Genomic DNA, 461,373 nt, shown 5'->3' on the forward strand with positions numbered 1-461,373 from the left:
GAAATCAGGGGTTGGATCACAGGGCGTAGATACTATGACGGTGTTGCGTTAAAGACGATGCTACGGGATCTTGCACATGATTTTGACATCCGTATCGATTGGGAGCGCATTCCGGAACTGAGATTCCAGGGCACAATTCCGCAGGACTTTTCATTAGACCAGATAATTGATCTCATCAATCAGACGGCTAATATCAAATTATACAAAAAGGATAACCTAATAACCATTCAATAAAAAATTTATGAGAAACAAAGAAAAACCAAGCTGAGAAAAAAGCAAAATCGGACGTGGTACCAGCACATCCGATCGTTGCTAGGAGTAAAAAACAAATTTTCTAAGAACCTAACATTACAAAAGTATGAATTTTAACATTCAATACAAGCGATTGTATTGCCTTGTCTACCGGCTTCGAAAAATTAAGCGTAGACCCCTGATTTATGGTATCCTGCTTATGAAACTAATTGTCTTATTGACAGCGATGGGAACGTTGAATGCGTACGCTGCCGTATATGCACAAAAAATCAATCTCAACCTGAAAAGTGTCACCCTAAAGGAGGTATTGGACCAAATTGGCAAACAGTCAAAATACGACCTGTTTTACAATATCGACTTTGTCGAAAAACTGGGCAAACTAGATGTTACCTTGGAAAACATGGAGCTCGAAAAGGCCCTGGAAAGCCTGAGCCGTCGTTTGCCAATCGACTACAAGATCAATGCGCGCATGATTACCTTATTTCCTAAAGCGGAAAATCCGATACAGCAGCGCATGGTCAAAGGTAAAGTAACGGACGAGGATGGAAATCCGCTGGCAGGGGTTACAATCGTCGAGAAAGGAACACGAAACGGAACGACAACAGATGCCTCCGGCGAATTCATTTTAAGAGACAGCAAGGCCGGAGCGACTATATCCATCAAGATAATTGGCTATGTCGCCCAGGAGGTAATCTCCAATGGCGACCCCCTAAACATTCGTTTAGCCAAAGACGTGGCTTCTCTTGATGAAGTTGTGGTGGTGGGTTATGGCCAAAGCAGTAAGCGTAATATCAATAGTGCTGTAAGTACATTGGATATGGGAAATGTGGCTAAAATCCCGGTGCAATCTATTAACGACGGTATCGCCGGTAGAATTCAGGGGGTCATCGTGACGAGTAGCTCGGGTGCGCCCGGATCCAAAAGTTCGGTCTCCATTCGCGGAGCTGGAACACCCTTGTACGTTATCGACAATGTCATCCGTTCTCAGAATGATTTCCTAAATATCAATCCCAACGATATTGAAAACTATTCTGTATTAAAAGATGCTGCCGCGACAGCACTTTATGGCGCGCAAGGCGGAAACGGCGTTATCCTCGTGACAACGAAAAGAGGAAAGGAGGGCGCGATGGATATCAATTATACATTCAATCAGACGTTCTCCCAGCCAACTATTTTTCCAAAGAAACTAAGTTCTTATGAAAATTTAAAAGCCATCAATGCGGTGTATCAGTTTGAAGGCCTGCAGCAGCCAACTCCAGACAATATACTGGAGTATTATAGGACACAGGAAAAACCGTACGAATACCCCAATACAGATTGGCAAAAAGTAGGCTTGAAAGACTATGCAACTGAACAAAGACATGATCTGGCGATCACTTCTGGAACGGAACGGTTGACGTATTATGCTTCCGGATCTTATTACAACCAAAATAGTAACCTGCGGACCAACAACAATAATAACAAACGCATTACCTATCGGTTAAATACGGTCAGCAACTTTAAAGAGGTCAATTTAAAAGTGACCGCCGGACTGGATGGCTATATCGAAGATAATATTCTTCCCAGTTCTTCGACGGCATCTTCCTATGCGGCATTTTATCAACATATACAGCAAAGGCGTTCTTCGCAGTTAGCTTACAATGAATTTGGACTCCCTTCTTCAAACACAACCGATAATCCTGCCGTAGAACTGTCGGATGCTTCTGGTTACAATAAGTCCAATTCCCGCATATTTAATAGCATACTTTCATTTGAATACAATGCGCCATTTCTTGAGGGCTTGACCTTAAAAGCCAACGGAAATTATAATATGTGGAACTCCAAAAACAAGCTCTGGAATTTAACAGCGCCTTCTTATGCCAATGGCAGCACGACGCCAATTTTGGGTAATCCGCCTAATCTAACAGCTACACGTGGAGAAGGAAGTACATTATTATTGCAAGGATATTTACTGTATAATAAAAAATTCGGCGATCATTCCTTTGATTTTACGGGTGTATACGAACAGGCAAAAAACCTAAGTACGTCCGTTTCTGCAACCCGACAACAATACCAGATTTTATTCGATCAGTTTATTGCCGGGCCAACAGTCAATCAATTGGCAAATGGTTCGGAATCTGAAAGTGGCCGCGCGGGTTATGTGGGCCGGCTATCTTATAACTACAAATCCAAATACTTTTTCGATGGATCACTTCGTTACGACGGTCTGGATCTATTTCCTAAGCAACGACAATGGGGTACATTTTATGCGTTATCCGGTGGTTACGCCATTTCGGAAGAATCTTTTTTCCAGCCGCTACGTGAACGTAATATCTTGAATTACCTCCGTCTACGTGGATCGTATGGTTTAGTTGGAAGTGCAGAAGGAATTTCACCGTTCTCGTATGTACCCGGCTACAGCATCGATGCCAACAGCTGGATTGTGGATGATAAACCTGTGCAGGGATCCTCAGAGCCGGGAAGTCTGCCAAGCACCAATTTCTCCTGGTATAGTATTCGGGAACGAAACTTTGGGTTAGATTTTGCTTCACTCAACAACCGTTTGACAGGAACTTTTGACTATTTCTACAAGCGTACTACGGGGTATGTTGTGGCCGATACGCGGTATGCCGCAACCTTGGGGATAGGCCTTCCACCTATTAATTATGACGCTGGGGCTTTCCGTCGGCATGGCGCAGAATTTAACTTGACATGGAATGACAGAAAAGGGGATTTTACGTATAAACTGGGGGTAAACTTTACCTATTTCAATCAGCTATGGGAACGTAATCCAGCCGAAGACGATGCTACCGTCAAAAATCCGTATACACGGGAAACGGGTATCGTTGATCTGGGCATAGTGCGCGGATATATTAATCAAGGCTTTTATCAAAATAATGCAGACCTGTTATATGGTCCGCGCAGGATAAGTTCCATTAATGTGATTGCTGGCGATCTGCGTTATGCAGATTTTAACGGCGATGGAAAATTAGATGGCGCAGATCAGATCCGCGTTGGAAGCAATTCTTTTCCACGGATTAATTATGGTACAACCATCGACCTGGGCTATAAGGCCTGGAGCCTATCAGCGGTGATTATGGGCTCGGGCAATCGCGATAGGTACCTTGGTAGTATTATACAGGGAAGTGGCGAAAATAAGTTGATTTATGAGTTTCAGCAAGATTACTGGCGCGTAGACAATACGGATGCACTTTTCCCACGTCAAGTAACCGCTACGGGTGTAAACGGAAATAATAATTTCGTCACCAGCGATTTCTGGATTTTGCCTTCGCGATTTGTCAGACTCAAATATTTCCAGCTCGGCTATGATTTAAAAGCGCAGCTTTTAAAAAACACCAAGTTCAAACAATTCCGCGTGTTTGCCAGCGGTACCAACTTATTGACTTTCTCGAATACGAAGAAATATTTTGTGGATCCCGAGTCTGATCAGAATAATGAGAATTATCCCATCCAACGTACGATTTCTCTGGGTGTAAATGTTGGATTTTAAGTTAGATAGCAAAATGAAAAAATTAAATAAACTTTCCTATATAGCCTTTGGACTGTTAGTGGCCGGTACATTTACAGCGTGTAAAGATGTTTTGGATACACAGCCTTATGATAAAATCGGCGAAGATGTCATCTGGAACAGTCGGGCAAATGCCGAAACCTTTATCTATAGTACCTATGGAATCATGAACAGTTTTGCAGGTGGACCTGCTACGGACGCATGGACCATGAACCTGATCAGTATGGACGGAACTTACAATGGCGCAAACGCCGTTTTCACGGAACGCCTTGACCGTACTTCAGATATGGGATTCAACAACTGGGCCGAAATAAGACGATGCAATGTCATTATCGCTAAAGTAACAAGCTCTGCCGGAATAACAGAAGCCGATAAAAAGGAACTAATTGCGGAAGCCAAGTTCCTGCGTGGCATGTCTTACTACAACATTGCGCGAAGAGTTGGTCGTATTGTTTGGATTGATAAGGTACTGACGCCCGACGATGAACTTCTCCTGCCAAGTACAGCTACGCCAAGTGAATCTTACCAATATATCATTAAAGATCTTGAAGAAGCCGTGGCGGATCTGCCTACCGAAAAAGTAGGTGGCAGAACCAATAAATATGTGGCAGCCGCCATGTTAACCGAAGTTTGCTTGCAGGCACTGGCCTACGAAAACTATCCTAATCCGATTACGGTAAACCCATCCAATCCACTATTGAAAAAAGTGCTTGAATACGGTGAACTGGTGCAGTCCGGAGGCTATCAGCTGGAAGCTGATTATGGAGGTATATTTAACGAAGCAAAACCCTATTCGAAAGAAACCATCTATGGAATTTACCGAAAAGCAATCAATACTTCCTGTGAAGGTACACCGATGCAGGTGATGATTCCAAACCTGAACAACGATAATATAAAACAGTCTGGGGGTAGTCCACTGTTGAAATCGCCGATCAAGATATTTGAAGCCTGGGGCGACCATGGGCCTTCTCAGGATCTGGCCGATGATTATCTTGTCATTGATGCGGAAAACCCACAGGCTGCAGTACGCTGGGACAAAGCCTCACAGTTTAAAAAAGCAGTTGATGAACAGGCAACGATCGCTACAACCATTATCCCGAAAGCAAATGGAGAGAAAGAACTCAATCGGGGCACAATAAAGGCGGGTAGTAATGCCACAATCTGGAGTTTGACCAACCAAAATCGCGATGCACGCTGGAATGCAAGTGTATTAAGTGATTCTTCGGCAGTTTTCTATGGCGAAACACTCACCACGGATGTAAAGGGGAATTCCGGTCGCTGGCTCAAGTTGAACGGCTTTGCCTATTTTACGTCTTTAACCAATATGTATTGGCGCAAAAGTGTTTACAATAATGTGAACCCGCGCATTTATGTCGGTGTTCCAACCGACTATCACTATGTGATTGCCAGACTGGGAAGAGTATATCTCAATATGGCTGAAGCTTATCTTTTGCAAAAAAACCTGCCAAAGGCCTTGGAAATGATGAACAAAACCCGGGTGGTGCATGGTCAGCTACCACCAAGTCAAGCAGCCGATTTTGCGGCAGCATGGACCGATTATAAACGCGAACGGAGAGTTGACCTGGTACTCGAGAATGATTATTACTGGAGTTTGCTGCGCTGGGGCAGGTATGGCGGTGAAGCCAATCATGGAAACGCATCGGGCGGAATTATCCCCGAGTTGACAACGCTACCTAAAGTAATGGATATCAGTAAAGACAGAAAACACTTTTCGGTTGTACAAGGTGCCTTTTTCTCATCCAACGACATCAGGGAATTTGACGCGAAACGGAGATATCTATTTCCGATTGCACAAAGTTATCTTGACCGAAATAGCAAATTTGGCCCGCAAAATCCAGGATGGTAATTAAGATTATGAAACGATTTAAAATGAAAAGAATACTACTTATTGCATTGCTGCCACTGTTTGTGGTATTGATGAACAGCTGTTTGAAGAAAGGTCTTCCAGAATATGAAAACTGGGATCTCAATAACATTGATAATGTATATGTGGAGTATCGATACGAAGGTGGGAAAATGATGAATGGCCAACCAGTCGTCGAATACAAAAGGCTGGATGTGGAGAAAAAAATCAATACTTCCAACAACAGCATTGAATTGAACATTCAGGTACCGGCCGCTTCAGGCTCTTTCACCGAAGAAATTCGCAAGAAGGTAAACCAGAATTACCTGTGGGTTTATACGGATATTTCTACGGCGGCCAAAATTTCTCCTATCGGGGATACGCCAAAACTGGGGGATCCGGCAGACCTCAATAAGGAACTTCATTACCAGGTAACCGCTGCCAATGGCGGTAAGAAAGATTGGGTCATTAAGGTCGTAACCTTTAAAAATTAAAACTTTATAAAATTATTGGATTATGCCTGTATCATTTTTTAAGAGGCATAATCCAATCTTTCCAAGAACCGAACATGGCATTTGGGCCCGAACCTGTCGTATGGCTGGCAATCTGCTGACGCGGTAAAATTTTCATGTGTATAATTATAAGATGACCGAAATGAATCCAAAAAGAAGAAGTTTTTTGAAGCTGGCCGGGCTTTCAAGTTTGAGTGTGTTGTCCAGTGGAATATTTGCAAAGTCCCCACAGGTATCAGCGCACGAAGCTGTAGATCGTTTTGAGGCCCCAAAACAAAAGTTTAATATGTGTGGCTATGCCGCTCCACGAATGGACAAGGTGCGCATCGGGTTTATCGGTGTCGGCAATAGAGGCGCTTCGGCGGTATACCGAATTGCGCACATTGATGGCGTGGAAGTTAAAGCAATCAGCGATATCCGTCGGGGGGTCGCCGAACGCGCGGCGAAATATGTCAAAGGGGAAGCCCCCATCATTTATGCCGATCAGGAAGAGGAATGGAAGAAATTATGTGACCGGCCCGATATCGATTTGGTCTATATCTGCACGCCCTGGCATTTACATACGCCCATGGCGCTCTATGCCATGAAGGCCGGAAAGCATGTCGCGGTCGAAGTACCCATTGCAACGACAGTCGAAGAATGCTGGCAGCTGGTCGAAACCTCCGAGGCAACAAAGAAACACTGTATGATGCTGGAAAACTGTTGTTATGATTTTTTTGAGCTCATGACACTGAATATGGCAAGACAGGGATTATTTGGCGAAATTCTGCACGGGGAAGGGGCTTACCTCCATAATTTGCTGCAGGAAAATTTTGCCAAAGACAGTTATTACGACATGTGGCGCCTAAAAGAAAATTTTCGCAATGGAAATTTGTATCCCACACATGGTCTGGGGCCGATCTGTCAGTTGATGGACATCAATCGCGGGGATAAGATGAGCTATTTGACCTCAATGTCATCGAATGATTTTAGTATGCATGCCAAAGCCCTCGAGCTGGCTGCGAAAGATCCTTTTTATGAACCGTATGCCCATAAAAGCTTCCGTGGAAATATGAATACAACGACAATCCGTACCCAGAAAGGCAGGACCATCATGTTGCAGCACGATGTATCTAGTCCAAGGCCCTATTCACGCATACACCTGGTCAGTGGCACCAAGGGAATGGCCCAAAAATGGCCCGAACCTGAACGGATTGCCTTTGGTCATGACTGGATTTCCGCCGAAGAGATGAAAAAGCTCGAACAGCAATACACGCCCGAGATTGTGCTCAAAGTGGGCGAGATGGCGAAAAAGGTAGGCGGCCACGGTGGAATGGACTTTATGATGGACTGGCGGCTGATTGATTGCCTTCGCAACGGGCTGCCACTGGATCAAGACGTCTACGATGCTGCCCTGTGGAGTGTGATCGCCCCCTTAAGTGAGCGCTCCGTTAAGAAGAGATCGGATAGTGTGGATATTCCTGATTTTACAAGAGGAGCCTGGGCCAGCAATCCGAAAATGGAGCTGACCTTGAAGGGTGGCGGAAATACTGGAATGAAATAAATTTTAAAGAGAACAATGAAATATCGTTATATAGCCCTTGCCTGTTTACTGTGCTCGACTGCGGTGCGTGCCCAATATCAAATGGATTTGCAACATGTCGGAACAGTTCCATTGAATTACCTGAATAAAGAACCTATCGGTCCGAAAGGAAAAGAAATCCGCGTCAATAATATTTACATGGAAGAAGGCGGCAAGCCCGTTCTTCCGGTGATGGGCGAGTTTCACTATGTCCGTATGGATCATCGCTATTGGCGCGACGCGCTGCTCAAAATGAAAGCCTCGGGTGTAAATATGGTGGCGACCTACGTCATGTGGAGCCTGCATGAAGAAACCGAAGGGCAGCAAAATTGGTCTGGCAATCATGACCTGCGACGTTTTGTCCAGTTATGTGATGAACTTGGATTGAAAGTGCATCTCCGCGCCGGCCCTTATTGCAATGCCGAAATGCAGCATGGGGCGCTTCCCGAATGGATCGTCAACAATAAAGCACTGGTGACCCGAAGCAATGATCCGTTGTACCTTAATTATTCCAAAAAATGGTATCAATCTGTCTTTAAGCAGGTCAAGGGATTGTTGCACAAAGACGGCGGGCCAATTATGGCTTTGCAATTGGAAAACGAATTCGTCAAAAAAGGACTTGTGGTTTCCCACCTTATGAACTTAAAAAAGCTGGCTCGTGAAGCTGGTTTTGATGTGCCTTTGTATACCATGACACACTGGATGGATAGTGAATATCCCAAAGGGGAAGTCGTCCCCTATGGTGGTTTCTATATTGAAACGCCCTGGGTGACCAACCATGGTAAAATGACGCCACCCACAAATTTTGAATATTTTACCTACAATAGGCTTTCGGATAATATTGGGACCGATATCATCAAGATTGAGGGGGATGTGGAATCTTTCGACGGTTCAAAAAATGACTCGCCGTTTTTTACCTGCGAAGTGGGGGTAGGTGCTCCTACTTTTTATCACCGCAGGGCTGTAGTTGACGGGGGAATGGCTGGCGAGAATATCAACCTGCGCCTGGGTACTGGTGTCAACCTTATGGGCTACTACATGTATGTAGGTGGTACCAACCCACGGGGCGAAAAGAATACCTACGGCAATGGCCCTTACTTTGGCTATGATTATCAGGCACCGATCCGTGAATTTGGAACGCTTGGCAAAGTGATGACAGAAACCAAAAAGCTCAATTATTTCATGAATGATTTTGGATCTGAACTGGCACCCATGCTGGCTTACCTTCCTTTGAGCAATAAAAATAAAGATAATCTACAGTGGTCTGTCAGGTCGGATGGTAAATCGGGATACCTTTTTGTATCCAATTACCTTTACCGCTACGATAGACCCACATTCGATCAGGTACAGTTTAAGCTGAAACTACAGGATGAAGAATTGGCTTTTCCAAGAAAACCGGTCGCTATAGTGAATAAATCCTATTTCTTGTGGCCTTTTAACTTAGATATGAACGGCGTCAACCTGAAATATGGGACAGCGCAGCCCATCACAAGTCATCGTGAGGGTAAGGTAACCAGTTATTTTTTCTTTGAAGATGATGCAATTGCGGCAGAATACCTCATCGATGCAACCCAACTCAAAAGAATCCAGGCCAAAGGCGCAAAAGTGACCAAAGAAAAGAACCGATATTTTGTTTCCAATGTGACGCCGGGAAAAGAAGCTGTGATCACCCTAACCAAGACAAACGGCGAACAGATCAAACTCGTAACGCTTACCGAAAAACAATCCGATGAGCTTTGGAAAGGCAAGCTCGGAGAAAAGGATTTTGTTGCGTTGACGAGTTCAAGCCTGGCCGTAGATGCGGGCAAGATGCTAATTACCGCCGAAGATGCCACGCAAAAGATCAGTTTATACAGGTCCCAGGGGCAGAAGTCTTTTGAAGATAAGGTGTATCAGGGAAAAAAAGCAGATCAGCTGCAAGCTACAGCTACAGTATTGGGGCCAATGGATGAGGCCAGCTGGATATACCCGAAAACAGGTATTGTATTGAAGAAAGCTTTTGACGGGACTTCATTAGCCGATGTAACAGAAGCGACATTGCGGTTTAGTTCTGATAAAGCGGTAAAGGTATATTGGAACGGCAGGGAGTTGTCTCCTAAAACTGTGGGGGAATATGCAAAGGCCGATGTTAAAACCCATGTACTTTCGCGAAATAATGAAATCCGTTTTGAATCAGTAGAGAACGGGGCCAATGTAATTGCGTCCATAGAAATCCTATACAAAAATGGCGTGCGCAAGGTATGGAATACGGACGATACCTGGTTAAATGCAGACAATAAGCCTGTGGAAACCAGAGACGACAAAAGCAAGCCAGCGCATTATGCTGCTGAAGAGAGATTGGGCCTCTTTGCGTTTACCCTGCCTGATTTGACGCGGAGCAAAGATGAGGTCCGGTTGGAACTGAGCTACTTTGGCGATAAGGCCACGGCCTATATCGGTGAAGAACCATTTACCGATAGCTACAACGACGGTACGCCCTGGATACTGGGTGTCAGCCGTAAAAAGGAAGAACTGCTGAATGATAAGTTAACTGTGCGCATCACTGGATTTGGGGCCGATACGCAAGATATCTTCTTGGAAGACAATTTTGACCGTATCAAAAGCCAGTTCCCGGCAATTAAAAATGCCAAGATGGTTAAGGACTATACCTATAGCGTCAACTAACAGTACAGGGTGATGAAAAAAGCTATATCGTGCTATGAAAACACGATATAGTGTTATTAAATGTGAAGACAATTATAAATTTTTGATAGCATAATGAGGCTAGTAATTTTAAGTATATGGGTATTGATTTTTTTTCAGGTGAATGGCCAAACCATTGATGTAACGCAATTTGGTGCCCAGCCCAATAGTTTCGCTGACGCGACCCTTGCTGTAAAGAAGGCGATTGAAGCGGCAAAAGGGCAATCGGATGTGATCTTAAATTTTCCAAAAGGGAGATATGATTTTTGGCCAGATCATGCCACCGAGACCAATTATTACATTTCGAACAGTTCGTCTGAAAGTGAATTTCCAGTAAAAAGGCAGCGCGTGGGCCTATTTTTTAAAGGCCTTAAAAACATCCGGCTCGAAGGGAACGGGTCAACCTTTGTATTTCATGGGAAAATGATCAGCTGGGTATTAGATAGTTGCGAAAATATAACATTACGCAATTACACAGTAGATTATGAGCGGCCCGGCATGTCCGAAATGACCGTCCGATCGCTATCGCCGACAGAAATAACTGTTGCTGTCCATCCCGACAGCAGATTCACAATAATGGACGGAAAAGTACAGTGGTACGGTGAACAATGGATACCCAATCCAAAAGGTTTCTTTCTGGCCCGGGTAAATCCACATGAAGATCGGATTTTTTACAGCAACTGGGTGCCTTTTCAAGCGAGCAGCGCTGAAAGAATCGGATCCACTGGCATTAGATTTAAGGGTGATTTTTCGAAATTTAAGGCCGATACAGGTGATGTACTTACGCTCAGGGATGCCATAAGGGATTATGTCGGTGTATTTCAAAACCGAAGCAAGAATATCAGCCTACACAATGTGCATATGAATAGTATGCACGGTTTGGGTATTGTATCGCAATTCTGTGAAAATTTAAACTATGACCGTATTTATGTGGAGCCGGCCAAAGGTAGTGGCCGCGTGATCGCTTCATCGGCCGATGGTATGCACTTTTCGGGCTGTAAAGGGCAGATTACCATCAACAACTGTCGGTTTAGCGGGATGCATGACGATCCCATTAATGTGCATGGAACACACCTGAAAGTGAAAGAGATTATTTCACCAACGCAGTTGAAATTAAGATTTATGCATCATCAGAGTTATGGTTTTATGGCTTTTGCTAAAGGGGATACAATCGCATTTCTACATGCAAAGGCATTGCAGATCTACGGTCAAGGAGTGGTTAAATCGGCTACGTTGGTCAGCGAACGGGAGATGCTTATCGAACTGGAAAAAGCCGTCCCAAAGCAGCTTCAACTGGACGATGCCCTGGAGAACATCACCTGGACGCCGGCGCTTACCTTAACCAATTCAAGGTTTGAACGTACAATTTCCAGGGGAACGCTGGTTACGACACGACGGAAAGTCCTGATCGAAAACAATGTGTATTACCGTACAGGCATGCATGCGATTCTCATCGAGAATGATGCGATGGGCTGGTATGAGTCTGGTCCCGTAGCGGATGTCACGATCAGGAACAACCAATTTATAGCCTGTGGTTTTAACAGTGCGCCGGGTAGTTATGCGATTAAGATAAACCCCGAAAACAGCGAACAGGTAAAAAATTATTATGTACACCAAAACATCCGTATAATGGACAATTTGTTTCGTCTGGATGGAGCTCCGCTGTTGTCCGCAAAGAGCACCAAGGGACTGCTATTTGCCGATAACCGGATAGAAAAAATGAATGCATCTGGAGGAGAGGAACAGCCGGCATTCCATCTCATCGATTGTACGGGGGTACGGATCGAGGGGAATAAATTTGAAGGGACGAGGCCGCGACTACGGGTTCAGGGCATGTCCAAGAGCGATCTAAAATCGGATATTAAATTTGAAATACCGGATGTGAATCAAGAAGGTGCTGGTTTTTAATCAGGTATTTACAGCATAACTAAATGAATGATGAGAGTTTTTTTTATTGCGCTTTTTGCAAGTGCTTACGCTGTTGCTACGGCACAGGAAAACAATGCCCTAAAATTATGGTATACGAAACCGGCAACACAGTTTGAAGAAGCTTTGCCGTTGGGAAATGGCCGCCTGGGGGCAATGGTATATGGCGGAGTGGACAAAGAACGTATATCTTTAAATGAAGCCACCTTATGGTCGGGTGGTCCTATTGATGCCGCAAAGGTCAATCCCGATGCAAAACGTTATTTGCAGCCCATCCGGGAGGCACTATTTAACGAAGACTATAAAAAGGCCGATTCCTTAGCCCATTTTATGCAGGGACCTTACTCGGAGGCCTTTATGCCACTGGGGAATCTCTTTTTCGACTTTGCCCACAAGGGGAATGTGAGCGATTACCGCCGGGAACTGGATATTCAGCAGGCAATTTCAAAAGTGAGTTACCGGATTGGGGAGACCAGGTATACACGGGAGACATTGGTGTCACATCCGCAACAGGTGATTATCTTTCGCTTAACTGCGCAAGGAAAAGATAAACTTAATTTTTCCTGTCATTTTGATAGCAAATTGCTTTCGCGAAGTTCGGTAAGGCAGGGGATGCTCCAAATGAACGGTTGGGCACCGGCGCATACCGAACCGAATTATAGGGGTAATATCGCGAATGCTATTGTGAATGACACCACAAATGCGATGCGCTTTGTATCTATGCTTAAGGTACTGAAAACCGATGGCAAGCAAAAGTTGCAAGATTCGACCTTAAGTGTGAGCGGGGCCACGGAAGTTGTGCTGGCTTTGTCTATGGCAACCAGCTACAATGGCATCGATAAAAATCCGGGCACAGAAGGTAAATCCGTAGATAAACTCGCTGCTGGCTATCTTTCAAAAATCGCCAATACCGATTATCAAAGTTTAAAAAAGATACATTATGCCGACTTTGGAAAGTATTTTAATCGGGTATCTTTAACCTTGGGTGATGCTGAAAACGAAAACCTATCCACTGTAGACAGACTTAATCGCTTTGCTGCCGGCCATAGAGACAATAGTCTGATCGCTCTTTTTTATCAGTATAGCCGGTACTTATTGATCAGCTCTTCACGGGAGGGAGGTCTCCCGGCCAATCTGCAGGGAATCTGGAACGAATCGGTACGCCCGCCCTGGAGCAGCAATTATACCACAAACATCAATGCCGAAATGAACTACTGGGGAGCAGAGACCGCAGATCTTCCGGAAATGCACCGCCCATTATTTGATTTTATTGGCCGATTGGTAAAACCGGGGCATATTACTGCACAAAACTTCTATCACGCCGGCGGCTGGGTATGCCACCACAATAGCGATATGTGGGCAATGACCAATCCCGTTGGAGATAGCGGTGAAGGCGATCCCTGTTGGGCCAACTGGCCGATGGGCGGAGTCTGGTTGAGCACACATCTGTGGGAACATTACGCCTTTACCAAAGATGAGGCCTTTTTGCGCGATCAGGCTTATCCTGTAATGAAAGGAGCGGTGCAGTTTTGCCTCGACTTTTTGACAGCGGATAAAAAAGGTTATTTGGTAACTGCACCTTCGACTTCGCCAGAGAATGTATACATCACCGACAATGGCTATGTCGGGCAGACCTTGTACGGAAGTACAGCAGATTTGGCGATGATTAAGGAACTATTTGTTGATTATTTAAAAGCTGCGGCCGCCCTCAATATCGATAAAGAAATACAGGCACAAGTAAAGCAGGCTTTCGCAAAAATTTATCCGTATCAGATCGGTAAGCAGGGTAATTTGCAGGAGTGGTATCACGACTGGGCGGATAAAGAACCCCATCATCGACATCTGTCTCATCTGTTTGCCGCTTATCCGGGCTATACCATCACCACCGCAGAAACGCCTGAGTTAGCTGAGGCGGTACGTAAATCACTTCAATTAAGGACCAACGAAGGAACAGGTTGGGCGATCACCTGGAGAATAAATTTGTGGGCAAGGATGCAGAATGCTGAACGCGCATACGATGCTGTTAAAAAATTAATGCGCTTTGTGGGAAAGGATGCGGCAATTAAATATGGCGGCGGTGGTGTGTATGCCAATTTATTTGGTGCACATCCGCCGTTCCAAATTGACGGAAACTTCGGCGGTGGCGCCGGCATTTCAGAGATGTTGCTCCAAAGTCACCAGGGCTATATTGAACTGCTGCCTGCACTACCCGAGGAATGGCAGACTGGCGCGGTCAAAGGTTTTGTTGCCCGTGGTAATTTCGTCCTTAACTATTCTTGGGACAAAGGACAGTTAAAAGAAGTAAAGCTGCTTTCCCGTAAAGGCGGTACCTGTAAAATCAAGTATAAAGATCAAGTGAAAACCCTCCATACCCAAGTGGGGAAAAGTTATACGTTGAAGTTCTAAAAAAAGGTTGCCCTTCAGATCTGAGGGGCAACCTTTTTTTAGATGAGTAATCTTTTTAGCAGATTGCGTTCGGAATACCCATAACAGGCACCTCTATTTGAACATTTCAGTAGGAGCAATACCGGTCCAAGATTTGGGAAGATCTTTTATTCCAAATATTTTGGCTAATATCCAGGATGTATTTCTGTTGCTATTAAAGAATGCATCTGTCATGCCCAGGTTTTTGATTTTTTTTCCGGTAATACCAAAAGGTATTTGCATCTCATTCATGCTTACCCCACCATGTCCCTTAGCGATTCCACCATGATCTGAAAGCAGTAGAAAATAGGTGTCATCATAAAGATTCTGGTCTTTTAGCTTTTGAACAAATTTGCCGATTTCGACATCGACTTCTTCAATTGCAGCAATGTATTCGGGAGACATCCAACCATAGCCATGCCCCGCATGATCCACATGGACGCTATATAAAAACACGAGTGTAGGACCATTTTTATTTTCGCCGATAAATTTTAGTGCTTTAGCATAGTTGTTCTTGTATTTATCGTCCTCTTCAAAAGAAACTTCATCAAGGTATTTTTGATTGATCGGATTGATAAGTTCGGCCCAATTGTAATAGAATGCGGTTTTTGCATTTGGTTTTTTATCTTTCAATAGTTTGAATATCGACGGCGAAAAACCATCTGTATCAATTTCTATCGCTTTGAGGGGATGTTTTGATAATGTCCAGTTATTAGCGGTAATACCATGTTCTTCGGGACCCTGACCGGTAAGGTGGCTCGTCCAATTGGGGAGCGTAACCGAAGGAATCACGGGCCTGCTGCTGAGCGTGATCAAGCCTTTATCAAATAGCTTGTCAAGATTAGGATGTTTAGATCCTTTAAAGCCTTCGGTACTAAAGCCATCTAAGGCAATAACGACAATACGCTGGGCATTTAGGTTCGTGCATGTGAGCAAGAATAGCAACATGAAGAGGTTTATTTTCATCATCTTTTCGTTTTTTATAAATAATTGATAGTAAACAAGTTTCAGGACATGCTTTTATTATGATTTATGATTGGATTATTCGTTTTAACAAAGCTGATAATAGTTGCGCAGATCGCGCATATGAGTGCAACAAATAGAAATATATTAGCGGTATTGCCTGTATAATCAATGAGTTTACCAAATATTGGCTCACCAATGGCTGCAAATACATAGGCAAACATGTTCATGATACCTATACCGGTGCCGACGAGTTTGGTGCCCAGAAGATCAGGACATAAGGTCCAAAAGTTAGCTTGGGGGCCGTAGACGAAAAATCCGGAGCTGAACATAAGTGCGCCGATGAATAGATGGCTGTGCATGGGCACAAAGTAAATAAGCAGGGCGATGACACTACTTATAAGCATACCTGTAGCGATTGATTTGCTTCTGTTTTTGTCAAAAATGAGATCAGAGATATAACCAAATGAAACTGCACCCAGGGCCATGCCTACTGGTATCAATAAGGTAAGCCACATATTGCCGGAAGACGCCTTATAGTTGTTTCCTAAAAAGTGAATCGGTACCCAGAAAATAAGACCATAACGCGCCATACTCTGAAAGCCGATGGCAAGGGAAGCAATCATAAAGCTGCGGTTCTGAAACACTTTCTGGTAAGATTGTTTCCAGTTTTCCTGTTTTTTGGCGATTGTTTCTTCTTCAGGTATTGTATATCCTTTTCTTTTGGGCGAGCTATAGGCAACGAGCAAAAAGACAAGGAGTGCAGCGGCAAGAAATAGGATAGGATATCTAAATAATGTTCGCCAGCTCTGATCCTGCTGGACGAGTATTAACGCCATGAAAAATGTTAAAACGGAAGAACTTCCAGCAGCCATGGTATAAAAACCGAATGCTTTACCGCGTTCGGCGCTGCTCCACCAATTGGAAATCAGTTTACCTCCAGATCCCCAGGCCATAGACTGAAAATAACCATTTAACGTCCAAAGGATAAGAATCGTTGAATAAGAATTTGCAAAGCTAATCGACAGGTTGCAAAGAATGGAGAAACTTCCCCCAGTGATGATCATCAATTTGGGACTTAAACGGTCTGCTAGATTTCCGTTGATCAACTGACCGATAGCATAGCCCATGAGCATGGCAAAGCTGATCCACCCCACTTGTTGAAAGCTAATGTCTAGTTCTTTGGAAATACCCCTGGCCGCCCAGCCAAAATTGTGACGACCGGTATAAAAGAATAAATAGCAAAACATCGTCACAAACAACATTTTCCATTGATCTCTTCTAAATTTCGTTCCCATTATCGTTTTGCCGTTGAGCTGTCCATGTATATGCCTGCACGAATTGGCTTATGCGTAAGGGCGTAATCGATCGCGGCATTGACTTCGTCTAAAGGAAATTCACGTTCGACCAAGGATTCAAATGGATATTTCCGCCAGTTGTTGATAATAAAGTCCACCGCAAAAGAGAAGTCAGTATAGTTATAATTGTGAAGCCCTTTGATGCAAAGCATTTTCCGGATGACTTGTTCGGCATCTATTTTTGTTGGGCGTTGATGAAAAACTGCACCGACCAGTATAGCCCGACCATGAAGTCCCAAGGTCTCTATGCCCAGTTCCATGGCATCAGGCGAGCCGCTCATGTCGATAAATCTGTCGATCGTGATTGCCTGCAATAGTGCACAGTTTTCTCGTTCGGAAAGATAGATGGTATGGCTGGCACCGAAATGTTTTGCCATCTCTAATCGAGCCGGGTTCACATCAGATGCGATAATGTTTGATGCGCCCAATTCCTTGCACATGGCGATAGTTACCAAACCCAATAATCCAATACCGGCTACATGTACATTTTTTCCGGCAATTGTGCCAGCGAGCCTTATGGCACCTGCTGAAGTAGCCACAGCACAATTGATTGTTGCTGCTACCCGCAATGAAATAGCTTTAGGAAGCAAACGTATGCAAGTATGGGGACGTAGGATAATATGTGTTGCTAATCCGCCATGTAGCTCGTCCTGTTCTGTAATCTTCCGATGACCATATTTATAGAGGCGGTCGTTTTTTTGTGGCGTATCGGGTTGATAATTGGCCGAATTCGGATCGCTGGCGAATACCGTCCAGGTGATGAGATCTCCCGCCTGAAGTTTATTTCCCTGTACGTCGAGTCCGCTATGCCTGGCCGATATTTCCGCGATGGTACCGACAATTTCGTGCCCCAGAATAGTAGGGCAGGGTTCATTGCGCAAACCACAATAGGTATGAAGATCACTACCGCAGAGCGTTGTATAACTGATATTGACCAAAATTTCACCATCATGTAATGTAGGAATAGGTGTAGTGACTTCGGTCAGGGCGGTGTTGGCGCCACTGAAAGCATAATATGTTGCTCGTTTTTTCATCGGATATAAATATACATAAGTTGTGTAATACTAAACAATGTTTATTTATACTATATTTACGCTGTGTTAAATAATTATGAAAATTTGTTGAAAAAGTAGCGTTACTAGCCCCGTTTTAGGATCCAGATCGGTCCCCGGCTGGATTCGGGAAGCGGCAATAGTAAAATGTGGATAATCTACGACTGTAGCAACGTAGCAATCTGATACCTCATTTGAATCATTGCTGTTGGTAGACCAGGTCTTTGCTTAGGCAATGTTCTTCCCAGGGCATCGTTATAAGCCGACTATGGGCATTTTGGGGAATGATACTTTTTGATGTCGGCAGGTAAAAATGGTTTTTATTTCCACTGCTCAGGGTATCGCGTAGATCGGGGATCTTTTTGAGGTTGCGCTGTAAGGCGGCAAAAAATGCTTTTGCGGATTTGTCCGCTTGCTTCATAATCTGCCGCAAGTGGATAATTTCCCTTGTCCGGTCCGTTTCATAGCCACCGCTTCCTGCAATGGTATATTCGGCTACAGGTGAATCATAGAAGACACCTGAATCTACGCTGGTTTCCTGATCTGAAAAAGGATAGGTTGACAGGTAAAATTCCTGATAATCCGCTGATGAAAAGCTTTCCAGAAACGCCGACGGATTTTCCTTGCTGTATTTCAGATAACTCCGTTTGCCTGAACGACGGTTTATCTTCTCAACATAGGCATGCGCCCGATGTTTTTCCATCGTTTCTCCGCAATGCTGAAAAAATAGCTCCGCTGGTATAGCAATCCAAAAGTATTGGCCCATTTTCTTTCCTATGTTTAATTTAACTTTGATGTGTATTTGCGCAATTGCGGATCGTGTTACTGCGGTATTTCTTCCACCAGAATTTCATTCCCGGCATTATCATAATACGCGCAGGTCATCTTGTCAAGAAAGACAGTCCATTTTTCGATACCACACGTTGCGCACATTGCCATAAAAGTGGGGTAGTCTGTTTTGCCCTGTTGATGCTCTTTTAAACCTTTTTTGAACTGTTCAGCGTCAACAGTACCACCAATAGTCAATGGTTCATGACTAGCTGGTGAGCTGGTTTTGTAATGATTATCACCATAATAATCAGAGTGCCCATCTGCAACAAAAACGTCGTAAGCGGTAACCCCTAATTTTTTGATCTCCTGGATATAGGCAGGAAAGTCCGCGCCTGATTTTACGTTGCTATCAGCAGCTTCAATTTGTTCTATTGTAAACATGTTTTCTTGATTTACACGTGTTAACCCCTCTCGAATATTCTCCCATTTGGTAGTTAAGTAAATAAACTAAAGAAACAAAGCGCCAACCAATGTTGCAGAGGTTATCTTATTTTTTATTATCTTAATTGAACTAAAGATAATGAAAAACAGACGTGTAATAATGCTTGAACAGTTCAAAAAACACCTGGATAAATTTATAAAAATTTCTGACGATGAATTTGTCGATATAACCGGATATTTCGAGCGGCAGCGGCTTAAGAAGAAAGAAAACGTATTGACCGAAGGGCAGATCTGCAAAGCAAGTTATTTTGTACTGGATGGAATTCTGCGAAAATTTTTTATCAATGAAAAGGGTGTGCAGCAGACAACTGAATTCGCCATTGAAAACTGGTGGATGACAGAGACCTTCTCTTATATCAATCAGACCGCCACAGAATTTTACATCCAGGCTGTACAGCCTACGGAAGTGCTGGTCATTCGCCAGCATGCCTTCGATGATCTACTGGAAAAGCACCCGGTCATGGAGAAGTATTTTCGCATGGTGTACCAGAAAGCGTATGCTGCTGCACAGATGCGTGTCAAGCTGCTTTACGAGCACTCCAGGGAGGAGCTATACCGTCAATTCCTCAAAAACCAGCCTGCATTTCTGCAGCGCGTACCTCAATATCTCGTAGCTTCCTATTTGGGCTTTACACCGGAGTATCTCAGCGAAATCCGCAAAAAGAATTTTTCTTAAACCCGTTTAAGTTTTTCCGGCTCTCCATTTTCCAAATTTGTAGTATCAAATTAAAAAATAAGAATCATGGAAAAACGAATTAACATCAGCACAACAGAACCACTGGCATTCAAAGCAATGTTAGGATTGGAAGGTTATCTTTCAAAAATTGATATCTCACAAACGCTTAAAGAGCTCGTCAAAATCCGTGCATCACAGATCAACAACTGTGCGTACTGTATCAGCATGCATACCAAGGATGCCATTAAAAACGGTGAAAGACCGGAGCGTATCTTTTTGTTGAGTGCCTGGAGGGAGGCTACCAAATTTTTCACCGAGGAAGAGCAGGTCATATTGGCAATGACGGAGGAAATAACCCTTATCCACCAGCAGGGATTAAGTGAAGAAACCTACAGTAAGGCGTCCCGATTTTTTACTGAAAATCAGATTGCTCAGATCATTATGCTCATTGTGGCCATCAATGGTTGGAATCGGATTGCCTTGAGTACGCATCTGCAAATAGAAGATTAGAGTTCAGGAATACAGGGAGCTGTAGCAATAAACCAGAAGTATTCCGTTAGCTCCCTCTATTTAAAAATTCCTAAAGGACACAGGTATATCAAAACAGGGCATTTAAAAGATTTGATCGGCGATGATATCCAAAAATTAGGGCAAGGCCCGGTAACAGCATTGGAACGGAACGAATTCTCGTACAACATCGCAAACCTTCGGAATAGAACGGAAAGGTGAACTCCACAACAAAGAAAAATTGAACTTCACAACAAAACGGCGTAACAGTTATTCCACGAATTTTGTAGCAGAATAAAACAAAGGATGATGTGGACAAAAAATAATATACCTGATTTATCAGGTAAAATAGCAATCGTGACGGGATCAAACACGGGCATAGGGTTTGAAACAGCAAAAGCATTGTATGCAGCAGGTGCACAGGTGACCATCGCTGCACGAGATGTGGAAAAAGCAAAAAATGCGATCCAAATAATCCAATCCGACACGGCAGGGACCGGAACATTAGACTATGGAAAACTCGACCTCGTAAACATTGGACAGGTTCGGGAATTTGCAGATCTCTTTATGCAAAAGCATACAAAACTGGATATACTCGTCAACAATGCCGGAGTAATGGTGCCTCCAGCTGCTAAAACGGATGACGGATTTGAATTGCAGTTCGGTGTAAACTTTATGGGGCATTTTGCGCTGACAGGATATTTGTTGCCGCTGCTTAAGCAGGCCGCCAACGCCCGGGTAGTGACACTTTCCAGTGGGGCGGCTACGTTGGTGGATAGCATTGACTTTGACAACCTCAGATTGGAAAAGAGCTATGACGAATGGCGTGAATATGCGGTGAGCAAACTGGCAGATATCTTGTTCAGCTATGAGCTGGACCGGAGATTCAGGAATGCCCGTATGTCAGCGATTGCTGTGGCGGTGCACCCGGGTGTTACGCGCACCGATTTACAGCGGAATATACCGGATGAAAATCTGGAAGGCATGTTTGCTGCATTTGATCAGGTGATGGATCCCTGGCAGGGAGCCCTTCCCAGCTTATTCGCAGCGACAGATGCGTCGGTTGAAGGCGGAAAATTTTACGGACCGGATGGTCCGAAAGAATATGCGGGATATCCGGCGCTATCAAATCATCATACCGCAGCGATGAATGATGAAGCGCTTGCCAAAAGGCTGTGGGATTATGCGGAAAACGCCATACAATTGACCTACAAATTCAAATAATTGATCCGAAATGAACAATCAAACAGTTTTAGTAACCGGTGGTACCGGATTTTTAGGCGTTAATACTATTCTTGCACTACTTGAGCGGGGATTTACCGTAAGAACAACACTGCGCACGCTCGCCCGTAAGAACGAAATCTTGGATGCGCTGAGCGAAGGCGGCATCAGCACGTTTGATCAGCTGTCTTTTTATCAGGCCGATCTGCTTTCCGACAGCGGTTGGGATGAAGCGGCGCAGGGATGCGATTATGTCCTGCATGTGGCATCGCCATTTGTCGTCGAGCAGCCCAACGACGAAAACGAGCTGATTACCCCTGCCAGAGAAGGTACGTTGCGAGCGTTGAAAGCCGCGAAAAGGGCAGGCGTCAAACGTGTTGTGCTCACATCTTCATTTGCTGCAATCGGTTATAGCATCGATCCCAAAAATCATGTTTTTACGGAGCTCGACTGGACCGATGAAAATGCCCCGATACAGGCCTATATAAAGTCAAAAACAATAGCAGAAAAGGCCGCTTGGCAATTTATGGAGGATGCAGTCACAGCTATGGAGTTAACGGTCATCAATCCCGTCGGAATTTTTGGCCCCATCCTCGGCGGGATTTCCTCGGCCTCGCTGGATACTGTTGTTAAGGGTATTGTTGACGGACTCGTCAAGAAGAATGCACCGTTTACATTTGGTGTGGTGGATGTTCGCGATGTCGCTGATATCCATATCAAAGCGATGTTACACCCTGAAGCGGCCGGACAGCGATTTCTGGCAACTTCGGAAGGGGCTATGTCTTTTTATGATGTAGCCGAACTGATCAAAAAGGAACGCCCCAAACTGGCCGGAAAAATTGCTATTCTGCAGCCTACACCACCCCAAGAGTATACAAAGATGTCCAACAAAAAGGCGACAGAAATGCTCGGCTGGCACCCGCGTGCGAAAGAACAGGCGATACTTGCAAGCGTGGACAGTTTAAAATTTAGTCAGGTACAGGATTAAACCTTAGGGATCAGTATATTTGGTAAACCATGAAAGTAAACAACATCCAATCCTGTCACCTGGGTCCGGAGATCTCTCCCGAAAACTATATACCGGAAAACTATTTTTTATACTTATTGAAGGGAGATATGAAGGCTTATGACGGCGAAAAAAACTACAGCATAAAACCGGGCGACTATTGTATCGCCCGGAAACATCATTTGGTACGTTATACGAAATATAAGGACAATGATGAATTTGAAAAAATCATCATCACCCTGGATGAGGAATTCCTGAAGCGCTTTCTTGAACGGCATGTTTATGAAATTCGGCCATCAGCCATCGGCGACGCCTTTGTTTTTATTCTGGAAAATAAGCTCATCAAGAATTTTATAACATCTCTGGAACCGTATTATACCGGCGATTTGGAGATCAGTGCAGATTTTGTTGATGTCAAGAGAGAGGAATTACTGATTATTCTGTTAAAATCGAATCCTGACCTCATTCATATATTGTTTAATTTCTCGTTACCTGACCGGATTAATTTAAAGGAATACATGAACAAAAATTTTAGGTTTAACATCAGCCTGGAAAAGTTTGCATTTTTTACGGGGAGGAGCCTCTCGACCTTCAAGCGGGATTTTCAGCGTGTATTCGGAATGGCTCCGGGCACCTGGCTCAAGAAAAAAAGATTGCAGGAGTCCTATTTTCTAATTGCCGAGCAATCCAGAAAGCCGAGTGATGTCTATCTGGAAGTAGGTTTTGAAGATCTGTCGCATTTTTCTTTTGCGTTCAAGAAAGAATTCGGAAAGACACCAAATGAGATAGCAAAGCCCGTTTCAAATCGGATTCAATAACAAGTAGCAAAAGTCCAACTAAAATCCAGTTGACCGTGAGCGGCTAAACTTTATCCTCCACAATCATTTTTCGATGTTCTCTACCCCAGTTAATCATTTCCGAAATAATATTCCCGAAAGTCCTGCAATATGCAGTGGGTTCATATTCAATTAAAACAGGCGTATCGGGATAAACAGTTCGTTTAACCAACTTATTTAATTCCATTTCTTTCAGTTCCTTTGAAAGCATTCGTGTGGTAATCCCGGGGATACTTCTTTCAATTTCGCGAAAACGTCGGTTGCCGTTGCAAAGCGAATTAATAACAGGTATTCTCCACTTGCCACCAATGAAATAAAGGGTGTCCTGCAACGCTCTAAGTTCTTCTGTCTGATCTCTTTCCATGGTTACAAAGTTAAGTGATATAATTCATGATACTGATATACTCAGTTATACTGATAACAAAAGTATACCATTTCTCTGATAACTTTGTAAAAAAAATAAAAAAATGAAAAAGTTGAATAACAAATTAGCCATCGTAACAGGTGGAAACAGCGGAATAGGCTATGCCACCGCAAAAGAGTTAATCGCGGAAGGAGCCAATGTCATTATCACTGGAAGACGAAAAGAAGCCATTGAGAAGGCTGCTGCAGAGCTAGGAGCTATTTCTTTTGTGGCGGATCAGGGGAAATTGGAAGATATTGAAAATTTCAAAAGCTATATTGAAAAGGAATTCGGAAAAATTGACATCCTGTTTATTAATGCAGGCATCACCGGAACTTTAGGTCCGATCGAACATATGAGTGCCGAAAATTTTGACAATGTAATGGATATTAATTTCAGAGGAGCTTATTTTACTTTGAGCAAATTTATTCCCCTGTTGAACGATGGTGCTTCAGTGGTATTTCTTTCATCCAACGTCGCGACCACCGCTAAACCGAATAGTTCGATTTACCAGGCTAGCAAAGCAGCATTGAATTCCATTGCGAAGACCGCTGCTGCAGAATTAGCACCAAGAAAAATCAGGGTAAATCTAGTAAGTCCGGGGCCCACAAAAACAGAGATTATGACAAAAGCAGGATTGGACGAAAAAACATTGGAAGGTCTTGATGAATGGTTAATCAGCGGAATCCCTTTGCAAAAAATGGGAACTGCTGAGGATGTTGCAAAAGCTGTTATTTATCTGTCAGATAACCATGTGGCAAGTTTCATGACCGGAACGGAAATCCTTATTGATGGTGGAATGGTTTTATAATTTGGGACTTTACTTTTGGAATGCAAGTGCTGGAACCTTGAAAAAATTCCAGCACTTTCTATTGATATACACCAACTACTGAGCGTATCGATCTATAAGATATCCAGCTCAGCAAAGCTCGGTGATTTCTCTTTTCTGATGGCTTAAATCACAGCTGTATTTAGTGCCCAGTCCTCAAAATGAACCTTGCCGGCACAATATGCTCCAGCAGGTACGAGCAATGATTTAGGAACAACAAGATGCATATATTTGCTATCATCGTCAGAAACTACCCTTATGTGATTCCCGGTGATCGCGATATATTTCGCGACAAAATCGTCCATATTGGCCTTTATAGGCCCCGCAATCTCGACCGTGCCATTTTTAGGCTCCTCGAGTGCAAACTGCACAATGTAGTCTGTCACATCTTCCAGGGCAATGGGTTGGTAGTCGATCTTGGAAACAAATACCTCGTCACCCTGACCCTGTACGGCAATGATGGCATCAGTATGCTCATAAAACTGTGTCGAACGAATGATGGTATAAGGTATTCCGGAGTTTTTGATATTGTCCTCCTGATATTTCTTGGCGCGAAGATATCCGATCTCCAGCGCATCGTCCGTTCCGACAATGGAAAGTACGAGGTGATGCCTGATGTTTGCCGTCCGCTCCGCTTTTACCAGATTCTTTCCTGCGGTCTGAAAAAAGTGGATTGCATTTTCTTCTTCAGGAGAGGAGGAATTGGATAGATCGATGACGATCTCTGTATTTTCCAGGGCCTGGGAGAGACCTTCTCCCGTCATGAGATCCACGCCATGTGAAGGCGAACCAATGATTACCTGATGACCAAGGTTTGCCAGTTTTTTTGTGACCAGCCTTCCAGTAAGACCTGTACCACCGATTACTAAGATTTTCATAGCTAAACTATTTAAATTTACAACTTATCTATAATGCAAAATTGATCAAAAAATGAATGCCGGAAAACTGACAAACAACGGTAAAAGGTGGACAAAAAAGAAGCCGTGTTTGAGTTGAAATAGTATAAGATTGTCTAATCCAGGTTCGGATTGAAACGTAGCGTCTTTCTGTAATCGCCCGGTGATCGCCCAGTTTTTTTTGTGAAAAGCCTGATAAAGTACTTGGTGTCTTTATAGCCTAGCTGCACCGCAATTTCCTTAATACTCAATCGCGAATAATAGAGCAGGCGCTGTGCTTCGCTCAGTACTTCCTTCTGTATCAGCGCTGATGCGGATAAGCCCGTCACCATTTTAACGACATCGTTCAGGTGGGCCACGGAGATATTTAACTGCTGGGCATATGCTGCGGGGCGTTTAAGGCTGCGGTAATCACGCTTGACGAGAGTTCTGAATTCGTTGGCGATACTCATAACCCGGGGGTTATGACTTATGGAGACAGCGGCCGACCTGTGATCTCGACAAATTACCGCCTGGGTTATAAATGCTGACAGCAGCGGCTGCTGCACTTCCTTATTGGCACTATAGTTTATACTGTCCAAATTTATTAGCGAGTCCAAGATGGACGTAAACCATTGTTGCTCGGGCGCTGAGAGGGACAAAATAAGGGTTTCATTTAAAGATGCATCAAGCATGTCTTTGGCTGACCTGGTCATGTGATGGCCTTCGAAGGAAATGTAATAACCGGATGCGCCTAAAACCGTGGTGATCTGATGGACCTGATGGGGAGGGCAAACAAAAAGCGTTCCCGCGGGCATGATCAGCTGTTCAAAATCAAATAGAACTTCCAGCTGTCCCGCATCAACAAGCATGCAGGTATAGTGGTCATGCCGATGCGGATTCAGCGCTTTTAGGATGCCCGGAGTTGAACCATCCCATATTCCAACAGCCATACTGCTGCTGGAATCCATGCTGTTTACTAAAATGGGATCTCTTTTTGGCATGTGCGCAATTTTAAATTCAAATTTAGTTCATAAACTTTAAGAATTACTATCGATTACGTTTTATGTTTCTTCTTTCCTGTTTGTATCAGATTCAATCCTTCAAAATCAACCTCTTACCGTATTCAGCAGATCGTGCGGATACCCCAGGCTAATAGAGCTTAAAGCGTCCAGTTTGGTTAGCTCATCAGCTGTCAAATTAATTTCAGTAGCGCTAATAATTTGCTCAAATTGATTGCTATTGCGTGCTCCCAGTAATGGAAATGCCTCTTTTGATAAATTCCACGCAAATGCAATCTCACCGGGTGTTGCTTCATATTTTTCCGCGACTAATACCAGTTCATCAATGATCAGTTTGGTTTTCTCGTCCTCCGAATATTCAGCGCCAGAAGAATGACTGATGCGCCCGGCTTCTCCTTTTCTATATTTTGCGGTCAACAGTCCGCCAGCCAGTGGCGAGTACATCATCACACCAAGACCAAATTCCTTTGCCATCGGCATCAGTTCACGGTCTGCGGTACGTTGCAACAAACTATATTCAATTTGTAAAGCAGTGACTTTCGTTGCTGATGCAATGGCCGATGCTTTCCATGCCGGGAAATTGCTGAGTCCCGCATACACTATTTTCCCTTCGCTGACCAAATCTTGAAGTCCCAAAGCTATTTCTTCCCATGGAGTTACACCATCATCGTAATGCGGCATATAAATATCGATGTAGTCCGTTTTCAATCTTTTCAGACTTTGTTCAACAGCCTGTCGCATAGATTTACGGTTATTCCCAAAATTACTGATTGCAGGGTTGGGATCACTACTTCTAGTATATTTTGAACAGATAATAAAATTATTTCGCTGTCCCTTTAAATAGTTACCAACGATTTCTTCTGCCTCCCCAAATTGATAGACATCCGATATATCGATAAAATTACCACCCGCATCTGCATAAGCTGTTAAAATCTTTTTTGACTCTTCGGGATCGGCTCCATAGCCTTTTCTTGTTCCAAAGTTGGCAGCTCCTAAGATTATTTCACTGGCATGCAGTCCTGTTTTTGATCCAAATATCTTGTACTTCATATTTTTATATTTACTTTGCCGCTAAGTTAAGGGCATCAAGTAACCGTGTCAATTACGGATAAATTTATCTATACCCACTTTATGCCTTCGTAAAATATATCAGCTATGTACGAAAAAAAGCTTCCGGTTAATTTAGATTGCGGTTTACATCTGTTTTTGCAGGTGGTTCAGGGCAAATGGAAAATAAACCTGCTCTGGGCCATTCATTCAGGTATCAAGCGTCCGGGTGAGTTGCAGCGGAAAATCCCCAATGCAACCCGACGTGTACTTGATGTGCAGCTTGGTCAATTGATTGAACATGGATTAATCAATAAAGTCGTCTTTGATCAGCTTCCGCTGAAAGTAGAATATGAACTGACTGGGCTAGGGGAAAGCCTTATACCAGTCATTGCGGTAACGGCCCAATGGGGTGAGGATCATAGAAATGAATTGGAAAAGATTTTGTAAGAAATTCCGGTCATTAGGGGAAATACATGCTTAAGACGCTATTATAAACTTAAAAAACACCAAACAGTCAAACCATTTGGTGTTATTCTTTGGAAATGCAGGGTATTTTACTTCGCAAACAGTGCTTTTCGCAAAACAGTCGCTGCATCTAGCACAGATTCCTGTACAGCGTGGATATGCGCCAGCGGATTCAGCATCCCGTAATCGTGGATAAAGCCTTTATACTCTGTAAGAGTCGTTGGAACACCGGCATCATCCAATTTTCTTCCATAGGCGACACCCTCGTCATGCAGAATATCATTTTCGGCCACCTGAACAAGTGCAGGAGGCAAACCTTTCAGCTCTTCCAGAGAAGCTTTCAGTGGGGACGCGTATTTGTTGTCGCGTTCTTTTAAGTCAGGCAGGTAATTATCCCACATCCATTTCATCAACGGCGTTGTTAAAAACCGTTCCTGTGCAAATTTTGTGTACGATGCTCTGCTGAAGTCGGAGTCTGTTACGGGCCACAAAAGTACCTGCTGTTTTAGCTTGGGACCATTTTTGTCTTTGGCCATCAATGCCACCACTGCTGCCATATTTCCACCGACACTGTTTCCGGCAACAGCAAGCCTGCTCGCGTCGACCCCAATTTCTTTTCCATGCTCGGCAACCCATTTTGTTGCGGCATAAGCCTGATTGATGGCTACGGGAAATCTGGCTTCCGGAGATGGGGTGTAATCCGGGAACACGGCTACTGCACCACTGTTGACAACAAGGTCACGAACCAGTCTTTTGTGGGTAGGGTAGTCTCCCAATACCCATCCGCCGCCGTGAAAGAACATAAATACGGGTAGGTCAGCTTGGGCACCTTTGGGTTTTACGATATGTATTTTTACGGTCTGCCCGTCCTGGGTAATGGTTCTGTCTGATTCCTGGATATCGGAATAATCGAAGCTTACTGATTTTTGAGCGCCCACCAACACCAGTCTAGCGTCTTTTGGTGAAAGTGTTTCTAGCGGTTTTCCGTCGCCGCTGTTCAACTCTTTTAAGAATGCTCTTGTTTCCCGGCCAATGTTGGGGTCTTGAGATGCGGGGTTTGATTGTGCCATGATATTGGAATTTGTGATGGCGAGTGCCGCCAATGTTAAAACTGTTGAATAGATTGTCTTCATCGTGATTATTTTTTTAGGTTGATGTTTAAGATGATTTTGAAGCTGAATGCTGCGCTTACGGGACAGGTTTTTTCGGCCTCTCGGGCAATTTTTTCAAATTCTTCCGCTGAGATGCCATCTACTTCTGCATCAAGTAGAAGTTCCGACTGTGTGATTTTACCATTATCCAAGGTAATAATGGACTTTGTTTCGAGTCTTTTAGGGGGATAACCCGCCTGTGTGAGATCAAGGCTCAGCTTCATTGTAAAACATCCTGCATGGGCAGCAGCAAGCAGTTCTTCGGGATTTGTACCGACACCTTCAGCGAAGCGGCTGTTGAATGAATACTGGGTCTGGTTCAGAACGGAACTTTGTGTGGTCAGATGTCCGTTTCCTTCTTTGATGGTGCCGTTCCAAACGGCGGTAGCATTACGTTTCATACGCTTTATTTTTGATTGTTAATTTCTTATAGGACAAAGGTATGTCATATAGGCAATCTAAATAAAGAGCAAAAAGTCGATATAAATTGTACTTTTTTCCTTTTATAGTTTAATTTTTAATTTCTTTCCGAAAAGCCGCCGGAGTTTTTCCCGATTTCTGCGTAAAGATCCGGTTGAAGTAAGCCGGGTCTTCATAACCCAATTGATAAGCGATTTCCTTTATGGTAAGCTCACTGTAAAGGAGCAGGCGTTTGGCTTCAAGGACGATCCTGTTTTTGATCATCTCGTTCGGATTTTCAAGGTTGAGTTTGTGGAATTTGTTGGAAAGCGTTTTCGGGGCAAGGTTCAGTAGATCTGCATAATCGGCTACGCTGTGTTTTTCCCTGTAGTGAATATTGACCAGTCGGCTGAAGTTTCTGAAAAAGTCCTGATCCATGCTGACGAGGTCGAGCGTTTCATTTTGGAGGTTCTGCTTTTTCCACTGCCGCGTTGCTCGGATGATAATCTGCTTGAGGTACGTTCGGATCATTTCTTCCGAAGAGCGGTCCTGAAAATCAAGCTCATTGCTGATCTGAGCGAATAACTGGGGTATGGCGTGCAGTTCATCGCCGAATAGGTCCACTATCGGATTCTCAAAAATATTATTGAACAAGAGTCCGTCACAGGCAACCTCCTCATCATGAATCTGAATACAGTAGAAATCCCGGTTGTAATGGATTAAAAAGGCTTTATTTTCATTGGCCGACTGAATGTCAAGATATTGATTGGTATTGATGAAAAGCAAGGTGGGATTTTGGGTTTCATAAGCCGTGAAGTCCACCGTTAGTGCGTAACCAGCTGGAATGAGCAATATTTTAATGTAATGGCGGAATGTTTCGCCGTTTACCAGGTCCAGCGAGGAGGAATCGAAAGAAATCAGGCCTAATTTTTTATGGTTCGATTCGAAAATGGAAGTAGCACTGTTCATAAGGACGTTTGTTTATGTTCAAATGTATCTCTTTTGCTAATAAAACTAAAATAAGCGATACAATTTCCGGCATATAAAAAAATAGGGCTGTTCCGGTTACTCACAATCGTCTCTGAACGTATTTATCTGTAAAATGGCATTCTTGGTTATAGTAGAATAGCTAGTTGTCGCTTTTTTTAAGGATTAGTGTGTGCTTGTTTACTGCTAAGCGCTGCCTATTCCTCTTTTTATAAACTATGGTAAATACGATAGCAAAGGCAATGGTAGATCCCCTCAATATGTTTGCGTAAACGCCTCCTAACGATGTATTGTCAAAGTCGAAGAAAATCCAGGTCAAGTTCATCAGCGTATGCGTCCATATCGGAACCCATAAGTTATAATTCCATTCCGTAAAAAGCCAAGCAAAAAAGACTGCGCCCAGAAATGTGAGGATAAAGATGCCCATCATCCTGTTGATATCTTGGCTCTGATATAAATGCCCGGAACCAAATACGACTGCGCCAAAAAATATCGCTGGGATAAAACCCAGTTTTGTCTTTCGGAATAACTGGCCAAAAAGAAAACCCCTGAAATATAATTCTTCCATAAAACCGGCGATGACTGTTTGTGCAACCAGAGTTTGCATACTGATCTCCTTATTCAGGCCGAAGATAAAAAGACCTCCAGCCAGCATGGGCGACACAAAAAGAAGACTTAATGTTATTCCGGTCACAAAATTGCCAGAAAGGCCCAAGCTCTTAAACACGCCTTCGCGCTTATTAATGATGTAAGTTCCTAGAAAAATAGGTACTCCGATGATGAAATAAGTAAGTATATAGCTCAATAGCCCTTGCCGGGTAAGTGTATCGAGTTCTCTTTTAATGGGGCCGAAAAATAAAAACAGCATATAATAAAGAGAAAAGCTTACTAAAACAACAAGTATTACGCTTAACGTTGGGCCGATTTTCATAACATGGAGATTAGTTTTTTACACGATAGCACATAAACATCATATGATCGCTTATTTTTAAATCTGGTCAATAACGATCAGTGTTATAAATATAAAACATTGATTGTTATTTAGCAATTATTCATCAGTGTGTATTAAGTCGCTTTCGGGCTATGTGCTTTAAAATACTGCAATGACTAGATGTCCGTATTTTCATTTTAAGTCAAACGATCTCAATTTCAAGCTGTTCTAGCTAATAAGACAGAATTTCGTTTCTGCTGATTGTTAAGGATGGCTGAATGGGGGGATTCAGCCTCCTTATAACACACATCTTTTGCTGACTAAAATCAGTTAAATTCCCAAAATTCATAGGATATCATAAGGAGTGAAATTAATAATGCTAATATTATTATAATACGTACCTTTGCATAGTTGAGAAGTACTTTTAAAACCTATCAATTATATGATTAACTTGCATGGTGCGGATTCTACCTTTACGGTATCCCAAAAACATCTCGCGCAGGCGCTCGCACAGGCTCGTATGGGTTTCTGGGAAGTTAGCCTATTGGAAAAAAATTACATGTCCTGTACTGATCAATGCAAAAGAAATTTTGGGTGGGATACAGCAATGGAATTTAGCTATAGTGATATGCTGGGCTGTATTGTGGATGAAGATCGGGAAGCGATGCAAGCGAGTGTCGCAAGGGCTATTGAGCAGCACATACCCTATATTGCACAGTATCGTGTAAGATATGGTGATGATAGCATCCATTGGATTGAGGCACGTGGATCGGTTACTTATGACGAGAACGGCTGCCCACAGATAATTTCGGGCACAACGCTTGATATTACAGAGAAAAAGGAACTTGAAATTTTGCGCGATGAAATGTTGAGCATCGCCATGCATGAAATTAAGACACCGCTATCATCCGTCAAAGGAACCCTGCAGCTTCTGAACAGGCAGTTGACAGCGCAAGAAAATGCTTTGTCAAATAAACTCGTAGAAAATGCACTCAAAGCCACTGACCGTATTAATCGTCTCCTCAATGAGATGGTAGCCCCCGTGATGGTAATGGCTAAAGGAATCGAACTCGATAGATCTACGATAGATTTGACCCAGCTTATCCTTGAAATAAGTCATAATGCTGCGCTCATATTTCCCGAGAGTGATCTGCACTTACATCTGCCCGACGATACCGTATTTTTGGAAGCGGATGGTTATCGTATCGGACAGGTGATTACCAACCTGATCAATAATGCCATTAAATACAGTGATAAAAAATCACCCATACACATTACGATGACAACAGATCAGCATGAAATATCCGTATTGATTAGCGACCTTGGTATAGGAATAAAACCTGAGGATAGAAAAAAAGTATTTGAGAAATTTTATCGCTCCAAAGGTCACAGCCATATTGAAGGTTTCGGTATCGGGCTGTTTCTCTGCGCCGATATCATATTGCGCCATGGTGGTCAGATCCATGTGCTCGATAAAGAGGGGCCAGGCACCGATATCTCTTTTACCCTTCCATTAAATAAAAACGTTAATCATTTAAATTAATAGGGCAAGTAAAGCGGCTAGCAGGGCAGGTATCATAATAACCAGTCCCAATTTGAGGAACCTCCATGCGCTGATAGTGTAACCATGGCGCCTGAGTTCATTGAGCCATAAGATTGTTGCTAACGATCCCGTGATGGACAGATTCGGACCCAGATCCACACCGATCAGTACGGCGCCCCTAACCATATCGGGCAGCTGGATCTGAGATAGCGCAGTACCAGCAATCAGACCGGCGGGTAGGTTGTTGATCACATTGCTGCCGACGCCTATAATGATTCCTGCCAACCAGCTTGTTTTTCCCGGTGCCTCTTCTGCACTGGCAGACAGGTGTTGCGCCAGCATACCGATCAAACCTGTTTGTTGTACAGCTTCAACCAGTACAAACAGTCCGGCTACTAGCGGGATGACAGACCATGAAATATGACGGAAAAACGCAATTGGATTTTTTCTTTCAGCGAGGGACACCAATAATGCGGTGCTGACACCGGCAATAACGGTTGGATACCCGAGATTCCATTTTTTAGCCGAGGCCAGCATTAACAGCAATGAAGTAAAGACAATGCCCGCCAGTGCCATCTTACCGCCACGAGCAAGTTGTTCTATAACAATATCAGACCGCAAAGTAAGAGCTAAGTTATTCTTTTGGGTCAAATAGAGTATCAGAAAGGTGACTCCGATGGAAAGTATGGACGGTAGCGTATATCGTGCAAGCCAGCTCGCCAAGGATGGCATATGATCGCCATAGATCACCAGATTGGCGGGGTTGGATATAGGTAGTACGAAGGATGCTGCATTGGCAATAAATGCGCAGATGAGTAGGTAGGGCAACGGATTTTTCACTTTTGCCTTTGATGCTGCCAAAGCTACAGCTGGCGTAAGCACAACTGCCGTCGCATCATTAGACATAAAGATTGTAACGACGATCCCGACCAGGTAAATAAGCACAAAAAGTTTCGTCGTCGAACCCGCGGAAAGTTTGATGGCATGGGAGGCAAGCCAATCAAACAGACCTTCGCGTCGCGCCGACTCCGCCAAACTCATCATCCCTATCAAAAATAGGTAAACATCAAGACCCTTGCCGATACCTGTCCAGGCGGCTTGGAATGAGATCAGTCCAAAGAGGATTAACAGGATGGCACCAACAGCAGCCCACATGGCTTCCTGGATCTTAAATGGCCGTATGATAACCCCCGCAGTAGTAAATGCCGCAATGAGGAAAATGTAAAAATTGGAACTCATTCTTTATGTGGTCATAAAATAATCAAAACTATAACAGTTTGAATGGTGTTATTTACCTGATCTTACGTTAAAATTGATTATTTCAAAAAGCGGGCTACTGCATGTAGTCCGCTTTTAATTTTTCAATGAAATATACGTAATAATATAAAACTTAAATTGTACTAAATAAGAAAAAAACTGTTACTCTTTAATAATGAAAAAAATAGCGAATATTCAAAGTACAGGACGAGTTGTAAAAGCTGATCGAGCTAAATTGTATTAGCATTGTGTAATACGTTGGATTGTTTGACCATATTCTTTAATAAATTACCTATTTTGCGTTAATAGGCCATAGTTGAAAGAGAGAATAGGAGTTATTGGGTGATGGCCTATCAAAGTCATATTAAAAACAACGGTAAATTGAGCCAACATAGATCATGAAGAGGAAAATAATTATTTGCGAGGATGATACACTAATATTAGATGTACTAGAGCTCGCATTAGCGAACGAAAACCAGGAGGTCATACCCGTTGCCCATAGTCCGAGACTCATGTCTACGATAGACGAAAAGCAACCTGACCTGTTGATTGTGGATCTACAGATGCCATCGCTGACCGGCGACGAGATTGTACGGCAACTTAAGGCATCCCAAAAATACAGCTCAATAAAAGTGATTATGATGTCGGCGAGCCTTCAAGGTAAAGCGATAGCTGCTGATTGTGGAGCCGACGCTTTCTTGGCAAAACCATTTGAACTGGATGAACTTGAATTTTTAGTGGATAAATTATGTCCGCCCGGGTTAATTGATATTTTATAAGCATTTATTATGGCTCTAACATTTGTATGGAGCAAGTAATTGCAACATGATGTTTACAAAAGCTTTCGTTACGTCAATGTTACATTAGGCTACTGCGTCATTGTCTATATTTGTAATGTACGCAGATCAAAATGCTGTGCTTTAGATATCATACAACCTATGTTAAGACGGGTCATCTTTCAATTTCTCTTACTGGTAAGCGCGATGCTGCTGATCGTGAAGCCTTTGATCGGATTTTCATTGTATCATCAGGCAAAGACACAGGGCGAGAATGAGTTTATCACCGTTATCAAGGCCTTTAGTAAACGAAAACAGGAGTACCTGGATTGGGTTGATGTAAAGGATAGCGCCTGTCTGACGCTCTCGCCGCTTCGTCACTTTACCGCCAAAGTAAAGGCGTTTTTTATTACTCATTTTTTTAACACCTTCTTTCCAGATGCCGGCACCTTTACAGTTGGAAACTTCCTGTCTAAGGCATTATTGCCGCTCCAACGGCTATACCTCCGTCATCTTCAGCTGACTTTATGATAAAAAAGCCATTTTAATCGTATGAAGTGGCTCCAATGGAGCTGCAAACATTCATCTATTTTAAAATAAGCTTTTTATATGTTTCAGAAACTTGTCCTTATGGGGCATGTGCTGCTCTGCTGTAGCTTCTTTAGCTATGGACAGGAGAGTCATGTGCCTATCAAACTCAACCAGCTGCTGTCTTCGGTAACGCAGCATGCGCCATCCTTACGCACCGACTATGTACGTACACAGGTGCAGCAGGCGCGCGCCGCAGAAGTCAAAAACAACCGTCTGCCGAGCCTACAGCTGTCGTATCAGGCAGACGTCGGCTCCAATAATAATGTGCCGGGGCCTTACTTCGGATTTGGTCTCGTGCCGACCAATAATGGTGGTATACGTCCCAATAATAACTACCAGGCTGTGAGCAGCAATCTTGGCATTGCTGCTTTTCAGTGGGAGGTCTATAATTTTGGTCAATTCAATGCCCAGGACCAACTTGCGCAGGCGGAGGTGACCTTGGAGAACCGTCGTTTTGAACAGTCGAAGTATGACTTACAGTCCTTCACGATTTATAGTTATCTGCAGCTATTGAAATTGCATGACCTCATCGGTATCCAGTCGCGCAGTATAGCCCGTAATCAGGAAATACGGCAATCAATCTTTGCGCTGGTTAAAAGTGGTATCCGGGCAGGCGTGGATACCAGTATGGCCGATGCTGAAATATCGCGTAGCCAACTTGGTCTCATTGAACTGGATAACCAGCAACAGCAATTACAAATTCAACTGGCTACGCTAGCGGGTATGACCCCAGCGCAGATTGTAGCGGATACCACAGCGGAAAAGATTCTTTTCGAACAGGTAAAGAACGCGCCAATTGAACTCGATGGCGGCCGTCAGCATCCTATGGTAGCCTATTATAATGCATTGTTCGACAAAACGAAGATGGAAGAAAAGCTGGTTGCCAACAGTTACCGTCCCAAGCTGTTTCTCTCGGGGGCTGTATGGGGCAGGGCATCCAGTGTGCATAGCGACAATAGTTATGGTTCGCTCGCCGATGGCTTTGGGCTACAACGCGCTAACTACCTTGTTGGTCTAGGAATCAACTACAACCTGTTTGATCTGCGCCGCAAAAAGGTAAAACTCAATACGCAACGCCTCATGGTGGACGAGGCTGGTCAAAAGCTACAGGAACAACAGGCCAACATCGCCATGAATATTGCACAGTCTACCACTGAAGTGGCGACTGCAGAAAGACGTCTGAAGGAAATTCCGCGTCAGACCAAAGCTGCAAATGCCGCCTACCGCCAGAAGTTTTCCCTATATAAAAATGGTCTCATCGATATTGTGGAGGTCAATGTTGCCCAGAACATGCTCAATCAGGCAGAGCGCGATTACATCACCGCCAAGTATAATTATTATCTGGCATTGTTCCACCAGGTGGTGGCACAGAACAATGTCGATGGCTTTCTTCAACTTTTTAACTAATTACTTATGTCACTAGTCACAGCTGCTTTACGAAGGCCGATTACCACAGTGATCATCACCCTGAGCCTACTGCTCTTTTCGGTACTCGCTGTACTGAAAATACCGATTGATATCTTTCCGCAGCTCAATTCACCGACCATTTACGTTATTGAATCTTACGGCGGGATGTCTCCCCAGCAGATGGAAGGTTTTTTCTCCTCCCGGATGCAGGATCAGTTTCTCTATGTCAATGGAATCAAGAATATATCCGCCAAAAATATTCAGGGACTTACGCTCCTGAAACTTAGTTTTTACGAAAATACCGATATGGCCGAAGCCTCAGCGCAGGTAGCACTGCAGGTAAACCGCGCCATGAAGTTTTTTCCGCCAGGGGCGCTGCCGCCACAGGTGGTCCGTTTTGACGCTTCCTCCTTACCGGTGGGGCAACTGGTGCTATCTTCGAAGACAAGAAGCCTCAAGGAGATCTACGATATGGCAAGTACCCTGGTGCGGCCCATGTTTTCTGCAGTACCGGGTCTCTCTGCACCGCCACCCTTTGGCGCAAACTCCAGGACGATTACGGTCAATGTTGACCCCAATAAACTGCGGAGCTACAACCTGACCGCCGACGAGGTGGTGATGGCATTGTCGAAATTTAACGTGATGTCACCATCCGGTAACCTGCACCTCAACAACACGATGTATGTGACAACCATCAATTCACTGATCAAGAATGTCGCAGATTTTGCGGATATCCCTATTCTGACAAAAAATGGAATTCCGATTTATATCAAAGATGTCGCACGCGTATCGGACGCCTCGGACGTGACGGTAAGTTATGCACTGATCAATGGCCGGCGCTCTGTTTATATCCCTGCTGTTAAGACATCGGATGCGTCCACCTGGGCAGTGGTCAGCAACCTCAAGGCCAAGCTGCCGGAAATCCAGAATCTGCTGCCCGAGGATGTGAAAGTGTCTTATGAATTTGACCAATCAGTAGCGGTTATGAATTCGGTGCAGAGCCTTTTGCACGAAGGGGGGCTCGGCGCTTTGCTTACCGGTCTCATGGTTCTTCTGTTTCTGCGCGACTGGCGGAGCAGCCTGATCGTAATCGTAACCATACCGGTGTCCATTCTGATCGGCGTCCTGCTACTGACATTGTTTGGCCAGACCATCAACATCATGACCTTGAGTGGTTTGGCCCTGGCCATCGGTATCCTCGTGGATCAGGCCACGGTGACCATCGAAAGCATACACCAGCATCAGGAACAGGGTACGCACAAACGTAAGGCGATCTACAATGCCTGTCAGGAGATTGCCGTGCCGCTGCTTTTGATCCTGTTCTGTATTTTGGCCGTATTTGCACCTTCTTTTATGATGACGGGAATTCCCCGGGCGATGTTTCTGCCCCTTTCTTTATCCATTGGATTGACGATGATCGCTTCGTACTTTATGGCGCAGACCTTGGTGCCTATTTTATCCAACTGGCTGCTCAAAGAACATCATATCGGTCATTTTAAGTCCGACTCGCCGGGCTTTTTCGATAAGTTCAAAAAGCGTTATCGCTTCAACCTATACCGCTCCATGCGCCATAAGGGCAAAGTCATCATCGGTTATCTGCTGCTGACGCTGGTGCTTGCTGCTGCGGCATTTGTGTATATCGGCAAGGATATGATGCCAAAAGTAAACAATGGGCAGTTTCAGGTCAGGATCAAGGAGCCCGATGGAACCCGGCTGGAGCGTACCGAAGAGTCCGTCAAACAGGTGCTGCAGGTAATCGATAGTACGGTGAACCATCAGGTCGCCATCAGTTCGGCCTATGTTGGTCTGGTGCCCAGCAGCTATGGAGTCAGCAACCTCTATGTATTCAATACCGGAACGCATGAAGCCGTTATCCAGGTGAACCTCAATGCAGACTATCATGTCAATATGGATGAACTCAAAGATGTTTTACGACGAAATATCCATTATAAACTGCCCAAATTGCGCCTGAATTTTGAGCCTATCGATATGACCGAAAAGATTATGAGCCAGGGGGCTGCAACACCGATCGAGGTGCGCATAGCCGGAAAGAAAATGGACGAACTGAAGGTCTATGCCGATCAGGTTGTCAGCGCATTGCGCCACATCGGCTATCTGCGTGATGTGCAGATCGCACAACCGCTGCGGCTGCCAACCATTTCCATTGCCATCGACCGGCTCAAAGCCTCCCAGCTTGGTCTGCAGATGGATGATATTGCACGATCGGTAACGGCCAGCACTTCCTCGAGCAGGTTTACGCAGAAGATCCAGTGGCTCGATGAAAACAATACCTATACTTATCAGGTACAGGTGCAGGTACCTGAATATGTGATGAATACAATGGACGAGCTGCGCGAAATTCCACTGGTGAAAGGGCAGCTCACACCGACCTTGGGCGATATAGCCACTTTTAATACACAGTATCTACCAGGTGAGTATGACCGGCAGGGGCCTAGGCGGTATTTGACCGTGATGGCAAATATCCATAAGAAAGACCTGGGAACGGCAACAACGGATGTGCAACAGGCTATTCGTGAACTCCCGGCTCCACCGCGTGGTGTTGTGGTGGAAATGAAAGGGATGTCGACACTATTGCTTGATACCATGGGTAGTTTGCAGTTGGGGCTTGCCTGTGCAGTTGTTGTTATATTTCTACTACTGGCAGCGAATTATCAGAGTGTGAAGCTTTCGCTGACCGCATTGGTGACTATTCCTGCGGTGATCCTTGGATCCTTGGCGATGCTATTGCTCACAGGGTCGACGCTCAATCTGCAATCCTACATGGGTATGATTATGTCTACTGGTGTCTCCGTAGCCAACGCTATTTTGATCGTGTCCAATGCGGAAGCACTGCGATTGGATTTCCGTAATGCAAGGACGGCGGCGCTGGCCAGCGCGACAACGCGGCTACGTCCGATCCTGATGACCAGTATGGCAATGATTGCCGGAATGATTCCTATGGCCATGGGAATGGGGGAGACGGGTGAGCAGGCGGCACCATTGGGCCGGGCCGTGATCGGCGGTCTGTTTGCCTCCACTTTTGCTGCTCTTTTTATCCTGCCGCTCCTGTTTGTGTGGATGAAGGAAAAATCCACGTTCGATTCCGAATCACTATTGCCGCAGGACAAGCCCGATCATCAAAAGTTACTGGTGGAAAAAGACAAGTATAGTGTTAACTAAAAAAAATGTAGTGTTCTTTCAGAATTTAAACCCAGCAGTATAAACTAGGGCGATAAAGATGGAAGTTGCTATGCAGGAAGAGAATCGTATTTAAAGATAAAATCGCCAATGGCAGTGATGCCTTAATGACACAATTGAGTAATGAATAAGAAAATAAAACGGATGAAAAAAATAGGCTATTTACTACTACTGACAGGCTTACTTTCCGCTTGCGGTCAAACCGAAAAGCCGATTGACCTGACGCCAAAAAATCCGGCTAAGGCCAGTACCTATCAGACAACAGTCATACAAGAGAAAGTCATGTCCAGCAGTGTGCGTTTACCCGGTAAGCTCAAACCCTTTAATGAGGTAAATATCTATGCCAAGATGAATAGCTTTGTTAAGCATATCTTTGTGGACAGAGGGGCTGTTGTTAAAAAGGGGCAGCTGCTGATGCAGCTGGAGGCGCCAGAAATGCTCGCTGCGGTACAGGCCGCACATTCACGTTTTGTACAGGCACAGGAGACCGCTTCTGCGAGTAAAGATAAATATAAAAGACTCAAAAATGCCGCACAGGAGGAAGGCGCAGTATCCCCACTTGATCTAGACAATGCCCTCTCGAAGATGAAAGCCGACGAAGCAGTCGCCATGTCGGAAAAAGCAAATGTGGAAGAAGTTGAAATGTTGCAATCTTACCTGAACATCAAAGCGCCATTCAATGGTGTGATTGTACAGCGTAATGTCTCCGAAGGAGCACTGGTCGGACCGGGGAAAGGCAATGATCAACCTCTGTTGATCCTGCAGGATCTCAATAAATTACGGTTGGAAGTGCAGATCCCCGAGACCTATGTCGATAAAGTAGACCTCTCGAAAAAGGTTGCATATCGTTTTAATAATACCCCGAATAAGGTGTTTGAAGGGATGATAGCCCGTTCAGCGAATTCCTTGGGCGCCATGCAGTCTGAAGCAATAGAGGTCGATGTGGCCAACTCGGATAATAAGCTCAAACCTGGTTTATACTGTGAGGTCGATATTCCATTGTCTGCCGGAGCCAATTCGTTATTGGTACCTTCCAATAGTATCGTGCGTTCTACAGAAAGGCAGTATGTGATCCAGCTCATAGATGGCAAGACACATTTTGTGGATATCAAAGAAGGGGTATCCACGCATGATTCTACCGAAGTTTTTGGAAAGCTAAACAGCAGTGATCAGATCTTGCTGCATGCCAATGACGAAATCAAAGAGGGGGTCAAGCTACCTTTGGAAAAATAAGTAAACATCTATTATCTCCATAAAGTATGAAAGGTCCTTTGGGGCCTTTCATTGCTTACATTTTATCCAATAGTTTACCAAAATCAGAACTGAATAGGGCTAGCCATACTCCTTTTGTAGGACCTGAGCTTTTTTGCAAAGTATAATTGAGCTTTTTTGCCAAGTTAGGTTGAAATGGTACGGCTAAATTTGCTTTATAAATAGGAACAAAATGAAAACAGTTAATAGGATTTATGTCAACGGGGAATTTGTAAGCCCACACGGAACGGAAATTTATGAGCTCATCAATCCGTCTACGAATCAAAAGATCGGTCAAGTCACTTTAGCCGATGTAACCGACACAAAAAATGCCATTGCAGCGGCTAAAGCTGCCTTCCGGACATTTTCAAAATCCACCGTTTCGGAACGTATCGGCTATTTGACAAAACTGAAAACCGCGATTGAGAAGAGAAAGCAGGATTTTATCGATACGATGATCGAAGAATACGGCGGAACGCATCAATTTGTCAGCATGAGCAACGCGCATACCGGAGCCTGGTTTGACAGCATGATCGAAGTGCTCAGCAGTTTTGAATTTGAACGGACAATTAACGCCGCCTCGGTACGATTTCAGCCTGTCGGTGTTGTCGCTATCATTACGCCCTGGAACGCCAGCAACAGTTCGGTGGCCAGTAAAGTCGCTACCGCAATCGCAGCAGGATGTACCGTAGTGGTCAAACCCAGTGAAATGAGTGCTTTGCAGACGAATGTGCTGATGGAAGCTTTTCACGAAGCCGGTTTACCAAAAGGTGTAATCAATGTGGTAACGGGTCTCGGAAATGTAGTGGGCACCGAACTTACCGAGAATCCCGGAATTGCCAAAATTTCGTTTACAGGTTCTACAGCCGTAGGAAAATCCATCGCCAAACGAGCGGTAGATACCATGAAACGGATCACGCTCGAACTGGGTGGAAAATCGCCCAATATTATACTGGATGATGCAGACTTCGATAAAGCAATTCCGATGGCCGTATACGGCGCTTATATGAACAGCGGTCAGGCCTGTATAGCGCCGACAAGACTCCTGGTGCCACAGCATAAGCTCGATCGGGTAAATGCCTTAGCCAAGGCCACTGCGGAAAGTATGGTTGTCGGTCTGCCACAAAATGCCGATACCAACATCGGACCGATGGTAAGTGTGAAGCAGTTTGATCGCGTACAGCAGTATATTAAAACGGGTATCGAGGAAGGGGCAACCTTATTGACCGGCGGATTGGGAAAACCTGAAGGTCTGGAAGAGGGCAACTTTGTGAAAGCCACCATTTTTACAAATGTCAGCAATGCGATGACCATTGCGCGGGAAGAAATTTTTGGTCCCGTTCTGTGTATTATTCCCTATCAAACCGAAGCGGAAGCCATAGAAATTGCCAATGATACGCCTTATGGACTAGCGGCCTACATCTCATCGGCGGATAGCGAAAGGGCCAAACGTGTGGCTGCAGAAATCGATGCCGGGCGGATCTGTATCAATGGATTCAGTCACGACCCCATGGTTCCGTTTGGCGGATTCAAGCAGTCGGGTATTGGACGGGAATATGGTGTATATGGTTTGCAACCTTACCTTGAAATCAAAGCTGTGCTAAGCTAATTTTTTTATACATTTGACAAGCGTTGTCGTGTGGGCGGCGCTTTGTCTTGATCGCTAATTTTATGATGGAAAATTCCGATATTGTCTATTCCTGTTACCACCAGGTGAGCAGAAAAGGGGAAAATTTTGTGGCTCAGCATACGATTTCATATCAGCTGTCGGGAAGTTTTATGTTGTCCGACAATAAAGACCAGCATACTGCGCATCCGGGCGATTTTCATCTCATCCGAAAAAACCAGCTGGTGAAATTTGCAAAGATTCCGCCACCAAACGGGGCCTGTGAAAGTCTGAATATCTACCTGAGTGACGAAACGCTAAAGAATTTTGCGCATGAGTATGAGCTGAAAGCAGAACATTCAACCGTAACAGAAGCGCTGGTTAAAATTGATGTCAATGCGGTTCTTGAAAATTTTATCGTGTCGCTGAAGGCCCTTCTCCAAAGCAATTTGAATAATAAATCACTCACCGACCTGAAAATCAAGGAACTTCTGCTGATCCTCCTGCAAACGAAACCAGCGCTCAAAAATATCCTGTTTGATTTTTCTGAACCGCATAAAATAGACCTTGAAGCCTTTATGAATCAGAACTACAGGTATAACGTCAATTTAGAGCGTTTTGCCCGTCTCACAGGCAGGAGCCTTGCCACCTTTAAGCGCGATTTTGAAAAGGTTTTCCAAACCTCGCCGCACCAATGGATTTTGAAAAAAAGACTGGATGAAGCACATTATCTCCTAAAGGAAGAAAAGCGGTCTGCTTCGGACATCTTTGTTGATCTGGGCTTCGAAGATCTGTCGCATTTTTCCCATGCGTTTAAAAAGCAGTTTGGCTACAATCCCAAAAGCCTATCTAATACCGAAAAGCCTACCAAATATTTAAAAAACTAAGTGGCGTTCTGCACTTCTTTCTTTAAGGATATACCCCTTAAATTGGCTCCGTCGCTTGGTTTAATTTTGAAATACTCGATTAAGGATAGGAGTGATAAGCCAGCAATTAACTGCAAGGCCAAGCTAAAATCCCGCATCTGATAAACCGTATCCTGATAATAACTGCTTGCCAGGTGTAGTGTCACTGCGCCTAGGGCGATACCCATACCAAGTGCCATTTGTTGTGCCGTATTGTACAGCGTATTTGCATTGCTCATCTGTTCATTGGGCACGTCTGCGTAAGCCAGGGTATTTAGGCTGGTAAATTGGAGCGAGCGTGTAAGGCCCGAGAAAAAGAATACAATTGCCACCAGCCAGATCGGCGTTTGTATGGAAAGCAGGGAGAGTCCGGCGGTTACGAGTGTTAAAATAATACCGTTGCCGATCAGGACCTTGCGGAAGTCAAATCTGCGTGTTATCCACATGGCTACGGGTTTCATGCTCATGCTACCAAACATGTTGGCCATATAGAGGAGTCCGGCGTGAAAGGGGCTCAGTCCAAAACCCAGCTGTAACATAAGGGGCAATATAAAAGGAGCAACATTGATCACCATACGGGTAATGGAGCCTGAAAATACCGTAATCCGGAAGGTTTTTACGTTCAGAATACTATAATCAATCAACGGATACTTGATACGTTTGGAGTGCCAGATCGAAACGGCCATCAGCGCAAAGCTCACCGCAATAGTTGCCAGTGGTTTTGTATAATCGCCTTTGGCTGCGCCGATCATTTCAGTTCCCAGCATAATTCCGGCAAGACCGATACCGCTGATAAAAAAACCGATAATATCAAGGGGACGGTTATTTTCGGAATCCATCGCTGGAATAAATTGATGCACTGCCCACAGCGCAAATACACCGACGGGCACATTGATAAAGAAAATCCAGTGCCAGCTAAAATAGGTTGTAAAAAATCCACCCAGCACTGGGCCGATAATAGGGCCTAATAACCCAGCCCAGGCAATATAACCGATCGCTTCAACCAGATCTTTCTTTTCGGTGTGCTTGAGTACAATAAGACGTCCCACCGGTACCATGAGGGCTCCGGCTGTACCCTGGCAAATACGTGCAATGACGAAAGATGTTAGGTTGGTACTCAGTCCACATGCGATTGAAGAAAGTATAAATCCGATAATCGCCAAATTGAAAACTTTTTTTGCGCCGTAGCGGTCGGCAATCCAGCCGCTGATTGGAATAAATACAGCTAACATGACGGTGTAAGAGGTAATACCTGCACTGAGGTGTACAACATCACTCTCAAAATCATGTGCCATTTTGGGTAAGGCTGTCGATATCGCTGTGGTGTCGAGCATCTCCATAAGTAAAGTGCCACCTACAATGAGCGATATGATGCGCGATTCTTTCTTCATCTTGCTCTTCTTAAATCCCGAACGGGAAACATTTGCGACAAAAGTAAGCCTATCTAAAAAAAGAAAAGTCATTTAAAGGCAATTAAATGACCAACATGTCCGCGTATGTGTTTTGCGAAGAAACGAAGAAAAGAACTTATAATGTTTACATTACTGGGCGGGAAGCCGCACCTTAAATGTGGTTCCTCCGGCCGAGTTGCTCTCCACAGCGATATGTCCATTATGCAGTTCTACAATTTCACGGCAGAGATAAAGGCCTATGCCGAATCCAGAGATTGTTCCGACTCTATCTTTTCCTGCCCTGTAAAATCGCTCGAATATCTGATCCCGGTCTTCTTCGGCAATCCCCATACCCTCGTCACTGACAAAAATCTCTACATCCTGATTTGCCGTTGGCAAATAGCCAAATGTAATCTGGGTTCCTATCGGCGAATATTTGGCCGCATTTTCCACAAGATTTTGGATTACCTGCGAAATCTTATTCGGGTCAGCAGCAATGGATAGACTTTGCGTCAGGTCAGCAACAATCTGATGGGAATTGATCCTCAATTTAAATTCATCTTCAAGTTCAGTAAATAATTCCTTCAGATCAAACACTTCTCTTTCTATCATCATTCTGCCGGAGTCGAATCGCGAGATGTTTAAGAATCCATTGATTAAGTTCTTCATATTTTGCACCTGCCGAAGAGATTTCATCGTAATGTCTTGATAACTCGTGTTTGCTGTAAGGAATGCCTGACGCTGCATCAATTGAAGATAGGCGTTTATAGAGGTTAAGGGTGTCTTCAGTTCGTGGCTAACGATGCTTATGAAATCATTTTTCCGCTGTTCCTCAGCTTTTTGTTCGGTAATATCCCGTAAAGTACCGTTCAGACTTACTGCTTTTCCCTTGGCATCGTAAAATACTTTGCCACGTGCCTGCACAAGTCTAACGTTCGGGTCCTGTGCGTGGACGATACGGTATTCAATAAAGTAATTGCCGTCCGACTCTTCGCTAAGTGCATCAGTTATGGCAGCCATTACACGTTCCCGATCCTCTTCTACGATGGAAGAGATAGCGGCGGATAAATCCAATTGATCCTTATCGGCTAAACCAAACCATGATTTTAACAGCGCATTTCCGGAGAACAGATTATTTTTGGGCTCATAATAGAACGTCGCAAGCTCTCCGGCATCAATAGCCATGGACAGCATGTGTTGATCTTTTTCACTTTTCCGCCGTTCAAGGACTTGGTCGGTAATATCTTCCAGGATAATCAGAATTCCCGTGACTTTGTTGTCAGTTGAAAAAATAGGTTGATAGATCGAGTTTACAATAGCCTCCCGCAGCCCGTCATTGTGACGCAGCAATATGGAAAGTTCATTGTTTGTTTTACGTTCGCCTTTTTCGAACGCTTCCCGTAGCCACTGGTTCATGGGCTGGCCTTGCAGTTCGGGCCTTGCGATTTCGTGGGGCAGGCCCTGCACATCGGCTAACTGATGGCCCCAGATTTTTAATATTGTCGGATTGGCTATATCAATAATAAGTTCCGGACCCTTCAGCATCGCTATGCCAACAGGTGCCTGCTCAATAATTGTCCGCACTTGTTCACGGCTTTCTGCCAGAAGTTGTAAGGAACTGTTGAGCTCATCATTTGTAGCGGTCAATTCTTCGAGCGTTGCCGCCATTTCCTCCATCAGCCCTTGTTCCTTTTTTTCTTTTTCCCGAATCTGTTGCTGATGCTGCCTTCTTAAAGTAACGTTGCGGGCAGTGTTTAAAATACACCAGGTTTTATTGTTTTCGTCTAATAGGGCTCTGTATTCATAATCGAAATAATCAGTTACCGGAACACCGTTTTTAATGAGTCTGGCTGGTGCCTCGGTCACGGAATAGGATTTGCCCGTACGCCAAACCTCTTGCAGAATAGCTAAGAACGGCTGATCTTCCAGTTCCGGAATAGCACTGATCAGCGCTTTGCCAATAACGGATGCGTCTTTGCCCCAAAGGGAAAGCATGCCCTCATTGGCAAACTGGATGGTCATCTCTGTTCCAGTATAGATTGATGTAGGCTCGGGAGAACAACTCAGTGCCTGTAAGATAAGGTCTTCGCCAAATGAGGCACTACCAAATTTTTTCTTGATGTCCATTAGACCAAAGATAAAGAATACATTCTATAGCGTAACACATTATCTTCCGCGCTGGGAAGTGAAGTCCTGAAGAAAGCCGAACTCTGTGCTTTCTTTATGAAAATCCTAGCGAAAAGTTGTTTAAGGCTTCGCATAAGGTAATCGTTCAATCCGGCTTGTGGTGTGATAGCTGTCAAGACCGCTAGAAGTAACTGTCCCGGCTTCTTCGATATCGATATAACCATCCTCTTTTAAACAGTTATCGGGCACGAAAGCTGTTGTTATTTGGCCGATGATCAATGTTGTACCGTTCAGCTCAATGGCTGTTTTCTGAACAAAGCTGCAGGCGAATTTTATTTTGCTTTCTTGGACAAAAGGGGCCGGAATATTTTCCAGGTATTCAGGGCTTAGTCCAACCTGTTCAAATTCGCTAACACCTTTAGGATATTTTGCACTACATTGGTGTGCCTCATGTACAAATCCGGGTGAGACATGATTAATCGTATACCATTTCTGCTCCAGGATATTATCCAGGGTGCTGCTAAAATCTGTCGCCGGCCGAAGTATAATGCCACAGAGTGCCGGATCTGCCCCCAGGTGGAACAAACTACTGAACGTGGCAAGGTTTTCACTTCCGTCTCTGTTTTTTGTACCGATCAATACCAGGCTTTTAAAGCCGCCCAGCGAGTTTATAAAATTTGCTCTGTATCTTCTTTCAAATGCCGCAATGGCCTGTTCATTATAAATCATCGTTTAAAAATACTTTTCTACGTGTTAGCAATTCTATTAATCATGCCCCTGAATATGAAGCCATGAAAAGGCCATACGGCATACCAGTAGAGTCTTCCGGCAAGGCCCAGGGGCCTGAAGGTCGCGGTCTGCAGCAGGATATTATTTTCGATTTTAAATTCTAGCCATGCCTCTCCCGGGAGTTTCATTTCGGCATAGAGCAGCAATCGTTTTGTCTTTTTATCGGCGATCAGTACGCGCCAAAAATCAAGTGCATCACCTGCAGCCAGATCGCTCTTATTTTTTCGTCCCCTTCGCATACCCACTCCGCCGACCAATTGATCCATGAATCCACGGATTTTCCAGAGCCAGTTGCCATAATACCAGCCAGAATTTCCTCCAATGGACCAGATTTTCGTCAATGATGCTTCACTGTTGTGGAGGGGAACCGAGCGGACATCTTTAAAGCAACCATAACTGGGCACTTCCAGCAGCCTGCTGAGCCCGCCCGATAAAATGTGACTGGTCTGTGCATCTTTCCAGCTGGAAACCACATTGTCGCTTTCAATTTTTTGAAATGCTAATTGGATGGATTGCCTGTAATTGATCAACGTAATGCTGAGTTCGTCCGCTAAATTATTGGGTTTACAGATCACTTCTACTTTCATGCTATCGACCAGGTTTTTGGCCAGGTTATAGGACGTCGAGGTAACAAAATAGAGCCAGTAGGAGGAAAGCCGCGGCGTCATGAGCGGGATAACAAAGATCTGTCGCCTCAGTTTTCGTTCGGCAGCATATTGCAGCAGCATCTCTTTATAGCTAAGGATGTCCGGACCGCCGATATCATAGCTTCTGTTAAAGGTATGCGGGTTGGCGATAACACCGATCATAAATTCGATCACGTTGCGTATGGCGATAGGCTGACATTTCGTCTGCAACCATTTGGGCGTAATCATAACCGGAAGTTTTTCCACAAGATCCCGAATGATCTCGAAAGATGCGCTTCCCGAGCCAACGATGATACCGGCGCGCAAGGTGGTGATCGGAATCCGCCCGCTGGCCAGGATGTTTTCAACGTTTCTTCTCGAGTCGAGATGCTTCGATAAGTGATCTGAATTAATTATTCCGCTCAGATAAATGATCTGTTGTGCGCAGGTTTTTTCCATAAAGTTGCGGAAGTTGGTCGCGCATTGCGCTTCCATTTGCTGGAAATCACCAGACTGCGTCGCCATGGAATGGATCAGGAAATAAGCAATATCAATTTCAAGTGGTATTTCTTTCAGACTTTCGTTATCCAGGAAATCGACTTCAACAACTTGAACATGCCCCGAGATTGCCGAGGTATCAAAACGATTCTTATCTCTTACACAACAAATAATTTCATGTCCCTGTTCTAACAACACAGGCAAAAGACGTTTTCCAATATACCCCGTCACTCCGGTCAATAGAATTTTCATAGCCTGATTTGTTAAGTTTAATTGTTATTTAGTGTATACAAATATACCAAAATGCAGTATAATTTGTTTTTATTTGGTGTGTTTTTATTCTAATGCAGCAAGACGCACGCTATTGATCTTTTATTTCTTCAGTAAGCAAAACTTTAATTGCAACATCATGTGTGTAGCGTTTTTGGCTGTGCCCTGGCTTCGGTCAGCTCCAGTGCATTGGAGCCTTTGACGAGCGTGCTTGTGCCATCCCCACCTATAGGCTACGTGAATAGGGTGCTTGCGAAATGATCGAAAAGAGCGAGCGAAAAGGAAATAATAAAGGCGCACGGAAGCGTGCGCCTTACAGTTTGTGAATGCAGTTCTGACAAGCTGCTTTGGTGGAAACGCTTAACTTCTGATTTCCCTTCGCATAAAAATGTAATAGGACCAGGCAAAACAGATCATCATGGCTGCACAGAGGCTACTGACCTGTGGCCACACCATCAGAAAACTTTCCCGAAAGGAAAGTGGTGCGGGGATGGCACCGACCATCTGTTCCATGGAAATGGGACCTAAGCTGCGTACCGAGGGCATCAATAGGGTAGTGGTGGCATCGGTATAGAGCTGACTCGGTGATAAGCGGAGCAGATTTAAGATGAGTTCATTATAGCCGATGTACTCCTGCTCCGAAATATAATTGGGGTTAGGTAAAAAAGGGCGTATTGCCAGATTGACCAGAATAGGAAAGAATACCGTAAAAAACAACCAGATGCCGATCGCGGTAAGTGCTGAGGTGGCCGGCTGGCGAAAGCGGATCGACAACAGGATGGAAAGGCTCAGCCAGAAGGCGACATAGAGCACACTGATCAAGGTAAAACCGAAGATACGCAGCAACTCCTGGGGTTCTATCCGGACACCTGTACCGAGGAGACCGCCACCGATCATCAGCATGACCAGCGCAACAAATAATGTGCCTACCACGGCCAGTGGCGCCAGAAATTTGGCGAACAGCAGGTTGTCTCGGTAAATTGGCTGCGCCAGCAAACGAGTGAGTGTACCGTTGTTGTATTCTGCATTGACGGCGTCAAAACCCAAGGCTATGCCCAAAAGTGGCGCTAGAAAGTTTAAAAAAACATGAAATGGCGGAATGGAATTATCCGTTGTGGTCAGTAGCTTGAGATAGAGAAATGACTGATCAGGATCGCGCATATTGCTGACAGCGTCTTTGAGCCCCATGGATGAAACGTAGAGGGATGCGCCGAAAGTCAGTACGATGAGCAGGATCAGTATAATAAAACGCCAGCTGCGGATATGTGCCGCAATTTCTTTGCGGACCAGCACCTGCATCGGAAAGGATGGCCGTTTATTGGTATCTTTTGAAGAAACCCTTGGATTTTTCATAGGCATTATCTGTAGTTATGCTGTTCTCAAAATATGTATTATAAATATCGTCGAGCTGGTAATCGTTGCGGCTCACGGAAACGATATCGGCGCCATTGTTTACCAGCAGGCGTACAGCCATTGCTGTTGTATCGCTGTCTGTTTTTAATTCGATCGTACAGCCGTCCACCTTAAGATCACGGAGTCCGGGCAGGGCCTTTAATGCTTCTTCAAACCGTTTGGTATCGCCCTGGGCATGGTCAAGGGTAATGACGGTACTGATACCTTTCTGCTGCTGCAGGTTATGGGCAAGGGTTTCGAGCGATCCTTCAACCAGTAATTTTCCGCCAACAAAAATACCCACCCGATCGCATACACGCTGCACCTGGTGGAGGTGGTGTGAAGAAAGCAGTACCGTTAGGTTATGCTCCCTGCTGAGCTGCTTGATGAGCTCAAGGAATTCGTCAACACCCTTGGGATCAATGCCAAGCGTAGGCTCATCAAGGATGGCAACCTCGGGAGCCTTGATCAGCACTTCGGCCAAGCCTAGACGTTGTTTCATACCGCGGGAAAAAGCGCTCGTTTTTTTATGCATTTCCCGTTCGAGCCCCACCACATGTAACATGTCTTTTGCAGAAGCTTGTGCATAAGATTCTGTGAGACCATTTAATCTGGCAATAAAGCTTAGGTTTTCCAGGGCCGTCATATCCGGGTAGAAACCTACATTGTCAGGCAGGTAGCCGACTTTTCGTTTCACGGCGATCGGATTGCGCGTAGCATTATGGCCACAGACATAGGCTGTACCAGAGGTGGGCTCGGTCAGGCCCAGCATCATGAGGATGCTGGTTGTCTTGCCGGCACCATTGGGGCCGAGCAGGCCAAAGATCTCTCCGGGATAAATGTGCAGGTCCAACTGATCTACAGCGGTTACTTTGCCGTAGCTTTTTGTCAGGCCTGTCAATTGAATGATAGGATCCTTCATCATGATAATCTTTTTGTAGCGCCCTTATCTGCGGCCGTATTTGCGGATGAGAAAATACACCAAACCAATGGCCAATACAATGACAAGCATACCGATCCAGCCAGAAAGCAAAGAAGTTTTCACAATCATACGGAATGAAATGTCGGCGCTACTATTGGATGATTTGATCTCAAATTTGGAAGCATAGTCACCGGCAATAGTTTTGTCGGGAACTTTTAGGTTGACTTTGACGTCAATAGATTTCCCTGCTTCGAGCTGTTTGATGTTCGACGGATCGAAGCTTGCCTCCCAGCGGCTTGGTAATTGGGACGTCAGTTCCAGGGCATTGAGTGGCAGGGTGCCCGTGTTTTTGACTTTAAGTAGAATCTCCTTGCTGCTACCGGCTACCACTTCGTCGCTCAGCCGCCCACTGGGGGTGGTCAACTCAAGGGCAAAGGAGCCTTTGACGACTGCTTCGAGCTCAAGCTTTAAGGTATCGGTTGAGGATATGGCCCGTAGCGGAATTTTATATTTATCGGGCTTGGCCGTGATCGGACAGCTGATTTCAATGTTGATTTCCTGGGCTTTATTGGGCTGCATCTGAAGGGAAGTCACTTGCGAGCCTTCTACGCGGTAGCTAATCTGCCATCCATCGGGAAGCTGGGCATTCAGGCTGTAGTTAACCAATTGAGCGGATCCGTTGGTCAAGGTGGTCGTATAACGAAAGGGTTCGTTGCTGGGGGCCTCAATATTGACAAGCCTCGCTTCGAAACCAGATTTGAGGGGCTTCAAGGCTTGCCCCGATAGATAGAAACTGTTGGCCAGCACAATAAGTGCGATAAGAAATGGCCTGAAAGAAAAACGTCGGTCTGTGTTTGTAATTAGTAATTCTGTTAACATGATCCAATAACTAAAATTTATATTTAAATAGAATATTAGCTTTTAAAAAATGTCGGTTTGGGTATCAGCTACCTTTTTGAAAAACCGCACCCAAATTAAAAATCAATTTGATAAAAATCAAGATTGAAATAAAAAAAATAGTGTAAAAAAAATGTGTTTAAAAGGTCTATAGGCTGACAGCTTGTGTTGTATGCTGCAGCGCACTTCCGTCAGTCAAAGTTTACCGAGCGGAATGTCTTCTTGATGATAATCTTGGTGTTCTCGGCCAACTCATCCAGTGTACAGTGGATGGATCGTAATTGTGTCCGCTGAATTGTAGCGTCGTTCAGGAGAAGATTGATGCGAAGACGTCTGCTGTCTGAGGCCTCAGGCGCACCGCGCAGTTCATCAAAAAGTTCATGAATAATTTTTTCGCAGCTTTTTTGGTCAAAACTGGCGATAGTGATATAATGTCCGTGGCTGTACATCTGTAATTCAATATAGTAATTCGACGTTTTCATAATCTTCGTTTTAAAGACTGAAAAAAGAGGTTAGCCTCCATGGGAGGCTAACCATTAAAATTTGCTATTTGGATCTTTAGGATATTTCGATCATCCGCGGTTCTTTCTGTTTGGCTTCTTCTTTCTTCGGTATTGTCAATCGGAGCATGCCATTTTCATAGTGTGCCTGGATATTGTCCTGATCGACAACCTCCTTTTGAAGTTCGAAGCTGCGTTGGAAAGATTGGTAGCTGAACTCCCGACGGGTGTAGTTGTCCTTATGCTCTTCGTTTTGTTCCTCCTTAGCCGAGGATATGGTCAAGAGATTGCCGTCGAGGGTCACCTTGAAATCGCCTTTGGCCATGCCGGGTGCGGCGACCTCCACTTCGAAGCTGTCTGCGTTTTCCTTGATGTTGACCGCAGGAACGGTGGTACTTGTTGATGAGTAATTTTTGTTGTCCCAGTTTAAAAGCTCACGGTTAAAATTATCAAACATGGGCGAAAAAAGTGAAAAATTGTTCCAGTTTCTTTTTGCAAGTTTCATAGTAACCTCCTTTTAATGAAGTATAACAATAATTTAAATCTATCAGTCGGCCGACTGTATTAAAAATCTCACAAAAAAGGTACCGAGCTTAAAAAACTGAATTTTTTTCAGCAAAACTGTCAAATTTTACCTGATAAATTGACAGAAATGATAAGATCTACCTACAACAAACCGAAAATTGAATTTGTTTCAAACGATCTTCAGCTCAATCTTATCCTTATAATAACCCATTTGATGGATAACTTAGTTAGAAAAGACCGACCCTACCAAGCTGATGACCGCGGTCTGGTATGTCTAAAATTTATTTTATATTGTTTTGTCAGTTAAACGACTGTCTGAACGCTAAAGGTGAAACATTGGTTTTTTTCTTAAACAGTTTGTTGAACGATTGTGGATGTTCAAAACCGAGTTTGTAGGCAATTTCGGCCACGGAAAGGCTCGTCGCCGTGAGTTGTTCCTTGGCTTCTTCAATTAACTTGTCGTGAATGTGCTGCTGAGTGTTTTTGCCGGTAACGGAACGTAGCAAATCGCTTAAATAACGTGCTGATACATGGAGGCTTTCGGCTAAATACTCTACGGTCGGAAGCCCCTGTTTTAAGGTTTCTTCGCTGTCGAAATAATCGTCCAGCAATTTTTCCAATTGGGTCAGCAGCGCATGGTTAACCGCCTTTCGAGTAATGAATTGACGCTCATAGAAACGGTTGCTGTATTGCAAGAGCATATCAATTTGCGACAAAATAATATCTTGGGTATGCTTGTCTATATGCTCATATTCTTGTTCGATTTTAAGAAAAATTTCTATAATGTCTTTTTCTTCGCGTTCGGAGAGATGTAATGCTTCGTTAAGCGCATACGAAAAGAAATTGTAGTTTTTTATTTTGGTGGCTAGGGGGTGGGTATACAAAAAATCAGGGTGGAATAGCAGCATGTAACCTTTTCCGCATTCGACATTCATCTTGCTGATTTCGGCCATCGTCAACGATTGAATCTGCCTGGGCGCAATAAAATTCATTGTTCCTTTGTCGAAATCGTAATACTGTTGGCCATATTTTATTTTTGCACTGACGTCTTTTTTCAGCGAAATACTATAGAAATTCACGTAGAACTGCTCCCAGATGTCACTTTCATCGGGCTTTATGCCAGCTACATCAATTACACTGACGAGCGGATGTAATGGGGCCGGCAAGGACAATTGCCGATGAAATTCGGATATGGAATTGATACGATGCATGCTGTTTTTGTTATACAAATTTACAAAAAACAACTGCCTTGCAAGGCAGTTGCTGATTTAAAAAATTAGGACTCAAATTGTTTTGCGATTTCTTGCCTGAAGGCTTCTTTTCCGATTTGCAATCGTCTTTCATAGAGTGCATGTGCATCTTCACCTGCCAGATAACGTACCTGATCTTTATTGTCCGTGGCGGCTTCATACACCACTTGGGCAATTTGCTCGGCCGTGGATGCATTTTGCATCATCAGCCCCATTTGTTCGAACAGTTTGTCTTCAATGTCCTGATAGTCGGAAGTTCGGTTTAGATCCAAAGAACGCCCTGCAAAATCTGTCGCTATTCCTCCCGGAGCAACTGTTTTGATGGCTATTCCAAATTTTTTCAGTTCAAAGGACATGCTTTCGCTCCAGCCCTCCAGGGCAAATTTTGTCGCATGGTACATGGAATTGAGCGGGAATCCCATAAAACCACCAATCGATGTGGTGGAAATAAATAGACCGCTTTTCTGTGCTCTAAAATGGGGGATAAAGGCTTGTGTAACGCGCAGTACCCCCAACAGATTGGTGTCGATTTGGCGAAGTATTTTTTCGTCGCTCAACGTTTCAAAGGCACCCATTAACCCATAACCTGCATTATTGAAAACGACATCAATGTTACTTATAGCGATGGCTTTTACTACAGTTTCTTTGATCTGGGCCGGATCGGTAACATCTAATTTTAGTAGCCTGATGTTTTCGATTCCGGTAAGTTCGGTTTCATTTTCGGGATTTCGCATGGTTGCGATCACATTCCAACCCGCCTGTTGAAATAGTTTGGCAGTTGCTTTTCCCAAACCGGAAGAAGCTCCTGTAATGAAAATTGTCTTTTGCATGCTGTTATTGTTTGATTCCATACCACAAATGTCTAAAGAAGGCATCGGGTACCTGTTGCCAAATTGAGCTTGATTGTAGCCAAAATGACGAAATCAAAATATGTGAAAAAAATCATGGCCAATGGAGCGGAAAATTCATCGACTTTGGCACGATTATTTGTTGATATTCGTTATAAAAACAATGCAATGTTAAGCTGATTTTTGCTCGATTTTATACTTTTTATCGTATTCGTATTGGCATAATTGCTGTATTTTAAAAATTTTAGAAGATCTATATTTATGCAAGGCACAATTGACGGGATAAGCGGGGAACCACATCGTTCACAGGTGTTCCGTTTAACTTACAAAGGACAGGATTATCAACTGGTGTTGTTGAAAAAGTCTTTATCAAAGCTCGATACGGAATTGCCAATTTCGCTTGATGGAATTGATCAAAAAATCGTAAAAAAAGGCGACCAGTGGTTTTTTGAAAATAGACACTCCGATCAGCATTTTGCGACCGAAATCTGGCGTAATTTATCGCTTCGATATCGCCTCTAAGACCAAAGGTCTGCTGTATGGTGGCCCGCAGTTCAATATACAGCAGATTTTAAGGATGCTATTTTAGCTTGAGGCCATCTTCCGTCTGAACTCCAGCGGTGAGAGCTCCGTTTTCTTTTTGAATAGACGATTGAGTGACTGTGGCTGTTCAAAACCGAGCTGATAGGCAATTTCGGCAACAGAAAGCTCTGATCTGGACAGCAGATCTTTCGCTTTTTCAATGAGCTTATGTTGGATATGGTTCTGCGCACTTTCACCGGTCTGCAACCGTAATAAATCGCTTAAATAGTTTTTCGACATATTCAGCCGCTCAGCAAAATAACCCACCTGCGGTAAACCCTTGCGTTCGGTTTCGGCTTCAAAATATTGATCCAACAATTGTTCAAACCGGCTCACCAAGGGCACATTGTGTACCTTACGTGTAATAAATTGCCGGTTATAAAACCGCTGCGAATACACCAGCAGCAGTTCGATGAAACTGACAATGGCATCCTGGCTATAGCTGTCGATCGGACTGTCATATTCGCTTAAGATCCCTTTTCCGATATTTCGGATCTGCTCTTTCTCCCGGTCGGACAGAAAAAGTGCTTCGTTGACTTCGTAATCGAAAAAACTGTAACTGCCGATTTTGTGTGCCAGGTCATAGGTGCGGATAAAATCGGGATGGAAAACAAGGGAATAGCCTACTTCGGCGTGGGCAGTATCGGGATCAACACTGATCGTCTGTCCGGGTTTAAAGAAGGTCATCAGACCTTCCCGGAAGTCGTACTGATGTGGGCCATACCCCAATACGCATTGCGCATCTTCTTTGATGGAAATGCAGTACAGGTTGAGCTGAAAGGTGGTCTCGACCGTTGGATGTATATGCTTGTTTTTGGAGAAATCCGTGATGCTAAAAAGCGGATGCTGCGGTTTGGGGAGCTGCAGCGCTTCATGATAGTCAGCGATACTATTGATCCTGATCAGTACGGGTTCTTTCTTTGACATGCTCTTTTTGCCTGTTAAATAATAGCCTAATTTAAGTAAAATGCCATGCGCTTTCTGCTGGCATGGCATTTATATTTTTTATGATTGCAGCGGAATACTTACATCGCGGGACCCGGTATCCAGTCCGACCGGCAGAATAGCCTCAATGCGTTGCAGATCTTCGGCGGTCAATAGGATGTCTGTTGCGGCGATATTCTGCTCCACATAGCGCACTCTTTTTGTCCCCGGTATCGGCACGATTCCTTTTTGGATCAGCCAGGCAAGGGCCAGCTGCGACGAGGTAACGTCTTTTTCTTTTCCAATCTGTTCGAGTTCACGCACCAGATCGAGGTTTTTATAAAACTGCTCACCCTGAAACCTCGGGATAAGCCTGCGGAAATCATCTTCGGGAATATCGTCCGGCGACTTGATCTCACCAGTGATAAATCCACGGCCCAAAGGGGAGTAGGCGACCAGGCCTATACCCAGTTCCTGGGTCAGATTGTATACGCCATTGATCTCTACTTCGCGTCCGAATAAGGAGATTTCATTCTGCACAGCCGTGATCGGGAAGGTCGCGTGTGCCTTGCTGATCTGCTCGGCACTGACTTCCGAAATGCCCAGGTACCTGACCTTGCCCGCTGTGACCAGCTCGCCCATGGCACCTACGGTTTCCTCGATGGGTACATTGGGGTCGGGGCGGTGCATATAATAGAGGTCAATCACATCGGTATCGAGGTTTTTCAGCGAGCGCTCGATAGACTTCCGGATATATTCTGGCCGACCGTTTATACGCCAGGTCACCTGGTCGTTATCATCAATCTCAAAGCCGAACTTGCTGGCGAGGATATAGTCGTTTCGCTTGCCGCATATGGCCCTGGAGATCAACCTTTCGTTTTCAAAGGGTCCATACAGATCGGCCGTATCCAAAAAGTTGCCACCCAGTTCCAAGGACCGGTGAATGGTAGCTATGGATTCTTTTTCGTTGGCCTTGCCGTAGATATCGCCAGTGGACGCAAAACTGCTCATCCCCATACAGCCTAAGCCGATCATTGGAATTTCAAGTCCCTGCGTGCCTAATTTTCTTGTTTTCATCTGCTTCTTATTTTTGTTACCCAAAATTACGAAGCACAGCCTGCAGCATGTTTACCCCAATTACGGAAACTTGTAACCGAATTACGGATCTAATCGCTAATTAGGCTACCCTGAATTTATCGTTATAAGCATCTTCCAGGTACTGTCCCAACGTTCTTGTCCGCTCGGTATCAATGGTACTGATGTACCGATGGAACATCTGCTCGGTACTGTGACCTGTAGCTTCCATCAGTAGTGGAGTAGGGATTTTACCGTAAAAATTTGAGGCAAAGCTTCTTCTTCCGATGTGGCTCGTGATCGCTTCCCATTTTTGGACAAACATTTCTACCGCCCGGAAGCCCTTTCTTTTGCGGACTTTGACCAGGCTATTGATACCGGCGAGTTCCGCGACTTCCTTGATCTGCAGATTATACTTTTGCGCAGTAAGCTTCTCGGGAAATACGTTTAAATTGCCTGACAATATGGTCAATGGTACCGGATGTAAAGGCAGCAGAATTTCTTTTTGCGTTTTCTGCTGGACAAATGAGATACAGGGTTTTCCCTTGATTATCTCGAGGTTCTGGATATCAAAATTCATGAAATCAGAAATGCGCTGGCCGGTGTAGCAGCTGATGATTAGCCAGTCCCGGGCTGCCTGTAGGCTTGGCGGGACATCCGTTTCCTTGAGTTTTACCAGCTCATCTTCACTAAGGGTGACAAATAGATTGACTTTCTTTTCCTTGGGAAGTTCAAGTTCATATACATAGGTTCTGACCCCTCTTTTTTCCAGAAAATTGAGCACCGTCCGGACAAAATGTATGGTGCGGCCGATCGTACTTTTATTGTATTCTTCCAGCTCGCCAAATTCAAGGAACTCTTTAACAAAGGATGCATTGACTTCGTGCAGTAAAAGGTGTTTTTTGCGATGGCCTTCAAATCGCTCAAGCAAATGGAGGAATACCCGGTAACGCTTGGAAGTCGGTTCGGAAATAAGATGGGCGCGGCTCCGGATATAGGCTTCCACATAATCTAGAAGGCTGTTGGCGGGGCGACAATTCTTTGTGGCATCACAATTTTCTGTTATGATCTTGCGGAGTTTGATGTGCGAAATTTTGCTGTTTTTTGCCGCGACATTACCCAGATATTCGGCGATTCCGATTTTTAGTCTATCGAGCTTGGCATTTAAATTTTTATTTTTTTTGAGGTAAATATTGTGGGGGCGCTGTTTTTCAAAATCCCATAAATCCGGGCAAATTTTAAGGGGAGTATTGATCACATGTTCCGTCTGAGAATCATCTAGAATCGTGAGGGTTATTGTTGAAAAAGGGGAGGAATATAGCAGCGTAAATTTGAAGTTTATCATTGGACTTGAATCTAATTTTCTGAAAATAAATATATAAGTTTTCCAGAGAAGTCCAATTCAGACTACAGTTCCAATAATCAAATGTAACTATTTTACCTTACAAAAAATAATCTAATAAATATTATTAAAAACTACACCTTAATCGCTATTCATTTCATGACAAATCCTATTCAGACAGATAATTTCATTTTTTATTCTTTATGAATCAGTTAATTAAAAAAAGTTGTAGTCTGAATTGGACTACAGTGCTATGTAACTAACGCATATATTTCAAACTTAAACAGAATCGGAAATGAAGGATCAATTAAAGGCCAAACAAGAATACATACCGCCTGCAATTCATGCAATCAGCGTGGAGATGGAAAATGCTTTCGGGGCTATACAGGTTACGTTCGTAGCGCCAACTAAACAGGACTATTTGCCATTGGATATTTTGCAGAAGGGAGAAGATGGCAACTGAGACTGTAAGAAAAATAAAAATAGCATTTGTGGACGATAGTCTCTTTCAGCGGACGCTCATGAAAATAGTGCTTGTCAACAATGAAACATTTGACCTGCGTTTTAATTGCAGCAACGGACTGGAGCTCCTGAAAAAACTCGAAAGTACCACTGAATTGCCCGACGTATGCCTTGCAGATCTTAATATGCCTGTAATGGATGGACATGAGGCCGCTCTTCATATCCGCGATCGGTTTCCATCGATTAAAGTATTTGGGTATACGACCACAGATAATGCCACCGAACTTGAACGGTTTAAGGCCAACGGTGCACTTTTCATTTTCAGTAAAACCAATCTGAGAATGACATTGGACGAAATTAAATATTGGCTTGATGATGACATCCGATCGCCATTAAGCAAAGGATAGATACATAGCGTAGCTCATTTATGGACAGTAAAGCGGCTGAATTTGAAATTATACCTTTAAAGGAATGGCAGCAGCAGCGGTTTCCCCACTGGTATCATGGTCAGGATCTTTTCACTATCCTGGTGCCATTTGACGACATTGAGATCCGCCTGGCAAATGATTCTTTTTGCATGGAAGGCAATACATTGATTTTTATTGGTCCGACGAAAGATTTTACCCTCAGGGGATCGGGCACTCCGAACGGGTATCTGATCCGCTTTACTTCACGGTTTTACGAAAGGTCGGCTCTGGATAGGACATTGATCAATTCGGGACTATTTTTTGACAGTGAAAGATTACTCAAGGTCGTTAAAAGCCGGATAAAACAGGAAGAGATGGAGATGCAGATTATGGGAAATATCCAAGGTTATCAATCAAGAAACGCCGCGATGACTTCGCTGATCGTGCACAACTTCATCGAGTCTGTCCTTTTACAAGGGATATGGGAAACAGATTTCGATAAGGAACTCAGCAGGGGTACGGACAGTACGGTGCAGGGAATGGCCAACCGTTTTTCCATACTCGTCCACAAGCATTATAAAGAAAATTGTAACGTCAAATTCTATGCAGACAAACTACATATTACACCGAGAAAGCTAACGAATCTATGTACAGAAGTCTGGAATAAAACGGCTAAGAATGCCATTATCGACATCGTTTTGAAAGAAGCGCTGCGCTATATTGAACATACGGATCTTTCTATTTCCCAGATTTCCTATGAAATGGGATTTTCAGAAGAATCCAATTTTCGGCATTTTATCAAAAAACATTCGGGTTCCAATCCGCTGCAGTACCGCGATAGAATACGAAAGGCCAGCGGGATCTATATGCATTAGCACCTGTGTTTTATGCGGATTCGTATAAAAAAACTGGAACGAATCCCTTCGTTCCAGTGTCCATTAATATTATCTTAAATAACAACTTGCAAAAAAGTTGTTATCCAAAAGTAGGGAGATAAAGCGTGTGAAAGTATGTGAATAGTGGCAATAAACGTGTTAAAAATGGAAACTGGAAGGGGGGGGCAATTATAGCGGATCAAAGAAATCTAGATTGGAGAGAGAAGGTTCAGGATGAATACGATCATACGGTTCTTCTGATCGAAAAGAGACATGTGGAGATAAAAGGACTATTTTCTGTTAAAGATAACTGAAGCTTTTTTAAACGATTTCTAGCTGACTCTTGTCTTTCTATTAATCCATTTGATGGATAAATAGTTAGAAAAGACCGGTGCTTCTTTGAGGTTTCTGGTCTTTTCGTTCTAAAATAACCTGCCGATCAATGGGCTCGGCAAGATTGAGAACTTAACAAGCAAGATTGAAAAAGTAAAAAGACACCTATGAACGGATTGGATAAAAATATGCTGGGCGGATTGATCGGTGCACTCGTGCTTAATGTAGTGCACAGCGCTGCAAAAAGATTTGATTCCCAGGCGCCCGCAGTAGATAAAGTGGGTGAGGAGGCGATGAAAAAAACGGTACGCTTCGCCGGGTTTAAACCACCCAAAGGTAATGCGCTGGTGGCGGCCACGTTCGGCGCCGATGTGGCCTCAAATGCCATGTTATATACGCTTATCGGCTATGGGGGTCAGAAAAATAAGCTGCTGAAAGGAGCCTTGCTCGGTACTGTGGTCGGGCTCGCAACATTGACTATTCCGGAACAGGCCGGACTCGATGCCAAACCCATAAAAAAGACCAGCCGTACGAAGTTAATGACTGTTGCCTGGTATGTCATCGGTGGTATTGCAGCCGGACTGGCCATGAAAGCGATGGAAAAACGCTAAGTTTTTTATAGCTCGGGCTTTGATCACACCCTTTTTCGGTACTGTACGCTACGCGGCTAGGTTTCAACTGGGCTCCCCACGGACGACTATGGTTCACCGGGCTCTATGCGGGGATGGTTCAACTAGGCGCTACGCAGCTACGGTTCAACTGGGCTTTACGCGACTAGGGTTCAACGGTAGTGAGCTGCTGTGCCGTAGCGCTATTGCCTTGCACTGATTAGCCAACTGTTGCGAATATGAATTAATATCTAGCGGATTGTAAATGTGATTAGCCAGATTTCGAACAGTAGCAGAAAACAACGGACAAGAAATGTAATTTACATTAATATTAGGTCTCAAGACCAGAGTTTAATCGTTTTGAAATTGCTAAATTAAAACAGTCATGATGAGAAAATATGTTGGTGTAATGCTCTTTTTTATTGTTGCAGCGGGTAGCCTACATGGGCAAACGCTGACGACTAAATTGGTCCCGATGCGTTTAGCTGCAAGTTTTGACCGCGTAAAAGAGGCCGTCCCCGATATGTCCGGCCAGTTTGTCGACAGCAAAATTAAAATTATAGCCCTAGGAAGTACAGACTCGACTGCCCGATTTGAAATCGAGGAGCAGGGGATAAGCATTGAAACGGTTGTGGATAACGAAAAAGAGTACCATAAATTGGTCACGGCTGCGGCAAAAGATGTTTCCAAACCAAGTATTCATATGCTGTATACCTACTCGTTAAAGAATAAAAAATTGAAAGTACCGCCGCCAAGAAAAGTCTTTTTCTCTCCAGAGTATGGGGTAATCTGGACTTTGATGTTAAAAAAAATAGCCGAAAAGGAAACCGAAGTTGTGCTTAACTACAAATCGCTATCACCTGCATTTGCCGAGAAAATCGAAAATGAGTTTGAAAGCGACACCTATTACAGCCACAAAATCGTAAAAATGGATGTCAATGATAAGCGAATGAATCACCTGATCAAGGAGATTTTGATCAATCAGATGCATGTCGACCGGGATTATCCCGCACCAATGTATCCCGCGCGCAATTAATCTTTCCACATCAATAAATAAAGTACAGTCGCCCAACCGTTGAAGCATATCGATTGATAACCACGGGACTACCTGCTATTTTGATAAGTGTGATAGCATTGTGAAACCCTGTTTTTTTTGATTGGCAGCTCAATTATTGATATTTGGTTTGAGAGATTCCAGCGGAGTAAAATGGCTTTGAGAGGCCAGAATAAGCGCTGAAAGAGTTTAAACCTGTAATCCAGCACGTCCATGACAATTCAATGGGCGATGGATCAAATTTTCAAATTTATGGCAAATCATGAAGTAAGAGGAAAAGTGGTTTTGATCGCAGGTGGCGCGAAAAACCTAGGCGGGCTTTTGAGCCGGGATTTTGCGGCAAAAGGGGCGAAGCTTGTTATTCACTACAATAGTGAGGGAACAAGGACCCAAGCGGAGAAAACATTGTCGGATGTACAGGCTATGGGTGCCGAGGGACTGATTGTTCAGGGCGACCTTACGCAAATTTCGACAATAAAAGCACTGTTTGACAGCGCTGAGGAAAGGTTCGGAAAGGTGGATATCGCAATCAATACTGTAGGTAAGGTACTGAAAAAACCATTTGTGGAGACTTCAGAGGCCGAGTACGACAGTATGAGTGACATTAATTCGAAGGTCGCCTACTTTTTTATACGCGAAGCAGGCAGGCGCATCAATGACAATGGAAAGATCTGTACTGTCGTAACTTCTTTATTGGCGGCTTACACAGGCCTTTATTCAACGTATGCGGGAATGAAGGCTCCTGTAGAGCATTTTACAAGAGCTGCATCGAAGGAATTCGGACCGCGTGGAATCTCCGTTACGGCAGTGGCACCCGGTCCAATGGATACACCTTTCTTCTATGGACAGGAATCTGACGATGCTGTTGCCTATCACAAGTCTGCGTCCGCGCTGGGCGGACTTACCGATATTCAGGACATTGCCCCACTGATCGAGTTTCTGGTCACAGATGGCTGGTGGATCACCGGGCAGACAATTTTCGCAAATGGTGGATATACCACGCGATAAAATAGTCAAGCAAAAGACAGTCAAATTTGGCTGTCTTTTGGTATATGCACCGTAAGTAAAGAAACGTTTTATGTCGTTAACTGAGGCATTGAAGATTGCTGCCCGGCATGTCCTCAGCGGACTGGCTGTCGGACTGGCTATCAGAGCCTTGAGTAAGTAGAAGATTTCCCCAGTCGTTCAGTTTCCAAAGCACTTCCACTAATTTTTCGCCAAGTGGGGTAAGTGAATATTCCACACGTGGTGGTAGTTCGGGAAAGCTTTTTTTGCTTAAAATTCCGTCCCGTTCCAGTTCTTTTAATTGCTGGTTTAAAACCCGTCGATCGACTTTGACGATACCCCGGAGCATTTCGCTGGGTCTTTTTTCACCTTCATTGATACGCCATACGATCGGTATCTTCCATTTTCCGCTGATTGCATTAACGGCAAATTCCAAAGGACAGACTTTTTCCTCGATTACTCTTCCTTCTATTTTCATCAATTATTAATTTATAAATCGTCAAGCTGCACGAATATGACGAACTAACGCACGATTTGCACAAAAGTGACTTTTTTATCCCATAGGGACAATAATATGCGGTATTGTGGTTCTGAATTTACTTTCAAAACTTTGCAAAAATAGAAAATAAGATATGAATAATTGAAAGCTGTAGATTAGCGCTATCTGATGATTTCGGTTACCAACTATTGAATTGATTAGCTGTTAAAACATATTGAACAATTATGGAAGAGATAAAAAGAAAAGGAGCAAGAAGTACAAAAGATATCCCAAGGGAGATTTTAGATCAGTTAAATCGCGGGGAAATTGAAACAGCCAATCTCGTTGAATGGCTGGCTGTCGACCAGAAGGTCTTATTGGGCAACTTGCTGGTACAGCAACAACGAAGCATCTATCTAGCACCTGTACTTACAAAAATTGATCAGCTAAAAAAACAGACCGTAACAAACCTAAACCAGGCGATAGGAATTGGACTTTTTGAACAGGCCATGGAAAATAACGATCGGGAATTTTTAGCTATTATGGCAAATCATCCGGCCGACCTTGTACGCTGCTGGGCCACCTATACCATCGGAAAGAATGAAAATCTCCACATATCGGAAATGCTAGACCAAATAGAGCCCTTCGCGGCAGATACACATTTTGGGGTCAGGGAAATCTGCTGGATGGCTGTAAGACCAAAAATTGCAGCAAACCTGTTGCAGAGCATTGAAATACTTGCGCGATGGACAGCCAACCGAGACGAAAATATAAGAAGATTTGCGAGCGAAGCAACACGACCTCGAGGGGTCTGGTGCGAACATATTGAGTCACTGAAACAAAACCCCGAACTGGGGCTGCCCATCGTGGAAAGGCTAAGATCAGACAACACAAAATATGTGCAGGATAGTGTGGGAAACTGGTTGAATGATGCAAGCAAAACAAAAGCATCGTTTGTGCTGCAACTCTGTGAACGCTGGAAAAAGGAAAGTGATACCAGGGAAACAAGCTACATCATTAAAAAAGCATTGCGGACGGTTAACAAATCGTAGTGCCGAATGACCATATGCAGCGTCAAAAATTGCTTTCACGAATCCCCTTGGACAATAAATATTGATTACCTGAATAATCTACAGATCAATTTCCCCGCAAGTTGTAGCAAAAACGGAAATTTGCAACCAAGACGCTGCAAAAATGGTATCTTTGGGTACCATTTTTATTTTTTTGGATCTATGCGTAAAGCCCTAATTATTCTATTGCTATTTATAGCCTGCAAAGCGAATGCCCAGTCGAGCCTGTCAATAAAACTCAATTATCGGCCCAGTCAGATCTATGAAACGATGGACAGTACTACAGTAAGCTCAATGCATTATTCCGAGAAAATTGAAGGCAGGGGAAAACCGGGCAATATGACCAAACCTGTCTTTGTCGGCACTGCGGTACTGCAATCGAATATAATGCTGACGACCCAGACAAAGGAGCAGATTGCCCATAGAATTCCCTTTGTGACAAAAAACCGGATCCAAGGATGGGTACAGCAGATCAACGGTGAAAGAAATGAAAGCAGCGGACCATCAGATCAAAGTATCGTCTATGGCTATTTTACAAATACAGCCACTGGTTATAGGACTAAGGTTGATTCCATTGAAGGATCGGATATCGACGACAACAAAAGAAATTTTACAAAATCAGTTTTCGAGCAATATACCGCTCCTTATCCAGAGAAACCCATTTATATTGGTGATTCTTTTGCGATAACTAAAGAGGAAGAAATTGTCTTTGGGAATTTAGGAGTGGCCTATTTTGAACTAAGCACAAAGTATACTTTACGCGAAATTAAAAACGGAATAGGTTATTTTAGAAAAGAGCATTCCCTTCGACTGAAGGGAATAGAGTCTACAAACCCTAGTTTTAAGCTAACTGAGGTCGATCAGGGTACTGGCATGCTCGAATACGATATAGAGAACTCTCTAATTAGAAGCAATACCTCGACCTTTGCTGCGGTAGCAAAAGCAGAGATAGACAAGCTGCTGATAACCATCCATACCACGGTGAAACAGAAGGAGAGCATCGAGTTGCAATAGGGCTAGGGTTCGCCTGATTCCGATCCTGTGCTCCAATGCAAGAGCTAGAAATTCATGCTTTTATGGTGTAGCATTTCTTTCGGGGGATCTCCAGAAATAGGCAGGGTCGTGTGTAACAACATTGTTTTTTAAATATTTATTGTTGCTTGTATCCCATCCGCTTGGTATTAAAGAGATATACTGCAGAGCAGGGTCGGCAGGTCTATATCTACTCTCTGTGTTAAACTGGCTTCTATTTGTACACTGAATCCAATATAAATTCTTTGCCATATAGGAGTCCAAATACCAAATTTTACTTACTTTAGACGCGGAGTTCAGCTTGAGTGGCTGGTTATTTCTTAAGTGCTCTCGGACTTCTTCTATGCTCAGTAAATTGTTTTTGTCGTCCATAACAAATGTACCATGGGAGGGATCCATCCACAACCATTTCTTTAATGTTTCAGAATAGACACTATTGATTACATGGCAGTCTGTATCTTTGTCATCCTTTGGCATACAGGTAACGTATCGGGATTTAAATCCCATGGCAAGATACATTTCATTTAAGGTCATGGCTTTATGCCGACAGTTGATTCCTTTTCCGCTGGCCTTATGGTAATTATAGAAATCAATTGCATCAAATTCACATAATGCCCAATTGCTGCCATCGTATTTAATAGTATTGGCAACAAACAACATGATATTACATAGTTTAGAAATCTCGTCGCCATGACCGGCGATGGAGTCCAGGTTGAAAAAATCCTTCACAGCCACTAAATTGCGATTACTTGCCGCCTGGTAGTCAAATATAGGCAAGGAAGCACTATTTTCTGACATGTATCCTCCCGACTGCTGTAATAAGGTCAATTTATCATATTGTTTCAATTGAGCCAATGCTTTCATAAATTCATTATCCTTACGGATGTGATCCAGTTCCGTATTATTTAAAGCAGTACGATAGTCGGTATATCCCCATAAAATTGCCTTGTCAAAACTCGCAATAGCGTCTTTTTTTTGATGAAGCATTGATTGTAAGCAAGCAAGATAGTAGTCTACATTGGCGTTAATCTCGTGGATCGTTGACTGGAACTCTTGCCTTTCCTTTTCTGTTAGCTGTAAGCTGTCCATTTTGGTCGCAATGGCAGTTAGTGTTGCTGCTGCTTTTTGATAATCTTTCGCCGGATAATAGATCTTATACTCCTGTTCTAATTTTTTAAAGTCTGAAAGAAATTTATTCCATGTTGTCGAAGCCGTCTGTGCCGATGAACTGGCAACCAGCAATATAAACAGAAGAAGGCTAAATAGTGGTTTCATTGGAGGTTTTTAATTAAAGTAAATCCTAATTTTATTGAAATATGTAATCTCGTTATTGGTCATTTGTATCTATGCCTGATCTTGAGAAAATTTATTTTATGATTTTATAAGATCGATTTCACTTGAAGACATTTATGGCGAGCAAAGTATTACATCCAGTCGTAAAATATTAGTTAACGTCCTTTTGAAGTACGATGATTTAAAATCCGAACAAATTGGACTGAGGGGAGAAGCATGTGATGGATTTCAACAAATGTGTACCCATTTTTTTTGACATATCATGAAATAAAAAAAAGCTTATAATCAGCCTCTTACACACAAATATACTAAATAGTATATTTTATTTGTTTTTAAAATATACTATTTAGTATATTTGTGATATAAATTAGAAAGCGATGCTAACAAAAGCGGAAAAAACAAAACAATTTATCTTAGAAACAGCGAGTCCGCTTTATAATGAAAAGGGAATTTCAGGTGTAAGTATTGATGATGTTTTGGAAGCGACTAAATTGACCAAGGGCTGTATATATGGACATTTTAGTGGGAAGGAAGATTTATCAGAACAGGTCGTTGAATATTCAATAAACAAAATGACCGAGAAAGTAGCGGGTGTCGTTTCGAAGGGTAAAACTGCAAAGGAGAAAGTATTTTTATATCTGGACTTTTACAGTAATCCGATTGACACTCCTATTGCTGGAGGCTGTCCTATTTTTAATACCGCCGTAGAAGCAGATGATAATTTCCCCGCCATTAAACAGAAGGTCGCGGCAGTTGTAAATGCATCTTTAGGCGGGATTTCAACTATATTGAAAAAAGGTATTGCTGATGGGGAATTTTCGAATCAACTCAATGTGGATGTTTTTGCTTTTAAAATATTGTCTGCTGTTGAAGGGGCTCTCGTTCTTAGTCGGACAATAGGTTCAACTAAACTGATGCTCCAACTTATTCAGGATCTTAAAAAAGACTTGGAACACTATACACTGTAATTTTTTTTTAAAGTAAAATAGACTAAAAAGTATATTTTATAAAGAATAACCTTAAAAAAATAGCATATAAATCATTCAAAATGAAAACAATAGGAAATACAATATTTATTAGCGGAGGAAGCGCCGGAATCGGATTGGCTATTGCTAAAAAATTAAACGCGGCTGGAAATAGAATTATAATTAATGGTCGCAATGAAGAGCGCCTTCAAAAAGCTTTAATAGCGCTTAAAGATGCTGTTGCGATTCAGGGTGATCTGTCTGTAGAAGCAGATCGCATCCGTATCGCAGAAGAATTGAAATCGAACTATGCGGATGTTAATCTGATTATCAACAATGCGGGCGCCGCCTTCGGTTACTTACTGAGCGAAACCACTAATGCGCACGAAAAAGCATTGATCGAAATGAATACCAATTATTTTGCAATTATTCATTTTACGGAATTGATGCTTCCCCATTTATTGACGAAAGAGAATGCAGCGGTGGTCAATGTTTCCTCGATCGCCGTATATGGAAGTCATCGATTTTTACCTACCTATGGTGCTACGAAGGCCGCATTGCATAGCTATACAACAGCGTTGAGACAAACCTATGAAGGAAAGAAAAATCTACAGATCTATGAAGTGTATCCACCATTGGTAAATACTGAATTTTCAGCTGAAATAGGTGGAGCAGCTGGCATCCCTCCAAGCGAAGTGGCCGATGAACTACTCGTTGGTTTGGAGAATAATCTATTCGATATCCCAGTAGGTGATTCGAAGATTTATGCAAATGCTATTGGAGAAGCTATGTCAAAACTGGCGCATGCTTAAATGTAAATAAACCAATCGTTATCCGTTGGCTGTTAAGGATTGGTTTATACCTAGGATCCCATCAATTAAGTTCTAAATCATCTTGCCCTAACATGATCAAAGGGAAAGGACTGTTTAAATAAATTGGTAGTGGATAGCAGAAGAGCTCAAGTAAGACAACAAACTGAAATTAAAAACGCGATATGACTGAATCATTATTAAATTATTTTGCTGCAACGGGATTATTGGCGGAAGACGAAATAAACTTTTCCCTGGCATTTTTTAAACCGATCAACTTAAAAAAAGGTGATTTTTTTCTTCGTGAAGGTGATACTTGCCGCCATATTGGGTTTATTGTACATGGTGGGGTAAAAGCATACGCGACGGACGAAGAAGGAAACGAAAATATAACTTGTTTTAAATTTGAAAATGAATTTGCCACCTCCTTCTCTGAATTTGTGGCACAGGAAAAATCCAGAAGGAATATCAGAACGATCGAAGACAGCGTGATCTATCAGATAAACTATCCAGACTATCACTATCTCCTCGATCAGGTGACTGCCTGGAACGGAGTTATAAGGGTGCTGATGGAACAGGAGTATAAGCAAAAGGAGAGCTATTTGCTGAACTACAACAACAGATCGGCTATCGATAAATATCGTCAGGTACTGTCGAATGAACCGAGTTTGGTTGGACGAGTAGCGACACAAGATCTGGCATCGTATCTGGGTATCACCCAGCGGTCGCTTACGCGAGCTAAAGGACAAATCTATCGGCCCAGCACATTATAGGACAAATGTCCTTATTCGTTCCTGACTGGCAATGTAGATTTGTAAAAAAAAATATGCTACATCACATTGCTCCAGAGGTGGTTCAGATTTCGCTGATGCCACGAAATAGTATTAATTGCTACATCATCGAAGGTGTATTGGTAGACGCCGGAATACGGAGTTCATATAACACTGTACGAAAAGCACTCGAAGAAATACCTGTTTATCAACATGTCCTTACGCATGCGCATGCCGATCACCAGGGCTGCAGCGATCAGATATGCGAAGCGTTCTCGATACCCTTGCTTTGCCATCCCGATGAAGTTTGCCGGACCGAAACAGGCATGGTGACAAAGGACTATCCATCACCGCAACATTGGATTGCCAAACTCCAACAAAAGTACTGGGCAGGGCAGGGGCACCGGGTCGATCAAACCGTCGTTGAAAATGACTTTGTGGGAAACTTTCGTGTCATTGAGACACCCGGACACTCAGCTGGCCATATTTCCCTATTCCGTGAACATGATGGAATACTTATTGCCGGCGATGCGGCGATAAATATGAGCCTACTCACAACAGCAACCGGTCTACGACTTCCCCCAAATATATTTACCTCCGATCGACAGCGCAATATCGAGTCACTCCTAAAGCTAGCAAAGCTGAATCCTGCTATTATCTGCTTCGGCCACGGTCCCGTTATGCGCAATAGTGATCGGAAGTTTGAGCAATTTGTGGCGAAATGCAGTGCGCTTAGTTAACGACAGAACACCTAGTATTCAAGAATGAAGAATTTAAAAATTCATCACTGTATCCAGTCCTCGCTTGAGACCTTTAAACGTGTTTATTTTTTCTAGGGCGATAAAAATTCCTTTTAAATAGGGGGCGGCACCACTTCCCGCCTCATGTTTTATTGTTAGTCTTTCACCTTCCATACCAAAAATTGTTTCTACGCCGAGAACATGGCCCGGAAGACGAACAGCATGTACCTGTATTCCATTTATTGACCCACCTCTGGCCTCTTTAACGCCAATGGTTTCCTCAATGGGAACATCCAAAATCGGCTTTTGGATTTTTGAAAGGCGATAAGCTAGCTCTGCAACAGTTCCACTGGGTGCATCAACTTTCTTTTCTGACGCATAATCAATAATCTCAAAATGGTTGATATATTTTGCTGCGGTTTCCGAGAACCTTTGCAATAACACTGCAGTAATGGAAAAATTGCCTGCTGCTAGTACCGACACATTTTTTTCGTCTGCCAATGAAGCTATCTTTTCATACTCCTTGTCGGAAAGTCCGGACGTACCGACAACGATATTCTTTCCCTTATTAATAGCCGCTAAAATATTGTGCAATGCAATTTTTGGCGATGTGAAATCAATTAAGGTATCGAACTCGACAGTTTCGAGCGCCTTTCCAATAGTATCAAATAATGGAATCGCCGAATGATCAATTCCTAAAATAGATGCTAAATCAGCGCCTGCATTGGATCGGGATAGCCCACCTACCAAGGTATAATCCGCACTAGATAGTATCGCTTTGCTTAATTCTTTACCGACCCATCCGGTGGCTCCTGCAATTAAAACTCTATTCATAATAAATCTGTTTTTGTTTATTCTACTTCAAATATTGCCTGATGGTTATCCTTGTTGCTTCCTTTACCTGTTCTTCCGTTACATCTACACCAATTTTTCCTGGATTAATCAATTTACCCTCTTTTAGCGCATATTGATTGATAAAAACTAAGTTGCCACTTCTTACAAACGGCTGATAATTTCCTGCAGGTGCTGGTACTCCGGGCAAGGATATCTGTTTTTCTTTTAACAGCTGGGCGATATCGTTTGTTTCCACCCCAGGTCCTTTGATAGCTCTTGTCCTAAAAGGACCACGCAAAGCCATTGTTACTTTACCAAAGTATTTTTCTTATATACCGTGTTATTGATGATTTCACAAAATTATCCATTGTTTTTTTATTAAGTTTGCCAATAAATACATGCAAAACGACAAGATTAAATGTGGCCTGACCGAAAGTAAGCGGGGAGAGTACGCAGATTCCAGTCATTCGGGTGCCTATGTGTGGTATGAGAAAAATTGGAGGCATGATGATTATGAACATGTGCACCAGCGCGGTCAGCTTAGTTTTGTAGCTGAAGGCTATCAATATTTTTATATCGAGAACAGGATATACTTGGTCCCCCAAAATCATGTCATCTGGATTCCCTCAAATATTAGGCATAGATCGCATTCCGAAGCCGAAAACATTGACCTCATGGTGGTGCTATATAAGGATGTGCCTGAATTGGAATTTTTCAAATCCATACATGTCTTTGCGGTCCCTTCAGTATTAAGGGAAATGCTATGGTATGCCTCCAAGTGGAGTCAGAACCTTGAAGAAAATAGGGAGCAGTTTTATTTTTTGCAGGCTATTTTAAACAGTTTACCAAATTTTTGTTCCGAAAATCATAATCTTCAGATACCTGTCCCGTCAAATGAAAAGTTGATCCCCATCTGTGAGGAAATCAATAATAACTTTAAATACGCAATAGATATTGAAAATTTGGCACGAAAAGCATTTATGTCTGCCAGAAATCTTCAACGTATTTTTAAAGCGGAGACGGGCATTACTGTTCAAAAATATCATCAACTTATACGAATACTAAAAAGTATCGAAATAATTGAACAGAAAAAGTATACACTGACCGAAATTGCCTATAAGGTCGGTTATAAGAGCCTTTCGGCATTTACATCTTCCTATCAATCCATTATGAAGACTGGACCCAGTGATGTAAAAAAAACGATGCTTGCAAAATCATCGTTTGCGAATTCAATAGATGAGGCATCTGATTTTTAAAAAACTACCCAAAGGGAAAGGCAAGAAGAATCTTTTCAAGTTTGGTGCGAATCAAATGCCGAAAAGTGAGAGTTTGATGGAAGCAATTTCAAAAAAAAGCTTAAAGTGGCGGATCTGGACCTGGAAAGGACCATTAAATCTTGCTTCACCATAAAAATGGGCTAATGCAGAAGGTCCGTCTTTCTTGATTTAGATCATCGTTTCACGCTTCAGAAAAATGGAAATTTGATTAGCTTTTCAATAATGGGAAGTCTATCAGATTAAATCAGTAATTATGGAAATAGGAATAGATAGCTTTATAGCTACCGGTGCATATAATGGCGGATTGAGTTCAGAAGAGAATATGACAGCCATGGAAGCCCTGCTGTCAAAGATAGCATTTGCAGATCAGGCCGGACTGCATGTCTTCGGGCTAGGAGAACATCATAGGAAAGAATTTCTAGATGAATCTCCGGCAGTAATATTGGCAGCAGCGGCAGCCAGAACTCAACAGATTCGTCTGACGAGTGCGGTTACTGTACTGAGTGCCGCAGATCCGGTAAGGGTATTTCAGGAATATGCAACATTGGATATCATTTCGAAAGGGCGGGCGGAGATTGTAGCCGGAAGAGGATCATTTATTGATGCTTTTCCTTTATTTGGATTCAATACGCAGGACTACGATGCACTTTTCGAAGAAAAAATCAAATTGCTTCTTGAAATACGAGATAATGAAACTGTAAGCTGGAAAGGGAAATTCCGGGCAGAGTTGAAACAACAGGCGATATATCCGCGTCCGGTGCAAGAGCAGCTACCTGTATGGATAGGTGTAGGAGGAACGCCACAGTCTTTTATACGTGCCGGAATACTGGGGCTCCCACTGATGGTCGCTGTTATCGGTGGTGAAACCCATCGCTTTCGTCCATTGATAGATTTATATTATGAGGCCGGAGAAAAAGCCGGACATCCACGGGAGAAGCTTAAAGTTGGGCTACATTCACTCGGTTTTGTGGCAGACACAACAGCTAAAGCTAAGAATCTTTATTTTCCGGGCTATCAGGAAATGATGGGAAAAATCGGGAAGGAGAGAGGCTGGTCTACGCCGACACGGGAAATGTTTGAAGCCCAGGCAGAGCCGACTGGCGCATATGTTATTGGCAACCCCGAAGAAGTTGCAGAAAAGATAGTGCGCCATAGTGAAGCATTGGGTGGTATATCGAGATTTACATTTCAGATGGATAATCCAGGGTTGAGCAAAGAGGATATATTCAGAGCGATTGAATTAATAGGGACAAAAGTAATTCCCCTTGTCAATCAATCCTGATTATTTTTTGATTGCCCGGGACCTGATTCTGCTCAGTGTTTCCTGGGTAATACCCAAGTATGACGCAATGAGGTGCTGTGGAAATCGTTGTGTAAATTCAGGGTAGCTATCAATAAGCATATTATAGCGTTCTTCAGCGGTCATACTAAGAGCAGCATTGATTCTTTTTTGGCTTGCATAAGAATAATTTTCATCCAATTGACGTGTAAGTTCATTCATGATTGGAAGGGAAAATACCTCTTCTGCAGCTTTCTTTGTCAAGATAAGCAAATCAGTATCTTGACAAGCTTCAATATTGAAGGCTGAGGGTTTGAGTTTAGCAAAACTCTCCCGATCACCTACCCACCAACCTTCAATATAAAGGCTCATGATGTGCTCGGCGCCTTTAACGTCTATACTGTATTTCTTCATGGCACCTTTGACAAGAAAGCCCATGTAATTACTTACGTCACCTTCCTGCAAAAATGCCTGACGCTTCTTGATCTTACTGGGAACAAAATTATTTTTCAGGATCCCAATTTCATCTGAAGCTAAGGGTCTGGATACCCGCGAATTGATATAGTTGATTAAAGTATCGTACATGAGTCGTTGTTTTACCTGACGTAAAAGTAAATATATTCAAAATATGACTCCTGCGATTTCTTAAATATTACTATTCCACTTTTTTAACTAGGTATGCAATTTGTACTAAACCTGATGGATAATTCAGTTGTTAATAGATAGTATACGATCTGTAAAATTTGACATGCATTCAGTTATTTTTCACATGCGCTATAGCATACATTTACTCTATTATTGATGTGTGTTATGTGCATGTTGACTGATTTCTTTATACATGTCTTACTTTTACAATAACTTAATAGCATAATTATCATGAGAGAACTTAATAGCATAATTATCATGAGAGAACTTAATAGCATAATTATCATGAGAGCGATCGTTACCGAACCTGAATAGTAAATTCATTTTCGATAGAGCGTTCTGAAAAATGTATTCCGGATACCTCTTTCACAAGACTTAGCTATCATCGTTTCCTCTTGGTAGAAAGCGGAACTGGGACACTTACCATTGATAAAAAAATCCTCAATGCATCATCGTTGATAGCTAGTAAGTTAACCTTATTTGATGTCTAATTCTTAATTACTATAGCAAAACTATAATCTGTCTCAGGAAGACATTGTGTTTTGTCGCAAGACATGAATGATATATGTTTCTAGCGATGGAATTTAAGTTTTTTTGTAAAGGGATTTCATTAAAATTATGAAAACTACTAGATCATCTTGAAGTCTAAAATTAATCCGTCTAGATTTTAAATAACTCTTGTGTTTCGTTGTTTCTGCAATATAGATAATTTATTCATTTTAAAATGAATAAATATTCCTGGAGACAGAACCTGTTCTTTTTATAAGCCTGATCATCTGTTGTCTCCGCACCAACAATACAATACAATACAATACAATACAATACAATACAATACATCAATTGAAGGCCTACTGATAAAATAGCAAATTTCGGATTTTATAGCCCAGCTTCTAACACTAATTTTGCCATTCTAGAAATCATTATTATGGACAATATGGAAACACGGTTAACGGCTAAAGATTGGCCGTCTATCACAAAGGAATTACACGCTAAGGGGTTTGTTACTGTTCGGGATGTACTGAATGAAAAGGAATGTAATGCGCTTATTGCTGAATATAATGCAAACGGCACCTACCGTAAAACAATCAACATGGAGCGTTATCGTTTTGGTCAGGGTGAATATAAATACTTCCAATATCCATTGCCCGAATTGATTACAACTATGCGGGAAAAGGTATACGCTGAAATAGTTCCTGTTGCCAACCGGTGGATGCAGGAGCTGAACATCGACAAGAAGTTTCCTGCAACACATAAGGCAATGAAAAAACTTTGCAAGGAACATGGACAGGAAAAACCGACAGTACTTATCCTAAAATATACAGAAGGTGGCTTTAATACGCTGCATCAGGATTTATATGGCGAGGTGTTTTTTCCGATGCAGGTGGTCCTCGTGCTTGGTCAGGCTGATAAAGATTATACAGGTGGCGAATTTGTAATAACGGAACAGATGCCACGGGCACAATCCAAAGCAAACGTATTAAAACCGAATCGTGGTGACATGATTATCTTTACCACAAACTTTCGTCCGGTAAAAGGAGTAAAAGGCTACTATAGGGTAAACATGAAACATGGTGTCAGCCCACTTCATGGTGGAAACAGACATAGCCTCGGTATTATATTTCATGATGGCCTTAGTTAACCGTTTAGGATACCATGTCATTAACACATAGTGGCTATTCAAAAGTTGGTACGCCAAGAAAACTCCCGCATTAATTCAGCTTCATCATTAGAAGGAGACGCTAGACCAATTTCACAGCTATCATTATCAAAGTAAGTATTTAAAATACCAAAAACATACTGACTAAATAGGTTGGGTGTAGTTACTTCTTTTTCTGCTATTGTATATTTTCACTTCTCGACACTTTTGTCAATATGCAATTGATATCCTGCTCGAACTGTTTCTACAATGGAGCGAGGTGTCAATATTTCAACGGTTTGATCAGGGATAGCTAGAATGGAATGATCATAACCATATGGTGTCCAATGATAAAGTCTTCCTTTCCAAAGAAGATAAAAGCCATCATTACTATTTATAAATAAGCCATCAGGGAGACTTTTGATCTGTTCGGGGTAAGTTACTTTCAGGCCTTTGGGACTAATGCGTTCAGCATGAATAATAGCATCAATTTCCTTGATTGGCGTTTTCATATCAAACCCAAATTGCGGATTACCTTTTATCCAATACTCCTTAAACCGCATATGGTCTCTGTATCTGCATTGAAAACAAGGTCTATGTCCAGCAGAAAATGCCGTTGCTTCATCAAGAAAGAAAAGCTCGGTCCAACGGTCAGGCTGCATAATTTCCCTGTGCCTACCTTTAAATTCAAGCATACAGATAATCCATGCTTTAATATTGTAGGGCTTTACTATTTCTTTTTGTTCATTATGTACCACACCGCGATTGCCAAGCCAGGTACCACGTGCTGTGGTTTTGATGAAAGAACCCTCCGGAGAGATTCGGTTTTGTAACATAATAAATAGCGATAAATTATATTTTCACAACAGGGTTTTCTTCAATTTCCCATCTCAGTATTCTTTCTTTCACTTCTGTACCCCAAAAGTACCCTTTGAAACCACCATCGGTATGAATTACCCTATGGCAGGGCAACAGATAACTAATAGGATTGCTTCCAACAGCTGTGCCTGTAGCTTGGGCATTCTTATTTGATCCGCCAATTTGTCCGTAGCTTGTAAACCCTCCAAGCGGAATATGGCTCAGTCTTTCCCAGATTTCGAGTTGAAATTTGGTTCCTTTCACATGCAATTGAAGGGGTAACTCCAGATGAGGACTACTCATCAATTGTATTGCAGCTCCATGAAACCGAGAGCCACCTTCTATTAGCGGATTTTGGGGTAACCTCCGCTTAAGGTCATCAAGTGCTGAAATGCGACTACTAAAATCAAAACCCAAGTAACAAATTCCTTTTGAGGTACTTGCGAGCATTATTTCGCCAAATAGAGAATCAGCTCGTTCGTAGACAATGGTTTCATTCTCATCGTCAAGAATCCAGGGCTCGAATTTAATATGGCCTGCTTTAGTCAGTTGGGTACTTTTCAGTAAATGACGCATTTGTTTTTTATCCCGGACATTCATTTTATTACTTTCTGGAAACATACTCGTCTGGACGAAAGATTGAGCAGAATTGATTATTCTATTTTTCATATTCCATATTCTTTTATGTATCAAAGTTACATTGACAATTCGTGTTTTTCAATCCGAATCTTGCTATAAATATGAAAAATAAACTCTTTCAGGAGCGCAAGATTCGGATTTTATCCGAGGGATTGACGAACTAGTTTTGAATTATCAAACAAACGTAAAATATCAACAATCTAAAAATTTGAAAAATGGAAAATCAAAGGACAAAAGAGGAACAAAACAAAGAAGTAGTGGTACGTTGGTTTACGCACTTTTGGGGTGAGACGGTCGACCTTTCAATTGTAGATGAAATCGCTGCACCTGATATGCTGTTAAAATATTCGCTACATGAAGCACGCAACGGCCGTGATAATATTGAGGCGTTTATGACCGAATTCCGTGCCGCATTCCCTAATCTGAACTTCTGGGCAACAGCAGACCTAATTGCAGAAGGGGATTATGTGGTTGGACAATGGGAAGGTGGCGGAACTCATAGGGGTATCTCATTTGATGATTTCCTTGCAGGCTCTCTCCCTGAAGCATCTGGAAGAAAAATGCACTTTACAGGAACAACTGTATTGAAAGTGGTTGACGGAAAAATCGTTGAGGAGATCGGTCTCGACGATGGTGTAGCAGCATTAACGCAATTAGGCTTACTGAAAACTTTCTAATCGCTTTTTTGAAAGAGAGGGGTCGGGTTAAACCCGACTTTTTTACGGCGCCATCTTCAAAACGATATCCTGCCGCATTACAATCAGCATCATGGAATAATTGAATAGCGACAGGATAAAATTGAAAATAAATTAACAACTGAAATTTTTAATAATAATAGTTATGCATACAATAGAACAACGACTACAGACAAAAAATTGGGATACGATTCTCGAGGCCTTAAATAACAACGGGTTTGCTATTGTTCCTGACCTTATAAATGATAGTGAGTGTGCCGAATTACTTCATGAGTTCAACGAAGAATACCGATACCGAAAAACAGTAGTAATGGAGCGTTATCGTTTTGGTAAAGGTGTGTATAAATATTTCAACTACCCTCTACCTAATATGCTGACAGAACTAAGGGAAAATTTCTATGGCTATCTTGCCCCCCTTGCTAACAAATGGATGGAGGTATTGAAAACAAAAACTCGTTATCCCCGAAAACATCACGAATTCATCGCCCGATGCAAAGAAAACGGACAAGAGAAGGCCACCGCTTTAATTCTCGGGTATGGAGCAGGTGGGTTTTGTGCCATGCATCAGGATTTATATGGCGAAGTCTATTTCCCGTTGCAAATAGTTCTATTCTTAGATGACGTTGATAAGGATTACACAGGAGGTGAGTTTATCCTGACAGAAAATATCCCGATGGCTCAATCCCGCACACATGCTATCAAACCAAAAAAAGGTGATGTGATTATATTTGCCACCAACTTTCGCCCAGTTAAAGGAGTCAAAGGTTACTACAGAGTAACCATGAAGCATGGTGTATCCACTATACACAGTGGCGAACGTCACACATTAGGTATCATCTTTCACGACGCTAAATCATAATAACGATTTACAGGAATGTAAACGACCTTTCATCGTATCTGTATATCGAAAATCGTTTCACCCCGCCTTGTTTACTCTTCCTAAAACTCCGGTATCAGTTTTTTCGCTATGTCGGAACTGAAATACCAGTTCAATTTGGCGTGACAGAAATTGCAATAATGAATGTTAAAAGTTGACATCCTTCGTCATTACCTCATTCAAGTATCCATTTGGTCGTCACAGAAATAATTCGCAGTGATTCGGGAAATCTGGACAAGCCTTCGGGAAATGACGATATTTCCCGAAGCTACTGTTAAAGCTAATTTTGTTTTGAATCTTAAATAAAAAAATTATGAGCACAATCAAAAAAATACGAAAGACAGCATCATACGCATTTTTGTGTGCGGGGAGCATTGCGCTGCTTGCTTCCTGCAACAATGATGATATGATCGCAGAAACGAGGACCAATACAATTACTATTGAAAATGTATTGGATGCAAAACCATTAGTAGAATCGGGTACTTTTATGGGAAAAGGCACACCGCCAGTAATCTTTCCAGGGCAGTCCATTAGCATAGAGTTTTATGCTGGAGCAGGGCAGGCGCTTTCTTTCGCGACAATGTATGGATGGAGCAACGACCTTTTTTTCGCTCCCGAAAATCCGGGCATAAACCTATATAGCTCAGATGGAACTCCGCTAACGGGAGATGTGTCTACCCAGATCAAATTATGGGATAACGGAACACGGATAAACCAATCACCGGGCATGCAGGTGACGCATCCCGGAGCCGCTGAGCTTGCTCCCAATAATATATCGGAAATAAACGGAAAAGATGCCCAAGGAAATAGTTACCTACCTGCATCTCAGTTGATGAAGGCAACGCTTGCTTATCAGGGCGATTCCCGGTTTAAGCTCACAATTGAAAATAAGAGTGGGGGTACTCCCAATGAAACTCCCTTCAGTCCGGGAGTGTGGACCGTTTCTTATGCCCCAGGGGGAGATATACTTGACAAAATGCCGATTTATACCAAAGGCCAGCATGCAGCAAATGGGCTTACGAATATTGCCGAGATGGGCGACAATACGGTGATGGACAGGTACCTCCATGGAATGACCGGAATTTTTACGCCACTTTCGCCGGTGCTTGTTGTTGTTTACAAGGGAGATGAAAACCCTTTCTATAAGACAGGAGAGAAAGACCGCAGCGAGGGCCTCAGTAATCTGGCACAGACGGGCAATGCGGATATACTGGCGTCAAAGCTAACGACCAAACCTGGTGTTAAAAAAGTTTATGTCCTGAAACAATCAACAAGTACTGTTCTACTTCCCAGAATTGGCAATGCTGAAGGAGGGAAGGTCATGCAGCAACTGGATATTGAAAAAGGGGATAGAATTGCGATTGCTACCATGTATGGGTTGAGTAATGACTGGTTCTATGCTACGAAAGGTAATGGAATCGATGCCACAAGAAAGGGGGATGTGTCGGATGAATTGTCGCTGTATGACAATGGAACAAAAAAGGACCAATATCCTGGCGCGAATATACGGATCGATCTTTCGGGCATGCCCCTTGGGGAGAGTGAGCCTATCCAGGAGGTGCCTAATCCAAACGTATTTTCGACTTTGCCACAGATTGTAAAAGTTACACTCAACTAAGATACACTGAAGGGGCAGGTTTCTTCTTGGTGGCTTAACCTGCTCATTTGTTGCTTAAACCTGTTTAATTCTTTGCTAAATTTATAGTACTGGATACTTTCAAAAGAAAAAGGATGAAATTAGAATATAAAAACGAAAAGACCAATGGAACATTCGTCGTTGGTAATGATAAATCTATACTTACCCATGCCGGAATTTTACGTGACAGCACAATAAATTCCATTGTATTTAATTTTCAGGAAGACCAGCTCGCATTTATCGATGAAGTACAATATACCTTTCCAAGAAACACGGTGCTCCCGTTGATGGCCAACCAGAATTTCAGGTTTGAACATCCTGAACAATTGATCGCCTGGCAGTTCAACCGGGAATTCTATTGTATCGTTGACCACGATGCTGAGGTAGGATGTGTCGGCTTTCTATTTTACGGCATCTGCAATCCCATGTTTATCGACCTCTCCCAACAAGATATTGATGATGTACAATTAACGGTGCAATTCTGCGAAACGGATATGCTGGTAAAGGATAGGATGCAGAACGAGATGCTGCGTACTTTGCTCAAGCGAATTATCATTAGTGTCACCCGTCTAGCTAGGAAGCAGACCTCCGACAATGTATTACTCACCGATGAAAAATTGGATCTTATACGCAAATTCAACCTGCTTTTGGAGTGTAATTTCAAAACTAAACATGAAGTCCGTTTTTATGCAGGAGAACTCAATAAATCACCTAAGACGCTTGCCAATGTCTTTTCTTTATTGAAATTTCCATCACCCTCCAGTCTGATACAAAAAAGGATTATGCTGGAAGCCAAACGTTACCTCAATTATACGGATAAATCAGCCAAAGAAATTGCTTATCATCTGGGGTTTACCAGTCCGGCACATTTCAGCCGTTTTTTTAAGTTACATTCACGAAATACAATTTCTGCTTTTAGAAATAAACATTAAAAATATCAATAGCGATGAGAAAAATAATCAGCTTAGTGCTCGCTGTATTCTGTTTTATGATTAATGTGGCACATGCACAACAAGATAGAGCTCTATCACAAGATATTCCGGAAATGGCAGTAGATATCAGTCCACTGCTGATCGGCGAATTATTCCCTTTTCAGGATTTAAAAGACGTCAATGGGCAGATCGTTAACATGGGGACGATAATTTCCCAAAAACCCACCATATTGGTGTTTTATCGGGGGGGATGGTGTCCGTATTGCAACCTCCAGCTCTCGGGGCTGCAGGAAATCGAAAAAGAACTGCTCGGATTGGGTTATCAGGTTGTAGCGGTAAGTACCGACAAACCTGAGAATCTTCAAACAAGTATTGATAAAGGACATTTATCATATACATTACTTTCAGATGCCGATTTATCGTTGGGAAAGAAAATAGGTATTGTATTCAGGGCACCAACAGCTTACCATAAATTTTTGCCAGAAACCAGTGGTGGAAACAACACGGATATGTTACTTCCCGTTCCGTCGGTATTTATCCTCGACAAGACAGGCAAAATAAAGTTTGAATATATTGAACCAAACTTTAAGGAACGGATCAGTCCTAAGTTACTTCAGGCAGTTGCAGGTGCGCTTTACGAGTCGCTTTAAAATAATGAACTTCCTGAGCACATGTTGTGTATAAATGTTTATTACTTAACGGGCGCTTAAAGAGTCAAAAAGGTGTTTCTGAAAAACCCCTAGCGTAATACATAATAGCTATTATTCGCCTGAGGTTCCTATTTTTTTGTATTCCAAAGTGCCTAATTTGTTTATGGCTGATAATACGCATAGTGCTAAAAACAAAAATGCCACGAATAGCGATTATTCGTGGCATCTGTATCATTTGGCGGAAAGGGAGGGAACCGAACCAATTGGCTCCAGACCATTTAAACGCACTTTTTTGAATACTTTTTTATTATTGCCACGAATATGGATTTTTATCTTGAATCAAAGAACCATCATCCGATTATTCATGGTAAAGTTAACATTTAATTTCTAACTGTTACTTTGCAATACCTTTATTTTCTTAGAGTGGCAGCAGCTTTTTGATTCTAATGTAGATGAAATCGTGTCATCATATATTCCATTTTTTATAGAGATTAGAATTTCAGGAAATTTTAATCTTAACTCATATAAGTAAGCTGTCTCAAATTCTGCTATTTTATTTTTTGGAATCTTATTTAATAGTCCTCTAGTTCCTGCGAACAAAACTGCTACATGATTCTTAACTTTAATGGGGCTACGCTCATCCTGTTTGAGTAATTCAACATTTCTGGAGCCTTTATCAAGAACTAATTTATTTGATGAATCAATATCTGATCCTAACTTTAAAAATGCCTCTATTTCTCGATATTGGGCATGATCTATTTTTATAGTTTGTGCCACTTTTGTCATTGACTTAATTTGAGCATTACCACCAACTCTTGATTGAGAAAGTCCAACATTTATTTCGGGGCTAATTCCTGCATTAAAAAGGTTACTTTCAAGATATATTTGAGCATTTGTGATTGAGATTACATTGGTAGGAATAAAACCGCCTAAATCACCAGCGACTGTCTCAATTACCGGCAATGCTGTAAGGGAACCACCTCCTTTAACATGTGGAATCAAGCACTCCGGTATGTCATTCATTTTTCTTTCTATTTCATCAAAACTTATTATTGTGGCTGCGTATTAAGACAATTATTAAATTATCCCCCCGAAGTAGTCGTCTTGAGAATAACAGTCGTTTAGAAATTAAAACTAAAAAACAATTACGTTCAAAATAAACGCGAAATGTCTTTTAATTAAAGTTCTTTCACATATATTTGAATTACCTGCAATGCTTGCAGATGGTGGAAATACAGAAATAGAGACCGAATTTGAAATGGAAAATAGTGATTATTTGCAATCTTGACTGACATTTGTAATAAAGGAAGTAAGAATGAATACTTTTAAAAAAATTATTAAAATCTAACAGTAATGCTTTTATATATCTGGGTAAACGAATACAAGCATATTAAAAAAACAGGATTCAATTTGAGTTCTCTTTATGAATTCAGTTTTATTATAAAGAAAGACAGCCATAAAACAAATGAAATTGTCGGCAGACTTGAATGCGTAAAGAAAAGAACCCCTAAATTATTTAACGACCAGATTATAGATGTAAAGGCAATAATTGGCGAAAATGGTTCGGGCAAGTCAACACTTTTGGAAATACTCATTCAAAACATTATGACCAAATCCAACTTCTATTTTGATGGGTTTATTATTACGGACAAATTTATTTTTAATCGGAAGGGAATTGATTTCGGAACATCTATTTCGGAAATCAAATATTTCGTTTTGGAAGAGGTCCTGAATGTTGAGTTAGTAAACTACAACAGAGATGAGTTTCAGAGAAAACTAAAGGCCTATGAAGTTCAAGACAGTCATCAAGGGCAAATAGCAACCAGTCATTTAAACCACATTTCAATTATTCATTACAGCCCGTTGCTAAACCTGGATAGGATTGCAAATATTGAAGGCGTTGCAGGAAGTTCTAGAACTTGGGAAACGGATTATTGGCATTACTACGATTATACTACGGAGAATTGTATTGTAGATGATTATCATGCTCTCAATATTGGTGAGAGCAGTTACTACATATCAGGGGAAAGTGAATTGCTGGCTCATAAGTCAGCAGAATCAAAACGAAATTTAGAATTCCTTTCAACTGAGATTTTTAAAGAATTGCCTTTTAAAAATCGCATTGAAAGTGTACACATTCGTTTGAATGATTTCTATCAAAGGTTTTGGGAAAGTATTGATAGTTTTTTGAAAGCCGACAATGATTTGGAAGGAAAAATTGAAGAAGTAATAGCTTCAATAAAGTTAAAAGCCCCAAAAGAAATGGACAATTTGAAGGAATTAGAATCAAACTTGTATGTGAGTTTTCTTTATGGAGCACTAAAATACGAGTATAAAAACAGAATGGACTTTGGCGACAGAGGAAATTCAAATGCGATCTTCTCCACAATTGAATTATTCCTTTCATCTACGAGCAAAACAAAAACTCAAAGAAGCACAATTGAAAGCTTTTTACAGAAAGCACAGTTCACAGATAAATTTAAGAGTTCAATTTTTTCTAAAATTAAAAAGGCTGTAGATTTCATCATTAAATCTCCTTCAATTATAAATAGAAGCAATTATCATTTTTCAATTCCGCTCGCAGATCCTGCTGTGTTGAAGGAGTTTGTCAAATTGTTTTTTGATGATTTTATTTTGGAAGACGAAGGAGATAAGCGAACGTTTATCTTTGATATTTTTTCAATTGAATTTGTTGGTTTGAGTAGTGGAGAGAAAAATCTACTCTCAATGTTTAGCCGACTTAAAAGAGCGGCTGATACTATTCCTAAAAGTCAATCCGATGTAGTTTTTTTACTTGATGAACCAGAAGTAACACTCCATCCTCAATGGCAAATTTCATTCATTAAATTATTGAATGAAAATCTACCCAAACTCTTTCCTGAGAAAATATTGCAAATACTTATTTCAAGCCATTCACCAATTTTGGTTTCTGACTTGCCGAAGAACAATATTCTTTTTTTAGAAAAGGATATTGTTACTGGAGAATGTAAAGTTTCAAAATTGAGAGATATGCAAAAAACCTTTGGAGCTAATATTCATTCGCTATATGCTGATGCTTTTTTTCTGAAAGATAAAGGAGGTGCAATGGGTGAATTTGCAAAGGGAATCATTAAAGACATTATTAATGAATTGAATAAGGAGGCACCCGAGAATCCAGAGCATTTAAAGATCATTATAGAATTAGTTGGAGAGCCTTTAATTCAGAATCAATTATTGGAATGGTTTTATAAGAAATTTCCGGAACAAAGAATAGAAAATATTGACGAACGAATTGCATTTCTTGAAAAGGAACTCAATTCAATCAAGGAAATTAAAATGAGAGGGAAGAATGAGAATAATAAATAGGATAATTGATAACAAGGGTAACTTAGTTTCGTTTAAGAGTTTTGGGGACGAGTATTTGAATTACCATAAAGCAGGTTGGACAAATTATTTTGATAAAGCAAAAAACAACCTTGAAAATTTAGCAGAAGAAAAAAATGGTAATCAACATGATTTTATAATAGATTTGATTGATGATTTAAATGATATAATCAAAGCTACTCCAGATCAAATCCCGGAACATATTATAAAATTTACAACGGGTCAATATTTGACTACTTTGAATGATGAAGTTTTTAAAAATGAAATTGAGGAGGCATTTGGATATTCTGCGTTCAGAAAAAGTGCAAAAGCATCTTGGTTTGCAGAAAGATTTGGAATTAGTGCATGTCTTTATTGTAATGCTCAATTCACTTTGGCGATTGGAAAAGACGGCACAAAAAAGAAATTACTTTTTCAGTTAGACCACTTCTATAATAAATCAAAATTTCCATTTCTTTCTCTTACACTTGGAAATTTAATTCCATCTTGTTCAACTTGTAATATTTCGAAAAGCAGTAAGTCATTTACTTTAATCACTCACATTCATCCGTATCACGGTGATGCAAACATTATGTTTGATTTTTACATTGATGAAAACAATGCTCTTGAATACTTAATTGGAAATAGAAATTACAAATTATTAACTCCTAAAGTTAATGTTGTTGACCCAAGATTTGATGACCACAAGACAACTTTTGGCATTGAAGCAATTTATGAAAAACATGCTGATGTTGTTGAAGAATTATTATTGAAATCTCTTTATTACAACAAATCAAAAAGAGAAGAACTGGAAATGGAATTTGCTGACTTGAATTTATCTGGAAGCGTAATTGACAGATTTGTTTTAGGTAATTACAGTTTGGATTCAGAAATAAACAAAAGACCTTTATCCAAGTTGTCAAAAGACATCGGCAAACAATTAAAAATAATAAAATGAACTCTACTAAACTTATTAGAAAACTATTGACATCTGGTGAGGTTGTAATAGTAGTTTTGCGCTAAAGAGATTCCCGGTTTGTAAAATTCCTAAATTCAAACTTTTTGCCATCCTTTGAGCCTTTATTATTATCATAATTTAATTGATCTGAAAAAACTACCATGAATTCGTATATTTCGTGGCAGTTATACTTATAGGCGAGGGAGGGAACCGAACCAGCCGTCTGCCAATAGCTTATTATAGCTATTAGCAGCGTAGATTGGGAAATATTGGAATGATAAGGATGGGTCGGATATTACCCTACTTCTGGTGATTTTGTACCGTCATATTTTATTATATTGCAATAGAAGCAATATATGAATATTATATTTTATGGGACTACAAGAAGCGCATGAAGGATATGAGTACCAAGATCTACTTATTGCATACTTTCTATTGAAAGATATGCTGGAAGAGACAAATGGAAGGTTTTTAATTGACAGAAAAGAGTCGAAGATTGATTCAATAGACGATGTAACTATTATTGCTGATAGCGGTAAATTTAAGAATCAAGTTAAATACAGTAATTCTGATTCTGCTCACACACTTAAAAAAGATGATCTTTCAAGTGGGGTTATATGCATTGATGAGTTATTTCAAACCTGGCAAATTAATAGTAATGTCCAAAAATCAGAATTGAGGTTATGTCTTGCCTGGAATTGTCCCGACGACTCTCTTACCGACATTCTTACAGAAATACCAGACAAGGGTACATTCAATAACTTCAATACGAAAGTGTATCAAATTAATATAGCTAAGCTATGGCCTGAAAATGAAGAGCCTCTATCCTCATGGGTTAGATTTAAACGTTTTGTAAGTAAAGAGAAGGTAGATAGAAATCAGTTCATTTGCTTTTGCGATGACTTATATATTGAAGTTGAATTTCCAAAATTCAGCCTAGATCTGAACGAGCCCGGTGAATTAGAGAGCATCGTTATCGATCAGGTAAGATCACTAGGGATTGGAATTTTTCCTAATAACCACATCAAGGTAAGTGAGTTTGCTGCTTCATTGATTTTAGAAGTCAAAAGAGTTAGAAGTAAGGGTGGGGAAATAACTTCAAATTCCATCTTTAGTAAATTTAATATTAGTCAGACCTATGGTTCAATTGAACAAATTTTCCCAGTAATTGAAGAAGAAAACGTAGACAGGCAAGAAACTATAAAGGCATTTATAGGATCTATTCAAGACATTAACAAAGTTTTGCTGCTTGGTGAACCTGGAAATGGCAAATCTTGGTTTATTCAAAACATCGAAAATTATTTATGTAATCATGATGTCAAGGTCATCAGACATTACTGCTATACCAGCGTAGATGACCCCCTGCAAAAAGACCGGATTCAAACCAACACTTTTTTTGGGAATCTCATTGCTGATATTATTAAACACTATCCATACTTAAGACATCATAAAAAAGCAAAATACGGAAGTGATTTATCTGACCTAAATCGCTTGATCGAATTAATTGATCAGGATACTGTATTAATTATTGATGGATTAGATCATATTGATAGAGTATTTCATTTTAAGCAATTCCATGATCTGTCAGTTCGGGATATTGATATCATAAAAACTATATCACGCCTATCAACTTCCCGACACGTGAAAGTAATCATTGCTTCGCAGGCTATTAGTGAGTTGAATGAGCTGGAAGGGTTTGAAAAGAAAAACATCCCAGCATGGGGTATCCATGAAACACGTGAATTGATGTTTAAAGTTGGGCTTTCAGATATTAAAATCGAAAGCAATCTACTTGCAGATTTTTTGCAAGAAAAATGTAACGGAAATCCCCTTTATTTAAAGTATCTCATTATTGAAATCAAGCAGCTTAATTCAGCCATTTCAGCAGAGACAATCAATGAACTACCAACATATTCTTACAATTTGAAGGGTTACTATCAATATATTTTAAATAAAATACAGTCGCATCAGGATGTCCCCAGAATTTTATCGGGTGTTGGATTTAGCTTAACCCAACTTGACCTGAAAGAAATTACCCATTTAGGAATGAAAGTGGAAGAGGATTTAAAAGTTCTTTCGCCAATTCTTAACATTAATATCCTTCAAAGTGGTTACCAGATATATCACGAGAGTTTTAGAAGGTTTATAGTTGAACATCTCGAGTCTGCAGGTGTTAATATTGAAGCTGCAATTTTCAAGCCTATAATAGACTGGTTTTCGAACAAAGACTTCTTTTCCCACACCAAAGCGTTCCGTTTTTACCTTCAGCTATTATATGAAACGCGTAAGTACGATATAGCGCTTAAGCTCATTTCCCATGATTTTATTACCAAAAGCATTATCTGTGGGCAGCCATGGAAAGCCATTACCAACAATTTCTTAATATTGGGAAGATGCGCTGTTCAACATCAAGACTTTCCTGCAATAGTAATGCTGAATGAATTGAACAAAATATTAAGCACCACCATTGATAGTCTAGACAGTGTATTCATTCCTTACTTAACTGCCATAGGTAATCTATATGGTTTCACACACATTTCACAGATATTGCTATTCGATGGTAAGCCCACATTAGATCTGATTGATGGACTCAAAGCATGTTATTTATGTAATGAACACAATACGCCTGCACCTTGGGTGGTATATATGCAATATTTTGAGGATCAAGAAAACATTACGGTAGATACATTTAAGTATTTTGTGCATGGGCTGGTTGCAGAAAGAAAGGCTGATCGTTTAAATAAGGTGGCCACTAAGCTGAATGAAGATCAATCACTATCAGCTTTTTGGACCATATTCCGAAGGGAACTGAGAATATATCCGGATACCCGGTATATTGAGCAACTGCGTAGTACATTTCCTGAGATTGATGCTGCTCTGGAGTCAAGAGACATCATCAACTCTACTTCTCCGCAAAAGATAGAAGAGTTAGTTAATCAGATATTGAAATTTGAACACATACACACCAATGAGCAAAGTATTTTAGAAGACTTTTTTGTTAAAATTAATGAACACGTAAGAGATGAGCTATTTATTAAAAACATTATTGAGCAATTTAAAGGTAAAAACTGGTTCTATAACTGGATAATATATAAGTTAAAGCTCACACTTATAAAAAACTTATATGTAGATGCTGATGCACACACGACGGACTCACTTTTAAGGGAAGCATTTCAATATCTTGGCTATCACACTGAGCCATTTCTTGGCAAGCCCAGAACATCAGATCTTTACGGAATACATAATTATATATATAGTAGCTTAGTTGATGGTCTTCAGCTTATTCATGCAAAAGAGCAATGGGACTATGTAATTGATATTTTGACAAAGGTGAGCGAAGGAACTACTGTTTCTTTGCAAAGAAGTATTTCCGGCCCATTGGCTACAGATTCCCTTTTCCAACTGCTCTCAGATTTTGTATGCAGCGATAATATAGAAAAGATAATCGATGTATTAGTAAGATTGTCAAAAGAAAAGCAGGACTATCACTACCACACAAATATAGCAGAGTATGAATTCACACTTTCAATTTTGTATTCTAAAGCGGGCGATAATATAAATGCACACAACCATTTTGCCGAAGCCGTAAAATATACCCTGGCTTATACTTTCAGAAAAGATGCGACTCTAGATGACGTTATCACTGCAATTGAATCTTACTGTTTGCTAAATCCAACAGTAGGGTCAGATTACCTTAAAAGAATTAAAGTGCTGGCTGACTCGGTGTTGAATCACACTGATGGTAAGGGCACACAACATTATACTGGTGAATGGTATAGAAAATACCTGGCTGTCAATTTTGAGGAAGCATGTTTATACCTGCGTAATGAGCTTCATCGGTATATACATTCATGGATGGATGAAGAATGCCTTGTAGATCTTTTGATTAAGGCAGATGGTTCGGTTGACCCGGTAATTGAAGGATATATCGCCTGTACGTTGCCAGTAGAAAGATCTGAAAAGTTTCAAGCTTACTGTATAAGTCTTTCTGAAAAAATTCCTGAAGGTCATAGCCTTAAAAGCGCGTTGCTAACAATCACGCTGTCCAATATAACTATTGAGGATCAATACAGCTATTCAGTTGGCTTTGTTAAAAAAGCTGAAGAAGCGGCATTGCGACATAAATTGACCCTATATTATAAGCCCAAACCTTCACCAGTTCGCGGACAAGGTCAAATGCCTGCAAAACCAATTAGAATTTTGTGTGAAGACCGAATAGAGTTTGCTGAGATGTCCATTGCTGAACTAACAAATTGGTTTAGTAATGGAAAACTTATTCGGGACAATATCAATGCACTATGCTACTTGTTTGATTCATTTAATGAGCTCGACAATGAAGTGAAAGAATTTATTAACACCCTGATAATCAACAAAAGGAATGACAATGGCGATCCTAACGATGGGCTTGATATGGTGTTTGCTGAATACAATGATTTTAGATGCTATTATCTGGTTAGCAGATTTGTTTTAGAATCCGGTGGGTGGTTTCAGCGACTCACCAGGATAGATTTGTTTAAAGCTGCACATGACTATAATCCCCAATTGGCATTAACCTACCTGTTTGAACTACTGGTTGATCAACTAAACGTAGGGTTTAATCGTGACTTTTCTGCTAATCTGATTCGATTACTTATAGAATTGAAATATGACCCTAAAGTAATTGACGAAATGTGGGCTAATCTTTTCAATGTTACAAGCTATCGCCTTCCTAAACAGGAAGCTATAGACTGGGGGGATGCATTGGATAATAGTCTAGAGATGAACCGACGCGAGATTTTATTTAGCATACTGCTTTGTAGATTCAGGGCAAACACTACTGAGCGATATCAACGGGTAGTTGGTGGCTTGGTATATATAATGAAATACTGTCCGGATCTTGCTGTAAAACCATTTAAATGGTTCCTACAAAACAGAGACCGATTTCAATCTTCTCAGATATTGTCAGTAATTCAACTAATTTATGATCAAAATGTAATAGACACCCAGTATAAAGATAATTTTTCAGGTGAATTGAATAGCATGTATCCGACGCGCTACGTGACTATTGATGTTTTAATAGAAGAGCTGCTTAACAAACCTGAATTTAAATATATAGAAGTAGAGGATATTCAGTTTCCACTTAAGGCCTATGAAAAAGAATTCTATTTAAGCCTAAATCAACGACAGTCAGTATTTACAAATATGGGGCTAGACCTCGATCAGGTTTTTGCAAAACATCAATCTACCTGGCAACTTAAATACCAACACCTTTTTGAAATTTATGTAAATAGATTCAATAAAACAATGGTTCAGCATATTTACAGTTCGGAATATATGCTTGAACTCATTAATAGCGGCTATTTATCAAACCAATTGAAAGATTGGGCGAAAGTAAATAAGCTATCCTTCTATAAGACCGCATCACTTGGGTTGAATGCGATTGCCGCGCAGATAAATTCTAGCTCTTTCAGGCCTATTGGTATAGTAAGACCATGGGATACTGAAGGTGAACGTTTAGAGGACATAGATACTTCTAAAGACTGGATTTTGATAGCACACTTTGAGCATGAATATAAAATGGTCAAATATTCGGAATTGCTGGGCGCACAGAATTTTGGTGGCCTTACGTTCTCTGGAATGTCAACAGGTAATTTCCCCTATTCCAAGTACAATTTGCATTCGGCAGTCATCTGGGACAATATGGTTGTGGATGCTGCTATGGAAGATACACCAGTGCTCGCCTTTATTCAGCATGACCCAATTGAATTTTTGAGGTTACTTTGGCTGCACCCTAATATTGTAAGTGCACTTAATTTAACTGTATCAGATCCTGCGGATGGATTGTATGCAACTAATGAATACAACGAAAAGGTTTTGAAGTTTGAATACTGGTCATCAGAATATCTGGGGCTACGTCACAATAATCATTTACATGATGAAAAGGCAAAGCTGGTAGGTTCTGCGCTTTCGATGAAGAAAGATTATTTTGATAAAATGTGCAAAATTTATAAATATGCACCTAAATATTGCATACTTAATGACAAGACTAAAGAGAAGCCAGAATTAGGCCAATAAGTATGTACAGGTGATGCCAGAAATGCTTTGATAATATGATTTATACAGTTAATGATATTGCTTTTGAGCAATTGACACCACGAGATTTTGAGCACCTATGTTATGAGCTGCTTTTAAGATACGGTTACCAGGAATTAATATGGCGCCAGGGTGGTGCAGATAGCGGTCGTGATATTGAGGGGACATTGCTTTTTTCAAATCACATCCACCCTAAAAAAACCAAGTGGTTTTTTGAATGTAAACATTATACCTCGAGCGGCGTTCCGCCCGCCGAACTAAATTCTAAGATAGCTTGGGCAGATGCTGAACGCCCGGACTTCCTAGTCCTATTTGCATCCTCTTATATAACAAAAGATGCTCGAACCTGGCTCGAGCATATTCAATCCCAAAAGCTGTATAAGATTGTTGTTATAGAAGGCCCAGATTTAAAAAACAGGTTATTACAATTTCCGGCTTTGATAGAACAATTCTTTTCTCTTAATGGTGCTGAGCAACTTTTTAATGATGTGAAGAAAATGTGGGTCCACCACAAGATTGAGCCAAGTTTTGAGGTTCTCCGAGAAGTAGCTGAGAAGATCGACCCAGAAAAGCTTACGCTTAACGATTTGGGATTCATATTTATCTCTTTTTATAGAAATTATCAGGCATTTGAAGGGCGGGAAAGCTACTACGATGACTTTACTGAACAAATTCTCGAGCCACTTTACGATCGCCTGATAACGTTGGCAAAGCCAGACAGCTTAGAAAATTTTGAACCCTACAGAGGTGACGTTGATGAACTAGGTGGCAATGGCTGCTTTGATGAAGTTGATATGCTTCAATATGATGAAACGCCGAACCCTTCCTATGCGCATCAATATTATCTGCTTCATTTAAATCATAAAAAAAGTTCTGATAAATGGACAACAGGGCATTACCTGTTTTTAAACACCACTTATGAAGAGGCAATAGAGCTCTTTATGCTAGACGATTCAGATTTTACTACTGGTGCAAGGGTCTACAGTCCCTATACGCCAGATGCGCTAAAGCAACTGGCATTGGATCTACCAGATGATTTTATTAACAAGATATTGGTTGCCTATCCTAGCTTGAATGTTGCAAAAGAAAAAAGACAAGAAGGATAATTTTTATAAGGAATAAGGACAAGACTATTATATGATTGAAATTGACCAATCTTTTCATACTTAAAACTTTCGTTTTTTATCGTAAACTTTTATTGCTTTCAGTTGCCTTCAATTGGAAGTAAAAAAAAGCCGGTCAAATTTCCCTCTTTATCAAAGATTTCAACGTCACATTTCATACCATAATCTTTTCTATTTTCTCTAACCATCCAATTGTCGGGTATAACCTCATTAAATACATGTCTTGATTTATCTTCTAGAATGTGGTTATTATTCCTTTTCGCCGTAACATACAGATTGAGATAATTGCTACAATCATTCAAATAATACCGAATAATTGCTATACCTGTTTTTAATGAGTTATAAATATGTTAAATTAGGTTTCAAATTATCCAATTTCGAACCTATGAATATTATAATAAGTTCACCTTTTTTCTTTATTCAAAATACCACAATTTGTTATAAATGTAACGCCAATACTCCAGTGATTTCATTAGCTGCTGTATCATACAAGGTCCAAGATGCCGATGTAGAGGAATCGAATGACTTATTTTTTTTTTCTAAAATAATTCCGAAAGATGAAAAATTAAGGAATTTATTAAAAACTAAATTTTCCTATTTCCGACCATTTTTCTCAAAAATTGTTGATCAAGAATATTGGGCCAATCACTGTGTTTTTTGTAATGCAGCACAAGGTGATTGGTTTCTGCATTCAGAGCCAGGAGAAGCCTTCTTTCCTTTGGAAGAATCGGACTGGAAAAATTACCTTTTTATAGATTACAGGAACGAACACAAAGTTGAGTTCGAAGGAGAGCCTTCGAGGATCAAGAATGGGAATATCTTTCAAAACAAAGCCAGGCATATAGAATTTAGGAATTTTCCAGGAGCATAAAATATAATAGGGATGGCAATAAAATAATTGCCATCCCTATTATAAAAAATTAAGCACTTTTATTGAACTCCCTTTTTGGGGATGATAAGAGGGGCAATATAGCAAGTATTTATATTTTTCTAAATCCTTTATACACTTATGGTAGGTTGGTAAACTTCCGATATGTGATTTAGCCATTAGTATCTTCCTGGAAGTTTGAATTGTCCTATACCCATTCTCTCTTCGGCACAGGGTAATGATCGCAAATAGTAGTGCCATATGGGAAACAGTTAATCTTTGGTCTGCCGTAGCCTTTTTAATTACCTCATCATTCCACATTATTCGTATCCTCCATTTAACTCTTTAGGTAATAGCCGTTTAACTTCGTTGTAATTATAGTAATAGGTCCCGCCAACTTTTTTGTAGGTTAGCTCACCGGCTATGCGCATTTGTTGCAGCTTGCCAGCCGATATTTCCAATATTTCCAAAACCTGTTTCGTCTTAATAGAACGGGGGAAACTCTTTACCTCCTGAATTTTTAGGATTTCCTTTATGTCTGAAAGTAGTTTTATCCTGAAATCCTCCAGGTCATCTTTAGTCACAATATTTATCTGCATATCTCACCTTTCTTTTTCACGTTTTTCAATCTTTCAAAATGTGCGTTTTCTTTCTATAACTGCTTTAATTCCACGGTTGTAGGCATATCATTTGCCTGGGAAGGGTAATAACCGATATATCCATAATGGTTAAGAATTGCCATTTTTCTATAGTAGGTAGCTGTACTGGATATCTTTGATAATCTCATCAATTCACTTCTATCCACTACAATTTTTTCTTTCTGAGCATTTATACACTTGAATAGGATGGCCATATAAAGGGCTATATGTTTGGTATCAATCGCGATGTCGTTTTGCACTTTATTTACAAACAAAATTGCCAAATCCTTCTTTTCCATATCAGTTCAGTTTAGTTCGGCTAATCTTTGCTTCGCCATCCTGGCCTTTAGCTATTACCATTTTCGCTTTTGGATTACTACTTAAATCATTCAGATTAATTCTTTTATTCTCCTTAATGAAAAGTATAGATTTACCAAGGGGATTAGCTTCGATAAATATTTCATTGTATTTTTTTGAATTAAGATTTACCCTTTGGCCTGATTGTAAATCAGCAACCATACGGTCAATCTCCTCGGCCGGTAACTTTAGCCCCGGAATCTTTTTTATTTCCTGGTGCAAGTCAAAGTTTGGAACAAGGATTTCTTTCAGCTTGATATTCCCATTTTTATCCCGGTCATTTAAATCCGGTATCAGCCATTTATCCTTAATCAAAATTGGTCTTCCTTGTAGTAGTGTCACTACATCTGCTTTCCTTAGGGAAGATTCACTTCCTACAAAGATGTTCCGCTGCTCTTTATCACTAAGATTTAAGCTATATAATAAGCCATCCAATCGCTTTTTGTCCTCGCTTATTATGATCTTTGTATCGAGCACCTGGTTTGCTTGAATTAGCTCCGAAGTTGCTTTATTAGACAATAAGTTAAGTGTTGGCTGTAAGGTATCAAAGGAAACGCCCAGCTGCTCTAAAGGCTTTTTAAATCTTGGATGTTGAAGATTAATTCTATTGGGATCGGGATCAGCGAGGCCAATAGATCGCTTTAGCTTATCTAATGCTTTTTTGAAAGTTCTGGATGCTCTCTTAATCCTGTTCGGATAGAGGGCCTTTTCGAGTTGCTTTGTTTCTTGCTGCAATTTTTTCTTGGTGATCTTTTCTTCGGTGGTAGGGTAATTAATCTTTGCCCCAAGGATTTGCTCATATTTACGCAATTGCTCTTTTAATAAATACTTTTCACCTGAAGAAGGATTCCCAATTGATTCAAAACGTTTCTTCCATTTAAGGACATCCTGCCACCACTGTTCAATACGATTTCTCATAGCTCCTTATTTTAAAGAAAGAAATGGGGGAATCCCCCCAAATCTTATCCTAACTTGATTCGAGATCCATTATTTTTATTTTTCTGATCGTCATCTTTTTTAATGGAACTTTCGGTCAAATTTTTTTGCTCCTGTGTATTCTTTTCCGAAGCGACATTGTTTTTTCCTGCCTCAATAATGCTTGAATCAGGGGAGACACCTTGAGATTTGGATTGCTCCTGACCTTGTTCTTGTTGTTCTTTTTTATATGACAAGCGGATGGGCTTGTTTTGCTCATCATATAAATTCATGGAGCCAAAACGGGGAGCAGCTTCAATCTTTATTTTTTCTTCACCACGGCTTGTTACCATTATTACCTGTACGCGATTACCTTTTTTCAGGGAGTCTATCAATTCCTTTTTGTTCTGAGAGAATTCTAAACCTTTAATAGGATATTGTTCCAATTGCTTTTCCAGATCAAAATGGTTCCTTCTGTCTAACTGGTAATTCCCATTAGTGTCGACATTTTTAAAATCCAGGTAAACCCAAGCCTCTGATGTTTGACGATCATTTTTGTCATCAGGATTTATTTTGGTAAAGGTTTTGTTTACAGAGCGGCCATCAAGTAAATTGTATCCTTCCTTTAAAGTGTACTTGTTGCCAAAATATACCGGGAATTTTTGCTGTAACGTTTCTTCTTTACCTTCCTTCTTTACCAGAAGGTCAAAGGAGTTAAAGAATACTTTGTCGAGGTCCTGATCAGATCGTTTAAAGTGTAATACACCACGGACGGAATCACTATTTATTTTTGTGTCATGGCTAATTTGAAACTCTTCAGTTCCTTTAGCAAGGGCCTCCGTTAATTGATCTCTACCAATGGTGCCAAAACCCGCATAAAATATTGCGTTCGCCAAGGCGTCAACTGTTTCTTGTTTTACTTCAGTTTGTTCATTCATCGCATTTTCCTCCTTCACTTTTAATTGTTAAAAAATATACAGATTACATTGTTCTTGCTTTGAGCAAGGTTTTGTTACTAATTTTTAATTCGAGTTGCCGGCCACCATTAAGTTCCTGTATTTCAATCTTAAGGTATTTCTTGTCCGGAATAGTGAATTTTTTGATTGCAAGAACAATGGTCTGTTTTGACTTTCCTTCAATTCTTTTCAAATTCCCGTAAGTGTAGGTGGGCTGTAATTCTACTTCCTGGCTGGCCGTCCGTTTTGATCTTTTGGCATCCCGGATATAAAGTCTGAATCCATCTATATCATAATTAATCTGACTGTTATTCTCCAGGCTAAACTGAAAGTATAACTGATCATCTTTGATATATATACCATCTAAAGCTATCATCATATCATTCTTGTCATCATTTATTTTACTCAAAAATGATTGCCTGTTACCGATGCGTTGTGCAATTTCTTTCAACTGGCTTTCATATTCTATATCCGGACTAAATTGTACAATAGGTATAGAAGGAATAGCCAGATCTGCAACTTTCAAATTGATAAAGGCAGGGTTAGGCTGGTATCGTAACGAAAATGAGTATAAAGCTCCTTCGGCAGTAATAATGGTAAGATTAGTCGGTTGAAAATCTTCCACAGCGGCTTTGACCTGCAATACATTTTCAATTCCGGCTGCCTTTTGTACCAGTACATCAGCTGATCCACGGTCAACGCTTTTTATGGAATAGGGAAAGATGAGGTTTGTCGTTTTATCATAGGATATTCCTACATTGAAAGGTTCTATCATACCAGTAATTCGTGTTCGGGAATCCTGTCCAAAGATTGTAGTGGCTTGAAAGATAAGGCAGATGACTGCCAACAAGATGTTGATTGTTGTTTTCATAACTATTGCTTTATAGATATTGATTTAATATTATTTTATTGGTCCTTACGCTTATTGTCTTTCAGCAGGATACGATATCCGGCTTTTACGTCAACTTTAATTTGTTTAACCTTCTTGGAGAGGAGATTTTTACCTAACTCAATTCCTGCTGATGCAGCCTGGGCACCAAGGGTTTGATCAAAAGTGCCCAATGACAAACTCTGTATTGTCTGATCGGAGTTTTGTTTGATCACATCACGGGTTATGGCACCCGGAATCCGGATTCCAGCAATTCCGTCCAGATCATAGACAGATAGTTTAACAGGGAAGAGGGATTCTTTGTATTGTATGCCATCAATATCTACTTCAAGCCTTTCGCCACGAAGAGAAACTAACCCGTAGATGAAACTCCCTTTTGGAATCTGAACACCGTTTATAAATGCATCTGAGGAAAGTCGGAGTTTTATTGTGGAGCCAGAGACCAGAGTTTGGGTTTCATGCACTACTGCAGCAATAGCGTTTAAATCTGGTTGGCCAACAATTTCATTATTCAATCCATAGAAAGTATTCATTTCTTTGTCAGGGCTTTTATTGAATTGTTCCGCATACTGTTTGACCGGCCTGTTATCCAATACTGTAATGACCGCAGATTTTGGTGCTGTTTTAAATGGATATACCTGTCCATGGTGTGCGGCAGACTGTTCCTTCAGACGCTGTTGCACACGGTCCGGGTGTTGGATATCCAAAATTTTGTCCATCATTGAACTGAGCTGGGAAACCTCTTTATCCTCTTCGGCTGTTTCGGACATCGTTTCCATCATTTTTTCCAGCCGGTCCACTTCTGCTGAACCAACCGATGGTGCGGAGTAACTTCTATATGGGGCGATATAATGGTTATCTTCCGGTGCTGCATAATTACGGCTCAGTTCGTTTTGTAGTTGATTTAACCTATTATAGATTCTAGTTTCCTGGCCTGCAGGATTACTGTTGCTTCCAGAATACAATGAAGTATTCAAACCAGCAGGAGTGGAGCTTAGAAAGTCTTGTGTAGCCAAATATTCGCTATCTTTTGACATAGCGTAATTAGGATCAGCTTTCATTAACTCCTGCAGTTTAAGGGAATCTTTTTCCGCCTGGTTGTAAAAGTCAAGCTTATTGAACTCCGTTTCTTTGTTCTGTGCATCGGGTAGATTCAGGTTAAGGCCTCCATCCGCTTTAGCCAAAACCGTTTGTGTTTTGCCGCCCCCCATAAGCCAGAACATGAGCGTAAGGAAGGGTACACAGATTAGCGGAAGAAAAAGGAAAAATTTTCTTTGCTTTTGCTGTTGCTCGTTTAAAGTTTGTTGTTCCATATTGATGTTTATTAAAAATTAAAAAAGTGGTTCCCCGTACCTGTAAGGGCCGAGAACATAATGTATATGCAAATTGCGCTACCTAGTAGCAGGAAAGCTGCCAGCAGCACCTTCCAGGTTCGGGGACTATAATGAGCTGTTTTATTTTTGAGATATACGGCAAAGTATTTTGCTTTTTTATTGACGTTTCCAGCTATTACCTTCCGAATAGATTGCATAGGTCCCGGACCTTTCTCAGGTACCGATTTTTCGATTGTTTTCATATTAATTGCGATTTATCGTTTTGAGGTCTTTATTTTCTATGGTATTCCAGCGTTCAATTAAAAAGCCATGACTGTTATTTTCCGTCCGGGATACACTTCTAAGTTCACCTTCTGTAATCAGGCTTCTTTTTGAGATGGTTGTAGGCCTAATGATATCCTGTGTGGCAAAACAGCGAAACTTAAAGGGATATTGATTGATATCAACCTGCACACTATCCACCTGAATCGTTTGGTTTACATTTCCTGAGATCAGACCAGAATAAAACTTATTTTCCTTCAGGTTGTCATACACTTTTTTCGCACTCTCATCAGCCAGGTATAAAGCTTTTGTTATGGTTGTTTTGATGGCCTGCTCATCGGGGTCAAGTGTGAAGAAGAGTTGATGAAACGTCTTGATATGATCTTTCGCTTCAACAGGGATATTGTCCTTTCTATCAGATGAATAGGCCTCTAGCGCCTTGCCATTGGCCAGTACATAAATTCTGGATTGCATACTAGAAACCATCCGAAAGCTGGTAAAAACGGTGTAAACACAAATTAGTGTCGTTGCCCCAAGCATACAGATACAGAATAGTCTGAACTGACGGAAAGAAGTATCTATGTTCTGAATTTTTTTAAACATGAGATTAGCCATTAAGAATTACCACTAAGTTTATCTTTAAAATAAGGGGCACTATTTGCCTGCGATGCCATGCCATCCTTCATTCCTGATGCTGCATTGCCCATGGCGTCCGCAGCCATGCCCATTCCTGCCAGAGCTCCTCCTGCAGCCATTGATGCTGCTGAAGTGCCCATTGACTGAGCTGCACCCATGGTGGATGAAAACATACTGGTCGTTTTTTGCTGCAGAGCGCCGCCACCGGCAGCATGCACAATATAATTGGCAACAGATGGAACCGTAAAGTAACCCACAATACCAATGATCAAAAAAATGAGGTAACCTATATCGGTACTGCTAAAAAAAGTCTCTCCCTGTTCACCGATCTGGCTGATATCCAGTTTAATCATTTGTTCTTGTATTTTGGCAATGATGGCACCGAATATATTGGCCACAGGTAACCAGAGGAAAATATTGATATAACGGGCAAGCCAAACGGTTAGGGTATGATGGAAGCCATCAAATACAGCAAGGCCAAATACCAATGGTCCAAGGATGGAAAGCACGACCAACTGGAAAGTACGCAAAGTGTTAATACATAGTGAGGCTGCTTCAAAGAGTATTTCAAGGGCCTGGCTCATCCATTCTTTAACGCTGTTCCGGATATTATATCCTGCTTTTTCCAGACCGAAATCAATGTTGTTGGCAAACCGGTCCATGAAACCCTCATCAATATCTTTATTGTATTTATACTTTAGCCATTTATCCCGATCGCCCTGTCCATCTTCTCCGACAAACATTTGCCATTTGGAAGTTTTCTTAATCGCTTCCTCCTTCTGTTTGAGCAGGATTTCAATTGATTTGTTCGAACCGGTTATCATAGATGCAGTTGCCGTTACGGTAGGTTTCATAACACCATTGATCATACCCAAAACAGATGGAAAGATGGTGATACAAAAGCCGATAGCAAAGGGTCTGAAGAGTGGATAAAAATCGATAGGCTCTGCATTGGCCAAATGTTTCCATACACGGTGGGCAATATAAAATAGTGCAGCAAACCCAGCTAGACCTCTGCCAACCCCAATCAATTGGCTACAAAGCGGCATCATTTCATCATATAATTGATCAAGGATATCATGCATACCGTTCAGATCAGATGCCAGACCTTGGGCATACAATCCCATTGGCCCTAGCAAAAGGATGACGATAAATAGAATTGTTCTGTTCAAAGTTTTCATATTGTATTTTATTTAGTAATTCCATTCAGCTGTTTGCTGAATTGCAGGTCTTTTTTAGCTTTGGCGCGTTGTAGGCCAAGGATAGAAGTTTGGGAATTGAAGTGTCGGAGAAACTGTATTTTTTCCTCCATATCTTCATATATATGGTCAATGGCTTGTAGCCTTTCATCATCAGACATTCTCATTTTCCCGGCTGTGATTACTCCTGCGAGCTCGTCAAGGTTTCTAAGGCTCAGTTTTAATAGATTTCCGTAAACCTTTTCCATATAGTCCAGTTCTTTTGTATTGAAGGAACCATCAGACTTGAACCTGCTAAAGGAGGATTTATATTCTTTTACCAAAGCAAGCTGGGCTTCGATGATCATGCTTACCTTACGGTATTTTTTTACCGTAGGACTTACCTCCATAAGTCCATCCAGGAAAGTCTGGTGCAAGGAAAAGTTACCCTGAGATAGGTCCTTAACGGTATTATAGCCACCATTAAGAATTTTATATCCATCCTTCATCTGCTTTAAGATTGCTTTAAACTGCGTTAGCTTCTCCACATTAAGCAGCAACTGCGCTATTTCATTGGCCTGTCCAAAGGAAGGTTTTCCCTGCAATATTCCCATTACCAGCAGGCATAAAATGATCGTAAACTTTCTCATAACTATTGATTTATGCCGGCACGGAGGCGGCTGGATTGAACATTGGCTTTAATTGATGCACGGTTCTGGCTGATGCCCATAAGCTCGTATGAAAAGGATCGGGATAAGGACGCGTTTTCAGACATAGCATTGTAAATCTGATCAATTCGCTCCAGGCGCTCATCATCCTTTAATTGGAGCTTACCATCAGTAACTACATCAATCAATTCTGATACAAGCTGTTCACAATTGTCAAGAATACCGCCAACAGCATTGTTGATATAATCGATTTCACGAGGATTATAGATACCATCAACTTGAATACGATCCTTTAATATTTTATAATCTTTAAGGATTTTTACCTGGATGGCACTGATTTCGGCGATGCGTCCATACTTTCTAATGGAAGGATTTACCTCTCTCAAAGACTCGAAGTAAAGACTATGAAGATTTAGCTCCCCGTTTTTTAAATCAGAAACCGCCTGTAGACCATTTCGGGCAATTCGGTATCCCTTTTTTATGTTTCCCAGATGTACCTGCAGGGCAGCAATTTGCTGAATCAGGTATTTTTTCTGCGTGTTTTTCTGTTTAAGCCATTCCGATGTATTCTGGGCCTGACCTTTAACCGAATTAATGGCCAGGGCTAAACAAAACCAGATAATAAAACGTTTCATATACTTCAGGATTAATCAATTCCGTACAGTCCTTTAACATAATCCACTTCCTGTTGGGTCCGGGAACGCTGTAAGGATATACTGAAATTGCGTTTGTTAAATTGTACCAGATCGGTATAGTTTTCCTCTAACTGATCTGCGGTCTTGTTGATCAGTTCCATACGTTTGGCATCCGACATCTGAGTTTGAAAGGCACTTACCAGCATACTGATCTGCTCTATATTTTTCAGGCTTTCTTCCAATATGCCACCATATATCGAAGCCATGTATTCAAGTTCTTTTGAAGTGAAATGGTGATCTCCTTGAAGTTTTTGCCAGGCAGTTTTATATGCATCTACAAGCTGCACCTGTTTATCCATAATATCCCGTATGCGCTGATAATACGTGATAATGGATTTAACCCTGGATAGTTCCTCATAATACTTGCGATATTGTTCCTTTTGTTTTTCGGACCAATCAGCAATTTCATCGAGTTTCAATTTAGATAGTGTATTTTCCAGTGTCTTTTGTGCATCCTGCAACCAAATAGTTTTATTCTGCATCCGCTGGATTTTAAGGTCAACAGCTTTGATCACTTTTTTTACCCCCGCTTTAATAATTTCCAGGATAGCAATAGGAGTAGCGTGGGCAGTAGTGGTAGGTATGGTAACCATGGCCAAAGTACAGGCCAATACAAAGATGCATAAGTACTTTTTCATAAATTATTATTTATTTCCATTAGCCAGGTCGCGGGCAAGCGCCTGTATTCCTTTCTTGATATCCCCTCCAAATCGTTCTGCGTACTCAAATACCTTTACCTTTTCCGATTGCTCAGTAGTATAAGCCAGGTATTCTTCTAAGGATACCTCTGTTCGGTACACCTTACTCAGAACGCCACCAAGGGAGATGAAAACTTCCTTGTACTTTTTGGTAGGATCGTTTGCCTTATTTACGGATAGCACCAGTGCCCGTTCCTTATCCGTAAGTCCAAGCAATTCCTGAATCTGGTCAAATTTGTTTTGGTACTTGCTTTGGTCCAGCAGGATCTTGCAATCCGAATTATTGATAATGGCTTTTTTAACTATAGGAGAGGAGATGATATCTTCTACCTCCTGGGTCACTACATAGGATTCCCCAAAATGTTTACGCACAGTTTTAAACAGGTATTGAATGTATTCGGCAAAACCTTCTTTCATCAGTGCCTTCCAGGCTTCTTCAATGAGAATTATCTTCCTGATTCCTTTTAATTTGCGCATCTTATTAACGAAGACTTCCATGATAATAATGGTCACGGTAGGAAAGAGAATAGGGTGGTCCTTTATGTTGTCCAACTCAAAAACAATAAATCGCTCTTGTAGCAGATTAAGGTTTTCTGTGGCATTTAATAAGTAATCAAATTCACCACCCGTATAATATGGACGAAGGACAAAAAGGAAATTATTGATATCAAATTCTTTCTCCTTGACATTCTCTTTCTCCAGAATATGTACATATTGATGCTCCAGGTAATCGTAGAAACTATTGAAGCAGGGAAATATATCCGGATGTTTGTCCAGGAAATCAAAATATCCGGTGATGGCATTGGACATGGCGACATATTCGCTTCGTTTGAACGGCTCATCTTCTTTTTTCCAAAGGGCCAGTAACAACGTCTTTATACTTTCTTTCTTTTCTGTGTCCAGGCTATCACCTTCAGATATAAAAAATGGATTAAAGCGGATAGGATTGTCCTCAGCATAGGTAAAGTAATAGCCACCGACCATATCACACAATCCTTTGTAACTGTGGCCCACATCAATAAGGACAATATGTGTTAACTGTTCATAATAGCTTCTGAGTAAATGATTGGTGAAAAAGGATTTGCCCGAGCCGCTGGGTCCGATAAGAAACTTATTTCGATTGGTGCAAATGCCTCTTCGAATTGGCTCATCGCTAATATCTACATGCAATGGTTTCCCGGTGAGGCGATCTCCCAATCTGATTCCAAAAGGGCTGGGCGAACTCTGGTACCCAGTTTCCAAATTAAAGAAACATACCGCCTGAGAAGCAAAAGTGTCAAAACAGTCGTTGATCGGAAAATCTGCCGCATTTCCTGGAATACCCGCCCAGAATATCTGTGCGGCACCAACAGTTTCTTCTTTCGCTATGGCATCCATTTTAGATAATGCTGAAGACACCTGGTTTTTAATATCCTTAAGCTTGTTCTTTTCTTCGCTCCATACAAGCAAATTAAAGTGTGCCTTTACTGGGAGCCTTTGTTCACCTATTGCCTCGTTTAAAAACTCATTGGTGGCATCTCTTGCGATCAGGTTCTCCCGACTATAAGCAGAAAGAGATTGCAAACGCAGCCTTTTACTTTCCAGCTTTTTAATGGTAAGCTGGGCATCTTCAATAAAAATGTACTGGTTGTAAATGTGATTACAAGGGAGAAGTTGTCCAATAGAAGATACAAATCCTACGCTAAACTTCGTTTTATCCGTACTGTATTTATCATAATTGATACGACTGCCACAATAGGCAGGTAATTCTTCTACTGCCGCAAGGGTATATAATTGACAATGCTGTCCGCCAATGGTAAGATTATCCTTAAGTTCCATATCCCGGACGATTTTTGTGTCATTGACCTGCAGAAAACAATATTGTTCCAGTAGACCGGTTTTATTTGCAGAACTCCACAACTCTGCTTCGGTTAACCGCACCATTTTGACAAATGTGCTGTCTTCCATAATTTGGCGAAATTGTCCACAAGCATCCAGGAACTCCTGGATAAACTCGGTATTTTTGATTTGCTTAGGAACAACGTTTGGCCGGATCAGATTGGAAAACATACTGTTTACGGCTTTCCTTCCTTCTGGCTTTCTGGTCAGGTATACATAGCAGCTATGCTCCAGATAAGGTCTTTCATTAAAGAACTGTTCACTGCTGTGAGAGAGGAACGACAGCTCCTGTTGATCGAAGTTTGCTTGGTACTGTTTTTCTATAAACCAATCCTGTTTATGGATAACACAATAGTTCGGAAGGACTTTTATGGCCTTTATCCATGCCTGGTGAAAGTTTTCGTACTCGCTATCCGAGAGACAAAAAATCTCCGGTAGCTCCACCATAAAGCCGACAGTGATATCCCCCTGTTTGGATAGGATACAATCTGCTTCGATATCTAATATGGGGAACATATATTTTAACCACTTTTCCATGTGCACAATTCCTTTTTTGTTATTAAATCTTTCTAGTTTTTTTCTTTGGATCTTTTGTTACCTGAGCCTTTTGCTGAGCAAGGCGTTCCTTGTTCTCCTTAAAAAGTTCAGGCAGGTTCGTTTGTGTTAACTGGCGTTGGGTTGCCTGGGTTACTGCTTTAAAATTTGTTTCCAGCAAGACTTGTTTTAAAGGCAGGTTGAATCGATGTGCGTAACCAACAGCATCCATATCTTTTAACATGGGAAATTTTATGATCACCGTATCCTTAGGTAATTCGGTAATCCTGGTCCAGTCTGGTTCAAATAACTCATGTTTTTTAGGCTGATATAGGAAGATGGTATCTTCAGGAAAATATTCGTATTCCTCATTTTCATGTAAAGGTTCCATACTGATACCCTGTGTGGAAAAGTCATTATGTGGTCTGAGTGACCACATCCTGAAATCAACATAAAATGGATGCCCTTCAATTTCTATCCTGTTTAACTTTCCCTGCATCCGCATGGCTATTTCCGGATTTTCCACCATTACTTCGTAATCCATTTTTTCCGATATACCGTTTAGCGGCACATTGTATTTTGTAGCCATTCCTTCCGGGTCCAGTTCGGTCATTCTGGGTATATCGATTAATCTAAGATCCCTGGTCCTGGTATGGATGCCGGCAATGTCCTTATGCACTATGTCGTACTCAAGGCTGTAATGAGTATCTTCATTATCCATTTCAGCAAACCGAATTTTTGTATCGGGATCATCCTGGTAAACAAGTACCATTTGTTCTACATCAACAAGGAAGGTTGTTCCTTCTATTTCTAGTGTCGGTAATTGCCTTTCCATATTGTTCTTATTTTTTAGGTTTTATAAATATGTTCCGGTTATTTGCCTTGATTACAGTAGGAATCATTTTCTTTGCCATGGCCTTCATCAAACCATGTTCCCCATATTTTTTGCTTAAGCTAAAAATGACTTTTAAAATCCAGAAGCCCGCTCCACCCACAATCATCAGGCATACATACTGACTAAGACCGATAAAATACAAGATGGAGAAAAGGATAAGTAAGGTTAGGATCGTTATTGCTACATACCAGATGTATTGCGCTTTAAGCCCCTTAAATTCTATTGATTTATTGATCCCTTTATTGATCTTATAAACACTATTAGCCATCGGTCAAAGATTTAAGAATTGGTATGGAATTGCCTAAGATATTCAGCAGTTGCTCCGGTTACCCCGGCCCAGATAAGTCCATTATCCTCGTTGTCCAGGCAAAAGCTTAATTCTTTAAAAACCGGTCCGCAATGTTCAATAAGGTTAATGGCTTCATAAGTTAAAATACCTTCCTCTTTAAACCGTTCATAAAAATGGCCGAACTCCTGCTTGAGGACTTTTTTAATGTAATGGTATTTTGAAGGTTTAAGATCCTTGGTCAGTTCCTCCATGCAAAGCTCTAGAATAACATGGCCTGGTTTATCCTGCTCCAATAGCTGTAGTACCTTTGGCATTACACTGCTTACTTTGTCTTCAAGGTACCGTGTAACGGAGTAGTCCTCCTGGAGATTAAACATTAGTTCTGGGTTATTATGGACAATGTAAGCCCATAATGATTCTTTTAATTGTTGATGCATGATTGTAATTTTTTAAGTTTAAATGCCAAAGAATGATCGGATGATGGTGGCCACGACTACCAGGAAAATACAGGAACCAAACCATGATGCAGCAACCTTACTGGTATCAGGATCGCCTGCATTCCATTTCTGGAAGACTTTAACTGCGCCAATCAATCCTAATAGTGCACCGACACCGTACATTAATTGCGTGCCACTGTCGAAATAAGAACGGACCTGAGTATTGGCTGCCTGAATTCCTGCAGCTCCGTCCTGACTATAAACTGTTGTTATCGATCCGGCAACAATAAGCAGGACCATAACTGATTTAATGAACTTTAGACTTCCTTGTATTTTCTGAATTTTCATAATTACTGAGCAAAATGGTGAGTATGGGCTTAAAAAGGAGGGGAGAGACTTATCACTCTCAAAAACCGACCAAACACTATCCCAATCCCCGACCTTGTTAGAAATGAATATTGATAAATAAGGGGAGGAGCAATAACCACCCTCATACTACATACAACCAGCTCCTCCCTCAGCCTCTAAAGGCTATATAACCACCTTACTGCTACACTAAAAACCTCTTCATGGGTGGCTTTAAAACTGTTATTCCCTTATATATCGTTCCACCGGCTTAGTCCTGAAATATGCTTTAAAATGAAAATTGAAATGCTCAGGAACTACTTCAGTATGCATTGGAGCCGAAGACCATTTTAAAGTTCTTTCCAGCTCATTTGTATTTGATGCACTTATCGCGGCATTCTCACTGAAATTGACAGGAAATAAGCCAGGAGTGATGATCTTTCCTTTGGTACACGCTTCCATGCTTACTTTATCCATTCGGATATTGGAAAGCCAACCAGCCAGGCGTGTCTCCTTGTAAATTTTAACCCTTATGCCAATACTGGAATAAAAGATATATCCAACCCGCCATCGATGGTAATCGATCCTAATCCTTCGTCCATTATCCTTAGGTAGTTCGATGCCATTGTCATCATGGTAAATACTTCCACCTTTTTGGCCCCACCAAGGCATAAGGAATGAATTTGGGAAATCACAAACATTCCAGTTTACAGGATCATTGATTCTGATAGGCTCATCCTCCCACCGCGGAAATGGTAGCAAGCTAATCGTTGGAAAGTAGGCGACAACTCCCTTTGCTGATGCCGTAGGTATTTTTCCGGTTAGCACCTGATCTGCCTGGCTGACTGGAATAGCATAAGCAATTACCTTTTCCTTTGCTGGTTCAAACTGGTATAAGGTGTCCGCAATCTGAACCCTGCCATTTGCACTCAGGATTGTTTTAAAATACTCATCCGGCATATCCATGTTTTCGAGTGAGCCTCCATTATTTTCTATCTCAGCTGTCTCAAATTTTTGGCGCAGAGACCGGAAAGATTCATAACCCTTAAACTGTTTTTCCCAGGTGGCTAGGTCTTTACCATTCTGTAAAGCCTTAATCGTAGCATTAAAGACATTCATATTGGGAAAAACCAGGAAGTCTTCTTTTAAACTCACTGGATTTTGTTCAGGACCAGTGGTTGGTAAATACCCAGTATTATCCTCTACTTTGGAAATGGGTTGCTCTGCGATGAACTCCCGGTTGCAGGCACTCAGCAATATTGCTGCTAAGCCAAAGGCACCAATCATGTGCATTGTTTTTTTCATGATAATTTGATTTTAGTTAGCGAAAGCGGGGTAGGCTATTCCAGGTATGCGTTAATTCCTCTTCGGTAATTTCCACCCCGCAAATTCTGATGGCATGTTCAATGATATAGTTGTTTAAAGCATGTTGGTAGGCAGGCTGGCTTAACCCGCCAAAGCTTGCGACTTCTTGTGCCAAACCGGAAAGGATTTGATCTTTTGTCGCCTCAGTGCCTGCCTTTTCCAAAATGCCTGTACGTATTCTGTTCACTAAAATTTCCAGTTGGTTGAGCAGTTCTTCTGCTTCTTTCTGTTCTTTTTCGATAGGTTCTTCTGCCGGCTCATTAATGCTATCTTCCTCTAGTTTATCCAGGAATCTTGAGTAACGGTGACGTTGGAACCGGATAAAATAGACTACATAATAAATGATCAGTAGACTGAATATGGCAATAAAGTATTGCGTCCATGTAATGTGTTGTAGCATCGTTTTTATTTTTGATTGTTCAACATTTGTGTTTGTTTACAATGCAAAGTTGCTACGGAAAACTGCGGAGATTTGACAGTGCCATGTAATTACATTTTCAAAAAATTACGGCCTGGTTTAATAGAAAAAAATGGTATTTTGATTATTCAACTATAGACGAAATAACCTTAAAGCACTGTTAATCAGCTATAAGAAATATGTAGTGCGATGTAATTACATTTAGTGGATTTTTCCCAATTTTTCTTTTGAAAACGGATAAATTAGGACAAAAAAAATGGGTAGAATAAAAATTCTACCCATATATAAAGGACAAGGATTACTATTTACCGAGATCCGCATCGTCCATTCTCCTGCTTAAGTTACCATTGAGTTTTTCTGTATATGGGGTGCGAGAACCCTGGCGGATCATTAAGCTTTGGAAGTATCTTGAATACTGCCCGATCTCCACATTAAAAAGCTGTTCAAGTCCCATCATAATCTTTTTTAATTCAACTTTACCGTTATTGATACTTTTTGCAGAATGAAGGGCATAACCCAATTCAACAAGTTCAATTTTAGTTCCTGTCCAATTTAGTGCCGGTGCATCGTTTGGAGGTCCTTGTTTCTTACCTTTCCTAATGGCCGTTGCTTTGTCATTGATTTCTTCCAATAATCTTTGATAGGCAATAATCCTCGCAAATTCCGTACTGGCAGGAGGAAATATCTCGTCAAATTCCTGTAATGGATCAAATGGAATAAAGCTGTTGATATTACTTGACCTTAGGAACAAAAGCTTGTCTTCTTCATTTCTTTCGGTGACAAAGTACAATTTGAGCAGACTATTCTGGTTTAAAAGCTGTGCATAATGGATGGACATTTGTTTTAAATAACAGAGTTGCGCTTTTTTATCCCTGATTGTAGGATTGTTTAATTCCATCCGGTAGCACTCTATATAGAATAAAACCTCCGCGTGCAATTTGGGTTTGATCGATTTGAAAAACTCAATTTCTTCTTCGGGATGCTTGAATTTATAACCGGTTAAGGCCGACCTAAGTCGCCTTAGTATACTGCAAGATATCTGGTGGGCTTTCTTATAATATTCCAGTCCCGAAACTCCCTCATAATCCAGTTCATGAAGTTGCTGTCTAAGTTCCTGGTGAAGCTTTTGTGCAATATTTATCATAACCTTCGATTTGGTTGCAAAAATGTTTACAGCTCAAATCTGTAGAGTTGCCTTGTGAATATCAAGGCATTAGTATTTCAATTCTGGTGAATCAGGAGAATTTAAGGTTAAAATACTGCACAAAAATGTGAAATAAAATATTCTTGCCAGGTTTTTGAAAAATATTAGGTTGAGGAAGGCGTTTCGGAACATTTTTCTTTACCGTTTTATAGCTATAGTTTTTTGATAGGTATTTGTCAATCTATATTCTCATTTTAAATATTTCACAATATTGTCGTTTATTTGCTGGTTGATTATTTATAGTTATTCTCTAGATTATCCCAATTAACCTTCATTTTTAATCTATTCAAATGAGCAAATTCTATTCATTCATTTCATTTCTATTTTTATTAGTTATTGTAATTTTTATAGCTTCCTGTAAATCGGGTTACACGCAGAATTTAAATGAAAAATACTTAATCACTGAGCATAAATTAGATTCAATATTAACTAACAACGATACAAACATCGTTATAATGTATACCAGTTGGTGTAGTGGGTCAAAAGAAACGATTGATAATTTTTATGATGAGGTGTTGGATAGTATTAAATCACAAGGACTAGGAAAAAGAATTATCCTACTAATGGCAGATGAAAAAGTCGATACCAATCTTATCATTAAACAAAGGTCACGAGGATATTTATCATATTGTCTTGAAGGTTCAGGAACCTCTGCTATAGAAAATAGGTCAGCAATAAAGGGCTTTATAGGTAAAATATTCCCGAACCAAGAGATTAGCTGGTTGGGTATTGGCTTTAAGATACCTGTAGAATTACTAATATCGAAAGATAGAAAAATACTGAATTCAGCTGATGAATTACTACCTTTTAAGTATTGTTCAGAGCGTTTTTTAGGGATAAAAATTGGTCAGATTAGAGCAAATTAATAAAGCTCACAATCTCAACGAAAAATGCAGCATTGGTGACTGGCTGAAATTATACGGGAAAGCCAGATCCAGCCTGATGGGATAGCCTGCCAGTACCGTTTTGGCACTGATACCGAAACTGTGCCGCTGTTGCCAGGTTGCATCCGGTTTCCAGGTCTCTCTGGCCCAGGCTACATCTGCAAATGCCCCTAATTGCAATCGGTTCACGAAGGAATAGGGTGTTTTATAATCAAATAAACCATCGAATAGCTGTACATACACATCAGTATTCAGCAAGCCGTATACATTGCCATACAGGCTGTTCTGTTTGAATCCACGCAATTGCGTGACCAGACTCTGGAATACATATGGCGCCTGCTGGTTAAACAATACTGAGGAGTCCACTTTACCATTTACATTGTGATCGACACCACCAAAGGTATAGAGGATATGCTCCCCGCCGCCACTGTAGCCGGCTTTCAGTTGCGTAACCCAGTTGATGGCTTTATGTAATGGCTGATGCCATTCAAACTGGTTGCTGATCCCATAGGTAAATGCAGGATTTTTACTGCCGATCTGCATCATCACATCCAGCAGCAGTTTATTGTGAAAGCCACTGTAGAAGGCATTGTTGTGTGCCGTTGGTTTGAGGTGGTTATGATTCAGGGCAACTGTATTCATATTCCATTGCTCGCCCAGTGCGGGATAGGGCAGACTGTACGGGTCTGTTGCGAGGAAAACGGTACGGCCTTTGCGATACGCTATCGTTGCGCTGACCGCGCTATGATAGGTAAACGGATAATTAAAACCCAGCTCATAATAATAAGTTTTGACCTTGGCCGCAGCCGGATAGGGATTACCCTGTGCATCTACCCATGTCTGTCTGGGATCAGGTTTCAGGCTTTCTACTTTCCGAAAATACAATCCATACCAGTCCAGTCGTTTCTGTTTGTTATGATAGCGCACAAAGAAATCACTGCCCTCAGTACCGGCCGGTAATTTATAGCCTATACTGAACTGATGTTGTTCAAATATATCGCTGTAGCCACTACTGACCATACCACCAATCTCCGGATATTTATACGTACCCAGATAGCCCTGATAGGGTTGCAGGCGATTGATGAAATAATCATTATTGATCGCTGCCTGAAACCAGAGACTATGTAATTGCAGTCGATAGGACTGTACCTGTTTCGGATCAAAAATGGCATAATCCTTTTGTGAACCAGTATCATTATTACTGCCTAAAACCTGCTGCAGGAAAGAATTTCTGCCCTGCGACTTATATTTCGCTTCCAGTGCAGCAATGCTGTCGTCTGTCTTCTTTTGTTTCAGGTAGGCCAGCAGCCAGGTTTTCTGATGTGGTGCCAATGAAGTATCTGTAGCAGATAATGCGGCTTGCAATTGCTGTTCAAATACAGTGCTGTCGCTGATCAGCAGCTGCTCTGCCTTGCCTTCCATCGCATTACTGTACCAGCCATAAGCCTTGCCTTTAATGGTATCGGCGACAATGCTATCTTTTGTCCGGCCATTCTTTTTCACTTTAACCAGATCGGGATAACCGCTATAGTAGCGTATTGTACCGGTTGATCGGTCTGTGGTCAGCATAGTATTATCAGAGAGATCATTGGTTACCGGAATCACTTTCAGGCTGCCGGGCAGGAAACGGATAACATCACTTCTGCCTTTTGTATACGCTGTCATCAGCCACGCTCTTTCGCTCACTGCTTCAAAACTACTGATGCCATCTATACCGCGGGGCAATGTGCTGCTCCTGATGTGTGCTCCGGTGCTGGAATATTCCAATACCTGCATCTTGCCCTTTTCTGGGGCTATGATATAGATGCGTCGCGCACTTACCTGCACCAGCGGGTAGTTGTCCCAGTTGTAATTGCTGATCCAGGAGGGTAGTAAATAGGTATATAATTTCTTTGGCTTCTGTCCCGCCTGTTGCAGCCACACCGTGCGGCTTTCAGTATTTTGTCTGATCCATAATGCAGAAGAAGTATCTGCATTAGTCCATACCAATCGGGCCTGATGATGCTCCTGCAAAGAGTCTGCGTATGATAGTACCGGGCTTGTAACAGTATCATTCATCTGCGGCGCTTGTCCGTAGCGGCTGTACATAAATGCCAGATACAAATCCTGTAATTGTGTGAAAGAGCGCTTACAGACCAGGCGTACGGCTACCGAAAAAGTCTTTTTCTTACGCAGCTGAAACAGGATTTGCTTAACGGCATCTTTGCGATAGGTCTGTTCCAGAAAATAACAAAACCCTTTTACCGCAATGAGCTGTTGCTCCGGTGCCGTCTGCATCACCGCAGACCATGTCGGAAATGCCTGTCGGTAATACCATTGGTATAACATTTCATTATCGGTCAGCGAAAATCCGGCGGCCAGGTATTGTATACATCCCTCTTTAAACCACTGCCAGTCCTGCTCACTGGCCGTACTGCGTATATCGGTACCATTGATATACCCAAAGGATTGCTGCCACATATTGCGCACAAAGGCTATGCGCAGCTGAGCTGTAAAGTCTTTATAACTGCCATTAAATCCCAGTACGATCCGGTTACCTTGCTTAGCGATGGTCGGGAAAGCCTGTGTTCCGGCATCCCAGCTGCCGATACGCGATTCGTACGCCTGGCTTACCGATGGGTATATAATGAGGCTGGGTATACCTTTTAGCGACATGCCTGTTCTCTTTTCTACCATTGCCTTCTCCTGCATAAAGTGCGCCAGGGTATATGCGCAGACGCTATCCATTCCGGTTGGGTAGTAGATATGTGCCGCAGGGGTGCGGTACATTTGCCAGCGCCAGTGGTGGTATGGCATACGGTATGCAGGCACCAGCAGGTTCAGTGCCGGAACAGTTTGCTGTGCAATCATTATTCCTGGCAGAATAATCAGATATAAAAGAGTAAGAAGTCGAGCAAACCTCATATGAAGGATTTGAGCAAAGTAATTATAAAATGAATAATTTGCATTTGTTTTACCAAAATCTAACCTGCTATTCCCTTTTTCCAATGAATCTAAAAATTAGTATTAGACCCATATTTTTTAATTTTACAAGTAAAGGTGGCGTCATAATTTGTCTTAGCCTTCCTGCAATTTTGCTTTCAACAAAAGGATCAATATATGCACAGGATAAAGTATGGCAATCTATCAAAGGAAAAAAAATTGATTTACAGCAACATGCACGATCGGGACAAAACCGAGCAAAAAGCAAAATGGATCAATTCAAATATGGGGGCACCGATAATTCATACAATCAGGCTTTGTATATTGGTGGCCGGTTACATACAAATGGCTGGAGCGGGCAGGTTCACTATCATTTTCAGAAAGGCAACCATAGTCAAAACATTGTTCGTTTCCAGTTTGCCGAAATCAGGCATGAAAAGGAAATTCGACAACAGCGGCAGGATACGGTTTATCGCTCTTTGGCGTCCTACAGGCCCTATATTTTTGGTAAACAGTTTAAAGTCTACACAACTCAACTGGGTTATGGTCGCCAGTGGACGATTTTTCCATCACTGATACAAGGTAATATTAGCCTAAATGCGAGTTTGGAAGCAGGATTATCGATGACCCTGCTCAAGCCCGTATACCTGGACTTGTTACGCTATGATGCCCTGAACCAGGCCTATGCCAGTTCTGAATCCTGCAACACGTCCAACCAGGAACTGTTCCTGAGCCGTAACCGCATACTGGGTGCAGACAAATGGAGTAAAGGGCTTAGTGAATTGCGCTATATACCCGGTATTTATATCAGTCCATCTGTTATATTGAGTCCGGATAAACCAACCGGTTTTGTACAGCAATTCCAGATCGGGGCACAGCTGGCCTGTTATACTAAGGCTATTCCTGTATTGCTTCAACAAAAAAACACTTTCTGGCAGGCTTCCTTCTTTGTAGGATTTAGTTTGGGGAAAAGGTGGTAAGGAGCTATTTTGCTTAATTACTTATTTCCCCTCATTTTGTAAGGCATCCTTAATTACTTCAATAACGCGAGATATATTCTCATCGTCGGCAAAAAAATTATTCATTGTTTTTGTATTGTTATTGTTGTGATTACCGTTAACACCACCTTTATTGTGATTATAGCTCTGATGGTATGTTGTTGATGATGGGATGATTTCCCCAAGGGTTACGTTGAATATCTGGGAAAGCAATTCGACTCTGGAAAGTGTAATTTCTACATGGCCGTTTTCCAGTTGGCTATATGCCCCCCTTGAAATTTGTAAGGCTTGAGCTACTGCTTCAGCAGTTAATCCATTTTTTGTACGTAAATCTTTAATCTTTGAGGCAGTTAATTGATTAATATTCATTGTATGTTAGTTTAACAAAACAAAGGTAATGCTAAACTAACAAATTAAATACTAAAAACTTTAGTAATGAATAAAATTACTTTTAGTTTTGTTCCCAGTGAAGAGAAAAATAAAGATTATTTCAATTATCTGATTCAAATTTAGAATTTACAAACAAGTGCTTTCTTTATGAGATTAAATTTGACGCTGGCTAAATTGCTTTTGGCTGTTACATTACTTCTTGTGGTATCAATTTCGACTTTATGTTTGGGAATTTACCGAAGACTTATTGAAAACGGGAAAAATAACAGTAAAAATATGGGTGTTTTTCCCAAAATGCCATTATTGGATGGTTATAATTTTGCGCAACCAAAAAATTTCCGATCACAGTTACAAGATTTTGATTATCATGGCTCAAATGATTATGTTAAAAAATCTTTAAAATGAAGTAGAGGAAATCTTTTAGTTTTCCTAAAAACTATATAGTTTAGACTTGAATTTTGTTCTCTTTTACCGGTATTCTAACGCTAAAAAATATCCATATCCTAATTTTTCTAAATTCCGTTAGTTGAACATTTGCTGCATTTTGCTTTGTTTCCTCACGTTCTGTTGTATAAGTCCTTCTTATGCCCAGATGGATCAGGTAATAAGTGGAGATTCTACAGAAATAGTACATGCAGCTGAAGTATATATACAGAAGCAATACCACCAGCACTTGCAATACCAGCAGAAAGCCTCCCGCAGCCAGCAACGCATGCTGCGCAGGCTACAGCGGCAGGAATCCCGTTTAGCGGACAAACTGCGCCGGGGCGACAGTACACTGTATGCACAGTATCAGCAATTAAATGCGGCCGACTTTGACAGCCTGCGTAAAACGGCTGCGGATACGGCATTGCTGTACAAGCTGGCCGGTACACAACCAGTCAAAGCACTGGACAGCCTCAAGAAAATACAATCCTTTATACAGCAGAAAATACCCGGCAGCACGGGTTTATCTGTACCCGGCATGGATCAGCTCAACAGTCAGCTGAATGCACAGGATTATCTGAAGAGCCAGGTCAAAAAGCGCAGCGATGCCCTGATCCGTTTACTGGGACAGTCAGCTTTCGCATCTCAACTGGGCAGGCTCAACAAAGCCTATGGCTATGGAACACAGCAGATCGGGTACTGGAAGAAGATTGTGCAGGACCCTGATGCAGCTGAGGAGAAAGCCCTTGATCTGCTAAAGGGTATAGAAGGCTTTGATGAAATGCTGTCCCGTTCCTCATTGCCCGGCATGTCTTCCGGAAATCTGAGTGAACAGGACCTGAAGCAGATGGGCTACCAGACCAAATCTTCGGTGAATGCCGCACTGGAACAACAGTTTGGCAATCAGTTACAACAGGTACAGCAACAGGCTGCACAGCAGGTGCAGGACTACAGCAAACAACTGGGACTGGAAAAACAAGCCGCCAAAGTAAAGCAGGCGGCACAAACGATTAATGAGGCAAAGAACACGATAAAAGACACCAAAGATAAAGTCCAGCAGGCAAGGAAAGGCTTGCGCAATCCACTGGATGATCTGAAAAATCCGATGCGGGGCATACCTTTCTGGCAACGCTGGGAGTACCAGTACAACCTGCAGACGCAACGGGCAGCACCTAACGGACAGAAGCCGGTGATGCTACAGGCAGGTTTGAATGCCGCTTATCGACATAGCCGCCGCATCAGCATAGGTATAGGGCTGGATGCCAGCCTGGGCCTGGGTCGCGACTGGCAGCACCTGAAGCTGAGTTATGAAGGTGTAACTACACGTGTATTCCTCGACGGGCAGCTGATCTGGGGCATCAGCCTGCAGGGTGGATATGAGAAAAGCCTCAAACCCCTCAACCGGCCTTATGTACAGCTACAGGAGCGTTATGGCAATGCTTCCAATGTACGTACCGCTATGGGATTGCTACAGGATGCCGCATACATAGGATTAATGAAGACCTATCGCATCAGCCGCAATCAGCAGGGCACCTTCCTGATCGGCTATAACTTCCTCAATGATAAAACCGGCATCAACAGCCCCTGGATCATCCGGCTGGGCTATAAAATATAAATGAGCAACCTAAAACATAAAGAAAGTAAGTTTATGAACAGTAAAAAAATTGGAGTGTTAAGTTTACTACTAATCACTTCAAGCTTAAAAATCCTCGCTCAGCAGCCGAGTACAGAAAATCCGACCAAGCTGGACGTCAATATCAAAACACCTAATGCCGCCAGCATAGAACGGTACGGCAATATCCCGGTCAGTATGTATACCGGTGTGCCCAACATCAGTATTCCGCTACATGTGATCAGTGTGGGTAAACACGTATTACCTATCTCTGCATCTTACCATGCTTCCGGTATTAAGGTCAATGATCTGTCCGGGGACATAGGTCTGGGATGGAACCTATCGGCAAACTATTCCATATCCAGAACCTTGCGTGGGCGCACAGATGAAGGACCAATGGGATACCTGGACCCTAATGGCGGTGCCAATTTAATTCCGTCCAATTATACCTTGTCAAATGATTTCACTATTGATACCTTCCGTGCTGTGGCAAACGGTACCTGGGATGCACAGCCAGATGAATTCAATTTCAACATAGAAGGCTATTCCGGTAAATTCATCCTGGCCAATAATAAGGTTATAGTAATCCCCGATCAGGATATTAAAGTAGCATACACCATTACCTCAGGTGCGTTCAGTTTTGTACTTACAGATCCCAAAGGGATAAATTACTATTTCGATGTACGATCCGAAATGTCCGTTACAGATTGTAGCGGAGACGTTAACTCCTATACCTCCAGGTGGCAGGTCAGTAAAATCGAATTCCCTGATACTAAAGATGTGGTTACCTATACGTACGCCAATGCTACGGAAACGATTTCCCAAACATCAGAAAGCCGGAACTATGATTATGGCAATACAACCCCTGATCCGGTTAAAACAAAGCAGTGCGTCAATTATACCACAACAATCGAAAAGAAAGTATCTGAGATCACATTTCCAACCGGAAAAATCAGCTTTGATTATTCCATACCTAAATATGACCTGTCTGGTACCTACGGTATCGGTTCGATGCAGGTAAAAGACCTGCAGAATGCTGTTCAGAAAAAAGTAGTATTCAACTATACTTATTATAACCCATCGTCCAGCGATCCTTTAGCCAAGAAACTGAAACTCGATAATGTTACGTTTAATGAGCAAGCCACTAACCTGGTGAACAAATATGCCTTCGAGTATAATAGCGGAACGATCCCGGCCTATGGCGCTAAATCACAGGACATCTGGGGTTATTATAATGGTGCGAATAATACCAGCCTTATTCCTGGAAATACATTCCAGCTATATGATGCGCAGGGAATGCCCTTCACCGTGCCCGGTGGAGATCGCAGCGTAAATCCATCCGTGTCAGCAAATGGTATTTTGACCAAAATTACTTTTCCTACAGGTGGTTATACACAATTTGAATATGAACCTAATAAAGCCGGATACCGATGTGGTTACAGTACCATTCACGATTCCATTTTTATAACGGTACCATACAATGCTACTGCTCAGTGCAAAGGAAATACTGCCCCATATCAACAATCAAATTATGTAGATTTTGTGGCACCATACGCGCAGCAAACCTATATTGTAGTCGAAACCAATCAATTCAATTGTACCGGCGATACCCGTCAGTATACCCTAACCGATTTAACGACCAGTCAGGTTGTGTCTCAGGATGATAATAATGACCCTAATGTCGATATTATTGCCGGCCATACCTACCGTCTATCGGTAAACACAAACTGCGAAAACGCAGAGGCCAACACACTGGACTGCCTGGAAAAACTAAAAGCAACTATATACATCAAACAATTTAGCGGAAACTTCCAGGACTATGCATACACCGGGGGGCTGAGGGTAAAGAAGATCACCGATTATGATTACTTCAGCAATACCAATACGGTCAGGACATATGATTATACCATGCCGGGTGAACCCGGCAGATCCAGCGGCGTAATGGTATTTGCACCAAAATATGATTATACCTATACTTATGATTTTGATCTGAATGCATATAAGATCGGTAATCTTCAGCCCGGAGAATATTATGTTCCTAATATCATCTTAAAAACCTCTTATGCCTATACATCTGATGCAGGTAATACCACCCAGAGTGGCGGCAATAGTATAGGGTACAGTTATGTAAGAGAAGTTATCGGCGATCAGGGAGCTGGTGGCAGTACCTTGAATAAATATAACCTGCAGTTCACTAATTGCGGTTTCGGTTATCCGTTTGTTCCGGTTACCAACTATAGCCATCGCGATGGTAAACTGGCAGAAAGTAAATCTTATTCCGCTGCCGGAACTTTATTGGAACAGTCTAACAATTATTATTCCTTCATTGCCAATGATGAGATCAGGGGATGGAAAGCATCCTATCAGAAAATGAGGGCCTATACGCTTTATGGCAACCCTAATGATGATAAATTCCGGGGTCAGCATTACTATTACAAAAGCGAAAAAGAACACCTGGACAGCACCGTGGTAACCCAATATTATGAAGGCAATACTGTTGCACAGAAACAAACATACCTGTACGGTACCAGCAGCTATTACCCGTACCAGATCACTACTTCAGGCTCTAATGAAGAGACGGTTACCCAAACCACACGCAGGGCAGCAGACTTTACGGTAAGTGCAAGTGGCACTTTAACCGGTGTTACCCAGGTCCTGAAATACATGAAAGACAATCACCTGAACGATTATGTGATCGAGTCCTACAGCCAGGTGAATGGCAATGCCACTGGTGGCTACATCAATGAGTATGGCTTGTACACCGTAGGCGGTAACGACCTGGTCATGCCCACAACATTGTACCGACTGAAGAACGGCAGCAGTATCAGTAACTATACACCGCTGTCTTTAAGTATTAGCAGCAATACCGCTACACTGATTAAGGATAGCCGTTACGAACAAGAAGCCGCCTACAGCAATTTCAATGCACAGGGTAATCCTGGCCGCCTGGTGGATAAGTCCGGAGAAAGCAGCTTGTTATGGGGATATGATGGAAAATATATGGTCGCCCGTTTAGATCATATTGATTATAACGCCTTACAGACCTATTTATCCAATAACCCATCTATCCAGCAAACGCTCGACAACCCTGCTACAGCAACAGCATTACTCACTGCTGTACAGCAATTGAGAACAGCATTCCCACAAGCTATGATCAGCGGGTATACTTACCTGCCGGGTATTGGTGTTAGTTCGATCAGTGATGCCAATAACCAGGTCAGTACCTATGAGTACGATAACCTGGGCAGGCTCTTACGCATCAAAGATGCCAATGGTAACCTGATCAGAACTAATGAATATCAATACCAGAATTAAGAATAAAAATATTTATATGAATTTCACAAAACGCATATTGCCTGCCCTCGTCATATTTTACCCGACGGTGAAAAGTCATGCACAGTTTGCTGCACCCACGCCTCCAAAAGAATTTGCGAGTATTAAAATTCCTCCTTCTCCTGAAGCCGCCCAGCTGGGCAAATACGGAGAGGTCCCGGTTAGTCTCTATACCGGATCGCTGAACTATTCCATTCCTCTGGCTACCATTTCAAGCGGTCGTATTAGTATACCTGTATCCCTTGATTATAGTAGTGACGGTGGAATCGTCGTGTCCAACATCGCCAATAATGTTGGCCTTGGATGGAGCATTGGCGGTCTTAGCCTGGTATCAAGAGAAGTAGTTACTGTTCCAGATGACGGCGCCGGAGGATTTCTGTACACTATTGGACATTATACACAAGATGAGTTGAATCAGAAAACAACTACTCAAAATGATTTAAGTCATCTGATCAGGTTATTTGAGGCAGATAGAGGCTGTTTGGATTTTCAGTCCGACAATTACTTTTACCGCATCGGTAGTTTAAGTGGAAAATTTCATTTCAACTGGAATGGTGATATTGTCAATCAGAATCAGAACGCCTTAAAGATTGAGTATGTACGTAATGGAACTCAAGTAAACCCTTTTTCCAGCTGGATCATTACGACTGATGATGGTACAAAATATACTTTTTCAGCGGCAGAAGTAACGCAAAGGCACACTACCATAAATAATGATCCTTATTGTGAATTGCCGAATTATAATTTCAACAGCAGCTGGTATCTGACTAAAGTCGAAGATGCAAATGGTAATTATATCGATTTTGAATATGAAACGTATAGCTACCGAAGGAATATGGAATTAAGTCATTCAGTAGGTGTAAAGGAAAATATCACCGTAATGTATATGGGGTATTGTACCACAAGTGAAAACTATGCCACCAATAATATGACTGGTTATGGCTTGGAAAATAATGGTGTACCGGCAAAACAAGGCTTGAATCTTACTTATTATCAGAAGAGAATTAAAGCAATCAGGTCATCCAAAGGAGCCAGTGTTGAATTTGAGTACACTACGACCCGTACAGATGATGACGACCTTTCTGTTCCGTCTGGTTTTCAATCACTGGATAAGGTTAAGCTGCTGGAAGGGACAAACCTGGTTAAATCCTGGGATCTTAGCCATAATTACGCAACAAATCGCCTGACTTTTTCTAAACTGACAGAAAAATCACCCGCAAACGAAGAAGGTAAAGTGTATGCATTTACCTATACAGGTAGTATTCCTTCATCTGTAAATTCTTACGACATTGACCATTGGGGCTATGCCAATGGATCAGGCACTACTCAAGGGCTTTCCCTTGTACCAAAGTTTGTGCATAAGATCAATACTACAGTAAGTTATAACGGAGCGCCATATCAGCAAACTATAGTGTATAAAGATGGAGCTGATCGTGAACCTAAATCTAATTCACTGAATGGTCTTTTAAAGAAAATCACCTATCCGACTGGAGGCACTTCTGAGTTCACGTATGAAATGCATGACTGTAGTAATGTATCCAACCAGTCGATCGCTTCATTTGGTATCCATCCGGAAACCAATGTAACGATCAGTGCCTTTGCAAAGGCAAATAGTAGTGGGCAGAGGCAGGTGGATGTACAAACCTTCCAAGTGACCGGAACAACTGTTGGTGTGATGCTTTACTTCGATGCCCACCTGGGTACAGGCTTTAGTGGATGCTGGCCGACCAAGAAACCTAAGATGATTTTAAATAAAATTGACGGCAGTACCGTTACTTTAATTAAACAGCGACAGTTTCAATACACCAATCCCGGAGATCAGGATGAGGGCAGTTACAGTGACTGGGATTATGTAGAGTTAGCGCCAGGCACCTACCAGTTAAGGGCAGAGGCGGAATGTAATGGGAGCGGGTTCGATGAAGCGTCTATTGTAGCCAGTTACAAACAACCTGATATGACACAGGTATTGACTAAAATACCAGTTGGCGGAGCGCGTATTAAAGAGATCAAAAACACAGATCCATTCTCCGTATTGACCAATAAAAAGACCTATAAATATACCAATCCGGTGGATAACAGCTTGTCCAGTGGAGTGATCCTGGCTATGCCAGCATACAATACCTTTGCCACCGAATACCAGGGGCATGAACAAGCGAACCAACACCTGGAGGTAGATCATTCGGGAGGTTCCTACATTATGCAGCAATGTTATACCAAAGTGGATAAGACGGTTTACCTATCCCAATCCGGTGTCATGACGGAAGGCGCTCATATTGGTTACCAGTACGTGACGGAAGAGGAGGAGAATAATGGTAAACGTGTGTATCACTATAGCTCTCCTGCAATTTATTCAGGTGGTGTGAGCTTCCATTATCCCTTTATGCCACCGGATAATGCAGAAACCTATAAAATGGGATTACTGCTGGATGAAAAAGATTATAATGCCACAGGCACCATTGTCCGTAAAAGTGAAATGGGATATGATTTTATTGATTCGGCAAATGAGGTAAAGGTCGTCAAATATAAAGGACATGTAGATTTCCTAAACCCGAACAAACTTATTCCGGCGGGAAGTATGATGAGCCATTATATCTATCTCTACCAGAATTTCTTTGACCTTCAAAGCTATTATACTAAAAAAGGCTATTCCCGTTTGAGAAGCAGCAAAGAAACCTTGTATAATGAGGATGGCACAACCTTTACCGAAAAAACAACCCAGACAAACTATCATCCGGTGGTAAAACAAATGCCTGCCGAACAGGTTACGGTAAACAGTGATGGTAAAGAATATAAATCGGTATTTACTTATCCGTTCGATCAGTCAGGCACGGCGATCTTCCAGGAAATGATCAACCGGAATATGATTTCCGACCCCATTCAGGTATCCATGCAGGTAAACGGACAACAGGTACAGCAATCCAAAAAGACCTATAATACCTTTCAGAACAATATGATCCTGCTGGCCTCAGAATTATATGCAGAAGGAACCAGTACACCTACGACGGAAATTACCTATGATGCCTATGATAATGCGGGGAATGTATTGCGCTACACCAAACGTGGAGGTGAAAAAGGTGCCATACTTTGGGGATATAACGGCAGGTATATGGTGGCCCGTTTAGATCATATCGATCACACTGCATTGCAGACCTATCTGAACAATAACCCAGGCATACAGCAAACATTTGAGAATCCTTCCTCAGCGACCGCCTTGCTGACAGCTGTACAGCAATTAAGAACAGCTTTCCCTGATGCTATGATAAGCGGATACAGTTACCTGCCTAATATTGGCATTAACAGCATAAGTGATGCTAATAACCAAATGAACTATTATGAGTATGATGGCCTGGGGAGATTGCTCCGTATTAAAGACGGAAATAACAACCTGCTCAAAACCTACGAATATAAATACCAGCAAAACTAAAAACACCTTTATCAATATTAAACAGTAAGACAATGAACATTCCGTATAAATTATATTTTACCCTGGGTCTCAGCATACTCAGTGCAGCGATAGCCCACGCACAGACCGGCACCAGCAATATCCCGGTTACACCGGCCACCATACCGGCTTTACCCAGCTACAATAATGTACAGAACTTCTCCAGCACATTGAAGAAGAACTATGTGCGTGTACAAATACCTGACGAACCCACAACTTATATCAACAGCAGCGTAAAGCACCGCCAACAGACCGACTATTTTGACGGGCTGGGCAGACCTTTACAAACTGTACAGCTCAAAGGTCATGCCGATGGTTATGACATCATCCAGCACCATGTATATGATGCACTGGGTCGCGAAAGCGTACAGTTCCTGCCCTTTACCGCGCAAGAGACCTCCTCTGACGGTAACCTGCAGTATAATGCCAAAATGCGCATAGAGCAGTTCTACCCGCCAACAGATGGGCAGCAACCCTATAGCGTAACCGAGTTTGACAACTCGCCATTAAACCGCCCGGTAAAACAGATGGCACCCGGTAAGAACTGGGTAGGCAGCAACAGGGGTAAGGAACTGGCCTATAAAACAAATAGCGATGAATCCTATTTACAAAATGGAGCTAACCCGGTGTATACTGTAGTAAAAAGTAGTTTCCCGCGCTTCAGCCTTAATGGAAGCGGAGCATTGCAGTATGATGGTAATTATGGTGATGGTCAATTATACATCACCCGGATTACCGATGAAGATGGGCAGATCGCTGATGAGATCAAGGACAAGCTGGGCCGGGTGATCGCCAAACGACAACTGGCTAAAGCCGCATCGGGTGTACCTTACCCGGCACTGGCACCGAAAGAAATGTTCCCGGTTAATTTTACGTATACCTTTTATGTATATGACGATCTGGGTCGTCTGCGCTATGTACTGCCCCCGGGCGCAAGCACCCCGCAATTATCCATCAGCAACAGTAGCAACGGTCCTGCAACCACCAATACTTTTAGCTACAACTGGACGGTGCCCACCAGCGACATTGTAAATGGTCTCTGTTATACTTACTTGTATGATGATCGTGGCCGCCTGATCGAAAAGAAAATACCGGGTAAGGCAGTAGAGTATATGGTCTACGACCAGCGCGATCGCCTGGTGCTGAGTCAGGACGGCAACCTGCGCAACCAGAACAAATGGATGCTGACCGTTTACGATGCACTGAACCGCCCGGTAATGACCGGCCTGGTGAGCAGTTCAGAAAGCAGGGCCACCGTGGCGGCTTATACAATTGCACCAGGAACCTATTCGGCACCCGACTGGAGGTATTATGCAGCACAAAATGATCTGTTCCATACCTATCCGGCCAGTATCAACAATACCTATATCCTGAGCTACGCCTATTACGATAATTATGATGAGCTGACCAGCCTGTCTTATGATGGGAACAAATTTCCGGCTATGCCAGCAGGTGATAATAGTGTTGTGCCCTCAGGGTTAACTACTTCAGTTAGAGGAATGCTTACCGGTACTAAGCTGCGGGTTCTGGACCCGGCCAATCCGAATAGCAGTGACTGGATTACTTCCGTACAATATTACGATGCCAAAGGCCATGCCATACAAGGGGCACAAACCAATCTTAAAGGTGGTATTGACCGGACCGGAAGCCTGTTTTATTTCCAGGGTATGCCTTACCGTACGGCTACATGGCATCAGAATCCTGCCGCACTGGCCCAGCCGGGTGCTACAGCAGCCCTGACCAATATTAAGCTGGATAAAACATACAAACGCAATTTTACAATAGATGGAGGTAATGACCTGGTATGGAGCATACAGCAGAGTATTAATGATGGTACCCCGTTTAACCTGGCCTATTATGATTACAACCACCTGGGCCAGCCGGTAATCAAACAATATACCACCACCGATATCCTGCATGAGTATAATATCCGGGGATGGCTCAACCATATACAGGCCCGCAAATCGACCAATCATGATGTCAATTTCTTTAACGAAACCCTGCATTATGACGATGGTTTTGCCAATAAACTGTACAATGGTAATATCGCCGGTATTACCTGGAAGTATTATGATTCTTTAGGATCGGGTGGCAATAATGCTTATGGCTATACTTACGATAAACTGAGCCGACTTAACCATGCCGAATTTAGAGAGCTGTCGCAAGGCGGTGCCTGGAGCAATGCCCATAAAGACTATACCGCATCGGCTATTACCTATGATGACAGGGGTAATATACTCACCATGAATCAACGCGGCAATACAACCGGCCCGATCGATATGGATAAGCTGAGCTATACCTATAGTAACAACGGCAACCAGCTCATCAAAGTAAAGGATAATGTATCTGCATCTGCTACAGGTACCCTGCCAGACTTTAAAGATGGCTCTGACCTGGGCGTAGAATATACTTATGATGATAATGGCAACCTCATTGCAGATGAGAACAAAGGCATCAGCATTACCTATAACTACCTGAATAAACCGGCCAAAATAAATGTAAACGGCAAAGGAAATATCAGCTATATGTATGATGCAGCTGGTAATCGCCTGCGCAAAATAGTGCAGGATGATGCCGCTAATACCACAGAGGTGTGGGATTATATAGGCAACTTTGTGTACAAAGACAATGTGCTGCAGTATATCCTTAATGAAGAAGGGCGCAGCAGGCCGGAAGTAGTCACCACAGGTGCGCAAAGCGGACAAACCAAATTTGTGTACGATTACTTTATCAAAGACCATTTAGGTAATGTGCGCAGCACCATCAGTGCCCAGCCGATCAACCAACAATATCTTGCCCAACATGAAATTGCTACAGCAGGCAGCGAGCAACTAATCTTTGACAATATAGCATTGGTACGCGATGATAAACCAGGCAGTATTAATCCCGGAGACCTCAAAGCAGCGCACCTTATTGCAAATGACCCTCATAAGCGAATAGGTACTGCTATCATGTTACGGGTAATGCCAGGTGATAAATTTACCTTTGCTGCCGATAGCTATTATGAAAGTGATGAAACGGAAACCAGTGAGACCCCACAGGCCGCTGAAATAGTGAACTCCTTACTTTCTGCCCTGACCGGCGGTACGGTAGGCGGCATGCCGGTGAGTGAATCCGGGGAAAATATAGATATGATTAACCAGGCGCTAAGTAGCCAGGAAACCCTTAACTTTATCCAGAGCCAGATGGATCTGCAGCATACTATTGCGGGTCCTAAGGCAGGATTGAACTATCTGTTCTTTGATGCTGGATTAAGGTTGATTCCGGGTATCAGCGGCAAGCTGGGGGTTACCGTAACACCGGGCCAGTTCAATAACATGAGTGTAAGCCCAACCCCTATGACAGAACCAGGCTATGTAGTAGTCTTTGTAGATAACAATAGCATTGGTACCGACGTATGGTTTGATAATGTACAAGTATCGCATTACAACGGGGAAGTCCTGGATGAAAATCACTACTACCCATTTGGGTTAACGCTTAGTGAAACCAATAACAATCCAGCGTTACCAAACCAACCGTTTAAATATAATGGAAAGGAGTTAGAGAACTCATTTGGACTGCAAACTTATGAGTATGGTGCAAGACAATATGATCCACAAATTGCAAGATGGAAAGGAATAGATCCTTTAGCTGATAAATATTTTGGAATTAGTCCTTTTGTATATGTTGCAAATAATCCTGTTAAATATGTAGATCCAGATGGAAGAAGGGTTGAAATCTGGTCAGCTCGTTTCAACGAACAAGGACGTGTTGAAATAACAGAAAGAGTGATTTATGACAAAGGTAAATTGACAAATACTGATGGGACAGCGTATAAAGGGAATGATAAATATATTTTAAGTACCGCTAAAGCAATGACAAATGGTAGAAAATTAGATAAAAGAGTTGACCAGGTTTATAGCGATATGGAAAATCATAAATCTGCAGATGGTACTCCAATTCCCCATATTGTAACAAATCTTATTCCTGTAAAAGAATGGATGAAAGGTGACAAACACATGGATGTATTTAAAGATAGAGGACAAGGTTCAAGATACATTCCAAGTGAAAATATTCCAGGTGGGGGAATGATCAAATTTGTTCCCGAATATGATGTATCAAGGCCTAACTCAGGTATAAAGGACAATTCACCAGAAGAGATAATTGGCCACGAATTCAAGCATGATTGGAATGACAATATAAAAGGAACCCAGGATGAGAATTTAGCTGAAAGAAGTGGCACGGCTGAAAATCCCGGCCCCAATTGTGAAGAAGTTGATGCAGTTAATTTTCAGAATATAATCCGAGCTGCAATGGGTAAACCGTTAAGAACTAAGCATGGTTCAGAAATTCCAAAAGAAAATTTAATTGACCCTAAAGACTATAGATTATGACAAAAATAATTTCACTAATTTTTATTTTATGCTTATCATGGCAGAGTTATTCCCAGGAAAAATTAGATCATGGGCTGGCGAACGAATTTGGTTTCTATCATTTCAAAAATGATAGAATGTATAAAGAGTTTATTGATAATGCATATAAAGACCGGAGTCAATTATCAATAAGCTTTCTAACAGTTTATGTAAAAAAGAATGGGTTCTTCTCAAAAAAGAAGATGGCAGTTATTGGAACCGACAATTGGATATTGAACAGTAGATATAAGGGCATTCCAGTATCGAAAATTCCAACCGTTATTAAACTTTCAAAAAAAGAGTTTAAAAATTTACGATTTTATATTGTGGATGAAGCTATTTACAGGTTCATAAATAAAATGGATAGAAAAATGTTTTATGACAAATATATTTATCCAGGCTCCAATATTCTAATTAGAGAACTGGATGTCAAGACTAAACATGCTGTAATGAATAGATTAATACAAGAGGGTATAGTCTTATATCAAAATGAACTTTCAGGCGATATAGAGTTGCCACAACAAGAGTATTATTGGAGGTCCCCATTTGAAGGAGAAGACAATTAAATTAAATCCTAAATCATTTTGGAGAAGTTGAATTAGAACTAAAATTGGTCAACGTTTACTCAGAAATTGGAACGAAGCAAAACATAAATATAGATTATTGGAGAATTAAAAAAGTATATGAAGATAAATTGTCCTAAATGTTGCAAAATTATATCTAAGATATTGGGGATTGTTTTGTTCGTCGTCATTTCCTTTAATGCAAATGCGCTAAAGTGGCATAAAAAAAATATTGATAGTGTATTAGAATTATCATTTCCGAAAAAACCTATCCATTTTCCCTTAACTGAACAGGGATTAGAGCGATATATTTGTCAACAAGGTGGTTGTTATTTCAGTTTAAGTATAAGAGACAGTATAATTGACGACTATTACGGATATTTATTGGCATCAGATAGTACGCGAGAATCCTGGGCTAATTCTACCTTAAACTGGGTAATTGATTCAAAAGTAAATCAACCATTTCACTATCTAATTTCAAAGGAGACCCTGAGGCTAGGATATAATGATTTCGGAGTTGATATTGTGTATGCTACTTCAGATCTTACCATGGCAGAAAGCAATAAGCGGTTCGCGAAATTACTATTATTAGGAAATTCACTTTACATTTTAGATGTATGGTATATGGATGATGAACTACATGATTTAGAAAAGGATAAATTTTTTAAGTCGGTTTCATTGAAAAGAAAGTAATATATAATTGACCATTTAAATTACTTGTTGAAATAAAAGTACTCTTGGATTAATGAGTAAATGAAACAGGGCGGAAGCATTCTTGCTTCCGCTTTTGTTTTGACTTTAAAATCGCTAAAAGCTTAATTCATATTACCAAAACAATATTTCATCGGATTAGTAAATTAAAATTGAATTATCCTTCTACTTTAATATCAAAAAAGTATGAAGCCTTATTCAAAAGCAATAGTCAGGGTTCCGCAATTTCCTATGGAAGCAACCATGAAAGAATATTGGGTACCGTTGAAGGAATCCATTCAACAATCTGCACCAGATTTTTTTAGCTTAATCAAAACCTTAAAATATGATGAGATTGCCGAACAACCAGAAAATATACAATCAACAATTGTAAAGTACTTCAATCGGGCAAAATTCAGGTGTACTCCTTACGGCACCTTTGCATCCGTTGGAATTATTAATGTCGTTAATGAAAAGCAGAGGGAGAATGTTTTAAACTATAAAAGAAGTCTTCATGAATTGATCAGCTGGCAGGAGATGCAGAATGTTCAATCAGATAATAATCTGGTAAACCATAAACTTTTTGCGAATAGCTCTTATTACAAAGTTGAGGATTGCTTACGCTATGTAAAGCGGAAAGGAGAGACATTTGAGCTAGCAGAGATTGCCTTCGATTCCACCGTTGAAGGTATTCTTAAGGAACTTCAGTCCCCATTATCATACGGTGAACTATGCAACTTATTACCGTTTGCAGAACCATATATTCAGCCCTTAATAGATTGTGGTTTACTTATTTCCGAAAATGATCCTAATTTGATCGGGGAGGATTACTTCACCAGGATTGGCCATTCGGCGTCAAATCCAATAAAATACCAGGTTAGTGAATTCCAAGATCCATTAGAAGTTTCCTCCACGTATTTCCGCCACATTCCTGATTTAATAAAAATACTCCGCGCGGGTTTACAGGGTAGTACCACAAGTCCGAATATGCTTTCCTTTATGGAGCAATTTACAAAACGATTTGACCGTCAAACAGTTTCTTTGATGCAGGCAATCGACCCGGACATTGGTATAGGCTATGGGAACTTCTATAATAATGCAATTGGTGACCTCATTAAGGAACTACAAATAGAAGAACAATCTTCACAAGAAAATCCGCTGTTACAATATTTAAACCTCGCCAATGACCAAGAATATCAAGTAGGGCAAACTATTAGAATTGATGAACTAAAAGACAACCTAAGTGATCCTCAAGGTCCGGTTCTGGCCAATAGTGTATCACTTTTTTGTTCTATTAATGACGGAATGGTCTTCTTTGACCGGATTGGAGGTCATTCTTATACCCAACTTGCCGGAAGGTTCACGATCTGCAGTGAGGGAATTCGCAGCCTATGCCAGGAAATCGCCTGCCTCGAAGAAACCTCAAATCCTGAAGTACTGTTTTTTGACATCAGCTATAATGCGGAATTAAATGTAGATAATGTAAACAGGAGGGCTAAGTTATACAGCCAGGAGCTCAATATCCTCAACTATCCTGGTAACAAAGAACCTATAACCCTTGACGATCTTTATGTAACAGTATCAGGTTCGGAGATAGTGCTTAGGTCCAAAAAGTTTGGAAAGAGATTGATTCCCAGGATGGCATCGGCCTATAATTACCGGAGATCGAAACTACCTGTATTCAGGTTTTTGTATGATTTATCTTTTCATGGAATAATTGGGGATCTGTCCTTTAATTTTCCTGAACTGGTAAAAGGTAAAAAATATTACCCCCAGGTACAATTCCGAAATATTATAGTCAGTAATCCAAAGGTAAGCGTATCTAAATCAGAACTGGAGAACCTTCTTTCAGAAGACCATATAAGAAGTTTAAAATCTCACCTTTTAGCATTTAACATTGGCCCTATTGTAAAAATTCCAAGAAACGAAGAGAGTATCGTTTTTGATTTAAATGATCCCCTTCAATGCAACATGTTAATCCGGGAAATTAAGAAGGCAGGCAGTTTATTTTTGGAAAATGTTGCCATTCCAACAGCGCCATTGATTAGAGATGGTAATGGAATGGCCTTTAATAACCAACTATCCATTCCCTTGTTCCATAAAAATGAGCTGTATAAAGCCAGCAGCCCTATAGATGTACCTTTTACCGAAAAGCGGACTTTCCTTCCAATACAGGATTGGTTGTACCTTGAAATTTATTGTGCTCCAGGCAAAAGCGATGAGATTATTCTTTTACTCGAGCAAACAGTTAAAAAAGCACGCCCTTTTGTAGAAAAGTGGTTTTTTATTCGCTATAACGAAAAAGGTAACCATATCCGGTTCCGATCACAGGTTAAAAAAGATTTCCGTTTATCATTTTTAGATAACCTTTATACCATACTTGATCCCAAGATCAGCAGTGGTATCATCAGCGACATCTCCATTAATGGCTATAACCGCGAACTGGAGCGATATGGAATCGTAGGAATGGAAAGAGTAGAACAACATTTTTACCTGGATAGTACAATTGTCGTTAAATTGCTTCAAAAGGGTGCAGATGATATATATAAATATGCTCATTGCCTAAGGTTGTTTTTACTGCTCAAAAATCAAGGATCTATTTCATCGACAAGATGGGTACAGTGGATGGGCCATATCCGCCAGTTGTTTGAAAGAGAGCACCAATTAGGAACAGTTCAATTTCGCAAAGTCCGACGATACTTTCAGGAACAAAAAGAATACCTTCTTGGAGCACTGGATGATATTCATCAGTCTGAAATAGATTTTTGTTTATCCGTACAGAATATAGTTTCTAATTGTCCCGAAAGAAGACAGGCCCCGATGGTAACTGACCTGATGCATATGCATATTAACCGTCTGTTTTCCAGTTACCAAAGAAGTCATGAATTAATCATTTTTAGTTTATTAGACCTGGTTGAAAAGAACCTTAATCATAGGTTCAAAACGTATAACCATCTGAAGTCAATGATCTAATAAAGTCGTCTTTAAACTTGTCTGTAATAGCAAATATTAGCTTTTTTTCGTCCAGGAATACATCATTTGCATCATAACGGATGATCTTACTTTTATTTACGATTACAGACCGGTTTACCTGTATAAATGCCGGAGGGCTCAATACCTCACTTAAGTGTTTCAAACTCAAAGAGCAATGGAAAGGAGGTGCGTCGTCAAAAAATATGGAACAGAAACTACCTGAAGCCTGAATAAAAGTAATTGATGCAGTCAAAATAGTTATTCTTACCTCCCGGCCACCACCAGGTAAATATATGTATTTAGGGGGACGGAGCACGGTTCTTTCCTTTGTACCAGCCATTTGTTTTGCTTTGTTAACTGCGGCCAGGAAGCGATCATAGCTTAAGGGCTTAAATAAGTAACCAGCAGCGCCTTTTATAAATGCCTCTTCTGCAAAGTGCCGGTGTCCACTGACCAGGATGATAATGTAGTCTTTCGATAAACTATCCAGTAAGGTTAAACCGGAGATATCCGGTAATTCTATATCTAAAAAAATCAAATCTACCTTGGATTTTAATTTTTGCATCATGTGTAATGCCTCTTCACCGGATTCAGTCGCACCGGTAAAATGAAGTATTGAGGTTTGATCAATAAATTTCTTCAGTTGCCTGATTACTGAAGGAGTATCATCTATTATATAACAATTTAACATAGTTCAATGGCTAAGCTTAATCGATAGGTAAATGCATGGTCTTCTATTTTTAATACATGCTTGTTGCGGTAATTCAGATCGAGTCTTTTTTGAAGATTGTTGATTCCGATTCGATTACTGCTGTTCGGTTTTCTTTGTCCTTTTCTATTATACGTCTCCATATATAGAATGCTATCTTGTACCTTAATGTCAATCATCGCGGGATCAACCGTATCATTCAGGTCAGCATACTTCAATAAGTTAACTACCGGTTCAAGCAGTAATTTTGGAGGGATCAATAGTTCCTCATACCCCTCAACATGTACAACAATCTTGTTGAAAGGTTCTTTTTCCCGATAAAGCGCCTCAAGTATAAGATACTTACGTATATAGGCGATCTCATCTTTTAAAAGGATTTTACCCGCTACATCACCATGATTTAAACCGTCAGAGGTTAGCTCAGACAGTAAAACAATAGCTTTTGCATCCTCTTTGGAATATTCTTCGACGCGTTCACAGACATAGCCTAAAACATTATTGATCAGATGCGGATCAGTCTGCAGGTGAAGTAGATTATTCTCCAGCTGCAAGGTTTTCTGATCGGCCTTGATTTTCGCTCTGGCATATGCAACTGCATAGGCTAACGCTGAAATTAGAATGCCCCGCATTGAACTTCTTTGTAGTGTTTCAAAATCCAGGAAGAAGGTGGCTTTCCCATTTATTAGTAGAGTATATAAAGCAGAATATAACAGGATCAGTATGCCATAAAAAGGTACAGCAAACGCGGCAAATAATTGCTGCACAAACCGGTTATTTCGGAACAGACCAATGATAAAAGGCATGTATCCAAGGGTAACCAGGTAGAAGTAAGCAATATCAAATACATAATAAACGATGTAAATACCGAGATCCGAAATTTTTAAAGATTGGAGCTTTGTGGACATTTCTATCAAAACCAATAGCATTATTGGAATAACATGGCCCCAGATCGGCTTTATTTTCGAAGCTTTTACCATAGATATTTTTGTTAACGTAGGGCTAAAATGGACTTTCATGTAGGCTAAATGGGGTATTCGTCAATTTATCGGAAATAGGCTTCAGATGGGTAGTAATTTTATATCAGAAACCTTAAAAAACACATTATGAACACAACAAAAAATCAAGTTGTATTGGTAACCAGAACAGTTTTTACGTTCGATGGAGTTAAATCGAAAGACGGTGCAAAGAGCACTGAAACCTCGCATCCTACAACCGGTTCTACCACGAACAGTACTTATATTTTTAACTGTCCTAAGTAGCATTGATCTGAAATGGGAAGCAGTAGATTTTGCTGCTTCCATTTTAATCGAAATGGTAGGAATAAAAGTTCCCAAGGCTTTTATCCTTACCTGGTAGTTACCAATATAAGTTGCCGCCCTCGTGTTAGAGAATTGTGGATCATCATAAACAGATTTAAAAGGTTTATTAATGATAGGGGGTTGTCTCAGTTCGACTGCATCGCAACAGTTGAAGGAGTAAACCAAAGTTAACAAAATGCTAATGACCCAGATGCGCATTAACCAATAAATAACAATAGTGAGAAATAAAATACATTTATGAGTGTCTGGAGACAGGCGGAGCCGAAAACCTGTAAATAGAGTAGGCACTATTCTTAACCCGAAAAACCAATTCTCTTTTGGATTGGCCGGAGCCTTTCATTTATTCTTAATTTCAAAAACAATTTTTATGAAAAAAGTAATTTTCTCCGCGGCCGCTTTAATGCTGGCCTCCGCATTCTCTTTTGCAGGTACTCCTGAAACAAAAACCGAAGCAAAAGCAAAACCTGAAGTAAAAACTTCATCTACTGTTTACCATTACACCAGTGAAAGCACTGCTCCCGGTGCATTTGCTAATACTGCCAATTGGTCTGAAGGGCCCTCCGATAATCCAACGTGTGGTTCGTATAATAACAAACCATGTGAAATCACTGCAGACGATGCCGCTGATTTGTCCAGCATGTTAAACGGGCAAAGCAACTCCAATGTTCTGTTAATCACTGACAGGAACCGACAATAAGTTTCAGATACAAAAAAAGGATAAGGGGGGATTTCCCCCTTATTTTTTATCTGTCACCAAAAACATCAGCAGATCTCTTTTTGCTTCTTGCAAATCCAGATCGTATTGCGCCAAACTTTTGCGCAGCTCTTCAAGATTGTTAATACCGGTTAATGTTAGATCAATATTATTTGTGTAGCCTGTTTCGTCAATTACCGGAAGTTTGGATAGAGGAATGTCGTTTAAAAGACTTACGAGATTTACTAAAGGTTCATCTTTCACGGAAAGTTTTCCTTGATCTACCGAAAAATTTCTGCCAGAGGAATTACCCTTAGATTTGAATTTATCCAGTTTGGAAGTCCTGACCAATACTAAACAGTCGGTCATCTGTTTTCTTAGGCTCAATGTCACATCCAGGTACCGGTTTAAATCCGCTAGCATATAAGTGTACAACGAATCCGCCTTTTCCTCAGGAACAATGAGTTCATAACTGTAATATTGTTTATTGGGCAGTTGATCCTCAAAATTTAGTTTGGTATCGATTAGGTATGGATTGGTTGTATTCAATATGATCCTTTTCTCTGAAAAATGTTCCTTGTTTTCAGTAAATAATTGGCTTGCAACTGCACGAACAATTGCATTTAATTTCATATTCGTCATCTGTCTGCCAAAGACTTTTTTTCTATCTTTTGTTCTTTTAAAATTGCTACCGGTAGGATAGCCAGGGTAATATCCCTGAAAGAACAGTGAATAAAACCCTAGATTTAAATTATTGTTTATATAAAAATTATCAGAAAGTAATAGGGGCATTTTTTGTTTTATATCGACCTTTTTCAGCATTGTACTGGGCTGATTACGATATATTGCATCAATATTTTCCTGTGTAACTTCATATGTGTTTGTAGGTACTACATATTTTCCATCACGAGAAATCCACACCGTATGGGGGATAGTTTGATGGGGAAAGTACTTATCCAGTTTGGTATCTCCATACGTTGAATTGATGTATGTATATTCTTTACCCACTGCTGAATTAAAGAATTTGGCTATGCGTTCTTTTTGCTCAGCAGAAATGGCTAATATTTTAAGTTTATCACTGTTATCTTCCTGAATTTTCTTCATTTTTGGAAATCCTGCAATACACGAGGTACAAAAAGTCCCCCAAAAGTCCAGAAGAATTAATTTCCCCTTATATTGCTCCAGGGTAACTTCTTTTTTACCTGTTGGATCATTAACTACTTTTAGCGGGAGTTTCCAAAGTTCGTCTGGAATAGTTTCCCCGATTTTTAATGGTTTAATTTCGGTATTGCCTTCTCTGGTTTGGGCATAGAGGGGTATATGATGGCAGAATAAGCATATATACAAAAGCAATATGATACTTGATATTTTCATCTTGTGGTATGTTTTAGTTTGACATTGAGTTTCAAATTATCTGGGATTTTGCGGGATATTTGCAATGTCTACGATATCTTCTGGCAGGGCAATCGCATATCGTTTATCATTGGGAGGTAAAGTGTATACCTTTCCGTTAATGGTCCTGGTTAAGGTAATATTTGCGCCATCCCTGTTCAATCTTTTAAGATCGGACCAGCGAAGCCCCCTAAAGGCGAGTTCCCTTCGTCTTTCCTCCAGTATAATTTGTAAAGCCTGATCTTTATCGGTAAAGGCAAATGGAATAAAAGTTCCCGTTTTCCATCTCTTTACACCAAGCTTGTCCAGGGCATTTGCGGCTTCGATAAGTTTACCGGCCCTTGCATTACATTCGGCAATGATCAGCATTACTTCTGCGGTGGTTACTCCAGTGCAGAACTGATAGCTGGTATGCGCACCTTTAAACACATAAGATCCATCCTGTTTTAAATTGAAGTAGAGTACCTTTCTTAAATCATTTTCGGGATAGAGGTTATACAGTTCAGGATTTACCCTGATCATTGACGTCATATCCAGTTCGGAAATAGACATGGTGGTCAGTAAGGTTAGCTCATCAGGTGCATAAAGCCGAGTACCGGGTACTGGAAACGCTGCTGCAGGATTGAGGTCATTAAAATTGATCAGGCGATCATTAAATTGTAATACTGCTTCTGCATTTTTTTTGGCCAGTTCATAATTGCCCATAATAAGATATGTCCGGGCCAGCAAGCCGTACGCAGATGCCTTAGTAGGTATATTTGATGATGAGGCTGACGTTCCTAGCAAGGGGATAGCCTCTGATAGATCATTGATGATCTGGTCGTATGTTTGTTGTACTGTTGCCCGTTTAGAAGGGATATTCATGTCCGGGTCCAGGCGCAAGACCATACCTAAATCGGTATATGCAGTTAAGGGGTTATATACAGGTGCCCATATTTGAACCCCATCCAGGAATCGGGCTGCTCTTAACACTAAAGCCTGCCCCTTAATATCATCAGCTTCCGGGCCACTAAGGTTATTATCCTTAAGGGATTGCAATACGGAATTGCAGACATAAACCGGCTGGTAACAATTCATCCAGTTATTGGCACCGGACTCTGCATCCATGGAAACATGATCCGGTTGCCAGGAATAAAGCCTTTTATTGCTTTCATAATACAGGCTGTTTAAATCCTCGTCAGTGATATAAAAATCATTACTGCTCATTTCCCCTGCATCTGCGAAGCCCTGAAACATCGGGATGTTATATAATAATGCCTTCAGGTCGGTAATTGTTGCTGGAGTGGCCAGTTGCATATCCGACTTTTTATCGAGAAACTTTTCGCAGGAAAATAGAAGGCAACTTAATGTAGAAACGAGTATGCAGGTACATATTTTTTTCATGGTAGTCAAATTAAAATTGTGCACGAATTCCCAAATTATAATTTGCAGGTGTTACAAATCCACTCAGGTTTATATTAAAATCCGGGTCAATTCCGGCTTTATTTGCTTTCCAGATCAGGCCAAGGTTACTGGCGTTCAGAAATAGCTGGAACGATCTGATATTTCGGATATGATTAAATGTATAGGCCAGATTGATGTATTGCAGGCGAATGTGATCTCCCTTTTCAACCAGGACGCTGGAGCCGTCATAGAGCTGGTCACGGCTGCTATTGGTTTTAAAATCTATGGAAGGTACATTCGTCAATAATTCATCACCGGGATTTTTCCATCTCAATGCATAATCGGAGTGGTTGCGCCAGTTATTGAATAATTCGGTATAATTGATGGAGCTTCTTCTGAACCAGTATCCAAATTTGTATGAGATGCCCACTTGAAGACTGATATTCTTATAAGCAAAAGAGTTGATCATAGAACCAAACTTTGTTGGAATGGCCGACCCGAAGTATTGCAATCCCTCGACTTTAGTACCTTCCCCGACAATGCTTGCATAATCCTTACTGATCTGATCATTAAGGTATCCCCTTGGAGCACCTGTTTCAGGATCGAGACCTGCCCATTTATAGGCATATATTGTGTAGACCGGATGGCCGGCTACGCCAGATACAGGTGGCGTATTGGTGCTTATATAAGAACTGGCTAATGTTCTGTTGACATTGTAGGCGACGATCTGATCCTTATATACTGAAAAATTAAAGATTGTGTTCCACTTAAAGGTATGATTGATATTCAGGCTTTTTATCATGATGTCCATTCCGCTGCCTTTCATACTCGCTACGTTTCTTAGAATTGAGGTAGGAACACCTGTGGTATAATCAATTTGAGAGGTGCCAAAAAGGTTAACCCCCTTTTTATGGTAATACTCCAGCGTTCCGGATAGCCGATTATTTTTCGATTGAAAATCTACCCCTAAATTGAACATTTTTGAGGTTTCCCATCGGAGTTCAGGGTTATAATAGTTGTTAAACAATGCTGTCCTGGTGCCGGTATAAGGAGATGGGCTTGGAAGGAACCTCATAGTATTTACAGCAACCATAGCTGGATTGATATTGCCGCTATAGCCATAGGTCGCCCTTAAGTTTATATATGGAAGTAATTCAGAGTGGTAGAATGCTTCCTTGGATATTTTCCAGGATAAACCTGCTGACCAAAAAGGGTTCCATTGATCATTTGTTTTTAACCCGAAAAGGTTACTGCCGTCTCTCCGAAGGCTGGCCGATAGTATATATTTATTATTCAGGGTATATGCTGCGTTCGCAAATTGAGATACAAATCGCCTGTCTGTTTGGGTTAATGTATTTCCGTTAATAATGGTTGAATTACCACCTGTAATAAAATTTGGATAAGTTTTGGTATAATCTACATTACCTGTAGTAAGGTTGTTGGGATCATAACCATAATATTTAGCATTATTTCCATCATTTTTGTTGGTACGCATTTCGGCCCCGATGATAACATTTACATTGTGTGCCCCAAATGTCTTATCATAACCAAGCTGTCCGCGAAAGTTATGTACATTATTTATCCTGTTAGTTTTGTCGAGTATTCCGCCTTTGGGCACAATATATACCGGTACTCCATTCACTATCTGCGTGAATCGGTTAATATAATCTCTTGTCGAATAGCTGTTTTCATCTGCTAAAGCTGTAGAAAAGCCGGATTCCCGTTCATATTGGTAATCTAAGGACGCGGCTAATCCTTCCGTGATTGCATATTTGAGTCCAATGCTGGTTAGTATATTAGATGCAGCAGTATTCGTTGTCTGATGCTGCCAGTCCGTTAATGGGTAATAATTCCAGTCCAGGAGTTTGCCATCACCCGCGGTTTGGATATATGTCTGGTTCCAGTTTCTTCCTACAGGAAGCGGATTGCCCTGGTCATCGGCCATTCGGGTATAAGGAAAGAGCGTAGCAATCGATTTATATCCTGTTCTTCCCGAATTATTTGCGGTATAGGTATAATATAAATTGGTTGCTATAGTCAATTTACTTAAAGGGCGGAAGGTGTTTTGGAATCGTATATTCATTCGCCTATAAGATTCCCCAAGTGTTTCTTTATTATGATCATATCCTACAGCCGATAGCCATGAGAATTTTTCTGATCCGCCTTGGGCACTAAGGTAATATTGTTGTTTGACAGCGGGTTTGTACATGTACTGGTCAAACTGATCACGGACATCCACGTCACGCAAGTTATTGATAGCGTTATTGGCTTCTTCGGGTGTAATAATTCCTTTAGCGGCTTTATTTAAATAATCAACCACTGGACTGAGTAATGGCTTATTTTTTGAATTTATTTTGCTATTGTAAAATCCGATCTTGAAAAGCTCCTGTTCCACATCAATAAAATCAGAAGAAGACATTTGACGGATGTAGTTCAAATCTGGTTTTCCGGAAACTGTTAAAGATGAATTGAAGTCAATATTAATAGGATGATTGAATTGCGCTTTTTTCGTGGTAATGACTATAACCCCATTTGCGGCCCTGGCGCCCCAAATACTGGAGGCAGAAGCATCTTTAAGGATGGTTATGTTCTCTACAATATTTGGGTTGATATTATTGAGATCGCCTTCATATGGGAAATTATCAACCACGATCAAAGGATTTTTCGGTCCGCTAATGGTACTAAGCCCGCGGACCATAATTTGGCCGGTATAACCGCTCTGATCCATCATCACGCTGTTGGCAATGTTGGGTAACCTGGACATAATGTCCGTGCTGACCTGCTGATTCAATAACTCATTACTTACGGTGGAAAACGATCCAGTAGCTCGCTCTTTAGGTATAGATTGATATCCGGTATTGATCACATCAGCAGTCTCCATAACGATGTTAATAGGAAGGAGGTGAATATCCCCAATGTTGCCATTTACCGTAATTTCCTGTGGTTGATAGCCCAGCATTTTAATGATCAGGTGATCTCCGTCGTGAACCACAATGTCAAAAGCGCCTGACCCGGTGGTACTGGTTGCCTGTCCACCAGTAGAAGAAGTTACCGTAGCCCCAGCAATAGGGTTTCCTGCCTGGTCCAATACCCTGCCTGATTTCTTTGCCGGTTGTTCTGCCTTTTTGCCAGGATTATTTTCCGGATTAGGCCTTTGATGTATGATGATGTTTTTTCCTTTGATCTCATAATCCAGTTGCTCCGGTTGGTTCTTAAATATCTCCCGCATAGCCTGGTCGATGGATACTCCTTTCAGGTTTACGGTTACAGGCCTTGTCCTGGCGAGAATTGAAGAGGAAGCCATGATTGCATAATCGGTCTGTGCCCTGAGTTTTTTAATTACTTTTTCCAGCGATTCGTTTTTGGCTGATAGATTAATATCCTGTGCGTGAACTACCGTGCTGGCGGCAAAAAGGGAAACGCACATGGTGAGCACCCTTAGGGATTGTGCATAGGAGGGGAGCTTTTGCTTACTTTGTTGTAAGTTGAAGAACCGGCCTCCCATAGAATGAAATAAACCATTCATAATTTTTTGGTTAGTTGATACGTCCCTTACTGTTGACAATAAAGTCAACAATGAGTAAGTTTGTACCAGGGTTAAAAATGTTAGTTTGTCAGAATTTAATTTTTTTACCCGATACCCGCCGGGCGCTGCGCGAACAGCCCCGGCATTTTATGGTATCCTGGCAAACATATGAAACGTCTTTATTGCTGTGTTACCGTAATCCTCCTTCCTTGTATCTTAAAATTCAATTTATCTAAAACAGAAATGGCCTCAAGAATTTCAGATAATTTTCTATTTTTTGGTATTTCCATCATAAACAGCTCATCTGATATACTGGCTGGGTAGTCAATGTCCACATCATACCAGCGCTCAAGGTGCTTAAATATTTGGGCTAAAGTGAGATGATTAAAGACGAACAAATTCTTTGTCCAGCCTATATAATCCTGTGCATTCACATTCTTCAAATGAAATTTATCGTTCGTAAATCTGGCTAGTTGGTTGGGAGAAAGTATGGCTGATCCCTGCCCCGCAGTGGCCTGCACCAATACTTTTCCTTCCAGTAAGGTTGTTTCTATGGGCTCATTATCATATGACTGTACATTGAAATGGGTACCTAGTACCGTTACGACCTGTCCGCGGGACTGTACCTTAAAGGCTTTGGTAGCATCGTGACTTACTTCAAAATAACCTTCCCCTGATAATTTAACTAAACGTTCTGTCCCCTTGAACTGAATAGGATAAGTAAACACCGATCCGGAGTTCAGTTGCACCCTGGAGCCATCTGAAAGCTTTAGGGTATAAACTCCGCCATTAGGTACCGTGATTGTCGCCTGTGTAATTGCATCGGTTGACGCAATGGTTTCCCCATCTTGGTAGCTAATGGCATCCACTTTTACCTGTAATCCTTCCTTACTGTCTTTTAATTCATAGCTTTTACCGTTAGAAAGGGTCAGGGTAGCTTTATTGGTTCCAGGCAATACATCTGATCCATAAATACTCGTAAGATGCGGTGCATCCGGTTTATGGTCCATATTCATGAAAGTAATGGTCATACCGATAACTAGCAGCGCGGCTACGGCAGCGATCCATTTAAATGAAAGAATTGTTCTTTTAGCTTCCGGTATTTCCGGTAAATTAGCCTTTATGTGTTTCCAGGCTCCAGCAGTTACACCGTCTACCTGTTGTTCTGCTGTTTCGGTATTGCCTTTCTCGTCTGATTGCAAATAGTGCTCTATGAGCTCATCCAGTTCTTCGCTATTGCCTGTAGTTTCAAAATAATCATAAAGCTGACGGGTTTCCTCGATGCTGGCAGCGCCGGAAACATATTTGTCAAATAACTGTTTTATATTCTGCTCCATGATCATTTGATTAGGTATCTATAGGAAATACCTTTAATCAAAAAATAATAGCTATAAGAAATCAATTAAAATTTAATATTTCCAGTAAATCCCTAATTATTAGCTCAATAAAATTGCTGCCAGTAGGAGAGATTGTCCCACCAGTCCTGCTTTTAACTGTTTATTGGCTTGCTGCATAAGCTGATTAATAGTATTGGGGCTGATACCAAGCAATGCGCTTATTTCATTGTAGTTCCGGCCTTCAATTTTATGCAAGGTGAAGACTTCTTTTTGCCGGGGCGTCAGTTTCTCAAGGGCAGCCGATAATATCTGTTGGGCATCCTTTTGATTCAACTGTTGCTCGATTGGTGAATAAGCTTCTTCAAAAGTATTGTGATGGTGATAAGTCTGGTCCAACAAAGATCTACGAAAAGACTTTTTGCAGTAATTAGTGGCAATGGTATAAAGGAAAGCTCCAAATGATTGTTCCGGATTGAGTCGGTCCCTAACTTCCCAAACTTTTAGAAAGACATCCTGTAAGATGTCCTGGGCAATTTCTTCAGATTTAAGTAGCTGTAGTAGTCGATGGGCAAGCTTCCTTGCGTACTGAAGATATATTTGCTCAAATGCAGCCTGATCACCTTTTTTTATGCGATTAATTAATTCTGTTTCGGATAAGAATGTAACTGGCTTCATGCGCAATCTGATTAACTACAAAGTGAAATGCGGCAGGATAGATAAAGAGAAATTCACAAATAAGGTTCCTGAAAGGCAGGATGGTAGCTTCAATTAATATTTCAAATATGGCAATTGTCTCTCTTAATTGCAATTTTATTTGAGAATATATACAGCATTACTGGATAGGTCGTAAACTGAGAAGGCCGGATATCCGGCCTCTGGTTACAATAATTTGAAAGCAATTGTTGTTTGGATTGATCCGGTCATCGTTTTTGATGCGTTATCATACCTGAGTTCGCCAATCATATTTTCCCTGAGTTCCTTTGCTCTCCGAGGTTCCGGATTCTCTGGTATTGTTGGGAAAATAATAGGACCCCTGGTAATTAATGCTGAGGCAAATGCATAGCCCCAGAATTTGACAACCTGGATTGGTGCTGAAGTGATATACTCTAATTCACTTGGTGTGAGGTCGAACTTGTCCTGCATCCAGGACACATAATCCGATGCAACTAAATCGGTTTGCAAAATAAGTTCCGCGTTGGAAAGTGCGTAAAGGCTTGCAGTAACTTCTGCAACCCCCGCAGGTGTAAGTTTTGGCATAATTGATATATTAAATGAATTAATAATACAATTATTGTGCCTTTGGCAATTTGTTTGCTTTAGATGTTATCTATGAATAACGAATCAACAATTTTAGACCGATTTATATTTCGTTTCATTTCCGTCCTGGTAGCATCATTATATGTCTCAGAGCTCGGTAGTATACACAGCATTTTTGAAAGGCTCCTAACCATTGAGTTCTATTACGAATTTGGAGTAACCTTCCTAATTGCTATAACGGTTACTGAACTTTTATACCGGATTAACCAGGTGCTCAGCAGAAAATATCCACTACATGATCACACCGCAATGAGGATTCTGCTTCAGATTGTTTTTGGATTAGTGGTGCCTGCAGTACTGGTTTTTCTAATGGCAGCTTTATATTTCGGCATCAATGGTATCAATATTTTTAAAACGGATTACCTCGTTTTTGTATTTCCATTGGTAGTGGTTCTACTGATATTGTTAAACCTGCTTTTTATCCTTGTTCCATATTTTGTGCACGCATATCGTTTGCAAAAAGAAGCAGGCACCGTTAGAAATTTGGATCGAGAAAATATGTCTTCCGGGTTATTAAATCCTGTTAAAGTACTGGATGGGGCAAGTGTGCGCTATATCAATGCAAATGATATCTTGCTGGCATATATTATTGAAGGTAAAGTCCTGATAAAATGCAGTGAATCGGGCGAACTACTAACCGATCATACTTTGGATGAATTAGAAAGTCTGTTACCAGGTGATCAGTTCTTCAGGATTAATAGAAAGCTTATTGCGAAAAAAGATTGTTGCCATGGCTATAGGCCCGAAAGCTATGGTAAGTTAGAAATTGAAGTCAGTCCTGTTCCCCCTGTTCCAGCAACAGTCAGCCAGAATAAAGCAAAAGCATTTAAAGAATGGATTGGTAGTAGAATCCCAATTGATTAATGGTTGTTTATTTTCGATATCAAACAAAAAGGACTTGCACGAATGTCCTTTGTTTTGCTCGAGGATGAAGTGGCGCAAATATTATTGCTTTCAATTATCTCATTATCAGTAGGGAAGTAATCGAAATCAAATTAGAGTAAGTTATGATTTGGTTTATTTTCAAAATGGATTAACTTTGATCTGCTTCGCTTCATACCGTAGCAATTGAATTACAAAAAGCAATAACAATTTATTTGTTATTGCTTTGTTTCTTAATCCCAATCCGAGTAAGTGGAGAATATAAATAGAGTGAATTGTACTAACCCATAAAGTAAAGTAAAAGCCGCATCGTTTGCGGCTTTCTGTTTAATGGTTATTGCTGTCAATTTTTTCTTCGATTTTTTCGAGCCTTGATAGGACAATCTGTAAATCTGAAGGCATTTCTGGTACGACCGTAGTCGCATAGGAATGATACTCCCAAATTTCAGAAATCTCTTCAAAGGGCACAGTAAACGGCTTATAGACTTTATTATAGGATGAGCATTCTAACAATCCGTCTTCCAATACCTGAATTTCTTTAAACACGATATCCTGTCCCTTAATCACTACAATAGCCAACGTCTTGGGTTTAATTTGAGTCCAATCCGCTATAAACCTTCCTGTAATATCCACGTTTACTGGAAAAGGCAGCATGGAATCCCCTTCAATCGGAAATGTTCTATAAGTGCCGAATTTCGGTAAGTTAGGATTGGAATATTTCGGTAACTCTGCTAAAAACTCTGTATCGGCAAAGCCCCCGGCTGCATATCCCGCTCTTCCCTTAATCGTTACATACTCCACGTTTTCATTATTACGAGGGTCAACAGTAATAGCCAGGACACGTATATTTCCACCTTTGATATACACATCATCGCCATTTTCCAGCTCTCTTAACTTCAATTCGCCCATTTTTGATAAATCTATTTGTAAAAGTGTATCAATGCTGAGCCTATAAAATCTCGACAGCTTCAGGAGCTCGTCCATATTGGGCGATTTGGTTTTTCCATTTTCAAGGTTGGTATATTTTATTCTGTGTATACCCAAAGCCGCAGAAACCTGTTCCTGAGTGAGTTTCCTTCGATTCCGCAGGAATCTCAAATTAGAGAAAAAATATATTTTTTGCGTATTCATTTTTACATGTTTATATTATGAACATAATTTTTGTTCATATTTTGAACAAAGCTAGTAAAAATTAATTGCAAAATTATGGATAGGCATATTGTTCACTGTGATTTAGATACATTTTTCGTATCTGTAGAACGGTTGCTCAATTCTGAGTTGATGGGCAAACCGGTTTTAATTGGGGGTAGTGGTGATCGGGGAGTGGTAGCTTCCTGTTCATACGAGGCCCGGCGCTATGGCGTGCATTCTGCCATGCCCATGCGGCTGGCCCGTCAACTATGTCCTGAAGCCATCCTTGTCCAGGGTGACTATGATCAGTACTCTAAATATTCCAATATCGTCACCGAGATCATTGAAGATGTGGCCCCGGTGGTAGAAAAGGCCAGCATTGATGAGCATTATCTTGACATTTCCGGCATGGACCGTTTTTTCGGGTGCTGGAAATGGACGCAGGAATTAAGGGGACGGATCATCAACGAAACAGGGCTTCCGATCAGTTTTGGTCTATCCGTAAACAAAACCGTTTCCAAAATTGCTACAGGTGAGGCAAAACCTTGCGGCGAGAAAAAAGTGGACACGGGGGCAGAAAAGTCTTTTCTTGCACCGCTATCTATCCGTAAAATACCCATGGTAGGAGAAAAGTCCTATACCGTTCTCCGTAATATGGGTATCTCCCAAATTTATACCCTGCAGGAAATGGAAGTCTTTACTATGCGCAAAGTCCTGGGCGAAAATGGCGTATCGATCTGGAACAAAGCCAACGGCCTGGATAAAAGTCTGGTCGTACCCTTCCGGGAGCAAAAGTCCATGAGTAAAGAAACCACCTTTGAGGCCGATACCACCGATATGGAACGGCTCAGGAAAACACTGGTCACTATGGTTGACCAGCTGGCATATGAATTGCGAAAGGAGGGCAAGCTCACCGGCTGTATTACTTTAAAAATCCGTTATTCTAATTTCGATACCCACACCCAGCAGGTAAAGGTATCCTATACCAATTCGGATAAACAGATTACCGAAAAGGTGATGGAGCTTTTTAAAAAACTCTATAGCCGCAGGATGCTCATCCGCCTGATCGGGGTGAAGTTTTCTAAACTGATTACCGGCAACTACCAGGTAGATATCTTTAATGATACCATGGAAGAAATACACCTTATGCAGGCAATGGACCACATCCGAAAGCGGTTCGGCGTTGAATATATTATGAAAGGCATTTGTTTGGAAGGAAAAGGAGGGAAGTATGCTACTCAATTTGCACAGTAATTATAGTCTTCGATATGGTACGATGAGCCTGGACGACCTGGTCTCCGGGATGATGGCCACCGGTCATGACAGTGCCGTGCTAACCGATATTAATAATAGTTCTGCATCCATTGACTTCATCCAGAAAGGCCGGAAGGCAGGGATGCATACGCTTGCTGGTATGGAACTGCGCCAGGGTGATGAACTACGGTTTATAGTCATCGCTAAGAATACCGAAGGTTTCCGCGAGATCAATGAGTACCGTACCCAGGCCAACCAGCATGAACTGTCGATTCCCGGGCGGGCACCGGAATTTCGCAATGTGTTTGTGATCTATCCATTTGGTAGTATTACCGTAACGGAACTTCGGGATTATGAGTATATCGGGATACGGCCATCCGAACGGAATCTTATTGTACTGGAACCCAAAAGCAACTATGAACGCTACGTCATATTGGCCCCGGTAAGCTTCAAATCAGCTGACTATAAGCTACATTGCCAGCTGCGAGCTATTGACCACAATATCCTGTATTCTCAGCTGGAAAAGAGTCAGGTCGCGCCAAAAGACGAAGTATTTATAACTCGTGTAAAGCTGCTGGAATTGTATCAGCAGTTCCCACAACTCATCGCCAATACAAACCGGCTGATGGGCCAGTGTTCCTTTGACATGGATTTTAAAAAGATCAAGAATAAGGAAACGTTTACCGGTGCACGGTATAGCGATAAAGAACTCCTGTTATTGTATACCAGGGACGGGTTTACCAACCGGTATCAGAAGCACGACAAAATAGCCCAAGAGCGGATTGCCAAAGAACTGGAGATCATTGAAAACCTGAACTTCTCCAGCTACTTTTTAATCACCAATGATATCTGTAGGTATGCAAAAGGCCGGAACTTCCATTATGTGGGCAGAGGCAGTGGTGCAAACTCCGCAGTTGCCTATTGCCTGGGCATAACCGATGTGGACCCGATAGAACTGAACCTTCCTTTTGAGCGGTTTTTAAATCCGAAAAGACAATCCCCACCGGATTTTGATATTGATTTCTCCTGGAACGAACGGGACGATATCTATAAATATATTTTTACGAAATACAAAGGGCCGCACACCGCGCTTATGGGGGCGATGAGCACGTTTAAAGGAAGGAGCATCCTTCGGGAGCTTGGAAAGATCTATGGCCTGCCCAAAGGAGAAATTGACCGCCTGGTACATGAGCCAGCAAACATGTTGAACAAAAATGAAGTGACCAATATGATCCTAAGCGTATTTGGCAGGCTGGAGGATTTTCCAAATCAGCGCACGATCCATGCTTCGGGGGTATTGATTTCTGAGCAGCCCTTAACCTGTTACTCTGCCCTGGATTATCCGCCTAAGGGATTACCTACCGTGCAGTACGATATGTATGTTGCCGAAGAGATCGGATTTGAAAAGTTCGACATTTTGAGCCAGCGGGGGCTGGGCCATATCAAAGACTGCAGGGAAATTGTGCTGCAGAACACCGGGCAGGTAATCAGTACGGAAAGCCCTAAACGATTTTTTAAAGATCCAAAAATTGCCGATCAACTACGCAGTGCCAAAACCATTGGCTGTTTTTATATCGAAAGCCCGGCCATGCGCCAGCTGATTACCAAACTGAAGTGTGATGATTACCTGACCCTGGTGGCAGCTTCATCCATTATTCGTCCCGGCGTCGCCAGTTCGGGTATGATGGCAGAATTCATCAAGCGGCATCATGATCCCAGTCTGGTGCAGTATCCGCACCCGGTCTTTAAAGAACAACTGGAGGAAACCTATGGAGTAATGGTCTATCAGGAGGATGTGATGAAAATTGCCAATGCCTACGGGGGACTGGATATGGCTGATGCCGATGTACTGCGTAGAATGATGTCTGGTAAATATCGGAGCAAAGATCACTTGGTACTGATCCATGATAAGTATTTTGCCAATTGTAAGGCAAAAGGATATCCGGAAGATGTGAGCAGGGAAATATGGCGACAGATGGAAAGCTTTGCAGGCTATAGTTTCAATAAGGCTCACTCAGCCAGCTTTGCAGTGGAAAGCTATCAAAGCCTGTTCTTAAAAACTTACTACCCACTGGAGTTTATGGTTTCCGTGCTCAATAATTACGGGGGCTTTTATAATGCAAAAGTTTATATCAACGAGGCAAAGGTTTCCGGGGCTACTATTTGCCTGCCTTGTGTCAATACCTCTGGTTTCCAGACAACTATTCATGGAAAGGATATCTACCTGGGATTTGACCGGTTGTTGAATATGGAAAATGGTCTGTCGACACGGATCGCGCCGGAGCGGGAACGTAATGGAAATTATACAGGGCTGGAAAATTTTGTGATACGAACCGGGGCGGGCCTGGAACAGCTAATCATTCTGATTCGCGTAGGTGCATTCCGTTTCCTAGGGGTAGGCAAAAAGGAACTGCTGTGGGAAGCCCATTTACTGCTCAGCAATGACAAAAAAGAACAGTCCAAGGGTATGGTGCTTTTTGAATCAATGAGCCGCAAACCAGTACTGCCTAAATTAGTGCATTCGGTACTCGAAGACTACTATGACGAGATCGAGCTGATCGGCGTTATCGTTTCCGGCAGCTCTTTTGACCTGGCCAGATCTGAGTACCGTGGGGAATGCAAAGCGAAGGATTTACTTCAATACCTCGGCAGAACAATACGGATTGTTGGCGATTTTGTAACAGATAAAACCGTAAAAACCAAACATGGCACCTATATGAAATTTGGCACTTTCCTCGATGTCGATGGAGATTTTTTTGATACCGTACATTTTCCACCTTCACTGGCAGCCTACCCGCTCCGGGATTGGGGACTTTACCTCATTGAAGGTAAGGTTGTAGAAGAATTCGGCTGTCCGGCTATAGAGGTGTCTAGGTGTGGGAAGATGCCGCTTAAAGCTGATCCGAGAAGTGTTTAATCTATATTATTATATGATTTAGATTATTACTGAATTTAAAGATTTATGTTATTTTTATTGAAAGTAATTTAGACTGATGAATATTAACGAGACCGCCACTTATTCAATACCTTATTTTCTTCGCCCCTCAGGTTGCCTTGATTGCCATATTAACAAGCCCTTTAATAAGGAAGAGTCAATAGAGATTGCTGCTTTCCATGAACATCGATTCGCTTTTTATTATTGGTTAAAATGGACAAACGATCTTAATGGAAAAATTCCATCCTTGGTAACTTTCGATTGGCACCAGGATTTATGCCCACCTTATAAGGATAAGGTAGAAGAACTTAAATCTCTTGAGACAACCAAAATGTCAAAGGTAGCCTTCTATACATGGGCAAGGTTAGAACCTACAAATGATGTCCAAATTCAGTCTGCAATACTATTGAATAAGATACAGAATGTTTATGTGATATGCCGTCAAAAATCTCGCAGAGATAACCCTATGATTATTGAGGATTATCATGGGAATACCCATAAAATATACTTGTTCGATAATATTAATGAGTTTGAAAAAATGATTCCCAGTCTCGAAGAGGAGCATGTATTTTGGGACATAGACTTGGATTATTTTACCTTATGCAATCCACCATCCATGGGAGGAACAACTCCTGGAAAGAAGTATACGTACCTTACAAAAGCTGCAATAGAGGAACAATTTTCATCCCAAAGCCCAGTAATAAGATGGATACTGGAAAGAATAGAGGGGATGACGATTGCAATGGAACCGGATTTTTGCGGTGGATTAAAGCATTCTAATAGGTTGTATAGTATTGTGGAAAGGGCGCTATTTACCGAACCCTTATTTAATAAGAATATATATAGAAAATATCCCGACTGGAAAGTGCATACTAATACGATTTAAACTATATTTAAAGAAATAGTGCGTTCGAATCTATTTCTTACTTTTTTTTATTTTAATGCGGGCTTTATATTGAATCGGGATAAGTTCTATTTTTTCTCTATTTGCACCAAATGGATCTTTAATTCTTAGGATTTTTGGTTTTGCTGATGCAACCTCAAATACGATATAGAGATAATAATTTTCATTTGAAAGCGCTAACTGGTATTCATTATCAGTAAAATAAAAGTTAATGTCTCCAGTAGGCGGATAGGTAGTTGACTTAACCTCTACTTTTATTTCTGTAGGATGATCTGCTATTCTATCATATGAAAGGATATCGAAACCCAAATGGTCCTCACCTCGACTTCCTGGCCAATCCATTTGTGTAATAACATCAGTCATACCTAAAGCAATCAACCTTGCTTTTTCCGATTTCCAGACAATCTCTTCTCCTTTATCTCCTAAGGTCTTTAAACGCTTATTTTCTGCTTCATAGTTTCTACGCGGGCTGTGGCCGGGAATGTAAATTCGAGTTGAAGTGGTCTTTTGTACTGGTATGTTTAAATCTAACTCTATAAACTCTGCCGTTTGTACTTCGGGAAATACCTGCTCCACAGATAGATCGAAATTGACAGGAAGTCCTTCTATTGATTGTTTCCTTTTTACTTCCTTTGAATTGTTGTTTGGAGGCCCTCCAGGGTATTCATTATATAAAAAATATGAAAACATATCGTTACTCCAATCTTTCATAATTGGATCACCATTTTTGAATTCTTGTAACCTTAACCTTTTGTAAACATTGTCTTTAGATTTTAGCTCAGTTCTGCCTATTAAAAAATGATCAAGAAAATGATCTAAGTGATCGGGAGCAAAGACATTTAAATACTTATCTGGATAAAATATCGATAAAATTTTCCCCTGAAACATAGGAGAAAACTTATTCTTTTGTATTTCAATATAGTTTTCTCGAGCACCGTGTTCAATTAAATGCAGTAAAGTTTCTTTTATTTTGTTGAATGCAGCCACATAATTTTCGTCCTTTCCGAATTTCTGAGGATATCGAAATTTTACTGTAGGATCCGCGGTAGTACGACCATAATAGAAGCCAAATTTGAATGAATTAGAGCCGTAGATATACCCTAAATCCTCAAATTCTCTTTCAATCGAATAGCAAAAATTAAACTTCACCTTATCTCTTTCCATTCCGATAGCAAAATCTTCATATTGCATTCTAGAAATAAATTCTGGGGTAAAGTATTTGACAAATTCATCCCTACGGTTATACAGTTTTTCTCGATTTTTCGCGAATACATCTTTGGTGCTATTGAAAAGATCCCGCGCCTTTAAAAAATCACTTTGTTTCATTTTTAAGATAATTAGTATTGATAGCGAATTTTGATTAAGAAGTTATTTTAGTTTTTGCTCTCTCAAATGTTGATTTCAGCTCTATTAATTTCTTTTTTTTAATTGGCATGTCATTATAATTTGATACTTGCTCTCCAATTATTTTAATCATATTATCGACAAATACTAATTCAGCTTTGTGATAACTTTCTATGGTAAGATTACTGAACCTTTTCTCTGGATTATATCTATAATCGAAGAAATCATTAAGCTCGGAAATACCACTATTATTTAATTTTTTTACAATTTCGAAAAACTCATTGGCATCAAACTTTTCAAATATTGGGGTACGATCAAAACTGCATTTTAAATTTTCGTCATATTCTGCATGCAAACGTTGCCAAAGTGTTTCAACATTCGTAGAAGTAATGTTACTTATTATTTCATTTTTCTTTTCTTCTGAATTCTCGGTTGTACTTTTTATGATTTGATCTTTCAAAAATTTAATCAATTTTTGAAATTCAGGAGTTTTAACCGAAGCATATTCTTTCCCCCAAGAGGAATTAAAAATAAACATCCGACCCAGATAGCCTCCAAGATCATTCAAGTTACTTGCTTTTATTAGTTGTTGAGCACGAGCAGAAATTTGCTTTTTAGATTTGTCCTGACGAATATGTTCATCAATTAGCGAAAATAAAATACCCGAAATATGCAGAACTTCAGTAACATCTAATTCGTTTGTTTGAAAAAAGTCGTAATTGACTTTATTAAAAAGATCCAAAAAATCATTATCATCCAATAACCGCCAGAACCACAGTCTTTCCCAGGATTTAAGATCTCGTTCAATTGAGGCCGCCTTAATTTCTGCTAATAAGTCTTGATGATTTCCATCTAAAATATATTCTTTAATGGTATCTTGATTCAAGAAGTACGGCGTTTCCACTTCGGTGTTTTGCTTCAATATTTTACGATATTGATTTAAATAATCACTACTAAAAATATTAAACTTCCCATTATATGATTTAAGGTCTGGATTTTCTTTGCCGATATTTAGTTCTATATAATTAATTGTAAAATACTGTAGACAGGTACTTACAATTTTTTTCATCCTAATTTTATTCGCTAAAATTTCATCATCTAGTAATTTTAATAGTCTTTCAAATTCAAAAAGTGAGCGTTTTAGAATTCTTAAATTTTCAGTTTCCGATAACGTGAAGATTTCAGTTAAGGTCTTTGTAACCCAATCCTTTTGGTTTTTTATGCAATCAAGGGTGCAATCCTCAACATATTTTTCAACAGCTTCAACAGTATTGGGATATATTGTAAATGTTTTGCCAATTACTTTTTCTTTAAAGGTAATGTAATCAAATTTACTTTCAACCTGCCGCTCACTCTTTCCATTTTTTCTTTTGTCAATTTTCGATTCGTCACTGATGAGAATCACTTTACATGATGAATGCTCTATAAAATCATTTACAAATCCAAATATTTCATCTATTGGAATTTTTGATCTCTCTAAATCATCTAATATAATAATACGTTCGCCTTTTATTTTATTGTCTTTACTTTTGAAAAGTGAGAGGGGATCGATTTCGACATTCATTGTACCATCGCTTTTCTTATCGCCGTTAAGATCTAAATCAATTTTGAGTGAGGTCTTCAAAATGCCTTTAAGAACAGACTTTACGAGTCTGGTTCCTTTAAAGAGGAAAGGATGTATCTGCGCCTGTAATCCATCAATAATTTCTTGTTTTGAAACAAATCCATTTAATGAAAGATATATGGGCTTTAATTGTATTTCATTCTCTTTTACTTCTTTGAGTTTCTTTTCCCATTTTAATATTTCGGCTTTAATAAAATGAGTTTTGCCAGCTCCCCATTTGCCTTTTATCATAACAGCAAACCCTGGGTCTTTTGTGTAAATAAAATAGTCTAGGTATTCCGATATATAATTGTTGTTTTTCATTATTCGTAATTAATTTTCATTTTTACGAATTTAATCATTGTTATCAACAAATATATTTTTTGAGTATAAAATAGAAGTTTTGATTAGTCACAATTTTTATTCAGCAAATTATGAAGTTCAAATATATTTGCTGCGGTATTCATTCTGATCCCAGGAACATATAATTCCAAAAATTAATTGTTTGGTCTGACGTAACTTTTATAACTATTGTCGATTATTTAATACTAAATAGAAATTTAATAAATAAAAAAAGATAATGGGGTTGACAAGGAGATAATTTCTCCTTATTTTGGGAATACTAATTGTGAGAACATAACCGCCATTATTAACTTAATATTTTACTTATGAAAGTACTAATTTTTTGCAGTTTAATCCTGGGAAGTACCACAGCATTTTCCCAAACTGTTGAAAACTTTAAAAATGTTGATCCATTACCGGATTCGCTATTTGATAAGATGATCATTCAGGATATTTCTTATGCAATAACTGGGGAAGCAATACCAATAACCGGTTTGAAAATTGACGTATCAAAGCCGGAAGGAACTATATCAGGGGCATTTCCGATTAAAAATTTGGGAGCTTTGAAAAATATATCCTTTGATATAAAGGGTGGAGTGACCGGTCAAAACTTTAATCTTTTTAAAGGGTTTAAAAATGTTAGTGGTGCTTTTGAGGCAAGACCCTCATTTCATTTAGTACCGTCGTGGAGCAGTGGTAAATATGGTTATCCACCTAAATCCACTCAAAATAAACTGCTTGTAATTGCTAACAATCATCTGGTAGACAAAGAGTATAGCCTTATTAAAGATTCCTTAAATGTAATTAGACTTTTGAAAGAATATCACACCGAACCACTCACAAACATAAAGTCTAAAACTGAAAAGAAAAGAAAGAAGCAAGATGAAAATCATCCAGTTAAACCATTTGATTTAACTACTCTTGATAGTCTTGATAAAAGAAAAATAGCTATTTATTTTGTTAATAAAATATGCAAGGATGTAAAACCAGCCTTGGATGAAAATGCATCAAAAGATGATATTCTAAACCGCTTAGGCAAGGTTGAAGTAGATGCTAATGCAAGCGACAAAGGATTTTTGATGGGGTATAAACAGGAGGTTTATACTTATTACAAATTATATACAAGTCGGAGTTCGTACGAAACGCAGAATAAACTAAAGATTCAAAATTCAGCAGATCTATGGACAAAGAAAAGCTACTACTGGTTTACCTTGAGTCCTTTTATTAGAGGGGAAGGCATTAATGCTTATCATAATAAATACCAGGGACTAGATTCTTTATATTTTAAATCTGAAAATAGCTGGTATTATGGTGGTACTGCTATGTTTAATCTATATCATCTATATCCTAAAAGGTTCGCTCATTTCCTTCGGGCCTCTATCACTTTAAGCCATAGTAATAATTTGGCAGCACTTTCTCCGTTCGGATATGAAACAACGGCTCCAATGTTTCAGGCTGGAAATTCCGTAACGCAGAAAACATCGTCGGGAACAGCATATACTTTTGATCAAATCAGGTACGGCTTCCTAAAGTCAGCGTCGATTGATTATTACTTTTTGCCGCTTAAAACGTTTATTCCAGGAGCCTATATTTCCACAAATTTTAATAATAGCAAACTCTACAATCTTGTAGATTATGTCGGAAGGGAGAATGATTCCTGGCTTATTGGTGCTGAAGGTGGTCTCATCTTCAACATTAACAGCAGGGAATCTGGGAAAGAGAAAAATATACTGTCCATACTTACTTACATCCGAAATGAGGATGTAACAGATAAAAGGAGAACCTCTGTAAAAACAGGAATCGAGGAAAGCTCAGATGATTTTAATAAAAGAAATTGGAGGATAGGATTAAAAGTAGGTATTCCTATTAACCTTCCTCAACGATAGAGAAGTTTAAATGCACATAAGAAATATCTCGATCTTATTAATTGGAATATAGGTTTCTACCGTTATACTTCATAAACCAAGTCCGGAACTTCGGCGTAAACAAATGATTTACGTGGAGTTCCGGTTGTTTTAAAATCCTTCTCTATTGTATAAGCTTCCATTTCCCTGGCGCTGATCTGGTAGGTAGCGAGTTCTGTAATACGCTCTTCGGAAAGATCGCCCATAATCCATTCCCACGCCAGTTCATCCGGAAGCATGGTCGGCATCCTGTTTTTAGAATTATGGATCTGTCTCATTAATGAGTTAGCTTCTGTGGTTACCAATGCCACAGTGTCAACCGTTTCTCCGGTATCCTTGTCCGTCCAGTTCTGCCAGATCGCAGCAATAAAGAAATACTCTTTATCCTTTAATCCAATATGGTATGGATATTTCTTAGCTGTTTTAAGTGGTTCGCCGGTCCTTTTATTGGTTGGATAAATATGCTGCCATTCATAGAACTCAGAAGATAAAATAAGGCAACGTCTTTCCAAAGCAGCTTTCCGGAACATTTTCTCCTTTCCTGTCCCAGGGTCTACATAAAGTAGCTCTTCACCTTTTGCATTTAAGGTAGTGTAAGGTTGGTGCCATTTCCCTGTTGCATCTTTGTAGCCAAATCGCATCTTACCCACGGCATCCCTGTTTTTTGTATATGGTGGAATAAAGCCCCATTCCATCTGGACGATATCGAAGTTACACTTATCATCAGTTGGTTTAATAACCGCAATATTGCCATAACTGAAACCATCATGGATATCCTTATCCAGGAAGTCATAGTTTACGACTGCTTTTTCCAGATCCATCAGGCGGATAAATTCGGCACGGCTAACTTTTTGTCCGTTATAATAACACATACGCTATTCTCCTTTAAAATGAGCTTCTATAATCGCTCCAATATCTTCTGTTTCTTTTCGCCCAGCCGGTATACTTGTCCAGATCATCCCGGCATAGCTTTTCATTCGGGTAAGTACTAGCGGTTTCCTTTTATCACTAAACGAAATATAAAACACCCTGTCTGAACCAACTTCTGCCTCCTTAATGTGTAGCCTAATCCCTTCATCCAGCCATTCAAAATCCTCTAAACGAAATAAATTGCTCATTAAAATTCCTCTATTAAAATTACGAAAAATATTACTTTGTTCATCTCTGATTATCAATTCGCGGGCTTTGCAGCAGTATTTCTTACGTCAAAACAATCATAATCCCTTAGGATTAAAATAGACCACCCTGAGTAAAAATAAATACTCCTGGTAGTCATTATAATTTTCCAGGGCTGCATGTATATCTATAAGTTCATCTTCCCAAAGTGGCGTTTGGTGCATTTTATCGAGCAAGGATGAATAGGATTGCTTTAATGGGACGAAATAATTCTTTTTGCGGTCACGGTACAATACCTTATATCCCTTTTTTTGAAGTGCTTGAAGTTGTAAGTAATCCATACGAAATGCGCCAGTCTTACCATAACAAATTCAGGGCTAAATAGTTTTTTTGGAGGCCCACTTCGATGCCGGGCTATCCGTTTTATCTTTTGCAAAGGATGCCACTACTATCCCTGGCCTGGTTTGGCAACGATGGGTTCTCCTAAGGCTGCTTACGTGCTCGCTGATATTTTTTTCCTTTTTCATACCTGTCCGAAAAGCACAGCTAAGCTAATGCCTCTTTGCCGGCGCTTTGCGGCATAATGGACTGCTGTCGCATTCCACCCTTCGGGACTTATACGCACGCTTGCTCAGAGGCATTGTCGCGCGCTTACTTTTCCGGACTCTGCTATGAATCCAGGTGGATGATCAGGTTCCGGGTATTGATAACTTTTAAATTTTTATGATATGAACAGTAGTAGAAATTATCAGATCGACATTGATCAAGCAGCGGTGTATGTGGGAACCTACGGCAAGTATAATGATGGTTCTCTTTTTGGAAAATGGTTGAAGCTTTCGGATTATTCTAGTGTACAGGAATTTTATGCAGCCTGTCATGAACTGCACAAGGATGAAGCTGATCCTGAGTTTATGTTTCAGGATTATGAAAATATTCCCAATGGACTCATTAGTGAATGTAGTATCAGTGAACAGGTATTTACTGTTTTGCAAACGCTGTCCGAAATGGACAATTCTGAAAGGGAACCATTTATGATCTGGTGCAACAATGACCATTATGATTTGGGAAAAGAAGATATTGATGATTTGGTGAACAGATTTCAGGATGATTATGTCGGTATGTATAAAGATGAGGAAGCATTTGCACGTGAGCTGATAGAAGAGCGTCAGGATCTAAATGATTTCGCCAAAACGTTCTTTGATTATGAAGCCTATGCTAAAGACCTGTTCTGTTCAAATTACTGGTTTGAAGATGGCCACGTTTTTTATAAAAACTAATTATTGGAAAAATAAAATTGATCAGATATGAAAACAATAGATGAAATGACAAACGTTGAAAAGGCAAAACTCCTGGCTGATTTGTTTAAGGAGTCATTACCAGAATTAGTACAATGCCTGGAATCTGGATGCAATGCCTATTTGAAAAACGAATCGGAGACCAGGCCGATATGGGGGCATGGGATTATTACCGCCGACTTTTGGTATGAGCAGGTTCGTGAACTCCAGGAATATTTAATGAAATACAAATCAGATATGAATAAATCGGTGCATGTCTTTGCTGAACAAGGATTTTATGGTTACCGTTCTTTAGTGTCTGTCCAGATTTTGCTGGATTATGCTTCAGCTAACCTGGCCACTTCTAAATTGGCGGCGGCCATTCAGCTTTTGTTTGGATAATTATTTGACTGAAGAAAACTAACAATTATGGAAAATACATTATCATGGTATCTATGGCTGGAAGCCTACAGGGGTACCTCCAAACTGGCCGAGGCAATAGTAGTTATGAAAATTGATGACGAATGGATAAAAAGGCAGGTTATGCGTCTTGGGCATTTTGATTCGTTAGCCCCACCTCCAGGAAGGAAGATTGGTTATTATGAGCCTTCAATGAGGTTGTATAAAAACCCTGGAGTGTTCCTGGGAATAGAAGTAATAACAGGTCCACAGCAGTGGGCACTGATAGAATTATTGGAAAATGAAGTTAACCAACTGGAACGATTGACCGGGGTGATAATTACCACTTTTGATTTTTATAAGGATGGTGTTGTTTGCTGTTCCGCAAGTACTAGCAATAGTAAAATCCAGATTACCACGGATAGGTTAGACATTACCGATATTATGGCACAATACGAAATGCTCCAAAATGGAGGCTTCGGAACGTCACAAAAATTTTAAATAATACTATCATGATAAAAAAAGGACAACACTGCGTTGTCCTTTTTTTATACTTCCTAGTGCATTTCTTTCTGATACTAACTGGAGATACATGCCTGACCCTATATAATTTTTTTAATTGAGATAATGAGATAGACAGGGGATGCCTGCTATTGCTGACCTGAATGCAAAGCTACTTCACCGCAGCCGGCGCCGAAAGTCAGGCCTAACAGTTCGGATAAAAAAATCTCCACCCTTCGGGTCGTATTTTTTTATCCGAAACTTTCTTTGCCGTCCCCCTGTGAAGTTTTCCTCCTTGCAAAGGTCAGCATAGACGGGCATCCCCGTATTGCTGATCTCCGCAATGACGGATGGCTTAGTAGTCGAGTTGTTCCAGCGGTGACACGAGGTAAATGGACTACCTGAACAGTAAATAGCTTAGTAAGTGCCTCGGAGCTGAGAAAGCGGATCAGTTGACCTGTCCTGATCGTGCGCTACCAGCCTGAAATAGCGTCTGTCGGTGAGGTTCCGACACTGATGAGAACATAAGTTCGAAACGCTAAAATATATAAGCATATGCAAACAAACTTCTTTAGCCTGATAAACCAGCTTGACATCTCAGGCACAGTAAAACTTGTAATAGCAAAATCCGATAACGGCCAGCTGGTTGTCTCCATTTTAATGGATAATGAAAAGTGTTCTCCAAAGGACAGGAAATGCCTTCCTCCGTTAAATCTCACGGCGTCTGCTTTAGACCTTGATGAAGGTTTCTTTGAAACGATTTCACAGCCTATGAATCAAACGGCAACTTTCTTGCGAAGTAGGGAACAATACATGAAAAGCCTGGAGGCTGCCAAAGCAAAAGGTAACAGTCCGGCAAAAGATAAGGTCGCTCCTGTATTAAATCCGAAAGAGAAAAAGTATAATGATTTGATGGCTCAATCCCGCAAACTGGAAACTGAAGGGAAATTTAAAGAAGCATGGACCAAATTACCTGATCCGATAGAGTTCCCAGGTCAGGCAGAGCTAATCAGGAGCAAACGACAGGAACTATCCGAAAAGTTTGCTCCAGATCTGTTCGCCCCTTTAGACAACGCGCCTAAAACCTTTCCCGTCAAAGATACCAACCCGGTAGAAGAGGAACAACAAGAGGAGGAGGGTATCGATGATCTGGAATATAACGAATACTCGGGTCTGGAGACAGACTACTCTGAATTTGAAAGTTAACATTTAAAATTTTTAGTGATGATTAAAGCAACCCTTTTAGAACGTGTATTTGAATATAAGGAAAAGGATATTCAATTACTGCTTAACGATCCCAACCCCGACTGGAATCCGGAAACCGTTATGAACTTTTATGCCAATTCATACCCTATGCTCACTACTGCAAAAATAGGTGCCCCGGAAATCAGGGAAGATAAAATATTCTTCAAGATGGAATCAGTCCTCGGAACCAAAGGATAATCATATAATTATGAAACATGAACAAGAAACCAGCTCTCCTGGAAAGGGCAACCATAAACGAAAAACAGAACCGGCTGTATCAGTCAATCGGACAGTTTATACTGGATATCAAAAGGCCAAAAGATGCACGCGAAGCGGCAGCACAGCAAAGACAGTCCGTACCGACGGAAATCCTACCTTTAATTTTATAAAGCAGACCTTTCTACCGAAGATTGGCTTGAATGGCCTGGGGAATAATGGGAAATTCAAAATAACCAGTGAAATGGACAGGGAGTTTAAAAAATCCTTGTCCATTTTTATGGAGTATTATAATGTTCATTTTATGCATTCAAAAACCGGAAATATTGCCTTTGACTGGCTTGTGGAATTTGAAAAATTAAAAGACTCATTGGGCCAATCGGATGAACTCGAACTGAATATTATAAAAAATGAACTGGGCATAGTTGCACTTGAATCCAAAGTTCAATATAATACAGGTTCTTGTCTTTACTATATTCCTGTAGTGCCATTATATCGATTTTTAAAGGATAAGAGGTTTTTGTCCAGTAGACCTGCAGTAATGGTATTACTTTCTGCCTGCTCATATTTATACCGTAACGCAGGCGTACCGATGTATACGGATTACGGAAGCTACATGAGTTACGAATATGATATTTTGGTCAATTGGTGCGAAGAGAGTGATGAACCAGATTCCTGCCAGTCCGATCACCGGGAACTTAAAATAATACTGTCCATTGGCGAATGGATGCAACAAAAATTTCATCACCAGAAGAATCTTGATTTCTTAGAAGAACGGATTGCGAAAGTAAAGCCTGTGGATGAATTTGACCGATACTGTTTAAGTGTAGGGCAACAAACCTTATGGCTTTATGAGCAATATCCAAAAGAGAACATCTTCAGGTTTGCACAAGACATTCCTCATAATCCCTATGACGGGGATGATTTAACCTTAATGGGCCAATATATATCTTTTATTGGTACTGCTGATGGTGGTATTTATGATATGCTTTTTGATATGGTCAATACCGAATTCGGAGAAAATCGCGGCATACAGCAGCCAGAAATTGTACAAATTTTTGATGGCAGGCCTTTAACTAATCATGATTTTACATTTGAAAATGCTGTATTTAAACTACTGGAAGATGTATGTGTCATTTTAAATAATTATTAAAAACTAAAGTTATGGTTGAAAAACTTGTAGAACAATTGGGTAAGCCATTTATGCCCATTTCAGCATTGCTTATTTACCGCCAGCATAATAATCAGGGCAAATCCAATTGCTTTGTTGAGCATTATGATATTGATCTTAATGGCCATCCGATAAATGCACATCCGTTGACTGTTCATGAATCCAGTCAACTCATAAAAGCACTTCATATTGCTGATTCTGATGGCAAAAAAGGATTTCTTTCCAATACGATTATTCCGGAGAACCTTTTATATATGGACAATGGTCAACAGGATTCTATTATCTGGTATACCCGAAAAATGGCCATTCCATTATTCTTTACGGATAGCCTTTCAATCCAAAGTGGAATCAGTAGTGTCCCAGCTTTGCTCTGGAAAGTAAGAGGAAAGAAGTTAAGTTTATTCGCCCTGTCGGCAGATAAAAGGCCAAATGTTCATTCTAAATTATTCAAAGCTCCGTTCTTTAATGTTTCAGATGATGGCACTGTTTGTCTGGGAACGGTAAATACTGGTACAAAACACACGAAAACACTGGAGGAATATATCGCGTGCTGGCAGGACTTTTTCTTTAACAGCCGGTTTAGCCATCTTCTATGCTCTTCTGTAAAGGGTAATTGTGTCCAGTTATGGAAGAGTCTTGTGGGAACGGGTAAACCTTTTCCCAAAAAGGTGCTGGAGCCAACACAATTATCTCTTCATGAATTTATAAACAGATAGCTATGAACAAACTTCCAAAAGTGCACTTTCTTGCAAATGAACTGCAGCAGCCAACAAATCCAATTAAGATCAATTTAATAGGAGCAGGGGGAACCGGCTCCTTTTTTTTATCCGGACTTGCGCGTTTGAATGAAGCACTGACAGCTCATGGCCATGCTGGGCTGGATGTAAGACTTTGGGATGGCGACCGCGTAAGTACAAACAATATCGGAAGGCAACTATTTGCTACTTCAGAGATAGGTTTATATAAATCTGTCACACTAATTAACAGGATTAATCGTTTTTTCGGCACCTCCTGGTCCGCTGAAGCAAGGTACTTTTCTAATATGCCCAATGGAATCCAGAACAGTGAGCTTTTAGCTTCCATTTATATCAGTTGCGTAGATAATATACAGACAAGATTCGATCTCTCTACAATTTTGAACAATACAAAACAATTCAATAATCAGGTCAACAGACCAAGGTATTGGATTGACCTGGGGAATAGTAAAGATACAGGACAGATAATTTGTTCGACTATAGGTCACATTGCGCAACCTGACTCCCGAAAGTTTATACCAGTAGGCCAACTACCCTTTATTACCGAAGAATTTGAATCACTCTTGCGTAGCGGAGAAAAGGATGATAATACCCCCAGCTGCTCCCTGGTGGATTCTTTAAAAAAGCAGAGTTTATTTATTAACTCAACATTGGCCAATCTGGGATGTGACATGCTGACGACCTTATTATTTGAAGGATGCCTTATGGAAAGAGGGATATTATTAAACCTTAAAACGAGACATTGCAGGCCATTACCTTTTGATTAGGTACTGGAATTATAAAAGAAAGGAGGCATTTGCCTCCTCCGTTACTTAATTTTGGTTAGTTGATTTGCAAGGAGTGAAAGATTAGACCTTTCCAGAACCAATTCCTTTAGCTGTTCAAGTTCAGTGATACCTGTTGTACCAATACTATCTTTCAAACCACTACCCTCCATTTTAAGGCCATTTTCGATCGCTTCAGCCAATAGTAATATAACCTTTCTACTGGCAGTAAAGGAAAACTTCACCTGCTCATCCATACCCGGCCCGGAGAGAATCGTCTCATAGAGCCACTTCGTTTCTTTTGCTTCCATCTGATTTTAATTTAAGATTTATGCAAAGTTCTTAAATATAACCGCTGGCCGGTTCATTAGAATTTAATCAAGCGATCTAAAACAAGTAATGCCGCTGTAATTTTGTAATACATTTTGTGAACGCTGATTTTGACGGATATGAAAAGTAATGTGAATTTAACCTGCAGCCAGGCCAAAGCAATAGATGTGGTGTCATACCTCTCTACTTTGGGCTTTGAACCTACAAAGATTAAGGCAAATCAATTTTGGTATTTGTCTCCATTTAGAAATGAAAAAACACCTTCTTTTAAAGTCAACCGATTAATGAACAGATGGTATGACTTTGGAGAGGGAATAGGTGGATCAATAATTGATTTTGGAATACGGTATTATCATTGCAGTATCTCGGAGTTTTTAAATTCATATTTGGGTGGAAGGCCGGTTCCTTTACAAAATTCGGACAATGTTATTCAGCCCTTTCCTAAAGAGCCTGTTTTATTGGTCAATAGTGTACGAAACCTAAGCACTATTTCTCTGATAAAGTATCTTGCTTCACGAATGATCTCCTTTGAACTTGCTAGTATTTATTTAAAGGAAGTTAGCTATACTAATTCAGGTAGGCAATTCTATGGTCTCGGATTTCAAAATAATAATGGGGGCTGGGAGATCAGATCAAAACACTTTAAAGGTAGCGCTGCTCCAAAATTTTTAACGCACCTATGTTATGGCTCAGATGCCATCCAGGTGTTTGAAGGATTTATGAACTTCCTTTCTTTTCTCCAGCTTGATGCAGCTGCTGGAAAATCCAGATCCTCCGACTTCCTTATTTTAAACAGCACCACAATGGTGGCCCAGGCTATTCCACTTTTACATACCTATCATTCTGTGAACCTCTATTTGGATAATGATCCGGCAGGAGATAAGGCAACCTGTTTAATAAAATTGGAACTACCCAAAGCGAAAGATAATCGAATCCTATTTGCTGGTTATAGTGATCTGAATGAATATCTATGCGCTCAGGGAATTATGGCCTGGACTCCTCCTTAACACCAATTCGCAATTTTATATGGTACTAATGTATTTATCGGGGTTCCCTGTTTTATCCCGGAACCGGCAAGATGTACCGTTGTCAGACAACGGATAAATTTGCCCCTTAACTCCGAAGTCGTGGGGCATAGTTTAATGAAATTGTGAAACGGATATAGTGATGAAAGAAAATAAGAATAATAAGACCAAAATGATCTTTGTAAGGCTTGAAGAAGCCGAGTATGACACTTTGATCAATCGCCAAAAAAAGACCACCGAACGTAACCTTAGTGCTTATATAAGAAAGATTTTAGCGGGCAAACCGATGATTAAATCTGTACAAAATGAATCCTTGCATGAAGTAATTGTTACGCTTTCTCTGCTTCAAAAAGACCTGAATGGAATTGGAAACAACTACAATCAGATGGTAAAAAGGCTGCATACCACAGATAAAATTCCTGAAATAAAGGTCTGGATGCAGCACTATTTAGATGAGCGGCAGCATATAATTGATGCGACCATAACTTTAAAAGAATACCTGGATAAAACTGCTCAAAAATGGTTGCAAGAATAAAATGTAGCACAAACATTCGTAAGCCTTTCCACTATAATGAAAATAAGGTTAGGGAGGGGGATGCCTGCCTGTTGGCCGCAGAAAATATGTTGGTTCATGTGGATACCCATAAGGATAAAGCTGTCTTATTATTAGAACGGCAGGTAGCGCTTAGGCCTGATGTTAAAGTGAATTCTGTGCATATCTCCCTTAACTTTTCCCCAGACGAACAACTATCCAATGAACAAATGGAACTAATTGCCAGGGATTATATGGAGGGAATTGGTTTCGGGAATCAACCTTATCTTTTATATCGCCACTTTGATAGTGGCCATCCACATTGCCATATTGTTACCACTAATATCGGCCTGGATAAGTCCCGTATTTCATTGCATCAAATTGGCAAACTTAAGTCTGAACCTGTGCGCAAAGAGCTGGAAAATAGATATGGATTAATTAAAGCTGAACAGCAGAAAACTAAAATATCAACTATTAATCCTCTTGATGCGACCAAGGTAATATATGGAAAAGTGGCAACCAAGCAAGCCATTTCAAAGGTGCTTAATGCTGTAATTCCTGTCTATAAATATTGTTCTTTGGCTGAATTAAATGCTGTGCTTGGACTATATAATGTCAGGGCAGAACAAGGAAATAACGGATCAAGAATAGAACAAAATAAAGGCTTAGTGTATAGGGTACTAGATCATGAGGGACAGTGTATAGGCGTTCCGATAAAGGCTAGCTTATTTACTGAAAAGCCTACTTTGCCAAACCTTGAGAGGCGGTTTTTAGCGAATGATGTTGGCCGTTCAAAGTTCAAAGATTCCCTAAAAAACAAGATTGATATTACCCTGAAATTCAAAAAATGCGCCAGCTTTAAGGAGTTTCAGGACCGTTTAAAAAGTCAGGATATCAGGTTAGTTCCCCGGGTAAATGGGGATGGGATTATCTTTGGACTAACATATATTGACCTGAAATCAAAGGCCGTATTCAACGGGAGCGCGCTGGGAAAGGAGTATAGTGCGAAGGCCATATTGGAGCGTATTCACCTGGCAAAGATCGTTAATCCTGAAACTGGATTTGAAAAGAATATTGCATTAGGAAAAGGATATCCAAAAGAATTAAGCAATGAGAATAATTGCATTGTAGTTTACGAAAGACTACATGAAAAGTCAGCTTTAGCATTAATGATGCAATATGAATATGCTGCTACAAATGTTCCATATGAATGGAAAAAGAAGAAGAAAAAGAGAAAAAAATAGAACACTTTAAATGTAATTTTTATGTCTACAGGAGAGAACGAACAAGGATTGAGGAAGATAATGGACATGACCAGGTGGATTGCCATCTTTATTTTGGTCCTTCACTTTTATTATTACTTATATGGTTGGTTTAAGGATATTGGGCTGAGCTGGTCATTTGTTGATAAAGTTTTGATCAATATTTATAAGGTCGGTTTATTTACTTCCTTTCATAAATCAAAGCTAATTGCACTTACATTTTTAGGCCTTTCATTGATTGGCGTTAAAGGTAAAAAAAGTGAAAACATCACTTTAAAGACCTCTTTAAAATACCTAATGCCTGGTTTAATTACATATTTTATTGGGTACGTTTTGTTTCTGATCCCTTGTCCAGATAATTTAGCTTCCATTTTGTATATCGGAGTAACAACAATAGGAGTGATGCTGTTTATCACTGGGGGTACCTATGCTTCAAGGATAATAATGGACGCCCTGGCTGATGATATATTTAATGAAACTAATGAGACCTTTCCCCAGGAAGAGCGGCTAATACAAAACGAACATTCTATTAATCTTCCTGCAAAATATAAGTTGAAAGGGAAGGTGAGGAACTCTTATATCAATATCATCAATCCCTATCGTGGAGTACTAAACCTGGGTACACCGGGAGCAGGAAAGAGTTATTTCTTTATGCGCCATGTCATCACACAGCATATTAAAAAGGGGTTCACCATGTTTGTTTATGACTTTAAAATGCCAGACCTTTCAGTCATTGCATACAATACCTGGTTAAAGAACAAGGATAAATATCCGGGTAAAAGTGAATGCTACTTTATCAATTTTGATGACTTGTCAAGATCGCATCGATGTAATCCCTTAGACCCGATGGGTATTGTTGATATCACCGATGCTGCAGAGTCCGCACGGACTATTTTGCTTGGATTAAACAAGTCGTGGATCAGTAAACAGGGCGATTTTTTTATCGAGTCACCAATTAATTTTTTAACTGCACTGATATGGTTTATGCGTAAATATCAGGATGGGGCGTATTGTACTTTACCTCATGTATTGGAGTTAATGCAGGTTGAATATGAAGAATTATTTCCTCTTTTAGCCACCCAACCAGAGATTCAGATTTTGATTAACCCATTTCAAACGGCTTATAAAAATGGTGCAATGGAACAATTAGAAGGGCAGATCGCATCCGCAAAAATTGCTTTAGCAAGGCTATCTTCACCACAATTATATTATGTGCTTTCCGGTAATGATTTTACGCTAAATATTAATGATCCAGGAGCACCAAAAGTGGTTTGTATGGGTAATAATCCTCAAAAAATTAAGACCTATGGTGCTGTGCTTTCGCTGTATGTAAATAGGCTGATTAAGATCGTAAACCAAAAGGATAAACTGAAATCGAGTCTATTATTTGATGAGTTCCCCACAATTTATCTTAGTGATATTGATAGCCTTATTGCGACAGCCCGGAGTAACAAAGTTGCCACATTCCTGGCAATTCAGGATATTACCCAGCTAAGGAAAGATTATGGAAAGGAGCAAGCAGATGTTATTATGGGTATTGTTGGAAACATCATTTCCGGTCAAGTTACAGGGGATACCGCCAAGCTATTATCTGATCGTATTGGTCGGATTATGCAGGATAGGCAAAGCCTTTCGATCAACAGGAACGATACATCTATAAGTAAAAGTAAGCAGCTGGAAGCCGCAGTTCCTGCATCTCGTATCTCTGCTTTAAGTAGTGGTGAATTTGTAGGAACAGTAGCCGATAACCCAGAAGAAAGGATAGAACTAAAGTCCTTTCATTGTTCCATTCAAAATGACCATGAAGCAATTAAGGCTGAAACGGACGCTTATTTACCAATTCCCATAATACGTAAAATAGATCCTGTAATTGTTCAAAGAAACTACCAGGCTATTAGGGATGAGGTAAGGGAAATTGTTAATGCGGAGCTACAAAAGTTGTTATAGACTTTAAAAACTTTCCCAACCTGGTGACATAATGGCAGTTGTTATATTATGGTTAACTTTTTGATATGTAACTTTTAACCATAATTAGCTATATGAAAAAAATTTGTTTTGTGATAATGGGGTATGGAAAAAAAACTGACCCTACTTTAGGAAAGACCTTTGATTTAGATAAAACTTACCATAATATTATTAAGCCAGCGGTAATTAATGCGGGTTATGAGTGTGTGAGAGGTGATGAAGTGCAGGAGTCAGGACTGATTGATCGGAGTATGTATGGGTTATTAATTTACTCGGATTTGGTGATTGCAGATATCACAACATTTAATCCTAATGCCATATATGAGTTAGGAATTCGTCATGCAGCAAAGCCTTTTTCTACTATTGTTATGAAAGAAAAGGATGGAAATATTCCTTTTGATATAAACCATAATAAAACTTTTACATATGCCCATATGGGAGAGGATATTTCCGCAACAGAAGCTGCAAGATGTCAGGAAGATTTAACTAATTTAATTTTAAGAGTTGAAAAATCAAAAGAAGTTGATAGTCCTCTTTTCCAACATATACAGTCTGTTAAACCCTATGTTTTACCAGAAGAGGAATATAATCAGCTAATTAAGGAGTTGGCAGAGAAGGAAAAAATAATTTTTGCTTTAGCAGAACAGGCAAAAGCGGAAATGGCAAATAATAATTTTTTGAAAGCTAAAGACTTATGGAAAAAGGCAAGTGAGAGAATTGAAAATGATTCATATTTCCTTCAACAAATGGCATTATGTACCTATAAAAGTAAAAGTCCAACTGAGAAGGTAGCTTTAAACGATGCCCTGGCAATAATCAACCGATTAGATCCCGAAGGAAGAACTACAAACGATCCAGAAACATTAGGTATTGCTGGTGCAATTTACAAAAGGCTTTGGCTATTAGATAGGAGTGAATTTGCTTATTTAGAAAGAGCAATAAGTTACTATCGAAAGGGATTCGAGATAAATGCTGATTATTATACTGGTGAAAATTATGCGCTTTGTTTAGAACTTAAAGGAATCTCAAGTAGTGATCCTGATGAAAAAGTATTTAATAGAATTGCAGCAAAAAAGACCCGACAGCGGATTATTGAAATTATAAGTGATTTAAAATTAGACGGCGATTTTTTGATAAGAAGTGATCTTAAATGGATTAATGCAACTCTTTCAAATTGTCATCTAGCGTTAAATAATGAAGCTGAACATAATGAATACGAGAAACTATTTTATAGTTGTTCACCCTTGGATTGGGAAATCAGTAGTTACGAGGAAACAAAAAATATAATTATAAACTTAAATAAATAGCATGGCAAAAGATTACAAAATTTTTATCAGCCATTCGTGGGCATATCACGATGACTTAGAGGCATTAAGAAAATTATTAAATGCAAGGGGATATTTTAATGTAGAATTTACTGAAGCATCCAAAGATGTTCCAATAAATTCTACAAATGCAGTATATATAAAAGCAAGGTTAAGGGCAAAAATTGCCTCTTCTGATGTTGTACTTGCAATGGCAGGTATTTATGCATCACACAGTGATTGGATGCCGTGGGAATTAGAAACTGCAAGAAGCCTGGGTATTCCAATCATTGGGGTAATTCCACGAGGACAACTTAATATTTCAAAGGAAGTATATTCAAGATCAATTGTAGACGTGAAATGGAATACAGAGAGTATTGTAGAAGCTATTAGAACACATGCTAAATAAATAATTATGGGCCATAGATGTTTTATTTCATTTAAGACGGAAGACATGCATTTTAAAAAGCATATTCACGACAATTTAGATATTGACATGATCGATCATTCCTTGCATGAACCAATTAATTCTGATGATGAGGATTATATTATGAGGCGTATTAGAGAAGATTACCTTTCTGATTCCACAGTTACAATTTTTTTAATTGGAGAAAGGTCTAGTGAGAACCATCCATTTGAAAATCAAAACTTTTTGAAACGAGAATTACAGGCTTCATTATATAATGGAGTAGGAAATACCAAAAATGGAATCCTTGGAATTGTTCTACCTACAATGACTGATAAGATTTATTTAGGAAGTAATTCCTGCTCAACCTGCGGAGGATTGCACCAAATTGTAAAAGTGGATGATAATACAGTAATTTCAGAATTCTCTTATAATTATTATATTCCAAATGATAAATGCGCCTGGAGTGAAGAAGATAGGTATTGTGTACTTGTAAAGTGGGATGATTTTTGTCTCAATCCTGAAGTTTACATCGATCACGCTTTTAATAAAAGAAGTCATCCAATTTCTAATTTTACCAAAGTAAGACCATGATAAAAGATACTGATTTTCCTAATTACTTTTTAGCTGGAGATAATGCCTCAAAATCTGCTCAGAAATATTATGTTCGTTATGTAAGATGGAACCTAATATTAATGTCAATAAGTGCCGCAATTGCAATTTATAATTACAATACTGAGGAATCCAAAAGAATTGTATATATAATTTCTGGGCTAATATTAATGGGAGCCTTTGTCCTGTCGTTGATAATCAAAACAAAAAAATATGAGGATATTTGGTATAGAGGACGTGCATTAGCAGAATCATCGAAAACCTTAGCTTGGAGGTTTATGACCAAATCTGAATATTTTGAAGGTAGTTTAACCGATAATATCGTAGAACAAAGATTTACTCAACGATTAAATGAAATTCAAAATGAATTTAAAGATATACATGCTAATTTAAAAGCTGCGGACTTGAGAAGAGAAGTTATTACCCAAAAGATGTCAGAGGTTAGAAGCTTGGATATTTTAAAAAGAATGGAGTTTTATCTGAGAAATAGAATAGATAACCAAATCGATTGGTATAGCAATAAGGCAGACACTAATAAACAAAAGTATGAAGGCTGGTTTTGGGCTGTCATTGTAATGCAATTTTTGGCTATAGTTTCAATTGTCTTTTTAATTTTTTACCCAAGTTCATCTTTAAATTTCGTTGGCATTTTTACTACGCTTTCGGCAAGTTTTTTTAGTTGGCTTCAATTGAAAAGATATCAGGAGAATAAAGAGGCATATAATACTGCCGTTTCTGAATTAAACTTGATTAAGAACCAAGCAAAGTTTATAACAACTGATGACGAATTTTCAAAATTTGTATTGGATTCAGAAAATGCAATGTCAAGAGAACATACCATGTGGTTAGCCCAAAAAAGAACGTAACAATGGGAACAAAAGGATATAATAGAGCTGATGCCGGTGACAATTTAAGTTATGTATTTGACGCTTTTGTAAATAAAGAGATTTCGGGGAGACCCTGTGTATTTCTTAGTCATAAAAGGGAAGATAAAGCAGCTTGTAGAATAATTGCTGAATATTTTAAAGAAGCTGAAATTGATTATTATTTAGACGAAGATGACAGAAATTTACAATATGCATCTCAAGCAGGTGATCCATTAAAAATCACTGAATGTATTAAAAATGGAATAAAAAAAAGTACGCATATGATGGTTGTAATTTCAGAGAAAACCTATAAATCTCAATGGGTACCTTTTGAGGTGGGTTATGGGCATGCTTCCATTTTGGATCAAGAGGATTTAAACTCTAAAAGCAATAATTTAAAATTATCAGTATTGACACTCAAAGATATTTCTGATAGTGCTTTGCCTGATTATCTACAAGTTGGGCACATCATTAGGGGTACTAATAGTTTAAATGAATATATTCAACAAATAACTGAAATATTAGAGAAATCCTTACTTAATGAAGGTCGAATTATTCCTAGTTACAATCAAAATCACCCATTGGATGGAGTTCTGAATTGGAAAAAATAATGGAAATTTTATTGATGTAAATGAAGGAAAAGGGAGTTTTAGCGACTCCCTTTTAAACGTAGTCTGATTGGAAAAATTGGGTTGTTTCAACATTGAAAATTGTTAACCTTCCATTTAGCCCAGCACCTGTGTCTATGTTTTTTATTTCAAACGCGGACATTGGTAAAGTACTGCCCCAAGAAGTTGTTGCTGAATGTCCAATATAAATCGCACTAAAATTAGTTAGAGCTGAATGCTTGAAATTATCTTTTTAAATTCTAAAGCCTCTATCCATAAAGTTCGATTAAAATAGTAACTCTCATCCTCCTGACTAAAAAATGGCAAGGTTCGTTCAAAACCGGCATGGACAAAACATCTATTTTGTTCATCGATATAATACAATAATTGATTTTTAAAAAAGGCCTTATGACTTTCTGGAATATCAGTTGCATTCAAAGAGGTTTTATACCCTTGGCTGTTTTAATAATTTTACCAAGAGGTTGGCAATGGTTTAAATAAGATTCTAGCGTCGCAATGCCTCCATAATTCCATAATTGTGGATGGAAATCATTTTCTAAAAATTTCTGGAACCAGGCATCATGATTTCCCTTAATAGCTATGAGATTTTTAATTTTCATCAGTTCCTCAACACATTCATAAACTTGCGGGTTTCCGTCAACGACATCACCCAATTGAATAAGAGTGTCGTTTTCATAATCGAAATGGGCTCTTTTAAGACATTCAATAAGGGCCTTGTAGGCTCCATGAAGATCACCCATAACAAATATTTTAGGATCATTATTCATTTTTCAATTAATTTTTATTGCTACATTTATATACAGCCCAGCAAAAACTGGGCTGTATACATGTAGGAAAACTTTAAATATTTGACACTAATTGGGGCGATCCAGTTTTTGAGTATTTCTTTTTTAGGATATGCATATCATTACTGATCTTGGTATCTACAATTTTTGCATAATGCTGTGTTTGCTTTATAGATTTGTGTCCTAGCATACGCGAAACAGTTTCCAAAGGAATTCCATTTGTAAGAGTGACAGTAGTTGCAAAAGTATGGCGGGCCATATGAAAAGTTAATTCCTTATTGATTCTGCAGATGTCTGCGATCTCTTTAAGATAGGCGTTCATTTTTTGATTTGAAATACAAGGAAAAACTTTCGGATTAACCTCTGAAATTGTTGAATTCTTATATTTATTCAATAATGTCATAGCTGGAGGTAAGATCGGAACTCTTGCTAAACTATCTGTTTTCTTTCTCTTGTATGAAATCCATTTTAGCTTATCCACACCTATATAAATCTGGTCTTTCCTTAATCTGTAAACATCAATATAAGCCATACCGGTAAAACACGAAAAGGCAAATATATCTCTAACTAATCCTAGTCTATCTGTCTCAAATTTTTGGTTTAATAATCTTTCTAATTCGCTAGGTGACAAAAACTCTTTTTCAACTTCTTTATGTTTTAACTTAAAACCATAAAATGGATCTTTCTTTAACCATCCAAGTTTTACACAATGAAGGACTACAGTTTTAAAATTGGCAATATATTTTGAAGTAGTATTCTGGTTGCAGTCTCGGTGAGTTTTGAGCCAAAAATCAAAATCTTTTACAAAATCATAATCCAACTTTCTTAATTCCAGGTCGTCTTTTTTATATTTCCAATTTATAAACTCCTTGGTATGGCTTAATGCGGTTTCATATCTCTTAATCGTTCCTTCAGCATAATCCTTGTCTTCAAGTAGACTCATTTTCTGGTTATATTCGAGAAAAACTTCCAAGACCATTTTACGGTCGTTTGTTGAGCCAAACAATTCCTGAAATATATTTTCAGTAGTAACATCCTCCCCAGACGCTATTAGTTCTTTTTTTACAGCGTATACTTTTACAACCAGGGCATCAATAAATAGATTGAGTGCCTTGGCATCTTCTTTATTTCCAGACGCTCTATTTGCTCCCTGATCCCACCTATCCTTAAACCAGGTCCTTTTTGTTGAAAATTCCTTCGAAATACCGTTTACAGTAATTCTACCATACAATTTTCGTTTTAATCCATCACTGCTGTCAGTTTTCTTTAAGAAGAACAGCAATCCAAAGCTTTTTTCTAACATACTAAAAATTTTAAATGGTTATACAAAGTTCGGACTGAGGCTTCTTCAAGACAAGATGTAAATCTAATTAACTAGTTGATAAACAATGTTGTATCAACCTAATCGTGGCAGTTTTATTTGAATTTGGGGACTGCCACGATTTACGCTTTTTATTTTTGAGTATTTCTGCATTTTTTGAGATATAGAAATAAAAAAATGCCCTGCAAATACTGTATTTACGGGCATTTTATGTTTTTATCCTTATCGACTTAAAATAAAAAAAGCGATATTTTGTATAAAATATCGCTTTTTGCAGAGAGGAAGAGATTCGAACCTTGTGGGTTAAAACCGCTTCCAGAGCGAATTTTATAGTAGTAAAAACAAAAATGCCACGAATAGCGATTATTCGTGGCATTTGTATCATTTGGCGGAAAGGGAGGGATTCGAACCCTCGATACAGTCATCCCGTATACAGTCTTTCCAGGACTGCTCATTCGACCACTCTGACACCTTTCCTTGTTTCAGTGCACAAATGTAGCAATTTTTTAATTTATTGCAACCTTATTCGTATTATTTACCATCGGATTTGATATATTCTATTGAGACTAAGCGTATTGTTTTTATTTTTTAATGAATAAAACTTATTCCTTATTTTTCGGAATGACAAATAATTATTTCGACATAAAAGGGGAGATCCTCGACATGGCACTAAAACGTACTCAGGAACGTATCACAATGATAGAATCGGCTTTAGAAACAGCAAGAGATTCAAGTAATGACGATACCAAAAGTAGTGCTGGAGACAAGTATGAAACTTCACGTGAAATGATTCAACAGGACATCAATCGCTACCAGAAACAACTCCTGGAAGCCAATAAAGATCTACAGCAGCTAATCAGTATAGAATCATTACCAAATGATGTAATGGATGTAGCCAGATTAGGAACGCTTGTTCAAACCAATATTGGTCTATATTTGATCGCCACAAGTATTGGAGCTGTAAAAATAGGAACCAATAATATCTTCGTCATTTCGCCTGCATCTCCAATTGGACAACTACTTATCGGAAAAAAAATAAGTGATAGTTTTATTTTTAACAACGTTAATCAGAAAGTTATTGCAATATACTAGGTGATGAAAATACCGAAAAATTAAACAATATGTCGATGCGTCTGTTCTTATTTAGTACAGAAACGAAGAATGACATGAAATTGAATAATTTACTTTTAATCTTCTTACTTGGCGCTTTACTGTTTATTCACTCTTGTAGATCGCCCGAATCGGACGAAAAACTAAGATCAAAAATCGAGGCAGCGTTGCAAACTACTGCAGGCATCGAAGTAGATGTCGAGGAAGGGAATGTAACGTTGGATGGACAGATAGGTTCGGATTCGCTCAAGCAGGATATAGAAAACAGAACAAAATTAGCAGGGGGAGAGGATATCAAATCCATTCACAACAATATCATTGTAAATCTTCCCGAACCAGAAGATGCCCGTGAAAAATATCATGAAATTATGGGCGGCGCAATAGATTCTACCTTAACAAGAGATGTCAATCTTGTTCTGGAAGATTTCCCAACCATTACGGCGCAGGTGAAGGAAGGAATTATAATTGCGACAGGTAATCTTGAAAAATCAAAAATCGATACACTAAAGAAAAGATTAGAGCATATCAAGCCCAAAGGTATTGATATGAAAGGTGTCACTAGTCGCTAAACAAAGAAAAGAAGCTATCCATCGATTGACGGGTAGCTTCCTTCATTTTTTCATATGTTTATTTAATACCTAAGTTAAGCATTTTCTATTAGATCTCGTATAGCAACAGAAGCTATTGCCCCACCAAAGGCTGCTGGTAGATAGGACATGGTACCATAAGCAGACTTTTTAAAGTTACTCCCATCAGTATATAATAATGAATCCTTGTTTGGAAGTTCAGTTGAAAATGCCACTTTTACCCCATCACGTATACCATGTTTACGCAATTTCTTACGGATATGCTGGGCCAACTTACAATTATAAGATTTACCGATATCAGCAATTTTTATTTTCGTAGGATCCACTTTGCCACCGGCACCCATTGAACTGACAAATGGTATATTAGCTTCTAATGCCCTCCGAATGAAAAATAGTTTCGGTGTAATACTATCAATAGCTTCGACACAATAATCTGGCGCTAAATCTAGCAAAGCTGGTATTTTTTCCGGAATAATAAAATCCTGTATCACAGTTAAATCTAATTCCGGATTGATCGCCATTAATCTTTCTCGCATAATCTCAGCCTTTGCTTCACCATGATTGGTTGCCAAGGCAGGTAGTTGCCTATTACGATTGGATGGATCTACGGTGTCTCCATCGATAATGGTCATTTTTCCAACACCTGCCCGACATATAAATTCCGCCGCAAATGATCCAACACCGCCTAATCCCAAAACCATCACATGCGAATTTGCTAATTTTTCAACCGCCGCTCTACCGATCAATGCTTCGGTACGTGACAGCCAACTTAAATCTTTCATTTATTCAATTTTGTTTTTATATTATCCTGAAACCTTCATATCTGCCATTCAACGTAAATAACCAAATTATGGCAGGCTCATTTACGAAATACATTCTTATAATTTTGGTATAAAGTCTGTTTCAACTCTTCCAGTTCGATCGATCTGAGCTGGGCCACGTAGCGATATAGCGTAGCGATGTCTGCAGTCGCATCTGTATCTGTCTCTAGAAATAAATACTCGAGTGATATATGTTGTAAAAGTTCGTCTTGACTTCCGTTTAAACAATGTTTTCCTATGGAAAGATAATAACCTCGATCTATTAACTGTTGAGCCAAGGTCCAGTTCTTACGATATCCATGAAAAACAACTGCTCCGCTAAAATTTGCTTTTTTCAAACAACCGACAATCTCCTGAAAAGCACGCACACAATGAATAATTAGAGGTTTCTGGTATCTTTGAGCCAGGCGAATCTGTTGATCAAATACAGGCTCTTGATCGGCAATGGGAGTGGCTATATTTTTGTCCATACCACATTCACCTATAGCTAAAACCTGACTCAGCGCTAATGCATCCACCATGAGTCCCAAATCATGTTCAGTATTCTCATTGATATACCACGGATGCAAACCTACTGAACAATCCGCTTCTGTGATTGTCTCCGAATGATTCAACACAACATTCTTAATAGAAAGGATTGCGTGCGCATCGACCGGATAATTCCGGTGCGTATGTAGATCGATATAGGGAATCTGTGCTTTCAACGAGACAAAGGTCGAAAAAATACTTGAAGCAAAAAATATTCTCTACAAAATTAGTATAGTTTTATTGTGCTAGAGTGGCATTTAAGGCTTCAAGGATCGCGGATGCCTTCAAAAGGCATTCTTGATACTCCTGATCGGCGGACGCCTGATTGGTAACTGCTCCACCTGTATGAAAGGAAAGGTATCTTTTTTGCTTATTGTAAAGCAATGAACGGATAACGACGTTAAAATCGAATTCATCGTGTATGGTGTCAAAGTAACCGATAGATCCTGCATAGATACCTCTCTTTCGAGCTTCAAGCTGATCGCAAATTTGCATCGCTGCAATTTTGGGAGCACCTGTCATCGAACCTGCAGGAAAGGTATTTCTAAATACATCCACATTGGCGACTTTTGGGTCTTGCATGCAGGTAATAGTTGAAATCATTTGATGAACCTGTTCAAAGGACTGGATCTCAAAAAGACGAGTAGCCTCAACTGTTCCGGGAAGAGCACTCCGTGTGAGATCATTGCGAACCAAATCAACGATCATCACATTTTCGGCGATCTCTTTTTTTGACCTCAACATATCAGCTATAATCTGTTGATCCTCCGTTGGATTTGTCCCCCTTTTGGCCGTTCCCTTAATCGGCTGAGAAATCAACTTTCCATGTCTTTTCGCTAAAAATCGCTCTGGAGAAGCACTCATGATAAAATGATGTTCTACCTTGAAAAATGAACTAAAAGGAGTGGGGGATATGGCATTTAATCGATGATAAACTTCGACAGGGGAGATATCAGCGTTTTCAGCAAAAAATTCCTGACAAAGGTTCACTTCATAGATGTCTCCACGGTGAATATGTGCCTGTACATTTTCAAAAGCTTTGGCATATTCACTCTTTGTCCAACGCGACTTTACCTGTACAGAAATTGGGGTTATCACAGGAATCTGAGTATCCGAAATGGCCTGATAGATTTTAACAGGATCCTCGGCTTCTATAAGCACTTGATCCGCCGTCCATCGGAGCGTAATTGCGGGGACAAAGAAGTAGGCTTCTGGAAATTCGAGCTGGTCCGTACCTGTTGTCTGTAATTCTTCTATTTCATTTTTGAGGTCATAGGATAGAAATCCAGGAATAAACTGAGATTGATGTAATTTCAAAAAAGCATCAAGCTGGTCAAATACATTTTCATTTGCACGGAAAGAAAATAATGCCTTGACAGCCAATATCTGTTCAAATTTGCCCCATTGATCGGACATCCCATTACTATTAAAGAAAGAAATTTCATCAAATTGCCCCGACCAGTGCAGGGCTTTTTGATGAAATTTATCTTTAGAATCGAGAAGATCAAAACTTTCGATCCGCATAGTTTATTTTGATAAAGCTAATGTTTGTTTACGATCAGGACCTACCGATAGGATCGTGATAGGTACTTCAAGAGCTTTCTCTAAATAAGCAATATAATTTTTTAATGCTTCAGGTATTTCTTGTTCTGACGTTATACCGGTCAAATCTTGTTTCCACCCATCAATTTCTTCTAAGATAGGTTCTGCTTGATGCGTGATGATTTCATAAGGCATATAATCTATCACTTCACCATTATATTTATAATGTGTACATGCGTAGATTTTGTCGAAGGTATCCAAAACGTCAGCCTTCATCATAATCAAATCTGTCACGCCATTCAGCATAATGGCATATTTCAAAGCTGGAATATCGATCCATCCTGTACGACGAGCACGACCTGTAGTTGCGCCAAATTCATGACCTAACTGACGTAATTTTTCGCCAGTTTCATCGTGAAGTTCAGTAGGGAAGGGACCACCACCTACGCGAGTAGCATATGCTTTAAAGATACCATATACCTTACCGATTTTATTTGGTGCAATACCCAGACCTGTACAAGCTCCGGCTGTTGTCGTATTAGATGAAGTAACAAATGGATAAGAACCAAAATCAACATCCAAAAGCGTACCTTGAGCACCCTCAGCTAACACACGTTTGCCTTCTTTCAGATATTGATTCACCAAATGCTCTGAATCCACATGTGGGATGGATTTAATGAATTCGATCGCATCTAAAAATGCTTTCTCTTTTTCACTGAAATCAGGTATTTCACCATAGTGCGAAAGAATACTTAGATGTTTTTCTTTCAACTTTTGGTAACGCTCTTGAAAATCGGGAAGTGTCGTATCACCTACACGTAAACCATTTCTACCGGTTTTATCCATGTAAGTTGGACCGATACCTTTCAGCGTGGATCCAATTTTTCCTGCACCCATTTTTGATTCTGAGGCAGCATCCAATAATTGGTGTGTCGGCAGAATAAGGTGTGCCTTACGCGCTAAAACCAAATTGCCTTTACCCACCGGATCAAAACCAGCTGTCTTCAGGTTGTCTAACTCTCTTTTTAAGATAATCGGATCGATAACGACGCCATTACCAATAAGATTTAGTGTACCTTCATTGAAGATACCAGATGGAATTGTGTTGAGTACGAATTTTTTGTTATCGAATTCCAACGTGTGTCCGGCGTTAGGGCCGCCTTGGAAACGAGCGATTAAATCGTATTTTGGACAAAATACGTCTACGATTTTACCTTTACCCTCGTCACCCCATTGTAAGCCCAAAAGCACATCAACTTGCATAGCTTTTAAAGTATAGTAATTAAAATGTTATTAATAAAAATAGACTCTATTTAAAAATAAAATGTTCAGGAATTTTCCCCCTGAACATTCCTGAACAAATGTACTATTATATTTAAGAAAAATATAAGATTAATTTGAAATAGCTTCGTGAGCGACGGTTTCTTCTTTTTTGTTCTTAAGTTGACAGTCTTGACATACACCGTACAAATTGAGTGAGTGGTGCTTAATGTCAAATTTTAAAAGATCTCCCATGAGACTCTGAATTTGATTGATACGTGGATCACAGAATTCAACAACCTTATTACATTCAATACAAATCACGTGATCGTGTTGTTTGAACCCATAAGACTTCTCAAATTGAGCCATGTTCCTTCCAAACTGGTGTTTTGTAACCAAATCACAAGAAACTAAAAGTTCTAGGGTATTATAAACTGTAGCACGACTGACACGATATTTCTTGTTCTTCATATGGATATACAAAGACTCTACATCAAAGTGGTCAGTACGTGAATAAATCTCTTCCAAAATCGCATAGCGCTCTGGTGTTTTTCTTAGATTTTTATTTTCTAAGTAGGCTTCAAAGATTTTTTTTACAGTTGCAAAATTTTCAGCTTGATTCATAGTAAAAATATTCTTGTACAAATTTACCAATTTAGATTGATATTTCCTCTATTAAAAATAGCGCTTAATAGTAGTCTCCTTAGCGAAATTTTCAATCCAACACTTGGTTATTAATTTTCCGATTCATAGCGATTGACACCTGTTATCCCTCTGACTTGCTTTAAATTTCTCATCAAACTTTCAAGCTGAGCAGTATCATTCACATAGACCATAATATTACCATCAAAAATACCTTCGTTACTTGAAATTGACAAGGATCGAATATTAACAGCAAATTCTTGCGAAATAACAGTTGTAAGCTTATTTACTAATCCAACATCATCTATGCCAACGATATGTAAACCTGTCAAAAATGCAGAATCTTTTGTAGAAGCCCACCGTGCTTTTAGAATTCTATAACCATAATTTGCCATCAGCTTGGATGCATTTGGGCAACTTGTACGATGAATTTTTATACCATCATTTACGGTCAAAAAGCCAAAGACATCGTCACCAGGGATCGGGTTACAACAGGGTGCTAATGTATAATCAACTTTCTGCATATCGTCACCGATTAAGATCGTATCGAATTCCTTCTTATTTATCTTTTCAACTAATCCACCAATATGCGTGTTAAATTGATTTCCAGATGAAGAACTTACATTAATTTCAACTGCTTTTTCATGCGCAACATATTCTCTCAGTTGTCTAATGTCAACAATTCCCTTAGCAACATTGTAAAAAAGATCCTGCGAGCTGGGGTATTTTAAAAAGTTGGCAATTTTGTTAATATTATCCGTATTATAGGTAACCTTTAGCGATTTCAACTTACGTTCCAAAATCTCTTTCCCATCCTCCGCAACTCTTCTCTTTTCCTCTTTGAGAGAAGATCTGATTTTGGATTTGGCTTTTGCAGTCACTACAAAATTCAACCAATCTTCCTTAGGTGACTGCTTGCTTGAGGTAATAATCTCTACCTGATCCCCATTTTGCAAAATATGACTCAAAGGAACAAGTTTGTGATTTACTTTGGCGCCAATACAACTCGCTCCAATATCAGAGTGGATCTCAAAGGCAAAATCTAAAGCCGTAGCATTGTTGGGTAGTTGAATCAGTGTTCCTTTTGGGGTGAATATAAAAATCTCATCGGAGAAAAGATTCATCTTAAAATCATCCACAAAATCCATCGCATTCTGATCCGGACTACTTAAGACGTCGCGTACCTTTTTGATCCATTGATCCAAGCCAGAATCCGAATTTGATTCCTTATATTTCCAATGCGCTGCAAATCCTTTTTCGGCAATTTCATTCATCCGTTTGGTTCGAATCTGAACTTCGACCCATTGCCCTTTAGGACCCATTACCGTTGTATGTAAAGACTCATAACCATTTCCTTTCGGAGAGGAAATCCAATCCCGCAGGCGGTCGGGGTTAGGGCGATATAAATCTGTGACAATAGAATAGACTTTCCAACATTCGGTCTTTTCTTTTTCATCCACAGCATCTATTACAATACGTATGGCAAACAAATCATAAACCTCCTCAAAAGGAATCGATTTTTTTCGCATCTTATTCCAAATAGAATGGATTGATTTAGGACGCCCAAATACGGACGCCTTAATACCCTGTTCCTCCAATATCTCTTTGATTGGACCAATAAAATCACCTATAAATTTTTCGCGTTCGGCTTTTTTCTCATTCAGTTTTCGAGCGATAAATTTATAGGTATCCGGATCGGTAAATTTCATCGACAGATCTTCCAATTCGGATTTTATCGCATACAGGCCAAGACGATGTGCTAGAGGTGCATAAAGGTAACTTGTCTCTGAAGCTATCTTCAGCTGCTTATCCCTGGCCATAAATTCCATGGTGCGCATATTATGCAGCCGATCTGCCAATTTAATGAGAATTACACGAACATCGTCAGCCAGTGTGAGCAACATTTTCCTAAAATTCTCCGCCTGCATGGAACTGTTTGGATCAAAAATCCCTGAAATTTTGGTAAGCCCATCGATAATTCGGCGAACTTTCTTGCCAAACATTTCTTCAATTTCATCCAATGTAACATTGGTATCTTCAACTACATCATGGAGCAAGGCGCATACAATAGATGTCGTTCCTAAGCCAATCTCTTCTGCAGCAATCTGCGCAACAGCAATAGGGTGATAAATATAAGGCTCTCCTGATTTGCGTCGCATCTCTTTATGACTATCCAATGCTAAATCAAATGCCTTTCGAATCTCTTGCTTGTCCCCGCGTTGCAAAGTTGGCTTACAAGCACGCAACAACGCACGGTAACGTTTCCTTATCTCTTTGTTTTCTGCTTCAATATCAATCACATAATCTTTCATAAACGTTGCAGGTAAATGATGTTTTTTGAGTAAATTTGTGTAATTTAGTTAATGTATTCTTGAATACAATTTTCAAGCTAACTTATTTTGTAATAAATCTACCAAAATATTATAGCATTGACAAATTAAAAAGCGTTATATAATTGCCCAAATGAAGACAATATTATTTTGTTTGCTTTTTCTCACAGGGACTTTGTCCGGATGGGCACAGTCTCAATCGCTCACACTTCCCTTGTATGGAGAGGGAGCGCAAGAGACTGTAAACAGTTATATGACAACAACCTTGGCAAATGGAGAGGTGTTGCCCTGGTTTCCGATACCGGAGGTTATCGTTGTTGCCAAAAGGACTTGGTCAAGTGAAGAAGCGCGAAGAGAATACCTTCGCTTTAGAAGAAACGTCCTAAAGGTTCTTCCTTATGCGATATATGCGCAAAAAAGATATGATCAACTTGACAGAGAACTCGCGCTGACTTCGGACAAAAAGGAACATAAGGCATTGGTTGAAAAATGCGAAAGCGACGTAAAACAGATGTTTGATCGAGAAATCAAAAATATGACTATTTCACAAGGTAAAATACTCATAAAATTGATCGATCGCTATACCGGACATACAAGTTATGAAATGGTAAAGGAAATGAAAGGTGGAATTTCTGCTTTTTTCTATCAGGGAGTTGCTAAAATATTCGGTCACAACCTAAAGTCAACTTACGATCCAAAAGAAGACTTTGCCATTGAAAATATCATTAGAGAATTCGAAAAGTCGAGACCTCAACCTGTCATGTGAGCAATTAAACCAAAACCAGATGAAAACAGTATACGACTTTGACGCCCTTCAGTTTAACGGCAAAAAAAAATCCCTCGCTGATTTTAAAGGTAAAGTTTTACTCATCGTCAATACTGCCAGCCAATGTCTATTTACCAGACAATTTAAATCGCTCGAAAAACTCTATCAAAAATATAAAGACCAAGGTTTCGAAATCCTGGCTTTTCCTGCAAATAATTTCCGGAACCAAGAACCGTTAACCGGTAGTACCCTAGAGACATTCTGCCGGATCAATCAACAGGTAAGTTTCCCTATATTTAAACGTAGCCATGTTATAGGCGAATATAGAACACCCTTATACAGTTTTCTCTCGAGCAAAGATCAAAACGGACATATCAATAGTAAACCCTCCTGGAATTTCCACAAATATCTGGTAAACAAAAAAGGAGAGGTTATTGATTTCTATTATCCGACTACTTCGCCATTATCAAGTAAAATTTGCCGCAATATTGAGCGTCTTTTACAAGAGTAACCCATAAACTACTTACATTTGCCACACTCCCGCCAACACAGGTCTAGTCGAATATCGACTTAGAATCAATAATCGCCTGGGATTAGTAAAGGCTTGCAGCCAAAACTATTCAGCGGTTAACTGAAATGGTTTATCATAAAAAGGGAAGCAAATTTAAAGAGAGAAATATTATATGTTAAAATTAGATCTACTTATTATTGCTGTACATCCGGATGACGCTGAACTCGGCGCAGGAGGAGTGATGGCAAAATATGTTGCTGAAGGAAAAAAGGTAGGAATTGTTGATTTAACCCAAGGTGAGCTCGGTACACGTGGCACAGCAGAAACCAGAGCACAGGAAGCAAAGGATGCTGCCGAAATATTAGGGCTAGCCGTAAGAGAGAATCTTGGCCTAAGAGATGGTTTCTTTGAAAATGCTGAAAAAGAAAAAATGGCTGTAATAAGGGCTATCCGTGAATATCAACCAGAAATTGTCATTACAAACGCCGTTACTGATCGTCACCCCGATCATGGTAGAGCTGGACAGATGGTCAGCGATGCCTGCTTTCTTGCTGGCTTAAGAAGAGTGGAAACTTTTGATCAGAACAATATTTCCCAGGAGGCCTACCGCCCCCGATTAGTACTGCAATTTGTACAGGACTTTTATATCAAACCTGATGTTGTTATTGATATAACGGATTATTATCATATTAAAGAAAAATCCGTCCTAGCTTACAAAACTCAGTTTTATACCGGAGAAAATATAAACCCGGACGAACCGCAAACTTATATTTCTAATCCGGATTTCATGGAGTCAACCGCGGCTAGAGCCCGAGAATTTGGACGATATATCCAAGTAAAATATGCCGAAGGATTTACTTCAAAAAAAATACTCGGTATAGACGATTTATTTCACCTCAAGTAGCGAATAGCATATATCAGGCACTATAGAAAAACTAAAAAGTGGAATTATTCCGCTAAAAAATAATTCCACTTTTTAGTTTTGGACAAGTGATCGAATTTAATTCTTATTCAAACTGATCGGGAATTTAATTTCGCTAATGTGAATACCATTGAAGCAATCATCCTGACAATTATCGGAAACATAGCCTGCAGAAGAAATCAGACCATTGTTTTTGGCTTCAAAATAGACCTTCGAATCTTTTCTTTTTATCAGCCAATCCTTCTTTGCTTTCTCATAAACTTGATCTAGCGTCGACGCTTCATAACCTTCGTCGTGCGAGTTTAATTCATCCTTGTTTTCTGTCCATTTAGTATCAGTCTGCTCTTTACCATCTGCGGAACGTGTTTTAGCTTCATATGATCTATACTCGACCTGACCGTTAAATACCGTTATTGTGGTTGCGCTGTGAGTTCCTGTCCAGGAAGAGCTGGTAACAGTATACTGGTAGGAATTAGCATTCTCCTTTTTATATTTTTGATAAGCTTCATAACTTTTATCAAATTCAGAAGAATATGCAAAATCTTTACTACAGGAACTAAAAAAACCTGACAGGACCAAAAGCATGGCAATAAAATAGCTACTTTTCATAATTAAGTTATTTAAATCCTAATTAGAACGACCATGCCAAGACATTTGCTACACTCAGGAAATAAATCCTTTTACGTACTGTTTTGTGATTTCATTTTGCGGATTCAATAAAACCTGTTCCGTTGGTCCAAATTCAAGAATTTCTCCGCCATAAACAAACAAGATATAATCAGATACCCGTCGCGCTTGTCGCAATATATGCGTCACCAATACGATGGTATAATCTTTCTTCAGTTCAATCAACAACTCCTCAATTTTGGCAGTCGATAATGGGTCCAATGCCGATGTTGATTCATCCCCAAGGATAATCTCAGGTTCCACAGCTAATCCTCTCGCTAAACAGAGCCTTTGCTGCTGACCAATAGACAATCCACTAGCGGAGTGACCTAAACGATCCTTTACCTCGTCCCATAAAGCTACATTACGCAATTGCGTTTCAACAATCTTATCGAGCTCTTTCTTACTTCGCGTACCGTGTATGCGGGGGCCATAGGCCACATTGTCATAAATAGACATTGGTAGTGGATAAGGTTTCTGGGAAAGAAGCCCCATTTTCTTTCGAATATGCGTCACTTCTGCATTCCTACCATAGATATCTTCACCATTAACAAGAACCGAACCGGTTATTTCAACCCCTTTGGTATCATCGACCAACCTATTAAGCGTCTTTAAAAGCGTTGTTTTCCCGCATCCTGACGGGCCAATAATGGATGTGACACTATTGTTTGGCAGCGCAAGGTTGATATTCTTGAGTATATGTCGCCCGTCAATATGAACATTAAGATCCTTTATTTCAATATGTGGATCTGCCAACGGATTTATTATCGACGATTCTTTTGTTTCGATTGAAGGATATGAGTGCATACTACAATAATTAAGATAATGATTGTTAAAACTAAAGCCGACGCATAAGCTCGACCTTGAACTTCGGGAATAGGACTACTTAACTGGAAAAATATAGATAAAGGCAATGTCGCCGCCGGCTCATCGATATATTTAGGAAGATTGTCACTAAAACCTGTAGTCAATAAGACTCCCGCCACATCGCCAATGGCGCGGCCAAAAGCAAGTAGAATAGCTGTAAGTAAGCCGGTACGAATACTTCTAAGCATTACTTTGGCCAATTCCCAGCGTGTGGTACCGAGTGAAAGGGTGACATTCTTTAGGTCTTCAGGAATGGTTTTGATCAATTCGTCCACAGTGCGTACGACAATTGGAATAGTCAGCAGCGTTACGGTAATAATACCACCTAATAACGATGCACGAATACCCAAATACACCATGATTCCAAAGCCTACAGCACCATAAACGATCGAAGGAACGCCATACAACACATCGAATAACAATTTCGAAAACTGCGTGACTTTAGATTTTGTACCCAGATAAACATTTAGATATAACGAGATCGGAATGCCTATCAAAGCTGAAAGAGCTGTTGAAACCCCAGCCAAATAGAGCGAACCCAATATCGCATTCAAAATCCCACCTTCTTTTCCGATATAAAATCCACCTTTAGGCAACTGACTTACCATTTCCCAATTGAGATAGGGAAGTCCCTTATACAATATTGTACCTACAATAAAAAACAGAGAAGCTGTTACGGTTATACCCGAAAGATGCATAAAGCCTTTTGCCACCTTTTCGCTCAACAACCGTCTTCTGGTATTATCCATGCTGACCTCCTTCCAAGCGTCTCAATATCAGACGAGAAATTAAATTAAAAATAAATATGATTACAAACAGCAGTAATGCAGAGAACATCAGAGCTGACTCATACAAAGGTATTGACATCATTTCCCCAAAATTATTTGCAATTAATGCAGGAATAGGGTAGCCGGCATCAAATATAGAAGTTGGTACTTTTGCAACATTGCCACAGACCATCAATACCGCAATGGTTTCACCAAAAGCCCTAGATGTTGACAAAACAATGGCAGCGACAATACCTGGTCTAGCTTTTTTCAGAATAACGTGTTTGATCGTATCCCATTTTGTTGCACCCAAAGACAGCGACGCCGCCTTCAAATCATAGGGAATGGTCTGAAGTACCTCAACCATGATAGAAATCATAATGGGAAAGATCATCACAGCTAACACGATACCACCAGCCAGCACAGAATATCCGGAGGTTACAACACCAAAAACTGGCGCTATATACAACTGAATCAAAGGTACAATAAACAACACCCCCCAGACTCCATAAAGCACAGGTGGTATTGCGGCCAAGATATTGACCAAAGGAAGCATCATATTCTTTAAAGCATCCGAAGCATATTCGGTCAAGTAAACAGCTGTTAATATACAAAGCGGAATCGCAATAACAAGAGAAATCAGAGTTACCGCAAGCGTGCCAGCAATAAAAGGTAGAAAGCCGAAAGATCCTTTCATTGGTGACCAAATCTTACCTGTTAACAGCTGCAAAATATTGCTGTATTCAAATAAGGGAATCGATTTTATGGTTAAACCAACCGCAATGATGACGACAACTGAAAGTGAAATCAGCAAGAGGAGCAAAGTAGATCGCTTGACCAGTATATCTTTAACGAGACGAGTATTTAGCATGCTATAACTTATTAAGTTCTTCTTTTATCAGTGTTTCATTTAGTGGGACATATCCATTTTCAAGAAGCTGTGATTGCGCCTGTTTCTGAAGAACAAAAGAAATAAACTCCTTCAAAAGAAGGGATTCGGTCTTATTGCGCGTCACAAAGGTTAACTCCCTAGAAGGCGGCGCAGGGTATCTCCCTGTCGCAACAGCCTCTGTCAATTCAGACAGCGTACCATAAAATTGCTCATTGTCCTCAACATGTCTATTTTTATTCAGATCCAAAGGAACAACAGCAATACGGTCAAAAACCTTATTGGTTTTTAGATTGTAGACATAGTTAATATTATTGAACCCGATCCCATATATATCATCTTTAATAGCCTGTGCAATTCCAGGGTCTCCAAAAATTCCGATTCCTTGTAAGTCCTCTTGTTTATGCCCGAAAAACTTGGCCCAGGTTTCCGCTGCCCCTGCAGCATCAGAACGAACATATACATTAATGGGATCCGCCGTGAACTCTGGGTCAATTTCCCGCCAGGTCTTAAACTTTCGATTCACAAAAATATCCAGTAATTCTTCACGGCTCAAACCACGCTTCAAAATAGCAGAATAATTAGGATTGTCAGGATTGATTGTACATATGACAGCATCCTTGGCTACAATAATTGGAATCGCTCCTTTTTTTATTTCCTGCTCATGCAGGTCTCTCGATACCATTCCAATATCAACCATCCCCGTAAGCACATCAGCAATTCCTTTCCCTGCACCACCAGCAGAAATATTAAACCGAACATTTGGATGAATTTTTTTAAAATCTTCGCTCCACACAACCGCCAAAGGGTAAAGCGCAAAAGCTCCAGACAGTGAAATATTACCTTCAAAACCATGTTCCTTACTATATCCATTCTTTACTTTAGGCGCACAGGAAGTTAGTTTAAATACAATTACAAAGCTTAAAATCAGAACTATGAAACACTTTCTCATCATTACACCTAATAGTCTACAGGTTTTGTATATTAAATTTTATAGGGCAAATATATATTAATTTGGTAGAAATTATAGAATATTAAAAAAATATTTTTACATTTGACATCGAGAAAAGAATACTAAATCAATAGATTTTATTAGTTTTATGCAAAGCTTCCGCACAGAATTAGAAAACCCAGTCGTGGAAAGGGAAATTATCGAACTCGAAAAAAAGATTCGATTATTCCACGAAGGCAAGATCGCCGACGAGAAATTTAGATCGTTGCGCTTAGCTAGGGGGGTATATGGACAAAGACAACCTGGAGTTCAAATGGTTCGTATAAAACTTCCATTTGGAAAGGTCACGTTCAAGCAATTGCTTAAAATTGCAGCAATATCAGATGAATATGCAAGCAGCAATTTGCACCTTACAACACGTCAAGATATACAGATCCATTATGTGAGCCTAGACCGCACACCGGAACTTTGGTCCAAATTAGCTGAAGATGACATTACATTACGCGAAGCTTGTGGAAATACCGTACGCAATGTCACCGCTTCCCCAAGTTCGGGTATCGATCCAAAAGAGCCTTTTGATGTTTCACCATATGCTCAGGCAACTTTTGAATATTTTTTACGCAATCCGGTATGTGCAGAAATGGGCCGAAAATTTAAAATGTCATTTTCTGCAAGTGATGAAGACACCGCGTTTTCCTATATTCATGACCTTGGCTTTATTCCAAAACTAAAAGTTGTTGATGGGGTTGAAATGCGTGGCTTCAAAGTGCTATTGGGTGGAGGACTAGGATCTCAGCCTTTCTTGGCATCGGTGACGAGCGAGTTTCTACCGGAGGACGAACTTATTCCTTATATAGAAGCTACACTCCGCGTCTTTGATCGTTATGGTGAAAGAAATAACCGAAATAAAGCTCGATTCAAATACCTTATTCAGAAACTAGGTTTAGAAGAAGTACTAAGTTTGATTGAAAATGAAAAAGTCGCAACGAAGGTAAAAAGCTATCCGATCGACCGAACCAAAATCGAACAACCAACGCCACCAGATGACAAACAACTTTCATTCATTAATCTGGACAGCGATTTAAATTATCAGATTTGGAAAAACACCAACACATTCGAACAAAAACAGAAAGGATATTATGGTGTATACGTCCGCGTTTCCACCGGTGATATTGGTACGGAAAAAGCTCGCACATTCGTCGCAGGTGTAAAAGATCTGATTGCAGATGATATCCGAATCACACAAAACCAAAGCCTATTGCTAAAATATGCGACGGAAAAATCCCTGCCTCATATTTATAAATTACTTCAGTCGTTGGATCTCGCACAAGTAGGTTTCGACAGCACAGCAGATGTAACAACCTGCCCAGGTACAGATACCTGTAATCTCGGAATCTCAAATAGTACAGAAATGGCTCGTGTGATCGAATCCTATATCGCTGAATTTCACCAAGATTTTGTCTTTAATCGGGATCTAAAAATAAAGATTTCAGGCTGCATGAATTCTTGTGGACAGCATGGCCTGGCGCATATCGGTTTTCATGGTAGTTCTGTCAAGGCTGAGGGCAAGGTTGTTCCCGCGGCACAGGTAATGCTTGGCGGTGGAACTGTTGGCAATGGTGAGGGCCGGGTTGCCGAGCGAATTATCAAAGTACCGACAAAACGAGTATTGCATGTCGTTGAATGGGTCTTAAATGATTACAAGAAAAATGCAGTGGCAGATGAAAACTTCCATGCTTATTATGACCGACAAGGCAAGAATTATTTCTACAATCTCCTTAAACCACTATCGGATCTAACCAATCTTGCCGCAGATGAATTTGTTGACTGGGGACATGAAGGAACATTCCAGACAGCTATCGGTGTAGGAGAATGTGCCGGAGTTGTCATTGATTTAGTCGCTACCTTAATTTATGAGGCGGAAGAAAAGTTGCAATGGGCAAATGAAACCTTTAAAGAATCAAAATTTTCAGATGCGATCTACCACGCCTATAATGCTTTTGTGCAAGCTGCAAAAGCTTTATTATTGGATAAGGGAATCAGTGCAAGCACACAAAATACGGTCATCAACGAATTCCAAACTCATTTTGTGGAGACAGGTGAGTATAGTTTTGGCCAAACATTTCCGGAATTGGTTTTACAAATCAGTAAAAATGAGCCAAGCGAACATTTTGCAACGGACTATCTTCAGGATGCAACAAAATTTATCACTGAGGTTTATCAACGTAAAAATTTAACACCAGTATTGGTATAGGAGGGAATGGAATGTCAATAAAAGCAAAAGTAACTTTAGTCGGAGCCGGACCGGGCGACCCGGATCTGATAAGCCTTAAGGGAATCAAAGCCATAGAAAATGCTGACGTCATCTTGTATGATGCACTTGTAAATGAAGAATTACTTGATTATGCTCAAACTGCATGTATTAAAATCTATGTTGGAAAACGTGCGGAACAACTTTCTACCTCACAGGATGAAATAAATCGTCTCTTGGTGGATTATGCGCTAAATTATGGACATGTTGTCCGTTTAAAAGGTGGTGATCCGTTTGTTTTTGGTCGTGGCGGAGAAGAAATTGATTATGTTCAGCAATTCGGTATTGAAACAGCTGTTGTTCCTGGTATTTCTTCAGCTATTGGACTGACGGGATTGCAGCAACTACCACTAACATATCGTGGGATTAGCGATAGTTTCTGGGTCATTACAGGCTCAAAGTCAGATGGCTCATTATCGACGGACCTTTATTTGGCAGCAGCGTCTAAGGCAACGGTAGTTGTGTTAATGGGCTATGGAAAACTCGCCGAGATTGTAGCAATCTATCGGGAGAGAAATTTACATAATTTACCTATTGCACTCATTCAAAACGGTTCATTACCGAATGAAAAAGTCGTACTTGGCACCATTGATAATATCCTAGACGAATCTGTGGAAAAAAGAGTGGGGGTACCTGCCATAATTGTAATTGGGGAGGTGGTCGCCAAACACCGTTCATTTCATGAAATTAAAGAAAAAGCGTTAGCATTGTAGCCATGAACCAACTCTTTCCAATATTTGTCAAACTTAATCAGATCCACATCTTGCTTGTTGGGGGCGGGAAAGTTGCGTTAGAGAAATTTCAGGCTTTGGTTTCTAATGACGAGACATTAAACCTGACCATTGTGGCTAGGGAAATCACTCCAGGTTTTGAGGACCTATTACAAAATTATCCACAGATTCAGCTCCACATCCGTCCATTTGCACCCAATGACCTTACAAACAAACAACTCGTCATCGCAGCAACCAACAATATCGAGCTCAATGATCAACTGCGTAGTTTAACATCCAAAGAGCATATATTGTTTAATGCAGCAGACAAACCAGACTTGTGCGATTTCTATCTAGGATCCATTGTAAAAAAAGGAAATCTTAAAATTGCCATTTCCACGAATGGTAAGTCTCCAACAATGGCTAAACGGGTTAAAGAGTTCTTAAACGACCTCTTACCCGAAGAAATAGATGAGACATTGTCATTGTTGAGTACCTATAGGGATCGACTCAAAGGAGATTTCGAATTTAAAGTAAAGAAGTTGAACGAGCATACAAAAAATATATTACGTCATGAACGTTAAGGAACTTAAAGAAATTATTACTGATAAAAAAGGAGTAGAACTCTTGCAGACTATAGCTTCACTGTTTCCCAATGAAGTCATCTTCTCTACCTCGTTCGGTATTGAGGATCAGATTATCACGGAATGGATCGGTAAAAATCAGATTGATATCCAACTCTTCACGCTGGATACCGGCCGACTGTTTAAAGAAACCTACTCGTTATGGAGTCGTACATTGGAACGCTACCAATTGCAGATTAAAACTTACAGTCCAGATACAGCTTTGTTGGAGGATTTTGTCAGCAGAAAAGGCCCCAATTCATTCTATGAATCGGTGGAAAACCGAAAAGAATGTTGTAGAATAAGAAAAATCGAGCCACTACAACGTGCAATCAAAGGAAAGAAAATTTGGGTAACAGGCATCCGCTCCGACCAGTCCACCAATCGACATGATATGGACTTTATCGAGTATGACGAGCTAAATCAAATCATCAAAATACATCCTCTATTTGACTGGACTTTTGAAGAAGTAAAAAAATATTGCAAGGAACACTATATTCCTTATAATGTATTACATGACAAAGGTTTTCCAAGTATTGGCTGCCAACCCTGTACCCGAGCTATACAAGAAGGTGAAGATTTCCGTGCTGGTCGATGGTGGTGGGAAGATCAGAGTAAAAAAGAATGCGGTTTGCACGCTGTTAAATCTTAGGATAATAACTGCTAGACCTAAATTCATTAAATCATATTTTATTATTTTAAAGAATGGACTATTTAGATCATTTAGAAGCGGAAGCTATATATATATTAAGAGAAGTAGCTGGACAATTTGAAAAACCTGCACTCTTATTTTCGGGGGGAAAGGACTCTATTACACTTGTTCACTTAGCGAAAAAGGCTTTCAGACCAGGTAAATTTCCATTTCCATTGGTCCATATCGACACTGGACACAATTTTCCAGAAACAATTGCTTTCAGGGATTCATTGATAGAAGAAATCGGAGAGAAGCTTATTGTAGGTTATGTTCAGGATAGCATAGACCAAGGGAAAGTGGTAGAGCAAAAAGGAAAAAATGCAAGCCGCAATGCCTTGCAAACAGTAACATTATTGGATACAATTTCGAAGCATGGTTTTGACGCTTGTATCGGAGGTGCGCGTAGAGATGAGGAGAAAGCGCGTGCTAAGGAACGAATTTTCTCTGTCCGGGACGAGTTTGGTCAATGGGATCCTAAAAGACAACGACCTGAACTATGGAGTATTTTCAATGGTAAGATAAACAAAGGTGAAAATGTACGCGTATTTCCAATTTCTAACTGGACAGAATTAGATGTGTGGAACTATATCAAACGTGAGGGGATCGCACTACCGTCCATCTATTTTAGTCACGAACGAGATGTGATTACACGCAATGGTCAATTGATGGCAGCAGCTCCATTTTTGAATATTGACGCAGAAGATGTTATTCAACGTAAATCTGTCCGCTTCAGAACGGTTGGCGACATGACATGTACTGCAGCAGTGGACTCAACAGCAACAGAACTTGATGATATCATCGCAGAAATCAAAGCATCAACTGTAAGCGAACGAGGAGCACGGATGGACGACAAGGTATCTGAAGCCGCTATGGAAGAGCGCAAAAAACAGGGATACTTTTAAATCACATTTCAAATCAAACACCTGATATTGACAAAAATGAATATATTGAAATTTATAACTGCCGGCTCTGTAGATGATGGTAAAAGTACCCTAATCGGCCGATTACTATATGACACAAATTCCATCCTGGACGACCAGCTGGAAGCTATACAACGTGCAAACCGTAAAAATGATGATGGAACGGTAGACTTGGCCATATTAACCGATGGACTTAAAGCCGAACGTGAGCAGGGAATAACCATCGATGTTGCTTATAAATACTTTCAGACAGATCGCAGAAAGTATATCATAGCTGATGCTCCAGGGCATATACAATATACGAGAAACATGGTAACAGGTGCATCCAATTCGGATCTGATCATCATCTTGGTTGATGCCAGAAAGGGGGTAATTGAGCAGACAAAACGCCATTCCTTCATCGCTAAATTGTTAGCGATGAAACAAGTACTAGTCTGCGTCAATAAAATGGATATGGTCGATTACAGTGCTTCAGTATACGAACAGATCAAAAATGACTATTTGGCATTGGCAGCCAACCTTAAACTTAAGGATGTTGATTTCATACCCGTTTCAGCATTGAAAGGTGACAATATTGTGTATAAATCCGAGCGGATGCTTTGGTATACAGGTGAATCCTTGTTGGATTATCTGGAACACGTTGAAATACATGAACGTGAAGCCGCAAATTGGAGATTCCCCGTTCAATGGGTTGTAAGACCACAAACTGATGATTTACACGACTATAGGGGTTATGCAGGTCGGGTATTAGGAGAGGGGTTAACTGTTGGTGACCAAGTTATTGTTTATCCGGCAGAAACATATAGCACGATTGATGCGATCGAACTGAATGGACAACAGCTTCAACGGGCTGAAAGTGGCCAGTCGGTGATCATTCACCTTCGTGATGACGTTGATATTAGTCGTGGCGATACTATCGCAAGTATAGAAAATCCACCAAAGTTCGAGCGCAACATTCAGGCGAATTTATGTTGGTTCGACAGCAAACCATTGGACACAGATCAAATATATCTAGTACAAAGCCATAGCAAATTAACCAAAATAAAGATAGTAGATGTACTATACAAATTTGATATCAATACACAAGAAAAAGTGTATAATGATATTATTAAGCTAAATGACATTGGCCGAATCGCGATTAAATCCGCTGAGAATCTTGTATTTGATTTGCAAGAAGAAAATTCTGAAAATTCCCAAGCCATTGTTATTGATCCAAGAACAAATCTAACAGTCGGCGCATTGATGATTCAGGCAGTCGACTAACACGACAACGATTAATTGTAAATATTCAACCTAAATATTTTTTCAAGGAACCCAGTCAATGTCTGGGTTCCTTTTATATTTTTGCTCGTCTAAAATCTACGTAATCATCAAGATCTTTCAAGAATAAGCAATAACTCCATCTAAAAGGAGTGTGTTAGAAATTACTATTTAACATAATATAAATTATAAACAAAACTATAAATAAAAAGGATATAGGCTTTCACCTTGAAGCTAAGCTGAAATATTTAACAAATAATCAGAAAAAGACATTAGATATTAGATATTTTATAATAATAAGTGATATTTTGGTGATTTTTATCAAAACAGAATCATTTTCGCTTTTTTTCAATAGAAATCGAACAAAATACAGATAATACATCACCACACACACATTTCACCAATAAATAGTCGATTTTAAACGACAAACATAAAATATGAAATTTCATTAAAACAGATTAATATTTGTAAATAATTAACAAATATTGGTTTTTCATTAAAAAATATATAAATTAGTGCCAGCCAAAGGGAAATTTTACTAATTAAAACATGTCAAAAAATTTTAACGAGTTCATCTCAATCGTTGAGAAACGTAATCCAAATGAACCAGAGTTCTTACAAGCTGTAAAAGAAGTTACCGAGGATTTATTTCCTTATATTACCGAAAACCATCCTGAATTTTTCGACCAAAAAATTCTTGAAAGACTTACTGAACCAGAGCGTATTATATCTTTCCGCGTAACTTGGTTGGATGACAACCATCAAGTACAGGTAAATCGCGGATACCGTGTTCAAATGAACAGTTCAATTGGTCCATATAAAGGTGGGCTTCGCTTTGCTCCTTCTGTTAACCAAAGCATCCTTAAATTCCTTGCTTTTGAGCAAGTATTCAAAAATAGTCTGACAGGATTGCCGATTGGTGGCGGTAAAGGTGGGTCTGATTTCGATCCTAAAGGAAAGACGGACAATGAAATCATGCGTTTTTGTCAAAGTTTCATGACTGAACTTTACCGTCATATTGGTGCTGATACCGACGTACCTGCTGGTGATATCGGAGTTGGTGGACGTGAAATAGGCTTTTTATTTGGTCAATTTAAACGTCTTCAAAACAATTTTACAGGAGTCCTTACAGGTAAAGGTGAATTATGGGGCGGTTCATATATTCGTCCCGAAGCTACTGGTTATGGTTTATTGTATTTTGTTGACTGTATTTTCAAACATCAAGGAAAATCATTACAAGGTAAAGTAGCGACAGTTTCTGGTGCTGGGAATGTAGCTTTTTACGCTGTAGAAAAAGCATTGCAGCTTGGTGCTAAAGTAATTACCGTATCAAACAGTTTGGGAACACTTTATGATCCTGATGGATTTAACGCAGAAAAAATGGCTTTTGGTGCTACATTAGGAAGAAGTTTAGATCAATATCCATCCAAATATCCAAATGCTCAGTTCTTCCCAGGTCAAAAACCTTGGCAATTCAAATGCGATATTGCATTACCTTGCGCAACACAAAATGAACTAGATGAGTCCGACGCCAAGACACTTATTTCAAACGGGTGTATATGTGTCGCCGAAGGTGCCAATATGCCTTCAACTGCTGAAGCTATCAAAGTTTTCCTAGATGCAAAAATCAGTTTTGCGCCCGGTAAAGCAGCGAATGCCGGTGGTGTTGCTGTCAGTGGCCTGGAAATGTCTCAAAATTCTATCCGCACACAATGGTGTACTGAGGAAGTTGACAATCGCCTAAAATCAATTATGGAGAGTATCCACGAGACCTGTTTAAAATATGGTAAAGAAAGTGAATTTGTAAACTATCTAAAAGGCGCCAATATTGGTGGTTTTATAAAAGTCGCTAATGCCATGAAAGCACAAGGTATCGTATAACAAGCCTTTTTCTAATCATATCATAATCCTGAGCGCTCAGATGCATTGCATTTGGGCGTTTTTTTATATTTTTATACCAAATTTAAAAACAAGAGATTTACATGAGACTAATAGCTGAACTCCCCCATCCTGATTGCAAGATTTCAATTTTTGGAATGAACCAGAAATTCATTATTAAGTTTGAGCAGGGTAATTTAGAACAATCCTATAAAATTGCAGAAATGGATATCATTGGTGGTGTAAATGGTGTTTTTGATTTGCTTGACGAGGAATTTCTAAAAACTGTGATTGATCAGTTCGCATTGATGCGTCAATCTTTTAACAATGCTTATAGTAGATACGAATAACAACAAACTTATGTTGAATTACATATATTTTGCAGCATTTTGGACATGTCAGATTATCTCCTCCATCCTATTTAAACTCGGCGGAATTCATCCAAAATATAAATGGGTGACTTTAATTGTGGGAAATATTATCCTCTTATCTGCGAGCTGGTTTCTTGTGCAACTGTTTAAAAATGTGTCTCAGCCTATTGTAATAGCATTATGCTCGGGTGGTACATTTTTAACCGTGCAATTGGCCATGTCGCTATATTTTAAAAGCCCGTTGACCTGGCAGCAAGTTCTCGGCATGTTTGTTATTATTTCTGGTATGGTCCTGATAACTTTTGGCGGCAAAGAAACTACCTAATCTCAAATTTCGAACAGTATAAAGATGAGTTTTATTTATTATAATAGAACTCATCTATAACAATTGATCCTGCCAATTGCTGATTGAACCGGTCTAAATCATTCATTTTACCTGAAATATCATACATAACCTCCAATTTACCGCTAATCTTTTCAATTACTCGCCTTGTGGCTTTAATTTTAAACTCCGTTGCGAGCTGTTCGAACTCATGTAAATGGTAAAACTCATTAGAACTAAATTTAACATGAAGGGAACGGACCAGATAGTAACGTGCCAGAAGAATTTCAATTCGCTGAAACAAAGCAAGGATAACAACCATAAATACAGCAAAGGAAATAGCGTACATCAACTGTCCTAATCCGGCAAACATTCCAATTCCAGCTGTTGCCCAAATTACCGCTGCCGTTGTAAGGCCACTGACCGATAGCTTTCCTTTAAAGATGACACCGGCGCCAATAAAACCGATCCCGGTAACAATATTTGCAGCAACACGGTCTGTACTGTTGCCAACAAACAGGCACGAAACAATAGTAAACATAGCTGAACCAAAACAGATCAAAACCACCGTTCGGAATCCAGCAGATTTGTTTCTGTACTCCCGTTCAAAACCAATTAAACTACCACATAGAATTGAAGTAATAGCATTTAATAAAGGCTCACTACTCAAGAAATCAAGAATAATCTCCATGATAAATTTTACCGAAAGGTTAAAGAATGGAGCCCGCGATAGTTTTCATTCGAACCCCATTTAATTTTGTCTATAGATAAGCATAAGTTATACCATCACCACCACGATCCTGATGCTCGTCTTCAAATCGACTTACATGACTATATTTACGCAGATAATCGCGTACAAACTTGCGTAAAATACCATCACCTTTTCCGTGAACAATCTTTAACGACGGATAACCGATCATTACTGCCCGATCCAGAACCCGCTCCAGTTCATTGAGTGCATCCTCGGTACGCATACCTCTCAAATCAAGTTCGGGTTTAAAATCTGCCACAGAACCTGCAGAAATGGACTTCGATAAACTTTTTGCGTTTTTTTTCCCTTCACGCCCCTCCAACTTAATTACGTTTTTTCGTTTTTGTACAGTACGTAATTCACCCATAGCCAGAATAAGGTTGTTTTTTGCAATTTCTACTACCTGTGCCTCAGCACCATTGTCTAAAATCTGCACCCAATCTCCAATCGCTAATTCACTAGATTCTGGGGTCTTCTCTTTAGTAACTTGCTTTATAACCTGCTGTTCTTTAGGTAAAACAGCCTGAAGAGCCTGATCTAGATTGTTACGCAACTCCCGGGTCTTCTCTTTATCTGCTTTAGCCGATTTAATCTGGGCAACAGTATTCTCAATGAGCTTATTTGAATTCTTAATAATCTGCTGCGCTTCCTCTTTAGCCTTCTTCAGAATTCCTCGTTTATTCTCTTCCAAATACATTTGTAATTCCAGATATTCCGATTTAATCGACTCCAGTTCTTTCTCCCGCTTATTAATGGCAACCTTTGTGTCAAATACTTCTTTTTTCTCTCTCTCAAGATCGATTAAAAGCGTATCTACCTTCTTTTGCTGCACACCAATTTTACTTTTGGCAGACTCTAGGATATCCCTGCCTAACCCTATTTTTTGAGCAATTTCAAATGCATAGGAACTTCCCGGTTTACCAATCTGAAGAATATACATCGGTTTCATTTCTCGATTGTCAAATAGCATGGAGGCATTCTCCAAGCCGGTTGAATTGCTGGCAAATACTTTCAGATTTGAATAGTGTGTCGTTACAACTCCCCTAATTTGCTTCTTATTAAGTGATTCTAATACTGCCTCAGCGATAGGCCCACCAAATAAAGGATCCGTCCCGGTTCCAAACTCATCAATCAAAACCAGCGTGCGTCCGTTTGCAAATTCAGTAAAATACTTCATCTTAGACAGGTGTGCGCTATAGGTACTCAAATCACTTTCTATCGATTGATCATCACCAATATCCGCAAATACCTGTTTAAAAACACCTACTTTTGTTGTTGGTTCGGCCGGTATTAATAATCCCGACTGCACCATAATCTGCAATAGCCCTACTGTTTTCATGCAGACAGATTTACCACCTGCATTCGGCCCCGAAACAACAATAATACGTTGGGTACTATCAATTTGTATATTTAGAGGAACAACCGTATGATGTTGATTTAACAACAAAAGTGGATGTCGGCCATTGACCAAATTAATCTCGGCTTCTTTCGATAATTCAGGCATTTCTGCCTCAATATCCAAGGCAAAAAGTGCTTTTGCTCGTACAAAATCCACTTTGGTCAATAGTCCATGATACGAAAGTAGCAAAGGAATATGTGGACGAACCTTATCCGTTAATTCCACTAAAATACGAATAACCTCACGACGACGTTCAAACTCTAAATCCCTAATCTTATTATTTAACTGAAATACTTCTTCCGGCTCTATATAAGCAGTTTGACCTGTAGCGGATTCGTCATGAATCAAACCTTTAAGCTTTCTCTTATTTTCTGCTAAAATAGGAATACAAAGCCTTCCATCCCGTACGGTAAGGTTACCATCGGCAGTCCAACCACTATCTTGTGCACTTTTAAAGATACTATTGATACGTTTGAGTGCCTCCTGCTCCGTCTTTTGAATCTGTTGTGTTATTTCCAATAGCAAACGTGATGCGTTATTTTTAAGCTTTCCACGCTCGTCAATCACCATTTCAATATCGCGAATAATTCCTTTCTCGATCGGCAAATGTTCAAAGAGTACCTCAAGATTGGGATAAAGTCCTTCGCGCTCATTGAAATAACGAATAATGGCGTAAACTGTCTTAAGAGATAATAGTACCCGAAAGAATTCCTCTTCAAGTAAAAACGCACCTTCCACACGAGCTTTCTCAATGATTGATCTCAATGGGAAAAAATTTTCAACGGGAAATGCGCCATCATTCACCAAGAGATCTTTAAACTCATTCGTCTGTCTTAAAAATCTATCAATTTGGTCAAAACGGGTCTGCGGTTGAATTTTATCAACCAACTCACGTCCCGACTCACTTAAGCATTTTTGTTTTATTCTATCTTTTATCTCGGAAAAACCGAGCTTATCTATTGCATTTATTGGATATACCATAGAAATCATATTCTTTAATGATTAAAGTTTCGCCGGCGGTTTTATTTGCTGCGGCGGACTGAGAACTGGTCTTCTTTCCAGTTCAGTTGTTGGTAATTGCTGAGGTAGCGCCTGCTTTGGTGTCACCATAGTATCCCTACTTGACATACCAGGTTTTGTCAGCTGGGAAGACTTACCCGTTGTAGGCGGAGGCGCATCAATTGGTAAAGTTGAATTGCCGACAGACAGCTGGTTCATAAGGTAACTATCCGTACTGATACCAGTCTTCATCTGGAAACCTCGATTAAAAAACGATGCCGCTTCTTTGTAACTCAATTTTTCCTTGCTAGGAACATGATGGATAAGCGCTGCGATCCGTTCCTGATAAGCCTGCTGCGCACGCATAACACGATTCGTGCTATCCTGAATACGGACATTCACAATCGAATCTCGGGTACGGATGGAATCTTGTTTCTTCCGTTCAATGTCGGCATAAAACTTATTCTCTTTCGTCAGATTTTCCTCCACTTTCTTATAGATAGCAGACATGACTTCAGCATCTTTCCCATAATAGTCCAGATTTTTCTTAAAAGAAACCGAATCTAGACCATATTTATCGAATGTGACCTGATACAAAGGTAACATCACTTTGCGCGCACTATCGATGGGCAAAATGTTGAGGTAAGAATCTGTCAATTGGATTTCTGTGAGTACATCCACAAACTTACTTTGGGAGATAATATCTTTCCCACCGGAACCTACACAAGAACCAAATAAAAAAATCACTGCAAGTAGATTGAGTATTAATCGTAGCATTTCGTAGTTTTGTACAAATTTACAAAAAGCACCGACATTTGGCACTTTTTACATCATCAAAACTATATCGGAAATGAGCATTGCTAGTAATTTAGAAGCGTTAAGATTGGAAACTGAGGCAGTTGGTGTACAACTTGTCGCCGTTTCAAAGACAAAATCCAATTCAGACATCATGGAAGCCTATGAGGCAGGACAACGTATTTTTGGTGAAAATCATGTTCAAGAGTTGGTTGAAAAGGCAGAACTTCTACCCAAAGATATTCAATGGCATATGATTGGTCATCTTCAGACAAATAAGGTGAAATATATCTCTCCATTCATTAGCCTAATTGAATCTGTTGATTCATTAAAATTACTGAAGGAAATTAACAAACACGCCCAAAAATCAAAACGAACAATAGATTGCCTTTTACAAGTTTATATCGCCGAAGAAGAGACAAAGTTCGGTTTTGATCATGCCGAGTTAATCGAACTTCTCCGAGATGATGAATTTCTTGAGTTGAAAAATGTCCGTGTATGCGGTTTGATGGGGATTGCCTCCAATACGGATAGCCAAAAAGTAGTAAAAGCTGAATTCTATGAACTTAAAATGTTGTTTAATGGGATCAAAGCAAGTTTCTACAGAAAAGACGAGCATTTCAGCATTCTTTCTATGGGCATGTCCTCCGACTATAAATTGGCTATCGAAGAAGGTTCGACGATGGTACGTATAGGAAGTACAATCTTTGGAAAAAGAGTAATTAAACACTTTAAAAACAATGACTAAACCGATTATAAGAGAGGCAATTAAATCTGACTGCCCACGAATGCTCGAATTGATTAATGAGCTGGCAATCTTCGAAAAAGCACCCCATGAGGTAACAGTCTCCCTTTCGGAATTTGAAGATGCGGGATTTGGAAAAAGTCCCGTTTGGGGTGCATTTGTCGCTGAGCTGAAGGGTGAAATTGTCGGAATTTCATTATATTATACAAGATATTCAACCTGGAAAGGTCGAAGACTCTATTTGGAAGATCTAATCGTCACAGAAAATATGCGCGGATTAGGAATTGGAAAACTACTTTTTGACAAGACTCTGGCCTATGGCAGACAATGCGGTTATCATGGCATGGTATGGCAGGTATTAGACTGGAATGAACCGGCCATTAAGTTTTATGAAAAATATAAAGCGGACTTTGATGCGGGATGGATCAATGTATCAATTACTTATTAAATAACAGAGATAATCAATTCAATGCGGTTTTATTTTTCCTTAAAAATTCTAGTTATCGGCATGTTGTTGAATGCCTGCAATGGCCAAAATACACCACCTATTGCCGGTCGAAATGCAGATACACTCGTCTATAATAGAAAAATTATAGATGAGCATAGTAATTATTTTCTAAAGGATGACAATCGATTGGATACAACATATTTTCGCGCAAAATACCCAGTATTTCAAGAAGATAAGATCAATAAGCTTATCGCAAATATTGTTCATCTCGAAGGCGACACGAGTATGCAAAATGCTGCCAATCGCTTTATCAATTCTTATAACGAATATGTGGAGGATAATAGTGGTAAATCCACTGCAACCTGGAATCGGGATTTACAGATCGATGTGATCGCCAATACCGCTGTTTTTCTGGGACTAAGAACAAAACAAGAAGAATACACCGGTGGTGCCCATGGAGATCACTTTACCCTTTATTCAAACTTTGATAGACAGTCAAACAAACCAATCTCGATTGATGATGTCATTCAGAAAGAGAATAAAGATAAATTTGTCAAAATCGCTGAGCAATATTTTCGCAAACAAGAAGGATTAAGTGATGATGACTCTTTCAACGGAAAGTATTTTTTTGAAGACGGTAAATTTTCGCTCGCAGATAATTTTACGTTTGAAAAGGACGATATCCTATTTTATTACAACGTATATGAGATCAAATCCTATGCGGAAGGAAATACAGAACTACGTATCCCCTACACGACATTCAAACATTTGATTTCGGACAAAGGATTACGTTATATCAATAGTATCAATTAGCAATCAACTAAACTAATAAATAAATGCAGGTTTTTAAATTTGGGGGTGCATCAGTAAAGGATGCGGAAAGTGTCAGAAATTCGGCGCGGATCATTTCAAAATACAAGGGCGAAGCCCTGTTGGTTGTTATATCCGCAATGGGAAAGACAACAAACCTTCTTGAAAAATTGACCAAAGAATATTTTAACAATACTGGAAATCAATTTCAGACGTTGGAGGAAGCCAAAGAATTTCACTTTCATATCCTTCAAGAATTATTCCCGGAGGCTGAAAACCCTATATTTGATGAGATTTCTAACTGTTTTGTGGAGATCGAGTGGATCCTGGAAGAAGAACCTCAAGATTCATATGACTATCTTTTCGATCAAATCGTATCGATGGGAGAACTTATCTCGACCAAAATTGTGGCGGCATATGTTGCTTTTATTGGTGAAAAGGTAAAGTGGCTAGATGCGCGCGACTATATATTCACCGACAATACCTATCGCGAAGCAGTTGTAGACTGGAATAAAACTGAGGAAAGAATTCGTACCGAACTGCCTGCAATACTTGATGATTATATCGTAATCACCCAGGGCTTTTTAGGCTCTACGTCTGAAAATTTCACGACAACCTTAGGGCGCGAAGGTTCTGATTATTCGGCCGCGATCTTTGCATCTTGCCTGAATGCCGAAAATGTAACAATCTGGAAAGATGTCCCCGGAGTCCTGAATGCCGACCCAAAATGGTTTGAGAAAACCGAACTGATTCCCGAGTTATCCTATACGGACGCCATTGAACTCACCTATTATGGTGCCACAGTCATTCATCCTAAAACCATTAAACCATTACAGAATAAGAAAATCGCATTGAACGTCCGTTCTTTTGTCGATCCCGATTCTCCAGGAACTATGATAAAAAGTACGAATCAGACTTTGCCTGTACCTTCTTTCATATTCAAGGTAAACCAAATTTTCATTTCAATCTCTCCAAGGGACTTCTCTTTTATTGTGGAAGATAATTTAAGAGACATCTTCACTCTATTCTATGAGCATCGTATCAAAATCAATATGATGCACAATACAGCTATCAATTTTACCGTTGCAGTAGATGATACCGGAAAAAACTTGGTAGACTTAATCAACGAGCTAGAACAACGATTTAAAGTCAAATATGAATCCGGACTCGAGCTTATTACAATCCGCTATTACAATCAAGAAACGATTGACCGCGTTTTAGTTGATAAGCAAGTCATTAGCGAACTAAAGGACACCTATACCTGTCAGCTTCTCGTAAAGAAAATATAAATGAATACATTAATTCTTCAAGAGGAGATTCAACAGTTTTTAGCTAGAAACGCACAGGAGTCTCCTACTAAAATTGCATTAAAAAAATCTCCTTTTGAAGGAATTTCATCTTCCGAACTTGCGACACAAGTCGATGGGAAGCAACGGACAAGTACAAAAATCCCTTTATGGGCAAAAACACCGGGAATATATTTTCCCGCCAAACTCAACTTGGAACAATGTTCTTCTGAGGCAACAGGAATATTCAAAAGTTCACTGATCAAAAAAGGAACACATTTAGTTGATGCCACCGGCGGTTTTGGCGTAGATAGCTTTTACTTCTCAAAACAGGCAGCAAAGGTTACATCCTGTGAGCTAAACCCTGAATTAGCGACGATTACAAAACATAATGCCACTGTTTTACAAGCGGACAACCTTGAGATCATTTCAGTTAACGGCGTAGACTACGTACTCAACGATCCAGCTAAACAATTTGATTACATCTATTTAGATCCTTCCAGAAGAGTGCAAAACAAAAAGGTCTTTTTATTGGATGAATGTGAACCTAATTTAGTTCAATTACAGGATAATTTTTTTCAGCACAGCAATACCATTATCAGCAAACTTGCGCCACTATTGGATATATCTTCTGCAATACAACAGCTGCGACATGTGAAAGATGTTTATGTCGTATCGGCCCAAAATGATTGCAAGGAGCTTATTTTCGTACAAGAAAAAAATTATGAAGGTAATGCAACCGTTCATGCTGTCAGATTATTTCAAGGACAGCAACAGGTTATCTCCTTTACCTATGAAAGTGAGCGCGCTATCGTTAATGAATATAGTGAACCACTATCCTACTTATATGAACCAGATGTTGCTCTTTCCAAAGCGGGTGCCTTTAAAACTGTTGGCCAAGTTTTTAATGTTAAAAAATTACATAAAAACACACATCTCTACACTTCCGATCAAAAGATTGAAAATTTTCCCGGTAAAACATTCCTGGTAACACAGATAGAATCCTTTACTGATTTTAAGAAAAATAAGAAATCCTTACAATCAGGAATCATTGCCAAAAATTTCCCGCTCAAAACAGAAGAGATCAAAAAGAAATTTAAAATTAGGGATGCTAGAGACTCATTTGTATTTTTTACAACAACCCTAAATGATCAATTTAGTGTCATACATACACAGCGAATGTTAGAATAGACATTTTCATTACAATTGTCGAAAATCTTCTCTGTAATTTTAATGTATGGATAAAATAGCATTATCAGCATTGGATTTGGCTCCTATCAAAAAAGGAGAAAATACTGCGAGTGCCCTAGCACGTACCGTTAAAATCGCACAACATATAGAAAAACTGGATTTTAAAAGGATTTGGGTTGCTGAACATCATAACATGGAATATATTGCCAGCTCCGCAACATCCCTCCTTATACAGCATATTGCATCAAATACCAACCATATCCGCGTAGGATCGGGAGGAATTATGCTACCCAATCATGCTCCTCTAGTTATTGCAGAACAGTTTGGTACATTGGAGACATTATTTCCGGGACGTATTGACCTGGGTTTGGGCCGCGCTCCCGGCACAGACCAATTGACGGCAATGGCATTGCGCAGAAATAACCTGAATACCGCATTTCAATTTCCTCAAGAAGTGAAAGACTTGCAACGATATTTCAGTGCCGAAAACTTTGACGCAAAAGTTCGCGCCTTTCCTGGCGAAGGTTTGGATATTCCACTTTACATTTTGGGCTCGAGCACTGATAGCGCCTATTTGGCAGCTAGCCTAGGCCTTCCTTATGCCTTTGCGACACATTTTGCACCCGCGCAATTTGCTTCGGCGAGTATGATCTATCATCAGAATTTCGTGCCATCTGACGTGTTGGAAAAACCTTACTTCATCTCCTGTGTCAATGTTATAGCGGCAGACAGTACTGACGAAGCGGAATTTTTAGCAACAAGTTTCTATAATCTATTTGCCGGCATTGTAACAAATACAAGAAGACCGCTGTCAGAACCCACACAAGAAGTAATTTACAAAGGTATCCCAGCAATAGAGCAAGCTGTAAAAAGCATGGCTTCATGTGCTTTCATTGGTGACGGAGCTAAAATACGTCCAGAAATAGAGAAATTTGTAAAAGATCATAAAGTAGATGAGATTATGGCTACTTCTTACATTTTTGACGATGACAAATGCTGCAATTCATTTTCATTGCTAAAAGATGCGCTCGCCTAAAAAACGCTCGTTTTATATACGGTGAATTTTATATATTTAAATTAAATTCACCGTATATGAATATTTATAATGCCTTTGCTTTGCTATTGGGCTTGTTTTCCATTCAAGCATGTATAAATCCCTCTTCACAACAAAGTAGAGGTCTATCTGATACGATCAAGACATCGGACACGTTACCCCAAGTGACTGTAGGCAGCAATGTTGCTGCTGATTCCTCCAAAGGACAGATTTTTCTCGTTCGCAGCTACCGAATATGGGAAAAAGAGGATCCTACAACCGTCTTAGATAAAGACTGGTTTGACCTTTACGAGGAAAATGGCAAATATTATCTCGAAAAAGTAGACTATGAAATCAAGGATGGTTTTGACGATTGCGCCCAAGTGCCAACCAAAAATGTTGAATCGCGTAGAAACTCTGTGCTCTTTCTTAAATTGAAAGGACTCCAGGCCGGTTCCATAGAAAATGTAAAAGTGGCCCACTCCGAAATATGGCCAAAAGAGTCCGTTGAATATTCTTTTAAAAATCAAAAAGTCACGCTCAAAGCATTGGGAACAATAAAATCCACAGAGATACAAACCGATGAAAAAGGTCACGAGAAGTTGTTTCATGAGGTGACTAATTATAAATTAAACTATATACTGAATAAGGAGAATAAAGAAAAAACACTCTTTCAGGTTGATCAATATGATGATGTATTTATGTCTACACTTTTCGTTGGTGATATCGATCGGGATGGCGCCTTAGATTTTATTTTTTCTAACCCAAACAACTATGAGGAAGAAGCGATGTTTTTATTTCTGTCTAATCATGGTAATGCACTTACCTTTGAAGCTGATGTACAGTTTGATTGCTAAATAACAAGTAAAATGGCGAGAATTAACCTCTACCTACATCGGATGAAATCCATTGACCGGGCTTTGCTTTCAGTTTGCATGTTTCTCCTGATCTATCTTATATCGCCCATTCGATCCCTTCCCCTGTTGAACCTAATGTTATGCTGGTTTGGTTTTTGTGTCTCCTACATTGTTATATCTTGGTTTACTTTTTATACAATGCCTATTGCCACTATCGCAAAAAAGGCACAGCAAGAAGATGGCAGTCGCCTCTTCGTCTCCCTATTTATCATCCTAGTGACACTCGGATGTTTTGTTTCGGTCCTCATGATTATTGTATCCAGTAAGGACAGAGAGCTGAACGATGCTTATATCATTATCATCTGCATGCTAGCCATGCTGGCCTCCTGGGTATTGGTTCATACCATCTACACCTTTCATTATGCACGCCTATATTACGAAAATAAGTCAAATGGAGATGGCTTAGAGTTTCCAGGAGATGACAAACCCGATTACATCGATTTTGCCTATTTTTCATTTGTTATGGGATGCACATTCCAGGTATCCGATGTTGGTATCTCTTCCAAAAAGATACGACGGGTCGCACTATTTCATGGACTCCTCTCCTTTGCCTTAAATACATTTGTCGTAGCATTGACAATTAACATTATTTCGGGCTTAATCAATTGAGTTTTTAACCAAAAAACCTTATTTTAGTGCAAAAAATTACACACATGAAGTTGATTACCCCCTTAGTTGCGCTCAGTTTATTCATAATCCTAATCGCCTCATGTGCAAAAAATGAAGATACGGGTGGTGCTGCTGCCGATGCTAGTGGCAGCTTTATTGGTCGTGTCCAATATCAGGACAATTCTCTGGAAGTAGATCGGGATAATCGGCTGATACGTGTACTGAAAGAAAGCACAGATTCCTATAAAATCGAATTTTTCACAGGAGTTCCCAGCATTACATCGCTCAGACTCAGTCAAACGAATGATAGCACCTGGTCTTCTTCTGACTCCACAAGCTTAAAAGTGGTAACAATTAAAGGAAAGCTATTAACGATAAACTATCAGCTCAATAGTCAGAGCTGGAATGTGGTGGATGCAGTGCGTAAATAATAATCAATCTAAATTGTCATAATAACTTCATTTTTTGTTTGTAAATTATCTCCTTATCCTTATATTTAGTTAAGCATAAAAGGAAAAGAGAAATGAAACAATTCAATAAATTAGCTGCAATTGCATCCGTGTTTGCGATTACCCTTGCATTGAGCGCATTCAGCTTTCAGCAAGAAAAACCCAAGGAAGAACCTAAACCAACCAATTTAAAAGTTCTTCCGAAAAACATTTCCCATGATGAGTTGATTTCCACAATGAAGGAGTTCAATGTTGCTTTGGGTGTAAAATGCGGTTTTTGTCATGCCCCATCTAAAGAAGATCCTAAAAAGATGGATTTTGCAAGCGATGAGAATCACAAAAAGGAAATTGGTCGGGCTATGATCAAAATGACCCAGAAGATCAACAAAAAATATTTTAATCGTAGCTGGGATAATACACCAGCCAAAGCAATTTCCTGCAAAACCTGTCATGGAGGAAAAGAAGAACCGGAAATGGTCTTAGCGAAAAACTAATCAAACCACATATTCATGTAACACCATAGTACCCTGTATTATGGTGTTTTTCGTTTTTGCCCGTCGGACTATATGCACTCAACAACGATCTATAGAGATGGAAGTAAACTGCAAAATAATTCGAAAACAACTATGGATCAAGCAGAATTCTTGGGGGAATACAAAAAATTTCCTAGTTTAGTTTGTTTAATACAGATATCCCTTGCAAGACGCCGAACGTAAATTACTATCCCTATTGATGCCCGAAGGGCTTTTAGAATACTTTCAGATTTTAGAAGTCGATCAGGTTGACAATCAGCTCCACATTTATCTAGACGAGCTTAATATTGCTCCAACGGGCTATGAGAACAGCAAGTTGGAGTCAAAGGGCTTTATGCCTTCCACAGAGATTTCAGACTTTCCCATTAGAGGTCAGAAAGTTACTCTACATATCCGCCGCCGCCGCTGGACAGTGTTAGATACGGGAGATATTATCACAAGAGATTGGAACCTGGTGCGTGAGGGTACTCGAATGACGACTGAATTCGGGCTTTTTTTAAAGAAGATATTTGGATAACTATCCTGTCAGTGCCCAATTGGTAGGGTTATTCTTCCAGGTGGACGGCAAGCAACTTCAGGATCAATACAAGAACCATCTCAGTGACTTCCATGACTGGAGCCAAAAGCCACATGCAGAGCGATGGACTCTTTTCCCCGGGAACATCTCTGAACGCTTGAGCATCGATGAGACCAGTTTTAGCAACGGTGAATTATATACCATTGTTAGCAGTAAATCGGCAAAAGGAGGTAAAGGGACGATCCTAGCGACTATCAAGGGCACCAAGGCCGAAGATATCATCACTGTTCTTGAGTTAATACCTTTACGGTCAAGGAATAAGGTAAAGGAGGTGACCATGGATATGGCGCCGAACATGGCCAAGGCAATCCGTAGATGTTTCAGGAATGCCAGGCGTGTGGTCGACCGGTTCCATGTCCAAAAGTTAGCTTACGATGCAGTGCAGGAACTTCGTATTAAGTATCGTTGGGAAGTATTGGATGCGGAAAGCAAGAAGATAATGGAATCGCGAAAGGGAGGAATCCCATATGAACCCGAGTTGTTGCCTAATGGAGACACGCTCAAACAGCTACTGGCTAGATCCAGACACCTCTTGTTCAAACACCCAAGCCGATGGTCCGAAAACCAGAAACACCGAGCTGAATTGTTGTTCATGCGGTTTCCCAAGCTAAAGCTCGCTTATGACCTTGGAATTGCCCTGGGTGATATTCAATAAATGCCAGGACAAAAAGATAGCATTTACCAAACTGGGACTGTGGCATAATCAGGTTGAAAATGCGGGCATCGCTTCATTTGAGAGCGTAGCAAGATCCATTGCAGCGCATCATCAATACATTCTACACTACTTCGACAATAGAAGCACCAATGCTTCAGCAGAATCTTTCAATGCAAAGCTCAAAGCGTTCAGGAGTGTCTTTCGCGGTGTAAGGGACACCACATTCTTCCTATATAGAGTAATGAAATTGTATGCTTAAAAACTTCTCCTCCCCCAAACTTTCGGTATGATCCACAACTATAACGATCTATTAAATGGTACAGCACTTAGTTCCGAAGAAAATGGAGTAAAAAAAAAGCCTCTCAATCGAGAAGCTTTTTGTACCCGGAGCCGATATAATTAAACAACATATTATCAAACACTTAACCATCAAGGTGTACAAAAGGTGTACACAGAATATTATTTTTCCAGCTTTTTCAATTTGTCATAAGCCGACATGATCTTACGGATATCATCCACCTGCGTGCCGGTTAGCTTTCTATCAATGTATTTTTCGCCCTCTAGGCGTATCTTCACATCGCCAGAAGTTGTGGAAATATTACGCATGATAGCCATTATTTTTGGGGTGGCATCAAGGTAAACCCATTCCTTTACAGTAGAGCCTGTAAAGACATCTTGTTTTACTTCATGATCGAAAATGATATCATATAAATCTTCATCTGTCATTACGGATGCTCTATTCATAAATATCCAATCACTACCTCGATAGTTTACAGCTAGCTTTAAATGTACATTCAGACCATCAACAATCAAAAAAGGTGATAATGGAGAATACTTAGCATTTTTAGCTTCAATTATATAATGCATTTTGAACTCATCCCAAGATCGTTTTAAACCCTTCATGTCGGTTTTGCTAAGCGAGTCAATATGCTTAGTATATGCATTACCAAATTCCATTGAGTTTAAATCTTTTCGATATGCTACATATGAAGTCCGGTATGGGTTTGAATCTGTCATCTCTGACAATCTTTCATCCAACATTTTCAATTGATGATTTCGAACGGATTCACTAACTGGTCCTATTTCTTTTAAGGTTATTAGAAAAGTAGAATCAGTAAGCCCACCTCTTGCTTGCCCCAATGCTGTCCCCCCGGCTAAAAACAATAACCCAATAAAAAACTTTTTCATAAAATAACTTTGTTTACCGTTTAAACATTGACACTAACTTCTGCAAATTGCTATTCTCTGCACGCAGAAGTTTAATTTCCTGAGCCTGTTTTTCAAAAATAGATTTCATATTTTCTAAAAGGATATCGAACATCTCAGAATCATCGGGTTCATCAACAATAAAATCATCATGAACCGAGATATTCTCCTGCTCTTTTGGAGGATGTAAAGTTTCTTCATAATAAGGTTCACTTTGATTAAACATCGCTCCTACTCCACGTGTCAACCAGTCGCGATTGACATTATATGCCTCCTCTAATTTCAAAAGAAATTTAGCAGTAATATCTCTTACACCCTTTTCATAAGCGGATATTGAGGCTTGCCTCACTCCGGTATCTTCCGCCATTTCAAATTGTGATTTTTTTAGTTTGCTTCGCAAAAATTTAAATCGTTCAATAATTTTTTCTTTTTGAATATCAGCCATTTATTAAATAAATTACAACATATGTTGTTACGGATTACCGTAATACTACATTTGTTGTATATATTTGTTGTAGCAAAAAGGAAATGCAAACAAAAACAACAATTAGTATTAACAAAACGTAACAACAAAATGTCACGACAAAAAAACAACAGCACGGAAACAACAAAAGTCATGCCACAAAATGACAAAAGTTGTATAACTATTGATCCTGAAGAAGTATTGTTTTTCTACCAAAACGTAGATGCACCTATTAAAAAATTAGTAAGAGATGAACTTTTAAAGAATGGAGTAAAAGTATCAAGACAATTAGTAGACAAAGAGTTAAGAACACACAAACCGAAGCATGATAGAAATATTATCACTACTGCTCGTGAGATTCTTTTTAGAGTTAAGCAAATTAGTTTTAATTCCTAATTCTTTTAAGACAACAAAAAAGTACATCAAATTTGTTGTATACCTGACAACTGTATAGGTTGTGGTACAACTGATATGACATATGTGTATTATAAATACGCCAAAATAAAAATAAGCCCCACTAGAATACGGTAATTATTTAAAGTTCTTTATACCGGGGATCCTCAAGCTAGAAATAGAGCTGGGACAACGCATGTCAAAAAATACAACATTTGTGATATTTAAGAAATCTAAATACAACAAAATGAACAAAAATAAATCAACAGTCTACATAGCTGGCCCTATCTCGGGACATGATGATCTTAATCGGTCAGCATTCAAAACTATGCAAAACGAGCTCGAAAGCTTAGGGTTTCAAACGCTTAATCCTCACGAGTTTTGCGAGTCGATCAAATCCACAAACCCATCAGATCCGAAATACTATCGGGCTGGCATGATCACATTGGCCAGCCAAGCTACTGATATCATTTTCCTAGATGGATGGCAGTATTCCGCAGGTGCACAGTTAGAGCATAAAGCCGCCGCACTGTTCGGTATAGGCATCCACTTCAGCACCGAAGATCTAATCCGTAAATACTCAAATCAATAACATCATGAAAAAAGGATATATCATTATCGGCTCAAATGAAACCGATAGAACCATATTAGCGAAACAATTTCTAAAAGACAAAAGGTACCTGCATGTTGGCGGGCCTGAAAGTGTAGACGTTCAAATGATCACGGAACAGACAAGTTTTGTCGAATCCGATAGACCAGCATTCAACTTTCTTCTTATCAACGATTTAAAATCAGCCACAAAATTAAAACAGTTAGTAAGCGGTTTGCCAAATGAGTACCGAGTCAATAATCTGAAAGGTCTTTGGATGTACAACGTTACCACAAAGAACGTATTTACATGCGAGCTTAAAGGGCTTGACTACGTTCTTTTTGACCATAACGCGCCTTGGCTGGAGGGCTATAGTGTCATAGACACAAACCTAAATTCAGTGCAATCAATTATTCAGTTCACCCAAGAAAAACGATAGTTATGAAAACTGAACTATTAACATCCCTTGTCAAAACACAAGATGAGATCATCACATTACAGGCTTCACAAATCACAACACTAAAGCACGTTATTATAGCACTTTTCCTATTCGGGCTAGTTTTTTTCCTGGCGCTATCCATTTTCATTTTATCACGTAAACCCGAAATAGAGGACTAAACCATGTCAGAATATCGCATAGACATACAGGACATTTTCGACGCTACCAATGGCGGGCTGGATATCATCATTGATCTATATCCGGATGCCGAAGAAAGCGCGCGGAATCGCAATAAAAAATTCAAGCTGCGCACTGAAAAGACAGCGTCTGCAAATCTGTTCAAAAATCAAAATGATATTTGGATAGTGACGGATTTTGGGGGCGGTAAGGAAGCTAAGGGCATGAATGCGGTAGAATTCTATAGGACTGAAAACGGGATTGATTTCGTAACAGCTATCAATGAACTGGCTTTGAGATATAACGTACAGGGCGCGGATCCATCCAAGGCACCTAAGCCGATCAAAACAACGGAGCCAGCAGCTAGCGATCAGGACGAAAAGCAATATTACTATAAGGTCAAAGAAACGTTGAGTGAAAAGGAAATTGAACATCTTTTCCCTCGTTACGCATTGACTGCAATTGGTTGGCGTACTGGGGCAGATGATCACGCAGTAAATGCCCGAAAGACAGCCGCAAAAAAAGTACATGAGGTATGTAAGAAATACAATTTTTGGGCACTGGAATCTTACAGATATATCGATAATCGCATAGCTACAGTTTACAGCTCTACGGATGATTATCCGATGTTTGCTTGGATAGAACAGGTAAATGATAAAGAAACTTTTGCGAAGATCTATGTGCCAAAACACATCAACAAAGGCAACAGATTCAGGTATTCAGGAAAACGTCCAAAGGATTTTTTACATGGTTTATCGCAGGCCCAGCATGAATTCAGACGTCGGGAACTGGAAGCGGAAAAAGACAATAAATCCGACGACGAGGAAACCGACCATGAAGGAAATCCCCTTCCGTCCAAAAAGAAGAAAGTCGTAGCTGAAAAGATTGATGAAATTTTATATTTAAGCGGTGGTAGCGATGCGCTCACTGCAGCACTATTGGGCTACTGGGTAACCTGGCCGAACTCCGAGACTGCCACGCTCACGCAGCAGCAATATTGGAGCATGTCATATATCGCTGATAAAGTCATCCAGTTACAGGATATTGATGACACAGGTATCGCGCAGGCACATGTCAAAGCCATGGACTATCTCGATCTTTTGACGGCGGAACTACCCAAAGAGCTTACAAAGAAAAAAGACCGCCGTGGTGGTAGCTGCAAAGATCTTCGGGACTTCTTTAATCACTATAAAAATCAAGATTTTAAGGCTGTTCTGAACACTGCCCTTCCCTATCGTTTTTGGGATATCCGTCCGAAGTTTAGCGGCAAAGGCGAAGATCGGATCCAAACGGGATTCACGTTCGATTTTAACAACGTACATGCCTATAATTTTCTAGGTAAGAACGGTTTCTATCGTCTCAATTCACCTGCCGAGAAAAACGGATATATGTTTATCAAGATCGAGGGAAATATCGTCACCAAGATTGAACCAAATGAGGTAAAAAACTTTGTCCACAATTTCCTGCAGGAACGCCGTCTGTCCACAGATCTGCGCAATGCCATGTACCGCACAACACAATTGTCCGAGAACAGTCTTTCAAACTTACCTCTTATTGAGGTCGACTTTAATGACACGGGTAAGCATGAGCAGTTTTACATGTTTCCAAATACCACATTACGTATTACAGCAGCTGGTATCGAACAGTACAACCCGGGATCTGTAAAACGGTTCATCTGGAAGGAAGATGTTATCGAGCACCATTTCAAATTAAATAAGGAAGAGCCTTTCACGATTTGGATGGACGATAACACAGGACAGTACGATATCCGGATTAATACGCAAGATGACCTGTTCCTCAATTACCTTATCCAAACATCACGGATCCACTGGCGTACCGAACTGGAAACAAGATTGCAGAATCTTTCGCCAGCTGAACGCGAGCAATACAAAAAGGATAACAAGTTCAATATCGCTGGACCATTACTGACGCCCGAGGAAATTACCGAACAGAAACTGCACCTGATCAATAAAATATTTGCGATCGGCTACATGGAGCACAGGTTCAAGGATCCTGACAAACCGTGGTGCATTTTCGGGATGGATAACAAAATCAATGAGGACGGCGGATCTTATGGGGGTTCGGGAAAATCCATCGCTCTTAATATTGCTTTATCCAAAGTAATGCGAAAACGATTTTATATTGGCGGACGTAATCCGAAGATTACCGAAAACCAGTTTATCTACCACGGACTGACCGAGTACCACCGCTATGTATGTATTGATGACGCGCACGAATATCTGAATTTTCATTTCTTTTTTGACGTGATCACTGGATCGCTTACTGTCAATCCAAAAAACACAGCACCGTATGAGATTCCTTATGCCAAGGTTGCCAAGTTCTGCATTTCATCCAATTATACGTTGCGCGATATCGACCCATCCGTAGAACGCCGAATCCTTTACACGGTATTTAGTGACTACTACCATAATAAAGGCGAACGGGATGACTATAACGAGATACGCAAGCCATCCCACGATTTTGGCAAAAACCTTTTCGACGATTTCACGCGCGAAGAATGGAATGCTTTCTACAATACCATGATGTACTGTCTACGGTTTTATCTGACCGTTGCAGAGAAACTGGATCCACCTATGTCGAACGTCAATATCCGGAATCTGAAAGCCGAAATGGGGCCTGACTTCGAGGAATGGGCAGCGGCATACTTCGACGAAGGATCCACAAACGTAGACCGCCTTATCGTTCGGGAGGAAGCGTTCAAGGATTTCGACCACAAGTATCGCAAGGGATGGAAGACACAGCGGTTTTCAAAGGCTCTGCGCGCATTCTGTAAGCTCAACAATTACGAGCTGTCGCCTAAAGAACTGCATAACTCCAAAGGAAACAGGATCATTCACAAGACACCTGAAAAGCAGATACAGCGTGACGGAAGCTGGACAGAAACCGGACGAATGGTAAGCAAGGAATTTATGTACATCAAGACGAAGCACGATGTGCCGCTAAACGTCAATGTGGATCCAGCAGCGGCAAAAGAAGCCATGAACAAACATGTCGATCTTCCGCCAGCACCGAAAGACAAACAGGAACAAATCAATTTTTAAAATATTAATAACACACAAAAAATGAAATCAATTACACAGATCCATGTAGACGTTTCTACACCTAAGAAAGCGAAAAAAGTAGCAGCTATTTTAAGATCCTTCCCAACAAAAGTGAACAAAATTGTATTGCACAGGTTGGCAGAAGGCGCAGTTCCTTACACTCGTTATGCCCTGATAGGATGTGTTGGCAGATTACAAATTTGGGACTTCGTTAAGCCTAGCGATACACACGAAGTGATCAGTCCTAAAAAACTTAAAAAGATGCTTTCTGAAATTTCAGCCAATAAGGACGCTGATCCAATTAAAGATAAGTCCAAAGATATCCACGATATGATAATAGAATCGTTTGGATGCCCTCCGTTTTCAGGTTTGAGACCGTTGCCGATCAATGGCGTTTCAATCCGGAAAATTGATCTTGACGAAACGAAAGGAATTGATTTTACGGCCTTGGAGCGTATCTGTAAACTTGGTGATTCGTTCGATCGAACAGAAACATTTATGACTGATTTTGCAAAGAAAATGGCAATAAAGCCAATACTGGTTGATCCTGATAAGGCTAAATCTATTTTAGAGGATCTAGAAAAATCTCTCCATCCTTTCGATGCAATTCCATTCACAAGATTTTACTTCTCAAAATTGACGCCGTTTCAAAGGCAGCTTATAGATCCTTGGAAAAACACACTTTTTAATTTTCCTCTTCCGCCCTTTAAAAATGTGCTAAAGGAGTGGTTGAAATCGGAAGAAGAAAAAACAATTGCGATTAAAAAGGAACAAGAAGCTAATACAGAAAAACAATCCATGGCTATGCCGAAAATCGGCGATTTGGTTGTCGCTTACGATAGTGAAGACAGACTGCCCATGGTTGGAATTCTAACTCGTATAAACGACAGCATCCCCATGCAGTACCAAGTTAACAGTCGAACCTACTGGTTGAATGTCAAAAAGATTACAGCCGAACAGGCGAAATTGATTTACGCACCTACAGCAAATAAATAACATAATGAAGTACACCAATATCCTATTGGCCAAGCTGCCACATAAGCATTCCCGTCCACTTCATGGAGGTACCGAGATCCGGACGTACAACTTGGAACAGTCACGTGCAGAAGCACAAAAGATCATTGATTCGGAAAAGCTGCCGCTTTCAATCGGAAACATTGATATCAGGGTAAGATCCTTTGTTGTCTACGAAAATGAGACCGAAGTACAATCCAAATGACAGGATCCGCATTCGCCTAGGTGTTCGATTTATCGATCACCTGGGAAGGATCTTTCAGGTCTACGAGACATTTCTCGGTCCCATGGATGCAATCAAATGGACAATGGAACTTATCAATGACACCAAGATCCACGGATCTGACCGAAACGGGGACGTACAGACGGCCATCGGATTTTATCAGATGGATACGGAATACGATATCCCGACTGGGGATCTGATCATCCGAAAAATCGAATACATCGAAAAACTGCTGGACAATGACAACTTAAGAATCATTTAAATGAAATATCAATTCTTAATCCTCAATCACGAAAAATGGCACGAGTGTACTAGTTGCCATGAAATATTTGACATGCGCTTAGAGGGGCTCAATTGCCCTAGATGTGGCGTAACAAACACAAAGTAATGAACAGACTGACGGACAGACAGCGGGATGCACTATTTGAAGCCTGGTTATCGGGAACATATACCATCTACCATTTGGGGCAGATCTATAATGTCAGTCAGTCAACAGTGAGCAATATCATCAGTAAAAAATTGAAACAAAAACAAAATGAACACAATCAGCACAAAAACACATAACCCTACTGGGAAAACAACACAGGAACTACAGGCGGAAGCAATCCGCAAATTACAGACGACAATCTGCGATATAGTCGGATTAGCCGGGGCAATCAAGTATTTCGTATCCGAGGAATACGAGGCCAAAATCGAACTATTTGCCTATGCCCTACGTGGCACAAGACTGATCGGATTAAAAGATCTTGGCAAACAGATCGACAAACACCTGACCGGCTTAAAGGAGATCGCTGCAAGGCTTGAAATACGTTTAGTATTGCCCGAACGCCACGCGGTGGTACAAGATACCCACTACGGTGTTTTGCTCGCTCTTAAAGCTTTGCTCAATCTGCCGGAAGATAGAATTTACGAGGAAGCAATCCTGCTTTCACAGAAGCCCATCCCTTATACACGACGCCATCACTTTATGTTTTTCCTTGAGCAGGTCTTGGACAAGGCACGTACATCTGATCACGACGCCATACAAATGGTTCAGACGCTTTTAAATGAACTGAAAGAAGTCAATACCGACCCTGTCAAAGTCAACGCACACAAGCAGATCGAAATCAAAACTTTGAGACCTATCGAGGGCTAAATCAATCAAATTATTCAGACAATCAATTAAACAACTAATGAAGATTCATTATGACAAATATATTATTGCTTTTAGTGGCGGAAAGGATTCGATCGCCTTAGTGCTTTATCTATTGGATTTGGGTATCGATCCGTCCAAAATAGAGCTTTGGCATCATGACATCGATGGAAATGAAAATGCGTTTATGGACTGGGAATGTACGCACGATTACTGCAAGAAATTTGCGGATGCATTTGGATTACAGATTTACTTTAGTTGGAAAGAAGGAGGATTCAAACGTGAAATGCTTCGGGATAATCAGCGGACAGCCCCTACTTGGTTCGAAGGGCCTAATAATATCTTAAAAAAAGTTGGTGGAATAGTGGGAAAATTGGCAACTCGGTTAAAGTTTCCCCAGGTAGCAGCTGACTTAAAAGTCCGTTGGTGCTCTGCATATATGAAGATAGATGTCTGTTCCATCGCGATCCGTAATCAAGAACGTTTCAACGGTATCAAAACCGCGATTTTATCAGGTGAGCGTGGCGAAGAAAGTAGCGCCAGGTCCAAGTACAAAATATTAGAGGTAGATCGTTCTGATGGCCGTAACGGAAAGCTAAAAAGGTATGTTGACCGTTGGCGACCATTGCGCGACTGGAAAGAATCCGAAGTTTGGGACATTATAAAAAGATACCGAGTAAGAGTGCATCCCTGTTATTATATGGGCTGGTCACGATGCAGCTGTAAATTTTGCATTTTCGGAAATGCCGATCAGTTTGCCAGCGCGTATTCAGTCAGTCCGGATCAGGGAAACGAAATCATATCATACGAGGAACAATTCGGAGTCACCATTAAGAGGAATACGGATCTAAAGTCGCTGATCAGGTGTGGAAATCCATATCCTAATATTACTAAGGAACTGGCCACATTGGCAACATCCCAAATTTATGATCAACAAATCATTTTTAACCATGATGAAGAATGGCTCCTACCAGCTGGCGCATATGGCGAAAGTTGTGGGCCTCAGTAATCAAATTATAAGAACAATCTCAATTAAATTAAAATGAAAACTACATTAAAAACACTCAGTATCGCGACTATCTGTTTAGTCGTAGCAATGGCAACTTATGGAATGTATAAGTTAACTATTGGCAATTATCAATTCAATGCGCCCTTTATGTTCGGCTTTATTTTGGTAGCCTATCTATTGCTCTTGACTTATGCTAAAAGAGGGATCCGTAAAATTTGGACACTAGTGATCATTGCATCATTGACAACCCTTCAATCCTGTAATTATGCGAAATCAAATCAACAGGTCGTTGTTTCCGACGATTGTGGCATGACTTGGAAAAAGATCAACGCAGGTGAAGCGGTGCCAAAGGCAGGGCTTAACATGTGCTACATGAAAGTTGTGATCCCTAACTTTCCAATGCAGGGCGAAGCGACTTTCATATCAAACCTAAAAGATAAGGTCCGCGCAAACGTTCATATAGATTACGACTATTCAATCACGGATGCCCTCGCATTCATTAAGCAGGCCAAATTTTTGGGCAAAGCAAACGTCGACGCAGACAACGAGGAAGCTATCGGCAAATCGTTTGAAATGGCCGAAAACATGGTAATCGACAAAAGGATCAAAGATGTGGCCAAGCGGATCTTTGTTGACGAGGATATCGTCGAGCTTGACCAGTCAGAGATCGAAAACCACCTGCTCACAGAAAGTAACAAAGCTCTTGAAAGCCTTGGCGTACACTTAAATTTTATTACGCTTTCATTCGATCTGGACGAACAGACACGACAGGCTATCGACGTATCAACAGCGATGAAGATCTATGAATCCAAGAATCTACAGGATATCGGTAAACAGGTCATGTCACAGCGAGCTGGCGCCACTAAGATTACTGTCGAAAATAAAACTGAAACTCCAAAATCAGAATAGAAACCAACCCGAGCCCGGCGGCTAATCCGGGCATATTACAAAATGGCAAATTTTTCATCAAAAAGAACAAACGAAACCGATTTCTATACGGCGGAATGGGATATCTTAGACAAAGATGCAGGCCGTAAAATAACTTTCAAATATGAGCCATACGAATACGTGGCCCCTGATTATGATTGGTACATGCTTGTAGCTTTAGAAAAAGCTGAAAAGGTAACTGTCAATCGTCATCTGTTGACCTCTTCCCTATTACTAAAATATAGAAACGCTATCCGCGAAGGCTATAATCACCAGCTGGATAAAAGTCTTAGAAATCCTTGGGACTATCCAACGAACCGGAATACCATCGAAGGTATAGAAGGCTATATCAAACGTATCAACAAAGCAAGTGAGGAAGAAATGAAGCAATGGGGAGTATCTTAATATGGATAATTTTAAAGTAATAGAACACGGTTATAGCTTAGACCTTAACCGTATTGTCGACGGCTGGGAGTTGTCACCATATAGTTGCCACGCGCCTTCAATGAACAAGGCGAAATCAAAAATTTTAAAAATGCTTAATAGTGATTATCTAGATCTACAGCATAGTTATACACGCGAATATATAACATATTTGAACATCCCAGTCGAACGTGACAGGAATTTCGACCTAATCGAATTTGACGGAAAAAGCGTCACAAGAACCCAAGCTAAGTATTTGCAAAGACAAAAGGATAGGAACGAATATCTTGACGGCGTTTTAGCGAATACGGAAGTAACTCATTGTTATATTAAGAAACGAGGGCAATATTATGGCGACAATTATTGTGGTTATACTGACCGACAGGTATTGGCTGGAGTTTATCTTAAATCCGATGCTGTCAGAGAAGCGAAGCGCTGTGATGAATTGACAGTTAGACCAATAGAAGCCGATTCTCACAACGCGCTCATTAATCATTTTATTGAAAAAATTAAAAAGCATTTGATTTAACCGTATCGTAATGCTTAAAATTTGAATAATCTTAATGCAGCCTATTGGCTGCATTTTTTATTTCCCGTATTTCCACTTCTTTCTAAAAACTAAATATATTAGCATTTTTGCAAGATGGAAATATTGGAATTGTCGTACAAAGGAAAGGATCTGCAAATACCCTTCGAGGTCGATCCAGACAGCCAGGGGAAAAATATTCAAGATTATAAGCTATTCGGAAAGAATGGCCAAACGTATATTGTTCGTCAGGACTTTATGAAATGGAATCTGATCAAAGGGAAATTACCAATAGACCTGTCCAATGCAATTATTGATCAACTCGTACTAAAATATGAGAAACACTTACTGGCGCTGTGTTACTATGGCGACGAGCGGCAGATCCTGTCTATTTCAAACCTTGAATTTATGGGCCATGATTATGCGTATCATCTTATGCTAAATAGAAGCGATCTAGGATATCTAACTTGGAGTGCTGCATACGGGTGGAAGATTGACACCCGGCTCAAATTTAAAGGCCAGTGGATCACAATGGCTGAACTGGATATAATTATTGACAGCATCGAAAAAGGTGAAATCCCCTGGCTTAAAAGGCTGCCACAGGCACAGGCCATAAACTCCCCTCTCACCCCCTCCTAAGTACTGTAACCCTGTAACAGTGTAACTGTTTCAAAACCGCCCGCCCCTTCCAAGTCCCAGTCACATCTTCATCCCTCGATCAAGCGTCCGCGCTTCGCGGTTACGCTTGATCATTACCCCCTGCGCCCCCCTTATCCATAAAAAGAGGAATTAAACTGTAACCAGTCTTTAGAGTTACACTATTTAATTAAACACGATAATAAGGGGGCGACGGGGGAAAATTGTTTAAATGCGCGAAATAGCCGAAAATCTTCAAAAAAAATGAAGCACTAAAAGTATACTATTTACTTGTAACTTTGTAACTAACTTATAAAAATAGAATATAATAATATTAATTTATAAATAGTTAAGTTGGTTACAGTAAACTAAAACTTTAATGTAACAAAAGTTACATCGTTACAAAAGTTTTGTAACCGTCGTTCCGACCGATAAGGTACCTCCCTGCCACTGCCTAGCTGTTACAAAATGAAATACCCCCGGTTACAAAATGATTTTTCACACTGCCTTTTCCTATCGCACGATCAAGGCGGTTTATACAGCTGTTACAAAAACACAAAAGTTTCGTGCACTTTTTTAGAGAGCCAAAAGTTTTACCGGAATAAAAACAGGATCGGGATTTACCCAAAAGAAAATTTAAAAAAATTTCACACAGCGTTTAAGATTTTCAATCTTAATTTGTGTTATATTTGTACAAACCAGCACATTAACTATATGTACGTAAAGTGTAACATTAAATCAGAACTTTTCCGAAATTACCTCAACTTCCATTTTGCCAACGTCGACGGACGCTTTGAACTCTTCCGGTCAATCCCCCTGGCCCGGTTTATTATTTCCCACCTCAGATTTTCAGAAACAAAACCACCCTACGAAGACAGCGACCAAACGGTTGTTTTCAAATTGCCAAAAACTTCGCAGCTCCCCAGCATACAGAGCCAGTTTGCCTATTTCACTGCGCAGGATATGGTTCAGATCGAAGACCATATCAAAGAAGTTTACAATATTGATTTTCAGTCATACTATTACTGGTCGATCAATCATGGCCTACAGCAGAAACAGGCTATCCAAAATTTCATCATCACCCGTAAGCTGATCAACAAGCTGGGCGATATAGACACGCTCAAAAAGTTTGAGTACAGGCAGGAAAAGAAACGGCTGGAAACCCTGACAAGGAAATTTATCAATCAGGTCGTCTACCAAAACCGGATAATTCAGGAGTCTATCAACAAATACAATCACACACTAAACAGCAAACAGAAACTACGATGAACCCAAACCTAACCCCGATCTACCGAATGAAATTCATACCGGCACACCTGGTAACAGATTATATGGAATATACCGACGGTACCGCCGAGATCAAGACATTTGAATACCTACGCCCCATAAGCTTTGCCACAGGATCCCAATCTTTCCAGTCAACGTCAAAACCCAGCAAGGCAGGCCAGCTTTTCAGTAGCACGATATCAACAACTTTACGCGAGGCCATCGGCTACATTGGCCCCGTCATTGTGCTGATACAATTGTGTGACGGAAAAATTCTGGTCTTCGGAAACCCCGACATACCGATCTATTTTAACCATTCTCATACGGATCAGTCACGGGCTTTTCAGGTCGATTATGACAGTGACAAACCGCTTTTACAATTAAAGAATACTGACTTATTTAACGATTAGGGGTTCCCAAAACGTCCTTTATCAGCCCCCCTCAAAGGGCAACCTTTGCATAGATCACACCTCTACCTATGCAAAGAAAACTACACGCCAACTGGCGGGCACTGTACCAAGAAGAATTATTGCGGGGGCAATTCCTTATCCATTCCAACCTAGCCGCTGGAATTCCCTCGCAATTGCTTTCCCTGATCCAAGGGAAAGACCAGGAAACAACCAACGAGTCTGACCTTCATATCGACGTCCGTTCCTATGATTACGACGGGAACGAATACGAAGACTTTGGCGGATCTGAATCAAAGCAGACCGTTGTTGCCGTTATCCCGATCAAAGGCACCATGTACAAATATGGCTCATGGCGTACCTATGGCGCCTTGGACATTGCCGAAATCATTATCGAAGCGGCAGGCATGGAAAACGTGTCGGCCATTGTTTTGGATATCGACAGCGGCGGAGGATCCACGGCCGCAATCCCTCCCCTAAAAGATGCCATCCTATACGCTAAATCCCTGGGCAAAATAGTTGTTGCCCACGGCGACATGACCTGTTCTGCCGCTTACTGGATAGCATCCCTATGCAATTACATCTTTGTCAACAACAACCTGACCTCTACCTACGGATCAATCGGTGTTATGATCTCATTTGCCGATTACAAACCCTATTTCGAGCAGATGGGCGTGGTCTTCCATGAGATCTACGCCGACGAATCCGACCAGAAAAACAAAGTTTTCATCGAAGCCGAACAGGGCAAATACGAGCTTATCAAAAAGGAAATGCTTTCGCCCCTGGCTGTAGCCTTTCAGGAAGAGATCAGGGCCAACCGTTCCGGAAAGCTCGTCGCAGCCACAGACGGGATCCTCTCCGGAAAAACATTCACCGGGGCCACTATCGTGGAAATCGGGCTGGCAGATGAAGTGGGCAACCTGTCCATGGCCATCAAATACGCCGCTAACCAATCAATCGCACAAGACTTTACAAATAATTTTTAACCAACCAACCTATGAAGTTATCATTCAAACAGACCGTCTCCATGGTCATGGGATTTTTGAAAATCTCCGCTTTTACGGACAAAAAGCTGACCGCTGAGCAGGCTGAATCCCTAAAGGCCGCATTCGGCGAAAAGTTCGCCAGTAAATTCTCCACCGCCATCGCTGAACAGACAGACGATGAGCAGGCAAACGAAGATGCCCATGCTGAAGGATTGTACGAAGCAATCACAGCCCATTTTGCAGCAGCTACAGAATCAGCAACCTCTACCATTGCCGCACAGTTAGCCGAAGCAATCGCACAGAACAATCTTAAAGATGGTCAGATCGCATTGTTGAAGGCTGAATCCGAAACTGATCCATTCCCAATTTCAGGTCAAGGTCAGGGATGGAAAGGAAAAGAAGGTGTCGCAAAGGTTCTATCTGTTGCCCGCAAGGTAGCGCACTATGCTACTGTATTCGCGTCCATTGCATTGGGTCAGGGTACCGTTGTAGCTGGTACAAAAACAATCGACGTAGACAATCTACGCACGGAATTTGGTACTTTTTTAAGCCAAAATCAGACAAACGTTGCCATTACGGCGCAGATCTTCAAAGGATTCTCTTCTGCATCCGAGTTCCGCACAGTACCTGCTGTCACCGAATATCAGGCGATCCAGTCACAGATCAATAGCGTTTCACAACAGTTCTCTGCCAAATGGACACCATCCGGGGAGACCAAGTTCACGCCATTAAAGATCCAAAATTACCGTCACAAGATCAACGTCGCGATCATTCCTGCCGATGTCTTGGATTCGTATATCTTCCATTTATACGACGAAGGCTTGGCACCGGATCAGATGCCGATTACCAAATACATCTGGCATTCCCTTGTCTTCCCTAAGCTATTGGAAGATATCGAATACCGGATGATCTTCAAAGGCAAGTATGTAGCCAATTCGACTACGTTACGCCCGGAAGATTCGATGAACGGTATCGAACAGATCCTTGTGGATGAAAAAGCAAGCGGTACCTCACGCATCAATTTCTTTGGTCAGGACATCGACTGGACGACAGCGACTGACAAGCAGGTTGTTGATTTTATCAATGCCTTTGCTGATGCTGTGGACGATGATCTGACGATCTCTAAAATCTACACGTCCAAGTTTGTCAAAAAGCGTTACCAACGCGCCTATGAAAACCTTTATGGTGCCAATAACAAAGTCGTAGGCGGCCTTAACCAGACGGCAGAGGTCGACTTCGTGAACATGAGCCTGCACGAGCTCAAAGGCATGGGCAATTCGCCGATCATTTTCGCTACCACCCCCGGCAACATGGTCAAGCTGCGTCACAAGAACGAAGCCCCTAACGTCATCAACGACGTACAGAAAAACGGCTACGAAGTCCGCCTGTTCGGCGAGTACTGGTTAGGCGTCGGATTCGAGATTGCCGAATTGGTATTTGCGTACGTTCCTGCCAACTACAATCCGCAGGTAGGACTTAAACCTTCCAAGCAGTTCCCTGACGGCACACAGCCGGAAGATGACGAAGCATCTGACGGATTATAAACCTCATAGCTAGGCTTTCGGGCCTAGCTTATCTACCTAACCCAAATCAACAAGAAACAAAACCTTAAAACCAATCAAGATGGCATACAAACCAGTATCGATCGCAAAGGGCGCAGGATCGCCCGGGGCTCCCACGGCCAAGGATCCTAATATTATCGCAATCAGAACCCGTGACATCCTTTCAATGCCTGCCCGTTCGGGTGTCAAAATCACCGAGAACATCACCCTCAAGCCGGGAGCACAGGCCATAGGCATCTATCTAACGCCGTCGACAATCTCCCGTAACGACAACAGTGAGGGCGATCCGGACAAAGAAGGATGGATCCAGAATGTTGCTGGCGCACATCCCGGGGACTCTATTGAGATCAACGAATTCGAGCAGGCCAACATCGGTGAAGACTTTGTCCTGATCACACGCGAATGCAGCGAGACCGCCAGCGTCAAGGTACACGGATCACTATGCGCACCTATGAAACTTGTCGTAGAAGGACAAGACAACAACGAGGGTGTGGCGCATACCCTGACATGGAAATCCGCGTTGCGTACTTCTGAAAAATCAGCATTCTACACAAGTACAATTCCAGCACTGGCACCTATTGCCGGGGATGGATCGTCTGATGATGGCTTATAGAACCTACTAATCATTAATTAACCCAAACCGAAAGGGGCTCAAACCCGAGCCCCTTTTTCTTTAAAACACCATGTATACAATGGAAAATCTGACCGAAAAAGAAAAAGCAATATACGAAGCGATCAAAGCTGGTTTTTTAACCGTAGATACCATCACGGCAGCTACGGAAATGAAAAAAGCATCTGTGGCAACCTTGGTCAATTCGCTCGCAAAAAAAAGACTGATCAATAAATCGGAAGGCGGCACGATATCGCTGACAGATCCTGGCAGCCAGCCGGAAGAAAAAGGGGAAACAAAACCCGCTGCCGATAAAAAAGAAAATCAGGAAAACGGCACACCAGCACCTCTTAAAGCCTTAACCACAGATGCTATTTTAATGGACTGGCCTCATGAGAAGGACAATTTGCCGCCGATGGATGAACGTTTGGATCCGGATAAACCTACATTGATCATTCCCTATTATAAGGGCGGAGCTGTATCGACCGAGCTTAAACTGGCTCTGCGCACCTGGGCGAAACATTTTGGCGATATCAACGTCGTGATTGTTGGTGACAGCGAAGACTGGTTTTCTGATCATGTTATCCATATCCAGCACAATGGCCACCAGGTGATCAGACAATGCAATGGCTGCGCGGCTCCACAGACAGAACAGCATCCGCAGGCTGACAGCACGCACAAATTGTTTTCCGCTATTGCCCTGCTCGATATCAAAGGCCCTGTGATCCTTTCAAATGATGATATTTTCCTTTTGCGCGATGTGACATTGGATGATATCGCAAGTCCGAAGTATTTTGGAGACCTAAAGGATGCTGCAGAGAAAAAAACTACCCGGTTTAACGAAGCCCAGCTAAATACCGCATGGATCTTAGAGCAGCTTGGAAATACGACCGTCCGTTACGGGACACACACACCTGTCTTACTCGATGCTGAAAAAGTATTGGAGGTTATCGAAACCTACAACGCGACAGAGGTTGGCCTGCTATTCACCTCGCTCTATTTTAATACCCACACCCCGGAAGGCGAACTGACCAAGATCACGGGCGGAACAGAAGACAAGATCCTCGCATCTATATACCGTCCAGACATCAGTCAGGACGTGCTGGATAAAGTCCGGGGCGAAAGGCTGTTCATGAACTGCAACGATAAAGGCTGGCCATCTGTCCGCAAGCTTCTGCGCTCTGATTTTTCTGAAAAATCAAAATACGAGATCTAATGAAAACAATTTTTATTACTGCCGGGCACCACAACAGGGACAGTGGCGCCGTTGGAAACGGATATCAGGAAAACATCCTGACCAAAGAACTGCGCGATCTGATCACCGCTAAATTGCGCGAAATAGCCTGCCTGAAAATCTGGAATGACGATGATAACGACACCTTGTCGCAGGTCATCACCAAGATAAACAAAGTCGCTACTACAGACGATTTCCTTTTGGAGATCCATTTTGATTTTGCGGAACGCATTTCAGCATCCGGCACGACTGCACTTGTCGCGGCTGGCGCACGTGAAAAGTCGAAGGATTTTGCAAGGCAGTTAGCTGGAGATGTCTCAGCTATTGTGGGCATCACAAACCGGGGCGTTAAGGACGAAACGGAATCTAACCGTGGAAGGCTCGGAATTCTACATACAAAAGCATCGTCTTGTCTATTGGAGATCGCCTTTATTTCCAACCGTTCGGATATGGAAAAATATCAGCAGTACAAGGGATCCCTCGCACTGGCTATTGCAACCACGATACGTGATACCCTGCTAAAATACTGACCGATGACACCATCGTTTTTAATTTACAACTGGCTGAACACTGGCTCCGATCCACAGATCGGGGTTCAGCTGTTCAATACGTATATCAATCCTGATCCTGTTGTTAAAAAGATATTCGACAAAGATCCGGCAGCACATCTGCATATCCTGAAAATTGCGCTTTCGGCTTTTATGGACAGACAGCTTGCAGGGCAGCCTGTAAACCTGATAATGGGTGATCATCAACAACTATCCGAGAAGCTGGAAAGTTTGCAGGCCGAAAACGACGAACTGACCTATATCAATGAGGAACTGCAGGAACAGAATATTGAACTTGAAGATCAGGTAAACAGCAGTCAGGAAAACAGCAAAAAGAAAACGATCGGTCTGCGCGAGCAATTCCCGTTTCTCGCGGAAAGCGACTGTCCGAACGAACTGAAGATACTGGCGGCTGACAAGATTACGGCATATCATAAAGTGATCGAATACTATAATGCGATCGATGAGTGTACCACGGATGATCAGCTAGTTTCTGCCGTGAGCAGCCTTGTGCATTGGTATAAGGTAAACCATAAGATCAAAAAGGAATTTATCCATTACAAAAACAATAAAACCTTACTTGGAAAGCATGAGATTTTTGTCGAGTACCGGAATCTTGAAGACCTGAAAAAGCTGTCTCCCCTACAGCTGGCTGACCTGAAATCGCAGACCGAAAATAATATCAGGCACCTTGAAAAACAGATCAAAAAAAATGACCGCCCCGATCTGCTTATCCGACGGGAGGAAAAATTGCGCGGCTACCGGATGAAATTGGATGCGATCATTGCATTGCTGAAATAGCCCTACGGAATTCCGTAAAATTTGGTACAATTTCGATCCTATCTTTAATTCATGAAAATTACACTACCGGAACATATTATTCCAATGCTCGAAGCGGCAAAGGAAGAATGCCTAGCCATTATGGGCATCTATCACAAATATGATGTTCATATCGATGGGATCACTGTAACCCTGACTCCCAAAGAAGGCAACACGGAATCCGTTCAGGACGCTTTTGCCCTCGGGTGGTATATGCGGGAATACAACAGCTATTGAACTGCTTGTAACACGTCCCATGTCCTTTAAATGCCCCTAAATCAGGGGCATTTTTGTTTCATGGAAATCTACCTCAACCTAATACACCTAACTGACGAGGAATGGGAAAAGCTAGAAGTACTCTCTGCGCTGGAATACTCAAACAGGCGTATCGCGGAATATTTCAATCTTTCGGTCGATGTGTTTGACCGGGAAGCGAGCAATCCAAATTCCAAAGTAGCTACCCACCTGCGGATCGGAAGGGAAAAACAGGATATCGACGAACGCTTTGCCCTATATAACCTGGCCAAAGGAAGCGGCAAGGAAGCCGTTTCGGCACAGAAACAGATTTTTGAGGTCAAGCGGACAAAAGCTTTCAAAATATCCAAGCTGGATATCATAGGCGGTTTTGATAATGACGGTATGCTCGAACGGCTGATGGACTATGTTCAGTCCGGAGAGCTCAAGGATGTGACCGTTGAAGAGCAGATCTATATCGACGCCCTGCGTTTTATCAAGGATATGGACGCCCAGTACGGGCAGCGTGCCACGATCAAATATATTATCGATGTGCTCAAGCTAAAGGCGCAAAGGGCGCAGGAAATGTATTCGGAAGCGCTGAACCTGTTTTACTCCGACAACAACGTGACTAAACAGGCACTGCGTAATAAGTACGCAGCAATGATCGAATCAGCAGCTATCGTCGTCCGTGAGAATGCATTGACCCCGGTTGATCTGAAGATCCACTCGGAAATGATCATGCAGGTAGCGAAATTGCGGGAACTCGACAAAGCGGATCCGGAAAAAATTCCAAACGAACTATACCTTAAACCTGTCCGGGTGCTTACGCTCGACGCAACCAAGGCCAAACTTCCGCCAATCAACAGGCAGATCCTTGCGGCTGAAATCGACCTGCTGGAACTTCCCGAAGCCATAAAGGCCGATCTACGGCAGGATGCCCTCATCGAAGACCCGAATATACCTGTCAAACTTGACCGAATATTAGCCAATAACAATGAGTAAGCCCAAATCAACCAAATACCGTCCAAAGATCAACGAATCATATAAGGATGCCAATGTGGCGTTCATGAACTGGCTTTCGCAGATGTGCACCATGATCATGCCCAAGCGGTTTGCGGCAGTACTGGGGCGCGGATCGGCTAAAACGACAGACATCATAGCCGAACGTCTTATTGAAATGGCTTACGATATGCCGGGCGCTCCTATCGCTTGGGTAGCCGATACCTATTCCAACCTGCAAAAAAACGTATTGCCTTCCATTATGGAAGGTTTGGAACGCAAAGGGTACAAAGAGGGCGTTCATTATATACTCGGGAAGGAACCGCCAAAATTCAAACAGTCCGAACTTGAGGGACTGGATCCATCCATCCGCGAGCATTTTTGGAAACCGTACAACAAGCTGGCGACCTACAAACACACGCTGATCTTTTTCACAGGTCTCAACATCACTTTCGGATCCCTTGACAAACCGGCATCCCTTGCCGGACGTTCCTACGTCCACGTCATCGGTGACGAGGTGAAATATTTTCCCGAAGCCAAAATCGAAAACATCCTTCGCGCCAACCGGGGCTATGCGGTGAAGTATGCACATTCTGTTTTTTACCTTGGACAGACCTTTACCACGGACATGCCAAATACAGGCCGTATAGGTGAATACGACTGGATATTGAAGCAAGGTAAGAAAATGGATAAAGAGGGCATCCTGCGCGTTCTAAAGACCGCTATGGTGTACAATGAATGTGTACAGGAACGTTTGTACTACCAGGCGAAAGGCGATAAGGAAGAAACGGCCAAAAAACTACGGACAGAATTGCGCTGGCTGGAAATGTGGAAGACGGTCCGTAAACATAAGTCCGCGCATAATTTCTTTTGGACAGCCTCTTCCCTTGTCAACATTGATATCCTTACTCCTGACTGGTTTATTGATGCCATCAATACGGATCTAGGGGATCCCGAAGTATCCGTGCTTGGATTAAGGCCACAGCTTTCATCGGGTGAACGCTTCTACGCCAATATTTCGTCGGATCACTTTTACGATGACGGGCTGAACCCACGCTATGACTTTGGTATTGCTGAAATGCCGGATTGCCGCGAACTGAAATATCTTGACCGCAATAAGGCTATCGACCTGGGCATGGACTTCGGTAACATGATATCTATGTCAATCGCACAGGCAAACAGCAAAGATTACAGGATCCTGAAATTTATACACACCCTTTCGCCTAACTGGATCCCGGAGATCGCAAAAGAGTTCCTGACCTACTTTAAAACCCAAAAAGAAAAGACGATCAATCTTTACTATGACAGGGCCGCCAACAACTACAAGGAAGCTGGAGTCGATCTTGCATCGGCGATGAAAAAAGCCTTGGAATACGAAGCTGACGGCAAGACAAAAACAGGCTGGAAGGTAAATTTAATGTCGCTCAATCAGGGCAATATCGGCCAGTTTGAGGAATTTGTGTTTATGCAGGAACTATTGAGCGGATCCAATCCGAAACTGCCAAAGGTGATGATCGACCGATTCCAGTGCAAATTTCTTAAAGCTTCGATTGAAGGGGCTAAAACGAAGATTGTGCAGAATTCCAAAGGCCAGTCGATCACAGCCAAGGATAAGTCGTCGGAAAAATTGGAGCTGGAACGCTTGCCGCTGGAATCTACCAACGCATCTGATAGTTTTAAATACCTGATGATGCGAAGATTATGGCGAAATATCGTACGGGTCAAGCCAAAATCGTCGGTTATGAGTTCAACTGTAAGGTAGTTATGTTCCCGACATCGATGTCGGGGACATCTACTTTATTTTGTGGTTAAATCAGGATTAAAAGGCTGTAGTATTTTTCTTAACTTAACTTTATCGTTAAAATTACGGGCAATATTGTATGCTGTGGTTAAATACGAATTAATTCCACTATAATGGTAAACGTGGATTTTTTTACAAGCATCATTTTCAAAGAGCATATTTAGTAATGTTCGATCAGTGGTACTACATGAATGCCCGATTACATAAATTTCGTAATCACCGTTGGCAATAAAGCCTAGCAGCTGCTGATACTTCTCATTTCTAAAATAGTGAAACGATTTAAGAGGCACCAGCCAATCATCATCATACAAAGATTCTATTTCTGAATAAATTTCTTTATTCTCGTCCCCTACACCAAAAACGATATTATCAGTATCGGAATTTAAATGACCATGAATATATAGGGTTTCACTTTGTGTAAACTGATCTTCCAGATGATCCTTAAACACTTTGACAATTTCGCTTTCAAAGTAGGTTGTATAATTAAAATTTAAAAAGAGAACTTGCCTTTCGACATCCTTATAACTGTATGTCATAATATTATCGCCACGATATACAAACCCACCATCAGCGGTGTAAGAAGCCCCCCAATCATTGTGATGGCTCAAAATTAAATCTGCTTTATATTTAGAAGGCGTATTATGCAACTTCAAATATTCTATAAGCATTGATTTAAGAAGATATATAGACTTGTTGAGATCTCTGATTCTTGCCAATGATTGTCCATAGAGTCGGCTACCTTTCCTGTTAATAAGTATCTCAGTGCGCTTCTCGGATAGATTATGATGCTCTTTTAGCATAATCCGATTAATTTCATATTCTATTCCACTCCAGTCGGCATCTTGACATCCCATAAAAAGATTTAAGCAAAAATCTCCTTTAGGTTCAATTTTAAGCATTAAACCTTCTGTCAGTTCTTTAAAGTCATTTAATCCTTTAGAGTAAGTGGGATTATTTAAAAAGTCTAGAATATCGCCCGATTGGTAAATTTGTTCAATCATATCCGGGATACTGTTGATACTCACAAAATGAGGACTTTTGTAAAATTGAATATTAATACAATCATCATAATAAACAGTCTTTTCAATCGCTTTTAAGCAGCATTCTTTAAGGTACCATTTTATAAAATCAATATACCTTGTTGGTAAACCATGGGCAAGATCAAATCCATTCCCGATTAAGAAAATTTTGTTTCTTCTTTCTGTTAATATCATAGCTAATTTTTATTGAGAATTGAAAATATCGAAATTCTTTGGCTAAAAAAAGTGTCCTTTATCACTCTTTAATTTAAAATGATCTTTGACAGACATTTAACCCAATATACATTTGACAACATACGAAGCCATAAAAGAAATGCGCAGACTGACGAAAGACGGGAAATCGTTTTCTTTCGTCTTTGTGTCATTTGATGAAACCCGGAACACCTCGCAGGGCATGATCGAAGTACCCAGTGCACGTCTCCGAAATCGCGGGGTATTGAAATACAATCAAAACGCAGAGATGCAGGAAGAATATATCAACCTCGATACCAACGAACCGAGACGATTTTGGCACTGTAACCTGCGTTCTTTTAATGGGCAAAAACTGACGATAATCTAAACCACCTATGAAAACAACCAACCGAAAGAAAAACCGATCAGATATTCCAAAATCTATTGCGCAGCCAGCAGCACAGGTAGGCAAAGCAGGCATCCGGCCATCTTATCAGCGGATCGGAAAGGATTCCGCAGCCATTCAAACCGGGGGAAAGGTCTACACCGTTTCCATGTCTTCCTTTTCAAGCAATTTTTCACAGCTGTTTGATAGCTCCAATTGGGAAATGGCCCCTCAGATGGTCAATGGCGTGAAGATCGTTTCCCATGGGGCAAACAACGACCTCCCGGAGATTGTCAGGGATATCATGGCGGAAAACAACCTGGCACCGGGTATCTTGGAAAGGCAGATCGGCCTTTTGTATGCGAACGGTCCGGGGCTGTACCGCCTGAATTATGACAATGGTCAGATTACACGGGAATATCTGTACGACAAACAGATACATGATTGGCTAAAAACATGGGACTGGCGCAGATTTTTAGATATGGCACTTGTTGAATACAAGCATCTTAAAGGGTTTTATGTAAAGTCTTACAGAAACAAGGCAAGCCGTATCGGGGAACGTGGTTTTATCAATAGCCTACAGGTTGTGCCCGGTACCGATGCGCGTCTGGGATGGCCCGAGTTCGGAGCGGCACGCTTGGAAAATGTAAAGACAATCTATGTAGGTGACTTTTTCAATAACATTTTAGGGACTGGACTTACAGCCTATCCGGTATTCAGTCCGAACGAGCCGTTCCGCTATGGTGTGTCCATGTCCTACCATAACACCTACTCTTTTGCCTATCGCTTTTATTCGGTTCCTTCGTTTTTCGGTACGTTCAAATGGTTATGGCGGTCTTCGGAAATCCCGGATATTCTTAAATATCTTGGTAAAAATGGCATATCAGCTGCCTTTCATATCCACAGTCCGCAGGGGTACTGGGAATCAAAGCGCCTGAAACTCGAAGAGCAGCATCAGGGAAAGACCGCTGAAGAAATCGAAGAATTGCTCCAAGATCTTAAAGATCAGCTGTTCGGTGATATTTCAGCAGCTCTCGCAGGAAATGAGAATGCGGGAAAGTTTATCGAAACGGTCGATTTTTATGACGATGAGGGAAACCTTTGTCAATGGAAAATCGAAGCCATAGACCAAAAGATCGGCGATTTTATCGAAGCACAGCTGGAAGTCGGAAAGCAGGCGGACAGTGCGTCCACATCCGGTATGGGATTACACCCTTCCCTAGCCAACATAATCATCCCGGGACAGCTCGGATCCGGTTCACAGATGCTCTATGCCCTGAAATTATTCTGGGCTGCCGAAACAGCGATCCCCGAATCGGTGATCTTTGAAGCGATAAACCGCGCAATTGCAGCGAACTGGCCGGAAAAAGAAGGCATTCAGATGGGTTTTTACCGTCCTATTGTCGAAAAGGAAGATAATGTCAGTTCCAAAGACCGTTTAACCAATAACATCTAATCCAATGAAACTACTTATAAATGCCTCTCCTGAACTGCGCCGATTATCGGGTACTTTCTCGGCAAATATCAATTTTGAACGCGTCCAAACCGATGTACTTTTGGCCAGTGAGAAAGTAATTCTGCTGATCGGACAGCCGATCTACGATAAGGCTCTTGTTATCCTTGAAAAGGGCGATATCGCTACAGACGAAGAAAAGAAGCTTTTACAGCATATACAGCTGCCCATTGCAGTACATGCCACATACCAATATTATCAGGGCAACAACCTTGGGCACGATGAAAATGGACGTAAGTCAAAAGTTGACCGGGAAAACGAAGCGCAGGCATGGCAATGGCAGATCGACCGGGACGATGAAGCCGCTTTCCGCAAATACCGGGAATCGCTCGACCGTCTTGTCAGGCATCTGGACAGAACCGAAGATCCGGACTGGATCGATACTGAACTGCGGCACAGCTCGCGTGAACTGTTCCTGAACAACACAACTATTTTCAGCAAGTATTTCTATATAGACGATTCGGCAAGCTTCTATTATTCGCTGGTGCCGCTGATCAATGAGGTGCAGCAATCAAAAATAAAACCTGTTTTGGGGGACGATTACAACCTGATCCTGAAAAATTTTCAGGAAGACACGACGTCCAGCGATATGGATGGGCAGCTTCCCCTGATCCAAAAAGCGCTGGCGCTGTATTCAATGGCTTTGGCGGTCAAAAGGTTTGCACTCAAAGTGATGCCGGAAGGTGTCGTTCAACAGTACAAGACCTACGAGCAGGGACTGACCAGCAGTAATATTGCCCAGCAGCCTGCCATTGAATGGTATATGCTCTATTTATCACGTGATGCTGATAAGGCGCTTGATGACCTCCGTAAATTCCGTTCTAAATCGACTTTTGTCGCCCCTCTGATACCGAAGAATGATCCAAGCAACAAATATGCACGCACATCCTAAAAATCAATTATGCATACCCTAGAAATACCCGAAGCAAATAAAAAGATCGAACTGCCTTCCAGCTGGAACGAATGTACAACCGACCAGGTAATGGATATCGTCAGCGAAGCGTTTTTGGTGATGAACGGTGACCAAAAGATCGAAGACTTTACCCGGCGTACATTCTGCAGGCTGACTGGTTTAAAATCTAACGTCAGCTATCAGTTTAAGCGGCGTTTGGGCACTACGCACCGTCAGGATGAAATGCTTTGTATATTGGCTGCACAATTGTGCTTATGGCCGTTCAGGGTAAAAAAGGAAAACGGACAGAAAATGTACGAGTTCCAGTTTGACACCTTTGTGAATTTTTTCAGGGAAATTACTGTCGGGAAACAAAGCATTTATGGCCCTGAAGATCTTTTGCAGGATATCACTTTTTCTGAATTCCAGTGGGCCAATAACTATTTTAAGGAACACGACAGGTGCAACAAGGAAAATGATTTCGAGGGCGCAATGGACAGCCTCGACCAGTTCGTCGCATGCTTTTACCGCCCGGGAACAAAAGGCAAACGTTCGCCTTTCGATCACGGATCTTTAGGTGGAACCCTTCCGCTGATTGCAAAAATTCCTTATATCAAAAAATTCTGTATACTACTGTGGTACAGCTACTGTGTACAGGTTATCCAAACAACGCCTTTAGAAATCCAAGGTATTGAAATAGATTTTTCTATCCTCTTCCCGAAACCTACAAAGGCGGAACTGCTTGGATTGGAAAAACGAAAACAGGGCCTTGGATGGCAGGGTACTTTATTCGATATCGCAGAAAGCGGCGTATTCGGAAATATCGAACAGACCGAGCAGACATCCCTCTTTACCATACTGGTCTATATGTACAAAAAACAGATCGAAAACCTAAAAGCATCCCAAAAATGAAAATAAGAGACTTCGAAAATCTATGTAAAAAGCTCAAGGCGATCACGGCCGCAAAGGATTATTGCCGCTGTGCGCATGATGGCCATGCTGTTAACAGGCTTGCAGACCGCGAGGGTTTACAGATAGCCTGTGTCATGCCCCAGAAGGGATTTTCAGGCGGTACCGATAGCTACAAGACCCATGATACGTTTATCATCTATGCACTGGAAAAAGACGACAGCGGACAGACCCCGGAGTCTGAACTTGAGCCGTACGAACGCACAGAAGATGCGATCTTCAAGATTTTCCACTACCTCACCGAAGGGGAACGCCCCGGGGCCTGCCTGCCCTTTCCCAATATCAACGTAAAAGGGATAACCATCGATCCGGAATATAGGGAATTTGGCGGCTGGAACGGTTATTCAATTACAGTTTCAGTTTAATTAAAATTCATTTATAATTATAAATGAATTATTTATAAATTTGAATGTTCATTTTGTAATCCCTGCCGTGTTCGTTTTTGGCGCGGTAGGATTTTAAATAATCCAGCCTATGTCATCACTGAAAAAACTAAAAGCAAAACAGAAGAAAAAACCAGTTTCCAATGCGCTTAAACTTGTGCTATTTTTCAATAAACTTGAAAAACAGAATTTGATCGAGTTTAAAAATAACGCCGTCTACATTTACCGTGTTTTGCTGACATTGGGAGATAAGCCACAACTGTTCGAACAGAATCTCTATTCTTACGCAGTATCAACAGGTTTTATAAAACGGGGCGATCAGCTCAAAATAATTGATATCGAAACCGACGCAGTCATAAAATAAAATACCGAAACAAACCACACTAGCTGAACGCCGATACCACAATCGGCGTTTTTTTATGCCCTTTACTACCGAGTTCAGCCTGAAAAGTACCGAAAAACAGCCTGTTTTACGGATCAAAAAAACGTAAACACCTGAAAACAAGCAAAATTTTCCTGTTTCAAAAAATTCGAAATTTGCCCTCCACAGAATCTGCCCAGCCGCCCAGAGAATTTTTTACCCCCCTAAAAAAAGGCCTTTTTTAAGGATATATGACAAAAACCGCCTTTAAACTGCTTTAATCAGCGATTTCACCCCCGTGTCCTTTAGCAGCGCCCCGTTAACGATGACCTTTGAGGCATCAACCTACATCTACACCTATGTCACAGCTAAAGAAGCTATTCATCCGCGGGGTACTGGAAGAGGAAGGCAGACGCTACCTGTCCAATCAGGGGCGCGAGATCCGCGCTAAGCTCCACTTTCACACACGCCGATTATTCAACGACCGTACGATGAATGTCGTAAGCGCAAGTAACAGGTATCAGGGCAAACTGATCATCACCTTCCCGAACTACCTGCGCCTGCTGGATGCCCGTCGTAACGTGAAGGACCGTTCTGGCAAACGTTCGCGCAAGGGTTACCAGCTCTACAACAAGTTTGCAATGGGCCACTACTATGCGATAGCCCACCGACTGCAGAATGACTTCACCGATGATGTAGCGCTCAACCTGCGCAGGCAATGGCAACAATCTAACCCCTAATATCAATGGCATCTAACCAATTAAAGAACGAGGATCTCGTCCTCAACATCATCGTAAACGGCAATAGCGCGCAGTCCGAGATCGGACGGCTTAGCCGGGCGATGGTAGATAATAAGAATAAACTCAAGGCGGCCAAGAGTGAGATGCAGTTACTCGAACGGCAGGGACAGACCAACAGCACCCGGTACCGTCAATTACAGCAGGATGTAACTAGGTACAATCAGCTATTGGATGCCTATCGCAATAGGCTCGCACAGGTACGGCAGTCGCTAAGGCTGGAAGACCAGACCATCGGCGATCTGGAAAAGACCTTGAAGCGGTTAACGCAATTGCGTAAGCAGGCTACCCCGGGCTCGGAAACCTACAACCGGCTGACCCAGCAGATGGCTGCCGTCTCATCGCGTCTGGCGGAACTGCGTGGCCAGGTACAGTCAACGGGCGGCATCTTGGCATCTATGCAGAATCAGGTCAAGGCCTATTTCAATAGCTGGGTATCTGGCGCCCTCGCACTTGGGGCAGCTATTTCAGGAATCAAAAAGGCTACCGAGGACTTTGCCAAGTTCGATGACCAGCTGTCCGATGTGATGAAAACGACCAACCTGAACAAGGAAGGTGTCAAGGGGCTGAATGCAGAGCTTGAAAAGATCGAGACACGGACTAAACAGGAAGATCTGCTCGGTCTAGCGCGTATATCCGGTAAGCTGGGATATACCGAAATCAATGATATCGTTGAATTTGTCAGGGCCAATAATCAGCTGGTCGTGGCGCTGAACGAGGATTTGGGCGGCAACGTGGAAGAGACTGTCAATGCTGTCGGTAAGCTGGTCGATATCTTCAAGCTAAAGGATACCCTGTCAACGGAGCAGGCCTTTTTAAAAGTCGGATCCGCCATCAATGAACTGGGTATGGCTTCGACTGCAAACGAAGGCTACATCGTTGATTTTACCAAACGTTTGTCGGGGATTGCCCCCCTTACGGGTATGACCATCCAGCAGGTTATGGGACTGGGTGCAACCCTCGATGCCCTCGGGCAGTCAGAAGAGGTGTCCAGTACTGCCCTGTCCAAGCTGTTCATCAAGATGGCCAGTAACGCGGACGTGTATGCAAAATACGCGGGGCTTAAGCTCAACGAGTTTAAAGACCTCTTAGAGAAAGACTTTATGTCTGCCTTTATCCGCGTTATGGAAGGCGTCAAAAAGAATTCCAACGGCATCAACGAACTGGCGGCCACCTTGGGAGACCTGGGCGAAGACGGCGGGCGTACCATCGGTGTGATCGGTAAACTGTCCGAGAACACGGAAATGCTGACACAGCAGATCAACCTGTCTAACCGGGCTTTTGCGGACGGTACTTCGCTTACACAGGAATACAACGTAAAAAATGAAAACTCTGCTGCTAAACTGGAAATGGCAAGAAAAGAAGTCGCGAAATACTGGCGTGAACTTGGCGAAAAGCTGTTCCCGGTATTGACTTCCGGTATCAACCTGACCACGCTTTTCATCCGTATATTGGGCACCCTCGTCACGTTCATTGCAAATAACATCGGTGTGATCAGCACATTGACAGCAGCTGTCGTGGCCTACTATACAGCCGTTAAAATTCAGACGCAGTGGGAAACGATAGCCACAGCAGTAAAAGGGGCCTTACGGGTGGCAACACTTGCCCTGTCATTGGCATACAACGTGCTTACCGGAAACGCCATGAGGGCCAGGGCCGCACAAAAACTGCTCAACGTTGAACTGGCGCTGAACCCATACGGGCTTGTTGCTGTTGCTGTCGTGGCATTGACAGCCATGATGGTAAAAATGGTCAATAGTATCCATGATGCTAAAGAAGCCCAAAAAATTGTCAATGACGAAATGCAACGGGCCAAGGAGCTTTCCGATAACCTCAAGACATCGACACAGGAACTTTCGGCCGCAATCAATGATTCGTCTTTGACGCGATATGCGCAGAGCAAAGCTTTTGTCGAGCTCCAAAAACTATATCCGGATCTGCTGGAAAATATGAGCCTAGAAGAGTTTCAGGCCAAAGGTGCTGCCGAATCCCTGTTCGAACTGAACAAAGCACGTGAGGAACAGGAAAAGGCGCTTTTAAGAACCAATTACGATCAGGCGATCAGTGAACAGAAACGCTTAAAAGAAGAGTATACAGCCTTGAGCGAGATGATGCGAGCAAACAAAAATGAGGCAATGCCATCCCGATTGATCCGTTTGCTCAACGAGCTGACCGTCGCAGAGGAACGGGTTAAAGAGTATGGTAAAAAGGTAGCTGATTTGGATAAAGCCGAATTTGGTGCTAAACCACTGATCGAACAATTGGCCTATTACAACAAGATCCGTGACGCAATCAAACGTCAGATCGACGAAATGGAGAAACAGGACGGCCTTATCAAGCAGATGAACCGTGGCTGGGATAACTTTCAGAGCCGCGTCAACAGCATTCGTTTGGACAGCCTATACGCCCAGTTAAAAGATGTTGGCCAAAAAATAAACAGTCTCACGCCAAATAAGCCTGAATCGGTAGAAAAGGAAATCAAAACCGTAGGTGACCGCCGTGCCTATCTGGAAAAAAAGCTACAGGAATTAAAAGCTGCGTTTGAAACCCTGAACGAAAAGGATATCGCCGGAAGGCGAAAGAACCTGGCAGAAAGAAAGCGTATTCAGGCGCAACTGGATGCTTTGGACATGAAAGAATCCACAGGAAGCGGCAGCAATAATGCCGCTGAAAAGGCAGCGCGTGCAGCAAACAAAGCCAGGCTCCGGGAGCTTGAAGTGGAGAAAAAGAGTTATCAAGATAAACTTAAGGCAGAGGGACTATTTCAGCGGGATCGAAATTCGCTTACAGCGGATGAACTAGAAAAGCGTGCGAAGATTACGGAAGATCATATCAAACGGGAAAATGACATCAATACAGAATATAATCATTCCCAAAGGGAACAGACCAATAAATATGAGGCGGAACTCGATCGACGTGCCAAAAATGAACGGAAATACCGGGATAAGCTTATTGATAAAACAGATCCGCTCATCCAACAGGAAAACGAAGCTTACGAGCAAAGACTGATCAGCGCGGGGCTATTCGAGGTCAAACGCGAAAATATGACCGAAGAGCAATTGCGCGCAATGGAAGTACTTGAAAATAACCATCAAGTTGCTATAAACAAGATTGATGCAGAAGCGATTGCCCAAAGAACAGATCTACTGCTAAAATCTTCAAAAGAAGAGATTACAGACCTTAAAATCAAACATAACGAGGAACTTAAAGAAGTAACTTCTTTGCAGCAAGCTAAGGAAATTTTAGCCACTAGGCTATCTGTACAAGAACTAAATAAGATTAAAACCCTCGGACAAGCGAAAAAGCTAATAAGAAATCAACAGGATTTAGAAGAGCAGGCAGCACTGAAACGTCATCTTGACGAATTGCTTGAAAAATTACAATTGACTCTTAACAGTGGTCAGATGGATGGAATAAAACTATCTGACAGTATTATTTCAGAAGAAGAAAAGAAAGTATTGCTCGCAAAAATCCGTGAAATTAAAGAACAGCTAGCGGATCTCACGGGTAAGGATCTGACTGAAAACTTAAAAGTAGACGAACGAAGCAAAACGGATCTTCTTGGAATGACCGTCGAAGACTGGGAGAAACTATTTACAAATTTGGATGGTAGCCGAGAAAGTCTTGCTAGAGTCTACGGTGCTGTTGAGGGCTTGATACAAGTATGGTCTCAATACAATTCTTTTGTTGCAGCAGGTGAAAACGCCCAACTTCAAAAGGATGAACAGGCTAATAAAAAGAAAAAATCAAACCTCGATCAGCGTCTAAAAGCCGGAACTATTACGCAAGAGGCATACAATGCACAGGTTGAGAAGCTTGACAAAGACATGGAACATAAAAAGTCCGTAGTTGCCCACAACCAAGCCAAAAGAGAACGAAATGTCGCTTTAATGACAGCAATTGTAAATACAGCGTCTGGAATCACAAAAGCATTCCCTAATCCGTGGTTAATGGCTTTAATAGCTGCTGTTGGAGCTTTGCAAATTGGTACAATTATAAAAACACCCCTACCAGCGATTGAAGGTAAAGAAGAGGGCGGTTATCTGAACGTAACCCGGTCACAGGATGGCCGTAAATTCCGTGCTAAATCTGAACCTGCCAAACGTGGCTATGTTTCGGCGCCTACCGTGATCGTCGGCGAAAGCGGTGATGAGTTTGTCGCCAATAACGATGCCGTAAGAAATCCACAGGTAAGGCCGATACTTGACATCTTGGATATTGCCCAGCGAAACGGCACGATATCCTCCTTAAAAATTAACGACATCATCCGTTCCACGATGCCGGGGCGTGCCAATGGCGGATATGTTTCCAACTCCACGTCAACAGCATCGACGACGGTAATCCAGTCCGGATCCAGTGAAGAGATCACCGCACTGATCGCAGAAGGGAACCGAATCAATGCAGCCCTTCACGAAGTACTGCGAAATGGTGTATCTGTCGCTTTGCTTGGTCCAAATGGCTTCAATGCAAAGCAGGCCGAACTCCAACGCATTCAGAACAATGCCGATTTATAGTGTCCTTTATTAACCTACGATGTACCGCGATTTTTGCGGTACATCTTTATGAATTGTCATGCTGAAGATTTTTAAACAGAACAAACGGTTAACCCTATCCCCTAACATTCAGATCGGCGTGGTCATCGAAAATCCGATGATGGTCGATGAACGCCTTCCGGTGCCTTACACTTTGTCGTTCGAGATCCCCGATACACCCGAAAACCTGCGTGAGTTTGGATATCCGGATCGGTTCGGGGCACATGAGGGCAACAAACTTTTTATGGCCAGCGAATCCCGTATCGAATTCGGTCCTATATCAATATTCCATGGTACATTATCCCTGGTCGAATATGATCAAACGTTAAAGCTGACTTTTAAAGGTGTAGACTTCAATGAGAGCCTGAAAAAAGCCATGTTCGGGAAAGATTTTGGCGAAGTGATTTTTGATGGATCGACATCCCTGTTTGACTGGGAGGATCCTGCAAGCTATTACTATCATTACAAAAACTGGATGAATCCGCTGGCATACAACACACATCCGGATTATGTCGCGGCTCCTATCCATATAAAAACCAATAATTCCGCATTCAGGTGGTTTTATAATCGAACCGATGCGCGTGATCAAGAGTACACTCGAAAGACTACTGTATATCGTGAAATGAAATCGCAGTATCTGAACTGCTTTAACCCGGGTGATCAAAGCTTTTTGTTTCCCGGCAGACCTACCTTTGCCGCCCCCATCTTCCCACTGTTCCGCTTAAAATACCTGATCAATAAGCTTGTTGGCGATAAATTGGAAAACTCTCCATTTGATGCTACAGAAATGCACGACGTACTGGTTCCGACGTTTTACTTCAAGTATTGGGATGAGGTTGAAACTGTGCTCTTGAGCAGCCCTTGGCGCGTAGATCCGGGATACTTAAAATTTGAGGATTATATGCCGAATTTCCCGGCAAACACATTCCTGAAAACTATACTGAATCTATTCTGTATGACGCTTACTGCCCATAAGGGTAATTTCGTCATCACGTCCAACAAGGATATTTTCGCCCGGCCAGTAAAACATAATTGGTCCAAGAAACTAATCGGTAACGCTATACCTACCAGTATCGAAGGACAGATGTATGATTATGGATTTTCGGATCCAAATTATTACAAGCCTGATGAAGAGCAAATAATCAAAACTGTAGCCACCCTTGAAGCCATGCGCGACGCTACCTTTAATCTAGCCGATAATGATGATAGTTATAGCGAACTGTTCTACATCACGGAAACGGAACAGTACTTTGTTAAGTCCGCATTTTATAGCTCCTATCTGTCTGCCGGAAATACGCAATACGAGCTGGTTGTCGATTATGAATTCAAGGGATATAAAGAGGTCACTCCAAAGGAAGAGGTTGCCGATCAGGATAAGTTCAACGCTAAAGCCGACATCAAACAACTGTATCTCCAGCCAGCGATCTATTGGACAGGTCAGGAAGATACCGAGAACAAAAAGTTTTGGATCGTTCCGCGCTGGGATCCGCAGACGCCTACCGATACAAAAAAAACAGCCCGTCAGATCCGCCCTACAGATCTTTCCTTATTGCTTTATGTCGGGGCCAAAACTGTTAACGGGAAAAACTATCCTTTTTTAAGTCCCTATAAAAACGATGCTATTTCGCTTAAATGGGACGGCAACGACGGACTGATCACCAGATACCACCAAGATTTCAAATCATGGATCGAAAAACCAAGGCTTAAGGTCAAGGGATCGTTTTTGCTATCGGCGCTCGATCTGAACAACCCAACTATTACCGATAAAGTCCACGTCAATGGCCGTAATTTTTTTATTGAACGGATTGAATACACGATCCAACATGACCGTATTGATCCGGCCAACGTTGAACTGGTCGAAGTATGATGAATGTCCTTTACCATAAATATTAACCTATGCACCTTTACACCAACAATCAACACGATGACCGAACTAATTAAAACATTATTCCCGCTGCTACTGAAAGGCTTTGCAAAATACTTCAAGCCTACAGTATTCGTGCTATTGGTCATCCTAATCATTTGGCTGATGTCCAACGACCGGGAGGACAAGACCACAAGCGACAAGAACTGCCAAGACCAATTACAGGCCGCGCAGGCTGAACTGTCAGATACCCGAAAGCAGCTATTGCAATATGTCCTGCAGTCGGAACGGCGGCAGCAGAACACAGCCAAAAATGACTCATCACTCCGTAAACAATACCAAAACATAATGCCATGAAAACATTCTTAATCTCAATCATCGTAATCTGTTTGGTTGCAATTGGCATCCAGTTCAACGCTAACAGAGAATTAAAAAAACAGAATATCGAACTGGCGGCACAGCCTGCACAGTCGATCTTTATCCCGGTTATTGATACGATTCGTGACACCACAAAGGGCGAAACGATATTCAAGTTTCGCCCCGTCCAATCAACTTTATCATTGGACCAGTACGTCAGCAAGGGGCTTGCTGACACCTTGGCCGATGCCCTCCGGATCACCAAATCAGAACGGGACAGCTGGATCCGTAAAGCTAAGTCCTACGAAGCTTTTACGGTCGTTTTACAGGATTCGTTGCACGGAATAAAATACAACGACAGCCGTGGCCAATGGGCGCATCTAAAGGATAAGACTTTTGATATCCGCTATAACATCGACTCCAATATTTGGATCCCTAAAGTAAACCTGACAGCCCGAAAGATCGTCTATCCGGAGCGCAAAAACATCTTTCAGCCCTACCAATATAATGCTGCTTGGATCTTTGACGACGACCGTGTCCAGATCAGCAACCTGCAGGACTACACGAAAGTCAAGCAGCCCTCACGCTGGGGCATTTCTGCAATAGCCGGTCCGGTGATCACGCCGTCAGGTCTGACGTATGGATTTGGTCTTGGTTTATCCTATGACATCATTATCCCCTAACCTATGATCACGATCGTTGCACAACCCCAAGAACTTAACTACACATTGAGCCTGCCGCACCTTCTTTATAAGAGCGACCAAGCTTCAACGACTGTAACGTTGTATCGTGGAGCGGTCAAGATCTTGGAAGAAAAGTATTTTCCGTTCGATTCGGAAACGCCGATCGAGCTGGATTTTGATACCCTGATCGACGGCTTACAGACCATTGACTACCCCAAAACCGAAGGTATAATCACACATTCCAATGCGGCTGGAGTCTATAAAATAGTTGTCGCCGATTCGGACGGATCAAAGGAGATCAATTTTACAGCTATGAAAGGATTTCGTAATAACACGGAATTGGACTTGGAATTTTTCTTTTCTACTACCTGGTTAAACGTACCAACCTTGCGCAGATCGGTCCGAACATTTCAGCCCCTGCACCTGACAGCCTTTGCCCGCGCGAAAATCAACATCAAGGTCATTGCGCTATTTGAGGATAAAACCACAGAAACTTTTTCATTTGGGACTATGGTTTCCGGACAGGTGCAGACAGTCGATGTTTCCCCCTACCTGATCCAGCGCCGATCTGCCAAAAAAGTTGTCGAATACGCCGTGTTCGGCGCTGACGATGAGGGCGAACTAATTATGAATAGATGCATCTATGTCATAGATCCGGCCGATATCTATAGCGAAGATTATTTCGTATTCCTTAATCGCATCGGTGGATGGGATAGCATGGCGCTGACCGGACAAAAAACCAATAGCTACAAGAATGTTCCTTCCTTGGCCCTATTCGATAAGCGCACGATAAAATATGCCGACGAGCGTACCCGAACGGCAAAGAAAAACACGGGCTATATTACTAGCCATACTGACCGGATCCTGACTATCGAAATGATCAACAGCGACCAATGCTACCATGTACTTGATGGCGCAGCCAGGCTGATCAACTTCAAGGAACCGACCTTAGACTATATCGACGGATCCCTTAACGAAGTAGATCTGGAATTCACCTACTCCGATCCAAAATTGGCCAATCCACGACTTGAACAACAACCTAACTACCTAACTATTTAAATACATGAGTACAATAGAATCTAATTTTAACGGATATCCCGCAGTCACGGACTGGGATAAAGCTATTTTCTTACTGCAACAAGCAAATTCAAAGGGATTCAACGGCGCGACTAAAAAAGAGATCTTCCAAGAACTGTTTGGAGATGTCGTTATTCAGGGAGCTGGCTACGAAGATTTGCCTGTCGCCGACTCTTCGAATCCTGTGCCCCTTCCCATTCCCGAAGCTGACCAAAGATTTGGCTTTCTTGCTAATGGAAAATACAGCCAGCCTAATGGGCCGACTTTAGAATATTCGGCCACCCAATGGGGACTTACTCTATTTGATGGAGAAAAGTGGGTAAAGAAGTTTACCCTTGACTTACCAAAATCCGATAATAAGGATGTAGCTGGTAATATATTTTCAAACAAAAATATGTACTTAAATAAAACTACAGGAGAAGTATTGCCCCAAAATACCCTAGGGATTGGAGTTAGCCCACTTCTTAAATTAGCTAAAGAAAAAGACCTAGTTATTTTAGGCTATTCAAATGCTGTATCCATCGCCTTAGTAGCATTTTACGACGTAAACGGAGTATTTATTTCATCTATCAGTGGAGCAAATTATCTTGACTTTGTTACCACTGTTAAAAAAGAAAATTTTCCGGCAAATGCTATATATTATAGAGGTTGTGGCCGAATAAATACAGTCAATAGTTATATCATACAAGATGATATTGCCCAGGCCCGATTATCGATTCTTGCAAATTATGAAAATCTGAATAGAGCTGTTCAAAATGAAGGAGATATCATTACCTATGGTGATGTTATTACTGGAAATTATGTAGGTATTAATGGGGCTGTTACAGCTAGCAGTATTTACCAAATTTCAGGCCTCCGCCCCTGCCCCAAAGGAAATGTAGTATACCTTGGAAAAATAGGGTCTAGCGCCGGTATTTGTTATTACAACAAGGTAGGCGAGGTCATTGGAGGTTATAGATCGCCTGATGGCACCGAAATTTCAAACTTTGATTTGACGATTCCAACAGATGCTGAATTTTGGAATTGCAGCTCTCGTGTCGGTACGCCTATTTCATACGTTGCAAAAACAAAAAACAATGCTATTGCTACACGCCAAGAAGCCTATAAGAATGTTGCCGATTTGGAATCCGGAATTTTCTCAATAGTTGGTTACATTAATAAGGTTAACGGTGACAAAGTAAGGTCAACTGGATACCGATGTACGCCTCCTATCTATATCACTGGTAAAAAGGATATTGAAGTGTTCGGTTTTGATGGAGCTACAACAAACGCTGTATCTCTTGTTTATTTCTATGACCTACAGATGAATCCAATTTCTGTATATACAACCAACGCCTATGGTCTACAACGAGCTACGATAAAGGCCGCAGAAATCCCTACAGGTGCACGATATATTAGGGTTAGTGCATCAATCTTGGATATTAATAAAGTATACGTATACGGGGCAGGTATTTCGGGAGCTTATGCGCAGGTAGGCGAATTACAGGAAGTGATAGTACAGCAAAAAAACACGTTAAAGAATAATATAGCAACACAGAAAGCGAGCTTTTCAGATATTGAGATTACGGGCACTTATGGCACCTCAGGAGCTTCATATAAAATTCCTAATAAAAGCAAAAACGGTATATTGCGGTTGGCTTTTGAGTTCAAAATAAATGAAGATGTAAATCGAGTATCAGCTCAAAAATCATTGCTTAAATTTGAAAAACCGTATAATGTACCTACATCGGCACTAACAGTTCAAACAGTTGGACAGCCAATTTCAGGAACCGTATATCAAGAGGTGGCATACGGCACATCAGGGGCAGTTAGAACGGCTTTGGCTAATGGTACCGTGGTCATGTTATCGCCTACTGCTGCAACTGGTAATACTTTATCTGGTATTTCGTATTACACAAAAGATACAGTTAACACGACAGTAATCAATTCCATTATTGACTTTTTCTTGCAAGAAAATCCTACTAGCATCTTCACTGGTGTCGAAGCTAAGAATAAAGGCACTACTATTGTCACTAACAGTCCTCTTCCTTACTTTAACAGCGGATTCGGTATTAAAAGTAATGTTAGCATTGGAGGTAATAGGCTGAATGCAATGTTTAATGCGAGAAGATTTGAATATGATGGTGTCAATGGCAGTTCATGTTATAAGCCTTTAGCTGGAGATGATCTATTTTCAATTCGAATTTCAGCAGTTGATGGTAGCGGTAATGAAATAAAGGATACACGAAGTGCATCTGCTCAAACAATTTTAGCAAAATGGGAAAACGCTTTTATTGAAATAACTGATACGGAAGTCAAAATAGTTAATAGTTTATTGTCAATAAATTATGTTTTCACTATTGCAAACTACGCTACATATTGGGATTTGTTCACAGCAATTAAGGGGTTGGATGGAACTATTTCAAATGGTGCAAAAATCAATATAACAGATATTAATTCGATAGCATGGGAGAAATACGATGTAACCCAATTATTGAGATTTAAGGCTTATCTAGCATCTAAATATCCAGCCACAGAGCAAGTAACAACACAATATTTTATTGATTCATTTCCTTGTTATGTGTCGTATGGTATAAATGAAGAATGGCATTCATTTGAATTTGTTACGACACCTGATCCAAGGAATGCTGGAACTGTGGCTATTGATGGGCAGTATTTACAGCCTGGTCAGGACATTTACGATTTTAATCTTGGATCTATTAAGGATTTTGTAACAGGTGGTATGATAACTATAGGTGGTGAATTGCCTATCACTGTAAAGAATCTTGTCTGCGAATTCAACGAGACAACGGACGCTGAATTAAAGTTAGATGTACCTTACAACAACTTTATTATTTCGTCGCTACATCCTTATTTATATCACATCTATACCCACGATTTGTTTAAAATTAATCCGGTGTTAGAAGCAAATCTTGTCAGAGATTTTGCTGTTAACGGTGGATCTATCCCTAACAAATATATGGGCGCAACTGGATACCGTGGCGATGACAATATCAATCAAGGTCGCCAGCAACTTGCGAATCCGAGTTATTACACAGGCTCAATACTGCAGTACGCTAAAGAAAAAGGATACACCTACATCGGCTCAAAGGACTACGAACGGTTTGTTACTACAGGGGTATACCCAAACAAGAGAATGTTTATGATAGGGTTTGACGATCATCATACTTACATATATGCAGATAGGGAACTAAAAGAGATGTTCAATAAGAATGGTGCCCGTGCTTATCACGCTCTTGAACTCGGGTATTATGTGACTAAGGATACTCCAACGACAAGCTACAATGCAAATGACTGGATTGTCAACGGTTGTAAAGACACGAACGAACATCGGGAAATGCTTAAAAGACGCATTGCCACAATGCAAGCTGACGGTTGGGATGTACAGATACATGGCAATCAGGAAGGTTTTGTTTTTCAAGGGAAAACGTACAATGAGATTATTGCAGCTGTGCAGGAGTCTCTTAATATCTGTGAGTATTTGGGTATTCAAAGCCATTCTTGGTGTTATGCCGGTAATTATTATACTCCAAATTCAATAAAATTATTGGAGTACAACGGGATTTCGTTCGCTACTTCAACAGTTCACCAGGTTACAGGCAGATGTCACCATCCAAATTACTTGCCGCGTGGTGGATATGGGAATGAGTCCACTAAAAAAAGATTGATATTCTAAATAAATTATCAAATTCGTAATTTTTTAAATAGCAGCTTTTTAACTTTGTAGATTTCAATTTCGACATCTACCGCGTTTACCAAGTGTAATCCTAAGTTATGAAAAGCATATATTATAATATTTGGTGAAATGCAAAGAAAAATTGAATCGAAAATCGAAAAAGAAGTGAGCACAGCCATTTTTAAAGGCTTCAAGTTCAAATTTATTACTAACAAATTTCAGGGAAAGGTATCGTCAATCCAAGTTGATGGTTTTAATTCCAAATCAATAGGCGCTGTTATTGGCGTTTATGATGAAAGCGGCGAGCTATCGATAAAATTTAAAGGAATGTCACCTGACCATGAAATAAGTCAGAAAATATTTGAAGAAATGGAGTCGATAAGATTGGATAATCAAAGAGCAGGTTAATATAAAAACGCCCCCCGGCTTTAAAAAGTTTCTCACGCTATTTAAAATCACAGCCACGAAGGCACCGGAGGACGCAAAGTCTTCTGGCCATCGTGGCTTTATTTTTTTTATAGTAATAATAAATAACGTGAGAAGTCGCAAATATAAAATTAAATGAATAAATATCACAAAATACTTCAAAAGATGCTTTCCAAAGAGGGAACACATATTAGTAAAAAGGATTATTTTTTATAACTTGGAATCAAGTTATAGTTTTACACACATTTAAAAAATTTTATGAAGTATGCAATTGTGTTCGGTTCCAATGTTTTTATTGGAACAAATGGAGTATTGAAAGTAAATTCTGGGGATAAAACAGAGGAATTTTTCAGAATAAGAGAAATCTACAATGAAAGATCAGAAGGATCTTTTTTGGCAGTAGATTGTGATATTAAAGATATCGACGGGAAAAGAGAAGTAAAGCTTTTTAAGAACAGACCTGTCGCTACAGATGAAAATATCAACGTTTCGACAAATAAGAATGTCACAGAGGTAATGAGATCTAATGGAACTACAATAATCAAAATAGAGCAATTATCGATTGATGATCCTACTTTACACGAAAATATAAATTTAGAGAGCCTTTTCAGAGAACAGGAAATCCTGTTGGTTCTACGCATAACAGGTAACTTCTATGCAGGTTCTTTCTTAGTCGAATCTGATTACAGCAAACTAAAAATAGGATCTTCTTCATTATCAGGAAATATACTAATTGGAGGTGGAGATTTATATTTGACCTCAAATGAATTAAGTTTTGGCTAATCCGAAATGTCAGTAGCAATAAATGTAGGGGCTTATCGCCCCTTTACATTACAAATTTAAATCCCTCCTGAATTTTTAAAGTCTGCTCAAGCTCATATTCTTCATCAATATGCGCATATCTCTCGGTAGTAGCTATTTTAGAATGCCCCATGATGTTTTTGAGGGCATAGATATCCCCCACTGTTGTCATAAATAAATAACCAAAAGTATGTCGGCCGACGTGGCTATGTATCTTCTTTTTTATCTCAGCCATCTTGGCAAGATCCTTCAATGTGCGATTGTATTCCTGCGTTGTTGGCAAAGTAAAGAATTGGTTCAATGCTTCGTTGATAAACTGCTTGGCTATTGGCACAATTGGGATCTTTATGGTTTTAGGAGCCTTATTGATGTTCTTCTGCATGGTAAACATGGCAATATTATCAGACAGCATCCAGTTCTTGTTAGCCTTGTACACATCCGATATCCGCAAGCTAGTAAAGCATTGGAAAAGGAAAGCTTTAAGAACAACCGTTTCCGTCTCGGAAAGTACCTGTCGGCTAAATAGACTTATCAATCTTTTTATCTCATCCCTATTTAAATAAGTTGTCGGACTCTTAACTGGTTTGTTTGGATATTCGATTGCTTTTTCATCAACGAATATCGTCGCCTCTTCATTCGCTACTCTTAACAACGCTTTCAGGTCCTTTATACGTCCCCAAATCGTATTGTGAGCATTGCCCTTCGCCTTAAGGAATGCTTTATAGTTGTCCATCCATTTAACGTTGATCTGTGGGAACTGCACGAACTCGTCGAATTCTTTCACCGTTGCGACTGTACCCTTCTGATTGATGTATGTACGTTCAGAAATCAGCTTCTTTGTAAATAGTTCTTTTAATCGGGTTCTCATGTAGCCGACCAAAGTTCTAAAAGAATCAAATAGTTTTAATTCACGCACAAGACTGTCTTCATCCAATATCCGATTGGTTAAACGATATACTTTTGCTATCTCGTTTACTTTGCTGATTTCCGAAGTGATGATCATATTATAGTCCATGACATCCGGATCGGATTTCAATCGCGGCAAAAGCATTTTATTTTGCTTATCGACCTTTTCAAAATGCCAGCGCAAATTTAACGGTAGTCGGGGGCGGTGCCTAAATCCACGTCCCGAAATATAGACTTCGAGGTACAAAGAAACTTCCTTTGTAACCGGGTTTATTTTATCCTTTCGATAAAACAAACTGATTGAAAATTTGAACAAGTTTTCAGAGGTTTTGAAATCAACACTCATAGCACGATTTTTCAAGGTGTACACAGGGTGTACACGTAAATCGGCTACATGATCTAAAACCCCCACTAGAAAAGATGGGCCGTACGTCTTCAAACGCACTTATTTTAAGTAAAAAGGAGAAAACCAATTCGGCTTTCTCCTTTTTGTACCCGGAGCCGGAGTCGAACCGGCACGGTTTCCCACTGGTGTTTGAGACCAGCGCGTCTACCAATTCCGCCATCCGGGCATATCCGTTTGGGATGATGCAAAAGTAAACAAAGTTTTTATTATTGCAAATTGTCACAACACCTATTATTCAAACTCACTGAAAATGAATGAGAAAATTTTTATAAAAATTTCCATAGGCCAACCAATTCTTCAAAAACGTACTTTTTTAAGTAATTTTAAGTAGAAATAATAAAGTGATTATGGAAAAGGTAAAACTCGGCAATAGCGAAATCCAGTTCAAACCTATTGTATTTGGCGGAAATGTGTTTGGCTGGACAATCGATGAGAAACAGTCCTTCACCTTATTGGATGCTTTTGTAGATATGGGATTCAGTCTGATCGATACGTCCAATAACTATTCCCATTGGGTGCCGGGCCACAGTGGTTCAGAATCCGAAATGATCATCGGCAATTGGATATGCAAGAGAGATGTCCGTGATAAAATCCAAATTGCAACGAAAGTTGGCGGTCGCCGAATTGACAATAGCAAACCCAATTTAAAGAAAAAGTATATCATTAAGTCAGTTGAAGATTCGCTAAAAAGATTGCAAGTCGACACGATCGATCTATACCAATCCCATCATGATGACCTTACTACAGATATAGACGAAACGTTGGAAGCCTACCAGCACTTAATTCAAACAGGGAAAATAAAATGGATAGGCGCCTCAAATTTAAGCCCTGAGCGTATCAGAGAATCGCTAAATATCGCCGAAAAACATAGCTTACCAGCCTACATTGCTGTACAACCCGAATACAACCTCTATGACAGGGCTAAATACGAAAGACAATATGAACAACTTGCACTTGATAATCATTTAGGTGTGATAAGCTATTATTCACTTGCCAGCGGTTTCCTTTCTGGCAAATACCGTTCCATTGAGGATATTAAGGAAGCGAAACGAAAGGAGGCTTTAAAACACCGGTTCAATGATCGTGGCCTACATATTTTAGATACATTGGCTGAAATAGCCCACAGCCAGCAGAAGACAATGTCTGCCGTTGCCTTAGCCTGGATTTTACATAGACCTTCTATTACTGCACCGATTGTGAGCGCCACAAACGTCCAGCAGCTGGAAGAACTTGCCAAGGCTGTGGAAATTAAACTAACTCCGGAAGAGTGTTTTCTATTGGATAAAGCGAGCTCATACTAAATACAAGAAACAAAAAAATATCGCCAACAAGATGAAAATAAGGAAATTACCCATATTTATACCCCAAAACAAAATAATATTTGGCTTAAAATTATAAGTCATGCTTAATTAGGGTATAAATAATTAAACAAATAATCCACATAAGACCGATAAAAACCTGTATTACAGCATTGAAAAAAAGGGCGCAAAATATTATTTTGCGCCCTACCCAAATTTTAATCGTTGTCAACAACGATTAAAATTCTATAGAACTTAGGTCGTTATTTACTTTATTTTTTTATCCAACAGCAATAAGACAGCTTCAGGCACCATGGCAGCTACATCCCCACCGTTAAACCAAACATCTCGTACGATAGAAGATGAGATATGAGCTTTTCCAGATCTGCTCATCAAAAAATAGCTTTCTACCTCACTATTAAGCAATAGATTATTTTGAGCAATCGCATTTTCAAATTCAAAATCATTAGTATTTCTAAGCCCTCGTAAAATAAAACGTGCACCTATTTTTTGACAGAAATCTACCGTAAGCCCCTCATACTTCACTACCTCTATTTCCTTTACCCCCTGAAAGACCTCAGTAATGGTACTTACACGTTCGTCGTGATCGAGCATTCCTTTTTTATTGGCATTATACCCAACTGCAATAATAACTTTATCAAACAGTGGTATTGCTCTTTCAACCAGGTCTTGATGAGCTAAAGTAAAAGGGTCAAAAGAACCCGGAAAAACAGCAATTTTCATATTAGATCGTATTTGCGTAGAAAGAAAAAGAAGAATAACCGTATTTTCTGGTCTCTATAAAATTTGGATGCTCCTCCATCTGTCTTGTCGATGGATGCTCCACAACAAGGAGTCCCTTATCTGCCACCAAACCCTGTTCGAAAATTAGTTTGGGCAATTGTGGCAATTTAGGGATATCATAAGGAGGATCAGCAAAAATAAAATCGTAGCGGTCTTTGCAACTGCCAATGAACCTAAACACATCTGCTTTCCTCGCTTTGATCTGTTCCAATTTCATCTTGACTGCAGTATCATTGATATACTGTACGCACTTAAAATGGAGGTCAACAGCATCTACATGTTTCACATCCCGAGACGCTAGTTCAAAGCTGATATTTCCAGTGCCGGCAAAAAGATCAAGACAATAAAGCACATCAAAATCCAGCCGATTCTGTAAAATATTAAACAAAGCTTCCTTTGCAATATCCGTGGTTGGCCGCACAGGTAAATTGGTCGGTGGGTTGAGCCTTAAACCACCTAAACGTCCACCTATTATTCGCATAATATTGAATCAAATAGTACATTGTATGGTGCCAGATTCGATTCTATCTCCCGATCAGCCAATACTACTTTTGTCTTCAGGTCCAATACCTCTATATCTCCAGCATAAGCTGAGATACGGCTATAATAAGATGTATTAGGGATTTCTCCAGAAAGAAGAGCCTTGTGGATAGTATCTCCCAAATTGAACTGGGCCAGCATATTCAAAAGGTAATAGCTGATATCATCAAGATTGTGGATTTCAAAACTATTGTAAATCTGAAAAACTCCATTTTTAAACAAGTAAAAATCCACCGTATTCTCCGAGCCAAAATGAAGTCCTAAAACATTTCCGCGAATGGACACCCGCTCCTGCGCACGGTCTAGAACCACCGCAAATTCAGGAAGTATGACAGCATCTGGAAACAATCTTTTCCATCTATTCAAAAGCAATCCATCAAACTGATATATAGCCACTAAGTTAAGATTATCTAAAATATATACAAAGGTATTTTCGACATCTGATGTACCTAAAAACTGTACATATTGTTCGATCTCGTCACGCTGAAAAAACTCCTTCGGAACAAACGTAAAGGTTTGATGTGGAATTACCACCCGGACAAATCGAAAAGGAAGGCTCATGATTCGTGTGGCATCCAAAATAGGCTCCTCCGAAGGATATTCGATTAAAATCGGAGCGACCGACTTCTTATCGACCACAGCCAATACATCTTTCTGAAAGCCAGCTTTGACCAAAAGATTGTACTCCGGTAAATAATGAATATTAAATTGATTCGATATATAATTCATTCGCTGAATTGTAAAATTTAAACTTCTTAGAGCAAAAATAGCTTTTTCTAGAGGATAAGACAAACCTTTTAAATAACTTTGAGGGTGTTCATCAAAAATCTGTTAATACAGCAATTTCCATGGAAGGCCACCACAGAGCAGTTGCAAGCCTTCGAATTATTGGAAGAGTTTTTACTCGCTTTCGACAAGCAATCTTGCTTCGTGCTCAGGGGATACGCAGGTACCGGTAAAACAACCTTGATATCGACGCTGGTCAAAGTGCTCCCTTCCCTACGGAAACGAGCGGTTCTACTGGCCCCTACAGGCAGGGCCGCAAAAGTGATAACGTATTATTCCGGACGTAAAGCGCTTACAATTCATAAGAAGATCTATCGAAAAAAATCGGCAGTTTCTTTCCAGCTTGATTTTACGCTTGCTGAAAATCTTCATGAAGACACCTTGTTTATTGTCGATGAAGCTTCCATGATATCCAATGCATCGGTGAATGCTCTTTCCGGTAGCTTATTGGACGACCTGATCCGTTATGTCCAATCTGGAAAGAACTGTACCCTGCTATTTGTCGGTGACACTGCCCAGTTACCGCCAGTAGGGCTTCTCGACAGTCCAGCATTAAACCCAAGCTATCTAGAGACCGAATATCATCTTTGCGTATACCCTTTTGAGCTCACCTCTGTTGTACGCCAGTCCCAAGATTCGGGTATCTTATACAATGCCACAAAGATACGGGAAGAAATCACGTCCGCTGGGGAAGATCAAGACAATTTTCCTTTCCCTAAATTCATAACAAAAGGATTTAAAAACCTTTACCGGATGACAGGTGAACGGTTAATTGAAGGGATAAACTATGCATACGACAAATATGGACTCGAAAATACGATGATTATATGCCGCTCAAATCGCTCTGCAAACCTGTATAATCAAAATATAAGGAATCGTATTTTATTTCGGGACGAGGAGCTAACTGGCGGAGATTATATCATGGTGGTAAAGAACAACTATTTTTGGCTCCAGGAAAACAATATGGGGGATGGCTTCATTGCTAATGGCGATATGGCCAAAGTCCGTAAGGTAAGCAACATCCATGACCAACACGGCTATCGATTTGCAGATGTCACTCTCGAATTTGTTGATATTGACGAAATAGAACCCATCACCTGTCGTGTCATCCTGGATAGTCTATATACCGACAGCCCCAATTTACCCTACGAAACACAAAAGGCACTTTATGAAGAAATTGCATTGGATTATGCAGATATTCTTGATAAAAAAGATCGTTTGGAAGCTATTAAGAAAGATCCCTATTATAATGCGCTGCAAATTAAATTTGCTTTTGCAATTACCTGCCATAAGGCACAGGGCGGTCAATGGCCAATCGTATTTGTAGATCAAGGGTACATAAACGACGATATGCTCGATCTAGAATTTCTAAGATGGCTGTATACAGGCGTCACCCGTGCCACAAAAGAACTTTTTTTAGTAAATTTTAATGAAAATTTCTATCCATCATAGGATTATTACACGAATCATTCACAAGACATCCTAATTATCGATATTTTTACATCCAAAACCATTATTATACAAAAATAATCTTTATTTATTTAATGCGTAAGTACTACTTTATCTTTGCAGCCAGCTTATTACCCATTATAGGCTCCGCACAACAGGCTAAAGAAACACCTGTAAGGCCAAATTATCAATTGGCTTCCAAATTCTCCCCGGAAAAATTGAAGAAAATGATTTTTTCAACCAGCATCAAACCAAACTGGATCAATTTTTCAGATCGTTTTTGGTATGACTATGCGAGCCCCCAAGGAAGAAATTGGTATATCGTCACCCCATCGTTAAAGAAAAAGGAGCTTCTTTTCAACAATGATGATGTTGCCGCCCAGATTACAAAAATCGTCAAAAACCCTGTCGATGCACAACATTTGGAACTCCAGGGACTTCGGTTCACCAAGGATGAGAAAAAAGTAAGGTTCCAGGTACAAAGCACCCGAGACACCGTCAAGTCCAAGGATGAGATACAGAAGCTTAAGAATAAATCAGATACAACTAAAAAGAAGCTATTCTATCTCGAATACGATCTCGCAACAAAATCAGTCCTTGAAATCAGTGATTCTACAAAAGTAAAAGCCCCACTAAGCTGGGCCAGCTTCTCACCGGACACTAGTACCGTCTATTTTGCAAAAAATTACAATTTGTATTGGATGGACAGGGCGAATTATCTAAAAGCTGTAAAAAATGAGAAGGACAGCACAATCGTCGAACATGAGATTACCAAAGACGGCGTACAATATTATGCTTGGGGTGGAGACGAATACAGTACAACAACCGGCGGTGACGAAAAAGATAAAGAAAATGAAACCAAGCGTAAACGCATATGGGTAAGCTGGTCTCCAGATGGACGTTACTTTACACTAACAAGAAAAGACAATAGATCTCTAAAACCTTTATGGGTTATCAATAACGTTGGCTCATCACGTCCAACACTTGAAACCTATAAATATCAGATGCCGGGTGAGGTTGATTCAACAGAGACTGAATTGTATATCTTTGATGCAACTGCAAAAACACCGCGCCGAATTGATGTCGCCGCATTTAAAAACCAGAGCTTGTCAACTTGGACCAAAACTCCGGACAAAAATTCCTATAAAGGAGATTACTTTATCAATTATTGGCTAGGGAACAACGAAGAGTTCTATATTTCACGCTCCAGCCGCGACCTGAAACGGATAGACCTCTTAAAAATCAATGTAAAAGGCACAGTTAACAGCATCATTCAAGAACGCTCCAATGTGTATCTGGATGCACAAAAACCTTTGTTGATTGAAAACAAGAAACAGCTGGTCCACTGGTCCGAGAGAGATGGCTGGGGACACTATTACCTATACGACACAAATGGCAAGCTGATCAATCAGATTACAAAAGGAAGTTTTCACGGCGAGGAAATCAACGGCTTCGATACAGCAACTGGTACGCTATTTTTTACAGCCTCAGGCCGGGAGAAAAATGAAGATCCATACTATTTACATCAGTACAGTGTCAATACAAACGGTACGGGAATCAAACTGTTAAATGCTGGAAACTTCGATCATCAGGTAGAAATGAGCGAATCCTCCAACTATTTTGTAAATAATTCCTCCCGGGTAAATACTACTCCAGAATCTGTATTATACAGCAGCAAAGGACAGAAGGTAATGACATTGGAGAAAGCAGACCTTTCCTTATTGTTCGCTGCGGGATATAAATTCCCAGAACCATTTAAAGTAAAAGCTGGTGATGGCACCACAGATCTTTATGGTGTTATGTACAAACCTTTTGACTTTGACAGTACCAAAACCTATCCTATTGTTGAATATGTGTATCCTGGACCTCAGACCGAAGCTGTTAATAAATCCTTTGGAAGAAGTATGGACAGAATTGATAGACTGGCGCAATTCGGCTTTGTCGTTATTACTGTTGGAAATCGTGGCGGCCATCCATCGCGGTCCCAATGGTATCACACCTTTGGCTACGGCAACCTGCGCGATTATGGATTGGAGGATAAAAAGGTAGCAGCAGAACAACTTGCAGATCGCTATAAATTTATTGACATTAACCGGGTAGGAATCACTGGACACTCCGGCGGCGGTTTTATGTCCACAGCTGCGATGCTGGTTTATCCCGACTTCTTTAAAGTTGCTGTATCTGGTGCTGGAAACCATGAAAATCAAATCTACAACCGCTGGTGGAGTGAGCGTCACCATGGCGTGACGGAAAAAGTTTCTGCAAAAGGCGACACGACATTCTCGTACCAGATCAACAAAAACACAGAACTTGCCAAAAACCTGAAAGGAAGATTATTGATTGCCACCGGTGACATCGACAATAATGTGCATCCAGCGAATTCCATTCGAATGGTAGACGCCTTGATTAAAGCCAACAAAAGATTTGATTTCTTATTATTACCAGGTCAGAGACATGGTTTTGGTGATATGACAGAATATTTCTTCTGGAAAATGGGCGATTATTTTAGTCAATATTTATTGGGCGACTCCAAAATGAATGAAGTTGACATGACCGAAATGAATAGAGAAAAACCGCAAAAATAAGAGCTAAATGACCTATAAAGAAAAATTAGCATTTTTATCCGTTACCTTGAGATCACTCGAGGTAACGGATTTTTCTTTGGAAAATCTTCAAGATATTACCCTTGCAGATCTATTGAATATTTCCTTAGAGAAAGATAAAAAAATTTCCTTTCGTGCGGCATGGGTATTCGAAACGATCGTTTTAAAAGACACGAGTTTACTCAAAAATGTACTCCAACAATTTTTTGACAATATAAAAATTCAAAACAACTGGAGCTGTCTTAGGAGTTACAGCAAAATACTGCTATTTTTAACTTCCCAAAAAAATAAGGAATACAGGATCGAACATCAAACTGAGGAAGATATTATTGAACATGTATTTCAATGGATGATCAATGAGCAATGCCCTGTCGCAGTGCTGGTTAATTGCCTGGATATATTGAATAACCTAAGTAAAAAACACGTCTGGATAAACGAAGAGCTGCAGGCACAAATTACCCATTTTCAACGAACAAAACCTAGCCCAGCATTGATGAGCCGGACCAATAAAATTATCAATCAGCGCGGTTACGGCGCTTAAAACAATGTGTTTCCCTTGGATTGGTTTACCCGTCCCAAGTGCTTGTAAGCAGCTTCTGTACACTCACGTCCTCTCGAGGTACGCATAAGATATCCCTCCTGAATCAGAAATGGCTCATAGACTTCCTCAATAGTACCTTCATCTTCGCCAACAGCCGTTGCCACGGTTTTTAATCCAACCGGCCCACCTTTGAATTTGTCAATAATTGTGGTCAAGATTTTATTATCCATCTCATCCAAACCATTTTCATCTACATTAAGTGCATGCAAAGCATACTTTGCAATCTCCTGATCGATACTTCCATTACCTTTTATCTGTGCAAAATCGCGGGTACGACGTAGCAGAGCATTTGCAATACGGGGAGTTCCCCTGCTTCTTCGCGCTATTTCATAAGCACCTTCATCAGATATGGGGGTATTTAAGATATGGGCGGAACGCAGTACAATCGTCGTTAATAATTTGGCATCATAGTACTGCAAGCGCGAATTAATGCCAAAGCGCGCGCGCAAAGGTGCAGTTAAGAGCCCCGAACGAGTGGTAGCGCCGATCAGTGTGAAGGGATTTAAAGAGATCTGAACAGAGCGTGCATTCGGCCCTGTCTCCAGCATGATGTCAATCTTGAAATCTTCCATCGCTGAATAAAGATACTCTTCCACTAGGGGGCTCAAACGATGAATCTCGTCAATAAACAACACATCGCCTTCTTCCAGATTTGTCAATAAGCCCGCTAAGTCACCTGGTTTATCCAAAACCGGGCCCGAAGTAATTTTTATGCCAACTCCCATTTCATTGGCAATAATATGTGATAAGGTTGTCTTTCCCAGACCAGGAGGGCCGTGGAGTAAAACGTGATCTAAAGCCTCACCTCTTAGCCTCGCCGCTTTGACAAAAATATTTAGGTTCTCCAATATTTTGGATTGTCCTGTAAAGTCTTCAAAAGCCTGAGGTCGCAATGCACGTTCGATATCACGATCTGTATTGCTCAGGCGCTCTGGATTTGGATCTAAATTCTCGTTCATGATCACTACCTTTAATTTCTTTTATAGCTTTTTCCGATACTTCCCAACTTCAGTTGAATAACCCCCAAAAAAGCTTCCTTAAAAATACTTGTACTCATTTTGGAAGTACCTTCTGTCCGATCTGTAAATATAATCGGTACTTCAACTACATTAAAACCATATTTTATGGCTGTAAATTTCATCTCTATCTGGAAAGCATATCCGACAAACTTAATTTTATCCAACGGAATTGTCTTCAATACTTCTCTCGTGAAACAAACAAATCCTGCGGTCGCATCCTGAATATTTATCCCTGTGATAAACCGAACATATACCGAAGCAAAATAGGACATCAAAACCCTGCTCATCGGCCAATTAACCACATTGACACCTTTGATATAACGTGAACCAATACTCATGTCCGCACCGTCCAAACAGGCTTGTCGCAAGCGAAGTAAATCTTCCGGATTGTGGCTAAAGTCTGCATCCATTTCGAAAATATAGTGGTAATGCTCCCGGGCAAGGGCCCATTTAAACCCGTGGATATAAGCCGTACCTAAGCCTAGTTTTCCACTACGCTCTTCAATAAATAAACGACCGGTAAACTCATTGGATTGTAAACTCTTGATAATGGTGGCTGTCCCATCCGGCGAGCCATCGTCGACGATTAAAATATCGAATGCGTGTGATAAGGAAAAAACTTTGCGAATGATTTTTTCTATATTTTCCTTTTCATTATATGTTGGAATGATAACTAAACTATCCGTCACTTTTTTATATTTAAGACCTGTAAAGGTAATCATTTACGTTAAATTCTAATACAGGAAATCCGTGAAATCTACAGGTAAAACAGCAATACTACAGTAAAAAAACAGTAACTCCTTCAAGCTCACATCAACAGACAGACAATTATTTGATTGTACATCAAAAAAGAAAAGCCCGTTACTTTGGGAGTAACGAGCTTTCATTAACCAATTATAAACTTAAATTATGAGACTGCAAATATGGAGAAAATTGCTTGCAATTACAAATTTATCTGCGTTTTTTTGCAACATTTTCAATACAGTATCTATTCTATTTTGCTAAATCGTTTATAAAACACGCAGACTACCGCAATTTAGCGATCAACCTCTCCCAAAACAATATCAATAGACCCAAGGATCGCAATGAGATCGGCAATTAAGACACCTTTGCCGAGTTCAGAAATTACCGAGAGATTGTTAAAACTTGGTCCACGGGACTTCACGCGCAATGGAATATCCGACTTCTCTTTAGTGACAAAGTAAAACCCTAATTCGCCCTTCGGGTTTTCTGCACGTACATAATAATCCTGTGCCTTCAAATTCACTTTCTTCGGAACTAATGCCCGGGGATCAAATTCTGGACTGCGCTGAAAATCTTTCTGCAATCGTTCAAGACATTGTTCTACAATGTGTACGGATTCTTTGACCTCATCTACCCTTACTTTAAACCTGTCCCAGCAATCACCGAGTGCCCCCATCTCTCCTTTTCCAACGGGTATTTCAAAATCGATTTCGGGGTAAACAGAGTAACCATCAATTCGTCGCAAATCCCATTTTATACCCGAAGCGCGCAACATAGGGCCCGATACCCCATAATTGATGGCGACATCTGCAGGCAACACGCCTATATTTGCTGTTCGGGAAATAAATATCTGATTTTGGGTCAGGATCTCATCCAGTTCCACCAATTTGGGCTTAAAATAGCTAATAAACTCCGCACAACGGGCCTCAAACCCAACAGGAAGGTCATAAAACAAACCTCCTACCCAAATGTAATTGTACAACATCCTAGAGCCGGAAGCCCATTCCAGCATATTCATAATGTGTTCACGGTCCCGAAAACACCAAAGAAAAGGTGTTGTCGCACCAATATCAATGCCATATGTCCCAATAGCGATTAGATGTGAGGCAATACGATTGAGTTCACAGACTAAAACACGAATATACTCTACTCTTTTGGGAATTTTACGATCAAGACCGAGCATGCGTTCAACCCCCATAACGAAGGCATGACTGTTGTTCATCGACGCCAAATAGTCCAGCCGATCGGTGAAAGGGATTGTCTTGGCATAATTCAATGATTCAGCATGCTTGTCAAAACAGCGATGGAGATACCCTAAATGAGGAACAACCTCTTTAACGATCTCTCCATCAGTAATTAATTGCAACCGAAGAACACCATGGGTTGAAGGATGTTGAGGCCCCATATTCAACACCATTTCCTGACTCGATATTTCCGTCAGGTGTTTCTCGTAACGCACCAAAGCCTCTTTATATTTTGGATTCGCCATTTCTATCAATTAATCGTAATACCATGATATTTTTCAGCCTCCTGATAATCTTTCCGCAAAGGATAACCGTCCCAATCGTCAGGCAGTAAAATTCGTCTAAGATCGGGATGCCCCTCAAAAAAGATCCCCATCAAATCGAAAGCTTCCCTTTCATGCCAGTCTGCAGTCCGCCACACAGAGGCTACTGAAGGAATCTCAGGCAACTCATCTAAAGCACGGTTACCCGAAAGTTCAACTTTTAGCACAATCGTCTGTTGGTAGGGCAATGAATTTAAATGATATACAATGGTAAAATGCTCCTCATAATCTACTGCTGTAAGGTTACTTAGAAAATCAAAATACAAACCTTCTGTATCCCTTAGGAATAAACAGACTGCTACAATATCCGCTTTATCGATAAAAAGGGCTGGTTGTAAGCCCGTATGATCTTCTTTGCGGATAACTTGGTCTCCAAATATGGAAACAAGGGTGGATTTTATTTCGTCAAATGTCATATTAAGGAGCTATACGCGTGATTTTCCAAGAATCTGACACCTTTTTATAGACCATGCGATCATGCAATCGACTTGCACGTCCTTGCCAAAATTCAAAGTAGATAGGTTTCAAAATATAACCGCCCCAATGGTCCGGCCTAGGGACAAACTCGTCTCCCTCATATTGACGCTCTAATGCTTCAACCCTCCTCTCCAAAAAACTTCGGTTTGGAATTTCATGACTTTGTGGGGATGCCAGTGCACCAATACGGCTCGCTTTGGGACGCGACTGGAAATATTCGTCGGAATCGGCTGCGTTAACAAACTCTACGACACCTTCTATCCGTACCTGCCGCTGTAATTCAGGCCAGAAAAATAATAATGCCGCATGTGGATTTGCTTTCATCTCTTCCCCTTTACGACTAAGGTAGTTTGTAAAAAATACAAGTCCCTCTTCCGCAATATCTTTCAATAAAACAATTCTTGAAGAAGGTAAATGATGAGAAGATACGGTGGAAAGCACCATAGCGTTGGGCTCATTCACTTCGCTGTGGACAGCCGCATCAAACCAATTTTTAAACTGCTCGATTGGATCGTGATCCACATCTGATTCAGATAGACTACCCAATACATAATCCTGTCTGATTGCTGCAATATCTTTATGTTGAATGGACATAGAAACCTACTTTTATATCCTACAAACTTACTAAAATCATTGCTTTTTCTCTATAAAGTTAGTAGAAATTGATAAAATGCCAATTTTGGCACAAATCTCGCATAGATTAAATAAAAAAGATTAAATTCAATAAATAATTAAAATTCGCGCTATATGTTTACCGAACTAGACCCACAGAAAGGAAGTTTGCTGATTTCCGAACCTTTTATGCTTGATCCTAGATTTTTGAGATCCGTCATATTATTATGTGATTACAATACGGAGGGAGCTTTGGGTTTTGTCCTGAACAATCAAACTAATGTACGTATCGGTCAACTGCTGGAATCTATCCCTCATTGTAACTTTCCGATCTATCTCGGAGGGCCTGTAGCACAGGAAAGTCTTTTCTTTGTCCATAGCCGATTTGACCTTCTGTTAAGTGGTGAAGAGGTTGCACCAGGCATCTACTTTGGCGGCGATGAGGAGAAACTGATTGACGCCATTCAATCAGATCGCATTAAACAGGATGAATTGAAATTTTTTATCGGTTATTCCGGTTGGTCCCCAGGTCAGCTAGACGGCGAAATTAAAGAAAATAGCTGGGCGGTTCAGAATAAATACCACCATCAGCTGATTTTTGAAGGAAATGGCGAACTATTATGGAAAGATGCCATTATCGGTCTTGGCCCAAAATATGCGCATGTTGCCAATTTTCCACAGAGCCCAGGATTAAACTAACGCAAACTATTCTGCATTACGCTGACAGATTTGATCCGGGGGGACTAAACCCACATTACAAGTCAATGACAAAATAGACGTATTTCTGCCATCCTGTCCTACAACAGCGGTTTGGAACACCGATTGTGTATTTTTAACAAATCATAAAATTAAAAATATCGACATAAAAATTATGAATCCAGAAAAAGGTAGTATCTCAATCCACACGGAGAACATATTTCCCGTAATCAAAAAATTCTTATACTCTGATAATGAAATTTTCTTGCGCGAACTGGTATCTAATGCAGTTGATGCTTCTCAGAAAATCAAACGCTTAGCTTCATTAGGACAATACAATGGAGAAATAGGCGAATTGATTGTAGACGTAAAATTCGATGAAGCTGCTAAGACCATCACGATTTCCGATAATGGTATTGGTATGACAGCCGACGAGATAAAAAAATACATCAACCAAATCGCATTCTCTGGAGCAACAGAGTTCATGGAGAAATTCAAAGAGGCAAATGATGCAAATGAAATCATCGGCCGTTTTGGATTAGGCTTCTATTCTGCCTTTATGGTAGCAGATACCGTAGAAATTCAGTCACTATCTTACCAGGATGGTGCAGAGCCTGCGCATTGGACCTGTGACGGTAGTACCTCATACGAAATCTCAACGGGTACAAGAACAACACGTGGTACAGATGTAATCCTACATATTAACGAAGAATCAACTGAATTCTTGAGTCAGGCTCGTTTACAGGACATCTTAGATAAATATGCAAAATTCCTGCCTGTATCCATTCGTTTTGGGACAAAAACCAACTCGGAACCTGATGGTGAAGACGAAGAAGGAAAACCAAAATACAAGTCCGTAGAGGTTGATAATATTATCAATAATACGAATCCTGCCTGGACAAAATCACCGTCTGAATTAAAAGACGAAGATTACCTGGCATTCTATCGTGAGCTTTATCCCTATTCAATGGATGAACCCTTGTTTTGGATTCACCTCAATGTAGATTACCCATTCAATCTGACAGGTATCCTTTACTTCCCTAAGGTTAAAAACGAACTTGAGATCCAACGTAATAAAATCAAGTTATATTCGAGACAAGTATTTATCACAGACGAAGTCAAAGATATTGTTCCAGAATTCTTAATGCTCCTCCATGGCGTCATTGATTCACCGGATATCCCATTGAATGTATCACGTTCATTCTTGCAAGCAGATAGTAACGTCAAGAAAATCAACAGCTATATCACGAAGAAAGTTGCCGACAAACTGAACGAAATCTTCAAAACTGACCGCAAAGGCTTTGAAGAAAAATGGAACGATATCGGTTTATTTATCAAATATGGCATGCTGAGCGATGAGAAATTTGCGGAAAAAGCAAACGATTTTTGTTTGGTAAAAAACACAAATAACGAAAGCTTCACCATCAAAGAATACTGCGAGAAAGTTAAAGATATTCAAGCAGATAAAGATGGAAACGTTGTCTACTTATACACCCATGATGCAGCCCAACAAGATGGCTTTATACAGACGGCTTTAAATAAAGGTTATGATGTATTGATGCTTGATGGGCCTCTTGATACTCACTTTGCTGCTTATCTAGAACAAAAAGGCGGCGAAAAAGTACAATTGAAGCGTGTAGATGCAGACGTAATTGATAAATTGATTCAAAAGGATGAAAAGGTAGCGCTCTCTCTTTCTGAGGAAGAATCTAAAAAAGCTTTGGCAGTTTTTGAAAAAGCAATTTCCCGTCAGGACATGAAGGTTGAAGTTGATGCGCTCCAGGAAGCTGATTTACCCGTATCCGTAACAATTGACGAATTTATGCGTCGTATGAAAGATATGGCGAAAACGGGCGGTGGTATGAACTTTTATGGCTCATTGCCGGACAATTACAAAGTTACCGTTAATGGAAATCACCCACTGATCAAACGGATTTTATCATCTTCAGAAGAAGAAGGATCAAAACTGGCTAAACAAGCATTTGACTTGGCACTTCTATCCAGAGGATTATTATCGGGAGCAGATTTGACATCTTTTGTAAAGAGAAGTGTAGAGATGATCTAATATTATCTCCTTAACGAAAAAAGGCGGTTTTTTTAAAAAGAAACCGCCTTTTTTGTTTGCTATTGACAACCTAGAATAGCATTTGTACCACCTAAACGACTTTGAATACTGAATTTGATGCACGGTTCAGGTTTTTTATTAAAATTTAATAAACTAATCTTCACCTAGTTGACCTTAAAGCCCCTTTTTTTTGAGTGAAATATTTGGAGGGAATAGGGTTTAATCGTACTTTTGTATCATCAAAATCACGGTAGGTATAGCTCAGTTGGTTAGAGCACTAGATTGTGGTTCTAGGGGTCGTCGGTTCGAGCCCGATTACTTACCCAAAAAGGCAGATCAAATGATCTGCCTTTTTTAATTTTAGCAAGATTGATACTAATTTTCCTCCTATAACTTTTCGCAGCACTTCCATTAATAGATCAGAAAGTAAGTTTAGCTTGGGTTGATTCATAACAATGACACCTCCTTTTAAACCTTTTATTAGCAATATCCTTGACATTGGAACATATAAAGTAAAGACGGCCCAATACGATGACGGGCTGTAAGAGCAGTAAATAGCGCACCTTTGTCGCGGCAGAATGAATTGGCTTCTTTTTTTGAGAAACTTACCAGCCCCGGAGGAACTTGACGGATTCTTGGAAACCGGGACTGGATAAGTTAGATCAAACAGTTAAGATTGCTACCGTAATAATGATATAACAAAATTAAATTTAAAAAATCAGATTTTTGTTTTCTTAATTATTCAATTGCTTTTCGTATTAATAACTATCTTAAAAACTCTCCGATTTTTTACTGACAAACCCAGAAATTCATCGAAGTAAAGGGCTGCAAACAGAGTCAATCAGCTGATTATAGCAACGTTGTTCCCTCATTGATCAAAATTTAATAATATCAAAAACTTTCTTAATAATCTTTAAAACTGAATTCATGATACTTTGATCTACCTTAGTAGCTGTTAGGTGAGGTTATTTAGATTTAACCAGTCTAAATTCGGAAGGAAGGCCAGCAGTCATCTTTATTTAGCTAAAGACATATATGAATAGACAGGGAAATATTGAACGTAAAGCTCTATTAGTTGGTGCATTTATTTATTTAGTTCTGGGATTGTCAGGCTGGTATACCTATTATTCGTCCAACTCAGAAGCAATGCTGTTGGATGCAAATTACAATATGGTGAATTCCTTTGCCAGTTTTATTGGATTCTATGTTGTAAAAATACGCAGTAAGAAAACAGCGACATTTCCATGGGGACAATTTATTTATGAATCATTATATGCATTAGTAAAAGGTATTTTAATTCTTGGAATACTAATCGCTGCACTCTGGGAAAATAGCATGAAAATATATGTTTACTTTCTTAAAGGAAAAACACTTGTGGTAAACACCGATCCAATTTTGCCTATGATCGTTATTTCAGTTGTGTTAAGCTTTGGATTAGCAATATACTACAAAAGCTCAAACAAGAAAATCGAAAATACCAGCACTATGCTAGCTACTGATACGAAAGCGGCCATGATAGATGGGTATCTCTTTTTCTTTGGGGGCGGATCTTTACTATTGATGCTTTACTTAGGAAAAATCATACCATCACTGCGTTTCCTGCAGTTTATTGGAGATGCATTGGTTGTATTAATTTTTGAAGCTGTAATGATCAAGGAGCCCATTCATATTATTAAAAACAATTTCGTGGAATTGGCCGGCGGCCAATTACAATCCGACAGCGAATGGAAAGAAATAAAGGATATAGTAACAAACACCCCTATTCGACACTTTACGATCAGCAATGTGTACATTATTAAGACTGGTAGTTCGATTTTGATTCTTGTATATATTTCACAGAATTCAGCATCTTCCTTTATTAAAAAAGACGATATCATTCAATTTAAAGCTAGTAATATCACGCAATTAATAAAAATGGGGTATCCCAACGTCGCAATGGAGCTAATAATACAGGGCTAGCAAAGTATCTCGCATCGCATCAAATTCATATAAGATCAACTAAAAGACCAGTCAGACTGAATTTATTTAACTTTTAAAATATTTAGTATTTAAAATATACACTCGTACAAAATGTTGCAATATTTTGCATAAAATACAGGTATTATGAATTATTTATTACAACATATATCAAAAATACCCTATGTTTGTAACATAATTTACAAAAAAGATAGCATGATTTCAAAGGAAGAACGTCACGATTTTATATTATCGAAGATTAAAAAGGAACGAAAGCTCGCAATGATCGACTTGGCAACAGAACTCAAGGTCTCTGAGCACACCGTGCGACGGGATCTGAAAGAACTCTCTGATGCTGGTCTGCTACGCGCAATCCGAGGTGGAGCCACTGTTCGATCAAACATACCTTTCGACATATATAACCGTAACAAGCTCGACATTTTGGAAAAGCAGCTGATAGCTGAAAAATCGATTACATTGTTGCGAGATAATCAGGTGGTTTTTTTTGATGGCGGTACAACAACACAGGCTATTGCCGGAAATATACCCGATGAACTAGCACTTACTGTGGTTACCCATAGTCTTCCCATTGCAAATATACTTTCTAACCATCCAAATATTCAGCTGATCTTCGCAGGCGGTATTTTCTGTAAATCTTCTTTTACCATGCAAGGTAAGGCTGCTATCTCCCTATTTGAAGAAATTTATGCTGATATTTGCTTTCTTGGTATCTGTAGCCTGGATCTGCAACATGGACTTACGGCTAGAACGCTGGAAGAAACATACATCAAAAGGGCGCTATGTAAAAACGCCAGCAACATCGTAGCTGCCACAACAAGCAATAAACTGGAAACAACAGAACCTTTCGTTATTTGTCCTACAACGGATGTCAATTATTTAATCACGGAAAGAGATCCTTCAGAAATGCTTTTAACGGCCTATCATAAAACAAATATTACGATTTTATAAATGCTAAGCTATGAGAAATCTAAAACAAGAAGTTGCTAGAGCCGCACTTCACTTGTTGGAGCCGCATCAGGTAATCGGTCTGGGTGTTGGATCAACAATAGCTCATTTCGTCGATTTGATTGCTACTGAAATCGAATTTAAATCCGATTTAAAATTTATTTCACCTTCTTTGGAAACCAAAATATTGCTTCATACACATGGACTCATTTGCATTGATTGTAATACATTATCTGCGCTTGACTACTATTTTGACAGTTGTGACCAAGTAGATCAAAATTTAAATGCGCTCAAAAGTGGTGGCGGGGTACATTGCAGTGAAAAAATCATGGCAGCTATGGCAGATCAATTTATCCTCTTAGTTGATGCGACAAAGATGGTCAAAGAGCTTAGTACAACATATCCGTTATGTATAGAAATACTACCCGAAGCTTGGCTTTCTGTATGTAATAAAATAAAATCCAGCTTTGGTCCGCAACTATCCGAAATTGTATTGCGCCATTCCAAACAAAAATCTGGTCCACTTACATCAGACAGGGGCAATTTCCTAGCTGATATTTATTTCAATACACTACCTGATCTTGAACATTTGAACAGGGATATTAAACAAATCCCAGGAGTTTTGGAACATTCCCTCTTTTATCAGTTGTGTTCTGAATGCCTCATGGCAACTGATAATGAAATAAAACATTTACATTCAAAACGAGTTGACTAAGTGGGCAGTAGAAAAAAATGAATTCGAGCACTCCCCTTAAAATCGTGTAAATTATTTAATAAAAATTACAAAACACTTCAAATCAATATGCAAAACACTCAAATTAACACCGGAATACTCAGTTTTGGCATGTCAGGTCGCGTCTTTCACGCACCATTTATACATACAAATCCACATTTCAACCTTGTCGCTGTGGTAGAACGATCAACCAAAACAGCTCATAAACTTTATCCGACGGTAAAGAGCTATGATAGCATCAGCGAACTATTAGCGGATGAAAGTATCGAGCTGGTTATTGTAAACACACCAAATTATACCCATTTCCAATTTGCCAAAGAGGCTTTGGAGGCCGGAAAGCACGTATTGCTTGAAAAGCCCGCAGTTGATGATTCAAAACAATTCGACGAACTGCTTGACATCAGTAGCGCACAGAATAAGAAACTATTTTTTTATCAAAATAGAAGATATGACAGTCACTTCCTTGATATCAAACAAGTAATCGACAGTAAGGAATTAGGAAAGCTCATTGAAGTGCATTTTAGATTTGACCGATATAAAATGGAATTAGGTCAAAAATATTTTAAGGAAGATGCACAGTATATTTCCAATGGTATTACCTACGATCTTGGTCCGCACTTGATCGATCAGGCCATATCGCTCTTCGGAAAACCTATCAAGTTTGCCAAAACAACGTCGATTAATAGACCAGATTCAAAAGTTGCAGACTATTTTCATTACCATTTATATTATCCCGAAGGCCTTAATGTTTACTTAACAGGCAGTCTGCTTGTTGCATCCCCACAGGCAGCCTTTGTCCTGCATGGAACACAAGGGAGTTTTATCAAGCACATGACCGATGTGCAAGAGCAGCAACTGATCGATGGCATGCTGCCCAACAATCCATCTTATGGAATCGAACCTGCTAGTGCTAAAGGAAAACTCGTCACTATCGATGCTTCTAACCAGAGAAAGGAATCAGATATAACAGCGCACAAAGGAAACTACAATCAGCTGTTTGAAGATATTTATGAAAGCCTAAGAAATCAAGGCGATTACCCTATAAAAGCAGATCAGATTAAATGGCAAATTGAAATGCTGGAAGCTGTAGACACTTCAGTCTAAAAAAATGGAGCACATCTTGTTATTGCTAAGATGTGCTCCATTTTAGGTTACACTCCAAAGACATTCATTGGGTTCGATATGAATCATGACATGACCAAGATCAGGTATATTCCTGATCAAATGATCTTTGAGCTTATGAGCCAAGTCGTGCCCCGCCCGTACTGTGATTTCACTATCGACGATGGCATGTAAGTCAACATGATACTTTGCGCCCGACTTGCGGACATAACATTTTTCAGTAGCTTTGATTCCATCTACCTGTAAAGCAAGCTCACGAATGTTATCGATCACTTCTTCATACACATTCTCATCCATGATTTCGCCTAGCGCCGGCCTGAAAATATGATAACAGTTGTAGAGTATAAAACCTGCGGCGAACAGTGCAGCATAATCATCTGCATTTTCGTAGCCCTTTCCCATCAATAGCGCAATGGAGATTCCAATAAAAGCCGCCACAGATGTGATAGCATCGCTACGGTGATGCCAGGCATCCGCTCGTAATGAAGAACTATTTGTTTCTCTACTTTTCTTCATCACGATCCGGTAAGAAATCTCTTTCCAAATAATGATGCCGCCCAAAACAAACAGCGTCCATGGCTTTGGTAAGTCGTGCGGCGTTCCGATATTCTCAACACTTTCATAAGCTATTATGGTCGCTGACACTATCAAAAAACCAACCACAATAAAGGTAATCAGGGGTTCCACCCTGCCGTGACCATAAGGATGGTTATCGTCGGCAGGTCGTTGCGCATATTTTAGACCAAGTAACACGAGAAAGGAAGAAAAAATATCGGCTGTTGACTCAATTGCGTCAGCAATCAATGCATAAGAATTCCCAAAAAAACCAGCTAACCATTTCAACAAAGCCAACAATGCGTTGCCTACAATACTAAAATAAGTTGTTCTGACAGCAGTCTGTTCTTGATGTTCCGACATAGCGATAATTTCCTTAACAACGCGGGATTACTCTTTTTCTTATCAAATTCTAGCGCTCATGCAACAATCATTAGCTGCCACTGGCAAGATCCTGCAATGCTTTTTTAATTTCCGGTGTCCCGTAATCGCGACTCCCTTCCAAGCGTTCCACAATCTTGCCACTTTTATCCAAAATTACGGTTGTCGGAATTGACTGCCCAAGGAAAGTTGGAGGAATATCACCTGCCGGAACATATAAAGGTAGATCATATTTGTTCTCCGCCATGAAAGCAGAAGACTTATCGATGTCTCCATCAACATCAACCATCAGAAAAACAATATCCTTATTGTCTTTAAGCGACTGCCTAAGCTGATCGATAGAAGGTAATTCGTGTATACATGGAGGACACCATGTCGCCCAAAAATTGATAAACACCACTTTACCTTTTAAATCATTCAATTGAACAACATTACCGGATTTATCTTTAAATGACACATCTGTTGCTGTCGTAGGAACAGCGGATTCAGTTGTATCCTGCAATTTTTCAACCTTAGCTTCGCTCTTGGTTCTGCTGTTTTGGCAAGCGAATAAAAGGCTGGCAGATAGTACTGTCAAACCAAACAGCATGGAACGGCTATTAAACTTTAAATTCATCGTTTCTTGTTTCATTAAAATAATAAAATTTGCAGATCCATCCAATCATGTAGACTTAGATAAACCTCTTGACCGTATTGATATTTGGAAAAATCTACAAACTATTTTAGCTAAATTAACCTTAATTATCCGAGAGTACAAGCGACTTCTTCGTTTTTCTCGTTAGCGCATTTTATTTTACGCATTATGAATCATTTAAACATTTGTTTTAAATTTTACGTTACGACCTCAGTATTGCTGCTATGTGTGCAACTTAGCGCTGCTCAAAATGTAGACTCCAGCTTCAACACAATTTATCAGTTGATAATCCAAAAGGATTTCTTTACAGCCCGTGATAGGTATGCCACCAACAAAACAGCTTTTAAAGAAACATACCAAAAAAAGATCATCGCTGCGGTCCTAGCCAACGCCTTCAATAAACCCCGGGATTCAAACAAAGAGATAGCTTCCCTCAAAATGAACAAAAACGAACTACCAGATACACTACTGTTAAAGGTTCTTCGTATCCAGGAGGACAATTTTGTCAAACTGAAAGATTACGCCGGAGCGAAAAGGACTGCCGAAAACGTGCTCCTTCGATTTGATCGATTGCTAACTGCTGACGAAAAGGAAGATCTAAGAAACAACCTTAAAATATGGTCCGCCCTCGCGCATGTTCCAGCTCAGGTTGTATCAATCACTGGCGACAGCCGACTTAAAATGACAAAGGATGCTGCAGGTCTAAAAAATCTAAAGATAACCGTGAACGGCCATACCGCACAGTTTATATTTGATACAGGGGCCAATCTATCGACAGTTTCGGAATCTACGGCCAAACGTCTCAATATGGCTATTATCCCCGCAAGCATTGATGTGGATGCGATCACTGGTATATCAATCAAAGCGGATCTAGCTGTTTGCAAGGCCTTGAAATTTGGTCATATCACTGTTTCTGACGCAGTATTCCTTGTCTTTCCCGACAGTGCACTCCGTATTCCACAAATCAACTATCAAATCAACGGGATAATAGGTTTCCCAGTCATTGAAGCGCTTCACGAAATACAGCTGACCCAGGATGATCTTTTCATTGTACCGCAAAAAGAGACAGCTTCTTCACAAAACTCAAATCTTGCAATTGATGGATTATCACCTTTACTTTCCATTGAAGGGAAACATTATGCATTTGATACCGGAGCGGAGAAAACGATCTTATATGAATCATTTTACAAAACCTATAAGCGGGAGATCGAAAGAAAATATAATCCAAAAACAATTGCAATGGGCGGAGCCGGTGGAAGAATCGAGCATGAAGGCTTTATAATAGATCATACCTTCATAATTGGTCATAAATCGATCTTCCTTGAAAATATAAGCGTTTTAAAATCTAAAATTAAAGATGAAACTGTTTATGGAAACATCGGGCAGGATATCATACATCAGTTTTCTAAGATGATCATTAATTTTAGTCGTATGTATATTAGGTTTGATTGATAGCTAACTCATAACCAAAAACAAAAACGCCCCATATTATGGGGCTTCTGTTGATTTATTGAAAAAATTAAGCGGAGTAGGATGCTGCATTAAAGCCCTTCCTTTTGATAATGCCGATAATTTCTTCTTCGGAAATTCCTTCAGATTTTACCGTCAGAATCTTATCTGCTACTGAGGTATCAACACTCCATTCGCAGATACCATCCAAATTGTCCAGATCAGCACTTACCTTTGACACACATCCGCTGCAATTAAGGTTTGTTTTAAATTGAAGTTCTTTGCTTTCCATGTTATTTTTATTTTAATGTTATCAATCTATTATTTATCTCTTTACCTATACAAATTTCACGTTTATTTAACCGTTATGTTTACAGTTTTCCTATTTTGTTTTGCACTATTTACCGGAAGCAGAATGCATTCCCAGGTTGATATCCGGTGGTTATTTTTTCCATTTAAGGCGCAAGCTATTACTAACCACACTTACACTGCTTAGGGCCATTGCGGCTCCGGCAATCATTGGATTCAAAAGGAAACCGTTAATTGGATAGAGTATACCAGCGGCCAAAGGAATACCTATTAAGTTATAGATAAAGGCCCAAAACAAGTTTTGTTTGATCGTCGCTACTGTTTGCTTAGACAAGCGAATAGCCTGTGGAATTTTTGTCAAATCCGAAGAAATAATTGTCATTTTCGCTACATCCATTGCAATATCACTTCCTTTTCCCATAGCAATACTAACATCCGCGGTTGCTAAAGCGGTGCTGTCATTAATACCGTCTCCAACCATAGCCACAATTTTCCCTTTTTTCTGTAATTCTCTGACAAAATCTGCTTTATGCTGTGGTAATACTTCGGCTTTATAATGTTTAAGACCTGTCTGTGCCGCGATAGCATTGGCGGTAGATTCGTTATCACCGGTCAGCATGTACAATTCGATTCCCATTGCCTGCATCTCCTTGATGGCGCGCACAGAACTCTCTTTGATTCGATCTGCGATGGCAATTACTGCTAATGCAGTATGATGATTGGCAAACCAGATCACTGTTTTTGATTGCTTTTCCCATTGGGTGGCATATGCCCTCAACTCGGCCTTGATCTCAATGTCATTTTCGTCCAATAACCTCCAATTACCAACGAAATAGGTTTCTGACCCTTCCCTTGCTTTTACACCTTTACCAGTAATACTTTCAATGGAAGATATTTTTGCATCATTTACCTTATTGAGATATCCGACAACTGCATCGGCCAGCGGGTGTTCAGATTGCTTTTCCATACTTAATAGGATGCCTTTCAAATGATCACTGTCATCGCTCCACTGCACGTCGGTAACAACCGGTCTTCCCTCTGTAATGGTACCGGTTTTATCCAAAACAACTGCATTCACCTTTTTAGCCAACTCCAGACTCTCCGCATCCTTAATTAAAATACCCTGTTCGGCCCCTTTGCCGACGCCGACCATAATAGCCGTCGGAGTAGCCAATCCCAGCGCACAAGGACAGGCAATAACCAAAACTGTTACCGCTGCCAATACCCCTTGAACCAGATGGTTTTCTCCGCCTAAAGTAAGCCACAGTAGAAAAGTTAATATAGCGACACCAATTACAATAGGAACGAATATACCTGCAATGCGATCCACGAGTTTTTGCACAGGAGCCTTACTGCCCTGCGCATCCTGCACCATTTTTATAATCTGTGCAAGCATTGTTTCCTTTCCGATTTTTGTTGCTTTGAATTGGAAGCTGCCCTTCTGATTGATAGTTCCGGCAAACACCTTTTCATGTTCCAGTTTCAAAACCGGTACCGGTTCCCCACTTAACATACTTTCATCAACATAAGAGTTTCCACTGCTGACAACACCATCGACGGCAATCTTTTCGCCGGGTTTCACCAGGATTGTGTCTCCTGTATGCACAGCCTCTATTGGTACTTTAGATGTACGCCCATCCGGCTCTACCACTATTACCGTCTTAGGCTGCAAGCCCATAAGCTTTTTTATAGCCGATGAAGTGTTTCCTTTAGCCTTTTCTTCCAGTAATTTACCCAACAGAATAAATGCAATGACGACTGAGGCCGCCTCAAAATATACATGTGCATGTAGCCCACGCGTATGCCAAAATTCAGCAAAGAGCATATTGAAAAGACTAAAAATATAGGCTATACCTGTACTTAATGCCACAAGAGTATCCATGTTGGCAGAACGGTGTTTGGCTTGCTTCCATGCATTGACAAAAAAGTCCTTACCTAACCATAGGACTACTGGAGTTGAAAAAAGCCACATGATAGGATTTGCATAAGGGATATGCATGAAGAACATGCCAATGATCACTACGGGGAGCGATAGTAATACCGCCCACCGAGTTTTCGTCTGAAGCTTACGAAATTTCTCGGCGTGAATTGTCTCTAAAGTTTCCCGCTGTGTAGATTCATCCTCAATTAACAAATCATATCCACCAGCTTGAACTGCTTTTTGTATTTTTATTTGATCAGTGACGTTAGGTAAATACTCAACGGTAAGGTTTCCCGTCGCAAAATTCACAGATGCATGGACAACTCCTAGTTCATATTTCACGATACTTTCAGCACTACTGGCGCATGAAGCACAAGTCATCCCAAGAACCGGAAATGTTTTGGTCAATGTTGAAACACCATAGCCAAGATCTTTGATCGCCTTTATACTGTTAACAACAGCATCACTATCTTGAGGTATAATAGCTGCTCTATGATTGTTCAATTCCACATGATAACTTGCCAACCCCTTCACGTCAGCAAGTCCCTTTTCGACAATTGAGGCACAATGTTCGCTTTCAACATTCGCTAAAGGGATGTAAATTGTGTCTTTATAAATATCTGTCGCCATAAATTGATTGTTTTATTTTACAATACAAATTTGGCTACAAATCATAAGTGATCCGTTACATGATTAAGGAATTGATTTGTAAGATTTACAAAAAAATCATCAGTCAACTTCTTGAGTTATGAAAGAAAGCTCAATTATCGCTTAGATTCCTGAACAAAACCGTAAATTATATAGTCCCCCCGCTCTTCAAGCTTGATCGTTTTTATTTCATTCTGGTCAAATTCATGGATTGGTTTATGTATAAAATCTTGAATTCTGTCAAATGCTACACCGATTTTTGTGTTTTCATCCGTATAAATCTGATGTTCTGCGGAAGTTTGCCAGCTCACTTTTTTTCTAAATAACCGTAAACCTTCTCTTTTCAAAAAACTGTGCATTTCATTAGATAAATTCATATTCTTATTGTTTTATGCGCCCACACTACTCACCTATTTATTTGGCAGATGTTTTTTATTTAGGTTCAAAACCTAATCTTTTCAATAGCCTATTCACCTCTCCCCCCCCAAAAAACACTAGTAATCAGGAAGAAAAACAGATCAATAGAACTAAAAATAGATAGAACTAAATTAGTAAACCCAATAGAAACCGACAATGACACCCGCCTTATTTCATCGTACCCAAATGCTATTTCATCGAATTTATTCCGTTCAGGTCATGGTGCTTCTTTCCATGTCAACGATAACCTAACAGTGAAGGGTCACACAAACGTTGTTCAATCAAACGGAAACAACAGCATATCCTATTTTTTTCATCGAATAGAATCTTTAGTTCATCTGATTCATTTTCAATTCTGTCGATATTATTCGTCCTTCTTTTGCTTAGAAAGCACATTTGTGTACAATTCAACAACATAAACTATGGAAAACATTGAAAATTTTTTAGCAGAAGATTTTGCACTGGATGTACAAACTGTCTGCGCAGTCGAACCGATTTCATTTTTTGATTTTGACGATATGGAGCTTGTGACAATCAAGACGGTTACGTCTTCAAAAGTGATATAAAAGAGGATTATGTCGTAAAGGCGTTCTGGTAGGCGCCTTTGCGGCAATCGTCTTTTATACCCCCATATTTCAAAACAATAGAATAGCACAGATGACAACACCCAAACTAAAATGTATTCTCATCGAGGATGAGCCTCTAGCTACAAAAAAAATCGTTGAGTACATTCATATGTTTCCAGATCTTCAATTAATAAAAATGGTTGAAGACATTGAAAACCCAGCTTTATTTAGTCACGAATTAAAATCTGCCGACATTCTATTTTTGGACCTCATTGTCAGTGGTGGGAATATCAGTACACTTGCCGAAATGATAGCTGATATTCCAATACTCATCGTTACATCTGCTGTATCACGATGGCAATACCCTGAATTTATAAAAAAAAGGAAGCACTTTGCATTGCAAAAACCTATTTCTCCGGAAATGTTCCTGTCATGCATAAAACAGGTAATGCAACATTAAAGCTGACTATTCCATGTCTCTATTCAAGTTTTCCAATTACTTTCTTCTACGCACGCCAATACTTCCTAATGCGCTTGCAACTGACCTTTTCAGGCTAACAAACCCAAAAGATCTTGATGACCGACTTCGCTATTTACATCAAGATGAACGACTGAAAGAAGCCTTACTTCTAGCAAGCCCTTCTTTCTTTGCGGAGGTAGAGAAATGGCTTAATTACAAAAAAGATAGCAATCCAAAAATGATCATTTCGCTACTCAAATACACCATTCGGATGAGCACTAGAGCCACCCCTTTTGGTTTATTTGCCGGAGTATCGGTAGGAAACTTTATTGCCGCGGAAAAGAACCTGTCATTAGTAAGGAATCATGTTAATAAAGGCGTGTTAAAATTAGATGCGACCATATTAGTCGGAATTATCGAAGAGATATCAAAAGACAAAAGAATCTATAACCAACTTCAGTACCGTATCAACCCCACGCTGTACCTAGATGGAAAGGACTACAAATACTATCAAAAAGTAACAAAGGGAAAAAAGAGCCAAAATATATTAAAACGAGTACGGTTTACCCCTATTTTAGACCGTATTGTTCACTATTTCGAGAGCAATATGAAAGCCGTCCATTATCAGTCATTGACAGACCTATTGCAAAATCTTGGAGCATCAGCAGCGCATTCGGTTCTATTTGTCGATAAACTAATCAGCCTTGGGATTATATGCTCCGAACTGCACCCCAATGTAATCGGTCGGAGTTACCTTGAAAGTCTGATAAAGACACTTGAAAGAGTGGACAAACAAGAAGTCTATTTACAACCATTATGGACAATCAGAACACTACTTAACAGCGCTCAATCAATCACCAAGATTCAGAAAGCGGTAGTTAAGTTGTTACAGCCGATCGTGCCAGATCACGACCTAACCAATGTGATACAAGGAGACCTTCTGATTGGTATGGCGGAAAATAACCTATCGAAGACCACATTAAATCATATAAGAGATCAATTTCAGGACCTATTACCACTCTGTAATAGAAGCGTTTTAGCAGATCTTGACCGATTTAAATCTGAGTTCGCTCATAAATATGAAGAAAGAATGGTTCGTCTGACAACAGCGTTGGATCCAGATATTGGTATCGGTTATGGTAGTCGAGAAGGTGTTTACAATATAACGGATGAAATACTAGGAGATGTTAAAAATATAACTTCCTCCAGCCAAACAACAGGTCATATTCATCACTACCAAAACCTGGTCATTGAAAAATTTGTGGAAAGCGTAAAAAATCGATATGCAGAGATTCAGCTTACCAGCACAGATCTCGATAATATCTCCAAACAGCGTAAACAAACAATAGATTCCATGCCTTGTTCTTTCTATGTTATGGGCAATCTCCTGAAGAGTCCGACACAAGAGCGCTTATTCTTCAACCTCGGAACCCTCGGTGGCTCCTCTTCAGGAAATCTCATGTCAAGATTTGCACATTTGGACGAAAAATTGGACAAGTGGATAAAAGATTCTGCGGAAAGGGAGCAACAACAGTATACCAATGCAATATTGGCTGAAATTTCTTATTATCCAGATAACAACGCGGGAAATATCATTCATAGACCTGCTCTCAGAAAGACGTCAATTTGTCTAACCCCAACAATTGATCAAGAACAACAACAAATTGATGTCAATGATTTATACCTTTTCCTTAAAGACCAGCGCCTTATCTTATGGTCTAAAAAGTTCAATAAAATGGTCATACCACGTCTGACGACGGCCCATAATTTTGAACATGGCATGAATCTCTATAAATTTCTTGCAGACTTTCAATTCCAAAATAATAGACTAGATCTTTCATGGAATTGGGGAATTATGAAAGAGCAGCCAAGGCTTCCAAGAATAAGCTACAAAAATATCATTTTATCAAGAGCACAATGGCGTATTCAAAAACTTGCAAAATACCCAAATGAGCCGGCCGCTTTTGTAAAGAATTTACAGACAGCATTGGAAATACCAACAATGGTCATTATCTCTAACGGTGATAATGAATTACTGATAAACCTAGAAAATCCTTTTTGTATCGAAATGCTATTGGATCAATTATGCAAAAGAAACACGATATTAACTGAATATCTTCTAGATGACTACTCTTCTGTAATAGGCGATAAAGATGAGAATATTTTTGCCAATGAGATCATTATCCCAATAGAAGCACACACTCAACATTACACCAACGACTCCGCCCCTCAAGAAAACAGCTTAAGGAGATGCTTCTCCTTAGGAAGTGAATGGATCTATGCCAAAATCTATTGCGGGGTACATTTTGCGGATATTCTGTTAATGGAAACATTTCCATTAATCATGAACGCAATTAATCAGCAGGGAAGTATGAGAAAGTGGTTTTTCGTACGTTACAATGATCCGTCTCCACATATTCGATTGCGGATAGAAATTTCAGATCCAAGCCAGTCTATTTCCGTAATATCCACCATGAACAGCTTTTTGGAACAATTTGTCGAAAGTGGGCAGATTTCAACGATATCATTTGACACTTACACGCGGGAAATTGAACGATATACCCCGTTTTGTATGGAGCTTAGTGAAGAGTTATTTTATCAACAGAGCGAAGCTATATTGACGACAATGCAACAAAGCACTTCAATCAACGATCGGTGGCGATTGGCTTTCGAATATATGGAGTCCCTGTTAGGCGCTGCAAAATTTACGTTGCCTGAAAAAAAGGATTTCTGCATTCGGATGAACACGCTTTATCAACAAGAATTCGGCAATAATAAAAATCTTTGGATTCATCTCAACAACAAGTTCAAAGATAAAAAAGACTGGTTCGATAATCCATTAAATAACTTAACAGATTTCAAATCGAAACTAGATACAATCCAATGTAACATCTTTTCAATTTTGAGGGCCAATACCAGTAAAGATGAATTTCGGGCAGCCCAAATCTCCTTGCTGTCAAGTTATATTCATATGTTTATTAATAGACTATTCATGTCGGACCAACGACTACATGAACTCGCTATCTACCATTTTATGGTCGGCTATTACAAAATGCAAGTAGGAAAACAGAAAAAGAATCTAACAACAATAAGTTAAACATTTAGATAAGTCCCATCTTTGCAAAAAGCTGATTGCGATATTGTAAACCAATGCCAAGTTCGACTCCATTTTTTAGAATTACTTTACTTGCCTCAACACCCTTGACTTGTTTGATATTAACGATAAAAGATCTGTGCATACGCGCAAACATATCCCAGGGAAGTTCTGCTTCCATATCTTTCATCGTCGAGAGCAAAGTTTGCATACCATCTACCGAATAAATTTGGATGTAGTCTCCCCAAGCTTTTAGATAGAGAATATCCGCAGGATCTATAAAGATAGTCTTGTTCCTATCCTTTATCTTAATCGCCTTTCTTTCACCTTGTGACCCCCTTCTAGAAAATAGAATTGCTTTTTGAACTTTTTCAATTGCCTTTATCAATCGTTCTTCCGTCAACAGCGGTTTTAAAATATAGTCGATTACATCAAGCTCAAATCCATCCACGGCATATTCATAATGACCAGTTATAAAGACAACAAATGGTGGATGGGCAAGTCCTTTAAGAAAAGTAATCCCATCCATTTCGGGCATATCTATATCCGACAAGATGAGATCGACCTCACTCTTTCTTAAAACATCTATAGCTTGTAACGGATTTTCGAATACACCCAATATTTCGATCAGGCCCAATTTGGAAACTAATTTTTCCAATCGACCTCTTGCAATCGGCTCATCTTCAATAAGAATAGTTTTAATTCTGTTCATAAGTACTTAGCGATCCTCAGCGTTGGTGCTACGGCTTTTCTTCAGCCTGTAAAGTTACAACAAGATTAACACTAAATACACCCCCATCTGATTTAATTTCCAAAATGTGCCTGTCAGGGTAATGAAGCTCCAGTCTTTTTCTTACGTTATCTATTCCTAATCCCCCAACATAATTTTCGGGTTTGGAAAGTTCTCTATAGGCATTGGCGATATACATGTTTACCTTGTCATCCTTCACAGAAATGTCTATGGATATCCATCCAGCTGAAGAACTTAAGCGGGGTCCATGCTTAAATGCATTTTCCACAAACGGAAAAAAAATCAGGGGTACCACCATACAGCTTTCATCATCAGTCGCTAAGTTTACTTTGACTTGTACTGTCTCACTATAGCGCAACTTTTCCAACTCAATATAATCCTTAAGCAGTTGAAATTCGCGACTAATTTCGACCTTTGGCTGATTACTTTCGTGCAATAAATACACCATAATACCACTCAGGCGCATCATACTTTCACCACCTCTTTCATCATGATCGGATACCAAGACATAAATACTATAGAGTGTATTAAGTAAGAAATGTGGATTAATCTGGTATTTTAGGAAAGCAAGCTCCAATTGAACGTTGTTTAATTCAAGTTCAGCATTTTTTAGCTCGAGTTTCATTTTTGAATTTCTAACAAACATAAATGCCTGTACTATCTTTACGGTCAACGGTAAAGCGACCAAAAAAATAAAATCCAATAAATAATCACTGATTGAGGATAGCCGGAAAGCACCCAGGATACCTTGCCGTTCGACTATTTCGAGATAAGTTGACAATCGTACATCTGGTGCCAAATACCTTAACGTTAATATTGCAGCATAATAACTTAAAAAAGACCACCAAGTATAAATTACGAGCAACCATAAAATACAGAGAACAAACTTACCTCGAATAAACCATTGTGGTATGACAATATATGCTGTTGCGTAAAAAATCGTTAATAAAGAAAATACATCCTTTAAAAATAGCAACCATGAACTCGTAATATCTATTCGCTGATATGCTATGAATTGCATACCCAAAACCACAAACCAAAAACATAAATGAAAAAAAACACGTTTTCCAGTATTGTAATTTTGGAAAAGTCCCGTCATAGATAGCATACTTCTCAATAATATGGGGCTAATATAAATATATCATTTAATTTGTGCTCGACTCAATTGTCAAACAATGATGTAAAAAGACAATTTTGAGACAAACCACAATAATAGATAGATATAACAAGCTAAATATATAATTAATTACAATATTAACAAAAAGAAAAGCTAAAAGTAATCCAAACACAACTAAAATATAGCTGAAAGTAGCTCTTAAATGAAAATCACTTTCATAGGGATAACTATCGCCAATAAAAAAATTTTTGTTCAGGAAACCTGCTGCATGCGTGATATTTTTCGAGTCATTTGAACGCTTCAGCAATTACGCAAAATAGCACAGGCAGTAAATAATAAACTTCAGTTTAGACTGAGCTCGCTATTCGTCGCGTAAGCTCTTAACCGGATTAGCCAAAGCCGCCTTAATAGATTGTGTGCTCACAGTTAATAGTACAATCAAAAGAGTTAAGCACGCTGTTACTGCAAATACCCCCCATCCAATTGATATTCGATAGCTATATTGACTGATGTAGCCATCCATAGCCCAATAGGCAATTGGGAATGCAATCAGACATGAAATCCCTACCAACACAATAAACTCTTTGGAAAGCATCTTTGTTAAGGTAAATAAAGATGCCCCGAGGATTTTTCGAACGCCTATTTCTTTTGTTCTGCTTTCGGTCATGTATGCGGCCAAGCCAAATAAACCAAGGCAGGAAATAAATATCGTCAAGCCCGCAAAAATACTTACCAGGCGACCTGTCCGCTGTGCATCTTGAAACTTTCTACTATATTCTTGATCTAAAAAATGATAATCAAAAGGATAGTTTGGATTATAAGTTTTAAAAACAGCTTCGGTTTTCTTTAAAGCATCGCTTATGTTAAGTTTAGGATTCAACTTAATGTGCACGGTCCCTAACGTTCTACTCGCCCCCTCAATGACTGTTGGAGTCACTGTTTTAAACGGTGATTCCTGAATAAAATCTTTAACCACACCTATAATCGTAAACTTATCTTCACCGTCCATAATATAATTTCCGATTGGGTCCTTCATCGCCATAATCTCCGCTGCAGATTCATTGATAATAGCTGACATCGAATCGGTAGGAAAGTTAGCTAAGTCAAAGTCACGCCCCTTTAAAAGTGTTAACCCTGTCGTTTCAATCAGCTTGTCATCGGCAGACTGCCTGTTAAAAACAATCGCTCGATTGGGGTCCTTACCCTCCCATGATGCACCTCCCCACCCACTCCAACGTTCAGTCATCGGAGACATGGTACGAGTTACAGCAGTGGCGATTCCCTTATCAATCAAATCGTGTCGGATCATTGCAATATTTTTCGTAGCATCTCCGTTTTCTATGACATAGATCAGATTATCCGTGTTAAAACCGGCATCCCTATGCTGAGCGTGTAGTATTTGTTTTCGGATCACAAGGGTACTAACAATCATTAATACCGCAATTGCAAATTGAGTTACAACAAGAGCCTTTCGAGGATTTATTCTCTGTTTAAAAAGGAAAAATCTATTTTTTAACACATTAATCGGTCTAAACGAAGAAAGAAAAAAAGCAGGGTAACTACCAGCAAGTATGCCTGTCAGAAGAATGAAGCCCAAAAATCCGGCCCAAAAATAACCCTCACCTACCGGAAGAGCTAGTTTTCTTCCGATAAGATCGCCAAAGGAAGGTATTATCAGAGCCACTAAAATAAGTGCGACTATTCCAGAAATCAATGATAATAGCATTGATTCTGATAAAAATTGCCAGATCAGACTACTTTTCTGTGCGCCGATCACTTTTCGCACCCCCACCTCCTTTGCCCTGCGCTCACTTTGTGCCGTACTTAAATTCATGAAATTGATACATGCAATCAATACTATAAAACCAGCAATAAGGACAAAAACACGTACCATCTCAATCCTTCCACCTGCAACTATTCCGTTTTTATATTCATTATAAAGATAACTCTCCTTCATCGGCTTCAAAAAATTTTCACTCTTGACATCAGCATGCCTTTTGGAGATATCTTTTAGCTTTTGCTGTACTGACGTGAATGTTGCGTTGGGATACAGTTCAACAAAAGTTGAAATCGAACTGTTATACCAATTATTATCCGTATAGCCTATTTTAGCAGCAAATGCCCAAGGAAAAAGATACTGCAATTCCGCAAATTGACTATTGCTGGGGACCTCCTTCAAAACTGCCGACACATGTACTATTTCGTTGCTGTCGATCTTGATATTTTTTCCAATGACATCCGTTGAACCAAATAAAGTAATAGCCAAATCTTTTGTCAGCACAATGGCCGAAGGGTCTGCAAGCGCATCCGCTGGATTCCCCGCCAAAACGGGAAGTTGAAAAATTGAAAAGAAAGTGGCATCGACAAAAGCCCCGCGACCAGCGATGAGCTTTTGATCACCAGCCGTAAACAGAAATCCGCTAAGCTTGCTTAATCGACAAGTCTGCTTAATTTCTGGAACTTCCAGCTTCATCACCTCCGCCAAAGGTTCGGGAGTGACGAAATAAACGGAAACTCCTTTGTCGTTTCGTCCAACTGACCCCACAATCCCAATTCTATCTGTTTTGGGATACATCCTATCATAATAGAGCTGAGAATTTACCCATAATATAATCAATATACTTGCCGTCATACCAATGGCCAGGCCAAGGATATTGATGGTCATAAACCCCTTATTCCGTGTTAGATTGCGAAAAGCAATTTTGATATTATTCTTGATCATTAGCTGTCTACTATTGATTGGATATTGTAAAGAGAAAAGCCACAAGCACCCGGCCAAAATAAATACATAACTGTAAATCAATATATTAAAACAAAACACCAACAGTAAAATGTTCATTTACGAACAGAAATTGTTCACAAATGAACATTTGAAAGGGTTTACAAAAAATTTATTTCTATCTTCCGTATATTTAATTTTACAGAACCCACATAAAACAACAATTAGATGTCAACTACATTTATGCAGCTGTGGTTATATAATAACTGGGCAAATACAGCACTACTGGATAAACTGAAAAGTGAAGGCGAAAAAGTACCTCCTTCTTGCATACGGCTCTTTAGCCATATTGTTAATGCACAGATCATTTGGCTAAGTCGATTAACGGGTGAAAAACCACCTGTTGGTGTTTGGGATGAGCACAGTATCGTCGATTGCCAAAGGTATCACGATTTAGCTTCAGAAGGATTTGGTCAGCAGATTCATGACAGAAATGAAACGGACGATGAAATTGTCAATTATACCAACACACAGCATCAGGCTTTTCATAATAAAGCCAACGACATTCTGTTACACGTCTTTAATCATGGTACCTATCACAGGGCACAAATAGCAAGCGAAATGCGAAAAAATGGCATTGAACCTATCAATACAGATTATATCACTTTTGTTCGCACATAACAGTATTGCATTCAGAAAGCCTAATTTTCAAGCAGTTCTATTAAAATTTTCATCTAGCCAATTCGATCCATCCTGCACATCTTGCAATTGGCAGACTAGACGTTCTATCATAATGGAAGACACCTTAAATTTGAAACAAAAATGAGTTACAAACATACCTTTAAAGCGTCCCTAACTTGGAATCATCCTGAACAGCCTAGCGTTCTGGGTAAAAAAATTTATACGAAGAGCCATCACATTGCGATCGAAGGGAAAACAGATCTACACGTTTCGGCAGCGAAAGCATTCAAGGGTGACCCCGCATTGTACAATCCGGAAGATTTGCTACTTAGCAGCCTAGTTTCTTGTCACATGATGTCCTATTTATACGTCTGCTCGCAAAATAGCATCGAGGTTTTATCCTATACGGACAATGCTGTCGCTACCCTTGAAACGTATGGAGATGGCAGTGGTCGTTTTACAGAAGTTACATTACACCCCGAGGTTCTCATCACAAATGAATTCCAGATAGAGCTTGCTTTATCCCTACATGCCCAAGCATATAAGCTGTGCTTTATTGCGAATTCATGTAATTTCGATATACAACACCGTCCCAAATGTAAAGCCATCTAATCAAAAAAAAGCCGGCACGTTTACAATGTGGGATTGCCCATCAATCATGCAAACACACGAAAAAAACCAGTATCCTCTACTATAGCAGCATAACGTACAAACACGTATTGAATGCTTCTCAACAAAAATGGGATTAGCATAGCACTTATTGAAAGAAAAAAGCCCCCTATTTTCGATTTGTTAACGCTACCGAAAATGCAACACTCACCACAAATTAGTAATTAAATAACAGACAAGTTTTTAAGGATTTCATTACTTTTGAAACATGATGGAAAATTCCAAGAAAAAAGCAGCAATCGGATTCATATTTATCACATTACTTATCGATATTACAGGTTGGGGAATCATTATTCCCGTCGTCCCAAAACTTATCGAGGAATTGATTCATAGCGATATCAGTGAAGCTGCAAAATATGGCGGCTGGCTTGGCTTTGCCTATGCTTTCACACAATTTATATTTTCTCCCGTAGTCGGTAACCTGAGTGATAAATATGGTAGAAGGCCAATTATATTGATCTCACTTTTTGGATTCGCTGTGGACTATATCTTTCTTGCCCTCGCACCAAGTATAGGGTGGCTATTTTTGGGTCGTGTCATAGCGGGATTGACAGGAGCCAGTTTTACAACGGCAAGTGCTTATATCGCCGATATATCTACGGATGAAGACCGGGCAAAGAACTTTGGCTTGATAGGTGCTGCATTTGGTCTGGGCTTCATCATAGGTCCTGTTATCGGAGGTCTACTCGGTCACTATGGTGCCAGGGTTCCCTTTTATGCGGCCGCAGGATTGTGTATGCTGAACTTCTTATATGGCTATTTTATCTTACCTGAGAGCTTAGACAAAGAAAAACGCAGAGCCTTTAACTGGAAACGTGCAAATCCAATTGGGTCTTTTAAGTTTCTTGGAAAACATCCGGAAATATCCGGCCTCATCGTTGCCTTAATTTTAATCTATATCGCAGGTCATGCGGTTCAAAGTAACTGGAACTTCTTCACCATGTATAAATTCGACTGGACAGAAAGAATGGTGGGTATCTCGTTAGGTGTTATTGGATTATTGATTGGATTGGTTCAGGGTGTTTTAATTCGATGGACAACACCCAAGCTTGGCGAACAAAAAAGCATTTTCTATGGATTGACCCTATATGCTATTGGACTCCTGTTATTCTCATTTGCGAGCGAAGGATGGATGATGTTCGTCTTCCTTATTCCCTATTGCTTGGGGGGTATTTGTGGACCAGCTCTTCAGTCTGTTATTACCAAAAATGTCCCTTCAAATGAACAGGGTGAACTTCAAGGTGCACTAACGAGCTTAATGAGTGCAACATCGATTATTGGCCCACCGATGATGACAAACCTATTTTATTATTTCACCCATGACAAGGCGCCATTTAAATTTTCGGGTGCTCCGTTTTTCCTAGCATTTATCCTGATGACGATTAGTGTGATCATTGTATATACTACGTCTAGGAAAAAGCGAAATCAACAAATAAATCTTTAAACCTCAACTGGCCTATACATCGAAGAACTGCATAGGCCAGTTGAGGTTTAGAGCTTTGACTTTAAACGGCTCAAGGTCTCCTGTGAAATATTCTAGATAGGAAGCAACTATTCTATTGGATAGCCTTCTGACAACCATTGGGTTTTCATCCAACAATAAACGATATTTTTCAAGGGCATCTTGCATTAAAAATGACATCAGACGCTTTGTATTTGTTACATAGGCAATTTCCAAGTAGATAACTAGTCCAGTACACAATTATCTCACTTCTGGATCAATTTAGGTTAATCAAACTTCAATTCTTCAATTCATGGATCGAATTCTTCAATTCCTACATTATTGATCGCTGTAAATTTGCAGGCAAGGAGATAAAATTCAAAATGATACATACAACAGAAATAACAAACCAAAACATAGAACTTCACGTAAACTCAAAGCGGGATATACCTGTTCTGACGAAGCCTCTTTTATGGCTTATTACCTTGACAACTGGAGTAGTCGTCGGCAACAACTATTATAATCAACCGCTTTTGGGATTGATGGCGAAAGACTTTCACGTTAGTGAAGCTGCAATTAGTATGATTGCTATGCTCACCCAGGTCGGTTTTGCAACAGGGCTACTCTTTATCGTTCCTTTGGGCGATATGATAAAAAGAAAGAAATTAATATTATCAATTTTTCTAATCATCATAGTCTCCTTATTGGCAATGGTCTTCGCTCCCTGCCTCGAGTTGCTCTATATCGCAAGCTTTATGGTTGGATTTAGCTCAGTCGTTCCCCAAATGCTCGTCCCCCTTACGGCGGAACTTGCTGCTCCCGAAAAACGCAATTCTTCAATCGGAATGGTCATGAGTGGCTTACTATTAGGTATTCTGCTCTCCCGCGTCGCAGCAGGATTCATTGGTGATATCTGGGGATGGCAAGCGATCTATTATATAGCGATAGCGTTAATGGTTCTATTCATGTTATTATTAGCTTTCGCACTCCCCGATGTGAATCCAACATTTCAAGGAAGTTATCTACAATTAATGCACTCATTGATCCATCTGACAAAAACTCAACCGGTATTACGGCTATCTGCACTCAGAGGTGCCCTAGGTTTTGCTGGATTCAGTGCTTTTTGGATTGCATTAGTATTTCATTTACAGGAAGCTCCTTTCCACGCGGGGTCCGCTGTAGCCGGATCCTTCGGATTAATAGGGGCTGTTGGCGCTCTAGCAGCAGCATTGGTCGGCCGGATTTCAACGCATGTTTCTACGTATACCGTTATTCTTGGTTCCATATTTATCCTGCTATTGAGCTGGATTGTATTCTACATCGGGGGGAATAGCTATATCGGATTAATAGCTGGTGTAATCTTAATTGACCTAGGTTTACAATCAATGCATATCAGCAATCAATCTGCTTTCTTTGCCTTAAATCTAGGGGCAACCAACCGACTAAATACAGTCTATATGTTTAGTTACTTTGCGGGTGGATCATTGGGTAGTTATTTGGCCTCGCTCGCCTGGAAATACTTTCAATGGAATGGCGTGGTATTGACAGGCTTTTGTTGTACACTACTGGTTCTCATCATCCATATCTGCTACGACAGACGGCCAAAAAACTTTTCTTAGTCGTTGAACACCATAATCTAAAGAAAAGCTAGTTAACAAAAAATCTTCTATATGATGATATCCATTAATGGCCCACATGTTATAAATGTAGGCCATGGATGAAAACTTATTTTATTTATTCAAGTACGCCAAACTTGCCAGCTTGAAAATCTTCAAAGGCTTGGTAAATCTCTGCCTGTGTATTCATTACAAATGGGCCATAACTCACGATAGGTTCATCAATGGGTTCACCGCTTAACACAAGTAAAACCGCGTTTTTAGTTGCCTTTATCGAAATCTCTTCACCATCATGACCAAATAAAACAAAACTATGTTCCTTCGCAAGTTCACCGTTGACCACAACCTCCCCATTCACAACCAGCATCGCAGTATTATGATTTTGTGGAACCAAAAAATTGGTTTCATGTTGCTCTTCCAATTTGATGTCAAATAAATTGACAGGCGTATAGGTGTTCGCTGGCCCTGCCGTATCCTGAAATTTTCCCGCGATGACATTGACTACCCCTGCTGCATCAGGCAATAATACCTTTCCCATTTGGTCGGCTGTAATTGCCTGGTAATGTGCCTCGGTTGATTTATCCTTCGCTGGTAAATTGACCCAGAGTTGAACCATCTCAAACAATCCACCTTTTTTTGAAAATTCCTCTTCATGGTATTCCTTATGTAATATTCCCGCACCGGCAGTCATCCATTGTACATCACCCGGACGAATAACACCACTGTTTCCCGAACTGTCGTGATGGGCTACACTACCTTTGTAGGCAATAGTTACGGTTTCAAATCCCTTATGCGGATGTACATCCACGCCTCTGATATGATCCGAAGGTCCAAAATCAAATGCTGCGTTGAAATCCAGTAAAAGAAATGGGCTCATCCTCTTTTGGGAAATCCCATTCCCTGGTATCATATTAAATACACGAAATCCATCCCCTACCATACCCGGTTGAGCTGGACGCTGGAAAATTCTTTCAATTGATTTTTTCATATTGTGATCTCCTTTTTTATCGTTCTTGATGAATTTAAGTTGAAGCCCAAATTGATTCACTTCATTTTAAATTGTTATCTCAAAGGTACGACAAGAAGAAGCCCGCTTCCAACAACCTGGATTAAGGGATATACTTAATCTAGGTTAAGTATATTAAGAAAAGATCTTGCTAAAACTATAGATTTCCCATTTTCTGGATGCCATAGAAATGTGTAACTTCAATAAAAATCATAGACCAAATATCTTTATGCACTCATACAATACCGTCACATTAACAAAACTCTACCGTCACCTTTGGTTACGTCCAATACTATTACTCTTGCTATTCATCTTTTTATACCCCGTAGTACATGCGCAATCCAACAGTAAATCTAAAGTGAAGCCAAACTGGAATGAAATACTTGAACAACAACTGTTTCCAGGTAAAAAGCTCCAGGATTCCACGTTCCGCTTTCAGGGCAAATTTGAAGAACAATTTATCACAACAGCAGATCATGTTAAACTCCATGGAATCTTGTTTAAGGCAGACAAGAGCAAAGGACTAATTTTCTATTTGCATGGCAGTAATGGGGCTGTAGATACCTGGGGTAAAATTGCCAATATCTATACTGATAACGGATATGATCTTTTTATGCGGCATTGCAAAAAGTAAAATGTAGAACGGTCATCTTCCACGGAGACCAGGATAATGCCGTCTATTTTGATTCTTCCATTAAACTGAGTAACTTTTTTAAAAAACAGGATAAATTGATACGTTTGGCTAAGGAAGGACATAATGATTTTTCTAAAAATAAAGACTATCTGCATGCGATTGCCGAGCTATTGCGATAGTCTCATTTTATACCAAAAATACACTATGCCCCTTCAGGAATTTTATACATTAAATTCGGGATAAGGAAAACCCTTTCCTTTTTCACAGAAAAATTTTAAACTCCGGAAAAATAGCGCCCAATCAAAACTGCAGGAAGCAAATTCCGCACTATAATTTGCCCAGCCATCATGGTGAAACAGCAGCATACATCCCTTTTGCTGAGGTTCAAGTTCAAAGGTCAGTGTTGTTCCAATCCATTCCTCAAATGCCTTAACACAGCGCCACTCGACCCTGGAATAAGGCTTCAGCGAAATAACTTCCATATTTTTAAAATAGCTGGGACCAAATCCAAACCGCAGGATCGCACCGATCTCCGGCTTTGCCCTCGTATCTGGTGTCCACCAGCCTGCTAGTCCTTCCGCCATTGTAAGTGCCTTGTAAACAGTCTCTACAGGAGTTTCAATCAACAGTCTATGGTAGATACTTTTTGTCCCAGGATCATGTGGTATGCGATTCTCTTCCATAGCCCCCAGCGCTATTTCCTCCTTTGGAGTAGGCTGTCCCAGCCCCGTTAAAATCAATTGTCTTAGGCTGTCCATTATATAATACGTCCAGGCATCATGACATACCTGATAACATTCCATCTGGGAATTAAGCCCACGATGAGTGAAATGTAATGTAGTTGTACCCGCATCTTCCACAATATCGAAGATAATGGAACTATTAGTCCATTCCCGTTCATCCTGGGTGAATTTAAAATAGTTTTCGAGGACCCGCCAGACTACTTTACGATCTGTTTCCATCGTTTCTATCTGTATTCGACAACGATGTACGTCCTGATAATGATATATAAACTCATCATGCAAAGCAGCGGTTGGCCCTTCAATATTTTGAGACCACCATCCGCGGACATTATTGATTGCTTCAAATACGCGTTGAGCACCTGCTTCAACGGTAATGCTTATTTTAAAATCGTCCTTTTTCATCATTCGTCGTATTTTATAACGTTAACTCATACTTCTTATATTCTTATACCTCAATCGAATCACATATGTAAATCTGAACATCATGATCATGAGGTGCCAAGATTCTCCGGTCAACCGCACAAGCCTTTCCTTGTTCAGACTCAAATGCTATTTTAATCGCTGCTAAACTTTCAAAATATAAGGTTCCAATACAATACACATCGTCGTGTCCAGTCGTCGACATGATTCCACCCTTGGCCACCTCATAACGAATAAGTCCGGGAAGCGTTTTTGCCAAGGGAATATGTATCTCAAAATAGTGTTTGTCAAAAACCTCCCTATCCGTAGGAGTCTTATATATTGCGATCATTCGTACCATCTTGTCGTATTAATTTAAATTTATAGATCAAATATAGCGGACTTCAAAACACAAAAAGGGGTGTAAAATAGACATTCTCAGCGGTTGATTTAGACAAGTCGTTTCGGTATATTTGAATAGTATCAAATAAGCGTACCATCGTTTATCCAATCTTATAAACTTTCGACATGAAACACCTAACGATCTTAGTTCCAGACAGTCAGACAGGCCCTAACACCATATCGTGCATTGTTGGAACATACCACGTATTCACAGAAGCGAACCGCTATTACGATCAACTGAACAGGGAACCTATATTTAATATAGAATTGGCAGGAGTTTCTAGGCAGAGTAACTTTGTCAATGGATTATTAACAGTCATGACGCAGAAAGATATCGCTACAATTCAAAAAACCGACCTCATTATTGTACCCGCTGTCATTTCCAATTTTAGTGCAATAGAAGCTGGGAATAGCATGCTCTCAGCATGGATATTAGACCATTATACCAAGGGAGCAAATGTTGCAAGCATGTGTACCGGCGCATATCTGCTCGCGTCTACGGGGCTTCTGGATAACAAAAACTGCTCTATCCATTGGAAATCAGCGGCAAATTTTCATAAGCTCTTTCCAAAGGTCAACTTAAAAACAGAACAAATTATTACTGATGAGCAAGGAATCTATACCAATGGTGGCGGTTATTCCTTCCTTAATCTTCTCCTTTACCTGGTCGAAAAGTTCTACGACAGACAGACGGCTATTTATTGCTCCAAAATATTTCAAATTGATATTGCCAGACAAACACAGTCCGATTTTATGATCTTTAATGGTCAAAAGTCACATGGAGACGAAATGGTCATGCGTGCCCAGGACTATCTCGAGAATAACTTTTCAGAAAAAATTTCCATGGAGAAGTTATCTGAAAAATTCACTGTCGGACGTCGGAATTTCGACCGTAGATTTATTAAAGCGACAGGCAATACGCCCGTGGAATATCTTCAACGGATAAAAGTAGAATCGGCAAAAAAAGAGTTGGAAAGTTCAAGGAAAACGGTAAATGAAGTGATGTACGCTATCGGGTATACGGACATAAAGGCTTTTCGCGAGATATTTCGTCGGTTTACAGGACTCTCTCCCCTTGAATATAAAAACAAATACAATAAAGCAGCAATAAAATAGATGTTAGATGAATTTTGAACCTATTCAGTTTTCTGATCTCCCTGTAGTAACGAGCCTAAGCCCAGAAGGATGGGGCAATGTGACGATCAAAATACAACATTATATAGAAAACCCTTTTTGTTTCCCCATAAAACTCCTGGTCAATCAGAAAATTGTGGCCATAGGGGCGACTATTGTCCATAATGATGTTGCCTGGTTGGGACATATTATTGTCGCTCCGGATGAAAGAGGAAAAGGCTATGGGAAACAAACCACCCAAGAACTTATTCGTATAGCAAACCGCAAAAAATGCAGGAGCATTCAACTCATTGCAACGGATATGGGCGCGCCGGTTTACACAAAGCTCGGCTTTAAAGAATCTTCTTCTTATCTTTTCTTTGATGATATACAAGCACCCCATCTTGAAGAAGCGGACAATAATATACAGTACTATCAATCCCGATACAAAGAGCAACTTCTGAGGCTCGACCTGACAACCGCAGCTGAAAATAGACGATGCGAAATAGAACCACATTTCATTTCAGGTTTTATTTATGTGAAGAACCAAACGCTCCGCGGTTATTATCTTCCTTCTTTGGGTGAAGGCCTTATTGTTGCCAATGAACAAGCTGCAGGAATGGCATTGTTAAAAATGTATTTAATGCAAAATTCCAAAGTTGTGCTACCGAAAGAGAATACAACCGCAGTTTCCTTTCTATTGAACCAAGGATATCCAATAAAACGTCAGGCCAAGCGCATGTACCTGGGTGAAAATATCGATGTTCAATTTCAGTCCATCTTCAATAGAATTGGTGGAAATCTAGGGTAACACCAATTCTATACGTTATATTTTTAAAACCGATAGCAAATTTCATGACAACATAATGGACGCTACGAAAGCTGACCTACCGCATCCTCAAGAACCTTTTTGGCAACTACAGCCGGTTGCTTTTTGCTTCGTTGGATATAACATAAGGAAATTACGATTCCTAAAGCTGCCATAACCGCACCAACCAAGGCCGGAGAAGTATAACCATAGCCTTGATTAATGGGTACACCACCTAAAAAGGCACCCAATGCATTTGCAATATTAAAACAAGCAGGTCCTAAAGAAGCAACCAACATTTCAGCATCACTTTTTACCGAGTTAAGCAATAATAAGGTTAACGAAGGTACCAGCGCAAAAGTTGTGACTCCGGTTAAAAAAGTCATCACCAAGGATACCCAAACGTTGTCAGACAGCCCGTAAATAACCAACATACATAAAATCTGAACCACCAGTACGGCTACAACCACCTTTGTTGAAGAAAAAGCGTCCGTCAACTTCCCTCCGATCAAATTCCCAACAAACATACCTAATCCAGCCAGGACCATAATATAAGGCAGGTATTTATCAGCAATACCAGACACTTCAGTCATCAGCGGGGCTATATAACTTATCCAGGCAAACAACGCTCCTGGAGCTACTGAAAATAACAAAACCATAAACCAGACATTCACATTCCGAAAAATGCCAAAGTCCTTCCAAGGATTATTTTTAGGTGCTGCTTTCATCTTAGGCATCCACAACTTTAAGGCTAACATGGTCAAAATACCGACGATAACAATCAATAGAAAAGTATAACGCCATGAAAAATGATGTCCAATATAGGTCCCCAATGGAACCCCAAATAAATTGGCAACTGTCAATCCGGAAAACATCGTCGCTACAGCCTGCGCTTCTTTACCAGGATCGGCCAATCGACTGGCAATAACAGACCCTACTCCGAAGAAAGCGCCATGTGGCAATCCCGAAATAAAACGCGAGACTAATAAAAGACCATAGTTTGGAGCAACCACAGACAGTCCATTAAATAGGGTAAACAATCCCATGAGGATAATCAAAGTCTTAAGTGGCGAGAATCGATTCATAAAAACCACCAACAGTGGGGCACCGATAACTACACCTAAGGCATAAGCTGTAATGAGATAACCAGCTTCCGGAATTGAAACTTGCAAACTTTCGGCAACGTCCGGTAGCATCCCCATCATACTAAATTCGGTAATTCCTATCCCTAATCCCCCCAGTGCAAGTGCTAATAAACTCTTCTTCATATATAAGTGAAATTATTAATAATGCAAATTTCTATCAGAATAATTTAATAAACAAATCATTTAAATAGTACAACCTATCATTAAACTAATAGCACCGTCTTTGTCTCAATGAAAACACCTATATTAGCCTGAGGTAAAGTCGTTCAGCATAACACATTCAAACCTTAACCATGAAACTGCATCATTATATACTTACTTTCACCTTGTACACCCTTGTACCTTTTTGGGCATTGGCCCAAAAAGGCCATGCAAAAAAGCATCCAAATATTGTATATATCATGAGTGATGATCATGGTTATCAAGCGATAAGCGCTTATGGTTACGGACTGAATGAAACGCCCAATATTGACAGATTAGCAAAAGAAGGTGCCATTTTCACATGTGCGACCGTGACAAATTCCTTATGTGCGCCCAGTCGGGCTGTACTCCTAACTGGGAAGCACAGTTATATGAATGGGAAAATTGATAATGAGGCAAAATTCAATTGGAATCAGGACAACTTTGCCAAGATTCTCCAAAAAAACGGGTATCAAACGGCATTAATCGGTAAAATCCATATGGATGGCCTACCCCAGGGATTTAACCACTCAGCGGTACTTATTGACCAAGGCGAATATTATAATCCAAACTTTATTATCAATGGTGTAAAACAACAAATACAAGGCTATGTATCGGATCTTACCACCGATATGACCCTAGATTGGATCGCTAAAAGAGATACCAGCAAACCTTTCTGTGTGCTCTATCATCAAAAAGCGCCACACCGAGAATGGCTACCGGCTTTGCGACATCTTCAACAATATACGTCAAAAACCTACAAAGAACCGAATAATCTATTCGACACCTACGAAGGAAGAGGAACTGCTGCTAAAACCGCTGAAATGAATATCCTTAAACACATGAACTGGGCTGGTGACAACAAGATACCTCCTGCGCTAATGGATGAATTGGGACTAAAAGAATATCTATCCTGGGATAAAGCTGCCTTCAATGGAAACCTAGGAAGAATGACTGCAGCGCAGCGCGCAACATGGGATTCCATCTACAACCCAATCATGGCAGATTTTAAGATGAAATATCGCAACATGTCCAAAGAAGACCTGATGCGCTGGCGATATCAACGCTATATGCAGGATTATCTGGGTACCGTTGCTGCGGTGGACGAAGGTGTCGGACGTCTATTGGAATTTTTGAAAGACAATGGACTCGACGAAAATACAATTGTCATTTACACCTCAGACCAAGGGTTCTATCTGGGTGAACATGGTTGGTTTGACAAGCGTTTTATGTATGAAGAATCGCTCCGAACCCCCTTATTGATCCGCTATCCAGCAGAAATTAAAGCTGGCCAATCCTCAAAAGCACTTGTTCAGAATCTTGATTTTGCCCCCACAATCCTAGATTATGCAGGACTTGCAATCCCGAAAGATATGCAGGGAAAATCTTTTCGTGGTCTACTCAATGGAAAAGAAAAACAATGGCGCGATGCCGTATATTACACCTATTATGAGTACCCTTCCATTCATATGGTAAAACGACACTATGGAATTCGTACCGAAAGGTACAAACTGATCCATTTCTATTATGACAAAGATGAGTGGGAATTATACGATCTAGAGAACGATCCACAGGAAATGCAGAATGTATACAATGTTCAAGCATACCAAAAGGTACGTGAAGAAATGCATCATAAACTGGACGAAGCCCGAGCCTACTATAAAGATTCCGATGAGAACGACAAAAAGTTCTTACCGACGGTAAAATAATAATTTACTGGCTTAGTAGACCAGTAAATTATTGTTGTTAAAAACCGAAACAGGGTTGAGTTTGAAGTAACGTCTCAAGATACGTCTAACGTCTCTGTTTTCCGCTTTGAAGATGATGGCTTCTCGCTTTTTCTTTTCGCTATATACACGCTTATTGCAGTAGCCAAATCCTTTATACCGACCATCCAACAAGTAAACAAGTCCCTTTTCTTTGGGATTACGTCCTAAGAGCTCCAAAAATATCTCGCCCATCGGAAGCTCCGAAGAGGCTACAAATTCCTGCACTCTTCGATTATAGTCTTCTGGAAGCTCCTGCCCAATACATGCCCCTTTGCAGGTCTTCAACATATATTGAAAACAATGTTTCGTATACGTCTGTAATTTGTTTATTTTTTGGCAGAGCTGATAAGCTTCCACAATATTGAATAATTGCTCGCGCCCCTCCTGGTAACTCGAAAAGGTCATCAGCTCTTCTCGCTCGGGATCAAGCGCCTCAACTTGAATAACTTGATAGCCCGATGGGTTCACTGCTAGATAAAGGCCAAATCCGTAGTAGGTTCGACGCTGCGCCCGATTATAATAGGGTTGATATTTTTTGATCAGGTCAGATTCATGCAATAGCGCTAGTAATTCATGACCTGTCAGTTCAAATCCAACTCTGCAGGCTGCTCCTTGGATTTTGCGTTCCTTAAAATCTGTGCTTCTAAAATGCTGCAATAACCTATTTCTAATATCGATACTTTTGCCGACATAAATTAGCACGTCATGCTTATCATAAATATAATATACGCCGACTGCAGAGGGTACTCCTTCAAGCAATTCGGCAATTTGCTCTTTCGTCATCACTTTAACTCCAGGTAATACCTTACAAAGGTAATTTAAAAAATAGGCTATTCACTTCGTGGACCTACACGCTCAAATATACTAATATTTTTAGTATTTTAAATAATAGCGAATAAAAATAGGAATACACCCGCCCTTCATTTCGTCCAATGAAAAGGGCGGGTGTAAGTTAGCGCCAGTTGTTAAAATTTCATTTTTTGAATTCTAATGGCATTCAATATCGCAATTAACGATACGCCAACATCGGCAAATACAGCCTCCCACATTGTTGCCAAACCTCCAGCTCCAAGAATCAACACGATTCCTTTGACTATAAAAGCAAGGCCAATATTCTGATAAACAACTTTTTTCGTTTGTTTCCCAATGCGAATGGCCATTGGAATCTTCGAAGGTTTGTCATCCTGTATCACGACATCTGCTGTCTCGATCGTCGCATCACTGCCCAGTCCACCCATCGCTATTCCAACATCACTCAGTGCAACAACCGGAGCATCGTTAACACCATCACCAACAAAAGCAACAGATTCGTTTACCCCCTTTATTTCCTTGACCTTATTCACTTTATCTTCCGGAAGCAGGTCGCCATAGGCCCGATCTATTCCAAGTTCCTTGGCAACATAGGCGACTACCGTCGTCTTATCCCCGCTCAACATCGTTGCTTTTACACCGAGCTTATGCAGTAGCTGAATTGTAAGCGCGGCATCTGCTTTAATGCTATCAGCGATGGTCATGAATCCTACAAATTTACCGTCCAACGCGATGGCAATGGTCGTATATACGATACTATTCGGATCGATATCATAGGCTACATTAAATTTGTCCAGCAATTTAAAGTTACCCACCAGCAACTCTTTGCCTTCAGTAATTCCTTTTAATCCATGTCCGGCGATTTCTTCTATATTATGGAGATTAATAGACTCGTCGATCGCACCTGCGTATTCCCTAATCGCTGTTGCAACTGGATGGCTGCTATGGCTCTCTATTTTATTGACGAGCTTTAAAATTCTTGCCTCGTCGTAACCAGCCTGTAGCTTAATTTCCTGCACCTTAAAAACGCCGGCAGTCATTGTTCCGGTTTTATCCATCACCACATGCCGGATATCTGCCATCGCATCCAAAAAATTACTGCCTTTAAAAAGTATACCATTTCTACTCGCGGCACCGATTCCACCAAAATACCCCAAAGGGATTGAGATGACGAGTGCACAGGGACAGGAGATCACTAAAAATACGAGTGCTCTATACAACCAGTCGCTAAATACATATTGATCGACAAACAAGTAAGGCAGGAAGCAAATTCCAATAGCCAAAAACACAACAATTGGGGTATATATCTTAGCAAATTTGCGGATAAACAGTTCCGTAGGTGCTTTTTGAGCTGTTGCGTTCTGTACAAGCTCAAGGATTTTACTCAGTTTGCTATCTTGATAAGCTGTTGTCACCCGAATTAGGCTCACCGTGTTCATATTAATCATTCCTGCCAGCACAACATCACCTTTCATTTTTGTGTCTGGCTTGCTCTCGCCAGTCAGCGCAGCAGTATTAAATGCGCCTTGTTCAGAAAGCAATTCACCATCGAGCCCGAGCTTTTCGCCAGGTTTCAGCTGAACAATCACTCCGATACCTGCGTCTGCGGCTTTGATTACTTTGCTCTTTCCATTCTCCAAAATGGTCACTTCATCCGGACGCTGATCCAGCAGTGCCTTAATATTACTTTTAGCTCTACTCACCGCCAAGGTCTGAAATACCTCGCCTACGGCGTAAAATAACATCACCGCTACAGCTTCTGGGTATTCTTTGATCGCAAAAGCTCCTATCGTAGCGATACTCATTAAAAGAAACTCCGAAAAGATTTCCCCTTTAGCAATACTCTTTAGGGCATCTCTGATTACAGGATACCCAACAGGTAGATAAGATACGATATACCAGCCCGAACGAACCCAATCCTTAAACCATGTTTGTGAAATCCAATTATCCATCGCTATTGCCGCAATGAGCAAAATAAAAGAAATTAGCGCGGGTAGAAATAACTGCATCTGACTAGCCCCTGCCGTTGAGTGATCGTGACCGTCCTCATCATGGCTATGATCATGACTATGACTGGAAGCTGGAGCTTTCCCAATAAGGTCTTCAGCCCCCGCCTGACTATATATTTTTTCTGTCTGTGTACAACAAAGCTGTCTGCCTTGTGCATCATAACTATGTTGATGTTCCATAACTTGCTTTGATTATCTTAACAAATACTGTCAATTAATGTTCGTGCCCACCTGTATTGCTCATTTTAGCATTGATAAAAAAGGCACCCTTTATAACAATTTTCGTTCCGGCAGGAACTTCGGTAACCGGGGTAATCGCCGTATATCCCAAAGCAGACACGCCTTTTTGAATCTCTATTTTTTCAAAATTGATGTTTTTAGCCTGTTCTTCGCCATGCTGCCCAGCTTCTTGCTCATTTTTATGCGCATGTTTTGCTTCACCTTCATCGTGCGCATGCCCGTGATCGTCGTGCCCTTCTTCATGCTCCTCAGGTTTCTTGTCTGTCTCCACAAAAATATAATACTTGCCGTCAGCCTCCACGATTGCGTCATTCGGAACAGCCGGAGTCCGTACATTATTGACACCGATCATACCCGTGATGTTCATCCCATCAATCAAGCCCACTTTGCTGCCTACAACCGTACTGTGCACAGCAATGGTCTTGCTATCATTTTCAAAGGAAGATCCAATTGTAAAAACTTTGGCGGTATAGGTCTTATCCGGGTTGTTGGTCAGTTGAAAGTTGATGAGCTGTCCGACTTTAACCAAAGGTAGATCCTTTTCAAACACCTGCAGATCTAAATGCAACAGACTATTGTCGACAATCTCGATCACTGGCGAAGAGACATCTACATAACTACCAATTTTCGCAAAAACATTACTTACTGTTCCATTGATAGGGCTTGTTACGGCTAATGAGGTCCGCATATTAGAAAGATTCACGCTATTGGGATTAATGCCCATCAATTGGATCTGTTGTTGCAAGGAGGCCTTTCGAGCCCGTAAACTGTTGAAGTCTGCTGTTGCTGCCTGCAGATTTTTCCGTGCACCCGCATTACCTTCATTGAGTTCCTGTTGCCTTGCCATTTCTTGTTCAGCTAAGGTAATCTTACTTGCAAGGGATACATATTCCTCCTGCAACTGTACAAACTGGGGGTTGGTGATCGTAGCGATCACCTGCCCCTTGCGTACCTGGTCACCCAGCTGCACGTTTAATGTCTTTACAACACCACCGTAAAGCGCCGTTGCATTCGCTTTATTGTTATTGGGGACACTTAAAAGTCCATTGGCCTTGATTGTAGCCGTTAGTTCCTTATCTTCAATACCTCCAAAAACGATGCCCACAGCTTTTATTTGCGCAGCACTCAGTGCCGCTACAGTAACCGGACCTTCCTCATGCCCCTCTTCGGATTTAGGCGCTTCCTTTCCCTCCGGTTGACCTTTAGGCTCCGACTCATTAGAACCGCAACCGTAAAAAACAGTAACGGCTATACATACGATAAATATCTTTATGAAAACTTTCATTGCTGACTTATTTGTTATTGAAGTAATTATATTGAATTGCTGATTGATTATACTGATTGAGGACTTCTAAATAATTCTGGCGAATCCCAATGGCCTGACTTAAAAATTGACTTAATTCAGCAAAATTGATCTCCCCTGTCCTATAACCCAAACTAGCCGCCTTAATGATGGCATCAGCTTGTTTTAAACCCGAAGACTCGTAAAATTGTAGTAACGCACTATTCTTGTCAATTTCAGCAAGTGCATTCCCTTTATTTGTCTGGAATACCTGCGTCTCATATTCCAACTTACGCTGTTGAACTTCCATTTCAGCGTTGGCAGCCTTCACTTTACTTTTATACGCGCCTAGGCTAAAGACCGGAAAAGTTGCGGAGACCGAAAATCCCGATAAGGGATCCTTGGCTCCCCAAACACGTTGGGAGAAAAAACGACCCGAGAACTCAGGCTTATTTGTATTTTTCTGAACACTGATATTTGATGAAGCGATATTTACATTTTGCTGCTGCAAAACAAGTAAAGGATGGGCTGTTTCCGTAGCTGGACTGGCGTTCACGACGATCTTCTCCAAGGGCTGATCCAAAGGGAGCATCCACTCGTTACGGTCCAACAAGAGCATAAGTTGCTGTTGCTGAATAACAATGTCCTTTTTGTTTTGAAAAAGCTGCGCCTGCAGTTCCTTCAGTTTTGCCTCCGCTGCGATCTTGTCCAGCGCAGCCACGTCACCCGTTCTAAAGCGAAGTTCAGTTGCTTTGAACATGGCTGTATAGATGCTATCCAGCTCTATATACAGCTTTTGGCGATCCTGGAGATACCAAAGTTGAAAATAGGCTGTCCTTACGTCTTTGGTAATTGCAGTTTTTAATACATCCGTATTTAAATTCGCATATTTTAGTTGCTGTTTAAAATACTCTTTACGCGCGGCATAGAGCCCGGGCCAGGCAATACTTTGTGTTATACCAATTTTCAATAAGCCGGCCTTATCCGTAGGACGGTAATCTTCATTTTCTGAAAAAATACCGGTCTTGGGAATTTCGGTCGCCGTTTTAACATTGAAACCAGCGCCTACGATTTCAGCCTGGTTGATCTGAAACTGACGATTGCTCTTCAGCGCAGTTTCCACAGCTTCTGTAACAGAAATGCGCTCTTGGCCAAACACCTGAGATGCCAAGGCCATAAATAAGAAAGCAAGTACTGTAACAAAGGTCTTAACACCCCTACTTCGTTTCATATTCAATTTAGAATTAAAGATTATATACAATAAGGGCAGCACAAACAACGTCAGGAAAGTTGCCGTTATCAATCCGCCAATAACAACCGTTGCCAAAGGTTTCTGAACCTCAGCACCAGCACTTGTACTTATTGCCATCGGTAAAAAGCCCAGGGAGGCCACTGTCGCTGTCATTAGTACAGGACGTAAACGGGTCAAAGTACCCTCTTTAACACGTCGAAAAATATCATCGACACCCTCTTTTTTCAACTGATTGAATGTCCCAATTAAAACGATACCGTTGAGTACGGCCACACCAAACAAGGCGATAAAACCGACACCGGCACTAATACTGAAAGGCATGCCGCGCAACATCAATGCAAATACGCCGCCAATAGCACTCATAGGAATGGCAGTAAAAATTAGCGTGGCTTGCTTAAAGGAATGGAACGTGAAATACAACAGCATAAAAATAAGCAATAAGGAAACTGGCACAGCAATCAGCAGGCGCGAACTCGCTTTTTGCAAATTCTCGAACTGACCTCCGTAGGTGAAATAATAACCCGCGGGAAGTTTTACATTTGTAGCCAATTGCTGCTGGATATCCTTTACTACGGTTTGAACATCACGTCCTGCCACATTAAATCCAATCACAATTCTTCGTTTACCAGCTTCGCGACTGATTTGGGCCGGCCCCAATTTATAATCAATGGCAGCAACCTGAGAAAGCGGGATCTGCGTACCCGTATCTGTAGGAATCATCAGATTACGAACGTCATCAATACTGTTTCGGTGCGTTGTATCTAACCTGACGACCAGATCAAAGCGACGTTCATTTTCATAGATCTGTCCCGTACTCCGACCGGCAAAGGCCGTACTCACCACATCATTGACGTCCTGAATTGTCAATCCATAATTTGCGATACGGGTGCGGTCATAAACGATATTGATTTGCGGGAGACCGGATACACGCTCCACCTGTGGAGAAGTTACCCCTTGAACAGATTGAATCTGAGCAGCAACCACATTGGCGTAAGCGGCTAGTGAATCAATGTTTTCACCGAAGATCTTTACAGCAACATCCTGACGGATACCCGTCATTAACTCATTGAAACGCATTTGAATAGGTTGATTTTTTTCGAAGAAGACACCCGGAATTACTGCTAGCTTCTCCAGAATAGCGCTCCCCAGTTCTTCATAAGAACGGCCCGACTTCCACTCTTTTTGAGGCTTCAATACCACCATAATATCTGTGGCTTCCGGTGGCATAGGGTCCGTTGGCACCTCCGCAGCTCCTGTTTTACCGACAACCATCTTCACTTCATCAAACTCTTTGATAATCCGGGAAGCCTGCATAGAGGTTTCAATACTTTGCGAAAGCGAGCTTCCCTGAGGAAGTATACAATGGAATGCATAATCGCCTTCCTGCAATTGTGGAATAAACTCGCCACCCATGTTCTTGAAAAAGAAGGCCGACAAAGCAAAAATGGCAACAGTTAAACTCACGATTAGGTATTTAAACCGAATGGCTTTCTGTAATAAAGGCGCATAAATACGTTGCAGTCCCGCAATCATCCGGTCACTCAACGTTTTCTTGTCGCTGTGTTTTTTCGGCAGGAACAGAGCACACATCATGGGGATATAGGTTAACGAGAGAATCAATGCGCCGAAAATGGCAAACCCAACTGTTTGTGCCATTGGACGAAACATTTTCCCTTCAACACCCACTAATGTTAAAATTGGAATATAGACAATAAGAATAATAATCTCACCAAAGGCAGCACTGGTACGGATCTTTGAAGCGGATTCAAATACCTCATGGTCCATTTCGGCCTGGGTCAATTTCCCGGTTGACTTTCGTAAGCCTAAATGGTGTAGCGTAGCTTCCACCACAATGACGGCCCCGTCCACAATCAAACCGAAATCTATCGCACCCAAACTCATTAAATTGGCGCTTACGCCGAAGACGTTCATCAATCCAAGTGCAAACAGCAGCGCCAGTGGAATTGCCGAAGCAACGATAAGACCTGCCCGCAAGTTCCCAAGAAATAATACCAGGACAAAAATTACAATCAGGGCACCTTCAATCAGATTTTTTTCAACGGTACTGATCGCACGTCCAACAAGGTCTGTCCGGTCCAAATAGGGCTCTATAACCACATCATCAGGCAAAGACTTTTGGATAGTCGGTAGTTTTTCTTTCACACGATTGACCACCTCATTGCTGTTTTCACCCTTTAGCATCATGACGACACCACCCACAGCATCTACCTCACCATTGTATGTCAAGGCTCCATAACGCACAGCATGACCAAACCGTACATCTGCAACATCTTTTACATAAATCGGTATAGACCCTGATTTTCGGATAGCGATATTTCTGACATCTTCCAAAGAGGTCGCCAGTCCAATCCCCCGGATAAAGTATGCATTCGGTTTTTTATCAATATAGGCACCACCTGTATTTTGATTGTTTTTCTCTAAGGCGGTAAATAGCTCTGGGATCGTGATATTCATAGCCTTAAGTCTATTCGGATCAACAGCTACTTCATATTGTTTAAGCTCACCACCGAAACTATTGACCTCGGCAATTCCAGGAGTTCCGTAAAGTTGACGAGCAACAATCCAATCTTGCATGGTTCGCAAATCTTTTGCGTTGTATTTCTTTTCGCTTCCCTTTTTGGGATGGATAATATATTGATACACTTCTCCCAATCCGGTACTTACTGGAGCCAGCTCAGGTTTACCAATACCCTGTGGAATCTGATCCACCGCTTCTTTTAAACGCTCACCGATCAGCTGACGGGCAAAATAGATATCTACGTCATCGTCAAAAACAACGGTAATGACAGAAAGCCCGAAGCGTGAAATACTCCTGATCTCCTCAATTTTGGGTACAGTTGCAATACTTTGCTCAATTGGAAAAGTCACCAATTGCTCGACTTCCTGTCCGGCAAGAGTTGGACAAGAGGTAAAGATCTGGACTTGATTATTGGTAATATCGGGAACGGCATCTATGGGTAGTTTCGTCGCACTCCATGCCCCCCAAATGATAAGCAACAAGGTCATTAAACCGATAACGATCTTGTTCTTAATGCTAAATTTTATAATATGATCTAACACAATATACGTGATTAATGCTTAAATAATAGCTCGTTAGAATAGCTTCATCGCTTCTCGTAATAAAATACAACAAGCGGATTCCGAGCACAAAGCTGAATAATGAACAGCATAGCACGCTCCATCAGATTTGTTTTTAGAATTTTTACGAAAAATTAAGCTTTAACTTTTGGCGGCTGCCAGATGCTTCCAAAATAACTGGAAACAATCGCTGTATTGCGGATAGGATTACGATTATCAAAATAAATTGATACCGGGACACCATCTATTTGCGGAAATTGATAGGCATAAGCCGTTATATTTCCACTGCAACAATTGCAATAGCAGAAAATAGAACAGGCATCAGATGCATCATCACTATGGTTATGCGTTTGGTTTAATAGTGTTTCCATAGCAGTCTGCTCACAGCGATTGCTAGAATCACTGCAGGGAACAAAAGAAAGTCCCATAATATAGGCTATCAATATGAAAACAATTAACCTCATGAATACACAAATGTAAAAAAAAATAAATTAAAATTTCCTAGCCCCGGAAATCTATGGGTTCGCATCAGCTCCAGTGCCTACTATAGAATAAAGAGACAGGCGCTCTCAACCGAGCGTTTTTTTTGTTCCCTAGGTCTCACAAAACCGCACAATCCTACACAGCACTACTACCTGACATACGCATTAATTATAAGTAAATTATTATTCAAATAAAACGAATTATAATTAACAGAAAAACGACAAAAACATGTTCAAACAGCATTTTACCCACAAAACAACACTATTGTAGATATTTCTCTACAAGAAATATAAGATAACATAAATACAGGATATTAAGTAAAATGCTATTTATATAATTGCATCGATAAAAAACAAAAGCAACAAAAAAAGCAATGGTATACCATATTTTAAATACAAATCGGCATACAACTGCAAGAGTTTTTGCGGTACAAATCAACAACGAAATCAAATAATCAAAAATCAATAACAAAACAAAATGTCAATTAACATGAATCTAATCCCCCATCGCCGACTGACAAACCTGTTCATGCTAGGCTGCAGTGCTTTTGCACTTAGCCTCTACTCATGTAACAAAAGTGGAGAAAACACCACATTAACAGGAGAAACTGTCGTTAAAATCAATCTATCGGGCGTAGAAGCTTACAATGAAACAGACAACAATGCTGTTCAAAAGCAAGCATCTGCAAACGCTTCGCATTCATCAAGCAATGCACCTGATGTACAGGAAATGACTGTACCGTTAGAAAACGGAGGCTCGGTTGACGTTGTCCTAACAAACAATTCAGCGGTTACAAAAAGCCTCGTTGCTTCATCCACCCCCAAACTAGCGGCTGTCCAAACACAAGAGAAGCCATTGGACAAAAACGTCAAGTATAAAGTTGTTGTCTATGACAACCAAGGAGCTTATGTAACAGAAAAGGATTATAGCTACGGTGAGGAAGCTACTGCCGCAGGCATCGCTCTTGACGCTGGAAAATCATATACGTTCATTGCTTATTCGATCAATAGCACAACAGTATTACCGGGTATTAACAATCGAAATACACTGTCCGAAGCCAGCTTAAACAACATAAGTGACGACTTAATGTATTACACAGGCACATTAACGTTAAAAAATGGTGTAAACAATTTAAATGTTGTATTAAAACACAGATTTAGCCAAATCACCACAACATTGACCATGGATCCAAGTATGACCGGAGCCATCACTCAAATCGGGACTGCAGTATTAAAACCTAGTCACAGTAGTGCAAATTTGAAATTTTCAGACCAAACACTAATATACAATGGCTTGAACAACGCCGGTGTGACTACGCAATTCCCGGCTTTAGGAAATGGCTTACGTACTGTAATTAGTAACCCAGCGCTATTGATCCACCCCACAACCAGCAACGGAACATTGATGCTCGGCAGTCTAACCCTTGATGGTGAGACCAAAACAAACATCACCATTCCAAATGTTAAGATCAATCCCGGACAAAAATACGATCTGAAACTTAACTTCAGAACCTGTACACAAGATGTAACCAGCAATGGTTTGGACTGGAGCTATCCAGCAACAACATCGGGTGGCAAAACCGGTATTATGAAAGACGGTAAGTTCTATGCCAATGGAACTGCCATTGACAGAAGCTTTACCGCTCCAGCAGCAGACTATGGTTTTGTTTTCGACATCACCGAACTGGACAATGCATTCAATCTGGAAGTAAATGGTGTCAAATTAGCAAAACAGGAAATTCAATTTCAATCAAATGCGGTTGCCTCTACGCAAAATATCCAATTTTTCGACGGGAGCAAATATGCAGGTAACAATATCGAAACGGGCAAAAGAATTGACGAAGTGTACAACATGAAAGGTACCAGTACAAACCCGCTGGTTAAGGTCGTGATTAGCAGAACTGGCCAAGTTACCATGTTTGGTAGCAAAACATCCGGCGGTCCTTTATACGAACTTAAACTCGTGAATGGCAACAGCTTCAACACATTCCCTTGGAGTGCAACTCAAAGTAATGTCGTGAAAGTAACCCAACTTGTTGATGGACGTACTATTATCAAGGGTGTAGGTGCTGGAAAGAAAAAAATCCCTTGCCAATAATCAATAAATAGATCAGTAATCAGAAAAACTAAAACTTGCTGCGTGTAACATAAAGGAACAGCAAGATAAAAATAGATATTATGGAAAAGAAATTAGCATACATCGCCCCCAAAATTAATACAACGACAATCGAACTTGAACAAGGTATTGCAGCTGGTTCGGCCTACGCTAGACCAGAAGATGCCAACAGCGGTAAAGTCAACGAACAATGGGAAGTAGGATCAACAGATAATAGAAATATCGACTGGTAGACTATTTCCAATAGTAGACAAAAGGAAGGGGCAATCCAAAAGTGGATTGCCCTTTTTATGCAATTTTATAATAGAAGATCGTGTCATCCATATTTATACTCAAACCTTTAGCGTACCCAGGTGCAGACTGTCTGTATTCCCTCCACCATAACTCTCGATAAAAAAGATATACACCTCATAGGTCGCTTCCTTTCTATGTTTTGGAATTTCAACATTTTGTTTGCCAGACATTAAGCTGCTTTTCAACCCGTTTGTCACAAGTGGATATTCACCTCCGTTATCTGCTGCATTATATAGGATTAAGAACGAATCGTAAGATCCCGTGTCAAACTTTTCCTCCAGATAGGCATCAAATTCCCAGGTGACCTGAAGCACCTGGTTTTCTTGATCGAAATCCATTGTGTGGGAAGTAATGGGATTGGGGCTTCCTTTGGCAATCATAAATTTCGGCCAATCGACCACAAAACCATCTTCTTCCCGAATAAGTGCTTCATTCAAATTATATGACATTGCAACATCGTATGCCCGCTTAGGATAGCTGTGCGCTTTATACCCCACATTGATGATCGGCTTTAACTGGCTAATATGTGACCTCACAATTTTGAAGCGTTTCCTACTCAGCAGTTGCTCAGGAGTAGGCTCCCGTTTTTTAACGCGAGGGAGAGACCGTACATAATTTCCTGTCTTCGTCGACACAAATACAACAGGACCTGCTTTCCCGGAAACAGTTCCATTGATACCGTTTTTGATTATCGCCATAATTACTTGATTATGTTATAGATAATAAAGATAAATATTAATTCGGAAAAATACGTATACCAAATTATAACAAAAAACAGTTTTCAATCAACATTTAGACAGTAATTAGTCATTGTTTATTCAGTCTACACTGAGCAATCACTGAACGAGCACTGAACAATCACTGAACGAGCACTGTACAATCACTGTTAAAAGAACGAATTTGGTTACCAGCTGAACTTCTTTTGCTGCGTCTAAAAATTAACTGACCACATCAGAGCCGACCACCTTTCAAGCGAACCTATAAAGCAAAAAAATGTCTCCTACATTTGCTTAATACAAACATAAGAGACACTTTCTTCTTTTTATAGCAGGCCTGCCCAATGCTGGGTCGACAACTCGACCTACCACAATCGTTACAGGATAGCCTGCAGACGTTCTGGAAAATCTTCAATCTTTGAAAGACTCAATTGCTTCATAACCTGATACAAATGCGTCTTAAACATATTGATTGTATGTTCCCCACCTTCATTGCCCAATGCGCCAACGCCATACATAAATGGTCTTCCCATAAAATTGAAATCTGATCCAACTGCATGTGCCCGCGCAAGGTCAACCCCCGATCGAATACCACCATCTAACATGATTTTTATCTTCTTTTTATATTCTGGGTTGCTCGCCAAGTGGATCAATGAATTGATCGAAGATTCACTTGCATCGAGCTGTCGTCCACCATGATTTGACACAATGACTCCATCAACACCCAATGCGATAGCAGCCTGCATATCTTCATCGGTAGCAATCCCTTTAAGCACCAAGGGCCCTTTCCAAAGATCCCGAATAGCTTTAATTTTCTCAACATCAACTTTACCCGTAAATGTTCTGTTCATAAACTGTCCCAGCTGCGCTAAATCAAGTCCCTTTTCCATGTAAGGCTTCAATGTTGCAAAAGAAGGAATTCCATGCCTTAATGTTTCTATTCCCCAAGTCGGACAGGCAAAAGTCTGCAAGATATTGGCGATACTCATTTTAGGCGGCATAGACAATCCGCTTTTTATTTCACGATAACGAAGTCCAAAAGCAGGTACATCCACCAGAACCACCAATACGGGACATTCAACAGCCTCCAGACGTTTAATAATATCATCACGCAACCTGTTTTCCGTAGGATGATAGAGCTGAAACCAGGCTTTCCCATCAGATACCTCGGCAATACGTTCAATACTACTTGTTGATACTGTACTCAAAATATAGGGAATATCATTTTTTGCTGCCGCTTTCGCAAGAATTTCCGGCGCATTCGGCCACATCAATCCCTGAAGTCCAATAGGCGAAACACCAAAAGGTGCACTGTAACGACGACCGAATAATTCTACAGATAAGTCTATTTCTTCACTCGCAAGCAGATATTGCGGCTTCAACAGAATATTATCAAAATCATTCTCATTTCTGGCAAGGTTCAATTCTTCATTTGCACCTCCGGTCAGATAATCAAATGCAAATCGGGGAATCCTTTTCTTCGCTTTAATCTTTAGATCTTCAACAGAAGGATAACGGGTATTATATATAAATTTCTGGCTCATGATTGATGTATTATTTATAAACAGCCTATGACTGCGCGCCAAACTTAGAAAAATTGCATTTCAAATGCAAGCTAATTGTAGTTAATATAAAAAAATCTGTCATACATTTCTGCGATACCCCAATTCAGCACCACCACTTACAGGTAGATTTACCCCTGTGATAAAACGCGCTTGGTTTGATAGTAGAAACACACAGGCATCAGCAATGACGTCACCTTCGGGACAGTAGCCCAGCAAATGAATATCCTTCAAAAAGTCAAAAACCTGTGTCGGATGCGGTTGCTCCAGTGTCCATTTATTGAGCATGGGTGTCATAACAGCTGCAGGCATAACCGAATTGACACGTATACCGACAGGTGCATAATCTATCGCCATAGATTTTGTCAACGCGTTGATAGCTCCCTTTGTGGCAGCATATGCCGCATGGTTCTCCTGGCCAATATCCCCTACTAAACTGCTTGTATTTAGAATACAACCAGCAGATTCCTTTAAATGAGGATAGCCATACCGTGTAGTCAGAAGGACACTTTTCATGTTGGTTTCCAGCAACCTTGCCCATTCATCGTCCGTAGTTTCATGCAAAGGCTTTGCTGGGCTTGCCAGACCAGCATTGTTGTGGATTGCATCCAGCCCCCCAAAAACAGCAACAGTTTTTTGGATGGCCAAATTAACTTCGCGCGCTCGCGTAACGTCCGCACAGATGCCGATATGCGGTGCACCGATCAATTCAACTATTGCATCCACCGATGCCTGATCAAGACCAATAAAGGCCACCTTTGCCCCTGCTTTGACATAGGCTTTTACACATTCCAAACCGATACCAGCAGTTCCTCCGGTAATCAATATTATTTTATCTTCTAAAGTTTTCACGTTTTATTATTCTTGAATTCAGCATCAAGTTCCAAAAAACTGGAACAAATTAAAAATTAGTTGAAAATTACATATAAAATCACGACAATAGCTAGCAGCAAAGCCGACAAAATACGGTAATTGCCGATACCCGACCAGGTTTTTCCCCGAAGTGGATCCATGGGGTTCTTCCAGTACAAATCCCGACTTTGTGCAGTATGCTGCACGGGATACTTATACGATAACAAAACCTGAAGTAACATACAGATCAAAAACAAATAGAAAGCCATCATCATAAATGGTGTCTGCCCTACCCACGAGTCAGGTAGCAGTTTATTCAGCAAAAATACGGCAACCCCAAAAACAGAACCTATCCACAGGGTAAGTTTTGCAGCTGTTGCTGATGCTCCTTTCCAAAACACACCTAAAAGAAACACGCAGGTTATTGGTGGTGCAATATGGGCTATCACATCATTTATGCCATAAAAAATACTCTCATAGCGATCCAATAGCGGTAAAAGCGCCAGGGAAAATCCCATGGCAATAACTGCGGCAATTTTCCCGATACGAATCAGCTGCCCATCGGAAGCAGCAGGACGCCGCTGTTTAAAAATATCGTAACTCACCATGGTTGATATCGAATTTAGCGCCCCCGAAATCTGACTCATTAAACCCGATAAGAGCGCCGCTACCAACACACCGATCAATCCCGAAGGCAAAAGTTGCGTAATCATGAGTGTATAAATACCTTTTGAATTGACCTGCCCTTGCTCGTCTACGCCAAGACTGCTTAAATCCAATTGACCTGTTTTAAACAGGGTATACGCAAATAGCCCCGGAAGCACAAAAATGAAAACAGGCAAAATTTTCAGAAAACCACAAAAAAGGGCGCCCACACGTCCATGGTTTTCGTCCTTGGCTCCTAAAACACGCTGAACAATCGTCTGATCGGCACACCAATACCAGATACCCAAAATCGGATAGCCAAACAATACGGCATACCAAGGCATTCCACTTTCATCATTACTGCCACGGAGCATAGAAAGACGATCGAGGGCATTGTCCTGCACCAATACAGCTTTCATTGGCATCCAACCGCCCATCCTGTCAAAAGCTGCGAAACTGATAATAAAAGCCCCAGCAAGCAACACAATTGTCTGAATAGATTCCGTCACCACAACAGCGCGCAATCCGCCCAATATCGTATATATTCCAGTTATCACACAGATTACGGTAATACTCAAATACATATTAAATCCAAAAAGGGTCCGCAGCACAATCCCTCCGGCCAACATCGAAAAAGCGATATGAATAACAATGGCCGATAGTATGGAGATAAACGTGAGCCAATCTCTGCTGGCGCGATCATAACGCCGTTCCAGAAAGTCGGGCAAGGTTGTAACACCCGATTTGAGGTAAAATGGCACAAAAAAAAGTGCCAATAAGATTAAAGTAAAGGCAGCCATCCATTCAAAGTTGCCGTTAAGCAAGCCTGTATCAAATCCACTCTGTGCCAAACTAACCAGATGTACCGTTGAAATATTAGTTGCAAAAAGCGCCAAGCCAATAGCCGGCCACCGGAGTGTCTTTCCAGCCAAAAAATACCCTTCAGCGCTTTTTTCCTTTACTTTCTTCAATCGCACTGATCCAGCCAATACGCCGACAACCAAAATCAACACAATATAGAAGATGGCGATACCTAAATCTAAATTTCCTAACATAATGTCAACTTATAACAAATCACAACTGCTTCCCACATCCATTGGCGTACGGTACACACCATTCACTATAGACACAGGATGTACAAAATGAGACTTTAGATGTGGAATGTGTTCCAAAAACAAAGCCTCGTGCCCAAGGCTTATATGGTTAAACAAAACAAGATGCTGATGAAGCTGCCCCATATCACCGACATGTGGCACAACAGGAATATTATATTTTCGACAAAGTAGACTCACTGATATAAACTCGCTCACGCCGCCGACCCGAACAGCATCCACCTGTACAAATCCCGCCGCACCCATTTGAAGGTAATTTTTAAACAAGATGCGGTTCGGCACATGCTCACCCATGGCAACTTTTATCGGCGCAATGTGCTCGGCTAAGCGTTTATGCCCAACAATGTCGTCGGGGTGTGTCGGCTCCTCTACCCAAAAAGGGTTCATTTCCTTAAGCTCTTGGCAGATGGATAGCGCCTGCGGTAGCGTCCATTGCTGATTCGCATCGAGCATGACTTTAGCTTCATCACCAGCAACCTCCCGTACAATATGCGCACGACGAATATCCCGTAATGGATCTTCACTACCTACTTTGAGTTTCATTGCGGAAAAGCCATTGTCTAAAGCACGTTTACAATTCTCCCGTACCTTTTCATCAGAATAGTTAAACCAGCCTACTGATGTGTCGTAGCCCACATAGCCCTTTTCTATAATGCCCATTCTTTTATGACTGGTTGAGATAGTCGACTCCAGCAGGCTGATCGCTTCAGCCTTTGTAAATTCATCTTCCAAATAGGAAAGATCCAACGTGTTGACAATCTCCTCAGCGCTAAGGTCGGTTAACAGCTTCCAAAGTGGAACTCCTCTCGTTTTAGCCCAGAGGTCAAAACAGGCATTTGTGACCGAAGCCAGGGCCAAATGAACGATACCTTTATGGGGGCCCAGCCAACGAAATTGCTGTTCGTTGCTCAACTTATTAAACAACTGACCAAAATCTGCCATAAGATCTTCAATTGGAATCCCTTTCAATCGTTCGGCATAAAAAGCCGCAGCACGACAGACCAGCTCATTTCCTGCACCCAGTGTAAAAGCAAGACCTGTCCCTACGCGTCCCTTATCATCTACCAATCGAGTTACAGCATAAGAATAGATCGGATCCTTGTGTATCGCATCACTGCCGGCACCTGTGGCCAAAGGAAATCTCCGATCCTGAATATCAAACGTCTTTATCATAAAATCTTAACGTACTTGTTTTTAGTGTTTAGGTTAATCTATTTTGAATTACAACTTTAACTTATTCTTTAATTTGTGCAAAATGTCAACATCCGAATCCTTTATGCGCCCCATCCGATTGGGACCAACGTTTAAGATCAGGATATTGTCTTGTGCGGTTGCGGTCTGATAAATCCCCGCAAGCTCTTCCAAAGACTTATATTTCTTGTCCGTAGTATTATAAAACCAGCGTTCTCCAAGGACCACTGTTGTCTCAAAAGGCATATAGTACGTATTCCCCTGAGCCATAAAAAGTTTAGGGTCAGGATCGACCGGAAGATAAGGATCACCTAGCCTAAAGTCACTTGGAAAATAACGTATAGGGTAATAATTCTGCTGATCTTTCGGCAAAACAATGTGTTTGTCTGTGTTCTCAGGTGATCCTATACTCCAGTTTATACCAATTTGACATCCGGGAACCTTTTTCTTGATCAAATTGTAAATCGCCTGCGTGGGCCATCGATAGCTCTCTTTTTCCCAGCCACCGTCCAGCCAAAGCTCAACGATATCTGTATACTTTTTGGTCATATCAACCAACTCATTAAGCTGATTCAGCATATATTGATTATATGCTGCATCTGCAGACATGTCTTTTACATTGGGATTCTGCTTTCGGTCCCATAAAGAATAATATAAACCAAGGCGCATCCCCTGTTTGGCGCATTCTTTAGCCAGCTCCTGCACAACATTTGTCGCGTTTGAAGAACTCGCGACATCGTAGTCCGTATACTTACTATCCCATAAACAAAAACCTTCATGATGTTTCGTAACCAAAATCATGTACTTCATCCCAGCTTCCTTTGCCGTTGAAACCCACTGTTTTACCTCAATAGCAGATGGTGCATACGAGCTAGCAGGTTTAGATCCGTCTGTCCACTCCTGATCATGAAATGTATTCATGCCAAAATGAACGAACATACCATATTTTCGGTCAATTTGCTCCCGCTGATAAGCATTGGGATGTATCGATGGAACAGGTACAATAGTCTTTGTCTGCGCACAGAGATTTGTTCCCAATACAGCAAGGGCCAGACTAAATAATAGTTTCTTTCTCATGGTTATATGATGTTGGTTATTACAGCATTCATTCTTTTTCTTTCCTTATTCCGTATGGAATACTTCCGCCATACCAGACCATATCTCCCCTTTCTCCTGTGCATCGGACAGGGGTTGCTGACAAGGATCCGTTTCTTTCCACCAACGCTGTGTCTCTGGATCGGACGCCATCTTCTGCATATCATGCTTGAAATTTTGCCCTACATATTCGAAATAGCTGAAAAGAAAAAATTTACCGTCTATTTCCTTCAAAAAAATAGAATAATTGCGGATATGACATGCCTTGATTTTTCGAAGTACCGTGGGCCAAACATTGGCATGTAGTTTCTTATAATAAGCTACCTTCTCTGCTTTTAATCCTGTTATAGATCCATAGCGAGCCACGGGGCGGCTTCTTTCTGTAGACCGAAAGGCTGTCGCACAAAATACGACAAAGACGAGCATCATGCTATAAGGATATAATTTAGGATTCATAATTTCTACGCGTTATTTTATACGAAAATACGCGCTTAACAGTACCGTGACTACTGCTCGATTGCTCATTTCTCCTACTATATTAACATTTTTACCTTTGTTTATCTCTTTTTAGGACAAAATAAGCTATATTACTCGCTCTTAATTAAAATAACCAAACGCATGAAACCTGTTTTTGCAAAAATTCTGGAGGGTGCAGCTATTACGACTTTTGCGACCAAAGATGTGCAGCGACCTTTTTTTTCTACCGAATTTCACTTTCATAGCGCCTGTCAGATGACCTATATTGTGGAAAGTGAGGGAAAACGGATCATTGGAGATAATGTGAGTAACTTTGTTTCTGATGAACTCACTTTTGTAGGACCCGATCTGCCACATGTTTGGCACAATAACAATATAAATTGCCCGGGCTCGGCCATCGCGGAGACAAAAACATCCCGCTCTTTAGCCTTGTACATAGAACCTAAATTAATGATTAAAGTTTTAGGGCATTTCTTTCAGACACATAAAATCGAAACATTCTTTTCGGCCTCAAAACGTGGTCTCCTATTCCGTGGCGCAACAAAGGAACTATTGAAGGTAAAGCTAAAAAAGATCGTACAGCTGGATTATGGCTTTGAGAAAACCATTTTGTTGTTGGAGATTATCGAGTTGATGATATCCACAGATGAATTTGAATACCTCTCCAGTGCCGGATACACCCACAACTATAGTCCTATTGACAATAGTAAAATTGACAGCATCTTTAAATTCGTATTTAACAACTATACTAGAGAAATTCAATTGGATCAAGTTGCGCAGCTATCTAATATGTCGAAACATTCCTTTTGCCGTTACTTCAAATCCCGTACGCAGAAAACCTTCGTCCAGTTTGTCAATGAGGTGCGCATTAGTGAATCCTGTAGATTGATTGTTGAAAATAAGCATCAAATCACGCACATTGCTTATGCCTGTGGTTTCAATAGCCTTTCAAACTTTAATAAAATTTTCAAGTCCATAAAAGGAGTCACACCTAGTCAATACAAAGCTCAAATACGGCAGTAGCAACAAAGCAAGTAGGCTGTTGTTAGCTATGGAGCAGAAAAACATTTGAAAAACTGATCTTTTAAGATAAAGCCAATAAATACAAACAAATTCGGTTTCAGTGGGGTCTCTATAGAAACTTAAAGTTTAGCAATGAAAAAGAGAAAAAACTTATTTGAACGGTTCTCAAACTGGGCGACACACGCAACCGGTAGTTCAGCGGCATTTATTATTGCAACCTCTACAGTTATCATTTGGGCAGTGAGTGGCCCCATATTTAACTACTCTGAAACCTGGCAATTGGTCATCAATACAGGTACGACCATTGTTACTTTTCTTATGGTATTTCTTATTCAAAAATCGCAGAATAAAGATTCAAAGGCAATCCACCTCAAGCTCAATGAATTGATTGCCTCTCACGAAGGCACTAGTAACCGAATGGTTAATTTGGAAGATCTCAGTGAAGAAGAACTAGATCAGCTTGCGAAATTTTATGCCCACGTCGCTAAACTGGCGCTTCAGGAAGGTGATCTTACCTGCACACACTCAATTGATGCCGCAAAGGAAAATCACGCTTTTAAAATGAAGGCTCAAAAAGAAAGACACAACTCCTCAGACGGTGATAGAGCAGACAAGACGGATTAGCATTTCAGATTACTGATGCAATAAAGATAAATTCCCGTCATTGGGATTACTGTAAATTGTACAGCTGTACTACCCATATTGTCTGAATATTTCATCGCTCATTTTTTGGAAAAGGCCCAACGAAATTGAGCCTTTTATATTTTCTTTACATAGATGCTTTTGTTAAAACAAGTTTTTCCGACACAAGGCCCCGAAATATGAATTAGAGATACCTGGCAAAAAATCACTGTTTCATAGCGGTTTGTTTTTAGTTTAGTTGAGAAATTGATTGTTGACTGCACACAATTGACCTAAATCTTTAATTATGGTGCAATCCGAATTTGTACGATCTATTTACGTAAACAACACCGCTTTCGATTTAAGTACGTAAAATATAACTGTTCCAAACCCTGGCTTCTCGACCACTGTTCACTATTAAAACACAAATATAAAAGAGCATATGTTTATTTCATCGGTATTGTCTTTATCCATTTTAACATCCGCTATCATCATTAGTTATGGACAAAAAGGAAATGATAACCGAAATAGCATACATCGTTAACAATTAAAAAATAGCATTATGAAAACCATTTTAAAAACTTTGGGAACGCTGCTTGTGATTTTCACCTGCATTTTAACTGTTCAGGCGCAAGACAGCAAACCCGCTCAGCCACAGCCTGGAGACTTGGACTTTGCCAGCAAAGCCACGGCCAGCAACAATTTCGAACTGCAGGCAGCAAGCATTGCTCTTGCAAAATCACAAAACCCCAATATAAAACAATATGCACAGATGATCACAGACGACCATACTGCTGCAGGAAATGAACTGTCGACCATTGTAAAGAATAAAAATTGGCAACTGAGCACGAGCGACGATCAAAATTATAAACCGATGATCGACCAACTCAATAATGCGGACACAGCAAGTTTTGACCGCATCTATACCGATCTGATGGTCAAGAGTCATCAGGATGCTATTTCACTTTTCAAAGATGCAAGTACAGGCACAGCAATTACAGATGCCGACCTTAAGAAATTCGCTACCGATAAAATCCCCGCATTTGAAAAACATCTTGATCAACTTAAAAATATGCAGCCTTCAGATCCTTCGATAAGTGATATGCACATTACACCAAATGCACCATCCCCAGCTGTTAAGAACAAAGCGCCCAAACCGACATTAAAATAAAAGTATTTATAACATTCATTCACTCCGGAGGACAAAGCCATTACGGCTCTGTCCTTCGTTAATTCTTATCATACCATGGAACAGACATTCGACTACATCCATGAACTTCTTAATAGACAAATGGCGCTACGTGCTAAAATTGAAGAAAGTCCTATTGCGGGCAAAATTAAAATGAGCTATGGGCAGGATTTTTATCAGGAAGAAGTTCGGTCTATGGGTTTGGCGATGATTCGCGATGGCTGGGACATGGAGGGCGAACAACTGATCCTCGATTTTACACATGAACACTATCCGACGCGAGCAAAGGACGAACTTACGTGGATCAACAAAATGATGCATTACCTGGAAGTTATTACCGATACCTTTATCGACAATCTACATGCCGAGGGCTACCGCTGGTTACAAGGGAATGTGGATATGCCCAATGAGCACGCGATATTCTATCCAGTTCATGACATAGATGCATTCGGAAAATTATCCCAAGAACTAGGGTTGAATACTCTTGTAGATCTGAAAATACCAAACCCATTGGAGCAGTTACCAGGTTGGATCTATTATCGTTCGGGAAGTAAATAATTTTGCACCATCGTTCGTAAAGATGCAACCAGGTCAATCCGTATTTTTACCGCGATCCAGATTGTCCAATGGCAAACCATCTTTTGCGCTCCCACCCTCATTTTTTGTCGTATCTTTTCCACGACTTCGGTGAATATCGTCCAACGGTAGGCCATTTTGGTTAACGGCTGTGTCTATCAAAGTTTCCTCGCTATTATTAGCCCTATTATCGCAAGATATCGCTGTTGCTGCAAATGCGACGACCAAATAAAAATATTTTATCATAATCTTATCTTTATTTATGTTTTTTACCCCTTCCCAGGTTAGCTATGTGAAGTGTCAATAGGCTTTGATTCAGGTGATCCCTTTCGACGTCACAATATGTTTTTACACAGGAAGAGTTATCTGTTAAATATTTATTTTCTTTCCTTGAGTGTAAAGCTTATTCGGCCATTCGGTTCCATCAAAGCCATATCAACTTCATCAAGGTGCTTACTGTTTGTTTCTAGCCGCAAGCTCGTCAGTAGATCTGTGCGACTTACACCCAGTCGGTCCATCTGATCCCATTGGATTTTACCGTTCTTGTATAAAACAGCCGGCTTACCTTTTACCATATTACCCAAATAGGGAAGCCGGGCCGATACCTGGGCCAGGATTTTATTGACAATAATCATTACAAAGCCAGCGAACACCGTTGACAGGAACGGCGAGGCGCCAACGATCCCTCTAGCCAACACTGCACCTAGCATAATAATGATTACGAAATCCACACCCGACTTTCGGCCGAGAATTCGAATTCCTCCTAGTCGAACCAGAAAAAGCGCTATAATAAACATAATAAACGCGCGCGATCCCATCTGTAACATCGTGAGATCCTCACCAGAGCCAAAAAAACTGTCCATATTTATGCTGTTTAGATCTTTGTGATATGTCCATCCATACTTCATCAGGCAATGAGCCCGCTATTTTATTTCAGACCATTTTATTTCAGAACATCGATAAGAGCCCTCCGAGTTCCAAAAATTTTTAAATAGAGTACTTTTACTATTAATCTGGTGGATAATACGTTTTCATTGACTATCAACAAACTACTGCATTTATTTGACTGTCTTTAATAAAAAGTAGACAATATGATTCATTTAGATAATCCACCTGAGGATTGCTTGGCTTTCTTTCAAGATACATTGAGACTGCTACAAGAGAACGGATGTCAATTTATGGTAGGTGGCGGTTTGGCTATGTTTCACTACACAGGGATCATACGGCCTACGAAAGACATGGATATTTTTTGCAAAAGCAGCGAATACCCAAAAATTCTCAAGCACTTTGCCGCCAGTGGTTATAAAACGGAACTGACGGATGTGAGATGGCTGGCCAAGATTTATAAGGCCCCCTACTTTATTGACATTATTTTTGATAGTGTTAATCACAATTGTACGGTAGAACAAGATTGGTTTGACAGGGGGCCTGAGGGAGTGTTGTTTGATACAACCGTACGTTATATACCTGCAGAAGAACTTGTTTGGTGTAAGCTGTATGTACAAAACAGAGAGCGGCACGACAGTGCCGATATAAACCATATTTGGCTAAAATATGGGAAGAAACTGGACTGGGATCTTTTATTATCCCGGATGGATCAACATTGGCACCTCTTGTTGGCCCAAATGCTCATCTTTCAGTTTACCTATCCGCATGACTATCGCGATATTCTTCCGAAGGAATTATTTGATCAGCTTATTAAGCGCGCAGCAGACCAATATGAACTGCCTCCATGCTTAGAGAAAGTTTGCCTTGGACCGCTCATCGACCAGACACAATATGAGATCGATATTAAAGAATGGGATTATAAATCATATACCATAAAAACTGTTTGAGATGAATAAAAAGACAACAATAGCCGCTTTGGGCGATATACATATGAATGCAAATCAGCATGGAAAATGGAAAACAAAATTTGAAGAGATTTCAGAAAAGGCAAAAGTCCTGCTATTGTGTGGTGATTTAACCGACACTGGGGATGAAGAAGAGGCTGAATTACTCGTTGCCGAACTTCAATCCATCAAAGTTCCGGTCCTCGCCGTATTAGGAAATCACGATTATGAAAAGGGACGGCAGAAACAGATTCGCCAAATTTTGACCGACAGTAAAATTACGGTTTTGGACGGCGAAGCAATCGTGATCGAAAATATTGGTTTTGCTGGGGTAAAAGGATTTGGTGGCGGGTTTGACCGTTATATGCTCTCGATGTTCGGCGAAGATGCTATGAAAAGTTTTGTGCAGGAAGCTGTAAACGAATCATTGCTACTGGACCGTGCCTTGGCAAGGTTAGAGCAAGAGCATGCAGCTATAAAAAAAGTCGCTTTACTCCATTATGCACCTATAGCGGAAACAGTAGTTGGCGAACCCGAACAGATTTATCCTTTCTTAGGCTCAACACATTTAATGGAGCCGTTACAGCGGCGTAAAGTTACTGCTGCCTTTCATGGGCATGCGCATGCGGGAAAATTCAAAGCCCTATCCCCGGCCGGAATACCGATTTACAATGTGGCAGTACCTGTACTGAGAGCCCATCATGGTGACGATACCAGCTTTGCACTTATCGATATCTAAATTAAAAATCTACTTTAGCTACTCATTAAGTGAATTGGCAAAAACCAGCTCGAAGGTAATTTATATCAAACCTTCGTAAGTTTAGATCCGTTCCCTTTAAGAACACAAAACATATAATACAAACAAACTTTAGATATGGAAAATTTAAAAAATAAGCGGATTGCCATATTGGTAGCAGATGGATTTGAAGAAATTGAATTGACCAGCCCCAGAGAAGCGCTGGAAAATGCAGGTGCCAAAACGGACATTATATCACCCGCTAAAGGAAAAGTTCGCGCAAAAAATGGTGATGAGTGGTCAAATGATTATCCTGTCGATGTTGCTCTTCAGGAGGCAGAAGAGGATAAGTACGATGGCTTGCTGCTGCCCGGTGGAGTCATAAGCCCCGATAAATTGAGAACCAATAAAACGGTTATTGCTTTAATCAATGCTTTTTGGGAACGCAATAAACCGATCGCGGCGATTTGTCACGGTCCACAATTACTTATTAATGCGGATTTGGTACGTGATAGAAAAATAACGTCAATCGAAGCCATTCAAATGGACCTCATTAATGCTGGCGCATTATGGGAAGACAGCGAAGTCGTCGTTGACGATAAACTTATTACGAGCCGCACGCCCGACGATTTACCCGCTTTTAATAAAGCCATGATCAAAGCATTTGCTATGGAAAAAAAGAACAAAGCGTAATAGTACCGTTCAATAACGTATTAAAACGAACAACCTTTTGTGCATATAACATGTTCAGCATATAAGTAACAAATAAAACAGAACATTATGAATACAACAAAAAGTTCAAGCCAGACGACTGCCAAAGGACAATCGAAGGGCAACAGCGCCAACAAAGAAAAAAAATCAGCTCCATCAATTGCTAAAAACGCTTCTGCGGCTAAAGGTTCACAAAATGGAAGCTCAGAAAAAACCAAAGCTGAGCTCTTGGAAATGGCAAAGAAAATGGATATCACGGGACGTCATGATATGACAAAAGATGAACTTATTAAAGCCATCGAAAAACAGGGCAAAAAATAGAACCGATTTTTTACAGAAGGGTTCGGCCAACATAAAAAGACCCGCAGCAAATGCGGGTCTTTTTTATTTCTTCTTTTCCTTGGGCCTATCAGCAGGGTCATTGGGCATGTCATTGAGCTGATCCACCTGCGGGTCTACACCAGCCTCGGCATCTCCTTGATCCTTATCGTTTACATCCCAAAGTGCCTCCCCGTCCACTCCTAGCTTAACCTTTTTCTTTTTTTCCATTTCGGTCCCGACAACGCGGTTTTCATTCTTTGTAGCCATATTTCTCTATTTTTTGTTTTTTAATTAATGTAAAAGCATATGATGAAAACCAAATCGGACAAGGCCCGCGGTGTTTTTTGTATTGGTTTTCTCAATAAGTTTTTGTCGATGTCCTTCTACGGTACGTTTGCTCAAAAAAATACGCTCAGCAATTTCACCGTTGGTGTATCCCTCAGCGATCAGTCTCAATACGTGCAATTCCCGTTCTGAAATATCATATTTTAACAAAATCCGACTAAGGTCAGGAACCCTATCCGCATAGTTTTTATACGCATGAAGACAGGAAACACCTAAGGAACCACTGATATATTTCTCTCCTTTAAAAACTTGCCGAATACCAAAAAGTACCTCTTCACAACTACTATCTTTCACTAAATAGCCATCTGCACCGGCATGCAATGCATCTGCGGCGATATGTTTGTCATTTTCCATCGTCAACGCAAGGATTTTTATATCTGGGTAGTTTTGTTTGGCAAATTTAATGAGGGGTATCCCTCCCATTTTGCCCATATTGATATCAGTAAGGATCATATCCGGTCGATGATTGATTTTTAAAACATCCAAGGCTGCCTCAGCACTTTCAACATCAGCCAAAACAGCGATATCATCTTGCGTTTCCAAAATCAGCCGAAAACCACTCCTTACCAGATGATGGTCGTCGACAAGCAGTATCTGAATCATATCTATCTGTTTAATGAACTTATTTACTCATAGGAACAGCACTCAATTGTAAAAAGTTTTTTACAACATAATTCATCTAAAAAATAAGAATATAAGGTTGGATTCCTTTTTATATCATAATAGCTAATTTGAAAATCCAAAACCATTTTTATTTGACCTTTGTTCTTCGGCTGAGCGTATGCAGCAATATGCTATCATTAAACAATAAATAATATGAAAAACCCAACAAACTTAATTGCCGTCGGTCTAATTTGCTTAGCAGCCTATGGATGTAATGGCGTTAAAACTGATGATCAAAAGTCAAAGGAACTGATGCGGGACTCCGTTCCCAACGATACCACGACTATACAATATCGCGATACCACATCTGCAGAATCCCGTGGAGAAATCCCGCCAACACCACAGCCCGATACATCGACAAAAAAGTAAAACGAATATAACTTGGCTATTGTTCTTAACGTGATAATAGTTTGATTATGAGATCCTCGTCCTGAGGTGTCTGGACATTAGATTTATTGTAGAGAGCTAGACAATGTTAACATTGCCTAGCTTTTTTGTTGGATTTATTCGAAAGTCAGATTGATTTTTGAAAACCCCAATCCCTGTAAGAGCGGTTTAAACACGGTTGTTGCGTTGGCCTTGGTTTGCTGCAGAATATCTGACTTCTTAACATCATCAGCAACAGCTTTTTCCGCCGCTTTGTAAGCTTCATCCACAAGCTCTGCTTCGCGCAAGAACGCCATTTTGGTATCATAGACTTTGGATGCTTCATGATCGATCTTAATGTAGCAGATTTCTGGAGCCGGCAATTTGATGGAAACCGAATCTCCTACAACCTTGATATCTTCCGGATTAAGTTTTGTAAGGTTCACACAGCCTACAGCATCTGCTTTGACGATTAACAATACGCTTGCATCCGGCAAAAACGTATTCACGTTTTTATGCTCCACAACATCGCTATAGCGGTATTTGACCAATTCCAGTTTTCCCATTGCTTCAATGCGATCCACCAACAACTGATGTTTGCTTTCCACTGCCGGTCCGCTGTTATATTTTTTATACACGAACCAAGCGCCCACTGCCAAAATGGCTACGATAATTAAAAATTTTAAAAATTTTCCCATAAACTATAGTATACAAATTAAAGACCAAGCTGCTTCTTTAGGCATTTAACCTGAAAATATTACCTAGATATTATTCTCCAGGGTCGCTAAACGGGCATGCTTGAAAATTATACCTTTTGATAGACAATTGTTTAGTCAAAAAGTTTAAAAAACATTTGGAACATATAAGCTATAATACTACTTTTGTGACATCAAAATCACGGTAGGTATAGCTCAGTTGGTTAGAGCACTAGATTGTGGTTCTAGGGGTCGTCGGTTCGAGCCCGATTACTTACCCAAAAGGCAGATTAAATGATCTGCCTTTTTTGTTTTCTTGTAAGTCCTTGTTAATCTAATCTTTTAGATTAACAACTAAACTGGTCCGTACGATTCTAAGTTTTCGCCGGTAAATTTTTCTGGAGAAATGAAGGGCGACATATTGCAACTACAATTTGCCCTATCGTAATAAAACAAAGCTAATCATTAGTCCGTTGGTTCGTTATCCTAATCACTCCATTTGTTTACAAATTTATTGATCAACAAGGCAAGTATTTTTTCATTTGTCCAATATACAAACATGAAGTCCACTATAATTTTGACGCTCATATATCAACAGCATGCACATACTTAAATCTTTTCTAAAAGGAAAGCTGAACTAAACTCTGAGGATCTGCGTCGGAAAATCGAAATAGAACATTGTATTGCGGCGGGACCATCCAACATTAACACAATAGAATCTATGCGTATTAAAAAGGATAAGCTACCAAACAATTAAATATTGCAGTTAAATATTGCAGTGCTCAAGGAACAAATGAACATATATTATAGCGTAAAGAAACTTACCCACTCCGGTGGAACTTGACGGATTCTTGGAAACCGGAGCGAGGTAAGTATATTTTTAGTAGATGTAATTTGTGTTACATTACAAATTTAATCTATTGAAGCTTACAAAATGTTACCATAATCATTCCTTCAGTATACAAATTCAACTATTTTATAATTTTTTAGGAAAGAAATACGTTTTAAGCGTCTTTTTCAGCTAACAACACAATACACATGAACGAAAAGATGCTATCTCCACAGACTATTAACGCCACATAAACCCGCCAATACGGAAAAAACGGAGCAACTTGTTGATCATGGTCAAAGCAGGTTTCTTAATCTTCCATTTTAATCCATCGAATCCTGTGGGAGCCGCATTGAAATCTTTCACTGTCGCCGCCCCTGTTTTCATATGTATTGGCGCTTCATCCCTTCGATGCTTCTCCACGACCAAGATGCTATCATAGTAGTGTAGGGAACTTACCGAACGCGTAAATCCATTGACCTTCAATCCACGTTGCTCGGAATGGTAAGCATTGATGTAATCAATAAAATTTTTACTGTATTCAATAAAAGTACCGTTCCTTTTATGGCCACCGCCGTAAAATACCTGATAAGAGGTATGCAAATCTTCACAAAGATATACACCATTATCTTTCACATGATCAAAAAGCTCCTCAAATGTCACAATTTGTTGTTTCATCGTATGACCACCATCATCAATCAATATATCGATCGGCGGAATGGATTCCTTTACCTTGCGCAGGAACTTCCGGTCCGACTGTGAACCAATAAATATCTCTACATTTTCTTCTTCGAGTTCCTTACAGTGCGGATTGATGTCAATACCGTAAATTTTCGCACGATCACCAAAATAGTTCTTCCACATCTGAAGACTGCCGCCCTGAAAAACCCCAACTTCCAACACCACGATTTCTTTGCCTTTGAAACGACTAAAGTGTCTATCGTATACATCGAAATAATGCATCCATTTATTAATTAGCTTCGCATCATTATTTCGGAAATAAGTTTCTAACTCGTTCATATCCTTTGGTCTAATTTAAGGGGTTCTGGTTTTTTATGGTTTGAATTTATTGAAATATAACGAAAAAAGCAACCATATATTTTTGTTTTAACAGAATTTTAAAATTTAAATTTTACAACATTTAAATTATTTTTCTACATTTACATAACTGGTTATATAATTACTTATAATACGATGGAACTATTTGAAAAAACAGGAAAAATAGCATTAGGCAGCAGATTGCGCTACATGGCTTCAAATATCACAGAAGAGGCCGCCCGATTACATGAGCTTTATCAGATTGATTTTGCGCCCAAGTGGTTTCCCGTTTTCTTTATCTTGTCTGAGGGTGATTCAAAAACAATTACCGATATAGCAACAGAGATTGGCCATTCCCAGCCATCAGTCACTAAAATCGTCAAAGAAATGATCAACGCAGGTCTTGTAGAGGATAACCTTCGCTCTGTAGATAAACGGCGAAATATGGTTGGATTGACCGATAAAGGAAAAATGCTTTGGGAAAGAATGAAAATTCAATGCATCGATATCGATCGCGCCATAGATGGGATTATCCAGGAAGCCACGCACAATCTATGGGAAGCTTTAGCTGAATGGGAATTTCTCCTTGAACAAAAATCCTTGCTGAAACGCGTTCAGGAACAAAAGAAAATACGTGAAAGTAAGGATGTCAACATTGTTCCATACAATTCAACATACCGCCGGGCATTTAAGTCTTTGAATGAGGAATGGATTTCCACCTATTTTGAAATGGAAGAAACTGACCATAAAGCACTTGACAACCCCGAGGAGTATATTTTGGCAAAAGGGGGCAAAATTATGGTTGCTCTTTATAATGATGAACCTGTAGGTGTATGCTCACTTATTAAAATGAATCATCCCGATTTTGACTATGAATTGGCAAAAATGGCGGTATCCCCAACAGTGCAAGGCAAAAGTATAGGCTACCTTTTGGGAAGAGCAATTATTGAAGAAGCAAAAACCTTAGGGGCTTCAAAACTGTTTCTCGAGAGCAACACCATTTTAAAACCTGCAATCAATCTCTATTACAAGTTGGGGTTCCAAAAGATTAGCGGATATCCAAGTCCTTATCAACGATGTAATATCCAGATGGAACTGAATTTAAAAAAATAGCCCTGAGCAGCGGAAACATAAACTGGAATAAGCGAACTCGAATAAGCGAATGAATGCTTCCCTTTTTTGGGAAGCATTTTTGTTTAACTAATTTTTCAAATAAAAGGTGATACTTTTCGCTAAATTGGTACATGTCTATAAATGATATTGCTATGCAACAATTGATCAATTCAAATCGAACAATAGACCGACAGGTGCTCTTTATGAACTTGTATAAAACTACATTTCCCATCGTGGCTAAGTATATCAGTCGCACGGGTGGTAATTTGGATGAAGCCAAAGATGTATTTCAGGACGCTTTGCTGGTGTATTATGAAAAGATTCTTTTAACAGCAGCACCACTAAACAACGATATTGGCTATTTGGTTGGAACAGCCAAAAATCTATGGTTAAAACGGTATGGTCAATCCAGTCCAAATCTTCCCCTAGATCAAGTGGATATTGCTTTGACAACCGAAGAGTCTCCTTCTAGCACAAGGCTTTTTCGTTTTTTGGAGACTGCTGGGCGTAAATGTTTAGAACTCTTGAAAAGCTTTTATTATGATCAAATGTCACTGCAGGAAATTGCAGATGAATATGGCTATTCGGGAGCAAGGAGCGCCACTGTTCAAAAATTTAAATGCCTGGAGAAAGTTAGAGAATCCGTTAAACAAAAATCCCTGGTTTATGATGACTTCATGGAATGAAACCCAGCAGATAGAAGCGTATATCTTTGGAATAGCTGAGCCGGAAGATGCACTGCTTTTTGAAGCGAAATTGGCGTTGGACGAAGAGTTGGCAGACAAGGTTATTGCCCAACAAAAAGCTTATGCAGCTATTCGGCAATTCGGACGTAAACAAGTGAAAATGGAAATTGAAGCCATAACGCAGGAACTATTTACACATCCCGAACATGTCTCTTTTAGAAAAAAAATAATAAAGTTATTTAGCAAATTCTAAATTCCTAACATCATGACGATTGACAAAAATGAGTTCCGCAAATTTGCGGTAGGGCATTGTTATGTCCAAAAAGATCTGGTAGATCATTATATTTCAGGTATCGAGCAGTCACGCATTCCGCTGGCCATGACGCCGTATATCACCGAAGAACGCGAATTGCGCGTATCGCAGATGGACGTATTTTCCAGATTGATGATTGACCGTATTATCTTTATGGGCGCTGCTGTAGAATCCAACATCGCCAATATCGTACAAGCCCAGCTGTTATTCCTTCAATCTGTTGACCCAAAAAAAGATATACAACTGTATATCAACTCTCCCGGAGGCGAAGTTTACGCGGGATTAGGTATTTATGATACGATGCAATTGATCAGCCCGGATGTTGCAACGATCTGTACCGGCATGGCACTCTCCTTTGGTGCGATATTACTCTGCGGCGGTGCTGCCGGCAAACGTAGCGCGCTGGAACACGCAAGGGTGATGCTTCATCAGCCGCTTGGCGGTGTACAGGGACAGGCTTCGGACATCGAAATTACGGCCAATCAAGTACTGAAAATCAAGAAAGAGCTGAACGATATTATTGCCAAACACAGTGGACAGAGTTATCAACGTGTACATGATGTCAGCGACCGGGATCACTGGATGGTTGCTGCAGAAGCCAAAGAATTTGGAATTATTGACGACGTATTAATCTCGCGATGATAAGCAAATTTATGGACAATTTCGAACGGGCTATTGACAAACTATTGTCAATAGCCCGTTTAACTTTGTTATCAATAAAATTTATATCAGCATGAAACTAACATCCATTCGACTGATTGCAAACGACATTCAGCAGTCCGTCAGATTCTATGAAGAAATCCTTGGGCTCACCGCACAATGGTTTACACCAGATTTTGCCGAGCTTTCCACCAGTTCGATTACCCTAGCTATAGGAAGTACTCGCACGATGCAAATGTTTAGTGACAGCCTCACTACTTTTGGCAACATGGCCCCCATTATTATTGAATTTTTAGTTGAAAATGTAGATCATGAATATATTCGGATCAAAAATAGTGCTTCAAAAATCATTCAGGAACCGACAACAATGCCTTGGGGTAATCGCTCATTGCTTTTTTGTGATCCCGATGGTAACATGCTTAACTTTTTCACTCCGCTGAGCCCTGAGGCGATCAAAAAATTTGGCGTAGAAGCCACGAACTAATCCGCTCACATGACAAGATACTAAAGTCTAAAAAATAGTATCTTGTCTTCATTAATCGAAATTTAACAGCTATTGTTCAGCTCATGGCCCTTATTAAAGATATATATACACGGGAATTTTATCAGTTTATTGCCGATCAGTTCCACCGCGTTGACAACAATTTTAACAGAGAACAGTTTATCAAACGCATTTTTTCAGACAGTTTTCATGAAATGGAATGGAAACAGCGTACAAAACACAGCACAGCGGCCTTGCACGAATTTATGCCGGCATCTTTTCCCGAAGCAGCAGCCTTACTAACACAAGTGGTGGAACAGTTCCTAGAAACGAAGCATCCGGGAGGCCTTGAATATGTTATTTTTCCGGACTATATAGAAACTTACGGTATCGGAGATTTTGAAACAGCTGTACAGTCATTTGAAATCGTCACGAGATTTATAACCTGCGAATTTGCCGTTCGTCCATTTATTATCAACTATGGATCTCGTATGATCGCGGAAATGGAAAGATGGTCTAAAAGCCCACATTCTCAGGTTCGACGCCTTGCAAGTGAAGGATCGAGGCCCCGACTCCCCTGGGCGATGGCAATTCCATCGTTAAAAAACGACCCTTCCCCTATCCTGCCCATCCTCCAAAACCTCCATAATGACCCATCCGAGAGCGTCAGAAGAAGTGTAGCCAACAATCTCAACGATATTGCCAAAGATCATCCCCATCTCGTTCTGACTATTGCCCAGCAATGGAATGGCATCAGTAAAAATACAGATGCCATCATCAAACATGGCTGCCGCACCTTACTCAAACAAGGGCATCCAGCGATTCTAAACTTTTATGGACTGGATAGTAGTGATTTTCATATTAGGAATCTCAGCATCCATACACCGGCGGTTAAAATAGGTGAACACCTTATTTTTTCCTTTGAAATTGAGAATGGAAGCAGCAGCGCCAGGTCATTACGTTTGGAGTATGGATTATATTATCAAAAGTCAAATGGTCAGCTATCTCGAAAGGTTTTTAAAATTAGCGAACGAACTTATCAGGGGGCCGAAATAAACCGTATCGAGCGAAAGCAATCTTTTAAATTGATTACTACCCGAAAATTCTATGCAGGGAAACATAAAATTTCAATTATCGTTAATGGGCAAGAAACGGTTCAACAGGAATTTGAGCTATTGCACAATTAACGGAAAATAAGAAACAAACGAAGGGCTTTCGTGTTCTACTAGAAACAACAGGATATGCGCTGGATAAGTTATTTCCAGCGTATATATGGTAAGTTCTTATACTGATATGAAGTCTGTTATGAAGAAAATTCTCTTAATCTTTTTTGTCTTACTTATCCTATTTATCATTGCGCTTCTAATTAGAACGCTGACTTACCCGTTTACCCGTGTCAAAAAATCTGCTGCAGCGCCTGTGCAACCAGCGGTCAATGATAGCATTGTTGCCCGATTTGCCGGCGGCATCAAAATAGCCACAATCTCTATCGGCGACTCGACATTATTTAATCATGTTCCTTTTGAAGAACTTAATACTTACATCAGGCACAATTTTCCACTGATCTATCGCTCCCTGGAAACCTATACCGTCAATGGCCATGCGTTAGTCATTCGACTCAAGGGAAGCGACAATAGCTTACTTCCGCTACTCTTTCTTTCGCATATGGATGTGGTACCTCCAGGTTCTGCTGCTATAAAAAACAACGATTCAACGCTATTTCAGCCTAGAGAGCAGGCTGTACCGCCCGTTAGTGAAATAGCTGAAGAATGGGACTATGCTCCTTTTTCGGGGGCAGTAGCCAAGGGCCGCATTTATGGCCGCGGAGCCTTAGACATGAAAGGCATGCTCTTCTCCTTACTTGAAGCTACGGAACAGTTGGTTCGAGAACAGGTACAGCCGAAGCGGGATATCTACCTCGCTTTTGGTTTTGATGAAGAAGTTGGTGGCGTACGGGGCGCGGCCAAAATCGCAGACTACTTCAAAGAAAAGGGCCTTAAATTCGAAGCCGTTTATGACGAGGGTGGACTCATTCTGGAGAAGGGCTCGGTCAAGGGAATCAGCTCCGATGTAGCTTTGATCGGTTGCGCGGAGAAGGGATTTTTATCCCTGAAAATTAAGGTTAAAGGTCTTGGTGGGCACTCTTCGATGCCGCCAACAACGAGTGCAATTGGTAAAGCAGCAGTCATCATGCAACGCTTAGAAAATCACCAGATGAAAGCACAGATCAGCCCTATTATCCAAAACTTTTTTCAACAGGTCGGTGGTAGTATGTCTTTTACCTCCCGTTTTGCGATCGCTAATCGCTGGATTATGGAGCCTTTACTTCTGGCTCAACTAACGAAAAACCATTCGACTAATGCCCTCGTGCGAACAACTACGGCACTGACGATGATGAAAGGCAGCGACGCCCCCAATGTACTTTCACCTGAAGTTGAATTTGTTGTCAATTTTAGGCTACTGCCTGAAAACAGCCTACAGGAAGTTCGGCATCATGTCGAGCAGGCTACAAGCGGGTTTGATGTTGAAATCGAACAGGTCGACAATGCCCGAGAAGCATCCAAAGTCTCACCAACAGACGTTAAAGCCTATAAGATGATGGAAGCTTCAATCCGCAGGATGTACCCTGATCTTATTGTTACGCCTTACCTGACCGTTGGCGGAACCGACGCTATCAAATACCAAAATCTCAGTGATCATATTTATCGCTTTATGCCCATTAAAATTAATCACGCTGAACAGCAGAGTATGCATAGTACCAATGAATACATTAGCATTGAAAACTACCTGAAGATGATAGACTATTTTTACTACATTATGCGCCACTACGACGATGAAACCGTTTAACCATGGACAATCTCCGAAATTACATTCACGCACTGGTTGATTTTTCGACGGATAGCTGGCACTTACTACAGCCAACATTGACATTGCGCAACTTCAAAAAAAATGATTTGCTGCTAGAACAGGGGAAAGTTTGCAATTCGCTCTTTTTTATCGATAAAGGCTATTGTAGAAGTTATTATGTTATAGACGGAACCGTCAAAAACATCGGATTCTTCTTTGAAAACGATATTGCCACCAACATTCAAAGTTTTGGCAGCGGCAAGAAATCAGAATTTAACATTGTTGCTTGTGAGAACTTAACGGCTATTATTTTCGATAAGACAAAACTCTTTGAACTCGCAATGAAAGTCACGGAAATAGAGCGGTTGGGACGGCATTGCATCAGGCAGTTTGCCTCGCGACAGGAAGAGTTTGCTAATCTATTTATATGCTATTCGGCTGCTGAACGGTTGTCTTATCTAGAAAGAAAATACCCTGAAATCCTACAACGTGTGCCCCTTTCTCAATTGGCTTCCTTTTTGGGGGTAGCTCGAGAAACCCTAAGCAGAATTCGTCGAAGAAGGCTAAACTCTTGACATTATGTGACGATTGTCACAGGTTAGAATAATTTCATTTTAGGAACTTTGTGTAATTAAACAAAGATAAAAGATATGAAAACAGGTAATAATGCACTCTTGGATTTTGAAAAATTTATGGCTGCCCGGTTAAAAGCCTCAACAGATTTTGTGGAAGGCCATTTTGACTCCCTAAAAGATATTTCTGTCTCAAATGAGCCTGCAACAATTTTTCCACCCAATGGAATATACATTTCTGGAGTATCCCAGGTCAATGATTTTAATCGAAAAGGAGCTTCCAATTTTCTTCCGCGTGCACAAAACAAATTTGAAGTGATCCATCAAGATGCAAGCGATACGCTAGCCTACTGGACGGGTATACAACGTTCGTCCGTCAACGTAAAAGGGCAAGATACCGTGGTGATTTTCAATCTCAGAATCACCGAAATCTTCAGAAAAGAGCAGGGTATCTGGAAACTTATGCATCGACATGCCGATAAACTTGCCGAATAGTCTAAATGGCCTAGGGAGCAGCAGTTTATTTATAGATCGCTATGCTGTATATCCTCTGCTCCTTACGGTCAGTACTCAAAATTGATCGGCTGTGTGCAGCAATGGTCATCTAGCAATTCCCTACGATTTGAGTCCAGCCTCGCTGGTTGATCCCTTGAATTTCTTGTTCCAAAAAAGCAATAAAATAATAAACAGTATAAATAATAACAGGGTGACTAAATTTGTCTTCCCCAACAGTGCGTGCAAAGTTGCTGGAGCTATAATTGAATTGGTTCTTATGGTGGAGAAAGTCAATACAAATGAAAAGACAATACACAAAAGCACAAATCCGGCAAAGCCACCAAATTGGCTGAAATTATCAAAAATTAAAAGATGCCAAATCGCCCAAAACATTCCCGTTATCACACTTTTAATGGGCCATTTTATTTCACCTAGACTGTCATTCAAATAGCCCCGCCAAGTAAATTCCTCCATGATATCATACAGCAATGTAAACAGGCAGAACAACAGTGCCCAAACGTGCTCATCGACACCGTAATTATTTTTGAATCCATAAATACCATATCCTGCGAATAAAAAGAATGGAAACAAAAGTGACTTTGTTTTATTAGGGCCAAAAAGTGTAACGGTGGAAACGACTTTTGACAAAGCATAAAAAAATGCCGAGATAATCAGAATCATAAATCCGTGATTCATATTCCAGGGCAATGGAAAACTGAAAACATCTTTCATAGCCATCTGGAAAATATTAGGAAGCTTCCGTATGGCAAAAGTTCCCACCATCAGCAATACGTAAAATAATGCGATATGCAACCAATTCGTCTTTTTTATGCTTTCAATAATATTCATACACTATTTATTAGTCTATTGTCCCTATAGCAACTGTTCTTTGTTTAGTAACGGCTACAAAATTTGAAGTCGCGAACTTCCAAAAAAACCACGAAAGCAGGTTTGCATTCAAAAGTAGAAATTAATCGGCATTAAAGCCATTCACGTATTTTTTTTGTGCACAAAATCCACGTCAAAAAACCATAGAGCAGAATTGGTAAGATATACATCTCCAAAGGATATGGCTGTAGAATTGGATTGAACTCCACTAAAATTTTGGTCTCCCTGCTGCTTTGCAAGAGCATGTACATCAAGGTAGAAACAACCATGGATGAGGAACTTGCAAAAAAGAGTGTGAGCAGTAGGACAGTAATGTGTAGGTATCCGGTAGCTCTTTGAAAGATTTGATCGGATATACCAGTGCAGGAAAAAGATTATAGCCTTTAAATACAATGAGGATACCTGTAAAAAATGAGATCCGCACGATACTTCTTTTGACCACTTGTGCCCTGGGCGTATCAAATCTACCGGTAATAGCCCATTGTTCTTTGGTTTTTATTGTATCAAAATTAGTCTCTTTTTCCGCTTCTCGCTGGTTAAGCACATATATTGCTGCTGTCAACTCCTCGGTGGTCAACTGTCGACCTTTTAATTCAATCTCGGCAGCTTCAAGCACAGAAGGCTCATAGTGATCGGGATTGTCTACCACAGACAACAACTGATCCGTCGACCAAGTTTTATAAAGTTCAGCAAAATTATTTTCGGACATTGGCTTTCATTGCTATATTGTTCTCGTTCAGAGAGAAATAAATCACGATATTTCTAAAATAAATTTATAGAAACATACGCTATAAATCAAGCCTAAATACACGACAAAATTTGTCTATAAAACACATAAATAAGAACAATATTCCAACAGGGCTACCGTCGCTTCATAAACTAAGCTTTGCCATATTTACAGTAATAATTTGTATCTTTCAGTAACAATTTGGTACATACAATTGATACATGCCACAAGGTGATAAGTAATCGAAAGGCTTCTCCAAATACCCACGATAGATACCAACATCAACAGTACTAAAACGTTTATGAATATGTTGTCAAAATCCTTCACAATTCTTTTAGGCACCTTATTGCTACTACATAGTCCTTCACTAAAAGGACAGTATCTTGAATCCGTTAAAACTGACAATAAACTAAAAACTTGGCTCGATACCACTATCAATCAACTGGCTACAGATTACCTCTCGAACGAACACACCTACAGTGTATCGATCGGAATTTATACCAAGGGAAAAAAAATCGCATACAACTACAGTAAAGAAAAGCTACCAAAGGCCAATAACTATTACAACGTTGGATCGGTAGCGAAAACCTTTGTAGCCGCTTTACTTGCACAAGCAGTCATTGAGAAGAAAATCAACCTAGATGACGATATCCGTAAATACTTACCCGGAAACTATCCCAATTTGCAATACGACGGCCATGGAATCCTTGTTAAGCATCTTGCAAATCATACTTCAGCACTTCCAAAGACTTTCAGATTGCTTTCTACCAAAGCTGCCGATAGTTTAAAGAGACTCACTATTCCACAACAGGTAGACTACCTTGGAAATTATAGTCGTGACAGCCTATTCAACGACCTGAGGAAAGCCGAGCTGGACAGTACTCCAGGCACAAAATTCAGCTACAATAGCATGGCTGTAATGGTACTTGTTGCGCTGTTGGAAAATAGCTATAAGAATTCCTATGAACATCTTATCAGCGCATATCTGAAGAGGCACCTTGGCATGTACCATACAATCCCCTACCTGAATGAGTTGCAAAAAAACGACATTGTACAAGGCCATAATAATAAAGGTCAGCCTGTTCCATTTGCCAATTTGAGGGGATTTTACTTTGGTCCAACAATGAATTCAACGATCAATGATATGTTAACCTACATCGAAGCCAACCTCAAATTAAAGGATAAAGCCCTTCGTCTAACACATCAACTGACCTATGGAAAAGACGATGGATTTGGTATGGGGCTCGGTTGGATGATCAATCGTGATGAACGTGGTGCCCGCTATTTCTATCACGATGGGAATACTAAAATAGGCTATAATACCTTATGTGTGCTGTATTCGACATACAATTATGGCATCGTCATTATTGTCAACGATACCGTTGATCAACACATGGTGGGTGAACTTGAAAATGCCATCAGACATCAGTTTTTAATGCGTAATCAATGACAAGTTTAATCTCCATCTTCGGCAGAAAAGAAGGGGTAAAATTAAGTCACCATTAAAAAAATATGTACTTATGTTTAAATCAATAAAAAATAAAATTAAAACAATAAGAGTAATAATAAATTATCCCAAAATTTTATTAATTTTCGGAAACTAACCAATGTGGAAATCGGTGAATGTTTATTTTTTTAACTAAAGAAAGGAGGCAAACAAAACAACGACGATGAGAACCGCTTGAAAAACCAAGCACAATTAAATTAATGATTCATTCACAAATCTTAAAAACTAAGTTATGTTAAAATTAACCAGTCGCTGGAACAGACTTTATACTGTTTTCGCCGTAGTTTCCACATTTTCTATTTTTAGCTGCCAAAAAAATTCTTTGACTCTTGAGAATCCAGAGGCACAACTTAACAAAAAAGCTGCAGTATCCGCGCAAGCAGGAGCTACAATTGCAACATTGAATTGGGATCAAACCAATCAAAAGATTGATGGATTTGGTGCATTCGGAGGTCGGATTGTTCCATTCTTTGAATCCGCAAAAAGAGATAGTATCCTGGATTATTTATGGGGAGGCAGTGGGTTGAAACTGAATATCCTTCGTGGTAAGGTACTTCATACCTACCCTTTTAACCAACAGACCAAGGTCGTTACCATTAAACCTGCAGGAGTTTCGATTGACGTGGATCCCAATAGTGCAACATATCAGAATTTGACAGCAGACGAAAAAGAACAGCTTGGGCAGGTCTGGATCATCAAAAAAGCGAAAGAACGCTATGAAGTCCCCTTCGTTATGGCAAGTACATGGACTCCACCATTATACATGAAGACCAATACGAGCAGTATTTCCGGGAAATGGTTTAATGGACTTAATTTTAATACCTCTTCAACAGCTTTTGCACGCTATTTGACTGGATTTGTAAAATCATTTCAGAATGAAGGCATCACCATCAATGCTATCTCCCCATCAAATGAACCTGAAAATGTCTTTTCAGACTGGGATGCTTCTTATTGGAACTCCTCCCATTTGGGACAATTTATTACCAACAATCTACGTCCTGAATTAAACAGCGCTGGTCTGCAATCGACCAAGATTATATCTTCTGAAAATGCGGCCTGGGGAACTGCCGATAATTTCCTTTCCGGCATGGACAGAAGCAAAGTCGACATCCTTGCAGGACATGGCTACGTTGAGATCAGTGGGATTATTTCTGGACAACGTGGATTTAACCAGAGTCCTTCCATGTGGAATTTTAGTATTGGTGGCAAACCAATGTGGGTAACAGAAGCTTCAGATGACGGTGGGAATTATGACAGCGGCATTGAAGGCGGCCTCAAACTGGCGGTTAACATGCATAAACTTCTTGCAGATTGTAATGCCAATGCGTATGTGTTTTGGTTAGGTATGTTAGCTTTTCAAAATAATGAAGCACTCATATGCACAAAAAGTGATGGTTCTTTGGAATTTCCAAAAACGTATGATGTGATGGGACACTATTCCAGGTTTATCAAAGCAGGTTATATGCGAATCAATGTAGCGGTTCAAAATGCAAATGGCTTATTGATTTCAGCTTACAAAGATCCCCAAACAGGAAAGTTTGCATTGGTTGTCACCAACACGGGAACCGCAGCAGTTCCATTGGATATCAACCTTACGGGTTTTGCAAGCGGCGCATTGAACAATTACCAAACCACCGCAAGCAGTTCGGGGCATTGGGGTAATGTCGGCGCTGTAAATCCGAATAGCTCAGGTGTCTATTCGTTAATAGTACCCGCTAAAAGTATAAGCACTTTAGAAGGCAATAAACTCTAATCTGTTAATTACACTGAAGGAGTAATTTCCTTCAGTGTATGATTTAAAGTCTGACAATCAGCTCGTCATAAAATCTTTGCGCATCTCCCCGTTCATTACTTCATTTTTTCCGACTTCAGTTTTGTGGCATCTTCGAATACCGTCATTTTTATGAATGTAAATAATATCATCCTATAAAGTAAATACAAATTGATCGGTATGTGAACCGTGCGACTTTCATCCTTGTGTTTCTCAAAAGAACTGTGTCATAAACTGAAGGGATATTTTAGCAAACACAAAAATGTTTACGGCTGCTAAAAATAAAAATTTAACAGAAATTTAAACAACAAAATCAACTTAACCATCGTTCCTTAAAACAATTCAATTCCAAACCATTAGAAGATATAATGTTTAAAAAACAAATTCTACGCCTTGGCTTTTCTTTAGTAATTAAAGATATATTCGACTATCTTTACAACCTGACTTTTGGAAAACTACCATGAAATTACACTACTTTGCCATGCTTACCTTTGGGTTATGCGCTATCACTGGGTTAAAGGCCCAAGAAAAACCTAATTTGATCAAACTAAATATTTGGCCCCTAACTGTTGGTAATGTTTCACTGGAATACGAAAGGTCGCTCAATGAACATCTATCGCTCAATGGAACGGTAAGCTATCGTCCCAGTTCCAATCTACCCTTTAAATCGCTCTGGGATTCCGCCTTTGACGATCGCAACAACATTTTAGGCGAAGCCAAATTAGGAGCTTTTTCCATCACACCAGAAGTACGCTTCTACGTCAGTAATAAAGAATTACTTAAGGGATTCTATATCGCACCATTTGTCAAATACGCCAATTACAACGTTCACACCAAAATTACCGTCGATGAATCGAGCTATCACAGAGAAGTGTCCATATCCGGTGCCTTAAATGCTTTTACAGGAGGTGTGGCTGTCGGTAGCCAGTGGAAAATCGGCCAAGACATCTACTTGGATTGGCGTATTATTGGTCCAAATTATGGGTTCAATAAGGGAACATTTGAAGGGAGAACACCACTAAATGGAGATGAGCAACGTGAAGTAAAAAAACAGCTGGATGAATTTGACAGTAATCTCTTGAAAATCAAAAAAGAAGTGAATGCTGAAGGTGTAACAATAAACACCAGCGGACCTTTTGCAGGTATTCGAACCGCTTTATCTTTTGGTTACCATTTTTAATTAAATAATCCTCCCTTCTACGCATCATTCGTTCCAAGTAAGCGATTGGTGCGCTTTAATCAATAGTATTCACTAAGAATACATTATGCCATTTTCATCCAAGCTTCAAAAAGAAATTTGTTTACATTATGGATCTCATGAAATATCTATTTTTGCTCTGATCTTGTCCGCCAAACATAAACTAGATCAGATCTTTGTAGAGAGCCCTTATTCCAAAAGGAATTACTTGAATCAACTTTATCAATTGTATATTGACAATAAATACAGTAATCATAATACCCCCCATAATACCTCCGGTGTGCAATGTTTTTAAATTAAATTATGCTCACGGGCGTATTTAAGCATTTGTCCTATCGTTTGACAATCTGCTTTTGCCATCATCTTCCTACGATGTGCAACGACTGTGTGTGGACTCAAAAAGGTTTTTGAAGCAGTTTCGGCCACGCTATAACCCTCTGAAAAGTATTGTAATACTTCAATCTCCCGGGTAGTAAATGTTTTAATCTTCTTACCGTGCGTAGACAGGATACGTTCAAATTCCTCACATATATATACTTCTTTTTTCTTTATCGCCTCAAAGCAAGCCAAGACTTCACTTAATTCACAAGATTTACTTAGGATACCTTCTGGACGATATTGAAGGATACTCGATATTACGACAGGAGCCGTTGCTCCAGTCAAAAAGATGACCTTTGCATCTCCATTTATACGCCTGATTTCAGTTAATAATGAAAGGCCATTTTCATTTGGAAGATAGTAATCCAAAAAAACAAACAAATACCGCTTCCCGAAAGCGCGCAAAAATTGAAGGAATTCAGATCCTTGACTAAAGGATTGAACCAAATCTATTCCACATTCCCGTTTTAACAAGAGTGCGAAAGAAAAAGCAACTATTTTCTGGTCATCTAGGATAACAGCATGGCTAGCGATTTTCATAAGTATGGCTTGTCTAATTAAACTAGTAAGACAAATATAATTATTTAAAACAACCATAAAACACTGTTTTGCAAGCATGTAGACATACAACTACAAACATAACATGTTCCTGTTATATCCAGTCTAAAACATCCCATAAACATGCTATATCACGATCGAATGTAATGTAAGACCGCAATAAAATGCGTCTTTTACACTGAAATTTAAATACGCCATATCAGCTAACGTCTCGCGCATTAGCCCATGTAATAAGCCATTGGCTGACGAAAGAACTATAAAAATATTTCAACTTATAAATTACATTGTTATGAAAAAGAAACTTTTTAAATCTCCGACTGGCAAACAAGCCTACCAGGTCCCTCAGATTCAAATGACTGTCGTTTTATTGGAAAATGGCATTGCTGCTGGTTCAAATGGTAATACTTCTGGGGATGTAAAACAAACCTGGGACAACGAAGAATCACAAACTCAAAGTAAAAGTGACGGCTGGTGGTAGTCCCCCAATTCACTATCAATTAACCAAAAAGAAGAAAAATGAAAAATCAATTTATTCAATTGCTCAGCTTCCTTGTTATACTTTTCACATCATGTAGCAAAAATGAAAGTAACACAGCTGTTGAGACAGATGGCAATGTTAGCGTGAAAATGGGTGGAGTCTCTTTCTCCGATGAAAATACTGACCCTCAATTAAAATTATCAACCAGCAAAAGTTTAAATAGCGTACTTTCAAACATTCAGGAATCCATTGTTCCATTTAATAATGAACTTTCGGTATTAGCTACCTTGGCACCAGAGGCCGCTATTTCATCGAACGCATTACGTGCGTCAACAGGACTTAAAATGGCAACAACACCTGTTTCGTTAGGTGCAGGTGCCAAATATGCCATTGCGGTTTATAATGCAGCAGGAAATTATGTCAAAGATACAGGAATTTTAACATATTCGACCAGTGGTACAAATTGGAATCTCTCGCTTCCTGCAGGTCCTTATACTTTTGTTGCTATCGCAGTGGCAAATGGCCTGGTGTTCCCTTCAATTAACTTTAATCAGGCACTAGCGAACATTACCTTTAATGTGACTGGCGCAGATACAGACCTCTTATGGAAAAAATTACCCGTCACCGTAATTGCTAACCAAACACTATCTGTTGACCTTATCTTGAGTCACCTATTTACACAAGTACAGGCCACTTTAGAAAGTACATCTGCCAATGTGGTTGGCAATATCACATCCATGACCAGTAGTACAATCTCTCCTAATTATGGTACAGCTTCTGTTAAATTGACCGATGGTCTGTTCACCCAAGGTGGCTCGTCGGTAGCTCGTAACGTCGTATTTAGTGGTACAGGTGTTCTATGGACAAGTAATGCGGCACTTATTCTTACCGAAGGAACGACGACCGGTAAAGTTAATTTTGGAACAGTGTCCCTAAACTCCACACAAAATGGCGTACGTTCTGGAACAATAGATTTATCGAATCTAAGCTTACAAAAAGGGGTAAAATACACTTTAAAACTTCGCTTAGTACCTAAAGGTGCAATCGATGTACCTACCTCCAATTACTACTGGAGTTCAGCCAATTTGACTGGCACTTCACCCATCACAATCGCATCCGCGCAATACATAAAAGGAAGCGTTTATGGAGGAAACGGATCGGCAACATATTGTGAAGGTGCTTTAGGCACCGGATGGCGAACAGCTACGCAAACGGAATATCAGTCATTGATTAATATGGGTACCGCTAGAGGTAGCTACAATGGACAGACAGGCTGGTTTCTAGGAACATCCGTCGTGCCAACCACCAATAAAGATAATTATATGTTCCTGCCTGACAATGCTTTTGTTCGCTCATCATCAGGAAGCAACAATATCCCTACTGGCGCCCTAGGTGTCTATTGGGCGAGTGCGACAGTTCAAGGGAACTCTAAACCTGCACTGGTATTAACAGCGACAGGTGTTTCAATCGTAGATATACATCAAAATAACCAAGTCGGTATACGTTGTGTAAAAAGCAAATAAGCGACCGTCTATAATCACAAAAACCACGGACCACTATGAGATCAATCGATCCCATAGTGGTCTTCTTTTAATATCATAAGACGACCTTATGAAGTTATTTTGCTAAAGATATTCTAGACGCCGTCATCCAAGGAGCAAGCCCTTCATTCCTTGATAGATAAAGATCAATAGATGTCAACTATCCGAAGGTTTTACATATATTTCTAAATTTTAGTATAAAAAAGTTAATTCGTTACAACCATTTCTAATTTCATCTTTAATATCATTTCACCAAATACTCTTACTACCTTTGTTCTCCAAATTAAATTCATATGCCAAAAGAGACAAGAACAGGGCTTTATCAGGGTGTCATCGAAAAAGATGATAAAGGAAACTACTTTTGTGGTCCCTATTTACTAGATTATCAAATCGTAGAAACTTATTTTAAATTGGGAGATCGCGTTAGTATCAAAACCATTATCAAAAATACAAGCCGCAAGAGTATGGAGGCTTATCCACAAAAATCAGTTAAGTTCTCATTTGCCACAGAGGACCACACGAATGATTAGCCCCCGGTTGAATTGAACATTGTAAACAATAAGGCCAGTTCCTTAGGGTTGGCCTTATTATTTATATGATTAACTTAACGCAGGTAACTAAAAACAAAACCTCCGATTTTTGGAAAATCAAGAGGCTCCTGCATAATCGAATAGATCGATTACTTTATAAAATAGGTATACTTTTTTCAGGTAAAGAATATCCTGATGGATCGTTCATCTAAATGATGCGACTGAAATCTATTTTCCATAAAAATTAGTCAGCATCCCCGTTCTCTATAATTAGAACTGATCTCCCCCCTACTTTCATTCGTTGTAAATTCCATTACTGATTTACTAGTCAAATATAAATACTACTCTACTATGTTCAGCGTAGAAATGGTTTTCGATGTATTATTTTTCGTTGAAATTGCAATTCAGTACGATGAAAATTGAGTCTTGCAGTTTGTTGATTTTTCGATAATAAATATATCTTTGCAAAAACAATTAACCCGATAATGAATAATAGATGTCTTAATTGCGATCGTGCAATCGAAGCTAATTTTTGCAGCAATTGCGGACAAACAGCCGCCACTCACAGATATTCCTTAAAACATTTTTTTATCCACGATTTTATTCATGGAATATTCCATTTCGACAATGGGTTTCTATATACGATGAAGGAACTGTTTACGCGGCCAGGCCATAGTGTTAGGGAATACATAGAAGGTAGAAGAGCGAAGCACTTCAACTATTTCGCAACCGTAATTATCGTACTTACCATCAACTATTTTCTCTCAAAATTCACAAAGGTGGATCTACAGAATGTACTCAACCAGGAGAGTGTTTCAGGATTGTCTAAAGTCATTAAGGATTATTCGAAATTCGTTACATTTATCGTCATCCCCTTTAATGCACTGATGAGTTACCTGATATTTAAAAAAAGTGGACAAAATTATACCGAAAATTTAGTACTCAATATCTTTCTTTTGGCAGCTGTTGTTTCTTTAAGATTTTTCATCACTTTTACGTTGATTTTAACTGACGACTCTTCCACAATATTAACGGTAAACCTACTATTCGTAATTCTTATCTTTTTATATACTATCATATTTTTCTATCAGTATTTTTCTGTTTACCATTATAATAAGATCGAACTTGTCCTAAGAGTTATCATTATTGCGACCTTATTTATCATCACTAAACAGGGACTTAATACAATAATCAATACAATAGGATTACGCTATCTAAATTAGATTTTACTTAAAAAGCTAATCAATATCTCTTTAAGATCTTATGCATCAAAAAGGCTCAAGCTTTAGTAGGCAAATTGGTATTCTGTTGAGCATACTTACTTGCAATTTTTGTTTTGCACAAAAACACGAATATGATAATAGATCAATTGATAGTGCAACATATGTGGAAACTAGAAATACATTAAGCCAATTATCTACGAATCGATATGAAAAGAGGATATTCAAAAATGAGATCACCACCATACCGTATCGATTTCTATTGCCAAAAGATTTCCATTCAAAAAGAAAATATCCTATTGTAATTACCTTTCATAACTCATCACGAATAGGAAATGACAATGAAAACCAATTAGAGCATTTGGCAAGAACCTGGGTTAGAGAGGAGATTTATGCTAGGTTCAATTGTTTCGTTGTTGTTCCTCAATTTAAAAAGCGTTCATCCGATTATGAATTTAATAGAGATGGAATACTTACTGCGAAGCCTTCAACAGACGCACAACAGATTCTAGCATTGATAGAATCAATTGAAAACGAATATGGCAATATTGATAGCGATAGAATTTATCTCATAGGCTATTCAATGGGCGCGTCAACAGCGCAGAACTTGATGAGCCTGTCTCCAGATAAATTCGCAGCAATGATTTCCATCGCTGCCGTACCCGATCTATCTAATCTCAACGCACTCGGCAATAAAAACATTTGGCTGATTCATGGCGAAAAAGACACCGAAAATCCCTATTATGGCAGCATAGTTTTGTACGAAAAATTGCGAGGGAATCACAAACTCAAATTCACAACGTTTGAAAATTTACAGCACAATAATATTGTTATTCCGTTTCTTTTAACGGATACGCTCCAGCGATGGTTATTCAGCAAACATCGTTAAGTCACATTTTAATACCTAATCTTAAGCGCAATTGGCTGAAGCTCTATATTCGGTATTTGTGAAACATACACCGTTTGTCCACCCTTTTCATCCACCAATAGCGCCAATAGGCTGCTGATGTCGTCAATCGTGTCCAGTCCAACATTATTGTCTACAATTTCAATATCGCGATCTGAAAGAATCTTTACAGCCTGATGGAAATTTTCTTGAACAATTAGGAGATCCCCACGACCATCCTGACATGCACGATAAATCTCTTGCAGATCAGTGATCACTAAACCCTTGCCCACAGCTGCTTCCAGTTCTTTAAAGTAGTCTTCATTTTTTCGTACCAGTTCCTGTTTCATAAAATTCCAGGCACGGCTCTCTAACTGATGTGTTTCAATGTTATTGTAATCTATAGGCAAGTATCCATAATAGATAGACGGTCTATCCGCAACCTGTAAGAGCTTACTATAATTATTCTCTGTGCAAAACACGAGTGTTACACTCTTTGAGTCCCCAATATAACGCAGGAGAGCTTTGTCTACCCGATTAAGATATTCCCTTAAAAGGTCATCAAGATGTTTAGCATCACTACTTTTATCGGGAAATGTATTGTAAAATTGATTTTCGGCAATAGGAAACTCTTCACTACTGATATCCTCAACAATGCGCCCATTCAAGGCACGAAAAAGATGAACACCGCTTTGCGAAAGCAACATCACAAGATAACTGGCTTGACGGCCAATCTCCTTAACCAAGGGGCGCACAGCAAATGTATTGCTAATATGGACACCCTCTTGGTTTGTCTCCCATGAAGACTTGAAAACTTCTGCTACCGTATCTGAAACAAAGATATGCAGACTTTCGAGATTATAATTAATATCGAGTTCTTGCGCTATCCTTTCCAATTGTCTGATAAGGCCAGCAACTGCCCTCGTATCATACTTATCCGTTAGTCTATCAATCGCTTCTCTGATAAGATTTTTGATCTTTATTCGATCGCTTAGGTTATCAGGATGTGTGCGATGGGTATTGATGGAAATCGTAATGCATAGCTCATCCTGAACTCGGATAAGCATTTGTAGAAGTTGTTTTTCGGGCATAATCATGGACAAATAGTTTAAACTTGAAAACACTTTACGTATAACAACAATTTAAAGATCCTTCTTGTTTGTGTAAAATAAAGGAGTTTTAACTCATTTAGCTGATATCGAAATCAAAAACATGTTATTTATAGTGATTAATAGTTAAAAAAAATGATGAAAAAGTTGCTTTTTGCAGGAGCGACAGGCCGGGTCGGTTGGTTGGCGGCCTTTCACGCACCTATGAGGGAGAAAATCTCGCTGAGATTCTAAATATAAAAACGTATCGAATTCCTCCATTTGATACAATAGAAAATGCAAATGAGGATATTGATTTTGATATTTTAATTGACTTTACCAGTCCATTTATTGCCAAGAAGAACATCCTGAATGCAATAGATAAAGGCGAGCATACGCTAGCTAAAATGGGGAGCTCTAAAGAGGTAAAACGTGGTTTGGATACCATAATGGATTTGTAAATTGGATCATTATCTATCAACCTCTAAATTTAACACAGAACGTTGTACCCACGCCGAGATCGCTTTCTACTGTAACCTCGGCATCAAGACGATCCGCTATCCGTTTGACGATGGAAAGGCCAATCCCCGATCCTTCAAAGCCCTGCGAATTTGACAGCCGTTTAAAAATGTCAAATATATTACTGTCATCCTGAATATCCATCCCAATGCCATTGTCTTTAATATAATAGTAAACTGAATGGCCGTGTTTTTCACTATAAACTTCCACCCTTGGTTGATCTTTTTTACTGCTGTATTTTATCGCGTTGCCGATCAGATTTAAAAACAGCTGATATAACAGTGTTCTTTCCCCGAGAATGGGCAAGGTCTCCCCTAAGACAAATTCCAACCTTGTACTGTCAAACTGCTGCTTGCAGCTTTCGAGAATATTAAGAATTTTGTTTCGCGGATCGATCAGTTCTGTTTTGAATGCTACATAATTAGATTGTGTGAGTTGATAAACCTTATCCATCATTTCTATTATCAGTCCAGTCGCATCGATGATATTCGTTGCCATTTTTCGCAACATCTCTTTCGGAAGATCGTCTTTCATCAACATCATCTGCGCAGCAAGCTTTATGGAAGAAAGAGGGTTTTTAAGATCGTGAGTCAATGTATAGCCAAACGTATCTAAGGCATTGTTTGATCTTACGAGCTCCTTATTGAGCTGAGCAATCTCCCCACCCCGTTGCGCAATAGCCTGTTGGGTTATTTGTGCAACTTTTTCAATGAAGGAAAGCTCCGTTTTTTTCCATTTAATAGACTTGCCTTTCATCGTTTCACGCCAGGCTTCAAATGATGTCCTGGGTGACGGAAACTCTATTTCCCTTTCGGAATCGTAATGATATATTTTTTCGGGTTTCCCTGCCCACACATCTTCATATACGTGCTCCTTGCGGAATAAATAGATGTACCATTTATTGCTGGGAAGAATATTTATCCGTAAAATACCAGGAAATATGAGCGATTGTACTGGGTCGGTCCTGTCAGGAACAAAATTTGATGTAAAAAATAAATCACTCTCGCCCTGTTTTTCTATATACAGATCAATCTGTCGTTGCTCTGATTCTGTCGGTACTACACCCCAAGTTTTGGAACCACGGTCATGTTTGATCACCAATCCGTCTGCCTCCACTATTTCCAAGATTTGCGGAGCGAAGCGTTCAAGCACGATTCCGATATCACTGTTTACTAATAATTCAGACTTCAGGTCACGTTCCATAACGCCCATAATAGTCTGCGCGACAAGATTTTCCCTTTGATATTCTGAAAGGTAATAATTTATAGCATACTGCGTTAAGAAGGCGCATAAGTGGCGTTGGGCAAGGTCCACAGTCAAAGCTAGACTATTCTGGCAGGCCACCAGCCCCCAGAGTCTTCCCTCGATAACGATGGAAAAACTGGCACTGGCACGTGCACCTGCATTCTTAAGATACTGTAAATGTACGGGAGACAATGCTCTGAGGCTACAACGAGTCAGGTCTACTTCACTTGCCTCCAGGCCCTGTATAGCAATAGTTGGTGCCTCAATATCTGCTACATGGCGTGCAGGGAATTTAACATATAGCGCGCGTGCTTGTGCCGGAATATCAAATTCTGGATAACGGTAGCCCATCAATGAGGCCATCCCATCTGCGATGGACTCTGCAATTACCTGTCCGCTATTGTCCTCTTCGAAACGGTATACCATGACACGATCAAAACCAATAATCTGGCGAATCAACACAGTCAATGATTGCCAAGCATTTCCGTGTTGCTCTTCCAGGTATTTTGCATAATAAAATAAACGGGTTGCTTTTAGATGATTCTCACTACAGATCTCAACTTCAAGATATGTTTTCTCATCATACCGGTAAATGCTCAGATAATAATCTACATTTTTGATACGAATGCGTTCTACAAAACGGGTAAATATCTCCCCTGTGATCTGTTTTTCTATTTCTTTGAGATTCAACTCCGGTTCGGACGATATCAAAGGCAATAGCTGCTCGATCGATCTCCCCAAGATTTCTTTCATAGAAATATCGAGCAATGCAGATAGGTTTTCACTTGCGGCAACACACCCACTCTCATTAAAAATACAAAGGAAACCGAAATATTGGATTTTACCGCATAGGTGGATTTCTTCTTCGTGGCACTCCAGTTGACGCATATTTTGCTAGTTTTTAATCTTTTAACTTACTAATAATAGGAAATTCTCGAAAGAGATAATTTGCCACGCATAATGAAATCTAGCACCCCTCTTCAAACATGTCATATCTAAGGCTAATATAGAAAAAAATAACTACGAAAAGTGGATCAAACGATTGTCCAATAATTATTCAGAATCTGAGTAATCCGGATGGCTGGTATTAAAGCCTATTAATTGGCTATTTCGGTGAAAAATAAAAAAGCTAGGTTGGAAAGGTGCCTAGCTTTAAAACTTTCTTCATGACCGGACAAGCAGTCTGTATTTAATCAACAATAATTTTTACGACTTTGTTTGGATTATCTTGGATATTACTCAATTAAAGTATAAATAACGTCATAGAAAGAATTCGAAAGAATATAAGCTATCGGCGAAATTTTATACGGTTTTATATTACTGGCTAATAGATTGAGAAGTCCTGAAGCAAAACGCCACAAAACTCATAATGAACCGATTACAACAAAACAAGTATAAACCACATTTTCCGTAATATTTACGCAAAGATAGGATGTTAGTCTTTAGTTAGTAAAACTATTCATCAGTAAATCTTGTCATTTAAACATTGTCACTAAATAAATAATATTATGATTTCAAACAAAACATTACTCGCTTCATTAGCGACTGCAGCAATTCTAGTTTCATGTAACAATCAAACACCACAAGAAAAAGCAACCGAGCACATGGAAAATGCGGAGGAAAAAGCAGCTGACGCCAATGAAGAGGCCATGAAAACCTCTGAAGATGCTGCAACAAAAGATGCGGAAGCAGTCGTTTATTCAGATAAAGCTGCGGCCAATGCAGCAATTGCTTCAGTGACTGCCCCAGTACTCTCCAATGATAAGGCTAAAGAGCTTTATACAAAGCTAGGCAAAACCTGGGTAGACCGTATTAATGCAGAATCAGCAGAAAAAGCATTGGACAAAGAAAAATCGATATTGGATATTAAAAATGAGATTGAAAAAAATCTTGTTGAAGGAAAAATCTCCGCTTCGGAAAAAGATAATATCATGAAATATCAGTCCGATTGCCTAGCCGCTATAAAAGCAGCACTGTAGGAGAACAGCAACAATAATCAGTAATTCATAAGATATCTTGCGATCCGCTATCAGATCGCAAGATATTCTATTATTTTTGTTTCTATCATTACATGCTTTTTGATTAAAGAAAAATAAAAATTATGAAAACCCATTCGACAAATTACTTCAATACTTTAATTGAAGCTGCTACAGATACCAAAGTAGTTAAGGGTACTATTCCACCATCAAAACGCCATAAAACCATAGCTGAAAGACAATATGAATTAATCGCTGCAGCGCCTTATCAGTATACATCTGACGACATTATTTTCCAAGTCTATGCGGAAAGAAGGGACCTAACGCCAGATGAGTATCCCGAAGCTAGAACAGTTTTTTTCTCTAGAGGACAAGCTTGCCTGCGCGCCTCCCCTCTTACAAAGACATATGGGTATGGGATTCATAGCAATAGTGAAGGCAAGGTCGCCTTATACGGAATGGAAACAGTTATATACCAACAATTGGTATCGGATGATAACACAACAAAAGTTAAAGCAATGAAATCCGCTAGGTAGTGCTTGCACAATAAACTTATGTTGAAATAAACGATCATTTTCCATGTGCAATAACTTGCTCCAGAAAAGAAATCTGTCGTTCGTTTATTTTCTTCCTGGCTTCCGTAAATGTAAACCAATCGCCACGATCTATTTCAGGGTACGTTTGCATTTTCCCCGATTTCGGCGGCCATTCCATGTCAAAGGTATTGCTTACAAGTCTAGCAGGATCTATGTCTCCTTCAATTGCCCAGCACTTAACTATTTTGCCTCCTTTTTGTTGAATAGCATTTAGCGCAATAAAATTTCCACGCGGAAGATAGCCTGTCTCTTCAATAAACTCTCTTTTGGCCGCATCAAGTTCATCTTCATTCAAATCGATTTCCCCTTTAGGGATTGTCCACGAGCCTTCATCTTTTTTAGTAAAATAGGGTCCTCCAGGATGTACTAAGAAAAAATAAATTTCAAACGCCTGAAATTTATACAATAACAATCCCGCACTGGTATTTATCTTCTTAGCCATTCTTGCTGATATTTCGTAATCGAATCCACGTAGGCGCATGATCGCTACTCTTCTCCCATCCGCGCACATCGCGATCAATTCCGCCTTCAATTAAACGATCTTGAATTGAAGGGCTCAATAAGATATGGTCAATTCGTAAACCAGCATTTCGATTGTAAGCCTGCCGAAAGTAATCCCAGAACGTATAAACCTGCTGATCCGGAAAAAGCTGACGAATAGAATCCTGCCAGCCCTCTTCAAGAAGTTGACTGAATGCCTCCTTCACCTCTTTCCTAAACAATGCATCATTGACATATTTTTCAGGTTTATACGTATCCATTTCTGTTGGAATAATGTTAAAATCCCCAATGAGTATCGCTGGAACATCCATACTAAGCAACGTTTTGGCCCGCTTTGCTAAGCGCTCGATCCACTTCAACTTATAGTCAAATTTGGGCCCCGGAAATGGGTTCCCATTGGGCAGATAAAGACAGCAAATCACGACTTGCTGGATCACAACCTCCAAATAGCGGCTTTGTACATCTTCGGAATCCCCTGGAAGAGCTCTAGAGACTTCTTCGATGTCGTATTTGGAAAGTACCGCAACCCCATTCCAACTTTTCTGACCATGCCAAACCGCATGATATCCGATGTCAGTAATTTCTTTCAATGGAAAACGTTCCTGCGGAGATTTCAACTCCTGAAGACAAACGACGTCAGGTGATTCTTCCGCTAACCAACGTAACAGCACGGGAAGACGTGCATTGATACCATTAATATTATAGGTGGCTATTTTCATGAAATTGTCTTTCTAACTTACATAAACAACCAAAGGAGTATTGCAATTGTTTGAGAAGTGTTCAGATAAATTTATTTATTAGATTTTAACATGGTAATAAGTTAAAAAATGTCTCCTATGTTAAGTCTTTCACCATCCAGACATCACAACCGGGATGTCCCGATTCGCCCATTGGAGCGGGGAGTGTCTCAAATCCTTGTTTTTTATACATATTAATTGCATCGCTAAAAGCCGGTAAGCTCTCTAGATATATGCTGGAATAACCGAGTTCCTTGGCTGAATTTATTGATCTATCCATTAATTCCCGGCCGATACCTTTGCCCCTTGCTTTAGCTGACAAATAGAATTTTACGAGTTCAATACAACCGTTAGGAAGTCCAACAGTCGGAAAAATACCGCAACAACCTACGATTTCCCCATCAACCTCAGCGACCCACAAACAAGATTTCACCTCTTGGAATAGCTCAAAAAGCTTATCGGTAGTAGGGTCGGAATAAACTGTTCCCAAGCGCGGAGCCTTCAACTCTTCAAAAACACCCCGTATAATCGTTGCTAATATCAGATTATCCTCTGGTTTAATCTTTCTGATTTTTATCATAATACTAATATATCTTAAAATTTAATGTATACCATGGTCCAGCGCTGTACACGATACGTATCGTTTCCACGAACAGCAGTTTAAGTTAACATTATAGCTGATCAAATGTATAAAAAGTTGAATTCGTAAAGAAACTTGTATCCACAAAACAGTATTCCGAAAATTCGCATCTGATTAGTAGGATTATTTAAATGATAAGAGCATAATTCTAACTCTCCTACGCTATAAATACGTAACTGATCTGTATTTTTTGGAAATTCCATAAAATCTTACGCTATTTCTATTCAAAAACTACGGTTAAAGCATGCTACACAATCTTTAGGTATAAATTTTGATTCACTTAGATCAAAAGAATTTACACTCAAATAGCATACGGATATGGAAAATATTAATGAAAAAGCGAAAAAATTAAACCTAGAGAAAGGCTATTATTTATTGCTCATGGCTATTTTGGACCTTCCAGTTAAAGAAGCACAAAATACAATAAAGGAGGGTTAAGTTATATGAAAAAAATAGCAATCATTAGCACTTGTCCGCCTCAAGAATGTGGGTTGGCAACTTTTACCAAAGATCTCAAACAAGGCATGGAGCTTGATCCTCATGTCCAAATAGACATAATCGCTTTATCTAAACTGGGTTTAGAGGATTTTGACGAATCTGTGCGTTTTATCATCTTTAAGGACCAACTTGACAGCTATCATCAAGCCGCCCGTATCATTAATGAGGAATACGACTATTGTATTATTCAACATGAATTTGGAATATTTGGTGGTGTGGACGGCATTTTCATCACGCAAATCGCCAACAACCTTAATGTACCATTGTTAACCGTATTTCATACTATTCTGCAAACCCCATCCCTACAGCAGCGAGAAATTATCGAGTTACTTTTAGAAAAGTCTCAGGTTGTTGTGAGTCTATCGCCAAAAGGAGTAGAATTGTTAAAGGAGCAATTCAATTCGGCGCATGCTGATAAGATTAAGGTTATACCACATGGCGTGCCACAATTTGACTATAATCAGGGATTGGCCAAATACAGATTGAACCTGCAGGAGAACTTTGTGATGATGACCTTTGGTCTAATCGGAAGAAGCAAAGGTCTGGAATACGCCATCAAATCCTTGTCGGGTATTGATCTCCCAGGATTCAAATATTTGATCGTTGGAAAAACACATCCCAATGTGCTTGCTCATGAAGGCGAATCTTACCGTTACGAATTGCAAAATTTGGTTAATCAACTCGGTTTAGACGATAAAGTGGTTTTTATTGATAAATTCTTAACGGATGATGAACTAAAGGAGTATTTGACCGCATGTGACATTTATCTATCTCCATACCCTCACGAACAGCAGATTAGTAGTGGCACCTTATCTTTTGCTGTTGGTGCCGGCGCTGCAGTTATCTCCACACCTTACTGGCATGCCAAAGATTTATTAAAAGATGAACGCGGCATCCTTACCCCTTTTAATGACATAGAAAGCATGCGTGACAATATCAATCTATTGTGTAGATCGCATCGTTTACTCGCATGGCATCGTTTCAAAGCACGCAGCTATGGAGAACAAACGGTATGGAAGAACGTGGCAAAAATGTATATGGAGCATTTACAGCGTGTAACAACTCCGGTGAGATCTTTAGTTGATTACGAAAAATATGTCTCTTTTGATTTGAAAAGAGAGGCATAAAGTTAAGGGGTTGTCCAAAGCCTAAATTCTTGGACAGAGATTAACATGGACAACCCTTCCATTAACAAGTTTATTTATTTTGCCCTCCCTATACTATATCGAATATTCGATTCTAAAAAGGGCTGTCCTAAATTTGTGGGACGATCTATCTAGCTTTAATAGCTCATTTAACGTTTCGAATGGCTATCATGCATAGGTAGCTTAGGCACCCTCCATTTTAATACCTGATCGAAGTTCGACTTTTTCGGTGGTTACACTCCTGTGCCGATGAGCAATTTACATATAAGCGAACAAAACTTAACCTGCTGCCTCCATGTGAAAAGGCTAATTGCAATAATCCTACAGGTACACTTTCACCAACAGCAATTCTGTTTTTATCAACTAATATGTTTCGCGACCTCGTATACTAATAATTTGGGAAACTCTATTTTCATCCAATATTAAAATATGGATTATGTGTGTCTATTCGATGAAAGTTAAATCTTCTTTAAGCCACATTGTATATTTTGATCTCAGGATTATTGCTCATTAATGGTTTTAATGCGGGGAGGATGATATTGTTATATAATTCTGTTGACAAAAAGGCCTCTGCATGTTCAAAGGTATCAAAGCCATATAGGAGCTGTATGTCCGCATCGCTGATGAGTAGCTCTTGTGTTTTAGCTCCCTTTATTTGTTCCGGAAATAAATCTTTGAATTTATTATAGGTACTTCCCAATTCTCCTCTATTAGAAGAATTCGCTTTTAACACAATTTGCAAATATGCTGTTGTCATTTGTTCCTTATTTTTATTGTCCATAATAGCATAACTTTTTTACTGACCTGATACGAATGGGGCGAAATTCCGCAATCCAAATCGCTCTAGAAACCAAACAGCATACAACCTAAGATCGTTTTAAATAAATTAATTTACATTCATTATCATAGCGAACTTTAAGTAATCATAAACATTTATACGATATGCATGTTAAATATAAAGGCGATATTTGTACGCTAACATTAAGATAAAATCTATCAACACATGATATCTTTAAAAATAACGCTGTCAACAGTTCTTTTCTTATTGATGGCGGCCACTTGTACTTCTCAGATTATTGACCGCGAACTAAAGGATCAAAAGCAAAATACTCAAAAGGAATTTTTTAAATTTATTAGTGAAATAGAAAGTAAGTTATCGGATTCCACACTAACGACTGAACAACAATTTGCATTGTTCGATCCAATTTTTGATTATGCCCATAGAGCGCACGGTAGTTTAACACAACTGCGCAAAAAGTATTTTCAAAAGATACAGCCGCCCCCAGCTGTCCTTAACGCAATTAGGTTTGATGGACATCCTTCCGAAGAATTGTCAAAAATGCTTGAAAATCCACAATTCACAACTGTGACATTATTGCAATGTTATCGTCCGCTTGAAATAGCCAGACTTATCAGTGGAATTATTCAACCTGTGATTTATCAGCAATCGAATACAGGAACAAACGAAGCTACAATAGCTTATACCTTTGGAAATCAAGTGTTCGCTAAACAATTAAAAGAGGATATTTGGCAAATTTGGTTAGTAAATAGGCTTTATATGCTTAGGTTTAACCTGAATCTACAAACTATGGTTATCGATCATTCGGAATATACGCTGCCCAATAAAGCGGAATATTTACGACTTCAGTTCCCGTTCGTAATTCAGAAGTCAGCCGATGAATTAGAGAAACTCTACCAAGAAATGGACGAAATACGCTGGAACAGCTATTCATCAACAGGTATACAGGAAGTCAGTCCTCAAGAATGGCAAGATACTATTGATAAGCGATTATCGGTTTTTTACCTAAAAAATCAGTCTCGTTTCATTAAAGTTCAAAATGAAATACTTAAAGAAACTGGGAAGGGAAACGATTTAGGTGCAAATTGGCAGGAACTAAAACTATCTCCTGATGAAAATTTAATGGTAGAACAAACATTAAAAAGTAATATACTTCAACCCGACGAAGCTGCACAGCAGCTATTTTCATTTTCAAATGGCATTATCCCTTTTAATCAAGATATTGACGAAATTGGAAAAAATGCAATGTCAGGGTTCTTACACTATATAGTTGGCCATGAAAAAGACCAGGTGTGGAAAATTAGATCTTTAGGCTATTCCATTGCCTTCGAATATACCTGGGATCTAAAACAAGGTCGATTTTCTGAAATAAAAATCTTTAAGAGACAATCATAGTGTAAATTTCCATTGCGCCCATAATAATCTTTTTTAATCTAGGTATTGATAAAAAAATTACAGGAAACAACGTTGCCGTTACGTTATCATTTTATGCTTGGCGCCCCATTTTTCCAATTGACACCAAATAGGGATAAGTTCTGCCGCAATCTCAGTCAATTGATATTCCACTCGGGGCGGCACTTCTGCATAAGCAATCCTTTTAACAAGTCCTTGCTTTTCCAATTCTTTGAGCTGCAAGGTGAGCATGCGATCGGTAATCCCTGTAATCAATTGTTTAATTTCACCAAACCGCAACTTTCCATGCTGCAATTTAGCAAGTATCAGCAGCTTCCATCGGCCGCCGATTTTACATACAGCATATGCTAAATCACATTCAATAATATACTGTTCATTAATCCTATTTGTCGAATTTTCTTTTCGTTTTCCCATGATTTAAAATTTCTTTAATAGCGTACAATCCGTTGCAAATAGGGACAAATTTAAAACTTCTACCCTACATCTGTGACACCACATTCGTCAATAATATGACACAAAACAAGAGGAGATTATAGGCTACAAAGCGTAATAGTCTTTTACTATGAAAATAATTTAACAATGAAATTATGATTACGAAAAAAAACACCTATTTTAGGTTTTGTAATCCAATTATTTATTCCAGATATGCCTGGTCCAAATTAGTTAAACTTCGAATATGCTCCAACAGTTCTATGCTTATCTAAAAATTTTAATGCTATTCATTTTTTTAGATCTTTTAATCTTCTTAAGAATTCGGACATTGTCAATTTGGAAATCCAATCCAAAGCTACTAAACATAGTCTGGTGGTCTGTCAGTATACTTTCCTATCTGTGCATATTTCTTAATTTATTTTTTAAATGGACTAGTTTTGAATCTGCCTGCTTCGTGTTTTTTCCGCTTTCGGCGCTTTTTGGTAAGATAATCTATCTTTTCTTTATCGGTATTGATACTATTGTATATACGTTCAAAATAATTAACAGACATTTTAAAAAAACTAAATCTTCGCCGAAACAGGCTGGAAATTTACCGCCTATAAAAAGATCAGATTTTATTGTCAAAAGCGGTCTTCTGCTAGCCAGTGTTCCCATCCTTGCACTTACACGTGGATTTGCCTTCAATTTGTATAAATATCAGGTCAACCACCTCGATTTAATCTTACCTAAGTTACCGAAATCATTTGAAGGAATTACTATAGCGCAAATTTCCGATATACATGCAGGTAGTCTATTTAATTCAACTGCTGTAAAAAAAGGGATCGACCTCTTGTTAGCGCAGAAGCCTGACATCATCTTTTTTACAGGGGATCTAATCAATGATTTTGCTACCGAAATGGAGGACTATTTATCCATATTTGATAAAGTGAAGGCCCCATTAGGCACATTCTCTATACTTGGAAACCACGATTATGGAGATTATCATTTTAACAGATATCATTTCTTTGATCAAATGAACTTGACCAGGGAACAAAATCTTTCAAATCTCAAATCCATTCATCAACAACTAGGCTGGCAACTACTTCTCAATGAATCGAAAGAACTGATACTGAATAACGAAAAGATTACCATTATAGGCGTCGAAAATTGGGGAACAAATAATCCCAAAAATTATGGGAATATCGATTTGGCCATGTCTAAAGTAGATAAATCTTCGCCCATCAACTTTATGCTTTCACACGATCCCTCCCATTGGCGCGCGGAGATCATACCCAAATATCCCACAATCGACGTCACTTTCAGTGGACACACACATGGGGGACAATTCGGCTATAACAACCCGAATTATCAGTGGAGCCCAGTGAAATATGCTTACCGTGAATGGGCCGGCCTATACCGTGAAAAGCATCAGGCATTGTACGTAAATGTTGGATTCGGTTATCTGGATTATCCAAGCCGAGTTGGGATACTACCGGAAATCACCATATTTCATCTGAAGAGTAAAGGTTAAAGCATTAAATACTTACTGTTCCTGATGAATCCATAATACAGTGTATATTTTCGGTTAACTCATTAAATTCATCACAGTTTTCAACACGATTTCAAATCAAATTTCCTATCGGCTGGTCTGAAATACCAAGAAGTAGCAATTAGAATAATATATAATAGTGCTGGAGCCATTAAAGCGAAAGAATCTCCCGATGCAATATGTGAACACAAAGCACCAGTAGCGGTAAAGAAAATACCCGCATATGCCCATTCTTTCCAGAGCGGCCTTTTGGGCCAAAGCAAGGCAACCACGGCTAAAAGCTTCCAGATCCCAAGTAAAGGAAGTATATAACTAGGATATCCCAAATGAGTAACATTTTGTATCCCACCTGCTCCTTCCGTTTGAATTTTAAAAATCTGTATGATAGCAGTTGACAATAATCCTACAGCTAACCATACGGTTGCTATCCAATAAATTATCCTATTTCTTTTCATAATGCTATGATTTAATTATTATACTGTTAATTACTTCACGTTAATAGTCACCGCTTCTATATTCAACACTTGGTCTTATTCTTATTTCCTAAAATATGCGAGGTCTTTTACCGACCGCTCCTTGTTATGTAGTTATTTGACTACAAATATAAGTGTAGCTATTTAACTACACTTATATTTTTTTTATTTTTTTACCTGAGACATTAACTTCAATGGCTATCCCCCTAATACACTGATTAGACCTGCTATTTTATTTTTCATATCTTTGAATTAAGATTAATCTTATGTCACATAATACCGATAAAATAACCGTAGTAAAGGGCGATATAATAAAAATTGCAGTCGATGTTATTGTAAATGCTGCCAACACGTCGTTACTTGGAGGTGGAGGTGTAGATGGCGCTATTCATCGCGCCGGTGGGCCGGAAATTCTGGAAGGATGCCGTAACATTGTTGCTAAACAAGGAGGCTGCAAGGTCGGTGAAGCCGTCATTACAACTGCAGGCAAGCTAGCCGCTAAATATGTAATTCATACAGTTGGCCCTGTGTGGAATGGAGGGAAAAATCACGATATTGAAAAATTAGAAAGCTGTTATTATAATGCACTCAAATTAGCTGTAGAGAATGGTTGCCATTCGATCGCCTTTCCCAATATCAGTACGGGGATTTACAGATTCCCAAAAGAACTAGCTGCTCAACTATCCATCCGCGTCATTACGCAGTTTCTGATGGCGGATACAACACTTACGGAAGTCAAAATAGTATGTTTTGACGATGATAACTTCCGGCTGATCAATCAACTAGTAATGCAAGCCTAGGGAAAAATTATCCTATTCCGTTTCAAATTCCCATATACATTCATAGGAAGGAACAGGCTTTTCGATGTGCGGAAATTGCAGTTTTTTGAGCTCCTTAATATTCTCGAAATCTTTATTTAAAAGCAAATAGATGCCTGTGTTCTTACTGATTTCTCCCAAAATTTCTGGGGTGATCTCTCTTTCTCGACTGTTGGCAGATATGATCATTTTCACAATTTGCTTTCCTGATGAAGTTATATACTGGTTCAGCTTATAGGGCCCCGGAATACCATCATTTTCATGAGATTGTCCTGCCAATACGTCATTGATATAGATAGCATAGTCTACATTTCTTATTTCATGATAGAGAAAGTATGATTTTACGACTGAGGCTATTCCGCTTTGAGATACTTCAGCAACCTCATCACTTCCCCTATCTTCATCCCTATTGTTACACGACATAAACAACACAACACTGTAGACAGCAATGACGATAATTTTTTTCATTTCGTATTTTCCCCCTATTTTTAAAAACTGCAGCAATATTCCTTTGACAAAGTTTCGAAGCCAATGTGACCAACAAGTTAATACCCCAATTTAAGGCCTTAAAACATGAGATTGCGGATGGCTATACAGTTTATTAAGATACAAATTAGTCGGAACAAAAAAGAGCTATCTCGGTTTATTTTTTTACAGGAGAAGTAAGAAAATCATAGTTAAATAGCGAGATTAATTTCCCTTCAATTTTATATCAACCATATTATTAATCCATTGGATCAGTATCTGTTTAAAACATTGGTTATCCAATATCCGGATTAACGTTTTTTGGAAGGAGCAATCATGACTCAGTCCCCTCCCAATACATCATATCGAACAATACCCGCTATCAGGCAGTACGCGCCGAGTTGTTTCACCCGGACGACCTTTATGCCCACTATTTGAAGATATCCATATTTTCATCGTAGATAGGACTCTTCATATCCAGAAACTTCAATACACTATGAAATACATGATTTTGCGTCAAAGTTTTATTTGGTTTCAGCTGTTTAGAGTTATCAGATACCCACACGATAAAAGGAATTTCGTATTGTTCTTTTGGAGCGATACTCATTGGCAAGCCATGCATATAGAGGTTATTTTCACCTAATGATTCCCCATGATCCGAGACGAAAAACATGGCACTGTTATATTCCTTCAAATTCTTTAGATCCTCAATCAGATTATGCAAAATATAATCTGTATAAACAATGGTATTATCATAAGCATTTATCAATTCTTCTTTAGAACAGTTCCCTAGCTCCACACTATTACACACAGGCTTAAACTTTTCGAATTGAGCGGGATATTTCTTGCTATATGTTGGTCCATGGCTTGTACTTGTATGAAGGACAACAAAAATTTTATCCTTTTTACTCGCTGATATCCTTTCTTTTAAGCCAGTTAAAAGTACCTCATCGTAAGCACATCCTTCGCCTTTGCAGGTTGTGGCGAGTTGATCGCTTGTTTCATATTCTTTAATATGTACCGGTGGCTCTCCCCAATTACTTGTTCGCCATATCACATCGACATCATTTCTGTAAAGGTAATTTGGCAGGATTTCGTACAAATCATCCGTATTTTTATGCTCCAATATACATTTTACTCCTGCTGTCGTATAGGTAGAGCAAGAAGTTGCATCAAAATGATAAAGATTTGGTGTCTTTGAAAGCAGAGGATTTGTATTCTTCTTATAGCCATACAACGAAAAATTATCCCTTCGAGCGGATTCACCGATAACAAGTACAACTACTGTCTTTTTGTGGTCAGTTATCGTCGCATCAGGCAATAAAATCTCTTTCTTATTTTTTTGATATTCATGAATATAAAAGCGTGAAATATTGACGGTATAAGACCAAGGCATGGCAAGTGCACCCAAAGTCTTTGAATTCTTATCGATCCAAAGCCAGTTACTTGCATTGGCAAATATCAAAATGACAATAAATAACAATGAAACGGAGGAAGTGATAAAAAACTTCCTTGGTTTATCCTTTACTATTTTAGCTTTAATGATGAAGATACTGGGTATAATACCAAGAAACACGAGATAGATGATCAGTTTCAGGGAAAAGAAACCACTAGACTCGGAGTATCGCGTATTCAATATATTACCGATCATCGTTTCATCTAAAATAACGCTATACGTATTCACAAAATAAACAGCGACTGAATTGATTAGAAAAAACAATACAAGTATAGCTTTCCCGAAACGACGAGAAAGGGAAAAAAATAGATAAAGTACAAAGGCATTCATGGTCAGCATCAAAACCATCAAACTACCGATCAGAACAATTCCGCCAAAACTCTTATAATCAATATTATTAAATACAAAAGTATAAAATGGAAAATGGAAGAATATAAAATTCAACACACTCATGAATATAACAAAATGGACTATTTTTAAGCTATTTTTTAGCATAAATGGTAATGATTTTATAAAGTGTAATAATTAAGCAGATAAATGTAAAATAAAATATTAGCAAATTATCATTAATTATTCTATTGACCAATACAATACTGAAAACGAGGAATAATAAAATGAAAATAGGATAATACCGTTTATTGCTCACCCAATTCCAAATTTTCAATTCCCGGCTTAGAAAAATACCCAATAGTCCCGAAAGGTATCCTATAATGCAGCCGCTCACAACGTCCAATGGATAATGTACTCCCAATGCTACCCGAGATAAAGCTAGTATTAGCCCAAGCGATGTTAAACTCAAAAACCACACTATTTTATAATTTAATCTTTTAGGGATGAAAGCGTACATGATGACAGTCAATGTGGTAAATATGGTAATGGAATGACCGGAAGGTAGACTATTGTGACCAAGGAGCATCTTCCCTGTAATCAAAAAACTAGTATGGTTAAATACTACGGCAGGTCGCGGAACAGCAAATATAAGTTTTAACAAGACTGAAAAGAGAGCCGAAATAAAAGATGCCGATAGCAGTGCTTCCCATAATTTGGGGCCATATAATACAAAAACACTCAAAAGCGACAGGCTAATTAAGCAATCTCCAAACTGTGTAAAGTTAGATTCAAGATTGGGATATTGCCCCAGGTAAGCGTTTATGGCGAAAAAACTGTTCTTCTGTATTCCCGTATAACCATGAATACTTAATGCTTTATTGAAATATAGAAATACTACAAGTAAAACTAATAGAAGAATAGGCAGAAAGAATAATGATTTTCTAAGCCTAGCATAATTATTTATTATCGTCGTATTGATATCCATCTTGCACTCGTCTTTTTAATCGAGTAAAGAACGGATTGAATTTTGTAGAAATTTAGAACTCGAAGTTCAGACAAGATGCAGCGATACAAGTAACCGGCATTCAATATTTAGCTCAGCCTAATGCTGGAGCATAAAGATTAAATGCCAGTTTCTGCTCCTTAGAGCTTGCCTCGTAATTGAGAAAAAGCATTGATAACCAAAGTCGGCTCCTCAAGCATAATATTATGACCGGATGCTGTTGTCGACAGGTGGATAAAATCGCTTGTGTTCGTTTTCAGTAATTCATGGGCATCAAACCAATCCTGACGTGTTTTACCATAAGCCTCGTCAGAAGCATTGTTTGCTTGATCTTTTTTCATACTCGTTATGGCGACAACTGGGATATGTGGCAGCATACCTTGTAAGGCACCGCCGACGAAAGAAACGATATACACAAGACTTTTATTAATAAGGATGCTGCCATGGGCTTCGATATGATCTTCGTAATAATTGAGTTGCTTCTGGGTCATCAACACATATTTTTTGTACTGGATCAAAAATCAAAGGACGATTTAACTTCATGGATAAGTTGGCCAAAATACAACTTGCTGTGGAGATATACCCCTCTTCAATATCCGCTACAGGGAGATGATTATTTTCAATTGCCGATAAAAGGTCAAGCATATGTTGTCTCGTTGCAGGAGCTGTATGCAATTCGATTCGGTGCTCCATCAAATCTTTAGGGAACTTCTCCTTTTCTAAGATAACATCCTGTCGAATGGGCTTGCCTTCTCCGATTGGAATAAATTCATATTTCATCACACTTCCCTTTAAGGTACCCTTGTCACCATATATCACAAATGCCCAAGGGTATTCAGGGTCTGCTGCTGCCCCCCAGGTTCTATGTTGCCAGACACAATTAAGATCTTCGTATTCAAATAAGGCTGTCTGCGTATCCGCGATCGTCGATTTCCCTTCTTTTTGAACATAAATCCCTCCTTTAGCGCTCACACTTTTTGGCCATTTAAGCTGCAGAAGCCAACGCACCGTATCAAACATATGCATTCCCATATCCCCGGTTATTCCATTCCCATAGGCCATAAAAGTTCGCCACCAGCCACCATGAGGCAAACCATCATAAGCCCGCAGAGGTGCTGGACCCGTCCAAAGTTCGTAATCCAGGAAATCTGGAACCGGCTCGATCGGTGGATTGCCGTTCTTTCGCATATGATAATAGCAGCACATTTCCACATGCGAAATCTTACCAAGTAAGCCACTATCGATCACTCGCTTCTTGGCGTCAATGAGATGGGCTGTACTTCTCCGTTGTGTTCCCACTTGAACTTTCCGGTTATATTTTCTTGCCGCACGCCATATAGCATCCCCCTCAAGCACATCAACACTGATGGGTTTCTGCAAATAGAGATGAGCACCCGAACGCATCGCATCAATAGCCTGTCTGGCGTGCCAGTGATCTGGTGTTCCAATGAGAATTAGATCGAATTTATGACTGGCGAGCATTTCCCTATAATCTTTATACAGTTTTGGAACTTTTTTTGAAATTTGACGCTCACTAACCAGCCGTCCAGCTTCCTGCAGCTGATTGTCGTCGACGTCACATAGTGCAACCACATCAACATCACGTACCTGCATTAAACGGAATAAATCACTTTTCCCATACCAACCTGCACCGATCAATCCGACCCGAAAATTTTTAATCGCATCACGAAATGAAAGCCCCTTAACTTCTAAGGCTGATAAAGTTAAAACTGCGCCCGCTCCTTGAATAAATTTTCTCCGATTTAGATTGACCATAGCCATAATTCATTGGTTTATTGCTTAATATAATAAAAATAAGAAATAAACAATAAAATATTGCATCAACAATTCCAATTATAGGGTGGATAATTGGGAAATTACGAAAGGAAAGGCTCGGAAGATATGGTTTTTATACGAATATCGGTGGTTGGGGAATGGAATAAATCTAAATGATGGACTAAGTCCCGGCTTTGGCTAAAGGTTCCGGGACCTAGTCAATTTTTCTTATAGACTAAAACTATTCAAAAAATTCTCTAATTCTTCAATTGCTACTTGATTTGCTGAAGAGACAGTTGCAAATCGATTTGATTCGAGGTATTGAATGCTAGTTAAACCATCATTTTCAAACATGCTCCAGTCAAAAGATGCCAGCCAACCTTTATAAGGCTTAACCTGCAATTTGGTTCCTAGGTCTTCAATTGATTTTAGGTCGATATAGTTCATTAAATTTAACTTTACCTGATCCGAACCTGGACCCGCTCCGTCGGTAACCATCAAATAAATATTTTGTTCTCCCTTCACATAGTTTGCCGTTGCATAAGATCCTGTCTCCGCGTCCTCAAAGGCCGTAACCTCTGTCAATTTAAATCCGTTTATTTCCGGTTTGAACTTCGTCTTGAAATCAGCAGAACTGATAGGCTTCATCTTTCTCAGGGCTGTTGCTAATTGTTCAACCTTCAATGAGTCTGAATTTATCTGCACATATTCAATGTGTTGAACGCCCAATTGCTCTCCGGCGAACACAATCTTTGAATCGGCCATACTCGCTAGGGCCGCACATACCATACTAATTCCTAAATAAGGATACTTCATATTATTATTGCTCTAATCTTTCTCCCCTATAAACAAAAAGCACACCATTCTTTTAATCTACGTACAGTATTTATTCAAAAGTAATGTAAATTCATATTGACATTATGTAGACACGAAGCTACAACAATCAGACTCACTGCAGGTTCTAAAAATAAAGGCACGGCTTTTGTAAACTACTAAGTAAAAAAAAGTATTATGAGAAGAACGCCTTACACCACATCTGTTATTATATTGCTCGTCCTATGTGTGATTGTACTAATGACCACATGTTCAAAAATTGCCTAAATTACATCCGGTTTGGGCAAAATTGTAAAACCATTCATGAACGTAATGACGAGTTCATCATGGAAAATAGAGTCTAAAAAAATAGATTCTTAGGCCTTCCTCATGGCTTTCATCAAGCAGATAAATTTCACTTTATTGATCAGGAAAGAACACAATCCGAACAGATTGTGCTAAACTTCGTTATTCCCACACGTATAATTACAAAAAAGCCCTAGAGCGGGGAACTCTAGGGTCTTAGCCATATATTAACCTATTTTATGAAAAGTATTTGTATCAATAACGTCTTAGTTTTCTATTTATTTTGTACAACAGAGAAATTTCTTAAATTTTCTTTTTTTCGCACAAAGGTTCGATTCAATCATTTACCTTATAGCGGTTGGGCTAAACCAATCAATAATCCCTCTACTCCTCTTAGATAACAAAGGCGATAAGCATTTTCGTATTGTACCACCTCCCCGACGAGGACAGCGCCATGATTGCCAATTAGCCTCCGCAGTACATCATCTAGATCTTCAACGGTAAACATTGCCCGCAAATAGCCCAAGGCATTAACCGGAGCATTTCTATGATCTGCAATTATCGCAGGATCAATAAATCTTGAAAGTTCTAATCGGCTATGTCCATCTGGTGTCACCATCATGGCGATCTCGACATGCTGCGCTCCGAGACCAGTCACTCTACCTGCCCATTCACCTTCAATCTGCGCTCGCCCTTCAAGATATAAACCAAGTTCTGAAAAAAAGGAAATCGCGTTGTCCAATGACTCCACCACGATACCCATATTATCCATTCGAAGTAACTTACTCTTTTCCATAATACATTATTTATTAGGAGTTATAATCCCTATTAAAGATACAAAGGAAAATTTTAAAGCTACCATCGCTCCCAGTCTTTAGAATTTATAACTCAGGCCCGCTTTTACCATAAAAGGCGTTCCAGGTGTAAAATGCAATTCAGAAACGGACTGCTGTTCATTTCTTAATCGAGTCTCGGTCTCAAACTGCGCTTCATTCCACTTGGTGTCAAATAAGTTTTGGACCTGCACCAAACAATTCCATTTTCCCAGGCCATAGTTTAGCAGGAGGTCATTGACAAAATAACCTTTAGCACGTACCGAATTATCTTCTATCGCTGGTTTTGTATTCATATAACGATAGCGCAAGTTGGCAGAAATGCCAAGCGGTAACTTCACAGATACCCCTCCTGTACTTGTTAAAGAAGGCACCAGCGGGATATAGTTTTCGCCTTCAGGTTCGTCAATTGCCCGCGCGTAAGCATAATTTATGTCGCTGTCAAAATACAACCAACGGCTAACTTGATAGCGTAAACTCAAATCTGCCCCCAGACGTTTCGTTTTCCCCGAAGGCTCTACGACAGCTTCATCCCCAACATACACAAATTCTTGCTGAAGATACAACCCCCATAAAGCAGGCTGAATAAAGAGGTTATCAGTTGGCTTCCAGATCAAGCCAAGATCTGCACCATAGGAAACGGGCATAATATCTTTTCCATGTTGTTCCATCACCACGCGGATATCATTGGAATGAAATCCCATACCCGTTTTCAAATATACTTGTGCGCGATGACTGAACGTATATCCAAAGTTAAGCTTTGGACTGATCCTTGTCGCGGAAGCCTCTTGTCCGGCGGGGTCACTTTTCAGCTTATCATGCAAGTTGAAAACCAAATGATCGACACGTATTGCAGGATTAATAGTCCATTTACCAATACGCCAATCAAGATTGCTATAGCCATGCAGATTCATTTCTACGCCCGAAATATGCGAAAGCCGATCCAATAATTCGTCGCGCTGATAGACATGGTTCAGTTGAAGATCTTTGATATCATCCACTCGGAGTCCAAAACCCGATGTCCAAGAAAGCTGACTATGATCAAACTGAAATTGGCGATTGTATTTGTTTTCGATACCATACAGGTATCGATTATCAACCTGCTCTATTTCATCGCCATGAATGGGATCTTTCAGAAAAAAAGTAAAATCGGAAAACAACTGAAATTTATAGCGCGACAAGTAAACATTGCTTTCCCAGCTTTCCTGATCACTGATCAGCGCACGGTATTGCATCGCCAAATTCATGCGGGATGTATTTCCGCCTTCAGTAGAATCGATCGACCCCCAACGGCTAATGAGTTCCTGCCGAACGGCCCGCTCCGGAATCTGACCCGATGCATTCCAACCCGAACTGAATATGGACCCCTGGAAATTGATATAATGTTTCCCATCGATCCACTGATTATACTTCGCAAATAGATTGACACGACTAAAATTTTGCTTGATGTCAAAAGGACCATTCGAATAATTGAACTCACCTGCGGCATAGGCATACTTATTCTGCTCATGATTATTCACCAGATTAAGCATGGCTACCGTACGCCAGGACTCAAAAGAACCCCCTTCAACCTTAAAAAGATTATGATCCAAATGATCCAAGGTTGTAAAATTAACATAACCCGATGTATTCAAATCACCTTTGTCTGCATAATAGGCCCCCTTGCCAAAATCAATATCTTTAACCGTTTCTGGAATAATAAAATGAAGATCTGCATATCCCTGACCATGCGCATGAGAGACCATATTAACTGGAATACCATCTGCAGTAACGGCAATATCTGTACCGTGGTCATTATCAAATCCACGTAAAAATATCTGCTCAGCCTTTCCACCGCCTGCATGCTGTGCTATAAAGAGCCCAGGAACTTTCCGCAATAGATCTTGCGCCGAATTAACAGGAATCTTACTTAAATCAACTTTGCTCAATGTTTTACTGCTATTGAATGCATCCACCTGAATTTGACTCAACTGCACTTCGTTTTTTTGCATCTCGATTTCAATAGGAGACTTTGCTTCTTTTAAGATGTACATCTGATCGAGATAGCCTATCCGGCTCAACAGTAAGGTGTCCGGAAATGTTCCCGGCTGTACGGAAAAAGCACCATTCGATGCAGTATGACTATGCTTTATTCCACGTTGGTAGCGTATATTGACTTCTTCTAATTGCTGTTTACTATCCTTATCTTTCACAGTTCCCTGAATTACATGTTGCTGTGCATAACTGTGGGTCGCAGCCAGTAGGCCTATAAAAAAGGTGATTTGACGTTTGTTCATATAATAGTTAAAAATTACCATCCCAGAAATAACATCCCCGCACCGCAAATTGACAGGACAGCGCCACTAATGGCGTGTACATATCGATCAAGTTTTTCGGTATCGAACAAGTTATAACCATAAATTCCCAACAAGACCATTCCGACCATGGTTACCACTGTCGTAATGGTAAAAGTGCTAATTAGGGTAATCACCTCCGTTATTGAGCGGTGTGCACCTGAAAAAAATAAGAGTGGTATCAATGGCTCCGATGGCCCCATGACGAAAATTGCAAATAATACCAAAGGCGTTACCTTTGTTTTTTGATGATGGTGATGATGCCCCGATGCGCTTTTCCCATGGGTATGTTCATGCACATAAACTTCATCGCCCATTACATCAAAATGCTTATGGGAATGCTTCTTTGACATTTTCCAGATCCCATAAATCAAATATCCAAGTCCAAAAATAAATAGTGCCCAACTCGAAACATTGCCACGCACGTCCTGTAACCAGCTGATTTTATTGAGCTGCCATCCGAGATAAACGCCAATAATCCCTAGTATGACCGAACTGAAAACATGTCCGAGTCCACATATAATTGTCCATAATATAGTTTTTCCCAACGACCATTTTTTCGATTTGGACAATACAATAAAGGGCAGATAATGGTCTGGCCCCGATGCAGTATGAAAAAAACTGATCGTAATAGCTGTAATAGCTAATGCATAAAGTGTTGTGTTCATATAAATGATTTAATAGCAAAGCAGATGATTAAGCTGCTTTCTTCAAGCAATGATTTGTTACATAGGTTATATAGTCGTGTATTGACTCAACCAATGATATTCACCAAAAGAAAAAGGGAATTAACCGAAAATTTTAAAGGAATGGTATAGGATACACTTGTCTGGCAGTCTGTTAGACAAATATTTATTTTGGAGTTCATAAAAACTATGCCACGACTTCTTATCCGTAAATAGCAAGAAAATAGGCAGAATCAGTCCCAAGGCACAGTGCCGAACGGCATATGCTAAATGTTGATCATAACTCAATTCGAATGAGCATTCTTCGATCGATCCGAGATAAAAATCGAAATGGGATTGTGATGAAGCTATTGACGGTTTTGAAGCGTTTTTATAGGCAGCATGTGAACAGACATCCTTGTTTATTTTACCTGTAATAAACATACAGAAAAAAACAATGGGTACTAACCTTAAAAGATGTCTTATATACCTATACATAGCATGTCGCATCCCTATGGGATTGATGAATCAAATTTATTATAAGTTTGCCCTTGCAGAGTAGCACAAATCTTGAATTTTATAACCTTTTTATAACCTAGCAAAAAAAACAGGCAGCTAAATAAACAAGATAAAAACCTCATTTAAACCAACAAAAAAGCAATATAAGATAAAAAACGAGATTTATAAGTATAAATCAACAGGCTTAAATTAGCACAAATCACGATTTTTTTTATCCTATCCTATTATTCATTTATTTTGCGGCTATCGGCCATAAATACCCCCCCTGCAACTCAAGCGCTAGTTGCATCGGAATAAACACACAATCATCAGAAAATTAAGCCGCAGAAATGACCTAAATTTTCTGACGATCATGCTTAAGCGGATGCGGAGTTAAAGTATGATTTTAAAGGTTTTGTCTGTGGCCAGCAGCAAAATACTGAGTATGCACATAAGCAATGAGTTGTAGAAATGATGATATTCCTGATGTGCCATATGGGCTGTAAATGCTGCTACTGCAAAGGGGAACAATACCAGTACTGCCCCATTCTTAAATTGCGGATTATACAAACCTATTAAGAGCAACACCACTCCCATAAGCTCTCCAATTCCAATAATGACCGTCCAAGTCTTATTAAAACCCAGAGACTGCATGCTATGCATCATGGAGCCTTTCTGAAACACTTTAAACAATGATGCATAACCAAATACATAAAGGTAGTATGCATAGCTCAACCAATGAGCGACCGATTTAATCATTTCCATTTTATACTTTTTGTTTTCCTACAAATTTCTTTATTAATTTGCATGAATAACAGTACGTACAAGATTGTATGATACCAACAAAAAAGTTCGTATGAACACGCGAAAAGAGAATTCAACCAATCATATCAATGAGCTATACTGGAAAGATCGTTGTGGTATTGCATTTACCTTAGCCACCATAGGTGGCAGATGGAAAATCAACATTCTTTCCTATCTGTTAAATGAAGGTAAACTCCGCTATAGTGAGTTGCGGAAAAAGCTCGTAGGCATTTCAGAGCGTATGCTGATTGCTAAATTAAAGGAACTTGAGCAGGACAACCTGATCACTCGAATAGTATATCAGCAAGTCCCGCCAAAGGTAGAATATGAATTAACTGCGCTCGGCCGTTCGCTCGAGGAAATATTAACACTAATGGATAAATGGGGAGAAGATAATCTCCCCGAATCAATGCTTTGATAGTGCATAGAGTGCAAATGTACCTAACCAATGTGACCCCATATAGTCATCCTTGGTGGTAATATTGGGCAAAGAGTACTTTAAATGTTTATTCGCCAACTTATGCAAGTAACTTAACTCAGGCAGCGCTTTTGCGATACCATTTAAACAGTTTGCACGACTAAAATTAAGTCCATCCAGATGGACCAAATGTCCGTCTGTTCGATCTTTTACGATACCTGGTTCTAAATTGAAATCGGGATTAAACAGATCTGGCATAAAATCCTTTAACCATTTACGGTAATCCTCCTGTTGCAGCACCAAACTCATACAAAGGGCTTCTTCAAGACAAGGGGAAAGAAAGTCGCTTCCACTTGGCTCAAAAGCAATATTGCAGCTCTTATCCTGACTATATAAACGGGAGGCATTCGTCATTAATGATTTTTCAAACGTCACATTTCCCGTACTTCTTGCATAGTCCAAGGACAGAGAAAGGCCAAATGCCGAATTATCATGATACCCTGTTCTAATCGGATAGACTAATTTGGGCAGATATTCTTGATAAGATTTTACGATCTGTTTCACCAAGGGTTCAAGATTCGAAGCCCAGCGTTTTGCATCAGTGTCTTCCCAAGTTAATAACTCCTTCTGCAGCTGCAACAACCAGGCCCAGCCATACGTGCGCTCAAAGTTCTTATTGTTCTTATCTTGAAAGAAATCTAATTCAACGGCCACATTTTCCGCCGTAATATTTCGGTTCAATTGGCGCCGAATTTCACCCGAACTGTCCAAATTTGGAAATTCCTTCAAAATATGTACAATTGACCAATATCCATGTACAGAAGAATGCCAGTCAAAACAACCGTAAAAAATTGGATGCAATGTGCGTGGTGCTCTTAGATCACTATCACCACCGAGTACCTGCCCTAACTTATTGGGATATTCCACTTCGATGCAATGCAATGGCAAACTGAGCAAATGCCTGGCTTGGACACTATCCAAGGTTAAAGGCTGATCATTTGAACTCGTATTTACGTTGATTTCCGAATTATTTTGACATGCAGCAAAAGCAACGGATAGGCAAATAATCCCTAATATTTTTTTCATAAACCTCTATTTTATATACTACTATACAATACTTAATAAAGTAATTGTTCTACCAACTTAGGAACAGCTATTGTCGCTGACTCCTCAAAACACTGTATATTACGTAAAGCCCTGTCACTAGGTATTTTTTTGTCAATTAAAAATGTTTGACAGTGACTAGGCGCAAATTCTTTAAGTCCTGCAGCAGGATAAACCTGTAAAGAGGTTCCAACAATAATCAAAATATCGGCATTCGAAACCAGGCTTATAGCCTCTTCAATAGCTGGCACAGCTTCTCCAAACCAGACTATATTTGGCCTCAGCTGACTACCTTTCTCGCAAAGATCGCCCATCTTAATCTCATCACCGACAATGGGATATACCAAGCGATCATCTATAGACGACTTAGCCTGATCCAAGCGGCCATGCAAATGAACAATATGAGATGATCCCGCCTGTTCATGCAGTAGATCTACATTCTGCGTTACAATACTCACCTCGTACGCTGATTCCAATCTTGCTAGCGCATGATGAGCTGCATTTGCCTGTGCCACCAAAGCGGCTTTCCGTCTCAGATTATAAAACTCCTGGACTAAGGCTGGGTTTTTGTGCCAACCTTCAATTGAAGCAACTTCCATGACGTCATGCCCCTCCCACAATCCATTGGCATCCCTAAATGTAGGTATACCACTTTCAGCCGAAATACCGGCCCCCGTCAATACAACAATATTTTTCTTTTTCATCTTAAGGCTGTTTGTTAATCCATACTATAGTTAAGTTTGACTTTTTATATGACTTTCATCCTGGCTGTAGATCTGGATCATTCATTTATCAACAAGGATGCATAGTTATCCGGCAGCTCAAGTCGGATAGAATCTTTACTCAAGGCAGCCTTTCGGTTCATATCATCAAAAGAACGTTGGTAATACACAAAAGCGCTATTTGGAATATGCAGTTCACTGGCTTTCTGCACCTTGAACTCATAACGATTATTTTTCAGTCTGACATGCTGATAAATTCGGTAAGTAACAACTTGAATCTGTACTTTATCAAATTTTGGAATGACCTTTAAATCTGCCGGTTCATGAAAGTATTTATCATTGAAATACATAAATTCATTCGACTCTGCTAATGTTGTAATATCTAACTTACCATCGACAACTTCATTCACTAACGAATCTGCCCGCAACCGCTCAGTTTTACTTCCGTCACCTGAAGAACAACAAATACATAGAAAAACAATAATTGGGATCAAAACAGTTTTGATTAGATTCATAGGTCTAAGTTATAATAAAAAATGCTTCCTTGCCACAATTCAGGAGAAAATGCATCGAATACCTCCGAAATTGATCAGAATGGTTTATATCCTACGTAAAAAAGCCCGGGATATGTTGTTATCCTAGGCTTCTTTTCAATGCTAAGCACTATCCAACCTCTTAAAGGTTATTTTCGATAGCACCCACTTTCTCGCGATATAGTTGTATTGGCGCATCCAACAACACAGCGATAACGGTCATATTTTTATCCAAGCGCTCCGCAGGTGCCTGAATGTAGATAATACCAGGTATGCTACTCCAATAAAGCTTATTGAAAACTTCATGGTTGATCATGGAACCGTCACCGACTACCCGGATCCTAGCGACTCCATTTTTGACACCTTTTAATGCAATTGGACCTGTAGGTTTTCCCTCAACAAACAAATACAAGGTCTGGCGATCTTTGGAGAGTGCACTTAATCCTTCATAATGTCCTTCAGGCAAGCCTTTTCCAGTCTCATAAAGTGCTTCGGCATGGTCCTTAATCCACTTTAATACCGTCGGATTAGTCGCGTTACTGCTCGGCAATTTGGTATCTAAGCCATCCACGGTTAATCCCGAATTATCAAAAATATTTTTTCCTGCATGCAGTGTTGAAGCGATCTGACCTAAAGCACGATCTGTCAACTTATTATCCAACACAGATTTCAACGTAACTTCAGTGTCCTGAGGCGCAGTCCAACGAAGCGCTTCCGCAAAGTTCAGTGCAATCACGGTAATATCCTGATCAAAGTTTACTTTCGTCAAATCTACTCGAACGGTTCCATTTTCCGACTTAAGACTTACTTTCGCGGATGCATCACCGACAACTGAAATGCCTTTAATAGCCGAATGATTGACTAAACCTTTGAGTTGCAATTCGGGTTTCTGTTCATACACATACAGATAAAGTGTTTTTCCGTCTTTTGATAAAGCAGATTTCCCACCGTAATTCGCAAAAGGAATACCGGCTCTTGTACCATAGATCGCAGCCGCATGCTTATGCGTCCATCGCCCCAGCTGTTTCAGAATATTTAATTGCTCATCAGGGATTGTACCGTCTGCTTTTGGACCAATATCCAATAATAAGTTTCCACCCATAGAAATACAATCGACCAACGTTCGGATGATCATATTGGGTGATTTGTACTTTTTATCAAAGGGTTGGTAGCCCCAAGAATCATTCATGGTATAACAGAGTTCCCAAAATTTAGCATCAGGGCGCGTGACCGGAATCCCTTGCTCAGGTGTATCGTAATCTCCATGATGATTCAATCGGGAGTTTATAATAATATTCGGATTATATTTCCGCAAAAGATTTAAGGTCTCTTTCGCTTTCCACTCTTCGGCACTATGTTCCCAATCTCCATCAAACCAAAGTAATTCTGGCTTATATTGTTCGGATAGCTCGGTCAATTGCTTTTGGTAATATTTCACATAATTATCCCAACGCGTAGGCTCACCTTTCAATTCATAACGCTTTCTATTGCGCGTAAAAACATCATAATATGGGTGGCTCCAATCGGGTAACGAATAATACAGTCCAGTGTGCAAGCCCTCTTCTTGTATTGCTTTCACAAACGGTGTGATTACATCCTGTTTAGCAGCCGCGTCTTGTAATGTAGTGATCGCTTTATCAGCCTTCGTATTCCACATCGAGATTCCGTCATGGTGTTTGGTCGTAATCACCGTGTATTTAGCACCAGCTTCTTTAATCAATTTGGCCCATTCCTTGGGTTTATAATCCTTTGCTGTAAACCCATTAAGCTGTTTGATATAATTGTCGTGGTTAATATAATTATTGAAGAATGACCAAGATTCCGAGATTCCATCTACAGAGTAAATACCCCAGTGAATAAAAATACCCAATTTGGCATTTTCAAACCAATCCATTTTTTGCGTTGATACATTGTTCTGAGCTGAAACGTTTAAGCACGCAGACGCCAAAAGAACAAAAAGAGAAATCTTTCGAAACTTCATAAGCTATTTTATCGATTACATAACGAGTTTAAGCCGGCAAAATACACATAAATCAGCAAAATCCAATTGTGTAAGGGATAAATTACGTTGGATAGCGGTTGAAATCTAACATTATATTTTTCTTTAACTCAAACTTAAAACACGCAGGGAATATTCTTATAACTTAAACGGATCTAATAGGGACTTTATAGGGACCTCATTCGGACTTTATTCGGATAAAACCGTGTAAAGTCCCTTTTTAATGCCTATTAAATCAGTTGTGAGTACTTAATAAATTTGACGCTTATAGCGCTATGCCCTATCCTTGAATTTATTGAAGGTGCAACGGTACAAAAATCTTCCACTTCGAGCATCAAAATATCAACTGTCTCGATCATTTTTATCCATTTGTATGTGCTTACAAAAACTTCATGTATATTTGGCAGGTATGATCGAATTATATACAGATGGGGCTTCAAGTGGGAATCCGGGCCCTGGAGGTTACGGAACCATCTTAAGAACTATTTATACAGGCGATAATGAAGCCTTTAAAGGCAAACTTATCGAAAAAGAGTTTTCGGGCGGTTACCGCAAAACAACGAACAACAGGATGGAATTGATGGCTGTGATCGTTGGTCTCGAGGCGCTGAAAAACCTGCAGCAACAAGTTACCGTATATTCTGATTCCAAATATGTCATTGATGCCATTGATAAGAAATGGGTATATGGTTGGATACAAAAGGGTTTTGCCGGCAAGAAGAATAAAGATCTTTGGTTACGTCTAATGAGTGCCTATAAACTGCATAATGTGCGTCTTGTGTGGGTAAAAGGCCACGCTGGGCATCCGTTAAATGAGCGCTGTGATCGCTTAGCTGTAGCAGCCTCCAAAGATAAGGCAAATTGGAAAATCGACAGTGTTTTTGAGATTGAAGAAGGGAAATAGAAAAGGGAGCATTTTAATACATGCTCCCTTTTCTATTTAAAGCGAAATGCCGGTGGAGCAATCTCCTGTACTTTACTTTCTCTAAAATCCTTCATGCTTTGGGGTTCTCTAGCCTCTAATTCAGCGAAATCCACAACACCATTATCCTTAGCCCAACGAAAATAGGCTGTAGATAAGCGAGAAACAACATCGTGATGCAGTCCAGCAATATCTTTGCGTTCAGTAGGATCCTGTTCCAAATCATAGAGTTCCCATTTATAGGAAGGCCAGGTTGATACAAGCTTCCATTTCCCGATACGTGCAGCACGGTTGCCAGCCCGTTCCCAAAACAAGCCCTCTGCCCGCGACACAGTATCTTGACCTTGAAATAACACTGGGAGCAAGCTTTTCCCGGGCAATTTGTTCGACTTAATTCCTTTATAATCTTTCGGATATACAGCGCCAGCCAAGTCATAGAAGGTAGGCGCCAGATCAATCACATGCCCGGTCCCCTGTCTGATGCCTTTCGCGACCTTACCCGGAAACCATGCTATAAATGGCGCGTTGATCCCTCCTTCATAGGTATAATCTTTAAATGCCTTGAAAGGTGTATTGGAAGCGTACGACCAATTTTTGCTCTGTGATTCAAACGAGCCCTCTGTTCCCACAGGCCCCGTATTCAACCGAGCGCCATGAAACCATCGCACCAAATCTTCCGCTGGAGCTCCATTGTCTGAGAGAAACACGATAAGCGTATTGTCCAATTGCCCGTTGTCTTTCAGCTTCTTCAGTAATTTACCTACAGTCTGATCCAGACGATCAACCATTGCCGCGAAGATTTCCATTTTTTTTGCCCATAGCTGTCGTTGATCGTATGATAATCTTGACCAATCGTAAATATCTTCATCAGGAATCGATGCTTCTGTCTTTATCGGCGTAAGTCCCAATTGTTTCTGCCGTTCAAAACGTTCTTGTCGAATAGCTTCCCATCCTTTATCATAACGTCCTTTGTACTTTGCAATATCTTGTGGCAAGGCCACCAATGGCCAATGTGGTGCAGTATGGGCCAGATAGAGAAAAAAAGGCTTCTCTTGGGTTTTAATCTGATCTAAAAACCCTTCCGCTTCACGATTGATTACCTCTGTTGAAAACGACGATTCCAAAGGGTATCCTTCTGGGTCCGTTTGCGCTTTAAATGTCGGAGCTCCTGAATCTGCATTTTTTTCCTGTTTGGGGAATACCAGATCAAAGCCACGATCCCATGGTAGACTTTTCCCATTTCCCGAAACATGCCATTTGCCGGAAGTTGCAGTAATATACCCATTAGACCGGAGCACTTCAGCAATAGTGAGGGATTCAGTATTGATATAGCCTTGATAGGCAGGAAGACCAAGATCGTTCGAAAAGTAACCGACACCAGCTTTATGCTGATATTGTCCTGTGATTAGAGAAGCCCGTGTAGGTGCGCAAATAGAATTGTTATAGAATTGCTTCAGCCGTAACCCTTCATTGGCCAAACGATCCAAATTAGGTGTCGAAATTTCTGATCCATATGCTCCCAAATCTGAATAGCCCAGGTCATCCGCCAAAATTAAGATGATATTGGGCTTCTTCTGCTGTGCATTGCCTATCCCCATCAAGACAAGAAAAGTAAATAATGTAAAAATTATCTTTTTCATATTACCTTCTTTTATTACTAGCGAAATTGATTGTTTGTCTTTAACCGATTGAAATCCACTACAGCATTCTCTTTAGCCCACTTCTCATAGCGTTTTTCAAGATCATTCACAATCTCTGGGTAGCGATCAGCCAAATTGTTGTTTTCCCCCCGATCTTCATCAATATTGTATAGCTCTGGTTTGTTTTCTTTCCTAAACAGGGAGACTAGTTTCCATTTTCCATATCGAACAGCACGATTTCCGGCCCGCTCCCAGAACAGCGGAACATTGCGATCGACCTGATTAAGGTCTGAACGAAAAACAGCTCTTAAGCTTAAGCCAGGGAGCGCATTTATTGCAGTATCTCCAATATGGATTGGATAATGAGCACCAGCAAAGTCATATAGTGTGGGAGCAATATCGATAAGATGCCCTACTCCCTTCTTAATAGCATTCGCCTTTACTTCCTTAGGATACCATACAATAAATGGGGCACCGATGCCTCCTTCATAAGGATTATCTTTATAACTACGCAGTGGAGAATTACCGGTTTGGGACCAATTGCCATTTTGCACCTCATAGGATCCGGGCAAACCAACGGTTTCGGTATTCCTTGCGGTATAAATCCGGGCCCGATCGCCACCCTGAGCACCATTATCCGATAAGAAAATGATTAGTGTATTTTTGTCTTTTTTCAACTCTCTCAGTGTTTTCCTAATGCGTCCGATACTCTGATCCATTCGATCAATCATACCAGCGAAAACCTGCTGCCGGCGCTGCCAATACTGCTTCTCATCGTAAGTCAATTTCTCCCAGGACTGTACAGCGGAATCCTTTTTCGCAATAGTCTGTCCTGAAGGGAAAACACCAGTTCGTTGCGCATTTTCATAACGTTTGATGCGTAGACTATCCCATCCCTGACGATATACGCCATTGTATTTTTGTGTTTCCTCTTCTGGCGCCTGCAAAGGCCAGTGCGGAGCGTTAAAAGCTAAATACAAGAAAAAGGGCTTTTTCTCGCTTTGCTGTTCTTTGAGAAAACCAATGGCCTGATCGGTAATCTCATCAGTCAAATAACGCCCCTTTGGCAGGTAGAACGGTTTGTTGTTCCGATATAAAGGCACCGTCGGACGTTCTGGACCGTTGATTTCATAAAAATTGGACGCGCCACCTACAAAATTAAAAGAACGTTCAAATCCACGTTGTGCTGGCCATTGATCGAAATCATCACCCACATGCCATTTGCCCGAAATAATGGTTGAATAACCAGCCTCTTTAAGAACTTCAGCTAAGGTCCTTGATTCACGATTTAAGAAGCCTTGATAAGCAGGAAGGCCTAAGTTAACATTAAAATACCCTACGCCGGCACGATGCGCATACTGTCCTGTCAATAAGGATGCACGTGTAGGAGCGCAAATGGAATTGTTATAAAATTCCTGAAACCTCGTCCCTTCTTTGGCTAAGGCGGCTAAATTCGGTGTATGAAAGTCTGTCCCTCCATAGGGCTCTATATCCGAAAACCCCAAATCATCCACCAAAATCAATACAATATTTGGACGGCTATCTTGTCCCCAGCTTGCCCCCGGCAAACTGCACAGACACAGTATAAGATATAAAAGTTTCGTTTTCATTTACTTAAAATTTTATTCGTCTATTATTTATTTATCCAATCGGGATGCTGTGAAAGATTTGGATTGAGACTCAGTTCGCGTTGTGGCGTCGGAAAATGAATATGGCGGGCAGCAGCATTAGTCTTTCCAGCAGCTTTCAGCTTAGCGACATAATATACAGCTCCCCTTCGCGACAGATCAAACCAGCGCTGATATTCGTAGACCAGCTCCTTTCTTCGTTCTTCAAAAACAGACTCTCTAAAAACGTCCTTCGTTTCCGAAGCTAAAACCTCTTCCACACCGGCTCGGCGACGCACCGCATTTAGTGCATTACGAGCCTCTAACGTTGGGCCATTCAACTCATTTTCGGCTTCCGCAAAAATTAACAGTACTTCCGCATAACGGATGATTGGTGTGTTTTTAGAAGACTGCCCTTGGTTCCCAACAACGGTTTCATCATAATATTTATTGAATTGCGGTTTAGCCAATGGATAATATTTGCCATCTGTAGGCGACAGCATCCCCGTGGTAAAGGTTACCGTCAGACGTTTATCATTTGCGGCAAAGCTCTTGTACAATCCGCCTTCTACGTGCAGTGCGTCGGCATAATCGCCATTGATCCCCGGAATATCCGCGGGTGCAGACCTGCTCGCCAAAGAATTTCCCTGATAACCACTGTTTCCCTTAAATTGAGCCGAAAAGATATGTTCGCTGCCATTCTTCTTATCAATATTAAAGACATCAGCAAATTCCGGAAAAAGCGCGTACCCCTCCTTATCAATAACTTCCCTGGCTAATAATTTTGCGTTGCTCCAATCGCTTCGCGTCAGATAGACTTTTGCCAATAAGCTTTTGGCGGCTCCCGAGCTTGCGCGGCCTTTATCTGCGTCACTGTAATTTTTGTAATTCGGGAGCGCCGATGCAGCTTTTAGGTCAGCGATAATCAACTCATATACGTCATTTTCTGGAGCTTTAGCTACATAAAGTTCCTGCGGAGACAAGGTCTCAACAGGACTTGTTACCAACGGTACGGCCCCAAACCAGCGTACCAAATTAAAATAATGCAAAGCTCTCAGAAATTTTGCTTCATTAATCAAGCGCAGCTGTATAGTAGGTTCAATTTGCCCCGAAGACATTGCACCAATCTTCGCAATGTTAACATTCGAAGCATTGATCGCATCGTAACTCTGCTTCCAAAGCTGCTCCATCCGATCATTGGATGCATCATGTGTCAGATTGCTAATCGCCCGGACATGTGCATTTCTGGCTCTTGGTCCTGCTTCATAATCATCTGTAGCCATCTCAACACCGATCTGGAATAGGCTGTTATACAATGATTGACCAGTTTCATATAATTTTCTATAAGTCCCGGTCACAGCCGCGATTGCTTGATCTTGATTAAGGTAAAACTGTTCTGACACCAAAGCACCTGCGGGATCTTCCGACAATTTCGAGCACGAAATTGTTGTTAGAAAGATCGAAAAGACAGTGGATAAAAGATGTATTTTTTTCATTTGAATAAATTGCTTGTCAATACGAATGGGCTTATCACAAAATCCCTATTCAATACATTTACAGGTATATTAAAAAGTCAAAGAAATCCCTGCGGAAATAGATCTAGCTGCAGGATAAATTCCCGAATCGGTCCCTATCTGCACGTTACTTCCCGACGTCACCTCTGGGTCAAAACCTTTATATTTTGTCCATGTCAAAAGATTTTGTGCTGTTAAATAGAGATTAAGACTCTTGATACTGGCCCCTTCAAGCCATTCCTTTGGGAAGTTGTATCCAAAATGCAATGATTTCAGCCGGACAAAGGAACCGCTCTCTACAAATTGATTGGAAAATACTGGTGCCGGGTCTAATTTTGCCCGCGGATATAACTGACTTGGATTTGAAGGTGTCCAGCGCATCAATGCATCACTTGATGCGTTTTGCTGACCGGTAAACATCTCTAGATTCTGTCTATTGATATTAAGCAGATCATTACCAACTGTTCCCTGTATAAGAAATGACAGATCAAAACCTTTGTAGGAAATACTATTGGTCAGCCCAAAAATAAAATCGGGCTGCGCATTACCGATAATCGTTCTATCATTTGCCGTGGTAAATTGACCATCACCATCGATATCTTTATATAGGCGATCTCCCGCTTTCGGTGTAGCATTTCCTGTAAACTTGCCCTTATTATTCTCTTCGCCCAATTGCAGAATGCCATCGGTTACCGTTCCATAAAATGTACCGATTGGCTCGCCCACTTTAATAATATAGTTTCCAGAGATATAGGAACTAGCACCTTCACCAATAGTCAACACTTTGTTGCGATTAAAGGAAAAGTTAAAGTCTGTATTCCAGCTGACTCTCCCCTGTAAATTCCGTGATTTTAAACTCAATTCCAATCCCCTATTCGATACGGAACCAAAATTCTGAAGGGAAGTGGCATACCCTGAAGTCCACGGTATTTCGACATTCAGCAAGAGATCTTTGGTTTTCTTATAATAGTAATCGGCTGTAAATTGAAGGCGATTGTTAAAGAGACTGATATCAAAGCCGCCATCGTATTGCAACGTACTCTCCCAGCCCAGATTTTTGTTGGGAATACGTTGTGGGGCAAAACCGGCGACAACATTATTTCCAAAGAGATAATTCAAGCTATATAAGGTCGACAGCGACTGGTATTGCCCAATCTCCTGATTACCAGTGGTACCAAAACTTGTACGTATTTTAAAATCATTCACAGCGGGAAAAATCTCCTTAAAAAAAGATTCATTTGCAACACGCCACGATAATGCTACAGAGGGAAAATTACCCCATTTATTGTCCGCACCAAAGCGGGAACTGCCATCGCGGCGCAAACTTGCAGAAACATAATACTTATTTGCGTAGTTATAATTGATCCTCGCCAAATAAGAATGCAAGCCCCAGGAATAGCTGTCAGAAGATGGCCGAACGATAGTAGAGCCGCTCTGCAAACTGTTGAATAACAGTTCATCGGTTACAAAATTTTCAGCACCGGCATTAAAGATCTCATTTTTAGACTCCTGTTGGGTAAATCCTAACAAAGCATTAAAATTATGTTGACCAATTGAACCCGTATAGTTCAGGGTATTTTCATTTAACCAGGAAGTTCCGTCAAAATTTCCTAAGCTCGCTTTTCCTTTAGTACCAGCTCCCTCATAAATATAAGATGGCAAATAATATTTATCGTCTCTGCTATTTAAATCAACACCGACCAATACTTTTGCCTGTAAACCTTTTAAAATCCGATATTGAGCAAATGATGTCCCCAATATCCGAAGTCCATTAGAATTGTTAGTCGTTTCTTTTAAGGTTGCTATTGGATTGGCAAATATGTTTTCAAAAGGGTTCCGTAACGTATACGCACCGTTGGCTTCATAGACGGTCGCTGTAGAAGGCATGATGAGTAAGGCATTGACAATACCCGTGGGAGCTATCTGCGCATTTGTTTTATTAACTGATAGATTTGCACCGACCTGTAATCGATCGAAAGGATTAGCATCTATATTTGATCGAAACCCTATACGCTTAAAATTTGTGTTAATAATAACACCATCTTGATCGAAATAATTTGCTCCCAGATAATATTGTATTTTTTCCGCTCCCCCAGACAGCGAAAGCTGCTGATTATAAACCTTACCGCTTTGAAAGGCCTCTTTTTGCCAATTAGTGCCATCACCTAATTGATCGATTTCAGTCTTTGTGCGGTATTGGTAAGCCCCTAAGCCTGGATTTGCATCATACAATGCCTCATTTCTTAAAACTGCAAAATCATGGGCATTCAACACGTCTATTTGTTTAAGTACATTTTGTGCGCCAAAACTACCATCATAGCTTAATTGTACATGCCCTGCCCGACCTTTCTTCGTTGTTACCAGGATGACACCATTAGCTCCTCTGGACCCGTAAATAGCCGTCGCAGCCGCATCTTTAAGGACTTCAATGCTCTCAATATCCGTAGGACTGATACTGCCCAGTGGATTCACTGGCGTACCGCTTCCTACCCCCGTACTTTCGGTTTGGTTATACACCGGAAATCCGTCAATGACATAAAGCGGTTCATTTCCTCCCTGGATGGATGCCCCCCCGCGAATTCGGATACTGACACCACCTCCTGGTTGTCCAGAGGTTTGCGTGACCTGCACTCCCGATATCCCACCTTTTAACGTTTGATCAAGTGATGAAACAGGCTGTTTTAGAAGCTTATCAGGCAATGTGGCTACCGAACCTGTCAGATCGCGACGTTTCTGCGTACCGTAGCCAACGACGACAACCTCATCGAGGTCCGCTGATGCAGGGGTCAACTCAATAACAGCTGGCGACGAATTGACAACCAATCGTTTTTTTTCGTAACCTAAGAAACTTAAAATTAAAGTAAAAGGAAGCTTCTGTCCAGTAACAAATTGAAAATTACCCTGATTGTCTGTCTGTACGCTATGGGTAACAGCCTCCAATTGTACGGTAACACCCTGAATGGGCTCCTTGGTTGTCGCATCAATAACCTTTCCAACTAAGGATGCATTAATAATGGGTTTTGGTTCTTGTGCTTGTACGATTCCGAATGCGTACAGAAAAAGCACGACTAAAGCAGAATACCGCAGTCCTCCAAATTTTTTCATTGTATGTTCAATTTAATGTGAAAATGCAAACAAGTGCCAACGCCATTGGTACGCTTGTTATAAAAACTTTACTGCATGTTTAATGATATATAAACATGGAGGAATTGTATGCTTTTCAGCACATGCACATTCGAAAATTAATGAGAAAGGAATTAAAAAGAAAGGTGGGATTTGAATTGTTCTCGCGAACTGTAAAGTGGTCGTTTTTCATACTTGTTCAAAATTTAGTAGTATAGTTTAGTAATCGTTGCCAACGCCAATTGTAAACGACTACACAAATATAAAATTATTTTTCAAAAAGACTACTAGATAGGTCGTCTTTTTGAAAAATAATTTTTTGAACAAGTTATTGGTTTATTATTATTGCGATTATTCGCCGCTTTCTTTAGCTGCCAAGTATCTTTCAGCTTCCAAGGCTGCCATACAACCTGTACCTGCAGCAGTGATTGCCTGACGGAAAATATTATCCTGAACATCACCACAAGCAAAAACACCCGGTATATTTGTCGCAGTACTATCTGGTTTTGTGATTAAATAACCTGTTTCATCCATATCCAGAATACCTGTGAAAAGCTCGGTATTAGGCTTATGCCCAATAGCAACGAAGAAACCTGTTACTTCTAGATCTTTTTCGGACTGGTCTTTATTGTTAATAACACGTATTCCGGTCACCACTTGACCATCTCCTAAAACCTCTTTTGCCTCAGAATTGTAGTGAACTTCAATATTTGGCGTATTCATCACACGATGTACCATTGCTTTTGAGGCACGAAACTCGTCCCGACGAACCAACATATGTACTTTTGAGCATAGTTTTGCAAGGTATGTTGCTTCCTCTGCCGCTGTATCCCCAGCACCAACAATAGCAACTTCTTGGTTTTTAAAGAAAAACCCGTCACATACAGCACATGCCGAAACACCAAAGCCGTTGTATTTTTGTTCAGATTCTAAGCCTAACCATTTTGCTGTAGCTCCTGTTGCAATAATCACTGTATCTGCGGTAACTTGTACTGTTCCATCGATCTCAACACGGTGTACCTCACCAGTAAAATCTACTTTAGTCACATATCCAAAACGCACTGAAGTTCCGAAGCGTTCAGCTTGCTCACGCAAATCTTCCATCATCACCGGTCCAGTAATACCTTTTGGATAACCAGGGAAATTGTCCACTTCAGTTGTTTGAGTCAACTGTCCTCCTGGTACAATACCGGTATAAACGACTGGTTTCATATCCGCACGTGCAGCATAAATTGCTGCAGTATAACCTGCTGGCCCTGAACCAATAATCAAACACTGTACATGCTCCACTTCTTGTTTGAATTCCATAATCCTTTTTCTAAGCTATTAATTAAAGTTATTTTTTAAATTTATCTTGCAATCCTTTCAACATATCTAAAGAAATGTTCTGTGACGCTTCTTCTTTTTGCTGATTGAATTCCTTTTTCGCAAGTTTTTTATCTTCTACAGAATGGGTGGCTGCTGCTTTTGCTTTTTGCTCACTCTTTTCCTTTTTATACCGATTCCAGATATTCTCTAAGACCTTCTTGGTATACAATGGAAAATCACCATTCTGCATCCAAGCGTAGTAACTAGGCTCCTGCTCAAATACTTCAATAATAGGTTTTCCTTTATGTTTACCAAAATTGATTGTTTCCAATCCTTCTGCATTATATACGAGACGACCGGCAAAATCTACCGGCTTGCTTAGGTTGGTAAACGCATGAAGGGCTTCGACATCGTTCACTACTGGATAAGATACGACACCATGTTTATCTTCAAATGCTGCCCCTTCATATTTCGTCAACTGCGCTTTCAATACTTCATATGTTGCGCGAACATCAGCTTCAGCCGTATGTGCATTTTCAAGATTTTCATTGCAGTAAAACTTGTATGCCGCTTTCAACGTTCGTTGTTCCATTTGATGGAAAATGTTCTGAACATCTACAAATGCCCTTCCCTCCAATGAAAAATCAACGCCCGCCCGCAAAAACTCTTCCATAAGCATAGGGACATCGAATTTATTGGAATTATATCCCGCCAGATCTCCATCCGCAATAAAAGCCGCAAGCTCCACTGCAATTGCTTTAAAATTAGGAGCATCCTTCACATCTTCATCATAAATACCATGAAAAAAAGAGGATTCTGCGGGAATAGGTATTTCTGGATTGATCTTCTTTGTATAGACTGTTTCTTCACCATTGGGCATCACTTTCAAAAATGATACTTCCACAATACGATCGGTCGCCACATTAACACCTGTAGTTTCCAAATCGAAAAATACCAATGGTCTTTTTAATTTTAATTCCATGCTGGATAATACGCTTTTTATCAAAAACCAAAAATACAAAGTAGTATTCGATTTTTGTAGTCTAAGAAATTTAATTTACAACCGCTTGATGAACTGATTCAGCTTGACTGATTTTCCCAACAACAACTTTCACCATTGCATCAAAGTCCAGGTATTTATTGGCAAGATCACGCACCTTCTCTGGCGACATGTTTCGGATCTGTTCCATATAATAGGAATAATACGATAATGTCATCCCATTTAACAAAACACTTTTAAACTTGTCTGCATGCGAAAAGATACTTTCCAATGAACCCAACATAGAACCTTCCATATAGGTTTTAACGAGATTCACCTCTTCATCGGAGGCCAATGTTGTTTTCAACAAATTAATCTCCTTTTCTATTTCTGTCAAGGTTGCATGCGTTACATCTACCCCTACTTCGGTTACAATGGTCATAAAACCAGTATGCTTCAAGGTTGCGACCGCCGAACCGATACTATAGGTATACCCTTTTTCTTCACGAATATTGCGCATCAGACGGGAACCAAAAAAACCACCTAATAAAGTATTGACAAACTGTAGTGCAGGATAATCAGGATGTGTCCTTCCAATCGTCTGGCAACCTAAACGAATGGCTGACTGCAATGCATTTTCTTTTTCTTCGTAAACCAGATCATTAGATCCTTGCGCCAAAACAGGCCCATTCAAAGAAGAGTCAATAGCTGCTCCTTTCCAATCTACACCAAAAATTTGTTCCAGTTCTTGCAACAGCTCATCCGAAACATTACCTGAAACAATTAAGGTACAGTTACTAGGAACAATTTCCTGCTGGTACAATTCGATCAACTGCGCACGTGTAATCGCATCATAATCTTCCAGTTTTGGTGTACGCCCGTAACGATTATTCTTACCGAAGATCAAGTTATAGAATTTACGTCGCGCCAAATAATCATTTTTCTGAATAGAAACTTGAAACTTTTGCTTGTTATTACGCAAATAGGTATCTAACTCCTGTTGCGGAATAGATGCCGCTGTCAGAATATCTTTTACAAGCGGCAAGAGGACCTGACTGTGCCTGTTCAATGTATAAAGCGACAAAGAAGTTACGTCAAAAGAGTATTCAGGGACAAGAAATGCACCGTAGAAATCTACTTTATCTGCAATCTCTGCACTGGACATGGTATGTGTCCCCTCTTTAAGTAAGGCGCTTAAAGCACTATTTAACAACGGGTTTTCAATCTGCCCGTCAAGATAGGTATTCTCAAAGATCCATTCTATCCGCACCAGCTCCTGCTCGGGCGAATGGAAAACATAGACAGGCAATCCGTTTGCAAACTGCTTCTTGATTGGCTCTTTCAAACTTATATTTCCAATTTCACGGAACTCAGGTGCTTTTGTTCTATCCAACATGTACAGCCTCCTCTTCTTTTGATTTATACATTAATATAGAAGCATTCTCGGGTCTAAAAATAGCCTGAGCTTGCTGTTGAACTTCCTCGGCACTCACCGATAAATATTTTGAGACCTCCGTGTTAATGCCATCTGCATCACCCAGCAACTCATGGAAAGCCAAGTTCATGGCTTTATCCAAAATAGATAGTTCCGCAAAAACATTTGTCGATTCGATCTTATTCTTTACTTTTTCCAATTCAGCTGCAGGTACCAACTCGGATTTTATGACCTCCAATTCGGCCCAAACCGCACGTTCAGCTTCTTCTAGCGAGATGCCTTCCGATGGTTTTCCTTCAATGACAAAGAGGTTATTGTCGATACTTCCCATGACATAGGCGTTTATTTCACTAAATAACTGCCCCTCTTTTACCAATCGACGATACAAACGTGAGGAAGATCCTCTTGATAAAATATCGGACAAAAGGTCCATTGCGAAATACCCTTCTTCCAATCTTGCGGGGCCATGAAATGCCATGTATAGTGCATCTAGAGGCACGTCTGCCCAAGTCGTCTCACGCCTTATCTCCGTTTGCACCGGCTCTTTAGGCAATTGACGATTATATTTCTCGCCAGCTTCAATATCGCCAAACCACTTTTGGCTCAAAGCCTTTACTTCTTCAAAGTGTACATCTCCCGAAACAACCATAATTGCACTCTGTGGATTATAATGTAATTTGAAGAAAGCTTTTACATCTTCCATGGTAGCCTCTTCAATGTGGCTTAACTCTTTTCCGATGGTCGCCCAGCGATAAGGATGTACCTGATACGCTAATGGTCGCAATTTGAGCCAGGCATCGCCATAAGGTTGGTTCAAATAACGCTGTTTGAACTCTTCGCTCACGACATTTCGTTGCACCTCAAGGCTCTGTGCTGAAAAAGCCAGACTTAACATCCGGTCCGACTCAAGCCACAATGCTGTTTCGAGATTTGAGGAAGGCAAGGTAATGTAGTAATTTGTGATGTCGTTGCTTGTAAAAGCATTATTTTCACCACCTACTTTTTGCAATTCGGTATCGAAGTTCGGAATATTGATACTTCCACCAAACATCAGGTGTTCAAATAAGTGTGCAAATCCGGTCTGTTCCGGAGACTCATCCCTCGCGCCGACATCATACAAGATATTGACACAAGCCATGGCCGTATTATGATCCTCGTGTACCAATACACGCAGGCCGTTTTCTAACGTAAATTTTTGATAAGAAACCATCTGATTTTTCTTCGATGTTTTTAAATCCAGTTTATACCTTTTCGTAGTAAAGCTAAGGTTTTGGCTTCTTCTGAGCCTTCTTCAGGACGATAATCGTACACCCAATTGGCCTGGGCAGGTAGACTCATCAGTATCGACTCAATTCGACCATTCGTTTCAAGTCCAAATTTAGTCCCCGAGTCCCATACCAAGTTAAATTCGACGTAGCGTCCGCGACGGATTAACTGCCAATTTTTTTGTTGATCAGTAAAGGTTTTATGTCGATTTTTCTCGACCAAAGCGGTGTAGGTTGGTGCAAACGTACGGCCAAGATCACACGAAAAAGCAAAAATATCCTCCATGCTCATCCCTGTTTTTTCCGTATTCAACTTATCGTAAAATACACCTCCTATTCCCCGTGTTTCCTGGCGGTGTCGGATATAAAAATAATCATCCGCCCAATTTTTAAATTTTTCATAGAAAGTAGTATCATGACGATCACATACATCTTTCAGCTGCTGATGAAAATAACGGGCATCCTCTTCATCGACATAATGCGGCGTTAAATCGATTCCACCACCAAACCAACGAATCTGATCGTTTAGTTCAAAATAGCGGATATTCATGTGTATAATAGGGACTAAGGGATTATTGGGATGAATGACGATGGATACTCCGGTCGCAAAAAAATCATCTTCTTCTACAGCAAATGATTTCTTGATTGCTTCGGGTAATTTGCCATAGACAGACGAAAAGTTAACACCTCCCTTTTCCAAAATTTGACCATTCTGAATGATCCTGGTACGACCTCCGCCACCACCTTCACGTTCCCACAATTCTTCTTCAAAGCGCGCCGATCCATCTAATTTCTCCAGCGCCTGACATATTTCGTCCTGAATTTCTTTATAAGCTAAAGCAATCGCTTCTTTTGTTATCATCTACTCTATTGCTACTTTTATTATGTTAATTTTTCGCTTAATGCTTGAATAATTTTAGATGCAGGTAGGTGTTCATACAAAATTTGGTGCACGGCATCGCATATAGGTAATTCCACTGCATATTTTTTTGCATATTCCTGAATACATGCCGAAGCGTAATACCCTTCAGCCACCATATTCATTTCCAATTGAGCAGATTGTACACTGTAGCCCTTTCCAATCATATTTCCAAAGGTTCTATTTCGGCTGAATTGGGAATAGGCTGTTACCAAAAGATCCCCTAAGTAAGCCGAAGTATTCACATCCCGGGAAGTATCACCGTCCACTTTACCGACGAAACGACGCATTTCGCGAATTGCATTGGATACCAGCACAGCTTGAAAATTATCTCCGTAACCTAAGCCATGGCAGATACCACCCGCCAAAGCATATATATTTTTCAATACTGCACCAAATTCTATCCCTAGAACATCTTCCGACAGAATCGTCTTAATGACCCTCGAAGATAAAAAGGAAGCAACCAATGCAGCACTATCCAGGTTTTTACAGCCGAACGTTAAATAAGACAATTTGCCTAAGGCAACTTCCTCCGCATGGCATGGACCACCAACCACACAAATCTGTTCAATATCTACCTCATAACGTTGCTCCAAAAACTCACCGATAATCAAATTATCTTTGGGAATAATCCCCTTAATGGCTGAAACAACAATTTTATTTCTAAAATCTTCCTTCGTCACATTTGCCAGTGCATCCTTCAAATAAGCTGCAGGCGTATTTAAAATGACAATGTCCGAATTCGTAATTACATTTTTTGCATCGGTATCAATCGTTGTTATACTAAGATCAACTGAAACACTACTCAGATAAGTCGGGTTGTGTTTGAATTTTTGAATATATTCCGCATCTTCTTCCTTTCTTACCCACCAAAAAATATGCTTATCTTGGTCATTTTCGCATAGCATCTTGATCATAGCCGTAGCCCAACTTCCGCTACCAATTATACCAATCTTTTTCCCCTGCATGTCTTTAATTTGTTTTCGATAGCAAATATACTTATTTACTCCTTAGATATACGATTCACACGGTGAGATATGATACTTTCGTTACTTTCTAAGTGAATAAGCGTTGCCAAAAGCCTATTTTCAAACCGACATAATATTCTTTATCTTCTAATTTTACGGGGTAAACAGTAATAAAATCATGCTGGTCAGGATTACCTCTACCTGAAATTAAATCAAATTCGTGGCGATGAAAAGGACAGATTACTTTTCCACGCTCACACCAGCCATTTTTCAGTGGTGCTCCAGCATGAGGGCATTTTCGGGAGAAAGCATAGAGTTTGTCTTCAAACCACGTTATACAAATAATTTTTCCACCGAATTTATGTTCGCTGATGCCCTGATTTTTCAGAAAATCGGCATGTTCAATTTTGTACCAATGAACCATTCGACAAGATAGCTAAAAATTACAGTGAATTTTCTATCTTTGTGCAATTTCAAAAATTTGCACTATATATGGCTTTACAATGCGGTATCGTAGGTTTACCAAACGTCGGTAAATCAACATTATTTAACTGTTTGTCGAACGCGAAAGCGCAAGCGGCTAACTTTCCATTTTGTACAATTGAACCAAATGTTGGGGTAATTACCGTACCGGATGCCCGTCTCAATAAATTAGCTGAATTAGTCAACCCACAACGTGTTGTTCCAAATACAATCGAGATCGTCGACATCGCAGGTCTTGTAAAAGGAGCTTCGAAAGGCGAAGGCTTAGGCAACCAATTCTTAGGAAATATTCGTACAACCAATGCTATTATTCACGTTTTAAGATGTTTTGACGACGGAAACGTGATCCACGTTGATGGTTCGGTAGACCCGATCAGAGATAAAGAAATCATTGACACCGAATTACAGCTTAAGGATTTGGACACTGTTGTAAAACGTATCCAAAAGGTTGAAAAAATGGCTAAAACAGGCGGCGACAAAGACGCAAAAAGAACATTTGACATCCTATCGATCGTTAAAGATCATCTTGAGGCAGGCAAATCTGCACGGACTGCAGCGATAGAAGCTGAAGATTTTGAGTTTATTCAGGATTTAGCATTATTGACCGCTAAACCTGTACTTTATGTATGTAATGTAGATGAAGGCTCCGTCAACACAGGAAACGCGTATGTCGAACGTGTTAAGGAAGCTGTAAAAGACGAAAAAGCTGAAGTATTGATTATCTCTGCGCAGATCGAATCCGAAATTGCACAACTGGAAAGCTACGAAGAACGCAAAATGTTCTTAGATGATCTTGGCCTTGAAGAATCTGGGGTACACAAGCTGATCCGTGCCGCATATTCGCTTTTAAATCTGGCAACTTATTTTACTGCTGGTGTACAAGAAGTCCGCGCTTGGACGATTGAGAACGGATTTACAGCTCCTCAGGCTGCAGGTGTCATCCACACAGATTTCGAAAAAGGATTTATCCGCGCGGAAGTAATTAAGTATGACGATTTCGTCACGCTTGGCTCCGAAAATGCAGTAAAAGAAGCTGGAAAATTATCAGTGGAAGGAAAAACATATATTGTCCAAGATGGCGATATCATGCACTTCCGTTTTAACGTATAACCATCCCGCCTGTTCAAACAGGTAAACATAAAAAAGAGGCGAACACTTCAAAAGTATTCGCCTCTTTTTTATGCTTTATCATCTCCTTTTTTATTGTCAAAACTATGCCCCACCCAGCGGACGGGCTATTATCAAATTCGCCCTGTAAGCACAGTGAGTCCACCATGAGTCCACGTTGAGTCCACCGTTTTATTGTACAGTCACCATGCTCTCACCGTAGTCGAACCCCGCTCACAGGGCGAAGTAAACACTTCACCGTTGTTAAGCAGCCCCATAGAAGCCTCTACTTAAAACACTTTTACGTTAAGCAAGGGTTACACTGCTTGTTATTTAACAAAATAGCGATGCTCAATCACCTCTACTTTTTTGATATCCTTATCTTCCAATACTTTCTTAACATCACAATGCCCCGTTACGCCACGATAAATCAAAGCGCCACCGAGCGTTAGGCCAGACAATCCGGTAAGTGGCGATTTAAACAGTTTTTTAACACCCAAGCCCAATATGAATCCACCGGCAATCACCGACAAAACACGCTCAGAGGTGCCAATATTTTCTTCGATACAATCGTCTTCGATCTTCGTTTTTATCTTATCAAATGCAAAGTTTAGTAGGTTACTCATAATTATCTCTATTTTTTTATCGTCTATCTTATAAACAAATGGTCTCCTAAAAAAGTTTAGGAATAGAATAATAGTTTTTTATGTTGTTTCTCCGACGACATCTCTTATATTCGTATTTATCAAATTAGAAATACATGCAAATCAAAAAATATTCCGGTGAATTAGTTCCATTTAATGGTGACTCGCTGCGCCATTCGCTTTCTCGTTCGGGTGCCAATGCCGACCAGGTCAACCAGGTCTACGATAAGGTACTCAACGAAATATATGATGGCATTTCAACAAGAGAGCTCTATCAGCTGGCCTTTGACACGTTGAAAACAGTACGAAATTCCTTCGCCGCACGCTATAGCCTAAAAAAAGCCTTACGTGAACTAGGACCGGAAGGCTTCTACTTCGAAAAATACATTGCTCACCTATTACGATCCATCGGCTATGAAAGCACCACGGGACAGACCGTACAGGGGCATGCTGTTTCGCATGAATTGGACGTTGTAGCTTATAAGGACGGAAAACTGATTACCGCGGAATGCAAATTTCGAAACGATATTGACGCTAAAATATCGGTCACAACACCGATGTATTACCTTTCCAGATTCAAAGATATCAGTGGTATCAATTATCAGTTCTTTGGGAAGCAGCTGCAGTTCCAAGAAGGTTGGCTGATTACCAATGCTTACTTCACCTCCGATTCGATTGATTTTGCCAAATATTATAAGATCAATCTGCTCTCTTGGGATTACCCAAAAGATAATAGCATCAAAAAAAGAGTAGACAAAGCAGTTTTCTATCCAGTCACCTGCCTAACAACGCTTTCAGACCTGGAGGAACAGCAACTACTCAAAAACCAGCTTATTTTAGTGAAAGATATTGTCAGCAGTCCCGAAAAATTAGATCTCCTAAACCTATCAAAAGAACGGAAAGAAAAGGTTTTAAATGAGGCTCGCGAACTTATAAACTACAAGGTGGAAGAAGAGTATTAATAACATCCTAAAAAAAGCGTTATGTGTACCTGTTTGGACAAATATACATAACGCATTTTTAGGAACTGATATACTCTTACAGCTTGGTTGGATGATAGATCTTGCCATATTTTGCAAGCTCGCTTAAATCTGTTTTGTCCCAAAATATACCATATATAGCCGCGCCGGAACCCGACATAGAAGCATATATCGCTCCTTTTTGATATAAAGTTTCTTTGATTTCTTTCAACAATGGGTAACTCTCGAAAATACCATCCTCAAAATCATTTCGAATATGAAACTTCCATTCTTGTATAGGTAAACGAATTGCTTCTTCCAAATTAACTTCGGGAGCCTTAGGCTGCACGCCAGCATAAGCTTCAGCCGTAGAAATATGAATGTTAGTCATGATAACTGCAATATGATAGGCGTCCAAATTTAGATTTAAATCTTTAAAGTCGGTTCCAATTCCTGTTGCAAATACCGGATTATTTGCGATAAAAAAAGGGCAATCGGCCCCTAGCTTTGCGGCATACCCTTTCAACTGCCCTTCTGTAAGATTTAATTGAAAGAATGTATTGAGTCCTTTCAATACAAAAGACGCATCCGCAGAACCGCCACCTAAGCCTGCTCCAATGGGAATTTGTTTGATCAAATCAATTGAAACGGGCGGAATGCCGTAATCTTTTTCCAACAATTCAAAAGCTCTTATACAAAGGTTATCACGGAGATTTCCCGGGATATGTTCTCCCTGAATATTTAGTGTTGTCTCCGTAGCAGTCGTATCCAATAATTCGATAATATCGTAAATTGGAAGTGGATAAAAAACACTGTTCAGCTCATGATAACCATCCGTACGCTTGGCAATTACTTGCAGTCCGATATTTAGTTTAGCGTTTGCAAAAAGTATCATGTGAAATGCTCTAAATCGTATATTTTAAAATTAATAACTTACCAATGAAAAGATATTATCACTGAACCTGGATAATCTTCCTTTCGCCTTTAGGAAGTCCAAAGAGATGATAAAACTATAAGCGACGATCTCGCCACCAAGTCTTTCAATAAGTTTACTGGCAGCAACGACGGTACCCCCTGTCGCTAAAAGATCGTCGTGAACCAATATGCGGCTTCCTTTTTCAAAAGCATCTTCATGGATTTCAATCGTTGCCTGGCCGTATTCCAGTGCATAAGATTCAGATACAGTCTTAAAAGGTAATTTACCCTGTTTTCGAATTGGAATAAAAGGCAAGCCCAGCCTATTGGCAAGTAAAAATCCAAATAGAAAACCCCGGCTCTCAATTCCAGCAATAGCATCTATCTCTATTCCTTGCAACTGATCAATAATCGCATCAACCATTTCGCTACACAATGCCGCATCTTTCAACAAAGGGGTAATATCTTTAAAGACAATACCAGGTTTAGGAAAATCCACAATATCCCGGATTTCCAGTTTCAATTTATCTTGAATCATTCTCAAATATTAAATAAGGCGCAATCTTCGCAATCGCAAGATCTGAAAGTGTTCCTATTTTTGTCAAATCTTCTATATTGACATAACTTCCATGTTGATCCCGATAATTGACGATTAGTTTCGCATCTTTAGGGCTAAGATACGGATGTTTAGCCAATGAATTTGCATCAACTTTATTAATATTGATTTTTTTTATTCCATCTAAATTAGCTACCACAATATAGTCTTTAATTAGATCATACGTTTCAGCCGTAACTCCATAAACCTCCTTTAACTGTTCTATACGATAGAAACCACCAAGAACATCTTTATATTTCAAAATGCGTTTGGATAGAATTGAGCCTATCCCTTTAAGACTGATTAATGCCGTAGTATCACAGGTATTAATATCGATAAGTTCAGCTTTATTTCTTTCAAATTTATCATACAGCAAAGGTGCTCTGTCCTGTTGTTTCGTTCGTTCCGAATCGGGAATTGTTTTTATTTGGATGTAAGGCTCTAATCTCTTGTAAAGTCGCTCATTAATGGAGTAAATTTTCCTTAGATCGGTTTTTACCTTAAAACGCCCCCCTTTCTTTCATAATTTTTCAGTACTGCAATCTGTTTATCAGAAAGTCCCAACTTATGCCAATCAGCGTGAGGTAAATTATTTGGATCAAAATAAAATAGCTTTTCATCATCTAAATCTGTAGTCGGCGAGATGGATACAACACTTTCGTTTTTATTCACATAGGGGCTATTAAACTCCTGTTTGTTGGGTGTACTGGAAATCTCTATAGAATCGTGAAAGGACTGTTCAAAAAGTTTGGCCTGATTTGGAATAGGCTCTCTCGTATTACGTTTAATCAGCGTATAAATCGTCGCAAACAAAACGATAATCACCAAAATAATGAAAAATCCATTTTGTTCTGTTTTACTAAATTTAAAATAAGCCAATAGCCTTTTCATAAGCCGCTAACAATTGGGTTGTTTAAATTTAATAAATTATAAGGAAAATAAAAAGGGAATTATTAAAAAACAATTCCCTTTTTATTAATTATTATCTACAAAGAGATTTATAACTTTGACTTATCAACTTTTTCAACTTGACTACCGTCTTTTAAGGTTTTGGAAATCGCATCAAATGGTCTAGAAACGACCTCGTCTCCTTTTTTCAGTCCTGAAGTAACAATGATATTTTTATCATCCTGAATACCTGTCTTAACCAAAACCTGCTTAACTATTTTATCTTTTAGGACAAATACATATTCATCAACTTTCTTATTTGTATTTGTAGAGTCTTTATCATCAGAGCGCACGGTTACCGATTGAATCGGTACAACCAGTCCTTTATCGTGTTTTGTAAATATCTGAACTGTTGCAGACAGACCCGGTTTAAATGGCGATGCCACATTCTCTTTCATCAAGTCTTGATACGATTCTGCGCTGATGCGAACTTTTACATTAAAATTTGTCACCTGATCTGTCGATGATGTCGCCGTAGTTGTCGTTGCGATGTTTTTAGACGAGCTAGCGATTTCGGTCACAACACCTTTAAACTTTCTGTCCTTAAAAGCATCGACTTCAATCTCAGCCTGATTCCCTACTCTTACATTGTTAATATCATTTTCATTTACATCGACATTTACCTCCATCGAACTCATATTGGCGATACGCATAATTTCTGTACCCGCCATCTGCGCTGTTCCAACCACACGCTCACCCTTTTCAATAGACAAGAGAGAAATGATACCATCTGATGGCGCGTAAATTGTCGTCCGATTTAAATTGTCCTGTGCTTCTTTCACTGATGCCTGCGATTGGTCAATTCCATACTTTGTAGAACGAACAGTCTCTCTTTGCGCTTGGATAGAAGCCTGTGCTGCATGATATTCTGCCGAACTTTTATCCATTTCTGAGGCAGAAATAACACGTTTTTCAAAAAGTTCCTGATTCCGTTTATAGGTAGCAGCTACATTTTTGAAGTTTTCTTCCTGTTGTTTTAATTGCTGTTGTGCAGCGGCTAAATTGGCTCGCTGTGAATTCATTGCTGCAACAGATCGATCATAACCAGACTGCAAGATATCGGGTTTGATCCGACAGAGTACTTGTCCTTTTTTAACAAAATCACCTTCTTTAATGTTAAGCTCAACAACCTCTCCAGATACCTCTGAACTCAGTTTAACCTCCACTTCAGGCTGAATCTTCCCACTTGCAGAAACTAATTCATCAACATCCATCTCTTTTACTACATCCACAGCGACTTTGGTAATCTCTCCTTTGCCAAACCAGCCTGCTTTAAAACCTATAAAACCAAGGACTACCAAGAGCACAACTATTATTAATATAATTTTTCCAATGCTACGTTTTTTCTTTGCCATTTCTTTTGTTAAATCAAATAGGTAAATTGTTATCGAATTGAATTGGATTTCCGAGGTAATAATCGATGATCTTAGATCTGAATATTACATTATATTTTGCTTGAATAAGATCAAATTCGGCCTTATTTCGTTCTGTTTGAGTTGTAAATAATTCCAAAGAATTAGCCATACCAATATCGTAGCGCTCTTTTGTCGCTTTATATGCGGTTTCAGCACTCTCAAATGCGACTGTAGCCGAGCTATAGCGTTGCTTGGCTGCATTAACATCTAATACAGCTTGATTCACGGCCTTGTTTAGATTATTTTTTGCCAATTGTTCAGCGGCTTCAGCTTGCTTCAAACCGATCTTAGCCTTAGCCACATTCACTTTGTTTTGGTTATTATTGAAAATCGGAACTGTCAGATTTAACGTTGTCCCCAATGCTTTGTTCCGCCCTAACTGATCATTAAACGATAGCTTTTGTTGTGTTAAATAGTCTCGTCCTTCGGAGGAATAATTTGTGCCATAACTTATACCAAGATCCAATGATGGATAATACCCCCCTTTGGCAATTTCTATTTGCTTAGCAGCAACATCTTTATCCAACGCGGCTTTCACAATGTCCGGTTGATGACGTAAAGCTGTTTCATAAACATCGACAGCATTACTATTTTCGACTTTTAAGATAGAAAATTCAACATTTGGCCTAACCAACGAGATTTCTGTCTGCGGTGGCATCTCCATCAACTGCTTCAATGTCAACAGGGAAAGCTGATAGGAATTCCCTAGGTTAACGCTGTTTAGCTGATCTGTTGCCACCTGGTTCTTAGATTTTGCGATGTCGGCTATTGTTTTGTTTCCCACAGCAAATTGTATGGAATCTAATTTATATTGCTGTTGGGAGAGTTTAAGTTGACCTCCACTGGCTGTATAAAGTTCATAGTTAGTGATTGCATCAAGATAAGTAACCAACACATTCAGCACCAGATCGTTTTTGATCTTTTCAACCTGGGTCGCAGCAGATTCCAACTGCGACTTGGTCGCCTTAATCTGATTAACTTGTTGAAAGCCTTTGAAGAGATTCACATTAGAACTTATGGAACCATATGCTGAATTGGTCCAGTGATTTCCGGTGATAGGCTGCCCCGCAACCTGATCGAAGAAAAACCCGTAGTTTAAACGCTGTGTTGCTCCCGCATTTAAGTTCGGGTACAAATTCGATTTCGCTTGAAATACATCTTGAGCAGCCAAATCTTTACTCAATTCCGCTTGCTTTATTTGTACATTTCGTTCCAAAGTCATGCGAATGGCTTCAGCCACATCTACAACCTGTTGGGCTTGAACCAAATCATTAGTTCCCAGAAATAATCCAGTAAATATTACTGCAGAATAATAAAATCTTTTCATGTCCATATGTAGAACCATACATTTTTTTTTAGATTTGAACTTCATTTCTCGGTTATGTATTTTGTCAAATCTCCATTCTTCCTTAGATGGCTATATCCTAAATCGATATGGAATATGCCACGTCATGAAAAAAAAGTCTACCTTACTTTTGACGACGGTCCAATTCCTGAAATTACACCTTTTATACTCGATATCCTAAAAAAATATCAGGCAAAGGCAACATTTTTTTGTGTTGGTGAAAATATTAAAAAAAATCCACATTTGTTTCAACGAATTTTAGATGAAGGGCATCAGGTCGGCAACCATACTTACAACCACCTCAAAGGCTGGGAAACAAATGACGAACAATATTTAGCGAATGTTAAAAAATGCCAAAAACTGACTCAAACAGATCTTTTTCGTCCGCCTTATGCCCGAGCAACCAAATCCCAACTCCGACAACTCTATAAAAAATACCGTGTGATTATGTGGGATATTATGTCGGGTGATTTTGATCCAAATTTAAGTCCTCAGAAATGCCTAGAAAATATTTTACCCAACATTCAAAATGGCTCAGTTATTATCTTTCATGATAATATCAAAGCCATTCCTCGTGTTAAATATGCACTACCTAAAACAATAGAATTTCTATTAAAAAATCACTATCAGCTTGCAAGGATAGATTAAGGTTTTTTTCGAGCAAACGTCACTTCAGATTCATAATATTTGCCAACACTGACACTGAAGTATCCCAGCGCATTATTGGTCAGATTTGAAATCGGGTTAGCAGGTGAAGCCGCACCGGGATTAATCATCTGAAAACTATTCCAGTAATTATAAGCCCCCACATCGATACATTGCCGTAGGATGCGCACGCGATCACCAACTTTTAAATCACGATCGCGGTCAATAATATCATGCTGTACTTCTAGACCGTTGTTATATTTATCATTAAATACATCGATGAAACGTAATTTGCCCCCATTGACCGACATTTTATATTTATAATAATTGCCTTTTTCCGGTGGATCAATGAATACCAGCGTTGGATAGTAAATTGTATCTGTAAATATAACCCGCTCCGAAAGCCCTATAGAATCCACGTCGACATAGCTGGGCACCGTTGATGTTCCCTGTATTTCCTTCCCATCGGCAGTCTTAACCTGCAACTGGTAAGTGACTTTCTCCTGCAAACGCAATGTCTTATTGCTATAAACCCCGTCGTGGCCAGCCTGAAACGTATAAGTCCGATTATTCTGCATATTCTTAACAATTACTTCAGCATCTGTTATCGGAGAAAATAGAGAATCTTTAATGCTTACAACCTTCTGAATACTAATTTCGTGCTGGTGATCCGAAACCATCAGATCGGCAGTAATAACCAATTGGCCTGTATTTTCCGGCAGTTCCAGGTCTATTTTGTCCTCACAGCCCCATAAAGTAATTATTGAAACAGCTATAACACCTAATATCTTCTTCATTCTTTGCTAAAATTTAAAATTCCAAGTAATCGATGGTATCGTCCCAAACAATGCTATCCGATAAATTTCGGTGACATTGGATTGTCCTTCTTTTTCTCTAAAGTCGATCAAATAGGCATTTTTTCGATTATAGGCATTATAGAGACCAAAAGACAAGCTCGAGTAGCTATTCTTTGTCCGCTTAATATCATAAGTTGCTGCCAAATCCAGGCGGTGATAAGCAGGCATCCGCTGCCCATTTCTTTTATCGTAATAGAAGATCGTACGATCATCAACAAAATATTTGCCCGCTGGCATCGTCACAGCATCGCCTGTATAGTAGACGAAATTCGCACTTAAATTCCACTTCGGATTTAATTGATACTGTCCCACAATAGCTATATTATGCGTTTTGTCCTGACGTGCGTTAAACCATTGACCATCATTAATTTGTTCAAATTGCCGCTCACTTTTGGACAAAGTATAACTCAGCCAGCCGCTAAATCGCCCCAGTCTCTTTTTCAGAAACCATTCAATACCGTACGCTCTACCTTTTCCAAACAGCAATTCTCCTTCCAGCAATTCATTTGCCTGTAGATCGGCACCATTCCTATAATCAATCTGGTTCTTTAAATCTCGGTAATAACCTTCAACAGAGAATTCATATCTGTTGGATGCAAAATTCCGAAAGTAACCAAGCGAATACTGATTGGATAGCTGGGGTTTAATCGTATTATTGCTCAGTACATATTGATCTGTAGGAAGACTACTGGTTGTATTGCTCAATTGATGCAGATACTGAACATTGGTATTAAAAGAAGCCTTTAACGTCGTTAAATCATTGATAACGTAGTTGAAGGAAACGCGAGGTTCCAGATAGAAGTACTTTTTACCCAACTTGCCATTTCCCACATAGGTAGAATCTACGGCCTCACCTGCAGAATCGAAGGTATAAAATGTACCCGGCCCCAATGTTGCGTAAGCGGATGCCCTCAGTCCGTAATTTAATTTTAAACGATCGGTAATAGACCAGTCATCGGTTAAATAAGCAGCAACATCAGCACCCTTGCGATGTTGAATTTGCAATGAATTCACCTTCGAATCTTCGCCAGCTTCGATACTTGCCGGTCGGATTTCCTGCAAGGCTGCCTGCAATCCAAATTTTAGATTGTGACGGTCCGAAAGATTGTATTGGAAATCTTGTTTAAAATTATAATTAAAGATGTCTGAACGGATTTTAAAGTTGTTATCATCCTCAATCTTAACCTGATAATTGAATTTGCTAAAAATAAGCGTAGTATTGCTAAACAACCTATTGCTCCACACATGGTTCCAGCGCATGGTTGCAGTCGCATTTCCCCAATTGAAGTCAAACAAATCATGATAAGCCATCGCATCCTTGCCGAAATATCCAGACAAGTAAAGTGTATTCTTATCATTGATGCGATAATTTAATTTTGCATTGAGGTCATAAAAAAAGAGCGCACTCTTCTTAATATTCTCATCACTTGAAAGCTTTAAGAAAAGGTCAGCATAAGTACGTCTACCGGAGATCATAAATGAGCTCTTGCCTTTTTGAATCGGCCCCTCCAGTTTAAGCCTCGAAGCGATAAGCCCCAACCCACCTTCCACATTGAAATGCTGATTATTTCCATCCAGGGTTGTTATTTCCATTACCGAGGATATTTTACCTCCATATTGAGCTGGAACGCCCCCCTTATAGAAATTAACATCCTTGATCGCATCAGAATTAAATGTTGAGAAAAAACCGAACAAGTGCGAGCTATTATATACAGGCGCTTCGTCCAATAAGATTAGATTTTGGTCGCCACCACCGCCACGCACGTAAAAATTACTGCTTCCTTCACCACCACTGGTCACTCCCGGAAATAGCTGAATGGTTTTTAGAATATCCTTTTCCCCAAATAATACAGGAACCTTTTCAATTTCTTTTGGACTGAACTGGGTAAGCCCGGGAGTCAGATCCTTAATGGATTTCCGTCTATTTCCTGTTACCGTCACTTCCGCCAGTTGATTTTCTTCTGGCACCAACTGAATAATATACGTAGAGTCCTTATCAAATTGAACAGAGAATACTTTGGTCTTATAACCTACAGAAGAAACCTCCATCGGTTTGCTTCCATCACGAAGCGACAAGCTAAAAAAACCATATTTATTTGAAGCGGTGGATTTCTTTTCAGTATCATTTCGTATTACGGCACCAATAATATTTTCACCACTAATACTGTCCCTAACGAACCCAGAAATAGACTTAGACTGTTGGCTATATGCCTGCTGCACGCAGAACAAAATGGAAGAAAAACAAAAAACAACCTTTATAGGCTTAAACATAATCGAGTGAAGTCAAAAATTTTGCTGAAAATAATAAAAAAGCCTTACAATTTGTAAGGCTTAATAATAAGTTTATAATTTGTTAGTTAAGGTCTCTGTTTAACAAAAATAGCATTTTATTCATTTATGCCAAATTTTTATCCATTTTTCTTTTCACTTTTCTTTGCTTGATCAAAATATCCTTTAAAAAAAGCCATTTGATAAACTATTGAACGTGACCAGTACTCCCAATTGTGCCCGCCTTCACTTGTAATAAAAGTATGATTTATATTATGGTACATTAATTTATCGTGCAATGCAACATTAACAGTGTAGAAAAAATCTTCCTTACCGCAGTCGATGATTAAGCGAAGTTTATTGTTGACTAATTTAGGAACCATATTAATAACAACACGATTATCCCATTCTTGCGGTACATCAGCGTAATTTCCAATGCGATCTTTAATTTCCCAGTTTAAGGGAAAAGGTCTAAAATCTACTCCACCAGCTGTACTTCCTGCAGCGCCGTAGCTATCCTGATGTTTTATGGCCAGAGACAGCGCACCGTGCCCCCCCATACTTAAACCACTAATTGCCCTTCCGCTCCGATCCTTGATCGTCGAATAGTGCTGATCCATATAATCGATCAGCTCTTTGGACACAAAAGTTTCATATTGGTAATTTTTATTATTCGCAACATCCCAGTACCAGCTTCCAAAACCACCGTCAGGACATACCACCATATAACCATATTGATCTGCCAATGTGCTTATACTGGAATTCTTGACCCAATTACTGTAATTACCGGAATAACCATGCAACAGGTAGAGGACGGGATAGCTGACTTTGTTCGAGTAACTTTGAGGAAGAATTACGACAGTCTTAATTGCCTTTCCCATGGATGGGCTCTGAATGGACAAGGTGTCCACTTTGGCAGCAAAGGCGTTCGTGAGGGTACATAAAAATAAAACGAAGGCAATTAACATAAGCCTAATACCTCTTGAACAAAATAGGCAGTTTTTGATAGGCTCGGTTTGATGAAAATTATGCAGCGAATAACTGAAAATAGGTCTAGTGTTTATCATAAATTTATTGATTTCTTTCAAAAAAATAAAGATAGGATTTTAAACCAAATGGACGCTCGCTAATTGTATAAAATCCATTTCCCTTGCTATCGAAAGCTATCGCTTCCCCTTGTGGCTCCACCTGATAAGGCAGAATAGCTGGCTTTTGTTGGAGTACCTGTTTCCAGGATTCACTCCGGTTCCTCTGCCAATAGAAAATATGGGTAATATTCTTTACAAGCAACTGTGTACCGGTCGGATTTATAGCGGCAGCAGTAGCAAAAGTAAATGGGAGCTCCGCTACGCTATTTAAGGTAAAATACTGCTGTTTAGAATTTGTAAATACCGCTGCCGAATAAACAGTCGATCGAAATTCACGTTTAGATATTACATACAACATTTTGTCTATTGGATCAATCATAATCGATTCGGCATCTAGACGTTTCTGGCCCGGAAATTTAAGAAAGATAGGCCGAATTGACTTTTTCGGAATAAGCCCAGGATCATCAGCCTGGGGCTCAGGAAATACATACAGGCATGTCCAGGTTCTTTTCCCGGTATTATTTCCGATGTCCGCAAGGACGAGAAAATAGGTGTCCCCAATTTTCACCCGATCGATATCCTCACAGTCGACGACAGATACCCCTTCGAGTGAAAACGTCTTCAGTAGTTTGGCCTGACGATCGATTAAATAAATAGTTGCACCATCACCACTATCATTATGCACCCAAAAATTGCCCTCCCGATAAGCCGGTGTGATACCCGACACCTCTTTCAGTTGGGGATCCGTCAATTCCCCAAGGGCAATTTGCGTTTTAAAATAATCCTTCCTATTTTGGCTGTAAACCTGCAGACTTAACAGAGAAAATACAAGTAGCAGGCACAGATTCACCCGTGCAATATTCATGTTTAAAGATACGTTTTTATTGATATTTACATTCTAATTATGAAGAAGCCTTCCAGATACAGTTCATTGCTCCTTTTTTTAACACTCTTACTCCCCTGTCAAAGCTTACTTGCCCAGAGCTCTTCATTTCGCGTAAAAGTAAAATCAGGTCTTCAGCAAACACCGCCGTATCTTGTCAAATACTACAACAGCAAAGATTGGGAGAAATTCTATGCCGAAATCTTGCAATTTGATTATGACCCCAAATTTGACTACGACATCAGGATCCTCAAACGTCAAAACGGTTCACATTCGACATATACCTTAGCCAAAACGATTACAAAATCACTATCGGAAAATACAGCGGTGGCCACATGGGAAGTTGGAGAAAACTACGTGAATGCCCAGAGCCTTGGCAAACTGAAATGTCTGCAGGTAAAATCTGACAAAAGGAATAAATGGGAATACCTCACGTCAACAATTCAAGGTTTCGATTACAAGGAAGGCTACCGTTACCGTATTCGTGTAAAACAAACGAAACAAAAAGATACAGACTCCGTCAGTTATAGTTTAATTGAAGTCCTGTCGAAAGAACGTGCAAATGAACTGCCCAGTGTGGCCGCATTTCTTGCTCGTTTTAAATGGAATCTACTTCAGCTAAATGGAAAGGATGTCAGCTCCAGCAAAGCAAGTATCGGGTTCGATGCCAAAAATAGCACGATTACCGGCACAACGGGATGCAATAATTTTTGGGGAAATTTTGCCATTAAAGACGATAAAATCAGCTTTCTACATCTAGCAAGCACCATGCGCGCCTGCAATGGGATAAATATCGAAAATGACTTTTTTCAAATTTTTGAACAAAAACAAATTCAATTTGACATAGCCGAACAAACCTTAAATTTATATAACGACAGAAAACTAGTAATGATTTTTGGGTTGGAGCGAGAATAAAAAAACACCCAAAGTCTGGGAGACTTTGGGTATCTTAGCCATATTATTAACCTATTTTATGAAAAGTATTTATGCCATTTGGAAATGACATAAACAAATATGTGAAATAAATCGGAAACAATCGAAAGCATAATAATATTTTAACAAAATTTTAACATTTCAAAAAACAATGAGACAAATGGTCATATAAATGATTCATTTAGTCATATCCCAATCAAATCTATCCCGTACCTTACAAGTTTAAACCGACATAATGATTAAAACATTTTTAACATCGACAACCTTACTTTTAACCGCGACACTTTTTGCCCAGAAGAATCCTGTTATCACGGGAAACTACGCTGATCCTGAAGGCATTATCTATGGTAATAAATATTGGATATTCCCAACCTATTCGGCGCCTTATGAAGAGCAGATATTCTTTGACGCGTTTTCATCTTCCGATTTGGCCACCTGGACAAAACATAGCCGTATCTTGGAGAACAGCAACGTTAAATGGGCGAAAAAAGCCATGTGGGCACCTGCAGTATTGGAAAACAAGGGCAAATATTATCTGTTTTTCGGAGCCAATGATGTGCATCAGGGAGAGATCGGAGGCATTGGGGTCGCTGTGGCTGACAAGCCAGAAGGCCCTTATACCGACCTATTGGGCAAACCCCTAATCAACGATATTATCAATGGCGCTCAGCCGATAGATCAGTTTGTTTTCAAAGATAAAGACGGCACTTTCTACATGTATTATGGCGGTTGGAAGCACTGCAATATGGTCAAACTCAAACCAGATTTCACAGGTTTGCTCCCTTTTGATGATGGTACCTTTTACAAGGAAATCACCCCTAAGGATTACGTCGAAGGACCGTTTATGTTTATAAAAGATGGAAAATATTATTTCATGTGGTCGGAAGGCGGCTGGACAGGCCCCGACTACAAAGTCGCTTATGCCATCGCCGACTCGCCCTTTGGCCCTTTTGAGCGCATCGGGACAATATTGGAACGGGATCCCGAGGTAGCCGTTGGCGCGGGTCATCATTCGGTTATCAAAGTACCCAACAAGGACAAATATTTTATTGTCTATCACCGTAGACCGCTTGGCAAAGATGGAGCGAACGAGCGAGTAACTTGCATCGAAGAAATGAAATTTGACAAAAACGGACATATCATACCTGTTAAGATGACCTTTACAGGTGTCAAACATCCATTAAACTAGTGGAATTGCTACACTTTTTGCAAACAACAAAAAAGAAGCCCAGATCAAACGAACTGGGCTTCTTTTTTATGAAAACAATTACTGCTTAAATGCTAGAAATTGCATTATTCAATGTTTCAGAAGGACGCATTGCTTTCGCAGCCAATTCATCATTCGGGAAATAGTAGCCACCGATGTTTTGTGCATGCCCCTGAGCCGCGATCAATTCTTCATTGATTTTCGCTTCATTTTCTGTTAACACATTTGCAACCGTCGCAAATCTCTCAGCTAATTCCGCATCTTTTGTTTGCGCTGCCAAAGCCTGCGCCCAGTATAATGTCAAGTAGAAATGCGACCCACGGTTATCGATCTGACCAACTCTACGTGCCGGAGACTTGTCATTAGCCAAGAATTTCTCTGTAGCTTCATCCAATGTCTCCGCCAACACCAACGCTTTCGGGTTATTTTGTGTTTGAGACAAGTGCTCCAAAGAAGCACCAAGTGCCAAGAATTCACCCAATGAATCCCAACGCAAGTAACCTTCTTGCAGGAATTGCTCTACGTGTTTCGGAGCCGAACCACCAGCACCTGTTTCAAATAAACCACCACCATTCATCAATGGAACGATCGACAACATCTTAGCTGATGTACCCACTTCTAAGATCGGGAATAAATCCGTCAAATAATCACGTAATACGTTACCAGTCACGGAAATAGTATCTTCGCCTTTACGAATACGTTCCAAAGAGAATTTCGTCGCATCAATCGGAGATAAAATACGAATATCCAAACCAGTTGTATCAAAGTTTGGCAAGTATTTTTCTACTTTTTTAATGATTTCTCTATCATGTGCACGGTTTTCATCCAACCAGAATACAGCAGGTGTCTCAGATAAACGAGCGCGATTCACAGCCAATTTCACCCAGTCCTGAATCGGAGCATCTTTCGTTTGACACATACGGAAGATATCTCCTGTCTCTACTTTTTGCTCCATGAAAACATTTCCTTCCGCATCAACAACGCGAATAACTCCGTTTCCTGCAGCTTGAAAAGTTTTATCATGGGATCCGTATTCCTCAGCTTTTTGCGCCATCAAACCAACGTTTGGCACAGAGCCCATTGTTTTTGGATCTAGAGCACCATGTTCCTTACAGTCTTCAATTGTCGCTTCGTAAACGCCAGCGTAACAACGATCAGGAACCATAGCAATCGTATCTTCTTCTTGACCTTCTTTATTCCACATCTTACCACCGATACGGATCATTGCTGGCATAGAAGCGTCAATAATTACATCAGAAGGCACGTGGAAATTTGTAATGCCTTTATCCGAATTTACCATCGCTAAAGCAGGACCATTTGCGATAGCAGCGTCAATAGCAGCTTTCACTTCAGCCTCTTTTGCATGACCTGCGATTTTAGCATAAACCTCGCCTAAACCGTTATTTTTATTGATACCCAGTTCTTTGAACAAATCGCCATATTGCGCAAAAACATCCGCAAAATAAGTTTCAACAACAGCACCAAATATAATCGGATCAGAAACTTTCATCATTGTTGCCTTTAAATGTGCAGACAACAATACCCCTGCGGCTTTTGCTTCAGCGATAGCATCAGCTACAAAAGCTTTCAATGCAGTTAAGCTCAACGTTGAAGAATCAATAACTTCACCCGCTTTCAATGCAGAAAGTCCTTTTAATTCTGTTACTGCACCTTGCTCATCAACAAACTCAATTTTGAATTGGCCTTCATTTTCAACGGTTACCGACTGTTCTGAACCGTAGAAATCACCTGAAGTCATGGATGACACCTTTGTTTTGGAATCTTTCGCCCAAGCACCCATTTTATGTGGATTTGCTTTTGCATAATTCTTAACTGCTTTAGGTGCACGGCGATCTGAGTTTCCTTCACGTAATACAGGATTTACAGCAGAACCCAATACCTTTGCATACTTAGCTTTGGCTGACTTTTCTTCATCTGTGGTCGCTTCATCAGGATAGTTCGGAACAGCGTATCCTGCTTGCTGTAATTCAGCGATAGCACCTTTTAACTGCGGAATTGATGCGGAGATATTCGGTAATTTAATGATGTTTGCTTCAGGAGTTGTTGCCAACTGACCCAACTCAGCCAATGCATCAGCAATTTTTTGATCTTCTTTTAAAAATTCTGGAAAGCTAGCAAGAATACGGCCTGCTAAAGAGATATCTCTCAATTCAACATCGATACCAGCTGTAGCTGTAATCGCTTGAACGATAGGCAAAAACGAATAAGTCGCTAATAAAGGAGCTTCATCTGTTTTTGTCCAAACAATTTTTGATTTGTTTGACATAGTAATCTATTAGAAATATGTTTAATTTTTAATGCTATGTGAAATCATTGAAAAATCTGAATTTCTCAAAAATTCGCCTAAAGATAAGAATTAATGCCATAATTAACGAGGAATTGTACCCCTTTTGACAATAAAATTGTGAAAATAAATATATTTTGGCAATACAGAATAAGTCGCTTCACCTCCACCCAAAAGTATTCCTCTTGACATTTCAGTGACGGGATACTACAGGCGAAATCCTATTTTAGCTCAAATTAAAAAACACAACTGACAATGAAAACATTCAAATTGAACAATGGAGTTGAAATTCCGGCAATTGGATTTGGAACTTGGCAAATTCCCGAGGGCGAAGAAGCTTATCAGGCAGTTAAAGAAGCTCTTGCCGCTGGATACACACATATTGACACCGCAGCTATCTATGGAAACGAAAAGAGTGTTGGAAAGGCTATAAAAGACAGTGGTATAGATCGTAATTTACTGTTTATTACAACAAAACTCTGGAACACCGAACGTGGATACGATAAGACAATTGCTGCATTTGAACAATCGCTCAATGATCTGCAATTGGATTACCTCGATCTTTACCTGATTCACTGGCCAGCCAACGAAACACAATTCGCAAACTGGGCTGACATCAACGCCGATACCTGGCGCGCTTTTGAATTTCTATATCAACAGGGAAAAATAAAAGCGATCGGTGTGAGTAATTTTCCAAAAGACTATCTCGCTAAATTATTGGAGTCAGCGACAATCGTACCTGCCGTGAACCAAATTGAATTTCATCCGGGTTATCTTCAGGAAGATACCGTGGCACTCTGCCAATCCAATGACATCCTTGTTCAGGCTTGGTCACCGCTGGGTTCGGGCAGAATATTGCAGGATGAAACACTCGTTGCACTGGCTAAGGAAAAGAATACAAGTGTTGGACAACTCTGTATCAAATTTGCCTTATCTCAGGGCATCTTGCCGTTGCCAAAATCAACCAATCCCGATAATATAAAACGAAATTTAGCTATCGACGATTTTGAGCTGACAGCAAGCGATATCAAAACTATCCTCGAACTCCCTCAAATGGGTTTTTCCGGATCAGACCCTAAAAAAGTCGCTTTTTAAGGACGGTAATACAAAATTTATGGAGTCGCTCTAAGGCTGCTCCATAAATCAATCCTATATTGCAGAGCTTCTAGCACAAAAGTATCTGATTGCCCCCTTTTTCTAAACAGTATATAACAATTTTTTGCTATTATAGCGGTAAAGTTGCCTACGCTATTCCTTACTTTTTTATTGAAAAAATGAATGAAATAGAACTTATAGATCAATCAGAACTTTCTGCACAGGGAGAAGTCTACTACTATCACCCCTTATGGACGACTTGTATCCTGCTGTATAGAGGCTCTATTCAGGTCAATAGCAATGGTACGCCCACCGATCTCCAAGCTGGTAATATCCTCTTTATCGGATACAATAAGTACTACAGCTTTACGACAATTAGTACCGATGCTATATTTAAAATACTTCATTATGACCGGAATTTTTCCAACCGAATACGATTGTCGATCAGTCGATACGATGCGTATCGGTTAATCAATGCCAATCGTTCCACACCTTTTACTCCCGCCCCCAACGATTTTGAAGCGATCTGGACATTGTTATGCACTTTGCATAGCAACCGTAAAAAACCGATCGATCCGAAGAAGGATTTTCTCCAAAAAGCCAATATCAATATTTTTATGGCGATTATTTACCTTTTGGCCGATGTGATCTATACCGCCGGCGAAAGCTCCAGAAAGACACACAATAAAAGAAAGGAAGAAATTACTGTTCATTTTTTACAGCTTATAGCCGATCACTACAAAGAACAGCGCGATCTAGCATTCTACGCCGACCGCCTCAACATCTCCATCAAATACCTTTCGATCAGCGTCAAGGAGATTACAAAAGAATCGCCCTCTGAAATTATTAGTAACTGGCTAGTCACAGAAGCTAGAGCGCAACTCACCATTTCTACCAAAACAATCAATCAAATCTCACAGGAATTTAATTTTTCAGATCAATATGCGTTTAGCAAGTTTTTCAAAAAACATGTCGGGATAACACCCAAGCTATTTCGTGAACAGCAAGCCAATCTTGTTACCAATTGAACATCATAAAGCAGGAATCAAACATTTCTTGTCCCCCCAAGGCATGCTAACTTTGTATCACATATATAAAACAAAGTTAAATACCATGAATATGAAGTCAAGAGCCCGAAAAATAGGTTTTTACTTGACGTTATGCTTCTTTACATTCTTTTGCAATCAAACATACGGTCAAGACAGCATAAACAGCCGGAAAATAACAATTGAAAAACTGTTTGAACTTGCTATCCATAACCACCCAAATCTTATCGTTTCGGCATCAGCTGTAAGTATCGCCCAACAAAAAACAGAAGTTGCAAAATTAAGAAGGCTTCCCGAAATCAGCGCTTCGGCATCTGCCTTTTACCTCGGCAATGCTGCGTTGATCGACAAAGACTTATCAGGATCGGAAAAGGTACCTCTACCCCATTTCGGCAATAATTATGCTTTGGAGGCGAAAGAACTTATCTGGAAAGGAGGTGTGGTAAAAAATAGCATCAAAGCCTCTTCCTTGGGTGAGGAGCTGGCTGAATTAGATCATAAGAATGAAGAACAGAACATTAAAATTTTGGTTTTAGGCTATTACCTTGATCTATTTAAACTGAAAAATCAAGAAGCTGTCTATAATCAAAATATTGAGCTTGCCCACAAAAGGCTAGACCTGACGGAAAAATTATATAAACAGGGCATGATCACTAAAAATGATGTCATCCGAAACCAATTACAAATATCTGAATTGGAACTAGCGAAAGAGGTCATTCAAAACAATCGGAAAATCCTGAATGACGAGCTTATAGTCGCGTTAGGACTACAGGAGGGCACAGTAATTGAGCCGGATGATAAACTATTAGATAGCAGATTTCAGCTGGCAGACCTCGAGAGCTTGAAACAAGATGCTTATGGGTCCAGCCCGGGCCTTCAACTTGCGGCCAAAGAGACCGAGCTTCTGCTGACAGAAAAGGCTATTACAAAATCAGAACGATCCCCTGCCCTTAGCGTATTCGCGGGAAACAGTCTTGTGAAACCTATCACCAATGTGATGCCGGTGATCGACAAATACATGAATACCTGGAATACGGGTATCTCGCTAAGCTATACGATTTCATCAGTCTACACCACTGGAAAAAAGCTTAAGCTAAATGATCTACAAATTGAAAAAAACGAGAAATACGCAAGCGCTCTGAAACAAAAAACCAGCGTAGCTGTTAATACTGCATACATTAAATACAATGAGGCCTACTCACAACGCAAGACTTTGGAGTACAATAAAGCGCTTGCAGATGAGAACTATCGTATTATTGAGAAAAAGTATTTGAACCAATTGGCGTTGATCGTCGATATCATGGATGCATCAAACTCAAAACTTGAAGCGGAATTGAAATACACAAATGCTGAAATCAATATCGTGTATGCATATTACAAACTTTTAAAAGAGACTGGAAAGATCTAGTACATTTTCCTTTTGCCTAATTTAATCAGTTTTATATATGTAAGGCCTCGTTAAGAAATTAATGGGGCTTTTTTATCTGCAATATTTTAACTCATTATTATGGCAAATTCATTTTTTAAAACGATCCGGACATCCATCAAGCACTGGTATATCCCATTGATTATCGGTATTCTATTAATTCTTTTGGGTTTCTACACCATTTCCACACCTGTTGCTGCATTTCTCACATTAGCAATTCTATTTTCATGGTCATTTATTATTTCCGGTATTTTGGAGATCATTTTTGCCGTGCAGAATAAAGATGAAGTGGATGGTTGGGGCTGGTACCTCACCGGGGGCATCCTCTATACCCTATTCGGCATATTGCTGATTGCCAATCCGCTGTTATCAGCGAGCACCTTGGCATTTATCGTGGGTTTTTATGCACTTTTTAAATCCTTCCAACTGCTGTCCTTTTCCTTTGATCTCAAAAATTACGGTAGTAAATCTTGGGGTTGGAATTTGTTATTTGCCATTTTAGGCATTATTTTCAGCTTTATCTTGCTTTGGAATCCACTATTTGCCGGTTTCTCACTGGTGATCTGGACAGGAATGGCTATTAGTACGGTTGGTTTCGCAGCCTGTGTATTTGCATTTCAGCTGAAAAGTCTTAAAGATATCCCGAGCAAGCTGCCAGACGAGTGGAAAGAGCGTTATCAGAAGCTTAAAGAAGAATTTGATCAACATCGTAAATAGAAAAAGGGCAATTAAGCCCTTTTTTTTATCAATATTAATTCGGTGGTCAAGGTTATTTACTTATTTCAACAATCTTAAAAGGCACCTTATGAAGTGGATAATCTTGTTTATCCGTTTTTACACGACTTATTTTCATAATCACTTCAAAGCCTTCATAAATTTCACCAAAAACGGTAAAATCATGATCGAGTCTTGGCTGTCCTCCGCGAGCTAAGTACTCCTTACGTTGTGCTGCAGTATATTTTATGCCTTTCTTTAATTCCAGACTATCAAGCTCAGCTGCCGTGATTTTCTTTCCAACCACGAAATAGATCTGATTCAAAAAAGATGCCTTCGCGGAATTTCCATCCCGTCCTGCACCCAGAGCACCCATTTTATGAAAAGCGCGGTCATCGAATTCTGCTGCCAGTCGTGGTTTTTTATGAAGGGGATCTGCCGCCTCACGTTTTTCAATATCAATATCATGCTCTCCGCCCTGCACGACAAAATTTTCAATAATGCGATTAAACAATGCACCCTGATAGACAGTATCCCGAATAGATCGCAACATCAAATCGCGATGGTTGGGCGTATAGTCATAAAGTACAACTTTAAAATCGCCAAAATCAGTCTTGAAAAGCAAATGTTTTGATTGTGCATAACAATTCCCCAATACAATAAAAACAAAGCATAGGATGGTCAGAATTTTCCTCATAGTACGAATTGATCAGTTTCTTAGATTTCATATAAAAATACATTAAATTTCGATTTATAAAAGACATTACCCTACAGTTTTCCAAATGCTCATGAAGGACATCTGCATAAGATCCTTTCGAAAGTTGCCCTGTACTAAAAAATTACATATAAAGTGTCTAGTTAAAACTTGCAAATAAGCATAAATTTATCTTAGTTTGGATTAAAACTATTCAAGACTATGCAGTATACAGCAAATCCAGACCGATATCAAGATATGATCTATAATCGTTGTGGTCAATCCGGTCTTCTATTGCCTGCCATCTCATTGGGAATGTGGCATAATTTCGGTGACGACACACCCCATCAAACCAAAGTTGATATTTGCACAACCGCGTTTGACTTGGGAATTACCCATTTTGACCTCGCAAACAATTACGGCCCTCCTGCTGGGAGCGCCGAAAAGGCCTTCGGACAAATATTAAAAGAACAATTTTACGGTTTACGCGATGAAATGATTATTTCATCAAAAGCAGGATATCACATGTGGAATGGGCCTTATGGAGAATGGGGAAGCCGTAAATATCTGATATCAAGCTGTGAACAATCACTCAAGCGCCTTGGTATCGATTACGTCGATATTTTCTATTCACATCGTTTCGACCCCAATACCCCTTTGGAGGAGACCATGTTGGCACTGGATCAGCTAGTCCGCAGCGGAAAAGCACTTTATGTCGGTATTTCATCCTATAACTCACAACGCACAAAAGAGGCCTATGCGATCCTGAAATCTTTGGGCACACCGTTTATTATTCACCAGCCCAGCTACTCCATGTTAAACAGATGGGTAGAAACCGATGGTTTGCTTGACACGTTGGATGAGATAGGCATTGGTTCCATCGTATTCTCCCCTTTAGCACAGGGCATGCTCACCGATAAATATTTACAACATATCCCGGAGGACAGTCGTGCTTCGCAGTCTAAATCACTTCAGACGAAATTCCTTAACGAAGAAAATCAAAAGAATATCCAGGCTTTACATGCAATTGCACAGCGTAGAGGACAGTCGCTCGCGCAGATGGCGATTGCCTGGGTTTTACGCAAGAAGGAGGTTACATCGGCACTCATTGGTGCGTCAAGACCACAACAGGTCGTTGATTGTGTTGGTGCCTTGAAGAATCTGTCGTTTAGTCCGGAGGAAATTCACGAAATTGATCTTTACGCAAAAGATGGCCATATTAATATCTGGGCTAAATCGGCGGAGATCGATTAAGATCAATATCACTGAAGTTTTCATCCGAGAAACCGCTTCACATCCGGCTGAATTCCATAAAACAAAAAAGAGCCCGGCACTATCCGGGCTCTTGCCGTTGATTAACCCATTTTTTTCAATATCTTTTCAAAGGTATTGATATTCCGGCTTGTCATCTTATCTTTAAGATTCTTTTTTCCTAATACCTTTCCAAAGCTGGAATCCATCGTATTTCCCTTGGGCACACGCCAATAAAAGACCGTATCGACAATCTCGGCCTTCTCCCCTTGCGCCTGCGTCGAATTGATGAATGCATCCATCAGTATTGTTTCGACACCCTCTGTCCCTACAAAAGCATATACATGGAAGTCCGTATGCATTTCAAACGGAATGTTTGCCTGCAGCAACTCCACCTCTTCCTGCGACCGGATGAATAAAAAAGCTTCATAAGAAAAATATGCCGACATGGACTCCTCCAATAGCCGCTTGAGCGGGTCGGCCGCTTTGTCCGACGAAAAAACAATATTTCCAGAAGCCAGTACCGAAGTGACATCAGTTACTCCAGCGTCCTTAAAAACTTGACAGACATCTACCATCTTCATATTGGTTCCCTTCACATTGACGCCGCGTAGAAAAGCACAGTATTTCATGTTATTAAATTAATCGATTAATTCGTCCATTGGATTCCAAAACAACTTTCTAAAATCCTTGATCCGTAAATTATCCACAACAAGCCCCTCGTTTTCAAGCCGTTCCTGAAACTCAGGCACTGCTAGCATCCCACCACTTGAAATTACGCGATGAGCAGGAACATCTTTCGGGCATCCGCCCATGGCTTTCCCGACGTGCCTTGAGTGGTTAGGAAAACCCAAAGCTTTTGCTATGGCTCCATAAGTCGTTACTCGACCCTTCGGAATGAGTTTAGCCACTTCATAAACCTGTTTTTTGAAGATTTCGTCCATACGATATTATGATTTCATTTTTCGGAAAATATCCCGTCTATTATTTTTAGAACCAAATAAAGATACAAAAAACACCGTTTCAATAAGCTAATCTATCATGTTCATCGTTAATATACTTTACCCTTGTGAATGTCTTTTCTATGAGGTTCTGGGGATGATACTTCACGCTATAATCCGACATTATTCCTCAGCCAGGAATTGGATTGAATGTTACAGATTCAACGCACATTAAAGGGAAATCAATTACTATTGTTGTTTGTGGCAATGTCTAACACATTAACAGTACAAAAAAACTTAGTCAATTGAGTGATAGAATATTTGAGCTTAAACAGATATTGTTTTAATTAATTATCCAATTTTTTTGCACTTTTGCAGCAAGTACAAAGAAAAAAGACCATATTAGATGAAGTACCTTTTTAATTTACCAGACTTTCCAGATTCAAGCTTCGTCATGCAGATCACATTCTGGACGGGTAAGCAAATATTGTTCAAAAACGATGCTCTTGTTGAGCAATCCGGAGAAAAAGGTAAGCCTTTTTTAATACCTGATGATCATGGAACGATTGTAAAGGCCTATCCAAAGCCATCCCTTCCCGACTTTGCCCCCATATTGATAATCAATGGTGAGAAACACAGAATAGTTGCAAAACTCCCTTGGTATCAGCTTGTCTTAGCACTTCTTCCACTTTTACTTTTATATGGCGGAGCTTTGGGTGGCGGCGCCGGAGCAATTGCAGCGATGCTTAATATGCAGATATTTAGAAATGAAGACAGCGCAGCTGTTAAATACTTCAAGGTGATCGGCATCACTGTAGCCGCTTTTGCAGTCTATTTCTTACTGGTTACAGCTATATACAGTGCGATAGCATAAAACAGTATTGTCCCGAAACTTTTAATAATGAGGAATACCTGAGCGAATAGCTCAGGTTTTTACCCGCCGTTTTTTTTATTAACAGTAAAGAGACTGGAAAACAGATTACTTCCGACATTTCTTATCATTAATACCGTTGACATAAGTATCTATTTATGAACCTTTTTACGGATAATTATAATCTGAGAACTTTCAAAATATCCTAAGTTACGAAAAGCTCCTGTAAGTAAATTTTTTTTAATTAATTCCCTTGTTTAATGTTTACTTTTTTCGTTTTCAAGTGACTGTGGGGAAAAAGATCCTTCCAATTGTCTATACAAGCTATCCCAACTTGGACTATTATCAGCATTCAGCTTGCTATATTTTCTACTATTTGTCTCAATGCTTATTTTAATATCTATTCCATCGTATGGTTGGCGCGATTCCCCTTCTTTAGCATCAGCAAATTTCTCTAATTCAATTTTATTCAATAGTAAGTTCCATTTTTCCTCCGTATTGCTATATGATTTTAGAGCACTGTGGGCTGTATCAATTGCTGAAAACAGACAATATACACTATCTCTTGTTATCCTCATCGTATAACCGTTTGAGGGTACTGCAGTAAATCCGCCAATAGCAGAAATTGAAACCGCTGTAATTTCCTTTTTAGTATTATCCGTTATTGTCTGCTGCGATTTGTACAAACAGCCCTGTACTAGAAGCACCTGCGCAAACAGAAACGAGAGATTTAAAATCAATTTTGCACCCATATTTTATCCTTTCACCCCTAAGAAGTAATTAACTGCATAGCGAAAGACTTATGCCGCAAAAACAAACCTATTGCCACTTTCCTAATTTACAAAAGTTAATAGAATATTACCTATCTCTGAATCACTTTGTTCTTACATTAACCAACTTCGCTGAGTTGACAGCTCATAATCCTCCAAACATGTGATCGTTTGCAACTGAAGAACGGTCTAATTTCGACCATCAAAGATATCAATCAAATGTTAAAATACCGAAGGGGCTGATGACGCCTAACGTCTGGCGGCTTTGCGACGGAACGGTAATAACGAACCCTCAGTTGAGTTTTGCACTGAGGTTACGTAGAAGTACAAAACTCAAAGTTTGCACGTCAGCCCGCCTGATGCAAACCCATGTTACCTGCTGTTGTTTTTTTGTCCGTCCATTACATACTTCCTGAGTCTGGCCAATTTGTCCAATGAGTATTGGGTTCTAAAGTAGGTTTATATTGTTTCTGGTCATTTGTTACAATGACTTTAGCAATTAGTTGCCAAGTCTCATAGGAACTTGGTCTATTGTTTTCCCAAATTTCTTTATTCCAATCATTACTTAGTATTTCCTGCTGTCTGAATGATTGTGCAAAACGCTCAAAGGTCATTCCACCGAGTCCGGTTAAATTTTTATTGAACTCAAAAGTCTGACGTAAATGCTCGTCTGTCATTGTAGGTGAAATTTGTAATTGGAAGTCTTTATGATGCCATTCGTCAAGCACTAATACTTTTTTCAAATCAGTCGGAATGGACTTGTATAGTTCATTTTCCGTTGCACGGAATAAGTTGCGATTTTGCAAAACGACAAGTCTTCCAACTTCTTCAGCACGTATTTCATTTGGTTCATATTCTTTCAGTTCAATACCAGCGTTCAAATAGTCTTGTTTATTGTGACTTAATGAAACTTGTTGTCCACGAACCAACCAAAATTTTGCATCTGATTTTAAACTTTCACCTTCAATAGTGTCGTTGAAGTTGTCAAAGTCAATTGGGTGAATGCTGTAATAGCCTGTCGGTCGTTCATTGTAAAACTCCAGATTAGTCAAACAGTTACCATAGTAATTAATGTCAAGAACAATCGCTCCGGCTCTTGGGTTATAACCAAGTCTTTCAACTGCAATTGCCCAATAGTCGTTGTCGGCACGAAAAACATTTAGTCTTGTGTCAATGAGGAATGAGTAAACGTGTCCAAGATCAACAAACGAGCAGTAATATCCGTCATTGGAATTGTCAAGTGTATTTAATATTTCTTCTTCGGTCATTGTATATTCCTATCGTTTTAAAAATAGCAGGCAACTCTCAAATATACGCAATTAACCAAATTATAAAATAGATTCTATAGAAAATGCTAAAAGATATTATGTCAGGCAATTAGAAAAAATATAGATTCCACGGATTACAGGTATAAATTTCGAACCTAAGCTTTAAGTAGCCAAGAAATCAATCGATTTTAAACACTGAATATCAACCACTTAAAAACAATTTTGTGACACCTTCTAGAAATCCCTAAAAGTGCCACGAATGTGCCACAAACTTTTGGCGTATTTTTGAAAATTTTAGCAATTCCCATAAACAAAAAAATCCTGCAAATCATTGATTTTGCAGGATTTATCTATTTTTTAGTGCTTTTTAAAAACTTTAAATTTGCACCTGGCGGAGAGTGAGGGATTCGAACCCCCGAACCTGTGACAGTTAACGGTTTTCAAGACCGCCGCATTCGACCACTCTGCCAACTCTCCGCGACAAAAGTACGAATTTTTACTCTCCTGCCAAATTTTATTTTATATATTGTATCTATTGAGCTTTTATAAACTGAATATCAGCACTAAATTTTACATCGTCGCTCACCATAACGCCTCCTGTTTCTAAAGCAGCGTTCCAATTAAGGCCAAATTCTGAACGTTTGATTTTGCCTTCCACAATAAAACCAGCTTTCGTATTTCCCCAAGGATCTTTTTGTATTCCTGCAAATTCCAAATCAAATACGACCGGTCTAGTGACGTCACGAATAGTCAGATTTCCCTTAATTTGCTCATTTTCTAAACTCGTCGCCTCAAAAGTAATGGTAGGATATTTTTCCACGTCAAAAAAGTCAGGACTTTTTAGATGTCCATCCCGTTGTTCATTACGTGTATTGATAGATGCTGTATTAATAACCACTTTGGCAAGCGCATTTTTAAAATCTTCGCCTTCGGCATCAACATCTATTTTAAAACCGTCAAAGTTTCCTTTAACGTTCGTAATCATCATGTGTTTTACTTTGAATTCTATCTCGCTATGTGCAGCGTCTAGTTCCCATTTTCCTTGTGCCATAATTTTATGTTTTTTCTATTTGTTTAATAACACAAAGGTAACAGCAGTTTTATTCATTTTGTTTGACCTAGATCAATAAAATAATCTTATTGAAAAGCAATCAGTTATTGAAAAACCACAAAAAAAAGCTGGTGATATTTTGGAAATATAACACAAATGTCTACTTTTGCATTACCGAAAGCGACGCGCCAATAGCTCAGCTGGATAGAGCATCGGTTTTCTAAACCGACGGTCTCAGGTTCGAATCCTGATTGGCGTACAAAAAAGGCCTTTAATTCATTTTAAAGGCCTTTTTTATGAACTTGATTTTTGGTTGATAAAATGCTTGAACATTTTTATTTTTTCACAAATTCACGTACACGTTCATCTTTAATCACACCCGACCAGTTCAGACCATAACCAAAATCATAAGCATGCCCCGCCTGGTCAATATATACTTCCATATCGAAAGGCAGGTCCTCAGCTTGTTTCTCCACCGTAACCATATTTGCGGGCATTTGTACGGGTAGTAAACCCGAAGGCTCATATTTCCCAAACATAATATCAAGTACCGCCTGTGTGGATATACCAAAATTTAAAATAATACCAGAAACTTCTTTTTCAAATTCAGCAAAGACCATTGGCTTGTTCGCAGTCACAGATACCACAACTGGTTTGCCCTTCATCATTGCTTTTGTATCCAAAATAGTCTGAAGATCCATCACATTGGCAGCAGTTGTAGTTTTATCTTTATAAGACCTATTCATTATGGAAGGATCGATTACGGGGTCACCTGCTGCCATACTTTCCGCACGGGCAGCTGAAGCAGTATAAGTGCCATATTGCAAAGAAATTGGCACATAGCCATTTCCACCACTTACACGATCCCGCTCACTATACCCTCCTTCGGCACTAATGGGGCTCCGAACAAACACCAATGCCAGATCAGCATCATTGGGATTATCGGTCACATCAGCATATTTTCGCAAAACCTCAATATTGACAGGATATTCCAACTGCGCCTGTATGTAGTTACCCCACCAATCTTTCATCGCTGGAGTGTATACTTTAGGAACATACACTTTCTTTCGGCCACGAATAGGCATTTGCTGATCGATATTCTTCAACAATACAACGGACTTCACCTGAGCTTCATACCCCTCCTTCATGTAGTTCGGATTCCCGACAATCTTACGAGTTTCAGTAACATCAAGATACGGATTTTCAAAAAGTCCAATGCGGAAAATATTTAGCAGTAGCCTTCGCGCTGAGGCCTCAAACCTTTGTCGCATGAATTTTTCACCATACTCCTTTACCCCCAACGCGTAAGCTTCAAGCACAGGGACTTTATCATTGTTTCCTCCAAATTGATCCACACCTGCCATTAAAGCCTTGTAGTGACGTTCAGCTATAGACAATCGTTCCACTCCCCAAGGCTTACCCGCAAATCCATCGGGCATAGGTGCTTCATCCCCCGTAATAAGCCAGTCTGAACAGATCACCCCATCATATCCATAAGTGCCACGCAGCAGGTCTGTTAATAAATATTTACTGTAGCCGTTTCCAACATTTTCACCATTTTTCTTATCCTGATCGAAGGAAATGGTATAATAGGGCATCACGGCCGCTGCTTTACTTGTTTTTCCTGCAAGCTGAAAAGCCCCATTCACAAAAGGTCCGATATGTTGCTTGAGATTATCCCCTGGATAAACAGCAAACTTACCGATCGCCCAATGACCATCTCGACCACCCTCTTCCGGGCCACCACTAGGCCAATGTTTAACCATTGCATTGACACTTTTGTAGCCCCAACCTAAGGCAATTTCATCTTTCCCCACAGAAGTTTGAAAACCATCAATATAAGCTCTAGCCATTGCAGTAGTTAGCGCCGGGCTTTCTCCAAAAGTCATTCCAATACGATACCAACGAGGTTCAGTACCGAGATCAATCTGCGGTGATAATGCCGTTGTAATCCCAAGCGATCGGTATTCCGAAGCAGCGACTTGACCAAACCGTCTAACAATCGCTGGGTCGAAAGTCGCTGCCATTGCAAGCCCGTCTGGCCACATGGAGATTTGACCACCCGCTCCTGCGTTGAACTCTGCACTTACCACCGCATTATGCCGCGGATCAGAACTGTTGTTTGCGGGAATACCCCATCCTATCCCTTCCACAAAACCTTGTAGTTCATTGTTCCAACGAGCGGCTGTCTCCGGGTCCTTTACCGCTGTCAATAGCACATGCCTTACTCCATCTTTATGGAGAAAATCGCGCTGTTGATCAGTTAGCTCCCAAGGCGAAACATCCGCATCAGGATAGTTTTTACCGCGATAAGTACCGGCCATAAACCCAATAGCAGGAGCCGGCAAAGCTTGGTGCCTACTATACAACATAAGTCCAGCGATTTGATCAATCGTTAATTGCGAAGCAAGGTCTCTGGCCCTTTCCTCGGGTCCTAATCTCCAGTCTTCATAATGATCCAATTTTCCGTTTCGATTTAAATCCTTAAACTTCTTGCCAGCTACAGTCAGAATTTTCACTCCTGATGTTGTTGAATAACCCAATACCGGCCCCTGTTTATTCTCAACTTTTTGATAAGCCTGACCTTGAGCCACCTGCGTTAAAGACAGACTAAAAGATAATGCAAAAATTAGTTTCCCTGATTTCATATAGAACATTATTTTGGTAAACAAATAATATGATGAATCTCGCCTCTTTATTGGCGGAAAAAAAATAGTTATAATCAGTTATTATTAATGCTTCGTAAAGAAGCATTACAATACTACAATCTTTTTAATCGAATACAAAAAACAAAATCACAAAATAAATACAAAAAACTCATATCCAATTAAATACATTAACATGAGCACGCTCTTTGTAATTTTCAGCCGAAGAATTGAAATTATTTTATCGATCAATTTACCTGTGATTGCGATATTTTTTTGTAATATTAATCCAAAGACAACAGGGTATGGATTTCAGAACACAGATCATAAATGCATCGGCAGAGAGTTATGAAAAATTCCTACCACATATTTCTGTAGACACTGTCATCTTCGGATTTAACCAAGGTACCTTGAAAATCCTCCTGTTAAAAATGAATTACAACAAAGAATGGTTTCTCCCCGGGGGCTATGTAGGAAAGAATGAAGACACAGATGAGGCTGTCAAACGTGTTCTTTATGAACGTTCGGGCGTAAAAGATATCTTTTTAGAAGAGTTTGCTGTTTTTGGAAACCCCCAGCGTAACCAACAATCTTTTGCTGACTTCCCGGATACACTTTGGAACAAGCAACGGTTTATTTCCATAGGTTACTATGCGCTGGTCAACTATACCTATGTCATTCCTCAGCCCGATGCACTAAGCGAAACCTGCCAATGGGTAGATTTTAAGGAGGTAGCATCACTGGATATTACGATGGATCACCGCAACATAATTGACAAGGCCCTACAGGTATTGCGTGAAAGACTGTCCTACAAACCTATTGGTTACAATTTATTGCCGGATAAGTTCACGCTCCCCGACCTTCAACGGCTGTACGAGACAGTCTTAGGAAAAAAGCTCAATCGAGGCAATTTCTATCGAAAAATGAAAAATATGGCGATCCTCGAGAAATTGGACGAACAGCGAAAAGGTGGAGCTCATAAAGCGCCCGACCTTTATAAATTTAATCAGGATATATATAACAGCATCTTAAAGGAAGGGGCGAACACGTGGTAATTGTAGTTCTTCCCCAGGCTCCTACTGACCGAAAACAAGGAATCCAGATGCCGCCTCAAAACTCGACTAATAAAAATATATCACCTTTTTCCAGATTAACCTGATAGCCGCCATAGGTATTCAATAAAAAAACAGCAAACACAACATGCTGCTCGATACTTCGATTTATTAGGCTGTATATTTATTTACGATACTTTCCAAATCCTCTAAATCAAATGGTTTGGACAGAAAATCATCTGCTCCAGCACGGTCTGCCAAGGATTGAATGTCATTGTTGGCCGACACATAAATGACTGGAATATGGTTAAAACGCTTATCCGCTTTCAACAGCCTCGTTGCTTCCACTCCGCCTATATTGGGAATCCAGTTGTCCATCAATATCAGATCGGGTTCAGTAGATTCTACCCGTTGGATAATATCATGCGAAGTTTCTGATACTTCAACATGGAACCCCAAATCCGTTAATACAACTGTTATGACTTCCAATATGATGGTATCGTCCTCAAATATCAATACAGTTTTTGTTTTACTCATATTTTTTAGTTTATATACCGTGTTCTCATTCAATTATACCATGTGACATACCTGTACTGCCAAATGGATTATCTTACAACGGGTAAAGTTTCTTCCAAATTTTTTGATTCCCAACCGCTGTAAAGTTATGCTGAATACTTGAAAATCGTATCGTTTCTTTACTCCCCAGCGCCAAATATCCTAAATTTTCTAGACTTGCGTCAAACAATTTAAACACACGTTCCTGCAGATCTTTATTAAAGTAAATCAAAACATTGCGACAAAGGATCAACTGAAAGCTATTAAAAGAGGTATCTGACACCAGATTATGGGTAGATAAAATCATTTTTCGTTTCAGATCAGCGTCAAATTTTGCCCATTCATAATTTGCCGTATAATACTTCGAAAAATCCTGTTTTCCGCCAGATTCCATATAATTCTCAGAGAATGTTTTTATTTGGCTTAATGGATAAACACCATTTCTTGCAATTTCAAGAACCCTTGGGTTAATATCAGTTGCATAAATCAATGACTTATGATACAAATTAGCCTCTTTCAATAATATAGCCATCGAATATGCTTCCTCTCCCGTTGAACAGCCCGCTACCCAGATCCGTATTAATGGATAGGTACCCAATTGAGGAAGGATTTCTTCCCGTAGTTCCCGAAAAAATAAGGGATCCCGAAACATTTCCGTCAAGTTTACCGTAATCTCCTCAACAAAGTGCTGTAGAAATTCGGAATTGTCTTTTAAGGCAAATCTAAGTTCAGCAAAACTCGCCAATCGATCGTTTGTCATAATCCGATTGATCCTCCTCTTAATCGAAGCACGGCTGTACTGCAAAAAATCATAGCCATAATCGCGATAAATATCTTCAAGCAAGATATCTATTTCATGGTCCTTTATAATATTGTAGCCCAACATCTAGATCAATCGTTCAATTTCATACATCAATTTATCCACATCAATCGGTTTCGAAACATACGATTGCGCTCCAGCTTCCAAACATTTTTCCCGATCTCCGCTCATTGCTTGTGCCGTCACAGCAATGATAGGAAGTTCACTAATTCGTTCCGAATCTCGGATCAATCGAATCGTTTCATAACCATCAATCTCCGGCATCATCATATCCAGCAAAACCAGTGCAATGTCATTATCCGACTCCAATAATGTAATTGCTTCGCGGGCAGTGGCACTACTCAAGACCTGATACCCCTTAGCCTTTAAAGTTAGTCGTAAGGCAAAAATATTACGCTGATCGTCGTCGACGATCAATATCACTTTGTTCTGATCCATATAGCAGTTACCCCTAATTTTCATATAGCCACACACGCAATAAAGACAACAGCTGATCAATATCCACTGGCTTGGAAATATAATCGGACGCCCCGGCCTGAATGCATTTTTCGCGATCTCCGATCATCGACTTCGCTGTTACAGCAATGATCGGTAGTCCTGCATATTTTGCATTTTGTCGAATATTTTTGATGGTCTCATAACCGTCCATTTCGGGCATCATCATATCCATCAGTACGATATCAATAGATTCAGCCGAAGCAAGTACCTCCAGGGCCTCTCTACCATCCATTGCTGGAATGACCTTCACCTGAAATTTCTCCAAAGCTTTTGTCATGGAAAAGATATTACGAACATCATCGTCTGCAACAAGTACATTCTTACCTTTCAGCACATCGGTTAACGTACCAAGACCATTGTTTTTTCTCCCCGCCTCATCTGAATTATTTACTTCTATTAAATGCAAAAACAGGCCGACTTCATCCAGAATCCGTTGATAGGAATGTGCTGTTTTCACCACAACCGAATCGGCATATTTCTTAATCTTAAGTTCCTCAGATTTAGACAGGTTCTTGCCTGTAAAGATGATGATGGGCAAATTTTCAAGACCTTCATGCTGTTTGATTGCTTCCAACGTATGGTAGCCCATTTCATCAGGTACTCCCATATCCAAAATCACACAATCTACATCGGCTGTGCGCAAAGCTGTAATACTATCTTCGACATTGTCTTTTACTTCAAGTGAAATATTAAAACTACTTAAAAAATAAGACAATGCACTTGCATGTTTTGGATTCTCTTCGACGATAAGCACCTTCTTGGGTGAACGGCTTAGCGCAGATTCAATCTTTTGAAATACGCTTGTCATTTGCTCCAAGGCAACAGGCTTATTGATAAAATCAATTGCCCCCTTTAATAAACTTTCTTTTTTCACCTCGAGCGATGACATGATATGCACAGGGATATGTCGTATTTCCTTATTTCCCTTCAATTGATCCATCACGGCCCATCCATCCATTACTGGTAATTGGATGTCCAATAAAACGGCAACAGGACGATATTTTTGTGCAGCGGGTAGCGCTTGGTCCCCACGTACAACAACAACCCCTTTATAATTTTGTGTGTGCGTATATTTCAATAGCGCCTTGGCAAAATTAACATCATCCTCGACAATCAATATCACTTTATCACCGTCCTTAATTGTATCCCTGTCATCCGGCACCTCCTCCGGAATGCGAATCGTAAGCGGATTGTAGGCTTCCTCTTTAACGATTTCATTGACCTCCTCCACCTCCGAAGAAATCTCTTCAACGAGCTGCTCTTCCTTGGTTAATAGCTCACCGACCTCGACTTTATCTTTTGGAATAATAAACAAAAATGTACTGCCCTTCCCTTCTTCACTCTCCAACTTGATCTCTCCACCCAAGAGACGTGCAATCTCCCGGCTAATCGACAGCCCCAGTCCTGTACCACCAAATTTTCTTCTGGTTGATCCATCCGCCTGTTGAAAAGCTTCAAAAATGATTTTTTGTTTATCAAGCGGAATACCTATACCCGAATCGACTACAGCGAACACCAATCGATCACTATCGCTTGGATCTTCATAGATTTCCAGACGTACTTCGCCTTCTTTGGTAAATTTAATGGCATTAGAAATTAGATTCCGTAGTACTTGATCTATCCGCAAACGATCACCTTGAAAGCTCCGGTTAACCGAATCACTGATACTTGTTCTGAAAATTAAACCCTTTTCCTGTACAACAGGCGAAAACAGACTATTCAAATCCGCCAAAATATCATTCAGGTTCAACCTTGTATATTCCAAGGTCATCTTACCCGATTCAATTTTGGAAAGGTCCAGAATCTCATCAATCAAGGTGAGCAAACTTGTTCCCGAACTTTGTATAACTTTGGCTGACTCAATCTGATCTGAATTCAGATTTTCCTCCACATTCTCAGACAATAAGCGCGACAATAATAAGATCGAGTTGAGTGGCGTACGCAATTCGTGCGACATATTAGCTAAAAATTCCGACTTATATTTGGTACTTAGTGCCAGCTCCTCAGCTTTTTGTTGGATCTCCTGATTCCGTTCCGCAATCATCAGATTCTTATCCTCAAGCAAACGCGAGCGCTCCTCCAGCTCTTGATTGGACTGCATCAGTTCCTCATGCTGCACTCTAAGTTCCTCCTCCGAAGATTGCAAACGCAATGTTTGCGCCTCCAATTCAGTATTTAAGCTTTCAAGCTCGGCATGTTGCGTTAGTAGCTCTTCAGACTGCACCTGAGTTTCCTCCAATAAGGTCTGGATTTTCGCCCTTCCTTTTGCTGAAACCAGTGCAATCCCAATCTGTCGGGAACATTCAGTCAAAAATGTCTTTTCCACTGCAGTAAAACTCTCCATTTGACCAACCTCCAATACACCCAGCACCTGATCATCAACCAGCATTGGTAAAAGCTGAATATGAGGTACATTGATTTTTCCGTTGGCAAAACTCACGAGATAGTCTGCTGAATTCAAATTATTCAAGGTCTTTGGTTCACGATCCGTAAATACCTGACCGATATATCCTTCACCAGGTAAAAAATATTTTTGTACCTGTTTATCGAGTCCATACGTTCCTGCCAGCTCCAACCTTTCATCATTAAAGATATAGATTGCACCACTAACAGCCCCCATATATCCGATCAGGGTTTTGATAGAATCGACCGCAATCGTTTCTTCACTCTTATTCCCCACCAACCCTGTATAGAGTTTTGCATAACCGGCATGCAACCAGTCGTTATCTTTAAGTTGGTCAAAAGATTTCTTCAACGATTTGGACATTCGGTTGACCGATTTGGCTATTGCTCCCAAATCATCATCCTCCACCTCTTCTGCTTTGACGTCATATTCCCCCAATGCGATGCGATTGGTTATTTTTTGAACTAAATTTAATCGTCTTGAAATCGCTTCATCCTTGTCACGAAGTGATTTTTCTAGCAAAGCGCGCTTTTTGAAATCTGCCCGTAACCTGAAATAAAAATAGCTGGTAATAATGAGAGAAAGCAATGCACTGATAACGATAAAAAGTGTCGTGATAAACGACGAATTGTCCAGATTGGTAGATTTCTGATTGATTGTATCGTCTTCATTTTGGATAATATCATTAATAATCTTGCGGCATTTATCCATAGCCGATTTACTAACATCCAACTGAGCCAAGCTAACCACACCACCGTTTCTTTTAGTAGCGACCGTCTCCTTTAAAACTTCTATTCGCCATTGTGCCGCAGTTAACAGACTATCAACACGAACTTTTTGCACCGGATCTACCCTGGTCAGCGTCTCTATAGCCTTTAATTCTGTGGGCAAGCTTTCCAATGCTTTATTAAAAGGCTCCAAATAACTTTCCTTTCCGGTCAGAAGAAAACCCCGGTTTCCTGTTTCAGCTCCTTGTAATGAATTAAGTACATTATTGGATGTACTGATAATCTTCCTTGTCACACCAAGCTCCTCACGGTACTTATTTTGTTCCTGAATACCAACATAAGATGCAGTAGAACTGATCAGCAATATGACTAAGGAAAAACCTATTCCGACCGTTAGATTATTGAGTGTCTTACTATTTGGCATCTAGAGGTAAATTTAAAGGTAAGGTAAAATAAAATGTCGCCCCTTGTCCACCCGAACTTTCAACAGCAATGGTTCCATGATGGGCGCGAATAATTTCAGCACAGATATAAAGTCCTATCCCAAGCCCCTGAAAATCGAACGACGTTTCTTCCACACGATAAAATTTCTCAAACACATCACCTTGCTTCTCTTCTGGAATGCCGATCCCAAAATCTATTACACTTATTTTCACGTTGCTGTCTACAATAGAGCAGTCAACAATTACTTTTTCCGTTCCCGCAGCATATTTATATGCATTCGTCAAAAAATTAACCAACACCTGCTCTAGACGGATCTCATCACCATAAATCTGTACGTCCGTAATATCCCCTCGCCGGAAAAGCTTCATGCTGCTTTGATCATGCGTTTGAACAATGGAGTCAACGGCACTCTTGACCATATGCTCGAGAGAAAATACCTTTTTATTGATCAGCAGCTTCCCATTATCGATCTTTGACAGATCCAAAAGATCAGAAATAAGACTGTTGAGTTTGTCAACTTGGCCCTGAACCCGGGTAACATACTTTGCCTCAGCACTTTCCTCCTCCAGCTTAAGTTTACGGTCGAGCAATTGCATATACGCTTTAATACTTGTTAAAGGTGTTTTCAACTCGTGACTCGCGATACTCAGGAACTCATCTTTTTCCTTTTCAGCTTTTTTTTGTGCATCGATATCTGTAAAAGTCCCGACCCACTTACTCGCTCCATTCTCCAAAATTGGCCACACACGCAAAAGCTGATATAGGTATTCCCCACATGGCCTCCTTTGAATACGTACTTCCATTTCCAAGGGTTCTCCAGAGCGAAGACTCGCTTGAAGCTCTTTTTCGATTGATTGATCGCCAGGATAGATCTGTGGGAATTTTGAGGCATCATCAGAAAACTGAAACCAGCGTCCATTCACAAAATCAATATTTCCTGCACTGTCACAGGTAAAAGCAATTTGAGGTAAAGACTCCAAAAGCGTATGCAAATAGTCCACCTTAGACCGCAGTTCCTGCTGTGCCTGCTTGCGCCGTTCTACCTCAAGTTCTAAAGTTTGTTGAATATCTTTAAGCGCTTGGGTCTGTTCATACAACCGATAAAATGTTTTAACTTTCAACATCAGGATGTCGGGATCCACAGGCTTGGTCACATAATCCAATCCACCCGAATCATAACCCTTGGTGATAAAGCGTTTATCCGTATTTACAGCAGACAAAAATATGATCGGAGTTTCCTTTGTTTTGCTAAATCCCGCTATATTTTCAGCGACTTCAAAGCCATCCATATCTGGCATCTGAACATCCAATATGATTAATGCATAATTATATTTTAAGATCTTTTTTAAAGCTTCTTCCCCAGATTGAGCGGTATCAACTTTAAAATTTTTGGATTCCAGTAATTTTTGCAAAGAGTAAATATTATCCGGATTATCATCAACAATTAATATCATAGTGTATTAAAACTTAGCATCAAGGTTAACAAATCTAAAAAAATTAACTGAATACCGCCAATCGAATTGCGGAAAACCGCTGGCAAAAAAAAGCGCATGAAATAAGTAAAACTTTAGTCTGTCAAAGCCTGTTTTAACAAATATGATACGTTTTACATCAAAAGGCATATACTGCATTCCCGGTAAGTTTTATCTCGACCCATGGAAGCCTGTTGATTTGGCTGTTATTTCTCATGGCCATGCAGATCATGCCCACTGGGGAATGAAGAAGTACCTCTGTCATCATTTCACAGTCAATATTCTTCGGAGCCGGATCGGTCCAGATATTCAAATCCAGGGAATCGCTTACAATGAACCTGTCCACATCAATGGTGTCAGAGTTTCCCTGCACCCCGCCGGACATATCATTGGTTCTGCCCAGATTCGCCTGGAGTATAAAGGTAAAGTTGTCGTATTTACTGGCGATTACAAAATTCAGGAGGATGGCTTATGTACACCATTTGAGCCGATGAAATGCCATGAGCTCATTACAGAAAGTACTTTCGGTCTTCCGATTTATCGATGGGAGTCTGTAGCGGTACAAAATGAACGACTGCAATCTTGGATTAAGAACAACCAAAGCAATCATAAGACATCCGTTTTTATAGGGTATTCGCTTGGAAAATCGCAGCGTATTCTAAATGCTGTACATGAAATGGGTCCAGTATATGTACATTACAGTATTGCTAAATTAAATGAGGCCTACAGCCAGGCAGGTGTAAAACTACCACCCTATCAGATTGCGGACGTAAAATCAGCTCCAAAAGAACTAGACAAGCAGATTGTATTGCTTCCGCCAGCACTGCTGGACAGCCAGCTCCTTCAAAAAATACCCAATGTTGCCTATGCCATCTGTTCGGGCTGGATGCAAATCCGTGGGGCGCGACGATGGCGCAGCGCAGATGCTGGTTTTGCAATCAGTGACCACGCCGACTGGTCAGGTTTATTGCAGGCAGTACGTGGCAGTTCGGCCGAAAAAGTATATGTGACCCACGGGCAAACAGCTACCTTTGCCAAATATCTCAATGAAATCGGCATTGAAGCGGAAGAGGTCACCACACAGTATGGTGATGAAGAAGATCCCCAAGTCCAAACGACTTAAGATAGCTTATGAAAAAATTTGCAACATTGATACATGCTCTCGACAGCAGCAACAAGACCAATTTGAAAAAAGAGGCTGTTTTGCATTTTTTCAGGGAAGCCTCTGAAAAAGATAAACTTTGGTTTCTCGCTTTGATGACAGGGAAAAGGCCGAAACGGAGTATCGCGGTCAAGGACCTCAAAACCTGGACTTTAGAAATAACAGAAATTCCCGAATGGTTATTTGTTGAATCCTATGCTACCGTAGGTGATCTATCCGAAACCTTGGCTCTACTTTTGCCACCGGCATCGCAACTGATAGAGAAAAGCCTTAGCGACTGGATGGATGAAATCATTGCCTTACAAAATGCATCCATCGCAGAGAAAAAAGCTTTCGTTCTTCGATCCTGGAACGGGCTAAGCACCGTCGAGCGCTTTATTTTTAACAAACTTCTGGGCGGAAGCTTCCGTTTGGGCATTTCAGCAAAAGGCTTAATCAATGCCCTTGCTCAATATACAGGTACTGAGGCGAGTGCGGTAGCGCACAGCATCATGGGCGATTGGAATCCACATGAAGTCAAATTTGAAAAACTTATTCGTGGCACATATAGTGACACCAACTTATCCAAACCTTATCCTTTCTGCCTCGCCTATCCTATTGAAAAAGAACCAGAAGAACTAGGTCCAATTAAGACATGGCAAATCGAATATAAATGGGATGGAATACGCGGTCAGCTTATCAAGCGCAGCGGGGACATACACATCTGGTCACGCGGGGAAGAACTTGTTACAGCCCAGTTTCCCGAAATTACTACGGCGCTCAGTCAATGGAGCGGAAGCTTTGTGCTTGATGGGGAGATTCTCGCGGTTAAAGACGATCGTGTACTTAATTTTTCAGAACTACAAAAACGGATCAATCGCAAAACAATCCCAAAGGCTTTGCGTGAGGAAGTACCTATTTCAGTCTACCTTTATGATCTCTTAGAACTGAATGGAATGGATCTCCGTCAGGAGCCTCTTGCATACAGGCGTGTACAGCTGGAAGAACTTTATGCAGCCAATCCGGGTACCATATTAAAACTATCACCGTTGATACATGCCGAGGACTGGACAGCCCTTCAACAAATCCAAACTGCAGCACGCGAGCTTAACAGTGAGGGCATCATGCTCAAGAAAATGGATTCACCTTATTACGCCGGTCGCAAAAAAGGAGGCTGGTGGAAGTGGAAAGTCAATCCGATGAGTATAGATGCTGTACTCATCTACGCACAAAAAGGTAGCGGTCGGCGGAGTGCACATTACACAGATTATACCTTTGCCGTAAAAGATGGCGATCAGTTGGTCACGATCGCTAAAGCCTATTCGGGGCTTACAGACAAGGAAATCCTTGAAGTAAGCCGGTTTGTCAAACGAAATTCACTGGAAAAATTTGGCCCCGTCCGCACGGTTAGACCCGAGCTTGTCTTTGAGATTGCCTTTGAAGGGATAGGATACAGCAAAAGACACAAATCTGGCGTAGCATTACGCTTTCCAAGGATTTTACGCTGGCGAAAGGACAAAACAGCGACAGAGATCGACACCCTTGACGATATAAAACAATTGATTCAATAAAAATTTGAGACGATAAAACAGCGTGAACGAGAAGATAGCACATAGTGAAGGATTTCGAATTGTCAACAATTATTTCGAATCCCAGGGAAATGTTCCCTTTAGCTTTCAGACCAAGGCCTGGGAGAAATACGCGCAGGGTTATAGCGGACTAGTTATTGCACCAACAGGATTTGGAAAAACCTTTTCGTTATTTATGGCGGTACTGATAGACTTTCTTAATAACCCGGATCAGCACCAAAAGGGTTTGAAGCTACTTTGGGTAACACCCTTACGCTCGTTAGCTAAAGATCTTGCACGAGCAATGCAAAAGGCCATAGACGATATTGGGCTGGACTGGGTCGTTCAGGTTCGCAATGGCGACACCAATCCGAAAGTAAAAGCGCAACAGACACGATCGATGCCCGATATTCTGCTCGTCACACCCGAAAGTCTTCATTTGCTGCTCGCACAAAAACAACGGGATAAGTATTTCAAAAATCTCCGGTGTATCACCGTGGACGAATGGCATGAACTGATGGGCAACAAACGTGGTGTTATGGTCGAACTGGCGCTCGCCTTCCTCAAATCGCACTATAAAAAGATGCGCGTTTGGGGGATCACTGCCACCATAGGCAATCTCGAGGAAGCTATGGAGGTTCTGTTGCCAACAGAAAAAAAACGTATCCAAATTGTCGCTAAAGAGAAAAAGAAGATAGCGATCAAACCAATTTACCCCAGCAAAGTGGAACTATTGCCCTGGGCAGGACACCTTGGAGGCAACCTAGCGGACCAGGTCGTCCCCATTATACTCCAGAGCAAAAGCACAATCCTATTTACCAACACACGCAGCCAAAGCGAAATGTGGTATCAGCTCCTTTTACAGGCACATCCAGATTTTGCCGGACAAATCGCCTTACACCACAGCTCTATTGATGCCAATATCCGCGAATGGATCGAAGATAATCTCAGCAACGGCAAACTTAAAGCAGTCGTGTCGACCTCTTCCTTGGACTTAGGGGTAGATTTCAAACCCGTTGATACAGTCATCCAGATTGGCTCGAGTAAAGGTGTAGCCCGGTTTATGCAACGCGCTGGAAGAAGCGGCCATAGCCCTTTCGAAACCTCTACGATTTATTTCGTCCCTACGCACTCCCTGGAGCTCATCGAGGTCGCCGCACTGAAGGAGGCCGTAAAAACGCAGACGATCGAAAACCGGGATCCTATGGTTCAAACTTTCGATGTGCTTGTTCAATTCATGGTAACCATCGCCCTGGGTGGGGGATTTCGTTCGGAACAACTGCATGCGATCGTCGCCAATACCCATGCCTTTCGCTATATGGATCAGGAAGAATGGCAATGGTGCATGTATTTTATTACCGCAGGGGGAAAAATTGGTAAACGCTACGAAGAATTTCACAAGGTTATCCAAGATGAAGAAGGTAAATGGATCATCAAAAATCGTCGCCTGGCACTGCTGCATCGACTCAATATAGGCGCTATTGTAGGGGACGCCATGATGCGCGTGAAGTTCCTCTCCGGTGGTTATATCGGCATGATCGAAGAATATTTTATCAGTAAACTCAAAAAAGGCGAGCGATTTATTCTTGCGGGACGTGTCCTGGAACTTGTGATGGTCAAGGAAATGACCGTATTCGTAAGAAACTCGTCGGGTAAAGCCATTACTCCAAGCTGGCTCGGGGGCAGACTTCCCTTATCGTCCAATTTAAGCCATTTCCTTCGTAAAAAATTGGCTGCAGCAACAGGAGCTCCTTCCAGTGAAAAAGAGCTTCATTTCCTGGCACCATTGATCGAAAAACAGACCGAACTTTCGGCCGTGCCGAGCGAAGCGGAATTTCTTGTCGAACATATCAAAACAAGAGAAGGACATCATCTCTTTTTCTACCCTTTGGAGGGTAGACTGATCCATGAGGTCATGGCAGCGCTCGTCGCCTATCGCATCAGTAAATTGTTTCCCATCAGTTTTTCCATGGCCATGAATGATTATGGTTTTGAACTCTATTCCGACAAGGACATCCAACTGAGCCAATCACAGCTCAAAGAGGTCTTGAGCCGTAAAAATCTGATGGAAGATGTGATCAGCAGCATCAACTCCGCAGAAATGGCCAGCCGTAAATTTAGAGATATTGCTGTCATTTCGGGATTGGTGGTTCAAAATTATCCGGGTACACAGCAAAACAACAAATCCCTACAGGCTTCATCCGGAATTATTTTCAAGGTATTAATGGAGCACGACCCGAGCAACCTACTCCTTAAACAAGCTTTTAGCGAAGTGTTCAACCAACAATTGGAAGAATATCGTTTAATAAAAGCATTCGACAGGATAAACAATAGTAAAATACGTTATACCTTTGTCGAAGAGTATACGCCACTGAGCTTTCCGATCAAGGTCGATAGCCTGCGGCAGTCGCTGTCGAGTGAAGCACTGATCGAGCGTATCCAACGGATGGAAAAGGCCAACATGCAAAAAAAGAAACGTAGAAAATGAAGATCAAAGAGCAAACAATTACCTTTAATAAGCAGCAATTAATCCTTAACAATCAACGCTCTATATTTTGGAAATCAGAAAAAACATTGATTCTGTCCGATCTGCATCTTGGCAAAGCAGCACATTTCAGAAAGCACGGTATTGCAATCCCCATGGATACCACAATAGCCGATCTCAATCGACTCGAGCGCCTAGTGGATTATTATCAGCCCGTTCAGGTTATTGTTGTTGGAGATTTGGTTCATGCAGGTATCAATCAAGAAGTGCTACTATTGGAACAATTGAAAACGAGATATCCAACGCTTCTCCTCCACTTGGTCAAAGGAAACCATGATCGCCTGTCGAAACAAATGACCGATCGATTTAACATCCACCAACATGACGAAATTTTTGAACTGCAGCAGATACAATTTAAACACCACCCCATCGATGCGGAAGATCAATCTTCCTTCAGGATTAGCGGCCATCTGCATCCAGGAGTCAGTCTTGTCATACCACCGAGACGGCAGTTACGCTTACCCTGTTTTATGGTTTCTGATCATCAAATTATCCTGCCTGCATTTAGTAAGTTTACAGGGCTAGACAGTCGGGAATTATCTACAGCGTATCAATGTTATGCAATCACAGATGACCTGATCTTTCCGATCCAAAAAAACAGATTATAAAAACGTTTTATGACATTTTGAATTCACCATTACATTTTGAGTTCACCTGGCGAGATCCCATAATATTTTTTAAATGCACTGCTAAAATTATTCTGATGACCATAGCCCGTCAACAGCGCCACCTCATAGACCGTCATTTTATCTTCGAGCAGATAACTTTTGGCTTTTTCCATACGCACCCGTGTGAGGTAGTCGTGAATGGTCACTGAAAAATATTCCTTAAAGTCCTTACGTAGTTTACTTTCACTCGTCAGCACCTCTGCTGCCAGTTCTTTTTGCGTCGGTGGATTGGCAATACGCTGTTCAAGAATCTGTCGCGCCATCTCCAGTCGCTGCACATCCTCCTCATGAAAGAGCGAATCACTGCTTTCCGTTTTCTCATTGTATTGCTCAAACTGATACATCAGCAGCTCAACAACACGTGACTCGGTATGTAATCGACGGATCTCCCCTTTCTTTTTAGATTCAATCAGCTCAGTTATGGTATGCTGCATCTCGTAGGTTGCCATCAGATCCTCCTCCGAAAACGACACATACTCTCCCTTTTCGATCTCATGCACAAATTGCTGATGCAATAACGAATCGCGTTTGATCAGATTGAGGTAATACTCTTTGGAAATAACGGCTATAAAATACGTGTATTCAATACCAGGTTCCACTTCATGAATGGATTTGACCGAAGGAATGTAGCGTATATTATGCCGGCTCATGCCGTAAGGCAACTTGCTATCTGTCGGCTTAAAAAAGATAAACTGGCTGGTTATGGTCTCGCCCTCGATCTCCGTAAGCACCTGCACTGGCCGATCAAACTGCATTTTCGAATGCAAGATAAACAATCCTGAAGTCGATAGCTGAAAATTCTCCATATGGACAGGATCTTTGGATATGGATATCCTATTTTCGACCAAAGGTTTGTCGGGAACATAGCCATCCGGAATTTCTTCTTCAAAAAGCCAATCTGCCAACTCTACTATTTTACTTTTCACCAACATGATTACAAATCCTAAATAAGCCTGAAGCAGTTAAAATTAACGAAATAAGATGGTATTTTAAAATTATTTATAATCTTTCTAAATAACATGTCTAATCCAAGTCAATATCCATTTCCTCCAACTGAACATAAGGTTTCAATGTTCTTGGATTCATAATGACATTGGACTCAACCGAAAAGATGGTATAGATCTCCTTTTGGGCCAATACCTCCACCGGTGTACCATGAAAGAGCTTTCGGCCATTTTTGAGCATTAAAATACGATCGGCATACATGGCGGCAAAATTGACATCGTGCACAATCAGCACCACCATAAATCCTTTTCGGGCAAGTGCCCGTGCAATGGCCAGTACTTTCTGCTGATAGTGCAGATCCAATGCCGAAATCGGTTCATCCAATAACAACAACGCATCCGGATTATCCCATATCTGCGCCAGGATCCGCGCAAGATGAACACGCTGCTGTTCACCACCAGAAAGGCTCAAAAAATCCCGTTCAGCAAAAGCAGATACCCCACAAAGGTCCATGGTTTCGGCCACGATCTTATAGTCATGTTGCTTGGGGCTATTCTTATAATGCGGATACCGTCCCATCAGCACAATCTCTTCTACACTAAAACTCAATGTCATCTGCTGCTGTTGACTCAGTAAAGCCCTGCATTTGGCCAAAGCCGCAGGCTCGTATGCCGACAGCGCCTTGCCATTGAGATGAACAGCTCCCGAATCCGGCTTCTTTTCACCACAAAGCACCCCCATCAGCGTCGATTTACCAGCGCCATTGGCTCCTAGGATTGCCAGAATTTCTCCTTTGCGCACCTGAAAGGTAATATCCTTTAGGAGCTTTCGTCCGTTCACTTCGTAGTTGATCTTCTCTACACGTAGCATAATGCGATTATTTTTTAAGCCTCTGCCTAAAGACTATTTATCTTTGATTAAAATATACAAGAATACCGGTGTACCCAGTAAAGCTGTAATCACGCCAATGGGCAATTCGATGGGTGCCACGGCGACCCGGGCAATCACGTCTGCCAATGTCAACACCAGTGCCCCTAATAGTAATGATCCGGGGAGCACAAATCTGTGATCCGCCCCACCCATCAGGCGAACTGTATGTGGAACAATCAATCCCACAAAACCAATAATGCCCGACACCGCAACGGATGCTCCCACAGCAAGCGTGGATAAGACAACCACCCAGCGTTTGACGCGATCGGTACGCATACCCAAAAGATCCGCCTGCAACTCCCCGAGGGAAAAGGCATTCAACGACTTTCCAAAAAAAGGCAAGATCAGCACCGGGATCAAAATAAAGGGAGCCAACGCCCTTAGGTTATCCCAAGTAGCCCCGCCAAGACTGCCCAGCATCCAAAATGTGATGGTACGCAATTGTTGCTCCGTCGACATATAAGTCATCAAACCCGTCAACGCACCAGCAAAGGCATTGATGGCAATACCCGCCAACAACATCGTCGTCACATTTGGACGGCCATTTTTACTGGCGATACGGTAAACCAAAAAAGCGGTTAAACCAGCGCCCACAAAAGCACCAAAAGCCAATATATAATATCCAATCCAGGCCGCTAAAGAGGTGAAGAGAAAAGTTTCAAAGGCAATGATCAGTACTGCAAAAAGGGACGCTCCAGAAGAAATCCCTATCAATCCGGGCTCTGCCAATGGGTTGCGAAATATACCCTGGATCGCAGCACCCGATATACCAAGTGCTGCCCCCACCAAAAGTCCGAGCAAAAGACGCGGCATACGAATCTCAAAAAGAACATCTCCTTGCATATTGTGCACAGCTTCGGCACTTCCCAAGTGCAATTTTTGCGTCAACATCGTTAAGATGTCAGCGGACGGAATATGGTAGGCCCCCATCCCCAAGGCAACAATACTTACAACACCCAATACCAGGCCCAAAGCTAATAGGATAAATTTCTGTTTCTTTTGCACCGGCTTTATTTTGAATCCATCACTCTTCCAAATCCACGGTGCAATTCTAAGATTGCGTCTGGCAGCCGGTTACTGAAATTTACCAGTAGTGAGGCATTCATCACCAAGATACGGCCGTTTTTACCCGCATTCGTAATACGCATGCCCGGCAATTTGAGGATAGCATCCTCTCCGCCAAGACTACTCGCGCCAAAATCAAATAGCAACACAATATCTGGATTGGCCTGCACCAGCGCTTCCGTCGTATAGGGCTTGAAATCCGAAAATTCCTGAACCGCATTTTTACCACCAGCCAGATTAATCATCGCATCCAGGCTACTGCCCTTACCTGCCACACTCATGGTACCTGTACCACGGGCATATAAAAACAATACTTTGGGCGCTGCTTTACCCTGATTTTCCTTCTTTACTAATTCCATGGTATGATCCAAGCTTACTTTCGTGCGGGAAACCAGATTTTTACCGGCGGCAGATTCACCGACGGCATCTGCGACCTCCTGGATGTAACGAAGTGCCCCCGGAACAGAATAATTTGGTTTAATGGAGACGAACTTCACACCAGCCGCACGGATCTGCTGAATGACCGATTTGGATACATCGCCTTCATTCGCAATGACGATGCTCGGTTTAAAAGATAACAGACCTTCGGCCGAAACCGACCGATTTTTGCTTACCCTCGGCAAGGCTGCAGCCGCTTTGGGCGATATACTTGTCACATCGGTAGCGACCATGCGCTCGCCTACTCCCAGTCCGTAGATCGTTTCGGTCAACGAACTGTTTAACGTAATGATTCTCTGCTGTGCCGTCGCCCATCCACCGATTTGCATCACAAAACACAGTATAACAACATAAAATCTACTCATCGTAATTCTTTATCTCCATGATGACGATAGCGGATTTCCAGGAATGGTTTTCGCATCTCGCCTTTCAACTTGAGTACAAAACAAATCAATAATCAGTCTAAATACAAATTATACCGAATCTTTTAGAATAGCACACCACAACGTAAAAAGAAGTATAAAACACTAATAAACAACAACATAACATTTAAAATATACTACTTTTCAGTCCACAAAAAACGGATTAAATAGAATTTATGACATTTTGCATAGAGAAAAATTCAGACGGATTACCGTTTTTTGTAACATTATTTAGAATTAGTAAAAATAAAAATAGTGTTTAGAAGCATCTCATCTATTCGAACAAGCACCCTGATCGCCTTATGTGCCTGCCAGGTTTATACCCTGCAAGCACAGGAAAAATGGAAAATCTCCGGTGTATTGAAAAACGAATCCAATAAAGGCGTAGCCAATACGACCGTATATCTTTATCCGGACAAATATGCTTTTAAAACAGATACTGCAGGAAGATTTCAATTCAGTCAGCTCTATGCTGGACGCTACGAATTACAGGTACAGGCTATGGGTTATCAGCAATACCGCCAAGTTATCGATTTGGAAGACAAAAATCAGCAGTTGAACATTGTGTTAAAAGCTGAAGAAAGGCAGATGGATGTAGTTGATGTGCAGGGTAAAGCGCAGGCTGTAGACAATCTCGTTAAGGCCGAAAATGCCGCCATGCCCGTTAAAGTCATCACCAAACGTGAAATTGAGCTTATGGGCAGCCGCCGTCTGGATGAAGTTTTAAAAGAACAGACGGGTATTGCCATTGTCAACGATATTGCCGGGGGCTCTAGAGCTGTTGGTGTACAGATCCAGGGTTTCAGCAGCAACTACGTGATGGTCCTTGTAGACGGACAACCCATGCTGGGGCGCAATAGTGGCAACTTTGACCTATCCCGTATCTCGGTGACCAACATCGAACGTATCGAAATTATCAAAGGCGCATCCTCCTGCTTATACGGCAGTGACGCATTGGGTGGTGCGATCAATATCATTACTCGCCATGGTGCAATCACACCACAGGCACAGGCATCGCTTCTTTATGGCAGTCTCAATACCGTTGATGCAACGCTGGAAGCCGAAACACCTTTTGCTAATCAACGCGGGAGCGCCGTCTTTTCGGGCAATTACTACCACACGGATGGTTTTAATACCGACAAGCAGTATCTGGACTCCAAGAGTACCACTTTTCCGCCCTATACCAACTATAGTTTCCAGGGGCGACTACGTTATCGTACAAGCAAAAATGGCACTTTGGGCGTTACAGGGCGTTATGCAGCCCGGGAATCTGAAATGATCAATGCATGGTCCAAATCGGCCACACTACAGGATAAACAAAAAGATCAGGACATCAATCTTTCGGCGAGTTACAACCATAATTTCGAGTCGGGACTGCGCAGTATGACGCGTTACTATTTCTCGCGTTTCCACTCCCAGATTGCCGCACAATGGTTGCAACAAGGTATTGTTGCAAGTGCCGAGCAATTTGGTCAAAATGTACACCGCATTGAACAGCAATTTGCGTATAGCCCCGCACAGCAGGTTAAACTTACCGGTGGTATAGGTGGTAGTCTTGAACTGATGGACAACCAGGATCTGGATGCCAAGCGCTCTTTGAACAGCGCATTCGCCTATTTGCAGACCGAATGGAAACCTGTAGACCGCTTATTGACAACGCTGGGTCTACGCTACGATCAGACCAATGTCTACAATGGCCATCTGAGTCCAAGTTTGGGTATACAATACCATGTCAGCCCTAAGCTTTTGATCAAAGGTGGTATCGGAGCAGGATTTAAGGCACCCGACTATAAGATGCGCTATCAGGTCTTTTTCAATCCAGCAGCCAACTATTTGGTCGTCGGTTCAGAGCGCGTAGCCGATGTGATTGCAGCCATGGATCAAGCCGGAGAACTGAGTTATAAAAACAGTTATATGCTCAATTTGGTAGCGGGTAATCTCAAAGCCGAAACCAGCATTTCAAACAATATTGGACTTACCTGGAGTCCGTCCAATAGATTTCAGGCCGATTTCTCGGTCTTCTACCATCGGATCAACAATCAGATCAACACAGTCAGTGTAGGTAACGGGACCAAAGTAGCACAGATCTATAGCTACCGCAACCTGCCCAAAGCCATGAACAAAGGTTTTGAAGTTTCATTGACCTATCAGGCGACCAAAGATCTGCAATTGTCGATGGGCTATCAATACCTGATTGCCAAAGACCTGAGTGTTTTGGATAGTATTGCCAAGGGAAGTTATCCCTATAACCAGATCAACGATCCCGCTACGGGCGAATATCGCCAGAGTAAAAAATCAGATTATTGGGGTATTGAGGACCGTTCGAGACACATGTTCAATGCAAAAGCCCAATATGAATATAAACCCTGGGGCGTCAATGTCAATGCGCGTGTCAATTTCAGAAGTGCCACACCTTTTCAGGAATATAATGGCAACCAGTTTATCGACAAATATGACATCTTTATCCCCTATCACACACTGGTGAATATGACGTTAGAAAAGAGTCTGATGAACCGCAGATTGACACTGCGTCTGATCGGTGACAATTTATTCAATTTTACAAGCCGTTATTTACTAGGGCAACCTGGGCGGGTTATTATGGGCGGCGTGAGCTACCGTTGGATAAAAGAATAATAAGGACTAATGAACAAGAATTTAGCACACAAAGTACAAGATAAAAGATGAGAACGATTCGCATGATTATTGGAGAATGTAGCATCTGGCTTTCCTTTCACAAGATTGGCCGTTGTATTTTTTTAGCACTATTATTATTGACAGTCGTATCCTGTGGGAAAGACAAAGACTATACGATCGGATTAGAAGATGGCAAAAGTACCTTGATCAAAGATCTTGCTGGCGATACCGATGCAGCCATGGGCGAAGGTACTGAAGGAAAAGAGCAAAGACCATTTTTTATATTTCTTTTTCGTTTTAAAGATCAAAAGCAAATATGGGTTAAGACCAAAGCCGATTCTGCGCAGTGGCTTAAAACAAAAGATTGGGATATTGCCTTTACAGGTCCTTATAATTCAGAGATCTATGTTAACAATTCCCAGCATGAATACAATCCGGGTTATAACGGCCAGGCAAATAATACCGCTGTGGTTTTACTGCGACAAGCCTATCAGAGTGTCACTGTAGCCCCTTCGGATGAAGAGTTTAATAAAAGTGAAGTAAACAAAATTGGCTGGGCAGCAACAGATGGTTCGGATGGCTGGTTTCGCTATAGTTTGAGCACCCATATTATGCAGGCGCTCCCCAATCGTACCTATGCGATTCGCTTACCCGATGGCAAATATGCCAAATTACAGCTGATCAATGCCTATAAGGGAAATCCTGCGGCGGTAACCAACCTCAATTGGCCTGCCCCATACTATACATTTAAATATTATGTACAGCAGGATGGCAGTAAAGATTTAAATACAAACACATTATAATAAGGAAAAATTACACAATTAAATTAAAGATGAATAGATTATTTACAACAGCAGCACTACTATGTGCATTGAGTTTAGGTTTTACTTCTTGTAGCAAGGATGATGATAAGGTGGAGCAAGTCGAGCCGGAATACCAAGCTAAGGTTATGGTCAAAGACGGTGAAACTGTTGATTTAACAAAGGTTTCCAAAACCATCAATACACAAGGAACAATCAAGCGTACAGGCAATACCTATTCACTTCGTAACTTCAAACAATTTACAATCGGTGAAGATGGAAAAGCAACAACAACTGCAGCAGCAGATTATTATTTTGATTTCAAAGAAAATGATGCAACCAGTGATGCCGACAAAATGTTAAGTCTATCAGGAACAGCAGCTGTAACTTTGAAAACGAATACCGAAAAGGGCTATACATTATCCTATATTGATAAAAGTTTTGATCAAGTCCAAGCTTCTGATCAATTAATCTCTATTGAGAATAACGCTAGTGAAATCTATAAAATGACTATTTCCCCAGCAATGCAAACGATTAGAACAGAATCGGGTTGGTGCAATTATAGTTTAGTCAATCATATAGTAACTGTAGTAGAAAATAGAACGCTCGTAATATCAAAAGATAAAAAACCATTATTTAAAATACGAATGAATAGCATCTATTCAGATGGAAAACCAAATGCTGATGAAAAAGCAAGCAATATGGTTTTCTACTCCATCGATTACCAAGAATTTAAATAGTATCAGCATAGTAGCTGGTTAAAATTCCAGCTGCTTTTGTTAACCAAAAATCAAAAACCGAAAAAAATATATTAAATACCAATTTTCATACACACTTTATCAGCAAAAGATTTTATCTTTACTATTATTTAGAATCAATTTAAATAAAAATAACATACTAACAACCCTACTACATGTATAGAAAAGGGACAAGGTATCAACTAACACAAAAAAACTAGTAACAATGAAAATAAAGAAACGCAGCAACCTATTAAAATTCATACCGGTATTGGCATTTTTAATTGTGTTGGGGTCCTGTAGCAAAAGCGAGCCCACAGTAGTAGAGCCTGAACCAGATCCTGTTGCACCAGAAGCTATGTTCAACCGCTTGATTACTGTTAAGAATTTTGGCGAAGACTTACCTGCTGGAAGTGCACCAACCACAGCGCAATCACCAATATATTACAGCCTGGAACAGAACAAAGCTGTGACACCGGATTATAAACTAACCGCACGATGGGACATCTCTTGCTCAGAAATATACCGCAGTTTTATCAATTGCAACAATACAGCAAACGGATTTGGTAAAGGTGGTCCAGGGAAAGGCGGTATCCTAATTGTCAAGAAAAAGTTCGAAGATGTAGTCGATATCCCTTCAGATGCCGAGTTCCGCAAAGGTGAAAAAGCATATGGTACGGATGATTCAGGAGCTTTTGGTGAAGGCTTGGGTTGGTATTTATATGATTTTGATGGCGTAATCAAAGGTGGTGGAGCGGAAAACAAAAAACACGTTTGCTATCCAATTGAAAGCAATACATTGATCGTCCGTACAGCCCAGGGAAACTATGCCAAGATCAAGATACAAAGTATCTATAAAGACCTCTTGGATCCAAAAGATTGGTTTAAAGATTCACCAACACCCTACTTTTCTTTCCAATATGTACTTGCCAAAGCTGGCAGTACCAAATTTGTGATTGCTAACTAAATAATATAAGCTAAGCATTCTGATTTAGACACTAAACTAACATGAAAAGAATATACAGCATTTTAAGCTTCCTTTTTTTAGGATTGCTGCTAACCCGCTGCACCAAAACGGAAGAATTAGCCTTACTTCCCGCAGATAAGATACTCGAATATAAGGTCATCAACCTCCCTAATGATGAGGTTATCTATGGCGCTATAGACAATGAAAAAAATGTCATTACGGTATATCTCCCTTATTATTATGGGTTGCTCGTCATCGACCCTACTATTAAAGTCGCGAATGGTGCCAGTTTAACAGAAGAAATTTTGCCTGTTAAAACAGATGAAAAGAACCAGACGTATACTGTAAAGTCCGCTACAGGTACCACAAGAACCTATAGCTTAAAGATTGAATTGCAAAGTACACCATCTTTTGAAGCGACTTTTGCATCGACATCTTCTATTTCGCTTACAAAAGGCCCTGGAGGTGCTTTTCCAGCCATTAATGGAACCTTTATGCATACCAATCCTTCATTGGTGAGTATTGCACTGATTAATCAGGAGACCAAACAAAGGTATCAAATGGCTACGCCGAATAGCCTGAAAGTATCGGGGATTGGATACCAATTAAGCTATACGGGTACCGAACGGGAAAACCGCATTCCATCCGATATTAAAGCAGGTACCTATGATGTAGAGGTGACCAACATCAACCATACCATTAAATTAGCCAATCCGCTCAAAATTACATACCGTCAACCTGACGTAATTGTTAGCTTATTGGGTCTAAATCTCGCAAAAAATAAAGATTGGACCATAAAAGCTGGCCTAGATAAGGTTATTTTAGATCCTACGGCCGTTATCATGACACTCAATGGAAAAGATTATCCATTGACTATTAAATCTTATAACCGTACCGAAATGACAGTTTCATTACCAGCGACTCTTCCAATCGGAACTTTTGATAATTTGCAGATCAAATTCCAATTTAAAGACTGGGCCGATGTTGTAAAGACACAGTTGTCTCCAAGTACAATAACGGAATCATAAACAAGCATCCACAGTATGCCATGGTGGCATCAAAATTAAATAAATTAAAACAAGAGGAGATCTCAACATGAACTCAAACATCAAAATTATCTTAAAATCAGCGATGGCCGTGACTGTGCTATCGGCAGCAGTATGGGCAGCAGCCCCAACAACAGAATCAGCAACAGCTCCTTTAGCGCTGAACCAAGCTAAAGCAAATAGTAACTACACTGTTGTAGGTGAATGGTGGAGCCCAGCAGCTGCAGCAACTTGGCCTGCAGTATATGTCGACCTTGCTACAGGTGCACAAAGCTTGAGTAGCTCTGGTCAAGTTGCATTCTTTAGCCATGTAAATGGTTCGATCAAGGCTAATGGATCTTATTCGATCAGAACGGTAGCAAAAGACATCGCTTCCGTTACAGCATCAGATTGGGCAACAGCGACTCCAGTATCATCACAGGGTAGTGGCGAATGGTATGAATATGATTTAGATAGCCATGCAAACCAAGCAATCCAACCTTTGACAGTGTTGGTCGGAAATTCTTCCGGAGCTTCGTATGCTGTTAAGTTAATTAATTTTACAAATGTTGGCCAACAAGTAGTGGCAGGTCAATTACAAGTAAAAGCAGATACCAATATCGAAGTTAAGGCATTATAGTCCTTCCTATTTAATGAATGAAACATTCCGCAACCTGGTGGATGGGTTGCGGATCTTTTTAGCCTAATCAACATCCGCATAACGATTTTTTTAACCAAAAAAATTATGCAACACTCATTTTTGAAAAAACAAATACATATCCTTCAATTTCTAGCGATTTTTATGCTAGCACTAACATGCTGGTCCTGTAAAACGGAATACCCCAGCCTACCCTACAATGACATTGAATCTTTTAGCATTCAGGATGCTGATGGCAAAATCTTGTCAGCCAGCATTGTGAATGACCAGATTATCTTATATTGGCCACCCTTGGTGGAGCAGCCCGAAAGCATTACGCCCACTATTAAAATTTCGGAATTAGCGACAATTACTCCTGCATCTGGGACAGCAATACAGTTACAATTCGACAAACCAATTACCTATATTGTGCGGGCACAAGATGGTTCCAGCAAAAATTATACATTGGTATTCCAGTACAACCAGCCGCTGGTACAGGCAGAAATGAATCTGCTTGAAGGCAAATATTACCTTAGTTACCCAAAAAATGAGGATTTGGTAGTACGAGGAGAAAATATTTTGCCAGACGAGGCGCAAACCAAGGGCTATCTGGTCGATAAGGATGGAAAAGAGACCTTACTTTCTTTTTCTCAACCTCCAACATCTTTCATTGCACAATTTAATACTCCTGAAGATCTCAAACCAGGCAAATACCACATCAAACTGATCTCCGGACGTTACACGAAACTCACCGATGCTTTTGAGGTATTCTTACCAACATTATACAATGTCATAAAATGGCAGGATTATACTGGCAAAAAGGGCGGCGACCTGGTGCTGAACATAAACAGTAAAGAGACTTATGAACTTTATTTCAAGGCAGATTTTGACCATTTTATAGCGATTGATAACCTCAATAACGAATATACTATCAACAATGTAGTCTTTGATGTTGCAACGATGACGATAAAGCTATCCATTCCCGTATCTGTACAGGGAAACGCAATTAAATCCTTGAAGATGATGGATAAAAACGGGAACTTATTATCAGAAGGTGATTTTAACATCTCTTTAAATTAATTAATACCTTGCCTAAGATATTTTTGGCCGCATATTTTCGCTATCGTACAAAACCTTTAATAACAGCATGTTTCGCGGCACTGGCAGTATGCAGTTGCAACAAGAGCGCTTCTGTCCCAGAAGAGCCTACAGCTCCTACTTTCCCAGAAGAAACCTTACGTCAACAATATAGTAAATCGTTAACGCAATGGCCAGCTGCCACTTGGTACAACACTATCAAGGTACGTGAACTGGCCGCTTTACCCGAAAACCCATCGAAAGATAAGGCCGAGCTAATAGCACTTGGCAAAGCCTTATTTTTCGACCCCCGCACCGGTAATGGTATGAAGACTTGCGCTTCATGTCATAATCCGGACACCTACTGGATCGACCAAAAAACAACGGCAGATGGTATCGCACTGCATCACCGCAATACACCTTCTATGGAAAATGTCTGGTACCTGGAAGGCAAACTCTTCCACGATGGCCGCGCAATGACTTATCGAGAGCAGATTGCCGAAGCCATCAACTCCCCCATCGAAATGGGCGGCAATACAGCTGCTTTACCCGCTAAGCTGCAAGCTATACCAGGCTACCTCAGTTTATATGAGGCGGCTTACTCGAGCCAGACGATGAGCGTCGAAGGATTGCTGGATGCCATAGCAGCGTATTCAAGATCAATTAGCAGTGGTGAAACCGCCTTTGACCGTTTTATCAAAGGAAATTACCTGGCATTAAACGATGCACAGCTCGAAGGCCTCCATCTGTTTCGCACAAAAGGGAAATGCATCAACTGCCATAATGGTGCCTTCTTTACCGATCTTGATTTTCATAACCTGGGTTATGCTGTTACCAGCAAAGGTGCCTTGGACAATGGTCGCTTTGAGGCAACAGGACTGGAAACAGACAAAGGTAAATTTCGCACGCCGGGTCTGCGCAATGTGATCCATACTGCACCCTACCTGCACAATGGTAGTATTTCGAGCTTAGCTGAACTGATCAACCTGCTGAGTCAGGGCATGCCCCAAAAGGCGGGACAACAGATCAATGGCACCTTATCGCCGCATATCCAAAATGTCCGATTGAGCAGTAAAGAACAGGAAAATATCTTGGCTTTTTTG

432 protein-coding genes and 6 tRNA genes (2 of these 438 running past the window's edge) are annotated in these 461,373 nt (G+C 40.4%); 238 read left to right on the forward strand and 200 right to left on the reverse strand.

Going from position 1 to position 461,373, the window contains the following annotated elements; translation table 11 throughout:
• The 8 genes from OK025_RS20780 to OK025_RS20815 form a co-directional block, all read left to right on the forward strand.
• Positions 1-234, forward strand: partial view of a FecR family protein gene (locus OK025_RS20780; RefSeq protein ID WP_317666641.1) — the end only. 960 nt of this gene lie to the left of the window's left edge; only the last 234 of its 1,194 coding nucleotides appear in the window; its start codon lies off the left edge, out of view; it ends in the stop codon at positions 232-234.
• Positions 235-358: 124 nt separating this feature from the next.
• Entirely contained in the window at positions 359-3,742 is a 3,384-nt protein-coding gene (locus tag OK025_RS20785; RefSeq protein WP_317666642.1) for a TonB-dependent receptor, read from the forward strand.
• Between the two features lie 13 nt (positions 3,743-3,755).
• The gene (locus OK025_RS20790; protein ID WP_317666643.1) at positions 3,756-5,627 is read left to right on the forward strand and encodes a RagB/SusD family nutrient uptake outer membrane protein; all 1,872 of its coding nucleotides are present in this window, start codon (positions 3,756-3,758) and stop codon (positions 5,625-5,627) included.
• A gap of 23 nt (positions 5,628-5,650) precedes the next feature.
• Positions 5,651-6,118, forward strand: a complete 468-nt coding sequence (locus OK025_RS20795) for a DUF5018-related domain-containing protein (protein ID WP_317666644.1) — start codon at positions 5,651-5,653, stop codon at positions 6,116-6,118.
• A gap of 160 nt (positions 6,119-6,278) precedes the next feature.
• Positions 6,279-7,679: a Gfo/Idh/MocA family oxidoreductase gene (locus OK025_RS20800; RefSeq protein ID WP_317669779.1), complete on the forward strand. Its 1,401-nt coding sequence runs from the start codon at positions 6,279-6,281 to the stop codon at positions 7,677-7,679.
• 15 nt (positions 7,680-7,694) lie between these two features.
• The gene (locus OK025_RS20805; RefSeq protein WP_317666645.1) at positions 7,695-10,361 is read left to right on the forward strand and encodes a beta-galactosidase; all 2,667 of its coding nucleotides are present in this window, start codon (positions 7,695-7,697) and stop codon (positions 10,359-10,361) included.
• Between the two features lie 93 nt (positions 10,362-10,454).
• The gene (locus OK025_RS20810) at positions 10,455-12,287 is read left to right on the forward strand and encodes a right-handed parallel beta-helix repeat-containing protein (protein WP_317666646.1); all 1,833 of its coding nucleotides are present in this window, start codon (positions 10,455-10,457) and stop codon (positions 12,285-12,287) included.
• 27 nt (positions 12,288-12,314) lie between these two features.
• The gene (locus OK025_RS20815) at positions 12,315-14,711 is read left to right on the forward strand and encodes a glycoside hydrolase family 95 protein (protein WP_317666647.1); all 2,397 of its coding nucleotides are present in this window, start codon (positions 12,315-12,317) and stop codon (positions 14,709-14,711) included.
• Between the two features lie 93 nt (positions 14,712-14,804).
• Here OK025_RS20815 and OK025_RS20820 read toward each other — a convergent pair whose 3' ends face one another.
• The 5 genes from OK025_RS20820 to OK025_RS20840 all read right to left on the reverse strand — a co-directional run bounded on the left by OK025_RS20820 (position 14,805) and on the right by OK025_RS20840 (position 19,314).
• Positions 14,805-15,698 (reverse strand): ectonucleotide pyrophosphatase/phosphodiesterase, encoded by an 894-nt coding sequence (locus OK025_RS20820; RefSeq protein WP_317666648.1) that lies wholly within the window; start codon positions 15,696-15,698, stop codon positions 14,805-14,807.
• 38 nt (positions 15,699-15,736) lie between these two features.
• Positions 15,737-16,990 carry an MFS transporter gene (locus OK025_RS20825; protein WP_317666649.1) on the reverse strand — a complete coding sequence of 418 codons (1,254 nt, stop codon included), beginning with the start codon at positions 16,988-16,990 and terminating at the stop codon, positions 15,737-15,739.
• Positions 16,990-18,084, reverse strand: a complete 1,095-nt coding sequence (locus OK025_RS20830) for a zinc-binding dehydrogenase (RefSeq protein ID WP_317666650.1) — start codon at positions 18,082-18,084, stop codon at positions 16,990-16,992. The genes OK025_RS20825 and OK025_RS20830 overlap by 1 nt, the downstream gene beginning before the upstream one ends.
• A 217-nt stretch (positions 18,085-18,301) precedes the next feature.
• Complete coding sequence (locus OK025_RS20835; protein ID WP_317666651.1) at positions 18,302-18,868, reverse strand: hypothetical protein; 567 nt, start codon at positions 18,866-18,868, stop codon at positions 18,302-18,304.
• Positions 18,869-18,924: 56 nt separating this feature from the next.
• Positions 18,925-19,314 carry a DUF1398 domain-containing protein gene (locus OK025_RS20840; RefSeq protein ID WP_317666652.1) on the reverse strand — a complete coding sequence of 130 codons (390 nt, stop codon included), beginning with the start codon at positions 19,312-19,314 and terminating at the stop codon, positions 18,925-18,927.
• A gap of 139 nt (positions 19,315-19,453) precedes the next feature.
• Here OK025_RS20840 and OK025_RS20845 point away from each other — a divergent pair, with 139 nt between their 5' ends.
• The 5 genes from OK025_RS20845 (at position 19,454) to OK025_RS20865 (ending at position 23,602) form a co-directional block, all read left to right on the forward strand.
• The gene (locus tag OK025_RS20845; RefSeq protein ID WP_317666653.1) at positions 19,454-20,050 is read left to right on the forward strand and encodes a Crp/Fnr family transcriptional regulator; all 597 of its coding nucleotides are present in this window, start codon (positions 19,454-19,456) and stop codon (positions 20,048-20,050) included.
• Positions 20,051-20,116: 66 nt separating this feature from the next.
• Positions 20,117-20,560: a carboxymuconolactone decarboxylase family protein gene (locus OK025_RS20850; protein WP_317666654.1), complete on the forward strand. Its 444-nt coding sequence runs from the start codon at positions 20,117-20,119 to the stop codon at positions 20,558-20,560.
• A 303-nt stretch (positions 20,561-20,863) separates the two neighbouring features.
• Positions 20,864-21,781 (forward strand): oxidoreductase, encoded by a 918-nt coding sequence (locus tag OK025_RS20855; RefSeq protein WP_317666655.1) that lies wholly within the window; start codon positions 20,864-20,866, stop codon positions 21,779-21,781.
• A gap of 10 nt (positions 21,782-21,791) precedes the next feature.
• Complete coding sequence (locus OK025_RS20860) at positions 21,792-22,766, forward strand: aldehyde reductase (RefSeq protein ID WP_317666656.1); 975 nt, start codon at positions 21,792-21,794, stop codon at positions 22,764-22,766.
• A gap of 29 nt (positions 22,767-22,795) precedes the next feature.
• Positions 22,796-23,602, forward strand: a complete 807-nt coding sequence (locus OK025_RS20865; RefSeq protein WP_317666657.1) for an AraC family transcriptional regulator — start codon at positions 22,796-22,798, stop codon at positions 23,600-23,602.
• 43 nt (positions 23,603-23,645) lie between these two features.
• Here the strand turns inward: OK025_RS20865 and OK025_RS20870 are convergent, their stop codons facing one another.
• The gene (locus OK025_RS20870; protein WP_201668103.1) at positions 23,646-23,984 is read right to left on the reverse strand and encodes a winged helix-turn-helix transcriptional regulator; all 339 of its coding nucleotides are present in this window, start codon (positions 23,982-23,984) and stop codon (positions 23,646-23,648) included.
• Positions 23,985-24,087: 103 nt separating this feature from the next.
• Between OK025_RS20870 and OK025_RS20875 the strand changes: the two genes are divergently transcribed.
• Positions 24,088-24,834, forward strand: a complete 747-nt coding sequence (locus OK025_RS20875; protein ID WP_201668104.1) for an SDR family oxidoreductase — start codon at positions 24,088-24,090, stop codon at positions 24,832-24,834.
• A 143-nt stretch (positions 24,835-24,977) separates the two neighbouring features.
• Here the strand turns inward: OK025_RS20875 and OK025_RS20880 are convergent, their stop codons facing one another.
• From OK025_RS20880 to OK025_RS20890, 3 genes are all read right to left on the reverse strand, one after another.
• Entirely contained in the window at positions 24,978-25,730 is a 753-nt protein-coding gene (locus OK025_RS20880) for an SDR family oxidoreductase (protein ID WP_201668105.1), read from the reverse strand.
• A gap of 134 nt (positions 25,731-25,864) precedes the next feature.
• On the reverse strand, positions 25,865-26,731 hold the full coding sequence (locus OK025_RS20885; RefSeq protein WP_317666658.1) for an AraC family transcriptional regulator: 867 nt from the start codon (positions 26,729-26,731) through the stop codon (positions 25,865-25,867).
• A 105-nt stretch (positions 26,732-26,836) separates the two neighbouring features.
• The gene (locus OK025_RS20890) at positions 26,837-27,799 is read right to left on the reverse strand and encodes an aldo/keto reductase (protein ID WP_317666659.1); all 963 of its coding nucleotides are present in this window, start codon (positions 27,797-27,799) and stop codon (positions 26,837-26,839) included.
• A gap of 105 nt (positions 27,800-27,904) precedes the next feature.
• On the opposite strand from OK025_RS20890, the gene OK025_RS20895 reads away from it, so the two are divergent.
• Entirely contained in the window at positions 27,905-28,246 is a 342-nt protein-coding gene (locus OK025_RS20895; protein WP_153848237.1) for a winged helix-turn-helix transcriptional regulator, read from the forward strand.
• 107 nt (positions 28,247-28,353) lie between these two features.
• Here the strand turns inward: OK025_RS20895 and OK025_RS20900 are convergent, their stop codons facing one another.
• The 4 genes from OK025_RS20900 to OK025_RS20915 form a co-directional block, all read right to left on the reverse strand.
• The gene (locus OK025_RS20900) at positions 28,354-29,397 is read right to left on the reverse strand and encodes an alpha/beta hydrolase (protein WP_317666660.1); all 1,044 of its coding nucleotides are present in this window, start codon (positions 29,395-29,397) and stop codon (positions 28,354-28,356) included.
• A 5-nt stretch (positions 29,398-29,402) separates the two neighbouring features.
• Entirely contained in the window at positions 29,403-29,816 is a 414-nt protein-coding gene (locus tag OK025_RS20905; RefSeq protein ID WP_145326946.1) for an OsmC family protein, read from the reverse strand.
• Between the two features lie 109 nt (positions 29,817-29,925).
• Positions 29,926-30,783 (reverse strand): AraC family transcriptional regulator, encoded by an 858-nt coding sequence (locus OK025_RS20910; RefSeq protein WP_317666661.1) that lies wholly within the window; start codon positions 30,781-30,783, stop codon positions 29,926-29,928.
• A 160-nt stretch (positions 30,784-30,943) separates the two neighbouring features.
• Entirely contained in the window at positions 30,944-31,732 is a 789-nt protein-coding gene (locus OK025_RS20915; protein ID WP_317666662.1) for a type II CAAX endopeptidase family protein, read from the reverse strand.
• 442 nt (positions 31,733-32,174) lie between these two features.
• Here OK025_RS20915 and OK025_RS20920 point away from each other — a divergent pair, with 442 nt between their 5' ends.
• A complete protein-coding gene (locus tag OK025_RS20920) occupies positions 32,175-33,275 on the forward strand; it encodes a PAS domain-containing sensor histidine kinase (protein WP_317666663.1) in 1,101 nt (366 codons plus the stop codon).
• Here the strand turns inward: OK025_RS20920 and OK025_RS20925 are convergent.
• Positions 33,267-34,514: an arsenic transporter gene (locus OK025_RS20925; protein ID WP_317666664.1), complete on the reverse strand. Its 1,248-nt coding sequence runs from the start codon at positions 34,512-34,514 to the stop codon at positions 33,267-33,269. The genes OK025_RS20920 and OK025_RS20925 overlap by 9 nt on opposite strands.
• A 416-nt stretch (positions 34,515-34,930) precedes the next feature.
• Between OK025_RS20925 and OK025_RS20930 the strand changes: the two genes are divergently transcribed.
• The 7 genes from OK025_RS20930 (at position 34,931) to OK025_RS20960 (ending at position 44,248) form a co-directional block, all read left to right on the forward strand.
• Positions 34,931-35,311 carry a PleD family two-component system response regulator gene (locus OK025_RS20930; RefSeq protein WP_317666665.1) on the forward strand — a complete coding sequence of 127 codons (381 nt, stop codon included), beginning with the start codon at positions 34,931-34,933 and terminating at the stop codon, positions 35,309-35,311.
• A 159-nt stretch (positions 35,312-35,470) separates the two neighbouring features.
• Positions 35,471-35,839, forward strand: a complete 369-nt coding sequence (locus OK025_RS20935) for a hypothetical protein (RefSeq protein WP_317666666.1) — start codon at positions 35,471-35,473, stop codon at positions 35,837-35,839.
• A gap of 78 nt (positions 35,840-35,917) precedes the next feature.
• Positions 35,918-37,306 carry a TolC family protein gene (locus OK025_RS20940; protein ID WP_317666667.1) on the forward strand — a complete coding sequence of 463 codons (1,389 nt, stop codon included), beginning with the start codon at positions 35,918-35,920 and terminating at the stop codon, positions 37,304-37,306.
• Positions 37,307-37,312: 6 nt separating this feature from the next.
• A complete protein-coding gene (locus OK025_RS20945; protein ID WP_317666668.1) occupies positions 37,313-40,486 on the forward strand; it encodes an efflux RND transporter permease subunit in 3,174 nt (1,057 codons plus the stop codon).
• A 162-nt stretch (positions 40,487-40,648) separates the two neighbouring features.
• A complete protein-coding gene (locus OK025_RS20950) occupies positions 40,649-41,737 on the forward strand; it encodes an efflux RND transporter periplasmic adaptor subunit (protein ID WP_317666669.1) in 1,089 nt (362 codons plus the stop codon).
• Between the two features lie 211 nt (positions 41,738-41,948).
• Positions 41,949-43,364, forward strand: a complete 1,416-nt coding sequence (locus OK025_RS20955) for an aldehyde dehydrogenase family protein (RefSeq protein ID WP_317666670.1) — start codon at positions 41,949-41,951, stop codon at positions 43,362-43,364.
• A gap of 62 nt (positions 43,365-43,426) precedes the next feature.
• A complete protein-coding gene (locus OK025_RS20960; RefSeq protein ID WP_317666671.1) occupies positions 43,427-44,248 on the forward strand; it encodes an AraC family transcriptional regulator in 822 nt (273 codons plus the stop codon).
• Here OK025_RS20960 and OK025_RS20965 read toward each other — a convergent pair.
• From OK025_RS20965 to OK025_RS21015, 11 genes are all read right to left on the reverse strand, one after another.
• Positions 44,245-45,729 carry a DHA2 family efflux MFS transporter permease subunit gene (locus tag OK025_RS20965; RefSeq protein ID WP_317666672.1) on the reverse strand — a complete coding sequence of 495 codons (1,485 nt, stop codon included), beginning with the start codon at positions 45,727-45,729 and terminating at the stop codon, positions 44,245-44,247. The two genes, OK025_RS20960 and OK025_RS20965, sit on opposite strands and share 4 nt — an antisense overlap.
• Before the next feature lie 78 nt (positions 45,730-45,807).
• On the reverse strand, positions 45,808-47,784 hold the full coding sequence (locus OK025_RS20970) for an ATP-binding protein (RefSeq protein ID WP_317666673.1): 1,977 nt from the start codon (positions 47,782-47,784) through the stop codon (positions 45,808-45,810).
• A gap of 120 nt (positions 47,785-47,904) precedes the next feature.
• Entirely contained in the window at positions 47,905-48,513 is a 609-nt protein-coding gene (locus OK025_RS20975) for a flavin reductase family protein (protein ID WP_317666674.1), read from the reverse strand.
• 17 nt (positions 48,514-48,530) lie between these two features.
• Positions 48,531-49,949 carry an SDR family oxidoreductase gene (locus OK025_RS20980; RefSeq protein ID WP_317666675.1) on the reverse strand — a complete coding sequence of 473 codons (1,419 nt, stop codon included), beginning with the start codon at positions 49,947-49,949 and terminating at the stop codon, positions 48,531-48,533.
• Between the two features lie 378 nt (positions 49,950-50,327).
• Entirely contained in the window at positions 50,328-51,320 is a 993-nt protein-coding gene (locus tag OK025_RS20985; protein WP_317666676.1) for an ABC transporter permease, read from the reverse strand.
• Complete coding sequence (locus OK025_RS20990; RefSeq protein ID WP_317666677.1) at positions 51,283-52,284, reverse strand: ABC transporter ATP-binding protein; 1,002 nt, start codon at positions 52,282-52,284, stop codon at positions 51,283-51,285. The genes OK025_RS20985 and OK025_RS20990 overlap by 38 nt, the downstream gene beginning before the upstream one ends.
• A 21-nt stretch (positions 52,285-52,305) precedes the next feature.
• Positions 52,306-53,160, reverse strand: coding sequence for an NEW3 domain-containing protein (locus OK025_RS20995; protein ID WP_317666678.1), 855 nt, complete (start codon positions 53,158-53,160; stop codon positions 52,306-52,308).
• A gap of 209 nt (positions 53,161-53,369) precedes the next feature.
• Positions 53,370-53,660 carry a hypothetical protein gene (locus OK025_RS21000; protein WP_317666679.1) on the reverse strand — a complete coding sequence of 97 codons (291 nt, stop codon included), beginning with the start codon at positions 53,658-53,660 and terminating at the stop codon, positions 53,370-53,372.
• A 76-nt stretch (positions 53,661-53,736) separates the two neighbouring features.
• The gene (locus OK025_RS21005) at positions 53,737-54,183 is read right to left on the reverse strand and encodes an Hsp20/alpha crystallin family protein (protein WP_075992936.1); all 447 of its coding nucleotides are present in this window, start codon (positions 54,181-54,183) and stop codon (positions 53,737-53,739) included.
• Between the two features lie 319 nt (positions 54,184-54,502).
• The gene (locus OK025_RS21010; RefSeq protein ID WP_317666680.1) at positions 54,503-55,414 is read right to left on the reverse strand and encodes a helix-turn-helix domain-containing protein; all 912 of its coding nucleotides are present in this window, start codon (positions 55,412-55,414) and stop codon (positions 54,503-54,505) included.
• A 65-nt stretch (positions 55,415-55,479) separates the two neighbouring features.
• Complete coding sequence (locus tag OK025_RS21015; protein ID WP_317666681.1) at positions 55,480-56,304, reverse strand: SDR family oxidoreductase; 825 nt, start codon at positions 56,302-56,304, stop codon at positions 55,480-55,482.
• Positions 56,305-56,562: 258 nt separating this feature from the next.
• Between OK025_RS21015 and OK025_RS21020 the strand changes: the two genes are divergently transcribed.
• On the forward strand, positions 56,563-56,823 hold the full coding sequence (locus OK025_RS21020; protein ID WP_153848210.1) for a hypothetical protein: 261 nt from the start codon (positions 56,563-56,565) through the stop codon (positions 56,821-56,823).
• Positions 56,824-56,886: 63 nt separating this feature from the next.
• On the opposite strand, the gene OK025_RS21025 is transcribed toward OK025_RS21020, so the two are convergent.
• From OK025_RS21025 to OK025_RS21035, 3 genes are all read right to left on the reverse strand, one after another.
• Positions 56,887-57,810, reverse strand: a complete 924-nt coding sequence (locus OK025_RS21025; RefSeq protein WP_317666682.1) for a helix-turn-helix domain-containing protein — start codon at positions 57,808-57,810, stop codon at positions 56,887-56,889.
• A 78-nt stretch (positions 57,811-57,888) separates the two neighbouring features.
• Positions 57,889-58,884, reverse strand: coding sequence for an aldo/keto reductase (locus tag OK025_RS21030; RefSeq protein WP_317666683.1), 996 nt, complete (start codon positions 58,882-58,884; stop codon positions 57,889-57,891).
• 100 nt (positions 58,885-58,984) lie between these two features.
• Entirely contained in the window at positions 58,985-60,226 is a 1,242-nt protein-coding gene (locus OK025_RS21035) for a phage integrase SAM-like domain-containing protein (RefSeq protein WP_317666684.1), read from the reverse strand.
• 292 nt (positions 60,227-60,518) lie between these two features.
• On the opposite strand from OK025_RS21035, the gene OK025_RS21040 reads away from it, so the two are divergent.
• From OK025_RS21040 to OK025_RS21070, 7 genes are all read left to right on the forward strand, one after another.
• Positions 60,519-60,686 (forward strand): hypothetical protein, encoded by a 168-nt coding sequence (locus OK025_RS21040; RefSeq protein ID WP_317666685.1) that lies wholly within the window; start codon positions 60,519-60,521, stop codon positions 60,684-60,686.
• Entirely contained in the window at positions 60,676-61,092 is a 417-nt protein-coding gene (locus tag OK025_RS21045) for a response regulator (protein WP_317666686.1), read from the forward strand. Before OK025_RS21040 ends, OK025_RS21045 begins: the two co-directional genes overlap by 11 nt.
• 20 nt (positions 61,093-61,112) lie before the next feature.
• A complete protein-coding gene (locus OK025_RS21050; protein WP_317666687.1) occupies positions 61,113-61,967 on the forward strand; it encodes a helix-turn-helix domain-containing protein in 855 nt (284 codons plus the stop codon).
• A gap of 137 nt (positions 61,968-62,104) precedes the next feature.
• Positions 62,105-62,281, forward strand: coding sequence for a hypothetical protein (locus OK025_RS21055; RefSeq protein WP_317666688.1), 177 nt, complete (start codon positions 62,105-62,107; stop codon positions 62,279-62,281).
• A 186-nt stretch (positions 62,282-62,467) separates the two neighbouring features.
• A complete protein-coding gene (locus OK025_RS21060; protein WP_317666689.1) occupies positions 62,468-62,911 on the forward strand; it encodes a hypothetical protein in 444 nt (147 codons plus the stop codon).
• A 382-nt stretch (positions 62,912-63,293) separates the two neighbouring features.
• Positions 63,294-63,944, forward strand: coding sequence for a transcriptional regulator (locus tag OK025_RS21065; RefSeq protein ID WP_317666690.1), 651 nt, complete (start codon positions 63,294-63,296; stop codon positions 63,942-63,944).
• 270 nt (positions 63,945-64,214) lie between these two features.
• The gene (locus OK025_RS21070; protein ID WP_317666691.1) at positions 64,215-64,970 is read left to right on the forward strand and encodes an SDR family oxidoreductase; all 756 of its coding nucleotides are present in this window, start codon (positions 64,215-64,217) and stop codon (positions 64,968-64,970) included.
• A gap of 76 nt (positions 64,971-65,046) precedes the next feature.
• Here the strand turns inward: OK025_RS21070 and OK025_RS21075 are convergent, their stop codons facing one another.
• Complete coding sequence (locus OK025_RS21075; RefSeq protein ID WP_317666692.1) at positions 65,047-65,445, reverse strand: helix-turn-helix domain-containing protein; 399 nt, start codon at positions 65,443-65,445, stop codon at positions 65,047-65,049.
• Positions 65,446-65,690: 245 nt separating this feature from the next.
• Here OK025_RS21075 and OK025_RS21080 point away from each other — a divergent pair, with 245 nt between their 5' ends.
• On the forward strand, positions 65,691-66,497 hold the full coding sequence (locus OK025_RS21080) for a DNA alkylation repair protein (protein ID WP_317666693.1): 807 nt from the start codon (positions 65,691-65,693) through the stop codon (positions 66,495-66,497).
• A gap of 180 nt (positions 66,498-66,677) precedes the next feature.
• On the forward strand, positions 66,678-67,529 hold the full coding sequence (locus OK025_RS21085; RefSeq protein WP_317666694.1) for a hypothetical protein: 852 nt from the start codon (positions 66,678-66,680) through the stop codon (positions 67,527-67,529).
• Between the two features lie 60 nt (positions 67,530-67,589).
• Here the strand turns inward: OK025_RS21085 and OK025_RS21090 are convergent, their stop codons facing one another.
• Entirely contained in the window at positions 67,590-68,822 is a 1,233-nt protein-coding gene (locus OK025_RS21090) for a transglutaminase-like domain-containing protein (protein ID WP_317666695.1), read from the reverse strand.
• Between the two features lie 395 nt (positions 68,823-69,217).
• On the opposite strand from OK025_RS21090, the gene OK025_RS21095 reads away from it, so the two are divergent.
• From OK025_RS21095 to OK025_RS21110, 4 genes are all read left to right on the forward strand, one after another.
• Positions 69,218-69,808 carry a TetR/AcrR family transcriptional regulator gene (locus tag OK025_RS21095; protein ID WP_317666696.1) on the forward strand — a complete coding sequence of 197 codons (591 nt, stop codon included), beginning with the start codon at positions 69,218-69,220 and terminating at the stop codon, positions 69,806-69,808.
• Positions 69,809-69,888: 80 nt separating this feature from the next.
• Entirely contained in the window at positions 69,889-70,617 is a 729-nt protein-coding gene (locus OK025_RS21100) for an SDR family NAD(P)-dependent oxidoreductase (protein WP_317666697.1), read from the forward strand.
• Positions 70,618-70,799: 182 nt separating this feature from the next.
• Positions 70,800-71,387, forward strand: a complete 588-nt coding sequence (locus OK025_RS21105; RefSeq protein ID WP_317666698.1) for a Crp/Fnr family transcriptional regulator — start codon at positions 70,800-70,802, stop codon at positions 71,385-71,387.
• Between the two features lie 53 nt (positions 71,388-71,440).
• Entirely contained in the window at positions 71,441-72,124 is a 684-nt protein-coding gene (locus OK025_RS21110) for an MBL fold metallo-hydrolase (RefSeq protein ID WP_317666699.1), read from the forward strand.
• Between the two features lie 33 nt (positions 72,125-72,157).
• On the opposite strand, the gene dapB is transcribed toward OK025_RS21110, so the two are convergent.
• Together dapB and OK025_RS21120 are read right to left on the reverse strand one after the other, a co-directional pair.
• On the reverse strand, positions 72,158-72,958 hold the full coding sequence (gene dapB / locus OK025_RS21115) for a 4-hydroxy-tetrahydrodipicolinate reductase (RefSeq protein WP_317666700.1): 801 nt from the start codon (positions 72,956-72,958) through the stop codon (positions 72,158-72,160).
• Between the two features lie 22 nt (positions 72,959-72,980).
• On the reverse strand, positions 72,981-73,262 hold the full coding sequence (locus OK025_RS21120; protein ID WP_317666701.1) for a hypothetical protein: 282 nt from the start codon (positions 73,260-73,262) through the stop codon (positions 72,981-72,983).
• Between the two features lie 94 nt (positions 73,263-73,356).
• On the opposite strand from OK025_RS21120, the gene OK025_RS21125 reads away from it, so the two are divergent.
• Complete coding sequence (locus tag OK025_RS21125) at positions 73,357-74,214, forward strand: AraC family transcriptional regulator (RefSeq protein ID WP_317666702.1); 858 nt, start codon at positions 73,357-73,359, stop codon at positions 74,212-74,214.
• 274 nt (positions 74,215-74,488) lie between these two features.
• A complete protein-coding gene (locus OK025_RS21130; RefSeq protein ID WP_317666703.1) occupies positions 74,489-75,517 on the forward strand; it encodes an LLM class flavin-dependent oxidoreductase in 1,029 nt (342 codons plus the stop codon).
• On the opposite strand, the gene OK025_RS21135 is transcribed toward OK025_RS21130, so the two are convergent.
• Positions 75,518-76,099, reverse strand: a complete 582-nt coding sequence (locus OK025_RS21135) for a Crp/Fnr family transcriptional regulator (RefSeq protein ID WP_317666704.1) — start codon at positions 76,097-76,099, stop codon at positions 75,518-75,520.
• A 985-nt stretch (positions 76,100-77,084) separates the two neighbouring features.
• Between OK025_RS21135 and OK025_RS21140 the strand changes: the two genes are divergently transcribed.
• Complete coding sequence (locus tag OK025_RS21140; protein ID WP_317666705.1) at positions 77,085-77,798, forward strand: 2OG-Fe(II) oxygenase; 714 nt, start codon at positions 77,085-77,087, stop codon at positions 77,796-77,798.
• A 209-nt stretch (positions 77,799-78,007) separates the two neighbouring features.
• Here the strand turns inward: OK025_RS21140 and OK025_RS21145 are convergent, their stop codons facing one another.
• The gene (locus OK025_RS21145; protein WP_317666706.1) at positions 78,008-78,631 is read right to left on the reverse strand and encodes a hypothetical protein; all 624 of its coding nucleotides are present in this window, start codon (positions 78,629-78,631) and stop codon (positions 78,008-78,010) included.
• A 16-nt stretch (positions 78,632-78,647) separates the two neighbouring features.
• Complete coding sequence (locus OK025_RS21150) at positions 78,648-79,322, reverse strand: methylated-DNA--[protein]-cysteine S-methyltransferase (protein ID WP_317666707.1); 675 nt, start codon at positions 79,320-79,322, stop codon at positions 78,648-78,650.
• A gap of 185 nt (positions 79,323-79,507) precedes the next feature.
• Here OK025_RS21150 and OK025_RS21155 point away from each other — a divergent pair, with 185 nt between their 5' ends.
• The 5 genes from OK025_RS21155 to OK025_RS21175 all read left to right on the forward strand — a co-directional run bounded on the left by OK025_RS21155 (position 79,508) and on the right by OK025_RS21175 (position 84,082).
• The gene (locus OK025_RS21155) at positions 79,508-79,969 is read left to right on the forward strand and encodes an ester cyclase (RefSeq protein WP_317666708.1); all 462 of its coding nucleotides are present in this window, start codon (positions 79,508-79,510) and stop codon (positions 79,967-79,969) included.
• A 163-nt stretch (positions 79,970-80,132) separates the two neighbouring features.
• Positions 80,133-80,846, forward strand: a complete 714-nt coding sequence (locus OK025_RS21160) for a 2OG-Fe(II) oxygenase (RefSeq protein ID WP_317666709.1) — start codon at positions 80,133-80,135, stop codon at positions 80,844-80,846.
• Between the two features lie 331 nt (positions 80,847-81,177).
• Positions 81,178-82,482, forward strand: coding sequence for a spondin domain-containing protein (locus OK025_RS21165; protein ID WP_317666710.1), 1,305 nt, complete (start codon positions 81,178-81,180; stop codon positions 82,480-82,482).
• Between the two features lie 113 nt (positions 82,483-82,595).
• A complete protein-coding gene (locus OK025_RS21170; protein WP_317666711.1) occupies positions 82,596-83,432 on the forward strand; it encodes a helix-turn-helix domain-containing protein in 837 nt (278 codons plus the stop codon).
• Between the two features lie 14 nt (positions 83,433-83,446).
• Positions 83,447-84,082, forward strand: coding sequence for a peroxiredoxin-like family protein (locus OK025_RS21175; protein ID WP_317666712.1), 636 nt, complete (start codon positions 83,447-83,449; stop codon positions 84,080-84,082).
• Between the two features lie 387 nt (positions 84,083-84,469).
• Here OK025_RS21175 and OK025_RS21180 read toward each other — a convergent pair whose 3' ends face one another.
• Positions 84,470-85,105: a hypothetical protein gene (locus OK025_RS21180; RefSeq protein WP_317666713.1), complete on the reverse strand. Its 636-nt coding sequence runs from the start codon at positions 85,103-85,105 to the stop codon at positions 84,470-84,472.
• Positions 85,106-85,435: 330 nt separating this feature from the next.
• On the opposite strand from OK025_RS21180, the gene OK025_RS21185 reads away from it, so the two are divergent.
• From OK025_RS21185 to OK025_RS21205, 5 genes are all read left to right on the forward strand, one after another.
• Positions 85,436-87,427, forward strand: coding sequence for an AAA family ATPase (locus tag OK025_RS21185; RefSeq protein ID WP_317666714.1), 1,992 nt, complete (start codon positions 85,436-85,438; stop codon positions 87,425-87,427).
• Positions 87,411-88,382, forward strand: a complete 972-nt coding sequence (locus OK025_RS21190; protein ID WP_317666715.1) for a hypothetical protein — start codon at positions 87,411-87,413, stop codon at positions 88,380-88,382. Before OK025_RS21185 ends, OK025_RS21190 begins: the two co-directional genes overlap by 17 nt.
• A gap of 372 nt (positions 88,383-88,754) precedes the next feature.
• The gene (locus OK025_RS21195; protein ID WP_317666716.1) at positions 88,755-94,436 is read left to right on the forward strand and encodes a hypothetical protein; all 5,682 of its coding nucleotides are present in this window, start codon (positions 88,755-88,757) and stop codon (positions 94,434-94,436) included.
• A gap of 35 nt (positions 94,437-94,471) precedes the next feature.
• The gene (locus tag OK025_RS21200; RefSeq protein ID WP_317666717.1) at positions 94,472-95,560 is read left to right on the forward strand and encodes a restriction endonuclease; all 1,089 of its coding nucleotides are present in this window, start codon (positions 94,472-94,474) and stop codon (positions 95,558-95,560) included.
• Positions 95,561-95,963: 403 nt separating this feature from the next.
• A complete protein-coding gene (locus OK025_RS21205) occupies positions 95,964-96,449 on the forward strand; it encodes a hypothetical protein (RefSeq protein WP_317666718.1) in 486 nt (161 codons plus the stop codon).
• A 317-nt stretch (positions 96,450-96,766) separates the two neighbouring features.
• On the opposite strand, the gene OK025_RS21210 is transcribed toward OK025_RS21205, so the two are convergent.
• The 20 genes from OK025_RS21210 to OK025_RS21305 all read right to left on the reverse strand — a co-directional run bounded on the left by OK025_RS21210 (position 96,767) and on the right by OK025_RS21305 (position 112,976).
• Positions 96,767-97,045 carry a DNA-binding protein gene (locus OK025_RS21210; protein WP_317666719.1) on the reverse strand — a complete coding sequence of 93 codons (279 nt, stop codon included), beginning with the start codon at positions 97,043-97,045 and terminating at the stop codon, positions 96,767-96,769.
• A 53-nt stretch (positions 97,046-97,098) separates the two neighbouring features.
• Complete coding sequence (locus tag OK025_RS21215; protein WP_317666720.1) at positions 97,099-97,383, reverse strand: hypothetical protein; 285 nt, start codon at positions 97,381-97,383, stop codon at positions 97,099-97,101.
• Between the two features lies 1 nt (position 97,384).
• The gene (locus tag OK025_RS21220; protein WP_317666721.1) at positions 97,385-98,359 is read right to left on the reverse strand and encodes a hypothetical protein; all 975 of its coding nucleotides are present in this window, start codon (positions 98,357-98,359) and stop codon (positions 97,385-97,387) included.
• A 44-nt stretch (positions 98,360-98,403) separates the two neighbouring features.
• Positions 98,404-99,312, reverse strand: a complete 909-nt coding sequence (locus OK025_RS21225; RefSeq protein WP_317666722.1) for a hypothetical protein — start codon at positions 99,310-99,312, stop codon at positions 98,404-98,406.
• A gap of 25 nt (positions 99,313-99,337) precedes the next feature.
• On the reverse strand, positions 99,338-100,183 hold the full coding sequence (gene traN, locus OK025_RS21230) for a conjugative transposon protein TraN (RefSeq protein WP_317666723.1): 846 nt from the start codon (positions 100,181-100,183) through the stop codon (positions 99,338-99,340).
• Between the two features lie 35 nt (positions 100,184-100,218).
• Positions 100,219-101,514 carry a conjugative transposon protein TraM gene (gene traM, locus OK025_RS21235; protein ID WP_317666724.1) on the reverse strand — a complete coding sequence of 432 codons (1,296 nt, stop codon included), beginning with the start codon at positions 101,512-101,514 and terminating at the stop codon, positions 100,219-100,221.
• 11 nt (positions 101,515-101,525) lie between these two features.
• Positions 101,526-101,777: a hypothetical protein gene (locus OK025_RS21240; RefSeq protein WP_317666725.1), complete on the reverse strand. Its 252-nt coding sequence runs from the start codon at positions 101,775-101,777 to the stop codon at positions 101,526-101,528.
• A 1-nt stretch (position 101,778) separates the two neighbouring features.
• A complete protein-coding gene (gene traK / locus OK025_RS21245) occupies positions 101,779-102,399 on the reverse strand; it encodes a conjugative transposon protein TraK (RefSeq protein ID WP_317666726.1) in 621 nt (206 codons plus the stop codon).
• A gap of 11 nt (positions 102,400-102,410) precedes the next feature.
• Entirely contained in the window at positions 102,411-103,613 is a 1,203-nt protein-coding gene (gene traJ, locus OK025_RS21250) for a conjugative transposon protein TraJ (RefSeq protein ID WP_317666727.1), read from the reverse strand.
• Positions 103,614-103,621: 8 nt separating this feature from the next.
• Complete coding sequence (locus OK025_RS21255) at positions 103,622-104,260, reverse strand: TerB family tellurite resistance protein (RefSeq protein ID WP_317666728.1); 639 nt, start codon at positions 104,258-104,260, stop codon at positions 103,622-103,624.
• 2 nt (positions 104,261-104,262) lie between these two features.
• Positions 104,263-104,913 (reverse strand): hypothetical protein, encoded by a 651-nt coding sequence (locus OK025_RS21260; protein WP_317666729.1) that lies wholly within the window; start codon positions 104,911-104,913, stop codon positions 104,263-104,265.
• Between the two features lie 11 nt (positions 104,914-104,924).
• Complete coding sequence (locus OK025_RS21265; RefSeq protein ID WP_317666730.1) at positions 104,925-105,611, reverse strand: conjugal transfer protein TraI; 687 nt, start codon at positions 105,609-105,611, stop codon at positions 104,925-104,927.
• Positions 105,612-105,617: 6 nt separating this feature from the next.
• Positions 105,618-108,086 (reverse strand): TraG family conjugative transposon ATPase, encoded by a 2,469-nt coding sequence (locus OK025_RS21270; RefSeq protein ID WP_317666731.1) that lies wholly within the window; start codon positions 108,084-108,086, stop codon positions 105,618-105,620.
• Between the two features lie 22 nt (positions 108,087-108,108).
• A complete protein-coding gene (locus tag OK025_RS21275; RefSeq protein ID WP_317666732.1) occupies positions 108,109-108,918 on the reverse strand; it encodes a hypothetical protein in 810 nt (269 codons plus the stop codon).
• Between the two features lie 7 nt (positions 108,919-108,925).
• Complete coding sequence (locus tag OK025_RS21280; RefSeq protein ID WP_317666733.1) at positions 108,926-109,246, reverse strand: DUF4133 domain-containing protein; 321 nt, start codon at positions 109,244-109,246, stop codon at positions 108,926-108,928.
• A gap of 11 nt (positions 109,247-109,257) precedes the next feature.
• Positions 109,258-109,704 (reverse strand): hypothetical protein, encoded by a 447-nt coding sequence (locus tag OK025_RS21285; RefSeq protein WP_317666734.1) that lies wholly within the window; start codon positions 109,702-109,704, stop codon positions 109,258-109,260.
• 18 nt (positions 109,705-109,722) lie between these two features.
• On the reverse strand, positions 109,723-110,004 hold the full coding sequence (locus OK025_RS21290; protein ID WP_317669780.1) for a DUF4134 domain-containing protein: 282 nt from the start codon (positions 110,002-110,004) through the stop codon (positions 109,723-109,725).
• A 288-nt stretch (positions 110,005-110,292) separates the two neighbouring features.
• A complete protein-coding gene (locus OK025_RS21295) occupies positions 110,293-111,354 on the reverse strand; it encodes a hypothetical protein (protein WP_317666735.1) in 1,062 nt (353 codons plus the stop codon).
• 16 nt (positions 111,355-111,370) lie between these two features.
• Positions 111,371-111,814 (reverse strand): hypothetical protein, encoded by a 444-nt coding sequence (locus OK025_RS21300; RefSeq protein ID WP_317666736.1) that lies wholly within the window; start codon positions 111,812-111,814, stop codon positions 111,371-111,373.
• Positions 111,815-112,133: 319 nt separating this feature from the next.
• Entirely contained in the window at positions 112,134-112,976 is an 843-nt protein-coding gene (locus OK025_RS21305) for an RteC domain-containing protein (protein WP_317666737.1), read from the reverse strand.
• 350 nt (positions 112,977-113,326) lie between these two features.
• Here OK025_RS21305 and OK025_RS21310 point away from each other — a divergent pair, with 350 nt between their 5' ends.
• Positions 113,327-113,902, forward strand: coding sequence for a hypothetical protein (locus tag OK025_RS21310; protein WP_317666738.1), 576 nt, complete (start codon positions 113,327-113,329; stop codon positions 113,900-113,902).
• 6 nt (positions 113,903-113,908) lie between these two features.
• Here OK025_RS21310 and OK025_RS21315 read toward each other — a convergent pair whose 3' ends face one another.
• On the reverse strand, positions 113,909-116,770 hold the full coding sequence (locus OK025_RS21315) for a hypothetical protein (RefSeq protein ID WP_317666739.1): 2,862 nt from the start codon (positions 116,768-116,770) through the stop codon (positions 113,909-113,911).
• A gap of 137 nt (positions 116,771-116,907) precedes the next feature.
• Between OK025_RS21315 and OK025_RS21320 the strand changes: the two genes are divergently transcribed.
• On the forward strand, positions 116,908-117,822 hold the full coding sequence (locus OK025_RS21320; RefSeq protein WP_317666740.1) for a hypothetical protein: 915 nt from the start codon (positions 116,908-116,910) through the stop codon (positions 117,820-117,822).
• A 21-nt stretch (positions 117,823-117,843) separates the two neighbouring features.
• Here OK025_RS21320 and OK025_RS21325 read toward each other — a convergent pair whose 3' ends face one another.
• Complete coding sequence (locus tag OK025_RS21325) at positions 117,844-118,209, reverse strand: helix-turn-helix transcriptional regulator (protein WP_317666741.1); 366 nt, start codon at positions 118,207-118,209, stop codon at positions 117,844-117,846.
• 168 nt (positions 118,210-118,377) lie between these two features.
• On the opposite strand from OK025_RS21325, the gene OK025_RS21330 reads away from it, so the two are divergent.
• The 8 genes from OK025_RS21330 to OK025_RS21365 all read left to right on the forward strand — a co-directional run bounded on the left by OK025_RS21330 (position 118,378) and on the right by OK025_RS21365 (position 135,660).
• Positions 118,378-118,635 carry a hypothetical protein gene (locus tag OK025_RS21330; protein WP_317666742.1) on the forward strand — a complete coding sequence of 86 codons (258 nt, stop codon included), beginning with the start codon at positions 118,378-118,380 and terminating at the stop codon, positions 118,633-118,635.
• Between the two features lie 187 nt (positions 118,636-118,822).
• Entirely contained in the window at positions 118,823-120,271 is a 1,449-nt protein-coding gene (locus OK025_RS21335; protein WP_317666743.1) for a hypothetical protein, read from the forward strand.
• Between the two features lie 33 nt (positions 120,272-120,304).
• Complete coding sequence (locus OK025_RS21340) at positions 120,305-123,583, forward strand: RHS repeat domain-containing protein (protein WP_317666744.1); 3,279 nt, start codon at positions 120,305-120,307, stop codon at positions 123,581-123,583.
• 16 nt (positions 123,584-123,599) lie between these two features.
• Entirely contained in the window at positions 123,600-127,025 is a 3,426-nt protein-coding gene (locus tag OK025_RS21345; protein ID WP_317666745.1) for a hypothetical protein, read from the forward strand.
• Positions 127,026-127,057: 32 nt separating this feature from the next.
• Positions 127,058-131,416, forward strand: coding sequence for a DUF6443 domain-containing protein (locus OK025_RS21350; protein WP_317666746.1), 4,359 nt, complete (start codon positions 127,058-127,060; stop codon positions 131,414-131,416).
• Positions 131,413-132,000, forward strand: coding sequence for a hypothetical protein (locus tag OK025_RS21355; RefSeq protein ID WP_317666747.1), 588 nt, complete (start codon positions 131,413-131,415; stop codon positions 131,998-132,000). The genes OK025_RS21350 and OK025_RS21355 overlap by 4 nt, the downstream gene beginning before the upstream one ends.
• A 117-nt stretch (positions 132,001-132,117) precedes the next feature.
• Positions 132,118-132,690, forward strand: coding sequence for a hypothetical protein (locus OK025_RS21360; protein ID WP_317666748.1), 573 nt, complete (start codon positions 132,118-132,120; stop codon positions 132,688-132,690).
• A 204-nt stretch (positions 132,691-132,894) separates the two neighbouring features.
• A complete protein-coding gene (locus tag OK025_RS21365) occupies positions 132,895-135,660 on the forward strand; it encodes a thiopeptide-type bacteriocin biosynthesis protein (RefSeq protein WP_317666749.1) in 2,766 nt (921 codons plus the stop codon).
• Here the strand turns inward: OK025_RS21365 and OK025_RS21370 are convergent.
• Positions 135,626-136,351 carry a LytTR family DNA-binding domain-containing protein gene (locus OK025_RS21370; protein WP_317666750.1) on the reverse strand — a complete coding sequence of 242 codons (726 nt, stop codon included), beginning with the start codon at positions 136,349-136,351 and terminating at the stop codon, positions 135,626-135,628. The genes OK025_RS21365 and OK025_RS21370 overlap by 35 nt on opposite strands.
• On the reverse strand, positions 136,345-137,346 hold the full coding sequence (locus OK025_RS21375; RefSeq protein WP_317666751.1) for a sensor histidine kinase: 1,002 nt from the start codon (positions 137,344-137,346) through the stop codon (positions 136,345-136,347). Before OK025_RS21375 ends, OK025_RS21370 begins: the two co-directional genes overlap by 7 nt.
• Positions 137,347-137,472: 126 nt before the next feature.
• Between OK025_RS21375 and OK025_RS21380 the strand changes: the two genes are divergently transcribed.
• Together OK025_RS21380 and OK025_RS21385 are read left to right on the forward strand one after the other, a co-directional pair.
• Complete coding sequence (locus OK025_RS21380) at positions 137,473-137,628, forward strand: hypothetical protein (protein WP_317666752.1); 156 nt, start codon at positions 137,473-137,475, stop codon at positions 137,626-137,628.
• Positions 137,629-138,055: 427 nt separating this feature from the next.
• Positions 138,056-138,385 carry a hypothetical protein gene (locus OK025_RS21385; RefSeq protein ID WP_317666753.1) on the forward strand — a complete coding sequence of 110 codons (330 nt, stop codon included), beginning with the start codon at positions 138,056-138,058 and terminating at the stop codon, positions 138,383-138,385.
• Positions 138,386-138,424: 39 nt separating this feature from the next.
• Here the strand turns inward: OK025_RS21385 and OK025_RS21390 are convergent, their stop codons facing one another.
• From OK025_RS21390 to OK025_RS21415, 6 genes are all read right to left on the reverse strand, one after another.
• Positions 138,425-139,756, reverse strand: a complete 1,332-nt coding sequence (locus OK025_RS21390; RefSeq protein WP_317666754.1) for a TlpA disulfide reductase family protein — start codon at positions 139,754-139,756, stop codon at positions 138,425-138,427.
• A 36-nt stretch (positions 139,757-139,792) separates the two neighbouring features.
• Positions 139,793-141,157: a RagB/SusD family nutrient uptake outer membrane protein gene (locus OK025_RS21395; protein ID WP_317666755.1), complete on the reverse strand. Its 1,365-nt coding sequence runs from the start codon at positions 141,155-141,157 to the stop codon at positions 139,793-139,795.
• A 10-nt stretch (positions 141,158-141,167) separates the two neighbouring features.
• Positions 141,168-144,683 (reverse strand): SusC/RagA family TonB-linked outer membrane protein, encoded by a 3,516-nt coding sequence (locus OK025_RS21400; protein ID WP_317666756.1) that lies wholly within the window; start codon positions 144,681-144,683, stop codon positions 141,168-141,170.
• 179 nt (positions 144,684-144,862) lie between these two features.
• Positions 144,863-146,020: a FecR family protein gene (locus OK025_RS21405; RefSeq protein WP_317666757.1), complete on the reverse strand. Its 1,158-nt coding sequence runs from the start codon at positions 146,018-146,020 to the stop codon at positions 144,863-144,865.
• 99 nt (positions 146,021-146,119) lie between these two features.
• Positions 146,120-146,695 (reverse strand): RNA polymerase sigma factor, encoded by a 576-nt coding sequence (locus OK025_RS21410; RefSeq protein ID WP_317666758.1) that lies wholly within the window; start codon positions 146,693-146,695, stop codon positions 146,120-146,122.
• 204 nt (positions 146,696-146,899) lie between these two features.
• A complete protein-coding gene (locus OK025_RS21415) occupies positions 146,900-147,277 on the reverse strand; it encodes a hypothetical protein (RefSeq protein WP_317666759.1) in 378 nt (125 codons plus the stop codon).
• A gap of 72 nt (positions 147,278-147,349) precedes the next feature.
• Here OK025_RS21415 and OK025_RS21420 point away from each other — a divergent pair, with 72 nt between their 5' ends.
• Positions 147,350-148,201, forward strand: a complete 852-nt coding sequence (locus OK025_RS21420) for a LytTR family DNA-binding domain-containing protein (RefSeq protein ID WP_317666760.1) — start codon at positions 147,350-147,352, stop codon at positions 148,199-148,201.
• A gap of 345 nt (positions 148,202-148,546) precedes the next feature.
• Here the strand turns inward: OK025_RS21420 and OK025_RS21425 are convergent, their stop codons facing one another.
• The gene (locus OK025_RS21425; RefSeq protein ID WP_317666761.1) at positions 148,547-149,350 is read right to left on the reverse strand and encodes a LexA family transcriptional regulator; all 804 of its coding nucleotides are present in this window, start codon (positions 149,348-149,350) and stop codon (positions 148,547-148,549) included.
• A gap of 75 nt (positions 149,351-149,425) precedes the next feature.
• On the opposite strand from OK025_RS21425, the gene dinB reads away from it, so the two are divergent.
• The 3 genes from dinB (at position 149,426) to OK025_RS21440 (ending at position 154,425) form a co-directional block, all read left to right on the forward strand.
• On the forward strand, positions 149,426-150,604 hold the full coding sequence (gene dinB, locus OK025_RS21430) for a DNA polymerase IV (RefSeq protein WP_317666762.1): 1,179 nt from the start codon (positions 149,426-149,428) through the stop codon (positions 150,602-150,604).
• On the forward strand, positions 150,582-153,521 hold the full coding sequence (gene dnaE / locus OK025_RS21435) for a DNA polymerase III subunit alpha (RefSeq protein ID WP_317666763.1): 2,940 nt from the start codon (positions 150,582-150,584) through the stop codon (positions 153,519-153,521). Before dinB ends, dnaE begins: the two co-directional genes overlap by 23 nt.
• Before the next feature lie 76 nt (positions 153,522-153,597).
• Positions 153,598-154,425, forward strand: coding sequence for a hypothetical protein (locus tag OK025_RS21440; RefSeq protein WP_317666764.1), 828 nt, complete (start codon positions 153,598-153,600; stop codon positions 154,423-154,425).
• A gap of 30 nt (positions 154,426-154,455) precedes the next feature.
• Here the strand turns inward: OK025_RS21440 and OK025_RS21445 are convergent, their stop codons facing one another.
• Positions 154,456-155,769 (reverse strand): DUF3883 domain-containing protein, encoded by a 1,314-nt coding sequence (locus OK025_RS21445; RefSeq protein WP_317666765.1) that lies wholly within the window; start codon positions 155,767-155,769, stop codon positions 154,456-154,458.
• Between the two features lie 34 nt (positions 155,770-155,803).
• A complete protein-coding gene (locus OK025_RS21450) occupies positions 155,804-157,714 on the reverse strand; it encodes a P-loop NTPase fold protein (RefSeq protein WP_317666766.1) in 1,911 nt (636 codons plus the stop codon).
• Positions 157,715-158,169: 455 nt separating this feature from the next.
• Here OK025_RS21450 and OK025_RS21455 point away from each other — a divergent pair, with 455 nt between their 5' ends.
• Positions 158,170-159,618 (forward strand): hypothetical protein, encoded by a 1,449-nt coding sequence (locus tag OK025_RS21455; RefSeq protein WP_317666767.1) that lies wholly within the window; start codon positions 158,170-158,172, stop codon positions 159,616-159,618.
• 62 nt (positions 159,619-159,680) lie between these two features.
• Here OK025_RS21455 and OK025_RS21460 read toward each other — a convergent pair whose 3' ends face one another.
• The 3 genes from OK025_RS21460 to OK025_RS21470 form a co-directional block, all read right to left on the reverse strand.
• Positions 159,681-160,508 carry an SOS response-associated peptidase gene (locus tag OK025_RS21460; protein ID WP_317666768.1) on the reverse strand — a complete coding sequence of 276 codons (828 nt, stop codon included), beginning with the start codon at positions 160,506-160,508 and terminating at the stop codon, positions 159,681-159,683.
• A 3-nt stretch (positions 160,509-160,511) separates the two neighbouring features.
• On the reverse strand, positions 160,512-160,754 hold the full coding sequence (locus OK025_RS21465) for a hypothetical protein (RefSeq protein ID WP_317666769.1): 243 nt from the start codon (positions 160,752-160,754) through the stop codon (positions 160,512-160,514).
• Positions 160,755-160,850: 96 nt separating this feature from the next.
• Positions 160,851-161,093: a hypothetical protein gene (locus tag OK025_RS21470; protein WP_317666770.1), complete on the reverse strand. Its 243-nt coding sequence runs from the start codon at positions 161,091-161,093 to the stop codon at positions 160,851-160,853.
• Positions 161,094-161,480: 387 nt separating this feature from the next.
• Here OK025_RS21470 and OK025_RS21475 point away from each other — a divergent pair, with 387 nt between their 5' ends.
• The 8 genes from OK025_RS21475 to OK025_RS21510 all read left to right on the forward strand — a co-directional run bounded on the left by OK025_RS21475 (position 161,481) and on the right by OK025_RS21510 (position 167,080).
• Positions 161,481-162,029 carry an antirestriction protein ArdA gene (locus OK025_RS21475; RefSeq protein WP_317666771.1) on the forward strand — a complete coding sequence of 183 codons (549 nt, stop codon included), beginning with the start codon at positions 161,481-161,483 and terminating at the stop codon, positions 162,027-162,029.
• A 27-nt stretch (positions 162,030-162,056) separates the two neighbouring features.
• Positions 162,057-162,428, forward strand: coding sequence for a hypothetical protein (locus OK025_RS21480; protein ID WP_317666772.1), 372 nt, complete (start codon positions 162,057-162,059; stop codon positions 162,426-162,428).
• Positions 162,429-162,455: 27 nt separating this feature from the next.
• Positions 162,456-162,926, forward strand: coding sequence for a hypothetical protein (locus tag OK025_RS21485; protein WP_317666773.1), 471 nt, complete (start codon positions 162,456-162,458; stop codon positions 162,924-162,926).
• Between the two features lie 555 nt (positions 162,927-163,481).
• Positions 163,482-164,132 (forward strand): prtrc system protein e, encoded by a 651-nt coding sequence (locus OK025_RS21490; RefSeq protein ID WP_317666774.1) that lies wholly within the window; start codon positions 163,482-163,484, stop codon positions 164,130-164,132.
• 18 nt (positions 164,133-164,150) lie between these two features.
• Positions 164,151-164,369, forward strand: a complete 219-nt coding sequence (locus OK025_RS21495) for a PRTRC system protein C (protein WP_317666775.1) — start codon at positions 164,151-164,153, stop codon at positions 164,367-164,369.
• A gap of 10 nt (positions 164,370-164,379) precedes the next feature.
• On the forward strand, positions 164,380-165,540 hold the full coding sequence (locus OK025_RS21500) for a hypothetical protein (protein WP_317666776.1): 1,161 nt from the start codon (positions 164,380-164,382) through the stop codon (positions 165,538-165,540).
• An 11-nt stretch (positions 165,541-165,551) separates the two neighbouring features.
• Positions 165,552-166,274 carry a PRTRC system protein B gene (locus tag OK025_RS21505; protein WP_317666777.1) on the forward strand — a complete coding sequence of 241 codons (723 nt, stop codon included), beginning with the start codon at positions 165,552-165,554 and terminating at the stop codon, positions 166,272-166,274.
• A 2-nt stretch (positions 166,275-166,276) separates the two neighbouring features.
• Positions 166,277-167,080, forward strand: a complete 804-nt coding sequence (locus tag OK025_RS21510) for a PRTRC system ThiF family protein (RefSeq protein WP_317666778.1) — start codon at positions 166,277-166,279, stop codon at positions 167,078-167,080.
• A gap of 41 nt (positions 167,081-167,121) precedes the next feature.
• On the opposite strand, the gene OK025_RS21515 is transcribed toward OK025_RS21510, so the two are convergent.
• Positions 167,122-167,388: a hypothetical protein gene (locus OK025_RS21515; RefSeq protein WP_317666779.1), complete on the reverse strand. Its 267-nt coding sequence runs from the start codon at positions 167,386-167,388 to the stop codon at positions 167,122-167,124.
• Between the two features lie 138 nt (positions 167,389-167,526).
• Here OK025_RS21515 and OK025_RS21520 point away from each other — a divergent pair, with 138 nt between their 5' ends.
• The 9 genes from OK025_RS21520 (at position 167,527) to OK025_RS21560 (ending at position 175,990) form a co-directional block, all read left to right on the forward strand.
• The gene (locus OK025_RS21520; protein ID WP_317666780.1) at positions 167,527-168,414 is read left to right on the forward strand and encodes a toprim domain-containing protein; all 888 of its coding nucleotides are present in this window, start codon (positions 167,527-167,529) and stop codon (positions 168,412-168,414) included.
• Positions 168,415-168,574: 160 nt separating this feature from the next.
• Positions 168,575-168,967 carry a plasmid mobilization protein gene (locus OK025_RS21525; RefSeq protein WP_317666781.1) on the forward strand — a complete coding sequence of 131 codons (393 nt, stop codon included), beginning with the start codon at positions 168,575-168,577 and terminating at the stop codon, positions 168,965-168,967.
• A complete protein-coding gene (locus tag OK025_RS21530; protein ID WP_317666782.1) occupies positions 168,952-170,208 on the forward strand; it encodes a relaxase/mobilization nuclease domain-containing protein in 1,257 nt (418 codons plus the stop codon). Before OK025_RS21525 ends, OK025_RS21530 begins: the two co-directional genes overlap by 16 nt.
• 21 nt (positions 170,209-170,229) lie before the next feature.
• The gene (mobC, locus tag OK025_RS21535) at positions 170,230-172,173 is read left to right on the forward strand and encodes a conjugal transfer protein MobC (protein ID WP_317666783.1); all 1,944 of its coding nucleotides are present in this window, start codon (positions 170,230-170,232) and stop codon (positions 172,171-172,173) included.
• Positions 172,174-172,265: 92 nt separating this feature from the next.
• Complete coding sequence (locus OK025_RS21540) at positions 172,266-173,498, forward strand: TRAFs-binding domain-containing protein (protein ID WP_317666784.1); 1,233 nt, start codon at positions 172,266-172,268, stop codon at positions 173,496-173,498.
• Position 173,499: 1 nt separating this feature from the next.
• Positions 173,500-173,904 (forward strand): TIR domain-containing protein, encoded by a 405-nt coding sequence (locus OK025_RS21545; RefSeq protein ID WP_317666785.1) that lies wholly within the window; start codon positions 173,500-173,502, stop codon positions 173,902-173,904.
• A 6-nt stretch (positions 173,905-173,910) separates the two neighbouring features.
• Complete coding sequence (locus OK025_RS21550; protein ID WP_317666786.1) at positions 173,911-174,495, forward strand: TIR domain-containing protein; 585 nt, start codon at positions 173,911-173,913, stop codon at positions 174,493-174,495.
• A complete protein-coding gene (locus OK025_RS21555) occupies positions 174,492-175,379 on the forward strand; it encodes a DUF4231 domain-containing protein (RefSeq protein ID WP_317666787.1) in 888 nt (295 codons plus the stop codon). The genes OK025_RS21550 and OK025_RS21555 overlap by 4 nt, the downstream gene beginning before the upstream one ends.
• 2 nt (positions 175,380-175,381) lie before the next feature.
• The gene (locus OK025_RS21560) at positions 175,382-175,990 is read left to right on the forward strand and encodes a toll/interleukin-1 receptor domain-containing protein (protein ID WP_317666788.1); all 609 of its coding nucleotides are present in this window, start codon (positions 175,382-175,384) and stop codon (positions 175,988-175,990) included.
• 222 nt (positions 175,991-176,212) lie between these two features.
• On the opposite strand, the gene OK025_RS21565 is transcribed toward OK025_RS21560, so the two are convergent.
• The 4 genes from OK025_RS21565 to OK025_RS21580 all read right to left on the reverse strand — a co-directional run bounded on the left by OK025_RS21565 (position 176,213) and on the right by OK025_RS21580 (position 178,591).
• The gene (locus tag OK025_RS21565) at positions 176,213-176,425 is read right to left on the reverse strand and encodes a hypothetical protein (protein WP_317666789.1); all 213 of its coding nucleotides are present in this window, start codon (positions 176,423-176,425) and stop codon (positions 176,213-176,215) included.
• The gene (locus tag OK025_RS21570; protein ID WP_317666790.1) at positions 176,422-176,775 is read right to left on the reverse strand and encodes a metallophosphoesterase; all 354 of its coding nucleotides are present in this window, start codon (positions 176,773-176,775) and stop codon (positions 176,422-176,424) included. Before OK025_RS21570 ends, OK025_RS21565 begins: the two co-directional genes overlap by 4 nt.
• A gap of 73 nt (positions 176,776-176,848) precedes the next feature.
• Positions 176,849-178,096, reverse strand: coding sequence for a site-specific integrase (locus OK025_RS21575; protein ID WP_317666791.1), 1,248 nt, complete (start codon positions 178,094-178,096; stop codon positions 176,849-176,851).
• A gap of 404 nt (positions 178,097-178,500) precedes the next feature.
• Positions 178,501-178,591, reverse strand: a tRNA-Ser gene (locus OK025_RS21580).
• Positions 178,592-178,705: 114 nt separating this feature from the next.
• On the opposite strand from OK025_RS21580, the gene OK025_RS21585 reads away from it, so the two are divergent.
• Positions 178,706-179,206, forward strand: a complete 501-nt coding sequence (locus tag OK025_RS21585; RefSeq protein WP_317666792.1) for a 3-oxoacyl-ACP synthase — start codon at positions 178,706-178,708, stop codon at positions 179,204-179,206.
• Positions 179,207-179,241: 35 nt separating this feature from the next.
• Positions 179,242-179,793: a BON domain-containing protein gene (locus OK025_RS21590; RefSeq protein WP_317666793.1), complete on the forward strand. Its 552-nt coding sequence runs from the start codon at positions 179,242-179,244 to the stop codon at positions 179,791-179,793.
• A gap of 74 nt (positions 179,794-179,867) precedes the next feature.
• On the opposite strand, the gene OK025_RS21595 is transcribed toward OK025_RS21590, so the two are convergent.
• The 6 genes from OK025_RS21595 to OK025_RS21620 form a co-directional block, all read right to left on the reverse strand.
• Positions 179,868-180,593, reverse strand: coding sequence for a tRNA threonylcarbamoyladenosine dehydratase (locus tag OK025_RS21595; protein ID WP_317666794.1), 726 nt, complete (start codon positions 180,591-180,593; stop codon positions 179,868-179,870).
• Between the two features lie 77 nt (positions 180,594-180,670).
• The gene (locus tag OK025_RS21600; RefSeq protein ID WP_317666795.1) at positions 180,671-181,336 is read right to left on the reverse strand and encodes a TatD family hydrolase; all 666 of its coding nucleotides are present in this window, start codon (positions 181,334-181,336) and stop codon (positions 180,671-180,673) included.
• A gap of 61 nt (positions 181,337-181,397) precedes the next feature.
• Positions 181,398-182,684 carry an anthranilate synthase component I family protein gene (locus OK025_RS21605; RefSeq protein WP_317666796.1) on the reverse strand — a complete coding sequence of 429 codons (1,287 nt, stop codon included), beginning with the start codon at positions 182,682-182,684 and terminating at the stop codon, positions 181,398-181,400.
• 3 nt (positions 182,685-182,687) lie between these two features.
• On the reverse strand, positions 182,688-183,965 hold the full coding sequence (locus tag OK025_RS21610) for an adenylosuccinate synthase (RefSeq protein WP_317666797.1): 1,278 nt from the start codon (positions 183,963-183,965) through the stop codon (positions 182,688-182,690).
• Positions 183,966-184,094: 129 nt separating this feature from the next.
• Complete coding sequence (locus OK025_RS21615) at positions 184,095-184,586, reverse strand: Fur family transcriptional regulator (protein WP_046673375.1); 492 nt, start codon at positions 184,584-184,586, stop codon at positions 184,095-184,097.
• Positions 184,587-184,696: 110 nt separating this feature from the next.
• A complete protein-coding gene (locus tag OK025_RS21620) occupies positions 184,697-186,916 on the reverse strand; it encodes a RelA/SpoT family protein (RefSeq protein WP_070564136.1) in 2,220 nt (739 codons plus the stop codon).
• 151 nt (positions 186,917-187,067) lie between these two features.
• Between OK025_RS21620 and OK025_RS21625 the strand changes: the two genes are divergently transcribed.
• From OK025_RS21625 to bshB1, 3 genes are all read left to right on the forward strand, one after another.
• The gene (locus OK025_RS21625) at positions 187,068-187,700 is read left to right on the forward strand and encodes a DUF4294 domain-containing protein (RefSeq protein ID WP_317666798.1); all 633 of its coding nucleotides are present in this window, start codon (positions 187,068-187,070) and stop codon (positions 187,698-187,700) included.
• A gap of 19 nt (positions 187,701-187,719) precedes the next feature.
• On the forward strand, positions 187,720-188,211 hold the full coding sequence (locus OK025_RS21630) for a glutathione peroxidase (RefSeq protein ID WP_317666799.1): 492 nt from the start codon (positions 187,720-187,722) through the stop codon (positions 188,209-188,211).
• Between the two features lie 172 nt (positions 188,212-188,383).
• Complete coding sequence (gene bshB1, locus OK025_RS21635) at positions 188,384-189,115, forward strand: bacillithiol biosynthesis deacetylase BshB1 (RefSeq protein WP_317666800.1); 732 nt, start codon at positions 188,384-188,386, stop codon at positions 189,113-189,115.
• 96 nt (positions 189,116-189,211) lie between these two features.
• On the opposite strand, the gene OK025_RS21640 is transcribed toward bshB1, so the two are convergent.
• Genes OK025_RS21640 through OK025_RS21660 form a run of 5 tightly spaced genes read right to left on the reverse strand, consistent with a single transcriptional unit; the run spans position 189,212 to position 193,277 of the window.
• Entirely contained in the window at positions 189,212-189,742 is a 531-nt protein-coding gene (locus OK025_RS21640; protein WP_317666801.1) for a hypothetical protein, read from the reverse strand.
• Positions 189,743-189,796: 54 nt separating this feature from the next.
• A complete protein-coding gene (locus OK025_RS21645; RefSeq protein ID WP_317666802.1) occupies positions 189,797-190,606 on the reverse strand; it encodes a phosphate ABC transporter ATP-binding protein in 810 nt (269 codons plus the stop codon).
• On the reverse strand, positions 190,564-191,415 hold the full coding sequence (locus OK025_RS21650) for a PstA family ABC transporter permease (protein WP_317666803.1): 852 nt from the start codon (positions 191,413-191,415) through the stop codon (positions 190,564-190,566). The genes OK025_RS21645 and OK025_RS21650 overlap by 43 nt, the downstream gene beginning before the upstream one ends.
• Positions 191,408-192,304: a phosphate ABC transporter permease subunit PstC gene (gene pstC, locus OK025_RS21655; RefSeq protein WP_317666804.1), complete on the reverse strand. Its 897-nt coding sequence runs from the start codon at positions 192,302-192,304 to the stop codon at positions 191,408-191,410. Before pstC ends, OK025_RS21650 begins: the two co-directional genes overlap by 8 nt.
• 1 nt (position 192,305) lies before the next feature.
• On the reverse strand, positions 192,306-193,277 hold the full coding sequence (locus OK025_RS21660) for a PstS family phosphate ABC transporter substrate-binding protein (protein WP_317666805.1): 972 nt from the start codon (positions 193,275-193,277) through the stop codon (positions 192,306-192,308).
• A 145-nt stretch (positions 193,278-193,422) separates the two neighbouring features.
• Between OK025_RS21660 and OK025_RS21665 the strand changes: the two genes are divergently transcribed.
• The 9 genes from OK025_RS21665 to OK025_RS21705 all read left to right on the forward strand — a co-directional run bounded on the left by OK025_RS21665 (position 193,423) and on the right by OK025_RS21705 (position 202,366).
• Entirely contained in the window at positions 193,423-195,528 is a 2,106-nt protein-coding gene (locus OK025_RS21665; protein ID WP_317666806.1) for a HEPN domain-containing protein, read from the forward strand.
• A gap of 11 nt (positions 195,529-195,539) precedes the next feature.
• Positions 195,540-196,298 carry a uroporphyrinogen-III C-methyltransferase gene (gene cobA, locus OK025_RS21670; RefSeq protein WP_317666807.1) on the forward strand — a complete coding sequence of 253 codons (759 nt, stop codon included), beginning with the start codon at positions 195,540-195,542 and terminating at the stop codon, positions 196,296-196,298.
• Positions 196,299-196,300: 2 nt separating this feature from the next.
• Complete coding sequence (locus OK025_RS21675; RefSeq protein ID WP_317666808.1) at positions 196,301-196,879, forward strand: bifunctional precorrin-2 dehydrogenase/sirohydrochlorin ferrochelatase; 579 nt, start codon at positions 196,301-196,303, stop codon at positions 196,877-196,879.
• Complete coding sequence (locus OK025_RS21680) at positions 196,869-197,570, forward strand: phosphoadenylyl-sulfate reductase (RefSeq protein ID WP_317666809.1); 702 nt, start codon at positions 196,869-196,871, stop codon at positions 197,568-197,570. Before OK025_RS21675 ends, OK025_RS21680 begins: the two co-directional genes overlap by 11 nt.
• 53 nt (positions 197,571-197,623) lie before the next feature.
• Positions 197,624-198,514 (forward strand): sulfate adenylyltransferase subunit CysD, encoded by an 891-nt coding sequence (gene cysD / locus OK025_RS21685; RefSeq protein ID WP_317666810.1) that lies wholly within the window; start codon positions 197,624-197,626, stop codon positions 198,512-198,514.
• Between the two features lie 36 nt (positions 198,515-198,550).
• A complete protein-coding gene (locus OK025_RS21690) occupies positions 198,551-199,795 on the forward strand; it encodes a sulfate adenylyltransferase subunit 1 (protein ID WP_317666811.1) in 1,245 nt (414 codons plus the stop codon).
• A 546-nt stretch (positions 199,796-200,341) separates the two neighbouring features.
• Positions 200,342-201,673 carry an NADP-specific glutamate dehydrogenase gene (gene gdhA, locus OK025_RS21695; RefSeq protein ID WP_317666812.1) on the forward strand — a complete coding sequence of 444 codons (1,332 nt, stop codon included), beginning with the start codon at positions 200,342-200,344 and terminating at the stop codon, positions 201,671-201,673.
• A 101-nt stretch (positions 201,674-201,774) separates the two neighbouring features.
• A complete protein-coding gene (locus tag OK025_RS21700; RefSeq protein ID WP_307186420.1) occupies positions 201,775-202,020 on the forward strand; it encodes a hypothetical protein in 246 nt (81 codons plus the stop codon).
• Positions 202,021-202,030: 10 nt separating this feature from the next.
• On the forward strand, positions 202,031-202,366 hold the full coding sequence (locus tag OK025_RS21705; RefSeq protein ID WP_317666813.1) for a hypothetical protein: 336 nt from the start codon (positions 202,031-202,033) through the stop codon (positions 202,364-202,366).
• 31 nt (positions 202,367-202,397) lie between these two features.
• Here the strand turns inward: OK025_RS21705 and OK025_RS21710 are convergent, their stop codons facing one another.
• The 3 genes from OK025_RS21710 to OK025_RS21720 all read right to left on the reverse strand — a co-directional run bounded on the left by OK025_RS21710 (position 202,398) and on the right by OK025_RS21720 (position 206,289).
• Positions 202,398-203,054, reverse strand: a complete 657-nt coding sequence (locus OK025_RS21710) for an MgtC/SapB family protein (protein WP_317666814.1) — start codon at positions 203,052-203,054, stop codon at positions 202,398-202,400.
• A 70-nt stretch (positions 203,055-203,124) separates the two neighbouring features.
• Positions 203,125-205,494, reverse strand: a complete 2,370-nt coding sequence (locus tag OK025_RS21715; RefSeq protein ID WP_317666815.1) for an endonuclease MutS2 — start codon at positions 205,492-205,494, stop codon at positions 203,125-203,127.
• A gap of 21 nt (positions 205,495-205,515) precedes the next feature.
• Positions 205,516-206,289 (reverse strand): DUF4296 domain-containing protein, encoded by a 774-nt coding sequence (locus tag OK025_RS21720; protein ID WP_317666816.1) that lies wholly within the window; start codon positions 206,287-206,289, stop codon positions 205,516-205,518.
• 73 nt (positions 206,290-206,362) lie between these two features.
• Between OK025_RS21720 and OK025_RS21725 the strand changes: the two genes are divergently transcribed.
• The 13 genes from OK025_RS21725 to OK025_RS21785 all read left to right on the forward strand — a co-directional run bounded on the left by OK025_RS21725 (position 206,363) and on the right by OK025_RS21785 (position 215,819).
• The gene (locus OK025_RS21725; RefSeq protein WP_317666817.1) at positions 206,363-207,055 is read left to right on the forward strand and encodes a YggS family pyridoxal phosphate-dependent enzyme; all 693 of its coding nucleotides are present in this window, start codon (positions 206,363-206,365) and stop codon (positions 207,053-207,055) included.
• Positions 207,048-207,500: a GNAT family N-acetyltransferase gene (locus tag OK025_RS21730; protein WP_317666818.1), complete on the forward strand. Its 453-nt coding sequence runs from the start codon at positions 207,048-207,050 to the stop codon at positions 207,498-207,500. Before OK025_RS21725 ends, OK025_RS21730 begins: the two co-directional genes overlap by 8 nt.
• Positions 207,501-207,521: 21 nt before the next feature.
• Positions 207,522-208,313 carry a DUF3298 and DUF4163 domain-containing protein gene (locus tag OK025_RS21735; RefSeq protein WP_317666819.1) on the forward strand — a complete coding sequence of 264 codons (792 nt, stop codon included), beginning with the start codon at positions 207,522-207,524 and terminating at the stop codon, positions 208,311-208,313.
• A 23-nt stretch (positions 208,314-208,336) separates the two neighbouring features.
• Complete coding sequence (locus tag OK025_RS21740) at positions 208,337-209,599, forward strand: aspartate kinase (RefSeq protein WP_317666820.1); 1,263 nt, start codon at positions 208,337-208,339, stop codon at positions 209,597-209,599.
• Positions 209,600-210,787, forward strand: coding sequence for a THUMP-like domain-containing protein (locus OK025_RS21745; protein ID WP_317666821.1), 1,188 nt, complete (start codon positions 209,600-209,602; stop codon positions 210,785-210,787).
• Between the two features lie 46 nt (positions 210,788-210,833).
• Entirely contained in the window at positions 210,834-211,823 is a 990-nt protein-coding gene (locus OK025_RS21750) for an LLM class flavin-dependent oxidoreductase (RefSeq protein ID WP_317666822.1), read from the forward strand.
• A gap of 56 nt (positions 211,824-211,879) precedes the next feature.
• Positions 211,880-212,677 (forward strand): hypothetical protein, encoded by a 798-nt coding sequence (locus OK025_RS21755; protein ID WP_317666823.1) that lies wholly within the window; start codon positions 211,880-211,882, stop codon positions 212,675-212,677.
• A gap of 12 nt (positions 212,678-212,689) precedes the next feature.
• Positions 212,690-213,346, forward strand: coding sequence for a DUF1345 domain-containing protein (locus OK025_RS21760; RefSeq protein WP_317666824.1), 657 nt, complete (start codon positions 212,690-212,692; stop codon positions 213,344-213,346).
• Between the two features lie 44 nt (positions 213,347-213,390).
• Positions 213,391-213,777 carry a hypothetical protein gene (locus tag OK025_RS21765; RefSeq protein WP_317666825.1) on the forward strand — a complete coding sequence of 129 codons (387 nt, stop codon included), beginning with the start codon at positions 213,391-213,393 and terminating at the stop codon, positions 213,775-213,777.
• Between the two features lie 92 nt (positions 213,778-213,869).
• Positions 213,870-214,289: a c-type cytochrome gene (locus tag OK025_RS21770; protein ID WP_317666826.1), complete on the forward strand. Its 420-nt coding sequence runs from the start codon at positions 213,870-213,872 to the stop codon at positions 214,287-214,289.
• 202 nt (positions 214,290-214,491) lie between these two features.
• Positions 214,492-214,845 (forward strand): transposase, encoded by a 354-nt coding sequence (locus OK025_RS21775; protein WP_286851555.1) that lies wholly within the window; start codon positions 214,492-214,494, stop codon positions 214,843-214,845.
• Positions 214,838-215,560 carry a transposase gene (locus tag OK025_RS21780; protein ID WP_317664367.1) on the forward strand — a complete coding sequence of 241 codons (723 nt, stop codon included), beginning with the start codon at positions 214,838-214,840 and terminating at the stop codon, positions 215,558-215,560. Before OK025_RS21775 ends, OK025_RS21780 begins: the two co-directional genes overlap by 8 nt.
• Positions 215,547-215,819, forward strand: a complete 273-nt coding sequence (locus OK025_RS21785) for a transposase (protein WP_317664365.1) — start codon at positions 215,547-215,549, stop codon at positions 215,817-215,819. The genes OK025_RS21780 and OK025_RS21785 overlap by 14 nt, the downstream gene beginning before the upstream one ends.
• Positions 215,820-216,019: 200 nt before the next feature.
• Here the strand turns inward: OK025_RS21785 and OK025_RS21790 are convergent, their stop codons facing one another.
• Positions 216,020-216,748, reverse strand: coding sequence for a hypothetical protein (locus OK025_RS21790; RefSeq protein ID WP_317666827.1), 729 nt, complete (start codon positions 216,746-216,748; stop codon positions 216,020-216,022).
• A 13-nt stretch (positions 216,749-216,761) separates the two neighbouring features.
• Complete coding sequence (locus OK025_RS21795; protein ID WP_317666828.1) at positions 216,762-217,211, reverse strand: helix-turn-helix transcriptional regulator; 450 nt, start codon at positions 217,209-217,211, stop codon at positions 216,762-216,764.
• Positions 217,212-217,232: 21 nt separating this feature from the next.
• Between OK025_RS21795 and OK025_RS21800 the strand changes: the two genes are divergently transcribed.
• The 26 genes from OK025_RS21800 (at position 217,233) to OK025_RS21925 (ending at position 238,209) form a co-directional block, all read left to right on the forward strand.
• Positions 217,233-217,625 carry a hypothetical protein gene (locus tag OK025_RS21800; RefSeq protein ID WP_317666829.1) on the forward strand — a complete coding sequence of 131 codons (393 nt, stop codon included), beginning with the start codon at positions 217,233-217,235 and terminating at the stop codon, positions 217,623-217,625.
• A gap of 244 nt (positions 217,626-217,869) precedes the next feature.
• Positions 217,870-218,214, forward strand: a complete 345-nt coding sequence (locus tag OK025_RS21805; protein WP_317666830.1) for a DUF4406 domain-containing protein — start codon at positions 217,870-217,872, stop codon at positions 218,212-218,214.
• A gap of 4 nt (positions 218,215-218,218) precedes the next feature.
• On the forward strand, positions 218,219-218,650 hold the full coding sequence (locus tag OK025_RS21810) for a hypothetical protein (RefSeq protein ID WP_317666831.1): 432 nt from the start codon (positions 218,219-218,221) through the stop codon (positions 218,648-218,650).
• A gap of 2 nt (positions 218,651-218,652) precedes the next feature.
• The gene (locus tag OK025_RS21815; RefSeq protein WP_317666832.1) at positions 218,653-218,829 is read left to right on the forward strand and encodes a hypothetical protein; all 177 of its coding nucleotides are present in this window, start codon (positions 218,653-218,655) and stop codon (positions 218,827-218,829) included.
• Positions 218,830-218,832: 3 nt separating this feature from the next.
• The gene (locus OK025_RS21820; RefSeq protein ID WP_317666833.1) at positions 218,833-221,889 is read left to right on the forward strand and encodes a hypothetical protein; all 3,057 of its coding nucleotides are present in this window, start codon (positions 218,833-218,835) and stop codon (positions 221,887-221,889) included.
• A gap of 21 nt (positions 221,890-221,910) precedes the next feature.
• Positions 221,911-222,885: a hypothetical protein gene (locus OK025_RS21825; protein WP_317666834.1), complete on the forward strand. Its 975-nt coding sequence runs from the start codon at positions 221,911-221,913 to the stop codon at positions 222,883-222,885.
• Positions 222,886-222,889: 4 nt separating this feature from the next.
• Positions 222,890-223,108, forward strand: a complete 219-nt coding sequence (locus OK025_RS21830) for a hypothetical protein (RefSeq protein WP_317666835.1) — start codon at positions 222,890-222,892, stop codon at positions 223,106-223,108.
• Positions 223,083-223,388, forward strand: coding sequence for a hypothetical protein (locus OK025_RS21835; RefSeq protein ID WP_317666836.1), 306 nt, complete (start codon positions 223,083-223,085; stop codon positions 223,386-223,388). The genes OK025_RS21830 and OK025_RS21835 overlap by 26 nt, the downstream gene beginning before the upstream one ends.
• Before the next feature lie 125 nt (positions 223,389-223,513).
• Positions 223,514-223,690: a sigma factor-like helix-turn-helix DNA-binding protein gene (locus tag OK025_RS21840; RefSeq protein WP_317666837.1), complete on the forward strand. Its 177-nt coding sequence runs from the start codon at positions 223,514-223,516 to the stop codon at positions 223,688-223,690.
• Positions 223,662-224,261, forward strand: a complete 600-nt coding sequence (locus OK025_RS21845) for a hypothetical protein (protein ID WP_317666838.1) — start codon at positions 223,662-223,664, stop codon at positions 224,259-224,261. Before OK025_RS21840 ends, OK025_RS21845 begins: the two co-directional genes overlap by 29 nt.
• Before the next feature lie 37 nt (positions 224,262-224,298).
• Positions 224,299-225,267 (forward strand): phosphoadenosine phosphosulfate reductase family protein, encoded by a 969-nt coding sequence (locus tag OK025_RS21850; RefSeq protein WP_317666839.1) that lies wholly within the window; start codon positions 224,299-224,301, stop codon positions 225,265-225,267.
• A gap of 33 nt (positions 225,268-225,300) precedes the next feature.
• Positions 225,301-226,176 carry a hypothetical protein gene (locus tag OK025_RS21855; protein ID WP_317666840.1) on the forward strand — a complete coding sequence of 292 codons (876 nt, stop codon included), beginning with the start codon at positions 225,301-225,303 and terminating at the stop codon, positions 226,174-226,176.
• 42 nt (positions 226,177-226,218) lie between these two features.
• Complete coding sequence (locus tag OK025_RS21860) at positions 226,219-226,599, forward strand: hypothetical protein (RefSeq protein WP_317666841.1); 381 nt, start codon at positions 226,219-226,221, stop codon at positions 226,597-226,599.
• Position 226,600: 1 nt separating this feature from the next.
• Positions 226,601-227,146, forward strand: a complete 546-nt coding sequence (locus tag OK025_RS21865; RefSeq protein WP_317666842.1) for a hypothetical protein — start codon at positions 226,601-226,603, stop codon at positions 227,144-227,146.
• A 114-nt stretch (positions 227,147-227,260) separates the two neighbouring features.
• Positions 227,261-227,782: a hypothetical protein gene (locus OK025_RS21870; RefSeq protein WP_317666843.1), complete on the forward strand. Its 522-nt coding sequence runs from the start codon at positions 227,261-227,263 to the stop codon at positions 227,780-227,782.
• A gap of 711 nt (positions 227,783-228,493) precedes the next feature.
• Positions 228,494-229,048 (forward strand): hypothetical protein, encoded by a 555-nt coding sequence (locus OK025_RS21875; RefSeq protein WP_317666844.1) that lies wholly within the window; start codon positions 228,494-228,496, stop codon positions 229,046-229,048.
• Positions 229,045-229,455 (forward strand): hypothetical protein, encoded by a 411-nt coding sequence (locus OK025_RS21880; RefSeq protein WP_317666845.1) that lies wholly within the window; start codon positions 229,045-229,047, stop codon positions 229,453-229,455. The genes OK025_RS21875 and OK025_RS21880 overlap by 4 nt, the downstream gene beginning before the upstream one ends.
• 68 nt (positions 229,456-229,523) lie before the next feature.
• Positions 229,524-230,438, forward strand: a complete 915-nt coding sequence (locus tag OK025_RS21885) for a S49 family peptidase (RefSeq protein ID WP_317666846.1) — start codon at positions 229,524-229,526, stop codon at positions 230,436-230,438.
• A gap of 11 nt (positions 230,439-230,449) precedes the next feature.
• A complete protein-coding gene (locus tag OK025_RS21890; RefSeq protein WP_317666847.1) occupies positions 230,450-231,982 on the forward strand; it encodes a hypothetical protein in 1,533 nt (510 codons plus the stop codon).
• 79 nt (positions 231,983-232,061) lie between these two features.
• Complete coding sequence (locus OK025_RS21895; protein ID WP_317666848.1) at positions 232,062-232,613, forward strand: hypothetical protein; 552 nt, start codon at positions 232,062-232,064, stop codon at positions 232,611-232,613.
• 79 nt (positions 232,614-232,692) lie between these two features.
• The gene (locus tag OK025_RS21900; RefSeq protein ID WP_317666849.1) at positions 232,693-233,826 is read left to right on the forward strand and encodes a hypothetical protein; all 1,134 of its coding nucleotides are present in this window, start codon (positions 232,693-232,695) and stop codon (positions 233,824-233,826) included.
• Positions 233,826-234,374, forward strand: a complete 549-nt coding sequence (locus tag OK025_RS21905; RefSeq protein ID WP_317666850.1) for an N-acetylmuramoyl-L-alanine amidase — start codon at positions 233,826-233,828, stop codon at positions 234,372-234,374. The genes OK025_RS21900 and OK025_RS21905 overlap by 1 nt, the downstream gene beginning before the upstream one ends.
• A 3-nt stretch (positions 234,375-234,377) precedes the next feature.
• On the forward strand, positions 234,378-235,193 hold the full coding sequence (locus tag OK025_RS21910; protein WP_317666851.1) for a hypothetical protein: 816 nt from the start codon (positions 234,378-234,380) through the stop codon (positions 235,191-235,193).
• A 51-nt stretch (positions 235,194-235,244) separates the two neighbouring features.
• The gene (locus OK025_RS21915; RefSeq protein WP_317666852.1) at positions 235,245-235,448 is read left to right on the forward strand and encodes a hypothetical protein; all 204 of its coding nucleotides are present in this window, start codon (positions 235,245-235,247) and stop codon (positions 235,446-235,448) included.
• A 60-nt stretch (positions 235,449-235,508) separates the two neighbouring features.
• On the forward strand, positions 235,509-236,450 hold the full coding sequence (locus tag OK025_RS21920) for a hypothetical protein (RefSeq protein ID WP_317666853.1): 942 nt from the start codon (positions 235,509-235,511) through the stop codon (positions 236,448-236,450).
• A complete protein-coding gene (locus tag OK025_RS21925) occupies positions 236,443-238,209 on the forward strand; it encodes a hypothetical protein (RefSeq protein WP_317666854.1) in 1,767 nt (588 codons plus the stop codon). The genes OK025_RS21920 and OK025_RS21925 overlap by 8 nt, the downstream gene beginning before the upstream one ends.
• A 35-nt stretch (positions 238,210-238,244) precedes the next feature.
• Here OK025_RS21925 and OK025_RS21930 read toward each other — a convergent pair whose 3' ends face one another.
• Complete coding sequence (locus OK025_RS21930) at positions 238,245-239,462, reverse strand: AbiH family protein (protein ID WP_317666855.1); 1,218 nt, start codon at positions 239,460-239,462, stop codon at positions 238,245-238,247.
• Positions 239,463-239,574: 112 nt separating this feature from the next.
• Here OK025_RS21930 and OK025_RS21935 point away from each other — a divergent pair, with 112 nt between their 5' ends.
• The 15 genes from OK025_RS21935 to OK025_RS22005 all read left to right on the forward strand — a co-directional run bounded on the left by OK025_RS21935 (position 239,575) and on the right by OK025_RS22005 (position 258,157).
• The gene (locus OK025_RS21935) at positions 239,575-239,847 is read left to right on the forward strand and encodes a hypothetical protein (protein WP_317666856.1); all 273 of its coding nucleotides are present in this window, start codon (positions 239,575-239,577) and stop codon (positions 239,845-239,847) included.
• A gap of 7 nt (positions 239,848-239,854) precedes the next feature.
• The gene (locus OK025_RS21940; protein WP_317666857.1) at positions 239,855-241,300 is read left to right on the forward strand and encodes a hypothetical protein; all 1,446 of its coding nucleotides are present in this window, start codon (positions 239,855-239,857) and stop codon (positions 241,298-241,300) included.
• 4 nt (positions 241,301-241,304) lie between these two features.
• Positions 241,305-242,249 (forward strand): DUF6712 family protein, encoded by a 945-nt coding sequence (locus OK025_RS21945; protein ID WP_317666858.1) that lies wholly within the window; start codon positions 241,305-241,307, stop codon positions 242,247-242,249.
• A gap of 9 nt (positions 242,250-242,258) precedes the next feature.
• Positions 242,259-243,161 carry a hypothetical protein gene (locus OK025_RS21950; RefSeq protein ID WP_317666859.1) on the forward strand — a complete coding sequence of 301 codons (903 nt, stop codon included), beginning with the start codon at positions 242,259-242,261 and terminating at the stop codon, positions 243,159-243,161.
• Positions 243,158-243,583 carry a hypothetical protein gene (locus tag OK025_RS21955; RefSeq protein ID WP_317666860.1) on the forward strand — a complete coding sequence of 142 codons (426 nt, stop codon included), beginning with the start codon at positions 243,158-243,160 and terminating at the stop codon, positions 243,581-243,583. Before OK025_RS21950 ends, OK025_RS21955 begins: the two co-directional genes overlap by 4 nt.
• 109 nt (positions 243,584-243,692) lie before the next feature.
• The gene (locus OK025_RS21960; RefSeq protein ID WP_317666861.1) at positions 243,693-243,965 is read left to right on the forward strand and encodes a hypothetical protein; all 273 of its coding nucleotides are present in this window, start codon (positions 243,693-243,695) and stop codon (positions 243,963-243,965) included.
• A 356-nt stretch (positions 243,966-244,321) separates the two neighbouring features.
• Positions 244,322-244,702 carry a hypothetical protein gene (locus tag OK025_RS21965; protein ID WP_317666862.1) on the forward strand — a complete coding sequence of 127 codons (381 nt, stop codon included), beginning with the start codon at positions 244,322-244,324 and terminating at the stop codon, positions 244,700-244,702.
• A 5-nt stretch (positions 244,703-244,707) separates the two neighbouring features.
• Positions 244,708-249,273 carry a phage tail tape measure protein gene (locus tag OK025_RS21970; protein WP_317666863.1) on the forward strand — a complete coding sequence of 1,522 codons (4,566 nt, stop codon included), beginning with the start codon at positions 244,708-244,710 and terminating at the stop codon, positions 249,271-249,273.
• Between the two features lie 58 nt (positions 249,274-249,331).
• A complete protein-coding gene (locus OK025_RS21975; RefSeq protein WP_317666864.1) occupies positions 249,332-251,158 on the forward strand; it encodes a hypothetical protein in 1,827 nt (608 codons plus the stop codon).
• A gap of 57 nt (positions 251,159-251,215) precedes the next feature.
• Positions 251,216-251,512 (forward strand): hypothetical protein, encoded by a 297-nt coding sequence (locus OK025_RS21980; protein ID WP_317666865.1) that lies wholly within the window; start codon positions 251,216-251,218, stop codon positions 251,510-251,512.
• Complete coding sequence (locus OK025_RS21985; RefSeq protein ID WP_317666866.1) at positions 251,509-252,195, forward strand: hypothetical protein; 687 nt, start codon at positions 251,509-251,511, stop codon at positions 252,193-252,195. The genes OK025_RS21980 and OK025_RS21985 overlap by 4 nt, the downstream gene beginning before the upstream one ends.
• A 3-nt stretch (positions 252,196-252,198) precedes the next feature.
• On the forward strand, positions 252,199-253,254 hold the full coding sequence (locus OK025_RS21990) for a hypothetical protein (protein WP_317666867.1): 1,056 nt from the start codon (positions 252,199-252,201) through the stop codon (positions 253,252-253,254).
• A 4-nt stretch (positions 253,255-253,258) separates the two neighbouring features.
• A complete protein-coding gene (locus OK025_RS21995) occupies positions 253,259-256,948 on the forward strand; it encodes a hypothetical protein (RefSeq protein WP_317666868.1) in 3,690 nt (1,229 codons plus the stop codon).
• 129 nt (positions 256,949-257,077) lie between these two features.
• A complete protein-coding gene (locus tag OK025_RS22000) occupies positions 257,078-257,356 on the forward strand; it encodes a hypothetical protein (RefSeq protein ID WP_317666869.1) in 279 nt (92 codons plus the stop codon).
• A 276-nt stretch (positions 257,357-257,632) separates the two neighbouring features.
• Positions 257,633-258,157 (forward strand): hypothetical protein, encoded by a 525-nt coding sequence (locus OK025_RS22005; RefSeq protein WP_317666870.1) that lies wholly within the window; start codon positions 257,633-257,635, stop codon positions 258,155-258,157.
• Between the two features lie 43 nt (positions 258,158-258,200).
• Here OK025_RS22005 and OK025_RS22010 read toward each other — a convergent pair whose 3' ends face one another.
• Both OK025_RS22010 and OK025_RS22015 read right to left on the reverse strand, forming a co-directional pair.
• Positions 258,201-259,520, reverse strand: coding sequence for a site-specific integrase (locus OK025_RS22010; protein ID WP_317666871.1), 1,320 nt, complete (start codon positions 259,518-259,520; stop codon positions 258,201-258,203).
• A gap of 53 nt (positions 259,521-259,573) precedes the next feature.
• Positions 259,574-259,653: transfer RNA gene (locus tag OK025_RS22015), tRNA-Leu, on the reverse strand.
• A 181-nt stretch (positions 259,654-259,834) separates the two neighbouring features.
• On the opposite strand from OK025_RS22015, the gene OK025_RS22020 reads away from it, so the two are divergent.
• A complete protein-coding gene (locus OK025_RS22020) occupies positions 259,835-260,788 on the forward strand; it encodes an aldo/keto reductase (protein WP_317666872.1) in 954 nt (317 codons plus the stop codon).
• 264 nt (positions 260,789-261,052) lie between these two features.
• On the opposite strand, the gene coaD is transcribed toward OK025_RS22020, so the two are convergent.
• From coaD to OK025_RS22035, 3 genes are read right to left on the reverse strand one after another with little or no spacing between them, the layout of a single operon-like run.
• Positions 261,053-261,529 carry a pantetheine-phosphate adenylyltransferase gene (gene coaD, locus OK025_RS22025; protein WP_317666873.1) on the reverse strand — a complete coding sequence of 159 codons (477 nt, stop codon included), beginning with the start codon at positions 261,527-261,529 and terminating at the stop codon, positions 261,053-261,055.
• A gap of 1 nt (position 261,530) precedes the next feature.
• Positions 261,531-262,070, reverse strand: a complete 540-nt coding sequence (locus OK025_RS22030) for an RsmD family RNA methyltransferase (RefSeq protein ID WP_317666874.1) — start codon at positions 262,068-262,070, stop codon at positions 261,531-261,533.
• Positions 262,061-262,858, reverse strand: a complete 798-nt coding sequence (locus tag OK025_RS22035; RefSeq protein WP_317666875.1) for a DUF3822 family protein — start codon at positions 262,856-262,858, stop codon at positions 262,061-262,063. The genes OK025_RS22030 and OK025_RS22035 overlap by 10 nt, the downstream gene beginning before the upstream one ends.
• Positions 262,859-262,942: 84 nt before the next feature.
• Between OK025_RS22035 and OK025_RS22040 the strand changes: the two genes are divergently transcribed.
• The 3 genes from OK025_RS22040 to OK025_RS22050 all read left to right on the forward strand — a co-directional run bounded on the left by OK025_RS22040 (position 262,943) and on the right by OK025_RS22050 (position 267,508).
• The gene (locus OK025_RS22040; protein WP_317666876.1) at positions 262,943-264,367 is read left to right on the forward strand and encodes an ATP-dependent RecD-like DNA helicase; all 1,425 of its coding nucleotides are present in this window, start codon (positions 262,943-262,945) and stop codon (positions 264,365-264,367) included.
• A 92-nt stretch (positions 264,368-264,459) separates the two neighbouring features.
• Complete coding sequence (locus OK025_RS22045) at positions 264,460-266,949, forward strand: S9 family peptidase (RefSeq protein ID WP_317666877.1); 2,490 nt, start codon at positions 264,460-264,462, stop codon at positions 266,947-266,949.
• A 7-nt stretch (positions 266,950-266,956) separates the two neighbouring features.
• A complete protein-coding gene (locus OK025_RS22050; RefSeq protein ID WP_317666878.1) occupies positions 266,957-267,508 on the forward strand; it encodes a hypothetical protein in 552 nt (183 codons plus the stop codon).
• Here OK025_RS22050 and ruvB read toward each other — a convergent pair.
• The 5 genes from ruvB to pdxH all read right to left on the reverse strand — a co-directional run bounded on the left by ruvB (position 267,505) and on the right by pdxH (position 271,969).
• On the reverse strand, positions 267,505-268,527 hold the full coding sequence (ruvB, locus tag OK025_RS22055; RefSeq protein WP_317666879.1) for a Holliday junction branch migration DNA helicase RuvB: 1,023 nt from the start codon (positions 268,525-268,527) through the stop codon (positions 267,505-267,507). The genes OK025_RS22050 and ruvB overlap by 4 nt on opposite strands.
• 11 nt (positions 268,528-268,538) lie before the next feature.
• Positions 268,539-269,276: a polyprenol monophosphomannose synthase gene (locus OK025_RS22060; RefSeq protein WP_317669781.1), complete on the reverse strand. Its 738-nt coding sequence runs from the start codon at positions 269,274-269,276 to the stop codon at positions 268,539-268,541.
• A gap of 347 nt (positions 269,277-269,623) precedes the next feature.
• Positions 269,624-270,820, reverse strand: a complete 1,197-nt coding sequence (locus OK025_RS22065) for an NADH-quinone oxidoreductase subunit D (RefSeq protein WP_411567678.1) — start codon at positions 270,818-270,820, stop codon at positions 269,624-269,626.
• A 5-nt stretch (positions 270,821-270,825) separates the two neighbouring features.
• Positions 270,826-271,314: an NADH-quinone oxidoreductase subunit C gene (locus tag OK025_RS22070; protein WP_317666880.1), complete on the reverse strand. Its 489-nt coding sequence runs from the start codon at positions 271,312-271,314 to the stop codon at positions 270,826-270,828.
• Position 271,315: 1 nt separating this feature from the next.
• Positions 271,316-271,969: a pyridoxamine 5'-phosphate oxidase gene (gene pdxH, locus OK025_RS22075; protein WP_317666881.1), complete on the reverse strand. Its 654-nt coding sequence runs from the start codon at positions 271,967-271,969 to the stop codon at positions 271,316-271,318.
• A gap of 153 nt (positions 271,970-272,122) precedes the next feature.
• Between pdxH and OK025_RS22080 the strand changes: the two genes are divergently transcribed.
• The 7 genes from OK025_RS22080 (at position 272,123) to OK025_RS22110 (ending at position 279,507) form a co-directional block, all read left to right on the forward strand.
• Positions 272,123-272,686 (forward strand): YqgE/AlgH family protein, encoded by a 564-nt coding sequence (locus OK025_RS22080; RefSeq protein WP_317666882.1) that lies wholly within the window; start codon positions 272,123-272,125, stop codon positions 272,684-272,686.
• 172 nt (positions 272,687-272,858) lie between these two features.
• On the forward strand, positions 272,859-274,748 hold the full coding sequence (gene htpG, locus OK025_RS22085; RefSeq protein ID WP_317666883.1) for a molecular chaperone HtpG: 1,890 nt from the start codon (positions 272,859-272,861) through the stop codon (positions 274,746-274,748).
• Positions 274,749-274,998: 250 nt separating this feature from the next.
• Positions 274,999-275,072 (forward strand) — tRNA-His (locus tag OK025_RS22090).
• A gap of 711 nt (positions 275,073-275,783) precedes the next feature.
• Positions 275,784-276,707 (forward strand): cation transporter, encoded by a 924-nt coding sequence (locus OK025_RS22095; RefSeq protein WP_317666884.1) that lies wholly within the window; start codon positions 275,784-275,786, stop codon positions 276,705-276,707.
• A gap of 213 nt (positions 276,708-276,920) precedes the next feature.
• Positions 276,921-277,673 (forward strand): DeoR/GlpR family DNA-binding transcription regulator, encoded by a 753-nt coding sequence (locus OK025_RS22100; RefSeq protein ID WP_317666885.1) that lies wholly within the window; start codon positions 276,921-276,923, stop codon positions 277,671-277,673.
• 10 nt (positions 277,674-277,683) lie between these two features.
• On the forward strand, positions 277,684-278,385 hold the full coding sequence (rpiA, locus tag OK025_RS22105; protein ID WP_317666886.1) for a ribose 5-phosphate isomerase A: 702 nt from the start codon (positions 277,684-277,686) through the stop codon (positions 278,383-278,385).
• An 87-nt stretch (positions 278,386-278,472) separates the two neighbouring features.
• Positions 278,473-279,507: a Gfo/Idh/MocA family oxidoreductase gene (locus tag OK025_RS22110; protein ID WP_317666887.1), complete on the forward strand. Its 1,035-nt coding sequence runs from the start codon at positions 278,473-278,475 to the stop codon at positions 279,505-279,507.
• 42 nt (positions 279,508-279,549) lie between these two features.
• Here the strand turns inward: OK025_RS22110 and OK025_RS22115 are convergent, their stop codons facing one another.
• Positions 279,550-280,443 carry a cation diffusion facilitator family transporter gene (locus OK025_RS22115; RefSeq protein WP_317666888.1) on the reverse strand — a complete coding sequence of 298 codons (894 nt, stop codon included), beginning with the start codon at positions 280,441-280,443 and terminating at the stop codon, positions 279,550-279,552.
• A 70-nt stretch (positions 280,444-280,513) separates the two neighbouring features.
• Positions 280,514-281,077, reverse strand: coding sequence for a TlpA disulfide reductase family protein (locus OK025_RS22120; protein ID WP_317666889.1), 564 nt, complete (start codon positions 281,075-281,077; stop codon positions 280,514-280,516).
• 186 nt (positions 281,078-281,263) lie between these two features.
• Here OK025_RS22120 and OK025_RS22125 point away from each other — a divergent pair, with 186 nt between their 5' ends.
• Positions 281,264-282,547: a retropepsin-like aspartic protease gene (locus tag OK025_RS22125; RefSeq protein ID WP_317666890.1), complete on the forward strand. Its 1,284-nt coding sequence runs from the start codon at positions 281,264-281,266 to the stop codon at positions 282,545-282,547.
• A 67-nt stretch (positions 282,548-282,614) separates the two neighbouring features.
• Here the strand turns inward: OK025_RS22125 and OK025_RS22130 are convergent, their stop codons facing one another.
• The 3 genes from OK025_RS22130 to OK025_RS22140 form a co-directional block, all read right to left on the reverse strand.
• The gene (locus OK025_RS22130; protein WP_317666891.1) at positions 282,615-282,836 is read right to left on the reverse strand and encodes a cation transporter; all 222 of its coding nucleotides are present in this window, start codon (positions 282,834-282,836) and stop codon (positions 282,615-282,617) included.
• A gap of 150 nt (positions 282,837-282,986) precedes the next feature.
• Positions 282,987-285,404: a heavy metal translocating P-type ATPase gene (locus tag OK025_RS22135; protein ID WP_317666892.1), complete on the reverse strand. Its 2,418-nt coding sequence runs from the start codon at positions 285,402-285,404 to the stop codon at positions 282,987-282,989.
• 134 nt (positions 285,405-285,538) lie between these two features.
• Positions 285,539-285,799 (reverse strand): hypothetical protein, encoded by a 261-nt coding sequence (locus OK025_RS22140; protein WP_317666893.1) that lies wholly within the window; start codon positions 285,797-285,799, stop codon positions 285,539-285,541.
• A 462-nt stretch (positions 285,800-286,261) separates the two neighbouring features.
• Here OK025_RS22140 and OK025_RS22145 point away from each other — a divergent pair, with 462 nt between their 5' ends.
• The 3 genes from OK025_RS22145 to OK025_RS22155 all read left to right on the forward strand — a co-directional run bounded on the left by OK025_RS22145 (position 286,262) and on the right by OK025_RS22155 (position 289,962).
• Positions 286,262-286,405, forward strand: a complete 144-nt coding sequence (locus OK025_RS22145) for a hypothetical protein (protein ID WP_317666894.1) — start codon at positions 286,262-286,264, stop codon at positions 286,403-286,405.
• Positions 286,406-286,496: 91 nt separating this feature from the next.
• Positions 286,497-286,865, forward strand: coding sequence for a hypothetical protein (locus tag OK025_RS22150; RefSeq protein ID WP_317666895.1), 369 nt, complete (start codon positions 286,497-286,499; stop codon positions 286,863-286,865).
• 13 nt (positions 286,866-286,878) lie between these two features.
• The gene (locus OK025_RS22155; protein ID WP_317666896.1) at positions 286,879-289,962 is read left to right on the forward strand and encodes a lantibiotic dehydratase; all 3,084 of its coding nucleotides are present in this window, start codon (positions 286,879-286,881) and stop codon (positions 289,960-289,962) included.
• 4 nt (positions 289,963-289,966) lie between these two features.
• Here OK025_RS22155 and OK025_RS22160 read toward each other — a convergent pair whose 3' ends face one another.
• The 3 genes from OK025_RS22160 to OK025_RS22170 all read right to left on the reverse strand — a co-directional run bounded on the left by OK025_RS22160 (position 289,967) and on the right by OK025_RS22170 (position 294,549).
• Entirely contained in the window at positions 289,967-290,671 is a 705-nt protein-coding gene (locus tag OK025_RS22160; protein ID WP_317666897.1) for a LytTR family DNA-binding domain-containing protein, read from the reverse strand.
• Positions 290,672-290,699: 28 nt separating this feature from the next.
• Positions 290,700-291,731, reverse strand: coding sequence for a sensor histidine kinase (locus OK025_RS22165; protein WP_317666898.1), 1,032 nt, complete (start codon positions 291,729-291,731; stop codon positions 290,700-290,702).
• Positions 291,732-292,188: 457 nt separating this feature from the next.
• Positions 292,189-294,549 (reverse strand): ABC transporter permease, encoded by a 2,361-nt coding sequence (locus OK025_RS22170; protein WP_317666899.1) that lies wholly within the window; start codon positions 294,547-294,549, stop codon positions 292,189-292,191.
• A gap of 225 nt (positions 294,550-294,774) precedes the next feature.
• On the opposite strand from OK025_RS22170, the gene OK025_RS22175 reads away from it, so the two are divergent.
• From OK025_RS22175 to OK025_RS22185, 3 genes are all read left to right on the forward strand, one after another.
• Positions 294,775-295,227, forward strand: coding sequence for a DinB family protein (locus OK025_RS22175; RefSeq protein ID WP_317666900.1), 453 nt, complete (start codon positions 294,775-294,777; stop codon positions 295,225-295,227).
• 141 nt (positions 295,228-295,368) lie between these two features.
• Positions 295,369-295,839, forward strand: coding sequence for an OsmC family protein (locus OK025_RS22180; protein ID WP_317666901.1), 471 nt, complete (start codon positions 295,369-295,371; stop codon positions 295,837-295,839).
• Between the two features lie 265 nt (positions 295,840-296,104).
• Positions 296,105-297,340, forward strand: a complete 1,236-nt coding sequence (locus OK025_RS22185) for a TCR/Tet family MFS transporter (protein ID WP_317666902.1) — start codon at positions 296,105-296,107, stop codon at positions 297,338-297,340.
• Positions 297,341-297,352: 12 nt separating this feature from the next.
• Here OK025_RS22185 and OK025_RS22190 read toward each other — a convergent pair whose 3' ends face one another.
• Positions 297,353-297,538, reverse strand: a complete 186-nt coding sequence (locus OK025_RS22190; RefSeq protein WP_317666903.1) for a hypothetical protein — start codon at positions 297,536-297,538, stop codon at positions 297,353-297,355.
• Between the two features lie 182 nt (positions 297,539-297,720).
• On the opposite strand from OK025_RS22190, the gene OK025_RS22195 reads away from it, so the two are divergent.
• Positions 297,721-298,956 carry an MFS transporter gene (locus OK025_RS22195; RefSeq protein ID WP_317666904.1) on the forward strand — a complete coding sequence of 412 codons (1,236 nt, stop codon included), beginning with the start codon at positions 297,721-297,723 and terminating at the stop codon, positions 298,954-298,956.
• A 115-nt stretch (positions 298,957-299,071) separates the two neighbouring features.
• Here the strand turns inward: OK025_RS22195 and OK025_RS22200 are convergent, their stop codons facing one another.
• Positions 299,072-299,941 carry a pirin family protein gene (locus tag OK025_RS22200; RefSeq protein WP_317666905.1) on the reverse strand — a complete coding sequence of 290 codons (870 nt, stop codon included), beginning with the start codon at positions 299,939-299,941 and terminating at the stop codon, positions 299,072-299,074.
• 247 nt (positions 299,942-300,188) lie between these two features.
• Between OK025_RS22200 and OK025_RS22205 the strand changes: the two genes are divergently transcribed.
• Positions 300,189-300,593 carry a hypothetical protein gene (locus tag OK025_RS22205; protein WP_317666906.1) on the forward strand — a complete coding sequence of 135 codons (405 nt, stop codon included), beginning with the start codon at positions 300,189-300,191 and terminating at the stop codon, positions 300,591-300,593.
• 221 nt (positions 300,594-300,814) lie between these two features.
• Here OK025_RS22205 and OK025_RS22210 read toward each other — a convergent pair whose 3' ends face one another.
• Both OK025_RS22210 and OK025_RS22215 read right to left on the reverse strand, forming a co-directional pair.
• Positions 300,815-301,741: an SRPBCC family protein gene (locus tag OK025_RS22210; RefSeq protein ID WP_317666907.1), complete on the reverse strand. Its 927-nt coding sequence runs from the start codon at positions 301,739-301,741 to the stop codon at positions 300,815-300,817.
• A 40-nt stretch (positions 301,742-301,781) separates the two neighbouring features.
• A complete protein-coding gene (locus OK025_RS22215) occupies positions 301,782-302,087 on the reverse strand; it encodes an EthD family reductase (RefSeq protein ID WP_317666908.1) in 306 nt (101 codons plus the stop codon).
• A gap of 176 nt (positions 302,088-302,263) precedes the next feature.
• Here OK025_RS22215 and OK025_RS22220 point away from each other — a divergent pair, with 176 nt between their 5' ends.
• Together OK025_RS22220 and OK025_RS22225 are read left to right on the forward strand one after the other, a co-directional pair.
• Positions 302,264-303,253 carry a GlxA family transcriptional regulator gene (locus tag OK025_RS22220; protein ID WP_317666909.1) on the forward strand — a complete coding sequence of 330 codons (990 nt, stop codon included), beginning with the start codon at positions 302,264-302,266 and terminating at the stop codon, positions 303,251-303,253.
• A gap of 7 nt (positions 303,254-303,260) precedes the next feature.
• The gene (locus OK025_RS22225; RefSeq protein ID WP_317666910.1) at positions 303,261-304,061 is read left to right on the forward strand and encodes a GNAT family N-acetyltransferase; all 801 of its coding nucleotides are present in this window, start codon (positions 303,261-303,263) and stop codon (positions 304,059-304,061) included.
• 62 nt (positions 304,062-304,123) lie between these two features.
• On the opposite strand, the gene OK025_RS22230 is transcribed toward OK025_RS22225, so the two are convergent.
• The gene (locus OK025_RS22230; protein WP_317666911.1) at positions 304,124-305,326 is read right to left on the reverse strand and encodes an MFS transporter; all 1,203 of its coding nucleotides are present in this window, start codon (positions 305,324-305,326) and stop codon (positions 304,124-304,126) included.
• Positions 305,327-305,496: 170 nt separating this feature from the next.
• Between OK025_RS22230 and OK025_RS22235 the strand changes: the two genes are divergently transcribed.
• Complete coding sequence (locus OK025_RS22235) at positions 305,497-307,092, forward strand: sulfatase (RefSeq protein WP_317666912.1); 1,596 nt, start codon at positions 305,497-305,499, stop codon at positions 307,090-307,092.
• 12 nt (positions 307,093-307,104) lie between these two features.
• On the opposite strand, the gene OK025_RS22240 is transcribed toward OK025_RS22235, so the two are convergent.
• The 5 genes from OK025_RS22240 to OK025_RS22260 all read right to left on the reverse strand — a co-directional run bounded on the left by OK025_RS22240 (position 307,105) and on the right by OK025_RS22260 (position 316,308).
• Positions 307,105-307,935, reverse strand: a complete 831-nt coding sequence (locus OK025_RS22240) for a GIY-YIG nuclease family protein (RefSeq protein WP_317666913.1) — start codon at positions 307,933-307,935, stop codon at positions 307,105-307,107.
• Between the two features lie 182 nt (positions 307,936-308,117).
• Complete coding sequence (locus tag OK025_RS22245; protein WP_317666914.1) at positions 308,118-310,151, reverse strand: heavy metal translocating P-type ATPase; 2,034 nt, start codon at positions 310,149-310,151, stop codon at positions 308,118-308,120.
• 34 nt (positions 310,152-310,185) lie between these two features.
• The gene (locus tag OK025_RS22250; RefSeq protein ID WP_317666915.1) at positions 310,186-311,496 is read right to left on the reverse strand and encodes an efflux RND transporter periplasmic adaptor subunit; all 1,311 of its coding nucleotides are present in this window, start codon (positions 311,494-311,496) and stop codon (positions 310,186-310,188) included.
• A 7-nt stretch (positions 311,497-311,503) separates the two neighbouring features.
• Complete coding sequence (locus tag OK025_RS22255; RefSeq protein WP_317666916.1) at positions 311,504-315,826, reverse strand: CusA/CzcA family heavy metal efflux RND transporter; 4,323 nt, start codon at positions 315,824-315,826, stop codon at positions 311,504-311,506.
• Between the two features lie 152 nt (positions 315,827-315,978).
• Positions 315,979-316,308, reverse strand: coding sequence for a DUF6660 family protein (locus OK025_RS22260; RefSeq protein WP_317666917.1), 330 nt, complete (start codon positions 316,306-316,308; stop codon positions 315,979-315,981).
• A gap of 496 nt (positions 316,309-316,804) precedes the next feature.
• On the opposite strand from OK025_RS22260, the gene OK025_RS22265 reads away from it, so the two are divergent.
• Both OK025_RS22265 and OK025_RS22270 read left to right on the forward strand, forming a co-directional pair.
• Complete coding sequence (locus tag OK025_RS22265; RefSeq protein ID WP_317666918.1) at positions 316,805-318,424, forward strand: hypothetical protein; 1,620 nt, start codon at positions 316,805-316,807, stop codon at positions 318,422-318,424.
• A gap of 80 nt (positions 318,425-318,504) precedes the next feature.
• On the forward strand, positions 318,505-318,675 hold the full coding sequence (locus tag OK025_RS22270) for a hypothetical protein (protein ID WP_167512273.1): 171 nt from the start codon (positions 318,505-318,507) through the stop codon (positions 318,673-318,675).
• A gap of 99 nt (positions 318,676-318,774) precedes the next feature.
• On the opposite strand, the gene OK025_RS22275 is transcribed toward OK025_RS22270, so the two are convergent.
• The 7 genes from OK025_RS22275 to OK025_RS22305 all read right to left on the reverse strand — a co-directional run bounded on the left by OK025_RS22275 (position 318,775) and on the right by OK025_RS22305 (position 326,365).
• Entirely contained in the window at positions 318,775-319,434 is a 660-nt protein-coding gene (locus OK025_RS22275; RefSeq protein ID WP_317666919.1) for a DUF6266 family protein, read from the reverse strand.
• A 395-nt stretch (positions 319,435-319,829) separates the two neighbouring features.
• Positions 319,830-320,996: an alpha-hydroxy acid oxidase gene (locus tag OK025_RS22280; protein WP_317666920.1), complete on the reverse strand. Its 1,167-nt coding sequence runs from the start codon at positions 320,994-320,996 to the stop codon at positions 319,830-319,832.
• A 99-nt stretch (positions 320,997-321,095) separates the two neighbouring features.
• A complete protein-coding gene (locus tag OK025_RS22285) occupies positions 321,096-321,866 on the reverse strand; it encodes an SDR family oxidoreductase (protein WP_317666921.1) in 771 nt (256 codons plus the stop codon).
• Between the two features lie 56 nt (positions 321,867-321,922).
• Positions 321,923-323,566 carry a sodium:solute symporter gene (locus OK025_RS22290; RefSeq protein WP_317666922.1) on the reverse strand — a complete coding sequence of 548 codons (1,644 nt, stop codon included), beginning with the start codon at positions 323,564-323,566 and terminating at the stop codon, positions 321,923-321,925.
• Between the two features lie 9 nt (positions 323,567-323,575).
• Entirely contained in the window at positions 323,576-324,796 is a 1,221-nt protein-coding gene (locus tag OK025_RS22295) for an enolase C-terminal domain-like protein (RefSeq protein ID WP_317666923.1), read from the reverse strand.
• Between the two features lie 48 nt (positions 324,797-324,844).
• The gene (locus OK025_RS22300) at positions 324,845-325,891 is read right to left on the reverse strand and encodes an alpha-L-fucosidase (RefSeq protein WP_317666924.1); all 1,047 of its coding nucleotides are present in this window, start codon (positions 325,889-325,891) and stop codon (positions 324,845-324,847) included.
• A 45-nt stretch (positions 325,892-325,936) separates the two neighbouring features.
• Positions 325,937-326,365 (reverse strand): L-rhamnose mutarotase, encoded by a 429-nt coding sequence (locus OK025_RS22305; RefSeq protein WP_317666925.1) that lies wholly within the window; start codon positions 326,363-326,365, stop codon positions 325,937-325,939.
• 162 nt (positions 326,366-326,527) lie between these two features.
• Here OK025_RS22305 and OK025_RS22310 point away from each other — a divergent pair, with 162 nt between their 5' ends.
• From OK025_RS22310 to OK025_RS22325, 4 genes are all read left to right on the forward strand, one after another.
• A complete protein-coding gene (locus tag OK025_RS22310; RefSeq protein WP_317666926.1) occupies positions 326,528-327,409 on the forward strand; it encodes an AraC family transcriptional regulator in 882 nt (293 codons plus the stop codon).
• A gap of 132 nt (positions 327,410-327,541) precedes the next feature.
• Entirely contained in the window at positions 327,542-328,033 is a 492-nt protein-coding gene (locus OK025_RS22315) for a low affinity iron permease family protein (RefSeq protein WP_317666927.1), read from the forward strand.
• A 559-nt stretch (positions 328,034-328,592) separates the two neighbouring features.
• Positions 328,593-329,201, forward strand: a complete 609-nt coding sequence (locus tag OK025_RS22320) for a DUF4142 domain-containing protein (RefSeq protein WP_317666928.1) — start codon at positions 328,593-328,595, stop codon at positions 329,199-329,201.
• Between the two features lie 75 nt (positions 329,202-329,276).
• Positions 329,277-329,777, forward strand: coding sequence for a hypothetical protein (locus OK025_RS22325; RefSeq protein ID WP_317666929.1), 501 nt, complete (start codon positions 329,277-329,279; stop codon positions 329,775-329,777).
• Between the two features lie 33 nt (positions 329,778-329,810).
• On the opposite strand, the gene OK025_RS22330 is transcribed toward OK025_RS22325, so the two are convergent.
• Positions 329,811-330,041, reverse strand: a complete 231-nt coding sequence (locus OK025_RS22330; protein ID WP_317666930.1) for a hypothetical protein — start codon at positions 330,039-330,041, stop codon at positions 329,811-329,813.
• A 131-nt stretch (positions 330,042-330,172) separates the two neighbouring features.
• Positions 330,173-330,703 carry a DUF421 domain-containing protein gene (locus OK025_RS22335; protein ID WP_317666931.1) on the reverse strand — a complete coding sequence of 177 codons (531 nt, stop codon included), beginning with the start codon at positions 330,701-330,703 and terminating at the stop codon, positions 330,173-330,175.
• Between the two features lie 183 nt (positions 330,704-330,886).
• Between OK025_RS22335 and OK025_RS22340 the strand changes: the two genes are divergently transcribed.
• The 4 genes from OK025_RS22340 to OK025_RS22355 all read left to right on the forward strand — a co-directional run bounded on the left by OK025_RS22340 (position 330,887) and on the right by OK025_RS22355 (position 333,395).
• On the forward strand, positions 330,887-331,630 hold the full coding sequence (locus OK025_RS22340; protein ID WP_317666932.1) for a nucleotidyltransferase: 744 nt from the start codon (positions 330,887-330,889) through the stop codon (positions 331,628-331,630).
• Position 331,631: 1 nt separating this feature from the next.
• Positions 331,632-332,366: a metallophosphoesterase gene (locus OK025_RS22345; protein WP_317666933.1), complete on the forward strand. Its 735-nt coding sequence runs from the start codon at positions 331,632-331,634 to the stop codon at positions 332,364-332,366.
• A gap of 135 nt (positions 332,367-332,501) precedes the next feature.
• Positions 332,502-333,056 carry a type 1 glutamine amidotransferase domain-containing protein gene (locus OK025_RS22350; RefSeq protein WP_317666934.1) on the forward strand — a complete coding sequence of 185 codons (555 nt, stop codon included), beginning with the start codon at positions 332,502-332,504 and terminating at the stop codon, positions 333,054-333,056.
• A gap of 87 nt (positions 333,057-333,143) precedes the next feature.
• A complete protein-coding gene (locus tag OK025_RS22355) occupies positions 333,144-333,395 on the forward strand; it encodes a Rho termination factor N-terminal domain-containing protein (RefSeq protein WP_317666935.1) in 252 nt (83 codons plus the stop codon).
• Positions 333,396-333,458: 63 nt separating this feature from the next.
• Here the strand turns inward: OK025_RS22355 and OK025_RS22360 are convergent, their stop codons facing one another.
• Together OK025_RS22360 and OK025_RS22365 are read right to left on the reverse strand one after the other, a co-directional pair.
• Complete coding sequence (locus OK025_RS22360) at positions 333,459-333,662, reverse strand: hypothetical protein (RefSeq protein ID WP_317666936.1); 204 nt, start codon at positions 333,660-333,662, stop codon at positions 333,459-333,461.
• 24 nt (positions 333,663-333,686) lie between these two features.
• Positions 333,687-334,343: a response regulator transcription factor gene (locus OK025_RS22365; protein WP_317666937.1), complete on the reverse strand. Its 657-nt coding sequence runs from the start codon at positions 334,341-334,343 to the stop codon at positions 333,687-333,689.
• Positions 334,344-334,556: 213 nt separating this feature from the next.
• Here OK025_RS22365 and OK025_RS22370 point away from each other — a divergent pair, with 213 nt between their 5' ends.
• Complete coding sequence (locus tag OK025_RS22370; protein ID WP_317666938.1) at positions 334,557-334,772, forward strand: hypothetical protein; 216 nt, start codon at positions 334,557-334,559, stop codon at positions 334,770-334,772.
• Positions 334,773-334,906: 134 nt separating this feature from the next.
• On the opposite strand, the gene OK025_RS22375 is transcribed toward OK025_RS22370, so the two are convergent.
• Positions 334,907-335,467, reverse strand: coding sequence for a DUF4230 domain-containing protein (locus OK025_RS22375; protein WP_075992545.1), 561 nt, complete (start codon positions 335,465-335,467; stop codon positions 334,907-334,909).
• Between the two features lie 202 nt (positions 335,468-335,669).
• Between OK025_RS22375 and OK025_RS22380 the strand changes: the two genes are divergently transcribed.
• A tRNA-His gene (locus OK025_RS22380) sits at positions 335,670-335,743 on the forward strand.
• A 790-nt stretch (positions 335,744-336,533) separates the two neighbouring features.
• Here the strand turns inward: OK025_RS22380 and OK025_RS22385 are convergent.
• A complete protein-coding gene (locus tag OK025_RS22385; RefSeq protein ID WP_317666939.1) occupies positions 336,534-337,313 on the reverse strand; it encodes a class I SAM-dependent methyltransferase in 780 nt (259 codons plus the stop codon).
• Between the two features lie 174 nt (positions 337,314-337,487).
• On the opposite strand from OK025_RS22385, the gene OK025_RS22390 reads away from it, so the two are divergent.
• From OK025_RS22390 to OK025_RS22430, 9 genes are all read left to right on the forward strand, one after another.
• Positions 337,488-338,444 (forward strand): helix-turn-helix domain-containing GNAT family N-acetyltransferase, encoded by a 957-nt coding sequence (locus OK025_RS22390; protein WP_317666940.1) that lies wholly within the window; start codon positions 337,488-337,490, stop codon positions 338,442-338,444.
• A gap of 152 nt (positions 338,445-338,596) precedes the next feature.
• Positions 338,597-339,130: a sigma-70 family RNA polymerase sigma factor gene (locus OK025_RS22395; RefSeq protein ID WP_317666941.1), complete on the forward strand. Its 534-nt coding sequence runs from the start codon at positions 338,597-338,599 to the stop codon at positions 339,128-339,130.
• On the forward strand, positions 339,111-339,383 hold the full coding sequence (locus OK025_RS22400; RefSeq protein WP_317666942.1) for a hypothetical protein: 273 nt from the start codon (positions 339,111-339,113) through the stop codon (positions 339,381-339,383). The genes OK025_RS22395 and OK025_RS22400 overlap by 20 nt, the downstream gene beginning before the upstream one ends.
• A 12-nt stretch (positions 339,384-339,395) precedes the next feature.
• Positions 339,396-340,085, forward strand: a complete 690-nt coding sequence (locus OK025_RS22405) for an ATP-dependent Clp protease proteolytic subunit (RefSeq protein WP_317666943.1) — start codon at positions 339,396-339,398, stop codon at positions 340,083-340,085.
• 91 nt (positions 340,086-340,176) lie between these two features.
• Positions 340,177-340,587 carry a VOC family protein gene (locus tag OK025_RS22410; protein ID WP_317666944.1) on the forward strand — a complete coding sequence of 137 codons (411 nt, stop codon included), beginning with the start codon at positions 340,177-340,179 and terminating at the stop codon, positions 340,585-340,587.
• An 83-nt stretch (positions 340,588-340,670) separates the two neighbouring features.
• Positions 340,671-341,771 carry a DNA alkylation repair protein gene (locus OK025_RS22415; RefSeq protein ID WP_317666945.1) on the forward strand — a complete coding sequence of 367 codons (1,101 nt, stop codon included), beginning with the start codon at positions 340,671-340,673 and terminating at the stop codon, positions 341,769-341,771.
• A 118-nt stretch (positions 341,772-341,889) separates the two neighbouring features.
• Positions 341,890-343,431 (forward strand): M20/M25/M40 family metallo-hydrolase, encoded by a 1,542-nt coding sequence (locus OK025_RS22420; RefSeq protein WP_317666946.1) that lies wholly within the window; start codon positions 341,890-341,892, stop codon positions 343,429-343,431.
• A 2-nt stretch (positions 343,432-343,433) separates the two neighbouring features.
• Complete coding sequence (locus OK025_RS22425) at positions 343,434-344,006, forward strand: Crp/Fnr family transcriptional regulator (protein ID WP_317666947.1); 573 nt, start codon at positions 343,434-343,436, stop codon at positions 344,004-344,006.
• A 75-nt stretch (positions 344,007-344,081) separates the two neighbouring features.
• Positions 344,082-344,498, forward strand: a complete 417-nt coding sequence (locus OK025_RS22430) for a hypothetical protein (RefSeq protein WP_317666948.1) — start codon at positions 344,082-344,084, stop codon at positions 344,496-344,498.
• A gap of 120 nt (positions 344,499-344,618) precedes the next feature.
• Here OK025_RS22430 and OK025_RS22435 read toward each other — a convergent pair whose 3' ends face one another.
• The gene (locus OK025_RS22435) at positions 344,619-345,347 is read right to left on the reverse strand and encodes a CPBP family intramembrane glutamic endopeptidase (protein WP_317666949.1); all 729 of its coding nucleotides are present in this window, start codon (positions 345,345-345,347) and stop codon (positions 344,619-344,621) included.
• Positions 345,348-345,636: 289 nt separating this feature from the next.
• Complete coding sequence (locus OK025_RS22440; protein WP_317666950.1) at positions 345,637-346,095, reverse strand: hypothetical protein; 459 nt, start codon at positions 346,093-346,095, stop codon at positions 345,637-345,639.
• A gap of 325 nt (positions 346,096-346,420) precedes the next feature.
• Between OK025_RS22440 and OK025_RS22445 the strand changes: the two genes are divergently transcribed.
• The 3 genes from OK025_RS22445 to OK025_RS22455 all read left to right on the forward strand — a co-directional run bounded on the left by OK025_RS22445 (position 346,421) and on the right by OK025_RS22455 (position 350,571).
• Entirely contained in the window at positions 346,421-347,563 is a 1,143-nt protein-coding gene (locus OK025_RS22445) for a serine hydrolase domain-containing protein (RefSeq protein WP_317666951.1), read from the forward strand.
• 289 nt (positions 347,564-347,852) lie between these two features.
• Positions 347,853-349,373 (forward strand): glycoside hydrolase, encoded by a 1,521-nt coding sequence (locus OK025_RS22450; RefSeq protein WP_317666952.1) that lies wholly within the window; start codon positions 347,853-347,855, stop codon positions 349,371-349,373.
• A gap of 478 nt (positions 349,374-349,851) precedes the next feature.
• Positions 349,852-350,571, forward strand: a complete 720-nt coding sequence (locus tag OK025_RS22455) for a DUF3575 domain-containing protein (RefSeq protein WP_317666953.1) — start codon at positions 349,852-349,854, stop codon at positions 350,569-350,571.
• A gap of 309 nt (positions 350,572-350,880) precedes the next feature.
• On the opposite strand, the gene OK025_RS22460 is transcribed toward OK025_RS22455, so the two are convergent.
• The gene (locus OK025_RS22460; protein ID WP_317666954.1) at positions 350,881-351,564 is read right to left on the reverse strand and encodes a response regulator transcription factor; all 684 of its coding nucleotides are present in this window, start codon (positions 351,562-351,564) and stop codon (positions 350,881-350,883) included.
• Positions 351,565-351,814: 250 nt separating this feature from the next.
• Between OK025_RS22460 and OK025_RS22465 the strand changes: the two genes are divergently transcribed.
• The 5 genes from OK025_RS22465 to OK025_RS22485 all read left to right on the forward strand — a co-directional run bounded on the left by OK025_RS22465 (position 351,815) and on the right by OK025_RS22485 (position 356,183).
• Positions 351,815-352,003, forward strand: a complete 189-nt coding sequence (locus OK025_RS22465; RefSeq protein WP_317666955.1) for a hypothetical protein — start codon at positions 351,815-351,817, stop codon at positions 352,001-352,003.
• Positions 352,004-352,041: 38 nt separating this feature from the next.
• On the forward strand, positions 352,042-353,526 hold the full coding sequence (locus OK025_RS22470) for a hypothetical protein (RefSeq protein ID WP_317666956.1): 1,485 nt from the start codon (positions 352,042-352,044) through the stop codon (positions 353,524-353,526).
• A gap of 311 nt (positions 353,527-353,837) precedes the next feature.
• A complete protein-coding gene (locus OK025_RS22475; RefSeq protein WP_317666957.1) occupies positions 353,838-354,074 on the forward strand; it encodes a hypothetical protein in 237 nt (78 codons plus the stop codon).
• Positions 354,075-354,559: 485 nt separating this feature from the next.
• Positions 354,560-355,297 carry a DUF3667 domain-containing protein gene (locus tag OK025_RS22480; protein ID WP_317666958.1) on the forward strand — a complete coding sequence of 246 codons (738 nt, stop codon included), beginning with the start codon at positions 354,560-354,562 and terminating at the stop codon, positions 355,295-355,297.
• 40 nt (positions 355,298-355,337) lie between these two features.
• Complete coding sequence (locus OK025_RS22485) at positions 355,338-356,183, forward strand: alpha/beta hydrolase-fold protein (RefSeq protein ID WP_317666959.1); 846 nt, start codon at positions 355,338-355,340, stop codon at positions 356,181-356,183.
• A gap of 8 nt (positions 356,184-356,191) precedes the next feature.
• Here OK025_RS22485 and OK025_RS22490 read toward each other — a convergent pair whose 3' ends face one another.
• On the reverse strand, positions 356,192-357,277 hold the full coding sequence (locus OK025_RS22490) for a hypothetical protein (protein WP_317666960.1): 1,086 nt from the start codon (positions 357,275-357,277) through the stop codon (positions 356,192-356,194).
• A 191-nt stretch (positions 357,278-357,468) separates the two neighbouring features.
• Here OK025_RS22490 and OK025_RS22495 point away from each other — a divergent pair, with 191 nt between their 5' ends.
• Entirely contained in the window at positions 357,469-357,729 is a 261-nt protein-coding gene (locus OK025_RS22495) for a hypothetical protein (protein ID WP_317666961.1), read from the forward strand.
• 16 nt (positions 357,730-357,745) lie between these two features.
• Here OK025_RS22495 and OK025_RS22500 read toward each other — a convergent pair whose 3' ends face one another.
• Positions 357,746-359,920, reverse strand: coding sequence for an ATP-binding protein (locus tag OK025_RS22500; protein WP_317666962.1), 2,175 nt, complete (start codon positions 359,918-359,920; stop codon positions 357,746-357,748).
• Between the two features lie 620 nt (positions 359,921-360,540).
• Between OK025_RS22500 and OK025_RS22505 the strand changes: the two genes are divergently transcribed.
• On the forward strand, positions 360,541-361,011 hold the full coding sequence (locus tag OK025_RS22505) for a hypothetical protein (protein WP_317666963.1): 471 nt from the start codon (positions 360,541-360,543) through the stop codon (positions 361,009-361,011).
• A gap of 122 nt (positions 361,012-361,133) precedes the next feature.
• A complete protein-coding gene (locus OK025_RS22510) occupies positions 361,134-361,544 on the forward strand; it encodes a DUF6157 family protein (protein ID WP_317666964.1) in 411 nt (136 codons plus the stop codon).
• A gap of 34 nt (positions 361,545-361,578) precedes the next feature.
• Here the strand turns inward: OK025_RS22510 and OK025_RS22515 are convergent, their stop codons facing one another.
• From OK025_RS22515 to OK025_RS22525, 3 genes are all read right to left on the reverse strand, one after another.
• Positions 361,579-362,046, reverse strand: a complete 468-nt coding sequence (locus tag OK025_RS22515) for an NUDIX domain-containing protein (RefSeq protein WP_317666965.1) — start codon at positions 362,044-362,046, stop codon at positions 361,579-361,581.
• The gene (gene xth / locus OK025_RS22520; RefSeq protein ID WP_317666966.1) at positions 362,039-362,824 is read right to left on the reverse strand and encodes an exodeoxyribonuclease III; all 786 of its coding nucleotides are present in this window, start codon (positions 362,822-362,824) and stop codon (positions 362,039-362,041) included. The genes OK025_RS22515 and xth overlap by 8 nt, the downstream gene beginning before the upstream one ends.
• A 115-nt stretch (positions 362,825-362,939) precedes the next feature.
• A complete protein-coding gene (locus OK025_RS22525; protein ID WP_317666967.1) occupies positions 362,940-363,422 on the reverse strand; it encodes a GNAT family N-acetyltransferase in 483 nt (160 codons plus the stop codon).
• A 503-nt stretch (positions 363,423-363,925) separates the two neighbouring features.
• Between OK025_RS22525 and OK025_RS22530 the strand changes: the two genes are divergently transcribed.
• Entirely contained in the window at positions 363,926-365,107 is a 1,182-nt protein-coding gene (locus OK025_RS22530; RefSeq protein ID WP_317666968.1) for a glycosyltransferase, read from the forward strand.
• Positions 365,108-365,594: 487 nt separating this feature from the next.
• Here the strand turns inward: OK025_RS22530 and OK025_RS22535 are convergent, their stop codons facing one another.
• The gene (locus tag OK025_RS22535) at positions 365,595-365,906 is read right to left on the reverse strand and encodes a hypothetical protein (RefSeq protein WP_317666969.1); all 312 of its coding nucleotides are present in this window, start codon (positions 365,904-365,906) and stop codon (positions 365,595-365,597) included.
• A 222-nt stretch (positions 365,907-366,128) separates the two neighbouring features.
• Between OK025_RS22535 and OK025_RS22540 the strand changes: the two genes are divergently transcribed.
• Complete coding sequence (locus OK025_RS22540; protein ID WP_317666970.1) at positions 366,129-367,319, forward strand: hypothetical protein; 1,191 nt, start codon at positions 366,129-366,131, stop codon at positions 367,317-367,319.
• A gap of 78 nt (positions 367,320-367,397) precedes the next feature.
• Here OK025_RS22540 and OK025_RS22545 read toward each other — a convergent pair whose 3' ends face one another.
• Positions 367,398-367,751 (reverse strand): winged helix-turn-helix transcriptional regulator, encoded by a 354-nt coding sequence (locus OK025_RS22545; RefSeq protein ID WP_046676278.1) that lies wholly within the window; start codon positions 367,749-367,751, stop codon positions 367,398-367,400.
• 472 nt (positions 367,752-368,223) lie between these two features.
• Here OK025_RS22545 and OK025_RS22550 point away from each other — a divergent pair, with 472 nt between their 5' ends.
• Positions 368,224-369,282 (forward strand): metallophosphoesterase, encoded by a 1,059-nt coding sequence (locus tag OK025_RS22550; protein ID WP_317666971.1) that lies wholly within the window; start codon positions 368,224-368,226, stop codon positions 369,280-369,282.
• An 80-nt stretch (positions 369,283-369,362) separates the two neighbouring features.
• Here the strand turns inward: OK025_RS22550 and OK025_RS22555 are convergent, their stop codons facing one another.
• Positions 369,363-369,755 (reverse strand): DoxX family protein, encoded by a 393-nt coding sequence (locus OK025_RS22555; RefSeq protein WP_317666972.1) that lies wholly within the window; start codon positions 369,753-369,755, stop codon positions 369,363-369,365.
• A 284-nt stretch (positions 369,756-370,039) separates the two neighbouring features.
• Between OK025_RS22555 and OK025_RS22560 the strand changes: the two genes are divergently transcribed.
• A complete protein-coding gene (locus OK025_RS22560; RefSeq protein ID WP_317666973.1) occupies positions 370,040-370,573 on the forward strand; it encodes an O-acetyl-ADP-ribose deacetylase in 534 nt (177 codons plus the stop codon).
• Positions 370,574-370,585: 12 nt separating this feature from the next.
• Here OK025_RS22560 and OK025_RS22565 read toward each other — a convergent pair whose 3' ends face one another.
• The 10 genes from OK025_RS22565 to OK025_RS22610 all read right to left on the reverse strand — a co-directional run bounded on the left by OK025_RS22565 (position 370,586) and on the right by OK025_RS22610 (position 381,834).
• Positions 370,586-371,059: a hypothetical protein gene (locus tag OK025_RS22565; protein ID WP_317666974.1), complete on the reverse strand. Its 474-nt coding sequence runs from the start codon at positions 371,057-371,059 to the stop codon at positions 370,586-370,588.
• 427 nt (positions 371,060-371,486) lie between these two features.
• The gene (eptA, locus tag OK025_RS22570) at positions 371,487-373,007 is read right to left on the reverse strand and encodes a phosphoethanolamine--lipid A transferase EptA (protein WP_317666975.1); all 1,521 of its coding nucleotides are present in this window, start codon (positions 373,005-373,007) and stop codon (positions 371,487-371,489) included.
• The gene (locus tag OK025_RS22575; RefSeq protein ID WP_317666976.1) at positions 372,994-373,827 is read right to left on the reverse strand and encodes a phosphatase PAP2 family protein; all 834 of its coding nucleotides are present in this window, start codon (positions 373,825-373,827) and stop codon (positions 372,994-372,996) included. The genes eptA and OK025_RS22575 overlap by 14 nt, the downstream gene beginning before the upstream one ends.
• Positions 373,828-373,985: 158 nt before the next feature.
• Positions 373,986-374,336, reverse strand: a complete 351-nt coding sequence (locus OK025_RS22580) for a hypothetical protein (protein ID WP_317666977.1) — start codon at positions 374,334-374,336, stop codon at positions 373,986-373,988.
• A complete protein-coding gene (locus OK025_RS22585) occupies positions 374,272-375,621 on the reverse strand; it encodes a Gfo/Idh/MocA family oxidoreductase (protein WP_317666978.1) in 1,350 nt (449 codons plus the stop codon). The genes OK025_RS22580 and OK025_RS22585 overlap by 65 nt, the downstream gene beginning before the upstream one ends.
• Positions 375,622-375,849: 228 nt before the next feature.
• Positions 375,850-376,437 (reverse strand): hypothetical protein, encoded by a 588-nt coding sequence (locus OK025_RS22590; protein ID WP_317666979.1) that lies wholly within the window; start codon positions 376,435-376,437, stop codon positions 375,850-375,852.
• A gap of 652 nt (positions 376,438-377,089) precedes the next feature.
• Positions 377,090-377,536: a VOC family protein gene (locus tag OK025_RS22595; RefSeq protein ID WP_088161445.1), complete on the reverse strand. Its 447-nt coding sequence runs from the start codon at positions 377,534-377,536 to the stop codon at positions 377,090-377,092.
• Positions 377,537-377,614: 78 nt separating this feature from the next.
• Entirely contained in the window at positions 377,615-379,849 is a 2,235-nt protein-coding gene (locus OK025_RS22600) for a TonB-dependent receptor (RefSeq protein ID WP_317666980.1), read from the reverse strand.
• 14 nt (positions 379,850-379,863) lie between these two features.
• The gene (locus tag OK025_RS22605) at positions 379,864-380,574 is read right to left on the reverse strand and encodes a hypothetical protein (RefSeq protein WP_317666981.1); all 711 of its coding nucleotides are present in this window, start codon (positions 380,572-380,574) and stop codon (positions 379,864-379,866) included.
• An 888-nt stretch (positions 380,575-381,462) separates the two neighbouring features.
• Positions 381,463-381,834 carry a DoxX family protein gene (locus OK025_RS22610; RefSeq protein WP_317666982.1) on the reverse strand — a complete coding sequence of 124 codons (372 nt, stop codon included), beginning with the start codon at positions 381,832-381,834 and terminating at the stop codon, positions 381,463-381,465.
• Positions 381,835-381,925: 91 nt separating this feature from the next.
• Here OK025_RS22610 and OK025_RS22615 point away from each other — a divergent pair, with 91 nt between their 5' ends.
• Positions 381,926-382,291 carry a winged helix-turn-helix transcriptional regulator gene (locus OK025_RS22615; protein ID WP_153845908.1) on the forward strand — a complete coding sequence of 122 codons (366 nt, stop codon included), beginning with the start codon at positions 381,926-381,928 and terminating at the stop codon, positions 382,289-382,291.
• On the opposite strand, the gene OK025_RS22620 is transcribed toward OK025_RS22615, so the two are convergent.
• The 4 genes from OK025_RS22620 to OK025_RS22635 form a co-directional block, all read right to left on the reverse strand.
• Positions 382,280-383,377, reverse strand: coding sequence for a DUF2891 domain-containing protein (locus tag OK025_RS22620; RefSeq protein ID WP_317666983.1), 1,098 nt, complete (start codon positions 383,375-383,377; stop codon positions 382,280-382,282). The genes OK025_RS22615 and OK025_RS22620 overlap by 12 nt on opposite strands.
• A gap of 32 nt (positions 383,378-383,409) precedes the next feature.
• Positions 383,410-384,099: an SIR2 family NAD-dependent protein deacylase gene (locus tag OK025_RS22625; RefSeq protein ID WP_317666984.1), complete on the reverse strand. Its 690-nt coding sequence runs from the start codon at positions 384,097-384,099 to the stop codon at positions 383,410-383,412.
• 77 nt (positions 384,100-384,176) lie between these two features.
• A complete protein-coding gene (locus tag OK025_RS22630; RefSeq protein ID WP_317666985.1) occupies positions 384,177-384,632 on the reverse strand; it encodes a hypothetical protein in 456 nt (151 codons plus the stop codon).
• Positions 384,633-384,792: 160 nt separating this feature from the next.
• Complete coding sequence (locus OK025_RS22635) at positions 384,793-386,631, reverse strand: alpha-L-fucosidase (protein WP_317666986.1); 1,839 nt, start codon at positions 386,629-386,631, stop codon at positions 384,793-384,795.
• A gap of 427 nt (positions 386,632-387,058) precedes the next feature.
• Between OK025_RS22635 and rnhA the strand changes: the two genes are divergently transcribed.
• Positions 387,059-387,553 (forward strand): ribonuclease HI, encoded by a 495-nt coding sequence (rnhA, locus tag OK025_RS22640; protein WP_075992491.1) that lies wholly within the window; start codon positions 387,059-387,061, stop codon positions 387,551-387,553.
• Positions 387,554-387,585: 32 nt separating this feature from the next.
• Here rnhA and OK025_RS22645 read toward each other — a convergent pair whose 3' ends face one another.
• The 11 genes from OK025_RS22645 to OK025_RS22695 all read right to left on the reverse strand — a co-directional run bounded on the left by OK025_RS22645 (position 387,586) and on the right by OK025_RS22695 (position 402,753).
• Positions 387,586-389,211, reverse strand: coding sequence for an arylsulfatase (locus tag OK025_RS22645; protein WP_317666987.1), 1,626 nt, complete (start codon positions 389,209-389,211; stop codon positions 387,586-387,588).
• Positions 389,212-389,228: 17 nt separating this feature from the next.
• Entirely contained in the window at positions 389,229-390,821 is a 1,593-nt protein-coding gene (locus tag OK025_RS22650) for an arylsulfatase (protein ID WP_317666988.1), read from the reverse strand.
• Between the two features lie 23 nt (positions 390,822-390,844).
• Entirely contained in the window at positions 390,845-392,314 is a 1,470-nt protein-coding gene (locus tag OK025_RS22655; protein WP_317666989.1) for a RagB/SusD family nutrient uptake outer membrane protein, read from the reverse strand.
• Between the two features lie 69 nt (positions 392,315-392,383).
• A complete protein-coding gene (locus OK025_RS22660) occupies positions 392,384-395,437 on the reverse strand; it encodes a TonB-dependent receptor (protein WP_317666990.1) in 3,054 nt (1,017 codons plus the stop codon).
• A gap of 369 nt (positions 395,438-395,806) precedes the next feature.
• The gene (gene trxB / locus OK025_RS22665; RefSeq protein ID WP_317666991.1) at positions 395,807-396,763 is read right to left on the reverse strand and encodes a thioredoxin-disulfide reductase; all 957 of its coding nucleotides are present in this window, start codon (positions 396,761-396,763) and stop codon (positions 395,807-395,809) included.
• Positions 396,764-396,791: 28 nt separating this feature from the next.
• On the reverse strand, positions 396,792-397,745 hold the full coding sequence (locus tag OK025_RS22670) for an exonuclease domain-containing protein (RefSeq protein WP_317666992.1): 954 nt from the start codon (positions 397,743-397,745) through the stop codon (positions 396,792-396,794).
• A 70-nt stretch (positions 397,746-397,815) separates the two neighbouring features.
• On the reverse strand, positions 397,816-399,138 hold the full coding sequence (locus OK025_RS22675) for a pitrilysin family protein (RefSeq protein ID WP_317666993.1): 1,323 nt from the start codon (positions 399,136-399,138) through the stop codon (positions 397,816-397,818).
• Positions 399,128-400,387 (reverse strand): pitrilysin family protein, encoded by a 1,260-nt coding sequence (locus OK025_RS22680; protein ID WP_317666994.1) that lies wholly within the window; start codon positions 400,385-400,387, stop codon positions 399,128-399,130. Before OK025_RS22680 ends, OK025_RS22675 begins: the two co-directional genes overlap by 11 nt.
• 20 nt (positions 400,388-400,407) lie before the next feature.
• Positions 400,408-401,304 (reverse strand): oxygen-dependent coproporphyrinogen oxidase, encoded by an 897-nt coding sequence (gene hemF, locus OK025_RS22685; protein ID WP_317666995.1) that lies wholly within the window; start codon positions 401,302-401,304, stop codon positions 400,408-400,410.
• Between the two features lie 20 nt (positions 401,305-401,324).
• The gene (locus tag OK025_RS22690) at positions 401,325-402,329 is read right to left on the reverse strand and encodes an NAD(P)H-dependent glycerol-3-phosphate dehydrogenase (RefSeq protein WP_070560849.1); all 1,005 of its coding nucleotides are present in this window, start codon (positions 402,327-402,329) and stop codon (positions 401,325-401,327) included.
• 88 nt (positions 402,330-402,417) lie between these two features.
• On the reverse strand, positions 402,418-402,753 hold the full coding sequence (locus tag OK025_RS22695) for a Rieske (2Fe-2S) protein (protein ID WP_317666996.1): 336 nt from the start codon (positions 402,751-402,753) through the stop codon (positions 402,418-402,420).
• 68 nt (positions 402,754-402,821) lie between these two features.
• Between OK025_RS22695 and ychF the strand changes: the two genes are divergently transcribed.
• Positions 402,822-403,922 (forward strand): redox-regulated ATPase YchF, encoded by a 1,101-nt coding sequence (ychF, locus tag OK025_RS22700; protein ID WP_075992480.1) that lies wholly within the window; start codon positions 402,822-402,824, stop codon positions 403,920-403,922.
• Positions 403,923-404,248: 326 nt separating this feature from the next.
• Here the strand turns inward: ychF and OK025_RS22705 are convergent, their stop codons facing one another.
• Positions 404,249-404,545, reverse strand: a complete 297-nt coding sequence (locus OK025_RS22705; RefSeq protein ID WP_046676248.1) for a DUF2892 domain-containing protein — start codon at positions 404,543-404,545, stop codon at positions 404,249-404,251.
• Between the two features lie 134 nt (positions 404,546-404,679).
• Here OK025_RS22705 and OK025_RS22710 point away from each other — a divergent pair, with 134 nt between their 5' ends.
• Positions 404,680-405,525 carry an ATP cone domain-containing protein gene (locus OK025_RS22710; RefSeq protein WP_317666997.1) on the forward strand — a complete coding sequence of 282 codons (846 nt, stop codon included), beginning with the start codon at positions 404,680-404,682 and terminating at the stop codon, positions 405,523-405,525.
• 76 nt (positions 405,526-405,601) lie between these two features.
• Here OK025_RS22710 and ispE read toward each other — a convergent pair whose 3' ends face one another.
• From ispE to OK025_RS22740, 6 genes are all read right to left on the reverse strand, one after another.
• A complete protein-coding gene (gene ispE / locus OK025_RS22715) occupies positions 405,602-406,417 on the reverse strand; it encodes a 4-(cytidine 5'-diphospho)-2-C-methyl-D-erythritol kinase (RefSeq protein WP_317666998.1) in 816 nt (271 codons plus the stop codon).
• 30 nt (positions 406,418-406,447) lie between these two features.
• The gene (locus tag OK025_RS22720; protein WP_046676245.1) at positions 406,448-406,975 is read right to left on the reverse strand and encodes an adenine phosphoribosyltransferase; all 528 of its coding nucleotides are present in this window, start codon (positions 406,973-406,975) and stop codon (positions 406,448-406,450) included.
• Complete coding sequence (locus OK025_RS22725; RefSeq protein WP_317666999.1) at positions 406,962-407,408, reverse strand: helix-hairpin-helix domain-containing protein; 447 nt, start codon at positions 407,406-407,408, stop codon at positions 406,962-406,964. Before OK025_RS22725 ends, OK025_RS22720 begins: the two co-directional genes overlap by 14 nt.
• 119 nt (positions 407,409-407,527) lie before the next feature.
• A complete protein-coding gene (locus tag OK025_RS22730; protein WP_317667000.1) occupies positions 407,528-407,923 on the reverse strand; it encodes a hypothetical protein in 396 nt (131 codons plus the stop codon).
• Positions 407,924-408,030: 107 nt separating this feature from the next.
• Positions 408,031-409,335 carry an efflux RND transporter periplasmic adaptor subunit gene (locus OK025_RS22735; RefSeq protein WP_075992476.1) on the reverse strand — a complete coding sequence of 435 codons (1,305 nt, stop codon included), beginning with the start codon at positions 409,333-409,335 and terminating at the stop codon, positions 408,031-408,033.
• Positions 409,336-409,348: 13 nt separating this feature from the next.
• Complete coding sequence (locus OK025_RS22740) at positions 409,349-410,722, reverse strand: TolC family protein (RefSeq protein WP_317667001.1); 1,374 nt, start codon at positions 410,720-410,722, stop codon at positions 409,349-409,351.
• Between the two features lie 114 nt (positions 410,723-410,836).
• Between OK025_RS22740 and OK025_RS22745 the strand changes: the two genes are divergently transcribed.
• Positions 410,837-411,388, forward strand: a complete 552-nt coding sequence (locus tag OK025_RS22745; protein WP_411567679.1) for a polysaccharide deacetylase family protein — start codon at positions 410,837-410,839, stop codon at positions 411,386-411,388.
• Here OK025_RS22745 and OK025_RS22750 read toward each other — a convergent pair.
• The 4 genes from OK025_RS22750 to OK025_RS22765 form a co-directional block, all read right to left on the reverse strand.
• A complete protein-coding gene (locus OK025_RS22750) occupies positions 411,385-412,182 on the reverse strand; it encodes a DUF4249 family protein (RefSeq protein WP_317667003.1) in 798 nt (265 codons plus the stop codon). The genes OK025_RS22745 and OK025_RS22750 overlap by 4 nt on opposite strands.
• Positions 412,183-412,188: 6 nt before the next feature.
• The gene (locus OK025_RS22755) at positions 412,189-414,513 is read right to left on the reverse strand and encodes a TonB-dependent receptor domain-containing protein (RefSeq protein ID WP_317667004.1); all 2,325 of its coding nucleotides are present in this window, start codon (positions 414,511-414,513) and stop codon (positions 412,189-412,191) included.
• Positions 414,514-414,650: 137 nt separating this feature from the next.
• Positions 414,651-415,478 carry an alpha/beta hydrolase family protein gene (locus OK025_RS22760; RefSeq protein WP_317667005.1) on the reverse strand — a complete coding sequence of 276 codons (828 nt, stop codon included), beginning with the start codon at positions 415,476-415,478 and terminating at the stop codon, positions 414,651-414,653.
• 103 nt (positions 415,479-415,581) lie between these two features.
• Positions 415,582-416,463, reverse strand: a complete 882-nt coding sequence (locus tag OK025_RS22765) for a hypothetical protein (protein ID WP_317667006.1) — start codon at positions 416,461-416,463, stop codon at positions 415,582-415,584.
• 39 nt (positions 416,464-416,502) lie between these two features.
• Between OK025_RS22765 and OK025_RS22770 the strand changes: the two genes are divergently transcribed.
• Both OK025_RS22770 and OK025_RS22775 read left to right on the forward strand, forming a co-directional pair.
• Positions 416,503-417,396 (forward strand): DUF4377 domain-containing protein, encoded by an 894-nt coding sequence (locus tag OK025_RS22770; RefSeq protein WP_317667007.1) that lies wholly within the window; start codon positions 416,503-416,505, stop codon positions 417,394-417,396.
• Positions 417,397-417,649: 253 nt separating this feature from the next.
• Positions 417,650-418,603: a glycoside hydrolase family 43 protein gene (locus tag OK025_RS22775; protein WP_317667008.1), complete on the forward strand. Its 954-nt coding sequence runs from the start codon at positions 417,650-417,652 to the stop codon at positions 418,601-418,603.
• Positions 418,604-418,688: 85 nt separating this feature from the next.
• On the opposite strand, the gene OK025_RS22780 is transcribed toward OK025_RS22775, so the two are convergent.
• A complete protein-coding gene (locus OK025_RS22780; RefSeq protein ID WP_317667009.1) occupies positions 418,689-420,908 on the reverse strand; it encodes an NADP-dependent isocitrate dehydrogenase in 2,220 nt (739 codons plus the stop codon).
• A gap of 273 nt (positions 420,909-421,181) precedes the next feature.
• On the opposite strand from OK025_RS22780, the gene OK025_RS22785 reads away from it, so the two are divergent.
• The 4 genes from OK025_RS22785 to OK025_RS22800 all read left to right on the forward strand — a co-directional run bounded on the left by OK025_RS22785 (position 421,182) and on the right by OK025_RS22800 (position 425,210).
• Positions 421,182-422,021 (forward strand): aldo/keto reductase, encoded by an 840-nt coding sequence (locus OK025_RS22785; protein ID WP_317667010.1) that lies wholly within the window; start codon positions 421,182-421,184, stop codon positions 422,019-422,021.
• 179 nt (positions 422,022-422,200) lie between these two features.
• Positions 422,201-423,049, forward strand: a complete 849-nt coding sequence (locus OK025_RS22790; RefSeq protein ID WP_317667011.1) for an AraC family transcriptional regulator — start codon at positions 422,201-422,203, stop codon at positions 423,047-423,049.
• Between the two features lie 91 nt (positions 423,050-423,140).
• Complete coding sequence (locus OK025_RS22795; protein ID WP_317667012.1) at positions 423,141-424,475, forward strand: TolC family protein; 1,335 nt, start codon at positions 423,141-423,143, stop codon at positions 424,473-424,475.
• A 99-nt stretch (positions 424,476-424,574) separates the two neighbouring features.
• On the forward strand, positions 424,575-425,210 hold the full coding sequence (locus tag OK025_RS22800; protein ID WP_317667013.1) for an HdeD family acid-resistance protein: 636 nt from the start codon (positions 424,575-424,577) through the stop codon (positions 425,208-425,210).
• A 52-nt stretch (positions 425,211-425,262) separates the two neighbouring features.
• Here OK025_RS22800 and OK025_RS22805 read toward each other — a convergent pair whose 3' ends face one another.
• Complete coding sequence (locus OK025_RS22805; protein ID WP_317667015.1) at positions 425,263-425,904, reverse strand: peptidylprolyl isomerase; 642 nt, start codon at positions 425,902-425,904, stop codon at positions 425,263-425,265.
• Positions 425,905-426,123: 219 nt separating this feature from the next.
• On the opposite strand from OK025_RS22805, the gene mgrA reads away from it, so the two are divergent.
• Positions 426,124-427,155: an L-glyceraldehyde 3-phosphate reductase gene (mgrA, locus tag OK025_RS22810; protein ID WP_317667016.1), complete on the forward strand. Its 1,032-nt coding sequence runs from the start codon at positions 426,124-426,126 to the stop codon at positions 427,153-427,155.
• Between the two features lie 101 nt (positions 427,156-427,256).
• Here the strand turns inward: mgrA and OK025_RS22815 are convergent, their stop codons facing one another.
• Both OK025_RS22815 and OK025_RS22820 read right to left on the reverse strand, forming a co-directional pair.
• Positions 427,257-427,784 (reverse strand): DUF1697 domain-containing protein, encoded by a 528-nt coding sequence (locus OK025_RS22815; RefSeq protein ID WP_317667018.1) that lies wholly within the window; start codon positions 427,782-427,784, stop codon positions 427,257-427,259.
• Positions 427,785-427,793: 9 nt separating this feature from the next.
• Positions 427,794-428,096 carry an MGMT family protein gene (locus tag OK025_RS22820; protein ID WP_317667020.1) on the reverse strand — a complete coding sequence of 101 codons (303 nt, stop codon included), beginning with the start codon at positions 428,094-428,096 and terminating at the stop codon, positions 427,794-427,796.
• Between the two features lie 403 nt (positions 428,097-428,499).
• Between OK025_RS22820 and OK025_RS22825 the strand changes: the two genes are divergently transcribed.
• Positions 428,500-428,967, forward strand: a complete 468-nt coding sequence (locus tag OK025_RS22825) for a hypothetical protein (protein WP_317667021.1) — start codon at positions 428,500-428,502, stop codon at positions 428,965-428,967.
• Between the two features lie 254 nt (positions 428,968-429,221).
• On the opposite strand, the gene OK025_RS22830 is transcribed toward OK025_RS22825, so the two are convergent.
• The 4 genes from OK025_RS22830 to OK025_RS22845 all read right to left on the reverse strand — a co-directional run bounded on the left by OK025_RS22830 (position 429,222) and on the right by OK025_RS22845 (position 432,053).
• The gene (locus tag OK025_RS22830; RefSeq protein ID WP_317667023.1) at positions 429,222-429,716 is read right to left on the reverse strand and encodes a hypothetical protein; all 495 of its coding nucleotides are present in this window, start codon (positions 429,714-429,716) and stop codon (positions 429,222-429,224) included.
• A gap of 419 nt (positions 429,717-430,135) precedes the next feature.
• Positions 430,136-431,002, reverse strand: coding sequence for a DUF7003 family protein (locus tag OK025_RS22835; RefSeq protein WP_317667024.1), 867 nt, complete (start codon positions 431,000-431,002; stop codon positions 430,136-430,138).
• A 389-nt stretch (positions 431,003-431,391) separates the two neighbouring features.
• Positions 431,392-431,479 (reverse strand) — tRNA-Ser (locus OK025_RS22840).
• A 55-nt stretch (positions 431,480-431,534) separates the two neighbouring features.
• Complete coding sequence (locus OK025_RS22845) at positions 431,535-432,053, reverse strand: YceI family protein (RefSeq protein WP_120336030.1); 519 nt, start codon at positions 432,051-432,053, stop codon at positions 431,535-431,537.
• Positions 432,054-432,238: 185 nt separating this feature from the next.
• Between OK025_RS22845 and OK025_RS22850 the strand changes: the two genes are divergently transcribed.
• Positions 432,239-432,312, forward strand: a tRNA-Arg gene (locus OK025_RS22850).
• A 76-nt stretch (positions 432,313-432,388) separates the two neighbouring features.
• On the opposite strand, the gene OK025_RS22855 is transcribed toward OK025_RS22850, so the two are convergent.
• Positions 432,389-434,701, reverse strand: a complete 2,313-nt coding sequence (locus tag OK025_RS22855) for a glycoside hydrolase family 3 protein (protein WP_317667026.1) — start codon at positions 434,699-434,701, stop codon at positions 432,389-432,391.
• A 302-nt stretch (positions 434,702-435,003) separates the two neighbouring features.
• Here OK025_RS22855 and OK025_RS22860 point away from each other — a divergent pair, with 302 nt between their 5' ends.
• A complete protein-coding gene (locus OK025_RS22860) occupies positions 435,004-435,753 on the forward strand; it encodes an NUDIX hydrolase (RefSeq protein ID WP_317667027.1) in 750 nt (249 codons plus the stop codon).
• 168 nt (positions 435,754-435,921) lie between these two features.
• Here the strand turns inward: OK025_RS22860 and OK025_RS22865 are convergent, their stop codons facing one another.
• The 5 genes from OK025_RS22865 to OK025_RS22885 all read right to left on the reverse strand — a co-directional run bounded on the left by OK025_RS22865 (position 435,922) and on the right by OK025_RS22885 (position 442,653).
• A complete protein-coding gene (locus OK025_RS22865; RefSeq protein WP_317667029.1) occupies positions 435,922-436,287 on the reverse strand; it encodes a PleD family two-component system response regulator in 366 nt (121 codons plus the stop codon).
• A gap of 73 nt (positions 436,288-436,360) precedes the next feature.
• Positions 436,361-437,191 (reverse strand): protein-glutamate O-methyltransferase CheR, encoded by an 831-nt coding sequence (locus OK025_RS22870; RefSeq protein ID WP_317667030.1) that lies wholly within the window; start codon positions 437,189-437,191, stop codon positions 436,361-436,363.
• Entirely contained in the window at positions 437,192-437,563 is a 372-nt protein-coding gene (locus OK025_RS22875; protein ID WP_317667031.1) for a response regulator, read from the reverse strand.
• Between the two features lie 13 nt (positions 437,564-437,576).
• Positions 437,577-441,179, reverse strand: a complete 3,603-nt coding sequence (locus tag OK025_RS22880; RefSeq protein WP_317667032.1) for a response regulator — start codon at positions 441,177-441,179, stop codon at positions 437,577-437,579.
• Positions 441,169-442,653 (reverse strand): ATP-binding protein, encoded by a 1,485-nt coding sequence (locus OK025_RS22885; RefSeq protein WP_317667033.1) that lies wholly within the window; start codon positions 442,651-442,653, stop codon positions 441,169-441,171. Before OK025_RS22885 ends, OK025_RS22880 begins: the two co-directional genes overlap by 11 nt.
• Before the next feature lie 142 nt (positions 442,654-442,795).
• Between OK025_RS22885 and OK025_RS22890 the strand changes: the two genes are divergently transcribed.
• The 4 genes from OK025_RS22890 to pdeM are packed head-to-tail and all read left to right on the forward strand — an operon-like array spanning position 442,796 to position 448,533.
• Positions 442,796-443,794 (forward strand): ligase-associated DNA damage response exonuclease, encoded by a 999-nt coding sequence (locus OK025_RS22890; RefSeq protein WP_317667034.1) that lies wholly within the window; start codon positions 442,796-442,798, stop codon positions 443,792-443,794.
• Between the two features lie 8 nt (positions 443,795-443,802).
• Entirely contained in the window at positions 443,803-445,383 is a 1,581-nt protein-coding gene (locus OK025_RS22895) for an ATP-dependent DNA ligase (protein ID WP_317667036.1), read from the forward strand.
• 22 nt (positions 445,384-445,405) lie between these two features.
• On the forward strand, positions 445,406-447,868 hold the full coding sequence (locus tag OK025_RS22900) for a ligase-associated DNA damage response DEXH box helicase (protein WP_317667037.1): 2,463 nt from the start codon (positions 445,406-445,408) through the stop codon (positions 447,866-447,868).
• Positions 447,865-448,533 carry a ligase-associated DNA damage response endonuclease PdeM gene (gene pdeM, locus OK025_RS22905; RefSeq protein WP_317667038.1) on the forward strand — a complete coding sequence of 223 codons (669 nt, stop codon included), beginning with the start codon at positions 447,865-447,867 and terminating at the stop codon, positions 448,531-448,533. The genes OK025_RS22900 and pdeM overlap by 4 nt, the downstream gene beginning before the upstream one ends.
• Before the next feature lie 29 nt (positions 448,534-448,562).
• Here the strand turns inward: pdeM and OK025_RS22910 are convergent, their stop codons facing one another.
• From OK025_RS22910 to OK025_RS22925, 4 genes are all read right to left on the reverse strand, one after another.
• A complete protein-coding gene (locus tag OK025_RS22910) occupies positions 448,563-449,525 on the reverse strand; it encodes a helix-turn-helix transcriptional regulator (RefSeq protein WP_075992433.1) in 963 nt (320 codons plus the stop codon).
• Between the two features lie 91 nt (positions 449,526-449,616).
• The gene (locus tag OK025_RS22915; RefSeq protein ID WP_317667040.1) at positions 449,617-450,408 is read right to left on the reverse strand and encodes a heme ABC transporter ATP-binding protein; all 792 of its coding nucleotides are present in this window, start codon (positions 450,406-450,408) and stop codon (positions 449,617-449,619) included.
• A gap of 33 nt (positions 450,409-450,441) precedes the next feature.
• Complete coding sequence (locus OK025_RS22920; protein WP_286849486.1) at positions 450,442-451,473, reverse strand: FecCD family ABC transporter permease; 1,032 nt, start codon at positions 451,471-451,473, stop codon at positions 450,442-450,444.
• Between the two features lie 5 nt (positions 451,474-451,478).
• Complete coding sequence (locus tag OK025_RS22925; protein WP_317667042.1) at positions 451,479-452,336, reverse strand: hemin ABC transporter substrate-binding protein; 858 nt, start codon at positions 452,334-452,336, stop codon at positions 451,479-451,481.
• A 312-nt stretch (positions 452,337-452,648) separates the two neighbouring features.
• Between OK025_RS22925 and OK025_RS22930 the strand changes: the two genes are divergently transcribed.
• The 8 genes from OK025_RS22930 to OK025_RS22965 all read left to right on the forward strand — a co-directional run.
• Positions 452,649-455,027 (forward strand): TonB-dependent receptor, encoded by a 2,379-nt coding sequence (locus OK025_RS22930; RefSeq protein ID WP_317667043.1) that lies wholly within the window; start codon positions 452,649-452,651, stop codon positions 455,025-455,027.
• Between the two features lie 47 nt (positions 455,028-455,074).
• Positions 455,075-455,830, forward strand: a complete 756-nt coding sequence (locus OK025_RS22935) for an HmuY family protein (RefSeq protein ID WP_317667044.1) — start codon at positions 455,075-455,077, stop codon at positions 455,828-455,830.
• A gap of 29 nt (positions 455,831-455,859) precedes the next feature.
• Positions 455,860-456,567: a hypothetical protein gene (locus OK025_RS22940; RefSeq protein ID WP_317667046.1), complete on the forward strand. Its 708-nt coding sequence runs from the start codon at positions 455,860-455,862 to the stop codon at positions 456,565-456,567.
• 223 nt (positions 456,568-456,790) lie between these two features.
• Positions 456,791-457,531 carry an HmuY family protein gene (locus OK025_RS22945; protein WP_317667047.1) on the forward strand — a complete coding sequence of 247 codons (741 nt, stop codon included), beginning with the start codon at positions 456,791-456,793 and terminating at the stop codon, positions 457,529-457,531.
• A 41-nt stretch (positions 457,532-457,572) separates the two neighbouring features.
• On the forward strand, positions 457,573-458,559 hold the full coding sequence (locus OK025_RS22950) for a hypothetical protein (protein WP_317667048.1): 987 nt from the start codon (positions 457,573-457,575) through the stop codon (positions 458,557-458,559).
• Positions 458,560-458,626: 67 nt separating this feature from the next.
• Positions 458,627-459,196 (forward strand): hypothetical protein, encoded by a 570-nt coding sequence (locus OK025_RS22955; RefSeq protein WP_317667049.1) that lies wholly within the window; start codon positions 458,627-458,629, stop codon positions 459,194-459,196.
• Positions 459,197-459,301: 105 nt separating this feature from the next.
• Positions 459,302-460,273 carry a hypothetical protein gene (locus OK025_RS22960; RefSeq protein ID WP_317667050.1) on the forward strand — a complete coding sequence of 324 codons (972 nt, stop codon included), beginning with the start codon at positions 459,302-459,304 and terminating at the stop codon, positions 460,271-460,273.
• 8 nt (positions 460,274-460,281) lie between these two features.
• On the forward strand, positions 460,282-461,373 hold the 5' portion of the coding sequence (locus OK025_RS22965; RefSeq protein WP_317667051.1) for a cytochrome-c peroxidase. It continues 51 nt past the right edge of the window; 1,092 of the gene's 1,143 nt are visible here — the first part of the coding sequence; its start codon is at positions 460,282-460,284; its stop codon lies off the right edge, out of view.

It is taken from the genome of Sphingobacterium sp. UGAL515B_05 (genome assembly GCF_033097525.1).
In the GTDB taxonomy this organism is placed as follows: Bacteria; Bacteroidota; Bacteroidia; order Sphingobacteriales; family Sphingobacteriaceae; genus Sphingobacterium.

Coding starts and splice junctions, on each gene's coding strand:
- OK025_RS22250 (WP_317666915.1), bottom strand. CDS start 311,496: ATGAAAGTTTTCATAAAGATATTTATCGTATGTATAGCCGTTACTGTT.
- OK025_RS21165 (WP_317666710.1), top strand. CDS start 81,178: ATGAGCACAATCAAAAAAATACGAAAGACAGCATCATACGCATTTTTG.
- OK025_RS21890 (WP_317666847.1), top strand. CDS start 230,450: ATGAAGTTATCATTCAAACAGACCGTCTCCATGGTCATGGGATTTTTG.
- OK025_RS21275 (WP_317666732.1), bottom strand. CDS start 108,918: ATGGAAAGGCAATTACCGACACTAGAAATAGAAGGAACAACCTTCCTT.
- OK025_RS21400 (WP_317666756.1), bottom strand. CDS start 144,683: ATGAATGGTTTATTTCATTCTATGGGAGGCCGGTTCTTCAACTTACAA.
- OK025_RS21595 (WP_317666794.1), bottom strand. CDS start 180,593: ATGAAAGATTTAAGTTGGCTGTCACGTACCGAAGCATTGATCGGTAGA.
- OK025_RS21880 (WP_317666845.1), top strand. CDS start 229,045: ATGAACCCAAACCTAACCCCGATCTACCGAATGAAATTCATACCGGCA.
- OK025_RS22125 (WP_317666890.1), top strand. CDS start 281,264: ATGAATCATTTAAACATTTGTTTTAAATTTTACGTTACGACCTCAGTA.
- OK025_RS21150 (WP_317666707.1), bottom strand. CDS start 79,322: ATGAAAAATAGAATAATCAATTCTGCTCAATCTTTCGTCCAGACGAGT.
- OK025_RS22845 (WP_120336030.1), bottom strand. CDS start 432,053: ATGGCACAAGGAAAATGGGAACTAGACGCTGCACATAGCGAGATAGAA.
- OK025_RS21675 (WP_317666808.1), top strand. CDS start 196,301: ATGAACCAACTCTTTCCAATATTTGTCAAACTTAATCAGATCCACATC.
- OK025_RS22790 (WP_317667011.1), top strand. CDS start 422,201: ATGAATGAAATAGAACTTATAGATCAATCAGAACTTTCTGCACAGGGA.
- OK025_RS20900 (WP_317666660.1), bottom strand. CDS start 29,397: ATGAAGACAATCTATTCAACAGTTTTAACATTGGCGGCACTCGCCATC.
- OK025_RS22400 (WP_317666942.1), top strand. CDS start 339,111: ATGATGACTTCATGGAATGAAACCCAGCAGATAGAAGCGTATATCTTT.
- OK025_RS22270 (WP_167512273.1), top strand. CDS start 318,505: ATGGAAAAGAAATTAGCATACATCGCCCCCAAAATTAATACAACGACA.
- OK025_RS20935 (WP_317666666.1), top strand. CDS start 35,471: ATGTTAAGACGGGTCATCTTTCAATTTCTCTTACTGGTAAGCGCGATG.
- OK025_RS21440 (WP_317666764.1), top strand. CDS start 153,598: ATGAATATTAACGAGACCGCCACTTATTCAATACCTTATTTTCTTCGC.
- OK025_RS21020 (WP_153848210.1), top strand. CDS start 56,563: ATGCAAGGCACAATTGACGGGATAAGCGGGGAACCACATCGTTCACAG.
- OK025_RS21025 (WP_317666682.1), bottom strand. CDS start 57,810: ATGTCAAAGAAAGAACCCGTACTGATCAGGATCAATAGTATCGCTGAC.
- dapB (WP_317666700.1), bottom strand. CDS start 72,958: ATGAATAGAGTTTTAATTGCAGGAGCCACCGGATGGGTCGGTAAAGAA.
- OK025_RS21135 (WP_317666704.1), bottom strand. CDS start 76,099: ATGTACGATACTTTAATCAACTATATCAATTCGCGGGTATCCAGACCC.
- OK025_RS22345 (WP_317666933.1), top strand. CDS start 331,632: ATGAATAAAAAGACAACAATAGCCGCTTTGGGCGATATACATATGAAT.
- OK025_RS21830 (WP_317666835.1), top strand. CDS start 222,890: ATGAAGTACACCAATATCCTATTGGCCAAGCTGCCACATAAGCATTCC.
- OK025_RS20985 (WP_317666676.1), bottom strand. CDS start 51,320: ATGAAAAATCCAAGGGTTTCTTCAAAAGATACCAATAAACGGCCATCC.
- OK025_RS21765 (WP_317666825.1), top strand. CDS start 213,391: ATGAAGTTGATTACCCCCTTAGTTGCGCTCAGTTTATTCATAATCCTA.
- OK025_RS22775 (WP_317667008.1), top strand. CDS start 417,650: ATGATTAAAACATTTTTAACATCGACAACCTTACTTTTAACCGCGACA.
- OK025_RS22050 (WP_317666878.1), top strand. CDS start 266,957: ATGACCTATAAAGAAAAATTAGCATTTTTATCCGTTACCTTGAGATCA.
- OK025_RS22000 (WP_317666869.1), top strand. CDS start 257,078: ATGCAAAGAAAAATTGAATCGAAAATCGAAAAAGAAGTGAGCACAGCC.
- OK025_RS20965 (WP_317666672.1), bottom strand. CDS start 45,729: ATGACTTTTCTTTTTTTAGATAGGCTTACTTTTGTCGCAAATGTTTCC.
- OK025_RS20850 (WP_317666654.1), top strand. CDS start 20,117: ATGGAAAAACGAATTAACATCAGCACAACAGAACCACTGGCATTCAAA.
- OK025_RS21545 (WP_317666785.1), top strand. CDS start 173,500: ATGGCAAAAGATTACAAAATTTTTATCAGCCATTCGTGGGCATATCAC.
- OK025_RS22675 (WP_317666993.1), bottom strand. CDS start 399,138: ATGTTGGATAGAACAAAAGCACCTGAGTTCCGTGAAATTGGAAATATA.
- OK025_RS22545 (WP_046676278.1), bottom strand. CDS start 367,751: ATGGGAAAACGAAAAGAAAATTCGACAAATAGGATTAATGAACAGTAT.
- OK025_RS22655 (WP_317666989.1), bottom strand. CDS start 392,314: ATGAAAAAAATACATCTTTTATCCACTGTCTTTTCGATCTTTCTAACA.
- traK (WP_317666726.1), bottom strand. CDS start 102,399: ATGTTTAAAAAAATTCAGAACATAGATACTTCTTTCCGTCAGTTCAGA.
- traN (WP_317666723.1), bottom strand. CDS start 100,183: ATGAAAACAACAATCAACATCTTGTTGGCAGTCATCTGCCTTATCTTT.
- OK025_RS22770 (WP_317667007.1), top strand. CDS start 416,503: ATGAAGAAGCCTTCCAGATACAGTTCATTGCTCCTTTTTTTAACACTC.
- OK025_RS22500 (WP_317666962.1), bottom strand. CDS start 359,920: ATGCGTCAACTGGAGTGCCACGAAGAAGAAATCCACCTATGCGGTAAA.
- OK025_RS22895 (WP_317667036.1), top strand. CDS start 443,803: ATGAAAAAATTTGCAACATTGATACATGCTCTCGACAGCAGCAACAAG.
- xth (WP_317666966.1), bottom strand. CDS start 362,824: ATGAAAATAGCCACCTATAATATTAATGGTATCAATGCACGTCTTCCC.
- OK025_RS22335 (WP_317666931.1), bottom strand. CDS start 330,703: ATGAAGTATGGATGGACATATCACAAAGATCTAAACAGCATAAATATG.
- OK025_RS21855 (WP_317666840.1), top strand. CDS start 225,301: ATGAAAACTACATTAAAAACACTCAGTATCGCGACTATCTGTTTAGTC.
- OK025_RS21795 (WP_317666828.1), bottom strand. CDS start 217,211: ATGGCTGATATTCAAAAAGAAAAAATTATTGAACGATTTAAATTTTTG.
- OK025_RS21840 (WP_317666837.1), top strand. CDS start 223,514: ATGAACAGACTGACGGACAGACAGCGGGATGCACTATTTGAAGCCTGG.
- OK025_RS21330 (WP_317666742.1), top strand. CDS start 118,378: ATGAGATTAAATTTGACGCTGGCTAAATTGCTTTTGGCTGTTACATTA.
- OK025_RS22875 (WP_317667031.1), bottom strand. CDS start 437,563: ATGGATCAGAACAAAGTGATATTGATCGTCGACGACGATCAGCGTAAT.
- OK025_RS22460 (WP_317666954.1), bottom strand. CDS start 351,564: ATGGTTGTTTTAAATAATTATATTTGTCTTACTAGTTTAATTAGACAA.
- OK025_RS22860 (WP_317667027.1), top strand. CDS start 435,004: ATGGATTTCAGAACACAGATCATAAATGCATCGGCAGAGAGTTATGAA.
- OK025_RS21480 (WP_317666772.1), top strand. CDS start 162,057: ATGAAAACAATAGATGAAATGACAAACGTTGAAAAGGCAAAACTCCTG.
- OK025_RS21335 (WP_317666743.1), top strand. CDS start 118,823: ATGGATCAGGTAATAAGTGGAGATTCTACAGAAATAGTACATGCAGCT.
- OK025_RS22735 (WP_075992476.1), bottom strand. CDS start 409,335: ATGGCAAAGAAAAAACGTAGCATTGGAAAAATTATATTAATAATAGTT.
- OK025_RS21385 (WP_317666753.1), top strand. CDS start 138,056: ATGAAAAAAGTAATTTTCTCCGCGGCCGCTTTAATGCTGGCCTCCGCA.
- OK025_RS20815 (WP_317666647.1), top strand. CDS start 12,315: ATGATGAGAGTTTTTTTTATTGCGCTTTTTGCAAGTGCTTACGCTGTT.
- OK025_RS21285 (WP_317666734.1), bottom strand. CDS start 109,704: ATGCATCAACAATTAAAAGAATCATTATGGGCTTACATTGTCCATAAT.
- OK025_RS22880 (WP_317667032.1), bottom strand. CDS start 441,179: ATGCCAAATAGTAAGACACTCAATAATCTAACGGTCGGAATAGGTTTT.
- OK025_RS21360 (WP_317666748.1), top strand. CDS start 132,118: ATGAAGATAAATTGTCCTAAATGTTGCAAAATTATATCTAAGATATTG.
- OK025_RS21725 (WP_317666817.1), top strand. CDS start 206,363: ATGAGCATTGCTAGTAATTTAGAAGCGTTAAGATTGGAAACTGAGGCA.
- OK025_RS21290 (WP_317669780.1), bottom strand. CDS start 110,004: ATGGTCCTGCTTATTGTTGCCGGATCGATAACAACAGTTTATAGTCAG.
- OK025_RS21750 (WP_317666822.1), top strand. CDS start 210,834: ATGGATAAAATAGCATTATCAGCATTGGATTTGGCTCCTATCAAAAAA.
- OK025_RS22410 (WP_317666944.1), top strand. CDS start 340,177: ATGAAACTAACATCCATTCGACTGATTGCAAACGACATTCAGCAGTCC.
- OK025_RS22660 (WP_317666990.1), bottom strand. CDS start 395,437: ATGAAAAAATTTGGAGGACTGCGGTATTCTGCTTTAGTCGTGCTTTTT.
- OK025_RS22780 (WP_317667009.1), bottom strand. CDS start 420,908: ATGTCAAACAAATCAAAAATTGTTTGGACAAAAACAGATGAAGCTCCT.
- OK025_RS21140 (WP_317666705.1), top strand. CDS start 77,085: ATGGACAATATGGAAACACGGTTAACGGCTAAAGATTGGCCGTCTATC.
- OK025_RS22540 (WP_317666970.1), top strand. CDS start 366,129: ATGATATCTTTAAAAATAACGCTGTCAACAGTTCTTTTCTTATTGATG.
- OK025_RS22280 (WP_317666920.1), bottom strand. CDS start 320,996: ATGAGCCAGAAATTTATATATAATACCCGTTATCCTTCTGTTGAAGAT.
- OK025_RS22355 (WP_317666935.1), top strand. CDS start 333,144: ATGAATACAACAAAAAGTTCAAGCCAGACGACTGCCAAAGGACAATCG.
- OK025_RS21740 (WP_317666820.1), top strand. CDS start 208,337: ATGCAGGTTTTTAAATTTGGGGGTGCATCAGTAAAGGATGCGGAAAGT.
- OK025_RS22745 (WP_411567679.1), top strand. CDS start 410,837: ATGCCACGTCATGAAAAAAAAGTCTACCTTACTTTTGACGACGGTCCA.
- OK025_RS21690 (WP_317666811.1), top strand. CDS start 198,551: ATGAATATATTGAAATTTATAACTGCCGGCTCTGTAGATGATGGTAAA.
- OK025_RS21825 (WP_317666834.1), top strand. CDS start 221,911: ATGAAATCAATTACACAGATCCATGTAGACGTTTCTACACCTAAGAAA.
- OK025_RS21450 (WP_317666766.1), bottom strand. CDS start 157,714: ATGAAAAACAACAATTATATATCGGAATACCTAGACTATTTTATTTAC.
- OK025_RS22315 (WP_317666927.1), top strand. CDS start 327,542: ATGAAAAAGAGAAAAAACTTATTTGAACGGTTCTCAAACTGGGCGACA.
- OK025_RS21630 (WP_317666799.1), top strand. CDS start 187,720: ATGAAAACAGTATACGACTTTGACGCCCTTCAGTTTAACGGCAAAAAA.
- ispE (WP_317666998.1), bottom strand. CDS start 406,417: ATGATACTTTTTGCAAACGCTAAACTAAATATCGGACTGCAAGTAATT.
- OK025_RS20795 (WP_317666644.1), top strand. CDS start 5,651: ATGAAAAGAATACTACTTATTGCATTGCTGCCACTGTTTGTGGTATTG.
- ychF (WP_075992480.1), top strand. CDS start 402,822: ATGGCTTTACAATGCGGTATCGTAGGTTTACCAAACGTCGGTAAATCA.
- OK025_RS21815 (WP_317666832.1), top strand. CDS start 218,653: ATGAAAACTGAACTATTAACATCCCTTGTCAAAACACAAGATGAGATC.
- OK025_RS21735 (WP_317666819.1), top strand. CDS start 207,522: ATGCGGTTTTATTTTTCCTTAAAAATTCTAGTTATCGGCATGTTGTTG.
- OK025_RS22720 (WP_046676245.1), bottom strand. CDS start 406,975: ATGATTCAAGATAAATTGAAACTGGAAATCCGGGATATTGTGGATTTT.
- OK025_RS20835 (WP_317666651.1), bottom strand. CDS start 18,868: ATGGGCCAATACTTTTGGATTGCTATACCAGCGGAGCTATTTTTTCAG.
- OK025_RS21470 (WP_317666770.1), bottom strand. CDS start 161,093: ATGGATTACTTACAACTTCAAGCACTTCAAAAAAAGGGATATAAGGTA.
- OK025_RS22705 (WP_046676248.1), bottom strand. CDS start 404,545: ATGAGTAACCTACTAAACTTTGCATTTGATAAGATAAAAACGAAGATC.
- OK025_RS22945 (WP_317667047.1), top strand. CDS start 456,791: ATGAAAATAAAGAAACGCAGCAACCTATTAAAATTCATACCGGTATTG.
- eptA (WP_317666975.1), bottom strand. CDS start 373,007: ATGCTAAAAAATAGCTTAAAAATAGTCCATTTTGTTATATTCATGAGT.
- OK025_RS21220 (WP_317666721.1), bottom strand. CDS start 98,359: ATGAGAAATCGTATTGAACAGTGGTGGCAGGATGTCCTTAAATGGAAG.
- OK025_RS20825 (WP_317666649.1), bottom strand. CDS start 16,990: ATGGGAACGAAATTTAGAAGAGATCAATGGAAAATGTTGTTTGTGACG.
- OK025_RS22395 (WP_317666941.1), top strand. CDS start 338,597: ATGCAACAATTGATCAATTCAAATCGAACAATAGACCGACAGGTGCTC.
- OK025_RS22020 (WP_317666872.1), top strand. CDS start 259,835: ATGGAAAAGGTAAAACTCGGCAATAGCGAAATCCAGTTCAAACCTATT.
- OK025_RS21070 (WP_317666691.1), top strand. CDS start 64,215: ATGGCAAATCATGAAGTAAGAGGAAAAGTGGTTTTGATCGCAGGTGGC.
- OK025_RS22610 (WP_317666982.1), bottom strand. CDS start 381,834: ATGGAAATGATTAAATCGGTCGCTCATTGGTTGAGCTATGCATACTAC.
- OK025_RS22330 (WP_317666930.1), bottom strand. CDS start 330,041: ATGATAAAATATTTTTATTTGGTCGTCGCATTTGCAGCAACAGCGATA.
- OK025_RS21530 (WP_317666782.1), top strand. CDS start 168,952: ATGGTTGCAAGAATAAAATGTAGCACAAACATTCGTAAGCCTTTCCAC.
- OK025_RS21415 (WP_317666759.1), bottom strand. CDS start 147,277: ATGCCAAAACTTACACCTGCGGGGGTTGCAGAAGTTACTGCAAGCCTT.
- OK025_RS21805 (WP_317666830.1), top strand. CDS start 217,870: ATGAACAAAAATAAATCAACAGTCTACATAGCTGGCCCTATCTCGGGA.
- traM (WP_317666724.1), bottom strand. CDS start 101,514: ATGGAACAACAAACTTTAAACGAGCAACAGCAAAAGCAAAGAAAATTT.
- OK025_RS21980 (WP_317666865.1), top strand. CDS start 251,216: ATGACCGAACTAATTAAAACATTATTCCCGCTGCTACTGAAAGGCTTT.
- OK025_RS22680 (WP_317666994.1), bottom strand. CDS start 400,387: ATGGTTTCTTATCAAAAATTTACGTTAGAAAACGGCCTGCGTGTATTG.
- OK025_RS20830 (WP_317666650.1), bottom strand. CDS start 18,084: ATGAAAAAACGAGCAACATATTATGCTTTCAGTGGCGCCAACACCGCC.
- OK025_RS21080 (WP_317666693.1), top strand. CDS start 65,691: ATGGAAGAGATAAAAAGAAAAGGAGCAAGAAGTACAAAAGATATCCCA.
- OK025_RS22320 (WP_317666928.1), top strand. CDS start 328,593: ATGAAAACCATTTTAAAAACTTTGGGAACGCTGCTTGTGATTTTCACC.
- OK025_RS21640 (WP_317666801.1), bottom strand. CDS start 189,742: ATGAAAAGTAGCTATTTTATTGCCATGCTTTTGGTCCTGTCAGGTTTT.
- OK025_RS22220 (WP_317666909.1), top strand. CDS start 302,264: ATGAAACACCTAACGATCTTAGTTCCAGACAGTCAGACAGGCCCTAAC.
- OK025_RS22160 (WP_317666897.1), bottom strand. CDS start 290,671: ATGAACAGAATTAAAACTATTCTTATTGAAGATGAGCCGATTGCAAGA.
- hemF (WP_317666995.1), bottom strand. CDS start 401,304: ATGATAACAAAAGAAGCGATTGCTTTAGCTTATAAAGAAATTCAGGAC.
- OK025_RS21540 (WP_317666784.1), top strand. CDS start 172,266: ATGAAAAAAATTTGTTTTGTGATAATGGGGTATGGAAAAAAAACTGAC.
- OK025_RS21615 (WP_046673375.1), bottom strand. CDS start 184,586: ATGAATCAAGCTGAAAATTTTGCAACTGTAAAAAAAATCTTTGAAGCC.
- OK025_RS22870 (WP_317667030.1), bottom strand. CDS start 437,191: ATGTTGGGCTACAATATTATAAAGGACCATGAAATAGATATCTTGCTT.
- OK025_RS22030 (WP_317666874.1), bottom strand. CDS start 262,070: ATGCGAATAATAGGTGGACGTTTAGGTGGTTTAAGGCTCAACCCACCG.
- OK025_RS22130 (WP_317666891.1), bottom strand. CDS start 282,836: ATGGAAAGCAAAGAACTTCAATTTAAAACAAACCTTAATTGCAGCGGA.
- OK025_RS20960 (WP_317666671.1), top strand. CDS start 43,427: ATGATGGAAAATTCCGATATTGTCTATTCCTGTTACCACCAGGTGAGC.
- OK025_RS20845 (WP_317666653.1), top strand. CDS start 19,454: ATGAAAAACAGACGTGTAATAATGCTTGAACAGTTCAAAAAACACCTG.
- OK025_RS22390 (WP_317666940.1), top strand. CDS start 337,488: ATGGAACTATTTGAAAAAACAGGAAAAATAGCATTAGGCAGCAGATTG.
- OK025_RS20800 (WP_317669779.1), top strand. CDS start 6,279: ATGAATCCAAAAAGAAGAAGTTTTTTGAAGCTGGCCGGGCTTTCAAGT.
- OK025_RS22650 (WP_317666988.1), bottom strand. CDS start 390,821: ATGAAAACGAAACTTTTATATCTTATACTGTGTCTGTGCAGTTTGCCG.
- OK025_RS20940 (WP_317666667.1), top strand. CDS start 35,918: ATGTTTCAGAAACTTGTCCTTATGGGGCATGTGCTGCTCTGCTGTAGC.
- OK025_RS21720 (WP_317666816.1), bottom strand. CDS start 206,289: ATGCTACGATTAATACTCAATCTACTTGCAGTGATTTTTTTATTTGGT.
- dinB (WP_317666762.1), top strand. CDS start 149,426: ATGGATAGGCATATTGTTCACTGTGATTTAGATACATTTTTCGTATCT.
- OK025_RS20880 (WP_201668105.1), bottom strand. CDS start 25,730: ATGAAAATCTTAGTAATCGGTGGTACAGGTCTTACTGGAAGGCTGGTC.
- OK025_RS22475 (WP_317666957.1), top strand. CDS start 353,838: ATGCCAAAAGAGACAAGAACAGGGCTTTATCAGGGTGTCATCGAAAAA.
- OK025_RS21965 (WP_317666862.1), top strand. CDS start 244,322: ATGTCACAGCTAAAGAAGCTATTCATCCGCGGGGTACTGGAAGAGGAA.
- OK025_RS22445 (WP_317666951.1), top strand. CDS start 346,421: ATGTTGTCAAAATCCTTCACAATTCTTTTAGGCACCTTATTGCTACTA.
- OK025_RS21895 (WP_317666848.1), top strand. CDS start 232,062: ATGGCATACAAACCAGTATCGATCGCAAAGGGCGCAGGATCGCCCGGG.
- OK025_RS22080 (WP_317666882.1), top strand. CDS start 272,123: ATGTTTACCGAACTAGACCCACAGAAAGGAAGTTTGCTGATTTCCGAA.
- OK025_RS21065 (WP_317666690.1), top strand. CDS start 63,294: ATGATGAGAAAATATGTTGGTGTAATGCTCTTTTTTATTGTTGCAGCG.
- OK025_RS21870 (WP_317666843.1), top strand. CDS start 227,261: ATGGAAATATTGGAATTGTCGTACAAAGGAAAGGATCTGCAAATACCC.
- OK025_RS21500 (WP_317666776.1), top strand. CDS start 164,380: ATGAAACATGAACAAGAAACCAGCTCTCCTGGAAAGGGCAACCATAAA.
- OK025_RS21625 (WP_317666798.1), top strand. CDS start 187,068: ATGAAGACAATATTATTTTGTTTGCTTTTTCTCACAGGGACTTTGTCC.
- OK025_RS21005 (WP_075992936.1), bottom strand. CDS start 54,183: ATGAAACTTGCAAAAAGAAACTGGAACAATTTTTCACTTTTTTCGCCC.
- pdxH (WP_317666881.1), bottom strand. CDS start 271,969: ATGTCCATTCAACATAAAGATATTGCAGCAATCAGACAGGATTATGTA.
- OK025_RS22555 (WP_317666972.1), bottom strand. CDS start 369,755: ATGAAAAGAAATAGGATAATTTATTGGATAGCAACCGTATGGTTAGCT.
- OK025_RS21730 (WP_317666818.1), top strand. CDS start 207,048: ATGACTAAACCGATTATAAGAGAGGCAATTAAATCTGACTGCCCACGA.
- OK025_RS22935 (WP_317667044.1), top strand. CDS start 455,075: ATGAGAACGATTCGCATGATTATTGGAGAATGTAGCATCTGGCTTTCC.
- OK025_RS21305 (WP_317666737.1), bottom strand. CDS start 112,976: ATGATAAATATTGCACAAAAGCTTCACCAGGAACTTAGACAGCAACTT.
- OK025_RS21365 (WP_317666749.1), top strand. CDS start 132,895: ATGAAGCCTTATTCAAAAGCAATAGTCAGGGTTCCGCAATTTCCTATG.
- OK025_RS22420 (WP_317666946.1), top strand. CDS start 341,890: ATGAAGAAAATTCTCTTAATCTTTTTTGTCTTACTTATCCTATTTATC.
- OK025_RS21295 (WP_317666735.1), bottom strand. CDS start 111,354: ATGAAAAAAACAATGCACATGATTGGTGCCTTTGGCTTAGCAGCAATA.
- OK025_RS21960 (WP_317666861.1), top strand. CDS start 243,693: ATGTCATCACTGAAAAAACTAAAAGCAAAACAGAAGAAAAAACCAGTT.
- OK025_RS22560 (WP_317666973.1), top strand. CDS start 370,040: ATGTCACATAATACCGATAAAATAACCGTAGTAAAGGGCGATATAATA.
- OK025_RS22300 (WP_317666924.1), bottom strand. CDS start 325,891: ATGAGAAAGAAACTATTATTTAGTCTGGCCCTTGCTGTATTGGGAACA.
- OK025_RS22480 (WP_317666958.1), top strand. CDS start 354,560: ATGAATAATAGATGTCTTAATTGCGATCGTGCAATCGAAGCTAATTTT.
- OK025_RS21605 (WP_317666796.1), bottom strand. CDS start 182,684: ATGCGGATCGAAAGTTTTGATCTTCTCGATTCTAAAGATAAATTTCAT.
- OK025_RS21045 (WP_317666686.1), top strand. CDS start 60,676: ATGGCAACTGAGACTGTAAGAAAAATAAAAATAGCATTTGTGGACGAT.
- OK025_RS21755 (WP_317666823.1), top strand. CDS start 211,880: ATGAATATTTATAATGCCTTTGCTTTGCTATTGGGCTTGTTTTCCATT.
- OK025_RS22525 (WP_317666967.1), bottom strand. CDS start 363,422: ATGATAAAAATCAGAAAGATTAAACCAGAGGATAATCTGATATTAGCA.
- OK025_RS22605 (WP_317666981.1), bottom strand. CDS start 380,574: ATGAACACAACACTTTATGCATTAGCTATTACAGCTATTACGATCAGT.
- OK025_RS21280 (WP_317666733.1), bottom strand. CDS start 109,246: ATGGCTAATAGTGTTTATAAGATCAATAAAGGGATCAATAAATCAATA.
- OK025_RS21700 (WP_307186420.1), top strand. CDS start 201,775: ATGAGACTAATAGCTGAACTCCCCCATCCTGATTGCAAGATTTCAATT.
- OK025_RS20865 (WP_317666657.1), top strand. CDS start 22,796: ATGAAAGTAAACAACATCCAATCCTGTCACCTGGGTCCGGAGATCTCT.
- OK025_RS22190 (WP_317666903.1), bottom strand. CDS start 297,538: ATGTCATTTTTAATGCAAGATGCCCTTGAAAAATATCGTTTATTGTTG.
- OK025_RS22730 (WP_317667000.1), bottom strand. CDS start 407,923: ATGAAAAGGCTATTGGCTTATTTTAAATTTAGTAAAACAGAACAAAAT.
- OK025_RS22195 (WP_317666904.1), top strand. CDS start 297,721: ATGATACATACAACAGAAATAACAAACCAAAACATAGAACTTCACGTA.
- OK025_RS21585 (WP_317666792.1), top strand. CDS start 178,706: ATGAATAAAACTTATTCCTTATTTTTCGGAATGACAAATAATTATTTC.
- OK025_RS22600 (WP_317666980.1), bottom strand. CDS start 379,849: ATGAACAAACGTCAAATCACCTTTTTTATAGGCCTACTGGCTGCGACC.
- OK025_RS21645 (WP_317666802.1), bottom strand. CDS start 190,606: ATGCACTCATATCCTTCAATCGAAACAAAAGAATCGTCGATAATAAAT.
- OK025_RS21345 (WP_317666745.1), top strand. CDS start 123,600: ATGAATTTCACAAAACGCATATTGCCTGCCCTCGTCATATTTTACCCG.
- OK025_RS22290 (WP_317666922.1), bottom strand. CDS start 323,566: ATGTTAGGAAATTTAGATTTAGGTATCGCCATCTTCTATATTGTGTTG.
- coaD (WP_317666873.1), bottom strand. CDS start 261,529: ATGAAAATTGCTGTTTTTCCGGGTTCTTTTGACCCTTTTACTTTAGCT.
- OK025_RS22505 (WP_317666963.1), top strand. CDS start 360,541: ATGATTTCAAACAAAACATTACTCGCTTCATTAGCGACTGCAGCAATT.
- OK025_RS21035 (WP_317666684.1), bottom strand. CDS start 60,226: ATGATAAACTTCAAATTTACGCTGCTATATTCCTCCCCTTTTTCAACA.
- OK025_RS22370 (WP_317666938.1), top strand. CDS start 334,557: ATGAAAAACCCAACAAACTTAATTGCCGTCGGTCTAATTTGCTTAGCA.
- OK025_RS20945 (WP_317666668.1), top strand. CDS start 37,313: ATGTCACTAGTCACAGCTGCTTTACGAAGGCCGATTACCACAGTGATC.
- OK025_RS21185 (WP_317666714.1), top strand. CDS start 85,436: ATGCTTTTATATATCTGGGTAAACGAATACAAGCATATTAAAAAAACA.
- OK025_RS22490 (WP_317666960.1), bottom strand. CDS start 357,277: ATGATTATGCCCGAAAAACAACTTCTACAAATGCTTATCCGAGTTCAG.
- OK025_RS21925 (WP_317666854.1), top strand. CDS start 236,443: ATGAGTAAGCCCAAATCAACCAAATACCGTCCAAAGATCAACGAATCA.
- OK025_RS21145 (WP_317666706.1), bottom strand. CDS start 78,631: ATGTTACAAAACCGAATCTCTCCGGAGGGTTCTTTCATCAAAACCACA.
- mgrA (WP_317667016.1), top strand. CDS start 426,124: ATGCAGTATACAGCAAATCCAGACCGATATCAAGATATGATCTATAAT.
- OK025_RS22960 (WP_317667050.1), top strand. CDS start 459,302: ATGCAACACTCATTTTTGAAAAAACAAATACATATCCTTCAATTTCTA.
- OK025_RS21590 (WP_317666793.1), top strand. CDS start 179,242: ATGCGTCTGTTCTTATTTAGTACAGAAACGAAGAATGACATGAAATTG.
- OK025_RS22150 (WP_317666895.1), top strand. CDS start 286,497: ATGACAACACCCAAACTAAAATGTATTCTCATCGAGGATGAGCCTCTA.
- OK025_RS22205 (WP_317666906.1), top strand. CDS start 300,189: ATGCACTCATACAATACCGTCACATTAACAAAACTCTACCGTCACCTT.
- OK025_RS20975 (WP_317666674.1), bottom strand. CDS start 48,513: ATGATTTATAATGAACAGGCCATTGCGGCATTTGAAAGAAGATACAGA.
- OK025_RS22695 (WP_317666996.1), bottom strand. CDS start 402,753: ATGGTTCATTGGTACAAAATTGAACATGCCGATTTTCTGAAAAATCAG.
- OK025_RS21705 (WP_317666813.1), top strand. CDS start 202,031: ATGTTGAATTACATATATTTTGCAGCATTTTGGACATGTCAGATTATC.
- OK025_RS21495 (WP_317666775.1), top strand. CDS start 164,151: ATGATTAAAGCAACCCTTTTAGAACGTGTATTTGAATATAAGGAAAAG.
- OK025_RS21030 (WP_317666683.1), bottom strand. CDS start 58,884: ATGAAAACAAGAAAATTAGGCACGCAGGGACTTGAAATTCCAATGATC.
- OK025_RS22805 (WP_317667015.1), bottom strand. CDS start 425,904: ATGAGGAAAATTCTGACCATCCTATGCTTTGTTTTTATTGTATTGGGG.
- OK025_RS21190 (WP_317666715.1), top strand. CDS start 87,411: ATGAGAATAATAAATAGGATAATTGATAACAAGGGTAACTTAGTTTCG.
- OK025_RS22740 (WP_317667001.1), bottom strand. CDS start 410,722: ATGAAAAGATTTTATTATTCTGCAGTAATATTTACTGGATTATTTCTG.
- OK025_RS21095 (WP_317666696.1), top strand. CDS start 69,218: ATGCTAACAAAAGCGGAAAAAACAAAACAATTTATCTTAGAAACAGCG.
- OK025_RS22515 (WP_317666965.1), bottom strand. CDS start 362,046: ATGGCTAAGAAGATAAATACCAGTGCGGGATTGTTATTGTATAAATTT.
- OK025_RS20995 (WP_317666678.1), bottom strand. CDS start 53,160: ATGTTAACAGAATTACTAATTACAAACACAGACCGACGTTTTTCTTTC.
- OK025_RS21760 (WP_317666824.1), top strand. CDS start 212,690: ATGGCGAGAATTAACCTCTACCTACATCGGATGAAATCCATTGACCGG.
- gdhA (WP_317666812.1), top strand. CDS start 200,342: ATGTCAAAAAATTTTAACGAGTTCATCTCAATCGTTGAGAAACGTAAT.
- OK025_RS22430 (WP_317666948.1), top strand. CDS start 344,082: ATGAAAACAGGTAATAATGCACTCTTGGATTTTGAAAAATTTATGGCT.
- OK025_RS21410 (WP_317666758.1), bottom strand. CDS start 146,695: ATGAAGCCAGTTACATTCTTATCCGAAACAGAATTAATTAATCGCATA.
- OK025_RS22470 (WP_317666956.1), top strand. CDS start 352,042: ATGAAAAATCAATTTATTCAATTGCTCAGCTTCCTTGTTATACTTTTC.
- OK025_RS22450 (WP_317666952.1), top strand. CDS start 347,853: ATGTTAAAATTAACCAGTCGCTGGAACAGACTTTATACTGTTTTCGCC.
- bshB1 (WP_317666800.1), top strand. CDS start 188,384: ATGTTAAAATTAGATCTACTTATTATTGCTGTACATCCGGATGACGCT.
- OK025_RS21800 (WP_317666829.1), top strand. CDS start 217,233: ATGTTGTTACGGATTACCGTAATACTACATTTGTTGTATATATTTGTT.
- OK025_RS22360 (WP_317666936.1), bottom strand. CDS start 333,662: ATGGCTACAAAGAATGAAAACCGCGTTGTCGGGACCGAAATGGAAAAA.
- OK025_RS20920 (WP_317666663.1), top strand. CDS start 32,175: ATGATTAACTTGCATGGTGCGGATTCTACCTTTACGGTATCCCAAAAA.
- OK025_RS22155 (WP_317666896.1), top strand. CDS start 286,879: ATGTCTCTATTCAAGTTTTCCAATTACTTTCTTCTACGCACGCCAATA.
- OK025_RS20790 (WP_317666643.1), top strand. CDS start 3,756: ATGAAAAAATTAAATAAACTTTCCTATATAGCCTTTGGACTGTTAGTG.
- OK025_RS20955 (WP_317666670.1), top strand. CDS start 41,949: ATGAAAACAGTTAATAGGATTTATGTCAACGGGGAATTTGTAAGCCCA.
- OK025_RS20805 (WP_317666645.1), top strand. CDS start 7,695: ATGAAATATCGTTATATAGCCCTTGCCTGTTTACTGTGCTCGACTGCG.
- OK025_RS22115 (WP_317666888.1), bottom strand. CDS start 280,443: ATGTCGGAACATCAAGAACAGACTGCTGTCAGAACAACTTATTTTAGT.
- OK025_RS21910 (WP_317666851.1), top strand. CDS start 234,378: ATGACACCATCGTTTTTAATTTACAACTGGCTGAACACTGGCTCCGAT.
- OK025_RS21060 (WP_317666689.1), top strand. CDS start 62,468: ATGAACGGATTGGATAAAAATATGCTGGGCGGATTGATCGGTGCACTC.
- OK025_RS22755 (WP_317667004.1), bottom strand. CDS start 414,513: ATGTTTAAGCCTATAAAGGTTGTTTTTTGTTTTTCTTCCATTTTGTTC.
- OK025_RS21465 (WP_317666769.1), bottom strand. CDS start 160,754: ATGAGCAATTTATTTCGTTTAGAGGATTTTGAATGGCTGGATGAAGGG.
- OK025_RS21610 (WP_317666797.1), bottom strand. CDS start 183,965: ATGCAAGTTGATGTGCTTTTGGGCTTACAATGGGGTGACGAGGGTAAA.
- OK025_RS22800 (WP_317667013.1), top strand. CDS start 424,575: ATGGCAAATTCATTTTTTAAAACGATCCGGACATCCATCAAGCACTGG.
- cobA (WP_317666807.1), top strand. CDS start 195,540: ATGTCAATAAAAGCAAAAGTAACTTTAGTCGGAGCCGGACCGGGCGAC.
- OK025_RS22170 (WP_317666899.1), bottom strand. CDS start 294,549: ATGATCAAGAATAATATCAAAATTGCTTTTCGCAATCTAACACGGAAT.
- OK025_RS21875 (WP_317666844.1), top strand. CDS start 228,494: ATGTACGTAAAGTGTAACATTAAATCAGAACTTTTCCGAAATTACCTC.
- OK025_RS22165 (WP_317666898.1), bottom strand. CDS start 291,731: ATGCAATTCATAGCATATCAGCGAATAGATATTACGAGTTCATGGTTG.
- htpG (WP_317666883.1), top strand. CDS start 272,859: ATGAATCCAGAAAAAGGTAGTATCTCAATCCACACGGAGAACATATTT.
- OK025_RS21790 (WP_317666827.1), bottom strand. CDS start 216,748: ATGAAAAAGTTTTTTATTGGGTTATTGTTTTTAGCCGGGGGGACAGCA.
- OK025_RS22830 (WP_317667023.1), bottom strand. CDS start 429,716: ATGGGTGCAAAATTGATTTTAAATCTCTCGTTTCTGTTTGCGCAGGTG.
- OK025_RS22230 (WP_317666911.1), bottom strand. CDS start 305,326: ATGAAGAAGAGTTTATTAGCACTTGCACTGGGGGGATTAGGGATAGGA.
- OK025_RS21820 (WP_317666833.1), top strand. CDS start 218,833: ATGTCAGAATATCGCATAGACATACAGGACATTTTCGACGCTACCAAT.
- OK025_RS21340 (WP_317666744.1), top strand. CDS start 120,305: ATGAACAGTAAAAAAATTGGAGTGTTAAGTTTACTACTAATCACTTCA.
- OK025_RS22175 (WP_317666900.1), top strand. CDS start 294,775: ATGTCAACTACATTTATGCAGCTGTGGTTATATAATAACTGGGCAAAT.
- OK025_RS21770 (WP_317666826.1), top strand. CDS start 213,870: ATGAAACAATTCAATAAATTAGCTGCAATTGCATCCGTGTTTGCGATT.
- OK025_RS21555 (WP_317666787.1), top strand. CDS start 174,492: ATGATAAAAGATACTGATTTTCCTAATTACTTTTTAGCTGGAGATAAT.
- OK025_RS22415 (WP_317666945.1), top strand. CDS start 340,671: ATGGCCCTTATTAAAGATATATATACACGGGAATTTTATCAGTTTATT.
- OK025_RS21550 (WP_317666786.1), top strand. CDS start 173,911: ATGGGCCATAGATGTTTTATTTCATTTAAGACGGAAGACATGCATTTT.
- OK025_RS22565 (WP_317666974.1), bottom strand. CDS start 371,059: ATGAAAAAAATTATCGTCATTGCTGTCTACAGTGTTGTGTTGTTTATG.
- OK025_RS22310 (WP_317666926.1), top strand. CDS start 326,528: ATGAAACCTGTTTTTGCAAAAATTCTGGAGGGTGCAGCTATTACGACT.
- OK025_RS22865 (WP_317667029.1), bottom strand. CDS start 436,287: ATGAGTAAAACAAAAACTGTATTGATATTTGAGGACGATACCATCATA.
- OK025_RS22100 (WP_317666885.1), top strand. CDS start 276,921: ATGATTTCAAAGGAAGAACGTCACGATTTTATATTATCGAAGATTAAA.
- OK025_RS21090 (WP_317666695.1), bottom strand. CDS start 68,822: ATGAAACCACTATTTAGCCTTCTTCTGTTTATATTGCTGGTTGCCAGT.
- OK025_RS21930 (WP_317666855.1), bottom strand. CDS start 239,462: ATGATATTAACAGAAAGAAGAAACAAAATTTTCTTAATCGGGAATGGA.
- trxB (WP_317666991.1), bottom strand. CDS start 396,763: ATGGAATTCAAACAAGAAGTGGAGCATGTACAGTGTTTGATTATTGGT.
- OK025_RS22340 (WP_317666932.1), top strand. CDS start 330,887: ATGATTCATTTAGATAATCCACCTGAGGATTGCTTGGCTTTCTTTCAA.
- OK025_RS22890 (WP_317667034.1), top strand. CDS start 442,796: ATGATACGTTTTACATCAAAAGGCATATACTGCATTCCCGGTAAGTTT.
- OK025_RS22275 (WP_317666919.1), bottom strand. CDS start 319,434: ATGGCGATAATCAAAAACGGTATCAATGGAACTGTTTCCGGGAAAGCA.
- OK025_RS21215 (WP_317666720.1), bottom strand. CDS start 97,383: ATGGAAAAGAAGGATTTGGCAATTTTGTTTGTAAATAAAGTGCAAAAC.
- OK025_RS22625 (WP_317666984.1), bottom strand. CDS start 384,099: ATGAAAAAGAAAAATATTGTTGTATTGACGGGGGCCGGTATTTCGGCT.
- OK025_RS21900 (WP_317666849.1), top strand. CDS start 232,693: ATGGAAAATCTGACCGAAAAAGAAAAAGCAATATACGAAGCGATCAAA.
- OK025_RS22425 (WP_317666947.1), top strand. CDS start 343,434: ATGGACAATCTCCGAAATTACATTCACGCACTGGTTGATTTTTCGACG.
- OK025_RS22005 (WP_317666870.1), top strand. CDS start 257,633: ATGAAGTATGCAATTGTGTTCGGTTCCAATGTTTTTATTGGAACAAAT.
- OK025_RS22140 (WP_317666893.1), bottom strand. CDS start 285,799: ATGAATTTATCTAATGAAATGCACAGTTTTTTGAAAAGAGAAGGTTTA.
- OK025_RS22750 (WP_317667003.1), bottom strand. CDS start 412,182: ATGAAGAAGATATTAGGTGTTATAGCTGTTTCAATAATTACTTTATGG.
- OK025_RS22485 (WP_317666959.1), top strand. CDS start 355,338: ATGCATCAAAAAGGCTCAAGCTTTAGTAGGCAAATTGGTATTCTGTTG.
- OK025_RS20840 (WP_317666652.1), bottom strand. CDS start 19,314: ATGTTTACAATAGAACAAATTGAAGCTGCTGATAGCAACGTAAAATCA.
- OK025_RS21380 (WP_317666752.1), top strand. CDS start 137,473: ATGAACACAACAAAAAATCAAGTTGTATTGGTAACCAGAACAGTTTTT.
- OK025_RS21860 (WP_317666841.1), top strand. CDS start 226,219: ATGGCAAATTTTTCATCAAAAAGAACAAACGAAACCGATTTCTATACG.
- OK025_RS20785 (WP_317666642.1), top strand. CDS start 359: ATGAATTTTAACATTCAATACAAGCGATTGTATTGCCTTGTCTACCGG.
- OK025_RS21310 (WP_317666738.1), top strand. CDS start 113,327: ATGAGCAAATTCTATTCATTCATTTCATTTCTATTTTTATTAGTTATT.
- OK025_RS22245 (WP_317666914.1), bottom strand. CDS start 310,151: ATGGAACATCAACATAGTTATGATGCACAAGGCAGACAGCTTTGTTGT.
- OK025_RS22260 (WP_317666917.1), bottom strand. CDS start 316,308: ATGAGGTTAATTGTTTTCATATTGATAGCCTATATTATGGGACTTTCT.
- OK025_RS21265 (WP_317666730.1), bottom strand. CDS start 105,611: ATGAAAAAGTACTTATGCATCTTTGTATTGGCCTGTACTTTGGCCATG.
- OK025_RS21920 (WP_317666853.1), top strand. CDS start 235,509: ATGGAAATCTACCTCAACCTAATACACCTAACTGACGAGGAATGGGAA.
- traJ (WP_317666727.1), bottom strand. CDS start 103,613: ATGAAAACTTTGAACAGAACAATTCTATTTATCGTCATCCTTTTGCTA.
- OK025_RS22925 (WP_317667042.1), bottom strand. CDS start 452,336: ATGAGTAGATTTTATGTTGTTATACTGTGTTTTGTGATGCAAATCGGT.
- OK025_RS21130 (WP_317666703.1), top strand. CDS start 74,489: ATGGAAATAGGAATAGATAGCTTTATAGCTACCGGTGCATATAATGGC.
- OK025_RS21320 (WP_317666740.1), top strand. CDS start 116,908: ATGAATCTAAAAATTAGTATTAGACCCATATTTTTTAATTTTACAAGT.
- OK025_RS21905 (WP_317666850.1), top strand. CDS start 233,826: ATGAAAACAATTTTTATTACTGCCGGGCACCACAACAGGGACAGTGGC.
- OK025_RS21350 (WP_317666746.1), top strand. CDS start 127,058: ATGAACATTCCGTATAAATTATATTTTACCCTGGGTCTCAGCATACTC.
- OK025_RS21990 (WP_317666867.1), top strand. CDS start 252,199: ATGATCACGATCGTTGCACAACCCCAAGAACTTAACTACACATTGAGC.
- OK025_RS21885 (WP_317666846.1), top strand. CDS start 229,524: ATGCAAAGAAAACTACACGCCAACTGGCGGGCACTGTACCAAGAAGAA.
- OK025_RS21110 (WP_317666699.1), top strand. CDS start 71,441: ATGCTACATCACATTGCTCCAGAGGTGGTTCAGATTTCGCTGATGCCA.
- OK025_RS22225 (WP_317666910.1), top strand. CDS start 303,261: ATGAATTTTGAACCTATTCAGTTTTCTGATCTCCCTGTAGTAACGAGC.
- OK025_RS21375 (WP_317666751.1), bottom strand. CDS start 137,346: ATGGTAAAAGCTTCGAAAATAAAGCCGATCTGGGGCCATGTTATTCCA.
- OK025_RS22365 (WP_317666937.1), bottom strand. CDS start 334,343: ATGATTCAGATACTGCTTGTCGACGACCATCATCTGGTAAGGAGTGGT.
- OK025_RS20910 (WP_317666661.1), bottom strand. CDS start 30,783: ATGAACAGTGCTACTTCCATTTTCGAATCGAACCATAAAAAATTAGGC.
- OK025_RS22580 (WP_317666977.1), bottom strand. CDS start 374,336: ATGACCCAGAAGCAACTCAATTATTACGAAGATCATATCGAAGCCCAT.
- OK025_RS22305 (WP_317666925.1), bottom strand. CDS start 326,365: ATGAATCCTAAATTATATCCTTATAGCATGATGCTCGTCTTTGTCGTA.
- OK025_RS22630 (WP_317666985.1), bottom strand. CDS start 384,632: ATGAATCTAATCAAAACTGTTTTGATCCCAATTATTGTTTTTCTATGT.
- OK025_RS22825 (WP_317667021.1), top strand. CDS start 428,500: ATGAAGTACCTTTTTAATTTACCAGACTTTCCAGATTCAAGCTTCGTC.
- OK025_RS21525 (WP_317666781.1), top strand. CDS start 168,575: ATGAAAGAAAATAAGAATAATAAGACCAAAATGATCTTTGTAAGGCTT.
- OK025_RS21510 (WP_317666778.1), top strand. CDS start 166,277: ATGAACAAACTTCCAAAAGTGCACTTTCTTGCAAATGAACTGCAGCAG.
- OK025_RS21845 (WP_317666838.1), top strand. CDS start 223,662: ATGAACACAATCAGCACAAAAACACATAACCCTACTGGGAAAACAACA.
- OK025_RS21370 (WP_317666750.1), bottom strand. CDS start 136,351: ATGTTAAATTGTTATATAATAGATGATACTCCTTCAGTAATCAGGCAA.
- OK025_RS21255 (WP_317666728.1), bottom strand. CDS start 104,260: ATGAGAAAGTTTACGATCATTTTATGCCTGCTGGTAATGGGAATATTG.
- OK025_RS21570 (WP_317666790.1), bottom strand. CDS start 176,775: ATGAATAATGATCCTAAAATATTTGTTATGGGTGATCTTCATGGAGCC.
- OK025_RS22210 (WP_317666907.1), bottom strand. CDS start 301,741: ATGATGAAAAAGGACGATTTTAAAATAAGCATTACCGTTGAAGCAGGT.
- OK025_RS22765 (WP_317667006.1), bottom strand. CDS start 416,463: ATGAATATTGCACGGGTGAATCTGTGCCTGCTACTTGTATTTTCTCTG.
- OK025_RS22455 (WP_317666953.1), top strand. CDS start 349,852: ATGAAATTACACTACTTTGCCATGCTTACCTTTGGGTTATGCGCTATC.
- OK025_RS22265 (WP_317666918.1), top strand. CDS start 316,805: ATGTCAATTAACATGAATCTAATCCCCCATCGCCGACTGACAAACCTG.
- OK025_RS20930 (WP_317666665.1), top strand. CDS start 34,931: ATGAAGAGGAAAATAATTATTTGCGAGGATGATACACTAATATTAGAT.
- OK025_RS21455 (WP_317666767.1), top strand. CDS start 158,170: ATGATCATTCAGGATATTTCTTATGCAATAACTGGGGAAGCAATACCA.
- OK025_RS22375 (WP_075992545.1), bottom strand. CDS start 335,467: ATGGGAAAATTTTTAAAATTTTTAATTATCGTAGCCATTTTGGCAGTG.
- OK025_RS21445 (WP_317666765.1), bottom strand. CDS start 155,769: ATGAAACAAAGTGATTTTTTAAAGGCGCGGGATCTTTTCAATAGCACC.
- OK025_RS22585 (WP_317666978.1), bottom strand. CDS start 375,621: ATGGTCAATCTAAATCGGAGAAAATTTATTCAAGGAGCGGGCGCAGTT.
- OK025_RS21175 (WP_317666712.1), top strand. CDS start 83,447: ATGAGAAAAATAATCAGCTTAGTGCTCGCTGTATTCTGTTTTATGATT.
- OK025_RS20810 (WP_317666646.1), top strand. CDS start 10,455: ATGAGGCTAGTAATTTTAAGTATATGGGTATTGATTTTTTTTCAGGTG.
- OK025_RS22385 (WP_317666939.1), bottom strand. CDS start 337,313: ATGAACGAGTTAGAAACTTATTTCCGAAATAATGATGCGAAGCTAATT.
- OK025_RS21665 (WP_317666806.1), top strand. CDS start 193,423: ATGCAAAGCTTCCGCACAGAATTAGAAAACCCAGTCGTGGAAAGGGAA.
- OK025_RS21395 (WP_317666755.1), bottom strand. CDS start 141,157: ATGAAAAAAATATGTACCTGCATACTCGTTTCTACATTAAGTTGCCTT.
- OK025_RS20855 (WP_317666655.1), top strand. CDS start 20,864: ATGATGTGGACAAAAAATAATATACCTGATTTATCAGGTAAAATAGCA.
- OK025_RS22180 (WP_317666901.1), top strand. CDS start 295,369: ATGAGTTACAAACATACCTTTAAAGCGTCCCTAACTTGGAATCATCCT.
- OK025_RS21680 (WP_317666809.1), top strand. CDS start 196,869: ATGAACGTTAAGGAACTTAAAGAAATTATTACTGATAAAAAAGGAGTA.
- OK025_RS22215 (WP_317666908.1), bottom strand. CDS start 302,087: ATGATCGCAATATATAAGACTCCTACGGATAGGGAGGTTTTTGACAAA.
- OK025_RS21200 (WP_317666717.1), top strand. CDS start 94,472: ATGATTTATACAGTTAATGATATTGCTTTTGAGCAATTGACACCACGA.
- OK025_RS20925 (WP_317666664.1), bottom strand. CDS start 34,514: ATGAGTTCCAATTTTTACATTTTCCTCATTGCGGCATTTACTACTGCG.
- OK025_RS21300 (WP_317666736.1), bottom strand. CDS start 111,814: ATGCTACAACACATTACATGGACGCAATACTTTATTGCCATATTCAGT.
- OK025_RS21995 (WP_317666868.1), top strand. CDS start 253,259: ATGAGTACAATAGAATCTAATTTTAACGGATATCCCGCAGTCACGGAC.
- OK025_RS21575 (WP_317666791.1), bottom strand. CDS start 178,096: ATGTTAGAAAAAAGCTTTGGATTGCTGTTCTTCTTAAAGAAAACTGAC.
- ruvB (WP_317666879.1), bottom strand. CDS start 268,527: ATGAACGAGAATTTAGATCCAAATCCAGAGCGCCTGAGCAATACAGAT.
- OK025_RS22885 (WP_317667033.1), bottom strand. CDS start 442,653: ATGATATTAATTGTTGATGATAATCCGGATAATATTTACTCTTTGCAA.
- OK025_RS21155 (WP_317666708.1), top strand. CDS start 79,508: ATGGAAAATCAAAGGACAAAAGAGGAACAAAACAAAGAAGTAGTGGTA.
- OK025_RS21620 (WP_070564136.1), bottom strand. CDS start 186,916: ATGAAAGATTATGTGATTGATATTGAAGCAGAAAACAAAGAGATAAGG.
- OK025_RS21100 (WP_317666697.1), top strand. CDS start 69,889: ATGAAAACAATAGGAAATACAATATTTATTAGCGGAGGAAGCGCCGGA.
- OK025_RS21970 (WP_317666863.1), top strand. CDS start 244,708: ATGGCATCTAACCAATTAAAGAACGAGGATCTCGTCCTCAACATCATC.
- OK025_RS21085 (WP_317666694.1), top strand. CDS start 66,678: ATGCGTAAAGCCCTAATTATTCTATTGCTATTTATAGCCTGCAAAGCG.
- OK025_RS21390 (WP_317666754.1), bottom strand. CDS start 139,756: ATGAAAATATCAAGTATCATATTGCTTTTGTATATATGCTTATTCTGC.
- OK025_RS22240 (WP_317666913.1), bottom strand. CDS start 307,935: ATGACGAAAGAGCAAATTGCCGAATTGCTTGAAGGAGTACCCTCTGCA.
- OK025_RS21485 (WP_317666773.1), top strand. CDS start 162,456: ATGGAAAATACATTATCATGGTATCTATGGCTGGAAGCCTACAGGGGT.
- OK025_RS21560 (WP_317666788.1), top strand. CDS start 175,382: ATGGGAACAAAAGGATATAATAGAGCTGATGCCGGTGACAATTTAAGT.
- OK025_RS22110 (WP_317666887.1), top strand. CDS start 278,473: ATGCAAAACACTCAAATTAACACCGGAATACTCAGTTTTGGCATGTCA.
- OK025_RS21505 (WP_317666777.1), top strand. CDS start 165,552: ATGGTTGAAAAACTTGTAGAACAATTGGGTAAGCCATTTATGCCCATT.
- OK025_RS22795 (WP_317667012.1), top strand. CDS start 423,141: ATGAAGTCAAGAGCCCGAAAAATAGGTTTTTACTTGACGTTATGCTTC.
- OK025_RS21810 (WP_317666831.1), top strand. CDS start 218,219: ATGAAAAAAGGATATATCATTATCGGCTCAAATGAAACCGATAGAACC.
- OK025_RS22435 (WP_317666949.1), bottom strand. CDS start 345,347: ATGAATATTATTGAAAGCATAAAAAAGACGAATTGGTTGCATATCGCA.
- dnaE (WP_317666763.1), top strand. CDS start 150,582: ATGCTACTCAATTTGCACAGTAATTATAGTCTTCGATATGGTACGATG.
- OK025_RS20875 (WP_201668104.1), top strand. CDS start 24,088: ATGAAAAAGTTGAATAACAAATTAGCCATCGTAACAGGTGGAAACAGC.
- OK025_RS21160 (WP_317666709.1), top strand. CDS start 80,133: ATGCATACAATAGAACAACGACTACAGACAAAAAATTGGGATACGATT.
- OK025_RS20860 (WP_317666656.1), top strand. CDS start 21,792: ATGAACAATCAAACAGTTTTAGTAACCGGTGGTACCGGATTTTTAGGC.
- OK025_RS22135 (WP_317666892.1), bottom strand. CDS start 285,404: ATGGCGACAGATATTTATAAAGACACAATTTACATCCCTTTAGCGAAT.
- OK025_RS22405 (WP_317666943.1), top strand. CDS start 339,396: ATGACGATTGACAAAAATGAGTTCCGCAAATTTGCGGTAGGGCATTGT.
- OK025_RS21955 (WP_317666860.1), top strand. CDS start 243,158: ATGAAAATAAGAGACTTCGAAAATCTATGTAAAAAGCTCAAGGCGATC.
- OK025_RS22785 (WP_317667010.1), top strand. CDS start 421,182: ATGAAAACATTCAAATTGAACAATGGAGTTGAAATTCCGGCAATTGGA.
- OK025_RS22035 (WP_317666875.1), bottom strand. CDS start 262,858: ATGAATTATATATCGAATCAATTTAATATTCATTATTTACCGGAGTAC.
- OK025_RS21865 (WP_317666842.1), top strand. CDS start 226,601: ATGGATAATTTTAAAGTAATAGAACACGGTTATAGCTTAGACCTTAAC.
- OK025_RS22915 (WP_317667040.1), bottom strand. CDS start 450,408: ATGCTACGTGTAGAGAAGATCAACTACGAAGTGAACGGACGAAAGCTC.
- OK025_RS22325 (WP_317666929.1), top strand. CDS start 329,277: ATGGAACAGACATTCGACTACATCCATGAACTTCTTAATAGACAAATG.
- OK025_RS21985 (WP_317666866.1), top strand. CDS start 251,509: ATGAAAACATTCTTAATCTCAATCATCGTAATCTGTTTGGTTGCAATT.
- OK025_RS22440 (WP_317666950.1), bottom strand. CDS start 346,095: ATGTCCGAAAATAATTTTGCTGAACTTTATAAAACTTGGTCGACGGAT.
- OK025_RS21180 (WP_317666713.1), bottom strand. CDS start 85,105: ATGAATGACATACCGGAGTGCTTGATTCCACATGTTAAAGGAGGTGGT.
- OK025_RS21975 (WP_317666864.1), top strand. CDS start 249,332: ATGCTGAAGATTTTTAAACAGAACAAACGGTTAACCCTATCCCCTAAC.
- OK025_RS20905 (WP_145326946.1), bottom strand. CDS start 29,816: ATGAAACGTAATGCTACCGCCGTTTGGAACGGCACCATCAAAGAAGGA.
- OK025_RS21710 (WP_317666814.1), bottom strand. CDS start 203,054: ATGGAGATTATTCTTGATTTCTTGAGTAGTGAGCCTTTATTAAATGCT.
- OK025_RS21940 (WP_317666857.1), top strand. CDS start 239,855: ATGAAAACAACCAACCGAAAGAAAAACCGATCAGATATTCCAAAATCT.
- OK025_RS22940 (WP_317667046.1), top strand. CDS start 455,860: ATGAATAGATTATTTACAACAGCAGCACTACTATGTGCATTGAGTTTA.
- OK025_RS21040 (WP_317666685.1), top strand. CDS start 60,519: ATGAAGGATCAATTAAAGGCCAAACAAGAATACATACCGCCTGCAATT.
- OK025_RS21210 (WP_317666719.1), bottom strand. CDS start 97,045: ATGCAGATAAATATTGTGACTAAAGATGACCTGGAGGATTTCAGGATA.
- OK025_RS21945 (WP_317666858.1), top strand. CDS start 241,305: ATGAAACTACTTATAAATGCCTCTCCTGAACTGCGCCGATTATCGGGT.
- OK025_RS21460 (WP_317666768.1), bottom strand. CDS start 160,508: ATGTGTTATTATAACGGACAAAAAGTTAGCCGTGCCGAATTTATCCGC.
- OK025_RS22510 (WP_317666964.1), top strand. CDS start 361,134: ATGAAAACCCATTCGACAAATTACTTCAATACTTTAATTGAAGCTGCT.
- OK025_RS21050 (WP_317666687.1), top strand. CDS start 61,113: ATGGACAGTAAAGCGGCTGAATTTGAAATTATACCTTTAAAGGAATGG.
- mobC (WP_317666783.1), top strand. CDS start 170,230: ATGTCTACAGGAGAGAACGAACAAGGATTGAGGAAGATAATGGACATG.
- OK025_RS20980 (WP_317666675.1), bottom strand. CDS start 49,949: ATGAAAATTCTATTGACCGGAGTGACGGGGTATATTGGAAAACGTCTT.
- pdeM (WP_317667038.1), top strand. CDS start 447,865: ATGAAGATCAAAGAGCAAACAATTACCTTTAATAAGCAGCAATTAATC.
- OK025_RS22065 (WP_411567678.1), bottom strand. CDS start 270,820: ATGGCGAATCCAAAATATAAAGAGGCTTTGGTGCGTTACGAGAAACAC.
- OK025_RS22635 (WP_317666986.1), bottom strand. CDS start 386,631: ATGAAGTTTCGAAAGATTTCTCTTTTTGTTCTTTTGGCGTCTGCGTGC.
- OK025_RS21835 (WP_317666836.1), top strand. CDS start 223,083: ATGAGACCGAAGTACAATCCAAATGACAGGATCCGCATTCGCCTAGGT.
- OK025_RS22595 (WP_088161445.1), bottom strand. CDS start 377,536: ATGGAAAAGAGTAAGTTACTTCGAATGGATAATATGGGTATCGTGGTG.
- OK025_RS22820 (WP_317667020.1), bottom strand. CDS start 428,096: ATGGACGAAATCTTCAAAAAACAGGTTTATGAAGTGGCTAAACTCATT.
- OK025_RS22710 (WP_317666997.1), top strand. CDS start 404,680: ATGCAAATCAAAAAATATTCCGGTGAATTAGTTCCATTTAATGGTGAC.
- rnhA (WP_075992491.1), top strand. CDS start 387,059: ATGATCGAATTATATACAGATGGGGCTTCAAGTGGGAATCCGGGCCCT.
- OK025_RS21650 (WP_317666803.1), bottom strand. CDS start 191,415: ATGGATAATACCAGAAGACGGTTGTTGAGCGAAAAGGTGGCAAAAGGC.
- OK025_RS20820 (WP_317666648.1), bottom strand. CDS start 15,698: ATGATGAAAATAAACCTCTTCATGTTGCTATTCTTGCTCACATGCACG.
- OK025_RS21105 (WP_317666698.1), top strand. CDS start 70,800: ATGACTGAATCATTATTAAATTATTTTGCTGCAACGGGATTATTGGCG.
- OK025_RS22815 (WP_317667018.1), bottom strand. CDS start 427,784: ATGAAATACTGTGCTTTTCTACGCGGCGTCAATGTGAAGGGAACCAAT.
- OK025_RS21660 (WP_317666805.1), bottom strand. CDS start 193,277: ATGATGAGAAAGTGTTTCATAGTTCTGATTTTAAGCTTTGTAATTGTA.
- OK025_RS21420 (WP_317666760.1), top strand. CDS start 147,350: ATGAATAACGAATCAACAATTTTAGACCGATTTATATTTCGTTTCATT.
- OK025_RS22200 (WP_317666905.1), bottom strand. CDS start 299,941: ATGAAAAAATCAATTGAAAGAATTTTCCAGCGTCCAGCTCAACCGGGT.
- cysD (WP_317666810.1), top strand. CDS start 197,624: ATGGACTATTTAGATCATTTAGAAGCGGAAGCTATATATATATTAAGA.
- OK025_RS21520 (WP_317666780.1), top strand. CDS start 167,527: ATGAAAAGTAATGTGAATTTAACCTGCAGCCAGGCCAAAGCAATAGAT.
- OK025_RS21405 (WP_317666757.1), bottom strand. CDS start 146,020: ATGGAGCAGAATATAAAACAGTTATTTGACAAATATGTTTCCGGCGCT.
- OK025_RS21000 (WP_317666679.1), bottom strand. CDS start 53,660: ATGAAAACGTCGAATTACTATATTGAATTACAGATGTACAGCCACGGA.
- OK025_RS22955 (WP_317667049.1), top strand. CDS start 458,627: ATGAACTCAAACATCAAAATTATCTTAAAATCAGCGATGGCCGTGACT.
- OK025_RS21355 (WP_317666747.1), top strand. CDS start 131,413: ATGACAAAAATAATTTCACTAATTTTTATTTTATGCTTATCATGGCAG.
- OK025_RS22590 (WP_317666979.1), bottom strand. CDS start 376,437: ATGAAGTATCCTTATTTAGGAATTAGTATGGTATGTGCGGCCCTAGCG.
- OK025_RS20895 (WP_153848237.1), top strand. CDS start 27,905: ATGTACGAAAAAAAGCTTCCGGTTAATTTAGATTGCGGTTTACATCTG.
- OK025_RS22295 (WP_317666923.1), bottom strand. CDS start 324,796: ATGATAAAGACGTTTGATATTCAGGATCGGAGATTTCCTTTGGCCACA.
- OK025_RS21950 (WP_317666859.1), top strand. CDS start 242,259: ATGCATACCCTAGAAATACCCGAAGCAAATAAAAAGATCGAACTGCCT.
- OK025_RS22620 (WP_317666983.1), bottom strand. CDS start 383,377: ATGAAAAAAATATTAGGGATTATTTGCCTATCCGTTGCTTTTGCTGCA.
- OK025_RS21120 (WP_317666701.1), bottom strand. CDS start 73,262: ATGGCTTTGCGTGGTCCTTTTAGGACAAGAGCTATCAAAGGACCTGGG.
- OK025_RS21240 (WP_317666725.1), bottom strand. CDS start 101,777: ATGAAAACAATCGAAAAATCGGTACCTGAGAAAGGTCCGGGACCTATG.
- OK025_RS22120 (WP_317666889.1), bottom strand. CDS start 281,077: ATGAATTTAAAGTTTAATAGCCGTTCCATGCTGTTTGGTTTGACAGTA.
- OK025_RS21010 (WP_317666680.1), bottom strand. CDS start 55,414: ATGCATCGTATCAATTCCATATCCGAATTTCATCGGCAATTGTCCTTG.
- OK025_RS21715 (WP_317666815.1), bottom strand. CDS start 205,494: ATGGTATATCCAATAAATGCAATAGATAAGCTCGGTTTTTCCGAGATA.
- OK025_RS21515 (WP_317666779.1), bottom strand. CDS start 167,388: ATGGAAGCAAAAGAAACGAAGTGGCTCTATGAGACGATTCTCTCCGGG.
- OK025_RS22145 (WP_317666894.1), top strand. CDS start 286,262: ATGGAAAACATTGAAAATTTTTTAGCAGAAGATTTTGCACTGGATGTA.
- OK025_RS21850 (WP_317666839.1), top strand. CDS start 224,299: ATGAAGATTCATTATGACAAATATATTATTGCTTTTAGTGGCGGAAAG.
- OK025_RS21260 (WP_317666729.1), bottom strand. CDS start 104,913: ATGAAACGTTTTATTATCTGGTTTTGTTTAGCCCTGGCCATTAATTCG.
- OK025_RS21015 (WP_317666681.1), bottom strand. CDS start 56,304: ATGGAATCAAACAATAACAGCATGCAAAAGACAATTTTCATTACAGGA.
- OK025_RS22690 (WP_070560849.1), bottom strand. CDS start 402,329: ATGCAGGGGAAAAAGATTGGTATAATTGGTAGCGGAAGTTGGGCTACG.
- OK025_RS21490 (WP_317666774.1), top strand. CDS start 163,482: ATGCAAACAAACTTCTTTAGCCTGATAAACCAGCTTGACATCTCAGGC.
- OK025_RS22045 (WP_317666877.1), top strand. CDS start 264,460: ATGCGTAAGTACTACTTTATCTTTGCAGCCAGCTTATTACCCATTATA.
- OK025_RS20990 (WP_317666677.1), bottom strand. CDS start 52,284: ATGATGAAGGATCCTATCATTCAATTGACAGGCCTGACAAAAAGCTAC.
- rpiA (WP_317666886.1), top strand. CDS start 277,684: ATGAGAAATCTAAAACAAGAAGTTGCTAGAGCCGCACTTCACTTGTTG.
- OK025_RS21745 (WP_317666821.1), top strand. CDS start 209,600: ATGAATACATTAATTCTTCAAGAGGAGATTCAACAGTTTTTAGCTAGA.
- OK025_RS21125 (WP_317666702.1), top strand. CDS start 73,357: ATGCAAAACGACAAGATTAAATGTGGCCTGACCGAAAGTAAGCGGGGA.
- OK025_RS20915 (WP_317666662.1), bottom strand. CDS start 31,732: ATGAAAATCGGCCCAACGTTAAGCGTAATACTTGTTGTTTTAGTAAGC.
- OK025_RS22350 (WP_317666934.1), top strand. CDS start 332,502: ATGGAAAATTTAAAAAATAAGCGGATTGCCATATTGGTAGCAGATGGA.
- OK025_RS21315 (WP_317666739.1), bottom strand. CDS start 116,770: ATGATTGCACAGCAAACTGTTCCGGCACTGAACCTGCTGGTGCCTGCA.
- OK025_RS22835 (WP_317667024.1), bottom strand. CDS start 431,002: ATGACCGAAGAAGAAATATTAAATACACTTGACAATTCCAATGACGGA.
- OK025_RS21325 (WP_317666741.1), bottom strand. CDS start 118,209: ATGAATATTAATCAATTAACTGCCTCAAAGATTAAAGATTTACGTACA.
- OK025_RS21475 (WP_317666771.1), top strand. CDS start 161,481: ATGAACAGTAGTAGAAATTATCAGATCGACATTGATCAAGCAGCGGTG.
- OK025_RS22185 (WP_317666902.1), top strand. CDS start 296,105: ATGATGGAAAATTCCAAGAAAAAAGCAGCAATCGGATTCATATTTATC.
- OK025_RS22760 (WP_317667005.1), bottom strand. CDS start 415,478: ATGTTAATTGCCTTCGTTTTATTTTTATGTACCCTCACGAACGCCTTT.
- OK025_RS21195 (WP_317666716.1), top strand. CDS start 88,755: ATGGGACTACAAGAAGCGCATGAAGGATATGAGTACCAAGATCTACTT.
- OK025_RS20870 (WP_201668103.1), bottom strand. CDS start 23,984: ATGGAAAGAGATCAGACAGAAGAACTTAGAGCGTTGCAGGACACCCTT.
- OK025_RS21425 (WP_317666761.1), bottom strand. CDS start 149,350: ATGAATACGCAAAAAATATATTTTTTCTCTAATTTGAGATTCCTGCGG.
- OK025_RS21270 (WP_317666731.1), bottom strand. CDS start 108,086: ATGGAAAAGTGGTTAAAATATATGTTCCCCATATTAGATATCGAAGCA.
- OK025_RS22615 (WP_153845908.1), top strand. CDS start 381,926: ATGAACACGCGAAAAGAGAATTCAACCAATCATATCAATGAGCTATAC.
- OK025_RS22535 (WP_317666969.1), bottom strand. CDS start 365,906: ATGGACAATAAAAATAAGGAACAAATGACAACAGCATATTTGCAAATT.
- OK025_RS20950 (WP_317666669.1), top strand. CDS start 40,649: ATGAAAAAAATAGGCTATTTACTACTACTGACAGGCTTACTTTCCGCT.
- OK025_RS22530 (WP_317666968.1), top strand. CDS start 363,926: ATGAAAAAAATAGCAATCATTAGCACTTGTCCGCCTCAAGAATGTGGG.
- OK025_RS22575 (WP_317666976.1), bottom strand. CDS start 373,827: ATGGATATCAATACGACGATAATAAATAATTATGCTAGGCTTAGAAAA.
- OK025_RS22095 (WP_317666884.1), top strand. CDS start 275,784: ATGAATAGACAGGGAAATATTGAACGTAAAGCTCTATTAGTTGGTGCA.
- OK025_RS20885 (WP_317666658.1), bottom strand. CDS start 26,731: ATGCCAAAAAGAGATCCCATTTTAGTAAACAGCATGGATTCCAGCAGC.
- OK025_RS20890 (WP_317666659.1), bottom strand. CDS start 27,799: ATGAAGTACAAGATATTTGGATCAAAAACAGGACTGCATGCCAGTGAA.
- OK025_RS21170 (WP_317666711.1), top strand. CDS start 82,596: ATGAAATTAGAATATAAAAACGAAAAGACCAATGGAACATTCGTCGTT.
- OK025_RS22070 (WP_317666880.1), bottom strand. CDS start 271,314: ATGACATTTGACGAAATAAAATCCACCCTTGTTTCCATATTTGGAGAC.
- OK025_RS21205 (WP_317666718.1), top strand. CDS start 95,964: ATGAATATTATAATAAGTTCACCTTTTTTCTTTATTCAAAATACCACA.
- OK025_RS21075 (WP_317666692.1), bottom strand. CDS start 65,445: ATGAAAATAGAAGGAAGAGTAATCGAGGAAAAAGTCTGTCCTTTGGAA.
- OK025_RS22645 (WP_317666987.1), bottom strand. CDS start 389,211: ATGAAAAAGATAATTTTTACATTATTTACTTTTCTTGTCTTGATGGGG.
- OK025_RS22670 (WP_317666992.1), bottom strand. CDS start 397,745: ATGGAATTAAAATTAAAAAGACCATTGGTATTTTTCGATTTGGAAACT.
- pstC (WP_317666804.1), bottom strand. CDS start 192,304: ATGCTAAATACTCGTCTCGTTAAAGATATACTGGTCAAGCGATCTACT.
- OK025_RS22465 (WP_317666955.1), top strand. CDS start 351,815: ATGAAAAAGAAACTTTTTAAATCTCCGACTGGCAAACAAGCCTACCAG.
- OK025_RS22855 (WP_317667026.1), bottom strand. CDS start 434,701: ATGAAATCAGGGAAACTAATTTTTGCATTATCTTTTAGTCTGTCTTTA.
- OK025_RS21915 (WP_317666852.1), top strand. CDS start 235,245: ATGAAAATTACACTACCGGAACATATTATTCCAATGCTCGAAGCGGCA.
- OK025_RS22910 (WP_075992433.1), bottom strand. CDS start 449,525: ATGTTGGTGAAAAGTAAAATAGTAGAGTTGGCAGATTGGCTTTTTGAA.
- OK025_RS20970 (WP_317666673.1), bottom strand. CDS start 47,784: ATGGACATCAAGAAAAAATTTGGTAGTGCCTCATTTGGCGAAGACCTT.
- OK025_RS22950 (WP_317667048.1), top strand. CDS start 457,573: ATGAAAAGAATATACAGCATTTTAAGCTTCCTTTTTTTAGGATTGCTG.
- OK025_RS22235 (WP_317666912.1), top strand. CDS start 305,497: ATGAAACTGCATCATTATATACTTACTTTCACCTTGTACACCCTTGTA.